This is a genomic window from Polaribacter sp. L3A8, from assembly GCF_009796785.1.
Taxonomy (GTDB): domain Bacteria; phylum Bacteroidota; class Bacteroidia; order Flavobacteriales; family Flavobacteriaceae; genus Polaribacter.
Map to the genome: position 1 here is coordinate 1,430,686 of NZ_CP047026.1, position 461,373 is coordinate 1,892,058.

Consider the following 461,373-nt stretch of genomic DNA (forward strand, 5'->3'; position numbering starts at 1 on the left):
AATATCAATATAATCTTGCAAAGGCAAAGATAAAATTGGCTTGCTCATTTTTTCTGATTGATAACTTAAAGTATCACCTAGTTTTTCTCCATAAAACTTCTTCCCTTTTTCATCGTTTCTATATTTAGAAACTTCAAACTCAATATCTACTTGATATTTTCCACTCTCTAATTCTGTAGATTTTACTTCTACAATTCTATTTTTATAAAGTGTTATCGTTTCAAACATATCTTTAATTACATATTGTAAAGAATCTGGAGTTACTTTTCTAATATAATTAACCATTTCTACAGAAGTTGTATAAGGTGCTTCTTGAAACCTCACTTTTTCTACATACTTTTTTAAAGTTGCGTTTAACTTTTCTTCTCCAATATAATCACTCAAAGCATAAAAAACCAACGATCCTTTTTGATAACGTATATACCCTTGCCCATCATTATACATTAACGGTTTTTCTCGTTTTGTTTCTAATGTTCTCTTAATTAAATAACCATCTAAAGCTTCTTTTAAAAAGGTACGCATTTTAGGTTTACCATTCTGATGTTCTAACACTTTTAAAGCAACATATTCCGATAAACTTTCTGATAACATTGTGGCTCCTAAAACATCTGCTCCTATTACTTGATGCGCCCACCATTGATGCGCTACTTCATGCACTGTTACTGCAAAAGGATAATCTACTCCATCATCATTTGTATCGTCTACATCTGCAATAAAACCGACACCTTCTGAAAACGGAATGGTATTTGGAAAAGATTGTGCAAAGCTTCCTCCTGTTCTTGGAAACTCTACAATTCTTAATTGTTTATGTTGATAAGGGCTAAAGTTTTTAGAATTATAATCTAAAGACGCTTTCATCCCTTTCATCATTCTATCTAAGTTATAATCATGTGGTTTGTGATAGTAAATTTCTAAACTAATTCCTTTCCAAATTTCTTTTTTAACTTGATATTTTGCGGAGTTAAATGCATAAAAATTTAACATTTTACTATCCATTTTATAATGAAAATATTTACGATTTCCTTCTGTCCATTCTTTTTGCAAATAACCGGGTGCAATGGCTATTTGATCTTTTGATGTTGATACTGTTGCTTCAAAATCTATCCAATCAGAATCTTTAGAAATATAGGTATTTCCTAAAGCAGTAGAATCTGTTGGTTGCGGACGTAAATTATTTGGTGGTAACTTGTATTTTTTACGTGTTTTATTGTCTGTAAGTTCTCCGCCAGAAGAATATCCTAAAGAAGGAAACATTGAAAAATTATTTAAGAAGGTTCCGTTTTCTAAAACAGGAGATTTTCTTTGAAACATGGTGTTTTCATCACTCTTAACATAAACCGTTAATTGCAAAGAATCTCCTGGTTGTATTTTTTTATCGAACTTGTAAATATCAAAATTAAAAACCGTGTCTTCTAAAACCAAATTATTTGATTTATTAAACTCAAAACTACTTTCTAATGCATTATGGTTTAAGAAAATGCTATCAATTGCCTTGTCTGTTTTATTTACCATCGTAAAAACGGCACTCGCTTTATAGGTTCTTTTCTTCGGATAAATTTCTACATCAGCATTTATAGCTACAATTCTTGGTTGTTTATAATTTTCATATTTTTTATATGTTTTCTCCCATTTAACAGCATTTAATTCTGCTTGTTTTGATGCTGTATGTTTTTCATCAGACTTTGTTGCCTGATAAATAGTAACTCCCAAAGTTAAAAAAGCAACTAAAACTATTGCTAAGCTAATTTTTTGAGGTGTTTTAAATCTTGCAATTGCTATATCTACTCTTTCAGAAAAAGAGCTTGGTAAGCCTCTAACCCAAAATAAAACACTTGCAATTAATAATAAAGTTCCTCCTAAAATCCAATAGATTTTGTACCATAAATATCTAGACAATGCAGAGCCATAACCATTCATATCAGAATAACTAAAACCTGGTCCTTCATTGTATTTAAATATTGATAGTTCGATGCCGACTAAACTTAAAAACGGAATTCCGATAGCGATTATCAACAAAACCAATAAACCTAAATATTGATTTTTAAATAGTGTTTGTACAAATATTGCTAAGAAAGCCCAAATTACATAGTTTAAAAACTTTAGTGCAAATAGCTCTTTTATATAATGACCAATTTCAAAATTATAGTATCCTTGATAGGCTTGAAACAACATACCAGAAACCATAATTACTGCCAATAAAACCAATTGCATTTTTAAAATAGCAATTAATTTAGAGAATAATAAAGTCCAATTTGGTATTGGTGTACTATCTACCAAATGATTAATTTTTGCAGTTCTTGCTCTTTGTACCAACATACCTGCGTATAAAAAAGTACAAATATTAATTACAAATAAACTAAAAATATTTCCACCGCCTAGCATTTGCCAAGTAACAGGTAATGTATCCGTACCAAAAATTTCGCTAGAAATAAATAAGGTTCCAAATAACATTAAAAGTCCTACTATAAGAATACAAATAAATGGTAAACTCTTAAAAATATATTTAAAGTCTATAATAGACAACCTCCACATTACTTTTAAATTCTGAACAAAAGAATAATTGTGCGTTACCTTTGGTAAGGTTATTTTTGTAATTCCGCTAAAATTAGTTTTTGTAACTCTTTCTGATTTTGCTTTTCTAAAAGAAAGTGTAACTGCATTCTGATTAAATTTAAAGAATTTAAAAACCAAACCAAAAACTACAGAAGAAATTACCAACCATAATAACCTATTGTAAACAACTAATTCTTTAATAGGAATTTGCATTTCGTTCTGCTCAGAAACAGTCCAGTATTTAGTATAATAAGAAGATGCTGATGAACCATAAGGATCTAAAAGAGCCAATAAAGTAGCGTGTTCTGGTTCTGATAAAATACTAGAAATTGCTCCTTGTACAAACATTAAAATAATTACCGTAATAAAACCAGCTGCAATATTTCTAGAGAAAGTAACAACCGCAAAAACAACGGCGCCAAAAAACAATATATTTGGTAATAAGTACACCAAATAAACTGTTAAATAAGTCATTATATTAAAATCGCCTACAATGTCTGAATTGGTTCCAGGAAATCTAAAACCAATAATCATACCCAATGCAACCACTAAAACAATAGCAGAAACCACTACAATACCACTAAGAAATTTAGCGAATAAATAATTTGTTTTGGTAAACGGATACGAAAATAAAATGGTGTGCATTTCACTTTTAAAATCTCTGTAAATAGAAACTCCTATAATAGATGGAAACAAGAAAAATATTAAAATGGTAAATGCATTAAAAATACCGGTAACGCCAATTGGCGAATTTACAATTCTAGAAGAACCTGTTGTTCCTGTAATTCCGTCCCAAATACCCGCAGATGTTGCAGATAAAAAGAAAGAAATTAATAAAAATATTGATATATAAATATAAAAAACAGGTTTGTTAAACCAGTATTTTAATTCTTGCTTAAAAATAGTTAAAAACATATAAAATGTGTAAAAGTGTAATTGTTGAATTGTATAATTGTAAGCCCACTAAAAACTATGAACTTTAAACCTAAAACCTTAAACCAACTGCGGTTCGTCTTGTTTTAAAGCGATAAAATACACATCGTCTAACTGTGGAGTTGCAGCAATAAAATCTTCCGAAGGTTTTTCTGCAGCATGTACTCTTATGTTTAATGTATTGTCTGTATTAAAATTTCTAGACAATACATTATAAAGTTTCAGGTTTTCTTCTAAATCATCTTTAGCTATAATCTTTGTCCAAATAGTGTTTTTTAATTCTTCCGTTGCTTTTTGTGGTGTAGAATGCTTTAAAATTCGTCCTCCATTTAAAATGGCCATTTCATTACATAATTCCTTTACATCTTCTACAATATGTGTAGAAAAAATAACCGTACAATTACTACCAACTTCACGTAAAACATTTAAAAAACGATGTCTTTCTGCCGGATCTAAACCTGCAGTTGGTTCATCAACAATAATTAATTTGGGGTTATTTAAAAGCAATTGTGCAATTCCGAAACGTTGTTTCATTCCTCCAGAATAACCAGCAACGTTTTTATGCCTTACTTCGTATAAATTAGTAATTTCTAAAACTTCTTTTACAATTGCTTGTCTTTCTACTTTATTAGCAATCCCTTTTAAAGTTGCAAAATAATCTAACAATTCTTCCGCAGACATTTTAGGATATACGCCAAAAGATTGCGGCAAATACCCCAATACTTTACGCAAAGACATATTGTCTTCTAAAACCTTAATATCACCAAAAGTAATTGAACCAGAATCTGGACTTTGTAACGTTGCAATGGTTCTCATTAATGATGATTTCCCTGCGCCATTTGGACCTAATAAGCCAAACATTCCTGTACCAATTTCGATACTTAAATTATCTATAGCTTTTACTCCGTTTTTATAAGTCTTAGTTAAATTTTCAATTACTAACTTCATATTCTTGGTTTTAGTGATTTTTTTTTATCTAAAAGTACTCCTTCTAAGCTTTTGCTTTAGATTCCTTTTAAAAATGTTTTTCTTGCGGAAACAAGAATAACTGATTAGTGTAAAAGTAAGTACTTTTGTTACACTTTTTTGTGATTATTTTAATGGAATTCATAAAAAATCGTATTATTTTTACAATTGGAAATACAAAATGCTCTCGATATTTTTTCTTTTTCAATTCCATCAAAAGAAAACCTACAAACAGACATTTTAATTTTCAATACTTTTCAAAATTTTAAACAAAAATACAATGGCAAAAAAATCAATATTAAATAAAGATTCACTTACATTTTTAGAAAAATACCTTAATAATGCAGCACCAACTGGTTACGAATGGGAAGGTCAGAAAATTTGGATGGACTATCTAAAACCCTATGTAGATACATTTATTACAGACACTTATGGATCTGCTGTTGGAGTTATAAACCCAGACGCAAAATACAAAGTTGTTATTGAAGGGCATGCAGATGAAATTTCTTGGTATGTAAATTATATTTCTGATAACGGTTTAATTTACGTGATTAGAAACGGTGGATCAGATCATCAAATTGCGCCGAGTAAAATTGTAAACATTCATACTAAAAACGGAATAGTAAAAGGTGTTTTTGGATGGCCAGCAATTCATACCAGAGATAAAGCTAATGAACAAGCACCTAAACCAGATAATATTTTTATTGATACAGGTTGCGCTACTAAAGAAGAAGTAGAAGCTTTAGGCGTTCATGTTGGTTGTGTAATTACCTACCCAGATGAATTTCATATCTTAAACGGAGATAAATTTGTTTGTAGAGCTTTAGACAACAGAATGGGTGGTTTTATGATTGCCGAAGTTGCGCGTTTATTAAAAGAGAACAAAAAAGAATTGCCTTTCGGATTGTACATTACAAACTCTGTACAAGAAGAAATTGGTTTACGTGGTGCAGAAATGATTACACAAACCATAAAACCAAATGTTGCCATTGTTACAGACGTAACACATGATACTACAACTCCAATGATCGAGAAAAAATCTGCTGGTCTTTTAGAATTGGGTAAAGGTCCTGTTATTGCTTATGCTCCTGCCGTACAACAAAAATTACGTGATTTAATTACAGAAACTGCCGAAGCTAAAAAGATTCCTTTTCAGCGTTCTGCACTTTCTAGAGCAACCGGTACAGATACAGATGCTTTTGCGTATAGCAATGGTGGCGTTGCTTCTGCATTAATTTCTTTACCACTAAGATATATGCATACCACAGTAGAAATGGTGCATAGAGATGATGTAGAAAACGTTATTAAAATGATTTACGAAACATTATTAAACATTAAAGGAGGAGAAACTTTTTCTTACTTTGAATAATATATAAAACGCAAAGGCACTAGTTTTCGCAAAGGTCGCAAAGAATAATTAATACTACTTTGTGACCTTTGCGGTTTCTTTGCGAACTTTGCGGTTAAAAACATGGATGAACTCATAGACATTTTAACTCCCGAAGGAAAACCTACAGGAAAAACAGCTTTAAAATCTGAAGCACATAAAAATGGTTGGTTTCATGCCACTGTTCATGTGTGGTTATTTACTTCGGATGAAAAAATAGTACTTCAAAAAAGAGCATTGACTAAAAAAGTATTTCCAGGCATGTGGGATATTTCTGTAGCAGGACATGTTGGTGCCGGAGAGCATATTATTACAGCTGCAAAAAGAGAAGTCTTAGAAGAAATAGGTTTGCAATTAACCGAAAAAGACCTCATAAAAATTGGGACAAGAATTCATCAGGTTACTCATGCAAACGGAATTATAGATAACGAACATCATCATGTTTTTATCGCAGAATTAAAAGTATCTATATCAACATTAACCATTCAAAAAGAAGAAGTTGATGCAATTCAATTATTTAATTTATCAACTTTAAAAAATACAGAAAGCCTAGATAATATTTTACTTTCTAGGTTTCATGACTATTATTGTTCGGTTTATAATCAAATATTAAAAAACATTCAAAATTCACATCAAAATGAAAAAAAATAAAGTTGTAAATTTATTTGGAGACAACAGTAATATTCAAAATACAGAAGTAAATTACTCTACATTATTAGAAAAATTTGTAAATCACTTTGATGATGAATTTAAAGATTATGAATACCACGAAGACGTTTATGAGTTTGCCCAAAATACTTGGAACTTAGGTAATATGCGATCTATTTTAGATACATCTGAATTTAAAAACATTATTAAGTTAGCAAAAGAAGATGGAGAAGATTATCGATTAATAGAAAAAATGACAAGCCACAAAGTCAAACATTTTAAGGAATTTACAGAATTTATAGTCGATTTTTATTTCTTTGAAAAGAATGGAACCCCAAAATTAAATGTAACAACACAATCTGAAGACGACTACCTTTCTGAGATGTTACAAATGGATTTCCCTAATGAAGAAACTGATGATTTTGAAGAAAACTTTATTAATAGATCTGCAATTTCTATAAAACCGCTGCAACCCTTTGTAGATTGGCATAACACTATTTATCCCGATTCGAAGATTGATATAGCTACTTTTAATGACGTTAATATTTATCTCATTAACAATAGTAGTTTTGAGGATATTGAAGCGCATTTAAAAAAGAAGTTTGATAAATATTTTATGATGGAACTAGATGGTTGGCACACCAATAAAAAAGAATGGCCACAAAGACGTAATTACAAAATGTTTAAAAATTGGTTTCAAGTAGATATTTCTACAGCTGTTTACGATTTAGAAAAAACGCCAGTTAGCAAAAGTGAGGAGTAAAGTTTATCAACAAATAAAAAAGGATGAAAAACGCAATAGCAGAACGTGTTTTCGATTTTAAAAAACTACCCACTTTTAACTTATTAGCTACAAAAAAGATACTTGAAATAGCATCTCAAGTATCTTTTTAGAAAAAGGTAACGTTATTTTACATTAAAACGACACAAAACACAAGCAATTTTACATTATACAAAATGGAGAAATTAGCTTGTATAAAAATTCTAGAGACCAAAAATATTTAATAGACATCTGTGATGATGGAGATGTTTTTGGTTTAAGACCTTTAATAAGTAAAGAAAACTATTTATTAGACGCCTTATATTGGTTTTGATATTGCAATAATCAATCAAATACTAGAAAGACATCACGTACCAAGTCTTAAAAATAAAACATTAGATACAGAAATTCTAAACACCCTGTTTACCAAAACTCACTACCACAAGAGCGTTATACTTTAGACAGATTTTGTGTCTAATAAAATGTACCTAAAAGCGATAGACATACCGCAAGTAGAGATGCTTTAATTACTACCATTGTCTTTTTAAAAATAATAGCTCGTTTAAATAAACGACAACAATCTAGCTCTTAAATATTTACTTTCTTAACTTATTATTGTTGTATAAACTTTGTTATGAGTTTTAAGCAATAAATTTAGTAAATAATTACTGACCAAGAAAGTCCGCAAGTACTTTAGCTAGTAAGCAAAAAGGCATCAATAAAGGTTGCCCTTTGTTACCTAAGGCTTTTATTTTCTTTTCAAATTTTTGCATTTCATTTACTAACTTGATTTAAGTATGATTTATATTCTACAATAACAATTATACCAATTATCAATAATTCTAGGATAAAATATATCCATCCTAGTTCTGTCAGTTTTTCAGAATACTTAATTAACAATCCAATGGAAATTAACGAATAGATAATATTACTAATTATTAATATTCTTAAAAAAGGTTTCCAATTTGACCTCACAAACATGTTACAGCTCATTGAGTAAATAAACAAGCAAAATGCAATTCCAGATAATAGATATAATGTCTTTTTAGGCATTCCGAAATGCTGTTCCAATTGCGCTAAAATTCCGAATAATGAAATTGCAGTTAGTAAAGCTCCGAAAGCGTCGATCAGAAAAATCCGTTTTGGATTGGTTTTAAGTTCATTCAGAAAGTTTTGTTTCCAATTTAACATATTAAATATTTGCTATTACGTCCCATTTTCAAACTTGCAGGTTCCGTTTCTATATCAGAACAACGCATAAATAATTTTGCTCCCTTAATATTCTAAACCTATAATTTCTCTAACCTTATCTAAAGTTTTTATCAAATTTATAGAGAAATCAAAAGTCATTAAATCACTTTCTTTTTTGTTTGTTTTTAGAAGATTATTAAAATGTATTGTTTCAAAATTATAACCAATTGTTTTATAATTAAAATCAATAATTTCTTCTTTACCATTTTCTATAACAGTTACCGTTGTAGGCATATGAAACATGGTATTTATTTTTATAACACCTCTTTCGCAAGTAAAAACGGCCTCTGTGGCTGTATCTTCTACCAACGTGCTTTTTAGAACTGCTTTGGTACCTGTATAATTAAAAGTCATGTTACAAGAAGAGTCTGCTCCATTATCAAAAAAAGTAGCGTCTGCTTCTATAATATCTGGCTTACCTAAAGTAGACAAGGCTGCAAAAATTGGATAAATACCAATATCTAACAAGCTACCGCCACCCACTTCTTTTTTAAACAATCTGCTATCATTATCAAATGCTCTAAAAAAACCAAAATCTGCTTCTAATTTTAAAATTTTTCCAAATTTTTCATTTTTAAGACTTTCTAAAACATAGGTATAATGTGGTAAAAAATAGGTCCATAAAGCTTCCATCAATAACACATTATTTTCTTTGGCTACCGCTATCATTTCTTCTACTTCTTGCAAATTCATTGCAAAAGGTTTCTCACATAAAACGGCTTTTTTATGTTGTAAACAAAGTATAGCATGTTCTTTATGAAAACTATGTGGTGTTGCAATATAAACAGCATCTACCTCTGCATCTTTTGCTAAATCTAGATACGAGTTATAGGCTTTTTTTGAGTTATATGTACTAGCAAATTCATTCGCATTTTCTTGACTTCTAGATGCTACAGCAACTAATTCTGCATTTTCTACTGTTGCTAAATCTGCAGCAAATTTTTGAGCAATATTACCTAATCCTATAATTCCCCATTTAATTACTTTCTTTTCCATAATCTATTAAATTTCTACTGTTTTAAAATCATCTGTATAATTGTCTTTAGAAGGCATAAATGTTTGAATAATAATTGCAATTCCCATTACTAACGCACACCCTAATAAATTTAGCCATAAATACGGCAACCAATCAAGTAAAAATACGGTAATAATTAAAGCTTGTGTAATTAATGCTGCTACAAAAACAGCATTTCCTCTAACAAATTTAACAAAAAACGCCAACAAGAAAATTCCTAATACATTTCCATAGAAAATAGATCCAATAATATTTACAAGCTGAATTAAATTATCGAACAAATTGGCAATACAAGCCACAGAAATAGCAATGATTCCCCAAGCCAACGTAAACCATTTAGACGCTTTTACATAATGCTCTTCACTCTTATCTTCCCTTACATTTCGCTTGTATAAATCTATAGCCGTTGTACTCGCCAACGCATTTAATTCTGATGCTGTAGAAGACATTGCTGCAGATAAAATTACCGCCAATAAAAGTCCGATTAATCCTCTTGGTAAATTGTTTAAAATAAAATGAATAAACACATAATCTTTGTCATTCGATTCTATCTTTTTAATCGACTTTTCATCCACCTTTTTTATAATTGTTTTTGCAGATTCTTTTAACTCTAAGTCTCTTGTATTTAATTCTTGAATTCTTTCTTTTTCTTCTGCTTGAAAACCATCAGAAAATAACAGCCTTTTATCATTCTCTATAATCGTGTGCTCCTTTTCTAATTCTTGATATTCTGCTAAATATTCAGAATTCTGAACAGCTTCATTTGCGGTAGGATTAAAGTTTAATGGTGATGCATTAAATTGATAAAAAACAAAAACCATTACCCCAATTAACAAGATAAAAAACTGCATTGGCACTTTTAACAATCCGTTAAAAATTAAACCTAGCTGACTTTCTCTAACCGATTTTCCAGACAAGTAACGTTGCACCTGACTTTGGTCTGTTCCAAAATACGATAACATTAAAAAGGTTCCTCCTAAAATACCTGTCCAAACGGTATATCTATTACTTAAATCGAAAGAGAAATCTAACACTTCCATCTTATTACTAGCACCTGCAATTTCTAATGCGTTGGTGAAGGTAATATTCTCTGGAAGTTGACTCATAATCATAAAAAATGCAATTAGCATTCCTATAAAAATGATAATCATTTGTTGTTTTTGCGTTACGTTTACGGCTTTTGTTCCTCCAGAAACCGTGTAAATAATCACTAAAAAACCAATGATAATATTTAGTGTTAACAAGTCCCAATCTAACACCGCACTTAAAATAATTGCAGGTGCAAAAATGGTAATTCCTGCTGCCAATCCACGTTGAATTAAAAATAAAATTGCCGCTAAACTTCTTGTTTTTAAATCGAACCTTCCTTCTAAAAATTCATACGCAGTATAGACTTTTAACTTGTGATAAATCGGTATAAAAACCACACAAATAATAATCATTGCAATTGGCAAACCGAAGTAAAATTGCACAAAACCCATTCCGCTATGAAACGCTTGTCCTGGAGTTGATAAAAAGGTAATTGCACTGGCCTGAGTTGCCATTACAGACAAACCAATCGTCCACCATTTCGAGTCACTTCCCCCCTTAATATAATCTGTTACGTTGGCATTTTTTCTGGTAACGTAGGTTCCGTATGCCACAATAAAAATTAAGGTAACAGACAAAATAATCCAATCTATATAATGTAATTTACTTGTTATCTCCATTGCTTAAACCGTAAAATAATTTGAAATAAAATAAAACGTAATAATGTAAATTACATTGGCTATTAAAACCATTGAATATTCTTTTTTCCAAGTGTATTTTTGTCCTTTCATGTTGTGTTTTTTTGAAGCTATTTCCTGCTTTCCACTATATCTTTTTATGCTTCTCATTACCAAGTTTACTTTTTTTGTAAACTGCGGCAATTTCTTTTAAGCTAGCAGATTGCTTCGTTCCTCGCAATGACAATTTTAAAAAAGGCATAAAAAGGATGCCGTTTCAATCAGGGCTAAACTTGTTTAATTGCTTTTGTCATTCTTATAAAAAAAGCAATCCAAACTTACTTTGTTAGAGATTCTTGCCTGTGCAGAAATAACAAAAACTACTTTTTAGCTGCCTCTTTTTCTACTGTTTCATTTTTCTTTACAGACAACATATTTGCAAATAATTTATACGCTCCAGAAACTCCTGCGGGTAACTCTCTAAAGAAACTTAAACCAGTGTACATATAATTTCCTTTACCATATTTAGCAATTAACAAACTTCCGTTTTTAGCGGTTTCGCCTTTGTCGTGCATAGATAAAACTGGCGTATAAGCAGCATCCCAAGAACTAGGAAAATACAAACCACGTTCTTGTACCCAACCTTTAAAATCTTCGGATGTAATTTTATTAGGAAAGTTTAAAAGTGAATTCTCTGCATCTAAAACAGTAACCTCAGCAAATTCATCCGTAACACGATCTCTAGACAACTCTAAAGCAAAAGGAGCTGCAACATCTACACCTCTATTTGTGTTGTATTGCACAATCATGTTCCCTCCTTTTTCTACATATTCTAACAAGAATTTTTGCTTAAATTTTAATTCATCAACAACATTATAAGCTCTAATACCTACAACAATTGCATCGTACTTTAATAAGTTTTTACCATTAATTTCTAACGGGTTGATATCCTCTACAGTATACCCAATCTGACGTAAACTTTCTGGAACCACATCTCCTGCTCCTTTAATATAGCCAATTTTATTTCCTGCTTTTTTAATATTTAAACGTACTACTTTTGCTTCTGAATTTAATAAAACAGATTGTTTAGGTATGTGACTGTAGTTAATTTCTACCAATTCTTTAGTATACGTTTTTCCTTCTAACGTTGCTACTACTTCTAACTTCCCTTCAGACTGCTCTTTTGGTGGCGAAACCATAAAAGAAACGGTTTGCTTATCTTTTTTCTGAGCAATATCAAAAGAGATTTCGGCAGGTGTTACACTCCAATTTTCAGGAACTTTTAAGCTCACTTTTCCATTTACATAACCTGCTCCTGCTCTAACTTCTACACTAACTTGTTTAGCAATACTATCAGAAAAAATAAGTACTTTGTTTTTTAATTTGGTAGTTACTTTTGGTAACACCTCAAAGGGTTCGTAAATTTCTCCTTTATCTCTTTCTGCATACCTCATAACAACATTTTTAGTAATTGTTATTGGTAAATAACTAATCACCAAATTAAAATCAATTTTTACAACTCTTGGTGTTTCTGGTTTTCCTATCAATTCTTGATTGTCTACCTTATACATTCCTAAAGATGGTTCTTTTTTTAACCAATAAGGATCTGTATAGTCATCCGTTTTTATTAAAATATTTTCTGTAAAATTTATTTTTTTATTTTGCTCTAAATCAAAACCCTTGTAAATTAATTTTTTATCAAGCGTAGTTGTAATTGAAGTTAGTATCATAGGGAAAGAACTTCTGTTTACTAATTCAAAATTTACATCTATTTTAGAATTTGGTATTGCAGAAGAACTTACTGCAGAAGCCTCTATATATAAGCCTACACAAGCCTCAATAATTTCTTTAATTTGTTTTTCTTTAATTATTCTCCAATGAGTATCTTCTAGCTTTTCAATTAAAGTATATGCATTCATCAATTTTGGTAAATGTTTAGATGGATTAACAAAATCGAAATTATTTTCTACCTCATATAAAATCTCACCAATTTCACCTCCATTTTCAAGACGGTTCCAAGTGGTATTTATTCCTGAAAAAATATCATTTTCATCTTTTAAGGCATCTCCTTTTAAAAACTCTAGATATTCATTTTCGCTCCCTCTAGTTGTTAACCTACCAAAACCCTGACATAAATGTTGGCTACTTGCTATAGATGCTAACTCATTATTAGAAACTCCTTTTAAAGGATAATAAACACCCACATCTAACTTTGTGAAATTTTTGGTTTTCTCTTTAAACTCAGCTTCTCTTCCTCTATAAAACCAAGAAGATGTATTCTGAAACAATCTTTTAGGAGACCAAGTTTCTGTATATTTTAATTGAGATGGATACTTTGTAGAATCTGCAACAATATCAAAAGCAGCTACACTTAACATTGCAGAACTTGTGTGATGCCCATGAGTTGTACCTGGAGTTCTATGATCGAATCTGTTAATAATAACATCGGGTTTAAACGTTCTAATTGCCCAAACAACATCACTTAAAACTTCTTCTTTATTCCAAATTTTCAAGGTTTCATCTGGATGTTTAGAATACCCAAAATCATTGGCTCTTGTAAATAGTTGTTCTCCACCATCAACATTTCTTGCTGCTAATAATTCTTGTGTTCTAATTACACCTAATAATTCTCTAATTTCAGGACCAATTAAATTCTGGCCTCCATCTCCTCTTGTTAAAGACAAATAGCCTGTTCTTGCTTTTACGTTATTTGCTAAATAAGCAATTAATCTTGTGTTTTCATCATCTGGATGTGCAGCAATATACAGCGCAGTGCCTAAAAAATTCAGTTTTTGAATTTTCTCGTAAATCTGATTTGAGGTTAGTTTTTGAGGTTTTTGAGCGAATACAGATATTGAAATCAATAAAACTGCTACAATAGAAAGTAAAAATTTCTTCATAATTATAAATTGGTCAATAAAACAAATGTAGTTTTTTATGAGGCTTCTTAAAATTTGTTAACATAATTATAACGTTTCAAAGTTCATTAACAAAATGCTCATAACCTGTTAATAAATTAATTTTCAGAATCAGTTAATAAGATTATATTTGTAAGACTAATAAAGATAGAAAATCAATGAAATTTATTGTATCGAGTTCGCAATTATTAAAACAATTACAAGTTTTAGGCGGCGTTATAAATAGCAACAATACCCTACCAATTTTAGATAACTTCTTATTTGAATTATCTGAAAATCAATTAAAAGTTTCTGCATCAGATTTAGAAACAACCATGAGTTCTGTAATAGATGTAGAAAGTGATAGTTCTGGTTCTATAGCTGTTTCCGCACGTTTATTACTAGATACTTTAAAGACGTTTCCAGACCAACCTTTAACCTTTAAAACGGAAGGTGATAATGCCATTGAAATTAGTTCTGATCAAGGTAAATATGACATGGCTTATTTTGGTGGAGATGAGTTTCCGAAAGCGGTTTCTTTGCCTTCTCCAAGTAAAACAGTAGTACCTGCAAGTATTTTAGGAACAGCAATTTCTAAAACAATATTTGCTGCCGGAAACGACGATTTACGCCCAGTAATGAGTGGAGTGTTTTTTCAATTTAGTTCTCAAAGTTTAACTTTTGTTGCAACGGATGCTCATAAATTGGTAAAATATACAAGAACGGATGTTACTGCAGATCAAACGGCAGAATTCATTATGCCCAAAAAACCTTTGAATTTATTAAAAGGGATTTTAGGTGGTTCTGAAACAGATGTTACTATTGAATATAATGACGCAAATGCAAAATTTACGTTTGACAACGTAGTTTTAGTTTGTCGTTTAATTGATGGAAAATATCCTAATTATGAAGCTGTAATTCCAAAAGAGAATCCAAATAAATTAACGGTAGATAGAGCTTCATTCTTAAACTCCGTAAGACGTGTTTCTATTTTCTCTAGCAAAACAACACATCAGATTCGTTTAAAAATGGCGGGAACTGAATTAAATATTTCTGCTGAAGATTTAGATTTTTCTAACAAAGCAGACGAACGTTTAAGTTGTGATTACCAAGGAGACGATATGCAAATTGGTTTTAACTCTCGTTTTTTAAGCGAAATGTTAAACAATTTAAGTTCTAACGAAGTTTTAATTGAAATGTCTTTACCAAACAGAGCAGGAATTTTAACTCCTATTGATGGTACAGACGAAGGTGAACAAGTTACAATGTTGGTAATGCCAGTAATGCTTAATAACTAGTACTCGCAGAGTACATTTGTATTAAAATAATTTATCTTTCTTGTCTTAACAAGAATCTATACTTTTTAAAACCACAATTGATTAAAAATTAATTGTGGTTTTTTGATTTATGGTAAACCGTAAGAAAATATCAGATTAAATAATTATTTTTAAAAATATTAATCTTTTAAATAATTATTATGGCAGTAAAGCACACACCAACAAATGAAGTACACAAAGGTACTAAAGGAGGAACTACAGGTTGTGGATCGGATACTAATATCCATTCCAACCATTGGGTTAATAGTAATGAAAAAATTACTTGCTCAAAAAATGGCTGTAGATAATTCTTAAAAAGAACTAAGAAAATTTTAACTAATCTGTTCTAATTTTCTTAGTTTTCCTCTTTCTTTAAATTATTTTGTATTTCTTCAATATCAAAAGCAAATAATCTGAAAATTCTTTTAATAATAAGAACTATAGTAAGTATTATTTCTGAAAACAAGAAAACAAAAATAAAAGAAAAAATATTTTTAATAATTTGATTATAGCTATAATTGTTATTAAAAATTGTTAAACAAGTATTTTCAGAAAATAAGTCATATTTTTTAACAAAATTAAAACTAATGCAAAAAGAGATATCGTAATAACAAAAGTAATATTGTAAAACATCTCCTCAATTATATCAACTCTTAAACGTTTTTTATGTTTTGAAAAACCACGAGTAACTGATACTATTAAAACTAATAAATTAATAAACAACCCTATAAACACAGATAATAAAGTAGATAAGATCCCATCTAAATTATCATTTGTCCGATTAACAAGAAAAGAAATTAGAGATATAATAATAGGTATTATAATAAAAATAAAAAAATTACTTTTCCCACCTTTTTTTAACACTAAAAAGTGTTTTCTAAAAATATCTTTTATATTTATAAATGAAAAATCCATTTTCATAGTGGGTTAATTTGTTGCAATTTTTCATATGCTAATTCCGATATTGAATCTAAATCAGATTCCCCATATTTATCCACCTTAACAAAAATATCGTAAACACTTCTAACCCCACCTATTGACTCATTAAAATTAATATTTTTTGATTTATTATTATACGAAAAACCAATAGTTACATCGCTTTTATCATTAAAACCAATTGATTCTAGAGGTTCTGATATTATATAATTCTTATCCTTTTTATCAAATAATTTTTTTATAACTCCTCTTGTATTAGAAGGAAAAAAACCATTCTTTTTCCTAATAACTAACTCATAAACATATTCTTCACTTTCTTCTGTTAAATTTAATTTATCAGTTATATCTTTAGAAACTTTATTTGTTTTTAAAGTAATCGATTTTGCTGCACCATCATTTATAATTTTAGCATTTATATCTTGATCTATATATCTTGATGTTTTCATTATATAATTTGGAAAGTACTCTCTAAAATACAGCTTTAAAACATCTGTAAAAACACTGTTTATCCCATAAACACCATTTCTTTCTAAAAAAATCATTCCTTTATCATTAGTTTCATTAAAATAAATGAAAAAGAAAAAGACCTTTTCTACACCTTCATTTATAGTACTCTCATATGAAGGCTTATTATCTTCTTTATTTTTTGCGTTTACTAACTTAATAATAGAGCCATACTTTGTAGAAGATATTTTACCTAATAAAATTCTATCATTATAGTGAATTGTTGTTTCTATCTGATTACTGATTTCTTTCTTTTCTATTTTTATACTATTCTTCAATCCATCATCTTCAGTAGGTAGAGTATATAAAAAGTCGGGGAAATGATTAAATATGTGCTTACCTAAGTCTAGGTCAAATCTAGGTGTTTCTTTTTTTCTTTTAGAAATATGAAAAATTAGTGCTTCTAACTGTCTTTTTTCTTCTCTCATTTATAAATATTTTTTTAATAGCTATTTTAAATTAAAGGTAAGTATTTTATTTAAAAAATTGAGGTTATCAAAATTATCTTTTTTTATATTACATTTACTTTCATGAATTTTCTAGCACACTTATATTTATCACAAAACGACACCAATATTATGATTGGCAATTTTATTGCAGATCATATTAGAGGCAATAATTACGAAGGTTTTTCTAAAGAAATTCAGCAAGGTATTTTTTTACACAGAGAAATAGATACGTTTACAGACGCGCATGAAATTGTTAGAAAAAGCAAGCGTCGTTTACACGAAAGATACAGACATTATGATGGCGTAATTATCGATATTTTTTATGATTACTTCTTGGCTAAAAATTGGGCAGATTATTCAGAAATTCCTTTAGCTATTTATACAGATTCTATTAATAAATTGTTTAGTGGCATCTCTGATCAATTACCTGTAAAGTCTCAAAACTTCATTAAGTATATGATTGAATATAACATCTTATTCAATTATCAAAATAAAGAAGGAATCGAAAAAGTTTTAAACGGAATGAACGCGAGAACAAAAGGAAAGTCTCAAATGAATTTAGCCATTGAAGATTTACGAATTCTAGAAACAGAACTACAAGAAGATTTTACCTTATTTTTTAAAGATTTAATAGCACACACAAATAAGAAATTTAAAGAACTAAAAAGCAGCATATGAAAAAAGTAATTTTAGTATTCGCATTTTCTTTAGTATTGATTCACTGTAAAACAGTTACTAAAAAAGAAAAAATTACCGGTTTAATTGCCAATAAAGCAATGGTAGTTTCTGCCAGAGAAGAAGCTTCTAAGATTGGTTTACTTATATTAGAAAAAGGTGGAAATGCTTTTGATGCGATGGCAGCTACAGAATTAGCTTTAGCAGTTGCCTACCCTTATGCAGGAAACCTCGGTGGCGGTGGTTTTATGGTATATCGTAAAAACAACGGAGAAATTGGTGCTTTAGATTATAGAGAAAAAGCGCCTTTGGCAGCATCTAAAGACATGTATTTAAATGATGATGGAAATGTAATTCCTAATAAAAGTACATTAGGCTCTATGGCAGTGGGAGTTCCAGGAACTATTGCAGGTGTTTTTGAAACACATCGAAAATTTGGAACATTACCAATACAAGATATTTTAAAACCAGTGATAGAATTGGCAAAACGTGGCGTAATTGTCACTAAAAAACAAGAAGCTAGAATTAAAGAATACCAACCTAAATTTAAAAAAGCCAATCAGTCTTTAATTCTTTTTGATAGTATCTGGAAAGAGAATGACATTATAAAATATCCTGCTTTAGCAGAAACCTTAGAAAGAATTTCTAAAAACGGTAGAGATGAGTTTTACAAAGGTGAAACGGCAGAACGTTTGGTAAAGTTCATGCAAGATAATGGAGGAATTATGACGCTTGAAGATTTGGCTAAATACGAAGCAAAATGGAGAACTCCAATTACCTTTAAATATGATGATTTAAAAGTAATTTCGATGTCGCCTCCTTCTAGTGGGGGAATTTGTTTGGCGCAAATTATGAACGGAATAGCCCCGTATGATATAGATACTTATGGTCATAATTCTGTAAAAGCAATTCAAATAATTACAGAAGCAGAAAGACGTGCGTATGCAGATAGAAGTTTCTTTTTAGGTGATCCTGATTTTGTAAAGATTCCGTTAGAAACGTTAATTTCTAAAGATTATACGAAAGGAAGAATGGATGATTTTTCTTTTGATAAAGCAACAAAATCTGCAGATGTTGCACACGGAACTATAGAAATGGTAGAAAGTGACGAAACAACGCATTATTCTATTGTAGATCAATTTGGAAATGCTGTTTCTGTAACCACAACATTAAATGGTGCTTATGGTTCTAAATTGTATTGTTCGGATTTAGGTTTCTTTCTAAATAATGAAATGGACGATTTTTCTAGCAAACCTGGTGTGCCAAATATGTTTGGATTAATTGGTGCTAAAGCAAATGAAATTGCACCAGAAAAAAGAATGTTAAGTTCTATGACACCAACAATTGTAGAAAAAAATGGCAACCTTTGGATGGTGGTTGGCACTCCTGGTGGTTCTACCATTATTACCTCTGTTTTACAAACCATTTTAAATGTACATGAGTTTAAAATGGGCATGCAAGAAGCAATAAATCAACCTCGTTTTCATCACCAGTGGTTACCTGATGCAATTATGATGGAACCGCATCAATTTAGTAAAGAAAAAACAGATAAACTTAAAGAATTAGGTTACACTATTAACGAGATAGATGCTCTTGTAATTGGTAAAGTAGAAGGTATTTTAGTGTTACCAAACGGACAATTAGAAGGTGGTGCAGATTATAGAGGAGATGATAAAGCAGCCGGATTTTAGTTAGTAGTTAGCAAAAGCTAAAAAAATCTAACGAATATCTTTTCGAAATGAGCTTTTTTTAAACGATTGAGAAATCTCAACTTTGTAACCTTGAAACCCAAATACTTTGTAACTTTGTAATTCTTAAACCAAAAAACTTACTAAAAAAATGAAAGCACAACCATTTCACTTAGCAATTCCCGTACAGAACTTAGAAAAATTAAGAACTTTTTATAGAGAAATTTTAAACTGTGAAGAAGGTAGAAGTACAGACCAATGGGTAGATTTTAATTTTTTCGGACATCAATTAGTTATTCATAAAAAAGAAAATTACCAACCAACAAAATCAATTACAAACCCTGTTGATGGTCATGATGTGCCTGTTCCGCATTTTGGAGTTGTATTAACTTGGGAAGATTGGCATGCCCTAGCAGATAGATTAAAAACCTTAAATACAAAATTTGAGATTGCGCCTTGTATTCGTTTTAAAGGAAAAGTTGGCGAACAAGCAACCATGTTTTTTAAAGACCCAGAAAATAATGCTTTAGAGTTTAAAGCTTTTCAAGATATAAATCAATTGTTTGCTAAATAAAGCAATTAATAGAAACTCATAATTGCATAAAAATTAAAAATCCCAACTACGTTTTGAATAATATGTAGTTGGAATTTTTATTTATAAAAAAGTAGCTATAAAATAGTATGAAAGTTTAAGTACTTACTTTTTCTATTAATACAGCTACTTAAACAAAACAACACATTTAATTTTAAGCTTCTTTAAATTCATTTTTGATTTGTTTTATCCAGGTTTTTAAACGATCATCAGTTAATTGAGATTCATTATCATGATCTAATGCTAAACCATAGAACAGATCTTCGTTGTCTTCAATAATGGCAACAGATTCTGTATAACGATAACCTTCTGTAGGCCAATAACCAACTACTTTACCTCCATTTTCTATAATTACTTTAGCAAGTATTCCGATACCATCTACAAAATACTCTGCATAACCAATTTGATCTCCCAAACCATAAATAGCGACTGTTTTACCTGTAAAATTAATTGTTTTAAAATCATCAAAAAAATCTTCCCAATCGCTCTGTAAATCTCCATCATACCAAGTTGATAAACCTATTATGATAGTTCTATATTTATTAAAATCACAAATAGAAACATCCCCAATTTCAGATAACTCTAAATTTCCATCTACCCAATATTCTTCAAAATATTTCGTGATTTCATCTGTTACACCGGTATCAGAACCATAAAACAACCCTATTTTTTCTAATTCTCCCACTTTTATCTATTTATTTACAATGCAAAAATACACTTATTTTTATTTATTCTAAATAAAAATAAGTGTATTTTTGACAAAAAATCAAATGTTTTATTTGCAAACCATTTATCATAACAATATTGGTACTACATATTTTTTAAAAGATAACTTAGACTCCGATCTAAATATGAATAAAATTCAAATAATAATTGGTGATATAGCTTTAATATTAGAAAATAATGAGCTTTTTTCTTTTTTGGAAGTCATAGAATCGGTGAAAATGGATTGTAAATGTGATGCTTGTAATGAACTCAAACAAATAACCTGCAATACAAGTTATACCAAACTAATTTTAAAATCAACAAGAAAAAATATAAATGAGTTAGAAGATCTTGTAAAAGGCACTATTTTTGAAATTCAATTAAACTCTTTAATTAATTAAAATAAAAAAATGCAATTATCAGAAACTCATATTGTTGAAAAGCTAGAAAAACCAATTCGTTTTCAAGAATATGCTGTTGGAATTTTTAAAACAATTCCTACAAAATCTGGTATTAAAAAAGCCATTAAAAAAGGACTTGTTTTTATTGATGATAATCTAGCTACAACCTCTAAATATATTTCTGGTGATGAAAAAATAACACTTTTCGAATCTGAAAACTCATCTACTTTTGAAAGATTAAAACTAGCTATTGAAGTTTTATTTGAAGACGATTACTTGGCAATAATATACAAACCTGCAGGCATTTTAGTCAGCGGAAACAAATTTGTAACCATTGCAAACGGTTTATCTCAGAATCTAAAAAAAAGTACTTTAGCTGATGCTGTAAAACCGCAACCAATTCACCGTTTAGATTATCCCACAAGTGGACTTTTATTAGCAGGAAAAACAAGTGCTGCAATTACAGAATTAGGCAAATTATTTAAAGATAAAGAAATTCAGAAAACGTATTACGCCGTTACTATAGGTAAAATGAATCCTGTTGGGTGTATAAACTTTCCTGTTGATGAAAAAAAATCTCATACCGATTTTGAAGTTTTAGAGTCTGTTGTTTCAGAACGTTTTGAGTTTTTAAACTTGGTAAAACTTTTACCAAAAACCGGAAGAAAACATCAATTAAGAAAACATTTATTTGCCATTGGAAATCCTATTTTAGGTGACAAAGAATACTTTTTAGAGAATAAAATTTTAAACGGAAAAGGCTTGTTTTTACATGCCGCTACTTTAGACTTTATACATCCGTTTACGAAAGAGAAAATTTTGGTTACAAAAGAATTGCCAAAGAAGTTTATAAAGATTTTTCCAAATTCACAACCTCCTATACAAGGTTTATCAACTTAAAACAAATTGATAGATTATTATGAAGCCAACAAATAGTTTCTTCTTTTAAAAAATATTAATTTAGCTTCTGATTTTTTAATTTATAAAAATGAAGAAGCTATTTAAATTTATTGGAATTATCTTATTGCTTTTAATTGTTGCTGGTGGACTCTATTATTTTATAAATAATGAACCTATACCTAAAGGAAAACAAGGTAAAGAAGCAGACGCATTGGCTACTAAAATGTTACATGCATTAAATATAGATGATTATAAAAACACAGAAGTTTTAAAATGGAACTTTAGAGGAGAACACTCTTATAGATGGTACAAACAAGAAAATATTGTACATATTTCTTGGGCAAATTATAAAGTAACACTACACACAACGGATCCTAAAAAATCTGAAGTATATGTTGATGGAGAGCTTTCTGAAAATACAGAATTAGTAAAACAAGCACAAGACTTTTTTAATAACGATTCTTTTTGGCTAATTGCTCCTTACAAAGTTTTTGACTCTGGTACAGAAAGACGAATTGTAAAACATGAAGGTAAAGATGCATTGTTAATTACCTACACTTCTGGCGGTTCTACTCCTGGAGATTCTTACTTATGGATTTTAGACGACAACTACTTACCTACTTCTTTTAAAATGTGGACAAGCATTATTCCTATTGGTGGCGTTGCTGCCACTTGGTCTGATTTAAAAAACACAGCATCCGGAATTAAATTACCTACAAAACACACGTTATCACTTTTTGGAATGGAAATAAACATGGGGGATGTAAAAGCTTATAATGAAAAAGCAGACGAGTTAGCTGATAAAATTTTAAAGGCGATAAAACATAAATCGTATAAAAAGACTAGATACTTAGAATGGAGTTTTGCTGGTAAAAAGATCTTTTAAATGGGACAAAGAAAGAAATGTTGCAGACGTTACTTGGGACTCAATTCGTGTAAATTTAGATACTAGAAACACCCAAAAAAGCACGGTTTATTTCAATAATATAAAACAAGAAGTTACAGATACTACTATTGTAAAAAAAGCTTGGAACATTTTTAACAACGATTCTTTTTGGTTGGTTGCTCCGCATAAATTATTCGAAAACGGAATTATAAGAAGCATACAGCAAGTAGATGATAAAGATGCGTTATTAGTAAAATACACCACTGGCGGTTCTACTCCTGGTGATTCTTATTTGTGGCTTTTAGACTCTAATTATGTACCTAAAAGTTATAAAATGTTTGTACCAAGCATGAAAATGGATGGAGTTTCTGCTACTTGGCAAGATTGGATAACTACAAAAAGTGGTACTTTGTTACCAACAAATCATACTTTTGATAATGGTCGAATTTTAAGTATGGGAACTGTAAAAGGATATAATTAATGAAATCGAAAACAATTGCAAACGGAATTTTAAGAGCGGTAGCTATTCTGGTAGGTATTTTACTTTTGGGCTACTTCTTATACGCAATACAATCTGTAATTGTTTATATTATTATTGCAGGGGTATTCTCTTTAATTGCAAGACCACTAATTCAATTTTTAAGAAGAAAATTAAAATTCCCCAATACACTTGCAGTAATTACAACAATGTCATTAATGCTAGGGCTTTTAGCGGGGTTAATAGGAATGTTTATTCCTTTAATTGCAGAACAAGGAGAAAGTTTATCACTTTTAAATATAGACAAGTTACAAGCTAATATTCAAGAAATTTTTAACCAAATAATCACTTATTTTTCATCTAGAGGTATTAATGTTTTAAAGGAATTAGAAAGTATAGATATTGCTTCTCATTTTAAAGAAATTCCTAATTTTTTAAATGCAATTTTAGGAGCGGTAGGAACCTTAAGTGTAGGCTTATTCTCTGTATTATTTATCTCTTTCTTTTTTATGAAAGACAACCAGTTATTAGCTAAAGGAGTAATAACTATAATACCAAAAGGAAATGAAGGACGGTTTTCTAAATCATTAGAAACCATCAATGATTTGTTATCAAGATATTTTATCGGATTGATATTACAAATTATGATTCTCTTTATTATTTATACCATTGTTTTATTAATTTTCGGAATTTCAAATGCCATCGTTATTGCTTTTTTATGTGCCCTATTAAACTTAATACCATACATAGGTCCATTAATTGCAGCCGTTATTATGTTTATTTTATCGATGACAAGTAATATTGGATTAGATTTTCAAACAGAAATTTTACCAACGTCACTTTACGTGATGATTGGATATTTAATTGCGCAATTGATAGATAACTTTTTTAGTCAACCCATTATATTTTCTAAAACAACAAAATCGCATCCTTTAGAAATTTTCTTAATCATTATTATTGGTGGTTTACTATTTGGAATTATAGGTATGATAACCGCAGTACCAATGTACACTGCATTAAAAGTAATTTTGAAAGAATTTTTAGCCGAAAACAAAATCGTAAAGTCACTAACTAAAGACCTATAATTTCTTTTGAATTTAGCCATTTTAAGACCAGAAGTACAACAATTTATTACAAATCATTTAAAATCAGACATTACAAAACTAATTTTAAAAGGAAGTCCTTTTGATGACATTACGGTACAAGAATTAGCGAATCAAATTGTAGCAAAACAAAAATCAGAACATAAACTTTCTTCTTGGTTTAATACCAAAAACATTTATTATCCAGAGAAAATAAGCATTGAGCAAACCTCATCTGAAATTACAGCAAACTATAAAGCTACTTTAGTAAAAGGGACTTCTATTATTGATATTACAGGTGGTTTTGGTGTAGATTGTTTTTATTTTTCTAACCATTTTAAAAAGGTTATACATTGTGAAATTAACCATCAGTTATCAACAATTGTAAAGCATAATTATCAACAATTAAAAAAAGAAAATATCACTACTTTTTCTGGTGATGGAATCGGGTTCATAAAAAACTCGAAAGATAATTTCGATTGTATTTACATCGACCCATCCAGAAGAAATGATTTAAAAGGGAAAGTGTTTTTATTAAATGATTGTTTGCCAAACGTACCCGAAAACATTGATTTTTTATTTTCTAAAACCAATCAAATTCTAATAAAAAACTCACCTATTTTAGATATTACAAGCACCATAAATGAGTTAAAATTTGTAAAAGAAATTCATATTGTTGCCTTAAATAATGAAGTAAAGGAGTTATTATTTTTATTAGAAAAAGGATCTAAAAATCCGATCAAAATTAAAACCATAAATATTGGTAAAAAGGATGTTCAAACTTTTAATTTTAAGTACAAAGAAGAAGTAACATCGGTATACTCAGAACCACTTACCTATTTGTACGAACCTAATGCGGCGATTTTAAAATCTGGTGGTTTTCATGAAATTTCAGAGCAATTAAATCTTTTTAAACTTCATCAACATTCACACTTATACACCTCTCACGAAATCATCGATTTCCCTGGAAGAGTTTTTAAAATTGAACAAATTTTAAATTATGATAAGAAAAAAATTAAAAAGTTAATTACTGATAATAAAGCGAATATTACCACAAGAAATTTCCCTAAAACGGTTGCTCAAATAAGAAAGGAAACCAATTTAAAAGATGGTGGAAATAAGTATTTATTTTTTACCACAGATGTACAAAATAAGCTCATTTGTATTTCATGTTCTAAAAGTCAAGTTTAAGTAAAGTAAGTTAATAAGAGACTAGTAACTCTAAACGACTACATTTTTATTAAATTTGCTGTAAAAGCTCAACTTATATACATGCAGACACTTACCTATCAAGCATTAAAAATCACCCAAAACACTCAAAATTTTATTGATGATGTTTTGGTTGTTGAGGCTGCCTTACAGATAAATATTAATGATGAACCTTATACCGTTGTGATGAGAACTCCGGATAATGATAAGGAATTGATAAGAGGTTTACTTTTTGCTGAAGATATTTATAAGAATACAAAAACGTTGGTTTTTCATATTGATAAAGAAGATAACGGAATTCCTACTATTATAAATGTTATAATCTCTAAAGATTTGTTAGGTAAAGGTTATTTGAATAAAAGAACATTATTGTCTGTTTCTTCTTGCGGTATTTGCGGTAAAAAAGAATTAAAAGACATTAAAGTTGATGGAGAAAAATTAGCACAAATAAATTCTTTTTCTAGTGATATTTTACATGAAATGTTTTTAAAAATGAATGATTTTCAACAGACTTTCAAAGATTCTGGAGGAAGTCATGCCGCAGCTCTTTTTAATAAAAATCATGATTTTTTAACTATTAAAGAAGATATTGGTCGACACAACGCTGTTGATAAAGTAATTGGAGATTTGTTAATAAAACAAGAATTAAAGCAAGCTAATTATCTAATTGTTAGTGGGCGAGTTTCTTACGAAATTGTATCCAAAGCCTTTATTGCAAAAATTCCTATTATTGTAGCCGTTTCTGCATGCTCTTCATTGGCTGTAGATTTTGCTAAAGAATTTGGTATCTGTTTAATCGGTTTTACTAGAGAACAAAAAATGACCATCTACTCCAACCCATCTTATATTAAAAGAAAAACAACGTATGTCTAAAAAAATAAAAGAACAACCACCAGAAAAATTAACGGGTATTCAATTAACAGAAGTTCCTAAAACAGCTGTTGGTGTTAAGGCAATTGTTTCTGCTTTAACTCATATTAAGGATGAAGTTGGTATTTCTAAAGGGATTCAATTATTATCAAAATTAAATCAAAAAGATGGGTTTGATTGCCCAGGTTGTGCATGGCCAGACCCTGATGAAAAAAGAGCTTTTTTAGCAGAATATTGCGAAAACGGGGCAAAAGCAGTTGCTGAAGAAGCAACTAAAAATAAAGTTTCTCCAATATTTTTTACTACAAAATCTATACAAGAACTTTCTGAATTATCTGATTATGAAATTGGTAAAAGCGGACGAATAACACACCCCATGTATTTGCCAGAAGGCGCAACGCATTACGAAGAAATTTCTTGGGAGCATGCTTTTAATCTAATTGGTAAAGAATTAAACTCTTTAGATTCTCCTGATGAAGCTATTTTTTATACCTCTGGAAGAACAAGTAATGAAGCAGCTTATTTATATCAGTTGTTTGTACGTCAATTCGGAACAAATAATCTACCAGATTGCTCTAACATGTGTCATGAATCTAGTGGTGTTGCACTTTCTCAGACTTTGGGTATCGGAAAAGGATCTGTTACGCTAGACGATTTTAATCATGCAGATTTAGTAATTGTTATTGGTCAAAACCCAGGAACCAATCACCCAAGAATGTTAAGTGCTTTAGGTGAAACAAAAAAGCAAGGCGGAAAAATAATTACAATAAATCCGTTACCAGAGGTTGGTTTAATGAATTATAAAGACCCACAAAACCCTTTAAAATGGGTAGGATCTGGACAAGATTTAACAGATTTGTTTTTACCAGTAAAAATAAATGGTGATGTGGCTTTGTTAAAAATCATCTTAAAGTTGATGAAAGAAAAGGAAGATGCAGAACCTAATAGTGTTTTCGATCATCAATTTATTGAAGAAAAAACAGCCGGTTTAAAAGAGTTATTAAAAGATTTAGACACCTATTCTATAGATGAATTATTACCACAAACAGGTTTAACATTAGATAAAATTAAAGAGACTACAGACCTCATCATCAACAATAAAAATATTATTATTTGTTGGGCAATGGGTTTAACACAACATAAAAACGGAGTGGATAACATCCGTGAAATTGTAAACATATTATTACTAAAAGGAAGCATTGGTAAAAAAGGTGCAGGTACTTGTCCCGTTCGTGGACACTCTAATGTACAAGGAGACAGAACAATGGGGATTTGGGAAAGACCTCCCGCTTCATTTTTAGACAATTTAGAAAAAGAGTTTCAATTTAAAGCACCAAGAAAATTTGGTTTTGATGTGGTTGAAGCCATTGAGGCCATGCATAAAAAAGAGGCGAAAGTATTTTTTGGAATGGGCGGTAATTTTATTTCTGCCACACCAGACACCACTTTTACTGCGGATGCTTTAAGAAATTGTAATTTAACAGTACAAGTATCTACCAAACTAAATAGAAGTCATTTAATTACGGGTAAAAAAGCAATTATACTTCCTTGTTTAGGAAGAACTGAAAAAGATTATCAGGCAACTGGAGAACAATTTGTATCCGTAGAAAATTCTATGGGAGTGGTACATCAATCTAAAGGAACTTTAGAGCCTTGTTCTAAAAATTTATTAAGTGAAGCTGCTATTGTGGCGGGTGTTGCCAATGCAACTATTAAGAACACAACAACCAATTGGACCGAATTAATTTCTAATTATGATTTTATTCGTGATAAAATAGAAGTGACCATTCCTGGTTTTAATGATTTTAATCAACGTGTAAGAATTAAAGGTGGTTTTTACTTGCCAAACAATGCAAGAGAAAATGACTTTACCCCTACAAAAACAGGAAAAGCTAATTTTAGCATTAATAAACCTTCTGAAATTGAGTTAAAAAACAACCAATTTATGATGATGACGATTAGAACTCATGATCAATACAACACCACTATTTATGGTTTAGATGACAGGTATAGAGGCGTTTTAAATGAAAGAAGAATTATCTTTATGAATACAGAAGATATGAATTCATTACATTTAAAAAAGTTAGATTTGGTAGATTTAACAAGTCATTTTAATAATGAAGAAAGAGAAGCCAAAGGTTTTTTAGTAGTTCCTTATGAGATTCCCAAACAATGTACAGCTACTTATTTTCCAGAAGCAAATGTTTTAGTGCCTTTAAAAAGTAAAGCAGATATTAGCAATACGCCTACCTCTAAAACTGTAATTATTACCATCAAAAAAAGATAAAATTAGCTTATGAAAAATTTTATATTCTTATTAATAACGCTTATTTCTTTTCAAGCATTATTTTCTCAGACAAAAAATATTCCTGAAAGAATTACTCAAAAAGGTTTTGCCAAAATAGATTTTCTTTCTATAAAGATGCCGCCTCCAGAAGATATTGGATCTACATTTAATGAACCAAATATGGGGTTTACGGGCATCCATTATAATTTATTTTTAAATGAATCTTTTTACACAGGTGTTGGCCTTTATGGCTCTATTTCTGGCATTAGAGGTGGTTTTTTTACTTTAGGAATTAATGCAGGTCTAAAAAAATACTTTTCTAAAAAATTATATATCGACACAGGTTTTCACTTTGGTGGTGGTGGTGGCGCTGGTGCTCCCGATGGTGGTGGTGCTTTTATTTTACCACATGCTAATTTAGGGTATCAATTTAAAAACTTCTCTTTAAATGGAGGTTGGAGTTATGTTAACTTTTTTGATGGTGGAAGAATTAAAGGACATCAACTGAATATTGGGTTAGAAATTCCTTTAGATTTTGAATATGCAAATTATAAGCATACAGAAAAAGAATTTGGTTTGGATAATTTTGAAAACACAAATTGGAATCAAAAACCAAAAAGGAATTCTTTGATGGTTCATTTTAATAATTTAAAAGTTTTAAGTGAAGCAAATTCTACTACTGGAGAAGTTTTAAAAGGAAAAACAATAAAATTAGCTGGTTTTGAATTTACGTCTTACTTAAACGATAACTGGTTTACATTTTTAAAAGTAGATGGTGCCTACGATGGTATTAGAGCAGGTTATATGGATGTTTTATTAGGTGGAGGATATCATTTATCTATGAATAAAAACAGAACCAATATTTTAGCTAAATTAGGTTTTGGTGCTGGTGGTGGTGGTGGTGTAGATAGTAAAGGTGGCTTTTTATTCTACCCAGACATATCTATAGAACAGCAATTATTCAAAGATATTTATGTTTCTGTTAATAAAGGATATTTATTAACGCCTAATAAAGATTTTTATACCTCAACATTTGGAGTCGGAATTAAATACTACATAGAAAGAAATGGAGTAAAAACAGACAATAATTCTTTTACGCAAGGAAAATTTAAAGGATTTGATGTTATTGTAAAACAAGACCTTTACTTTAATGCCAAGAGAATGGAAGACCCAACAGAACACATGCATCAAATTTCTTTGCAAATAAATTTAGATTTAAACAAACACCTATTTGTTGCTGGACAAACCTCTTTTGCAAACTTTGGTAATGCTGGTGCTTATGCAGAAGGTTTGGTTGGTTTAGGTATAAAATCAAAGCCTTTCTTTAATAGCTCTACCTCTATTTTTACACAACTTTTAGGTGGTGCTGCAGGTGGAGGAAACATTAGCACAGGCCAAGGTTTTATTATAAAACCAAGTTTAGGTTTAGAGTATCAACTTTCTAAAACATTAAACTTTAGAGCTGCAGCTGGTTATGTAAAAGCAAAAGGCGGAGAGTTAAGCAGTCCTTTTATCAATTTAGGACTAAAGTATAACATCTCATTTTTAAAGTTAAAATAATTAAAAAAAGGGTTTCTTAAAATATTTTAAGCAACCCTTTTTATATAGTTAAACTTTATTAAAACACTCTACTTATATAGCATCTACTAAATATTTTACAACAAAATCAATTTCTTCTTTGGTTGTATATTTTGAAAAAGAAAAACGAATAGAAGTTTTATCCGCATCTGCGTCCTTTAAAATTTCTCTTAATACGTGAGAGCCTTTATTGCTTCCGCTTTGGCAGGCACTTCCTCCAGAAACAGCAATTCCTGCCATGTCTAAACTGAATAATAACATATCATTTGTAAAAGGAAAACGCACATTTAAAATGGTGTAACTACTTTTTTCTAAATCAGAAGAAAGTCCGTTAAACTGAATCTTTTCTGATATACTTTGTAACTCAAAAATAAAATACTTTTTTAAATTCTCTATGTAAACTTTATCTTCCTCTAAATTAGAAACAGCAATTTCGAATGCTTTTTCCATGCCTAAAATAGCATGTACATTCTCTGTACTAGACCTTGCGCCCATTTCTTGTTCGCCACCATGTAACATTGGTAAAATTCCGAATCCTTTTCTAAAAAAGGCAAAACCAACTCCTTTTGGTCCATGAAATTTATGTGCGCTTGCTGCTATAAAATCAACCGGTATTTTTTGTAAATCAAGCGGATAATGACCTATCAACTGAACGGTATCCGAATGGAATAAAGCATTGTTACTTTTACAAATTCTAGCAATCTCATCAATATCTAAAATACTACCAATTTCATTATTGATCAACATTAAACTTACTAATGTTTTTTCTTTTAATATTGATAAAAGCTCCTCTAAATGTGCTGTATCAACAGTTCCAAATTCATCAACATTAACATAATCTACACTAATGTTGTGTGCTTTTTTTAAATGAGTACAAGTATGTAAAACTGCGTGATGTTCTATTTTAGAAGTAATTATTCTTTTTACCTCTAAATTAAAAACAGCATTCTGTAAAATTAAATTATCTGCTTCAGTACCGCCTGCTGTAAAAATAATTTCACTAGCAGTAACCTTAAAATATTTTGCAATATTTTTTCTCGCAGTTTCTACTGCAGATTTTGCTTTTCTTCCAAATTGATGTATCGAAGAAGGATTGCCGTAATTACTCTTCATAGAAGAATGGATTACCTCTATAACCTCATCGTCAATTTGTGTGGTAGCTGCGTTGTCTAAATAAACCGTTTTCATTCTGTAAACTTACAATTAATTAGCGTTCTGAAAAACATAAACTTCTGTTGCTCCTAAACCATATTTTTTATAGGAAGCATCATAAAATTTAACCGGATATTTATTTAATAATCGTTGAAGCTCTGACCTTAAAACGCCCTCACCAACTCCATGAATAAAAACTATTTTAGGAATTCGTTTAGAAATAGCAAACTCAACTTTACTTTTTGCAGTATCCAATTGAAGGTTTAACATATCATAATTATCCATGTTTCTAGTAGATTTTGTTAACTTACTTATATGTAAATCAACTTCTAAAATTATTTCCTTTTTTTCTTTTTTAAACAAGCTTGTCTTTGGCTTATTTTGAGCAATTTTATCTTTTAGTAATGCATTATTGATATCACTAAACTTTGATAATTCGTGTTGCTCAACTCCTATTCTAACTAATTCTGAGGAATTAAATTTAAAAACCATACCATCGCTGGTTTCAATTGAAACTTCATCACCCATAACATGGGTAACGATTCCTTTTAAAACATCGTCTAAAACCGCTACTTTATTTCCAATTTCTAAACACATTCTTAACTTTCTATTAATTTACTTTCAGTTTTTAAGATAGTATATTTGAGACAAAAATAACAAGATGATTAAGACTTCAGCTATTTCTACAAGAAAATTCTTTACAAATGCTCACAATAAAATTACATTAAGTGATGGCAGAAAGAATTTATTGTTAGAAATTTCTGAAACAATTTCTAAAGAATATAAAAACGAAGGTTTTGTTAATTTAAATTTTATTTGCACACACAACTCAAGAAGAAGTCAATTAGCACAAGTTTGGGGATTTTTTGCAGCCCATTATTTCAATCTAAACATTCATAGTTTTTCTGGCGGAACAGAAGTTACTTCTTTTTATAGAAACACTATAAAAACGCTACAAAAAGTTAGTTTTTCTTTTAATTTAGAGGATTTTTCTCATCAAAACCCAAAGTATCTTATTTCTTTTGAAGAATCGTCTAAAACGATCTTAGGTTTTTCTAAAAGATATGATCATATAGATAATAAAAAACCTTTTATAGCCATAACCACTTGTAATATCGCAGACGCAAAATGCCCTTTTATACCAGAAGCTATGTATAGATTTCATTTACCGTTTGTAGACCCTAAGCCTTCTGATGGAACTCCATTACAGAATGAAACTTATTTAAACACAAATCAACAAATTGCAGCTGAAATCTATTTTATTTTTTCTAAAGTAAAAAAAGCATTAACCTAAACCTTTAAGTTTTTATCATAAGGAATACGATCTAAAATGTGATTAATAACATTTACACGTGCTTCTGTTTTTCTATTTGCTCTAATTATTTTCCAAGGAGAAATTTCTGTGTCTGTTTTTTCAAACATTGCCTTTTTATACTCTGTATAATTTTCCCAAAGGTCTTGTGCTTTTTCATCTAACTTGGTCATTTTCCATTGTTTTAATGGATCGCTTTTTATGTCTGCAAAACGTTTCGCTTGCTCTTTCTTAGAAATAGACATATATATTTTTACCAAATGAATACCAGACTCTAAAATCATTCTTTCGAAATCATTTACTTGGTTCATAAAAATGTGATACTCTTCTTGTGTACAAAAATCATTAACAGGTTCTACAACAGCTCTATTATACCAACTTCTATCAAAAAAAACCATTTCTCCTGCTTTAGGAAACTGCTCTACGTATCTTTGAAAATACCATTGAGATTGCTCATCTTCTGATGGTTTTGGCAATGCAACAATACGCATATGACGTGGGTTAATACGCTCTGTTAATCTTCTTATTGCTCCACCTTTACCTGCAGCGTCTCTTCCTTGAAAAACAATAATAATTCTTTCATTATTATTTATAGCCCAAGTTTGTAAACGAATCAATTCTACTTGTAAATTTTCAAGTTTTTTTTGATAATCTACATATCTAATTGCTTTTTCTATATTTAAAGGCTGCTTAGACAATAGTGCTAATAATCCTTTTTTAGAGTTTAATTTTTTTAAATTTTTAGGTGATATTTCCATATTAAATTTAATCTATATTAGTATTAGATCTATAATAACGCATTACAACATTAGGATCTGGGTTTAAAACTGCTTTTGCGTCCTTTTCTTCATAATCAAACTTTGATAAAACATGTCTTATAGCTTCTAATCTTGCTACCTTTTTATCATTAGTTTTAATCATCATCCAAGGACTATAAGATGTATGTGTCTTAGAAAACATTTCACCTTTATAATGCGTATATCTATCCCAAAGAATTTGCCCTTGTTTATCAACAGGGCTAAATTTCCATCGTTTTAAAGGGTTTTCTTTTCTACCTTCAAAACGTTTTAGTTGCTCATCTTTAGATATAGATAGCCAAAATTTTATAATTACAACACCATCTTCATACATCATGTGTTCAAACTCTGGCACTTGTACCAAAAACTCTTTATATTGTTGATCTGTACAAAAGCCCATTACAGGTTCTACAACAGCTCTATTGTACCAACTTCTATCAAAAAAAACAATTTCGCCAGGGTTGGGTAATTCTTTAATATAACGTTGAAAATACCATTGTCCTTTTTCTATTTCGGTAGGTTTATTTAAAGCTACTAACCTGCTAGAACGTGGGTTTAAGTGCTCCATAAATCTACGAATATTACCACCTTTACCAGCAGCATCTCTTCCTTCGAAAATGATAGCAACTCGTTTATTGTTATCTGATATCCAACGCTGTAGTTTAACCAACTCTATTTGAAGCAATCTTAACTCTTCATTATACCGAATTGTTTTTTTTACGTTATTAAAAGCTTCATTTTTATCCCCTATAAGGGCTAAAAGTTCTTCTGTGTTATTAGCACTCTGAAAGTCTGCTGCGGTTAATCCTTTTTTTGTCTTCATTCATTCTTTTTACTTGGTCTAAAAATAACAACTTTTTTTTAGAAACGCATAAAAAAAACATCATTTTAAATAAGTTATTTTATATTTGCTTACTATGAAATGTTTCATCTTTATTCTTGTTGTATTTGTTTCTGCGTATACTATAGCACAAGAAAAGTTTTCAAAAGAAATTAGTTTAATAACAGACAATGATTTGTATGTTTCTGCAATAAGAGATAGATACTATACGAGTGGTGTTTTTTTAACATATAGATACCTTTCTAACAAAAAAAACGAATCTTTAGAAAAACGAATTTTCGAATGGCAAGTAGGTCAAGAAATGTATACTCCCTTTAAAGCTACAGTAGATAATGTAAATAACCACGACAGACCTTTTGCAGGGTATTTATATGGAGGTTTTAAAATAAAAAGCGTCTACAAAAACAATCAAATTCTTACTACTTCTGCTCAAATTGGCGTTCTTGGCTCTAATTCTTATGCCCAAGAATTACAAGAATTTATACATGATATTTATGGTTTTAAAAAAGCTATAGGTTGGGAGTATCAAATAAAAAATGCTTTTGCTTTAAACTTTAATGCGGAATATTTAAAAACGATTATACAAACAAATACAAATAACTTAGATGTTGCTTGGGTAAATGAATTAAATGCAGGTACTGTTTATACAAATATTGCCACTGGTTTTTACAGTAGAATTGGGTTAAAGCCACTTCAAAACTTAACAAATTCAATTGCTTTTAACACAAATCTAAATAACCAACAAACCACTACTTATAGAGAAGTAGAAAGTTTTTTCTTTGTAAAACCAATGTTACGTTATGCATTATATGATGCCACTTTACAAGGTAGTTTTTTTAATGACGAAAGTCCTATTACTAAAAGTTTAATGCCTTTAGTTTTTGATATAGAATTAGGTTTAAAATTTACTGTAAACCGTTTAAATTTCGGATATTCGTTTAACTATAATACTAGTAAGTCTAAAGATTTAAGATACAATTACGGTCATAGATACGGCAGCGTTATCATTAATTATTTATTGCATTAATCATTAAAAAAATCTTCTTTAAAACCAATTAAATATAGTTTTTCTTGCGCTCTTGTTAATGCTGTATACAACCATCTAAAATATTCTTTAGAGACGCCATCTGGTAAATAAGGTTGTTCTATAAACACTGTTTTCCATTGCCCTCCTTGAGATTTATGACACGTCATAGCATACGAAAACTTAACTTGCAAAGCATTAAAAAACACATTCTTTTTAATTTCCTGAAATTGTTTAGATTTCGATTTTAAGTGTGCATAATCTTCTTTTACCGCTTGATATAATTTGTTTGACTCATCATACGTTAAAGAAGGAGTTTCACTGGTTAAAGTATCTAATAACAATACGGTTTCAAAAGGCCGCATGTCTGGATAATCAATCATCCTAACCTCTACCTCTGCAAATTTAAAACCATACAATTCTTTAATAGAAAATATTTTTAATACTTCGCAAATATCACCATTGGCAATAAAACCTGCGGTTGAATTTTCTTTTAACCAGTAATAATTATTTTTTACTACCATAATATAATCTCCTGCAGAAATTTCATTTTCTTGCCCACGAATTTGCATTCGAATTTGTTGATTATATTGATTGGCCCTTTTATTAGAACGTACAATAAAAGCAGTATCTTCTACTCCGTCACTATCATAAGCAGTTACCAAAGCATCCTCAATATCATACCCATCGTCTAATCTTACAATATCCGGAAAATCTATATCGAACTTAAAATTAGTGGTATCATTTTGTATCATCAACCTTAATAAAGTTGCATTTGCAAGAATCCCAGAATCTTCATGCTGACGCATTACTTCATCTAATTCTATTTCAGTTACATTTTTATGGTAATCATACATTAAGGTATCTTGCTCTAAAGCAGGACTAATATTTAATTTTACTGGCGGAAGTTGCGCAGTGTCCCCAATAAATATCAATTTACATTGATGACCAGAATATACAAATCTAATTAAATCATCTAATAAAGACCCAGAATCAAACAATTTTTGATTTTGTCTACTATCAGGAATCATAGAGGCCTCATCTACAATAAAAATTGTATTTCTATGTTTATTGGGCTGTAAAACAAAACCGACTCCACCATTTGCCTGTTTTTTAGGAAAATATATTTTTTTATGAATTGTAAATGCAGGCCTTTTAGAATAAACTGCAATTACTTTGGCAGCTCTACCTGTTGGTGCCAATAAAACTGCTTTTTTTTGTATAGTTGCCAAACTATTTACAAATGCACTAATGGTAGTGGTTTTACCTGTACCTGCATATCCTTTAAGCAAAAACAAGGCATCAGCATCATCACTAAAACTAAAATCACTTAAAAGTCGTAATAATTTATTTTGTTTAGAAGTTGGAGAAAATTGAAATTTTTTAAGTAATTCTGCGTAAAAATCGGCTGTTTTATTTATCATATAAAAATTAATACCACAAAGATACATTGATTTGTATGTAAAAGTTTTTATCATAAAAAAAAAAGTGTAAATTTGCCTTAGGACTATTAAAAAAAACATACGTAAAATGGGATTACTTGGAATGATTTTGGCAGCTGTTTTAGTTGCAGTATTACTAGCTATTGTTATAGTTAAATTTTTACCATTAAAATTAAGATGGATAGCGTCTATTTTACTTTTAGCTTTAACTGTATTCTTAGTTTCTAAAATATATTACGGTATAATGGAACCGATTATTTTTAATAAAACTAAAGTTGTTAAATACAATAAAGTAATAAACAACTTAAAAATAATTAGAGACGCAGAAGTTAAACATTTTGAGGTTACAGGAACATACACCAAAGATAAAGCTGCTTTAATACAGTTTATTGATACCGCTAAATTAGCTTTAACTGAAACTAAAACTATTGTAGAAAAAGAAAACAGAGGTGGTGGTATTATCATTGATGTAGAAAAAAGACAAACAGACACTATTGGTTACGAACCAGTTTCTAAGTATTTTAAAGGAAAAAACTATAAGGAAATGTTTAAGGTTCCTGGTGTTGCAGGGAAAGAGTTTGAAATTGAAGTAGGAACTGTTGAAAAAGTACCAGGTATGGTAGTACCAACATTCTATGTAAAATCAAACAAAACAGACATTTTAAAAGGAATGAATGAGTCTCTTTTAAAACAAGAATTAGAGCAAATGGCTACAGATCAAATTAAAGGTGAATTTGTTTCTGTTGGTTCTTTAGATGAAGTTTCATCAGGTGGTAACTGGCCTCCTTCTTATGACAAACAAGACGGTGATAAAGACAAATAGTACCATTACTTTACAACACACAAAAGATACAAAGTTATCCATCCAATTTAATTTGGATGGATTTTCTTTTTGTATCACAAACAATACAACAAAAGAAACAACCTATTTTTCTGAGTATGTGTTTGATGAAAAACAAGTAAGCCCAGAAAGTCTTTTAAAGAAAATAGAAGCAATTTTTAAAACAGATGTGCAGCTACAAAATGACTTTTCATCGGTATTGGTTGTACATCAAAATAATTTATTTACACTAGTACCATCTCCTTACTTTTCTGAAGACAAACTATCTGAATACCTTAATTTTAATATTAAAACATTAGCTACAGATTTTATTGTTTTTGATGACATCCAAAATATCGATGCAAAAAATGTATATGTGCCTTATGTAAATATTAATAATTATTTATTTCAAAATTTTGGAGAGTTTGAATACAAGCATCATTTAACTATTTTAATTGAAAAATTAATTTCATTTAATAGCAGTGATAAAAAAAAGGTATTCATAAATGTATCTAAACACAATTTTGATATTGTTGTGCTACACAACAAGCAACTAGTGTTTTCAAATTCTTTTTATTTTGATACCAAAGAAGATTTTATCTATTATATCTTATTTACTTTTGAACAATTAAAATTAGATGTAGAAGAAACAGAACTATCTTTTACTGGTGATATTGAAAAAACATCTGAAATCTACAAAATTGCGTATCAATATATTAGAAATATTTCTTTTTTAGAAAGCAACAATAAAATTTTTAATCAATTAAGCGCATCTAAACATTCTAATTATATCCTTTTAAATTCATGAGAATAATTTCTGGAAAACATAAAAGCAGACGTTTATCAGCGCCTAAAAACTTACCTGTTCGCCCTACAACAGATATGGCTAAAGAATCGTTGTTTAACATCTTAAACAACACGTATTACTTTGATAGCATTGCTGTTATCGACCTTTTTTCTGGTACCGGAAATATTAGCTATGAATTTGGTTCTAGAGGCACAAAAGATATTTATGCTATAGACGCACACTTTGGTTGTATAAAATACATCAACGAAACAGCAAAAACCTTAGAATTACCTATAAACACTTTTAAAAGTGATGTTTACAAATTCTTAGAAAAAACCTCGCTACAAGCAGATGTTATTTTTGCAGATCCTCCTTATGATTTTGACGAAGAGCAATTTTTAAAAATTGTAGATTTAGTTTTTACAAGAAACTTATTAAAGGAAGAAGGTACTTTAATTGTTGAGCACTCTAAACACACAGATTTATCTAAACACAAAAACCATAGTTATGACAAACGTTATGGAGGAAATGTATTTAGTTTTTTCGAAAACGAATAAACAATAGTATTTTACTATAATAAAGAAAAGCGCTTTAAAAGACAAGATTTTGACTTTTGGGGCGTTTTTTTTACCCTAAGAAATAAAATATTATAAAAGAGATTTTATAATATCAGAAACAGTTATTCCTTCTGCTTCTGCCTTATAATTCTTTACAATTCTATGAGACAAAATAGGAACCGCAACAGCTTTTACGTTTTCGATATCCGGAGAAAACTTTCCATTGATTGCTGCATGTGCTTTTGCTGCCAGAATTAAATTTTGAGAAGCTCTTGGACCTGCTCCCCAATCTAAATAAGATTTTACTAATTCTGTAGCTTCTTTAGATTTTGGTCTTGTTTTACCCACTAAATGAACCGCATACTCTATTACATTATCTGCAACAGGAATTTTACGTATTAATTTTTGAATTTCAACAATTTCTTGTGAAGAAAACAACGGATTTATCGTTGCTTTTTTATTACCTGTAGTACTTTTTACAACATCTACTTCTTCTTCGAAAGTAGGATATTCTAAATAAATTGAAAACATAAAACGATCCAACTGCGCTTCTGGTAAAGGATAAGTTCCTTCTTGCTCAATTGGGTTTTGTGTTGCCAATACAAAAAAAGGCAAATCTAATTTGTAATGGTTTCCAGAAACAGTTACAGAACGCTCTTGCATTGCTTCTAAAAGCGCCGCTTGTGTTTTAGGAGGAGTTCTATTAATTTCGTCTGCAAGGATAATATTAGAAAAAATAGGTCCTTTAATAAATTTAAAATGCCTGTTTTCGTCTAATATCTCACTTCCTAAAATATCAGAAGGCATTAAATCTGGTGTAAATTGTATTCTTTTAAAATTTAGACCTAATGCATCCGAAACGGTGTTAACCAATAATGTTTTTGCTAAACCTGGCACCCCAACTAATAATGAGTGTCCGCCACAAAAAACAGATAACAAAGTAAAATCTACAGCTTCATGCTGACCAATAATAACTTTTGCTATTTCTGCTTTTATCGTTTTATATTTAGCTACTAAATCGGTTACCGCTTTAACGTCTGACATTATTTATTTACTTCTTTTTTCCAGTTCTTTTCAAAAGTACAATTACTGTGCGTAGGTCCTATGTTAATATAAGTATCCTTTATTTTACTTTTAGACCATTTAGTAATGGTTTCTTCTTTCTTTTTCTGAAGCGCTAATTGCTGAACTTTAACATAATCTTCTACAAGATCGGCAACGTGTGTATCTGTTCTGTCTTTCATCAAAATAAACTTAAACATCTTATCGCCAGATCTTTCTTCATCGTAAAAAGGGTCTGTCATTTCTCCTTTTTTAAGATCACTTACTCTTGCATAAAAGGCCGGATCCATTCTTGTTAAATCAAATTTAGATTCTCCTGTAGATGGATTAATAATAAGACCGCCATTATTCTTAGTTTCGTCATCATTAGAATATTTCTTAACTGCATCCGCAAAAGTTAAGTCTCCTGATCTAATTTCTAAAATAATATTTTCTGCTTTCTTTTTAATTTCATCCATTTTCTCGTCTGAAACTTTTGTTTGCATTAATATATGAGATGCAACTCTTGTATTTCCTTTTATGGCATGCAATTGCATAATATGATATCCAAATTCTGACTTAAAGGGTTTAGAAACCTGACCAACATCTAAAGTAAAAGCCATTTCTTTAAACTCTTTAATAAAACTAGATTCTTTTGTTACAGAATATTCACCTCCATTACTAGTAACACCAGGATCATCTGAATTAATAATAGCTTTCATTCTAAAATTAGAACCTTCTTCTATTTCTTTTTTTAATTCGTTTAATTTAGCAATAACTCTATCTGTTTCTTCTTTAGTAGGCACTGCTTTAATAACAATTTGAGCCAATTCTATTTCTGCAGGAAACTGAGGTAATTCTCCTTTTTCTTTTAATCCATTAAAATAAAGACGAACCTCTTCTGGAGTAACATCTATTTTTTCAGTAATTTTTTGTTGTTCTTTTTCTATTAAAACGTTTTCTGTCTGAACCGTTGTTAATTCCTTTTTTAAATCATCTAAATCATTAAAACCGTAAGCTTTAATTACTTTTTCTACATCACCATATTGTTGCGTAAAGTACTGAATACTTCTATCTACTCTCGAAGATACTTCTGCATCTGAAACAACAACACTATCTACAATGGCATGGTGCGCCATTAACTTCTGTTGCATTAATTCTTCTAGCATTTCGCAATCGGTAATGGTTACTTTACCTTCACTTCTTAACTCTACCTCTTGCTTAAATTTAGCGATATCAGATTCTAACACAATGTTTTTACCAATAACAACTGCTACTCCATCTATTTTAATTTTTTGCGCAAAAGTTTGCACCCCTAAAAACCCCAAGAAAAAGGTAAAAATTGATACTTTAATATATTTTGAAATTGTTGTTCTGTGTTGCATCCTTTACTATTATTTTTTCTATCTCTCTTAATAATTCAATTTTACGTTTATGTAAAATCATTTGTTCTATTGTTGGTGTAATATAACTTAACGGCGCAATAGAATTACGCTCTAAAACGTCTTTTATAGCCACCAAATATAAACCTATTGAATCTTGTTTTTCGATGAATTTTGTTTTTTTTAACAGTTTTTCCTTTGAAAAAGGAAGTTTTAACAAAATGTTATCTAATTGAGTCCAAATGGAATCGTTAAATTGATGAAACTTAAAACTTAACTCTTGTTTTTCTAGCTTTTCTAAATCATTAATACTATCAGATTTAAAGAGTTTTATAATTTCCTTTTTATCTTTTATATTAGTATCTACAAAAAGATATTTTATTTTAACTAATTCTTCATTTAATTTAAAATTCTCTTTATTCAACAAATAATAGCTTGTTAATTCTTCATCAGAAATAACAGTATCTAATTGTTGTTTTACAAGCTCTTCTTTAAAGTTATTAATTAAAAGACTTTCTTTATAATCTTTAACTAAATTATCTATTTGGGTTACGGTTTCTAAAGAACTATTATTCTTCGCTTTTTCTAGCAAAAGTCTTTTAATTGCCCAATCTTGAATATAACTCTTTACTAAAATAACGCTATCTAATTTATTAATATTTTTAGGTAATATATTTACCAAATCTTTTCTAAAAAGTTTTTCGGTATTAACAATAGCTACAATTTCTGAGGTATTACTTTCTTTCTCTTGCATTTTAAAAAAATCGCAAGAGGTAAAAAGAACAACACAAAATAAGATAGCGATATACTTCATTATTAGTTTTCGTAGAATTTAATTAATTTTTTTACCTGTTTTTTATCCACTTTAATTTTACTTTTCTTTCTTAAATCTGCAATCCATTTTTTTTCTAAGAAATTTTGATAGTCATTAATAACCTGACCTTTAATACTTTTTAAATCCGTTGTTTTATAATTGTCTGTGTGTTTTTTAAAATACTCTTGTAAACCTAGCGTATCTTTAGAAGACTGATTCCAAATTTTATCTTGCATTAATTCAAAAAGCAACAAACCATCTTCATACTCCTTTAAAGTATAAGCATATTCTGGCTCTGTATTTACTAAGTTCTCTTTGTAATATTCTAATATTTGTTTCTCTTTAAACATTTCGAATAGTTTAAAGATAGGAAACTGTCTTCTATTTCTAATATACTTTACAAAACCTTCTTGAGTAATATTTTTATCGTTTATAGCAATAAGTATTCCTTGTAAAGAATCTTTAGGCAATCCTCTTACGTTTTTTTTATCTAAAATCTTTTTAGCGTCTTCAAATTCTGTAATTGTATATTGTTTTTTTAATTTATTTACAACTGCTTTTTCAGACAACTCCATTCTAGAGCTGGATTTTACTTTAGATTTTAAATCTTTTTTCATTTCTTTAAAAGATTTAATAGGATGTTTTTTTAACAGTTTAACAATGTGCCAACCAAAACGAGTTTTAAATGGTTTAGAATACTCATTCACATTTTCTAATCCAAATGCGGCATCATCAAATGATTTTACCATTCGTCCTTCTGTAAATTTACCCAATTTACCACCTTTATTTTTAGATCCAGGATCTTCTGAGTACTGTTGCGCTAAATCATCAAAGTTTTCATTATTATTTAATTTAGCATAAACACTGTCTATTCTTACTTTACCTACTAAAGTTGTATCTCTCACTAAAATATGTGCAGCTTCTATTTCGCCACTAGACTCTTTTACATCATCAACTTGTATAATATGATACCCAAATTGCGTTTTAAAAGGCATTGAAATTCCACCAATTTCTGTAGTATAAGCTGCAACTTCAAAAGGATAGACCATACTAAAAGCAGAGAAATAGCCTAAATTACCGCCATTTCCTTTTCTTCCTGTTTTAGGATCATCCTTAGCAGAACCATCTTCTGAATACTGAGCAGCAATTGTTTCAAATTTTTCTCCATTTAAAATTCTTTCTCTTAATTTTAAAATATTGTTATAGACCATTAAGGTATCACTTGGTGCTGCATCTCTTGGCAATCTTAATAAAAGATGTTTTGCTTTTACTTGATTTTTAGTTCTAAAATACGCATCTTTTACCAATTGATCTATAAAGGTAGTGTCTTGTAAATAAGGTGCAGAAAGCTGGTTCTTATACGTTTCCATTTCTCTCTTATAAGAAGGTAATGTATCTAATTTAATAGCATACGCTTCTTTAACCTTTAACTTGTAATTAATATACAGCTCTAAATTTTTAGTAATGCTTTTTGCTTCTTCATTATCTATAGCGTCTAAATTTTTTTCATAGACTCTTTTAAATTCAGAAACGGTTGTTTTTTCACCATCTATTGTGAGTAATGTTTTATCTTTCTTCTGAGCAAAGGCAGTTATTGATAAACTTAAAACAAATAATAATACTATTTTTTTCATAAACTTCTTAATTATAATGATATGATCCCTTTAATACTTTCTGCTTTTAAATAATAAGAAATTACTTTCTCTGAACTTTCTATTTTTAATACGATAGAAACACTAACATATTTCCCTGTCTTAGACTTTTTTGTATTTATTACAGCACCAGTATCATTAAATAAATCTTCTACTTCTTGTACTTGATTACCCTCTGTAGGTACAATAAATTTATACATATAATCTGCAGGAAAAGTAGTTGTATCTTCTAACTGTGCTTTCAATTTTGCATAAAACTCTTTTTTATCACTCATAAAAATACTTTCTTTATTCTAAATTAATTACAAATAACAAGACACAAAATTACATTAAAAATTAGTTTTATAAAGGGAATCATTTATTTTTGTGAAATGCAGCAAAAAATCGTCTTAATTGGTGGACCAGGAACAGGGAAAACTTCCGTAATAAATGAATTAGTAAATAGAGGGTATTTTTGTATGCCAGAAATATCTAGAGAAGTTACTCTAGAAGCTCAAAAAAAAGGCATAGACCAATTGTTTTTAACAGAGCCTTTATTGTTTAGTAAAATGCTTTTAGAAGGTAGAGAAAAACAATATTTAACAGCTAGTAAAAATAGTGAAAAACTTGTTTTTTTTGATAGAGGAATCCCTGATGTTCATGCCTATATGGATTATTTTAAAACAGCATATCCCGCTACTTTTTTCGAAAAAAGCAACCTTTACAAATACACCAAAATTTTTCACTTCTCTCCTTGGAAAGACATACATACAACTGATAATGAACGCTATGAATCTTTTGAAGAAACCATGGAGATTGACCGGTTTTTAATAAAATCCTATACAGATTTAGGCTATTGCATTATTAACATTCCTTTTGGTTCTTTAGAAGAAAGAACCAATTTTGTAATTAATTCGCTTACTTGCGATTTATGATATTGCCAAAAGAAATATTAAAAAAATATTGGGGTTATTCTAAATTTAGAACACAGCAAGAAGAAATAATTACTGCCGTTTTAGAACAAAAAGATGTTATTGCATTGCTACCAACAGGTGGAGGAAAATCTATCTGTTTTCAAGTACCTGCACTAGCAAAAGAAGGAGTTTGCTTAGTAATATCTCCTTTAATTGCTTTAATGCAAGATCAAGTAGAAAGCTTAATAAAAAAAGGAATTAAAGCAACGAGCATTAAACCTGGTGCTACACAAGATGAAATTATTACTTTATTTGATAACATAAAATTTGGAGGCATTAAATTCTTATACATTTCTCCCGAAAGATTGCAATCGTTTTTTATTCAACAGAAAATTAAGGAATTAAACATTAATTTAATTGCTATTGATGAAGCGCATTGTATTTCTGAATGGGGACATGATTTTAGACCTTCTTACAGAAGTATTAAAATTTTAAGAGAACTAAAGTCTGATATACCTTTTATAGCCTTAACAGCTACAGCAAATAAAAAAGTACTTAATGATATTGCTACAAACCTTGCTTTAAAAGAACATATTGTTTTTAAAAAATCTTTTTTTAGAGAAAATTTAGCGTATCAAATATTTACGGTTGAAGATAAATTACAGCGATTACTTCAAATATTTACAAAAACAAAAACACCCGCAATTGTGTATGTCAACTCAAGAAAAAAGACAGCACAAATTGCGGCTTTCTTAAATGCCAATAATTTTAAAAGTTCTTTTTATAACGGAGGTTTATCATCCGTAGAAAAAAATATTTCTTTTAACAACTGGATGACAGAAAAAACGCCCATTATGGTGGCTACAAATGCCTTCGGAATGGGAATTGATAAAGCAAACGTTGGTTTGGTTATTCACTTAGATTTACCTTCTAGTATAGAGAACTACGTACAAGAAACAGGTAGAGCTGGTAGAAACAGCAAAAAATCGTTTGCCGTTTTATTATTTAATAAAAGCGATGTCTTATTATTTAAAGATCGGCTAGAAAAAACATTGTTAAGCATTACAGAGGTTAAAGAAATTCATAGAAAATTATATCAATATTTTAGAATTTCTTTAGGAGAAATTAGCGAAGAAACTTTTTCGTTTAATCTTTTAGAGTTCTGTAAAAAATATAAATTTTCGGTTTTAAAGGTAGATATTGCTCTTAAAATATTATCAAATAACGGAATTATAGAAATTAGCAATGAGTACAATAAAAAGTCTACATTGTTATTTATTGTACCTAGTAAAACTGTTTTAAATTATTTGGATCAAAATCCTATAATCAAAAAATTTACCAATTCAATTTTAAGAACTTATGCTGGTTTGTTTGAGCAAGAGGTTAAAATTGACGAATTTTTTATCGCAAAAAAAACGAGCCTTACAACCAGTCTTGTTTTATCAAACCTAGAACGTTTACAGAACGATGCTATTATAGAATACAAACCTGTAAAAAATGAAGCTGAACTTACTTTTTTACTTCCAAGAGAAGACGACTATACCATCAATCGATTTTCTAGAGAAATAAAACAATTTGTAAGTCAGAAGAAAAAGAAATCTGATGATTTAATTGCATTTGTAAATAACAATACCATTTGTAGAAGCAGTCAGGTTTTAAGTTATTTTGATGAAATAAAATCAGAAAAATGTGGTATTTGCGATGTCTGTATTTTAGAAAACAGAAAGTCTGCTAAAAATTTATCATCCGAAATAATACAACTTTTAAAACACAAACAAGTTTTATCATCATCAGAAATTAGTGACGCTTTAATAGCAAATGAAAAAGACATTTTAATACATTTGCGACAATTATTAACAGATGATACAATTAAAATTAATCATCAAAATAAATACCAATTAAACAACTAATTATGAAAGACGTACGTATTGTTTTTATGGGAACTCCAGATTTTGCTGTCACTATTTTAAAACACTTAGTAGAAAATGATTATAATGTTGTTGGTGTTATTACAGCATCTGACAAACCAGCAGGTAGAGGACGAAAGTTAAACGAATCTGCCGTAAAAAAATATGCAACCTCGGTAAATTTACCAATTTTACAACCTACCAATTTAAAAAACGAAGACTTTAATAAGGAGTTAAAAGATTTAAATGCCGATTTACAAATTGTAGTTGCTTTTAGAATGTTACCAAAAATAGTTTGGCAAATGCCTAAATATGGTACTTTTAATTTACATGCTTCTTTATTACCAGAATATAGAGGTGCAGCACCAATTCATTGGGCAATTATTAATGGAGAAACTAAAACAGGTGTTACTACGTTTTTTATTGATGATAAAATTGACACCGGAGAAATTATCTTACAAGAAGAAATAGCCGTTTCTGAAACAGAAACTGTTGGTACACTTCATGACAAGCTAATGTTTTTAGGAGCCGATTTAGTTGGAAAAACAATAGACTTAATTGCAACTGAAAAAGTAACAACTACAAAACAACCCGATTTAGAAGAAAAATCTGCTTCTAAATTAAATTCAGAAAATTGTAGAATTGATTGGACGGACTCTTTAGATAATATCTATAACAAAATTAGAGGGTTAAATCCTTTTCCGGCAGCTTGGACAAACATAATGAATGAAGAGGAAGAAATAGCTGCTAAAATTTATGCCATTAAAAAAGAAAAGAATGAAGAAGAACCTCATCATTTTACCGTTGGTAAAATTATAACAACAAAAAAAGAATTAAAAGTGGCTGTTAATGGAGGTTTTATTATTATTGATGAAATAAAACTATCTGGAAAAAAGAAAATGGATGCAAAAAGCTTGCTAAACGGTTATACTTTTTCATCAGAAGCCAAAGTCATCTAAAGCCTTTATCAGTAAGGTTTTTATAGATTTCTGTGTTTTACAACAACCTTTATTAACAATTTAGACATATTTATTAACAAAAAGGCACTTTTTAAGCACTCAAATTTGCGTAAACCCTTAATCCGTCTATATTTGTTAAGCTTTTAAGCAATAAAATATACAATTAATTTAAAAAATCTAATTATTATGAACAAGTCAGATTTAATCGATGCAATGGCTGCTGATGCAGGAATTTCTAAAGTAGCAGCTAAAGCGGCATTAGAATCTTTTACAGATAACGTAACTGCTTCTTTAAAAAGTGGTGATAAAGTTGCTTTAGTAGGATTTGGTACATTCTCTGTATCTAACAGAGCTGCTAGAACTGGTAGAAATCCTCAAACAGGAAACACTATTCAAATTGCAGCTAAAAACGTAGCAAAATTTAAAGCAGGAGCTGGTTTAAGCGATGCTGTAAACTAAGACCTATCGTTTTAAAGTATATAAAACTCTCTTTTTTAAGAGAGTTTTTTTTATGTCAAAAATTATGTTATATTTAACATAATTCTTATAAACTTATATATTGGAACTAAATAAAGGTAAATTATTAATTGCGGAACCCGCTATTTTAAATGATAGCTCATTTAATAGAACCATTGTTTTACTCACAGAACATACATGTAATAACTCTGTTGGTTTTATTTTAAATAGACCATTAAACTATACTATTAACGATTTACTGCCAGAAATTGATTGTAATTTTCCTGTATATCAAGGCGGACCGGTAGAACAAGACAATTTATACTTTGTGCACAAAATACCACAACTACTACCAGATAGCATAGAAGTTGCCAATGGTATTTTTTGGGGCGGAAGTTTTGAATGTTTAAAAGACTTATTAAACAACGCCACATTAAACACTTCCGATATTCGATTCTTTCTAGGCTATTCTGGTTGGGAAAAAGAACAACTCGAAGAGGAAATGAATCAAAACTCCTGGTTTGTAGGAGAAAATGATTTCGAAAATATTTTTTCTATGGATGATGAAAGCCTTTGGAAAAATAAATTATTACAAAAAGGAGGTAATTACAAACTTTGGGCAAACGCTCCTAGCGATTTCAATTTAAATTAAACTCCAGTAATCTGTAACACCTTTAAGTTACCTGCTATTTTAGCACCAAGCTCTGTTGTAAATGTTTTTTTCTTATAACTCGTTACCGGTTGCACCCCAATAATTGCATTTGTTATAAATACTTCATCTGCTTTTTGAACCTCGAAAGGTGATATTGAAGTTTCTTCTAGCGTAAAATCTTTATTCTTAGATAAAATTTCTATTACTTTATTACGTGTAATCCCTTTTATACAACCCTCTGTTAAAGCAGGCGTTTTAATAACATTTCCTTTCACAATAAAGATGTTTCCGTTGGTAACCTCTACTACTCCCTTTTTCTCATTTAATAGAATACAATTATCTACATCATTTTCATCAGCAAAAATACTTGCCAAAGTATTTAACATTCTATTATTCGTTTTTACAGTAGATAAAAGTCCAGAAAAATTATAAAAATCTTTAAAAACATCTAAAGAGTATGCTTTTTTAGTTTGATAAGAACTTGTATGAGCCTCTATTGTGTAATCTATTTTATTTGTTTTAGGAGTGTACAAACCGCCATCTTTTCTAAAAACATTTAAACGGACTCTATATGTATTTGTATCTTCACAAGAAGCAACTGTTTTTAAAATTTCTTGCTCTAAAAACTCCAAAGTAAACTCTAAAGGAATTTTCATACGTAACATTCTCATAGAAGCCATTAATCTAAAATAATGATCTTCCCAGAAAACAACTTTTTTATGCATTACTTTTACGGTTTCAAAAATAGCGTCACCATATTTAAAAGCTCTGTTTTCTGAAGATAAGTTTAGATCTTCTGAATTCAATAATTCCCCATTAAAATTCATCATAAATAAGATATTTTTAGCGTTGTAAAATTAATGTTTTTAAAATGTTTAAGCATAAAAAAACTCAACAATAATGTTGAGTTTTATAATTTTATAAAAATAGAATATTAAGCACCTATAGTATGTCTTAATTCATCTATTTGATTTTCCCATAATTGTTTTGCTTCTTCAACATCATCTTCATCATCAGCAAAATCGGTAATTATTAAAGAAACATCTTTTGTTAATGCATCTACTTGAATTTTAATTTCAAAAAAACTGTCATCTCCTTGGCTTTCTAACCATTTAAAACGAATTCTATCATCTGTTTTCTTAGTAATTAATTCTGCAATTTCTTCTTCTCCTTCCCAGGTAAAACTATACTCTTTCCCTCTAGAATTCACTTTATCTGCAAACCATTCTTGTAAATTAGAAGGTGATGAGATGTATTGATACAACATATGTGGAGATGCGTGAATTGAAATTTCTAGTTCGAATTTTATTTTATCCATTATTGTTTTTCTTAAGCTGACAATATAGTTATTAATTCTATTTAAAAAAAATTTAAAACAATTATTGCCAGTTAATAAAATTCTACTATCTTTGCAGCCTCAAAACCACGGCGAGGTAGCTCAGTTGGTTAGAGCGCAGGATTCATAACCCTGAGGTCACGGGTTCAAATCCCGTTCTCGCTACAAGTATAATACGGAAAGTCAAGATTTATATCTTGGCTTTTTTTTTGTTTGGGTACAACAAATTGACTTTTTTAATTCTTTACAACAAAACAAGGATCAAGTCAAAAAGTTGTGGGATTTAAGAATTACGCAAAAATAGTAGTAAGTCTATATAAGAAAAAATCCACATTTCTGACGCCTCTAAACTGTACTCTAAAGGCTTTAAATTTTAGCATTGAATGATTCTGCTGATGCATTCGTACTGGATCAAGTCAAAAAGTTGTGGGATTTAAGAATTACGCAAAAATAGTAGTAAGTCTATATAAGAAAAAATCCACATTTCTGACGCCTCTAAACTGTACTCTAAAGGCTTTAAATTTTAGCATTGAATGATTCTGCTGATGCATTCGTACTTCGATTATCAAAATAGTTTAAGATGTTTTTATAATGTATCGACATCGTTCTAGCTATAGTGTTGAAGCTTTTAAAGTGTGCCTGTCTTACTTTTTCATCCCATTTAGCAAGTCTTATAAGTGCTGATGTTTTGTCTGTAGTGTTATTGAATATCCAAGATAGATTTTGACATAACTTGTATGCTTTCTCTATATCAGGATATTTTTCAAACAATATTTCTGCTCTTATAGATTGATTTTTAGTCCATTTACTACTTGATTTATATAATAGATATCTGCTTCTAGCTAATAGTTGTTTGAGTGTATCTCCATTTGGTAATAGTTTTTGGGTGTATTTTAAAGATTTACTTCTGGCGTTTTCAATGGCATCATTCTCAACATCAATCGCTTCCCACCGATGTTTAATTCTTATTTCTTGCAGTGCATCTAATGCTAATTTTTGCACATGAAAACGATCTATTACTAAGGCAGCGTTTGGAAAGGATTTCTTGACTATAAGCCCCATATTTCCTGCCATATCCAAGGTTACTTCCCTGACTTTCTTCCTATGTTTTAAAGGAATTTTATGAAGTATTTTTATGACAACTTCAGCTTTAGTTCCTTTGATCATGGCTACTATTGCTCCTTTCTTTCCTTTAGCTAATTTATTTGTTATTATGGTATATAAATCACCGTTAGAAAAGGCAGTTTCATCAAGTGATAAGTGAGTCCCTAAATTCTTTGCAAACAATAACCAGTCTGTTGCGTGCTTCTGTTGATCCCAAGCTTTAAAATCACTTAAATAATCCTTATACTGTCTTTGTAAACTTCTGGGATTTACCCCGTAGAAATTAGCTACAGTACTAGTGCTAGTGGCGTTATTACTTACTGATATCTTTTAAAAAAGCAGCAAATTCACTAGTTATTCTAGTGCCTTTTGCTACTAATTGCCAATCTCTAGTAACCACTTTTTTAGAATTTTCCTCAACCCAACGTCGTCTAATAACGTGTAGAAAAACGTTTTTACCTCGAATTGGGAAATCTTGAACAGTAGCTTCAGGAAAGAAACCTTTAGAATTTAATTTAAGTGCTTTGAATTCTTCAGGAATCGTATTTAATTCTGTGAAATGGAAATGAAGTTCTCCATTTTTAACTTCGTGCTTAGTTAGTTTAAAATAGTCAACAAGAATTTCTGGTAATAATAGTTTTGTTAGTTCAATTGAAGTATCCAAAATAGAGGTTTATTAGAAAGCAAAGTTCATGCTTTTTAATTTACTCCACAACTTTTTGTGTTGATCCCTTAAACACGATTAATTAATGCTATTAGCTCTTTAAATAGCTTGATTTTATGGTAATATAGTATATAAATCTCCATTAGAAAAAGCAGCCATTCTTTAGCATGTAACTTTTTATCGCCTGGTGGACAAATCAAAAAAATTGGTAAGTAATCCCCTTATCTTTAATGAGTTATGGAACCTCAAAAGGATATTTTGAAATTAATTTTAATAACGATAATTATAAAATACAAAGGAGTTAATTTACCAAGCAATTTAGTGTTTGGTTAGGAGATTATAATTCTGAACCATTATCCTCTTTATCAAAAAATAATGAATTTTATGTGAATGTATTTTCGGGTTCAGAAAACAGAAGTGTATCTGTAGAACTGGATGATAACAATAGTATTAATTTAAGGAGAGAAAGAATAGCAGCCCCTTATGTTAACTATATAAAGCGTTTTCAAAAAGAAGATAGTAGTCCGGATAAAAACAGTAAAAAACCACCTTACTTAAGAACAAAATCTAGACATATATGGAAAGGTATTTTTCCTGATAATTTTAAAAAAGGATATAATAAAATAGTAATAAACGTGAGTTCGATGTAAGAAATTTTAATTAAACCTATAAAAAAAGCAGAATATTTAGTATATTAAAGTACTGAATTCTAATATATTAATAAATATCCTGCTTATGATTTCTGATAGTAAAATTATAGAAATTTTCTGTTCTTTAGATGATTTTATGAAAGAATTTAACTTAATTCTTAATAAAAACAGCATTTCTGATGGTTCAACAACTAAAAAACGTAATAGAAAGTTCAAAATGTCTGATAGTGAAGTGATGACCATACTTGTTATATTTCACCTAAAGTCTTACCGAAACCTTAAACACTTTTACTTAAACCATATTTGTAAATACAGACAAGATCTGTTTCCAGATTGTGTTTCTTATAATAGATTTGTAGAACTTCAAAAAAAGGTTACACAACCTTTAGCCGTTTTTATGAAAATGTATTGTTTAGGCGATTGCACAGGTATCTCTTTTATTGATTCTACTCCTTTAAAAGTATGTCACTATAAAAGAGAAAAACAACATCAAGTATTTAAAGATATTGCCAAAAAAAGCTATGGAACTATGGGGTGGTATTTTGGATTTAAACTACATATTGTCTGCAATGACAAAGGAGAAATTATTGATTTTATGTTCACTCCAGCCAATGTAGACGACAGATTCCCTCTCAAACAAAAGAAGTTTCACGACAAATTATTTGGAAAAATTTTTGGAGACAAAGGATATATTGGGAAAGATTTATTTGAAAGACTTTTTGTAGACGGAATTCATTTAATAACTAAAGTTCGAAAAAACATGAAAAAGAAAGCAATGGACTATATGGATAAAGTTATCCTAAGAAAAAGAGCAATCATCGAAACAGTAAATGATGTACTAAAAAACACTTGCCAAATTGAACATTCTAGACATAGATCTTTTGATAATTTCATAACAAATATGATCTCTGGATTAATTGCATATTCTTTTTTACCTAAAAAACCTTCTATAAAAATCCCGAATATGTTACCGAATATTGCGATTGATTAGCTCGAACTCACGTTAATAACAATAGAAAACCCATATTTCGAAACAATTAAGGAGTCTTTTTGGGTATTAAAAAAAGTAAATAAAAAAATGTGCTTTTTTGATCAACAAAAGATAATGTTCTAAGACTACTGTTTACCCCCCGATGCTAACTCAAAATTATCTTTTTTTTCTTCTTCTATATATTCTTCTAAAACAGAATTTGAAAATAAACACCTCTTTTTTTCATCTAAACATGTTAATTTATAGGTATGACTAAGTAAGAAGTATACTCCATGCTTATGTAGCGAATATGGAGTATCTTCTATGACATAAAAGGTGTGATGGTGTAATTATTCTAGTTAGAAGTGTTTTAATATTTGAGCAGTTCCCAACCCTAATTCATGTGAATACCCATTGCTTTTCAATGCTGATTCAATAGCTCCAACCGTTGCCAGTAAATCATTTTTGTTTACCGATCCCATGTGTCCAATTCTAAAGTAATTATTTTTTAATTGAGGTAAAAGACCTCCAGCTAATATAACGCCTCCTTGGTTTACTGACTTTAAAAAAGTAGCAATGTCTATTTTACTGGGATATAAGGGAGCCGATAACGTGTTTGCAGAAACGTGTTCGTTTTTTGATAATAAATCCAAGCCTAAAGCTTTAATTGCTGCTCGCATGGCTTTACCTGCACTTTTGTGTCGAACAAAACGATTGTCTAAACCTTCCTCTAAAATGAGTTGTAAACTTTTTTCTAAAGCAATTACAAGATTTACTGCAGGTGTTCCAAAATAAGAGGCTTGTTTATTTTCATAAGCTTTCATTATTGGTAACCAATTGGTCCAATCTCCATAGTAATTAGAAACAGGACTTGTTCGTTGTTCAAATGTTTGCATTGCCTTTTTAGAAGCCACTAAAAGCGCGAGTCCTGGAGGAACTCCTATTGCTTTTTGAGAAGCTGTAAGTACAACATCAATTCCCCATTCTTCTTGTTTAATTTCTTCGCCAGCAACAGAACAAACACCGTCTAGAATGGTTAATACGTTGTACTTTTTACCTAAGGCACCAATACGTTTAGCATCATTTAAAACAGCTGTTGATGTGTCAACATGTGTAAAAGTTAAAAGTTTATAGCTTTTAGATTTTAGTTGCTGTTCGATAAGCTCTAAGGGTACAATGTTACCGACTTCAGCTTCAAGTATATCTACTTGAGCGCCATATCGCTTTAAGATTACTGCATAACGTAACCCAAAGTAACCTGTCGATATTACAAGGGCTTTATCACCAGTTTCTATTAGGTTTGCAGCAGCCATATCCATAGCAAGTGTACCTGTTCCTGCTACTATGAATGCTTGACCAGATGGGCATTGCCAAACTTCTTTCATTAGTTTTAAACTATTGGCAAAGAGGTCTATAAAATCTGGTGAAACATGGCTAGGAGTTGGTACTGCCATACATTGCATCACTTCACTTTCAAATTCTATTGGACCAGGTATCATTAATAATTTTCTCGATTTCATCTATTGCGTGTTATCGTTTTTTTAACGATTTTATTAGTTTTTTTTTTGACAGAAAATGATCATTAAATTTTAGTATTCTACCTTTGACTTATTCTTTAATTTATTTTCTAAGATAGGATATAGATTGTAAGTTGCATAAACTTCTGTTGTAAAAGCTTTCCATGCAGTTCTCTCAATCGCTAAATTTACAGCTGATAGTTTTGACGCAGGAAGTTCTAAAACCACCACTTGACCAAGTCCCATAACTACAAACCAATTAACTACAGAAGTACCTTCTGGAGGTAGGTTTTCATAAAAGCCTTGGTCCGTTCTTATCTTTTCAATCTCACTTAAAGTCATACTTTGATCATGTTTAAGAAAGACGGTTAATAACAACTTGTCATCATCTTTTTTAGAACTAGCTTTTAAATCAAGCACTACCTTTGACTTATTTTTTAATTTATGCTCTATGATAGGATACAAATTGTAAGTTGCATACATTTCTGTTGTAAAAGCTTTCCATGCTGTTCTTTCAATTGCTAAATTTACAGCAGATAATTTTGAAGCAGGAAGTTCCAACACAACTACTTGGCCAAGTCCCATAACTACAAACCAATTAACTACAGAAACACCTTCTGGAGGAAGGTTTTCATAAAAGCCTTGGTCCGTTCTTATCTTTTCAATCTCATTTAAAGTCATACTTTGATCATGTTTAAGAAAAATGGTCAATAACAACTTGTCATCCGCTTTTTCAGAGTTGTTAAGACTATCATTCGATTGTGCATGGACGATCATTTGTATTAAAAATAATGGAAGTAATAATGCGTATTTCATGTTTATTATTTTTAGATGTTTGTGATAAGTAAGACAGAATGCTCTTTAAGTCATTCTTTTCTATGCTTCTAAAACTTGTACAGGTTTAGACCAGTATCCTCATCATAATAGCGATCAACCGTTCCATCAAAACTTTCTATAACAAATTCTCCAGCTCCATTAATTTTGGCTGTAAGAAAGTGTCCCGCTAATGCCGTGTAATCGTTACGTCCAAGTGTTACATGCATGTGTACGTAGTGTTTTCCATCTTTTTGAGATATATTACCGGTTAAGTTGGTAATCTCCATTTGTTCGGAAAACGTTTTATCTACAAACTCTTTAGTAGCTGGATCAAAAAATCGTAAAGTAGCTTCATTAACAGCCCCCATACCTACAATTGTTCCTGCTTTTATATCCTGTTCTTTAACAAACGCAGTGATTGCTTTTGTAATCTCAGCATGGTTTTGAATGCTTATAACGTACTTGTTACCAAACTGCTTGTAGGTGTATAGTTTAGAATTTGATTGTGCATTTGCTAAAAAAGATACCGTAATACACAATACTATTAAAATTGACTTTTTCATGTTGTATACTATTTTAAGTTATAAAATTAATAAGACGCTCTTATTATATCTATCGATAAACTATCGGCCTTTTTTCCAAGTTCGTTCTTTAGTATTAAAAAATGATCTGTTTGATTATGAAAGTCAATCGCTTCCTGAGATTTCCATTCTTCTAGAATGATGACCTTTGCGCTATTATTAATATCTTCATGTAATACATAAGAGATATTACCTTCTTCTTTCCGTGTGGCATCCGTTACGGTTTGCAACATATTTAAAACATCTTCCTTAAATTCGGGTTTTACAATAATTGTAGCTATAATTTTTAATTCGCTCATAATAAATATTTTTGTTTTATTTTTTTTTGATTTACTTTATTTTTGAGTTCATACCATCAATATGAACCTTTAACCCTTTTATTTAAACCAAATTTTGACTAATCCACCACGTTTACCTAAAAGCGGATCTTCATTGGGTATTGGTAGTGACAATATATTTTTATCTGCAGCTGGACGCTCTCCTTTAGCCCCCCGCATTAGATCCCAGTCACGACCATCAGGATACGCACCTACTACACCAAGATTTAAACTTTCAATTTTTTTGTGGCCAACACCAGCAGGTATAATAATAACATCTCCTTTGGTAACTTTAATTTTTTCACCTTGCTCTCCTCCTAAATGAATGATCGCTTCACCAGAATATATTCCCAAAACTTCATGAGAGGTACTATGGTAATGGTGAAAAGGGTAGATACCGTTTGTCCATGAATTGGTCCAATTATTGGATTTGAAAGTTTGTAAAAACCATTGGCTAGGATTCTTTTCGTTTTTTGGCAAAGCATCTTTAATAAGAAGTAATGGTAATTTACTATTAGGTATTAGTCCATCATCTTTAAAATAAAATTTCTCATAGTGGTTTTGTTTGTCACTATTGGCAAATAATTTTGAAACAGGAAATATCAATGGCGTTAACCCCAATAAGCGTATAAAATTTTTTCTATTCATAAATTTTCGAGTTTTACAACATTATTTGTTTAGGTAGATTAAATTTTATCTATAAATGTTTTTTCATTTTTTACAACTAAAATAATAAGGGGAGTTTTAATTAATTTTAGCAGAAGCAAAAACGAAATTAGCTGTTATTTGCTAATAAATAAAAATAGAATATCTAAAGTTTTCTTAATTTATATAAAAATAAAAGAGGCCATTAATGTTTTCTTCTTTTCTTTTAAAAACACACTTTAATCACTACTATACAATTACTTAGATTTAATTTAGTATTTACAGGAGTAATACAGGAAATTGTGTTAAAAACATAAGGTTGGCAAGTGTCATCATTATCTCATGATTACCAAGAATAAACTCGAAGTAGAATGTTTTACTTTTTTCAATTTACCAATTAAGAACACCCTTACTATCAAATCTCTTATCAACCTAATTTCCAAGAAAAACAACTTTATCAAATCATGTTGAAAAATAGTTTTTAATGCGTTTATACTACCATGTATATCTCCAATTGCGTAAATTGCCATGATACCTTTTGTTTTTAAACTATATCCCCCAAAGCTTATATTAAGTTTTTTTGACTGTTGATCATCTTTAAAACACTAGTAATCAACTTTTAATTGAGTTTAGCTAGTTCTCCCTAAATTTTATATTATGTAAGATGTTTATTGATCTACAAACTGCAACTTGTAAAAAACTAATCTCTATAAGGTTCTATTGTTTGTATCGTTCCGTCTGAATTATAATTAATTTCGATAACCTTTACAGAGCGTAAATGTGTTACTCCTTTTGATAAACTAGAATCATGATAGAATAAATAGTCTTTACCGTCTACATTACAAATAGAGTGATGTGAGGTCCAACCAACCACTGGTTCTAAAACCTTACCTGCATAGGTAAATGGTCCGTAAGGATTATCTCCTATAGCATAACATATAAAATGTGTATCTCCTGTAGAATAAGAGAAATAATATTTTCCATTGTGCTTATGCATCCACGCTGCTTCAAAAAAGCGTCTATCAATATCTTTTGCTAATAATAAATCTCCATTTTCATCAATAATTTCTACCTCCTTTGCCTTTTCATCAAATTCTAACAAATTATCAGTCATTTTTGCTACATAAGGTAATAAAGCTGGTTCATTATCTTCAGGAATAAATGCTGTTGGACTCTCTGGTTGGTCTGCTCTAAACTCACCTGTTCTCCAGCGCTGTAATTGTCCACCCCAAAGACCACCAAAGTACATATAACAACTACCATCATCGTCTTTAAAAACAGCTGGGTCTATAGAAAAACTACCTTTAATTGCTTCTGATTCTGCTTTAAAAGGTCCTGTTGGAGAATCGCTTATTGCAACACCAATTCTAAAAATATCATCGTGTGCTTTTGCTGGAAAAAACAAATAATATTTCCCATCTTTTTCATTTGCATCTGGTGCCCACATTTGTTGTTTTGCCCAAGGAACGTCTTTTACATGTAAAGCCAAACCATTGTCTACAGCCTTACTATCTATAGTATCCATAGATAGTACATGATAATCTTCCATAGCAAAATGGCTTCCTAAATCATCAAAAGCTTCTCCGGCATCAATATCATGAGATGGATATATATATATTTTACCATCAAATACATGTGCAGATGGATCTGCAGTATATATATGAGACACTAATGGTTGTGAAATGGCTTTTTTATTTAATTCATCAAAATTGATGTGTTCTATACTTTCTTCTGGCATTGTATTATTTTTTAAATTGCTCTTCTTTCGTTTAACTCTTTTTCTATTTTTAATTCCATTTTTTTATCTATTTCATAAAAATATAATAACCCTACTCCTATTAAAAACGGAATTGCAGCATACACACTAATTAATAACTTTGTACCATTAATAGCTGCTTCACTTTGTATTTCTAAATGAGAATCATATCCATAAGCTCCTAAAATTGATGAAACTAAAGCACTACCAATACTAATACCTCCTTTTAAACCAACCATCATTGCAGAAAATATAATGGCAGTTGCTCTTCTGTTTGTTTTCCATTCAGAAAAATCTGCTACATCGGCAATCATCGTCCAAAGAATTGGAGTCCCAATTCCGTAAAAAAACATGTGTAAAATCTGAGTTACAAAGATTAACTCTATAGATTCTGGTTGATAAAAATAAAAAGCAATAATAAATAAGGTTGAAATAAAGAGCGAAATGGCAAAAACATTTCGTTTTCCGAATTTATCTGCCAAACGTTTAGAAAGAATGATACCTATTAAACCAACTAGAATTCCAATTCCGTTAAACACCCCTAAACCAAAAGAGGTTTCATTTTCAAATGTGGGTAATATCGATCTATATGGGTCTAAAAACGCTCTTAACTTTTCTTCGTTTACAAAGTTTTCGAAATAATAAACATAAGAACCACCTTTCATTGCTAATGTGACAAATATTAGTGTTGTAAGCACTAACATTATTACCCAAGGTTTATTTTTAAACAAATCTGATAAATCTTCTTTTAAACTAGATTTTTGTTCTGGCTTAGGTATTACTCTTTCTTTTGTGGTAAAAAAGGTAATCATTAACATTATGGTTCCTATAATGGCTAAATAGGTCATTACGGTTTCCATACCTGCTGCTTTGTTACCATCACCTGCCTTTAGAATTAAATCATACATAAAAACTTGCACAAAAAACTGTGCACCTAAAACACCCACAAATCGATATGCAGATAAGCTATTACGCTCTTTCATATCTCCTGTAATAACACCACTTAAAGCAGCATAAGGTAAATTATTTGCAGAGTATAACAATAACAATAAAGTATAGGTAATTACAGCATAAATAACCTTTCCTTGATACTCAAAATCTGGTGTTGTAAAAGCTAATAATGCAGTTACTCCTAAAGGTATTGCAGTCCATAAAATCCAGGGTCTAAATTTACCCATTTTGGTATTTGTTCTATCTGCCAAAGCACCCACCATAGGGTTAAAACCAAACGCAGCTATAAGTCCAACTGTTAAGGTTACTAATGCGGCATCTTCTGGCTTTAAGCCATAAATATCTGTATAAAAATAAGATAGATAAGTTACTAGAGTTTGAAAAACTAAATTGGCTGCTAAATCTCCAAGAGCATAACCTACTTTTTCTTTTACAGATAATTTGTGTGAAATAGTTGTCATTTTCAGGAGTTATTAGTTTGCCTTATTTTTAAGCGCAATTACATTATTATATACTTCTTTTGGTTTATCATCTCGTCCAAAAAGTAATGGATAATTTGTTCTCCCTTTAATTGGCCAATCATTTAACCAAGATTGCCCATCGTTAACTCCCCAAAAAGTAACACGGCTAATTTTATCTTTGTGTTTTAAGAAAAGATTAAATATATCTTCATAACGTTTTGTTATTTTTAGTTCTAATTCTTCAGATAATCCATTTGGATAAGGATTCATTTTAGGGTCATTCTCATAACTCTCATAGCTTTGTTCTACAGCTGCTCCATCCAATTCCCAGGGGTTTGGTAGCACAGTAATATCCAACTCTGTAAACATTACTTTTACTCCTAAATCTGAATATGCAATTATACTGTTTTCAATGTCTTCTAAAGACGGACCTTCTAGACTCCAATGTGCTTGCATACCTACACCATCAACTTTAATACTTTTTGCTTGTAGATTTTTTACAATTCTAATAACTCCTTCTCTTTTTGCTGGTTTCCAAAGATTGTAATCGTTGTAGACTAGCTCTGCATCTGGTGCTGCTTTTTCGGCAAGTTTAAAAGCTAATTCTAAATAGCTTTCATCTCCAAAAATTTTATAAAATAGAGATTCTCTTGGAGACCCATCTTCATTTAAAGCTTCATTTACAACATCCCAAGAATCAATTTTCCCTTTATATCTACCTGCAATGGTATTTATATGCTTTGTAATATTATTTACTAAAGTGTCTTTATTTGTAATTTCATGAACCCAAGGCGCAAGTTGACTGTGCCAAAGCAAGGTATGCCCCACAACATGCATGTTATTTTTATTACCAAAAGCAACATAAGCATCTGATACCTCAAAATTATAAGTGTCTTTTTTAGGGTGAATTTGCTCCCATTTTAAATCGTTCTCTGGAGTAATGGCATTAAACTCTCTTGTTATTAAAGTTGTTTGTACTGCATTTACTTCTTTAATTTGACCTGTATTAAGTGCTGTTCCTAGTAAAAAATCTTCTTTAAAACTATCTTTTAAAGACGTCTTGTTTTGAGGTGTTTCTTTAACAGTTTCTTTTTTTGCTTCTTTACAGCTTAAAAGGCAAATTGATAATAAGAGTAACGTTGTATTAATTTTATTAAACATATCTATATTGTATTTATTTGTAAATTTCTATGGATGTCAGTTATTGCTATCAAGTGAGTTTTTTTTATATAAACTGACCAATAGGTCCTTTTAAAAAGTACTCCTTGATATTGGTTTAAAATTAACTGTAAAATGTAGATTACTGTAAAACAAATACTGCTTTTAGTAGAAAAATTCTTGCATTATAAGAATTAAATTCTATTTTAAAAGTGTTACTTAATTCTAGCAATCACTTATAAACACTAAACTTATAAATAGTTCTTGAAAAATACTTTTCTCTTGGTAGTAATAAGGTTGATGGAAAGCTGGTTTGATTAGGACTATTTGGAAAATGTTGCGTCTCTAAACAAAACGCTGCTCTTTTTTGATATAAAATATCGTTTTTGCCTTCTAAGTTATTTAGATGATTGCCTGAATAAAATTGTACTCCGGGTTCGGTAGTATAAACCTCTAAACTTCTGCCAGATTTTTCATCAACTACTTTTGCAACAAAACCAGCATTCACATCGTCCAAAACAAAATTATGATCAAAACCACTACCTAATACTATTTGTTGATGTTCTTTATTAATAACTTTCTTTAAGGTTTTTAGTTTTCTAAAATCGAAAGGAGAATTCGTAACATTTTCTAAACTACCCAAAGGAACCATTTTATCATTTACAGGTAAATAATGACTTGCCTTTATTTGAAATAAATGATTCTCTATGGATTTATTAAAATCGCCCGATAAATTAAAGTAAGAATGATTTGTTAAGTTTACTACCGTTTTTGCATCTGAAATTGCAGAATATTCTATTTGTAATTCATTTTTATCTGTTAACGTATACACTACTTTCACTTCTAAATTACCCGGAAAACCCTGATCTAAATGTTTTGAAAAATAAGTTAATTCTAAAGTAGAATCTGATAGTTGTTTTGCTTGCCAAACAACAGCATGAAAACCTTTTTCACCTCCATGTAATTGGTTTTCTGATTCGTTTTTAGCCAATAAAAACTCATTATTATCTATGCTAAATTTACCATTTGCAATTCTATTTCCATAACGACCAATAATAGCTCCAAAAAAATGATCTGGCTTTTCTAAATAATCTTTTGCAGAATCGTAGCCTAAAACAACATCTTTAAAAACACCATTTTTATCAGGAACAAAAAGGTTTACAACCCTACCTCCATAATTGGTAATCTGACTAACAATTCCGTTCTTATTTTTTAGAGTAAATAATTTAATTGATTTGTTATTTAAAGTATATCTAAAATTTTCAGGAGTGATTAAATTCATAAATCTATTTTAAGACTATTCAATTTTATTGATTCTAAATTATCAAAAGCAATCTGTTTATTGTATCGTTTCTAAAATAGCTTTTCTAGCCAATTTTGGTTGCATATCTCTATTATACAAAAGAGGGTAATTCGTTCTATTTGGTATTGGATAATCATTTTTCCAAGACATACCATCATGAACACCCCATAAAGTTACTCTATCAATTTTATCTTTGTTCTTTACAAAAATTTCAAATAATTCTTTATAACGATTCGCTAAATCCTGTTCTACTTCTTTAGGCAAACCATCTTTATAGGGATCTAAAAATATTTCAAACTCTTCTAATTGAAATTGTGGTTCCATCATACTACGCCCTATTATTTGACCTTCTTTAGTAACTGGTAATACATCAACATCTAATTCCGTAATCATCACTTTTATTCCTAATGCAGCATAGGCATCAATAGCTTCTTGAATGTACTTATTCTTAGGGAAATTAAGGCCCCAATGTGCCTGAATACCAACACCGTCAATACGAATACCTGCTTCTTTAAGCATTTTTACCATGCGTACTATACCATCTCTTTTTTCTGGTCGCCAAGCATTAAAATCATTATAATACAATTCTGTATCAGGAGCATATTCACTAGCATATTTAAATGCCAACTTAACCATTTCATCTCCATCTCCAATGCTATTTACCCATGTTGTAGATCTATAAGAACCATCATTGTCAATAACCTCATTAACCACGTCCCAAGCATGTACTTTACCTGCATATCTACCTGCAACAACTTTAATGTGGGTACGCAATCGTTCTTTTTGTTCTTCTAGAGTATTAGCTCCTCCTTTTTCATTGGTAAAAAACCAAGCTGGTGTTTGGTTGTGCCATATCAAAGTATGTCCAACAATAAACATGTTATTTTCTTTCCCAAAAGCAACAAATTCATCTGCAGCTTTAAAATCATAAACTCCAGGCTTCGGATTTACCACCTCTGCTTTCATACAGTTTTCTGGTGTAATTGTATTGAACTCCTTTTTTACAATTTGGTTTAAAATATTCTCTTTTCCAGAAACAATATCATCGTTTATTGCACTACCTAATAAAAACTGTTTTTCAAAAGCGCGTTTTAGTGCAATATCTTTATTAGACACAGGTAAATTATTACTAGTTTCTTTTGGTGTTTTATCATTATTACAACTTGTAATTGCAAGCATTAAAACACAAATTAGCGTACATGTGAATTTTGATTTTTTCATGAAATTTGTTTTTTTTTTAATTATATTAATTAGTATATCGAACGCCTTTAACATTCATTTGTAAAGTATAAACAGAATTTAAAGCAGTTATAAAAAGTGTTTTAAAGTCTTTACCTCCAAATGTAACATTGCCAGTCCATCCTTTTGGAACTGCAATTTGTTCAATTTTTTCACCATCAGCATTAAAAACGGTAACACCATCAGCTCCTGTTAAATAAATATTTCCCTTATTATCTATAGTCATTCCATCAGAACCCTTAGCTTTGAATAGTTTTTTATTAGCTAAATTTCCGTTTTCTTGAACATCAAAAACAAAAGTTTTATTGTCTGCTTGGTCTGCTACATACAATTTTCTACCATCTTTAGAACCAATAATACCATTAGGTTGCACATAATTATCATTAGATACAATAATTGGTTTATCTGCATTGGGAGCTAAATAATAGACTCTATTTTCTTTTTGCTGTGGCTTTTTGTGAGACCACCAATCACGTTGATAATAAGGATCTGTAAAATAAATACCTCCTTTAGCATCAACCCAAAGATCGTTTGGCCCATTTAATTTTTTGCCTTCAAAATTGCGTACTAGAACCGTTTCTTTTTTATCTGAATTGATACGCCACAATTCGTTTTTTTCATCAGCTGCAGATAGTAAATTTCCTTCATTATCAAAATAAAGTCCGTTTGAACGACCAGAAGGTTTCATGTATTCAGATACTAAATTGGTTTTTGCATTCCATTTTAAAATCCTATCATTTGGCTGATCGGTAAAATAAACATTACCTTCTTTATCGGCTGCCGGTCCTTCTGTAAATTCGTAATCATCTGAAATTAAGACCAATTCTGCTCCATTGACTATAATTTGATTACTCTGTTTTTTTTGAGCATTACATGAAGTACATAATACAAAAACCAAAATGATGCTTTTAAAACCTAAAAAGGTTTTTAATAATTTTTCTTTTACTTTCATTTTAATAAATTTACTCTCTTACATAGTTTAAAAATTTATTAATTTCAAACTCACCATCTAAAACACTTGCTTTAAAAACATATTTACCTGCTTTGGGAATAAAAATACGTGGTGTTGTAGTATTTGGATTATTATTTTCGAACTCACAATCGGCAGGCCCCTCTACTTGCTCCCATACTATTTCCGGGCTAATGGCATCTTTATCGTCGTCAGTAATCACAGCCGTAATTGCAAGACTGTTATCTGTTTTTGAATACGTATAATCAATAGAAATAGTTGGGGGTGTATTTATTGCAGAAACTAAAGCATTGGTATCATTTGCAAAGCGTTGCTCATCCTCTATACCTGCTGCCCAAAGTGCAATACGTTGTGCAAACACCCTATTATCGGAATGACTTAAACGGGTACCAGCACCGGCATTCCAAAACAAATTACGATCAAAAACACCTATTACTCTACCTTTACCTATTTCAGCTATTGCTAAAGCTACATCGGTATTTTCATTAAATTCACCATCATTTGAATTTACAACTAACCTACCGCCTAATCCGCCTTCTTGCGCTTTCGCTAAAATTACTGCTGGTTTAGAAACACGAACAAAACTTACTCCTTCTCCTCTAAAAGCAACGCCTTTATGTTTATTGTTTTTATTAATAAAATGATTTTGTACATACTCGTTCACTAGGTAGTTTCCAGCACCATTGTCGGTCAAAAAACGCATACCAAATTGCTCCATTAAAACATTGTCAGAAATTCGCCCCACTTCATTATCAACACCTACAATGCTATATTCTCCACCAAATCCGCTATCCGACCAAGCAATTACTCCGCCACCTTTTTTTACCCAACGTTTTAAATCTTTAGCTTCTGCTTCTATAAAAACTCGCTGATTTGAGCCTAAAATTAAAACATCAATCTCCTTTAGAAATTTGGCATTAATTACAATTTCTTGATCGTAAACTTCGCTTATTGTGCACCCAACAGCTTCCAATGCTTTTTTGAAACCACTCATACCTAAATCACCTTCATCATTCAAACGCATTTGGTGAAATGGTTCTTTACTTCCAGATGGTATCGCACCATCAGCAGCAACATCTCCATATACATAAACAATGTTTTGCGCATCTACAGCTAGAAAACAAATTAAACTTATAGCTAATAATATTATTTTATGTTTCATATTTTTATTTTTAGTGATACATTATTAATAGTATATAAAATGCGTATTGAATTTTCGATAATGGAATATTATTCCTTTTTTTATTATATAAATTGAGGATATTTTTAATAGAATTTCATCTAAAATGATTCAACTATATCCCCATAAGTTTCTCTATTTTTTTTGGTAAATCTGTATTATCGAAATACTCAGAGAACTCGTCTTGACCTTTACCTATAACTTTAACAGGAATCGGTGTGCCAGAATGATCGCCAGAACCCCAACTTATTCCTGCCTTTTTATTTAAAATATAGGCTGCTGTTTCTCCAATGGATTTTACCTCGGTTTTACTTAAATAATCGGCATCCGCATTTACGTTCTTATTTCCTTTAAACTGTTTGTTGTAGGCTGATTTTAATAAGGCTAATTCTTTATCATCTAAAAACAAACCGATATCATTGTTTCCTAAACCAAAATCTGCCTGTACTAAATCTAAAATAGTATTGAAAGAAACTTCTGGATCCGTATTTTTAAGTTCAGTCATTTTTCTTTTAAACTCTTGAACTGAAATTATTTGGTATTTCAACAATTCAGGATGTGTGGCATAATTTATCCCTGTAGTTAGAGCGCCTGTTTCATGGTCTGCAGTAACTATTATTAATGTTTCATCTGGTCGTTCTTTATAAAACTCATAGGCTTCTTTAATTGCATCATTAAAAGCGATTACTTCATGAACCATGGATACACCATCGTTTCCATGACAAGCCCAATCAATTTTACCTCCTTCTACCATCATAAAAAAACCTTTATCATTGTCAATTACTTCAATTCCTTTTTTTGTGAAATCGGCAAGAGAAAGCGCGCCTTCTTTTTTATCAATAGCCCAGTAAAATTCTCCTGAAGGATACATTTCAGGATTTATGGCAATTATTTTTTCATCACCATTTTTTAGTTTATTAAATTCCTTATGAGAATCTGCAATGGTATAGCCCTTTTTAATAGCATTTTCAAATGAATCTGGTTGATCTCCTTTTTTTCCTTTAGGATGATGAAAACCTCCGCCTCCAAAATAATCGATATTATAATTGGGTAACTCCATACTAATTTCGTAATACATATTACGAGAATCTTGATGTGCATAAAAGGAAGCTGGAGTAGCGTGATCTATCATTACACTAGACAAGATTCCGACTTTAAAACCTGCTTTTTTTGCTTTTTGAGATATGTTTTCATAAGCTATTTTTTTATCGGGTGATTTTCCTATAATACCATTATTCGTTTTAAACCCTGTTGACATTGCTGTTGCTGCTGCACAAGATGTGGTAACATAAGAACTAGCTGAATAGTTAGTCATATTCGAGTTCACCGGAAAACTACTCATTAATAGTTTGTCTGCTTTAATCTCATTAGATTTTACATTTAAAAACATTTCGGTAGCATAAACTTGATTTGCCCCCATACCATCACCAATAAACAGAAACACATATTTTGCATTTTGTGTTGTTTGGCTATAACCAATAGCACAAAAAAAGGCTATTGAAATTATCATTAGATTCTTTATCATAATATTTATTTTAGTAAATGTAAAGTGAGTTCTATTTTTTTGATAAAACCAAATAGGCTCTAAAATTTTGTAAATAGTTTATTTATGTTGCACCCAATATATTGCACCAAAAATGTGATTCAAAAAGTTTTTGTCTTTAAACGATTCTGGTTTGTGACCTAAAGCTGTGTAAAACGATCTTCCTCCTTCATATTCTTGGTACCAAGAAATAGGATGTTCTGCTCCCATGCCTTTTAACGGAATATCATCATAACCCGCAGTAAAATCATAAGAAGCCTCATCAACAGTTAATAGAATATTCAGTTTTTCTAAATTCATGTTTTTAAAGTTATACCATTCATCACTACGAAGCCATTTATTTGGTAGATGCCATGTTGCAGGAAAATCATTATTCTTGACGTTTACAATTGCGGCTTGTAATTTTGGATGATCTACAAATTTTGCTCCAACAAGACCATCAAACCAAGCATTATCATTTTCACCATCTGCTGTTCCGTGTATACCAACAAAGCCTCCGCCTCGTTTCATAAATGCTTTTAAAGCATCCATATGTTTTGGTGTTAAAAAATTGGCATTGGCGTTCATAAATATGACTACATCATATTTTGGTAATTTTTCTATAAGATCATCTGGTCTTTGTGTCCAATCAAATTGAAACTGATTTTCTGCTGCCATTTCTTGAAAAGCCTCAACAGCAACAGGAATGGTATTGTAGTGCCAAGTATCATGTTGGGTAAACAATAAAACACGAAACTGGTCTTGCGCATTGGTTTTAATCATTGTAAAGAAAAATATAGTTAATAAAAGATACTTCATTGTAAAAGCTTTCATAAGCAAACTGTTATTTTAATAATTCATAATAAATATATTCCCAAGCTAAACCGACACTAAACAAAGGAGGAAAGCTATACTCTTCAACTTCGGACAAGATATATTGAACTCCAGCTATTTCTTGATAGTTAAAAATATCTTTGAAATCTATTTTACCACTTGCACCTAATTCTTTATAGTCTTTTACATGCCAACTAATAAATCGGTTAGGATAGGTTTTAAAATAATGGACAGGATTTACACCGCCCACCTGCATCCAATATACATCAGATTGAAAATAGACATACTCAGGATTGGTGTTTTGAAGAAAATAATCATAAATAGTTACGCCTTCTACCTTTAAAAATTCATCAGCATGATTATGATACACAAACTTCAATCCGTTCTCTTTACAAAGTTTTCCAACTTTATTATAATAATTAGAATACTCTTTAAGTTCTTTAATCGTCTTAATACCTTTTAATTTACTATTTGAGGTCGATAGATATTCAACACCTGCTTTTTTATGGTCTTGTATCGTTTTATTCCACCACGTATTTATTGCAGCATCATCATTTTTATCTTCAGGATCGAAAAAAGTCATTGAGCCCAAAAATTTCATGCCAGATTTTTCAACCATAACCTTAAACTGCTCTGGACTTCGACCATAAAAGCCACCTTCTTTATAAACAAAAGTCTCAACATAGCTATACCCCATTCTACCTAACTGAATTAAGGTTTGTTCTGGTTTTTTTAGCATCTCTTTGTGAACAGAAACCAATTGAATACCAATATTTTTGTCTTTAGGATTCTGCTTAATATATCTCGTTTTCCATAAACTCTTTTCATTAGTGTCAAATCCTTCCAATATAACATCCGTATAATTTTGAAAGTTAAAATCAACCTTCATTGTTTTATTACCATTGAGATCTTTGTCTTGCATGGTCCAATGATTTTCTGAAGAAAAGGCACCTTTCCCTGTAAAAAATGCGCCTTGTGCATTATGACCGGCAGCAAAAATAGTATCGGTAACCCTATCATAACCAATAATTTCATGCAGTATTTGATCGTATTGATTGGTACTATCTTTTTGTAAAACATCAACCGTGAGCGAATGATTATTAAAATTATTTATGCTACTCATTTTTATTTGAGGAAATTTTGCTACACTATCTGTACTAGGATCAATAGCACTTACCCATTGACCAGCATATTGTCTAAGTCTCTCTTTTTGAGAGAATAGACTATCCTTTTCTTGAGCAAAACTGACAAATGAATTTAAAACTATTATTAAATATAGAACGCTTTTCATTTTTTTAAATTTATTTTAAAACACTAGTTTACAGACTCCTATTAATTTAAATTCTTATTTTTAAACCAATGATAAATGGCTTTGTTTGTACTTTTTTCTCCCAATGAAGTTGTGTACATTCCGTAAATTGTACCGACAAAACCTCCAGCAATTTTTGTACTTAAAAAAGTAGCATCAACATTTTTATTTAGAACTTGCCAATCTGTATTGTTTATTGAGTAGTAAAAATTATAAAATGTTCCTTTTGCTTCTATTTTAAAAGATATTTTATCGTTCTCTTTTATTGATTTAAAGGCAATTTCTTCTATTCCTTTTTCTGATGATTTTAATAACTGAACTACAGGTTTGTTATCTTTTAAACCCTTACATAAGTAGTAATAATGTTTTTCATTTTGAAAAGCAATTAAACCCGCTTTTTCATTTTCTGCAACTGCTTTAAAAGATAAGTTTGTGGTTACCTCACCAAATAAATGCTTTTGTCTATACCCTATAAAACTTGGGTTTGATGTACCTGAGGTAGTTTCTGAACGTGTTTTTATAGTTAATTCTCCGTTTAAAAGTGAATACCATTTTTCTTTTGGTGTTCTTAAAAAAAGCCAATCGAAAGCTAAAGTACCTGTATTAAATTCATCTATAAAGTCTGCATTAACAGACGGTATATTTGCAAATGGTTTTTCTAATGTTATTTGATAATGGTCTTTTACAACATCTCCTTCTAAATCAAAAATAGGCCAATCATTTTCCCATTTTACAGGTGCCATAAAAGTTTCTCTACCTGTGTTAAAATGGTTATCACCATCATAAGGTCTACATCCTAAAAAAACGCCCCACCAATTCCCTAAATTGTCTTCTATAATATCTGCATGCCCTGTAGATGTAATTGGATTTTTTCTAGTATCCTTTAAATTTCTTTGTGTTAAAATTGGGTTCTTTTCATAGCTTTTATAAGGACCTAAAACACTTTTACTTCTAAAAATAACTTCAGAATGATCTTCTGCTGTACCCCCTTCTGCTGCCATTAAATAATAAAACCCGTTTCTGTTATAAATATGCGGACCTTCAATCCAAATGGGTTTGTCTTCTGGTTTTGCCCCTTTATCTATAATTATTTTAGCTTCACCAACAGTTTTTAGATTCTTAACATCTAACTCTATAATTTTAATAGTTCTATGTCCATCATATTCTGGTAAATTATTAGGAGGATTGCTATTAAAAACCACATATGTTTTTCCGTTTTCATCAAAAAACATAGAAGGATCTATGCCTTCTACTTCTGGCAACCAAGTTGGGTTAGACCAAGGTCCTGCCGGATTAGAAGCAGAAATAATAAAATTATTTTTACCACCAACAATTGTGTTAATAATATAAAATACTCCATTATGATAAGAAATTGCAGGTGCAAAAACGCCTTGAGAAACCTCTAAACCTTCTAAATCTAATTGTTCTGGTCTGTCTAAAGCATTTCCTATTTGTTTCCAGTTTACTAAATCATCACTTTTAAAAACAGGAATACCAGGAAAATAGGCAAAAGTTGAGTTTATTAGATAATAACTACTATCTACTTTACAAATACTTGGGTCTGGATAAAACCCTTTTAAAACAGGATTTGTAAATGAAGTTTCTACGAATTCACTAGTCATTTTATTTTCTTTTTTACCTGAACAATTGAAGCAAAAAACAGAAACAATTACTATTATAAAAAAATTCTTCATTACTTACTTTTTTCTTTTAATCCTTCTAAAAAACCAAAATAGGCAGGTTTTGGTGCTAATTTTTCGTCAAAAATAGTTGGCCAATCATTTAAATTAAAAAAACCATTAATCCATGAATCTCTATCTGTAAAATCCCAAAAAGTAATTCCGTATTGTTGTTCTTTTGGTACAATAGATTTGTACATTTTAACCAAATTCTTATATTTTTTGGCTTGTGCTTGTTTCATTTCTTCTGTAAGTTTTTCATAGACTTGTATACCGCCACCTCTAGTATCATCGTGTTTATTAAAAATAATATCTAACTCAGATATGTGAATTTGTAACCCTGTTTCTACAGCTTTTTTTAATGAATTTGCAATTACCTCATCAGGAGTATCCATTCTAATGTGCATTTGAAAACCTAAACCAGATATAGGCACTCCTTTTGCTTGTAATTCTTTAATCATAGTAAGCGTACTGTTTAGTTTTAACGTATCTCTTTCAATATTAAAATCATTATAAAACAAAATAGCTTCTGGGTCTGCTTCATGCGCATATTGAAATGCTTTTGCTATATAATCTTTACCAATTGCATTGTACCAAATTGTTTTTCTAACTTCACCTCCATGAGATTCTAATCCTTCATTAACTACATCCCAAGCAGCAACTTTTCCTTTATATCTTGTTACATACTTTGTAATGTATTCTTTCATAAAAGTACCCAACCACAAACTATCTTTGGATGCTTTTTCTTGAACCCAATTTGGTGTAGAACTGTGCCAAATTAAATTATGACCAAATAATCTTTGCTTGTTTTTCTGTGCATAATTAACAATGCTATCTACTATTTTCCATGAATAAACACCTTCTTTAGGCATAATACTATTCATTTTCATATCACTTGCAGAAGTAATGCTGTTAAAATTACTTTTCTGTAATTTTTGTAGTTGTGTATCTTTTAATAATGTATTTATTTTAATCGCAGTTCCTATAGGAAAACTGGCGTACTCTTTTAGCCCTTTCACCTCTTCTTTTTTTACACCATTGTTACAAGAAAGCAATAAAAAAATTGTTGTAAATATAAATACTGAATTAAAATGTTTACTGTAGTTCATAGTATGGTATTTTTAAAATTAACTAGTTTTTTTTGATAAAAAAACAGTTAAACGTATGTAGATATTTAACTGTTTTTCAATTCAAAACTTCACTTAATAATTATTATTTACTTATTGTAACCCCTCTAAGAAACCATCATATGCTTTCTTTTTATTGAAATTATCATCATACATTAGTGGCCAATCTATATGACCCCAAAAATCTATTAACCAAGTTTCATTATCTTTTAAACCCCAAACTGTTAATGCGTATTTATTATCTAATGGAATTGAATTATAAATTTGAACAACTTCTTTAAATTTTGCTTTTTGCTCATCGGCTCTTTCAGCCGTTAAACTAGTTTGATCATTATCTGGGTTTGCTCTAACATCTAGTTCTGCAAAATGTAGTTTTAATCCTCTGGATACGGTACCATCTGCAACTGCCTGAATATTTGACTTTGATGGAAAATTATAATTAATATGCATTTGAGTTCCAACACCATCAATTAAATCGCCTAGACTATCTACTATTTTAAACATTGCAGCTCTTTTTCCAGGACTAGACGCCATATTATAATCATTATAAAAAAGCAATACATTTGGGTCTGCATCTCTTGCCCATTGAAAACATTTTTTAATATAATCATCTCCCATTTTTTGTTTAAAAATAGAATTTCTTAAAGGGTTTCCACTTCCATCTTCGATTGCTTCATTTACAACGTCCCAAGAGCCTATTTTACCTTTATATCTAGTAACAGTAGTTGTTATATAATCTTTTACCATGGCTTCAAACTCAGAATCTGAACCAGCAAAATCTTTTACCCAATCTGGAGTTGCATTGTGCCAAATTAGTGCATGACCATGCACATTAATTGCATTATCAAATCCAAAATTTACAATAACATCGGCAGCACTAAAATCATAATTACCTTGAGAAGGATACATTACATTCATTTTCATTTCGTATTCTGATGTAATACTAGAAAAATCACTTTTTAAAACCTCTGTATGTTTACCGCCAGCGTTTATTCTAGAGGCTCTTGTAATATTACCCACAAAAAATGTTGTTGTAGCATCTTTTAAAGCAGAAGAACTATTTGACGTACAATTTCCATTAGGGCATATTCCACCAGTTCCATTGTTTACAACTACCGTTTTACTATCTTCTGTAAAACCTGCCTCATTTGTAACCTTTAATGTTACGGTAAAGGTGCCATCAGTATCAAACCTTATTTCTTCTATTCCTGGTAAATCTTCTACGAAACCATTTCCTTGTCCAAAATCCCATTCACTCATAAACTCTCCCTTTCCAACCGTTTTGTTATCAAACAACATTACATTTGGATCTGATGGAGAAATTGACATATTAAAAGTTGCCTGAACTTTTGCTACTGGTATTATTATTGGGTCATCACTTTCATTTGGTCCTCCACAAGAAATGATTAATAGAAATAACGGTAATACCTTTAATAGATTAAATAGGTTTTTTAACTTCATTTATGCTTTTTTAAAATTTATTATTTTTTTAAATTGGTGGTTAATTTTATTACCCTTTTTCTCATAAATGGGTAACTGTTCTCAAGCTATCTGCCGCAGCTTTATAACTAGTAATATCAAACTCAAAAAAACTATTGTAAAGAAAAGTAGGCTTAAAAAATTAGCACTTTTCATAATTAATTTAAATGTTTTTATTTAGAACCTTAAAATTATTGATTGTTCCTTGCTTAAAACATAATAAATAATGCATTTTGTAAAAAAAATACATCATTTATAGTTTTTTACTGTCTTCTATTCCATTTAATTACCGTAAAGATAAAATTGAAATTATTTATTGATTTTTAAATAACTTACCTCTTCATTATTTCTCACTACTATTATATACTTGTTTTCATCTTTACTAATTGCTCCCATTCCTTTTACATCTCCTGATGCAAAAAAACCTGACTCCTTTCCTGAAATTGCTTTAAAAGCACCAGTACCATCTCCTTGCAAGAAAACACCATAGCTAGCATCGTTTCTTGGCGTTTCTACTTCAGACATCTGTAAATTACCCGCTATTAAAGCATCTAAATTACCATCGTCATTAAAATCTTTAACAATAATTTCATTAATACTTGAAATTTGTACTTCTTGAGGAAGTTTATGTACAATTAGCTTTCCGTTTTTATTTTCTAAATAAATACTTGCAAACGATTTAACTTTATAATGTAAAGCAGACTCTAATGCTTTATCAGTATAAACATCTATTAAAGTAGCTTCAGAAAAACTTTCATAATTTTTAAATTTCTTTTTAATTCCAGGTATTTGTTGTGATGAACATGATCTACCTCTTACAGGGTATTGTTTACCTTCATTATAATAACTTAATACAATATCTTGTTTTTTGTTTTTATCAAAATCATTTACAAAAATGTCAAAAGATTCATTTTCATTTGCCTGATACTTGTAATTAAGTCCATTATTACCTAAAATATAATCTGTATCGCCATCATTATCAAAATCTCCTTCATTTATGCTCCACCACCAACCAGTAGTGTTTTTATCCAATCCTAATTTTTTAGAAACATCAACAAAACTATTTTTGTTATTTTTAAATACTTTAATTGGCATCCACTCTCCAACAACAATAATATCTAACCAATTATCATTATTATAATCTGTAATAACAGCTGAAGTTGCCATTCCTAAATCTTTAAAAGGTTTTGAAAAATCATCAGAAAAAAACTCAAATTTTGCATTTCCTTTTGAACCAACATTTTTTAATAAATAGGTTGTTGTAGGTAATGGATATTGTCCAGGAGTTTGACGACCTAAAACCAACAAATCTTCTTTACCATCTTTATCAAAATCTGCACTATAAACTTTTGAGCCGCTAGAAATAAACTCAGGTAAAGTTCCTTTTTTTGCTTTTACAAAATTTCCTTTTCCATCATTTAGGTATAATCTGTCTTGTAATAATTCTGACTTTGCATCAAACTCATAACCCCCACTAACAACATACAAATCATTATCTCCATCTGCATCTGCATCAAAAATTAGAGCGCCTAAATCTTCACTTAAAATATCTTCTTCTAAAAAGCTAGTACTTGCTTCTGTAAAACCTGTTTTCGTTTGATAAAATAAACTGCCTGTTTTACCTTTTGATCCTCCTATAAAATAATCTTCTAAGCCATCATTATTTAAATCTCCAATTGCTAAAGCTGGTCCTAATGAAGACATTTTATGAGGCAATAAAACCTGAGTATCAAAATCGTTGTGTTTATTTTCTTCATGTTTGTATTTTGGAAACACAGAATTCTCTGTTACAAATAATTTTTCTTGTTCTTTTTCTTCTTTAATGATGGGTTTTGTTGCATCGTCATAATTAAAAACAAGATTCTTATTAGCTTCAACATTATTTAGAGTTTGTGTATTTCCGTTTTGCCAAACAACTTTTACTTCTTCTATTTTAGAAGTAGCACCTAAACCAAAATGCAATTCTGGCGCTACAGAAGACTGAAAACCTCTTGTTAACGTTAACTCTTGCATTTGAGTTTTATCAGCAGTTTTTACATAAACACGATTTCCTAATCCAAATTTATTATTTATACCTCCTTTGAAATTCACCTTTAAGAAATTGCTTTTTTCAGCACTTGTATTCTCAAAAACAGCTGCATAATCGTCTATATTGTTGGTTATAATTTCTAAATCTCCATCATTATCTAAATCTGCATAAACTGCTCCATTAGAAAACCCTTTGTATTCTATTCCCCATTTTTTATTGGCTTTTTCAAAATTTAGATTTCCATTATTTTTAAAAATAAAATTATCTATTTTTTCTGATGGAATTTGCAAACTCATCTCTAAAGATTTTTCTTTACCAAGATTCGCATCTTCTAGTTTATTAAAAAAATCTCTATTATTTACTTCTCTTCTTGTACCATTTGTAATAAAAACATCTTTAAGGCCATCATTATCAAAATCTGCCATTAATGGACCCCAACTCCAATCTGTAGAAGAAGTACCTGTAATTCGTGAAACATTTGAAAAATATGGATTTCCATTATCAAAAACTCCCGAATTTACTTGAAAGCAGTTTTGCATATATTGATAATGAAAGCCCGCATCTACAACACTCCAAAATAAATCTGGATTCATACTTGCCATATTTGCTTTTTGTCTACGGTTGCTTTTTGCATCCATATCAACTTGAAAAATATCTAAATTTCCATCATTATTAAAATCAGCAATATCAACACCCATTCCATAGAAAGCAGTGTGTGCAGTTGCTTTTTTCACAACTTCTTTAAAAGTTCCGTCTTTTTGATTGATATACATATAATCTGGTGAGCTAAAATCGTTTGAAACATACAAATCTTGCCATCCATCATTATTTAAATCACCAACTGTTGCACTTAAAGACAAACCAAAGCTTTTTAAACCTGCTGTGTCAGTAACATTTGTAAAAGTATTTCCATCATTTCTATACAAATGATCAGACTCATTTTCTTTTACGTTTTTCATTTTCATTTGATATACAAATGCTGGCGAACTAAATTTTAAAGGAGGATAATTTGCCACATAAACATCTAAATCTCCATCGTTATCATAATCGAAAAAGGTGGCATTTACGCTATTTCCTTCATCAGCCAAACCATATTTTTGTGCTTGTTCTGTAAAAGTATTGTCTTTATTATTGATGAATAATTGATTTTTTTTAGATCCAAATTTTCCAGAAACTGAACAATAAATATCTAAAAAACCATCATTATTTACATCCGCCATTGTAACTCCTGTATGCCATTCCTTACTTCCAGAAACACCAGCCTTATCTGTAATATCTTCGAATTGTAAATTCCCTTTATTTAGATATAATTTATTTGAAACTTGGTTACCTGTAAAATACAAATCTGGTAAACCATCATTATTGATATCTCCTACAGAAACGCCTCCACCCATATAAATATATGAATACGTGAAATAATTAATAGAATCGTTTTCTGTAAGAATGTTTTGAAAATCGATATTTGTATTCGTGTTTTTTAGCTGACTAAAAATTTTTGTAGATTCTATATTAATTTCTTTTTCAGCTGATGTACAATTCCAAAGAGTAATTATTGTGAGCAATAATAAAATGTGTTTAAAATAAGCTTTCATTTTTATATTATTTTTTTCAATATGGATAATTCATTGTTATTATTTACGATTATAAAATATGTTGTATTGGCTATTTTTTGGTTGATAAAAAGTTTGTTTTTTCTTAACTATTTATTATTTAATGAAACAGATTTACACATATAAACACCTTGTTACCAGCGTTTTTAATATTGACAAGCATTGGTTTACTTATCAAAATTTTAAAATTCTATATTCAATTTTGTTCCAGAGACAAGTGTAAATTTCTTTTTTAGTATGTCTTGGAATTCATTTTTTTATTGCAATAAAAAAATATTTAGATGTTGTGTATTTTTAAAAATAAAAAAAACGGCGTTTCGTTAGAATACGCCGTTTTAATCAATCAACTCAAATTATTAATTTTTAATCTTTATTAATACCCTAGATTTTGGTCGGCACTTGTAACATTAACGTTAGAAGAAATTTCCTGAAGTGGTATTGGAAACAATTCATTTTTACCTACCTGAAAACCAGTACCGGCTAAAAAAGTTGCAGCTCTGTCCCAACGAATAAGATCATCAAAACGAACTTGTTCACCTGCTAATTCTACTTTTCTTTCATGTACAATAGCTTCAAAAACTTGTTCTTTTGAAAGTGTAGTTGATAACAATGGAAACACCCCTCCTGCTGTTGCCCCTGCTCTAGCTCTTACTCTATTTAAATAACCAACAGCAACAGATTGTGAACCACCAGGTTTTTGATTTTCACATTCTGCCATCATTAACAACACATCTGCATAACGAATTACTTTCGCATTAATTCCAGATTCTTGTACTTCACTAGGTTGCTTATAATAGTTTTGGTATTTTCTCCAACCTCTACCTACAGAAAAGTCACTTGCCTTAAAGGTTTTAGTATTGTTATCATAAGAATCACCTGCAAAATAAAATGTGCTATTTAATCTCTTATCACCAGCTTCAAAAGAATTAACTAAATCATCTGAAGGAGCAGATCCAAACCAATCTAAGGCTCCATAATCTTGTCCTCTAAAAGTAGCATGGTTTTTACCAGTACCATCACTCCCCCATTTATTGCTAGTACCTAAACTTAAATCATATTCCACTTCCCAAACTGACTCTATACCATGTTCTGTTTCTTCTAAAAAGTTATCTAAGAAATTTGGTTCTAAATCGTAACCCGACATTTTGTTAAATGAAACTAAAGCATCTCCATATCTTTTTTCATACAAAAAAACTTTTCCTAAAAAGGCTTGTGCAGCACCTTTAGTGGCTCTACCTGTCTCTTCTGACTCTTTAGGCAATAAATGAATTGAAGCATATTCTAAATCTTCAATTATTAATTTAATTACATCTGCTTTTGGACTAATCGGTTTTCCTTCTGGCTGTGTAAAATCTCCGTTTCTTAATGGAATATTACCAAACTTATTAACCAACAACCAATAGTATTGTGCACGTAAAAATCTAGCTTCTGCATAAAATTTTAGCATAGTTGCATTACTTAATTCCCCTTCTGGAATTTCATCAATAATTGACGCATTACCAATTACAAAATTTGCTTTATTGATACCTCTATAGCAGGCATCCCAATAGTCTCTAATAAACACATTTGTAGCGTTAAAGCTAAAGTCTAAAAAAACTTCTTTATTTGGTTCCATACCACCACCATTAACAGCTTCTTGAGACATATTGTCATTCATAAACCACATTAATCTACCATATAAAGCACCAGGTTGTAAGTTAGCGTAAGACGCATTAACAGCAGACTGAACTTGAGCTTCGTTTGCAAAAAAAGTTTCTGGTGTTATCTGGTTTGGATCTGATAGTTCTAGATCATTTGTATTGCAAGAATTTATGGCAAAAACTCCTGTAAGAAACAGAAATAAAATTTTATATTTTTTCATGATTATTATTTTTTAAAATGAAACTTGAACTCCGAATAAGAAAGATTTTGGTTGTGGGTATCTTCCATAATCCACACCAGATGTTAACTCTGGATCTAACCCACTGTAATCTGTTATAGTAATTAAATTCTGTGCACTTACATACAGCCTAAGTTTAGAAAGGTAACCACCTAACAAATCGTTAGGAATTGTATATCCCAAATTAATATTTTTTAACCTAGTATAAGAACCATCCTCAATAAATCTATCTGATACCGCAAAGTTTTCTGTAGACCCACCAAATCTTGGTGTTGTAGTTGTTAAATTATCCGGAGTCCAACTATCTAATAAAGCAGGGCTTCCATTAAATACTCTACGAGCACCACCTTCTAAATCATATCTAATGGTGTTATATACATCAACTCCCTGTACACCAGTAATAAACAAACTAGCATCAAAATTTTTATAATTAGCACTTAAATTTAAACCATAAGTAAAATCTGCAAGTCCATCTCCTAACACAGTTCTGTCATCTGCATTAATATTTCCATCGCCATTTACATCTTTATATCTTATATCTCCAGGTAGTACATCTGTTTGACCAGGGTTTGCAGAAAAAACAGCATCTACTTCTGCTTGGTTTTGATAAATACCATCACTAATATAACCATAGAAATGGTCTATAGATTCTCCCAGTTGAATATTTGTAACGTTAACCGCAGCATCTTGCAGAAAATTTCTAGGAATTTCACCTACTCCTAAAAATAAAACTTTATTGGTGCTAGAACCAATATTAAAATTAGCAGACCACGTAAAATCACCTTCATTATCATTATATCCTAAAATAGCTTCAAAACCTTTTGTTTCTACAGAACCAACATTTGTTGTAATGCTACCAGCATGAGAACCAGAAGATAATGCTGTTGGTAAATCAACTAATAAATCATCACTTCTGTTTTTAAAATATTCTAAACTAGCAGTAAATTTATTGTTAAGTATTCCTACATCAAGACCTATATTTAATGTAGTAATTTCCTCCCATTTTAAATCTGGGTTTGAACCACCATTTTCGGTAAAACCTGGTGCAGAAGAACCTCCTACAGGATATTCAAAACCTCCTACAAGTGTTGCAGAGTACAAGTAATCTCCAATAGCATCGTTACCTGTAATACCGTAACTAGATCTTAATTTTAAATTATTAATACTACTAATATCTCCAAAAAATTCTTCTTCAGAAATTACCCATCCCAAAGATACTGCCGGGAAGGTACCCCAACGATTGTTTTCACCAAATCTAGAAGAAGCATCCCTTCTTACAGAAGCAGAGAATAGGTATTTAGTATCATAATCATAGTTTAATCGTGCTAAATAACCTAATCTAGTTGTTTTGCTATTACCACTTCCAATCGTTTGAGAATCTTGGCCAAACTGCTGTAATTCATCAGTAACAAGGTTTCTTGCACTACCACCAAAACCTAAATTAGTATTTTTTGTTTGTTCAACTAAAGCTAAAAACTCTACATTATGCTTTTCTGCAAATGTTTTAACATAGTTTAAGCTGTTTGTAAAAACCAATCCTTGACCGTAAGATACACCTGCACCAAAAGTAGCAAAATCTTGTGAATGCGTATTACTAGCATCATCAGAAAAAATAGGCACAAAAGTGCTATTTCTGCTATTAAAATAATCTAAACCTATTTGGGTTCTAAATTTAAGACCTTCTAAAATGTTATATTCACCATACAAACTACCAATAATACCTAAATTATGGGTACTAAATGTTGGTAGTGTTTGAATACGAACAGGATTCTCTGCATTTTGGCTATCACCAACATTATCTGGCCCTTGAAACCCTCCACGGTTATCAGGATTATATACTGGTAAAAAAGGCACGGAATTTACAGCATGTGTTATTAATGTTCTACCACCACCCATTTGTTCTCCTTTAGATTTACTTAGTGATATAGACATAGTTTGTCCAAACTTTAACTTTCCTAAAGTATAAGAACTGTTTGCTCTAAAAGAATAACGATCGAAACCAGTATTAATAATTGTACCTTCTTGTTTTAAATATTCTGCTGAAAAATATTGCGTACTATTTTCTGTTCCTTTAGAATAATCTAATTTATAATCTTGTATTAAACCTACTTGAAATATTGCATCTTGCCAATCTGTACTGTTTTCAAATATTGCTGCAGGTCTGTCTGGAAATACATTGTTATTAGCTGCAAATTGTAAATACTGAGTAGTGTTCATAAGATTATACCTATTAGTAACTACCTGAGCACCTACATATGAAGAAACATTTAACTTTCCTCTCCCCTTTTCACCACTTTTGGTAGTTACTAAAACGACACCATTAGAACCTCTTGCTCCATATAATGAAGTAGTAGAAGCATCTTTTAATATAGATACATTTTCTATATCTGAAGGGCTAATTCCAGAAAGATCTCCTACAATTACACCATCAATAACAAACAAAGGGCTGTTGTTACCAAAAGTACCTAAACCTCTAATTAAAACTTGAGGACTAGACCCTGGTGCCCCCGAATTAACGATAGTTACACCAGCAGCTCTACCTTGTAAAGCTTGTTCTGCATTTGTTACTGGTAATGCGGCCATTTCTGCTGCATCTACTGTTGCAATGGCACCTGTAACTGTTTTTCTACTTTGTTTACCATAAGCTACTACAACTATTTCATCAAGACTTTCTAAAGACGCTGTTAAAACAACATCTATATTTGTTCTATCTCCAACTAAAATGGTTTGACCAGTCATACCAATATAGGCAAAAACTAACTCATCTGTAGGCGAAATATTCTCAATCTTAAATAGACCATCAAAGTCTGTCTGTACTCCTTTTTGTGTTCCGTTTACTACTACACTAACACCAGGTAATAATTCTCCCATAGCATCTTTTACTGTCCCGACAACAGTCTTGGATTGTGAAAACAGACTCTGAGTACATATCATAACTAATGCTATGATCGCGATTTTCATTTTTATCATTTTGAGTAATTTAATTTTATTGAATTTGAACTTTAGTTACTAATACATTCTTTTCTGATGACAACTTTACATCTGGTTGTTTACCACCAATACTAATATTCATCGTTCCAGATTCTATTACTTTTTTTCCTTCTTCAGATATTCTTGCATATTTTGTAGATGGAATTTTAAATGTTATTGTTTTAGTTTCGTTCGATTTTATAAGTACTTTCTTAAAATCTACCAAACTTCTTATTGGGTTATTTTTAATTGTATCATTTTTATGCGTAACATAACATTGTACAACTTCTTCTCCGGAATATTTACTGTTATTTTTTACATCAACAGAAATAACGACATCATCATTCTTTGCAATTTTATCTGATATTTTTAAATTAGAATACTCAAATTTAGCATAACTTAAACCATGACCAAAAGAGAATAAAGGCTCTCCTTTAAAGTATCTATAAGTTCTATTTTCCATGTTGTAATTTTTAAAATCTGGTAAATCTTTTACAGATTTATAAAAAGTTAGTGGTAGTTTTCCTGACGGATTATAATCTCCAAAAAGAATATCTGCAATTGCATTACCACCAAATTCACCAGGATACCAAGCTTCTAAAATGGCAGGAATATTTTCTGACGTCCAATTAATAGCCAAAGCACTTCCGTTCATTAAAACAACCACTGTTGGCTTGCCTAATTTCTGAATTTTTTTAACTAATTCTACCTGTGTTTTTGGTAGTGTAATTTTAGACCTATCACCTTTATCAAAACCTTCTATAACAACAGACATTTCTTCGCCCTCTATTTCTGGTGTTAATCCTAAACAAAGAATTACAACTTCAGATTTTTTTGCAGCTTTTATTGCTGGTGATAATAAGTCTTCATTTAATTTTGCCCAAACTAAATGAGCTTGAGGATCTGAAAGTGTATTGCTATATTCTATTCTTATTTTATAAGCTTCTTTTGCTTTTAATTTTGCATTAAAATATTCTAATTTTGGCTCATAATCTGCACTATACTCAAACTTTAAAGAATCGTTAATATAAAGCTTTGCATAGCTACTTGCTTTTAAACCAATTCTATAATCTCCAGTTTCTTTTGGTACTATTTCTCCAGACCATCTTACTGAAAAATCATCCGATTTTAAATCTTCGATAGGTCTAATAGGTGTCCAAATAAAATTTACAGTTGCATCGTTTCTTACCAATACCGGTTCTCCTTCTAAATTACTATTGTTGTAATATTCAGCTTTAAGGCCTGTACCATTTTCATTTTTTAAAACCTCACTAGGTATTGCTTTTAAGGTTGGCCATTCTTTTGCAATGTAAGAACCTAATGCATAATTAATAGTTGTGTTTGGCAATTTCTCTTGCAATCCTTTTAACGGTGTAATAAAGTTTTTTGGTGTTCCGTGATAATTACCTAACAATGCTTGTTTAGAATCTGCATTTGGACCAATGACTGCTATCGATTTTATATCCTTACTTAAAGGTAAAATATTATTATCATTTTTTAACAACACCATAGATTCTTTGGCTATTTGTTCTGACAATTTGTAATGCTTTTCACTAGCTACAACATCGTAAGGTATTTTAGACCATTTAACATTGTTCTGATCATCAAACATCCCTAATTTAAAACGAGCAGAAAACAATCTTACCAAAGCAACATCTAATTCTTCTTCATTTATTAACTGTTTTAAAACTGCTTCATTTAAATTAGGATCGTAAACACTACCACAATTTAAATCTGTACCACTTGTTACTGCCATTGCAGCTGCTTCTTCTGGTGTTTTTACAACAGCATGTTTGTCTTCTTCCCAAAAATCATTTATTGCCCAACAGTCTGAAACTACATACCCACTAAAACCCCAATCTTCTCTTAATATTTTTTGAAGTAATAAATCACTACCACAACAAGGCTTATCATTATACCTATTATAAGCGCACATTACAGAATGTACTTTTGCTTCTTTTATAGCAGCTTCAAAAGCTGGCAAATAAGTTTCGTATAAATCTTTTTTATTAGTTACATAATTGTCTTGATGTCTCGATTTTTCTGGTCCACTATGAACTGCAAAATGTTTTGCGGTTGCTACAACTTTTAAATGCTTTTCATCATCACCTTGTAAACCTTTTATATAGTTTACCCCTATTCTACTTGTTAAATAAGGATCTTCTCCATAAGTTTCTTGTCCTCTTCCCCAACGTGGGTCTCTAAAAATATTAATGTTCGGAGTCCAGAAAGTAAGACCTTGCCCCATTCTTCTTTTTCCCTCACTAATAAACTTATGGTATTTTGCTCTTGCCTCATCAGAAACAACAGTTCCCATGTTAAAAATTAAGTCTGGGTTCCAGGTTGCTCCCATACCTATTGCTTGCGGAAAAACAGTTGCTTCACCAGCTCTTCCAACTCCATGCAAACATTCGTTCCACCAATTATATTCTGGAACATTTAATCTTTCTATTGCAGGTGCATCATATCTCATTTGAGATATTTTTTCTTTCAAGGTCATTAGGCTAATTAAATCTACCGCTCTTTCTTCTGTTGATAAAGATTCATTTTGAAATTTAAATTCAGTCTTTTCTTTACTACATGAAAAAACAAGAAATAGTGAAAGGAAGCAGATATTAAAAGCGCTTCTAGATTTTAGTTTGTTGATATTCATCTTACTTTTATTCAAGGTCATTAATTAATGATTAAAACTAGTAACAGTATTAAAGCACCCACGATTAATATTTTTAAAATGATATTTTTTATGGAATATTCTTTCGGTATAACTAACACATACTACTATCCAAATATAGAAAGTTGATGTACTTTTGAGTGAAAGAAAGAATGCATGTGGTGTTAATTTTGGCTCTTTATAGGGTAAAATAATACAAACACTACCTCTAATAGCTATTAGTAGCTAATTGCACCTTTAAAGAATAAAAAGGAAAGAGTTATTCTTTTTCTTTGAGAACAACCTCGGCTGGAAGTTTTCTAAAATGTGCTTTAAAACATTTTAGAAAATAAGATGCAGAACCAGTTTCTAATATTTGATATACTCTTTCTAATCTAATTCTTCTTAACAATTCATTTGGAGTTTATTCTGTTAGAGATTTTATTTTTCTGTATGATTGACTTTTACTTAGGTTTAATTCATTATCCAATTCCTCTACACTTAAACTAGAATTGCTAATATTTTCACCTATGTATGCTAAAACTTTATTCATAAATTTTTAGTAAAAGAACGTTTACCTATTTTCTAATACTATATAAATTGATAAAGGGTCAAGACTAAAAGATTTTATCATCCTTTAGCCTTAACCCATATATCTAAACTATAATATTACATTATGGTTTAATGTTGGCAAAATTTAAGGAAGCCAACACCTCAACTTTTTGATTAGATTTTATAATTTTTCAAGTTTTACGTATCGAACCATAATACCGTTGGTTTGATATCCATTATCCAATAAAATTCTAGCCGCATTTGTAGTATTCTTCGTCATAGTAAACACATCGTCATACGTTGTGTATTCAGAATCGGAAAGTGATACACTTCCTTGTGCGCCATAGGCACCCCAACCGTGACGCCCATCACCATCACCAACGGAAAAGCTAAAATTAAAACCTCCTTGACCAGTAACGGCCTTTAATTCTATAGTAAGTTTATATTTTACATCTTTCTCTAAAGTAATGCTTGGTTTATACAATTGTAGCGACCATAGGTTGGTTCCAGGAACAATGTCCGTAGAAATCATAACTCCTTCTTCCGCATAAACATTAGAAGAACCACCATCATAACCTTGATTGGTCCAACCATCTATACCGGCAGTGAAATCAGATTCGTAGATAATCTCCGATCCCAAGGATATGGAAATAGTATCTGCAATACCAGGATAACTAACCACAATTTCCGTAGTTCCGTCTACATAAGCGGTTCCTTCTGCTGGGTTTGTAGTAATACCATAGATTTCAAAATCTTCTGAGACAACTTTCACGTCACCTTTTCCAGTAACAGCTAATGTTACGCTTAGATCTTGAAGATCTATCAATTCTCCCGCGGCATATAGTGTTTTCGCTGGTTTCATATCTATAGTCATTCCGGTAACATTAATTTGATTCACGGTTATAGGTATCACAACCATGGTTCCCATAGCGGTGATTGCTTGAACTTCAGTATTGGTAACCTTCAATTTATCCTCATTGGCAGGCGTCGTTGTAATTTCGTAAGAAGTAAAATCCTCAAAAGACACCTCATATTCTAGTCCACCTGGAAGTACATAATTAATAACTGTACCCTCAAGGCTCAACCTTTCTCCTACTTCGTATACATTTTTTGTAGGCCCCGTCACTAAAGTAGCGCTTACCGGTTCAAATGCGATTACATTGATGGATTGAGTAACCTTTGCTTCTGATTCTAAATAGGAAATAACAACACTTGTATTATTTACCGCAAGAATATCACCATTCATAGGGGTGGTTTCAAACTTTTTTCCAAAATCAGCAAAAGCCACATCTACAGTGGTTCCGTCCTCCTGAACTGTTGTTATAACAAGTTCTGATAAATCTAATATTTCTCCACTTACATAATTCGTCTTAGGTTCTGTTTTTACTCTAAGCTCTACTATATTATTGGTAACATCTATGGCCTGAATCATACCTTTTCCAGTATTACCTACCGTTATAATCACGGCTTCATCAGAAAAATCTAATACTTTTCCATTGGTTGGCTCTGTGGTAATTCCTTTTTCTTCAAAAGAAGAATAAGGTATATCTTCACCATTCTCTCCTTCACCTAAGGTGATTATCATACTGGTAAGATCTAATGTTTCTCCCAAAACATACTTTACTTTGGGTTGCGTTTTCATTGAAATTCCACTTAACCTCGAATAAGTATTTTCTTCATCGTCACTACAAGATGTGCTCAATAATATTAAAGGCAATACAATGGCAACGAACTTAAATAGTAAATTATTTATATTTCTCATCATTATCTATAGGTCTTTAAGTTCAACTGTAAACTCTTCAAAGATGGCTGTTCTATCTCGTATTACTAAAGTATCCTTTACGGTATGTGTCTCTGCGTTAACGGCATCTTTATAAGTATAATTTAAATAAATTACATCTTTTTTATTTCCTCCAAAAGAATCTCCGTCTTCAACAAATTGACCGGTACCTGTAACTCCATAAGGATCTTTTTTATAACTACTTATAGTACAAGTGTTATCCTCATTAAAGGAAAGTTCCATAACAACATTACCTGGGCTAGAGTTTTCACCACGACCAATAAGGTTTTGATATTTAACCTTGTCCATTCCTGCTGTTTCTAAAAGTGTTAATTCATCTCTCTCTACAAAACCTGCATTATATACCCTTCCTACTGTAGAGGTAGGATCCGTAATCATATCATTACCTCTTCTAAGGTAGTTACCGTGAAACCTGTTCATAAATTTAATACCAAACAAGGTATAATCCTTTGGAAGCACATCCCAATCTAACGGGTTTACACGATCTGGATTAGACATAAAGCTCCTTCCTACGGACAAGGTATCTAAATTATCAGCCTTGGTCATTACCAACGGAATTACATAATTAGTGGTATTTACTTTACCAAACGACAAGGTGTCTTTAAAAAACGCATCACGTAATTGAACTTGAATCCTTCCCTTGGTAGAACCAGAAGGAATAGATACAGGACTTACCGTTTCAAACGTATAATATTCTGCAGGAAGTGCCTTTACATTTGCTACGTTGTTTAAAAGACTATTGTCTACTTCAAAATAGATTTTTCGTTCTTTATCGTTTGTATAAACTCCTGTCATCAAAGCAGTTATTTCGAACCTATAATCATTATCATTATCGTTAAAGGCCAAATCATAATCTCCTAGTATAAGAGTACGGGCTGGGGTTTGATAAGGAAAATAAGCTCCTTGAAAATCGTAATCATCAAACTCCGGTTCGGTGTTGCTACATGATAAAGCTATCAGAGCACCTATTAATAAAACTATATTTTTTGTATTCATTAATGAAGAATTTATTATTATTAAACATATTTTGGATTTAGTTCCCGGCACCTACCGAGAACCTAAACCAAACCTAATTTATTTTCTGGTTATACGATAGGTTACCAACCTTGGTTCTGTTCTAATTTATTAAATTTAACTATCTCGTTCTGTGGTATTGGGCCATAATTGGCATTATCACCATAAATTCTAGATTCAACATTTAAAATTGTATAATTAGCCCCATTATATTTCGCTCCTTTAGCGTTAGGTGTATTATCCAAAATCCCCCATCGTCTTAGGTCGTACATACGATACCCTTCAAAACAAAGTTCTAATCTGCGTTCGTTTCTAATCAATTCTCGCATATCTGCTTTAGAAGTGATACTAGACAAGTAAGCATCCCCATTACTTAGACCTACTCCAGCTCTAGATCGGATCGCTCCAATTATAGTACGAGCACTCATACCATCTACCATATTATCAGGACCTCCTAATTCATTGGTAGCTTCAGCCAACAATAGATATAGATCCGTATAGCGTAAATAAATACTCATTTTTTCTGTTGTGGTTGTACTCCCATCGTTGCTGATTACTAAATCTGGAGCTACCAATTTCTTCATGTAGAAACCAGAACGTGTAGATTTACCTTGCACCTTGTCCACCTCGTCACTACCACCACCAACACCGGTATTGATAACCCTACCATTAAGATCGTTACCATTGTACAATATATACAAAGCCAAACGAGGGTCTCTATTAGTGTATGGATTCGCTGCATCGTAATCTGGGTGAGAAGTTGAGAACGGAGTACCATCTAACATTGGAAATGCATCTACTAAGTTCTGAGTAGGATTTACAGCTCCATCTCCATTTAAAGAAGGCGGAAAATTAGCTTCCTCTACCCATGCAGAGCTATATACATTTTCTCTCCACAGTACTTCTGGAAAATTACGGGTACCGTTAGGAAAATCGTAAAAATTGGTTAACCCATTTGGATCCAATCCTGCTACTCCTCCGTTATCGTTCAATAGACCACCCAAAATATTGGCTGCTATTTGGTAATAATCTCCAGATCCGTTTAAGAATGCTGGACTAGCTGCCAATATATTTAATTTTGCTTGAATGGCTTTAATAATCCTTCCGCTAACACGACCATCTTGAGAACTACCAAAAACAAACTGATATCTTTCAGCATCAATATCATTATACCTTGAAGGGCGTTTTGCAAGATCTCCATCCCAATCCATTGGCAAATATTCTAAGGCTTCCTCTAAATCTGTATTGATACGATTCACCGTTTCTTGAAAGCCTAATCTTGGTATGTTAAAATCAGCATCAAAAGATAATAACTCAGAAATATAAGGTATTCCTAATAATTCACCTGAATTGTTCTTACCTCCATGTTCTTGTAAAACCCAAAAATGTCTTATCGCTCTCAACGCAATTGCTTCACCGCGCATCCTTTCCTTAAAAAGTTGATTGGTAATAGTATCTCTTTTCCAAAACACATTATCAATAACTTCTAAAAAGTTGTTCACATATAGAATTTGCTCATACTGTCCCCATCTACTTGTAGGTGTATTTTGAGAATTCCATTCACCTGTAGCCATACGTGTATAATTGTTAACTACATTATTTACTGCATCGTCAGTAGCCACATCACTAAAAGAATACTGATTAGGCATTTCATCATAGCCGTTAAGCAGTAAGCCTTCGGCAAAGACGGGATCAATGTTTAATCGCTCTTCCCCTAGTAGGTTTTCATCCAAGGGCTCGAACATAGTACAAGCACCTGCGGATAAAAGAACCAAAACTATCGCTGTATATTTAAAAATATTATTCATGTCTAAAATCTATTTTTTTTAGTTAAAACTTCATTCTAAGTCCCAAAGAATAGTAACGGTACATTGGGCTATTACTCAATTGCAGTTCTCGAATGTCCTTATTTTTTGAAATCTCTGCAAGATTTGATCCGGAAGCGAATACACTAAAATCTTGCATCTTCATCTTCTGTACCCAATTTGTTGGTAGATCATAAGTCAATTGTACACGTTGCAACCTAAAGTTACTATTGTCATACAACCAAAAGTCTGAGTTTACACCTAAGTTGTTTGTATTTGGCAATGAAGACAGTCTCGGAAAAATTGCCGTATTAGCTGTTTCTGGAGTCCAACGCCCACGAACCACTTCAGAGTATTTTTGATCTCCTTGAGGACGATAATAGTTACCATCGGCTACACCATTACCTCCAACTTCGGCAGTTAAAAGTGCAAAGAGAGTAAAAGGACCATAATCTAAGGTAATATCAGAACTGAAAGTCCAAGGAGAATCCCATCGACCTATAGAAACTTCATCTTGATTGTTTACCACTCCATCGTTGTTTATATCTTTATAACGAATATCTCCTGGCTGTAATGCCCCAAACTGCGTAGGTATACCTGCATTAAGGGAACCATCCGTGTTAAAATCATCCTCACCAAAGAAGCCCATAGACTTCAAGCCAAAAATAGCATTTACAGGTTTACCCTCTCTATTCTGGTACTCGTCTGCATAAACTTCATCTACCTTCTTTCTAGTAGAATTGATGTATAATACTCTGGCACCGATGTTCATTCCAAACTCACCAAAACGATCTAAATAGTTGGCTCCGAATTCAAAACCAGAATATTTATCAGCGTTGAAATTAGAATAAGGTCTAAATCCTCCATAGTATTCTGGATATACAGTGGTTGCATTGATTACTTGGTCTGTCAAATCAGATCTAAAAACATTAGCCTCTACCCATATTTTTTTGGCAATCAAGGCTTCGAAACCAAGGTTATAGTCCATTCTTTTTTCCATACCCAAATTATTATTCTGTCCTCTGCCTATTGTGGTGTATTGGTTATTGAAACCAGAACCATTGGCATCTCCCCAATTATAAAATCCATTATTACCACCTTGTTGATAAATAGCATCATATAAAAAATATCCATCAATACCTATATCAGAATAAACAACTCCCATAGAAGATCGTAGTTTTAAATAATTTAACCAAGAAGAATCTTTTAAAGACTCTTCTTCAGAAAGTACATAGGCAAAACCTAAGGTAGGAGCAAACTTACCACGATTTCCTTCGGCTAATTTTATAGAATTTACATAAGACGCATTAAAATCGAACATCAATTTGTTCTTGTATTTATAATTAACGCTCAATCCTAAATGGCTATTCTTAGAAGATTGTTTTTCGTCTATAACCTGAGTGCTATTTGCAAGCGCTATTAAAGAAGTATTAATCTCATGATTTTTGCCTAACATTTTCTCGTAGTTAATCATCCCATAGAAACCGTAACGAATAGTAAACACATTAGAATTAATATTTTCTGTAAGTCCAGCAATGTCATTATCCCTTATGTTTTCCAATCCTATAATCTTACCCTCATCATTCCAAGTAGGCTCATAAGCGGCAAACTGATTTACATTACTAGTATTGTAGAAATTATAAAAATCAAAACTCAAATAGGTTTTAGCCGATAATCCCTCCGTAACAGCACTCAAATCAAAATCGATTGCATTGTTTACCTGACTTATTCTTGTTAAGTTGGTAGTACGCCCACCAGCATATACATTAGCCAAAGGCACATTGTCTCTAAAATTTCGATTTCCCCCTATAAGGAATCCATTAAATTTATTGGCAGCTTGTAAAACACCTGCTAATTCTGGATAGTTCATGACATCTACAGCACTAATAGGTAATAAAGGAGAATATAGGTTTGGTCTAAAATTGTTACCTTCATCGTAAAGATTAGTTAAAGAAGCTTTATTTTGTTCAATAACAGCAATCATATCAAAGCTACTCTTGATCCAGTCATTTACTCGAAAGTCTATATTACCACGAACATTAAAACGCTTAACACCTTTATCGTTATCGGTAACATTCTGTATTGTCTGATCGTTCCTAAAACCAACATTGATATAATATTTGGTATCTTCTACGGATCCTGAGAAATCTGCCACCACATTGGTAAATGAAGCGTTATCTTTCATATAATCACTACTGTAAAAATCTACATTAGGATACCTGTAAGGATTTACTCCACTGGCGTGATTAGCAATTTCTTCGTCGGAAAAACTTGGAGTTGCACCGTCATTAACTCTAGCTTCGTTAAAAAGCATCATATATTCAGCAGATCCCAGATAATTTGGCATTCTTGTAGGAAATTTGATTCCTGAACTAACACTTACATTAAACTCTTGCTTTACTGCACCACGTTTCGTTTTTACAACGATAACGCCATTTCTTCCCATAGCACCATAAAGAGCTACTGCATTGGCATCTTTTAGAATGGTGATTTCCTCGATTTCTTCCATATTAAGCAAATCGATGCTTCTACCTGGAATACCATCCACAACGATTAAGGCAGAACCTAAACCACGGATGTTGTCGCTTCCTTTAAGCCCAAGCATTCTACCTGATAAGGCATCGCGAACCCATTGGGTGTTATCATATTTAAGGAAATCATCGGGTTCGATAGTTGATACCGCACCAACCACGTCTATATTCTCTCGATTCTGGAATCCTAAATTTACTTCTTCCTTAATTTTGGATACCAATTTATTGGTATTCATTTTAATGGAATCGGTTGTTGCGGTTAAATCATTGTCCTGAGCGGATACTGTAAGGGAAAACATCACAGAGACGCAACCAAACAACAATGATTTTTTATATTTATTAAAGTGTGTCATAGATTATTTATATTAACAAATAGTGAAACAGTTTTGATTTTACCATCCTGGGTTTTGTGGGAATCCTTCGTACAATTCCGTATCATTCTGAGGAAATGGTAACCAATAATGTTTTTCATCAAAAACTTTAGTACGTATTATTTCTTCTCTAAAATTGATTGGTTTTCCAGCTGCATTTCTGTCAAAACGAATACCTGTTTTCAAACGGTATTTCATATCTGTACCCAATTTCCAACGTCTTACATCCATCCAGCGGTGGTTTTCGTAACTCATTTCTACGGCTCTTTCTCTACGGATCTCATCCATAAATTTGTTTACACTGGTTAAATTCTGTGGCTTAACATTTAAACTTCCGTCAGGAACGGCACGTTCACGTATTGCATTAATAGCGTCTACTGCCGACATATTGAATCCAGGTGCTTTTCCGTCTAAGCCATAAGCCATTACAGCTGCCTCTGCATACATAAGGTAGATATCGGTAAGCCTTACATGAGATCTCCATCCAAATGCTTCTACATTATCGAACTTATTGAAATTTCTTGGAGACCATTTTTTCATTCCATACCCTGTTAAGGAACCAGTATTCTGGTTGGGATTACGGTGTGCTCCATCATTATATAATTGGGCATATCGGTGTACTTCATCAGCGCCAGTTGCGGCTCCTATGTTATCAATTAACTGATCACCATCAACAACAATCCATTTGTTAAAACGGGGATCTCTATTTTTCCAAGGATCCTGAGGATCGTACAAAGGACTATCGTCACATGACAAACCATCCTTCATTCCAAAATAATTATGAATATAATTATGGGTAGGAGCTGCACCTGTATCACCAGAACTCATTGCAACATCTGTTAACTGCCATATAGACGGCAAATACTTAGGATACCAACCTACGTTTCCAGGTTGACTTAAAATAAACTCAGAAGAATAAGGATACTGTCCGTTCTCAGAATAGAACACAGAACCATAATTATCCCAAGGTACCAACTGATATCTAGGCATTTGTATTACCTGAGCCAAAGCTTCAGCAGCTTTCATGCTCAATTCCTTATTATATCCATAAGTATCACTACTACCTTGCATCAATGGGCTAGCTGCGTATAAAAGATTCTTTCCTTTCATTGCCATGGCTGCACCTTTGGTTATACGGAACATATTCTGTCCTCTAGTCTTCGCTCCAGGAGCCCAACTTGCATCATCCCAATCTGTAGGAAGCAATGCAATGGCTTTATCAAAATCTGCATCTATTTTTAATGCCGTTTCAGACCATTCTGCTGGTCTTGGCAACTGCCAATCGTCCTCTAAAACCCTGTCTATATATGGTATAGAACCCCAGAATTTCATAATCTCATGATGAAAAAACGCTCTAAAGAAATAGGACTGTCCCATAATTGCATCCCTTTCTTGTTGTGTAGCATCTACCATTAAGGTCTCTGCATTTTCAATAGCTATGTTTGCTTTTCGAATACCTTTCCAGCTACTTACCCAAACAGAACTTCTATCAAAAGGATAGTCTGAATTAGTATCCTTTGGATTACCGTTACCCGAACCCTGGTTAATCATAAAGATACCTCTTAGATTTGCCCATTGACCGTATTCCCCCTGATCTATACTAAAATCGAACATCCAAGTACGGTTATTCACAGATTCTTCACCATAATAGCCGTAATACTGCCAGAAAGCTCCGGCATAATCAACCATCATAGCATACATTTCTTCTACCCAACCTTGAGAATTGTCAAAATCTTGAAAAACTTCATCGATGCTTAGGTCGGTTTCAATTGTTTTATCTAAATATTCTTCACAGGAAACTGTAAGTGTTCCTATCAAAAATAAGCAGCATATTATTTTAAATATTTTTTTCATTGTTATCGCTCTTAAAAGTTAATATTTACCCCTAGGTTAATTCTCCTAAACGAAGGATAACTACCTCTAAAATTACCATCTTCATTGCTCAATCTATCATCCGGAAGCTTCGACCAGAAAGCCAAATTGTTTCCGTTTAAGTACACTCTGTAACTGCTACCTCCTTTAGAATCAAAAGTGTATGCAAATTCCATGTTTTGTAATTTTATAAAAGAGGCATCATACCATTGTCTATAAGAATCTGTACTGTGTTGTGTATTATTAAATCCACTAAGAACGTGTTCTCCATCAGGATTATCTTTGCTCCAATAGTCAGAAAGAAAGTCAAAGTACAAATGAGATTCTGCAACAAATGTTCTGTCTTGATATGATTTGGTTGCATTGTTAACCCCATAAAATTGAACACTAAAACTAAATTTCTTGTAGTTAGCCCCCAAGCTTAAGTTAAAAGTATTTAAAGGACGTTCTGTATAACCAAAAGGTACTTGATCATAATCTCCACTTACAAACCCATCCATGTTCCAATCCTGTTCATCATAGAAACCTGGTCTACGTGCACTTTGGTTACTCTCGCGAGGATAAGAACCATATACATCATCCCAATTCTCCAATAGATCTCCCCTTATTAATTCACGTGGTTGGCCAATAGAAAATCCTGCCTCTTTTTGATACCCAGGTCTAAGCTCTGGATCTTCCTTAAATATTATCTCATCCTTGGTATAAGTGTAAGCAAAATTCCCGTTAACACTCCAATTGTCCGTAAGTTGTTTATTATAATTAAGAACCATCTCCAAACCTTTTACAGATGTTTTTCCTAGGTTTACATCTGGCGGTTGAAAACCAAAAAAGCTAGGAACACTACGGTCATTAGCAGGGATCACAATATTATCACGATCCTCCTTAAAGAAATCCACGTCTAAGGTGAACATATTGTTTAGTGCAGCTAATTCAAAACCAATATTTGCTTTTGTTGAGGTTTCCCATTGCAAATTCGGATTTCCGATTATCGCTTCTTTATAAAACGTATAAGGAGATTTATCCCATTTATTACTGTTGTTTAAAAAAGCACTTCCTCCACTTTCCCATTGAGAAATATAACCCCATCTACCACCTGAAGAATCATCACCTACAACACCGTAAGAACCACGAATCTTAAGCTTGTTTAACCAACTTTTTGTTCCGCTCATAAAATCTTCATTAGTTACCATCCAACCTAATGCTACAGAAGGAAATAGATCGAACCTAAAACCTGGCCCGTATTTCTCCGATCCGTTGTAAGCTCCGTTTACATCAATAAAGTAACGGCTATCATAGTTATAGGTAGCTCGGGCAACCCAATCTTCTCTATATCTTGGAAACATATTTCCAATAGCATACTCCTCTCTGTTCATTAAAGCCAGAAGACCTACGGTGTGCTTATTTCCAAAAACACGATCATAATTCAAAGAAAGCTGATAGAACAAACGTCTACTAGAATTATTATCATTAATATTCAAACCGTCTCTAGACCATGGCTGAACCACATAATCAAATTGATTTTCACCTGGAGGCGTTACATAATAAAAGCTTCCATCATCATTATAAATCTTAAAAACCACATTATCATCTGCATCAACTTTAGGGTCATTAATTCCTTCATTACCTCTAAAATTATTATCAAAGGAGAACGAACCTCTAAAACTTAAACCTTCTGTAATGAAATCTAATTTTTGTTGTAGGACAAAATCGGTATTTACCTGTACCCTATGTTCATTGACATCACTTCTTGCTGTTAAAGAAACTGCTGGATTAAGGACATCGTATCTATTAGGGTCTGCACGCCCATAAGTACCATCAGGATACAAAGGATAAAACAAGTCTGGCGACAATTCGTAAATACTGTTATTAAGTAATGATCTATCAACACTTGTACCTCCTTGAACACCATAATACCCAGAAAGGTTTACAGAAAGACGCGTAGATTTGGTTATATCAAAGTCAATATTACTTCTAAAATTAAAACGATTGTAAGAAAACTCTGTAGTATAACCTCTTCCAGTATCAAAGGCATTTGCATCATAAATATCCCCTACATGGTTATAGTTAATAGCTCCGAAGTATTTTACAGTCTCGGTACCACCTCTAACAGAAAGATCTACCTTATAATCCATGGCAAAGTCCTTTTGAGTCGCGTCTATCCAATCTACATTGGGATACACATACTTATCAGTATCGTTAATTGGATTTCTATATCTATCTGCAATTGACTCAGGCACATAAAATTTCCAAGCTCCTTCATTAGCAGGTACAGAACGCTCAATAGATTCATTGGCAACCTTTATACCATTATAAGAATCGTATTTTCCTGGTAATTTAGATGGCTTTTTCAAGGTAGAACTAGCTGTTAAAGAAAGTTGTGCCTTACCAATTTTACCACGTTTTGTAGTGATAAGGATAACCCCATTGGCTCCTTTTACACCAAATACAGCGGTAGCCGAAGCATCTTTTAATACAGAAATACTCTCTACATCATTGGCATTAACATCATTCATACTACGCTCAATACCATCTACCAAAATAAGTGGCTGTCCGCTTCCATTCCAACTACTCTTTCCACGAATAAAAATATCAGGAGACTCTTCTCCTGGACGTCCCGTAGAAGAAACAGTGGTAACACCTGGCAAACGCCCTGTAAGCGCTTGTCCTACTGTAGACACACCGCCAGACTCCATCAATTTCTCTCCTGTAACCTGTACAATAGAACCTACAACGCTTTCTTTCTTTTGTTTACCGTAACCGACAATTACAATTTCACCTAGACTAGCTACATCTTCTACAAGTTCTACACTAATTGTAGCACTCCCTGTTACAGGTATTTCTAAAGTTTTAAATCCTAGATAAGAAAACACTAACGTTTTGGTACCCAAAGTTAATTCAATAGAATAGTTTCCATCAAAATCTGTTGTTGTCCCCCTAGTCGTCCCTTTTTGCACCACACTTACACCTGGTAAAGTCAGTCCATTTACATCCGTGACAACACCCGTAATATTTTCCTGTGCTTGCACATTAACAGCTGTAAAACTGCAGAAAACAAGTGCGAGTAACAACATAAATCCCGAAACTGGTTTCTCGTTTTTTAGTTTTTGCTTCATTTTTTGTTTTAAATTTTAATAAAATTATAATATAAACTGACTCAAAGTAAGAATACAATCAAAATCCATCATTGTAACATTACCAATACCTTGTTGTAGTATATTGGCACCGGTTACAGACAGATTTACTAAACCTTTAACGGTAATATTCTGTTGAGGATTCTCATTGGCCCATATAGTAAAATGGGACATAAAAATGAGTAATACAAAGAGCCGCATTTTCCTACATAAATTAAAACAGAAAATGAGCTGTTTTGTATAAAGTATTTGTTTTTCCATACATTTAAATCTTTTTTAATCACTTATGTCTTTAAGTTTTGGTTGATATTTATTTTAACTAGCCAAAATCATTCGTAGAGTTTCTACTTATCATGGCTTAAATCTAACTAATACATCATTTCATTGTTTTTACTTCATAAATGTTAAATTAATTGCCCTTTATAAAAGCACTGTTATATATTTAGTTTTGTAGGTTGCTGAGTTGCTCCTCAATATTAAAGAAATCTTAAATAAATAAATATTTGAAATAAAGCATATACTATAACTAATATTGCATTAATTGTAATTAATTGCGATACAGAACATACTGACTAATTAAACCTACCGCTCTTTCTTTTGTTGATAAAGATTGATTTTGAAATTTAAATTCAGCTTCTTTTTTACTACAAGAAAAAACAAGAAATAACCAAATAATAAAAGCACCTTTAGGTTTTAGTTTTTTGATATTTGTTTTAGTTTTATTCAAGGTCATTAATTAAATATTAAAACTAGTAACAGTATTAAAATACCTACGATTACTATTTCTATAATGATATTTCTTATGGGATATTTTTTCTGCATAATTAACTCATACTACTCTCCAAATATAGAAAGTTGATGTACTTTTGAGTAAAAGAAAGAATGCATGCTATGTTAATTTTGGCTCTTTTTGAGGTAAAATAGCACAAAAACACTATCTATATTAGCTTTTAGTAGCTAATTTTACATTTAAGAAATAAAAAGGAAAGAGTTATTGTTTTTCTTTGATAACAACCTCCGTTGGAAGCATTCCAAAATGTGCTTTAAAACATTTTGTAAAATAAGACGCAGAAGAGAAACCAACTTTAAAACCAACCTCGCTTATAAATGCAGAACCTGTTTCTAATATTTGATATGCTCTTTCTAATCTAATTCTTCGTAACAGTTCGTTTGGAGTTTGCCCTGTTAAAGATTTTATTTTTCTGTATGATTGACTTTTACTTAAGTTCAATTCATTGGCTAATTCTTCTACACTTAAACTAGAATTGCTAATATTTTCACCTATGTATGCCAAAACTTTATTAATAAATTCTTTGTCTATAGAGGTAGCATTTGTGTTCTCTTTTGCACCACTCACTTCACTAAAGTATTTATCAAAAATTAATTTTCTACTGGTAATTAATTGAGACAGTCTTAACGTGAGCAAACGCATATCGAATGGTTTGGTCATATAGGCATCAGAGCCATGTTCTATTCCTTCAATACGATCATCAATTCTTGCTTTTGCAGTAAGCATTAATAAAGGAATATGACTTGTTTTAATATCTGTTTTAATACGTTTACAAAACTCAAAACCATCCATTTCTGGCATAATAACGTCTGTTAGAATAACATCTGGAAAGGATTTTTCTGCAATTTTTAATCCCTCTAAACCATTATTTGCTAATAAAACTTTATAGGTTTTACTTAATTCTGTTTTTAAATAATTTCTTAACTCTGTATTATCTTCTACCACTAAAATAGTATACTTTTTAGAGGTTGTTTTTTCAATCTCTTCTTGCTCTTCTGATCCCAAAATTTTATTTTCTGGGATAAAGTTTATTTCTTTTTTAGGAAGATCTGACTCCGCTTTAAAACTCTTAATTTCATCTTTAGTAAAATGCTCTTTTCCTTTTGGTAAAATTATTCTAAAGGTAGTTCCTTCATCTATTTTACTAGTTACTTCTATTTTACCTTTATGTAAATTAACAAAACTACTAACTACTTCTAGCCCGATACCCGTTCCGCCATAGTAAGTTTTATTAAGACTTTCTACTTGATAAAATCTTTCAAATATTTTATCTACCTGATCCTCTTCTAACCCTTTACCTGTATCTGATATTACAATCTCTACTACTTTTACTGCTTTGGTTGATGAAATAAGTGGTAATATATAGTCTTCATCATTGTCTATTAAATTTACATTGATCACCCCATTGTCTGGCGTTACTTTCATTGCATTTGACAAAATATTGAAGATAATTTTTTCGAGCATATTTTGATCTGCCCACGTTTTTATCAATGACATTTCGGTGTCTAAAGTCAAAAATATATTTCTATTTGCAGCTTCTTCTTTAAAGAACAGCACAATATTCTTGGTAAAATCTACCAAATTTAATTCTGATGCTCTTACCCTTACTTTATCAAATTCTAACTTTCTTAAATCCATTAGTTCATTGATAAGCCTAAATAATCTATCCGAATTTCTATAAATAGTACTGTGTTTAGACTTTACTTTTTCGGGTAAATTTAAAGTTTCATCCCTCATCATATCCTTTAAAGGATTTAATATCAACGTTAAAGGAGTTCTAAATTCATGAGAAATATTTGTAAAAAACTGTAATTTATTTTTATTTAAAATCTCTTGTTGTAGTCTTTGAGTTCGCTCGTTTTTAATGAGTTCTTTTTCTTTTAACCTATTTTTTGTTATTTTATTTAAAAGTAAAAGTCCTAATCCAAAAAGTAACACATAAGTAGCCAGAGCCAAGTTAGATTTCCACCAAGGTGGTAATATTGTTATTTTTAATTCTAATGGTTTTTCGTTCCAAAGTCCATCATTATTTGCCGCTTTTAACTTAAAAACATAATCTCCATAATCTAAATTGGTATAAGTAGCACTTCTTTGATTGCCTACATAATTCCAAGATTTTTCTAAACCTTCTAAATAATAAGCATATTGATTTTTTTCTGGTCTGGTGTAGTTAATCCCTGTATACTGTATGGTAAATACAGACTGCTCATGATTAAACTCTATACTTGATGTTTCTGTAATAGTTTTTTTAAGAGGCGAGTTTTCTTCATTAGGAATCACGTCTTTATTAAAAATCTTTAAACCAGTTAAATAAAGAGAAGGTACGCTAGAATTTGTACTTAAGTCTTTTGGGTTAAAAAAATCTACCCCTTTATAATTTCCAAAATAAAGTTTTCCTTCGTCGTCTCTTAATACTGCATTAAAATTAAAATCATCAGATAATAAACCATCGTTTGTAGTGTAATTAACAACTTCATTTGTTTTTAAATCTAGCTTTGTAATTCCAGCATTTCCACTCACCCAAATATCACCTTTTTTATCTTCGATGATACTTGCAATGTTTTCTTCATTTAATCCAGAAAACTTATTAAACCATTTAAATTCGTCTTTAGTTTTATCATACCTACATAATCCAGCACCTCTTGTACCAATCCAAAGGTAATTATCGGTACTTTGATATAAAGATAATATGTGCGTTGAACTTCTTTGATTGTTGTTTGACTTAGACAATTGGTTAACAAAAGATTTTACACTTAATACACCTTGGTTATTATTTATTTTAAAGAGCCCAATAGTTGTTCCCAACCAAATAGCCCCATCATTATCTACCAATATTTTTCTAACGTCGCTTGTAGGTATACCATGTTTTGCAAATTCTTGTGAATTTTGATATGTTAAAACATGTGTTTTGGGATTAAAAGTATAAACACCGGTGTAAAAAGTACCTATCCAAATAACACCATCTTTATCTTCTGCAAAACTTAAAATGGCATTTGAAAATAATTTTCCATTTGAACTTTCGATATTGATATTTGTAATATTTTTAAATCCGTCTTTTAATACGTAAATTCCATTATCCCAACTTCCTGCCCAAATATTCTTTTTGCTATCAATAAAAATAGTTTGAATGTGATTACTGTTAAGCCCAGAATATGTTTTATCATTAGCTTTATTAATATGGTCTACTTTAGATGTTTTAATATCAAAAACATCAATACCTCCACCATCCATCGTAATCCATAATTTATCATGAGCATCTCTTACAATACCTGTAACAGATCCTATCTGCAAAGAATTTGGATTATTTTCTAAACTCTCTATGTTATCGAACTTATCAAATAAATGATCACTAACTACAACTCCATTATTGTAATATCCCATCCATACCCTCTTACTTTTATCAACAAATAATGACCAAATTGAATTTGAACGGATACTATTTTTGTCTTTTTTATTATAGAGGTAGTTTTTTATTAAAGCACCATTAGAATCCATGTGAAAAAGACCGTCATTTTCTGAACCAAACAGAAAGGTTTTATCGGCTAATTCTACTAAAGATAAGATGCGTTTTTCAGTTATCGGAAATTGCGAGAAATCAACAATATTATCATCTTTAAATTGATACTTAAAAACACCTTTGGTGTAGCTTCCTGCCCATAAATTATTGTCATTATCTACCAATAAAGTTTGAATAGGTATCGCGAAATTTAAAATACTGGAATCCTCTATTTTTTTAGGTTTTAAAATTGTTGAGTTTAGAGTATCTAACTTTCTTAATCCTAAACTTGTACCCAAAAATATAGTACCGTTTTTAATCTTTTGTATACTATTTATAGCTGGCCTACTATTATCTTTACAAGCTATTCTTTGTATTTCATTCGTTTTTAAATTAAGCTTAAATAAACCATTTAACCTTGTACCAATGTAAAGGTTACCTCTAGATTCTAGAATACTTAAAACAGATATATTAGCATTATCTAATAACCCAACAGATATTTTTTTAAACTGATCTAAATCCCTATCATAAAGATTTAAACCATCTTCTGTACCAACCCAAAGGTTATTATCTTTATCTAAATAGGAAGAAAACACCAAATTACTACTTATAGAGGTTGCATCTTCTTGCATAAACTTGTAAGAAGTGTAATCAAGACCATCAAATTTATACAAACCAGATCCATTTGTTCCTATCCAAATAAAACCGTAATTGTCTTGTATAATCGTATAAATACCAACTTTAGAGATACCTTCTTTTATTGTTTCAAAATTAAAATTTTGCGTTTTATTTTGTGCCTCTATATGTACACAGAAAAATGTACATAAAGACAAAATAAAAGTAATACCCCATTTAAGTTGCATAATATTGAATTTTAATTAGGACTAAATTTACTGTTTTTTGTTAGAATAAAACGATCCATTTTAAAACCATCTTCTCTCATAGAAAAAGACAACACGTATTCTCCTGATTTATCAAAGTTTAAGTAAATTGTTTTTTCTGTACCACAATGATTATCTGTCATTCTTTGTGCAGAAGACCAAGTCCATTCATTTTTACCATCGCACCATTGCATTCTTGCGCCGCTTTCTTGCCAATTTTCATTAAAACCAACATGTACTCCATTATCTTCTGTACCGGTAGAAAGTGCGTTCACCCAAATATAGTATTTTCCGGGATTATTTATTTTTATTTTATAAGAAATCACACCTCCTGTACCCGAAACCGGAAAGAAATTTTCACCTAAAATAAGTGTATCATCATGTGTAACCCTTGTATCTGGTAATGCTTGGATATAACTGTTTTTATTAGCAGAATTACTATAGTTTTCTCCGCTTATTTTATCATCCAAAGATCTTACAACCCAATTTCTCTTTGTGCTGTTGTTATTTTTATAATGATAATTTTCAGCTTCAATTTCTAACATTCCGTCTTTTTCTTCAAAAGATTTTGTGTCTGCTAGTATTTTTAGCAACGAATAATCTTTAGGAGTAAAAGTAATAGAATTCCATCTTCCTCTAGACCAAGCTGTTTCCTTTCCTTCTGGAATTAAACCATTGGTAACTGCCTTAGAGGTTATTTCTAGGATATCATTTTCATGTAAAAAGACATTCTCAATTTGGTGTCTAACATTTTTAAAATCTTCAGAAACTCTAGGGTTTTTAATAGTATCTAAAGCAGTACCATTAATTTTAATTACATATTCAGATTCCCCATCATTTTCTGCGGTAGTTACAAAAGTAAAATTATAAATACCTGTAACTCCTTTAAATTTAGCAATTGCCGTTGCAAATTTGTCTCTATTATTTTCTTCTGATGCTTCAATTGCCAATACGTTGTTTGGAAAATCTTTGTAATATTCTAAACCATCATTTTTTAATAGATCAAAATCTTGAATCGCATTTAAACTGATAATTTTTTGCTCATTTTCATTCGGACTTTCTTTTTCATTTTTGATTGCTATAATCAGTGCAACCCAATCTTTATCTTTATTTGGTGGAAAACCAATTGATTTTTCACTTCCACCTGTAATTTTTTTAATAGAACCGTTTACTAGTTTTCCGCCAGTTCTTGGATTGTACCATTTAACTGTGTACTTTTTGGGTGCACCAAATAAATTGATTTTAGTTTCTTTTACCTCTGGTAAATAAATAGCATACGTTTTATCATTTTCTACAAAAACATAATCATTTGGATTATCTGTTAAGCCATCTGCAGATTGCATTTTATCGAAAGATAAGTACTTATTAAAAAATTCTAATGCGTGTTTTGTTTGGTTCCAAACGTTTTCTCTTGATCTCCAATCTTCACAGTTTAAATCATTGTGCACATATTTATACCCAAAATACCACTCTACTCCGGCACCACCAGCCATTAAATTTCCCCATAAAACTTTATGTCTTATATTATCGTGATCAGGATCATCTGCATCTGGTTTTGCTCCTATTTCAGCAGGCCCGATTTCATCTTGTGTAACAATCCATTTTTTTCTGGTTAATTGAGATTCATTAACCCATTTTTTAGTGATATTATGAATTGAATCTGGACTATTTGTTTGCATAGAAGAACCGTCTAAAAACTCATAGCCTAACAAAGGCTCTAAATACAAATCTTGCTCTTTTGGAATAGAATGTGTGTGTAAAGCCACAAAATTCTGATAAGAATCATGTGTTTTAATATATTTTGCCATTGCTTTTCTATCGGCATCATTTTGTCCTTTTGGAGACCAATAGACAGGGCCATTTTCTTCTCCTAAATTCCAGGTAATTGCTAAATGATGTGCAAATCTTGCAATTAATTCTCGGTAATATAATTTACGTTGCGTTTTTAACTCACCAATATCTAATAACAATTCGTTTTCTGTTTCTTGAGTAACAATATGCAACATCAAACCTAAATAATCCATATGATCAAAGACAATTTCCCATTGATCTAATTTACTTGTATCAAAACGAGTTCTGTCATTTTTAGTAGTCCAAGGCCAAACATCATCTCCATCTCCCTGTACATTCATTGTTAAAAAATAAACAGAGTTCATTCCTTTAGATGCCAAATAATTTAATGCTCCAATAATGTTTTTCCCTTTTCCGTTTTGCCAAGTTGGATCACCTTCTTTCCAATCCTTAAAATGTGGTTGATACTTATGAGTTGCTGGAGTTTCATCAAACTCATAATACGCCAAAAAGTTTTCTGGACTATCTGCACCACCTTTTAAAAATGGTTTGTTAGATTCTGAATAATACAAATAACGTTCGTCTTTGTAAATTAATCGTCCATTGGTTCTATCTGCACTCTCTTTTATTACAAAACTTCCGGTTTCGTTATCGAAACCAACAGATTCCCCTGCTTTTTCATCATCATTTATAGCAATTTCATTTCCTTTTTTAAAAGAAGCTTTATAAGTCCATTTTCCTATTTTATTAGGCATAAAACGCACTTGCCAAACAGTTCCTTTTTTAGAACTTGTTTCTGCAGAATTTCCATCCGCAGCAAAAAAACCAGGAATTGTGATTTCTTCATCTCCGTTTTTAAAAGTTACATTTAATCTATAATTTAAGAAAGGATTGTCTTCATCGTTTTCGCTAAATTCTTTATAATCAAAATGAATGGTTACTTTGTTCCATTTTTCTAATTTTCCTTCAATTTTTCCTTGAGAAAATAAAGTAAAATTAAAAATGAACATTAAAAAATAGAGTACAATACTTCTTTTATTTATTGACATAAACTAAAAATTAAATTTTGAATTGAGAGAACTTAATCAACAATCTCGCCCCAAGGGTACGAGGTATGCTTCAGAAACATGTTATTTTATTTCGAGGCAAGCTTCAGGGAATTAAACCCTTGGCTATCGCCCTGCGATTAAAAGAATAAAAATACGTTTAAACTAAATTTATGGATAACAAAAAACGTGCATGAAATGTTATAGATTAAGCATATGATACTAATAACTTATAATTTACGAGGTTTATCCTAAAAACATTATTGCATAAAAAAAAGGTAAACTCTACATAGAATTTACCTTTTTTCCTTCTTCATAACAATGCTCACAGCATTAATTCCCCTTTTTATAATCTTCTAAAAACTTTGCCAAACCACTATCTGTTAATGGGTGCTTTAATAAACCTGTAATTGATGACAATGGTCCTGTCATTACATCAGAACCTAATTTTGCACAATTAATAACATGCATAGTATTACGTACAGATGCTGCTAAAATTTGAGTTTTAAATCCGTAGTTATCATAAATTTGTCTAATTTCTTTAATCAAATGTAATCCATCCGTAGAAATATCATCTAATCTTCCTAAAAACGGAGAAACATAAGTGGCACCTGCTTTTGCGGCTAATAATGCTTGTCCTGCAGAAAAAACTAAAGTTACATTGGTTTTAATCCCTTTATCAGAAAAATATTTACATGCTTTTACTCCGTCTGCAATCATTGGTAATTTTACCACAATTTGTGGATGTAAGGCTGCCAACTCTGTTCCTTGTTCAATCATTCCATCATAATCTGTAGCAATAACTTCTGCAGAAACATCTCCTGCTACAATATCACAGATTTTTTTATAATGATTTAAAATATTTTCTGCTCCCGTAATCCCCTCTTTTGCCATCAAAGATGGATTGGTGGTTACTCCATCTAAAACTCCTAAAGCTTCTGCTTCTGCAATATCATTTAAATTTGCTGTATCTATAAAAAATTTCATACTTTTAATTTTATACTGTTTTTAAATATTCTAATACTTGTTGGCTTACTTTTTCTCCTGTAAATCCAAATTTATCATCTAAGATATTTGCCGGTGCAGAATACCCAAAATGATCCAATCCAAATACTTTACCTGCATCACCAACCAAACCTTCTAAGTTTACTGGTAAACCTGCAGTTAAGCCGAATAATGGTTTATTTTTAGGTATAACACTTTGTTGATATTCCTTAGATTGTAACCTAAACACTCCTTCAGAAATTACAGAAGCAATATTTACTTTCAATCCGTTTTCTGATTCTAAAATTGCTGCTGCAGCTACTAGTGTTGCTACTTCAGATCCGTTTGCAACTAATACTACATCAGGATTTTCTACTTCTTTTACCAAATAACCACCTTTTTCTGCTGCTAATGCTTCTTGATATCTTGATGATGCTCCTTTGGTTGGTAAATCTTTAATGCCTTGTCTTGATAAAATTAAACCTGTTGGTGTATTTTTATTTTCTAAAGCCATTTTCCAAGCAACACTTGTTTCTGCAGAATCTGCAGGACGTAAAGCCATGAAACTCGGATTTCCACTGTGGTTTTTTAATTTTTCTAACAAACGAATTTGTGCTTCCTGTTCTACGGGTTGATGTGTTGGCCCATCTTCTCCAACTCTAAAAGCATCATGCGTCCACACATATTTTACACCCAATTCTTGAATTCCGCTTAAACGAATAGCTGGTTTCATATAATCTGAAAACACAAAGAAAGTTGCCACAACAGGAATAATTCCTCCATGTAACGCAATTCCATTTGCGATACAAGACATCGTTAATTCTGCAACTCCAGCTTGTAAAAATGATCCACTAAAATCTCCTTTTTTAAGTGCGTGCGTTTTCTTTAAGAATCCGTCTGTTTTATCAGAATTTGATAAATCTGCAGAAGAAACAATCATGTTTTCTACATTTTCAGCCAAATACCCTAACACTCCAGAAGAAGCTGCTCTTGATGCTAAACCTGCTTTGTGGGTTATTCCTTCGAAATCTAATGCTGGTAATTCTCCTGATAAAAAGAAATCTAATTTTGTTGCTAATTCAGAATTAGCTTCTCTCCAAATAGAAATGTCAACTTTTTTATCTCTTGCTTCTACTATTTTTCTTTGTAATATATTTTGATAAAATTCACTTACATCACCATAAATATCAAATGGACTTTCTGGGTTTGCACCTAAATTTAATAAAGTTTTTGTATAATCTGCTCCTGAGGCTCCAATAGGTTGTCCGTGTAATTCGCATTCACCTTCAAAAGTTTTCCCTTCGGATGTTACACAACCTTTCCCCATAATTGTTTTACCAATAATTAAGGTTGGTTTTTCTGTTTCGGCATTCGCATCTTTTAATGCTTTCCTTATTTCATCATGGTTATGCCCATCAATAGTAACTACTTTCCAGCCCCAAGCTTTGTACTTCATGGCTGTATCTTCTGAAGTAACTTCATCTGTTGATGTCGATAATTGGATATCATTAGAATCGTAGAACATAATAAAATTGTTCAACCCTAAATGACCTGCAATTCTTCCTGCTCCTTGAGATATTTCTTCTTGCACTCCACCATCAGAAATAAAACCATATACTTTATGATCCATCCAGTTTCCAAAACGAGCTTTAAAATTTTGCCGCAATTGCTGCACCAACTCCCATAGTATGCCCTGCCTAAAGGTCCTGATGTATTTTCGATACCTCTTGCAACATCTACTTCTGGATGCCCTGGAGTAATTGAACCCCATTGTCTAAAATTAGCAACATCTTCTTTTTTATAATTGCCTAAAAGATAGTATTGCGCATACATTAAGGTTGATAAATGCCCTGCATCCATAAAAAAACGATCTCTAAATGCCCATGTCATATCTGAAGGATCGAAATTAAAAATTCTGAATATAAGATGTGCATAAAATCTGCACCTCCCATAGGTCCTCCAGGATGCCCAGAGTTTGCTTTTTCTACCATTGCAACTGCTAAAGCTCTAATATTATCAGCCGCTTGTTGGTCTATTTTCTTGTTCATTATTACTTATTTGTAAATAAACCCAATTGAAAATATTGGAATCAATTGGGTTTAATAATTATTCTAAATTGATTTTTTTATTACTTTTTTTTCCAAAGACTTTCCATTTCTTCTAAAGTTTTACCCTTTGTTTCTGGAACATATTTCATAATAAATAACATTGCCAGAACACTCATAATTCCATATACCCAATACGCAAAACCATGATTAAATAGTCCTGTTAGGTATGAATTATCATTCATCATCGGGAATGTTAAAGACACTAAATAGTTAGAAATCCATTGAGCTGCAACTGCAATTGCCAAAGCTTTTCCTCTAATTTTATTTGGAAAAATCTCTGCTAATAAAACCCAAGTTACAGGTCCCCAACTCATTGCAAAACTTGCAACATACAACATCATACAAAACAATGCCAAATAACCTGTTGCTCCTACATAAAACACAAAACCTAAGCTTACCATGGCTACTGCCATACCTGCTGCTCCAATAATCATTAATGGTTTTCTACCATATTTATCTACTGTTTTTACAGCAACAATGGTAAATAAGAAGTTAACAATACCTACAATAATGGTCATTAACAAGGCACTATCTGTACCAGACGAGATGGTTTTGAAAATTTCTGGAGCGTAATATAACACTACATTAATCCCTACAAATTGTTGAAAAATAGAAAGTAAAACTCCAATGATAATTACCAACCAACCAAAAGACAAGATATGCCCTGAAGTTTTTTCGTTCATAGAAGCTTCTATTTCTGTCAAAACTCTATTTCCTTCTTCTTCTCCATTTACTTTTACTAAAACTTCTAACGCTTCTTCTGGTTTGTTTCGCAACATTAAAGAACGAGGTGTATCTGGCACAAAGAATAAAAGTCCTAAAAACAAGCCTGCAGGAATTACTTCTGATGCAAACATCCATCTCCAGCCAACAGAGTTTAACCAAGCATCTGAACCTCCACTTCTAGAAATAAAATAGTTTACAAAATAAACTACCATAAAGCCACCAACAATGGCTAATTGATTAAAAGAAACCAACTTACCTCTACTTTTTGCAGGTGCAATTTCTGCTATGTATAGTGGTGATAACATAGATGCTAACCCAACTCCAATACCTCCAATAATTCTATACACAATAAATATGGTTGAATATGTATGGTCTAACTCACCTAAAGTACCAATAAACATTTCTGGCATTGCAGAACCTAAAGCTGAAATTAAAAACAAAATTGCGGCTAAGATTAACCCTTTTTTTCTTCCTAATTTTTTACTGACTACCCCTCCAAAAACACCACCAATAATGCAACCTATTAATGCACTTGACACTAAAAACCCTTTAAAAGCACTTGCAGCTGTTTCTGATAATCCTTTTGGAATTACAAAAAAACTATCTAGAGAACCTACAGTTCCTGAAATTACACCGGTATCATAACCAAATAGTAATCCGCCTAAAGTGGCTACTAATGTTAACTTAATAAGATACCCTGAATTTGTTGATTTCCCCATAGTTTTCTAGAAGTTAGTTTGTGTGTCTTTTTTATAACTAAGTTTTATTAAAAGACCTTTCAAAATTAAATTTTGAAAGGTCTCTTCGTTTTATATATGTTGATTGATAATATTCTCAAACAACTCTTGTTTACCACTTTGTAATGTTAATTCCCCATTTTCTTGCGCAATGTTGTATAGGTCTTTTAATTCTAATTTCCCTGCTTCAAAATCCTTTCCTTTTCCTGCATCAAAAGAACTATATCTTTTTTCTCTTAAAGAATTATAAGAAGAAGAAGTCATAATTTTATCTGCAGTAATTAATGCTCTTGCAAATGTATCTGCTCCACCAATATGTGCGTGAAAAACATCGTCCATATCCGTAGAATTTCTTCTGATTTTTGCATCAAAATTAACGCCACCACCTTGTAAACCTCCTGCTTCTAAGAAAACTAACATTGCTTCTGTAACTTCTTGTATGTTGTTTGGAAACTGGTCTGTATCCCAACCATTTTGGTAATCTCCTCTGTTTGCATCTATACTTCCTAACATGCCTGCTTTGGCAGCAACAGCCATTTCGTGCTGCATAGTGTGTTGTGCTAAAGTTGCGTGGTTAACCTCAATATTCATTTTAAAATCTTTGTCTAAACCATATTCTTTTAAGAATCCGATTGCAGTTGCAGAATCAAAGTCATATTGATGTTTCATTGGCTCCATTGGTTTAGGCTCAATAAAGAAAGATCCTTTAAAACCTTGTGCTCTAGCATAATCTCTTGCCATGGTTAAAAACTGCCCCATGTGGTCTAACTCACGTCCCATATCTGTGTTTAATAAAGACATGTAACCTTCTCTACCTCCCCAAAAAACATAATTCTCTCCACCTAATTTAATAGTAGCATCTAAAGCCAATTTAACCTGACCTCCTGCTCTGGCAACTACATCAAAATCTGGATTTGTAGAAGCTCCATTCATATAACGTGGATTCGAAAAACAGTTGGCTGTTCCCCATAATAATTTTACACCACTTTCTGCTTGTTTCCCTTTTATGTAATCTGTAATGGCATTTAATCTTGCTTCAGATTCTGCAAAGGTTGCGCCTTCTTGAATTAAATCGTAATCGTGAAAACAGAAATAATCAAAACCTATTTTGTTGATAAATTCAAAAGCGGCATCTGCTTTGTCTTTTGCTGCTTGTACTGCGTCTGTAGATTTATCCCAACCAAAACTTTGTGTTCCTGGACCAAAAGGATCTCCTCCTTGACCACAGAATGTATGCCAATAAGCGATTGAGAATTTAAACCATTCTTTCATCTTTTTACCTGCTACTACTTGTTCTGGGTTGTAGTATTTAAAAGCCATTGGATTGTCTGACTCTTTACCTTCGAATTGAATTTTGTTGATTCCTTTAAAATATTCTTTATTTGCCATCTTTAAATGTTGTTTAATTGTTTATTTGTATAATTTTTTTATTGAGCTGTATTGCGTTAGGGATTGAAATGACATCCTTTTTGCTTTTTTGCAAAAAGATATAATGTAAAGCCCGACCTTTTTAGGGAACGCCCTAAATTTTATTATTTTATTGATTTTTTAAAACAAGTTCTAATTCTTTTTTCCAGTTGTTATAAGCCTCTAAATAAGGTTTTTGGTCTTTAAAAGGCATAAAAGTCATAACATGGTCATTGTCCATAATTACTTTTCCGAAAGCTTCGAAATCGCCTTTGTGTAAATTTGCTGCTCTTGCCGCACCAATAGCTCCGGTTGTATTATAGATTTCAATTTCTTGCTCTATTAAGGTTGCTACCGTGTTTGCAAATATTTCTGAACGGAATAAATTGTCGTTTCCTGCTCTAATAACGCTAGGCTTAATTCCGTCTGATTTCATGATTTCCATACCGTACACAAATGAAAAAGCAATACCTTCTAAGGCAGCTCTACACATATGCCCTTTGTGATGGTTATTTAGATTCATGTTTACAATTCTGGTACCAATTTCTTTGTTGTTTAGCATGCGTTCTGCTCCGTTACCAAAAGGAATTAAGCAAACGCCATCTGAACCTACAGGAATTTCTGATGCTAAAATATTCATCTCTTCATAAGAGTCTACAGCTAGATTATTTAACAGCCAACGGTACTGAATTCCGGCTCCGTTGATATTTAAAAGTTTCCCGATTATTGGATTGGATTTTGTATAATTTACGTGTGCAAAATTATTTACACGAGTGCTTTCTTTTCCTGATAAACTTTCTGTAACTGCATATACAACACCAGATGTACCACCTGTTGCAGCAACTTCGCCTGGATTAAATACATTTAATGACAATGCATTATTTGGTTGATCTCCTGCTCTATAAAAAATTGGAGTCCCAGCAGCGATTCCGCTTTCTGCTTCTCCTTTTTCATCTACTAAAGACTGAATACCAAAGGTGTCTACGATATCTGGCACCAAATTTTTATTGATACCATAATGTGTTAAAAGAAAATCTGCAATTGTGTTTTCTTTGAAATCCCAAAAAATACCTTCTGATAAACCAGAAATAGTGGTATTTATTTTGTTTGAAAATTTATAAGCTACATAATCTCCAGGCAACATAAATTTATGAATCTGACTGTAGATATCTGGTTCATTTTCTTGTACCCATTTTAATTTAGATGCGGTAAAATTTGCTGGTGAGTTTAATAAATGTGAAGCACATTTTTCTTCGCCAATCTCATTAAATGCATTGTTTCCTATTGCAACGGCTCTACTATCGCACCAAATAATACTTTTACGAAGTGGATTTCCTTTTTTATCTACTAAAACCAAACCGTGCATTTGATACGAAATACCAATCCCTTTAATTTGAGTTCTACTTATATTGTATTCTTTTTTTAGCTTTGTAATTGCATTGCAAATATGCATCCACCAATCGTTTGGTTTTTGTTCTGCCCAACCATTTTTTTGAGCAAACATCCCCATTTCTTCTTTAGGTTCTTGTACAACTCCTAAACTCTTTCCCGTTTCTACTTCTACCAAAGCCGCTTTTATAGAAGAACTCCCAATATCTAATCCTAAATAATACAAACCTTATTGTTTTAAGTTAAAAAAAATGGCCTAATACCGTTTATAATTCTTAAGCCTTTTATCGAGTAATAAAATTACTTTTAAACCCATTAAAGCAATAACAAAAAACGTGCATGATGTATTATAGAATAAGCAAATTACCCTATTAATAAAGAGAAATTTTAGATTACCAATTACAAAAGACAGTAAGTAGATTAAAAAAACCAGAAAAACTAAAACTATTATTTATATAAAGTTTACAATCTTTATAATTCAGTTTTTTTTGATTTTATTTACTTTGCTCTTTTATTTCATTCCTTTCAATAAAAAATACTTTTTGCTTTTTCTTTAATAAATCTGGAATATCTTTTAGTTATTCTTTTGAATTTGAATAAAACCAAAAACAGCGACTTAATTACGACATGACCTTATGTATACCATTTTGAGAATGCGCTATTTTTCGATATCTACCTGATGAAATTGTTTTCTATTTTTTAGTTGATTCAAATAATAGTTAGCTATTAAAAAAAGTTTTCGTTTTTTTAATTTAAAACTTTACTTTTTATTGCTGTTACCTAATGATAATTAACTTCCATCTCAGCATCAATTAATTTTTTATTGGCATCAGACTTTTTATTTAAAATAAGTTGATTGCTATATAAAAAATCAGGATGAGACTTTTTAACAGCACAATTTTTATTATCCCTGTCAATTTGTTTTATATATTGACCAATAAAAATAAAAGTAGCTTTTCTATCCTTTATAATCCTAAGTGGAATAGGATATAATTTTTGAGAATTTACTTTTTTTCTTAAAACTGCTTTAATTGAAAACTCTTTGTTAAATTTATTAAGCTAAAGACACAAAATTCAGGTACAACATAGGTACAACATTTGATGATATTATATGAAACCATTTAATATCAACAAAAATTAAAACACTAATAAACAATTAATTACCAATACATTTAATTTATTTTGATATCTATTTTTTAGAATTCATAACCCTGAGGTCACGGGTTCAAATCCCGTTCTCGCTACAAACTTAATGTTAATTAAATCAACGAATTGTGTCTCACAATTCGTTTTTTTATGTCTACATTTTTCTTACTTTCACAAATATTACACGATAAAGTACACGATTGCACTATAAAATTGAATTATTCTGAACAAAAAAACATAGAAATAACTTCGTCCTTTTAAAGAACTTTAAATATCAAATGGCTAAATTGTTTGTTATTAGAATATGAATAAATGAAAAATTATTACTAGCAACCTCAAAAAAAATACTCTAGTAATATTTTATCCGAAGAGAAAATATAAATACCTATGCTCACTTATAAAGAACGTTAACTATCTAAATCTAATCTTTTTTTATTATTACCTATAATATTGTTTCTTCTAATAGCAATTAATTCAAAAAAAAACACTATATTTAAACTGCTATAAATTGAATAAGTTTGACATATCCAACAATATTTTTAGAACAAAAAACTCATAGAAAAGAACTTCGACTACTTTTAAAGTTTTATTACAACAATACACTTATTGAAGTAACAAGAAAATTAGATGGTGCTCAATGGAGTAAAACGCTACATAGTTGGCACGTTAAGTACAGTGAAGAAAACTTAGCTCTTGTTCTAAAAAATTTTAAAGATTTAACAAATATAAATTTAGACAAACTTCCTAAAAAAGGTTTGTTTAAGAGAAATTTAACCACTGAAGAAAAGAAACTTCTTAATAATTTTTATCTTTTTTTAAAAGGAAAGAGATATAGTAAAAGTACAATACAAACTTATACTTTTTTTGTTGCTGATTTTGTTAATTTCCATACAAAAAAAACTTTAGAAGAACTTACCAATAGAGATGTGGAACTTTTTATTGAAAAAGTATTTATTGAACGTAATTATTCTGTTAGTTCTCAAAGACAGTTTATTAGTGCGTTAAAAATTTTTATTATTTTTTATCCGCACACAAAAATTAACAACCTTGTATTAGAAAGACCTAAAAAATCTAGAAAACTCCCAAGTGTATTATCGCAAGAAGAAGTTTTAGCTATTATACAAATTACTCAGAATTTAAAACATAGAGCTATTTTGGCTTTAATTTATTCTTGCGGATTACGTATAAGCGAGCTTATTAATTTAAAGTTAACCGATTTCTATTTAGAAAGAAAACAACTTATTGTAAAAAACGGAAAAGGGAGAAAAGACAGATATGTTAGTTTAGCTGATAGTTTTTTACCACTATTAACTAACTATTACCATTCTTACAAGCCCAAGATCTACTTTGTTGAAGGACAAAATGAAGGAAAATATAGTACAGAAAGTGTACGTCAGTTTTTAAGGAGAAGTTGTTTAAAAGCAAATATTAAAAAAGTTGTAACCCCCACACACACTGCGACATAGTTATGCGACTCATTTATTAGAAAATGGTGTAGACATAAGATATATACAATCACTTTTAGGCCATGCAAAACCCGAAACCACCATGATTTACACTCATGTAAGAAGAAAAGACTTAATGGAAATACAAAACCCGTTAGACATTGCTTTACAGAAAATAAACAAGCATGATAATGAAAAGAAAAAACTTTTATTATCCGGAAGAATTTAACCGATAATCAATATATTTGATTGCATATAACCAGTTGCCAGTAATGCGAGAAAAATTTAAAAAGTTTCCATATAATTCAACTTTTTTGTTATCTTTGCCAGAGTAAAACGACAATAGAACTGAATGAAACCAAAATTTGAAGTAGTATTTCTTGAACAAGCAATTGACTTTATGTCCAAATTAGACTCGAAAGCTAAAAAGAAAATCTATTACAATTTAGACAAAGCGAAACTTGAAAATGACCCAAAACTGTTTAAGAAATTAGCAGATGGTATTTGGGAATTTAGGACGCTTTATAAAGGAATTCAATACAGACTATTTGCTTTTTGGGACAAAACTGACAAAACAGAAACACTTGTTTTATCAACACACGGAATGATTAAAAAAGTGAGTAAAGTTCCCAAATCGGAAATTGAAAAAGCATTGAAAATTAGAGCAGAATATTTTGACGAATAAATTCAAAGTTATGGCAACAAAAAAAAAAAATGAAAATGATGACTCTTGACCAAATGAAAGACAAGGACATCGGAAAAGTCGGAACACCTGAACGAGACAAATACGAATTTGACTTGCGAATGGAAGTACTTGGTGATATGATAAAATCTGTTCGTAAAGAACGAAAATTAACTCAAGAACAACTTGGAGAATTAATTGGAGTTCAAAAATCACAAATCTCTAAATTGGAACGTAATACAAAGAATGTAACCATCGAGACAATTTTAAAAGTATTTAAAGCACTAAAAGCGAATGTGAAATTTAGTGTTGAAATGAATGAATTTGATTTCAAAGTGGCATAAGCACTACTGGCAACACCGTATATAATTTATTGCTGGCTTATTGCCTACTTACGAAAGTCCTCGCGGACTTTCTTGGTCGGTAATTATTTACTAAATTAGGTACTTAAAACACGCAACAAACCATATACAACAACGTTAGGTAAAATATAAAACGAAAATTGGAAAATATAAACGAAAATTGGAAAATATCTGAATTAAAGAAGTCTGGGAAAACAGCTTTTTTTAATGTGTTTTTTTCTTCTTTAGGTCCATTTGGGACTGCTATTCAAGAATCGTTGTTCGGAATTGGTGACAGAATAAGAAGTGATAGGATTGAAAACTATTTAAAAGAACTTGAGCCAAGATTAAAAGAAATTGAAAACATAATTATTCCTAAAGAATATTATAAATCAATTGAGTTTTACGATTTAAACTATAAAATATTAAAATCAGCAAGTGAAACATCTGAAAAATTAAAATATAAAATTCTATCTAATATTTATATAGAATCTATAAACCCAAAAACTAAATGGGAAAAAGATTTGAAGAACATTTTTATTAAAATAATTAATGATTTTTCCACGAATCATTTTTTTGTATTAAAATTCTTAATTACGAAAGAGGGAATGTATAAAATAAAATCCTATGAAATATTGCATACTGAGTTTTCTGAATATATCGGAAACGAAGGAATAGATGTTTATCAATTCAGATTATATTGCCGTGAAATAGAGAATAAATCTTTAATTAGATTTAGTAGCAACCTGAATGAAATTGGAAGCAATGGTGGAATTTTTGAAAAAGAAGATTCATCTAAAATCGAAAGTATAATTTTGACAAATTTTGGAAAAAAATTCATATCAATAATTGAATAAAATACTTTACCTAACACCGTGTAGTAAAAATTGCTTAATTTTAGCTTAACCAAAAGTTGTTGCTTTTTTATTCACTTCTATTTTCCTGCGGAAAATAGCCGTTCATATAAATCGCAACTTTCAATACACAAAAACGTTAGCTACAATTTCACTCATTTACAAAAAATAATTACTTTTGGAAAAGATATGAGTTTGACAATAAATAAAAAAACAGAATAGTGAAAAAGATACATTTAATATTATATTTTTATAAGTCATTTACATTAGCAAGTATCATAATATCTGGATTTTTATGCTATTTAATAAATCTTTGGGAAAGAAGTGGCTTCATCATTTCATTACTAACTTTCTTTAAAATAATTACTTTAGGAATTATTTATTATTTCATAAATGACTCACATAAAAACGAATTTGTTTTTTACAAGAACCTTGGAATCTCTAACAAATCCTTATGGATTTCAACTATTAGTTTTGACTTTATGATTTATTTAATAATGATAATATTAACTTAAATGAAGAAAAATAAATTAGAAATTGATAATGTTTTATTTGAAGTTAAAAAGAATCAAATATTAAACAATGTATACTTAAAACTTGAGGCAGGAACTATTACAGCTTTATTAGGAAGAAATGGTTCGGGAAAATCCTCTTTATTCAAAATAATTTTAGGAATTATCAAACCAAGAGAAAAATCATTACGGATTAACGACGTTTCTTTTTTCAATAAAAATCCGTCAAATAAAGATATCTTATATTTATCTCAAAACAATTTTATTCCAAAAAAACTGAAAATAAAAACAGTATTCAATTTTTTTAAATTAGATTTTTTTGATTTTGCAGAATCTTTTCCCGAATTTAAAAAACATCAAAAATTGTTTAGGAACATTATCGGGAGGAGAAAGAAGAATTATTGAAACATATCTCATTTTAAAATCAGAATCAAAATTTGCAATACTTGATGAGCCCTTTTCTCAAATTATGCCTGTTCACGTTCAAAAAATCAAGAATTTAATTATTCAATCTAAAGAAAAAAAGGAATATTAATTTCAGACCATTTATATGAACATATCAAGGATATAAGTGATGAAATTTACTTGGTAGCTAATAAAAAGGTTTATTTAACAAAAGAAAAATCTGATTTAATTCGGTTAGGCTACTTGAGAAAATAACTGTAGCTAACACCGTATAAACTTTATTGCTGGTTTTGGCTCACTTGGGAAATTCCTTCGGAATTTCGCCGTTCGTGTTTTATTTACTAAATTCACTGCTTAAACAACGCAACAAAGCTTATACAACAACGTTGCCAAAAACTGATGAATCGAGCCGAATACAAGTCATTTAGTAAAATATAATTTTGGCTTTTTTTTAGTTTGTAAACCTGAAATCTGAAAAAAGTTAAACACTCTCTCGCGAATTAAAATTTTGAAAAATCGGAGAATTTACTAAATTTTACAAAAAAGGAATTTACTCAAACGCTGAAACCAAGATTGCGGAAAGATCACTCAAATGAGAATTTCCAAACTATGTGGAATTGAGTAAAATGCGGGACAAAAACTGTGTGGAATTTTCTCCAAAACAAAATTTAGAAAGGCTGAGAATTTTCTGAAAATCAAATAAAGTGAAAATTATTGTCGGAATTAAACACGTGAGAAAACACTCAAACGTTGAAAAACCAGAATTGCGGAATTTTTACTCAGAATTTAATTTATCAAGTTTGTGGAATTGGAAATACCTGAAAAATGGAATTTAATGAAAATACTATTTGTAAATTAAAAATAACGTGAACAATAAATGAAATATGGAAACGGAAATAAAAAAACGCATTTGGCAACACCTTGTATAAAAAATTGCTAAATTTGGCTTAATCAAAGTTTGTTGCATTTTTGTCAACTCCTATTTTCCTTCGGAAAATAGCCGTCGACTTAAAACGCAACTTTCCATACAAAAACACGTTGGCAGTAATTTGAGAAAAGAATGAACATTGAACATTTATTGAATAAAGGATATTTTCCTAAAGAGCTTCCGCCATCATTCTTTACTGAATTATTTGGTAACGATTTTACGAATATATCGGCATTAGCTGATTCGACCAAAAATGCAAGTTTAACGGCATTGCAGAATTCTGTTAATACTATGACAGGTCTATCCAGACCTGAAAAAACAGAAAAAAAAGTTAGATTAAAACAAATCTTTAAAAATCGACTAAACTATTCAGATTGTAGCCAATTTAATATTCCAAAAAGTGGAATAGCAAGAAAAATAATTAAAATACCAAACCCAATTCACCAAGGTAAATTATCCCAAGCAATTGTGGACAATTATACAGAGATTGCAAAACTATTTAATGATTCTAATTTATCAACTACGAAACCACAAATTGAGACTGAAATTGAACAAAACAAACGTTCAGTAAAACACAATGATTTTAGTTTCTTTAAAGAATCGGGCATAATAAACTCTTTTAAATATGCTGTTCAATTAAAAACTGATATTGCAAAATTTTATCCATCAATTTATACTCATTCAGTTCCTTGGGTAACATTTGGAGGAAAAGATAAATACAAAAGGAATCGAGCGTTAAGTAATACAGACCCATTAAAGGTAAGTAATATTTATGGAGATGATATTGACGATAGACTTATGTGGTGTCAAAATCAGCAAACAATGGGAATACCTATTGGTCCAGATACTTCATTCATAAGCAGAAGTAATTGCTTGTCATATTGATAAACATCTTGAAAAAAAACTAAAATCAAAAAATATAGATTTTCTTGGTTATAGATACTATGACGACTATGCTTTATATTTTAATTCGGAGTTAGATGCTCAAATAGGACTATCAGAATTGAAAAAATTCTAAATGATTTTGAGTTAAAAATTAATGATGAAAAAACAGAGATTTCAAGAACACAAAGTGAATTAGAAAAACCTTGGGCACTTGATATAAAATCATTTTATTTTAGACCATCTGAAAATGACCAAAAGGATGACATATGGAATTTCTTCTCTATTGCTTTTAGACACGCACAAGAAAACCCGAAAGATAGCGTACTAAAATTAGCTTTAAATAAATTTAATTTTGTTCGTATTGAAGAGGAAAATTGGGATTATTTTGAATCTTTGCTCTTTAGACTTGGTTTAATTGAGACAAGTTCTTTAAATAAAATTGCCAAACTATTAATTACTTACGAAAAATTAGTTTCAAAGAAACGCTTAAAAGAATTTTGCTTCGAAATCATCAAAAGGAACTACGAAAATCAACACGATTTTGAACTGACTTGGTCGCTTTGGATTTTAAACGAATTTAAAATTCAACCAACCAAAGATATTTATGAAATGGTTTTTAAAAGTAAAAGCGTTACAGGAATTATTGTTGGACTTGACTTATTTCAGCAAAATAACAGAATTAAGAACTTTGATTTCACTTCAGTTACTGAAATGATTAATACGGACAATTTAAATAATAAAGAATGGCTTTTAGCTTATGAAACAGTTTATAAAAATTGGATACCGACTTTAAGTAAATCAATTATTCAAGACCATTTCTTTTTTAATATTTTGGAATCTCGAAATATATATTTTTACAACAATTCGAGAAAATTAGAACCTTTAAAAGTAGAAAGGTCATACCTCAAAAAAATTGAAACGAAACTCAAGCAAATAACAACCTACATATCTAAAAACAAATTTTCTAATACAGAATTAAAAAGTGAGCTTATAGAATTAAGTGAAAATTTGAATTTGACTGACTTAACTCAAATTACAGACCGAAAAGAAATTCAAAAAAGCTATCAGACTCTGATTCGAAAATAAAAGAACTGATAGATAAAATAGAAGCAGTAAAACTTGAATTGAAAAAATTCGATAAGAAAAAACCATATTTTGTAGTTGGTAAAAGACTTGAAGAACTTTCTGAATTAACAAGTAAGGAAATTGAAGCAGAAGCAAAACAAAATAAAGGTTTATTATTCGACCCAACGTATGAATAAAAACTACTGCCAACAATGTATATAAAACATAGCTAGGATAGGCTTTCCGAAAGGTTTTTGCTTATTTGCGAAGTCCGCCAAATTTTTAAATTTGACTTTTAAGATTGATAAGTTAAAAACAAAATCTAAAAATTCGGCTCATTGCCCAACCCAAAATTATTTTAACTTTAACACGCTACGTTTCATATACGGAGACGTTGGCAAACATTAAAAACCGAAATAATATGAAAAATTTACTAGACGATGAAGAATATTTTACTGATTACGATGATCAACCACAACCTGATAGTACTGAAAAAGATATGCTAGATAATATTAGTTGATTAATACGAAAAAACAAACAATTAGATATATTAAAAGAATTATCGGTGAGAGAATTAAAACAGTTTTTAAATAAGTAATTCTTTTAATATTTATTTTTTTATTTCCTTGAATCTTTTTTTGAATAGAAGAAATTTCATTAATAATTGTTATTGTATAATTGTGTTCTTTAGAGACTTTTGGAGTGTATAATTTTTGTTCTAAAAAACATTTTATCTGGCTCTCTTCCTTTTGTATAAATTTGTCGAGGAAAAATAATTTTAAATAAGTAAAAGATAAAACAGAAAAGTATCAGTAAAAGTCCGAAAGTCATATATAATTTTGAATCTTTTTTTCCAAAATTAATAAAAGCATAACCTGAAACTACGGAAATTAAACTGAAAAATATTGAGAAAAATGTAAGAGCTCTTTGAGTAATTTTATTCGACTCTTCTATAGTGTAGTTTAAAAAATCTTTTGCTTCATTGAGAATATGAATCAATGAATCTGTATTTAGTTTATCTAAATCGTCAATTTTAGGTTTATACATTTTCTCTTTTTCTTTCAAAGATACGTTTTGAATTTGTTTGAATAATAATTTAATATATTTTATCATAATATTTGAATTTAAAATCTTTCACTTAAAAACGGTGGAAAGAAAAAACCGAATTAATAATCTGAATAAAAAAAACGATTTGCCAACACCTTGTATAATTTATTGCTGGCTTCTTGCCTACTTGCGAAAGTCCTCGCGGACTTTCTTTGTCCGTAATTATTTACTAAATTAGTTGCTTAAAGCCGCAACAAACCATACAAAAACACGTTAGGTAAAATATAAAACGAAAATTGGAAAATATAAACGAAAATTGGAAAATATCTGAATTAAAGAAGTCTGGGAAAACAGCTTTTTTTAATGTGTTTTTTTCTTCTTTAGGTCCATTTGGGACTGCTATTCAAGAATCGTTGTTCGGAATTGGTGACAGAATAAGAAGTGATAGGATTGAAAACTATTTAAAAGAACTTGAGCCAAGATTAAAAGAAATTGAAAACATAATTATTCCTAAAGAATATTATAAATCAATTGAGTTTTACGATTTAAACTATAAAATATTAAAATCAGCAAGTGAAACATCTGAAAAATTAAAATATAAAATTCTATCTAATATTTATATAGAATCTATAAACCCAAAAACTAAATGGGAAAAAGATTTGAAGAACATTTTTATTAAAATAATTAATGATTTTTCCACGAATCATTTTTTTGTATTAAAATTCTTAATTACGAAAGAGGGAATGTATAAAATAAAATCCTATGAAATATTGCATACTGAGTTTTCTGAATATATCGGAAACGAAGGAATAGATGTTTATCAATTCAGATTATATTGCCGTGAAATAGAGAATAAATCTTTAATTAGATTTAGTAGCAACCTGAATGAAATTGGAAGCAATGGTGGAATTTTTGAAAAAGAAGATTCATCTAAAATCGAAAGTATAATTTTGACAAATTTTGGAAAAAAATTCATATCAATAATTGAATAAAATACTTTACCTAACACCGTGTAGTAAAAATTGCTTAATTTTAGCTTAACCAAAAGTTGTTGCTTTTTTATTCACTTCTATTTTCCTGCGGAAAATAGCCGTTCATATAAATCGCAACTTTCAATACACAAAAACGTTAGCAAAAACTTGGGAATGGCGCCGAACAAAAGTCTTTATTAAAAGCTAACTTTTCGCTTTTTAGTTTGTTAATCCAGGTTCTGAAAAAGTAAAAATTGAAAAAAGTGGAATACTCTCTCGGTGGTCAAAATTTCTAAAATTGGAAAGTTTTAGAGTTTTAATAAAATGAATTTAATCAAACGCTGAAAAACCAAATTATGGAATTTAGTAAAATGTTGGAATTCTTACTCGAACACTAAATTTAGCAAGTTTGAGAAATTGTAAAATATAAGGAAAAATAGAATTTCGGAACTTTCACTCAATCCCTAAATTTTGAGAAAACTGAAAAATATGGAACACTCTCCTACTCGTGAAAATTTATAGAATATTAAAAGTTTCAGAAAGTGTGAAAAAGTGAAAATTTACTCAAACTCAAAAAAACATAAATTGTGGGAATTTTTAATCCAAAGCGGAATTGTTGAAATAAAAAAAGAAAAATGTAAAAGAACGAACGAAGAACAAAAAACACGCATTTGCTAACACCGTTTATAAAAAATTGCTAAATTAGTGCCTTACAAAAGTTAGTCGCATTTCTGTAAACTTCTATTTTCCTACGGAAAATAGCCGTTCACTTTAAACGCAACTTTCCCATAAACAACAACGTTGTAAAAAACTGGCTGAAAGTATAATTTAAGAACAGCAGATATTTAAAAATACATTTAGCTTTAAAGTCTGAAAACTCAAAAAAACGAAATAAAACGTTTGAAAAATTAGTTTTTTGGAACACTCTCTCGCGAATCAAAATTTTGAAAAAAATTAGAAGGTTTTTAGAATTTTAAGAAAAGAAAAATAGTTCTTTTCCTTCAGAGTTTTAAAACGCAAAAAAAGGAAAAAGTTTGCGGAATTTAGCTTGTTTGAAAATATCTGAAAACTTGAAACTTATTTACTGTTTGAACCTAAAATGGCGGAATTAAGCAAAGTGCTAAGTAAAAGTCGGAGAAATTCGTTCTTAAAGACAAATTTAGAAAGGCTGAGAGATTTCTAAGAGTAAAATAAAGGTTTACTCATGTTTTGAATTAAAAACTTGTGAAAACGCTGAAAAATAAAGATTGCGGAATTTATTCAGAAACTCAAAAAAGGAAAAAAAAGAAATAGGAATTTTATAACTTGTAAAGTGGAAATTAAACACGCATTTTACAACACCTTGTATAAAAAATTGCTAAATTTGGCTTAATCAAAAGTTTGTACTTTTTAATAAACTCTATTTTTCCTGCGGAAAAATGCCGTTCATTTTAAACGCAAATTTCCATACAAAAACACGTTGCCAGTAATGCGAGAAAAATTTAAAAAGTTTCCATATAATTCAACTTTTTTGTTATCTTTGCCAGAGTAAAACGACAATAGAACTGAATGAAACCAAAATTTGAAGTAGTATTTCTTGAACAAGCAATTGACTTTATGTCCAAATTAGACTCGAAAGCTAAAAAGAAAATCTATTACAATTTAGACAAAGCGAAACTTGAAAATGACCCAAAACTGTTTAAGAAATTAGCAGATGGTATTTGGGAATTTAGGACGCTTTATAAAGGAATTCAATACAGACTATTTGCTTTTTGGGACAAAACTGACAAAACAGAAACACTTGTTTTATCAACACACGGAATGATTAAAAAAGTGAGTAAAGTTCCCAAATCGGAAATTGAAAAAGCATTGAAAATTAGAGCAGAATATTTTGACGAATAAATTCAAAGTTATGGCAACAAAAACAAAAAATGAAAATGATGACTCTTGACCAAATGAAAGACAAGGACATCGGAAAAGTCGGAACACCTGAACGAGACAAATACGAATTTGACTTGCGAATGGAAGTACTTGGTGATATGATAAAATCTGTTCGTAAAGAACGAAAATTAACTCAAGAACAACTTGGAGAATTAATTGGAGTTCAAAAATCACAAATCTCTAAATTGGAACGTAATACAAAGAATGTAACCATCGAGACAATTTTAAAAGTATTTAAAGCACTAAAAGCGAATGTGAAATTTAGTGTTGAAATGAATGAATTTGATTTCAAAGTGGCATAAGCACTACTGGCAACACCGTATATAATTTATTGCTGGCTTATTGCCTACTTACGAAAGTCCTCGCGGACTTTCTTGGTCGGTAATTATTTACTAAATTAGGTACTTAAAACACGCAACAAACCATATACAACAACGTTGCAAAAAATACACCAAAATTGCGTGGGAAAAGTAAATTGGAAAGTAAAGTCTGAATTATTCTGGAGTTTTTAATTTGGTAAAAATGGAAAATGTGGGACACTCTCTCGCTAATCAAAATTTTATCAAAATGCGGAATTTAAAAAGTTTGCGAAAATGAGTAACATTTGAAATGAAGTAAAATGCGGAGTTTTTACTCTTGTGAAAAATCAAAAAAGGAATTCCAAAATTGCGGAATTAAAAATCTTTGCGAAAATGAGCAACATTTGAAATGAAGTAAATGCGGAGTTTTTACTCCTGTGAAAAAACAAAAAAGGAATTCCAAAATTGCGGAATTAAAACTATTTGCGAAAATAAGCAACATTTGAAATGAAGTAAATCTGGAGTTTTTACTCCTGTGAAAAAACAAAAAAGGAATTCCAAAATTGCGGAGTTAAAAATCTTTACGGATTTAAAAAACATCCAAATTTGTGAATTAAAATTGTCTTTTAAAACAAAAATTAGAATAAAGAATAAAAATACGGACTGTAAAAAAAAAAGTACTTTTTGCAACACCGTTTATAGAAAATTGCTATTTTTAGCAAAACTAAAAGCTAGTTGCATTTTTGTGCACTTCTGAATTTCCGTTGGAAATTCCTCGCACACAAAAACGCAACTTTCCATAAACAAACCCGTTACCACACATTTCTCAAGATGTTAATTATGATTTCGATAATTTAAAAATATAGAAGATGTTTTCTAAAATATTTACAAAAAAACTTTTTAATTTATTACCATATTCAACCAGAATGTTTATTATTAAAAAATATGGTATTAACAACGAAATGAAAATTAATGAGAATATAAAAATACTTGTTCTAAAAAATGGAAATTATGGGGTTTTCAATAAGAATAAAAAAATTTTAATTGAACCTCTTTTTTTTAATATAACTCATTGGGAAAAAAATAACTGGTTTGAATGTAAAAAATATGTTAAGAATTACAGAGAAAAAGGAGTTTCACCTCATATCTCTGTTATATATGATTTAAATGGAAAGCTACTAAAAGAAATAAATTTGAAATTGCTAGAAATAAATGAATTTGGTAATTTAATAGTTTCAGATGGTAAAAAGAGAGGTATATTGAGTGGAAATTTCAAACTAAAAATCCCAGTAAAATATGATTGGATAATTCAACTCACATCTAATAGGTTTAGAGTAATTTTAAAAGATGAAAATGGTATTGTTGATAGTAATAACAATCTAATTCTAGATTTAAAATATAGAAGACTTTTAGGTAATTTTAAAAGAGGTTTTGTTTTTGCAGAAGATAATAGAGGTACATACAAGGTAGCTATAAATGGTGAATTATATTTTTTACCTTACACATATATTCGTTTCCCTCATTCCAATATAGATAGTGCACCATCTAAAGAAGATTTAAATGACAAACTAAAAGTGATAATTGATAAAACAAATGAATATTATAATCATAAACATAATGAGGAAATAAGACGTGGAGATCATATTAATGAAATGGAAGAATGTTCAGGAAAATGGGGCATAATCGATACTTCAGGAAAAGAAATAATTAAACCTTCCTATAGTTTTATTGATTTTTTTGAGTCATCAGATTATTACAAGGTTTTTAAAGGTAAAATGATTTTTAATTTCAATAAAGAAACTTTTAGGGAAACAATGGAAGGAGCTAAATCTGGCGTAATTAATAAAAACAATAAAATCATAGTGCCCATTGAATATGATTGGATCGAAGAATTAGAAAAAGGCATATTTGCAGTCAATAATGGAGGGATAATCACTCTACATGATGGAGATGATGAATGGCATCAATGGACAGTAGATGGTGGTAAATGGGGTATAATAAATAAAAAGTCTAAATTGCTTGTACCAATAAAGTATGACACTATTATGAATACTTGGGTAAAAAGAAAAAGAGAGTATTTTTTCGTCCAAAATGGAATAGAATATGGATGGGCTGATGAATATTTAGATTATGATGTATTTGATTTAAAAGGTAACAAAATAAAAACAGAAAAACCTAAATATAAAAATCATAGGTAATTCATTTTTTAAACATAAAATAAAAAATTTGAAAAATCAGTCTACTATCTTAAAAATGAAGTTGATTTAAAGACAAAAAAAACGTGTGGTAACACCGTATATAATTTATTGCTAGTTCTAGCCTACTTGCGAAAGTCCTCGCGGACTTTCTTTGTCCGTAATTATTTACTAAATTAGTTGCCTGAAACACGCAACAAACCATATACAACAACGTTGCAAAAAATACACCAAAATTGCGTGGGAAAAGTAAATTGGAAAGTAAAGTCTGAATTATTCTGGAGTTTTTAATTTGGTAAAAATGGAAAATGTGGGACACTCTCTCGCTAATCAAAATTTTATCAAAATGCGGAATTTAAAAAGTTTGCGAAAATGAGTAACATTTGAAATGAAGTAAAATGCGGAGTTTTTACTCTTGTGAAAAATCAAAAAAGGAATTCCAAAATTGCGGAATTAAAAATCTTTGCGAAAATGAGCAACATTTGAAATGAAGTAAATGCGGAGTTTTTACTCCTGTGAAAAAACAAAAAAGGAATTCCAAAATTGCGGAATTAAAACTATTTGCGAAAATAAGCAACATTTGAAATGAAGTAAATCTGGAGTTTTTACTCCTGTGAAAAAACAAAAAAGGAATTCCAAAATTGCGGAGTTAAAAATCTTTACGGATTTAAAAAACATCCAAATTTGTGAATTAAAATTGTCTTTTAAAACAAAAATTAGAATAAAGAATAAAAATACGGACTGTAAAAAAAAAAGTACTTTTTGCAACACCGTTTATAGAAAATTGCTATTTTTAGCAAAACTAAAAGCTAGTTGCATTTTTGTGCACTTCTGAATTTCCGTTGGAAATTCCTCGCACACAAAAACGCAACTTTCCATAAACAAACCCGTTGCCAGTAATGCGAGAAAAATTTAAAAAGTTTCCATATAATTCAACTTTTTTGTTATCTTTGCCAGAGTAAAACGACAATAGAACTGAATGAAACCAAAATTTGAAGTAGTATTTCTTGAACAAGCAATTGACTTTATGTCCAAATTAGACTCGAAAGCTAAAAAGAAAATCTATTACAATTTAGACAAAGCGAAACTTGAAAATGACCCAAAACTGTTTAAGAAATTAGCAGATGGTATTTGGGAATTTAGGACGCTTTATAAAGGAATTCAATACAGACTATTTGCTTTTTGGGACAAAACTGACAAAACAGAAACACTTGTTTTATCAACACACGGAATGATTAAAAAAGTGAGTAAAGTTCCCAAATCGGAAATTGAAAAAGCATTGAAAATTAGAGCAGAATATTTTGACGAATAAATTCAAAGTTATGGCAACAAAAAACAAAAAAATGAAAATGATGACTCTTGACCAAATGAAAGACAAGGACATCGGAAAAGTCGGAACACCTGAACGAGACAAATACGAATTTGACTTGCGAATGGAAGTACTTGGTGATATGATAAAATCTGTTCGTAAAGAACGAAAATTAACTCAAGAACAACTTGGAGAATTAATTGGAGTTCAAAAATCACAAATCTCTAAATTGGAACGTAATACAAAGAATGTAACCATCGAGACAATTTTAAAAGTATTTAAAGCACTAAAAGCGAATGTGAAATTTAGTGTTGAAATGAATGAATTTGATTTCAAAGTGGCATAAGCACTACTGGCAACACCGTATATAATTTATTGCTGGCTTATTGCCTACTTACGAAAGTCCTCGCGGACTTTCTTGGTCGGTAATTATTTACTAAATTAGGTACTTAAAACACGCAACAAACCATATACAACAACGTTAGCAAAAACTTGGGAATGGCGCCGAACAAAAGTCTTTATTAAAAGCTAACTTTTCGCTTTTTAGTTTGTTAATCCAGGTTCTGAAAAAGTAAAAATTGAAAAAAGTGGAATACTCTCTCGGTGGTCAAAATTTCTAAAATTGGAAAGTTTTAGAGTTTTAATAAAATGAATTTAATCAAACGCTGAAAAACCAAATTATGGAATTTAGTAAAATGTTGGAATTCTTACTCGAACACTAAATTTAGCAAGTTTGAGAAATTGTAAAATATAAGGAAAAATAGAATTTCGGAACTTTCACTCAATCCCTAAATTTTGAGAAAACTGAAAAATATGGAACACTCTCCTACTCGTGAAAATTTATAGAATATTAAAAGTTTCAGAAAGTGTGAAAAAGTGAAAATTTACTCAAACTCAAAAAAACATAAATTGTGGGAATTTTTAATCCAAAGCGGAATTGTTGAAATAAAAAAAGAAAAAATGTAAAAGAACGAACGAAGAACAAAAAACACGCATTTGCTAACACCGTTTATAAAAAATTGCTAAATTAGTGCCTTACAAAAGTTAGTCGCATTTCTGTAAACTTCTATTTTCCTACGGAAAATAGCCGTTCACTTTAAACGCAACTTTCCCATAAACAACAACGTTGCCATTCATTAAAAACCGAACATAAAACCAACAATGGATTTTTACAGAAAAACTACTTTAGGACTTTTTGATAGTTCTCAAAAATCATTTATAATTCCAGTTTACCAAAGAGCATATTCGTGGGAAAAAGAACAATGGGAAACTTTTCTAAACGATTTAACCGAACAAATAGAAGGTCAAAATAATTATTTTTTTGGAAACATACTTTTAGAAACTTTAAAGAAAGATACTAAATACGAAATCATTGACGGACAACAAAGAATTACAACATTAACAATTTTCATTCGTGCTATTCTAAACGTTTTAGCAAACAGAAAAAATGACATTTTATTTGAGGAATTTGACTTTCAAACAAAAGAAAGTATTTACTTGAAAAATGGTGGGAATATTAAACTTCGTCCTGTAGAATATGATAGAGCCTGTTTTGATGCTGTAATTATAGATAACAAAAACAATTTTGAATCCAATACACTTTCACAAGACAGAATAAAAAAATCAAAAAAATTCTTTGAAAATGAACTTAATAAATTTTCAACAGAAAAAGTACTTCGTGTTTTAGAAAAAATCGAAACTACAGATTTAACTGTAATTGAACTTGAGGGAAAAAAAGATTCAGCGTTAATGTTTGAACTTGAAAATAATAGAGGAAAAGATTTGACCAATATGGAGAAAATCAAATCCTATTTTATGTATCAAATGTACGTTTACAGCGAACCAGAAGTTGTCGAATCAAATATCGAAAATGTTTCAAATATCTTCAAACTAATATATCTAATCATAAATGACTTCAAAAAACTTAATGAAGATAGTGTTTTAATATATCACAATAATGCATACATAAAAGGTTATAATTATAGAACATTAGAGGATGTAAAAGAGGTCTTTAAAAAATCAAATGACAAAATAGATTGGATTAAAGGTTATATAACTGAACTTCATACTTCATTTTCAAATATGAAAAAATTTGAAAATTCAAAAAATCATTATGCTTTAAAATTAGCAGAATTAAATGCACCTGCATTCGTTTATCCTTTCATTATTAAAGGCTACAAATTTTTTGGAGATGATGAACAAAAACTAAATACGTTATTTAATTTACTTGAAATATTAACATTTAGAGCCAAATTAATAAACAGTAGAGCAAATATTCAAGAACGCTTAAATTCAATATTACTAAACTTCAAAGGAAATCTAACTAATTTGGTTTTAGACATAAAGAATAAACTTAATGAAACTTGGTATTGGGGAGATAACAATGTGAAAAGTTACCTAAATGGAGCAATGTATGGAAATAAGGTATTGAATTATCTGCTATGGCAATATGAAAATTCAATACAAAATAAGGGTTATAGTATTAAAAATTTCTCAATAGAAAATGAGCAAATCGAACATATTTCACCACAGACACCAACAAATGGAGAACCTTTAGAAACTGGATATGACGTTGATGAACAGAATGAATATTCAGAAGATTTCTTAACGAATACAATAAATAGTTTGGGAAATTTAATGCTTATTTCTGGTTCACATAATGCGTCTATTGGAAATAAACCTTTTTCTCATAAAGTTAAATCTTATAACCAAAACCCACTTTTAAATCAACAAGCAGAAATAAAAGATTACGCAACAATTGAAAATGAAAATTCTTTTTGGAAATCAGATTCAATTATAAAAAGGCATAATTATATTGTCGGATTTGCAACAAAAATTTGGAATTTTGATAATATAAATTTGTACCATTTAAAAGACGATTTAGAAGAAATTGAGGAGTTGGAAATTCAAAACACTTCTGAATTAGAAACTAAACTTATAGAACCAAATAACTTAAAACCAAAAAGAAACGGAAAGTTATCAATAGAATTGAATCCTAATTTAGAATCTGAATTTAAACAACTTTTACTCGAAAAAAGCAAGCGTATATTACAACATTTTATGAAAATGGAACATCCAAACAACGTATTTGGAAAGCGAACAGTTTTAAAGAAAGTTCAGGAGTAATGGGAAATTTACGTTCAAGACCCGAATTTAGAAGCGGAAAATGGGAGGAAAATGGAATTGAAAAAGTTTACGTATCAATAGAAAAAACCGAATAAAAAAATAACGAAATGGCAACACCGTGTATAATTAATTGCTTGGTTTTAGCCGATTTACGAAAGTTCTCGCGGACTTTTTATTTGTGTTTTATTTACTAACTTTAGTGCTTAAAACACGCAACTAATCATACACAAACACGTTAGCAAAAACTTGGGAATGGCGCCGAACAAAAGTCTTTATTAAAAGCTAACTTTTCGCTTTTTAGTTTGTTAATCCAGGTTCTGAAAAAGTAAAAATTGAAAAAAGTGGAATACTCTCTCGGTGGTCAAAATTTCTAAAATTGGAAAGTTTTAGAGTTTTAATAAAATGAATTTAATCAAACGCTGAAAAACCAAATTATGGAATTTAGTAAAATGTTGGAATTCTTACTCGAACACTAAATTTAGCAAGTTTGAGAAATTGTAAAATATAAGGAAAAATAGAATTTCGGAACTTTCACTCAATCCCTAAATTTTGAGAAAACTGAAAAATATGGAACACTCTCCTACTCGTGAAAATTTATAGAATATTAAAAGTTTCAGAAAGTGTGAAAAAGTGAAAATTTACTCAAACTCAAAAAAACATAAATTGTGGGAATTTTTAATCCAAAGCGGAATTGTTGAAATAAAAAAAGAAAAAATGTAAAAGAACGAACGAAGAACAAAAAACACGCATTTGCTAACACCGTTTATAAAAAATTGCTAAATTAGTGCCTTACAAAAGTTAGTCGCATTTCTGTAAACTTCTATTTTCCTACGGAAAATAGCCGTTCACTTTAAACGCAACTTTCCCATAAACAACAACGTTGTAAAAAACTGGCTGAAAGTATAATTTAAGAACAGCAGATATTTAAAAATACATTTAGCTTTAAAGTCTGAAAACTCAAAAAAACGAAATAAAACGTTTGAAAAATTAGTTTTTTGGAACACTCTCTCGCGAATCAAAATTTTGAAAAAAATTAGAAGGTTTTTAGAATTTTAAGAAAAGAAAAATAGTTTCCTTCAGAGTTTTAAAACGCAAAAAAAGGAAAAAGTTTGCGGAATTTAGCTTGTTTGAAAATATCTGAAAACTTGAAACTTATTTACTGTTTGAACCTAAAATGGCGGAATTAAGCAAAGTGCTAAGTAAAAGTCGGAGAAATTCGTTCTTAAAGACAAATTTAGAAAGGCTGAGAGATTTCTAAGAGTAAAATAAAGGTTTACTCATGTTTTGAATTAAAAACTTGTGAAAACGCTGAAAAATAAAGATTGCGGAATTTATTCAGAAACTCAAAAAAGGAAAAAAAAGAAATAGGAATTTTATAACTTGTAAAGTGGAAATTAAACACGCATTTTACAACACCTTGTATAAAAAATTGCTAAATTTGGCTTAATCAAAAGTTTGTACTTTTTAATAAACTCTATTTTTCCTGCGGAAAAATGCCGTTCATTTTAAACGCAAATTTCCATACAAAAACACGTTAGGTAAAATATAAAACGAAAATTGGAAAATATAAACGAAAATTGGAAAATATCTGAATTAAAGAAGTCTGGGAAAACAGCTTTTTTTAATGTGTTTTTTTCTTCTTTAGGTCCATTTGGGACTGCTATTCAAGAATCGTTGTTCGGAATTGGTGACAGAATAAGAAGTGATAGGATTGAAAACTATTTAAAAGAACTTGAGCCAAGATTAAAAGAAATTGAAAACATAATTATTCCTAAAGAATATTATAAATCAATTGAGTTTTACGATTTAAACTATAAAATATTAAAATCAGCAAGTGAAACATCTGAAAAATTAAAATATAAAATTCTATCTAATATTTATATAGAATCTATAAACCCAAAAACTAAATGGGAAAAAGATTTGAAGAACATTTTTATTAAAATAATTAATGATTTTTCCACGAATCATTTTTTTGTATTAAAATTCTTAATTACGAAAGAGGGAATGTATAAAATAAAATCCTATGAAATATTGCATACTGAGTTTTCTGAATATATCGGAAACGAAGGAATAGATGTTTATCAATTCAGATTATATTGCCGTGAAATAGAGAATAAATCTTTAATTAGATTTAGTAGCAACCTGAATGAAATTGGAAGCAATGGTGGAATTTTTGAAAAAGAAGATTCATCTAAAATCGAAAGTATAATTTTGACAAATTTTGGAAAAAAATTCATATCAATAATTGAATAAAATACTTTACCTAACACCGTGTAGTAAAAATTGCTTAATTTTAGCTTAACCAAAAGTTGTTGCTTTTTTATTCACTTCTATTTTCCTGCGGAAAATAGCCGTTCATATAAATCGCAACTTTCAATACACAAAAACGTTGTGCATAATTTTACAGAATACATATATGAAATTGATAATTAATATTTTTAGTTTTTTCCTAATTACATCATTTGCTTTTGGTCAAACGAAAAGTAAAATCGAAATAAGTTCTTTAGAATATAATATAGTCGAATTAAAATCAGAATATTTTCCAAATGAAAATAGAATTATAAAAATATTTTTACCTAAAAATTACGATATCACAAAAAAACATCCAGTTATCTATACTTTGGACGGATATAGTCTTTTTGATTTAACAGCAAAATATGTTGACCAATTAAGCAAACTAACCATAGAGAATGATTATGATGTTGCGACAGATGTCATTCCTCAATCAATAGTTGTTGGAATTTATCATAATAATAGAAATAAGGAAACAACACCTAATTTTAGTAAATACTCAGATGGAGATGAAACTTTTTATTTGGAGGGTTCTGAAAAACTAAAAAACTTCTTGTTCGAAGAGGTGGTTCCTTACATAAACACAAAATACAATACTTCAGGATATAATTCAATTATAGGACACTCAAATACAGCTCACTTTGTAATATGTTTACCATTTCAAAAAAACAATCCATTTAATGGGATTATCTCACTTTCATTGAGCGGAGAATCCGAAAATTTTAAAAGAAAAATAGAGCCTTATTTAACCACAAATAAAAAGACAAATATATTTATTGGTTATGGCATGAAAGATTATGATTTTAATGAATTTGCAAAAGACTTAAAAGGCAAAGTTTTTAATAACAATTTAAAAATTAGTGAATTTAATGCTAACCATAATGAAATGCCAGCAATATCTTTGATACAAGGCATAAAATTCCTCTTTAATGAATACAGAAACATTGAAGATTTCTATATAGAATCGAATAAAGAAAATTTTGACATAAGAGAATATCTTAAACTTTATCATTCAAAGAATAAAAAGCTCTATGGAATTGAAACTCAAATTAAAGAAGTTGATTTTTATTCTTTAATACAAATGAGTATAAATACCAAAAATAAAAAAGCACTCAATCAAATTATTGAATACGATTCAAAAGTAAATGGATATCCAACACAAACACACACTCTATTTTTTTATAATAAGCAAATTGGTGATTTTGAAAAAGCTAATTATCTTGCAAATAAAATAATGAACAGTAAAGACGATTTAGAAAATAGAATTCTAAATGCAAATTTGGAATCTTATTATGATTTCTATATTAATGATCTTAAAAATACCGAAATGGGAATTGCTTTTTTTCAACAAGGTCAAAAGAAATTTAAAGACAATCAACTTGAATTCAGTTATTTCATAGCTAAGGCTTCTGTTGAAAACAATACCCAAAAAAGATTAGGGAAAACTAATTTAGAATATTGTTTAAAAAACTATAAAGAGAATAGATATTTTAGAGAAATTGATTTGAAGGAATTAAAAGAAGAGTAAAAAAACTATGCACAACACCGTATATAATTTATTGCTAGTTCTAGCCTACTTACGAAAGTCCTCGCGGCTTTCTTTGTCGGTAATTATTTACTAAATTAGTTGCTTGAAACACGCAACAAACCATATACAACAACGTTGCCAAAAACTGATGAATCGAGCCGAATACAAGTCATTTAGTAAAATATAATTTTGGCTTTTTTTTAGTTTGTAAACCTGAAATCTGAAAAAAGTTAAACACTCTCTCGCGAATTAAAATTTTGAAAAATCGGAGAATTTACTAAATTTTACAAAAAAGGAATTTACTCAAACGCTGAAACCAAGATTGCGGAAAGATCACTCAAATGAGAATTTCCAAACTATGTGGAATTGAGTAAAATGCGGGACAAAAACTGTGTGGAATTTTCTCCAAAACAAAATTTAGAAAGGCTGAGAATTTTCTGAAAATCAAATAAAGTGAAAATTATTGTCGGAATTAAACACGTGAGAAAACACTCAAACGTTGAAAAACCAGAATTGCGGAATTTTTACTCAGAATTTAATTTATCAAGTTTGTGGAATTGGAAATACCTGAAAAATGGAATTTAATGAAAATACTATTTGTAAATTAAAAATAACGTGAACAATAAATGAAATATGGAAACGGAAATAAAAAAACGCATTTGGCAACACCTTGTATAAAAAATTGCTAAATTTGGCTTAATCAAAGTTTGTTGCATTTTTGTCAACTCCTATTTTCCTTCGGAAAATAGCCGTCGACTTAAAACGCAACTTTCCATACAAAAACACGTTAGCTACAATTTCACTCATTTACAAAAAATAATTACTTTTGGAAAAGATATGAGTTTGACAATAAATAAAAAAACAGAATAGTGAAAAAGATACATTTAATATTATATTTTTATAAGTCATTTACATTAGCAAGTATCATAATATCTGGATTTTTATGCTATTTAATAAATCTTTGGGAAAGAAGTGGCTTCATCATTTCATTACTAACTTTCTTTAAAATAATTACTTTAGGAATTATTTATTATTTCATAAATGACTCACATAAAAACGAATTTGTTTTTTACAAGAACCTTGGAATCTCTAACAAATCCTTATGGATTTCAACTATTAGTTTTGACTTTATGATTTATTTAATAATGATAATATTAACTTAAATGAAGAAAAATAAATTAGAAATTGATAATGTTTTATTTGAAGTTAAAAAGAATCAAATATTAAACAATGTATACTTAAAACTTGAGGCAGGAACTATTACAGCTTTATTAGGAAGAAATGGTTCGGGAAAATCCTCTTTATTCAAAATAATTTTAGGAATTATCAAACCAAGAGAAAAATCATTACGGATTAACGACGTTTCTTTTTTCAATAAAAATCCGTCAAATAAAGATATCTTATATTTATCTCAAAACAATTTTATTCCAAAAAAACTGAAAATAAAAACAGTATTCAATTTTTTTAAATTAGATTTTTTTGATTTTGCAGAATCTTTTCCCGAATTTAAAAACACATCAAAAAATTGTTTAGGAACATTATCGGGAGGAGAAAGAAGAATTATTGAAACATATCTCATTTTAAAATCAGAATCAAAATTTGCAATACTTGATGAGCCCTTTTCTCAAATTATGCCTGTTCACGTTCAAAAAATCAAGAATTTAATTATTCAATCTAAAGAAAAAAAAGGAATATTAATTTCAGACCATTTATATGAACATATCAAGGATATAAGTGATGAAATTTACTTGGTAGCTAATAAAAAGGTTTATTTAACAAAAGAAAAATCTGATTTAATTCGGTTAGGCTACTTGAGAAAATAACTGTAGCTAACACCGTATAAACTTTATTGCTGGTTTTGGCTCACTTGGGAAATTCCTTCGGAATTTCGCCGTTCGTGTTTTATTTACTAAATTCACTGCTTAAACAACGCAACAAAGCTTATACAACAACGTTGGCAGTAATTTGAGAAAAGAATGAACATTGAACATTTATTGAATAAAGGATATTTTCCTAAAGAGCTTCCGCCATCATTCTTTACTGAATTATTTGGTAACGATTTTACGAATATATCGGCATTAGCTGATTCGACCAAAAATGCAAGTTTAACGGCATTGCAGAATTCTGTTAATACTATGACAGGTCTATCCAGACCTGAAAAAACAGAAAAAAAAGTTAGATTAAAACAAATCTTTAAAAATCGACTAAACTATTCAGATTGTAGCCAATTTAATATTCCAAAAAGTGGAATAGCAAGAAAAATAATTAAAATACCAAACCCAATTCACCAAGGTAAATTATCCCAAGCAATTGTGGACAATTATACAGAGATTGCAAAACTATTTAATGATTCTAATTTATCAACTACGAAACCACAAATTGAGACTGAAATTGAACAAAACAAACGTTCAGTAAAACACAATGATTTTAGTTTCTTTAAAGAATCGGGCATAATAAACTCTTTTAAATATGCTGTTCAATTAAAAACTGATATTGCAAAATTTTATCCATCAATTTATACTCATTCAGTTCCTTGGGTAACATTTGGAGGAAAAGATAAATACAAAAGGAATCGAGCGTTAAGTAATACAGACCCATTAAAGGTAAGTAATATTTATGGAGATGATATTGACGATAGACTTATGTGGTGTCAAAATCAGCAAACAATGGGAATACCTATTGGTCCAGATACTTCATTCATAATAGCAGAAGTAATTGCTTGTCATATTGATAAACATCTTGAAAAAAAACTAAAATCAAAAAATATAGATTTTCTTGGTTATAGATACTATGACGACTATGCTTTATATTTTAATTCGGAGTTAGATGCTCAAATAGGACTATCAGAATTGAAAAAAATTCTAAATGATTTTGAGTTAAAAATTAATGATGAAAAAACAGAGATTTCAAGAACACAAAGTGAATTAGAAAAACCTTGGGCACTTGATATAAAATCATTTTATTTTAGACCATCTGAAAATGACCAAAAGGATGACATATGGAATTTCTTCTCTATTGCTTTTAGACACGCACAAGAAAACCCGAAAGATAGCGTACTAAAATTAGCTTTAAATAAATTTAATTTTGTTCGTATTGAAGAGGAAAATTGGGATTATTTTGAATCTTTGCTCTTTAGACTTGGTTTAATTGAGACAAGTTCTTTAAATAAAATTGCCAAACTATTAATTACTTACGAAAAATTAGTTTCAAAGAAACGCTTAAAAGAATTTTGCTTCGAAATCATCAAAAGGAACTACGAAAATCAACACGATTTTGAACTGACTTGGTCGCTTTGGATTTTAAACGAATTTAAAATTCAACCAACCAAAGATATTTATGAAATGGTTTTTAAAAGTAAAAGCGTTACAGGAATTATTGTTGGACTTGACTTATTTCAGCAAAATAACAGAATTAAGAACTTTGATTTCACTTCAGTTACTGAAATGATTAATACGGACAATTTAAATAATAAAGAATGGCTTTTAGCTTATGAAACAGTTTATAAAAATTGGATACCGACTTTAAGTAAATCAATTATTCAAGACCATTTCTTTTTTAATATTTTGGAATCTCGAAATATATATTTTTACAACAATTCGAGAAAATTAGAACCTTTAAAAGTAGAAAGGTCATACCTCAAAAAAATTGAAACGAAACTCAAGCAAATAACAACCTACATATCTAAAAACAAATTTTCTAATACAGAATTAAAAAGTGAGCTTATAGAATTAAGTGAAAATTTGAATTTGACTGACTTAACTCAAATTACAGACCGAAAAGAAATTCAAAAAAAGCTATCAGACTCTGATTCGAAAATAAAAGAACTGATAGATAAAATAGAAGCAGTAAAACTTGAATTGAAAAAATTCGATAAGAAAAAACCATATTTTGTAGTTGGTAAAAGACTTGAAGAACTTTCTGAATTAACAAGTAAGGAAATTGAAGCAGAAGCAAAACAAAATAAAGGTTTATTATTCGACCCAACGTATGAATAAAAACTACTGCCAACAATGTATATAAAACATAGCTAGGATAGGCTTTCCGAAAGGTTTTTGCTTATTTGCGAAGTCCGCCAAATTTTTAAATTTGACTTTTAAGATTGATAAGTTAAAAACAAAATCTAAAAATTCGGCTCATTGCCCAACCCAAAATTATTTTAACTTTAACACGCTACGTTTCATATACGGAGACGTTGGCAACAAGTAAAAACTGAAAACAAAATGAAAAAGGAAATTAAGTTTTTTATTCGAAGTTACATTATAATATTATTTTTGGGAATAATTTCCTGTGAAGATGATTGCGGACCTTTTCCGAATAAATTTAAAATATCTTCTATGAATTCAGAAATATTACAAATTGAAATTTTAAATGAAAAGTATTTTAGCCCCCAATAAGTTCGGAGTGATATTTTAAATTTCAAAACTAATATATTTGAGATATGAAATACAAGAAATGGACTTTAGAACAGAAGTTAGAAATACTATCTGTTTCCGAAGAAATAGGTATCGTTGAGGCCTGCCGAAAATACAGCGTAAGTACTGGCACTTTCTATAGTTGGAAAAAGAAGTTTGAGCACAAAGGAGAAGCAGGTTTAAAAGTTACCTATGACACTAAAAGTAAAGAACTTAAAGCAGCTGAAGAAGAGAATCGAGTGTTACGAAAATTGCTGAGTGATAGAGAAATCGAGCTTGAAGTGCAACGTGAGCTTTTAAAAAAAAAGTTTGGGACGTCCGATCCAAGAAAGATCTAGTAGACACTATTTATAACAAACATAAAATCTCTAAGGCTAAGATTATAAAGATGGTTGGTATTGTATCGAGTAGCTATTATAGAGAACCTAGTGGCGGTAAAAAAGGAAATAAGCCATCTAAAGAGACTTTCCACAAGACTAAAGGTTTTGTATTACAAGACGCTGTAGTTGTGTCTATAAAAGAGATTTTAAAGCACGAGTTTATAGATTGTGGTTATCGATTAATGACCAGCTATTTAACTAGAGATGGTTACACTATCAATCATAAAAAGTTGTATAGAATTATGAAGGAAGAAGGCTTGTTGAAACTTGATAATAGGATAGATAGAAGTGGTTCTGGACGCAAGTTTGTAAAGTTTAGAAAGGTGCAAACTTCTAGACCTTTAGAATGCCTGGAGATGGATATAAAGATGGTTTGGATACCAAGTGTAGGAAAGAATGCTTATTTACTATCAGTTATTGACGTTCACACTCGAAGAATAGTAAAAGACTATTTTTCTTTTACTATTAAACAAAATCACGTTATAGCGCTACTTTCTGAGTTGTTTGAAAATTATGACTACCCTCAAAACGTGGTCATTAGAAGTGATAATGGAAGCCAGTTTATAGCAAAAAAAGTACGTGAATATTTAGGTCTCATTGGAGTGCAACAAGAATTTACACACGTAGCAACCCCAGAAGAGAATGCACATATAGAAGCCTATCATGGAATATTGAAAAAAGAAGTCTTTAATAGGTGGGACTACCAATATTTTGGAGAAATAGAGCAAATACTAAAACGCTTCGTGAAATTTTATAATAATAGAAGACTTCACGGCTTGTTAGGACGTATAACACCAATGGAAAAATGGAATGCAGATGAACATCTTATTAGAATGAAAAAGTTAACCGCTTAACCAATAATCGAAATTTAAAAGATTACTCTTGTTTTATAGGGGTCAAAACACACAAGGAATTGAATTTGAAAATTTAAAAAGAAAAACAAAAAATACAAACAATTATAAATACAATGAAAGTAATTGGTTAGAAGATGCCGCAGGAACAGATAATCCAGAAGTTATGAATGATGTATATTGGAACTTAGATTAAAATAAACAACGAACAACAACGTTCTCAATAATTAGAAACAAAACATATGAATAAATTATTTTTTTACTTATTTCTTCTATTAAGTCTATCATCCTATGGGCAAAATAACGAATCTGTGTATTATGATTCTAATTGGAATTTATGCCAAAAAAATGAAGCAAAATATTATAGAATATATAATTCTTATGATAAATATTCTAACACTTGGGAAATTAAAACCTATTATATAAACGGAACTATCCAATGGGTTGGAAGAGTCAAAAATAATGACCCCAAAGCTACCAAATGTAGCTCTGCTAAATGTCACGGAATTGCAACTTGGTTTAATGAAAATGGCTACAAATCATCTGAACGAACTTATATGAATGGTATATTAAATGGAACTGCTTTAATATACAATAACAAAGGAGTAATTACTCTAAGCTTGAATTTTGTAAATGGAAAAATATTAAAAAAGCCTACTTCAAAATCAATATACATTAAAAATAACTCAACAAATAATAGGAGTAAATATTATGGTTATTCTGTTTCTGGATATGGTAATAATAATTCAGTATATGGAGATATTTCAGTAAACAAAAATGGCGGAAGTGGAACCATTTATGATGAAAATGATAATGAAATATCTATTGACTTAGAATGGACTGGCAAAGGTACTTTAGAAGGTTATGACGAAGATGGAAATTACTACGAATTGGAAGTAGAATAATAACTACTGCCAACACCGTGTATAATTAATTGCTAGTTTTAGCTCACTTGGGAAATTCCTCCGGAATTTCGCCGTTCGTGTTTTATTTACTAAATTACTTGCTTAAAACACGCAACTAATCATACACAACAACGTTGCCATTCATTAAAAACCGAACATAAAACCAACAATGGATTTTTACAGAAAAACTACTTTAGGACTTTTTGATAGTTCTCAAAAATCATTTATAATTCCAGTTTACCAAAGAGCATATTCGTGGGAAAAAGAACAATGGGAAACTTTTCTAAACGATTTAACCGAACAAATAGAAGGTCAAAATAATTATTTTTTTGGAAACATACTTTTAGAAACTTTAAAGAAAGATACTAAATACGAAATCATTGACGGACAACAAAGAATTACAACATTAACAATTTTCATTCGTGCTATTCTAAACGTTTTAGCAAACAGAAAAAATGACATTTTATTTGAGGAATTTGACTTTCAAACAAAAGAAAGTATTTACTTGAAAAATGGTGGGAATATTAAACTTCGTCCTGTAGAATATGATAGAGCCTGTTTTGATGCTGTAATTATAGATAACAAAAACAATTTTGAATCCAATACACTTTCACAAGACAGAATAAAAAAATCAAAAAAATTCTTTGAAAATGAACTTAATAAATTTTCAACAGAAAAAGTACTTCGTGTTTTAGAAAAAATCGAAACTACAGATTTAACTGTAATTGAACTTGAGGGAAAAAAAGATTCAGCGTTAATGTTTGAACTTGAAAATAATAGAGGAAAAGATTTGACCAATATGGAGAAAATCAAATCCTATTTTATGTATCAAATGTACGTTTACAGCGAACCAGAAGTTGTCGAATCAAATATCGAAAATGTTTCAAATATCTTCAAACTAATATATCTAATCATAAATGACTTCAAAAAACTTAATGAAGATAGTGTTTTAATATATCACAATAATGCATACATAAAAGGTTATAATTATAGAACATTAGAGGATGTAAAAGAGGTCTTTAAAAAATCAAATGACAAAATAGATTGGATTAAAGGTTATATAACTGAACTTCATACTTCATTTTCAAATATGAAAAAATTTGAAAATTCAAAAATCATTATGCTTTAAAATTAGCAGAATTAAATGCACCTGCATTCGTTTATCCTTTCATTATTAAAGGCTACAAATTTTTTGGAGATGATGAACAAAAACTAAATACGTTATTTAATTTACTTGAAATATTAACATTTAGAGCCAAATTAATAAACAGTAGAGCAAATATTCAAGAACGCTTAAATTCAATATTACTAAACTTCAAAGGAAATCTAACTAATTTGGTTTTAGACATAAAGAATAAACTTAATGAAACTTGGTATTGGGGAGATAACAATGTGAAAAGTTACCTAAATGGAGCAATGTATGGAAATAAGGTATTGAATTATCTGCTATGGCAATATGAAAATTCAATACAAAATAAGGGTTATAGTATTAAAAATTTCTCAATAGAAAATGAGCAAATCGAACATATTTCACCACAGACACCAACAAATGGAGAACCTTTAGAAACTGGATATGACGTTGATGAACAGAATGAATATTCAGAAGATTTCTTAACGAATACAATAAATAGTTTGGGAAATTTAATGCTTATTTCTGGTTCACATAATGCGTCTATTGGAAATAAACCTTTTTCTCATAAAGTTAAATCTTATAACCAAAACCCACTTTTAAATCAACAAGCAGAAATAAAAGATTACGCAACAATTGAAAATGAAAATTCTTTTTGGAAATCAGATTCAATTATAAAAAGGCATAATTATATTGTCGGATTTGCAACAAAAATTTGGAATTTTGATAATATAAATTTGTACCATTTAAAAGACGATTTAGAAGAAATTGAGGAGTTGGAAATTCAAAACACTTCTGAATTAGAAACTAAACTTATAGAACCAAATAACTTAAAACCAAAAAGAAACGGAAAGTTATCAATAGAATTGAATCCTAATTTAGAATCTGAATTTAAACAACTTTTACTCGAAAAAAAGCAAGCGTATATTACAACATTTTATGAAAATGGAACATCCAAACAACGTATTTGGAAAGCGAACAGTTTTAAAGAAAGTTCAGGAGTAATGGGAAATTTACGTTCAAGACCCGAATTTAGAAGCGGAAAATGGGAGGAAAATGGAATTGAAAAAGTTTACGTATCAATAGAAAAAACCGAATAAAAAAATAACGAAATGGCAACACCGTGTATAATTAATTGCTTGGTTTTAGCCGATTTACGAAAGTTCTCGCGGACTTTTTATTTGTGTTTTATTTACTAACTTTAGTGCTTAAAACACGCAACTAATCATACACAAACACGTTAGCAAAAACTTGGGAATGGCGCCGAACAAAAGTCTTTATTAAAAGCTAACTTTTCGCTTTTTAGTTTGTTAATCCAGGTTCTGAAAAAGTAAAAATTGAAAAAAGTGGAATACTCTCTCGGTGGTCAAAATTTCTAAAATTGGAAAGTTTTAGAGTTTTAATAAAATGAATTTAATCAAACGCTGAAAAACCAAATTATGGAATTTAGTAAAATGTTGGAATTCTTACTCGAACACTAAATTTAGCAAGTTTGAGAAATTGTAAAATATAAGGAAAAATAGAATTTCGGAACTTTCACTCAATCCCTAAATTTTGAGAAAACTGAAAAATATGGAACACTCTCCTACTCGTGAAAATTTATAGAATATTAAAAGTTTCAGAAAGTGTGAAAAAGTGAAAATTTACTCAAACTCAAAAAAACATAAATTGTGGGAATTTTTAATCCAAAGCGGAATTGTTGAAATAAAAAAAGAAAAAATGTAAAAGAACGAACGAAGAACAAAAAACACGCATTTGCTAACACCGTTTATAAAAAATTGCTAAATTAGTGCCTTACAAAAGTTAGTCGCATTTCTGTAAACTTCTATTTTCCTACGGAAAATAGCCGTTCACTTTAAACGCAACTTTCCCATAAACAACAACGTTGCCACACATTTGAAAAAATCAATCTACATATTGCTATTAGGTTTCATTTTGAGCTCTTGCCAAAGTGAAAAAAAATTGAACGGAACTTGGATTTCGGCTTATGAGCACGATGAAAACGACACTCTGAATTATGATTTATCAGGTGTGCCTTTTAATGAAATATTAGAATTTAATGATGGGAAATTGAATATCCGAGAATTCAAATATAACAATCACGAAAATATACGTTCATTTGAATTTAAGTTAAAAGGAAACAAGTTAGTTCTTAACGGAAATCAACCTGATTTCTCTGATATAATTGAACCAATAACTAAAGACAGTTTTCAATTGAGTGGTTTAAGTTATGGAAACTCTAAACGGATTTACAAAAAGCTAAACGACAGTTTAAAAAGCAGAACAAACGAATTTAATCTTACTGGAAATAAATATATACGGAATTTCAAAAAATGGACTGATACCATTCATTTTGTAAATGAGTCTGTTTAGACAAGTAGTAGTTGGACAATGGAAAAATCTGATTTAAAATGGGAAAGAGTAAATTATAACGGATTTGACATATTATTTACTGATATTTATATTCCATTCATTCTAAAAAAGAAAATCGGAAATAAAATTTATGTCACAACATTTGACAAACAAAAAGAAGACTATATTTTAGAACAAATTGAGTAAAAAAAACGTGTGGCAACACCGTGTATCATTAATTGCTAGGTTCACGTCTACTTGGAAAATTCCTGCGGAATTTTCTCTGGTTCGTTTTTGTTTACTAAATTAGATCCTTACACACGCAACTAATCATACACGAACACGTTGCCAAAAATTGCCCAAAACCAAGAAAAACGTTGAAAAAAAACAATAAAACTTCGGAATTTCAAAAAGTTAGACACTGTCTCAATATTGAAAAATTCTAAGAAATTTAGTTTATTATAAAGATTACAATAGTTTGAAAATATTTAGATTCTTAAAATAAAGTTTGTGGAATATTCTATCAAACTCAAAATTTGAAAAAGGCGGAGAAATCTCATTTTTTTTTTAAAATAAAAGAAACCACTCAAACGTTGAATTTCCAATTATTGCGGAATGAAAATCTTTGTGGAATTTTCACTCAAACGAAAATTTAAAAATATGGAAAAATCTCGTAAATCAAAACGTGAAAAAACACTCAAATGTTGAATTCCAAATATTGCGGAATTAAAAATATTGGCGGAATTATCACTCCAACGCTAAATCTCGAAAATAATTACCAAACTCGGAAAAACAAAAAACAACTTTAGGCAACACCGTGTAAAAAAAATTACTTATTTTTAGCTTTATCAAAGTTAGTTACATTTTTGTAAACTCCTATTTTCCTACGGAAAATAGCCGTTCACTTTAAACGTAACTTTCCTTAACACAAACACGTTAGCAAAAATTAGTAAGAAGAAATAAATTCAGGAAAAAAATAGATGTTTGATTTTTTTATAAAGTTAATAAAGTGGATTAATAGAAACAAAACTAGTGCTTACATTTTATTTTTAATTTTACCTGCAATATCTTTCTATCTGAATATTTACAAAAATTATTCTTGGGACTTAATTACTATTCTTTTAATTATAATATTTATTTTAAGGGTAATCGTAGGAATTATAATTTCGATTAATTTATTATCATCAAAAAAACAATCTGAATCAAGAAGACAACAAAAAAGGAAAAAAAAGGAGACAAAAAAATTAATTACAATTTTAGTTTTTAAAATTATACTCGGAATTTTTATAACTATATCTCCTCTATTCTGGTCGAATAATTTTGCACAAAATTATATTAACGAAAAACTTGAAAATGAAACGAAAATTAAAACAGCAAAAATTTATGAATTAATATACCCTCAGAATGGACATTTATCAGGTGCAATGGGTTATGAATATGAATTCTATATAAAAAACAGGAAATACAAAGGAAGACATCTTGGAGAGAAAAGGAAAATTGGAGGAATTATTACAATCAAATATTATAAAGAAAACCCTTGGATAAATAAAAAGAATGAATAAAACTTTTGCTAACACCGTGTATAAAAAATTGCTTATTTTTAGCTTAATTAAAATTAGTCGCATTTTTATAAACTTCTATTTTCCTGCGGAAAATAGCCGTTCATTTTAAACGCAACTTTCCATAACACAACAACGTTAGCTTTAATTATCCAAAAAAATTACGAAAGAGAATGAAATTAGCCGAATTTGAACAAAATCTGCGAGAAAAATTAGAGCATTATGAAAAACCAAGACCTTTTGTTTGTGAAGGAAATCCTTTAAATTGTGAAATATTTATAGTCGGAATAAACTCTGCAACTGAAATGAAAAAAGACTTTTGGGATTTTTGGTCGGGAGAGAAAGGTTTTGATAAGACTGAATGGTTTAAAAGTTATATTCTTGAAAGAAAGTTGAAACCATTAAAACCTAATAAAAAGAGAAGGAATAAATTGAGTAGTACAAGACAAAGAATTGAATGGATTATAGAATCAGCAAATCCAATCAAAACTTTAGAAACGAATTTATTTGTAAAAGCGACACCAACAGCTGGCGAATTGACAAAAAAAGACAGAGAAAGTTCAGTATTTGAATTTTTACTAAAAACCATAAAACCGAAAATAATTTTCATTCACGGAAATGAAGTAATTGAATATTTTCAAAAGCTTTATGGAATAAAAATCGAAAAAAATATAATCGAAAATTTTGAGATTTTAGGAACAAAAACGAATTTATTGGCAATGAATCATTTATCAAGAGGTTGGTCGAAACAAAAATCTATAGAATTAGGAGAACAATTAAAATCCGAAATAAATAACTAAAGCTAACACCGTGTAAAAAAAATTGCTTAATTTTAGCTTAATCAAAGTTAGTCGCATTTTTGTAAACTCCTATTTTCCTGCGGAAAATAGCCGTTCACTTTAAACGCAACTTTCCTTAACACAATAACGTTGGCAGCAATATGAAAAAAAAATCGAAAATGGAATTTAATAAAGAAAAATACAAAATCTATACTTGGAAAAACTGGATGGTTTTACATTGGATTTTAAATCCAGGTTTAGCTATTAACGAATTAATTTTAGGTCAAAGAATTCCGAAAATTAGTTTGGAAGACAAAACATCAAATAAACCAAGAGTTGAAAGAACTTTTGTTCCTTGTCCTCATTGCGAAAAATTACACGATGGGAGAACTTGGGCTACTCAAAACGGAACTGCATTTAAAAACTGGTTTGGACTTTACTGTTCAAATTGCGGAAAAATAATTCCTTGTATTATGAATGGATTTAGTTTTATAATTCTTGCATTAACTTTTCCTATTTGGGGTTGGTTTAGAAAAATACTAAAAGAAAATTGGCTAAAAAAACAGCCTGAAAGATATGAGAATATAAATATTGAATTAACACCAAATCCTTTCGACAAAAAAAGTTGGATAAAAACAGGATTAAGTTGGGGAGCTTTTATGTTTCTAACGATGTCTATTGGTTTTCCATATTTTGACGGACAAGAAATAACCTTGAAAACCTTATTATTGGGAATTATAATTTGGACTATTGGCGGACTTGGATTTGGATACACTATGAAAATATTTATGAATAAAACAATGAACAAGAAAGGAAAAAATACTGCTGCCAACACCGTACAAAATTAATTGCTTGTTTTTTGCTTACTTACGAAAATCCTCTCGGATTTTCTTTGTCAGTAATTATTTACTAAATTTAGTGCTTAAAACACGCAACTAACCTTGTACAAACCCGTTGGCAACAAGTAAAAACTGAAAACAAAATGAAAAAGGAAATTAAGTTTTTTATTCGAAGTTACATTATAATATTATTTTTGGGAATAATTTCCTGTGAAGATGATTGCGGACCTTTTCCGAATAAATTTAAAATATCTTCTATGAATTCAGAAATATTACAAATTGAAATTTTAAATGAAAAGCATCAAATAAAATTATCAGAAATAGAAAATAATTCTGTCTCATATGAAAAATATTCTATAAGAATAAACGCTGAAATTGAAACATACTTTGCTTATGAAGAAAATAAAATGAAAAATATTTTTATTGAAAATTCTTATGCCTGTAGTCCTGCTCCACCAGAGACTGACGAAAAAATAACAAATATTGAAATATATACTAACAAAGATTATAATTCAATGAATAAGTCAGGTGAAAATATAAATCAACTTTTTGATGTTTTAGTATTGAACCACTTCAGCAGTTTTCCATATTATGAAAAGTTTGACTTAATAGAATATATAAACATAAATCCAAACATTGCTAATGAACTTATTTTTGTTTTAAAAGAAGCTCCTGAAAACAATGACAACTTTATATTTGAAATCAAATACTATCAAAATGGAATTGACTTAAATGAATATAGCTTTGTTACGAATGAAATAGAAATAAGGGAATAATAAAAACCAGTTGCCAACACCGTGTAAAAAAAATTGCTGGTAAAAGCCTACTTACGAAAATCCTCGCGGATTTTCTTGGTTCGTGTTTTATTCACTAACTTTATTGCTTAAACCACGCAACTTTTCCTACACAACAACGTTAGCTTTAATGCTAAAAAAAAATAGAACTAAATAAGAAACATATGGAAATACCAAAGAGAAATTTTATTACAAATCCATCAAAGAAAATTTTAATTTTATTTACATTCTTATGGCTTTTAGGAATAACATTATCAACACTGAGTATGACTGATTTATTTACTGAAAGTTTTCTTCAGAAAAAATATGTAATGACTTATTTTTCAATGATTGGTTCAACCATAACAATAGGAGTACTTTACTTTTTTTATTGGAGAAATAAAAACTGAATTCTCACTCTACTGTTGAATAAATTTCCGTGCAAAAATTGGGGAAAATAAGGAAAAGTAGAAATCTGAACTTAAAGCAAAAATTACGTCTGAATTGATTTCTGTTGGAAAAACAACAATTTGAATTTTAATTAGTATACGGAATAGAAAACTGCTTAATTTACAGAAACTTAGAAAAAAAATTGAGAAACCAAAAAAAACGGAATGAATTATAAATCGAAAAATGCACTAAAAGCTAACACCGTGCATAATTTATTGCTTTATTAGTTTTTCCTTCGGAAAAACATCGAAAGCGTAAAAGCCTGTGTTTATTTAATTATTTTTTCGCTAAATTCACACAACAAAACCATGCACAACAACGTTACCACACATTTGAAAAAAACCGAACGCCCATATAATCTAGAAGAAATTAAAACTTTGAGAAGTCGGAAAAATTCTCTTTGGCAACATTTTGAAAACTTCGGAATGAAATGGATTTTTATAACACTAATACTTTTAGCACCATTATTAATTTATGAAAAAGTTGTTGGAAAAGTTTCTTCTGAAATACAACTTCTGACTTCAATTCCTTTGTTAATAATTTCAATCGGAATTGTTGTTTATCTTATGAATAAAAACGGAGAAATAGGTTGGAATAAAAAAGTTGAAAACGAAATAAAAAACGGAAAAGCACAAATTCTGAAAATCAAAACGGAAAAAGTAATTAAGAGAAAGCAAACTTACGATTTGGGTTCTGGATTTTATATTAAAATATCGGAAAATGAAACATTATATCTACAAGGACAATATTTTGACGAATTACAATATTCACGAAAATTCCCAAATACGGACTTTGAAATAGTAAAACTAAACTGAATTTTAATGAATTAATTGACATAAACTATTTTGGGGAATATTTAAAACCTAAAAAGAAATTAAAAGCTTTTACGAAAGAACAGTTTGAAAAAAACGAAGTTCATTACGATGGAGATTTATTGAACATTCCGATTGAAGAAATAAAATAAAAACGTGTGGTAACAACGTGTATAATTAATTGCTAGTTTTAGCTCACTTGGGAAATTCCTTCGGAATTTCGCCGTTCGTGCTTTATTTACTAAATTCACTGTTTAAAACACGCAACTAATCATACACAAACACGTTGCCAAAAACTGGTGAATCGAGCCCTCCATTCAATAACTTAACGCAACAAATCTAAATTAATAGATTTGTAAAATGGAATTAAAAAAACATAGAAGATTAACTTTAAAAGAAAGAGTGATTATTCAGACACTTTTAATAGAAAAAAAGTCAAAATCATACATCGCTAAAAAACTAAAAAGAGCACCCTCAACAATTACAAGAGAAGTGAATAAATGGGTGCAGAAAAAGGAAGATAATTACGATGCTGAACTTGCTCATTGGTGTGTTAAAGAAGATTATTTAAACAAAAGAAACTTAGATAAAATAAGTACATATTCTCTACTTAAATTTTTTGTCTATAGAGGCCTTTTGTCAAACTGGACACCTGAACAAATTTCAGGAAGACTCAAAGAGCTGTATCCTAATGATCCAATAATGTCTATTTCTCACGAAGCTATTTATAGACATATTTACACAAGACCACAAGCACGTTTAAACAAAAAATTAATCAAACTATTAGTACGTAAAAAAACAAGACGTAGAACCCCTAAAAAAAGACGTGGTGGCGGATCTAAAATAATAAACCAAGTAAGTATTGACAATAGACCACAGCATATTGAACTTAGAAATGAAGTCGGACATTGGGAAGGTGATTTAGTCATTGGAAAGAACCATAAAAGCGCTATTGGAACTATAGTAGAACGCAAAACTAGATTTACTTTAATTGTAAAATTAGAGTCCAAAAAAGCAGGTGAAGTAGCCAATGAGTTTTCTAAAATATTAAACAAATTAAATCCTATTTATAAAAAAACAATGACTTACGACAACGGAATTGAAATGGCTAGACACGAAAAAATTACTCAAAATACGGGAATGAAAATATACTTTGCTCACCCCTATTCTTCCTGGGAAAGAGGAACAAATGAAAATACGAACGGACTCATTAGAAGGTATCTGCCAAAGGGAACTAATTTTAATGAAATTGACATTAATCAACTCCTAATTATTCAAGAAAAATTGAACAACAGACCTCGAAAAATTATTGGTTATAAAACACCTAAAGAAATGATGGATTTAGAACTTAAATTTGTAGCTTAGTAACATCAAAAAACATAAACGTTTTGTTGCGTTACAACATTGAATCCAAGTCAAATCCGAAAGAAAAACCGAATAATGAAAACTTTTGATTTTACATATAAAAATGATTTGACAATTTCAGAAATCAAAAAAATACTTGACACAGAAACTTTGGAATTAAACAGATTAACCGAGAAGAAAGAAATTTTCTGGCATTGGGATAATCTCAATCGATTTGCTGTTCAGATTAACGAAATACTTCTCGAAGAAATAAAAGAGAATAAGGAATTATCTCTGCATTTAGAAAAAGAAATCAAAGAAGGAAAAAAAGGAAAATACACACATTTTTCAATTTATAGTCAAAAAGCAATTGACCGAATTTACGATGACAGAGTTCAAGACAGGTCGCATCTTGGCGAATATCGAAATGATTATTTAGATGCTTATGAAAATGACGAATCAAATTTCTGGAATAACGACTAACTAAAATTAAATGACCGAACAAAAAGAAAAATGCCATTATTGTAAAAGTTTAACTTCAAACGAAAAAGACAATTATTATGAACATACTTTGTATGGAGTAACCAATTCAAGTTTAGTTCCTGGAGCAGTTTATTCCTATATCGAAAAGAAAGTTCTTATTCCGAGATGTAAAAAATGTGAAAAACGACATAATGATTTGTTCTTGTTTATAGAATTACCTCTTTTCTTGATTGGTTTTTGCTATATGTTATGGGATTTTACTTATAATGTAAGTGATTCAGGATTTAGATTTTTGTCCTTAATTCCATCAGTTGTTGCTGGAATTGCGTGTGCAGGAATTATTGGACAAATAATAAGATTTTTTCTTAATATGAGACATAACGAAGGAAAAGCGGAAGAAGATATAACTGACTTTCCTGAAATAAAGAAATTAACAAAATTAGGTTGGAGAATTAATAAACCAGCCAAAGGAGAATATTTAACGAAAGAGGATTATATAAAAGCGGAATAAAAACTACTGGCAACAACGTGTATAATTAATGGCTTGATTCTCGCCTACTTACGAAAATTCTCGCGGATTTTCTATTCAGTTTTTATTTACTAAATTAGGTGCTTAAACACGCCACTAACCATACACAACAACGTTGGCAAACATTAAAAACCAAACTTTACGAAAAAGAAAAATATGATAAACACAGACTTAAAAGGACATTTCCTCAATCTATATATGATTGCTTTAAGCGACAATAATTTTGATGAAAAAGAATTAGAAACTATCCTAAAAATAGGAGAAGAAAAAGGAATTTCAAAAGAGGAATTTGAAAAAATTATTATCAACCCTATTTTAGCCCCCAATAAGTTCGGAGTGATATTTTAAATTTCAAAACTAATATATTTGAGATATGAAATACAAGAAATGGACTTTAGAACAGAAGTTAGAAATACTATCTGTTTCCGAAGAAATAGGTATCGTTGAGGCCTGCCGAAAATACAGCGTAAGTACTGGCACTTTCTATAGTTGGAAAAAGAAGTTTGAGCACAAAGGAGAAGCAGGTTTAAAAGTTACCTATGACACTAAAAGTAAAGAACTTAAAGCAGCTGAAGAAGAGAATCGAGTGTTACGAAAATTGCTGAGTGATAGAGAAATCGAGCTTGAAGTGCAACGTGAGCTTTTAAAAAAAAGTTTGGGACGTCCGATCCAAGAAAGATCTAGTAGACACTATTTATAACAAACATAAAATCTCTAAGGCTAAGATTATAAAGATGGTTGGTATTGTATCGAGTAGCTATTATAGAGAACCTAGTGGCGGTAAAAAAGGAAATAAGCCATCTAAAGAGACTTTCCACAAGACTAAAGGTTTTGTATTACAAGACGCTGTAGTTGTGTCTATAAAAGAGATTTTAAAGCACGAGTTTATAGATTGTGGTTATCGATTAATGACCAGCTATTTAACTAGAGATGGTTACACTATCAATCATAAAAGTTGTATAGAATTATGAAGGAAGAAGGCTTGTTGAAACTTGATAATAGGATAGATAGAAGTGGTTCTGGACGCAAGTTTGTAAAGTTTAGAAAGGTGCAAACTTCTAGACCTTTAGAATGCCTGGAGATGGATATAAAGATGGTTTGGATACCAAGTGTAGGAAAGAATGCTTATTTACTATCAGTTATTGACGTTCACACTCGAAGAATATTAAAAGACTATTTTTCTTTTACTATTAAACAAAATCACGTTATAGCGCTACTTTCTGAGTTGTTTGAAAATTATGACTACCCTCAAAACGTGGTCATTAGAAGTGATAATGGAAGCCAGTTTATAGCAAAAAAAGTACGTGAATATTTAGGTCTCATTGGAGTGCAACAAGAATTTACACACGTAGCAACCCCAGAAGAGAATGCACATATAGAAGCCTATCATGGAATATTGAAAAAAGAAGTCTTTAATAGGTGGGACTACCAATATTTTGGAGAAATAGAGCAAATACTAAAACGCTTCGTGAAATTTTATAATAATAGAAGACTTCACGGCTTGTTAGGACGTATAACACCAATGGAAAAATGGAATGCAGATGAACATCTTATTAGAATGAAAAAGTTAACCGCTTAACCAATAATCGAAATTTAAAAGATTACTCTTGTTTTATAGGGGTCAAAACAAGCAACTTACGGAGAAGATGGAGAAGTAACTCATTATTTAGACAACTCATATCGCGAATATAAACTTGAACCAAAAGAAATTGATGAAGTCATCGAAAGATATTCCAATGCTTCTGGAGATGTTTATAACAAAGACAAAGAAATTAACGTCAATAGAATTGTTCCAATCATTAAACCTAGTGACTATTTTGAACAATTAAAAACTCTTGGGAATTCTGTTAAGGACTATAAAATCCCTGAATTAATATGGGAACCTTACAATGAAGATTTGATTATTGTTTACGCAGAGGACAGGGAAGAAAGTATCCATTATTTTAACCAAGAGGAATTTGAAAAACTTGAAATTTCAAAAGACACTCTTTTGGAATTTTCTGTGAATAACTTGAACAATGTTTTACCGAAAATTGAGAAAGTTGGAGAAGATGGGAATTTCGGACTGATTGCAGGAGGAGATTATGAAGTTAGTCTGATGTTAATGACTGACATTTGGACAAAAGAAAACTTTGATGTCAATGGAGAAATTATAATCGCAATTCCAAATCGTAATTTAGTTTTCATAACAGGCTCAAATGACAAAGAGGCAATTGAAAAACTGAAAGGAACTGTCAAGGAAAGTTTTGAAACTGGAAACCATTCTATATCGACCAATTTTTATAAATGGAATGGAAAAAAGTTTGAAAAAATATAAAATTACAGTGGCTAACAAAGAACTGAGCTAAAAAACAACTCTTTTCTTCATTAAATTTACGCACTATTATTATAGGCTCATAATTCTATCAATTAGTATTTTGAGCTTTTATTTTTTATGTAATTACTATTTATTTTGATAAAACAGAAACGTACGTTTCGTCATATGGTAAACCTGATTTTGCGATAGCAAAACTCTGTTTTATCAATTTATTTGAAACCGCTATTAAAGCCAATTTCTTACTCTTACCCTTGTTAACAATTCGCTCATAAATCTCACGACATCCTTTATTATGTTTACAAGCTGTAAAAGCACAGAGAAACAAGAGGTTTCGTAGTTTCCTATTTCCAACCTTACTTATTCTACTTCTTCCACGTACACTACTTCCAGACACTCTTATCGTTGGAGTGATCCCTACATAACTACATAATTGTGAAGCCGTTTCAAACTTCCTAAACCCATCAGTAATTACGATTAAAAACAATGCCGTTTTCAAACCTATCCCTGGAATACTAGTTAGTAATGTTAATTGTGCTTGCTGGTCTTGTTTTACTAACGAAAGTACTTTTGTTTCGATTCCTAAAATCTCTTTATCTAAATGTTTTTTAGTCCGTTTTAAAGAACCATAAACCCACTTAGAGGGAATCCCTAAAACTTCTTCTCCGTGAATTTTATTCTTTACCGCTGTGCGTTTTTTAATATCACTATCTAATAATCTAAACAACTGTAAGCACTCACTCTGAACATTGGTAAGAGCAGTATACAATGGAACTTCATTGATGCCTCCATATTCACAGATAGCCTTTGCATCACTTTTATCCGTCTTTACTTTAGACAATTTCATTTGGATAAAACGCTTTACAGATAAAGGATTTACAACAGATACAAAAATGCTTTGTTTGTATAAAAACTGAGCTAACCTGTAATGGTAATAACCCGTTGCTTCCATAATTACTAATGAGTTTTTAGGGAGATTTTTTAAGAATATTTTAAACCCTAATTCATCATTTTTAAACTGATCATGACCACTTGTACTTCCATAAACATCAAAAACGTCTTTACTGATGTCAACTCCAAAAATTTCCTTATATTTATTCATAAGAACTGATTTATGAAAGAATAACCTACTTTTACTCACAACAACTTGAAAACGAGATCTAGGTCTCACAGAACTGAACGTGATTTTAGTAGAAAAGAGAGAGGATTACCAATGTTGTCGAAGTCTAAGCTTCACCGTATAAATTAACCTTAATTCTCTCTTTTATTCTTTCTGATTATATACTTAAATTTAGTCTTTTATTATAAAATGCTAACTTAAGCCGTATAAAATTAATTGCTGTTTTTAGCTTATTTACGAAAGTTCTCACAAACTTTAAATCTGTGGTTTATTTACTAACTTTAGTGCTTAAAACACGCAACTAATCTTATACAACAACGTTGTGGCTAATGCGAGAAACCACCGAAAATGAATTAAAATATGACAATAAAAGAAGCCATTTTAAAAAGTCTTGACGATATAAACGGACTGACAAACTATATGGAAGTTCACGACCATATTATTAAAAATGGATATTATGACTTCGGTCCTGCAAAAACGCCACCTGCGACAATTTCTGCACTTTTAGGAGATTTTATAAGAAATGGAGATTCTCGTGTTAAAAGAATAAAACAAGAAGGAGGTTCATACGCATATTACCTGACCAAAAATGAACAAGATATTGGAATTGAAATCTTATCAGGCTCAACCGAAACGACTTCTGTAAAACTGCCTTATTTTAGCCCCCAATAAGTTCGGAGTGATATTTTAAATTTCAAAACTAATATATTTGAGATATGAAATACAAGAAATGGACTTTAGAACAGAAGTTAGAAATACTATCTGTTTCCGAAGAAATAGGTATCGTTGAGGCCTGCCGAAAATACAGCGTAAGTACTGGCACTTTCTATAGTTGGAAAAAGAAGTTTGAGCACAAAGGAGAAGCAGGTTTAAAAGTTACCTATGACACTAAAAGTAAAGAACTTAAAGCAGCTGAAGAAGAGAATCGAGTGTTACGAAAATTGCTGAGTGATAGAGAAATCGAGCTTGAAGTGCAACGTGAGCTTTTAAAAAAAAAGTTTGGGACGTCCGATCCAAGAAAGATCTAGTAGACACTATTTATAACAAACATAAAATCTCTAAGGCTAAGATTATAAAGATGGTTGGTATTGTATCGAGTAGCTATTATAGAGAACCTAGTGGCGGTAAAAAAGGAAATAAGCCATCTAAAGAGACTTTCCACAAGACTAAAGGTTTTGTATTACAAGACGCTGTAGTTGTGTCTATAAAAGAGATTTTAAAGCACGAGTTTATAGATTGTGGTTATCGATTAATGACCAGCTATTTAACTAGAGATGGTTACACTATCAATCATAAAAAGTTGTATAGAATTATGAAGGAAGAAGGCTTGTTGAAACTTGATAATAGGATAGATAGAAGTGGTTCTGGACGCAAGTTTGTAAAGTTTAGAAAGGTGCAAACTTCTAGACCTTTAGAATGCCTGGAGATGGATATAAAGATGGTTTGGATACCAAGTGTAGGAAAGAATGCTTATTTACTATCAGTTATTGACGTTCACACTCGAAGAATAGTAAAAGACTATTTTTCTTTTACTATTAAACAAAATCACGTTATAGCGCTACTTTCTGAGTTGTTTGAAAATTATGACTACCCTCAAAACGTGGTCATTAGAAGTGATAATGGAAGCCAGTTTATAGCAAAAAAAGTACGTGAATATTTAGGTCTCATTGGAGTGCAACAAGAATTTACACACGTAGCAACCCCAGAAGAGAATGCACATATAGAAGCCTATCATGGAATATTGAAAAAAGAAGTCTTTAATAGGTGGGACTACCAATATTTTGGAGAAATAGAGCAAATACTAAAACGCTTCGTGAAATTTTATAATAATAGAAGACTTCACGGCTTGTTAGGACGTATAACACCAATGGAAAAATGGAATGCAGATGAACATCTTATTAGAATGAAAAAGTTAACCGCTTAACCAATAATCGAAATTTAAAAGATTACTCTTGTTTTATAGGGGTCAAAACATGCCTAAAGTAAAAGCCAAATCATATAACGAAAGAGATTTACACAGACTTTTGAGTAGTTATTTAAAGAATACCAAAATATATTCGAAAACAATATTCCACGAACATTCAAAAAACGGAAAAGATAGCAACCAAATTTGGACACATCCAGATATGGTTGGAGTTAAATTTTTGAATTTGCAAACCAAGGTCAGTCAGAATTTCTTAAAATCAATTAATAGAGTTGACACCTTTAAATTAAGTTCTTACGAATTAAAAAAAGAAATTAACTCGGACACGGAATTGAAAAAAGCCTATTTTCAAGCAGTTTCAAATTCAAGTTGGGCGAATTATGGATATTTAGTAGCATTTGAGTTTAGTGATAGCTTGTCTGACGAAATGGAAAGACTAAATCAATCGTTCGGAATTGGAATAATTGAACTAAATGCTAATCCATATCAAAGTAAAATATTATTCCCAGCAATTTACAAAGACCTCGATTTTAAGACAATCGACAAACTATGTAAAATCAATAAGGAATTTGAACAATTCATTGAGCAAACCGACAGATTAATGACAGCTCAAGAGCGTTATTACAAATCAACTGAAAAAGAACTTGATGAATTTTGTGATGGCTATTTTGAGAATGATTCGGAAATTGAAAAGTATTGTAAAGATAAAAATATTCCGAATGGAGAATAAAGCACTAGCCACAACAATGTATAAAATTAATTGCTTGGTTCTAGCCTACTTACGAAAATCCTCGCTGATTTTCTATTCGGTTTTTATTTGCTAAATTAGTTACTTAAACCACGCAACTAATCTTATACGAGACCGTTGGCAACAAGGCTCACTCACTCGTATAAAAAAAGGAAAAATGAAAAGAAAACATATTAACATAATTATCTTAACATTAATTATCATTGTATTTTTACTTGAATACTATTTAATGAAATCTTATATTAAAGAAATGTTTCAATATAATACTATCGAGATTAGAAACGATGTTATCAATAATGAAACAAAAGAATTTAAAATGTATTTATTAGAAAATTTTATTTTTTTACTTTTACAAAGTATAGGAATGCTTTTATGTTTAAATATTGGTTTTTTATATTTCAAAATTAAAACAAATTTAACAAGCATATTAAATTTAATTACATTTAGTTTTTTAGCTGTTATAATATATCAGTTTTTGATAATTGCTATTGTAAAATTAAATAATTGGACATTTACAATGGGGTCTATAAATTCTGCATCTGAAAAACTAAATCTTGGAAATTATATAAATATTGGAAAAACAGCACCTTGGATTGAATTATCACTCAAAAGTATAAATTTAGGACAGCTAATGATAATAATATTATTAGGGGTTGGCATAAATAAAATTATAAAAATTAATTACAAAAGAGCATTTTTAATCACAATAAGAACATATGGTTTAGGAATTTTGTTTTGGTTTGTTTTTGCCATGGTTATGGAAATGAATTTTAGTTAGCTATCGATTGACGTCTAGATAGAAAAGGTTTACTTATTTATCCTTCAAAGAAAAAATGAGAACAAATTATTTTAACTTTAAATTCTAAATTATGAAAGAATTAAATGTAAATCAATTAGAAAACCTTGAAGGAGGTAAATTTATTGGAAAATCTTGCGGTGGAGGTGGTTCTATTGGCGGTGGAAAATGTGTTAGAACTTGTAAATATCAAGTTTTTTGGATTAAAGTATCTGAAGGTCCAGAAATTTACGACTGTTAATCAATTCAAATAAAGGGTGTTAAAAGCACCCTTTTTAACAACAAACTTATGATAAAAACAATATTATTTATCTTCCTTAGCCATTCATTTATAGCTAATTCACAAAATTATATAGTTAGAGACTCTACTTCAAAAAAAGCAATCCCATATGTTGCTATACAGTTTCCTTTAACAAATAGTGGATTTTATTCTAATGACAAAGGATGTTTTGAGCTTAATAAAATTAAACCAGATAGCATTTATATTTCCTGCTTAGGTTATAAAACACTAAAGACTAGGATTAAATTATTGAAAAACACAATATTTTTAACTTCTAAAGATAATATATTAGACGAAATTGTTATCAGTAATAGACCTAATATTATTAAAAAAGTTGGATTTAAAAAAGGAAATACTTTTTTAGTAGATTCAACAAAAGAACCATTAACATTGGGGTTTTATGCTTCTTTAGAAACTACCAAAAATGATACTTATATTAATGATGTTTTGCTATCTTTTAATAAAAAAGGATATTCTAAAAAGTACAAATACCGAAGTTTTATAAGATTTGCAATCTATTCTACTGAAAACAGATTACCTTTAAAGCTATTAATAGAAAAACCGCTTTTAATAGAACTAAACGAGAACTCAAAAAAATATATTAATATTAATCTTATTAAAAACAGTATAAAACTTGATAAGAAAGGTGTATTTATTATTATCGAAAAAATTGGAGAAGTTGATAGTAATGGTAAAATAATTTCTAAAAAACAACCCTTACCTAATTTAAAATTTTCTACAAAAAAACCAAAAGAGTTACTTGATTATTCAACATTTATATTTTTGGAAGGAGAATGGAAAGACTTTTCTATTTTAAATCTAAACATGAATCTCGCTATAGAGTTTACATTGGCTAATTATGAAAATTAACAAAATACATACCCAACAACAAGACCAATCTGATTGCGGTATTATATGTTTACAAACTATCCTTAAACATCATAACAGTTACATTTCTTTACAAAAATTAAGAGAATATAGCGGTACGTCAAAACAAGGTACAACTATGTTAGGTCTTATGCAATGTGGCAATAAAATAGGATTTGAAATAAAAGGCTATGAATCTACTATTACAGCATTAAAAGAAAACAAAACTCCGGCTATTTTACATACTCTTTTTGAAGAAAAATTACAACATTATATTGTTTGTTTTGGTTACGATTCTAAAAAAGAAATGTTTATTATAAGCAATCCTGCAAATTCAAAAATTGAATATATTAATGAAAAAGAACTAGAGACTATTTGGCAATCTAAAGCACTGCTACTTTGTAAAGAAACAGAAAAACTTATAAAGAAAAAAGAAGAAAAAAAACAAAAATGGCAATGGGTATATAAATACATTAAAGAAGATGTAAACTTACTTTCAATGTCTTTATTTTTAGGAATTATTTTAGCAATTTTAAGTTTAGCAACAGCTGTATATTCTCAAAAATTAATAGACGTTTTATTGCCCTCAAAAGACACTTTTAAAATTATTGCAAGTATTTGTCTATTATTTTTCTTATTTAGCATCCAAGTATTCTTTGGTTATTTAAGAGGTTTATTCTTAATACGTCAAACTAAAAATTATAATATAAGAGTAATTCACTTTTTTTACAATAACTTATTAAAACTCCCAAAAACATTTTTTGATACTAGAAAAATTGGAGATATGGTAGCAAGAATGAACGATACAAGTAGAATTCAAAAAACTATTTCAAAAATAATTGGAAGTATAGTAATAGATATATTATTAGTTATAATCGTTTCAATAGCAATTTTTAATTATAATACAACTCTAGGATATATTACATTATTATGGATTCCTTTACTAACAGTAGTTGTTCTTTTTTTTAGTCCAAAAATAAAACAACAACAACAAAAGGTTATGCAGTCCTATTCACGAAATGAAAGTAATTATATAGATACTATAAATGGAATAGAAACTATTAAAAATAATAACAAAGAACTTTTTTTTGCAAAAGAAACAAACTCTATTTATAAATTATTTCAAAAAGCAATTTATGATTTAAACCGTTTAAGTCTAAACTATGCAACAATAAGTGAATTAATCTCAATTTTTTTTATAATAGGAACACTTAGTTATAGTGTTTATTTAGTTTTAAACAATGAATTAACAGCAGGTGTAATTATCGCAATTTTACAATTAGTAAGTATGTTAATGGCTTCAACTTCAAATTTAGCTTTAGTTAATATTGAAATTCAAGAAGCAAAAGTAGCATTTAATAGAATGTATGAATTTACTTCCATAGAAGAAGAAAATAAAGGGGGAATTCCATTAAAAAAAATTAATTCTTTAGAAATTAAAAACCTTTCTTTTCGTTTTGCAGGTAGGAAAGAACTCTTTAAAGATATTAATATATCTGTTAATAAAAATGAATGTATTGCAATCGTTGGAGAAAGCGGAAGTGGTAAAAGTACATTAGGACAAGTACTACAAAAATTCTATCCTTTTGAAAATGGTGAAATCTTAATTAACAATCAATACAATTTACCAAATATAAACACAGAAGATTGGCGAAATATTATTGGTATCATTCCACAGGACATAACCATATTTAGTGGAAATGTAATCACAAATATCTTGTTAGGTAAAGAAGATACTCCAGAAAATATTGAGAATTTTTGTAACCAATATGGTTTTACAGAATTTGTAAATAGTTTACCTCAAGGCTTTGCTACTATTTTAGGCGAAGAAGGTATTAATTTATCTGGTGGGCAAAAACAAATCATTGCTTTAATGAGAGTTTTGTATAAAAAACCTCAATTATTATTATTAGATGAATTTACATCAGCAATGGACAGAAAAACAGAAAAATTTGTATTAAACTTATTAAAGAAACTAAAATCTGAAATAACTATTATTTTCATTTCTCATAGGTTACATTCATTACCTCAAATTGCAGATACAATTTATGTATTAGAAAATGGAGTAATTTCTAATTTTGGTAATCACAATCAACTAATGGAAACCACTAACTTTTATAGTGATTTTTGGAAAGAACTTATTATTTAATTTAGAACAATTAACTCCTTACATACTCATTGTCAGTCAAAAACACAATATACTTTTAAAAGAATTCGTTATATTTACAATAATAACTTTTAAAAATTAAAAAAATGAGCAAGCAATATGAAACAGGAAATGCTAAAAATGTAGCTAATCTTCAAAAACTAATTGAGCAAGTAACAGTATATACTGCCTACAATCCACCAGTCGATAATTTAAAAATTGTAAACTTAAACACGTTATATACAAATTCTTTAAATTCAGTTACAGAAGTAGAGGAAAAACGTAATGCAAATAAAAATTCTATACACACAAGACAACAAGAGTATCTAAATTTAAAATCAACTTCTACAAGAATTATCAATCAATTAGAAATATTAGGTCTTACAGAAGGAGTTTTAGCACAAGCAAAATCTTTAAACAATTTAATACAAGGAACTAAAAAGAAAAAGAAAGAAGTAGATGCAGAAACAGGAGAAGAAAAAAAAACAACTTCTACCTCTCGTCAATCTTTCACACAATTAGCAGATAATTTTTCTAAAATATTACAATTATTAACTACAATTCCAACATATAATCCAAATTTAGAAAAATTAAAGTTAGTGAATCTAACAGCTTATCATACTATTTTAGTAGAAAGTACAAAAAATGTAGATATTACAGAAGCTGAATTAAACACTAAACTAATAGAAAGAAATAAAATTCTTTAGAGGTCAGTATTTAAATTCATATCTTTAAAGTCAATAAATAGAGTATTATTATGAATATATTTAAAGGACAAAATCTTCTAGAGTTTGCTGATCGGTTTAAAACGGATGAAGATTGCAAGAAATACTTGGCAGATATTAAATGGAAAGATGGATTTCAATGTGTTAAATGTGGTCATAACAAGGCTCAAATAAGAAAAGATTTTTCACGTACATGTAATATTTGTTCTCATCAAGAATCATCTACCTCAAACACACTTTTTCACAAGGTAAAGTTTGGTGTTAGAAAAGCTTTTTTTATTGTTTTTGAAATGAGTACAAGTACTAAAAGCCTTTCTGCTAGTTATGTTGCAGTTCGTTTTAGCGTAACAGAAAAGACAGCCCGTTTATTTATGCTCAAAATTAGAGAAGCAATGGAAAGTAGTGGAAATAGTCCTATGACTGGTATTGTTCATGTAGATGAATTTGTTTTGGGTGGACGAGAAAAAGACAAAGTAGGAAGAAGTTATAATGCTAAGAAAAAGAAAGCTATAACTGCTGTTGAACTAACTCAAGATGGAAAAGTTAAAAGAATGTATGCCATGAGAATCGAAGATTTTTCAGCTAGTTCTTTGCAATATATTTTTGTGAATCATATCAGTCGAAAAGCTAAAGTGATAACCGACAAATGGAGAGGTTACAGGCCTATTGCTAAAGTTTATAATATTACTCAAATAGAAAGTAATGGTGGTATGAATTTTAAAGCACTTCATACAATGATTCATCAAGTGAAATCTTGGATAAGAACAACGTATTCTTGGGTTAGTGACTTTAATCTAAATAGATATTTTAATGAATTTTGTTTTAGAATTAATCGATCACAAAGTAAAGCAACAATATTCAATAACTTAATAACTAAAATGGTTGAAAAGGAGAAAGTAGAACATCACAAAATTATATGTAACTAACTACTGACCTCTAAAATTCTTTATGAAAATGGAACAGGACTATATACCATTGCTCAAAATGTGAAAAAATATGTAAAAAGTATATATGGAGCAACCTCTCCTGAATATTCTAACATCTCAAAAATAAAATTTACTTCAAGTTAACATAAAACCAACAAACCACTCTATAAATGTATCAATTTTATTTTATATTACTTCAACCTTAAATATGAATACAACAACTTGAAAGTATATTTTTTCAATCCATTTTAGTAATTGAACAATATTAATTATGAATACATCAATCAAATTTATGAATTAAATAATCTGAATTAATAATTATGCAAAATAAAAAACGAATACAACGCCCAGTTGCCAACAAAGAACTGAGCTAAAAAACAACTCTTTTCTTCATTAAATTTACGCACTATTATTATAGGCTCATAATTCTATCAATTAGTATTTTGAGCTTTTATTTTTTATGTAATTACTATTTATTTTGATAAAACAGAAACGTACGTTTCGTCATATGGTAAACCTGATTTTGCGATAGCAAAACTCTGTTTTATCAATTTATTTGAAACCGCTATTAAAGCCAATTTCTTACTCTTACCCTTGTTAACAATTCGCTCATAAATCTCACGACATCCTTTATTATGTTTACAAGCTGTAAAAGCACAGAGAAACAAGAGGTTTCGTAGTTTCCTATTTCCAACCTTACTTATTCTACTTCTTCCACGTACACTACTTCCAGACACTCTTATCGTTGGAGTGATCCCTACATAACTACATAATTGTGAAGCCGTTTCAAACTTCCTAAACCCATCAGTAATTACGATTAAAAACAATGCCGTTTTCAAACCTATCCCTGGAATACTAGTTAGTAATGTTAATTGTGCTTGCTGGTCTTGTTTTACTAACGAAAGTACTTTTGTTTCGATTCCTAAAATCTCTTTATCTAAATGTTTTTTAGTCCGTTTTAAAGAACCATAAACCCACTTAGAGGGAATCCCTAAAACTTCTTCTCCGTGAATTTTATTCTTTACCGCTGTGCGTTTTTTAATATCACTATCTAATAATCTAAACAACTGTAAGCACTCACTCTGAACATTGGTAAGAGCAGTATACAATGGAACTTCATTGATGCCTCCATATTCACAGATAGCCTTTGCATCACTTTTATCCGTCTTTACTTTAGACAATTTCATTTGGATAAAACGCTTTACAGATAAAGGATTTACAATAGATACAAAAATGCTTTGTTTGTATAAAAACTGAGCTAACCTGTAATGGTAATAACCCGTTGCTTCCATAATTACTAATGAGTTTTTAGGGAGATTTTTTAAGAATATTTTAAACCCTAATTCATCATTTTTAAACTGATCATGACCACTTGTACTTCCATAAACATCAAAAACGTCTTTACTGATGTCAACTCCAAAAATTTCCTTATATTTATTCATAAGAACTGATTTATGAAAGAATAACCTACTTTTACTCACAACAACTTGAAAACGAGATCTAGGTCTCACAGAACTGAACGTGATTTTAGTAGAAAAGAGAGAGGATTACCAATGTTGTCGAAGTCTAAGCTTCACCGTATAAATTAACCTTAATTCTCTCTTTTATTCTTTCTGATTATATACTTAAATTTAGTCTTTTATTATAAAATGCTAACTTAAGCCGTATAAAATTAATTGCTGTTTTTAGCTCACTTGGGAAATTCCTCCGGAATTTCGCCGTTCGTGTTTTATTTAGTAAATTCACTGCTTAATCAACGCAACAAAGCTTATACAACAACGTTGTACACAAGCAACCAGCCGCATATTTTAGCACTTTCGGTTTTTGCCAACGCTCGATTCCAACGCTCGAAAAACCAAAAGAGCTAAAATTCCCCAACACACCAGAACGAAAAAAATAATCTGAATTAAAACTTGAAAATCCAAAATGTTTTTATAAATTTGGACAATATTTGTCTAAAACAATTTTGACCAATGAAAACATTAGGAGACACTTTGAAATGTGCAAGAGAGGAAAAAGATTTAATTCTACGAAAAGTTGCGGCTGAAGTGGATATTGATCAATCTTTGATTAGCAAATTTGAGAAAAACGAAAGAAAACCGACAAAGGAACAAATCGTAAGACTTGCTAAATTTTATGAACTTTCAGAAAGTGAACTTATCATAAATTGGTTTTCAGAAAAAATTGCAGAAGAATTAAAATATACAGAATCGACTTCCGAAATACTGAAAGTTGCAGAAGAAAAAATTAACTATTATAAGACTCAAGAAAATGGAAAATAAGAAAATGAAAGTTGCAGAATTGTTTGCAGGAGTTGGAGGTTTTCGTCTTGGACTTGAAAAAAGTAATTACGAAATTGTTTGGAGTAACCAATGGGAACCATCTACCAAATTACAACACGCATCAAAAGTTTACGAGGAACGTTTTGGAAAAGAAAACCACTCAAACGAAGATATAAATGAAGTTGTAACAAGAAATGTAGAGGAAATTCCAGATCACGATTTATTAGTTGGCGGATTTCCTTGTCAAGATTATTCAGTAGCAACAACATTGCATAATTCAAAAGGTTTAAAAGGCAAAAAAGGTGTTCTTTGGTGGTCTATTCATCAAATTTTAGAAAAGAAAAAAAACAAGCCAAAATACTTGTTTTTAGAAAATGTTGATAGACTTTTAAAATCGCCAGCAAAACAAAGAGGAAGAGATTTTGCTGTAATGTTGCAAAGTCTAAACGAATTAGGTTATGCAGTAGAATGGAGAGTTATAAATGCAGCTGAATATGGAATGCCACAAAGAAGAAGAAGAGTTTTCTTTATTGGTTATCATAAATCAACAGATATTTACAAAAGACTTCAAAAGTCTAATAAAACTAATTGGTTAGTCGAAGAAGGAACAATTGCAAATGCTTTTCCTGTTCAAAAAACAGATTCAATTCAAGAAGTCGAATTAAAAGGAGATTTAGTTGAAATAACAAATGATTTTAATAAAAACGGAAAATTATCGCCTTTTCAAAATACAGGTTTACTTATAAAAGGTAAAGTTTATACAACTAAAACAGTTCCAAATTATGATGGAGAAAGAACTGTTTTAGCAGATGTTTTACAAAATGGAGAAGTAACACCTGAATTTTTTATTGACGAGAAAGACAAAGATAAATGGGAATATTTAAAGGGTGCTAAAACTATAGAACGTAAATCACCAGATGGTTTTGTTTATAAATATTCAGAAGGCGGAATGATTTATCCAGATGCTTTAGATAATGCTTCAAGAACTATAATTACTGGAGAAGGTGGGAAATCAGCTTCAAGATTTAAACACGTAATTGTTTCAGATAGAGGTTTGAGAAGATTAACACCAATCGAATTAGAAAGACTAAATATGTTTCCAGACAATCACACAAAACTTGACGGAATTACAGACACAAAACGAGCGTTTTTTATGGGAAATGCTTTAGTTGTTGGAGTTATTGAAAAAATTGGAGAAGAACTTTATAAACAGATAAATCAATTTGAGTATGTATAATGTAAATTCAGCTGACTCAATTATTGACTTTGCCAAATTATTAAAAGACCAAACTTTAAGAGAAGCTTGTGGAGTTGAAATCGAAAAACACGGTTATAAGGGAAAAGGAAATTTTGGTCAAATATTAGAAAAATTCTATTTCGGTTACGAGCCAAATTCTGATGCAGAACCCGATTTTAAAGAAGTTGGAATGGAACTTAAATCAAGTCCATTAAAAACTTTGAAAAACGGAGAATTCCGTTCTAAAGAAAGATTGGTTTTAAACATTATAAATTATTTAGAAGTTCATAAAGAAGAATTTGAAACAAGTTCTTTTTGGAAGAAAAATGCTCATTTACTTTTAGTGTTTTATCTTCACGACAGAGATTTAGAATTACTTGACTATATAATAAAGTTGGTTGATGATTGGAAATATCCAAATGAAGATTTAAAAATTATAAAACAAGATTGGGAATTTATCAATCAAAAAATAAAGGACGGAAAAGCTCACGAATTATCAGAAGGAGATACATTTTATCTTGGAGCTTGTACAAAAGGTTCTACTGCATTAAAATCATTTAGAAATCAACCTTTCAATGAAGAGCAAGCAAAGCAAAGAGCATATTCTTTAAAACAAGGTTATGTAAATCATATTATTGCAAATATCGCTCAAGAAGAAACTGCTATCTACGGAAAGATAATTGAACGACCAGAAATTTTAGATAAAGTTCAATCTTTAGAAGAAATAGTAATTTTAAAGTTCCACCCATTTTATGGGAAATCCGCAGAACAAATTGCACAAGAATTAGGTTTAGACTTAAATGAAAAAGCCAAAAGTTATTTTGCAAATCTTACAAATTCAATTCTTGGACTTAAACTCGGTCAAAAAATTGAGGAATTTGAAAAAGCGGATATTCGAGTAAAAACAATTCGACTTAAAGAAAATAATTTACCGAAAGAAGATATTTCATTTCCAACATTTGAATATCAAGAACTTATTGAAACTGATTGGGAAGATTCAGATTTTAAGAACATTTTAGAAAGTAAATTTTTCTTTGTGTTTTATCAATTTGAGGGAGAAAAATTGATTTTAAGAAAAGTAAAATTTTGGAATATGCAACATTCAGATATTCTTGAAGCAAAAAATGTTTGGGAAGAAATGGTAGAAACTGTTACAAATGGAGAAATTGTAAAGGAAGTAACTGAAAAAGGTGTGAGAAAATCATTTTTTCCAAAGAAAACGGAAAATAGAATTAGTCACGTCAGACCTCACGCAAGAAATAAGGAAGATACTTACGAATTGCCTATTGCTGATAAATTGACAGGATTGACTGAATACACAAAACATTGTTTTTGGCTAAACGCAAGTTACGTGAAAGACGAAATATATCTGAAATAAGCCAACGCTAAAAGCCATACATGTTTTGACCCCTATAAAACAAGAGTAATCTTTTAAATTTCGATTATTGGTTAAGCGGTTAACTTTTTCATTCTAATAAGATGTTCATCTGCATTCCATTTTTCCATTGGTGTTATACGTCCTAACAAGCCGTGAAGTCTTCTATTATTATAAAATTTCACGAAGCGTTTTAGTATTTGCTCTATTTCTCCAAAATATTGGTAGTCCCACCTATTAAAGACTTCTTTTTTCAATATTCCATGATAGGCTTCTATATGTGCATTCTCTTCTGGGGTTGCTACGTGTGTAAATTCTTGTTGCACTCCAATGAGACCTAAATATTCACGTACTTTTTTTGCTATAAACTGGCTTCCATTATCACTTCTAATGACCACGTTTTGAGGGTAGTCATAATTTTCAAACAACTCAGAAAGTAGCGCTATAACGTGATTTTGTTTAATAGTAAAAGAAAAATAGTCTTTTATATTCTTCGAGTGTGAACGTCAATAACTGATAGTAAATAAGCATTCTTTCCTACACTTGGTATCCAAACCATCTTTATATCCATCTCCAGGCATTCTAAAGGTCTAGAAGTTTGCACCTTTCTAAACTTTACAAACTTGCGTCCAGAACCACTTCTATCTATCCTATTATCAAGTTTCAACAAGCCTTCTTCCTTCATAATTCTATACAACTTTTTATGATTGATAGTGTAACCATCTCTAGTTAAATAGCTGGTCATTAATCGATAACCACAATCTATAAACTCGTGCTTTAAAATCTCTTTTATAGACACAACTACAGCGTCTTGTAATACAAAACCTTTAGTCTTGTGGAAAGTCTCTTTAGATGGCTTATTTCCTTTTTTACCGCCACTAGGTTCTCTATAATAGCTACTCGATACAATACCAACCATCTTTATAATCTTAGCCTTAGAGATTTTATGTTTGTTATAAATAGTGTCTACTAGATCTTTCTTGGATCGGACGTCCCAAACTTTTTTTTTAAAAGCTCACGTTGCACTTCAAGCTCGATTTCTCTATCACTCAGCAATTTTCGTAACACTCGATTCTCTTCTTCAGCTGCTTTAAGTTCTTTACTTTTAGTGTCATAGGTAACTTTTAAACCTGCTTCTCCTTTGTGCTCAAACTTCTTTTTCCAACTATAGAAAGTGCCAGTACTTACGCTGTATTTTCGGCAGGCCTCAACGATACCTATTTCTTCGGAAACAGATAGTATTTCTAACTTCTGTTCTAAAGTCCATTTCTTGTATTTCATATCTCAAATATATTAGTTTTGAAATTTAAAATATCACTCCGAACTTATTGGGGGCTAAAATAATACACATTTGCAATTCGCTTCAGCCACCAACACAAGCCAAAAATTACAAAAGAGTATGTCTTTGCCAACGCTAGCAAGTTTGCGGAAAGAAAATGCCAGTGTACAACAAAGAACTGAGCTAAAAAACAACTCTTTTCTTCATTAAATTTACGCACTATTATTATAGGCTCATAATTCTATCAATTAGTATTTTGAGCTTTTATTTTTTATGTAATTACTATTTATTTTGATAAAACAGAAACGTACGTTTCGTCATATGGTAAACCTGATTTTGCGATAGCAAAACTCTGTTTTATCAATTTATTTGAAACCGCTATTAAAGCCAATTTCTTACTCTTACCCTTGTTAACAATTCGCTCATAAATCTCACGACATCCTTTATTATGTTTACAAGCTGTAAAAGCACAGAGAAACAAGAGGTTTCGTAGTTTCCTATTTCCAACCTTACTTATTCTACTTCTTCCACGTACACTACTTCCAGACACTCTTATCGTTGGAGTGATCCCTACATAACTACATAATTGTGAAGCCGTTTCAAACTTCCTAAACCCATCAGTAATTACGATTAAAAACAATGCCGTTTTCAAACCTATCCCTGGAATACTAGTTAGTAATGTTAATTGTGCTTGCTGGTCTTGTTTTACTAACGAAAGTACTTTTGTTTCGATTCCTAAAATCTCTTTATCTAAATGTTTTTTAGTCCGTTTTAAAGAACCATAAACCCACTTAGAGGGAATCCCTAAAACTTCTTCTCCGTGAATTTTATTCTTTACCGCTGTGCGTTTTTTAATATCACTATCTAATAATCTAAACAACTGTAAGCACTCACTCTGAACATTGGTAAGAGCAGTATACAATGGAACTTCATTGATGCCTCCATATTCACAGATAGCCTTTGCATCACTTTTATCCGTCTTTACTTTAGACAATTTCATTTGGATAAAACGCTTTACAGATAAAGGATTTACAACAGATACAAAAATGCTTTGTTTGTATAAAAACTGAGCTAACCTGTAATGGTAATAACCCGTTGCTTCCATAATTACTAATGAGTTTTTAGGGAGATTTTTTAAGAATATTTTAAACCCTAATTCATCATTTTTAAACTGATCATGACCACTTGTACTTCCATAAACATCAAAAACGTCTTTACTGATGTCAACTCCAAAAATTTCCTTATATTTATTCATAAGAACTGATTTATGAAAGAATAACCTACTTTTACTCACAACAACTTGAAAACGAGATCTAGGTATTTTAGCCCCCAATAAGTTCGGAGTGATATTTTAAATTTCAAAACTAATATATTTGAGATATGAAATACAAGAAATGGACTTTAGAACAGAAGTTAGAAATACTATCTGTTTCCGAAGAAATAGGTATCGTTGAGGCCTGCCGAAAATACAGCGTAAGTACTGGCACTTTCTATAGTTGGAAAAAGAAGTTTGAGCACAAAGGAGAAGCAGGTTTAAAAGTTACCTATGACACTAAAAGTAAAGAACTTAAAGCAGCTGAAGAAGAGAATCGAGTGTTACGAAAATTGCTGAGTGATAGAGAAATCGAGCTTGAAGTGCAACGTGAGCTTTTAAAAAAAAAGTTTGGGACGTCCGATCCAAGAAAGATCTAGTAGACACTATTTATAACAAACATAAAATCTCTAAGGCTAAGATTATAAAGATGGTTGGTATTGTATCGAGTAGCTATTATAGAGAACCTAGTGGCGGTAAAAAAGGAAATAAGCCATCTAAAGAGACTTTCCACAAGACTAAAGGTTTTGTATTACAAGACGCTGTAGTTGTGTCTATAAAAGAGATTTTAAAGCACGAGTTTATAGATTGTGGTTATCGATTAATGACCAGCTATTTAACTAGAGATGGTTACACTATCAATCATAAAAAGTTGTATAGAATTATGAAGGAAGAAGGCTTGTTGAAACTTGATAATAGGATAGATAGAAGTGGTTCTGGACGCAAGTTTGTAAAGTTTAGAAAGGTGCAAACTTCTAGACCTTTAGAATGCCTGGAGATGGATATAAAGATGGTTTGGATACCAAGTGTAGGAAAGAATGCTTATTTACTATCAGTTATTGACGTTCACACTCGAAGAATAGTAAAAGACTATTTTTCTTTTACTATTAAACAAAATCACGTTATAGCGCTACTTTCTGAGTTGTTTGAAAATTATGACTACCCTCAAAACGTGGTCATTAGAAGTGATAATGGAAGCCAGTTTATAGCAAAAAAAGTACGTGAATATTTAGGTCTCATTGGAGTGCAACAAGAATTTACACACGTAGCAACCCCAGAAGAGAATGCACATATAGAAGCCTATCATGGAATATTGAAAAAAGAAGTCTTTAATAGGTGGGACTACCAATATTTTGGAGAAATAGAGCAAATACTAAAACGCTTCGTGAAATTTTATAATAATAGAAGACTTCACGGCTTGTTAGGACGTATAACACCAATGGAAAAATGGAATGCAGATGAACATCTTATTAGAATGAAAAAGTTAACCGCTTAACCAATAATCGAAATTTAAAAGATTACTCTTGTTTTATAGGGGTCAAAACACCTGCCTACGCAGGAATGACATACGCTATAAAATATCATCATACCAATCGCTAGCTAAATCTAGCCATTGAACATTTTCTTCCTCAATCAATTTAATTTTCCAATCGCGTTTCCACTTTTTCATATTATTTTCTCTTGTAATAGCTTCTTCCATATTTTGGAACGTCTCAAAATAAACCAACCTATTTACACCATACTTTTGTGTAAAACCTTTTTTGATTCCTTTTTTGTGTTCATAAACTCTTCTTTGTAAATCATTTGTTACACCAATATATAATGTTCCCCTAATTTTACTTGCTAAAAGATAAACATAATATTGATGAATTGTTTTCATTTATTTTTGAAGTTTGGGTTCTTGCATACTTGGGAGTGACAAATATGCTTATTCTTTTATATTTCTGATATTAATCCTCATTTTGTCATTCCTGCAAAAGCAGAAATCTATAATTGGTAAACAAAATAGCTCTTAAAATTAATTTAAGAAATTACTTCTTTTAAAAGTTAACATTTATCCATCATGAGTAATTCGTTTGGATTCCTGCCTGCGCAGGAATGACAAGTATGCTTATTCTTTTTATTTTTCTGACACTAGTCTTACTTTTTGTCATTCCTGCGAAAGCAGGAATCTATAATTGATAGACAAAATAGTACTTAAAAATTCATTTTAAAAACTACTTATAAATCAAATACTTACTTCTAACCAATTTAAAAGCATTTAAATCTTTCTGCCAAGTTTTTCTAATTTCTTGTTCTGAGATACCTTTTTCTATTTGTTCTTGTAGTTTTTTTGTTCCTGCTAATTTGGTGAAGAAATTATTAAAAAAGTCTTTAGACGTATTTTGCTTGTAAGCTTTTATCAAAAAAGACAAATCTATTTTACTCAGATTGCCAATTTCTTCTAGATTTTTTCCGTAACATAATTGGTTTTTAAACTTAGGGTATTTAGCGCCTTCATTTGCTTGTGGCGTAAAAGTAAAATCGCTTTTTGTTAAAAATGGAGAACCATAAATTTGGAATTGCATTTCAGTTCCTCTACCTGCCGAAACATTGGTTCCTTCAAAGAAACACAAACTCGGATATAGATTAATACTTTTATCATTTGGTAAATTAGGAGATGGTTTTATAGGCAAACTATATTCCGTTTGATGCGTATAGTTTTCTAACGGAATCACTTTTAAGTTACACTGCATTCCGTTTTTAAGCCACTTTTCTCCGTTAATCATTTGTCCGTATTCACCAATGGTCATTCCGTAAACTACCGGAACTTTATGCATCCCTACAAAAGAAGTATGCGCTAATTCTAAAACAGGTCCGTCTATATAATGTCCGTTTGGGTTGGGTCTGTCTAAAACAATTACTTCTATTCCGGCTTCTGCACACGCTTCCATTACATAGTGTAAAGAAGAAATATAGGTGTAAAAACGGGCACCTACATCCTGAATATCAAAAACAACCACATCAATTCCAGCTAATTGTGCTGCAGAAGGTTTTTTATTTTTACCATAAAGCGATACAATTGGTAAACCTGTTTTGGTATCAAAACCATCTTTTACAACCTCGCCAGCATCTGCTTTTCCTCTAAAACCATGTTCTGGCGCAAAAACTTTTTTAACGTTTATTCCGTTATAACTAAATAAATAATCTACTAAATGATGGGTTACATTTTTAGAACCCATAACATTAGGCGCTACAACTGCTCTTTCTAAAACAGACAATACAGATGTTTGGTTTGCAACCACAGCCACATTTTTTCCTTTTAATAAATTTAAATATAAATCTGTACGCTCTGCTCCTATTTTTAAAACAGGTATTTTTTCTGTTACTTTCTTAACTATTGCTTTGGGTTTTTGGGCACAAGAAATGAGCTGAAAATTCAGCATAAGAAATAAGAATAAATATGTACTTTTGAAAGGTTTAAAATTGATCATAATTTGAATTACGAGTTATTTATTGCAAAACGCATTATTGCTGGCAAAAAGTATAAAAGTAGCATTTCATCGCCAATAATAAAAATTGCAATCACTGCAATTGCGTTGGGAATTATAATTATGCTAATTGCTGTGGCAACTGGCGCTGGCTTGCAAAATAAAATTCGCGATAAAATGGCGGGGTTTAAAGGCCATGTTCAGATTGTAAACTATGATGCCAATAATTCGGATGTTTCTACAGTACCTATAAATAAAAATCAAGATTTTTATCCGAAGTTTAAAAACATAGATGGTATTAAAAATGTTCAGGTTTTTGCTAGTAAAGGCGGAATCTTAAGAACAAAAACCGATTTTGAAGGTATTATTTTTAAAGGTGTTTCTACAGATTACGATTGGTCTTTCTTTAAAGAGTATTTGGTAGCAGGTAGCATTCCGAATTTAAATTTACCAAGAACCAAAGAAGTCTTATTATCACAAACAATTGTAAACCGTTTACAACTAAAATTAAACGATACTATTTTAGCTACTTTTTTAAAAACAACTACTAGCAAATTACCTTCTAACAGAAAATATGTTATTGTAGGTATTTACAATTCTGGTTTTGCAGAATTTGATAAAACCATGATGATTGGTGATCTTAGAGAAGTGCAAACTCTTAATAAATGGACAGAAAATGAAATTGGTGGTTTTGAAGTTATCTTAGATAGTTTTGATCATATAGAAGAAAAAGGAGCCGAAATTTACAGTAATATTGGTGCAACTCTAAACAGTAAAACTATTTTAGAAGCCTATCCTGCAGTATTTGAATGGATACAACTTTTTGACAATAATGTGTGGTTTATTATTGCTATTATGATTTTAGTTGCGGGTATAAATATGATTACCGCCCTACTTGTTTTAATATTAGAACGCGTACAAATGATTGGTATTTTAAAAGCCTTAGGAAGCAACAACACAAGCATCAGAAAAATATTTTTATACAATGCCTCTTACCTTATTTTAAAAGGTCTTTTTTACGGAAACATCATTGGGTTGTCTATCATTTTTATTCAACATTACTTTAAAATTATTACTCTAAATCCAGAGACGTATTATGTAAGTACTATGCCTGTTCATATTTCGCTTATGTATATTTTATTGCTAAACTTAGGTACCTTAATTATGTCTTTTCTAATGCTCATTATTCCGTCTTACATTATCACAAAAATAAATCCATCTAAGTCTATTAAATTTGCTTAACATTTGGGCGTTCCCTAAAAAGGTCGCGCTTTCCACTATATCTTTTTTTCGTACCTCTAAAAAGGATGCCGTTTCAATCGCTAACGCAAACATACTGTAAGCTTTAGTAAATACAAATTGCTAGCAGATAATTTGCGTTAGCGATTAAATGGCATGTTTAAGCTCTTTAACACTTCTTAAAAAGTGTTAAAAGCGAGTAATGAAAGCGCGACCCTTTGGGGAACGCCTAAAAAAAATTTACCTTTACAATAGATAGAAAATAGAGACCATGAAATACGCTAAAAACATATTAGAAACCATTGGTAACACACCGTTGGTGCAGTTAAATTCGGTTACAAAAGAAATAGATGCTTTGGTATTGGCAAAGGTAGAAACTTTTAACCCAGGAAATTCTATTAAAGATAGGATGGCTTTAAAAATGATTGAAGATGCAGAAGCTGACGGTCGTTTACAACCTGGAGGAACCATTATAGAAGGGACTTCTGGAAACACCGGAATGGGGTTGGCTTTGGCCGCAATTGTTAAGGGGTACAAATGCATTTTTGTAATATCGGACAAGCAATCTAAAGAAAAAATGGACATTTTACGTGCCGTTGGTGCAGAAGTAATTGTGTGCCCAACAAATGTAGAGCCAGAAGATCCGCGTTCTTATTATTCGGTTTCTAAACGTTTGGGTGCAGAAACGCCAAATTCTTGGTATGTAAATCAGTATGACAACCCGAGTAACGCTTTAACACATTATGAGCAAACGGGTCCTGAAATCTGGGAACAAACGGATGGAAAAATCACTCATTTAGTAGTTGGTGTGGGTACTGGAGGTACTATTTCTGGAACGGCAAAATACTTAAAAGAGCAAAACCCTAATATTAAAATTTGGGGAATTGATACGTACGGTTCTGTGTTTAAAAAATATCATGAAACGGGTATTTTTGACGAAAATGAAATTTATCCATACATTACAGAAGGAATTGGAGAAGATATTTTACCCAAAAACGTTGATTTTTCTTTAATTGATGGTTTTACCAAAGTGACGGATAAAGATGCTGCTGTTTATACTAGAAAAATTGCAAAAGAGGAAGGGATTTTTGTAGGAAATTCTGCTGGTTCTGCTATAAAAGGTTTGTTGCAATTAAAAGAACATTTTACTAAAGAGGACGTTGTAGTGGTTATATTTCATGATCACGGAAGTAGATATGTGGGTAAAATGTTTAACGACGATTGGATGCGTGATAGAGGTTTTTTAGAAGAAGATATTAAAACGGCTGCTGGTTTAATTAAAAACCATGGAGATACGCCTTTGGTTGCTGCACAAACAGAAGAATTGGTGTCACATGCAATTGAGCGTATGAAAGAATATAAAATTTCTCAGATTCCGGTAAAAGACATTCACGGTTTTGTAGGTTCTATTAATGAATCGGTTTTATTACACAATTTTATTGCCGATAAAAATATTGCAGACAAACCTATTAAAGACATTATGGGAAAACCGTACCCTATTGTAAAGAAAACAGCAAAATTAGAAGCTATTTCTAAATTGATAACCAAAGAAAATGATGCAGTTTTGGTTGATTTAGAAAACGGAAATCATCAGATAATTACAAAATACGATATTATTAGTGCTATGTAATTTTAGGGTGCGAAACTAGTTTCTAAATCTTATTATCTATACATAAAAAAAACACCTTTAACGAGGTGTTTTTTTTTGCATCCTGCTATATAATTACAAGTATATTACCAAACGTCTTAGTGGCCTATTTAAAAATAACAGAACCTAACTCTGGTACTTATTTTCTTCTTTTTTTACAAAAAAAAATCAATTTTAAAAATAAGTTATGTTAAATATATAATGCAACTATTTTTTTAATAGATACTAACCTAACCCACCATTAAATGAGGGCTTTTTGTTTTTTTTTGAGTAAAAAGCAACATCTCTGTTATTAGATGTTTAATTTGTTGCATCTAATTTTGTTGTGTAAAACTATCTTTAAGTTTTAAAAAAGACATATATTCTCTTTTTTAAAACCGAATAAAAGTTAACAAAAATTGCAAAATGACAAACCTATAATTTCTAATCTCTATTATAGATTTTATGAAATTAAATTTTTATTTAAAAAATATCCTCTAATAATATTTAGTAACGGAATTCTGTATTTTATCAGAAATATTTTTATTTTTAAGATAAAATCTATTTAGAAAAATTAAGTTTAAAAACGTCGTCTTACAATAAGTATTAAATTATTAGTCTATGAAGAACCTCTTGGTTTTAATACTATTTTTTTTATGTACAATTTTTCATGCTCAAAAACCTTATAAAGAATATCGTTTTGTAAATATAAAAGAAGGTATCCCCAAAGTTGGTGTGTCTTCTATTATACAAGATCACCAAGGATTTATTTGGATTGGAACTATTGGTACCGGTTTGTATAAGTTTAATGGTATAGATTATACTTCTTATAAATTTGATGTAGAAGATACCAACTCTTTAAGTAATAACTTAGTTCAGTGTGCCTTTATTGATAGCAAAAATAGGCTTTGGTGTGGTACAGAAAACGGATTAAATTTATACGATAGAGACCTAGATCATTTTAAAAGAATACAATTAAATAGTAAAAACTATTACAAAGAAAATGTACTAGCAATAGAAGAGGATTCTAAAGGAAATTTATTAATAGGAACTTATAATAAAGGCCTTTTTAAATTAAATATTGGCACGCTTAAAACAGATAGAATTATAAATGAAGATTACCCAGATTTAGCCATTAACTCTATACAACACACCAAACAAGGTAAAACATTTGTAGGTACAAATTTGGGTTTAAAAGAAGTAGATTTTATAGAAAACAAATTAATACATACTAGCGTTTTTACAGATCATAAAAAATCTATAAACGCACCTATAGAAAACCTATACATAGACCATAAAGATAATTTATGGATTGGTTTTGAAGGAAATGAAGGTGTTTATAAATGTGGGTTAACTAGCGATAGAAACAACAACATTATTAGCCTAAAAAAATTAGATTTTACTTCAAAAAAAATAATGCAAATCATTCAATTATCAGATAACACCATGATGATTGGTACCGAGAATGATGGCCTTTTTCATCTTGATGAAAATGATAATGTTATAAAAAATTACGTATCTAGTAAAACAGAAGAAAACAGTATACTTCATAATTCTATTTGGGAACTATTTATAGACAAAGATGATAGAATTTGGATGGGCTATTACAACAGCGGTGTTGCTGTTAGTGATAAGTTATATGATAAATTTAAAGGGATTAGAAGTTTACCTAACAAGCAAAATTCATTAAAAATACCTTCTGTAACAGGTATTGTAAAAGATAAATCTGGTAATTTATGGATTTCTACAGATGGTGGTGGTATTGATGTTTACAATACAAACACGTCTAAAATTATTCATATCAATAAAAAAAGTAATACTATTTATTCCGGACTTAACTCTGACTATATTGTTTCTTTATTTTTAGATTCTAAAAATAATTTATGGGCAGGAAGTTGGGACAATGGTATTTTTCTACTAAAAAATGGATCTAAAAAATTTATAAATTATAGTAAAAAAAACACCTCAAATATTTTTAACTCTAATACCATTAGAAGTTTTTCTGAAGACTCTAAAGGAAATGTTTGGATTGCTACTTTTTTTGAAGGTCTATACTCCTACTCTCCAAAAACAGATACCTTTAAAAAGTACAGTGCTAAAGAATTTCTAGAAAACAAGTCTTTGTGTAACAAACTTATGGTGGTGTATGTAGATTCTGAAGATGTTATTTGGGTAGGTACAGCAGATGGGTTATTTAAAATAAAAGAGCTAGAAAACAAAACATTTAAAGTTGTTTCTTTAAGAGAAAGAATGCAAAAAGAATATGGCAATTCATCAGACGTAAGTCATATTTTAAGCATTTATGAATCTTCTGAAAAATATATTTATATCGGCACAAGAGGCTCTGGACTTTGTAGGTACAATAAAAAAGATGACACCTATACTTGGTACAATAAATCTAAAGGATTAATAGAAGAAAATATTGCTGCAATTATTGAGGATAATGATCATAATATTTGGGTGAGTGGTAATTCTGGACTCACAAAAATAGATCTAAAAAACAATGATTATACAAATTACACCTCTAATGATGGTTTACTATCTAACGATTTTAATTTTGGTGCTGCCTTAAAAGATGAAAAAGGAACCTTGTATTTTGGAGATTTTAAGGGGGTAGATTATTTTAATCCAAAGGAGATAAAAACAAATGCGAGTTTACCTTCTTTGCATTTAACAGACTTTAAACTGTTTAATGAAAAAGTGATTCCACAAACAGAAAACTCTCCATTACAGAAAGTAATTTCAGAAACAAAAAGTATTCAATTATCTCATACACAATCTGTATTTACCATTGAATATACAGGACTTAATTACACAAGGCCAGAAAAAAATAATTACGCTTATTATTTAGAAGGATATGAAACAGCGTGGAACTATGTTGGCCGTAAAAGAAGTGCTACCTACACAAATTTAGATCAAGGAAATTATATTTTTAAACTAAAAGCAGCAAACAATGATGGCGTTTGGAATGAAGTTCCTCTAGAATTAAAAATAACAATTCTGCCACCTTGGTGGAAAACAAATTGGGCTATATTAGCTTATATATTGGCTTTTCTTTTTTGTCTTTACTTACTAAACAGCTTAACGCAAAAAAGGATAAAAGAAAAAGAAATACTTAAAAATGAACGTTTAATACAAACACAAAACGACGATTTAAATAAAAAGAAACTTCAATTTTTTACAAACATTTCTCATGAATTTAGAACGCCTTTAACGCTAATTATCAACCCTATAAAAGATATTATTAGTAATAAAGAACTCGATTTACCACAAAGTGTTAAAAATAAACACGCTATTATTTATAAAAACACCAACAGACTCTATAGACTAATTAATGAGTTAATGGATATTAGAAAATTAGAGCATAACAAAATGAAAATTAGGGCTAGTAAAATTAATTTAATTGAGTTTACTAAAAATATAGCCAACTATTTTCAGGAAGAAAGCATCAAAAAAAACATTTTATTAAGCGTAGATTCTGATGTACCTGATTTAACCGTTTGGGCGGATGAAAAAATGTTGGAAAAAATAATATTCAACCTATTATCTAACGCCATTAAAGCCACTCCAAAAGGAGGAGCTATTAATATTGATTTGTTTTCTAATCATAAATTATACAATTTACAATTAGTTGATAAAGAAAAACCTGTAGAGGCAATAGAAATTTTAATTTCTGATACCGGAGCAGGCTTAGATGAGGTAGAAGTAGAAAAAATATTTGAACGCTTTTATCAAGTAGAAGATCAAAACAAAACATACATAGGTGGTACTGGTATTGGTTTAGAAGTTGTAAAGAGTTTTGTATATCTTCATAAAGGAAAAATTGAAGTAGAAAGTAAAGTAGGTTCTGGTACCACATTTAAAATTTTATTACCCACTGGTAATGCGCATTACTCAGAAGATCAAATTCTATATAAAAACGAAAACACAGCTACTAACAAAGAAGGTTTCTTAGTAGTTAATACAGACCATATAGAAGATCAGTTAACAGAAGACACCCTTTTAAACAAAACAAAAACAGTGCTCATTGTAGAAGATAATGTAGAGTTATTAGATTATTTAAAACTAGAATTAAATAAAGAATATAAGGTATTTGTTGCAAATAACGGTAAAGAAGGTATTAAAATAGCAAAAGAAACCTTGCCAGATGCAATTATTACAGATGTTGTAATGCCAGAAATGGATGGCTTTGTTTTTTGTAAATCCATAAAAACAGACGCATCTACAAGCCACATACCTGTTTTAATGCTTACAGCAAGAACTACTATAGAAAATAGAATTGAAGGAATAGAAAATGGTGCTGATGCATATATGGTAAAACCTTTCGATTTAAAACTCTTAAAACTACGTCTGTCTCAATTAATAACAAGTAGACAATTAATTTTCGATAAATTTTTTGGAGCTATTAGTGGTGCAGAAGAAAAAATAAACTCAAATTCTATAGACAAAGAATTTATACAGAAATTACTAGAATATATAAATGAGAATATTTCTGACTCTAATTTAAGTGTAGAAGAATTAGCTTCACAATTAAAGTTAAGTAGAAGTCAGTTATATAGAAAAATAAAAGCCATAACAGGTCAGACTGTTAATGAATTTATTAGAAAAATAAGATTAGAAAGAGCCAAACAAATTTTAGATTCTGGCAGAGGTAATATTAGCGAAGCTTGTTTTAGTGTAGGCTTTTCTTCTCCGTCTTATTTTTCTAAATGCTTTAAGGCACATTTTGGCATCTTACCTTCTGAAATAGAGATAAAAAAAGATACTAAAATTTAGAGAGTAATTTACACTTTTAAAACACTTTATATATTAAAAAAGCATTTTTAAGTGTCCTCCTTATTTTTACCCTAAAACAATGTAATAAAACAATTGTTGCGCCAAATGAATTAAATGTAGCATTACTGTTAAATAAAGGTTAAAGAGCAACAATTGTTTTAAAAGCTGTTTTTTTTGTGTTAAAAAAGATGCTATTGTTCTTCTATATTTGAAGAGTACAGCAATGTTTATGAAGCAAAAATACTCTAAGAAAAAATTATTTTACGAGGTATTATTAGTAATTATTATGTTATTACTACTGGTACTTATCCTTAATAATATATAACGGAATAATTTGGTTTATACATTGTCAATCAAAAAAAATTTAATTAACCAATTAATATGAATGATGATAAAATTTAAAGTCACGATTATTGCATGCCTACTTTTATGTGTGCAGAATGTTTTTTCGCAAAACAAGACAATTACTGGTCAGGTAACAGACTCCCAAGGAAATACTTTACCAGGAGTATCTGTTGTTATTAAAGGAACAACTAAAGGTGCCAATGCAGATTTTGAAGGAAATTACTCATTACCTGATGTATCACCAAACGATGAATTAGTTTTTTCTTACTTAGGTATGAATTCTCAAACAATACTCGTAGGAAACCGAACTAAAATTAATGTAGTTTTACAAGATAATCTAGAGTCTTTAGATGAAATTGTAGTTGTTGGGTATGGTAGTAAGAAAAAAAGCTTGGTTACCGGAGCTATTTCTAGTATAGATTCTAAACAAATTAAAAGCTCTTCTAACCAAAGAGTAGAATCTGTGTTACAAGGTAGAACATCTGGTGTTACCGTATCTTCTTCTTCTGGTTCTCCTGGATCTGGTGCTAAAATAAGAATTCGTGGTGCAGGTTCTAGTGGAAATTCAGAACCTTTATTTATTGTTGATGGTATGAAAGCATCATCTATTGCAGATATTGCTCCTTCTGATATTGCAAATATTGAAATATTAAAAGATGCTGCTTCTGCTGCTATTTATGGTACAGAAGGTGCAAACGGGGTTGTAATTATTACAACAAAAAGAGGAAGAAAAGGAGGCTTACAAGTTGCTTTTAATTCTCAATTTGGTATTCAATCTTTAAAAACAGATATGGAGTTAATGAATGCTTCACAATTTGTAACATATATGAATGAAGCTGGTTTAACAAGTGTGGTTGATAATGGTTATGATACAGATTGGATCGAAGAGACATTTTCTACAGCAGTAATGCACAGAAATGATATTAATTTATCTGGAGCTACAGATCATTTTTCTTATTACACATCTGCCTCTCACTTAGATCAAGATGGTATTGTAGGAGATGGAAGCACCTCTTTTAAAAGATCTACTTTTAGAGTAAACCTAAAAGGTGATGTTGCAAAATGGTTAGAAGTAGGTATTAATTCTACTTATTCTACTTCAGATAAAAGCGGAATTCAAGAAAACAGTGATACTAGAGGTGTAATTCAAAATATGTTAATTATAGATCCTTTAACTCCTGTTACCTATGCAAATGGAAGTGTACCGCAATCGGTTATAGAACGTTCTAACACAAATGGTGTGCCTGTGTTAAAAGATAGAAACGGTAATGTATACGGATACCCAAGTTTTTCTACAGGAGAAGTAATAAACCCTGTTGCGTATGCCAATAACATTAATAGAACAACTGTAGATTCGTATCAATTTTTAACCTCTGCCTATTTAAAGTTTAAACCTTTTGAAGGTTTTTCTTTTACAACAAGATTAGGGTATGATAAAAATCAATTTGATACAAGAAATACTATCAATCCATATTATGTTTCATCAGAAGCAGCAAATACAACATATACAGGTTCTCAAACCATTGTAAAATCTAAAAGATGGTTGTGGGAAAACTTTGCATCTTATGAAAAAGAAATTGGTAACCATAATTTTAAATTATTAGCAGGTTATTCTGCAGAAGAAACAAGAGTTACAACACCAACTTCTAGAAGTGGTTCTGCTTCTATTGCAGACTTTACAGGCTTTGATTTTGATTTACCAGACTTTAACACTCAAATTAACTTAATAGATCCATCACCAGATAATATGGTTTCTATGTTTGGTAGACTTTCTTATGATTATTCTGGAAAATATTTATTTGAAGCTTCTATTAGAAGAGATAAATCAGATAAATTTCCAGCAGCAAATAAGGCGGGTACATTTCCAGCATTTTCTGCAGGTTGGGTAGTTTCTAAAGAAAATTTTTGGAAAGAAAATTCTAAATTAGATTACTTAAAACTAAGAGCAAGTTGGGGACAAAACGGTAGTAGAAATAACTTAAACGGTAACTCAGACAAAACCTATATTACCTCAACAATAAACGGACAAAGTATCGACTATTTAGGAAATACTGGTGCACAAATTACGGGATATTCTAACCTTAACTTAGTTTGGGAAACATCAGAACAATTAGATTTAGGTGTAGATTTAAGAGCATTGGATAACAGATTAACTTTCTCTGCTGATTATTATAAAAAAACAACAAGAGATGCTATTATTAACGACGGTTCTTTAATTACTCCAGGTTCTGCAGGTTTTGTTTCTAATGAGTTTAATGCTGGTACTATAGAAAATAAAGGTTTCGAATTTGAATTAGGTTATGGAGATACAACAGAAAGTGGTCTTAGATATAACATTAATGCAAATCTATCTACGTTACAAAACAAAGTAACAGAAATTTTACTTTTACCAGAAGGCACTTCTCTTACAGGAGCTGGTGCGCCTCAAAATGCAGACGGTATTACAAGGTTTACAGAAGGCCAAGCATCTTGGTATTTTTACGGATATAAAACAGACGGAATTGATACTGCTACTGGAGAAGTTATCATAAAAGATACAGATGGTCTTGCAGGAATTACTTCTGCAGATAAAACAAATATAGGTTCGCCACACCCAGATGTATTATTTGGTGGAAATATAAGTTTAGGTTACAAAGCTTTTGATTTTAACTTACAATTTCAAGGAACTATAGGTAATGACATCATTGCAACGTATCATCAACCATCTAGACCTATTACCAACAAACCAGTTCATTTCTTTAATGAAAGATGGCAAAAAGCAGGAGATGTTGCTACTTTTCCAGGCGCTGCAAGTGTAACAGGTTCTTATGAAACAGATTTAATGGTAGAAGATGGTTCTTTTATGAGAATCAAACAGATTCAGTTTGGGTATACTTTACCAGAAAACTTTACCAGTAAAATACATATCAAAAATTTAAGAATGTATGTTTCTTTAGATGACTTTTTCACCTTTACAGGTTACAAAGGTTTAGATCCAGAAATAGGAAATTTTAACTATAATTCTATAGGTGTAGATAGAGGTTTTTACCCAACAGCTGCTAAAGCAGTATTTGGACTCTCTTTAGATTTTTAATACAAAATATAACATATTATGAAAAAAACATTTTTAACAATTATAGGAATTCTTTTTCTAGGAGTCTTTTCTTGTACCGATGAGTTTACAGAAAACCCTAGAATAAATGTAGAAGAATTAGAAACATACTTTCTTAAAGAAGAAAACGTAGAAACGGCAATTATAGGTATCTATGATTTAATGCAACATAACTATAGTAAAGATTGGAGCAGCGCTTTTTTAGTAAAATTACTTCCGGGAGATGATGCAAATGCTGCTGGTGGAAATGAAAATGACCAAAATCAACTTCAAAACATTGATGATTATGCCAAAGTATCGTCATCTAATGTATCTATAGCAAGTGTTTGGGACTTATATTACAGAACTATTGCACTCTCTAACCTAGTAATTAATAACATTGCTGATAGCAATTTAGGAAACAAAGACAGAGCTTTAGCAGAAGCAAAGTTTATGAGAGCTTGGTGTTATTTTGAGTTAACTACCATGTTTGGTGATGTGCCTTTAAGATTAACAGTACCAGAAAAAGCAGAAGATTTTGGAATAGAAAAATCTTCTAGAGCAGCTATTTATACGCAAATAGAATTAGATTTAACTGCTGCAATTGCTGGTTTACCTGCAAAGGGACAATCTGATAACTTTAGAGCAACATCAGAAACAGCAGAAGCTTTAATGGGTAAAGTGTTGGTTTTTCAAGAAAAATATAGCGACGCTATCCCTTTCTTTAAATCTGTAATAGACAATCCTGCTATAGACTTAGAAGAGAATCCGGAGGATGTTTGGAGTATCAATAAAGAATTCGGAAAAGAATCATTATTCGAAATGGGATACATTTCTACATCTGCCAGAGACTGGGGTAACCTTGCGTGGGGAGGTAGAAACGAAAGTAACTTACACATACAATTAATGGGGCCTAGAGGTGATGGTATTTTTGATGTTACCGGAACAGGACTTATTAACGGATGGGGATTTAACTTACCTACTAGTAAATTAGTAAAAGCTTTTGAAGCTGCAGGAGATTCTAAAAGAAAAGCAGCTACACTAATGACAGAAGCAGAATTAATTGCTGCAGGTGGTTCTGTAGATCCTACAGCAGCAACAGGTGGTGTAATTTGGGATTATGAAGGTGCTATTAGAATTAAATATGGTACTAAATTAGAAGACACAAGTAGTGATGGTGTAAAAGAATTAAATTACGGTACAAACTACAGACTATTTCGTTATGCAGAAGTTTTGCTTTTAGCGGCAGAAGCTTATAATAAAGACGGACAAGATGGTTTGGCTAGAACAGAATTAGATAAAGTTAGAAAAAGAGCTGGTTTAGGTAATATTGATGTTAATTTAACTGGTGATGCTTTATTTGAAGCTATTGTAAATGAAAAATTCTTAGAATTAGCGCATGAAGGACAACGTTTCTGGGATTTAGTTCGTTGGGGTAAAGCTGCAACAGAATTAGCAGGTACAGGGTATAGTGCTACAAACAATCTATTCCCTATTCCAATTACTGAAATAGATAAAAACCCTAAATTATCGCTTACGGACCAAAACCCTGGATATTAAATTTATAGTGTCCCCCATAATGTCCCCCATTTTTTTTAAAGCAGTATGTATACTTATTCCATACTGCTTTATTTATTTTTAAACACTACAACTCTCCATCTAATGTATAAAATTTTCACTTCCATTTTACTTTTTACCATTATTGTGAGTTGCTCCTTAAAAGAAGACAGTAACACCTCTGTTAAATTATTTTCTAAACTTTCTGCAAAGGAAACCCATATTAACTTTAGTAATAATATAGAAGAAACAGATTCTTTAAATTATTTTAACTACTCGTCTATTTACTTAGGTGCTGGTGTTTCTATTGGTGATATAAATAATGATGGTTTGGTAGATTTGTTCTTTACAGGCAACCAAGTAAGCAACAAATTATACTTAAATAAAGGAAACCTTCAGTTTGAAGATATTACAGAAAAAGCAGCTATTTCTGGTGATAAAAGATGGTATACCGGCACCACAATGGCAGACGTAAATAACGATGGATATTTAGATATTTATTGTGCTGTTGCAGGTAAAAACGGCATTAAAAACAATCAACTTTTTATCAACAATAAAAATAATACATTTACAGAAAAAGCAAAAGAATATAACATAGATGACGCTGTAAACTCCATGCAGTCTACCTTTTTTGATTATGATAATGATGGCGACTTAGACCTTTATGTTGCAAATTATCCTATTACACATCAGTCTACCTCTAATATGGTTTATAAAAACAAAATGGACAATGCTACCCTAGCAGAATCAAATAAATTATTTAGAAATGATGGTAATACTTTTACTGATGTTACAGAGCAATCGGGTGTAAAAAATTATAGTTTGTCTTTAGGTATTTCTGCAGCAGATATTAATAATGATGGTTGGCAAGACATCTATGTGTCTAATGATTATAGTACTCCAGATTTTTTTTACATCAATAATAAGGATGGAACTTTTAAAGAAATTGTAAAAGAAGCTACTTCTCAAACTTCTTTTTACGGAATGGGAATTGATGTTTCTGATATTAATAATGATGGTTTTTTAGACCTTTTTCAGGTTGATATGGAGTCTAATAATAACCGTCGTCAGAAAGCAAATATGGCAAGCATGAATCCTAAATTGTTTTTCGAAACCCTTTTATATGGTTTTCATTATCAATATATGCACAATTGTTTGCAATTAAATTCGGGTTTAATAAGAGATGGAATTCCTGAGTTTTCAAATATTTCTAGATTGGCAGGCGTTTCTTCTACAGATTGGAGTTGGGGTCCTTTATTTGCTGATTTTGATAATGACGGATTTAAAGATTTATATATCACCAACGGAACGAGGCGAGAAGTTAACAACAAAGATTTTTTTAAGAAAATAGGGCATAAAGAATATGATAAATATTCTTTATTAGAAAAAAACAAAATGATTCCGAGTGAGAAAATTAACAACTTTGCTCTTAAAAACTCAGGAAATCTAAATTTTGAAAACGTTGCCAAAAAATGGGGATTAGAGAACAAAGGTTTTTCTAATGGAGCCGCTTATGCGGATTTAGATAATGATGGCGATTTAGAAATAATTGTAAATAATATAGATGAAGAAGCTACTATTTTTAAGAACAATAGTTCGGATAATACTAACTATTTAAAAATAAAACTGAATGGTGCTTCTAAAAATAAATTCGGATTAGGAACCAGAGTTTATGCTTTTACTGCGGATAAAAAACAAATGCAAGAATTAACGCTAACAAGAGGATATCAATCTTCTGTAGCACCAGAAATTCATTTCGGATTGCATAAAACAGCAATAGTAGACAGTTTAAAAATCATCTGGCAAGATGGAAATCATCAAACTTTAAAAGATGTAAAAGCAAATCAATTATTAACAATTAAATATACTGATGCAAAGCCAAACCTCAACAAGAAGGTTATCAACAAAAAACAAAGGTTGTTTACAGCAGTAGATAATTTACTACAACCAAGACACCTAGAAAACGAGCTTAACGATTTTGACAAACAAGTTTTACTGCCTCACAAAATGTCTACTTTAGGCCCTGCTTTAGCAGTTGCAGATGTTAATAATGATGGTTTAGATGATTATTTTATTGGCGGTTCTTTTGGCAATGCTTCACAATTATATATTCAAAATAAAGGTGATTTTATAAAGGCCGAAATTCCATCCATAGAAAAAGACAAACTTTCTGAAGATTTAGGCGCTCTATTTTTTGATGCAGATTCTGACGGAGATAAAGATTTGTATGTAGTTAGTGGTGGTTATGAGTATGCTCAAAACTCATCAATGTTACAAGATAGGTTGTATGTAAATGATGGTAAAGGCAATTTCGTAAAGGCTCTAAATAGTTTACCAAAGTTGAATAATAGCGGATCTAAAGCCTATCAATTAGATTATAATAAAGATGGAAAACAAGATATTTTAGTTCTTGGTAGACAAATACCTGGTAAGTATCCTTTACCCACAACAAGTTATTTACTTAAAAATAATTCTACTGATTCAGACATAAAGTTTAAAAACACCTCTACTACTCTTTTTACCAATTTAGGAATGGCTACAAGTGCTGTTATTACTGATTTTAATAATGATTCTTGGCAAGACATTATTATTGTTGGCGAATGGATGAACATAAGAGTTTTCAAAAATAACAAAGGAACTTTTACAGAAGTTTCTGAAGAAATGGGACTAACAAAAGATACTACTGGTTGGTGGTGGAGTATTAATCAAGGTGATTTTGATAATGATGGAGATACCGATTATATTCTTGGAAACAATGGTCTAAACTACAAATACAAAGCCACCCAAAATGAGACTTTTGATATTTTTGTAAATGACTTTGATAAAAATAATACAGATGATATTGTTTTAAGTTATTATAATGAGGGGAAACAATATCCACTTCGTGGAAGGCAATGCTCGTCACAACAAATACCAGGAATAAAAAATAAGTTCAAAAATTATGATGAATTTTCTCAAGCTACTTTGGTAGATGTTTATGGAAAAAAGAATTTAGAAAATGCATTACATTATCAAGTAAAATCTTTTGCGAGTATCTATTTAGAAAACAAAGGTGATACTTTTGTTGTGCACAAATTACCTGTAGAAGCTCAGTTTTCTAGCATTCAAAAAATACTGATTAATGATTACGATCATGATGGAAATTTAGACGCACTTATTGCTGGAAACCTACACAATTCGGAAGTAGAAACACCAAGAAACGATGCTAGTTATGGTTTGTTTTTAAAAGGAAAAGGTAATGGAACTTTTGTACCAGTTTCCGTCTTAGAAAGTGGTTTTTATACTTCTGGTGATGTTAAAGAAATGTCTGAAATAACAATAAATAATGAACGTTACATTATAATTGGTAAAAATAATGATGTGATACAGTATCTAAAACTTAATAAATAGTAACCATAATTTCTACTCTAATTGGAATGAAGTAAAAAGAAATTGGATACTAATTTCATATAAATTAAAACAGGGTTTAGAGGTCAGTATTTAAATTCATATCTTTAAAAACAACAAATACAGTAATATTATGAATATATTTAAAGGACAAAACCTTCTAGAGTTTGCTGATCGGTTTAAAACGGATGAAGATTGCAAGAAATACTTGGCAGATATTAAGTGGAAAGATGGATTTCAATGTGTTAAATGTGGTCATAAAAAGGCTCAAATAAGAAAAGATTTTTCACGGACATGTAATATTTGCTCTCATCAAGAATCATCTACATCAAACACACTTTTTCATAAAGTAAAGTTTGGTGTTAGAAAAGCTTTCTTTATTGTTTTTGAAATGAGTACGAGTACTAAAAGCCTTTCTGCTAGTTATGTTGCAGTTCGTTTTAGTGTAACAGAAAAGACTGCACGTTTATTTATGCTCAAAATTAGAGAAGCTATGGAAAGTAGTGGAAATAGTCCTATGACCGGTATTGTTCATGTGGATGAATTTGTTTTGGGTGGACGAGAAAAAGATAAAGTAGGAAGAAGTTATAATGCTAAGAAAAGAAAGCTATAACTGCTGTTGAACTAACTGAAGATGGAAAAGTTAAAAGAATGTATGCCATGAGAATCGAAGATTTTTCAGCTAGTTCTTTGCAATATATTTTTGTGAATCATATCAGTCGAGAAGCTAAAGTGATAACCGACAAATGGAGAGGTTACAGACCTATTGCGAAAGCTTATAATATTACTCAAATAGAAAGTAATGGAGGTATGAATTTTAAAGCACTTCATACAATGATTCATCAAGTGAAATCTTGGATAAGAACAACGTATTCTTGGGTAAGTGACTTTAATCTAAATAGATATTTTAATGAATTTTGTTTTAGAATTAATCGATCACAAAGTAAAGCAACAATATTCAATAACTTAATAACAAAAATGGTTCAAAAGGATAAAGTAGAGCAGCACAAAATTATATGTAACTAACTACTGACCTCTAACAGGGTTAAATCATAATAGATTTAACCCTGTTTTGTTTATTTATAAATTGAAGTAAATTACTTTTTCAATTCAAAAGAGGTTTTTAAACCTTGTGCAGCATTAGGTCCAATCCAAAGATTAAACTTCCCTTCTTCTGCAGCATTTACCAGTTTATGATTTACAAACTCTAAATCTTTAGAAGAAATTTTAAAAGAAATCTCTTTGGTTTCTCCACTTTTTAAGAATACGTGTTTAAACCTTTTTAATTCTTTTACAGGCCTTGTAATACTACCCACAATATCTTGTACATATAATTGCGCAATTTCTTTACCATCCTTTTTACCTGTGTTGGTAATAGATACTTTAACTTCTAAATCTTCATTAAAATTAATAACATCTTTAGAAATAGAAATATTTTTATATTTAAAGGTAGTGTAAGACAAACCATATCCAAAAGGAAAATGAGGCGTAAAACCAACATCCAAATAATGAGATTTATTTCCTAAAGAACTTTGCCACGCAGCAACAGGAATTTTATCTATAGGTATATAATTAGTACTATCTGCAGGTCTACCTGTATTTTTATGATTGTAGAAATAGGGTAACTGTCCTGCTGTTTTTGGCCAAGAAACAGGTAATCTTCCTTCTGGAGATTTTATACCATTTATAATTTCATACAAAGCCTCACCTCCCATTGTTCCGGGATGCCATGCCATTAAAACCGCGTCCATTTTATCAATAAGGTTTGTAATTGTTATTGGTCTACCTGCCATAATAATTAACACAATTGGCTTTCCTGTTTTTGCCAATTCGTTAATTAATTCTTCTTGTGCTCCGGGTAAATTAATATTTGCTCTACTATGCGCTTCTCCAGATAAGATAGCTTCTTCACCACCAAAGAATAAAATAACATCAGATTTTTTTGCAATATCAATTGCTTCTTTAAATCCTTTTTTAGTTTTATCTCTACTATAATCCAATCCTTTTGCAAACAGAAAATTTGTGTTTGTTTTTTTATACGCATCTAAAGGCGTATTGGTATGTTCTTTTTCTCCATCAAAAGACCAAGTACCCAATTGTTCGTGTGGCGCATTTGCCAAAGGACCAATAATAGCTACGTTTGTTTTTTCTGATATTGGTAAAATAGAATTCTTATTTTTTAATAATACCGTACTTTCAATTGCTGCTTTTTTTGCTTCTGCTAGATGACTTTCGGCATAAAAGTTACCTGTATGTTCTTTATTTCTATATGGAGTATCAAAAAGACCTAATCTAAATTTAACACGTAAAATATTACGAACAAACTCATTTAATTCTTCTATGCTTACCTTATTTTCTTTGATTAATTCTTTTAAATGATGCTCATAAGCCTCACTACTCATTTCCATATCTAATCCCGCTTTTGCGGCTAATTCTGCAGCGTGTTTATCATCTCTTGCAAAACCATGATACACCATTTCTATTACAGAATCCCAATCACTTACCACAAAACCATCAAACTGTAATTCTCCTCTTAAAACATCCTTTAATAGAAATTTATTACCAGTTGCTGGTATTCCATTTATCTCATTAAAAGCACTCATAACTGTTGCAGCACCAGCATCTACAGCTGCTTTAAATGGTGGTAAATAAACATTTCTTAAAAGCGGTTCATTTAAATTTACGGTATTGTAATCTCTACCGCCAATTGCTGCACCATAACCAATATAATGTTTTGCAGATGCTGCTATTCTATATGGATTACTTAAATCATCACCCTGAAAACCTTTTACGTAAGCGGCTCCTAAAACAGCTGATAAATAAGGATCTTCTCCTGGAGACTCTGCTATTCTTCCCCAACGGCTATCTCTAGCAATATCTAACATGGGTGCAAACGTCCATCTTATTCCTGCACCCGAAGCTTCAAAAGCAGCAATTTCAGAAGATTTTTCTACCATTTCTGCATCCCAAGTTGCTGCTAAACCTAAAGGAATAGGAAACAACGTTTTAAAACCATGAATTACATCTCTACCAAAAATTAACGGAATTCCATTTGGGCTTTCCTCTACCGCAATTCTTTGTAATTCATCTACATATTCTAAATTCATGATATTTAAGAAAGCACCAACATTTCCTCTTCTCACAGACTCTTTTAAATCTGTAGGTAAAGATTTTGCACTACTAGAAACGCCTCTTAAATTGGTTTGTCCAATTTTTTCTTCGAGAGTCATTTTAGAAATGATTGCAGCTATTTTTGCTTCATGAGTGGTGTCTTTTACAAAAGAAACTTTGTTTTCTTTACAACCTATAATTATTGATAGCAATAGTAATGAAAGGACTAATTTTCTCATAATATTTTTTATTTGGTTGGTTTTTTTTCGATATAAAAATTACTTTTTACTCCTTTAACACCTGGTTTTACTTTAAAAACAGATCCCGCCAAAGGGTATTTCTCTATTTCTTTTGCAGTCATATCTACGCTTGCAGAAGTAATATAAAGGATGTCTAAATTTTCTCCTCCAAATGCACAGGAAGTAATATTGTGTGCCGGAACTTCTATTTTAGAAACTACTTTACCTGTTTTAGGATTGAATCTAATTACTGCATTACCATTCCACATACCTACCCAAAGCATATTTTCTTCATCAATTGTCATTCCATCAGGAAAACCTAAAGAAGTCGGAATTTCAACTGCTATTTTTCCGTTTGATATTTCTCCAGTTTCATTATTATAATCAAAAGATTTTATGGTTGATGTTGGCGTATCAATATAATACATTGTCTTTTTATCTGAAGTCCAAACAATTCCGTTAGAAATGGTTACACTATCAATTTTCCTTTGTAAAATATTTTCTGATGTAATGGTGTATAAATTGGCTTTTGCTGTTTCTTGTTCTAAATGCATAGAACCTACCCAGAACCTCCCTGCTGGGTCACATTTTCCGTCATTTAATCTACTGCCTGGTAATTCACTTTTCATGTCTGTAAACAAAGCACTTTCTCCGGTTTGTAAATTCATTTTATGAACCCCATCTTCTAAAGCCACCATTGCTTCTTTTTCTGTAAAAGGCACTACGGTACCAATTCTAGATGTTGTATTTAACACTTTATTTGTCTTAGAAACCGGATTGTAAATGTTTAATTTTTTTCCTTCTATATCTACCCAATATAATTCTTGCGTTTTATAATTCCAGATAGCACCTTCACCCAAAGTTGCTTTTACTTGATACTCTAAGATAGCTATTTTTTGAGGTTCTTTTACCTTTCCTTCTTTCTTTTTAATTTTAGAATTACAAGAAAACATTGCTAATAAAATGGCGAAAAGCGATACTTTTTTAAACATACTTTATTTTTTATTTTTAAGTTTACAAAATAGCCAAGGTACTCATTCTAGTTCTTTAAAAGCTTTCTTTAAAATAATCTCATGGCCTAAATTGTATGCTATTTATTTTAAATAATTTAGAGATTTTTACCTGTTTTTATCTCTAAATAAAATCTAAATCAAGACTCTTTTTTAACTTAAAAAAGCAGTATAAAATAATTTTATACTGCTTTTCACACTTACCTAACTCAAATTAAAACAAACTAAATTTTATCTTTTTTACAATATTGTTAGATGCATTTCCTACATACAAATAATACGTACCGTCTTCTAAAGACCAATTTGAAATTTCCGTATTATAATAAGCTAATGTTGCTGCATCAATAAAAATTGTAACTGTTTTTTCCGCTCCTTTTTCTAAATTTACTTTTGTAAATCCTTTTAATTCTTTTAAAGCTCTTTTTACTTTAGATTTATGCTTACCTACATATGCTTGTACCACTTCTGATCCTTCTCTATCGCCTGTATTAGCAACATTAAAAGTTACTTTTATTTGATCATTTTTAGTATATTTTTCTTGATCTAACTTTATATCAGAAATTTTAAAATCGGTATAAGACATTCCATAACCAAAAGCATATTGAGGTTTAATTTTTCGAGTATCAAACCATCTATATCCAACTAAAATATCTTCTGTATATTCTTGATTAACTCCATCTCCTGGGTACGAAATTTCTCCAAATGCATGTGCTGCATTGTCATTTAATTCTTTAGGAAAAGAAAAAGGAAGTTTCCCCGAAGGGTTTACATCTCCACTAACAATATCTGCAATGGCATAACCTGCCATACTACCTAAATACCAAGTTTGTATTATTCCTTTGGTTTTAGCTATCCAGGGCATTTTTACGGCATTTCCTGTAACTAATAAAAATCCTATGTTTTTATTGACTTCACTAATTCCATTAATTAATTTTTCTTGTCCGTAAGGTAAATCATAAACCTCTCTATCATCTCCTTCGCTATCTTGGTGGTGACTTTTATTTAATCCTCCTATAAAAAGAACAATGTCTGCTTTTTTAGCAACTTCAATTGCTTTTACAAACAAAGAATCTTGATTTAAAGTTGCAGGCAAAATTTCATCATACACAGAAGCCCCTGTTTCATATCCCATTGTATGAATAATGGTTGCATTTTTATATCTTTCTTTAATCCCTTGTAAAGGAGAAATTTCGAAAAGAGGTTTTAGTTGAGATGATCCTCCACCTTGCGTCATATCTCTTGTTGCATTTTCACCAATTACTGCAATGGTTAATCCTTTTTTATCCTGAATAGGGAAAAAATTATCTTCATTTTTTAATAACACAATTCCTTCTGTGGCCACTTTTCTAGCAACATTATGATGTTCTTTATTATTCATTTTTCCTAAACCTCTATTTGGGTTTAAGTTTGTATGATAGATTAATCTTAAAATTCTACGTACTTTATCATCTACCAAATCTTCACTTAATTCACCATTTTTAATTGCTTTTAAAAACGGATTTGCTAAATAATAATGTTGATAATGGTTATTTGTAGTTGTACCTAAACCATCTGTTCCTGTACCCATTTCCATATCTACACCATACAAAGCAGCTTCTTCTGTAGTGTGTACAGAACTCCAATCGCTAATTACAACGCCATCAAAACCCCAATCTGTTTTTAAAATTTTATGTAGAATTTTATTATGTGTTGCATACTGACCTCTAAATTTATTATAAGCGCCCATTAATGCCCAAACATTTGCTTTTTGTACAGCTGCTTTAAATGCTGGTAAATAAATTTCATGCAATGCCCTGTCACTTACTTCTACATTAATTTTATCTCGCCAATGTTCTTGATTATTTAAGGCAAAATGTTTTACACAAGCAGCCACTCCATTTTCTTGAACACCTTTTATATAAGGTACAACCATAGTAGAGGCTAAAAAAGGATCTTCGCCTAAATACTCAAAATTTCTACCGTTCATGGGGCTTCTATAGATGTTTACACCGGGTCCAAGAAGTACATCCTTTTTTCTATACCTAGCTTCTTCTCCTAAACTAAAACCATATTCCCCTGCCAATTCTGGATTAAAACTTGCCGCTAAACAAGTTAATGCCGGAAAAGCGGTGATAGCATCGTTTGTCCAACCTGCATTTCCCCAAGCATCCCAACTAATTTCTTCTCTAACTCCATGCGGGCCATCAGACATCCAAACTTCTGGAATCCCTAATCTAGCAACACCTTTTGTGCTAAATTTAGATTGTGCATGCGTCATTGCTACCTTTTCTTCTAAAGTTAAAACAGCAATTATGCTATCTATTTTAGCTTCTATAAATGTTGCAGATACTTGGTTTTTCTCTAATTGAATTTGAGGAATCTTATTTTGTGCTTTCGTATATGAAATCTGTAAGCACAAAACAAAAACGAGTAAGGGGATATTTTTTTTCAACGCTAATCTCATAATTAAAGTTTATTATTTATTGTTTACTATTTTTTATAAAACTACTATTTAACTAAATATATGAATAAAACTATTTGAACTAAGATTAAAACATTTGTTGCAATTCTGCTCTTAATACCCCATTTTACTAGACAATAACACATTTGAGTTATTTGATGCTTTAGATTTTGCATTAAAATAATTTTGTGCTCTAGAGTTTTATAATACTTTAGTGCTATTGAAATTTTATTTTAATTTTTAATAAATAATAAAAGCTTGAGACCTATCATTAAAACCATATTTTTTTTATGCATAACGCTATGTTTAAGTTGTAATAAAAAAGGAGAAAAAGCACCCCAAAACGAATTGGCTAACGAAACGAGTCCTTATTTATTACAACATGCAAATAACCCTGTTAATTGGAAAGCGTGGAACGATAAAACATTACAACTTGCTAAAAAAGAGCATAAGTTAATTGTTATTTCTATTGGTTATTCTGCTTGCCACTGGTGTCATGTTATGGAAGAAGAAAGTTTCGAAAACGATTCTATTGCCAAAATAATGAACGATAATTTTATTAGTATTAAGGTTGATAGAGAAGAAAGACCAGATATTGATAACGTATATATGAATGCGGTACAATTAATGACTGGTAGCGGTGGTTGGCCACTTAACTGTATTGCGTTACCCGATGGAAGGCCCATTTTTGGAGGCACCTATTTTACAAAAGAACAATGGAAAAAAGTGTTGTTAGACATCTCTAAACTTTATAAAGAAAATCCAGAAAAAGCAATAGATTTTGCAACAAAACTAACAGAAGGTATTCAGAAATCTGAATTAATTACCATTAGAAAAGACAAGGCAGATTTTAAGGATACAGATATAAAAAATGCCGTTACAAATTGGCAACAAAACTTAGACACTATTTATGGTGGGTCTAAAAGAGATCTAAAATTTCCGATGCCAAATTCTTTGGAGTTTTTAATGAGATATGGTCATCAATTTAATAATCTTAAAATAAATAACCATATAAAAACTACCTTAACAAAAATGGCTTTTGGTGGAATTTACGATCAAATAAATGGAGGTTTTTCTAGATATGCTACTGATAAAAAATGGCACATTCCTCATTTTGAAAAAATGCTTTATGACAATGCACAACTTGTTAGTTTGTATGCAAAAGCGTATCAAAAAGATAAAAAGGATTTGTATAAAAAAATAATAGAAGAAACCTTAAATTTTGTAGCACAAGAAGTAACAGACAAAAATGGCACTTTCTTTTCTTCTTTAGATGCGGATAGTAAAAACACACAAAACCAATTAGAAGAAGGCGCTTATTATTATTTTACAAAACAAGAATTGCAAGGTTTAATTACTGATGATTACGCTTTGTTTGAAGAGTATTATAATATAAATGATTTTGGCCTATGGGAAAAAGACCGATATGTTTTAATAAGAAATTCTACGGACGCTGCTTTTGCCAATAAACATAAAATAAATACTGATGCCCTTTCATCAACTATAAAAAACTGGAAAGAGATTCTTAAAAAAGCGAGAAAAGAAAAAGCGAAGCCGAATTTAGATGATAAGGTTTTAACTTCTTGGAACGCCTTAATGATAAAGGGATATACCGATGCTTATACGGCTTTAAAAAATGAAGCATATTTAAAAACAGCTCTTAAAAACGCCAATTTTATTTTAAATAACCAATTACAAAAAGACGGAACTCTTTATAGAAATTACAAAAACGGTAAAAGTACTATTAATGCCTATTCCGAAGATTACGCTACTTTAATAGATGCTTTTATTAATTTGTATGAAGTTACTCTTGATGAAAAATGGTTGCAAGAGTCTAGAAAATTAATAGATTTTACTTTAGATAATTATTTTAATAAAGAAAACAATACGTTTTACTTTACGTCTAATAAAGATGAAAAATTGATATCACGAAAAGTAATCGTTGATGATAATGTAATTGCGTCTCCTAATTCTATTTTAGCAAATTGTTTGTTTAAATTAAGCCTTTATTATTCGGATACTAATTATAACAAAATAGCAAATAAAATGCTTCATAATATGCAAGAAGACGTTTTAATGAATCCTTCTAGTTATAGCAATTGGTTAAATTTAATGACCAATTATACAAAACCTTTTTATGAAGTAGCCATTGTTGGGCAAAAAGCAACGCTTCTTAAAAATGAATTACAAGAGCATTACATTCCTAATATCATTGTTGCAGGTGCTATTAAAGAGAACAACGCTATTCCTTTATTAAAGGATAAGTTTGTTACAGATGAAACCTTTATTTACGTCTGTAATTTTGGAACTTGTAAATTACCGCAAAAAGAAATGATAAAAGCAATTGCATTAATAGAAAAATAAAGCACAAAAAAAACATCTCTTTCGAGATGTTTTTTTAATCAACCAATTCAAACAATTAACACAATGAGCACAGTTTACTACGTTGCCTTTATATTTACAAAAGCAACTTCTGTAACAGAATCAATTTGAATTATATATTTATAAGTTAAATAAATTGGCAATTTAACTTCTTTTCTTTTTTACATTATACTCATAAGGAATACGCTTTTTTAAGGCTTCTACAATATTATAAGCAGCAGGACAAACAGCTGTATTAGCTACTGTTAAATCTGTAATCCCTATAAATTTCTTACGATTTGTATGTGGATATTCTGCACAAGCTTTTGGGCGAACATCATAAATAAAACAAGTATTATCCGTTTCATCAAAAAAGGTACAAGGAGCTGATTTTAAGACCATAAAATCATCTTCATCTCTTTCTAAATATTGTTTTTGAAAATCTGCAACTTTCATTTTTAAAGATTTAGCAATGCGCTCTGTATCTTTATCCGTAAAAATAGGGCTTGTAGTTTTACAACAATTTCCACAAGTTAAACAATCTGTTTTTTTAAACTCAGCATCATGTAACTCTTGTACAACATAATCTAAATTTTTAGGCACTCTTTTTTTAAGGTTCGTAAAATATTTTAGATTTTCTTTCCTAGCATCTTCTGCTAATTTTGGTAGTTGTTTTAAGCGTTTTTCCATTGTGCAAAAATACAATTATTCTTGACCAAAAATCATTCTAAAAAAACAAATAAAAATATGTAATTTTGCAATTCAATTTTCGATACTAAATGAGCATTCAAAACATTATAGAAACCAAAGTAAAAGAGGGTTTTTTAGCTTTATACAATATAGAAATTCCAACAGTAGAATTTCAGGCAACCAGAAAAGAATTTGAAGGAGATATTACAGTTGTTGTATTCCCTTTATTGCGTTACAAAAAAGGAAATCCTGTACAAATTGGTGAGAACTTAGGAAAGTACGTAGTAGAAAACGTAACAGAAATTACAAATTACAACGTAGTTAAAGGATTCTTAAACTTAGTAATAGACGATAGTTTTTACACCAACTTCTTTAATACCATTTACGCAGATATTACTTACGGGTCTGTTTCGCCAAAGGCGGATGAAAAAGCAATGATGGTAGAATATTCTTCTCCAAACACCAACAAACCTTTACACTTAGGGCACGTTCGTAACAATTTATTAGGCTATTCTGTTGCAGAAATTATAAAAGCTGCTGGTAAAAAAGTCTATAAAACGCAGATTATTAACGACAGAGGTATTCATATCTGTAAATCGATGTTAGCTTGGGAAAAGTTCGCTCCCAATGGGAGTGATGGACAAAAAGAAACTCCTGAAAACACAGGTTTAAAAGGTGATAAATTGGTTGGTAATTACTACGTAAAATTCGACCAAGAGTATAAAAAAGAAATTGCGGAATTAATTGCGGAAGGTAAAACAGAAGACGAAGCTAAAAAAGAGGCTCCGTTATTTTTAGAAGCACAACAAATGTTGTTGAAATGGGAAGCTGGAGATGAAGAAGTTGTTGCTCTTTGGAAAGAGATGAACTCTTGGGTTTATAAAGGTTTTGAGGTTACTTATAAAAGTATGGGTGTAGATTTTGACACTTTATATTATGAAAGTAACACCTATTTATTAGGTAAAGATGTAGTTGCACAAGGTTTAGAAAAAGGTGTTTTCTATAAAAAAGAAGACGGTTCTGTTTGGTGTGATTTAACGGATGATGGCTTAGATGAAAAAATTGTGTTGCGTTCTGACGGAACTGCAGTGTATATGACGCAAGATATTGGTACGGCTATACAACGTGTAAAAGATTATGCAGATGTTGGTGGTATGGTTTACACGGTTGGTAACGAGCAAGATTATCATTTTCAGGTATTGTTTTTAATCTTAAAAAAATTAGGTTTTGATTGGGCTAAACAATTACATCATTTAAGTTACGGAATGGTAGATTTACCTTCTGGAAAAATGAAGTCTAGAGAAGGAACTGTTGTAGATGCTGATGATTTAATGGTAGAAATGACAGAAACTGCTAAAACTATTTCGGAAGAATTAGGAAAGTTAGATGGGTATTCTGATCAAGAAAAAAATGATTTGTATGAAGTTATTGGTTTAGGTGCCTTAAAATATTTTATTTTAAAAGTAGATCCTAAAAAGAGAATTTTGTTCGATCCAAAATCTTCTGTAGATTTTCAAGGAAACACAGGTCCTTTTATTCAGTATACCTATGCTAGAATTCAGTCTATCATTAGAAAAGCAGATTTTGATTATTCTAAACCTGTAAAGATTGATTTACATGAAAAGGAAAAAGAATTATTAAAACAGTTAGAGTTATACCCTGAAACGGTACAACAAGCTGCTGCTAATTATTCGCCAGCAATTATTGCAAATTATACGTATGATTTGGTTAAAGAATTTAATTCTTTTTATCAGAATGTACATATTTTAGGAGAAGAAGATTTAGATAAAAAAATATTTAGAGTTCAGCTATCTAAAAAGGTTGCGGAAACTATAAAAGCTGCTTTTTTACTATTAGGCATTCAGGTTCCGGAGAGAATGTAAATTAGTTAGTGCTAGCATTGGCTATAAGACCAAAAGTTAGTAAATTAGCCAGCGTTAGGGATTGCAGTGGCATCCTTTTTTTATTGATTTTTTTTCAATAAAAAAAGATACAACGAAAAGCCCGTTAAAACGCCCAAATTTAAGAAATAAAAAGTAAAATATACAATTATGAAATACGACATCATTATTATTGGAAGTGGACCTGGAGGTTATGTAGCGGGAATTAGAGCTTCTCAATTAGGCTTTAAAGTTGCCATTGTAGAAAAAAGTGAAATAGGTGGAATTTGTTTAAATTGGGGATGTATACCAACAAAAGCATTGTTAAAATCTGCTCAAGTTTACGATTATTTAAAGCACGTAGACCAATATGGTTTAAAAGCTGAAGCAATTGATAAAGATTTTGAGGCTATTGTAAAAAGAAGTCGTGGTGTTGCTGATGGGATGAGCAAAGGTGTTCAGTTCTTAATGAAAAAAAATAAAATTGATGTTATTAACGGTTTTGGTAAAATAAAAACTGGTAAAAAGGTTGATGTTACTGCTGAAGATGGAACCGTAACTGAATATAGTGCAGACAATATTATTATTGCAACTGGTGCACGTTCTAGAGAGTTACCAAACTTACCACAAGATGGTAAAAAGGTAATTGGTTATAGACAAGCAATGAGTTTACCTGAACAACCTAAATCTATGATTGTTGTTGGTTCTGGTGCAATTGGTGTTGAGTTTGCGCATTTCTATAATTCTATGGGAACTGAGGTTACTATTGTAGAATTTATGCCAAATGTTGTACCGGTAGAAGACCTTGATGTTTCTAAACAATTTGAGCGTTCTCTTAAAAAATCTGGAATTAAAGTAATGACAAATTCTTCTGTAGAATCTGTTGATACTTCTGGTGAAGGTGTTGTTGCAACCGTAAAAACTAAAAAAGGTGAAGAGACTTTAACTGCTGACATTTTATTATCTGCAGTTGGAATTAAATCTAACTTAGAAAATATTGGATTAGAAGATGTTGGTATTATTGTTGACAGAGATAAAATCTTAGTAAACGATTTTTACCAAACAAATATACCTGGTTATTATGCTATTGGCGATGTGGTTCCTGGACAAGCATTGGCACACGTTGCTTCTGCAGAAGGAATTACTTGTGTAGAGAAATTAGCTGGTTTACATACAGAACCAATAGATTACGGAAACGTACCAGGTTGTACGTATGCGTCTCCAGAAATTGCATCTGTTGGTATGACAGAAGCAAAAGCAAAAGAGGCTGGTTACGAATTAAAAATAGGTAAATTCCCTTTTTCTGCATCTGGTAAAGCAAGTGCAGCTGGTAACAAAGATGGTTTTGTAAAAGTAATTTTTGATGCTAAATATGGCGAATGGTTAGGTTGCCATATGATTGGTGCTGGTGTTACAGATATGATTGCTGAAGCAGTTTTAGGTAGAAAATTAGAAACTACTGGACATGAAGTTTTAAAAACAATTCACCCTCATCCAACAATGAGTGAAGCTGTTATGGAAGCAGTTGCAGATGCTTATGATGAAGTAATTCACTTATAAGAAAATACATAATATGTTATTCTTTGTTTAAGCAAGGGATTTCAACTACATAAATTGTACTTTAATCGAAAAACCAAAGCAACTTGCTTTGGTTTTTTTGTATATTTATACTATTAATAACCATAAAGAAAGAATTAAAATGAAAGCAAAATATCAAAGTGTACTTAACCTAGGTGAAGAATTAGCAATTAAAAATGGAGATGTAAAAGAAGAAAATGGTGTTTTACATGTTACAGGAACTGCAAAGACTCAATATGAAAAAAATCTTCTTTGGGATGAAATTAAAAAAGCTGGTGGAGATAATCCTTCTGATATTATTGCAGATATTTCTGTAGAAGACACTTCTGTATTTGCAAACCATACTGTAAAAAGCGGAGAAACTTTAGGTAAAATAGCAAAACAGTATTACGGTAAATCATCTAAATACAATGCTATTTTTGAAGCAAATACAAATATCTTAACAAACCCAGATGTGATTAAAGTAGGACAAGAATTAGTGATTCCTAATTTATAAGAAATTACAAAATATAGTTTAAAAAAACCGAAGCAAATTGCTTCGGTTTTTTTGTATCATAAATTACTAAATTAAAGAATTTTGTAACCCTTTTTCTACATTTAGCCAGAAAAAATTCCAAAAAGACTTTGTTTTATCTCTTTCAACATTTTCAGTTTTCACCTTTACAATTCCGTTTTTAGAAGAATCTTTTATAAATAAATTTGCCAACCAACTTAACACCGTTTTCTTACTTTTCTTTTTATCTAAAATTTTAATATTAAAGTTTTTAAAATCTAAATTTAACTTACCGTTAGATGTAAAATCATTTCCTTCAAAATCAAAATACATCCTATCTATATAACCATCCATTTTGGCATTCATAGTAGGTAATAGAAAGGAACTCATATTTTGAGAAGTAACATTAAACAAGCTTCCGCTTATTCTAAAATTATCATTTTTATTATTAATATCAAATGTCCATTCAATATCTAACGGAGAAGATTTCATAAAGTTAGATTGAATCTTTGCTGTTGTTACGTTGTTTTCTCTAACATTATTATTATTTATATTACTTATTTGAGCATTTAGATTGTCGAAATTTAAAATACCTGGCTTGTTCTCTTTTATGGTGTATTCTTCATAAACAATTTTTGCTTTTTTAATCTCTACCTTCTTTATATCAATATTAAAAGGTAGCTCTCTAAGACTTTTACTATACAAGTCTTTTCTCTTATCTGGGTGTTCTAATACAGTTCCGTCTAAGTATAGATTAAAAAAAACTTCTTCAAATAAAATATGGTTTGCCGTAAAACTGAATTTTTCTTTTTCGGATATTTTTATATCAGAAATAACAACCTTTTCACTTAATAAAGTCATCAGTTCTTTTTCTTCAGAAACATGATAGATATATTTTTCTCTTGACTTTAAGGGTACAATCTCTAAACTGTCTAAAGATAAATTGTCTTTTTCAAAAATCAGTTTAGAAAACTTCACTTTTTGAACTTTAGAGTATTGTGTTTCAAAATCTATTATAGATGTTTCTATGTTAGAATATAAAAACGGAATTGATTTATTATTATCTGTATCTAATTCAAAATTATTAATTTTAATGTAAATACTTTTAGCTGTTAAGGGAAAATTATCATTCTTTTTTATATCAACTTTAAGGTTTTTAAACTCAATGTGCTTTATTTTTAACGCTAATGACTCCCCTTTTAAGGTGTCTTTTTGTTTCTTTCCGCTATTGTCTTTTTTTGATATTTTACCTGTAATTTTTGAATTGATCGTTTTTAAATCTAATATATAAATTGATTTATTTTTGATGTATTGATAATAAGATACTCCTTCTATTTTTAACTTTTCGGTTTTAAAATGAAGACTATCTTTTACTATGGAAACATTCTTTAAAGTGATATTTCCGAATAATAAATTTATCGAGATCGCATCATAATTTAATTGTTCTGCTTTTAAATAAGAATCTATTTTATGAGTAACATAATAATCTGCAATTTTATAAATTGATAAAATAGATACCACTAGTACAAGTATTTTAAACGCTTTTTTGTGATTCATGTCAATTAATTTTAAAACAAATTTAATGAGGAAAAATATTCTTTATTACTCCGATACAAAAAATAATGGACTGATATCCTTCAATTTTAAATAAAAACAAGAGTTGACTCAATTTAGAATCTTATTTTTGCAAAAAAGAAATAATACCTTGATTACTAACAAAAAACTATTCTTAAAAGAAACACTTAAAGCACTTCTTAAATTAATAATTGCAGGAATTCTAATTGGTGTTTTAAAACAATATGATGCTATAATTGCAGGGATTTTAATTCTTAAAATTATACATAATATTTATAAAGAAATCATTAAACCAAAGACCAATAAAAATTGGTTATTATTAATTGGTATGTTATTAACTGGTTTTGGAGGAATTGTTGGTGAAACTTGGGGTGTTGCAAATGGCTATTGGGAATATCATGAAGTTACAAGAGAACTCCCACTTTGGTTGCCTTTTGCATGGATGCTTGCTTTCCATTATTTATATAAACTAGAACGAAATTTAATTCCTTTACTAAAGGCCCAAACTCAAAAAAACAAAATTTTATTAGCCATATTATTGGCTTTAATACTTCCTGCTTTTGGAGAAGTAATTACTATTTACTTAGGAGTTTGGACGTATTATTGGCCATATCAAATACTAGGCGTTCCTTTATATGCTTTTATTTGTTTGGTTTTTGTACACATGTTGGTATATACTATTTTACACTTTATTTGTAAAAAGTATAAAATTGATGATGTGGTTTTTAATTAAGCCTTCTTTTGCCATTTCGAAATGAGCTTTTTTGCGATTGAGAAATCTATTATTTCAAACAAAAAAAGGTTCAATCAAAATGAAATTTGATTGAACCTTTTTTTATAAATATGTTTTTCTTTTTAAGAAATTAAAGAAGCTTAATCAACAACCTTGCCCCAAGAGTACGAATTATGCTTCCGAAACATGTTTTTTCATTTCGAGGCAAGCCTCTGTGAATTAAAACTTTGGCTATCGCCCTGCGATTAAAACCTCCAAGCAACAACTCTTGTTACTTTATTTCCTTGATGCATCGGAATAATTTTAAACTCTTTAGCTCCTAATTTAGCTGAAGATTTCTCTAAACTTTTTACGTTTTCTTTCTTAGAAACTAAACTTGTATACCATTTACTACTTTTAGGAAACAAAGAACTTTCATATAAATAATTATGTAAAAAAGCTTTTTCTCCACCAATGTACCAAAGTTCATTGTTATTTCCTGCAAAGTTTCTAACAGCGTTATTACCTAAATTTCTAGATTTTCTACCGTTTGCTCCTTGTGCTTCTTCTGCCGATTTGTAAAAAGGCGGATTACACATTACTGCAGAAAAAGAATCATCATCTTTTAAAATTCCTTTTAAAATTTGCGCTTCATTTTCTTGGTGACGTAACTCAATTTTAGCACTAAGTTTATTATCATCCATAATATCTTGCACAGTATCTAAAGAATCTAAATCGATGTCTGTAGCAACAAAATTCCAATCGTATTCTGCAATACCTAATAAAGGATAAATACCTGTTGCTCCTGTACCGATATCTAAAATTTTAATATTTTTTTCATCAGAAAGTAAATCTGCTAAATGATGAATATAATCTAAACGTCCTGGTATTGGTGGACATAAGTTTTTATCTCCAAAATGCCACGTAGAAATTTTATCAAAAGAAAATAATAAGGCTTTATTCAGTTCTTTTACTGCTTCCGGATTCGAAAAATCAATAGTAACAGTACCAAATTCGTTTTTAGCAACAAATTCTTTTAATGCTGGGTTTATTACATTTAATTCTTCAAAATTATACCCTTTGTTAAATTTGTTCTTTGGATGTAGACCTTTTTCTTTCATTCTAATTCTAATACTGTAAACTCTAATTGTAAAGGTTTTAAAGCACCTTTTAACGCTTTTATAAATGAAAAACCATACGCTAAATAATATTCAGAAAAGTTACGTTGCCTTTCTTCTAAACTTTGGTTTGGTAAAATTTCATTTTGAAGTTGAGTAATTCTATCAACTAAATCATTTTGTCTTCTTTTCTCTGCTTTTAACAAACGCTTTTGCAAATTTTCTAATCCTTTAATTTGCTTTCTTTCTTGTGCATTTACTGCATTTACAAAAGAAACATCTGTTTTTTTAGCAACTGCTTTTAGTTCTAAAAACTGCTTTTCTAAGAACTGAATCTTTTCATCAAAGTTAACCTTAATATCAGAGTTTTCGGTTACTTTTTTAGACAATAAATCATATTGGTCTAAAAACAACTCTTCTAAAGAGATATTTAGTTTTTCTAGCTTGTTTACTTGCTTTTTAGAGACTACTTGTACAGAATTACGCAACAATAAAATAGGAAACGGAATTGCTACTTTTTCAAAATAATCTTTTAATTCTAACCAATACGCCATTTCTCCTCCTCCGCCTAAATAGCAAAGATTTGGTAAAATAACCTCTTGGTATAAAGGTCTCATAATTACGTTTGGCGAAAATGATTTTGGGTTGTTATCAACTTCCTTTAAAATTTCTGCCTTGGTAAAAGTAATATTGGTGTTGTTTACTTTATAAACTCCGTCTTCAAAAAGAATACGTTCTCTAAAATCATCGCCCAAATAAAATAAATTAATTTCTCTTGGGTTTACTTGAATTTTATAAGCCGTTTCTAGATATGTAATTGTTTTAGAAACTGCTTTAAAAGAAGTTTCATTTTCTAATTCGTCTTTTACTATTGGGTTAAATAGTTGTTTTAAACTAGCATCATCACCATCTAAAATAACCAAACCATAATCAGTAAACAATTCATTTGCAATATATCTTGTTGCATCTGCTAAATTATTATGTTTTAAATAACCATCAGAAAATAGTTGTTTTAGAAATGTTGCATTTTTAGAATTGCCTAAATGGTTAGAAAAAACATCAAAAACATCTTCTAATCCATCTGTAGAAAATCGTCCAACAGCGCCACCATCTTCTCTATTCCACATTACTTTTTTACCATCAAAATTAAAGTAATTAATTTCTTCAAAATCATGATCTTCTGTTGCCATCCAATAAATTGGAACAAAATTTTGTTCGGGAAATTTAGCGGTTAACTCTTCGCACAAATTTATGGTAGAAAGTATCTTATACAAGAAATACAACGGCCCTGTAAACAAATTTAATTGATGCCCCGTAGTTACCGTAAACGTATTTTTATGTTTTAAACTCTCTATATATTCATTCGTTTTCTCAGAAACTTTAAAATCTATATACTGATTTTTTAAAGCATCTACCAATACCAATCTAGATTGTAATCGAAAAGACTTTTGCTTTTCTTCTATCTGGTTATGAAAACCTGTAATATCTGGAAAATTATTATAAAATGGCTGTATCGCTTCTTTTTTCTCTAAATAATCTAACATTGTAGCAGAGAAAAAGCCGGTTTTTTTAAAGGGTATCTGTGTTACTTTCATCTTAAAGAACACGGTTTTGGCAACAATCAGATTCTGAGGTAGAATTCATTTAGTTTAATTAATTTTTGATAAAAATACGAATAATTTATCCTTTGTCGTAAGGCTAAATTCAATCTAACAAAGTTTTAACATCAAAAGATTCAATCTACTGAAAAACAAAAAAATATATTCTTACTTTTGGTTTCCAAATGCTTATTTATGAAATTTAAAGTCCTTTTTATTACCACCTTCTTAACTATGGGAAGCCTTTTCTCGCAAACAGTACAATCTCCTTCCGATTTTTTAGGCTATGAAATTGGCGCTCGCTTTACAAGACATCATAAAGTTGTAGACTATTTTAAATATGTAAGCAATACATTAAGCAACGTAAAGTTAGAAAAATACGGAGAAACCAATGAGCACCGATCTTTGTATTTAAGTTATATTTCGTCACAAGAAAACATCAATAATTTAGAAACTATTAGAAAAAACAACCTTACACAAACAGGTATTATTTCTGGAAATTCTAAAAACAACAAAGCCATTGTTTGGTTAAGCTATAACGTGCATGGAAACGAAGCTTCGAGTACAGAAGCTGCTATGTTAACACTTTATGAGTTGGTTACTACCAAAAAATCTTGGTTAGAAAATACCGTTGTTATTATAGATCCTGCTGTAAATCCTGATGGACGAGACAGATATGTAAATTGGTACAACCAAGTAAAAAGTACGCCTTTTAATACAAATCAAAACGGAAAAGAACATGCAGAACCTTGGCCTTCTGGAAGACCAAACCATTATTTATTCGATTTAAATAGGGATTGGGCTTGGGCAACGCAAGTAGAATCTGCACAACGTATAAAAATGTATAATAAATGGATGCCACATGTACATGTAGATTTTCATGAACAATACATTAATAACCCTTATTATTTTGCACCTGCAGCAGAACCTTTTCATGAAATTATTTCTGATTGGCAACGAGAATTTCAGACAGAAGTAGGGAAAAATCATGCTAAATATTTCGACCAAGAAGGTTGGTTATATTTTACAAAAGAAAGTTTCGATTTATTGTACCCAAGTTATGGAGACACCTACCCTACTTATATGGGAGCAATTGGTATGACCTACGAACAAGCAGGGCATGGAATGGCAGGATTAGGAATTAAAACAGATGAAGGCGAAGTTTTAACTTTAAAAGACAGAGCCATTCATCATTTAACAACTGGTTTATCTACCGTAGAAATTTCATCAAATAATGCAGAAAAATTAAATACTGAGTTTAGAAAATTCTTTAACAACGCTACTTTAGGTTATAAAAGTTATGTTTTAAAAAATGAAAATGAAGACAAAACCAATCGTTTAAAAGCCTTATTAGATACGCATGAAATTAAATACGAAAACACACAAATTGGATTTGTAAAAGGATATAATTATGCGACTCAGAAAGAAGAAAAAATGGATGTTTCTTCTACAGATTTAGTTATACACACCAATCAACCGAAAGGAAAAATGGTAAAAGTTTTGTTTGAACCTAAAACAAAACTAGTAGATTCTTTAACGTACGATATTACTGCTTGGTCTTTACCGTATGCACACGGTTTTAAAGCGATTGCTTCGCATACAAAAGTAAATTCTACTACCACTAAAAGTTTAAATACTATTGCAAATTCTATTGATACAACTGCCTATGCCTACCTTTCTAAATGGAATAGTTTAGAGGATGCTACTTTTTTAGGTGCTTTATTACAAGCCGATATTACACCTCGTTTTTCCGAAAAACCTTTTTCTATTGCAGAAAAATCATACAAAAGAGGAACCTTAATTATTTTAAGAAATGATAATAGAAATCAATCTTTTGATACTAAATTAATAGAAATAGCAAACAAACACCAAAGAGAATTGACTGCTGTAAAAACAGGTTTTGTTTCTTCTGGTGTAGATTTTGGTTCGTATTCTGTAAAACCAATCAACCAACAAAAAATTGCAGTTTTGTCTGGTAAAGGTACTTCTTCTTTAAGTTTTGGTGAGGTTTGGCATTACTTTGAAACGCAATTACTATACCCAATAACCAACATAAATTCTGATGTTTTTGGTGCTTTAGACTATTCTAAATACGATGTTATTATTATTCCTGATGGTTCTTATAGCAAAGTTTTAACAAAAACTACTTTAGAAAAATTAAAAAAATGGACACGTTCTGGCGGAACTTTAATTGCTATTGGAGATGCGTTAAATAGTTTTGCTGATAAAAAAGACTTCTCCTTAAAAAAGAAAACATCTACAGAAAAAATTAAGGATGCAGACTTAACTCCTTATGCAGATAAAGAACGTAAAAGTGTTGCCAATTTAATTACAGGTAGTATTTTTAAAAGTACCTTAGACAATACACATCCATTAGCTTTTGGTTATGGGAAAAATTATTTTTCATTAAAATTAAGCGGAACTTCTTATGCTTATTTAAAAGACGGAAACAATGTTGCTTATTTTGATACAAACGCCATAAATGTATCGGGTTATGCCGGTAGCAAAGCTATAAAAAACATCCCTAAATCTATTTTATTCGCCGAAGAACAAATGGATAATGGTAGCATTATTTATATGGTAGACAATCCTTTATTTAGATCTTTCTGGCAAAACGGAAAGTTATTTGTTGCCAATGCCGTTTTCTTTTTAAATTCTGATAAATTGAAATAGATTTTTAATTTGGGCGTTTAAACGGGCTTTCCATTATATCTTTTTACAAAAAAGTAAAAAGGATGCCATTTCAATCCCTAACGCAAATTGTTAGATGATAATCAAATTACGTTAAAAGTAAAAAACCCGATCATTAAATCGGGTTTTTATATTTTATAAAATAGAAACTATAATTAACTTAAATCACAATACCAAAAACTAGTATCGTGGTTAGCTTCTTCTTTTTTAGCAGCATAACAATTATCATCGTCATTATCATGTAACGTATAAGAACGTAATACTTTTTCTCCTATAGAAAAATCAATTGGTTTTTTAAAAATAGGTCCATCAAAAACAAAAGTATGAAACTCACCATTTTCTCCACAAACATCAACATTTTCTGGTAAGTCTTTTATAAATTGTTCATCGATAACTCTACCTACAAACTCCTCGCCTAGTAACTTTGCATTTACACAAACTGTAATTGCCTTAAAACCTAAATCTAAAAATTCTTGCAAGACTACTTTGGTGTCTTTTTTCCAAAGCGGATACACTCCTTTAATATTTACCTCAGCTAATTTGGTATCTCTGTATGCTTTTAAATCTTCCAGAAAAATATCCCCAAAAATAGTATGAGAATATTTTTGTGCCACTAAAGAATCCATTGCTTCTTTCATTATTTCAGCATACAAATCCATGGTAACATCCGCAGGAAATTCTATGGTTTTTAAAGGAATTCCAATAGAATCAGCTTGTTTTAATAACAATTCGTTTCTAAGACCATGCATAGAAACTCTATTAAAATCTTTATTTATTGTGGTAACTAATAAATCTAAATTATACGTTGGGTCTTGTAAAATTTTATAAAGTGCCAACGCAGAATCTTTACCAGAACTCCAATTAAAATACGTTTTTTGCATAAGAACAATTTTGCATAAAAAAATCCTACATAAAGTAGGATTTTGATTAATTATTTTCTTTTTTGATTTAAAGAAACTGGTTTTTCTTGCTTAACAGTTGGTGTACCATATAAATCGTAATCTCCAGCTTCATGAATTTTAATATCTATAAATTCACCTATTTTAATATAATGTTCTTTTGCATCTACAATAACATCATTATCTACGTCTGGCGAATCAGATTCTGTTCTTCCATAGAAAAACTCTCCATCTTTTCTATCAAACAAACATCTAAACGTTTTCCCTATTTTTTCTTGATTCAATTCCCAAGAAATTTGAGATTGAATTTCCATAATTTCATTTACTCTTTGAAACTTTACTTCTGCAGGTACATCATCTTCTAAAACATACGCTCCAGTGTTTTCTTCATGAGAATATTCGAAAGCACCCATACGTTCAAAACGCATTTCTTCAATCCAATCTTTTAACTCCTGAAACATTTCTTCTGTTTCTCCAGGATATCCAACAATCAGCGTTGTTCTAATTGCCATTTCTGGCACAGCTTCTCTAAACTTATGAATTAATGCAGTTGTTTTTTCATGCGTCGTACCACGTTTCATCGATTTTAACAACTCTGTATTAATGTGTTGTAAAGGAATATCTAAGTAGTTACATACTTTAGGCTCGCGTTTCATCACATCTAAAACATCCATTGGAAAACCTGTAGGAAAAGCATAATGCATTCTAATCCATTCAATGCCCTCTACTTTAGCCAAAGCTTCTAATAACTGCGCTAAAGATCTTTTCTTATAAATATCTAATCCGTAATACGTTAAATCTTGTGCAATTAACATTACTTCTTTAATTCCTTTTGCTGCTAATTTTGTTGCTTCTGTAACAATATCTTCTATAGGTGTAGAAACGTGTTTCCCTCTCATTAAAGGAATTGCACAGAAAGAACAAGGTCTATCGCAACCTTCTGCAATTTTTAAATACGCATAATGTTTAGGAGTTGTTGTTAAACGTTCTCCAATTAATTCGTGCTTATAATCTGCTTCTAAAGCTTGTAAAAGATTTGGTAAATCGTGCGTACCAAAGTATTGATCTACATTTGTAATTTCTGCTTCTAAATCTGGCTTATAGCGTTCACTTAAACAACCAGAAACAAAAACCTTATCAATTTCACCAGCTTCTTTTCTTTTTGCATAATGCAAAATTGTATCAATAGATTCCTCTTTTGCTTTACCAATAAATCCACAAGTATTAATTACAACGATATTTCCATCATCCTCAGGATCTTCATGAACAACATCTTTTCCGTTAGCTTTTAACTGTCCCATTAATACTTCAGAATCGTAAACATTCTTAGAACACCCTAAAGTAACAACGTTAATCTTATTTTTTTTGATGGTTTTTGTACGCATATCATTTTTTTCTGACTGCAAATATACATCTTAATTAGGGTATATCTATATAGTTTTTAATATGGTTATTATAAACAAATTTAGATTCTAAAAAAGTTTGTTGCTTAACTATTTATCAAGTTCTTAAATCTAATTTTATTGCATAAAAAAGCCTCGAAATTTCGAGGCTTTATAAGTATTATTTTTTGAATTGAATTATTAGCTCCAAAAGGCTCTTTTCTTATTCAACTCTTCTTCTTCTTTTGTTAGTTCTTCTAATTGTTTTACAGTTAAAACTTTTAAAAACGAAGGGTGTTGTTCAATAGCATACTCTATCTTAGTTACAATATCTGCAATTGTTTCATTCTCATAATCTATTTCTAACGGTTCTTTAATTACCATAGATTGTAAAACATTACGTTTCTTAATATTCAATCCTTTTTTATCAAAAGAACGTCTAAAACCATCAATTACAATTGGTACTACAACAGGCTTATACGTTTTAATAATATGAGCAGTACCTCTTCTAATGGGTCTAAAAGGAGTTGTTGTACCTTGCGGAAAAGTAATTACCCAACCATCTTTTATTGCTTTTCCTATATTAGAAATATCAGAATTTTTAACTTGTCTTTTTACATCTTTACCACCACTTCTCCAGGTTCTTTCTATAGAAACAGAGCCCATGTAAGCAAATATTTTAGGCAATAACCCAGACCTCATTGTTTCTCCTGCCGCAACAAAATAAACATTTAATTTAGGTTTCCAGATATATCCAATATTTTTTATAGAATCGTCTCTACCACTTAAAGAAGCATTAAAAACGTGGTACATTGCTGCTACATCTGCAAAATAGGTTTGATGATTGGCAATAAATAAGACTCCTGAATCTGGTAAGTTTTTAAGGTTTTCTGAACCTTCAATCTGTAGGTTATTGAATTTACGATATCTACCGTGAGAGACAATTCCAAAAATTCTTATAAGCCATTTTTTTAAGAATAAAATATGACCAAATGGGTTCCTTTTAAATAAAGGCATTCTAAATTAGTTTTAGTTATTTTAACAAACTTACAAAACAATTAAGAAAGATGCTATTTTAAGAGTTCTTTAATTTCTGAAAGCATCATCGCTGTTGCCCCCCAAACCACATAATTCTCTAATTTAAAGCAAGGTACTTCTATATTATCCATATAAGAAGTATTCATTTTAACAGTAGTAAAACTTGTTTCATTTAACAAATCGCTTACTAAAACCTCTATAGTCTTATCAACTTCATAATTTAAATTAAAATTAGGTTGTTTATTTACAAAGCCTAAAAAAGGCGTTGCTAAAAAATTACTTGGTGGTATATAAACATCTGTTAACTCTCGTATTATTTCTATAGATGTTTCTGCTACTCCTACTTCTTCAAAGGTTTCTCGTAATGCAGTTTTCTGTAAGTTTAGATCTCCTTTGTCTCTCTTTCCGCCTGGGAAACTTATTTGTGCAGAATGTGTACCTTTATAACTTGCTCTTAATGTCAATAAAAAACAAGTCTCATTTTTCTTATTCGGATAAAATAATGCTAAAACTGCTGCTTTTCTGGGGTTATTTGCTATAATTTTATCTGCATCGTATTTTAAACGTATTTTAGGTGCTAACTTAAACTGCGCATTTAAACCACCTAATTCTGTAGTTTTAAGTTGTGCTATTTTATTTTTAAAATCATTAAAATTCACCGAGAAAAATTTAGTTTTAACAAACTTATCAATTTCACTTTTAAATAAATCGTTTTTGGCAAGAATTTTGATTTATCTTACTAAAAAACAACTATGAATAAAAAATACAAAAAATTAGTTTTAAGTATTGTATTAGATATAATAGGTATTATTCCGATACCTTTTATGGATGTTATTTGGGCACCACTATCTGGATATTTAATGACCAAAATGTATAAAGGAAAACAAGGTAAAGTAGCTGCTATAATTAGTTTTATAGAAGAAGCGGTTCCTTTTTTAGATGTTATACCAACATTTACAATAATGTGGATATACTCTTACGTGTTTAACAAAGAAAAAGTAGAAAAAATTATAGAACTTTAATTTTCTTTTTTGAATAAAAAACCCAAACCTAATCTACCTAAAAACTTTTTCTCAAAAGCCCAAAAGAATTTAAACTGCCCAAAAAACCAACCAACAATAGGTAGTGTTGCTTGATAAATAGGAAAAATCAACATAATTCTTAAAGGCCAAAATAACCAAGGGTTTGTTGTGTCTTGAGACAGTCCTATAAAACTAGTAATAGGTTTAGCTACCCAAGTAGCAAAAGAACCATTTATAGAAAATACCAAAAGAATTGCTACAATAGACCAATTATTTTTTACTCCCCAACGTTGTTTTAATTTTTCCATATTTCGACAAAACTACAATTAGGAAACCAATTAAGGAAATTTAGTTGATACTAATTTTTTTAGTAAAACTCCCGTTCGAATTTCTTATTCTAACAATATAAATTCCCTTTTTTAAATTAGCTGTATTTATTTTTACTTCTGCCTGTTTTAAAGCGTTCTTTTTACTTGCTACATTTTGTCCTAATAAATTATATATCTGTACCTCATCTAGCACTTCGTTTGATGAAATAAGTAGTTCTGATTCTAAATTCTTAACAGTAAATTTATTTACAATACTAGATTCTAAACCTAATACGGTTTGATTAAAAGTAATAAAAAAACGATTATTATAAACACCAGAATCTAGATTTACTATTGCATTACCTGAAGTAATATCAACATAGTTCTTAGTTACACTATCATATAAATAAACCTCAGAATCTATATATGTCATTTCATCTACCTTAAAAGTAACATCTCTATTTAAATTGGTTTGAACTTTTAAAGGTATCCTTAAAGATTTATTAAAATCTTCTATACCTGTAATAACATAAGGGTAATTATTCCCTTCAATATTTAAAGCTAAATCGGTAGATTTATAATCCCACATTTCTGCTTCATATCCATCTTCATACTCATTTGTTAATCCTCTAAAACCTACAGACACTTGTCTATGATACGTTTGGTTTGTTAACAAAAACTCAAAGCCTATTCTTAAAATAGGAAAAGATGTTTTTTTAGTAACAGAACTATTTTTATGAAAAACTTCTGTTACTGTACCCGAAACATCAAAAACTCTTTGTGCATTATTAAAACTTACAGTACCTCCAGAAGCCGATGCTTCTACAAAAAAACCTTGACCAATATCTATATTCTGACCAGGAGTTTTCGTTCCTGCTCCACCAACACTAGATGCCGGAGTTCCTATACCCGAAGCTCTAGTTGCATAACCTCCTAAATATTCTCCTTTTACATGAGATGTATCATCACCAGACTCATAAAAATAAAGAGTTCCAACAATAACTCCAGAATTATCAGCAATAAAAGTATCTGCATTTATTGGAGACGGATAAGGGTTTCCTAAAACACTCCATGTACCAGAACCATAAGCAGCTATTTCACTTTTGTAATCTCCATCGTTAGGTCTACCTAAAAATGTATAATTTTGCCCCGTTGCATTTCCTGTACTTTTTTTAGTAAAACCTTCTACAGGATTTAATAACGTTGTAGATTCATTTATTTGCCTTGTCCAATCATTACTATTTACAAGTTTAGCCAACCATCTTCTACTTAATATTATAGGAGAAGTACTATTATCTCCATTATAATTATCTGTAAAAGTAATATCTAAAGGTGTACCCGTTGCTGCTAACGGAATTGTACCATCTTTTAAAACACCCTTTATATTGTATGTTTCTCCATTTGTTGTTACTGGAGAAGACCAATAACTTGTTTGATAAACGTTAGATAAATTTCCTTTTACATCTTTATAAAGGTTTCCAGAACCTGATGCATTTTTAACACCTGTATGTGTTTGCTTTAATTGAGCACTGCCTAATAAACGAATATCTCCATTTAATTCTAACGCATTTGCTATTGTAAGCTCCACTCCATCTGCAACAGTTAATGTTTGTCCGCTTTCTACATGTAAACAATCGCAATTTGTATTTGCCGTAATTGTAACATCTCCCTGTGTTCTAATTGCTTTGGTTAAATCTGTACCGCTATTATCTGGTGTTCCAGAATTATTTCCACCTGTCCAAGTTCCATTATACACAATTTCATTATCATCACATTCTATAAAATCGAATCCTAAAATGTTTGTTTGTGCAACTGCAAAACTTACAGCTGCTGCATTAGAACTTGTAAAAGCTGCGTCTGTAAATGTAAAAATTAAATTAGCTGCAGCTTCATCACTATTTATGTGACTAATGGCTTTTCCTGTAAAACTTAATTGTGCTTCTGTTGATGAGTTAAGCGTTAATACTGCGGTTAACCCAGGAGGAACATCCCCTATTGTAACTTCTGAAGCTGTAAAAGTCCCTGAACTCGCAAAAAAAGTATCCCCTGTTAGGGTAATAATAAAAGGCGTTGTTGTGTCGTCTATAGTTCCATCATTTGGTGTTTCTGGTAAAAATCCTTTGGTGTAATACTGGTTCATTTCATCATCACCAGTACCCGTAATATAAAATCGAGAACCATCTCCATTAAAAACAATATCTGTCACAGTTCCTTCTTCAGTGGCAATAGAAAAGGTATTTGTATTTGTTATTGTACCCGATGTAACATCAAAATTGTTAGTTAGCATAAATTCATAAATATTATCTCCTGTATCACCTGCTACAAAAAATTTGCTACCATCATTATTAAATGTAAATCCTTCGGTTTTTGTATCAACAGAATTTACAGAATAAAATCCATCAATATTACTAGCAAGCGTTGTTAAGTCATAATTGCTAGAAAGTGTAAATTGATAAATTCGATCTGTACTACCCGCTAAAACAAATAATTTAGATCCATTAGCATTAAAAAATAAATCTCTTGGACTATCTTCATTATCCGTTGCAGCTATATGTAGCGAAAAAGTACTTGAATAAGTTGCTGATGACAAATCGAATGGAGAGGATAACGCATATTGGTTAATTTCACTATCTTCACTACCAATCACAAATAGAATTGTTCCTGTATTATCAAAAGCCAATCCTTCTAGCACTGTTTCTTCAGATTCAATAAATAAAGTATTCACTAAAGTTCCTGAACTAATATCATAAGGAATTGAAAGATTCATTTCTAAAACTCTATCTGATGTAGAACCTACTACAAACAATTTTGTTCCATCCGTATTAAAAACCATCCCTAGTGGATTTAATTCTAATGTTACAAATATAGTTGATGCCGAAGGAGTTACTGAAATAGTGCTAAAATCGTACGTTGGTGACAAAGCATACTCTTTTATGTCTTGATCTACAAAACCAGCCACATATACTTTGGTTCCATCATTATTTATTAAAAGTGCTTCAGGTTTATCCTCTGCTAATAACTTAATAGAATTTGTTTTAGTGCTAAAAGTTGATAGATCATAACCTGTTCCTAAATTGTAGGTATTTATATCATCGCCCGAATAACCTATTACATATAATTCTTTACCATTATTATTAAATTCGATTGCTCTTGCTTGCGTTTCTTCTCCACTAATATCCAAATCATCAGTAACTGTAGCTGTAGAAATAACATAATCAGTACCTAAACCAAACTCAAAAACCTTATCTGAACTATGATCTACAATAAACAACTTTGAGCCATCTGCATTAAATCTAAAACCAGAAAGTTCATCTCCATGATCATCTGGTACTAAGTACGCATCAATAGCTGCTTCTGCGTTAAAAGAAACCGGAATATTTATTCCCGTATCAATACTAGAAACATTCCATGGAGTAGGTACTACGTATTCTATTACATCATCTCCTGCTCCACTAAGAATATACATCTTTGTTCCGGTAGCATTAAAAATAACATCTTGCGGATTAGATTCTTCACCGGAAACATCAAAATAACCAACTATTGGACCTCTAGTTGAAATATCAAATGCCGTACTTAGTGAACACTGAACAACATAATCTCCATCCGAACCTATCATATAGAGCTTAGTTCCACTATCACCAAAAATCATACCCGTAGGTTTTATTTCTTGCGTAGGTACTACATATGCACCAACATGAGTAGGAGAAGTTATATTATAGCTACCACTACCTGAGTATGATAAACTTTGGGCTTTTAAAGATATCTGCATAAATGCAAATATTACAAATAAGTATATTGTAAATTTCATAGTTGAGTTAATTCTATTACGTTTTTGAATAACTGAACAGTAAAACTACAAAATGTCTTTAATTATTAAATAGTAAAACTATTTTTTCTTTTTCAACATTAACCACACACCTAATAAAACTAGTGGTATACTTAATATTTGACCTGTATTTAAAGCGTTTAAAACCCAATCTTCTCGTCCATCTACTTGAGCTTCTTTTAAAAACTCTATAAAGAATCTTAAAGACCAAAGTACTACCATAAAAAGACCAAAAAGGTAACCTGTTTGTTTTTTCTTATCTGTTTTCCAATACAAATGCCACATCACAAAAAACAAAGCTAAATAACTAAACGCTTCATATAATTGTGTAGGGTGTCTTGGTATGGTTTCTCCTGCTGCTTTAAATATTACTCCAAAACTAGAACCTGTTGCTTTTCCATAAATTTCTGAATTGAAAAAGTTACCAAAACGGATAAAGAAACCTGCCAAAGCAACCACAATTGCCAATCTATCTAAAATAAATAACCAAGGTTTTTGTAAATGCTTTTTTGCATAAAAATATAAAGCGATAGGGATTCCTATTGCTGCTCCATGACTAGCAAAACCTGTAAAACCTGTAAATTTCCATCCTTTTATAAAGCCAAATAAAGAATCCGTTGCACTTTCTTTAATTGGTAAAAATATTTCTAATAAATGATTTTGATAATAAGACCAACTATAGAAAAACACATCGCCCAAACGCATACCAACAAGCATAGAAACAAAGACATACATAAATAATACGTCTAGTTTTTCTTGTGGAATTTTATCTTCTATATAGATTTTTTTCATCAGTCTTAAACCTAATAAAAATGCTGCTACAAACATTAAACTATACCAACGAACGGTAAAAAAACCTAAATCTATTCCTATTGAAGGATTCCATGTAATTGCTAAAAAGCTCATATTTTTCTTATTCTATGTCTGGTCGAGTGCAGTCGATACCTTATTAATAAACTGTAATTTATAAAAACCTCTCGACTGCACTCGAGGTGACAACTATTATTTTTTCTTTTCCGGAACAGGATCATAACCACTTCCTCCCCAAGGATGACAACTAAATATTCTTTTTAATGCTAACCATCCGCCAGTAAACAAACCATGTTTTTGTAAAGCCTCTATTGTGTAGTGTGAACACGTTGGACTGTATCTACAAGTTGCTGGTGTAAATGGTGAAATTGCGGTTTGATAAAAACGAACCAACAAAATAAATGGAAAAGACAATATTTTTTTCAATGATTAAACTTTAAGAATTAAAAAAAAGTTCTCGATACAATTCCGATGAAAAATCGGAATTGTATCGAGAACTGACATATTTGTAATTCATTATTTTCAATTCGTAATTATTTTTTTAGTTAATTAAAAAAGTGGTGCCTTCTTTACCGTCTTTTAATTGAATTCCTAAGGTTATTAGTTCATCTCTAATTTGATCTGACAAGGCCCAATCTTTATTTTCTCTCGCTTCTTTTCTTAATTTAATCAACAATTCTACAACACCATTTATTTTTTCTGAATTGTCTTGAGAATTTTCATTCATCAACCCTAAAACATCAAAAACAAATGCATTAATTGTAGTTTTAAATTCGGCTAAATCATCTGCCGTTAAACTTGCTTTATGTTCTTTAATTTGATTAACAACCTTTACAGCCTCAAATAATTGCGGAATTAACATTGGTGTATTAAAATCGTCATTCATTGCAGCATAACAATCCTTCTTCCATTTTTGCACATCAAACGTAGATGTTTTACCTGCTTCTATCTTATCTAAAAAACTTACAGCTTCCATCAATTTAGAATGTCCTTTTTCTGATGCTTCTAATGCGTCTCCAGAAAAATCTAAAATACTTCTATAATTGGCTTGCATATTAAAGAAACGAACTACACTTGCAGAAAATGGTTTTGGTAAAATGTTATTTTCTCCAGATAAAATTTCATTTGGTAAAATAAAATTCCCTGTAGATTTTGCCATTCTCTGTCCATTTAAAGAAAGCATATTTGTGTGCATCCAATAATTTACTGGCGTAACTCCACTACATGTTTTAGATTGTGCAATTTCACATTCGTGATGTGGAAATTTTAAATCCATTCCACCTCCATGAATATCAAAACTTTCGCCTAAATATTTTGTACTCATTACAGAACATTCTAAATGCCAACCCGGAAAACCATCACTCCAAGGAGAAGGCCAACGCATAATATGGCGTTCGTCTGCTTTTTTCCAAAGTGCAAAATCTTGTGGATTTTTCTTATCAGATTGCCCGTCTAAAGTTCTTGTATTATGTAGTAAATCTTCTACTTTTCTACCAGAAAGAATTCCGTAATTTTCTTTTTTATTGTATTCTAAAACATCAAAATATACAGAACCATTTACCTCATACCCAAAACCTTTTTCTATGATTTCTTTAATCATTTCTATCTGCTCTACAATATGTCCTGTAGCAGTTGGCTCTATACTTGGTGGTAAAAAGTTGTAATTTTTTAAAACATCATGAAAATCTACAGTATAACGCTGTACAACTTCCATCGGTTCTATTTGTTCTAAACGTGCTTTTCTTGCTATTTTGTCTTCGCCTTCATCTGCATCATTTTCTAAATGACCTGCATCTGTAATATTACGGACATAACGCACTTTATAGCCTAGATGTAGTAGATATCTATACACAACATCAAAAAACATAAAGGTTCTAACATTACCTAAATGTGCGTTGCTATAAACGGTTGGACCACAAACATACATACCTACATATCCGTCTGTTATGGTTTTAAAATCCTCTTTATTTTTAGTTAAAGAGTTGTATACTTTTAGTTGATTTTCTTTGTACAGTTCCATTAAATAAGTGACTTATTACAACCGATAAAGATAGACACTTTAAAAAGAATACCGAAATGGAATTTGTTAGAACTTTGCTAACTTTTTTAAAAATTAAAAAAATTTTTAAATAAAATTGAATCGTATTTACCACTAACTATTACTCTTGCCTTTTAAAATTAATAAAAGGTTAATTGCATTATAATAAATAAAAGGTGTTTTATTTTAAATTATTCTTTTAAATACCTGTAATTACATTCGTAGAAAAGTAAAAAAGACAACATCTTTTATTGATATAAAAAGACTTTTAAAATTAAAGAAATTCCTTCTCTAACATCTCTTTTAAAAACAGAACAAGTAGTATTTTTGTCGATTCTAAAAATCTCTTCAAAACAATTAAATGGTTAAGAAAAGTTTATTATCATTAGCATTAGGAACTTTTGCAATAGGAATGACAGAGTTTACAATGATGGGTATTTTACCAGATATTGCAAAAGACTTAAACATTGATATTCCGTCTGCAGGACATTTAATTTCTTTATACGCTTTAGGGGTTGTTATTGGCTCGCCTATTCTTGTCTTATTTACGGCAAAATATTCACCTAGAAAAGTATTAATTTTTCTGATGTTACTCTTTGCCGTTTTTAACGGATTATTTGCCGTCTCTCCTATATATTCTCTATTATTGGTTTCTAGATTTTTGTCTGGCTTACCACATGGCGCTTTTTTTGGAGTAGGGTCTGTAGTGGCTGCAAAATTTGCTGATAACGGCAAAAAAGCACAAGCAATTGCCATAATGATTACTGGCATGACAGTTGCCAACTTAATTGGAGTTCCTTTAGGCACCTATATTGGTCATCATTTTTCTTGGAGATATACCTATTTAATAATCAGTTTGTTTGGTTTATTAACAATGCTTTCTATTTATTTTTGGATTCCTAAAATGCAACCTCTTACTCAAGATAGCAAGAAAAATCAATTAGCTTATTTTAAAACAAAAAAAGCTTGGATAATTATTGCAATTATTTCTATTGGAACAGGTGGTTTATTTGCTTGGTTAAGCTACATAGCTCCTTTAATGACAGAGGTTACAAAGATTAATGAAGACGGAATTCCGTTTGTAATGATTTTAGTTGGTTTAGGTATGATTATCGGGAATTTATTAGGCGGAAAATTAGCAGATATAATTACACCTCAAAAAACCGTATTTGTATCCTTTATTTTTATGATACTTTGCTTAGTTACCATCTATTTTACTGCACACATTCCTTTTATGAGTTATTTAATGGCTTTTATAACAGGTATTGCTGGTTTTAGTTGCTCATCACCATTACAAATGTTACTCATAAATTCTGCAAAAGGATCCGAAAGTATTGCAGCAGCTGGTGGACAATCTAGTTTTAATTTAGGAAATACTATGGGTGCTTTTTTTGGCGGATTGCCAATTACCTATGGGTACGCTTATAACTCGCCATTACTTATTGGTATTGCTATGACGTTTATTGGTATCTGTTTTTCTTATTACTACTTGGTTATGCTTAAAAAAGATTAACTTATTTCACTCCAAATTTTAGAAGTTTTAGACAATTCTGAATACGCATTTCTAATACTTTTATTTTCTGGTTTAGATAAATTAGAGTCTTCTTGCAATAATGAAATAGCTGTATTTCTTGCAGCTACTAAAATTTTAGAATCTTTTACAACATCAGCAATTTTAAGGTTTAAAACACCACTTTGCTGTGTACCCATTAAATTACCTGGTCCTCGTAGCTTTAAATCTACCTCAGCTATCTTAAAACCATCGGTAGTATCTACCATGGTTTTTAATCGTGTTTTTCCTTCTTCAGAAAGTTTGTAACTAGAAAGTAAAATACAGTAACTTTGGTCTCCTCCTCGTCCTACTCTTCCTCTTAATTGATGTAGTTGCGACAATCCAAAACGTTCTGAACTTTCAATAATCATAACACTTGCATTGGGTACATTTACCCCAACTTCAATTACTGTTGTAGCCACCATAATTTGTGTTTCTCCTTTTACAAAACGCTGCATTTCGTGTTCTTTGTCTGCAGGTTTCATTTTTCCATGAACAATACTTATTTGATATTTTGGTGTTGGAAAATCGCGAGAAATACTTTCATAACCATCCATTAAGTCTTTATAATCCATGGCTTCAGATTCTTGAATTAAAGGATACACAACATATACTTGTCTTCCTTTTTCAATTTCATCTCTCATAAATTTAAAAACAGACAAACGGTTGCTATCATATCTATGTACCGTTTTTACTTCTTTTCTCCCTGGAGGTAATTCATCAATTACAGAAATATCTAAATCGCCATACACAGACATAGCCAACGTTCTTGGTATTGGTGTTGCCGTCATTACTAAAATATGCGGAGGTAAAATATTTTTAGTCCACAGTTTTGCTCTTTGCGCAACTCCAAATCTGTGTTGTTCATCAATAATTGCTATTCCAAGGTTTTTAAATTTTACTTTATCCTCTAAAAGAGCATGTGTTCCTATTAAAATATGTAGCGTTCCGTCTTCTAAATTAGCGTGAATTTCTCTTCGCTTTTTTATTCGAACAGAACCCGTTAATAAATCTACATTTACATCCATGTCTTTTAACATTTCTGAAATTGCATGATAATGTTGTGTTGCTAAAATTTCTGTTGGCGCCATAATAGTAGCCTGATAACCATTATCTATTGCCATAAGCATTGTTAATAAGGCTACAATGGTTTTACCAGAACCAACATCTCCTTGTAAAAGACGATTCATGTGTGCACCAGAAGCAACATCTTTTCTAATTTCTTTTAGCACTCTTTTTTGAGCATTTGTTAAAGAAAAAGGGAGATGATCTTTATAAAAAGTATTAAAATAGTCACTGACGTTTTCGAAAACAAATCCTTTTATTTTAGTTTTGCTGATGAGTTTCTTTCTTAATAATTGTAATTGAATAAAAAATAATTCTTCGAACTTTAAACGACTTTGTGCTTTTGCTAAATTTTCTTGACTTTTAGGAAAGTGAGCATTTAACAAAGCGTCACGCTTACCCATCAACTTAAAACTGTCTATTATTTCTTGTGATAAGGTTTCTGTTATCGTATCAAAATACTGTTGTAATAAATGCTGAACATAGGTTCTCATCAATTTATTAGAAACACCAGAGTTTGTTAATTTTTCTGTAGATGGATATACTGGCTGCATTTTAGTTTGCAACTTTTTCTTGTATTCTGTAACCAATTCTAGCTCTGGATGCGGAATGCTAAAATTACCGTTATAATGATTTGTTTTACCGTAAACCACATAGGGTTCGTTAATTTTAAGTGCATCTTTAATCCATTTTTGTCCTTTAAACCAAACCAACTCCATGGTTCCTGTAGCATCTTGAAAAGTGGCAACCAACCTACTTCCTCTTTTTTGAGCAACTGATTTTACATGAGTAATTCTACCTACAATTTGCACTTCAGAAGAATTTGGCTGCAAGTCTTTTATTGCATAAAAAGCCGTTTTATCTATATATCTAAAAGGAAAAAAGTTGAGTAAATCATTACATGTTTTTATACCCAATTCGGTGTACATAAGCGCTGCTCTTTGTACACTAATTCCTTTAATATATGTTATTGGATAGCTTAAATTCAATTGATAAGGATATAAAAAACGAAAATACAGAAATCTACAAGAATATAAGGAAAAATAATACTTTTTGAAGACTCTAATAGTATACACCCCAAAATAACAGTCTTTTTTCTTCAAAAAAAATAGCCCTATTGATTTTTGTAATAAAAATCAATAGAACTATTTTAAACAAATAATTAATCCCAACGTTTGTTATTTACAAAACGTCATTTCGCCCCACGCGCTACTCTAATATAACTTTTTTAGAAATTTTTCCTTTTTCTGTTTCTATATTAATAATATAAATAGCATTAGATAGTTTGTTTGTTTTTAATCTCTGTTGTGTAGCTATTTGATCTAGGTTATTCCATTTACCAATTTCTTGCCCTAAAAGATTGTATAATTTCACATTTTTAAGTTGTAAATTATTTTCATTATTAATTACAATTTCTTGTGTATTGCTATCTAAGTAAACTGTAATATTTTTATTTAACACAGTAGTATTATCTGATACACTTAAAGTATTACTTTCTTTAAAGGCTAAGAAAAATCTATCTGTATAACTACCACTTGCTAATTTTAAAGAAAAACTACCGTTGTTAATTAAGTATGCTTGTTTTGTTAATTTATCTTTTATATACACATTTCTATCAATAGCATCCCACTCATCAACACCTATAACTACAGTACCTTTATGAGCTAATGAAATAAACAAAGGAACTTCTAAATCATCAGAAATACTCTGCACTCCAGCAATTGCATACTTATCATCACTATTAGGCAGTTTCCAATAAAAATCAGTTTCACCTACATCAAGCATTCCTGAATCATAACCATTATCATACCCAAAAGAATTCTCTTTTTTAAATGAAATACCAATCTGTCTATGCAACCCTAAACCTTCTTCATTTGTATAATTCATTCCTAATTTAATAATAGGAAGCTTACCTACACTCGTTCTTGTTTTTTCTGTTGATTTGTTATCACTTTTAAATAAAATAGATTCTGGCCCTTCTTTCTTATACTCTCTTTGACTATTATTAAACATTATTGGACCACCATCTGCATCTCCTAGAATAAAAAACCCTTGTCCCATAGCAATATATGCTTTAGGTACTTTATACTCTCCAGTACCCACAGCTGGCGCCCCATCAGTTACCGCACGTCCTTTTAAAATAAATGAATCTAAATATAAATTATACGCCCCTGAATTATTTGTATATATAACCTCTATTACATCATTAACTTTTATATCTTTTGATAAGCAAACATCTGTATACTGACCACTCGAAATACTTAATGGAACCGAGTGTAAAGTTCCATTAACCTTAACTCCTATAGATCCAGTACTAATAGTTTTATAGTTGATAAATAATGAATCTGCTGCTATTGTACTTGTAAATGAAACACTTTCATTTAAAGAACCAAGAACTACACCAGAAATTCCATCTAAAGAATAATCGCTTGCGCCATTGTTTTTTGTTTCTGTTTCTGCTTCTACTAAGCTTGTTACAACGTCAGCACCATTATTAGACATTACTTGATTTGCAGATAAACCCATAGAAATATTTCTAATAGCATACCCTCCTACATATCCGCCATAGTAATGTCCTTTTGTTCCTTCAGCATTCTTTTCACCAGCATGTTCCCAAAAATATAAACTACCCGTTATAGCGTTTGTATTGTCTTGTATAAACTTTTTTGCGCTCATTGCACCAGCAAAAGGATTACCAACTAAATAAGATTGATCTGCCCCAACAGCTGTTGCTAAATCTCCATCTTTTGGGGTACCTGCAAATGTATAATTCTGTTCTGGGTCTGAAGGGCCTTTAAAAATAAAACCATCAGTTTGCGCAATTGTTGCTCTTCTATATTTGTGTTCCCAATTAGATCTACCTCCTGCAGCACTACCGTAAGTATATATCCAATAATCGGCTATTGATATTGGTGCGGTGTTACTACCATTATATCCTTGTACAAAAGTTATATCTTTAGCAATATCAGATGCCCCTTGACCAATAGTACCATTTGCAGTTAATGGATTTGTACCATCTTTTAAAACACTTAAAACGGAATAAGTACTTTCTCCAATAGTATTTACAGGTGACCCCATATAATTATATCTATACATATTTGGCGCTTTAGATTTTTGATCTACCAGTAATTTACCTGTTCCTGTAACTTGCTTTACACCTTTATGGGTTTGTACCATTTGTGCTTTATTAGTGTCATCTGTACTTACCAATCTAATTTCTCCATTTAAAATAACATCATTTGTTACTACTAATAAATGGTCTGTAATACTAAAGATAGCGCCACTTTTAACGTCTAATTTACGTGCACTTAATTTTTCTAAATGATTGTAACTTTCAGACACTTTTACCTCTCTAGATCTATCAGGATAACCATTAGACCAATCACCACTTACTCTATCAGTAAAACCAAAGTTGTGTAATCCTGGTTTTATATTAGCATTAACATTTGCTGAAACAATTTCTGATAATAATGGGTCATGAGGATGACGCTCATCAGCTTCATCTAACTCATCAAACTCTAAATCATTATAAGTTATAATATTATCATTTATAAATGCCACCCATTCGGTTGAATCGAAAGTTGTATTTGGTTCTAAAATCATATCACTACGAACATAACTTGTGCTATCAGCAATACTACTAATAACATCTACTCGATTAACCCAAGCTCTACTATCAATATTTTTTGTTAATACAATAATATCATTTGCTGTACTAAAATCTGTAACAGCTGCTGCATTAGCATTATCTGTGCCTGTAATTTCTGTTACTCCTGCTAACTTATTATTTACTGTTTTAGATGAAATTAATATAGATGTATGTGGAGCTATAGCGCTTAAATTATTTATAAAAGCAGAAGGTGCTAAACTAGTTGAAGCTCCATCTTTAAACAAGGCTAGATTTGTGGTGTTTTCACCTACAATATAATCTGTAGCATTTGTTATTTCTATCCAACGTTCTGTAGGTGTTTGGTATACCTGAGTTATCATTGCTGTACCACAAGCATTTATATTTTTATCCAATGAATATGTTATATAATTAGATGGATAGGTTGTTATAGCTCTTGCAGTATCATCTGTTTCTATACTTGCTACCAATCCATTTAACCCAACTGATTGACCAGAAGAATCAATATCTAAAATAGCATCATCTGTAGCTACTGTTGTATTAGCTGTAGCATCTGTACCGTTTCCGTTGGTTACATTTGTTGTTTTTAAAATACCTGGTACACCTGCCTCTCTAACATCTGGACATCCATCTCCATCTGAGTCTAAGTCTATACTATTTTCAAGTCCGTCATTATCTGGATCATTAAAACTTGCAGGACATTGTAAAACGCTAAAAACAATATTATCAACCCCAACATCATTACCAGCACCACCGTTTGGTTGGTCATTAAAAATTACAATATCAACTTTATCTGTAGTTCCTGTAAAATTTAAGTTTACTCTTACCCAAGTATCATTATTAGTTACCCCCAATGAACTTGAAGAAACCGTTTGTAAAGTGGCTCCACTACTGTTTTGCACTTCTAGTCTAAAGATTGGCGCATCTGCACAACCATTACATAAACCAGCCATATCTAATCGAAATCTATAATCTGCTCCAATAATTAAATTATTAAGTCTATGACGATAAAACTCTATGTTACCAGTATTTACCATATTAATAGATAAGTATCTACCATTTGTAGAACCACTTGCTGGCCCTGTAAATTCATCTATATTTGCATCTACATTTCCATTTTGATCTGTACGGTTATAAGCAGGTAAACCAGGAGAGTTAGAAGAAACAATAGCATAAGAACCATCTGGTATGGCACCATTAGTATCATAAAGATGATTTTCTACATACGGATTACTTGATCTTCCTGTACCTGAACCAAAGTCTTCGCTATATAATTCTACAATTTCTACTTTATCTTCAATTGCACAATTTCCATTTTCTATAATATCAATAATACCATCGTTATCATCATCAATATCTAAACTATCATCAATTCCATCATTATCGGAATCTACTAAACAAGAACCAAAACTACCTCCTGTGGCTCCTCTTGTATCTACAAAAGCTCCGTAAACATCAATTTCATTATCAATAGCAACACTTACTAACGAAGAAGCAGAAATTTTTATTCCTGAATAAGCTTGAGTAGTCTTAAACCCTAGATTAACATCACCTGTAGCAGATGTGCCAATAATATTTGTTAATAATTCTAACCCTATTAAATTACTTGCTGATTTAGACTCTAAAACATCTCCGTTAGCATCTAAAGTAGTAATTGTGATACTATTTCTTAATACCTCTAAACTTACTAAAGCATCATCAAAACTTAACGCAAAACCAGCATAAGAACCTGCAGGATACGTATTTGTTGCGTCTCTAACAGCTAAACTAACCTTTGCAGCTACTCCCGCTGTTACATTAATTGTTGCATAATCTGTATCATCACTAGATAAAACATTACCCGTATTGGATACTGTACAACCAACACATGCTAAACCAGAAACACCTGTTTGCTGAAAATCTACATAAGTAGAAAACGTAGGTGTTGTTAAGGCATAAGTGGTATTACACTCTAATGTTGTGCTACACATTTTTTTAATGATACTATTATAAATTTTCAGCGTACCTAAATTAACACCAACGGTTGTGTTGAATTTAATTCTAACTTCATCAAATTCTGATGTTGCAAGAAAACCAATAGTTTGTCTATCTTCAAAAGCAAGTATAGGTGCACCAACTACAACATTTGCACCTGTTTTAGATTGCACTTCACTACCATTTAAATAAGTAGAAATTGTAAGGCTGTTTAACAAATCTACCTCTAAAAGTGAAGTATTTTCTATTTCGAAACCTACATTATAAGGTGCTTCAACAGTACTTACGTAACTACCTATTACATCATAAACACCTATTTCTAAAGAAGAAGCGGCACTTACATTTAAAGCTAACTCTGCATAATCTGTGGTATCTGCATTTATAATATTATTTAAATTAGTTACACTACCACCTGCACTGATTAAACCTGTACTTGCAGGCGTATACACCTCTACTGGATAAGTAGCATTTGTCCATATTACTTCTTCGTTACAAGTTAAAGCAGCTGCCGAACAATATTCTTTTATAATAGGATAATTTACTTGAACCTCTCCTAAAGTAACACCAGCAGGCTTAGAAACAGTAATTCTAATTTCATCATAACTTAAAGTAGTTATAAACCCTCTATTTTGTGACGCAGCACCTAAAAGTGGTGCATTTATAAGATTGGTGTTTCCAACACTTGTTTCTCGTATTCCATCATTTAAATAAGTGGTAATTATAATATTATCTAAAACACCTACATCTAATAAATTAGCTAAAGTCACATTAAAACCAGCATAGGTACCTGCTGCAAAAGGAGTTACTACACCTGTACCAAAATCTGGCTGTTTTTTTACTGATAAAAAAGAAGTAGCAGCAACGCTAATACCTATTGCACCCGCATTTAAAGTAGCATGATTGCTTTGGTCTAAATCAATTGTATAATCCGCATTTGCTACAACATCTCCTAAACTAAGATTAAGTCCTGTAACACCTATTTCATCTATCTCCATAGGATAATCAGGCCCTGCAATTACTTTCTCTTCATTACAAGTAAGTGTTGTAGTTTCTTCTTTATAAATTTTTACAAATGGATAATTTACAATTAAACTAGCCGCCACTCCACTAAGTCTTATTCTTATTTTATTAAATTTAGCTGGCGCTATAAAACCAATATTTTTACCTCCACTTCCCAAACCTATAATTGAAGTTAATAAGTCTGATGATGGAGTAAAACTATCAACTTGAGTAGCTCCATCGTATAAGGTAACTGTTATTGTACTTAATAAAGATATTCCTGAATCTATATTAAAACCTGCATAAGAACCACTCGGAATATCTACAAGAGAAGTAATGGTTAAATTACTATTACCTCCTAATACTACCGATCCTACAGAAGAATTACCTAAATCACTATCAATAGCATTACCTATATTGCTAAAATTAGAACTAAGAGTACTAGAACTAGTACTCGCAGTAACTCCACTAAAATTGACACCATCATTTACTAATGGTACAATTTGATTTTTAGGAAGCGTGCTAATATCATTAGGCGCGAAAATTGTTGTTGTTGTTGTTGTTGTTGTTGTTGTCTTAGCTGGATTTGTAAGACCTTTTACCTCTTTTTTATCTATAGCATAAATATTTATCATATTTAAAACTAATAAAAGGGTTAACCATTTTAAAGTAGTCGTTCTTTTCATTTTTACGGGGGATTAAAAATTGTTTAAACTGTTTGTTTTATAAAATACACTTTTAGTCTAAAATTTATATAATAAATTATATCCTAAAAGATAATGAACTTCACTATGTTGTTTGTATAAATTTTATTAAAATGACATAGCAATCATTTTAATAAAATTAGTGTTTACTTAAAAAAATACTTTAAATAAGTTTCTAATATCTTAAACTTGAAGTAAATATAATAAATTTTATTTAACAGTAAAACTATTTTATTATTAAATTCATAATAATTCACAAAAAAACAATAAACATAACACTTCGTTAACGTAAAAAACATAAACAACTACCTATGAACTCATTAAGTATATATTCTTTTCTTTTCACTTTGTTAAGGTTTTTCTTTCTAAAAATAAGAATAAAAGATAGTCACTTCATTTATATACTTTGTCTATTTTAACTTTTGTAAAGTTACCTTGCTTCTAAAAAAATAGTATTTAACAAATAAACCTATTATATAGGTTGTATATTTTCATCAATCTCTTTTATATTCAACTTACTTTTTAATAAGATCATTAGATTTTATCCTTCTTTATAAATTAAAGCTATTTTAATTATAAGCTAGTTATTTTAAATAGGTAAATGTATAATGAGTAAAAAAAGATAATTAAATAATAGAGTACAACTTATTAAAAAGAAGCCTTTTTCTAAATTTGCTATCAACCAGAAAGGATTCTTTAAAGTTTAAACAAAACGATAATCCTCTAATATAAATTCTAATTGAGAACCCCTAAAACAATATAAACCGAATTCTATTATAGAAACACCACTTCACCTTTATAGAATTTTACCTTGATTTAAAAACAACTTAAAATTAAGGATTCATAAAGCATAATTCGTACATTTGTGCCCCATATTCAAAAGAAATAATGAGATTACACAGAAACTTAACTTTTGCTGTTATAGATAGTATTAGAGATATATTTAATGAAGGCGTATATGCAGACAAAGCTGTAGAAAAGGCTCTAAAACGTGATAAACGTTGGGGAGCAAGAGATAGAAAATTTGTTGCAGAAACCATATATGACATTGTACGTTGGAACCGTTTATATGCAGAAATTGCTGAGGTAAAAGTACCTTATGATAGAGATAACATTTGGAGATTATTCTCTGTATGGTGTATTCTAAGAGGAATTGCATTACCAGATTGGAACCAAATTGGAGATGTACCAGAAAGAAAAATTAAAGGTCGTTTTGCAGAACTTTCTAGAACCCGAAAATATAGAGAATCTATACCAGATTGGATGGATGAAATGTGTGCTACTGAATTAGGTGAAGAATTATGGACCAAAGAAATTGCCGCTTTAAACATACAAGCAAATGTAATTTTAAGAACCAATACTTTAAATATTACTAAAGAAGTACTACAAAAAAAATTAAAAGCAGAAGGCGTAATTACAGAATTTGTACCAAACCATCCAGATGCCTTAATATTACCAGAAAGAGCAAATGTTTTTAAAACAGATGCTTTTCATGCTGGTTATTTTGAAGTTCAAGATGCTTCATCGCAACTTGTTGCTGCTTATTTAGACGTTAAACCTGGCATGAAGGTAATTGATACCTGTGCAGGTGCAGGAGGTAAAACATTGCATTTATCTGCTTTAATGGAAAATAAAGGGCAAATTATTGCTATGGATATTTACGAAAGTAAATTACGTAAATTAAAAGTTAGAGCAAAGAGAAACAAAGCACATAATATAGATATGCGCGTAATTGATTCTACTAAACCAATTAAAAAATTACACGGTAAGGCAGACAGAGTTTTAATTGATGCTCCTTGTTCTGGTTTAGGTGTTATTCGTAGAAACCCAGATTCTAAATGGAAGCTACAACCAGAATTTATAGAAAACATAAAAAAAATACAACAAGACGTATTACAACAATATTCTAAAATGGTAAAACCAGGAGGAAAAATGGTGTATGCTACGTGTTCTGTATTACCATCAGAAAATCAAGAACAAGTTAATCATTTCTTAACATCAGAAGCCGGAAAAGATTTTACTTTTGTCTCAGATAAAAAAGTGTTAGCACATATTTCTGGTTTCGACGGATTTTACATGGCACTTTTAGAAAAAAAATAAAATGCTATATATATTGCTGATGTAGTGTTTTAATTGCTGAAAAAGAAAGTATCTATTTTTTTTTAATTTAATTTCAACATTTATGGTAAAAAAATTACTTCTTTTTATTTTAACCACTACATCAGTAATTTCTTATTCTCAAGAAACTTATTATGATGATGTTAATTTACAATTAACAGGAATCCAGCTAAAAACTGCTTTAGCTAACAAGATTAAGAATACACATTCTAATAAGTTAATTTATACTCCTGGTGTTTGGGAGGCTTCTAAAATTACAGATTTAGACACCGCAGAACCAGACAATGTTGTTTTAATATATGGTTGGGAAAACGGAACTGATAGTGACATTACCAATGATAGATCTAGAAATAACGCTCTGCAAGACGCAGCAACGGGAGCTACTTTTGTTTGGAATAGAGAGCACGTCTTTTCTAAATCGCTTGCAAACCCAAGTTTAGAAACTAATGAAGCTGGTTCTGGAACAGATGCTCATAATTTAAGACCTGCTGATAAAAGTAGAAATTCAGAAAGAAATAATTACAAATTTGCTACAGGTAGTGGAAACTCTAGCCGTTCTTCTATAACCTACAATGGACCTGATGGTGCAGAAACAAGAGGTTGGTATCCTGGAGACGAATGGAAAGGAGATGTTTCTAGAATTATAATGTACATGTATCTTCGTTACGGAAACCAATGCTTACCTACTAAGGTTGGGGTTGGAGATTCTCAATTTACACCAGACGATATGATCGATTTATTCTTACAATGGAATAGAGAAGACCCTGTTTCAGACATTGAAAAAGCAAGAAATACGTATCATGAAAACACTTCAAACACCTATGCACAAGGAAATAGAAATCCGTTTATAGACAACCCGTTTTTGGCTACCAGAATTTGGGGAGGAGAAAATGCAGAAGATACTTGGGGAATTTATAAAAATAGTGATACTGAAGCACCAAGCAAGCCTACAAATGTTACTTTAACCAACCAAACGTTAACTTCTATAGACATTTCTTGGTCCGCTTCTACAGATAACATTGGTGTAACACAATATCAAGTATATGTTAATGATGTTTTAACTAAACAAACAGCAACCACTACCTCTGCCTCTATTACAGGTTTAGAAACAAATACAACTTACAATTTTAAGGTAATTGCCAAAGATTTAATTAACAAGTCTGAAGCAAGTAATGTGGTTACAGCAAAAACGTTAGTAGACACTACAGCGCCATCAATTCCTACAAATGTTACCATTACAGACATCACAGATAGTTCTTTTAATATAAACTGGTCTGTATCTTCAGATAACAACGAAGTAGCCGGTTATGATATCTTTGTTGATGGTACTTTTAAAGCAACTACTACTGCAACTAGTTATGCACTTATTGGTTTAGCAACATCTACTACTTATAGCGTAACCGTTTTAGCAAAAGACAAAGACAATAATAAATCTGCACAAAGTACTGCAGTAAATGCAACTACAACAGACGGTGCTTCTGGTGGTGCTGCTTCAGAATTATTTTTCTCAGAATATTTTGAAGGTAACGGAGGTACAAATAAGGCTTTAGAAATTGTAAATTTAACAGGTAGTACAGTAGATCTTGCAAACTATGTATTAAAAATGCAAAGAAACGGTACTGATGGTTGGGTAACTCCATTAGCATTAAACAGTGGAACGGTTAAAAACATTGTTCCTGGAGATGTTTTTGTTATAGGTAATGGTAAAAATGATATACCACAATTACAACCTTATTCTACTTCTAACCCTAATGGTCAAGTAGACTTAGTACAACCTGTAATAGAAGAAAATGGTTGGGGACAACCTGTAAATTTTAATGGAAATGATGCCATTGGCTTATTTAAAGAGGATGTGTTAATAGATATTATAGGAGAATTTGGCAACGGTTCTAATTTTGCTAAAGATGTTACTTTAAGAAGAAAAGCAGATATCAGCGCGCCAAATATCACTTTTGATTTACAAGGCGAATGGACTTCTTTTCCACAAAACACTTTTGATGGAATTGGTAGTTTTACGTCTACTTTAAATACAAGTAAAAATATTTTTCAAGTTTTTAAAATGTTTCCAAACCCTACAAATGGAGGATATATTTACTTTAGTGTAACAGAAAATGCAAAAATTAACATTTATAACCTTTTAGGCAAATTGGTCTCAACATCAGAAGTTACAAAAAATAAAAACAATATTGATATATCAAACTTCTCTAAAGGAATCTATTTAGTTAAAATCAATTCTGGTAAACAATATATCACAAAGAAATTAATTAAAAACTAACTTCTTAAAATTAAACTTCAACAAAAAACGATTCTTAGATGAATCGTTTTTTTAATTCAAAAAAAATGAAAAAAATAGTACTCCTAGCGTCTCTATTCGTAACATTAATAGTTTCTGCACAACAACCTTATTATACTGGCGTTAATTTAACAAAATCTGGTTTAGACTTAAAAGACGAATTAGCTGTTAAAACGATTTCGGCACATACAAATCCATTAAGCTATACTCCTGGTATTTGGGAAGCAAGTAAAATTACAGATGTAGATCCTACAAATGCAGATAATGTTTTACTTATTTACGGATATAATGACTCTGACGGAAATTATATAACAGATAGAACTAGAAGTAAATCTTTAAATGGTGGTACTGATGGTTCTGACTGGAACAGAGAACATACTTACGCCAATTCTTTAGCAAACCCAAAACTTGAGAGCACAGGAAAATCTGGACCTCCGTATGCAGAAGCTTTTAATTTACGCCCTTCAGATGTAAAAATGAATTCTAATAGAGGTAATCTAAAATTTGCAGAAGGTTCTGGTAATGCAGGTACGGTTTCTGGTGGTTGGTATCCTGGAGATGAGTGGAAAGGTGATGTTGCCAGAATGATGATGTACATGTACATTCGTTATGGAGACCAATGTAAACCAACTGGTGTTGGTGTTGGTAACTTAGTGGGACCAGATGATGAAATGATCGATTTATTCTTAGAGTGGAACGTAGAAGATCCTGTTTCTGATTTTGAAAGACAAAGAAACACATACCACGATTCTAATGAAACTTATGCACAAGGAAACAGAAACCCTTTTATAGACAATGCTTATTTTGCTACTAGAATTTGGGGTGGAGACGCTGCTATAGATTCTTGGGGAATGTACACTTCTAATGATAGTGAAGCACCAACAGTACCTACAAGTGTTGTTTTAAATAACGCTACAACTTCTACAATAGAGGTTTCTTGGTCTGCTTCTACAGATAATGAGGCCGTAACTGCGTATGAAATTTATGTAAACGGAACATTAAACGGAAAAACTGCAACTACAACCTACAAAATAACTGGGTTAAACTCAAACACAGCATATTCTATTACCGTTTTAGCAAAAGACATTGCTAGTAATAAGTCTGCACAATCTACTGCCGCAAACGGAACAACTTTAACAGATACTTCTGCTCCTACTATACCTACAAATGTTACTATTACGAGTCAGTCAGGAACAAGTTTTAAAGTAAATTGGACAGCCGCTACAGATGATACAGCTGTAACTAGTTACGATGTTTTTGTTGATGGAGTCTTAAACGGATCTACAACTACCCTAAGTTATGATGTTACTAGTTTATCTGTATCTACAACATACGCTGTTAGTGTATTAGCAAAAGATGCAGCTAATAATAAATCTGCACAAACTAATACAATTAATGCAACAACAACCGATGGTTCTGCCGCTACAAATCAAATATTTTTCTCAGAATACATCGAAGGATCTGGTAATAATAAAGCTATCGAAATTGCTAATTTTACTGGACAAACAGTTTCTTTAGCAAATTACGCTGTTAAACTAGCTGCTAACGGACAAAATTTTGGAACAAATACTTTAACATTTACTAATGAAACTATTGCTAATGGAGATGTTTTTGTTATTGGAAATGCTCAAATAACAATTTGTACATCAGAAGTAGATATTAGTAGTAATGTAACTTATTTTAATGGTGATGATGTTTTAGGACTATTTAAAAATGATGTTTTAATAGATATTATAGGTAAAGAAGGAGTAAGAGTTAATTTCGGAAAAAATGTAACCTTAAAAAGAAAGCCAACAATCATATCTACAAATACAGTTTATAATGCAGATGAATGGATAGAAACTTCAACTGATGATTGTTCTGATTTAGGAAAGCATACAATAAGTACTGCTAGTGTAAACACATCAGACTTTACATCTTTTAAAATGTATCCTAACCCAGTAACAGGTAACACAGTTCACTTTAAAACTGTAAAAGATGTAGAGGTAACTATTTACACTGTTTTAGGGAAACTAGTAAAAACTACTAAAATTACAGCAACTAAGAATAACATTGATATTTCTACCTTGTCTAAAGGCATTTATCTATTAAAATTAAATACTGAAAATCAATTTATTACTAAAAAATTGGTTAAAAATAATTAATTATTTCTCATTTTTATTCAAAAAAAGGCGACTAATTCATTAGTCGTCTTTTTTTTTGTTAAAAAATAAGTAGTAACTATATAATTTCAAGTAAATTAATCTTATGTTTTAAGTTGAAAAAAAGTAAATTTGCATTTTACAACAACACCCAAATAAAACACAATAATGATTCATTTCTTTGGAAATATAGACAGTAAAGTATTTGCTGTTCAAACAACAAAAAAATTAAGTACAGAAACAATTGCTAAATTAACTTGGTTATTTGCAGATCAACCAAAAATAGAAGAAACTTCAATTGATGCTTTTTTTGTAGGACCAAGAGCAGCAATGATTACGCCTTGGAGTACTAATGCTGTAGAAATTACTCAGAATATGGGTATTTCAGACATCATCAGAATAGAAGAATTTACTGCTTCTACAGAAGAGTTTTCTGACTTTGACCCAATGATTTCTGAGAAATTTAAAAATTTAAATCAAGATTCATTTACCATAGAAATTAAACCAGAAGCAATTTTAGATATCGAAAACATTGCTGCTTATAACGAGCAAGAAGGTTTATCTTTAAGTGATGAAGAAGTGGCATACTTAGAAAGTACTGCTACAAAAATCGGAAGAAAATTAACAGATTCTGAAGTCTTTGGTTTTAGCCAAGTAAATTCTGAACACTGTAGACATAAAATATTTAACGGAACTTTTGTTATTGATGGCGAAGAAATGCCAACATCATTATTTAAATTGATAAAAGAAACGTCTAAACAATTCCCTAACGATATTGTTTCTGCATACAAAGACAACGTTGCTTTTGTAAAAGGACCAAAAGTGGAACAATTTGCGCCTAAAACGGCGGATAAACCAGACTTTTATCAAACAGAAGACTTTGATTCTGTAATCTCATTAAAAGCAGAAACACACAACTTTCCAACAACTGTAGAGCCTTTTAACGGAGCAGCAACCGGTTCTGGAGGAGAAATTAGAGATAGACTTGCTGGTGGAAAAGGTTCTTTACCTTTAGCAGGAACAGCAGTGTATATGACTTCTTATTCTCGTTTAGAAGAAAACAGGTATTGGGAACATAAATTTGAAGCTAGAGATTGGTTATACCAAACTCCAATGGATATTTTAATAAAAGCTTCTAATGGAGCATCCGATTTTGGAAACAAATTCGGTCAACCCTTAATTACCGGTTCTGTACTAACTTTTGAACATGAAGAAAATTCTTCTTCTAGTGAATCTAAACCAAGAAAATTAGGGTTTGATAAAGTGATTATGCAAGCTGGTGGAATTGGTTATGGAAAAGCAGACCAAGCATTAAAAGATACTCCAAAAGAAGGTGATAAAATTGTAATTCTTGGTGGAGAAAACTACAGAATAGGAATGGGTGGCGCTGCAGTTTCTTCTGCAGATACAGGTGCTTTAGATTCTGGAATTGAATTAAACGCAGTACAACGTTCTAACCCAGAAATGCAAAAACGTGCTGCAAATGCAGTTCGTGGAATGGTAGAAAGTGAAGAAAACTTTATTGTTTCTATTCATGATCATGGTGCTGGTGGGCATTTAAATTGTTTATCAGAATTAGTAGAAGATACCGGAGGTAAAATTGATTTAGATAAATTACCTGTTGGAGACCCTACCCTATCTGCAAAAGAAATTATTGGTAACGAATCTCAAGAAAGAATGGGATTGGTTATTGCAGAAAAACATGTAGATACTTTACAGAAAATTGCAGAACGTGAACGTTCGCCAATGTATACTGTTGGTGAAGTTACTGGAGATAATCGTTTTACTTTTGAATCTAAAACAAAAGGAGACAAACCAATGGATTTAGCGTTAGAAGACATGTTTGGTTCTTCTCCTAAAACTGTTTTAACAGATATTACAGTAACTAGAAATTATAAAAATTCTAGATATAAAGTTAAAAACTTAAAAAACTATTTAACCCAAGTTTTACAATTAGAAGCAGTAGCTTGTAAAGATTGGTTAACAAATAAAGTAGACCGTTGTGTTGGTGGTAAAGTTGCCAAACAACAATGTGTTGGTCCTTTACAAATTCCGTTAAATAACGTTGGTGTTATGGCGTTGGATTATAAAGGAAAAGAAGGAGTTGCAACTTCAATTGGACACGCTCCTATCTCTGGATTAATTGATCCTGCTGCAGGAAGTAGAAATGCAATTACAGAATCTCTTACTAACTTAATCTGGGCACCACTAAAAGAAAACCTAAAGAGCGTGTCGCTCTCTGCAAACTGGATGTGGCCTTGTAAAAACGAAGGTGAAGATGCTCGTTTATACAAAGCTGTAAAAGCTGTATCAGAATTTTCTATAGATTTAGGAATCAATGTTCCAACAGGAAAAGATTCTTTATCAATGAAACAAAAATATGCTGATGATGAAGTAATTGCTCCAGGAACAGTTATTATTTCTGCTGCAGGAAACTGTAATGCAATTAGTAAGGTTGTAGAACCTCTTTTAAAAGTTGATGGAGGAAACATCTACTATATTAATATTTCTCAAGATGAATTTAAATTAGGAGGAAGTTCTTTTCACCAAGTTTTAAATACGATTGGAAATGAAGCTCCTGATGTAAAAGATTCATCATTTGTAAAAAATACTTTTAATACAATTCAAGAATTAATTAAAGCTGATAAAATTACCGCAGGGCACGATGTTGCTTCTGGTGGATTTATTACAACTTTATTAGAAATGTGTTTTGCTGATGTAAATTTAGGTGCAGATTTTAATATTTCTGCTTTAAATGAAGAAGATTCTATAAAAGTATTGTTCTCAGAAAATTCAGGAATTGTTTTTCAAGCAGATGCTTCTGTAGAAACAATTTTATCAGAAAATAACATTGAATTTTTCAATATTGGAACTGCTAATAATTCGGGAACTGTAAATATTCAAAACAGTGAAGAAAACTTTACGTTTGATGTTGCTGAAATGAGAGATGTTTGGTATAAAACTTCTTTCTTATTAGATCAAAAACAAACCGCTAATAATTTAGCTCAAGATCGTTTTGACAATTATAAAAAGCAGCCTTTAACCTATAAATTTCCAGAGAACTTTACAGGAAAATTACCTGTAATAGGAAAAGACAAACCTAAAGCTGCTATTATTCGTGAAAAAGGTTCTAATTCTGAACGTGAAATGGCAAATGCAATGTATTTAGCTGGTTTTGATGTAAAGGATGTACACATGACAGATTTAATTTCTGGTCGTGAAACTTTAGAAGACATTCAATTTATTGGTGCTGTAGGTGGTTTCTCTAATTCTGATGTTTTAGGTTCTGCTAAAGGTTGGGCAGGAGCATTTAAATACAACGAAAAAGCAAACACTGCTTTAAAGAATTTCTTTAAAAGAGAAGATACTTTATCTGTTGGTATTTGTAACGGTGCACAATTATGGATGGAATTAGATTTAATTAATCCAGATCATAAAGTACACGGAAAATTAGTTCATAATAATTCTCAGAAACATGAGAGTTCTTTTACTTCTGTAAAAATTCAAAAAAATGATTCTGTAATGTTATCTAGTTTAGCAGGAACAGAATTAGGTGTTTGGATTTCTCATGGAGAAGGAAAATTTAACTTACCAGAAGCTGAAGAAAACTATAATATTGTTGCTAAATACGGTTATGAAGGGTATCCGAATAACCCAAATGGTTCTCACTTTAACACTGCAATGCTATGTGATAAGTCTGGAAGACATTTAGTAACAATGCCTCATATTGAGCGTTCTACTTTTCAATGGAATTGGGCAAATTACCCAACAGACAGAAAAGATGAAGTTTCTCCTTGGTTAGAAGCATTTGTAAATGCTAAAAATTGGTTAACAAAATAATTAAGTAAAAAAGTATATCTAAAAAGGGCTTTTTTAAGCCCTTTTTTTTGGCTTTAAAAACAAGCCTAATTAATTCAGTACAATGAGAGTTCCCAAAAAATATCAATTTATAGTTGAACTAGGAAAAGCCCTACATACGTATGGTATTCCTTCCTATAAAATACAGTCTTACCTAACAGAAGTTGCACAAAACAAAGGTATTACTGCTAGTTTTATGGATTTACCTACGTGGATAAACTACGTTTTCTATGATGATAAAAATTCTTATAATTATATTGAATGTATTCCTCCTGGATCTTTAAATTTAGGAGCATTTTCTAGAATTGATGAACTTACCAATAAAGTAATTGATTCCAAAATTGATGAAAGCGACATTAATGAAGCTTTAAATATTATTCACGCAAAAACCAAAGTAATAAATCATTATTACTTAGCACTAGCTTACACATTTGCTGCAGGTTCTTTTAGTTTAATGATTGGTACCAATTGGGTCTCTTTTATTTTTTCTTTACTATTAGGCTCTATCACCTACCTTCTTGTCTATTTAGCTACTAAATCTAAATATGTAGAAAATGTATTCGAATCTTTATCCGCTTTAGTGGTAACAATTATCTGTTGCCTTTTAACATTAGTTTTTCCTGATTTTAATCTAGGCTTAACCATATTGGCCTCTATTATTATATTTATCCCTGGATTAGCAATTACAACTGCGCTAGAAGAAATAACTTCTAAAAGCTTGGTTTCTGGAAGTGCAAAACTTTTTGATGCCATGATTGTATTATTTAAACAGTTTTTTGGAGTAATTCTGGGCTTAGGCTTAATGACTTCTTTAATTGATCTTGATGTAACACATTATGTATCGGATATGCCAAGATGGACTTTATTTTGCGCTATTCCTATATTTTCAATAACCGTTTTACCAATATTTCAAGTACGTAAAAAGGATGTGTTTTTTGGAGTTTTAACAGGTGTTCTTGCTTTTTTTATAACCGTTTTTTTATCATCCGTTTTAGGAATATTAGTAAGTACTTTTATAGGAACTTTAGCAGTGGTTGGTATTAGTCGTCTATTTGGACGAATTTCTAAAACACCAAAATCTGTTTATTTAACACAAGGCATTATTATGCTTGTACCAGGAAGTAAGTCTTTTATGGGATTGAGTAATTCTTTTTTTAATCCTTCTATTACCGCTTCTGCAAACCTATTTGAAGAAGTTGCTTTTATATTAATGGCTATCATTGGAGGACTTCTTTTTGCAGGTACATTTAGAGAAAGAAAGCCCAGAAAAAAACTAGTAGAAAACTAATCGTTATTTTTTTAATGTTACATGATACAATTTTTCAAAATCTTTTAGAATAATCGTGTCCTTGCTTTCATATAAAATATTTACACCATTTCCATTGTTTGAGTTTTTTGCTTTAAACTTTGTTTTTTCGTTATGTAATGAAAGTTCTACATAATTGTAACCATAAGAAGTATAACCACCAACGTAATGATTTCCTGAAAATGAATTCCCTAAAACAACCTTATCAAATGATTTTGGACTTTTTTCTAAATTCCATATAGGTTCTAATCCATTAAGACGTGTTTTTTCTAATACATCTCTAAACTCACTCATATGATCAAACCTTGTATATAACACGAATTCTTTGTCCTTGAATCTTAAAACACTTACTGAATTTGATAATGAATAAATTGAAATTAGATTTGGTTTTAATTTTTTTATTTTATCAGAAGTTAAATTATTTTCTTTTTGATAAACAACATGAACTAAACTATCTATATGACTCTTAATTTCAATAGTGTCTTTATCATTTATTTTACGCTTATAAACTACATTTAAAGAATCTCTTATTGTAAATGGTTCTCTAGAATTGATGATAAAATTCTTTAATTTTTCTTTTTTGAAATTATTTTCAATAGAAATTTTATAAACCTCAATTAATTCAGGTTTTTCATTAGGTTGCATATAATAAATAGTTCCATCCTTACTAATGTAATTATTAGGAACCTTTAATTCTTTAATTTTATTAAATTTTCTATCTAAAATTATCAAATCACCATTTTCATTATTGGCAAATAAGTTTTTCTCATTGTACTTAATGTCTATTAAATTAGTGGTGAATTGTTTTATAGATATCTTATTATTGGTATGCTCTGGAAAAATTGGAATTTCGGGATGTTTATCTTCCTCCGTTTTTTGATATCCACAAGAAATAAATATCAAAATAAATAATAGAGATGTTATTTTTAGGGCGTGATTCATTTGGTAATTATTGTTAACGTATTTAAGCTTCTAAAAATTGCGTCTTTTGTAGTCCGGGTTAGATCTAATTATTTTACGTTTTGTTTAAACTGAAATGACTCTTTTCCATTTGTTACTACAATTTCATAAGTTCCTTTTTTTAAACCGAGATTACAGTTTTGCTTTTTTTCTTGCATTTCGGTTATATCCACCGGAACAGCTACATCTATATTTTCTCCTTTCTTAAAAGCTAAAACCATCACAGGGAATTCAATTTTTATATCTGTTAAATCAATTGAAACATTTTCATTACCATTTTTAAATAACCAACCAGGTCTATTATTAACGTATTCTGTATTCGGATGAAAAACAGCTATATCAGTCCACGTTTCTCCTCGCTCATATCTAAACGGATTATTATCTTTATCAATTAAAACGGACGATTCTTTAATCTTTAAAGCTTTTAACAAAGGATTATTAAATTCAGATTTACTTTTCTCACTATAAACGACCTGATTAATAGTTAAAGGATTTATGTTTGTATATTCTGTAAATCTTCCCGCCATCGCTTTTTCCCAATAGCTATGCATTCCTTCTGAAGCATGATCAAAGCCACAATGAATTAAAAATTTCTCATTCGGCTTCGCATTTATTACTTTTTCAATATTTTTTGCTTGCTCAATTTCTCTAAGTTTTCCATTTACATCCTCTACACTTTCATATGCGAATAAATTATATCCAATCTCTAAAGCATCTCTAAGCAAATTACCAAATTGTGGGTCTTTTATATAATGACCTGTTTTAAGGATAGGATATTTTCTATTATTAAGTAATGTATCTAAATACTTTCCATTTCCTAATGCCTCTAAACCTAAATTTTTATATCCATTATCAAATAGTCCCTGAAGAAGTGATTTTGTAAATACGCGATGATAAGAATTATGATGCGCTTCATTTATAATTATCACTTGATTTTTCTTTGCAAGTTCAAAAATATAATCTGTTGCTTTAACTTTGGAATATTTTTGATTTATAGAATCTACTTGATTTTCTGTAAATTTTCGATCCTTTGTTCCCATAGCTAAATCCCATTGGATTAAAGCATTTTTATAATCCCCTTTTGTTGCATAATCTGAAGCCGAAATTTGATATTTCCAAGCTATAGTGTCTTTTGCTACTTTAGCCTCTATTTCATTAGAGAATTTATATTCTGTTGTAAAATCAATTTGCTCAATCGTTCTTTTTTCTTTTTTACAAGAACTGACTAAAAGAATGAGTGTTATTATGTATAATGCTTTATTCATAACTATTTCTAACGTTTTTATGTTCTAAGAGAATATTGTTTATAAGAACAGCTGTTTTGAAGTAAATTCAAGTGAGAAAAAAATGCAACTACTTTTGGTAAATAGGGTTGTATAATCTAATTTTAGTTCGCATATAATTTTCTTCTCCCTAACTTTATTAAAGCTTCAAAGTCTTTAACAATCTCTGGAGTGATATTTTCAAAATCAGAAATAGCTTTCTCTAATCTTTCAGGATACATATGCCCCCACTCACTTGGAATACTTTGTCTATTTACATTTTCTGTACTTGCATCGAATGTATGTTTACTTATTAATTCACTTAATTTAATGAAATTATTTTCCAATTTAACTTTTAAACCTTCTAAATCAGAATCAATAAATTCAAATTCGGGTAATTGACATTCTTTAAGAAAATAATAAATATATTCACAAATTTTATAAGGAAAAGCCCCCATTATAAAACCATGATTCTTTATGAAAAGTATAAGTTCCTCACTCTTTAATAGATTTTTTAATCTTTCAAAAGTAACTTTGTCAAGTTCTAAATAACTACCAGTAGGTAATACATTTCCTTGACTTTCACTTACTTTTTTATACCAATTATTTCTATGTCTTTTTAACTCAGTTACAGTATATTTTTTTCCTTTAGGATGATCAGGATTATATTGCATCACGTCTGCATGACAATCAAAACAAAGAGGTAAACAGTTTTCAAAAGAATCTTCTCCTCCATCTTTTTTTTGCTTGATATGATGTAATTCTATTTTTGTTCCACAAAATTTATGACACAAAGTACAATGTCTTCCACTAGCTATAAGAGAATCTTCAACTACTTTCCCTCTAAATCCCATTTTCTATTTTTTTGTTCTTCAACTTTTATTATCTAAATAAAACCTGACTGATTTTTCTATAAATATTTTTACACTAATTCTAAAATACTATCTTTTAATCTTTGCGTAACAATCTGTAAAACCCTTCTATTAATTTCTGATGCATTATCAGCATAAAAAGTAAATTCATCCGAAGAAAAATGACCAATAACTATCCCTAAAGTAAAGTTCTTATAATTATTATCCGTTTTAAAAACAGCAGTAATTTTACTTCTTCTTTTCTTATCCGTTAAATCAGTAAAATCTACTTTTCTTTTTATAAGATGGTGCTTAAATGAACTAATCAACAAACTGTGCTGCATTTTTATTACAGGTCTTAATACTTCATTTTGAAATTTTTCCATTTCAGAAGTTCCTTCATTCACTAAATCCGATAAAACTGGTCTTTCTTTTTTATTCATCTAATAATTCGTCTAATTCTAGTTGATAATCGTATTGTAAATCTTCGTGCAACGTTGCAATTGCTTTCTTTATTAAAACCACTTGCCTATCAAAAGTTGCTACTAATCTTACACTCCCTTTCATAGACGGTTTAAACTCTTTTAAACAACGACAAAAATGGAGCAATAATGCTACTTCTGTTTCTTTCTTTTTAGAATACCGAATAAATTTTTTATTGAGTGTTAAAATCTTTCGAACGCTTTTTCTAATGTAGAAATAACTCTTTGTGTTAATCTCAGAAAACAATACTTCGTTTTGATCTTTTACACTCTGTATGTATTGTTCTTCGTCATGAGACTCGAACAACAAATACGTTAGTAATTCTTTATTCTCTTTTTTAAATTTTGATAAATGCAAACACAACTCTTTTAACTCATTGGCAGATTTATGAGAGAGTTCGTCTTTTAATTGTTTTACAGTTACTGCTTTCATCAACTCTAATTTTTTACAAGATAAAAAAAACCTCACAATAGTTGCCGAAATAAATGCAGCATTAACTGTGAGGTTTGTATTTTAGTTTCCGCTATCGCGGGATAAAATTCTTACTGAATACTTGGTACGTTTACTACTTCATTTACATCAGCATCATAATCTACATCAGCAACTTTAAAACCGAAAAGGTTGTAAAAACCGTTGCTATATCCTTCTAAATCTCCAATTTCTGATAAGTTTTCTGTAGTTGCAGTTTCCCAAAGCTTGTTAACTTCCGCTTGTACATCTTCTCTCATTTCCCAATCGTCAACTCTAATTCTTCCTTTTTCATCCAAAGCTAAATCACCGCCAAATAAACGTTCGCTATACAAACGCTGAATTTGCTCGATACATCCTTCATGAATTCCTTTTGCTTTCATCACTTTATATAATAATGAAATATATAAAGGAATTACAGGAATTGCAGAACTCGCTTGTGTAACTAATGCTTTATTTACAGAAACAAATGCTTTACCTCCTATCGATTTTAAATCGTCTGCAATAGTAAAAGCTGTAGCTTCTAAATGATCTTTTGCAGCTCCAATGGTTCCGTTTCTATACACTGGCTTTGTTACTTCTGGGCCAATATAAGAATAAGCAACTGTGGTAGCTCCTTCTGCTAATAAGTTTTCAGATTGTAACGCGTCCATCCACATTTTCCAATCTTCACCACCCATTACGTTTATTGTGTTTTCTACATCTTCTCCTTCTGCCGGATTGATAGAAATTTCTGATACTTTACCTGTATGGAAATCTACTGTTTTGTTAGAAAAAACATCGCCAATTGGCTTTAAAACAGATTTATATCTTACTCCTGTTGTAGGGTGTGTTCTTACTGGTGATGCTAAACTGTAAATTACCAAATCAATCTGACCTAAGTCTTCTTTAATTAAGTTTACAACTTGGTCTTTTATTTCGTTAGAAAAGGCATCTCCGTTGATACTTTTTGCATATAAACCTACTGCAATTGCTTGTTTTTCAAAAGCAGCTGTATTGTAAAAACCTGGTGAACCTGGTCTACCTTCTGTTGCTGGTTTGTCAAAGAAAACTCCAATTGTTGCAGCATCAGAACCAAAAGCACTCGATATTCTTGAAGCCAATCCGAATCCTGTAGAAGCACCAATTACTAGTACTTTTTTTGCGCCTTCAATTTTTCCTTTCGATTTTACATATTCTATTTGATTGATCACGTTTTGCTCACAACCCGTTGGGTGCGATGTTAAACAGATAAATCCTCTTGTTCTTGGTTCTATAATCATGGTTGTTAGTTTTAAAAAATTCGTCATTACGAGGAAGCATGACGAAGTAATCTTTTATTTATAATTAAAATAATCAGATTGCCACGTCGTTCCTCCTCGCAATGACGTAAATTTATGTGTTATTTTAAAAATTGAAGTACATTCTCTTCAATTCTTTGTAGTACATTTTCTGTAGAAGCCTTTACAAAAGTTTCTCCAGTAATTTGTTCGTATAATTCTATATATCTATTAGAAATTTCGATAACTTTTTCATCATTCATCTCAGGAACTTGTTGTCCGTCTTTTCCTTGAAAACCATTTTCAATTAACCACTGGCGTACAAATTCTTTAGAAAGTTGTTTTTGACCTTCGCCTTTATCTTGTCTTTCTTGATAGCCTTCTGCATAAAAATAACGAGAAGAATCTGGAGTATGAATTTCATCAATCAACACTATTTTTCCTTCTTTGGTTTTACCAAATTCATATTTAGTATCAACTAAAATCAATCCTCTTTTTGCAGCAATTTCTGTTCCTCTAGCAAATAATTTACGTGTAAAGTCTTCTAAAACTAAATAATCTGCTTCAGAAACAATTCCTTTTGATAAAATATCTTCACGAGAAATATCTTCATCATGGTCTCCATTATCTGCTTTTGTAGAAGGCGTAATTAAAGCTTCCGGAAATTTATCATTTTCCTTTAAACCTTCTGGCATTGCTACTCCGCAAAGAACTCTTTTACCTAATTTATATTCACGTGCTGCATGACCAGACATATAACCACGAATTACCATTTCTACTTTAAATGGATCGCATAAATGACCTACTGCTACATTTTCATCTGGATTTGCAATTAACCAATTAGGAACAATATCTGCTGTATCATTCATCATTTTTCTTGCAATCTGATTTAAAATCTGACCTTTAAACGGAATTTGACGTGGTAAAACAACGTCGAATGCAGACAATCTATCTGTTGCAATCATTACCAAAAGGTCGTCATTAATATTATAAACTTCTCTTACTTTCCCTATATAAACAGACTTCTGCTTAGGAAATTGAAAATTAGTATCGTTAATTGTATTCATTATATGTTATGTTGTTGTGGGCGCAAAAATAAGCTTTCAATTTCTTTTTTTTTCAGATTTGAAGTAGTTTTTTATCTGCTGTCTTTCAAAAGAAAAAACAAGTGATTTATTTTCAACTTCATCTATTATAATTAAAGAAACTCTTTTTAACTTATCAGATTCTAAAGCAACCATCTCTTTTTTATCAATATTATAAAATACTTTTAATAATTCCTCTAAAATTAAGAGATCAACTCCGTTTATTTTCTCCCTTAAATCTTCATCATTTAACTCAAGTATTTCATAAAAACCGAAATCTAATTTCCCTTTTAATTCTTTATCAAATGACTCTAAAGAAATACTAGTATCACCATTCCCTATTATTTTGGTTATAAAATTTCTTAAAAACAGCGTTATTTTCTGTATTTCTCTTTCAATAAAATCATTTTTATACTCCATAAATCACAAAAACCTATTCTGTTTCTATACTTTTATAAGCACTAATAATTTTTCTTACCAAACGGTGTCTTACTACATCTTTATCATCTAAATAAACTTGGGCAATTCCATCAATATCTTTTAAGGCTAATAAAGATTCTTTTAAACCAGAAACTTGCTTTCTTGGTAAATCTATCTGACCAGGATCTCCCGTAATAATAAACTTAGCACTTTTACCCATTCTTGTTAAAAACATCTTCATTTGGTTATGGGTTGTGTTCTGTGCTTCGTCTAAAATTACAAAGGCATTATCTAACGTTCTACCACGCATAAATGCCAAAGGTGCAATTTGTATAACTCCTTTTTCTATGTGAGATTCTAATTTTTCATGCGGAATCATATCTCTTAAAGCGTCATATAAAGGTTGCATATAAGGATCTAGCTTTTCTTTTAGATCCCCAGGAAGAAACCCTAAATTTTCTCCAGATTCAACCGCAGGTCTCGTTAAGATGATTCTTCTAACTTCTCTTTCTTTTAATGCTTGTACCGCTAATGCAACAGCTGTATAGGTTTTTCCTGTTCCTGCAGGCCCAACGGCAAACAACATATCGTTTTTCCCCATAAGAGTAACCATTTTGCGTTGGTTATCTGTTTGTGGTTTTATCAATTTGCCTCCAACTCCATGCACTAAAATTTCTCTAGCACTTTTTGCCGAAGCTGTTTTTTCTTCATTTCCATTAGATGTTAAAATACGTTCTATACTATTTTCATCTAATTTATTGTATTTGTTAAAATACTTTATCAAACGTTCTAATCGCGTTTCAAACTCATCTAAAATTTCTGGATCTCCATAAACCTTAAGCTGAGATCCGCGAGCAACGATTTTAATTTTAGGAAAATACTTTTTTAATTGTTCAATAGTACTGTTATGTGCTCCAAAAAAATCTTTCGGATTGATTTCTGTAAGCTCTATAATGCGTTCGTTCAAATGATTAATTTTTATTAATAGATTACATTTATATTTCAACTAAAAATAACCAATATTTTTTTTAAAATGATTAGATTTGCGTTAAATAGTTAACAACTTTTACACAATTAATTAACAGCCCATTTTTTAATGCCGATAATCACTTTAACAACAGATTTTGGAACAAAAGACCACTTTGTGGGAGCTGTAAAAGGAGCTATTTACTCAGAACTTCCCGATGCTAAAATTGTAGATATTACACACGAAATTTCTCCTTTTAACATTACAGAAACTGCTTATATTTTAAAAAACTCTTACAAAAGCTTTCCGGAGGGAACCATACATATTGTTGGTGTAGACTCAGAATTAAGTAACGACAATAAACATATTACCATAGAATTAGACAACCATTTTTTTGTTTGTCCGGATAATGGCTTAATCTCTATGATTGCTTCTGAAATTAATCCTACAAAAATTGTAGAAATTAATATTCATGACAGAATAGAAAGTAGTTTTCCTGTTTTAGATGTTTTTGTACAAGTTGCTTGTTTTATCGCCAGAGGCGGAAATTTAACAGTGATTGGTAAAGAAATTCAGGACTATAAAAAATTAATTGAAATTCAACCAAAGGTAAATCAAGAAAAAAATAAAATTATTGGAGGCGTTGTTTATATTGATAATTATGGAAACGTAATTAGTAATATAAGTAAAAAAATGTTTAACTCCATTGGTAGAGGACGTCGTTTTAAAGTAAGTGCTAGTCGTTATTTTTTTACAAAAATATTTGCAAAATACAATGAAATAACCGGAGAAAATGCTCACGATAGCATACAATATGACGGCAGTAGATTGGCTATTTTTAATTCTGCCGGATATTTAGAAATTGCTATTTATAGAAGTAATTTAGAAACTGTTGGTGGAGCATCTACTCTATTAGGTTTAAACTACAGAGACTCTATAACCATCGATTTTATTAATGATTCTCAGCAAGATTTTTCACCTTTAACTTAAATATATGTTTGTACGAATTGTAAAAATGAGCTTTCACAAAGAACACATTGAAACATTTTTATCAATATTTGAAGAAAAAAAAACATTAATTAGAGCTTCTGAAGGCTGTAACTTATTAGAATTATATCAAGACAAAACAAACGCTGAAATCTTTTTTACATATTCCTACTGGGAAAAAGAAGAGGATTTAGAAACCTATAGAAACTCGCTACTTTTTAAAGATGTCTGGGCAAAAACAAAGATATTTTTTAACGATAAACCTGTGGCTTGGAGCGTTGATAAAAAAGTGAGCTTACAATAAAAATTAAGACAAATAATAAAAATAAAAATGGATTTCGACTTTACTACTTTCCCTGTTTTAGAAACAGAAAGATTAACATTAAGAGCACTAAACTTAGAGGATGCAAAAGCAATTTTTGGTTTAAGAGCAAACAAAGAGGTGAATGAATATATTAAAAGAGAACCACCAAAAAATCTATCGGAATCTAGAGCTTTTATAGATGAAATCTCTAATTTAATCGCAGAAAATAAAGGGATTTTTTGGGTATTACAATCTAACAATAGTTTAGAATTACTAGGAACAATTGGTTTACGTAATTTTGATGTTGCAGATAATTATGCAGAAATTGGGTACGAAATTCATCCTGATTACCAAGAAAGAGGATACATGACCGAGGCTTTTGAAGAAGTGTTAGAATATGGTTTTGATAAATTGGGCTTAAAAACAATAGAAGCTTTTACACACAAAAATAATTTGGCTTCTATTACGTTATTACACAAACTAGATTTTGATTTACAAACGGAAAGAGTGGACGAAAACGTTGAAGACAATAGAATTTACAAATTAGAAAAATAGAAATTCTAAAAATAATTTAAACCATCAATTGTCATTCCGAATAAGAAACGAAGAGGAATCTATATTCTATACGTTTTTTAGTAAAATTCGAAATGACAGTTGTTTGTAAACTTTTAGAAAAAAAATTAACATTTGATAGCAATCCTAAAAAAAGAATTCAACTCATTTTTTTCGAGCCCAATTGCCTATTTGGTCATTGGCGTTTTCTTGTTGATGAACGGTTTATTTTTATGGGTTTTTAAAGGCGACTTTAATATTTTAAATGCAGGTTTTGCAGATTTAAATTCATTTTTCTTTTTTGCGCCTTGGGTCTTTTTATTTCTGATTCCGGCTATTACCATGAAAAGTTTTGCAGACGAATTTAACAGCGGAACCATAGAACTCTTAAAAACAAAACCAATTTCTGATTGGCAAATTGTTTTAGGAAAATTTTCAGCTTCACTCCTACTAGTTATTGTTGCACTAATACCAACGTTAACCTATGTTTATACGGTATATCAATTAGGAAATCCTACTGGTAATATAGATTTTGGTAGTACTATTGGGTCTTATATTGGTTTACTTTTTTTAGCTTCTACTTATACAGCAATTGGTTTATTTACCTCAACATTATCTAAAAACCAAATTGTAGCTTTTATATTAGGCGTTTTTATCACCTTATTTTTATACTACGGTTTTGATGCCATTTCAGACTCACTTGGTAATGATTTAACCGTTAAACAAATGGGATTTAATGAACATTTTAAAAGTATTTCTAGAGGTGTAATTGACACACGAGATATTATTTACTTTTTAAGCATAACAGTATTCTTTTTATTCATCACTAAAACACGCTTAGATAATGAATAAGAAAATAAAAAACATTGCAATTCTAATTGTTGGACTACTCTTTTTAAACATCCTTAGCCAATCATTTTATAAACGATTAGATTTAACAGCAGACAAACGTTACACACTTTCTAAAACTACAGAAAACATTGTTGCTAAAGTTGACAAACTGCTATTTATCACCGTTTATTTAGAAGGAGATTTTCCTTCAGAATTTAAAAGATTACAAGTAGAAACGCGTCAGTATTTAGAAGAATTAGCAGCAACAAATGCTCATATAAAAATCAATTTTGAAGCACCAGATAATCAACGAGAAGCCTTAATTAAACGAGGTATGTTGCCAAGTCAATTAACGGTAGAAGAAGAAGGCAAATTGTCTGAAGCTATTATTTTTCCTTGGGCAGAAGTATCTTATGAAAAAAAAGCAACCATCGTTTCTTTGTTACCCAATGCCATTGTAGCATCACAAGATGAGCAATTACAAAAAGCCATCGAAAATTTAGAATATAGTTTTTCTAATGCTATTAATTCTGTTATTCAAAAGAAACAAAAAAGAGTTGCCGTAATTACAGGAAACGGAGAATTACAAGACATTTATCAATATAGTTTTTTAAGTGAAGTTGCTAAAAAATACAGATTAGCCAAATTCACGTTAGATTCTGTGGCAACAAAACCACAACAAACATTAAAAGATTTAACGTCTTTAGATTTGGCAATTATTGCAAAACCTACACAAAAATTCACCGAGAAAGAAAAGCTTACTTTAGATCAGTTTATCGCCAATGGCGGAAAAACATTGTGGATGATAGACAATGTACAAGCAGATCAAGACAGTTTATTTACAAACGGTAAAATGTTAGCCTATCCAAGAGATTTAAATTTAACCGATTTATTATTCTCTTACGGAGTAAGAATAAACACCACATTGATTAAAGATTTATATGCAGCTCAAATTCCGTTAGCAACCGGAAAAGTAGGCAATCAAACGCAGTTTAAAAATTTAGATTGGTATTTTCATCCTTTAGTTGGTGGCAATCCAAATCATCCTATTACAAAAAATGTTTCTCCGGTAAGGTTACAGTTTTCAAACCAGATTGATACGTTAAAAAATAACATCAAAAAAACACCTTTATTGATGAGTTCTTTATTAACAAAAAAAGTTGGAACACCTAGTTTTATAGAATTGCAGTCTATTGCTGATGAAGTTGTTGAAGAAGATTATAATAAAGGGAATCAACTATTTGCAGTTTTATTAGAAGGTAATTTTAAATCGGCATATAAAAACCGAGTAAAACCTTTTGAAACACTTCTTTTTAAAGAGCATGCAACCAATAATAAAATGGTAATTATTTCTGATGGTGATATTGGAAAAAATCAAATTTTAAAAGAGCAACCTTTCGATCTAAACAGAGATAAATGGACCAACCAGCAGTTTGGAAATAAAGATTTTCTTTTAAATACGGTTGATTATTTATTAGATGATGAAGGCTTGATTCAACTAAGAAACAAAACATTACAGATAAGAACATTAGATAAGCAAAAAGCCTTTAAAGAGCGCACATTCTGGCAGTTTTTAAATATTGTTTTACCGTTAATTCTATTATTTTCTTTTGGTTTTGTTTTCAATTACTTAAGAAAGAGAAAATATAGTTAGTGGTTAGTGGTTAGTGGTTAGTGGTTAGTGGTTAGTGGTTAGTGGTTAGTGAAAATTAAAATTTCTTAATATATTTTTCTTAATCCTTCGGAAAAATAACTAAAACACACATTTTGTCATTTCGAAATGAGCTTTTTTAAGCGATTGAGAAATCTCATACAACCAACAAAATCATATTTAAGATAACACCTTAATGAAATTTTAAAGTTTCTTGATATAATTCTCTTAATCCATCAGTAAAAAAATTAAAACACACTTTCTGTCATTACGAAATGACATTAAACACTTAAATCTCTAACAAGTTATCATGAATAAAAGTATAGCCTAACACTTCTTGTACTTTTTTAGAACTGATAATTTTCCATTCATATACTTCATTATCTTCAAATTCTGGAAGCTCAAAATCGTTACTTAATTTTGCTATTGTATAAAACTCTCTTCTTGTTGGGTGATGATTAGAACAGGCATTAAAAGTTTCATTCCAACAATTTTGATCAATAACTTCATGAATAATTTCGATACAATCTTCTTTATGAATCATGTTTACAAATCCTTTTGGCTGCGGAATTTTACGTCCGTTTTTAAACCAATTATAAGGTTGCCTTACATCTCCAAACAAACCAGCAAAACGAATAATAGTCGTTTCGAAAGTAGTATTTTCTTTAAATAAGTTTTCAATTTCTGTTAACGGAGTTTTTAAAACAGCATCCTCTTCCGTCATTACTTTATTTAATCTTCCGTAAACAGATGTAGAACTGATAAAGATTACTTTTTGAATCTCAGAATTTTCTATTTGCGAAATTAAGTTTTCGAAACCATCCACATCTTTAGAGGTAATAGCAATAATTAAAATATCAGTATATAAGAAATCATCAAACTCTTCAAACTCAGAAATATTAACAATATAAGGGGCAATATTATTCATTTCTAACAACTCTAATTTCTCTTCACTAGTTGTAGAACCTTTTACAGAATACCCTTCATCTAATAATGATATTGCTAATGATTTGCCTAACCAACCACAACCTAAAACACTTACTCTCTTCATAAAAAATGTATCAATAAAAACAAAGATACATCAGTTTATTTTAAGGTTTTGTTAACGTTATACGTTTTTTGAAATCGTAATTTTGAAAATAACTAAAACTAAAAACCAATTAGAATGAAAAAAATTATATTATCCTTATTTGTAGCGGCATGTACACTTACTTCAAATGCACAAATTAAAACACCGGCACCAAGTCCTTCTCAAAAAATAGAACAAGAAGTAGGTTTAACAGATGTTACTTTAGAGTACTCTAGACCAGGAATGAGAGGAAGAACCATTTTTGGTGATTTAGTACCTTTTAATGAAGTTTGGAGAACCGGAGCAAATGCTAACACAAAAATCACTTTTTCTACAGACGTTACCATTGATGGCCAAGAGTTAAAAAAAGGAACCTACGCTTTATACACAAAACCAGGAAAAGAGTCTTGGGATGTAATTTTTTATGCTGATGCAACAAACTGGGGAAATCCAGAAAAATGGGATGAGACAAAAGTTGCTGCACAAACAAAAGCAACTGTGCAAACAATGCCTGTGAAAATTGAAACTTTTACCATGATGTTTGATGATATAACAAACAGTTCTGCTGTTTTAGGTGTTTTATGGGAAAACACGTATGTTGGTTTAAAGTTTGAAACACCAACAGAAGCAATGGTTGCCAAACAAATTAATGCAACTATGAGTGGCCCTTCTGCAAATGATTATTTTGCATCTGCATCTTATTACTTAGAAGCTGGAAAAGATATTAAAAAAGCGCAAACTTGGATTGATAAAGCTGTAGAAATGACTTCTGATGCACCTAAATTCTATATTTTACGCAAACAATCTTTGATTCATGCAAAAGCAGGAGATAAAAAAGGAGCAATTAAAGCTGCTAAAGAATCTTTAAAGTATTCTGAAAAAGCAGGAAATGCAGGTTATGTAAAAATGAACAAAGCATCTTTAAAAGAATGGGGAGCAATGTAAATTGCTATCCTTTTAAAAATAGTAAAAATCTCAAGTCTAAAGCTTGAGATTTTTTTGTTTCTGTACTATTTTCATTTAATTTTGCCACTTATACCAAACAAACATCAAAAGTGAAACTTAAAAGGAGAAGAAAATTAGTCTCATATTCTAGTATATTAGACCAACCTATAAAATTTAATCCATTTGTTTTTAATCGTACTTTTTTACTTTGGGCACTTTTAGGTCTAATTGGCGGAGTCATAGCAGGTGTGTATTGGATTGTATTAGAATTTCTAATTCATAAAATTGCTTTTTTTGATGGATGGCTTGTTATACCAATCATGGCTATTTGCGGTTTACTAGCAGGTTTAATCATTCATTTTATTGGAGATCCAGGAGAGATTCACTTAATTGTTGACAATATTCGTTTTAACAAAGGAAAGCTAGACCCAAAGAACAATCCATCAATGATACTCTCTTCATTACTTTGTGTTGCATCTGGAGGAAGTCTTGGTCCGGAAGCTCCTTTAGTACAAATAACAGGATCTACAGGTACTTGGTTAGGTAAAATATTTCGATTAAAAGGAGAAGAATTACGCTCTTTAAGCATTGCCGGTATGGCATCTGGTTTTACAGCTTTGTTTGGCGCTCCGTTAGGTGGAAGTTTATTTTCTTTAGAAATTTTACACCATAAACATGCGGTAGAATACTATAAAGCCATTATACCTGCATTGGTAGCTAGTTGTTTTAGTTATATCTTTTTTGCGCTAATTATTCACTTAGGATTAGGAGCAACTTGGAGTTTGCCCACTTATGAGTATTCCGGTACTTTTGATTTTGGGATTGCTGTTTTATTAGCAATCGCAGCAACAATGGTAGGTTGGCTATTTATTTATTGTACAAAATTTTTAAAATCTCTTTTTAAAAAGATCAATACTCCTATTTACATTAAAACCTTACTAGGCGGAATAATACTTGGTGTAATTTCTTATTACTTTCCTTTAACAAGGTATTTTGGGCACGAAGAAATTAACTCTTTATTAGATAATGAGTTTTCTATTAACGCTTTATTTTTAATACTAATTTTTAAGCTTCTAGCTATTTCTGTTACTGTAACTTCTGGTTGGCGAGGTGGTTTTATTATTCCTCTATTTTTTATAGGAACCACACTTGGTTTAATTATACATCATTTTTTTCCAGCTATAAATGTTTCTTTAGCAATCATTAGCTGCATGGCAGCTATAAATGCCTGTGTAACAAGAACACCAATGAGCACCACCATTTTACTAGCAACACTAACAGGTTTTTCTTATTTTATCCCTATTTTATTTGCGAGTTTAACAGGTTATTTTTTAGCACCTAAAACAGCCTTTATTGGTTCTCAAATGGATAAATAAAAAATAGTTATAAATATTTATTTTCCTAAATGTTCTTCAATATCAGCAATATGATGCTGTAAAGCTTGCGTAGAAATCTGTATTTCTTTTATCAACAGAGAAAGAGAAATAATTAGTAAAATTAAAGCTAAACCAAACACCCAAACTGCCATTGTGTTTAAATGTACATAGATTAAAAACATAGTTACCACACAAAACAACAAACTAGAAATACCGAAAATCTGCATCCACCTTGTTAGGTTTAGACGTAGTTTTAAGTTCTTAATTTGCCTTAGTAAAGAATGGTCTTGTTTTTCTAAATAAATATCGTGTAAACTTCTAATTACAGATGCATAGGCTAAAAATCGGTTTGTATATGCTAACATAATTAAAGAGATTGCAGAAAATAAAACGGCGGGTGTTGTTAATGTTAATTCTTCCATATAAGTATCAAATTTAAGAAATAATCAGCATCAAATAAAGGAATTAAATTTTAATTTTAATCGCTTAGATATCTAAAATCAGGTATTTCGAATACTCAACAAAAACATTACATTTGCCACATGCGAATAGATATTATTTCAGTTGCCCCAGGTTTATTAGAAAGTCCGTTTAATCACTCAATTATTAAACGCGCAAAAGAAAAAGGTTTGGCAGAGATTAAAATTCACGATTTACGTGAATATGGTTTAGGAAATTATAAACAAATTGACGACACACAATTTGGTGGTGGTGCTGGTATGGTTATGATGATTGAGCCTATTGCAAATTGCATTAAAAAATTACAATCAGAGAGAACGTATGATGAAGTTATTTATATGACTCCAGATGCAAAAACATTAAACCAATCTACCGCAAACACACTTTCTTTAAAAGAAAACATCGTTATTTTAACTGGTCATTATAAAGGTGTAGACCAAAGAATTCGCGATAAATATATTACCAAAGAAATATCTATTGGAGATTATGTTTTAACGGGAGGCGAATTAGCTGCTGCCGTTTTAGTAGATGCAGTTGTTCGTTTAATACCTGGTGTTATTGGCGATGAACAATCTGCCCTTACAGATTCTTTTCAAGACAATTTATTATCACCACCTGTATATACAAGACCATCAGAATTTGAAGGAATGAAAGTACCAGACGTATTATTATCTGGTAATTTTCCTAAAATTGATGATTGGAGAAGCGACCAAGCCTACAAAAGAACAGAAGAAATTAGACCCGATTTATTAGAAGATAAAACCTCTTAGCCTTTTTTAAGTATAAATTTCAGAACGCAAAACTTTGAATACAATAAAAACATTTATAAAAAACAACAAAGCCATTTCTTGGGTTTTAGGATTTCAATTATTTAGATTGCTATTACTCCCATTTATGGGGTTAATGCCTCAAGATGCGTATTATTATTTATACGGACAAAATTTATCGCTTTCTTATTTTGATCATCCAGGAATGATTGGATACATTTTAAGAATCTTTACAGAAATTTTTGGACACTCTATTTTTACCATAAAATTTGCCGATTTTGTAATAACCTCGTTAACCATATTCAGTTTTTATAAACTAGCTTCTTATTTTTTATCAAAACAAAAACTACAAAGAGCCATTGTTTTATTAGCTTCAACCATTTTTGTTTCCATTTTATCCTTTAATTCTACTCCAGATGTTCCGTTATTATTATTCTGGACACTGAGTTTAATTTGTTTGTACAAAGCAATTTTTGAAGAAAAAAAGTGGTTTTGGATTTTAGGCGGAATTGCAATGGGACTGGCGTTTGACAGTAAATACACAGCATTATTACTACAAATAGGACTAATTGCATTTCTAGTATTTTCTAACAAATACAGAAAACTATTACTATCTCCTTGGGTTTGGATTTCTTTAATTATTTCTGCTGCAGTTACATTTCCGGTTTGGTATTGGAACTACCAAAATGACTTTGCATCATTTATGTTTCAATCATCAGACAGAACAAATTCTATTTCAGAATTTAAAATATCTCCTAAAAACTTCTTTGGCGCTATTGGTCATCAAATGTTTTTATTAGTACCTGTTTTATTTTTAGTCTTTATCACGTTTACCTATAAATATATAAAAAGAGCCTTATTAAAATTTAAACTCCCAACAGCAAAAACATTATTTTTATTAGCCTTTTTTATCCCAACTTTCGTTGGATTTTTTAGCCTTACTCCTATTTATTGGGTAAAATTAAATTGGATGATGCCTTCTTACATTACCGGAATCATTTTAGCGGGTATGTTTATCAATAAGAAATTATTGAAGATTCAAGTTATTATTTCAATCGTTTTTCATGTACTTTTTAGTTTACAAATTTTATTTTATTTAGTACCTATTAAGAGTGACGACACTTGGGTTGGTTGGAAAGAATTGGCTTTAGAAACAAAAAAACTACAAGAGACACACCCAAATACTTTTGTTTTTTCTGATGACAATTATAAAACATCTGCTTGTTTAAACTTTTTTATGGATGAAAAAGTGTATGCACAAAACATTATCGGTTTACCTGCATTACATTTTGATTATCTAGGTGATGATTTATCAACTTTAAACACTAAAAACGCTTTATTTATAGACTCGGATAAGCGTTTTAAAAACAACGATAAAAACGGAAATCACAATCCATTATTAGATACTTATTTTAAAGAAGTTACCGAATTAGCACCTATCATTATAAAAATTAACGGTAAAGAGTCTCGTAAATTTTGGGTCTATTATTGCACTAACTATCAGGCAAAAAAATAATGATTATTAATTTTATCAATAAAAAATAATGATTACTTTTGCAAACGCTAAATTAACCTCTGACGAAGAAATCGTGAACGTTGCTTTACAAAACCAATTAAATTAAAAGATATGGAATCTTTAGTAAAATTTGTACAAGACGAATTTGTAGCAAGAAAAGAATTTGCAGAATTTGCAGCAGGTGATACCATCACTGTTTATTACGAAATTAAAGAGGGAGAAAAAGTACGTACTCAGTTTTTTAGAGGTGTAGTTATTCAAAGAAGAGGAATTGCAGCATCTGAAACATTTACAATCAGAAAAATGTCTGGTACTGTAGGTGTAGAAAGAATTTTTCCTGTAAACTTACCTTCTATTCAAAAAATTGAAGTTAACAAAAGAGGTAAAGTACGTAGAGCTCGTATTTTCTACTTTAGAGGTCTTACTGGTAAAAAAGCTAGAATTACTGAAAAAAGAAGATAATTTCTTTTATATAAAAGTATTAAAAAAGCGTTGTGAGAAATCACAACGCTTTTTTTTAGTTAACAAATGTTTAGAACTACAGTTAATAGCATGTTAACAACATATTTTGTTAAAAAACAACTTTATCCATATAATATATGTATATTTAAGTAATAATTTACAAGTTAACTATCAAATTACATGTAAATACATAAAGTAACGTTCTTTATATATTATTGTTGATCAAAAAAAAATGAACTTGAAATTTTCCATTTTATTTTAATTAATAAAATAGAATCTCAAAGTAAATTATGAAAATAATACAAATATTGAAAAGTTTTATTTTTAATGACAACAACTGAAACATTAATAAAAATTTTGAAAAAGTAGAATGCTTGATTAAAATTAAGGATGTTTCAAAAACTGAAATAGTATTCCGTTTCTATTATTATTAAGGCAACTAAAAGGATAACTTTTATTTAATCTTGTAATAACACAAATAATATAAAAATACTATTTCGAAGAAGCCATATCACTACAAGAAATTGTATGATATGGCTTTTATTTTGTATAAAACTAACATTCATACCAATTCACTTCTTTTATTATTAATAACTCATTAAAATAACCTAATTAATAATAATTAATCAACAAAAGTATCGCTTTTAATTCATAAATTTGTTCTACTTTTTTACGAAAAGCATTTCGTTTAAAAAAAAATAATTTCTAAAATAATATCTCAAAATGAGTAAAATAGCTAAAATTGTATATACAAAAACTGATGAAGCACCTGCTTTAGCAACACGCTCTTTCTTACCAATCGTAAAAGCTTTTACAAAATCTTCTAACATAGAAATTGAAGTAAAAGACATCTCATTATCTTCGAGGATACTTGCTAATTTTTCAGCTTATTTAACCCCAGAGCAAAAAGTAGAAGATGCTTTAGCTTTTTTGGGTGATTTTGCAAAAAATCCAGAAGCAAACATTATTAAATTACCAAACATAAGTGCTTCTGTACCTCAACTAAAAGAAGCTATATCAGAATTACAAGAAAAAGGATTTGCACTACCAAATTATCCTGAAGAAATTAAAACTGATGAAGACAAAGCTGTATTAGCTTTATATAACAAAGTAAAAGGTTCTGCTGTAAACCCAGTGTTACGTGAAGGTAATTCTGACAGAAGAGCACCTAAAGCTATAAAGAATTATGCTCGTAAAAACCCACATTCTATGGGAGCATGGGCTGCAGATTCTAAAACGCATGTTGCAACAATGACAGAAGGAGATTTTGCTAATAACGAAAAATCTGTAACTGTAAAAAATGCAACTTCAGTAAATATTATTCATACTTCAGAAAAAGGAACTAAAACTGTTTTAAAAGAAAATTTAGCTCTTTTAGATGGTGAAATTATTGATGCTACTGTAATGAGTAAAAAGGCATTAATAGAATTCTTAGAAGAACAATATGAAGATTCTTTAGATAAAAATGTATTGTTTTCTTTACATATGAAAGCAACGATGATGAAGGTAAGTGATCCTATCATTTTTGGTCATGCTGTTCGTGTATATTTTGCTGATTTATTTAAAAAGCATGGAAAAACTTTTAAGAAAATTGGTGCAGACGTAAACAATGGTTTAGGAAACCTACTTTCTAAATTAAATGAGTTACCTAAAGAAAAGCGTGACGAAATTAGACAAGAAATAAGATACGCTATAGATCACGGACCAGAATTAGCAATGGTAAATTCTGATAAAGGAATTACTAATTTACATGTACCATCAGATATAATTATAGATGCTTCTATGCCTGCTATGATTAGAACTTCTGGTCAAATGTATAATTCTGATGGAAAATTACAAGACACCAAAGCAATTATTCCAGATAGTGCTTATGCAGGTATTTACTCTGCAACTATAAATTTCTGTAAAAAACATGGTGCTTTCGATCCTACAACTATGGGAACTGTTCCTAATGTTGGTTTAATGGCTCAAAAAGCAGAAGAATATGGTTCTCATGATAAAACTTTTGAAATAGCTTCTGCAGGGAAAGTAACTGTTGTAGATGCTACTGGAAAAACTCTTTTAGAACACACTGTAGAAGAAGGAGATATCTGGAGAATGTGTCAAGCAAAAGATTTACCAATTCAAGATTGGATTAAATTAGCAGTTACAAGAGCAAGAGCTTCTGAAACTCCTGCTGTTTTCTGGTTAGACAAAAACAGAGCTCATGATGCTGAAATTATTAAAAAAGTAAAAAAATATTTACCAGAGCATAATACTGATGGTTTAGATATTAGAATTTTATCACCAATAAAAGCTACTGAATTTACTTTAGAGAGAATCGTTAAAGGAGAAGATACTATTTCTGTTTCTGGTAACGTATTACGTGATTATTTAACAGATTTATTTCCTATTTTAGAAGTTGGTACTTCTGCAAAAATGTTATCAATAGTTCCATTAATGAATGGTGGAGGATTGTTTGAAACAGGTGCAGGTGGTTCTGCTCCAAAACATGTACAACAATTCTTAGAAGAAAATCATTTACGTTGGGATTCTTTAGGAGAATTTTTAGCATTAGCTGTTTCTTTAGAACATTTAGGTACTGCTAACAACAACGCTAAAGCTTTGGTACTAGCAGAAACTTTAGACGATGCTACAGACAAATTCTTAGTTAATGATAAATCTCCTTCTAGAAAAGTGGGGGAATTAGATAACAGAGGAAGCCATTTTTACTTAGCAATGTATTGGGCAGAAGGTTTAGCAAATCAAGACAAAGATGCTGAACTAAAAGCTATTTTTACTAAAGTTGCTACAGAATTAAAAAACAATGAAAAAAGCATTGTTGCAGAATTAAATGAAAATCAAGGAAACTCAGTAGACGTAGATGGTTATTATTTACCTAACGAAAACTTAGCAGATGCAGCAATGAGACCTAACGCTACTTTAAATATTATTTTAAATTCTATATAGTTTTTACTCTAAATAATTAATAATTTTTAAAAAAGTCGATGTTAAAAACATCGACTTTTTTTTTATTTATAATAGTAATATAAAAAACTCATTTACGTTACATTATATTAAACATTAGTATTGTATTTTTGTTTAAATTATAAACTAAATCATTAAACAGAATGTTTCGTTTTAAAAAATTACTCTTTTTAGTCTTCTTACTAAGCTTTACAGCCTTTAGTCAAGAAAAATACACAGTAAGTGGTACTATTTATGATGATAGTAATAATGAAACTTTAATTGGAGTTTCTATATACTTTCCTGAATTAAACACAGGTACTACAACCAATGAGTACGGATTCTATTCTGTAACTTTCCCAGAAGGCACCTATAAAGTACAAGTAAGTTACTTAGGCTACACTACCATTATTGAAACTCTTAACTTTAAAGAAAAAGGAACTAAAAACTTCAAATTAAAAGAGGAAGCTGAAAGTTTAAATGAAATTGTGATAGAAGGGAATGTAGAAAACCTAAATGTTAGAACGCCACAAATGAGCGTAAACAGACTTACATCTGCAACCATAAAACAAATACCTGTTGTTTTAGGAGAAGCAGATATTATTAAATCTTTAATTCTATTACCAGGTGTTACAAGTGCTGGTGAAGGAGCTTCTGGCTTTAATGTTAGAGGTGGCGCTGCAGACCAAAATTTAATTTTATTAGATGAAGCAATTGTTTTTAATTCTTCTCATTTATTTGGATTTTTCTCTATTTTTAACCCTGATGTTATCAAAGATGTAAAATTATACAAAGGAGGAATTCCTGCAAAATACGGAGGAAGATTATCATCCGTTTTAGACATTTATCAAAAAGAAGGAAACAGTAAAGAATTTAATGTTACCGGTGGTATTGGTCTAGTATCCTCTAGGTTATTAATTGAAGGTCCTATAAAAAAAGAAAAAGTTTCTTTTTTAATTGGTGGTAGATCTTCTTATGCACATTTATTTTTACCGTTATTTGATAATGACAACACCGCTTATTTTTACGATTTAAACACAAAAGTAAACTACCGTATTAACGATAGAAATAGCATTTTCTTTTCTGGATATTTTGGTAAAGACGTTTTTGGTATTAGTGATAACTTTGTAAATACCTACGGAAACAAAGTAGGTAACTTACGTTGGAATCATCTTTTTTCTGATAAATTATTCTCTAATTTGTCTTTAATTTATTCTGATTATTTCTACGGATTAACCTTAGATTTTGTTGGTTTCGAATGGAACTCTGGTATCACCAATTACAATCTTAAATACGATTTTAAGCACTACCTTAACAATAAAATAAAACTGAGTTATGGGATTAACAATATCTACAACAAATTTAATCCTGGAGAAATTATTCCTAACAGAGATGATTCTGGAATTGTACCTGAAAAATTAATTGATAAATATGCCAACGAATTTGCCGCTTATATAGATGCAGAACACAAAATAAACGACAAACTGAGATTGCAATACGGAATTCGGTACAGCAACTTTACAAGATTGGGGCAAGATGAATTAAATATCTACAACAATGATGAAGCTGTAATTTATAATAGCGAATTTAAAAAATATGAATCTGCAGAAGCTATTGGTACAGAATCGTTTAAAAGAAGTGATGCAATAAGTAGTTTTAACAACTTAGAACCAAGAGTTTCTATGTCTTACACTTTAGATGATAATACCTCTGTAAAAGCCAGTTATAATAGAATGGCACAGTACTTACACCTGTTATCTAACACGTCATCTCCTACTCCATTAGATGTTTGGACACCAAGTGGAAAATATATTAAACCTCAATTGTTAGATCAATATGCTATTGGTTATTTTAAATCTTTAAAAGGAGGAGATTATTCAATAGAAACCGAAGTTTTTTATAAAGACATTCAAAATAGAATCGATTATATAAATGGCGCTAATTTAATTGCCAATAATGAAATTGAAACTGTAATTTTAAATGGAAAATCTAGAGCTTACGGTTTAGAACTTCTATTAAAAAAGAATTCTGGAAAACTAAATGGTTGGCTTGCTTACACATTATCTAGGTCAGAACAATTAACACAAGGTAGAACGGCTGATGAGCCAGGAATTAACAGTGGTCAATGGTATAATACTCCGTATGATAAAACACACGATTTTTCTATAAATGCTAGTTATGAGTTAAATGAGAAATGGAAATTCAATACAAATTTTGTTTTTCAAACTGGGCAACCTACAAATTACCCCGTTGGTCAATATAAAGTGCAAGGTTTAAATGTACCTATTTATGATGATAATAGAAGAAATGCAGATAGACTACCTACGTATCATAGATTAGATGTTTCTGCAACTTTAACACCAGAAAAAAATAAAAATAGAAAATGGCAAGGAGAATGGGTGTTTGGAATTTATAATTTATATGGTCGTCAAAATGCAGCTTCTATCAACTTTACACAAAATAGAGAAACCTACAAAAACGAAGCCATACAAACTTCTATTTTCGGTCTAGTGCCTTCTGTTACTTATAATTTTAAATTTTAGATTGATGAAAAAGATATATATACTTTCTGTTTTAATGGTATTACTTTTTGCTAATTGTGAAAAAGTGGTAGATATTAACGTTCCTTCAATTGAACCAAAATTAATTATAGACGCTTCTTTTGATGTTTTATTTGATAAAAGCCCAGTTACTGCAAGTACTATTGTAAGGTTAAGTTTGTCTACAGATTATTTTGATGAAGAAATCCCTAAAGTTACCAATGCAATTGTCTTTGTAACAAACCTATCTAACAATACAGTAATTAATTTTTATGACAACAACTTAGATGGAAATTACAAACCATTATTTTCGTTTATTCCTGCGGATGACATTCAGTATGAATTAACGGTAATTTATAATAATGAAACTTATAAAGGCAAAGCAACCAAGGTAAAATCAACACCACTTACAAGTGTTGTTCAGGGAGATGAAACCTTATTCTCTGGTGAAGAAACTGAATTAAAAGTAACTTTTAAAGATGAACCTATCGTAGAAAATTACTATTTATTTAATTTTGATAGAAGTTTATTTTTATCAATTGATGATCGTTTTTTTAATGGATCTGATTATAATTTTTCTTTTTTCTATCAAGAAGATGATATTGAATTACCAACCACCACAACCATTAAAATGTCTGGTATTACAAAAGAGTATTATACGTATTTCGAAGTTTTAAGCAGTCAAAGTGGTCAAGGAGGCGGTGGCCCTTTTCAATCTATTCCCTCATCTCTTTTAGGAAATATGATTAATACAACGAATGAAATTAATTTCCCTTTAGGCTATTTTCATATTTCAGAAACAGACACTTATACCATAGACTTGGTTGAAAAAAACTAAAATTTAATTTTTAACGAATCTATGCGTTAGGGATTGAAACGGCATCCTTTTTCTGTCAGTTCGAGTGAATTTTGAAGAATGAAAAATTTGTATCGAGAACAGAAGAAAAAGATACAGTGTAAAGCCCGTTAAAACGCCCAAAAATAATTGAGTATAAACTAGAATTCTGTATTTTTGGACAATGACTTTTATAAGAACAACAGAGCAAGATTCTAACTACAATCATTTAGAAAAAATGACTGTAAAAGAATTATTAAGCAACATTAATAACGAAGATAAAACAGTGCCTTTTGCAGTAGAAAAGGCTTTACCACAAATTGAGGCTTTAACAAAACAGCTTGTAATAAAATTACAAAATGGCGGAAGATTGTTTTATTTAGGAGCTGGTACTTCTGGTAGATTAGGTGTTGTAGATGCCTCTGAATGTCCGCCAACTTTTGGCGTACCGCATGAACTTGTTGTGGCTATTATTGCAGGTGGAGATATTGCTATTAGAAAAGCCGTTGAATTTGCAGAAGATTCTACCAACCAAGGTTGGCTAGATTTGCAAAAACATAATATTACTAATAAAGATGTTGTTGTGGGTATTGCTGCATCGGGCACAACGCCGTATGTTATTGCAGCTTTAGAAGAATGTAATAAAAACAACATTATTACAGGTTGTATTGCTTGCAATAAAAACAGTCCTTTAGGGCAGGTTTCTCAATTTCCAATAGAAGTTGTTGTGGGACCAGAATTTGTTACAGGAAGCTCTAGAATGAAAGCAGGAACAGCACAAAAGCTAGTTTTAAACATGCTTTCTACCGCTACAATGATTCAATTAGGAAAAATTAAAGGCAATAAAATGGTAGACATGCAGCTTTCTAATAAGAAATTAGTAGAAAGAGGACAAAAAATGTTAGCTAAAGAATTAAATATCGACGTATCTGAAGCAAGTGAGTTGTTAGTTAAATTCGGTAATGTTAGAAACGCAATTACAAACTATAAAAAATGAGTACTAATTTAGATTTATTAGGAAAAGGTTTAAAGTATTTAGGTCTTTTAATTTTTCTTTTTATTGCTTCGCCTATAACACTTACAATGGGGTTTAAGGCTTTAAAAAAGTTTAAAGATACACCACAAGAGTATATATCATATCTACTTTTAGTGTTTGCAGCTATTTTAATTATTTTTACTATTTACTTCGCTTTTAAAACCTTTAACATTTTACTAAAAGCTATCTTTAATAATTAATGAGCATACAAACTACCGACGGAATTATAGTAATTCTATCCTACCCAGACACTATTGTAAGACCCGCTTATTGGGAAACCTTAAGTAACTTTTGGCCTATGATTGGTATTGGCGGAAAACATGCGGTACAAGCTGGTCATGCTGCTTTATTATTGATTAAAAAAGAGAGTTCTGAAATTAATTATTTTGATTTTGGACGCTATATTACAAGCTACGGAAATGGTAGGGTTCGGTCTAAAGAAATAGATCCAGATGTTGCTATTTCTATAAAAGCAAAATTTGAGAAAGGAAATTTAATCAACCTTAAAGAAATTTTACTTTGGATAGAAAACCATCCAGAAAAAACGCATGGAGATGGTAGATTGGTTGCTAGTATTCACACTGAAATTGACTTTAACAAGGCTTATAACTATATTCATAAATTAATTGATGAAAAGGAAATTCCTTATGGCGCTTTTATTAAAAATGGCACCAATTGTGCGAGATTTGTAACGGATACTATTATTGAATCATCCACAAATAGAAAAATTAATAAGCTGTTAAAAAAGTCTAACTTATTAACGCCAAGTCCAATAGGAAACGTAATTAAAGGCAATACAAACAATATTATTTATAACATCTACAAACAAGAAATTACAACCTATAAGAACAGATCTATTATTAAAGAATATAGAACTTCCTTTTTAAATAAATTTGAAGGAGAGCCTAATTTAATTGGTACAGAACTGCCAAATAAAAAGGTTTTTGAACTTAAAAACGGAACTTGGTTAGGCGGAATTGGAAGTGGTGCTTGGTTTAAAGTAGAAGAACAAATAAATACTACAAAATATAGAATTACGAGATATACTGCGGATGGCAAAAAAGATTTTGAAGATATATTCTCTATTAATAAAACATGTTTTAATCCGTTAACAGCACATCAATTTATGCATCCTACAAACTGTAAAGAAGTTTTTATTCAACAAAAAGATAAAACATACCATTTAAAAAGGCTTTATTAATTCTTTAAACACATCCCTTTTTTAGGCGTAGTTGGGTTGTAACCAAAATCTGCATTTGGTAACTCGATATCTAATTGATAAATAAGATACCCAATACTTGCATAATGATGCGTTGCATGGCTTTGTGCTTGCATTAACACTGCAGCCAGCGTATAATTAGCTGTTACTTTACCCAAGCCCATATCGTCAGAAACTTTAATAACGGTATTAAAATCTTCTTCCTTAATTTTTTTAAGTTGATGAATTACAGATTCAAAGTATTGGATTCCTACACGTGTTTCTTTTTCTGCACATTCATTTCGTTCTCTTATAGAAAAATCGACACATTTAGAATCAAGTCCTTTTAAAAGACAAGAAAAAACATCTAAAACATGACGCATGTGGCAACCAATACTCGAATTGTAAGGTGCTACTGTTTTGTTTGAATATTGTTCGTCAGAAATATTTTTTAATAGTTGAATTCCTCTTTGTAAATTTTGCTCAATAGCTTCAATCATAAATTATCTGTTTGGTACTTTAGGTCGTTAAAACAGCATCAAATTTACGAGTTCTTAACTATTAATGCTAAAATATTTTTAACTAACTAATAATCAGGTAAATAAAACTAATTATTTTATTTATCACAAACTAATATAGCATTCTTTTAATTTTATGGCACGTTGTTTGAATATATCTTAATCAAATACGATAGCCGAAAAGTATATTAGAGTAGGCAAAACCCTAAAACCATATATTATGAAAAAAGGTTTACTTATAGTATTAGGATTGTTCCTAATAACGTCAACAGTCGAAGCAACAAACAGCAAAAAATTACCAAACAGCATTGGATATAATTACGCATACGAAAACTCAGTAAATTTTGAAGAACGTGGTGTTGAGTTTTATATTTTTACCAATGGTGAATTTGATTTTAATACACATTATAATGATTCTTATTATGATTACAACGGAAATCGTGTAAGAAGAGAAACTAACATACGCATTTTTAGAGATTACAGAGGTAGAATTGAAAGAATTGGAAACTCTTCTGTAAACTATGATAACTACGGAAATGTAACCAGAATTGGAAACGTTTATATGAGATACCATAGAGGTAAATTAACGGATGTTGGTCGTTTAAAAGTGAGATATGATGCTTGGGGAAATCCTAATTTTTACGGAAATGTAAAAGACAATTATTACAGCTATAACGGTCTTAGAATTAATCTTAATATTGGTGATGTTTTTGACTATAATAATTCTTATTTTTCTCACAGAGATTTTTCTAGAAATTATTCTAAAATTAGAGAAGACAAAAACTATTATTACTATAGAGCAAATCCGCATGCTAAAATTGGCAACAGAAGTAAAATAGTAAGAAGAAAAAAGGCAGTTGCTACTATTTTACATAAAAAACCAACTGCAAGAAGAAGTATTACAACGTATAGAAGACCTAGTACAACAAACACAAAGAGAAAAACATTAACAGGAAAAAGAACAGATAATACCACTTATAGAAGGCCTACTACTGTAAATAAAAAAAACAAGACAATAGATAGAAGAAGTAACAACACCTCAACTAAAAGACCTACTAAGGTGATTAAAGGTAAAAGAACTTCAGAAAAAAGAAACTCGAACAGTAGTTCTAGTAGAAAACCTACAACTAAAAGTACTGTTGATAAAACAAAAAAAGTAAAAAGACCTACAAGTAATAGAAGAAATTAAAAAACAGGTATTTATACGCGTACACTACCAGAAGTTTTTTTTTAACTTGCACTATATTTATTTAAATGTAAATAACAGTTAACAAATTCATTGTGATAGAAAAAGGAGAAGTTAAAAGCCTCATTTCTTTATAGAAATGAGGCTTTTTTATGTTTAAAATATTTTAACGAGATTTTTTTGTTTCTAATTTACACAAAACCCTTCCAATATTTTCAGCCTTTTCTTTGCTGATTTTTTTAATCTTAGATTTACATTTTTTTACACCACTGCAGTCTTTTTTTAAATGAAAGGTTTTACTTGATTTTGTAGTACAAATAAAAACTTCTATTTCTTTAGTTTGAAAAGCAGTTAAGAAAGTAAAAAGGCTAAGGCTTAAAAATAGTTTTTTCATAATTATTTTATATCAATCAAAAATACATTATTTAAATTTTCTGAGCTTTTAAAGCTAAGCTCACAAGAATTAATATTAAAGTAAAAAAAGCTTTATTATTTATTCTAAAAAAAAACCTTACGGAAATTCGTAAGGTTTAAATATTCACTTTTCTTTTTCCATAGTTTCTTCCCGAAATTATTACTTCAAAACTAAACCTAAAAAACCACAAAATATTACGGGTTTCCGTAACCTAAATAATTTATGCTAAAAAAGTTTTAGATAAGTCCGAAATCTTTAGCAATAGCAACCAAATGCGCTGGATTATTCGCATTAAAATGTTCTTTTAAAAACTTTAATCTTTTTTCAATTGCACTTATACTAGAAGGAGACATTCCTTTTTCTTTTAATTTTTTACTAATAGCTTCCTGTACGAGTCCTTTAGACAAACAGTCTATTAGATAAATATCGAAATCTGTAATTTCAATTGCTTTTTTAGGGTGAATTTCAATATTTAAATCAGGTGAAATATAAAATTGAACTGAGTTAGACACTGAATCAATAGCATTTTTTAATTCTTTTAATCCGTTTCTACTCTTCCAAACATATCCTTGAATTTTTAAATTCTTATATAAATTCTGAATTCTATATGATTTATCTTCAACAGAAAAAACAATAATTTTTAAATCAAGAAATTCTTTTCTTATTTTTTCGATGAGCTCATCTCCCGATTTTAATTCTTGTGGTGTGCCATCATTCTTAAAAGATAAATCAGAAATAATTAAATCATAAGGTACACCATTTAGATTGGCGTTTTTAATTTTTAAGAAAGCTTCGTCACAATAAGAAATAAAATCTACCTCCTTTATCTTCAGTTCATCTAAAGCTATTTTAATTCCGCTATTAATAACATCAAAATCTTCTACAACTAAAATTTTTTCTATCATTTTTAATTTTTAAAATGGATATTAACTTTTAAACCTTTGTTGGGCTTATTTTCAAAATTAATGCTTCCATTAATAGTTTTTATACGGGTTTCCATATTTTTAAGTCCATTTTTAAAAATAATAGTATTCTCTTTAAAGCCTACTCCATTATCAGTATAGTTCATTTCTATATTGTGGTTTGTTTTCTTGCAAGCTAAAACAACTATACTCGCTTTACTATGCTTTTTCATGTTAACAAACAACTCATTAAAAACTCTATATATTACAATCTGTTTCTCTTTCTTTAAATTATTAAGATCTAAAGTAGATAAATCTTTTAAGATAATTTTAGAGGTATTAGAATTATACCCAGCTACTAATTCTCTAAAATAATTTTCAAAATCGGCACCCGTTTCAATTGAATCATTCTCGTGAGAAATTGCCCGAGTTTGAAGGTATATTTTATCTAAATCGTTTATAATTTCGACTGTTTCTATCTTAGGGTTTTGCACCTTAACAAGCGTATTAAAAATATCATTCCCCAATTCGTCATGTAACTTCTTAGCAATTCTTGTTTCCGTATTATAACTCTCTTGTAAAATTCTTTTTTTGTATTGATATTTTCTTCTATAAATTAAAATTAACAACCCGGATGTTAATAGAATACCAAGAATAAAAATATTTTTCTTATCACTATATTCTTGTTCTGCAACTAACTTATTTTCGGTAGCTAGTGTTTTAAATTTTTGTTTTTGTTTTTCTTCTTCTTCATAATTGTATTTAATCTTAGCAAATTTATATTGACGCTTTGTTTCTGCTTCTTGCAAACTATCTCTTAATCTAATACTTTCTTTATAATACTTAATAGATTTTTGAGGTGATTGAAAGTTGACAATTTTATCTATAGCTTCTAATAAGTCTTGTAAACTTTTTTCTTGCTTAGCTATTTTATACATTTCATTCGCATAAAACAATGATTTAGTATTGTCTTTTTTATTGAAGAACTCTGATAAATGGCTATAACTAGCAATTAAGCCATAATTATCTTTTTCTGTAATTCTGATTGATTTTGCTAATAACAACTCTTTTAATATAGCACTACTTACATCATTTAACCACTTAGTATGTGCTAAATTATCAATAATTCTGGCTTTTGTTTTCTGATGTGTAATGGTATCTTTTAATAAGTCTTCTAGAATTAAAATTGACTTAGAATATTTCTTTTGCTCCTTAAAAACATTAGCAACGTTGTTTTTATAAATAATTTTAGAACTTTTACTCTTCGAAATAAGAATACTTTTATTGTAATAAGAAATTGCTTCTTTATATAAAGACTGTTTCTTAGAATTTATAGCCATGCAATTAAATACTTTTGCTTTAAGGCTTGCGTTATTACTTTTTAAAAATTTTAAAGCTTGCACAGCAGTAGAATCACTACTAGAATAACTACCAAAATCTGACTCTAAAATGGCTAAATTGATTAAAGCATTACTTATATAAACACTATCTTTAGTTTTTAAGAAATATTTTTTAGAATTAGAATAATAAAAATAAGCACTATCCTTTAAATTAATTCTATTAAAATAATTACCAAGTTTAAAAAAAACTTTTCCCTGTAATTCATCGCTTTCTAAAACATTAGGTAGGTTTAACATTTTTTTTGAGAAAACAATTGCACTATCAATTTTAGGTAACTTACCATATAAATAGCTAATATTGTTATAGATTAAATACGTATCTGAAACCTCTAATTTCATTTCTTTAGCTATCTTTTTTGAAAACTTAAGCTTCTCTACATTATCTAATTTTTTATAGTTAGGGGTTTTTAATAATACCTTTATTTTAGATTCCTTACTTAAACTCTTTTCTTTTTCAACTTCTTTTTCACAAGATAAAAAAGCTAATAAAAGAAAAAAGAGGAATGCAACTTTTACTTGTTTCATTCCTCTAAAATACTATAAATATTTAGAAATATTAATCATCCTTTAAAGGATCTTCTTCCTCTACAGGATCTTGTCCATCTTCTCCTCCTGTTGCAGAAACCTCTAATTTTATAGATTCCTTTTCTAAGTTTTCATCTAAATCTGTACAAGATGTAAAAACACTGTTTACTAGCAATATAGCAAATACTAAACATACCTTTTTCATGTTACTTTCCTTTAAAAATTAAACAATAGTGTTGCCTCCGAATTTTAGAATTCAGCTTTTTATGATTAGCAACACATTAAAATTTAAAAGAGTCGCGCGCCTCTTTTGCGGGAAGTTGTAGATTGAAATAGCGTTATTCTTTTGTTTTCCCAATAAAAAAACACCGCTAGTTCATTCTGTTTTTTTAGTAATAACTCTCTTTCTTTTTTTAGAAAATTATTTCTTCTGCAAATATCTAAAGAGAAGAAAAACTATCGGTAACCAAGGTTTAGACAGTTTAAAACCAACAATAAATTGTCTATTTTTAGACAACCAAACAACCAACAATGATTAAAGCCCTTTTGACTGATTTTTTCAATGAGATTGAAAAAAAAGAAATAAAGAAAAACAAAAATGCCCAAGCTACTTTCTGGGTAGAAGAATTACAAGAAGTAACACCTGCAGATAAAAACTACATCAGTATAAGAAAGGCAACTCGCCTGTATAATAAATATATTGAAGACAGAGAACAGGTAATTGTTAAGGAGCCCAATAAATATCTTTTAGATTTTATGGCTCAATATTTAGGCTACAGTAGCTTTGAAGAATATCTAACTAAAAAAGAATTAACAACAGAAAATAATGAAAAGAAAACAACTATTATTCCTAAAAAAATTGAAAAACAATCATTTCTAAAAAAACATAAAAATACGGTTGTTATTGGCGTAAGTTTACTCTCTACTTTATTACTATTTTCCTTAGTTAAAAGCAATACAAATAATTCTGAAACGTGTATTATCTGGAAAGAAACTCATTTTGAAAAAAGTACTTGTTCTCTAAAAAAGTCAGTAGATAATTCTTTATATAAAATTGATATTGAAAATTTTAAAAAAATTGAAGTTACTAAAGAAACACCTTTTTTTAAAAATGGAAAGCCTCAAATTTGGTATGGAAAATCATCTAAAAGAAAAATGGAATACTTTACACAAAGGGGAGTTCATCCAGAAACATTAAAAGAATTAGATCCTATTACAGAATATATCATCAATAAATATGTATTCACAGAAAAAGCAGATAAAACTATTTTAAACTAAAAAAGCAGCTAATAAAATTAGCTGCTTTTTGTAAAATATAATTTAGAGAAAATTATCTAATTAACTTTCTATATTTAATACGTTTTGGCATTAAATCTCCACCTAAACGTTTCTTTTTATTTTCTTCATACTCAGAAAAACCCCCTTCAAAGAAATAGACTTCACTATTCCCTTCAAAAGCTAAAATGTGTGTACAAACTCTATCTAAAAACCATCTATCGTGACTAATAACTACTGCACAACCAGCAAAGTTATCTAAACCTTCTTCTAATGCTCTTAATGTATTTACATCCAAGTCATTTGTTGGCTCATCTAATAACAACACGTTTCCTTCTTCCTTTAAAGTCATTGCTAAATGCAAACGGTTACGCTCTCCACCAGAAAGTGTATTTACTTTTTTGTTTTGCTCACTTCCAGAGAAATTAAAACGACTTAAATACGCACGAGAATTTACTTGCTTACCTCCCATCATTACTAAATCTTGTCCGTCAGAAAAGTTTTCCCAAATTGTTTTCTCTGGGTCAATATCTGAATGTGCTTGATCTACATAAGCAATTTTAGCAGTTTCACCTACATTAAAGCTTCCACCATCAGGAATTTCTTCTCCCATAATCATTTTAAAAATAGTGGTTTTACCAGCTCCATTGGGACCAATAATACCAACAATTCCCGCTTGCGGAAGATTAAATTCTAAATTATCATATAATAATTTTTCTCCAAAAGCTTTAGAAACACCAGTAGCTTCAATAACATTTGTTCCTAAACGTGGACCATTAGGAATGTATATTTCTAATTTTTCGTCTGTTTGCTTCTGATCTTGACTCATCAATTTGTCATAATTCTTCAAACGCGCTTTTTGCTTTGTTTGACGACCTTTTGCTCCTTGACGAACCCAATCTAATTCTCTTTCTAACGTTTTCTGGTGTTTAGAAGCTGTTTTGCTTTCTTGTGCCATTCTCTTAGATTTTTGATCTAACCAAGCAGCATAATTACCTTTCCAAGGAATTCCTTCTCCTCTATCTAATTCAAGAATCCAACCAGCAACATTATCTAAGAAATATCTATCATGCGTTACAGCAATTACGGTTCCTTTATATTGTGCTAAATGGTGCTCTAACCAGTGTACAGATTCTGCATCCAAGTGATTGGTAGGCTCATCTAATAATAAAATTTCTGGTTCTTGTAATAATAATCTACATAAAGCAACACGTCTTTTTTCTCCACCAGAAAGTACACCAATTTTCTTGTCAGAATCTGGAGTTCTTAAAGCATCCATTGCTATTTCTAATTTGGTATCTAATTCCCACGCATTAGCAGCATCAATTTTATCTTGCAATACTGCTTGTTGCGCCATTAGTTTATCCATCTTATCTGCATCAGAATAAACTTCTTCTAAACCAAACATATCGTTTATTTTATTGTACTCATCTAAAATTGCAACTGTTTCTGCAACTCCTTCTTTTACAACTTCTAAAACTGTCTTTTCTGGATCTAATTGTGGCTCTTGTTCTAAGTACCCTACTTTATATCCTGGCGCAAAAGTTACATCACCTTGAAAATTCTTCTCTACACCTGCTATAATTTTTAATAAAGTTGATTTTCCTGATCCATTTAAACCAAGAATACCAATTTTTGCTCCATAAAAGAAGCTTAAGTAAATATCTTTTAAAACTTGCTTTCCTGTAGATTTATAAGTTTTAGACAACTTATTCATCGAAAAGATTACTTTCTTATCGTCGCTCATTGTATTATATATTAAAAAATTTGAAAAATTAAAAGTTTTTAAACAATTGCTTAAAAACTAAAACTACTACTGTAAACTGAGACTGTTTACTATTTTATACTCTTCCTTTTAAGGCATTAAAAACCCATGCAATACAAAAGAAACCAATACCTACAGTTGCAAAACCCCAACCAGCAACATCTTCGTATCTATAAGCTCCCATTAAAATTAGAATAATCCCCATTAAAAGCATTAACATGGTTGCCCATCCTAATACCGTATTTTTATTCATTCCCATAATTCGTAATTCGTTAGTTTGATTGGCAAATATCGGTAATTATTTGGTATTGCCCAATTATAGGCTTTAGTAAAAATCCTTTAAAATGGGTATATTATAAAGTAAGTAGCATTAAATGCTTAGTTTCTTGCTAGTTTACGCAAAGCCACCCACTGTTTCATTTTTTCTCTAGAATTACAAGCCGGATAACCAACTACTGATTCTCCTGCCGCTACATCACTAATAACCCCAGAACCTGCACCAACTTTAGCACCAGAATGTATTGTTACATGATCTTTTATAGAAGCGCTTCCGCCAATAATTACACCATCTCCTAAAGTTACAGAACCCGCTAAACCACTGTGTCCTGCCATGATACAACATCTTCCTAATACAGAATTATGACCTATTTGCACTAAATTATCTATCTTGCAACCATCTCCTAAAATAGTAGAACTAAATTTACCACGATCTACACAAGAATTTGCGCCAATTTCTACAGCATTTCCTATAACTACATTTCCAATATGTATTATTTTTACTAAACCTCTACCATCTGAACTTGGTCTATAACCAAAACCATCTGCTCCAATACTAACATTGATATGAAAAATACAATGACTCCCTATTTTACTGCGTTCTCTAATAACAGTACCAGACCAAATAACGGTTTCGTTTCCAATTGTAGTATCATCAAAAATAGAAACATTAGGATAAACTGTTACATTATCACCTAAAACTACATTTTTTCCGATATAAGAATTGGCACCAATTTTACATCCATTTCCTAACTTTACCGTTTTATCTATCACTGCTGTAGAATGAATATCTGTTTCAAAATAAGGTGGCTCTGGTTCAAAAGCCTCCAACAAAACAGCCATTGCCAAATCTGCATTTTTTACTTTAATAAATGCTTTTCCTTCTCCGGGTAAAATTTTTATTCCATCATAAACAATTGCTAAACTAGCGTTTGATTTTTCCCATAAACGTGCATATTTAGAACTCCCTATAAAGGTTACATTTCCTTTAATTGCACTTTCTATTTGCGCCGGAGCATTAATAATATCTTTACAATTACCAACTAATTCACCTTTTACAAGTGATGCTATTTCTTCTACAGAAAATGATTTCATAGATTATTTTTATTTTTTCTAAATGTACTATAATAATTATTAAAATAAGAAATTCCTATGATAACATAGGAATTAATTCATTTACTGTCTTCTACCTCCACCTCTATTAGGCCTTTCTGAATTATTATTTTGAGGTCTTTTAGGTTGTAAACTTTCTATTATATTTTTTTGATATTTTAACCACTTCTTATCTTGTTTTTCTGATAAGATACCTTTTAAAATTTCATTGAGTTCTTTTTCATTTTTATGAACGCTATCTTTTATTGGACGAATAACCTTTCTAACCTTTTCTCTAATATTTCTACTATTCTCATTATCTTTACCTTTAGAGATTGAGTTCATTAAAAGGTCTAAGTCCGAAAATTTTGTAGCATTTAAGAATAAAATTTCTTTTATTTTAAAATTATAATTTCTTAAAGCTTTGGTTACTGTATATTGTTTGTCATCATCTTTAAGCTTAACTTTCTTTATCACCTTATCAACATCATAATAAAAAATACCAGCAATATCTTTTGCCGTCAGTTTTTTTACCTCTTTTGTTTGATTTAATTCGGGGTTTTGTGATTGTTGTCTTCCTCCACCTCTAGAACGCTGTGCTGCTATATTAAACGTTAAAAAAAGGATTACAATTAAAAGTATTTTCTTCATTATGAATATTGTTTTTAAATATGTACTTCTTATTTAGATGCTAACTACCTAAAAAACTTGCACTTTTATTTTTTGAGAACAATAACCTTAACTTACATATTCTTTTCTATTAAAGACTAGCGGCTAATCTTGCCCCCTGATTTATAGCTCTTTTTGCATCTAATTCGCTTGCAAAATCTGCGCCTCCAATAACATGTACGTTTTTGCCCGCATCTAATAATGGTTGATACAATTCTTTAAAAGGAACTTGACCAGCACAGATAACAATGTTATCTACTTCTAAAATTTTTGCTTCTTCATTTTGAGTATAATGCAAACCTTTGTCATCAATTTTTGTGTAAGAAACTTCACCAATAAATTGGACTTTCTTTTTCTTTAAAGTAGATCTATGAATCCAACCAGTTGTTTTACCTAGATTACCACCAAATTTCCCTTTACTTCTTTTAAACATAAAAACTTCTCTTGGCGACGGATGAAATTCTGGTTTTACAGCTTCAATTCCTGCTCTTGCTTCTAAAGATTTATCAATACCCCATTCTTTTAACCAAGCGTCAATATTTAATGATGTAGATTCGCCTTCATGCGTTAAATACTCAGAAACATCAAAACCAATTCCTCCTGCTCCAATTACAGCAACACGTTTTCCTACTGGTTTTTTTAATTTTAACACATCAATATAACTCAATACTTTTGGGTGCTCAATGCCTTCTATTTTTAATGATCTTGGTTTAATTCCGGTTGCAATTACAATTTCGTTAAAATCAGATTTTAATAAATTGTCTGTAGCAACTCTTGTATTTAATTTTACCGTTACATTATGTAATTCTATTTGTTTTTTAAAATAACGCAGCGTTTCATAAAACTCTTCTTTACCAGGAATCTGTTTTGCGATGTTAAACTGACCACCTATTTCTTTATCAGCATCAAACAACGTAACAACATGACCTCTTTGTGCTGCAATTGTTGCCGCTGCTAACCCTGCTGGTCCTGCTCCAATTACCGCTATTTTTTTGGGGTTTGTTGTTTTAGAATACACCAATTCTGTTTCATGACAAGCTCTAGGGTTAACCAAACAGCTGGCTACTTTCTGTTGAAAAACATGATCTAAACACGCCTGATTGCAACCAATACACGTATTTATTTCATCACTTTTATTAGCTTTAGCTTTATTTACCCATTCTGGATCTGCTAAAAAAGGACGCGCCATAGAAACCATATCTGCATCTCCTTCTGCTAATATTTTTTCTGCCGTTTCTGGCATATTTATTCTGTTAGAAGTAATCAATGGAATTGACAATTCTTCTTTCATTTTTTTGGTTACCCACGTAAATGCAGCTCTAGGAACTGATGTAGAAATAGTTGGTATTCTAGCTTCGTGCCAACCAATACCTGTATTAATAATTGTTGCGCCAGCTTTTTCTATTTCTTTTCCCAATTGAACAACTTCTTGCCAAGAACTTCCATTTTCTACCAAATCTAACATTGATAGTCTGTAGATAATAATAAATTCTTCACCAACAGATTCCCTAATTTGTCTCACAATTTCTATAGGCAAACGCATTCTGTTTTCATAATCTCCTCCCCAATCATCTGTTCTTTTATTGGTTCTTTTGGCTATAAACTGATTGATTAAATACCCTTCTGAACCCATAATTTCTATACCATCATAACCAGCTAAATGAGATAGTTCTGCTGAGTTTACAAAATCTCTAATGGTTCTCTTAATTCCAGATTTTGTTAATTTAAATGGTTTAAAAGGTGTTATTGGCGATTTTATTTTTGATGGAGCAACACTAAACGGATGATAGCCATAACGACCTGAGTGTAATATTTGCATACAAATTTTACCACCTTCTTTATGCACTGCTGCTGTTATTTTTTGATGTTGTTTTGCATGTTTTTCTGTAGACATTCTAGACGAGAAAGGCCCTGTCCAGCCTTGTACGTTTGGAGATATTCCTCCAGTAACAATTAACCCTACTCCACCTTTTGCTCTTTCGGCATAATATGCTGCAATTCTATCTAATCCGTTTTTTTCTTCTTCTAAACCAGTGTGCATAGAACCCATTAGAATTCTGTTTTTTAAAGTTGTGAATCCTAAATCTAATGGTTCAAAAATGTGTTTATATTTACTCATCTTATTATTTTATTCTGATTAAAAAAAAATCTAGTTAGATTCCCGTTTTCACGGGAATGCAAATTTTAACTGAAATTTGTAGCAGCCCTACAAAAAAACTTTTTCAATTTACTATGCATGCATAATACTTTGCAAGATATGTTTATTTTTTGAAAAGAAAAAGCCAAAGAATTTGATTCTTTGGCTTTTCTTGCAAGGTCTTTTTTTTAACCCTGTAGGTATTTAACGTGAGTTCGATGTAAGAAATTTTAATTAAACCTATAAAAAAAGCAGAATATTTAGTATATTAAAGTACTGAATTCTAATATATTAATAAATATCCTGCTTATGATTTCTGATAGTAAAATTATAGAAATTTTCTGTTCTTTAGATGATTTTATGAAAGAATTTAACTTAATTCTTAATAAAAACAGCATTTCTGATGGTTCAACAACTAAAAAACGTAATAGAAAGTTCAAAATGTCTGATAGTGAAGTGATGACCATACTTGTTATATTTCACCTAAAGTCTTACCGAAACCTTAAACACTTTTACTTAAACCATATTTGTAAATACAGACAAGATCTGTTTCCAGATTGTGTTTCTTATAATAGATTTGTAGAACTTCAAAAAAAGGTTACACAACCTTTAGCCGTTTTTATGAAAATGTATTGTTTAGGCGATTGCACAGGTATCTCTTTTATTGATTCTACTCCTTTAAAAGTATGTCACTATAAAAGAGAAAAACAACATAAAGTATTTAAAGATATTGCCAAAAAAAGCTATGGAACTATGGGGTGGTATTTTGGATTTAAACTACATATTGTCTGCAATGACAAAGGAGAAATTATTGATTTTATGTTCACTCCAGCCAATGTAGATGACAGATTCCCTCTCAAACAAAAGAAGTTTCACGACAAATTATTTGGAAAAATTTTTGGAGACAAAGGATATATTGGGAAAGATTTATTTGAAAGACTTTTTGTAGACGGAATTCATTTAATAACTAAAGTTCGAAAAAACATGAAAAAGAAAGCAATGGACTATATGGATAAAGTTATCCTAAGAAAAAGAGCAATCATCGAAACAGTAAATGATGTACTAAAAAACACTTGCCAAATTGAACATTCTAGACATAGATCTTTTGATAATTTCATAACAAATATGATCTCTGGATTAATTGCATATTCTTTTTTACCTAAAAAACCTTCTATAAAAATCCCGAATATGTTACCGAATATTGCGATTGATTAGCTCGAACTCACGTTATTTAGAACATTTAATAATTATACCTAAAAGGTTTTTGAAACCTTGCAGGTAGATTATATCATAGGAACGTCAACAATCAATAATTTACTTTGTTTGTTTGCCTTAATAGAAACGTTGTTTGCTTCTGTTATTCCTACTGCATCTTTTTTTTCTAAAAGCTCATCTGCTACAATAACTTCTCCTTCAATTAAGAAAAAATAGGCTCCATTTTTTGGTTGATATTCTATTTCTGTATCTTTATCTAAATCTACCATAGAGATATAACACTGCTGGTTTATAGGTAAAGAATCTTCTACTAGCTTGTTTTTTGGAGAAACTAATACTTGAAATTTATTTTTTCGTCCGGCTTCATCAAACATTTTTTGATTGTAATACGGGGTTACACTTTCTGCTTCAGGAATAATCCAAAGTTGTAAAAAATTAACTTCATCTGTTTTACTATCATTAAATTCTGAATGAGTTATACCGGTTCCGGCACTCATTACTTGTACTTCTCCAACTTCTATTGATCGTTTATTTTCCATACTATCTTTGTGAGATAAGCTTCCTGAAATGGGTATAGAAATAATTTCCATATTTTTATGAGGATGTGTGCCAAACCCCATTTTTGGTTGTACAACATCATCGTTTAAAACACGTAACATACCAAAATTCATTCTTTCTGGATTTTGATAATTTGCAAAGCTAAATGTGTGATGAGATTTTAACCAACCATGGTTTGCATATCCTCTTGTTGCTGATTTGTGAAGTATTTTTTTCATGATTTTATTTTTAAAAAACCTTAAAGTATCTTGTTATTATCTGTTGTTTTTTTTTGCGTTAGGGATTGAAACGGCATCCTTTTTGTTTTTCACAAAAAGATATAGTGTAAAGCCCGACCTTTTTAGGGAACGCCCTAATAAATACCTCATATTTTCCCTTGATTAAAATAGCAGATTACTACTAAAATATCTCCCACTAATACATACATTAAAGGTTAATGGTTTTCTGGAATATTAATTTTTAGCTATTTTAAATATTTTCCATGGAAAATATAAGTGTAATTTTTTTTTAGCGTAATTTATCTAACAAATTACTTAATGTTAAAGCTTCTTCATCGGTAAGATTATCTAAAAAAGACAACGTTTTATTTTCATCGATATTTGTTAATAATTCTAAACCCAACTTTGTTATTCTAACATATACTACTCTTCTATCTTCTTCGCAACGCTCTCTTTCAATTAAGTTTTTATCGTAGAGCTTATCCATTAAACGAGTTGCATTTGGCGCTCTTTCTATCATTCTATCTTTTACAATCTGTACTTTAATTCTGTCTTTTGCACCACGTAAAATTCTAAGAATATTATACTGTTGTGGCGAAATAGCATACGGTTTAAAGAACTCATTTTCTCTACTGCTAATCCAATTTGCAGTGTATTTTATATTGATAAAAGCTTTTAATTTATTACTTTTAAAATTAGATTTTATGTCTTTAGAAATATCTCCCATCTTTCAGTATTCAGTAATCAGTAATCAGTAATCAGTAATCAGTAATCAGTAATCAGTAATCAGTAATCAGTAATCAGTAATCAGTAATCAGTAATCAGTAATCAGTAATCAGTAATCAGTAATCAGTAATCAGTAATCAGTAATCAGTAATCAGTAATCAGTAATCAGTAATCAGTAATCAGTAATCAGTAATCAGTAATCAGTAATCAGTAATCAGTAATCAGTAATCAGTAATCAGTAATCAGTAATCAGTAATCAGTAATCAGTAATCAGTAATCAGTAATCAGTAATCAGTAATCGAAAATTAAAAAAAAATAATTAAAATAATTGATTTTATAATAAACTTATTAACTCAAAAAAATATTTTTTTTCACTCTTCACTCTTCACTCTTCACTCTTCACTCTTAATTCTCTTTTCTTAATCCCAAAATAAAAACTTAAGCTCTTAAATTTAAATCTTGCATAATTTTATTAAACTCTTCTGTTGTTGGTGTTAAATAGACTTTATCATCTACAAACAACGTTGGAAACTTAGCAACACCATTATACAATTCTTTACTGTGTTCTCTTGCTTCTGCATCTTTAGAAATGTCTTTATAAACATAAGGCTCATCTGTTGAGTTTAAAAAATTTTTAAAAGTAACGGTGTACGCATGTCCTTGTTTACCGTATAATACAATCTTCATATTTATTAATTTACTGATTCTTCAAACTTGTTTACTTCTTCTTTTAAAGCAGTTAAAAGTGCTTCATTAACAATTTTACCTTCTTTAAAATTATCGTAAAAACTTGGTAACGAAAAAGAAATTAATTCTTTTGCGCCTTGTCTAGAAAATCTAGAAATTGCGGATTCTAATACAGATTGTCCACCTCTTGCTCCTGGAGAAGTTGCCATTAATAATAAAGGTTTGTCTCTAAAAACATTTGCTTCTATTCTAGAGCTCCAATCAAAAATATTTTTAAAAGCTGCTGCATAAGAACCATTGTGTTCTGCTAAAGAAAGTATAAAACCATCATAATTATCTAACAAAGCACTAAACTTTGTTGCATCTTCTGGAAAACCATTTTTCTCTTCGTCTTCACTATAAATAGGCAACGTAAAATCTCTTAAATCGATGACATCAAATTCTGTCTCTTTTAAATTTTCTGCTGCAAATGTTGCTAATTTTTTATTGATAGAAGTTGAACTTGTACTTCCTGCAAATGCTAATATTTTTTTCATAATTTAAAAATGTTTATTTGTGTAATTGTTTAACTGTGTAATGGTCTCAGTAAACTATTAAATTACAATCTTAACTATTGGATACTCGTAACTATTTTTGTTTCGCCTTTTATCATTTTAGCAACAGGACATTTACCTGCAAATACTAACAATTTCTTTCTTTGCTCTTCCGTTATCTCTTTTTCAAAGGATATTTTTTCGGTTAAGTAATTGCCACTTTCATCTTGTTGTTGCGTAACAGTTACTGTTATTTCTCCAATATCCCAACCTCTTCTTTCTGCATAGGTTCTTAATGTCATAGCAACACAACCGCCAATTGCTGTTAATAAATATTCTACCGGAGTTGCGCCACTATCATCACCACCAGAAGCAACAGGTTGATCCATTGTTAAAAAATGATTTCTTGTTTTTGCTTCTGCTAAATAGTTTCTGTTTGTTAAAACTACTTCAGATTTCTTAAGCTTTGCCATTTGCTATTTTCTTATGAGTAATATAAGAGGTAATTAAAAAGACCATTGCGGCTATGGCTGCGGCTTGTTCCCCATCATTTATCATAATATGTGCAAAAAAGGCAAAAATAAATGCAAAGAAAAAACCTGCATATGCCCACTCTTTTATTGTTTTGTTAGCTACAAACCACAACGCCACTAGCCCTAATAATTTTGCTACCGCATACGGATAAATAATATATGTTGGATACCCAAAATTGGTAAACATACTAGCCACTGCTTCATGATTAAAAATATACATGCCTGCAGAAAAAAGCATGATTAATGTTAGTAAACCAGTAGAAACGTAATATATAATTTTTGTTGTTTTCATATTTAATAGTTTTAAATTCTATACAAATATAGTAAAAATATTTTATATATTCCATGGAATATACTTTCTAGGCAAATTAATTAAATGCAACTAAAATTTTTATAGTTTAAAAATAAGACCTACATTTATATAAGTACTTATATAAATATTTATTTAATGGATGCATTAATTGGGTTTGGTAATTTAGCACTTGGATCGAGACTAAAAAGAGTTAGTGAATATATAATGCGTGAAACGCAACGGGTTTACGATGCTTATAATATTGACTTTGATCCTTATCTTTTTGCTGTATTTAAAATTATAAAAAATAACAAAGGCGTAAATAATAGTGAAATAAAAAATAGCTTAAAAACAACGCAACCCGCCATAACACAATCAATAAACAAGTTATTAAAAAAAGGATTGATAAAAATATCCGAAGACAAATTAGATAAGAGAAAGAAGAAGATTCAATTATCTAAAAAAGGCATAAAACTAGCTGAAGATGTAACTCCTATATGGAATAGCATTGAGTATACTATGAAACAATACACTAAAATAACTTCTGATTCTTTAAATGAGCATTTAAACATCTTAGAAAAAAAGTTTGATGATAACAGATTTAGTAAAGCTATAATTCAACATATAAAAATGAATACAAAAGTAGCATCAGTAGAAATTACTTCTTATCAAAAAGAATATGCAACCTATTTTTATGAGTTTAATATAGAGTGGTTAAAAACCTATTTTTATGTAGAACCTTATGACGAAGAAGTTTTAAGTAAACCAGAAAAATATATTATTGATAAAGGTGGTTTTATCTTTTTTGCAAAAGTAGAAGACACTATTGTTGGCACCGTAGCTTTAATGTCCATAGAAGACGGAACTTTTGAATTAACAAAAATGGCTGTTTCACCAAACTATAGAGGTTATAAAATTGGGCAACAATTAATACAACATTGTATCACTTTTTCTAAAGAGAAAGGTTTAGATTTCTTAAAGCTTTATTCTAATAAATTATTAGAAAATGCAATTTACATCTATAGAAAACATGGTTTTATAGAAGTACCTATAGAAAAAGATTCTCCATACAAGAGAAGCGATATTAAAATGATTTTAAAAATTAATCAGTAATTAATTACTGATTAATTTTTATAGAATCTATTTGCTCTTGAAGACGTTGAATTTCTAAAACACTTTTTTCTTGTTTAGAAATTAGTTTAATAGAATCTAAAATTTCTTTATTTTTTTCTAAAACTGTTTTCTCTTTTTCAAAATAAACATTAGCGCCTTCACTCGTTCTCCAAGCTTCATTTAATTGGTTATAAATTTCTTCGTTCCAAGTACTAGGTTTTTTAGCGTTAATCCAAACTACATCTCGGTATTCACTATCTACCAAAGCTAAATCTGGTGTTGCAGAACCATCAAATTGTTCTGGGTTATCATCACTAATTGTAGAAACGGTTCCTAGAAAAAACATACGTTTTCTACCAGCTATGTTCTTAATATAAGGTCTAAATTCTACTGGAGTATTAGAACTCCAATCGTATTCTTTTTTAGATTCTTTTACTTTTAAAGGCATTGCAGAAACACCTGCATATCCTTGTTTTTTTGATGCATGATCATAATAATATAGCTTATCGGTTCCGTCGGCAGGAATAAACACGCTAAAACTTAAACTGGTTCTTTCCTTACCTACTGGCTCTAAACCAAACCAATGATACAAACCACTAAAAGCATCTGTTTTAGAGTCTGAAAAATCGAAATCGGTTACATAAGGTTGTGCATTTTGATCTTTTGGAGCTGTTGGAATTTTTACCGCGCTTTCCATATTCCAAGGTAAAGGATCAGAAAAACCTGCCAAAAACTTTAAACTTTCTGCTTGCAAACGAGATATTTTCTCTGCTAACGTATTTTGTTTTGTTAGATATGCATAATTTTTCATTTCATCGGGAGAAATATAAGTTCCTTTTCCGATGGTAATTCTTTCTAAATAATCTTTTATATCATGTTCTCCATTGTCAATGACCATTACACCTCCAAAACTTGGATACGGAAAAAAGAATCCTTTCCATTTTATCAAACTCACCACTTCTACCCAAGCTCCTTTATCATTTTTCATATAATAGGTATCACTTGGCTCGTAATTAAACAACATCCATGGGTTTAAACGTTGTACAACTGCATTGTACGTATTTCTACTAAACTTTAAAGATTCTCCAATAGAAAACGTAACCGGAATTCTATTTTCTGATGAAAAACGAGGAAAAGGAGTTGTGCTCGACACAGAAAACACTTCTTCTGTATTGTCTTTTAATCCTTGCCAATAATATTTTTCGGTAGGCTGAATCGCCATTGTCCATTGATTATGTCCATCAACTCTTACCAAATGTGGCAACGAAACATCTTTGGTTTCTCCTACAGATTCATTTGCCATAGAAAAAATATTTCTTAATGGCTGAATTCTCTCGTTTTGTGTTAAGGGTAATTCGTTAATTTCTATCTTATTTAAATCGTTAAATACGTTATACGTTTTCATATAATCGTAGAATTTTAAATTCCAACCTACATAATATAAGATTCCGAAAAAAACAGATAAGAAAAATAAAATTCCGATTCTTTTCCCTACACTTGCAGATTTTCTAAAACTTCGCACGCCTAAATACAAGAAAGTAAAACATAATAAAATTATGAAAATAAATTTTCTAACAAATATTAATGCTGGTTGATAATCGTCTCTAAAAAAGAATAATAAAGCCAATAATATTATAAAAAATAGAATGACTCTTTTCTTTTGCTTTGCTCCTTTATTCCAATAATTCTTAATCATAACTACAAGTTTAAAGCATGAAGTTTGAAGCTAAAAGTTTCTTACTCATACTTACTATTTTATTCTAATTAATTTTTTACTATTTTTTTGATTAATGCCACTGAAAACTGAATACTTATAAAAGTCCTTTATCTTTTAAACGTTCTCTAGCACTTTTCTCTGCTACTTTAGGCACTTCTTTTGTTTCTTCAACTTCCTTATTATCTTTTGTATGAAAATCTTCTACAAAATCTTTTCCTTTTTCTATAACTTGATCTAATTTCTCTTCAAAAAATTCTGTTTGTTCCTCAATAATTTCTGATGATTTAAAAATTACACCTGCAATATAAGTTCCTATCAAAGTTCCGAAAATCATGGACGCAAACAATGAAATTGTTGCATAATTTATCGGAATTAAAAATTGCACAATTAAAATACCCACTAGAAAAAAAACAGCGATATAAACAAATCTTAATATAAAACCCTGTTGATACACAAATCCTTTTGTGTCTGTATCTTTCATTTGTAATTCTTTCGAATTCATTATTTTATTAAAAAATAGATAGATTTTATTCCCTCTAGATTCTCTCCAAAAAATGACAACTCCAAATAAAATTGCTGCGATAAATATGATAATTTCTATGGTCATAATTTTTGATTTGAAGTTCTATATAAAATTAGTCTATTTTTTCTAAAAATTGTTACAAACTGTCTCTATTATCCAATCTTGTAAAGATGCATCTAACGTTTTAAAAAGCGTATAAAACTGCTCTTTATCGTACCAATACAAAAATAACACATCTTTCGGAGCAATATTAACTAATAAATGCCAAATTAAATCTTGATGATTAGGTTTTAATGAAGAATGTGGTTTGTGCAAGGCAATATACATTTCTTCATCAATAAGGTCTTTTGGATTTGTATTTTTTGAAATTTGTTGTTTTTCTAAAAAACGTTCTAAACCCATCACTTTTTTTCTTGATGAAATATCTATTTTATTCAAATAGCTTTTAAATAAAATTCCGTCTTGTAAAATTTCTTTTACAGGGTGCGCTGTTTCCTTTAAAAAGGATGAAAACATAAATTTCTGAATTCTCTTATATCTTTTTTTAGTAGTTTCCTCTTCTAAATCTAATTCGAGAACATTATAACTTATTAGTTTTTCAATCATTTCTGAGTGAGAAATATGATACATTAAAACATCGTATGTTGTATCTTTTATGGCTTCTTTATAAGTTGCTTCATTTTCGAAAATAAGCACAGGTGTTACTAAATCTCTTAATAAATAAATACCACCAAAAGCTTTTGTATAAAAAGAATCTGTGGTAAAAGTAATTTCTTCTATCGTAAGGTTTCTTTCTCTTAAATCTCCATATTTTTTAGCCGAACGTATTAGTTTTTTATGAATCTCTTCATCAATAAAATTATACTCTTTATTAAATAATGCTACCAATTTTAGTTGTTCTTCTTTGGCTTTTTCTAGATTATCAATTAAATAAAATCTAATGATAATCTCTTTATACCTTAAAATATCTAAAGGCTCGTAAAAAACAGCTATTTTTTGATCAAATTCTACACAAATTGCAGAATCTCTTGTAATATCATTAATTGTTTTTTCGTGATGTTTAAACACTAATTTCATCAATTCTCTATCAAAAGAATTAAACGGATTGTAAACTGGTAATCCTTTTTGCTTTGGTGTAATAATTATTGCATGCGTATTTGCTTCACCATTATTTAGGTAAAAAGGTTCTCCTTTTTCTTCTGCTATTTCCGGACTCCAACCTACTCCGTCTATAGAAAAAGAAGTTAATTTAGTTTTTGTAAATCCGAGTTTTACGAGACATTTATTATATCGTTCTACCAATTTTCCACTAACGGAAATGGATTCACTTCTGTATAAATTGGCTTTTATTAATTTTTGCATTTTTCCTTTTTGTCATTCCTGTAAAAACAGGAATCTATTTTATTTATTATGGATTCCTGCCTACACAGGAATGACAGATTTACTCTAATAATTTATGAATAATAGCATATTGCAATAATACAATAGTTCTTGTATCTACAATTTCTCCTTCATTTAACATTCTTACTGCTTCTGTAAACGGAATTTCTAAAATCTCGATATCTTCTGTTTCACTTTCTAATCCTCCTCCTTCACTCACTTTCATTTCGTCTGTATATTCGCCAATAAAAAAGTGCATTTTTTCTGTTAAAACTCCTGGTGATGAATATCCTTCGTAAATCTTATTTACGGATTTTAAACGAATTCCGACTTCTTCTTCAGTTTCTCTAATGATACATTGCTCCGGATTATCGGCATCTAATAAACCTGCAGGAATTTCAACTATAAAACCGTCTTTGTTATCATGTAAAAAAGTAGGCATTCTAAATTGTTTAATTAAAACCACCGTTTTTTTAGTGGTGTTGTACAATAAAATTCCTGCTCCATGACCACGCTCATACACTTCTCGCATTTGGGTTACCCAACGTCCGTCAGACATTAGATACTTAAAATTGAATTTATTTAACGTGTAATAATTGTCGGACAGTAATGTCTTTTCTATATCTTTTATTCGCTTGTTACTCATTATCAAATGTTTTTCTAGCTTCTAAATCAATATTCATTTGGTTTACTCTTGCATCTACTTTTCTCTTAAAATCTGTGTCTGCAATGGTAGCAACATTATCTAAGTAACGCACCACTTCTTGCCTTCTAATTTCAGAGAAATTTAAACCTTTCATATTACTTTTCATCAACTCTTGCAACATGTTAAACTTTGTTTGATAGTCTTTTTTGAAATACGTTTCTGGATTTTCGAACCAATCTTGTTCTAAATCGAAATCTGTTAATCGTAATGATATTGCAGATTGAATATTACGTACATCTCTTGATGAAAAGAATGGAAATATTTTCTGAATTTCTTTATATAAAATCGCAAAGAATAAATGCTCATTTGATCTATGATTTTTCTCTGCTCTATCATACGCTTCTAAAACTCTTTCTTCGGATGGTTTTTCTACAGAACTCAAAATTTCTCCCATACTTTTAGCCAATCCTTGATCTTTTAAAAACTCGTAATTAGACGGGGCTTGCATATTCACAAAATCGGGCATTGTTTTTTCAAACTTTTTCCACCAAATATAATCCTGATCTAAAAAATCGTGTTCTGTTCTTGCTCCATCAATTTTAAATCTTCCTTGTACACGAGAAATTACCGCTTTATCTAACATTTCTGGCAAATTGGTAAATAAACCGATAGAAGAATTGCCATAGTTTACAGCGTAAGCACCTTCTGTATATCGTAAGAAAACTCCAATAACTTCTTTTACACCCGCCGAAACGCCTTGTGTAGTTCTTTCTTGTAAATTGTTCTCTGCATCATCAATAGGTGCAAAAATCAATTTGGTTGGATCTTGCATTGGTTTCATCCATTCTACCATTTTTTCTGCAGATCCTCCTTGAAAAGTAGAGATTAACGTGTCTGGCATTGGATGAAATAAAAACGGAATGTCTAAATGATCTGCGTGTTCTTTCAGTCGTGTTGCAATCGCTGCAATTAACATCGATTTTCCTGTTCCCGGGATTCCATATCCCATAAAAACTGGCATAAAACCACCCAATTCTTGAAACGGATTTTTCTTCGCGTCAAAATCGTAACTCAACATTCTTTCTGTTAATCTACGTGCAAAATGTTTGGCATCTTTATTACCAACAATTTGCTCGAACTGAATTTTATTAAACTCAATACTTTTTGCGGTTCCTGAAAATGCATTTTCCCAACCTGATACTGCAAAATCAGAATTTTCTAATTTATAGGTTCTATCAACTATGGTTTCTGTATATTCTAAACTGCTTTTACGTAGTTGAATTTCATCAATTAAAGCTTCAAAATAAACCACTGTAAAATCAATCACATCTTTGTCTGACTTTACGATATCTGGATGTCCTAAATATTTATCAAAATAAAATAAAGTACAAGCAATTCCCTTTAAAGGTGATAATAATGATACTTCTGGAATCCCTGCAAACTTCTGCTTCATTACAGATAAATCATCTGAAGCATGTGGTTTTAAATCGTGTAAAATTTTATACGAAATTGCAAATAATTGAAAAGCGGTTGCGGTTTGCATTTTGCTTTCAAACTCTCGTTTTCCTTGAGAATCTAATGCCGATTTTCGCTCATGCAAACTAGACAATCCTGAGGCATCGTAATAGTTATCTTTAATCCAAATTCCTAAAGTCAATCCTTCTTGAACTGCATATAAGGTCTGATTCAAATAGACAGGAATTGCAATAGAATCTGGCAATAATCTCTTTTTTAAAGCTAAAATAGTTTTAGAAACTGATGTAATTTCTACATTACTGCCATTATTTGCTCTTGACAAATACAATAAAATTGATGCGTCTTTTGCATCTTTATCTTTATTCTTTGCTCTATTACTTTGTTCCCACTGAATACTTTTTAAATAACCAGAAGCTTCATCTCTGAGCATATCTAGTTCATTCTGTTTTATTGGGAAGGTTGAGTTGTGGTTCATAGTTTTTCAGTATGCAGTTGGCAGTTTTACACTGCTGTTCCTATTCTGCTTATTATTTTTTTTTTCTTCTTTCTCTTTTTTTTATTTCACAAACTTGCTGACTGTAAACAGCCTACTGAAGACTGCTTACTTTAGAGCGCTTACTTCAATAGGAGGTTTTGCCAATTTATCTAACGTTCTTGGCGTTTGATTATGTAATAATTGAATAATTCTGTGAGGTGCAAAAACATATTTTTGTTGAATTACTTCACTCCATTTTTGCATGGTTTGTTTAGAGAAAAAACTTCCTTCTGTAAAAGTATCTCCAGAAAAAACTTCGTCAATTTTTAATGATAAAGCATACGATTCTAAAGCTATTTCTTTTTTAGCAATTCCACTTAAAATAGCATGTGTAATTTCATTTTCGTCTTTTGCAAATACATTATGAAACGGGCCGAAATCTATTCTTTTAAGATGTTTTGGCTGGATATCTGGTAATTTTCGATCGATATTGTATGCCATTGTATCTAAAGACATTTCTCTATCAGCAGTTTCTTTTAAGACTTCATAGATTTTTTCTTTGTCTATTTTTCCATCATAATTAAAATACATATAACAAATAAAAGGTCGGTTATGACTAACGTCGTAAAAACTCCAACTTGTCATATATTGATAATTCTGACCTTGTTTAGCTGTTAGAATTTTACCTTGTACAAATCTGTTAAAAATGTATTTTTTTTCTACAGAAGTATAATAAACAAAAGAAGAAGCTTTAAATAAATCTAACCTTTTAATGGGTTGTTTTTTTACTAAAAGTGTGTTTAGAAATTCAGCTTTTAGAGTATCTACATCTTTTAATTTATCTAAATACTGATTTCTTAACTCTAAATCGTTGTACAAAAATCGAAATTCTAAATAATTAGGAAACCCAGAATCTGTTAAATCGACTTTCATATTATCTTCTTCATCGTACATGTATTTTATACGCATGGCTTCAATAGAATATAAAAGTAAATCTGAATATTGTTTAAAAAGTAACAATTCTTGATGTGTACATAATTTTTCTTGTTGCACACTTACAATGAGTTCTTTTAATACAAAATCTACCATTTTATGATAAAAAACATATTGTTCTTTTGAATCTAAAAGTGCAGAATCTAAAGGTGTTGTAATCATTTTTAAAATTTAAGAATATCGTTTAAAGTTTTCTTAATTACTTCAATATCTTTTAAAGGAATTTTACCTATTTTTTTATCCAACCTTGTTTTAGAAACAGAACGAACATGAAAAATCAACACTTCTGAAGTCTTTTCTAATCCGTTTATTTCATTTGGGTTGATAATTAAATTTCCTTTATAATTTTTAATACTTGTGGTTAATGGACAAACAATTACAACTTGTAAATGTTTATTTAACATATTGCCACTTATAATAACTGCTGGTCTTCTACCGCTTTGTTCACTACCTTTTGTAGGATTTAAATACAGTTCCCAAATTTCTCCTTGTTTCATTTAGTTAGAATCTGCATCGTTAAGTTCTGTAAAATATTCTTGCATGCCTTCTTCTGCAATCAATAAAATATCTTGGTCCGTAGCAGCTTGCTTATAAGACTTTATATAACTCGCTTTTTCTATTTGTTCTAAATACAATTCTAAAGCATTTTCTATCAACCTATTTTTAGGAAGTTTTAACTCTTTTGCCAATACAGATAATTTTTCTAAAAGACTATCTGGTAAAGAAGATGTGAATGTTGCCATTTTATATTTATTTTTTACAAATATAATACATATTTACTGTTTACAATTATGAATTAAGAAATAAATATCTTTAACTTAAGCAATTAGCTAACAAATAAGCCTGCGTTAAGGATTGAAATGACATCCTTTTTTCTTTTTCAGAAAAAAGATATAATGAAAAGCCTGACCTTCTTTTTGTTTTTCAAAAAAGAAGGTAACGCCCAAAATATTTTTCTTAACAACAATTTTCAGGCAAAAGCTAACTGCTTACTAAAACTGAAAACTGAATACTTTTTACCCTAACAAATCGTCGTTAGAAGAATCTGTTTTTGGTTTTGCTACAGGAGCATCCGTTCCTTTTGGAGCAGTTGCATCTGCTTTGTAATAGTCTTCAAAAATCTCTTTCATGTCTATTCCGTAACGGTCTGCAAAGTTCTTTTGAATGTCGATATCTTTCTCTCTAATTTCATGTAAAGCCTCTGCGTAAGAGCTATAAACACCGGTCATCACTTTTTCGTGAACCGGAATATTATCCATCATTTCTTGACGCGCTCTAGCACTTGCAGAATGCATAGACGCTAAAGTTTCTCCGATATGCTCATCTGTTTTTACGCCTAAATGCTCTAAAATTGCCGCAAATTCTTGGTCTGTTCTTGCTTTTAATGCAACCACATAACCATCATAATACTTTAACCTTTCTTCAGTATCCGACTTTAATTTTGCTCTATGTGTTTGTAAATTAGAACGCAAAGAAGTTAATACTTTAATGGTTAAATTGTGTTTGTGCACAAAACTATCTTTACTGGCTGCCAAGGTTGTGTAGGCATTTTTAAGACCTTCTAACTCTTCTACTTTTTGCTCAATAGCAGTCATTTTACCAATAGCTTCTGAATAAGCGGTAGATTGTTTGTCTACAATTTCTTCTAATTCTTGTCGAGATTGTTTTAATAAAGCATACTGCTCTTCTAATTGCGCTTCTACTTCTTTCTTTTTAGCTAACGCTTTTGTATGATTTTTAGAAGCCTCTACAATAGCATCTTTTAACTTTTCTTCTACTTCTTTTATTTCTACTTCTCTATTTTTTAAACGTGTAACTGCTGCTTGAGATTTGTAGGAAAGCTCACTTAATAATGTTTGAATATCGGCACTTTCTATACGTTGCTGAAATAATGCTTTTGCTTTATTATCTGCACCTGCACGTAGTTTTTCTGCTGCTGCAAATTCTATTTCTTCTTTTTTAATCTTCGATTTTCTACCCCATAAATTGTTCCACCAAGTATCGGCTTTATTTTGGGCATCTTCTAACTCTACTCTTGCTCGTTCTAATCCTTTTTGAGCATCGTCTATTACTTTTTGTTCTGATGGGTTTAAGGCTGAAAATTTCTCGAACATAATACCAACTTCATCTTGGTAATCTGTTAAGTCTTTTATAGCATCTAAAAGCGTACTTCTGTCTTTTTCTGCCATGTGCACAACATCATCTAAGGTTGCGTTTAGAATTTTTTGGCGAGACTCTGGATCATCTTCTTGTGCCAATTTAGATTTCATGGTGTCAATCGCTTTCCCCCAATTTACATCTACTTTTTCAGTTTTTTTGTTTGCACTAGTTTCTAGTAAATCAAAATCATCAGACATAGTTATTTTTTGTTTTTTAAAGTTGAACAATTTTTAGAGAAGCAATTTCGTTAAAAATTTTTGAAATAAAAACAATATCACCTCTAAATATATGTAGCTCAGATTCCTTATTTGTTACAATGCAAAGAATATTTATTATTTATTGATGGATGAACCCTCTGTTTTTCTAATTAAATTTATAGATATTATTGGACATGATTCATAAAAAAACCGAAACTATTTAGTTTCGGTTTTTATTTTTATAAGTTTTTAAGTTTGTCTCCAAAAAGTAACAACAGTATAATTGGTATTCCTAAAGATATTACCAAAAGTTTATTTGTAATAAATAAAGAGGGATCTAATAAAAGTGTTACCACAAATCCGCCAATTGCGCCACCTAAATGTGCTGAATGACCAACATTACCAACTTGCTTTTTCATGCCGTAAATAGAGTATAAAAGATAGCCTACACCAAAAATATAACCAGGAATTGGAATCGGAATAAAAAATAAATACAACTCCATTGCTGGATACAAAAGTATGGATGCATACACAATACCAGAAACGGCTCCAGAAGCACCAACGGCACTATAATAAGGCTCATTTTTATGATAATGTAATGAATATAAACTCCCGGCTAATAAACTACCAAAATAGATAATTAAAAAATAAGGCATACCTAAAAAACCCGCTACAATATTCCCAAAAAGATATAATGCATACATGTTAAATCCTAGGTGTATCCAATCTACATGTAAAAAACCAGATGTTAACGTTCTTATTTTTTCACCAGATAAAACCTTACCTACTTGAAACTTATATTTATCCAAAAAAGAATAGTCATTAAACCCTTTCATTGACACCAAAACATTGGCTATTATAAGAATTAAAACTGCTTGATTCATGTTGTTCATCATAAAACAAACTTACTAAAATCTGATTTACTAATACTACTTCATTTTAAATTTATATCCGATATTTGCAATCTAAAATAATACTCCATGCATTTAATTGTCTTTAGCCTTATATACCCACTTATTTGGTTAATATCTAAACTTCCTATGAGAATATTATACATAATCTCTGATGGACTTTACTTCTTAAATTATTACATTATTGGTTATAGAAAAAAGGTGGTTTTAGAGAATTTAAAACTGGCTTTTCCAGAAAAAAATGAGCAAGATCTTAAAAAGATTAGTAAAGGTTTTTTTAAACATTTAACCGATTTTATTGTAGAAAGTATAAAGACCTTTACCATTTCTGAAAAAGAAATTTCTAAAAGGATAAAATATAAAAACATCGAAATACTTAAAAAGGTTGCTAAAAACGGAAAAAGTATTTCTTTAGTGGGAATTCATCAAGCAAATTGGGAATGGCTTACAGGTTTACCTTTACAAATTAAAACTCCAGATTTTTATGCAGCTTATACCAAAGTACAAAATAAGCACTTTGAAAAAGTAATTAAAATGTCTCGTTCTAAATTTGGTGGAACTTTATACAGAACTTCAGACACCATTAGAAATCTTCACAGAAATTTTGTAGATAAAAAACAAGGTATTTATATTTTGTTAAGCGATCAATCTCCACAAATAAAGAATACTCATTATTGGGCGGAATTTATGGGGATAAAAGTTCCAATTCATACTGGTGCAGAAACTTTATCTAAAAGATATGATATGTCTTTTGTATATTGGACATCAAGAAAAATTAAAAGAGGTTATTATGAAGTTGAATTTGAGTTGATTACAGAAAACCCAAAAGAATATAAAGATTACCAACTTACTGATAAATTTCTCGAAATAACAGAAAGAAATATTAGAAACCAACCTGAAGTTTATTTATGGTCTCACAAACGTTTTAAACATAGGGATAAAGTTCCAAAATCTACATCATAAACAACAACAATATGCAGTTTTTAAGTTTTGCGCTTACTTACCCTTTAATAAAACTACTCTCTATTTTACCTCTGAGAGTCTTATATATAATTTCAGATTTTTTTTTCTTTCTAGTTTATTATGTTTTTCGCTATAGAAAAAAAGTTGTTCTAGAAAACCTACATCTTGCCTTCCCTGAAAAACAAGAAGATGAAAGAGCATTAATTTCTAAAAAATTCTTCAAACATTTTACAGACTTAGTTGTAGAAAGCATCAAATATTTTTCTATGGGTGAAAAGGAGATAAAAAAACGTTACAAATTTTTAAATCCTGAATTGGTAGATAACTATAACGAAAAGAAAAAAGGTATTATAATAGTTGGAGCACACCAAGCTAACTGGGAATGGTCTACAAGTATGCCACTTGCTTTAAAAACAACAATTTTAGGTGCATACACTAAAATACAAAACAAGTATTACGAAAAAGCAATTAAAAAAAGTAGAAAGAGATTTGGTATTGATGGCTACAAAACCTCTGAAACAATTATTAATATTCAAAAAAATATTGATAACAACATACTAGCTGCATATATTTTACTAAGTGATCAATCTCCACAGCCTCATAAAACGTATTATTGGAGCGAGTTTTTTGGTGTAAAAGTACCTATACATACAGGTGCAGAAATGCTAGCAAAAAAATTTGACTTTGTTGTTATTAATTATGTAGCAAGAAAAATAAAAAGAGGCTATTATGAGGTAGAATTTGAATTGGTTACAGAAGCACCAAAAGATTACAAAGACTACGAGCTTACTGATAAATTTTTAGAAATAACAGAAAGAAATATTAGAAACCAACCTGATCTATATTTATGGTCTCACAAACGTTTTAAACATAGAAATAAAGTACCAAAAGAGTTTTTATAAACCTTTTGACACTTTATTTTGTTTTAATTTTTAAAGGTTAAACCTTCCTCCAATAAGTATATTTCTCTGGAAAAAAGTAAAACTTTGAGTAGCTCCATCACTTGGATCTATAGTGGTTCTAATATCTGGTAAATTGATATACCCAAATTTTAAATCTGATTGAATATAAAAGTATTTAAAAAACGTTAAATCTATACCAACTACAGCTGATGCTCCCCAACCTGCAATATGAAACTCATCGTGTCTTTCTTTATTTAATAAAGTTACGTCTGTTCTTGGATATAAAATTCCTGCTCCAAAACCTTCTGTAAGGTTTATTTGAAAGTTCTTATGATTGATACCAAAGTAATGACCAATTTCATCAAATCTTCTAAACTCTACATTTACATAGTTTAAACCATCTGTATGTTCTAATTTTAAAAAATCTTCAGCCAACACAATGTCGTCATTATTATAAACGCGGTCATAACTTGTACCCTCATTAATTTCTCCGTCAATTTTTACGGTTTGATCTTTAACCATTACATATTTCATGTGGTCTACACCAATAGAAATTGTATAATTTTCCTTTAAAAAATAACCAATTCTATAATTATTTTGAGGAATGGTAATGTTTACGGGATTAAAATAATCATTAAAACTAAACGGAGTTTGTCTGTCTTTGGCTTTTACATCATGTAAGGTAAAATCGTAATTTTTCCCAGTAAAATGTATATCAGAATTAGAGTAATTAGCTCTATTCCATCCCCAATAAAGAAAGAATTTTCCTTTATTGGTTATTTTGTTTGTTTGTTTTAAATCTTTTGTATCATTTTCTTGAGAAAAAGTACAAATTGTCATCAATAAGGATAAACCTACTATTACCTTTTTTTTCAAAACGTTACGCTATTATTTCTTTAATTTCGTTGATAAATCTTACTGCTAAATCATCTGCTGCTTGTTGCGATTTAGCTTCTGTATAAATTCTAATAATTGGCTCTGTATTCGATTTTCTTAAATGAATCCATTCTTCTGCAAAGTCAATTTTTACACCATCTATTGTATTTACATCTTCGTTTGCATATTTAGAAGCCATTGTTTCTAAAATCTTGTCAACATCTATTTCTGGTGTTAACTGAATTTTATTTTTACTCATAAAATAACTTGGGTACGAATCTCTTAATTCTTTACAAGACATTTTTTTATTAGCTAAATGCGATAAAAATAAGGCAACCCCCACCAAAGAATCACGTCCATAATGAGAAGCAGGATAAATAATTCCTCCATTTCCTTCTCCACCAATTACCGTATTGGTTTCTTTCATTTTAATCACCACATTTACTTCACCTACTGCAGATGCTGTATATGTTCCGCCATGTTTTTCTGTAACATCTCTTAAGGCTCTAGAAGATGATAAATTAGAAACAGTATTTCCACCACCTAGTTTTCCTAATACGTAATCTGCACAAGCAACTAATGTATATTCTTCGCCAAACATAGAACCATCTTCAGAAATTAAAGCCAAACGATCTACATCTGGATCTACTACAATTCCAAAATCTGCTTTTTTCTTAACTACTAATTCAGAGATATCTGTTAAGTGCTCTGCTAAAGGTTCTGGGTTGTGAGGAAATTGTCCGTTTGGAGTACAATATAATTCGATACATTTTACACCTAATTCTTTTAATAAAGCAGGAATAAAAATTCCACCTGTAGAATTTACGCCATCTACAACTACTTTAAATTTTGCTTTTTTAATTGCTTTTACATCAACTAAATCTAGCTTTAAAACTTCTTTAATATGTTTTTTTAAGTATTTTTTATTCTTTTTGTAAGAACCTAATTCATCTACTTCTGCAAAAGAAAAATCTTCACTTTCTGCTAAAGCTAAAATTTCTACTCCTTCTGCTCCGTTTAAAAACTCACCTTTTTCGTTTAATAATTTTAATGCATTCCATTGTTTAGGATTGTGAGATGCTGTTAAAATAATTCCTCCGTCTGCTTTTTCTAAAGGTACTGCCACTTCTACAGTTGGTGTTGTAGATAAACCTAAATCGATTACATCGATACCTAAACCTACCAAAGTATTTGCTACTAAACTAGATATCATTTTACCAGAAATACGAGCATCTCTACCAACTACTACTTTTATACTTTTTTTGTTAGCGTTTCTTGCTTTAATAAATGCTCCGTAAGCAGATGCAAATTTTACAGCGTCTATTGGCGTTAAGTTATCGGCAGTTTTACCTCCAATTGTTCCTCTAATTCCTGAAATTGATTTTATTAATGTCATAATTTATATTGTCTTTTTTAGCAGGACAAATATAATTCTATTAAGTGATAAAATAGATTAGTAAGCTGTTATTTTTGATTTTGTAATATATCTACAAGTAGGCTGCGTTAGGGATTGCAACGGCATCCTTTTTATAGCGCTTTTTAACAAGCGTTATTGCGAGGAACGAAGCAATCTGTTTATTAATTAGGAGGTTGCCACAGTTTACAAAAAAGGAAACTTCGAAATGACAGCTATAAAAAGATATAGTGGAAAGCCCGACCTTTTTAGGGAACGCCCAAAAAGAGTATTCAGTATTCAGTATTCAGTATTCAGTATTCAGTATTCAGTATTCAGTATTCAGTATTCAGTATTCAGTATTCAGTATTCAGTATTCAGTATTCAGTATTCAGTATTCAGTATTCAGTATTCAAAAATTTTAATTTTTGAATACTGAATACTACAAAGTTTGTAGAAACTTTAAAGCATAAAAAAGCCGATACAAATTGTATCGGCTTTTTAATATGTAAGAAATAAAGATTATTTACCTTCTTCCATTTTTTTCTTTAATGCTGCAAGACCACCAATATCTCCTAAGGTAGTTTTTTCTGCTTCTGCTGCTTTCTTAACGGCAACTTTCACATTTCTTTTCTCTTGCTCTTTAAATAAAGATGTATGAGAAACAACAACTCTTCTGTATTCTTTAGAGAATTCTAAAACTACAAATTCTATTGTGTCTCCTTTGTCTAATTTAGAACCATCTTCTTTTTCTAAGAATCTTGTTGGTGCAAAACCTTCTACTCCATCAGCAAAAGTTACAACTGCTCCTTTATCATTCTTTTCTTTGATTGTTCCTTCATGTTTAGAACCGATTGCATACGTAGCTTCATGTGCATCCCAAGGGTTATCTTGAGTTTGCTTATGACCTAAGTTTAACTTTCTGTTCTCTACATCTAATTCTAATACTTGTACTTCTAGTTTATCACCAACAGTTACAAAATCTGAAGGATGTTTCACTTTCTTAGTCCAAGATAAGTCAGAAATATAAACTAAACCGTCAATACCTTCTTCTAATTCTACGAAAACACCAAAGTTAGTGTAATTTCTTACAGTACCAGTGTGAGTAGAACCTACAGGATATTTAGCAACGATGTCAGTCCAAGGATCTGGGTGTAATTGTTTAATACCTAAAGACATTTTACGGTCTTCACGGTCTAAAGTTAAAATTTGAGCTTCAACTTTATCTCCAACTTTTACGAAATCTTGTGCAGAACGTAAGTGAGTTGACCAAGACATTTCAGAAACGTGAATTAACCCTTCTACTCCTTGTTCTACTTCTACAAACGCACCATAATCAGCTAAAACAACAACTTCTCCATTTACTTTATCACCAACTTTTAAGTCAGTATTTAAAGCTTCCCAAGGATGAGCAGATAATTGTTTTAAACCTAATTGTATTCTAGATTTGTTATCATCAAAGTCTAAAATTACAACGTTTAATTTTTGATCTAACTCAACAACCTCATTTGGATGATTGATTCTTGACCAAGATAAATCTGTAATATGAACTAATCCATCTACACCACCTAAATCAACAAAGACACCATAAGAAGTAATATTTTTAACAATACCTTCTAATACTTGTCCTTTTTCTAATTGACCAATAATTTCTTTTTTCTGTAATTCAATATCAGCTTCAATAAGAGCTTTATGAGATACAACAACGTTTTTAAATTCGTGGTTGATTTTAACAACTTTAAATTCCATTGTTTTCTCAACATACTGATCGTAATCTCTAATTGGCTTAACATCAATTTGAGATCCTGGTAAAAATGCTTCAATTCCAAAAACATCTACAATCATACCACCTCTAGTTCTACATTTAACGAAACCGTTAACTACTTCACCAGTTTCATGAGCATTGTTAACACGTTCCCATGCTTTAATAACTCTTGCTTTTTTGTGAGATAATACTAATTGACCAGAAGAATCTTCTCTTTTGTCAACTAATACTTCTACAGTATCTCCTTCTTTTAAACCTTGGTTGTAACGAAATTCGTTTAAAGAAATAACTCCTTCAGATTTAGAGTTGATATCGATGATTGCATCTCTATCAGTAATTCTAATTACAGTTCCTTCAATTACGTCACGCTCGTTTACAAAACCTACAGTTCCTTCTAACGCTTTTTCAAATGCTTGTAATTTTTCTTCATCAACAGCTTCAATACCTTGTTCGTATTTGTGCCAGTTAAAATCAGCTAAAAATTGTGTTGGATCTACAGCAGGAGTCGCTGTTTCTTGTACTTCAGCAACAACAACTTGCTCTTCAGTGTTTTTTGTTTCTTCAGACATTTCTGAATAATAATTTGTATCTTATTGTTTACCAGATTTTTAACGATAAAAACGCAAAGAGTTGTTTTTATAAATTGTTTTATCTTTTCCTTTTCTAAATCTGTTATCGTAAAAAGGAGTGCAAATTTACAAAAATGTTTTGATTATTAAGCAATTAGAATTAATTTATTATTCCTTTTATTCTTGATATACAAAAACTACCTTTGCACTCTCAAAACCGTTATGGGTAGATTTTAATGAAGATGGATAAAAACACAAAAGATTTAGTAGATAAAGGAATAATGCTTCCCTTAATGGAAGAGTTCTATACAATACAAGGAGAAGGTGCTCATACAGGTACAGCTGCTTATTTTATTAGAGTTGGTGGTTGCGATGTTGGTTGCCACTGGTGCGATGTTAAAGAAAGTTGGGATGCAGATTTACACCCACCAACCCTAGCAGACACCATTGTACGTAATGTAAAAATGCACGCAAAAACAGTTGTTATCACTGGTGGAGAGCCTTTAATGTGGTCTATGGATTATATTACAGAATCACTACAAAAAAATAACATTAGAACGCATATAGAAACTTCTGGAGCGTATTCTTTTTCAGGAAAATGGAATTGGTTTTGCCTTTCACCTAAGAAAACAAAATTGCCTTTAGCAGAATGTTATCCTGAGGCTGATGAGCTTAAAATGATTATTCAAAACAAATCAGATTTCGATTTTGCAGAACGAGAAGCTGCTAAAGTTTCAGATAAATGCCAATTATTTTTACAACCAGAATGGAGTAAAAAAGAAAAAATGACCGAACTGATTGTAGATTATGTGATGAAAAATCCAAAGTGGAAAATTTCTTTACAAACACATAAATATCTGAATATTCCATAATATTCAGATATTTTATATTTTTTAGAAGTTATTTCCTGCTTTCCACTATATCTTTTTATAGAGGTCACTACAAAATTCACTTTTTTGTAAACCGTGTCAACCTCATTATTAAAAGTTACTTAAGTTTTTACAGAACTATAAAAAGGATGCCGTTTCAATCAGGGCTAAGTGTATCTGTAAACTTATTAGCTAAACAGAAAGTTTGGCATCTACTAAAGCACAAATTCTTTCAAATTGTTCTGTTATTCCCATATCAGAATTATCAAATTCAATAGCATCATTCGCTTTCAATAATGGAGAATCTTCTCTTGTAGAATCTATTCTATCACGTTCCTCCACATTAAAAAGAATATCTTTAAAATCTACTTTATCCCCTCTATCAATCAATTCTTTATAACGTCTAGTAGCTCTTTTATCAGCAGAAGCCGTCATAAATAATTTCAATTCAGCACCCGGAAAAACAACAGTTCCAATATCTCTACCGTCCATAACGATACCATTATTTTGCCCCATTAATTGTTGTTCTGCAACTAATTTTGTTCTTACCTCAGAAATAGCCGCTACTTTACTAACTAATTGAGAAACTTCTAGCGTTCTAATCTCTTTTTCTACATTTAAACCATTTAAAAACATTTCTGCAAAACCTAACTTTTCATTAAACTTAAAAGTAAGTGAAATATCTTTTAAACTCGAAACCAGATTTTCTTTATCTAAAAAATCTTTACCAACAAAACTATTTTGTTTTGCAAATAAAGTAACAGCTCTGTACATTGCTCCGGTATCAACATAAATATAATTGTACTTTTTAGCCAATAATTTAGCTATTGTACTTTTCCCTGTTGATGAAAATCCATCTATTGCAATTATAATTTTTTTACTCATATTTATCTTCTCCTATCTAAATCTATTAATAAACTAAAAGTACTTGCATTTGTTGCCGAATGAATTTTAGAATAGGCATAATTAAATTTTAATTTATTCATTTTAATTCCAAAACCAAAAGAAAAACCACTAAACGTTCTTGCATTCTGTAGTTTTAATTCAGCTACCCTTCTAAAATTATATCCTAATCTTAAATTGATTGCACTTTCAGGAAACAACTCTCCACCAATCACAAAATGTCTAAAAGTATTGGCAATAAAACCCACTTTTTTTTCAGTAACATTGCCTTCTAAATCTGTTGTTTGTTCAGAAGGGTTAGGTACAGATACATCCCATTGTTGTAAATTATCAATAGTTGCATACCATTTTAACGGAACATGTTCTAATTTATAAGAACCACCTAAAGCAATTTTAAATGGTAATTTTTCTTTTACTCCATTGTAGGTTTGTATTTGAGTACCAATATTTCTAGCCACCAAAGTAATTGCAAAAGGTTTGTAAGGACTATTATATAAAATGGCTAAATCTGTAGCAGCACCAGTAGATGTATAATTTTCAATATTAGAATTAATCACTCTAACATTAGCACCAATAAAAAAATTTGAATAAGGAATATTTATAGCATACCCAACAGAAACAGCAATATCATTGGCACCAAAATTCCCCGTTTCATTACCTTGTTCATCAGCACCAATTAAGGAACCATAATCAATATATTTAATACTACCGTGTATGGTACCAAACCTCCTAGAAATTGTTTTAGCATAAGCCAAAGATCCAATATTTATTCCAGCTAAATAACTTGTGTAATTTACAGAAACTTTATTATCTATTTCCTCACTAATCACAGAAGGGTTCCATATCGGTTGATTAACATCATCCATTATTACCAAAACTTCACCACCTAAAGCCACTTGTCTAGCAGAGGTAGATACATTTAAAAATTGATACACTTTCTCTCCTCCAACTTGTCCTCTAATAGCACAAAAAGAAAATAAAAAAGTAAAAAATAAGATGTTTTTATAATTCATTAAGAAATAAATAACGGCTGCTAAATTAATAACGAAAATAAACTATATTATTACAATTACGATACACAAATGTGATAAAAAAACTCAAAAACACTTAAGTTTACTCCATAAAAAAACCTCAATTCGTTAAGAATTGAGGTTTACAGATACGGATATTAGTCCGTATTAAAGAAAGGCGGCGACCTACTCTCCCACATAAATGCAGTACCATCGGCGCGATTGGGCTTAACTTCTCTGTTCGAGATGGGAAGAGGTGAGCCCCAATGCTATAACCACCCTAAGATTTTGGTTATTAATTGTTGTTGGTTTATAGTTTTTGGTAAAACTGTATACAATACAGCCCCATCAACTAATAACGATCAACTAAAAACCGCAAGCATCGCTTGCTTATAAGTTAACATATGGTAAAATAATATCTAAATCGTCTAATAAATAAAGAGTCTGTGCTCCCGCCTTTCGGCGGGAAGCGTACATAAGTCTATGGGTTATTAGTATCACTTGGCTATGACATTACTGCCTTTACACCTATGACCTATCAACGTTGTAATCTCCAACGACCCTTTAAAGAAATCTCATCTTGTGGTGGGTTTCGCGCTTATATGCTTTCAGCGCTTATCCCTTCCCGACGTAGCTACCCTGCTATGCTTCTGGCGAAACAACAGGTACACTAGAGGTCAGTCCAACTCGGTCCTCTCGTACTAGAGTCAGATCCACGCAAATTTCTAACGCCCACAGCAGATAGAGACCGAACTGTCTCACGACGTTCTGAACCCAGCTCGCGTGCCACTTTAATGGGCGAACAGCCCAACCCTTGGGACCTTCTCCAGCCCCAGGATGTGACGAGCCGACATCGAGGTGCCAAACCCCCCCGTCGATATGAGCTCTTGGGGGAGATCAGCCTGTTATCCCCGGAGTACCTTTTATCCTTTGAGCGATGGCCCTTCCATGCGGAACCACCGGATCACTATGCTCTTGTTTCCAACCTGATCGACCTGTATGTCTCTCAGTCAAGCACCCTTATGCCATTGCACTCTACGTACGGTTACCAAGCGTACTGAGGGTACCTTTAGAAGCCTCCGTTACTCTTTTGGAGGCGACCACCCCAGTCAAACTACCCACCAAGCACTGTCCTCATCTCTGAGTTAGACTCTAGATAAGCAAAGGGTGGTATTTCAAGGACGACTCCACAACGCCTAGCGACGCCGCTTCAATGTCTCCCACCTATCCTACACATTACTTATCCAAAGCCAATACTAAGCTATAGTAAAGGTTCACGGGGTCTTTTCGTCCCGCTGCGGGTAATCGGCATCTTCACCGATACTACAATTTCACCGAGCTCATGGCTGAGACAGTGTCCAGATCGTTGCACCATTCGTGCAGGTCGGAACTTACCCGACAAGGAATTTCGCTACCTTAGGACCGTTATAGTTACGGCCGCCGTTTACTGGGGCTTCATTTCAGATCTTCGCCGAAGCTAAACCCTCCACTTAACCTTCCAGCACCGGGCAGGTGTCAGGCCTTATACATCATCTTTCAATTTAGCAAAGCCTGTGTTTTTGATAAACAGTCGCCTGGACCTTTTCACTGCGGGCCCTGCTGTAAAGCAGGGCGACCCTTCTCCCGAAGTTACGGGTCTATTTTGCCTAGTTCCTTAGCCATGAATCTCTCGAGCACCTTAGAATTCTCATCCCAACTACCTGTGTCGGTTTACGGTACGGGTTCTTATAATCTGAAGCTTAGAGGTTTTTCTTGGAAGCCCTTAGGCACACTATCCAATTGTCCGAAGACGCTTGGTACTATCACACTTCACCTAGTTCTGCGGATTTGCCTACAAAACTAATAGCTACATGTTTCAACGAACTATTCCGTCAGTTCGCGGTGCTTTCATTACTCCGTCACCCCATCGCAATTATAAGAAGTACAGGAATATTAACCTGTTATCCATCGACTACTCCCTTCGGATTCGCCTTAGGACCCGACTAACCCTCAGCTGATTAGCATCGCTGAGGAAACCTTAGTCTTTCGGTGTGGGGGTTTCTCGCCCCCATTATCGTTACTTATGCCTACATTTTCTTTTGTAACCAGTCCAGCATGCCTCACAGCACACCTTCTACCCAGGTTACAATGCTCCCCTACCACTAACGTGTCTTTCAACGTTAATCCATAGCTTCGGTAATATGTTTATGCCCGATTATTATCCATGCAAAATCGCTCGACTAGTGAGCTGTTACGCACTCTTTAAATGAATGGCTGCTTCCAAGCCAACATCCTAGCTGTCTAAGCAATTTCACCTCGTTTTTTCAACTTAACATATATTTGGGGACCTTAGCTGATGGTCTGGGTTCTTTCCCTCTCGGACATGGACCTTAGCACCCATGCCCTCACTGCTGAGAAACATTTTATAGCATTCGGAGTTTGTCAGGAATTGGTAGGCGGTGAAGCCCCCGCATCCAATCAGTAGCTCTACCTCTATAAAACTTTTACTCAACGCTGCACCTAAATGCATTTCGGGGAGTACGAGCTATTTCCGAGTTTGATTGGCCTTTCACCCCTACCCACAGGTCATCCAAAGACTTTTCAACGTCAACTGGTTCGGTCCTCCACTGTATGTTACTACAGCTTCAACCTGCCCATGGGTAGATCACTCGGTTTCGCGTCTACTACTACTAACTAAAACGCCCTATTCAGACTCGCTTTCGCTACGGCTCCTTGACTTAATCAATTAACCTTGCTAGAAACAGTAACTCGTAGGCTCATTATGCAAAAGGCACGCCGTCACAACTCGAAGTTGCTCCGACCGCTTGTAGGCGTACGGTTTCAGGTTCTATTTCACTCCCTTACTTAGGGTTCTTTTCACCTTTCCCTCACGGTACTAGTTCACTATCGGTCTCTCAGGAGTATTTAGCCTTACCGGATGGTCCCGGTGGATTCATACAGGATTACTCGTGTCCCGCACTACTCAGGGTACCACTATCTTAAATTCGCTTACTTTTACGGGACTATCACCCTCTATGGTCTGTCTTTCCAAACAGTTCTAATTCACTTATCTTCGAATATCGTGGCCCTACAACCCCAAATTTGCCGTAACAAATTTGGTTTGGGCTAATCCGCGTTCGCTCGCCACTACTAACGGAATCACTATTGTTTTCTCTTCCTCCGGTTACTTAGATGTTTCAGTTCACCGGGTTTACCCCACTTACGTGGTGACATGTCTTCAACATGCCGGGTTGCCCCATTCGGATATCTACGGATCAAAAGGTATGTGCCCCTCCCCGTAGCTTTTCGCAGCTTATCACGTCCTTCGTCGTCTCTGAGAGCCTAGGCATCCGCCATACGCCCTTACTTAACTTATTGTACTTTTTGCTACAGTGTGTTGCCACACTATAATGAACTCTTTTATATTTTTATAAAAAAATTATTTAATTAGATTGCTCTAATTGTTCTCTATCTATTTGATTCTTACGATATCATTTTACCAATATGTCAATGAACGTTGCGAATCGCCACCGATAAGTTATTATCAGTTTTGATTCTTCAATACACTAGAGACAATATAAATCATCTCAAGGCATTGCCTGGTGGAGAATATCGGAGTCGAACCGATGACCTCTTGCGTGCAAGGCAAGCGCTCTAGCCAGCTGAGCTAATCCCCCATTATGAAATTCAGAATAAATCCTAAATTATGAATGTAGAATCCTCTTACTTCCAGAATTTCCTTAAGTATCTTGCTTTTTGTAGTCCCGGGCAGACTCGAACTGCCGACCTCTACATTATCAGTGTAGCGCTCTAACCAGCTGAGCTACGAGACTAGAATAGCTTAATACTTTTTTATTTTAAAATTAACAGCAAAGAGTAAAAAAAACCTTTTTTTGTAACTCACCATCTTTCTCTAGAAAGGAGGTGTTCCAGCCGCACCTTCCGGTACGGCTACCTTGTTACGACTTAGCCCTAGTTACCAGTTTTACCCTAGGCGGCTCCTTGCGGTGACCGACTTCAGGCACTCCCAGCTTCCATGGCTTGACGGGCGGTGTGTACAAGGCCCGGGAACGTATTCACCGGATCATGGCTGATATCCGATTACTAGCGATTCCAGCTTCACGGAGTCGATTTGCAGACTCCGATCCGAACTGTGATATGGTTTATAGATTCGCTCTCTGTTGCCAGATGGCTGCTCATTGTCCATACCATTGTAGCACGTGTGTGGCCCAGGACGTAAGGGCCGTGATGATTTGACGTCATCCCCACCTTCCTCACTACTTGCGTAGGCAGTCTCGTTAGAGTCCCCATCATAACATGCTGGCAACTAACGACAGGGGTTGCGCTCGTTATAGGACTTAACCTGACACCTCACGGCACGAGCTGACGACAACCATGCAGCACCTTGTAATATGTCCGAAGAAAAAACTATCTCTAGTCCTGTCATACTACATTTAAGCCCTGGTAAGGTTCCTCGCGTATCATCGAATTAAACCACATGCTCCACCGCTTGTGCGGGCCCCCGTCAATTCCTTTGAGTTTCAGTCTTGCGACCGTACTCCCCAGGTGGGATACTTATCACTTTCGCTTAGTCACTGAGCTAATGCCCAACAACTAGTATCCATCGTTTACGGCGTGGACTACCAGGGTATCTAATCCTGTTCGCTCCCCACGCTTTCGTCCCTCAGCGTCAGTACATACGTAGTAGACTGCCTTCGCAATCGGTATTCTGTGTAATATCTATGCATTTCACCGCTACACTACACATTCTATCTACTTCCATATGACTCAAGTCAACCAGTATCAAAGGCAGTTCCATAGTTGAGCTATGGGATTTCACCTCTGACTTAATTGACCGCCTGCGGACCCTTTAAACCCAATGATTCCGGATAACGCTCGGACCCTCCGTATTACCGCGGCTGCTGGCACGGAGTTAGCCGGTCCTTATTCTTACAGTACCGTCAAGCTGGTATACATACCAGTGTTTCTTCCTGTATAAAAGCAGTTTACAACCCATAGGGCAGTCTTCCTGCACGCGGCATGGCTGGGTCAGAGTTGCCTCCATTGCCCAATATTCCTCACTGCTGCCTCCCGTAGGAGTCTGGTCCGTGTCTCAGTACCAGTGTGGGGGATCTCCCTCTCAGGACCCCTACCTATCGATGTCATGGTAAGCCGTTACCTTACCATCTAACTAATAGGACGCATAGCCATCTTTTACCAATAAATCTTTAATTACATCTCGATGCCGAGTCGCAATACTATGGAGCATTAATCTTCATTTCTAAAGGCTATTCTCCAGTAAAAGGTAGGTTCTATACGCGTTACGCACCCGTGCGCCGGTCGTCATCTGTGCAAGCACAATGTTACCCCTCGACTTGCATGTGTTAAGCCTGCCGCTAGCGTTCATCCTGAGCCAGGATCAAACTCTTCATTGTATATTTTAAATATTTTAATGAATAAGTTTCAAAAGAATTTACATTAAACTAATAATGTGGTTATTCTACTCTTTAATTACGCTGTCAATTTCAATATTTTCAATGAACTGTGCCGAGTCGGCACCGACAAGTCATAAAACTCAATCTTTACCTTTAACTCAACTTTGTAGAAACGTTAGAATCGAACTAACTGACTTTTTTAAATCATTCCAAATTTTCTCTGATCTTTTTGCTGTATTTCTTAGCGGCTGCAAACATACAAACTATTTCTAATCTGACAATAAAAAATTAAACTTTTTTTTATTTTATTTTAACTGTAAAAAACACTGAACTTTTTGCCGAAATTTTCGGACTGCAAACATACAACGTTTTTTACAAACCAACCTAATAAAAATTAAAGTTTTTTTTTGATAAAATTTTACAACTTTACCTGTTTAACTCCTTAATTTTTAATCGATTTACAAACTCTCAATGAACGTAACTAACAAAACAATATTGCTGTTAGCGGCTGCAAACTTACAACACATTTTTAATCTAACAACTATTTTTTAACCCTTTTTTTTTGTTTATTTTACATACTTCTCCTAATTATTTTGTTTCTAGTAAGTTACATCAAATATTTTTTTAGTTATTTTTTGAAGGTTCTTGGGTTTTATCTGGGGTTTAGGGATGACAACTACTTTTTCAACATAATAACATTGAAAAAAGCAAAGAGTGTGCGCTGAAAATTTAGCCTTAATAGGTTTGAAATAGCTTTACCTAGTTACTTGGATTTGTTTTTTAGCTTTTAAATAAAGCCGGTAAATGATTGTTTTTTAATTTTAATACAAAGAAAATTGTGAAAAAGGTCTCTTATAGATGAAGTAGAAACTTTGTAAATAGAAGTAAAGCTAAAAAAAACGAATTATTAGAAGACAAGTATCGTGTAAGTTTCTGTTGAATACATAGGCTTCGATTTACTCAGAACCTTAATTTATTGAAATAAAGGGATTGCTTCGTGCCTCGCAATGACGGGTGTTTTTTTTTAAAAGAGAAAATAGAGATGAAAAACAAATTGGCTATCTATTTGTTAAAATTGCTCTTTGTAGACTTGTTTCCTTCTTGCTCATTACAATTACAGGCTTTGTGTTAGGGATTGAAACGGCATCCTTTTTGCTTTTCGCAAAAAGATATAGTGGAAAGCCCGACCTTTTTTATTCTATAAGTTTATTAGAATTACAAAAGTGTCATTATATATAAACCCAACTTTTTTTATATCTCAACAAAAAAAGGGAACACCCAAAGAACATGTTTAGTTCTTAGATTGTCTAACTTTTCCTTTTTTACGCATTTTTGCAAAAAACAATTTGTATTCTTCTACATTGATTTCTGCCTTTCTTTCTATTATAATTTGAGGAAAATCGAAATTTAACTTAGTTTTTTGAGGTTGGAGTTTTCCGTCTTGAAAAGCGCGTTGCAAAACATCTTCTATTAAAAAATCTTCGTTCTCTGTTTCTGGATGGTATTCGGTTTTAAGAGATAAACTAAAAACATTTGCCGTTGTGTTGTACCAGAAAGCTTTCCATCCGCTTCTTAAGACCTTGATGTTTTGAAATGCCGTTTTACCGGTTTGACGATGAATTAACTTTATAAGAATTCTACCTTCTGTGGTGGTCATCTTTTTAATTTGATCTGTGAACTCGCCTTCTATATATTTTTGAACTAAACGTGTGTATTTTCTTTGCGCCCTTTTTGACTTGATTTTTTCTAGCCTTTGGTTTAAAGAATCTAACCTTTGTGAGGCCAATTGTGCATAAGGGTATGCTTTAAATACTTTTTTACGGAACCATAAATAATACCGAACGTCTTTTTTTGAGTTAAATTTAGGTTTTGGCAACAACGAGAACTCGTTAAGGCTTACTACTAAGGTGTCTCCTGGTTTTACAAAAACATAATCGTCTACGTTGATAGGGAGCGAATCTGTTTCTTGTATTTGAGAAAAAGATGCTACCGAAATTAGTAGTATATATATGTATAGGAGTTTTTTCAAAATTTTATTTTTTATTGTATCGTTATTATGATTGTTGGTTATGCAACGGTTGCTTCTAATTATTATTTAACTTATTTTGTCTATAAAATCTTGTTCTGAGATAATTTCTATTCCTAAACTTTCTGCTTTTGCTAGTTTTGATGGCCCCATATTATCGCCGGCAACAATAAAATTTGTTTTTTTAGAGATTGATGAACTTACTTTTCCGCCATTATCTTCAATTGCTTTTTTAAGTTCGTTTCTGCTCATTTGATGAAAAACGCCTGAAACTACAAATATTTGCCCTTGTAATAGTTCTGTTTGATTTTCTAAACTTTCTGCAGAAACTTCTAGTTGTACTCCTGATGCTTTTAACCTGTTTATTAAATTAATATTGCCTTCGTTTTTAGAAAACTCGATAATGCTTTGTGCAATTCTCTCTCCTATTTCATCTACCGAAATTAATGTTTCTAAATCTGCAGACATTAAATTATCTATGGATTTAAAATGTTTTGCTAACTTTTTAGCTACTGTTTCTCCTACAAAACGTATACCAAGTGCAAATAATACTTTTTCGAACGGAATTTCTTTTGATTTTATAATTCCGTCTATCATATTCTGAGCAGATTTTTCTGCCATTCTTTCTAACGGAATTACTTGTGCTACTGTTAAATCGTATAAATCTGCATAGTTTTGAATTAAGCCTTCTTTACGCAATAAATCTACCGTTTCACCTCCTAAACCATCAATATCCATGGCTTTTCTAGAAATAAAATGCTGAACTCGTCCTGTAATTTGTGGTGCACAACCAAACTCATTAGGACAATAATGCTTTGCATCTCCTTCTGTTCTTAGCAACTCGGTATTACACTCCGGACAATGAGTTGCATATATGGTTGGCACTGAATCTGCTGGACGTTTTGTTAAGTCTACTGCAATAATTTTAGGAATAATTTCTCCTCCTTTTTCTACAAAAACCGTGTCTCCTACTCTAATATCTAATTTTGCTATTTGATCTGCATTGTGTAACGAAGCTCTTTTTACCGTTGTACCTGCTAATTGCACAGGTTCTAAATTTGCAACCGGAGTTATTGCGCCTGTTCTACCAACTTGATAACTTATAGAATTTAAAATTGTAGAAACCTGTTCTGCTTTAAATTTATATGCAATTGCCCATCTTGGTGCTTTTGCGGTGTAGCCTAACTCGTCTTGTTGATGTAAATTATTTACTTTTATTACAACTCCATCTGTTTCATACGGTAAATCGTGACGTTTAGCGTCCCAATTAGTGATGAAATCGAAAACTTCATCTATCGATTTTACCAACGTGATGGTTTCTGGTACTTTAAAACCAACTTTTCTTGCATTTTCTAAACTCTCAAAATGCGTTTTATATTTGCGTTCTTCTGTTACAACTTGATATAATAAACAATCTAATGGCCTTTTTGCAACTTCTGTACTGGCTTGTAATTTTAAACTTCCGCTTGCAGTATTTCTAGGATTTCTATATTCTTCTTCCCCATTTTCTACACGCTCTTCATTCATTTTATTAAAACCATCTATTGGTAAAATGATTTCTCCTCGCATTTGAAAATCACTTAAAAAATCTCCATTTGGAATTAAAGGAATTGAACGAATTGTTTTAATATTAGGTGTTACCTCATCTCCTTGAAAACCATCGCCACGCGTTACAGCTTTTACAAATTGTCCGTTTTCGTACGTTAAGTTGATGGAAGCTCCATCGAATTTTAACTCGCACGTATATTCTACATCTGTTGTACCTAGAACTTTTTGAATTCTTTCTTCCCAATCTAATAAATCTTCTTTAGAATACGAATTACTTAAAGAATACATTCTGTTTTTATGGGTAACCGTATTAAAATTTTTAGTAATAGTACCTCCTACTCTTTGCGTTGGCGAATTTGCATCGAAAAACTCAGGATTTTCACGTTCTAACTTTTCTAATTCTTTTAGTTTGATATCGAAATCGTAATCTGAAATAGTTGCATTATCTAACACATAATAATTATAATTATGAGTATTTAATTCATCACTAAGTACTTGTATTTTTTGTTGATTTGTCATTCTGAATAAAAAATTTAATCGTTCTTTTTACCTAATAATACATTAACACCTTCTGGAAAAGGATTGCCCGAACAACGCCTAAACGAAACTATTTGACCAACATGCCAAATTGCATCTGCAATTGGACCATTAATTACACACCAAAAAGAAAGCTCTTTATTAGGAAACAATATTTTAAATTGAGAAACGTCTTTACTTTCTCTAAGAATAGTACTTGCTTGTAAAAAATTTTCTAAGGTTTTTTTCCTTTTTTCGGCAAAAGTCATACTTGGTTCTGTAGCTCCATTTAACTTTATTAAAGTAGCGTTTAAAACTCGTATTGATAAATGATAAATATGGTCTACTGTTTCTTCTGTTGTTCTTGCTTCTGAATTTGGTTTAAACCCCAAATCTGCAGCAGATAAGTTTTCTGTTGCCCAATAATATCTAAAACCTAACCCATCTACCATTCTACTTACAGATGTACCTGCCGTATATTCTGTTGATGATTCTGGTATTTGATAATACGGTAATTTTTCTTTAGATATCATTTTATAAAAGGGCTTAATTAGACTGGTAAAAATAGTGAAAAGAGACATTGAAACAAAGGTTTGTTTTCTCAAATAAAAAACAAAGGTTAACTCTATAAATAGATTAGAAAACATAGGTTTCTATAAAAATTAATGACGCCTAATTGTTGTTCTTCTTACTATAAAAAATAACATAATTTTATATAAAAATGCTTGTGTTTAAATGGAAGAAGCTGTAATTTGTATTGGCATTCAAAAATGAATAAAAAATGAAATACGCTATAAAAATACACAAAATTTCTACGGTTGATGACTTAGAAAACTCTTGGAGTATTGAAGATTACAAAGAACTTTTAGTACGTTTTGATTTTGCAAATAATGACGTAAACGAAATTAAAGAGTTAAGAGAATTACTTTTTATGGCAATTGCTGATAAAGACCCCAGTGAAGCTGCCGCAATTGTTTTAGATTACAAACTAGGTGCTGTTTTAAATGAAGGTCAGATTGATTCTCTTTCTTATGAAATGTTGGTTGATAAAATTTCTGAAGAATATCCAAAAATAGAATTGCATAAAACTCTTTTTATAATTAATCAGCTCTTATACAAAGCTTTTAATGGAAAGTTTCCTAACACAAAAGCAACCATTGTAGATTTTGAAATAACTCCTTCTAGAAATGCAGAAACTACAATTACAAAAGAAATTGTATTGAAATGTTTTGCACAAAATTTAGATAGTCATAATGTAATTATTCGATTATTTGGACAACAACTAAATGCGGAAGAAGCTTTTGTTGAAGCCAATGATATTATTTGGTATTTAGAAAAAAAGGATACTACTTATAGATTTACTACTTCTGATTATTTTATGAGTAGAGAAGAGTTTATAAAAGAAGAATTTGACGCTAATATTAAATTTTTTGAAGAAGATTAAGTTGAATATCAATTTATGGTTTATTCTAAATAAATGATACTTAAAAAAATTTTTTAATAACAAGAAACCCAAAACATAATTTTATGCTTTGGGTTTCTTGTTATCATCTATTTATTCCTTTTTATTTCTTGCTCTCTTTTTTGATTTTCTTAAATATTTATTATGTGCTTTTGCTGTTTTTAAATCTAATGTGCCTGTAATATCTATATCGAAACCTTCTTCTTTTAATAGTTTTTGATACTCTAAAAAAGCACGGTCTTTTTCGGCATCAATTGTTAAGTTTCTTGCTTTGTAACAGTCCATTTCTGTCCATAACTTTTTCTTATTAACTGCTTTATCATAGTTAAAATCTTGCGAAGAATGCCTTACATAACACTTACCTGGTTTTGGGTTTTTTGGTGTATCTAAACTCTGTGCTAAAATAAGACTTGGCAAAAACAGAAATAAGAAAAGAATGTTTTTCATTATGATTTTTTTTCAAAAATAAGAAAAAGAAAACGGATACTCTTTAAAATATACCTCAGCTTATTTTTTTAAAAGCGTACAAGTAGAAGATATCATTTCTAATTGATATCTATAGCAAGCAAAAAATTATAGCCCTGATTGAATGGCATGTTTGAGCTCTTTTTTATTCCCTTTTTAGGGGATAAAAAAAGCGAGTAATGAAAGCAGGAAATAGCTACTAAAAAAACAAAACCCGAAACAACATTGTTTCGGGTTTTTACATTCAATTTTCATTGAACGAACTTGCACTAAGAGATTTTTAATAATAGGTAAACCGTCTTACTTTAGCAATGTGTTTTGCCAAACGCATTACTTGATGAGAATACCCATATTCATTGTCGTACCAAACATAAACAACAATGGTTTCTTTGTCTGTAATAGTAGATTTACTATCGAAAATTGCTGGTGCCGTAGTACCAATTATGTCTGATGACACCAACTCGTTATCTAAAGAATATTTAATTTGCTCTACCAAATCGCCCTCTAAAGCATACTTTTTTATAATGGCATTTACACGTTCTGTAGAAACCATGGTATTTAATTGTAAGTTTAAAATAGCCAAAGATCCGTTTGGAACCGGAACTCTAATTGCGTTAGAGGTTAGTTTACCTTTTAAAGCAGGTATTGCCTTTGCTACTGCTGCACCTGCACCCGTTTCTGTAATTACCATATTTAAGGCTGCTGCTCTACCTCTTCTATTTTTACTATGCATATTGTCTACCAAATTTTGGTCGTTTGTGTATGCATGAATGGTTTCTAAATGCCCTTTTAAGATTCCGAAATTGTCTTCTAAAACCTTTAAAATTGGCGTAATTGCATTGGTGGTACAAGATGCTGCAGAAAAAATATCTACCGTATCTGGGTTGTGTTGTTTGTGGTTTACTCCATGTACAATATTAGGAATTCCTTTTCCGGGTGCGGTTAACAAAACTTTGCTTGCTCCTTTTGCTTTTAAATGTCTCGCCAAAGCAACATCATCTCTAAAAGCACCTGTGTTGTCTATAATTAACGCGTCTTTAATTCCGTATTTTGTGTAATCTATTTCTTCTGGATTATTAGCAGAAATTAAGTGAACCGTTGTTCCGTTTATAATTAATGCATTGTGTTCTACATCTATTTCTACGGTTCCTAAAAAATCTCCGTGTACAGAATCTATCCTTAACAAAGAGGCTCTTTTTTCTAAGACATCTTTATTAATCTCGCCACGAGTAACAATGGCTCTTAAGCGTAATTGAGAACCTTTACCCATTTTAGACATAAGTTCTCTTGCCAATAAACGACCAATTCTACCAAAACCATATAAAACTACATCTTTGGGTTGAATGTCTTCTGACTCTGTAGCTCCTTTTAATTTGTTACTTACAAAGGCAACTTTGTCTTCACACTTTTTAGGACTTAAATGACATTCGTACGCTAGTTTACCTATATCTAGTTTAGAAGATGGTAGGTCTATTTGCTGAATTGCTTTTGCAATATCTAACGCGTCATAAATAGAAATGGGTTTGCTTACAAACTCTTTTGCATAGTTTATTAGGTTTAAAACTTCGCTTGCTCTTTTATCTACCAAAGGATTTCTAAAAAGAACTAACTCTATCGCTTTATCGTACCATAAATCGTTTACAATAGTTATAAACTCTACCGTAGCTCTTCTACTTTGAGCTTGCTCTATAACTTCTTCTTCGTAATTTAAAATTGTTGACATTGTATATCTAAATATAAATTTCGGGCAAAAGTATTTCTTTTTTTTAGAACACGAAATCGATTTCGTAAAGTTTTCGTAAATAAAAAAAAACATGAGGTTTTTACAGAATTGGTGCTTAATTATTAAAAACAAAAAAAACTCAAGGCTGATACCAACCTTGAGTTTTTTTTTAGTTTCTAAAAATGGAAACTATCTATTTAACGTGAGTTCGATGTAAGAAATTTTAATTAAACCTATAAAAAAAGCAGAATATTTAGTATATTAAAGTACTGAATTCTAATATATTAATAAATATCCTGCTTATGATTTCTGATAGTAAAATTATAGAAATTTTCTGTTCTTTAGATGATTTTATGAAAGAATTTAACTTAATTCTTAATAAAAACAGCATTTCTGATGGTTCAACAACTAAAAAACGTAATAGAAAGTTCAAAATGTCTGATAGTGAAGTGATGACCATACTTGTTATATTTCACCTAAAGTCTTACCGAAACCTTAAACACTTTTACTTAAACCATATTTGTAAATACAGACAAGATCTGTTTCCAGATTGTGTTTCTTATAATAGATTTGTAGAACTTCAAAAAAAGGTTACACAACCTTTAGCCGTTTTTATGAAAATGTATTGTTTAGGCGATTGCACAGGTATCTCTTTTATTGATTCTACTCCTTTAAAAGTATGTCACTATAAAAGAGAAAAACAACATCAAGTATTTAAAGATATTGCCAAAAAAAGCTATGGAACTATGGGGTGTATTTTGGATTTAAACTATATATTGTCTGCAATGACAAAGGAGAAATTATTGATTTTATGTTCACTCCAGCCAATGTAGACGACAGATTCCCTCTCAAAAAAAGAAGTTTCACGACAAATTATTTGGAAAAATTTTTGGAGACAAAGGATATATTGGGAAAGATTTATTTGAAAGACTTTTTGTAGACGGAATTCATTTAATAACTAAAGTTCGAAAAAACATGAAAAAGAAAGCAATGGACTATATGGATAAAGTTATCCTAAGAAAAAGAGCAATCATCGAAACAGTAAATGATGTACTAAAAAACACTTGCCAAATTGAACATTCTAGACATAGATCTTTTGATAATTTCATAACAAATATGATCTCTGGATTAATTGCATATTCTTTTTTACCTAAAAAACCTTCTATAAAAATCCCGAATATGTTACCGAATATTGCGATTGATTAGCTCGAACTCACGTTATTTACTAAAATAGCGACTAATTAAACCAAACGATAAATGATTTCATTTTTGCTAAATCTGGTATTTGTTCTTTTGTAACTTTTTGAGTATTAAATTCTTTTAAACCTAACTCTTCTTTATCTATTGCAATTGTAGCATTTAAATCATCTATAAATAAGGTTGCAGAAGAAAATGTAGACTCTATTCTATTGATATTATTGTTTGCATTTATTTCTGAAAAACTAGAGTTGATATTGATGCCCGAAGCTGTTTTAAAACGTGGATCATGAATTTCGATACTTTTTATAGTTGATGTTGAATCTAATTGTTCTTTAGGTAAAATAGTTAACAACAACTTACCCCCTTTTTCAAAAATAAAATACTCATCATCATCTTGAAAGTAATTGTCTCCTTGTGCTCCTTCACTTAAATTCTTTACAATAGAATCATTCTTAAAAATAGTACTTAAATCTTTCATTGTAGTAGTCGTTGTAATCTCGCCTACTTTTCCTTTTTCTATTTTAAACTTATTATTGTTACTACAACTAATTATAAATAATGAGAATGCGATTACTATAATTGGTAAGATATTTTTTTTAATCATTTTTTTATTTTTATGCTTTGTTTAAACGTTAATTCTACTGTTTTGTTATTTCATTACTTTTTTTAAGATTCCGAATGCAGCTCTAATAAAAGTAGCACTTGTTAATACTTTTATCAATGGGTTCTGTGCAGTGCTTCGTCTTCTAGAAGAGCTTCTACTGGCTCTTTCTTCTCTTTGTCTTTCCTTTTCTTTTTCTTTCGCTATTTTTTCTCTTTCTTTTTCATCTGCCTCTGCTTGTATAGCTTCTGCTTCTGCAAGATTTACCTTTTCTATCTTTTGGTTTAATAACTCATAGGCACTTTCTCTGTCTAAGTTTTCGTTATACTTATAAAAAAGACGCGAATTGTTAATTACATTTTTTAACTCTTTGTCTGTTAAAATATCCATTCTACTCATTGGTGCTCGCAACATGGTTCTTGCCAACGGAGTTGGAATACCTTTTTCGTTTAAAACGGATACAAATGCTTCTCCAATACCTAATTGCGTTAACACCTCTTTGGTATCATAATATTCTGAACTCGGATAATTCTCTGCCGCCAACTTAATTGCTTTTCTGTCTTTTGCAGTAAAAGCTCTTAATGCATGCTGAATTTTTAAACCTAATTGTGCTAAAATATCTTCTGGCACATCTTTAGGGTTTTGAGTTACAAAATAAAGCCCGATTCCTTTAGAGCGAATTAATTTTACAATACTTTCTATTTGGTTTAACAAAGCTTTAGAAGCTTCTTCGAACACCAAATGTGCTTCGTCTATAAAGATGACCAACTCTGGTCTTCCGCTATCTCCTTGTTCCGGAAAAGTTTCATACACCTCAGCTAATAATTGCAACATAAAGGTAGAAAACAACTTAGGTTTGTCTTGTATATCTGTTAAACGTAAAACAGAAATAATTCCTTTTCCGTCTTGGTCTACTCGTGTTAAATCTTCTACTTCAAAAGATTTTTCTCCGAAGAATAAATCGCCACCTTGCTGCTCTATTTCTACAATTTTACGCAATATTGCTCCTGTAGAAGAAGATGAAATTCGCCCATATTCTGCTTGAATTTCTTCTTTACCTTCATTGGTTACGTATTGTAATACTTTTTTAAAATCCTTAATATCTAAAAGTGCAAATTTATTATCATCACAATATTTAAAAATGATGGCAACAATTCCGCTTTGTGTTTCTGTTAAATCTAAAATTCTTGATAATAAAACCGGTCCAAATTCTGATACCGTGGCACGCATTCTCGTTCCGTCTTGTTCAGAAATTGTAAGCACTTCTATTGGAAATTTCTGTGCTGTAAACGGAAAACCAATTTTTGCATGACGTTCGTCTATTTTTGCATGTCCAGGACTTGCTTGTGCCAAACCAGAAAGGTCTCCTTTAATATCCATTAACAAAACAGGAATTCCTTTTTCTGATAAATTCTCAGCTAAAACTTGTAGTGTTTTCGTTTTCCCTGTTCCGGTTGCACCTGCAATTAGACCATGCCTATTTAAGGTTTTAAGTGGAATTTTTACAATGGCATCTGTTATGGTTTCCTCCCCTAACATTGCCGCACCTAATGCAATAAAATCGCCTTTGGTATTGTAACCATTGTTGATGTATTCAAAAAATTCTTCCTTCTGACTCATTTAAAACTAAATTTTGATAAAAATAATCAAAGTTTGATTGTTGTGAAATTATTTAAAGAGTTTGTTTTAAATAGTTTTTGATAAAAATAGAATAAAACTCCATAAAAAAAGGTTCTAACTTCTTTATAAAGCTAAAACCTTCTTCAATTTTTAAAAGACAATTGGTCTTATTTTGTAAAATATTCAGGAATCAATCCTTTTAATTTTTCTAAAGTTTCATCAACAGTTAAATCACTCATACCTCCAGAAGCATTTGCATGTCCGCCTCCATTAAAATGTTCTTTTGCTAAAACATTTACTGGATTTTCTGCTCCTTTAGATCTAAAAGAAATTTTCATTATTCCATCTCTTTCTGTAAATACAATAGCAGCTTTCATTCCTTTTATTGATAAAACCAAGTTTGCTAAACTATCTGTATCTCCTTTTTTATATTGATATTTTGCCAATTCTTCTTTAGATAAAGAAATAATGGCCACATTATAATCGTATAAAATCTCTAATTTCTCACTCATTGCATATCCTTGCAAACGCAAACGAGTTTCTGTATTATTATCACTTAATTTTTCATGAATTAAATGATGCGCTACTCCTGCTGCTAAAATCTTCCCCAAAACCTCGTGTGTTCTTGGCTTTACAGAATTGAATCTAAAACTACCTGTATCTGTTAAAATACCTAAATATAAAGGGGTTCCTATTTTTTCGTCTAACAACTCTAAATGACCCGATTGTTCTATTAAATCTACAATTAATTGTGATGTTGATGATGCTGTAGTTTCTGAAACCGTGATTGTAGGAAATTCTTCTGGATTCAAATGATGATCTATCATAATTTTCTTACAAGTTGCCGCTTCTAACAAAGCTTGCATATCTGGCCCTACTCTATTTGTAGCGTTGTAATCTAAACAGAAAATTAAATCTGCTTTTTGCATTTCTGCTGTTACTTCTTCTGGATTTTCTTCCATTAACAAAATAGACGAAGTATCTAACCAATCTAAAAAATCGGGTGCTTTATCTGGATGACAAACAACTGCTTTCTTCCCTAATTTTTCTATAAAATAAAGCAAACCTAAAGAAGAACCAATGGAATCTCCATCTGCAGATTTGTGTGCTGTAATAACGATATTTGAAGCAGCTTGAATCTCTGCTTCTATTTGTTGGTAAATATTCATGTAGTGTATTTTTCAATTGCAAATACTCAGCAATTGTAATTTTTTTATGAGGATGCGAAGTTAGGTTTATTATTGAAGTGAAGCAGTGAGTTCTTAAAGTTTAATAGTTGTTAATCGATAATTATAATATAGTAACATATTAAATAGATTCTAAAGTTTCAATCCATTTGTTAAATCTAGGTGATTTCTCTCTAATTTTAACAAGGCCTATACTTTCTGCCAATATAGAACCATAAACAATTTTATTGTATCCAATAATATGGTTTTGTAACCTTTTAGAAGGTGCAGTTTTCCTATTATTGTTAATCATCTCAGGATTGGGATATTGATTAATAATTGTCACTAAATCATTACGACTATTGAATTCATTTGAAGCTATATGTTGATCAAAAACATCAATATTATTAAAAAGTAAACCTTCAAATTCATGTAACTGAATATAAGGAATAAACCTAATGTTATTTTTCAAGTCTAATTTCATTTCATTCTCAAGAAAACTCATTCTATCATTCTTGTCAAAAATTTTATTCGATTGTAACCATTTTGGATAATTATAATTATCAGGAATTCCATAGTAATCAATAAAGGTAGTTACATATACTTCTGGTTCATTTAAATGATTCTCTATTTGTTTTTTAAGATTATTCCAAGGTACTATTCCTCCTCCAGATTTTTTAATTAATGGTGTTTGTATAAATATATTTTTATTCGAAAAATGTTGGGCAAGAACATCTTTACAAAATTCAATTTCAGTTTGTCCTTCACAAATTATAATGATTCTTTTCATAAAATATTATTTATTAGGTTGACCTCCATTAATAATATTTTTTTGCCATAAATCTCCAATGTTATAATCTTCTAACCAAGATTTTAAGTTTTCTTCATTTAATCTTCTAAAAAAACTTTCTCCATTAATTTGATCTACTGTAATGATGTCTTCGGCATTAAAATGATTAATAAGATCTGCTGATTGTGTTGCCAACACTATTTGAACTTTTTTTAATGTAGCACTTTTAATCATTCCTGCCAGTTTTGCAATTGCAAAAGGATGCAAACCTAATTCAGGTTCATCAATAATGATTGTATTTGGTAAATTAGGTTGTAAAAAAAGAGTGGTTAGTGCAATAAACCTCAAAGTACCATCAGACAAGTCATTTGCCCCATAAATAGTTGAACTAAATTTACTCTGCCATTGTAATCTTAAATATCCCTCTTCATTAGGTTGAAAGAAAAAATCAGAAAAATATGGAGCTACACTTTGAATTGTTTGAACTATTCTATTATATACAATTTTATTACTTTCTAATATGCAATTTAGAAAAGCAGACAAATTAGAACCTTCTTCATACAGAAAATAGGAATCATTATCAACATGACTCGTTAGTGAAAATGGAGATTTTTTTCCTGTATCATGAAAATGGTATTTCCTAAAACTTTTTAAAAATTTATTTACATACTCTCCTCTTCCTTGCTTATTCTGTTTAACACCAGCTTTAGAAGTATAATTTGACATTGACCAAGGGTTATCATAATACCAAAGAACTTCATTTGTAAAAATCATATTATTTTCTCCAGATGAAAGGGTAAAAGAGTACCCATTAACTCCCGTATTAAATGATAAGTGAGCTTTTATATAAGGGCTTACTTTTAAGCCTTGATATAACATTTTTTCTTGCCCTCCCCTTAATGATATATATTCTTCTAATTTTTGTTCATATAATTGATTCAAAAACTCAAAAAAAGATATAAAATTACTCTTTCCGGAACCATTTGAACCAATTAATATATTAATTGGTTTTAAATCTAAATGAATCTTTTTTATTGATTTGTAATTTTCTATTTCTATATAATCTATTATCATAAAAATATTGTTATCGTCATAATGAATGACAAAAATCAAATTTAAGTTTATTATTTTTAGTAAGCAAAAATAGAAATAGTTTATATTACTAATATAATATATCTAAACTATTTGTTACAAGTAAAATATAAAAAAAACGTAATACCTTTTATAATAATAAATAGTTTTTTATTTTATAAAAAAATAAGCAGTAAAAGAGATACACAATTTGCAGCAACTCTTTAAAACTCTAAAATAGTTGTTACTCGTTTAAGAAGTGCTAAAGCTATTTCTTTGTTTAAATTATAATCACTTAAATTTAATACAGGGTTAGGAAAACTCACACTTACAATTCCGTTTTCTTTTTCTGTAATAACTAATTTAATAGGAATTTCATTTATTGCTAAAATATCCTGATTGGTGATTTTTTCAATATATTTTGGATGGAAAAATAATATTTGCTTAAGAGGTTTAATCTTTATGTCAAAATTAGCTACAATTTGCTGAGTGTCTATTTCATGAAGTACTAAAAATCCATTTAATACAATATTAGCTCTTATCGCATTATATAATTCATCAAACGGTATTTTAAACTCTTTTTCAATAATTGCAGACTTCATAGTTCTCTTAGATTGTTAATTTTAATAAAGCAATTTTTAGGCACATAGTTTGTCTCAGTTATTTTTTTTTATAAAATTGTCTAATCTGTTGTTGGTCGTTTGCTGAATTTTATTTCTCAAAAACGAGGTCCATCCCAATAAATAACCAGGAAGTCCCATTGCTTGCTTTGTCCAAGACCATAAATCAAAAGTGTCAAAATGTTGTATAATTTTACCATCCTTAAATTTAAAATCCGCAGAAACACTATTAACCACTTTTCTTTTCTTGTCTCCATAAAGATATTCTGCTACCCAATTTGCTTTTCCGCTTTCTGCAGTTGCTTCTATATTACTAAAGTTAATAATAGTATCTTGCTTTTTCTGAGACAGTAGCATTTCCCACATTTTAAAAGCTTTATCACCTTCTAATCTACCAAATACAGGATCTTTAAAGACAATATCCTTATGATAACAATCTAGCATTCCTGTTATATTTCCATTAGAAAATGACGTGTAAAACTTCTTTATTACTTCTTTATTATCCATTTAGTTGCTGTTTTTTAATTGAGTTTAATGTTAACGATGATATCACATCGTTTCAAAGTCCAATTACCAGAAGTTAGCGAAGTTATAAGAACATATGTATGCAAACAAATCTAACTACGAACCTATAGGTTCCTTTAGGAGTAAATTAACGGTATCAATCAATCCAATTTTTAAAATCTTTTACACGTTCTCTACTTACAATAATTTCGGTTTCGTTATACGAATGTAAAATTAATTTTAAACGTGAATTAAAATATGTAATTACAGCATCTTTTTAGAAAATATTGAAAAACCATTTACTTTTTCAATATTCAATTTTGTTCTTTTTTTCTTCTAACATCTCTAAATAAACGTCCTCAACATGTTCTCTAGCCCAAACTGTTCTTCTTAAAAACCCAAGACTAGATTTCATAGTTGGGTTGTTATTGAAACAGCGAATATTTACACGTTCTCCTAGGTACTCCCAACCATAATGTGCTACCAAACTCTCTAAAACCTGGACTAGTTTTACTCCATGAAACGGGTTTTTTAATTGTTCTTCAGTAGCTTGTTTCCTTTTTCGTTTAGTTGGTTTTTCTTCAGACAATTCTTCATTCTTTTGGGAATTAGACGTTGTATCCAAAAGTTGATTTGATTGATTATTCTTATCAGTCGACTCGTTCTGGTTAATGTTCTTTATATGCATTGTTGGCAAATTGTATTTTTTAATCCAAATAATTTTCTAAATGAGAATTTAAAATATTGAATATTTTATATTCTTAATTTAGCGAAGTACGAGTTTTATTCTTTTAGAAGCAAACTAAAATACTAAAACTGACAGCGTCAGTCAATCCAATTTTTAAAATCTTTTACACGTTCTCTACTTACAATAATTTCTGTTTCGGTATACGAATCTAAAATCAATTTTAAACGAGAATTAGAAAAGGCAATAATGTCTTTTATCGCATTTATGTGCACAATAAAAGTACGGTTTACTCTAAAAAAATGTTCAGGATTTAATTGTTCTTGCCAGTATTCTAAAGAATTATCTAACAGATGATTTCTATTTTCCTTGGTATGAATATAAGTCGATTTGTTTTCGCTGTAAAAACACGCTACCTCATCTATATTTATAATTTTTATATGTTGACCTACTTTAATTGTCAGTCTTTTCTTGAATTTTCTATCTACCGGGTTTACCAGTAATTTTCGAATATCATCTAAGTTTACTTGAACATCTGTTTGTTTTGGCTGATGTTCTTTAAACTTATCTACCGCAACTTTTAGTTCGTCTTCATCTAAAGGTTTTAATAAATAATCGATGCTATTTAGCTTAAAGGCTTTTAGCGCATATTCATCATAAGCAGTCGTAAAAATAATGGCAGATTTTACTTCAATTTCTTCAAAAATCTCAAAAGATAAACCATCAGAAAGTTGAATATCTAAAAATATTAAATCTGGATGTTCATTGTTTTGCAACCAATTTAAAGACTCTTCTACAGAATGTAACATCTGCTGAACTTCTAAATTTAACGCTGCTAACATTCGGTTTAACCTTCTTGCTGCCGGTTTTTCATCTTCAATTATTAATACATTCATTTTTTATTAAATTTTAGACTTCGTCAGATATTTGTATTTGTTATTATTCAACTATTTAGATTCCTCCATCGCTTAAAAAAGCTCATTTCGGAATGACATAAACGAACTTTGAGCCTTTTTTTACTCTTTCATAAATTCTTTCATTTTTCTTTCTTCCCAATCTCTACCAAATATATTAAGAAACCCAAACGTTTTTAAAGCATGAAGAGCAAGAAAAATTCCCCAAATAAACCAAATAGGAATATGTACAAAACCTTCTTCATCAATTTGATTACTGATTATAAAATTTCCAAATAATTTAAAAGAAAACTTCCACACAAAGGTTAAAAATAGATTGACTAAAATATATGTTACTAAATGCTTGTAGAATTTTTTAATTTCTTCAATTTTTAGTTTTGCTTTCAATAATTTTTTATCCGTTAAATTCTCCATCTTTTATCTTTTTTTACTGTGCTCATCTTCCTGATCCATCAATTCTTTAATCTTCTTTTCTTCCCAATCTTTACCAAAACCTAAAGATTTAAATCCGAAAACTCCCATCCAATGAAAAAACATTCCGATTCCCCAGAAAAGCCACGTAGAATACACCCCAAAATTAGAAAATGTATCTACAAGATTGTACCCACTTTGTGTTAAGCCAAAAATAATAACTCCGCTTATAAAAATGTTTACCAAAACGTACACAATTAAATGCACGTAAAACCCCTTAATAGCTTTTACTCTCTTTTTTGCTCTTATGTAACTCGCTTCTTGCGTAAAATCTTGTTGCATAACCTTAATTTTTATCGTTCATAAATTGTTGAATCTTCTTTTCTTCCCAGTCTTTACCTAAACCCAATAAGTTAAATCCAAAAACGGATAACCAGTGAAAGAAAAGTCCTGTTCCCCAACCACAAACAGAAAACCAAAACCAATGAAAATGCGGTTCGAATTTTAAGTTTGTAAAAATGATTACAGGAATTATAATACAATAAACACTTAAATGTGTATAAAATCCTTTTATCTTTTTCACTCTTTTTTGAGCTTTATAAAACCGTTGTTCTTTTGTGAAATTAGATTCCATTTCTACCTTCTTTTATGTTGTTCGTTCATATATTTCTCAATCTTCTTTTGTTCCCAATCTTTGTCTAGAAACAATGACAATCCAAAAGTATTTAAAGCCTGAAAAACAATGCCTATTCCCCAATAAAACCAGATTTTATAATTATGATAATTAAACAACGCCTCGTTAAAAGTGTCTCCGTCATTTACATCTCCAACTATAAAAATTGCACTTAAAAAAACATTTACAACCACATACGTTGCCACGTGTTTATAAAACTTAGCAATTTTTTCGACTCTGTTTTTAGCTAATATATATTTCTGTTCTTGTGTAAATTCTCGTTCCATTACCTTCTGTTTTTATGTTGGTTCTCTTTATCCATCATTTCTTTAATCTTTCTATCTTCCCAATTACTACCTAAGAAAATATTATAATTATTTACTTCTAAAAAGTGAAATGCCAATCCCATTCCCCATCCAAAAATTGGAAACCAAAACCAATGAAACCCCGAAGAGAATCTTAAATTGATAAAAATTAAAAAAGGAATTACAATACAGTAAGAAGCTAAATTCTGATAAAACTCCTTTAATTTTTCTACTCTTTCTACTGCTTTTACATATTTGCTATTTTCTAAATCGTCTGTGTACATAATATCGTTCATTTTATATAAGAGAGGTAAACTCACCTTAAAAGTTTTGTTGTTGTTTTCTATTTTCACTCCTTTTTGAGTGATTAATCCATATCGATCTGCAATATTCTGCAACCCAACTTTGGTGCTTTTTCCTATTGCTTCTTTAGGATTTACGTTGTTTTCTATAATTAAATAACCATCTTCTTCGTAAATTGATATTGTTAAAGGCTTAGAAGAAGAAACCACATTGTGTTTTACTGCATTTTCTAACAATAACTGTAAAGAGAGTGATACAATTTTTAACTCATTAGTACTTATACTATCTGGAATATTAAATTTTACAGCATCTTCAAAACGCATCTCTAACAATTGCATATAAGTTTTTGCAAATTTCAATTCTTCATCAATGGGTACTAAATCTTTATTTCTTTGTTCTAAAACATATCGATATACTTTAGATAATTTTGTGGTAAATTTTTCTGCTTGCGCAGGATTTTCGCCAATCAAACTGGTTAACACATTTAAACTATTAAATAAAAAATGTGGATCTAATTGATTTTTTAGAGACTCAAACTTTGCCGTTTCTGTTTTTGCTACAATTTGTTGCTGTGTGCTTTCTTGTGTCATGGCAGATTTCCAATTGACCATAAAGCCTTTGGCATGTAAAAAAGCAGCTACACCTAATGAAAATATAATAGCAAATAAATGTACCCAAACTAAATATCCTTTAAAAAAATTTTCAACCGAATTCCCAAAAAGAAGTATATATTGAATGTAGTGAATTATTAAAACAGCAATAACAGTATATATAACGGTAGCAATTATTCCGGACCAAACCCTTTTATTGGTTTCTTTAACCCAATCCCATTTTGTATTTAAATATTCATTAATAATTCCATTTCCCAATCCTAAGGTAAAAGAATACATACCCGAAATTAAAAAAGTAAAACCGATTCCTTTTAAACCAAATTGCTGATTAATAACTATAAAAATAACTCCAAAAACGATGGTAAGTTTTGTACAAACTATAAAGTCCGTTTTTATTTTTTTATAGATATTTGTGTTTGATGTTTTCATCTTCGGGAATTAATATGGTAAAAGAAAATTATTAAAATTTAATTTCTAAAGATACATTTTTATCAGTAACACTAAATTTTGCATCTTCAAATTTAGGCGGACCAAAAGACATATTATTATTAGAAGCTCCATAATCTTCTAAAGGCATTCCATTCGTTTTAAAGTCCATTTTATGATTCTCATTTTTATCATGAAAACAAATAATAGCATATTCTCCAACATCTATGTCTTTAAAAGTTACTGTACTTTTTCCGTCTACAATTTTTGTTTTTTCAGATTGTAAAGGCTTCATTCTAAAATTTGTTTTGTCATATAAAGCAAAAGCTACTTTACCCGTATCTGAAGTAATATTTACAACGGTTGCTGTAATTATGTTGTTTTGGGCTGTTACTGTATTAGTAATAAATAACATTACGGTTACTAAAATTGCAAAGATAAGTTTCATTATAGATTGTTTTTAAGTGATTAATGCTGCTACAAAGATGCCGCAGAAGTCTCGTTTTTTAAATTAAAGAATACCGAGTTGTAACTTTTTAAGGATGAATTGTAATTTTGAGACAAAACAGCAGTTATAAGTAACAAAAAATAGATATAGTATCAACTTAAAAATTATGAAAAAAAGATTATTTAAGGTATCTGTTGATTTATTTTTAACGCAAACTTCAAATTTGTTTAAATTTGATAAAACTTATAAAAAACAACTACACTTTTAACAATACCTTTAAAAAAATATATACTTTAGCAGTATGATTACTACAAGAGAAAATAAATTATGTACTACAATAAGTCCCAGCTTGCGCTTGCGCAACCGCCGTCGCTAATATTCTACACTAGCAACAAGTCAACTTATTACAGTATTTATCCATTTATTTTTTTATCGTGAATATTACCAACAAAACTTACTTACAGTCTCTCGTTATTTTAAACAATAACATTATTAATGTACGACGTAGTTTTTCTTTCCGCCCTTTGGGTGTTTAGATAATTATGGAATTTAGGTGAGTCCGGTTCTACATTCAAACAAAAACAAACAACAACTTTAATAAAATTAAAAACACAATGCAATGGAAATTGTAATTGCTAACAAATCACATACTGTTTACGCAGATATTATTTGCAAAACCATCGAAGATGCAGCGCAAGTTAGAGGAACAGGTATCGCAAAAAGAAAACCAGAATACGTTGCCACAAAAATGGAAAACGGTAATGCTGTAATAGCATTAGACAATGGTAAATTTGCAGGTTTCTGCTATATAGAGCAATGGGGACATGGAAAATTTGTTGCCAACTCTGGTTTAATTGTACATCCTGATTATAGAAATATTGGGCTTGCAAAATCTATTAAACAAGTAATCTTTAAGCATTCTAGAACGAAGTTTCCAGATGCAAAAGTTTTTAGTATTACTACTGGTTTAGCAGTAATGAAACTAAATAGCGATTTAGGCTACAAACCGGTTACTTTTTCTGAACTTACAGACGACCAAAGCTTTTGGGATGGTTGTCAAACGTGCAGAAACTATGATGTTTTAACAAGAACAGAAAGAAAAATGTGTTTGTGCACAGGAATGTTGTTTGACCCAAAAAACAATAATAAAGAGGCGTCTAAAGAGGTTAAAGAAAGCGTTTTTCAAAAATTAAAAAATATTAAACAGAACTTGTTTCTAAAAAAAGACAAAAAATGAAAAAATTAGTAATAGCTTATAGTGGTGGATTAGATACTTCTTATTGTGCCGTAAGTTTATCAAAAGAATATGATGTACATGCTGTAAGTGTTAACACTGGTGGTTTTACAACAGAAGAAATTAAACATATTGAGAGTAACGCCTACAAAATGGGCGTTTCTACTTACAAAAATATTGATGCTGTTGCTACATTCTACAATAAAGTAGTAAAGTATTTAATTTTTGGAAACGTATTAAAAAATAGTACATATCCGCTTTCTGTTAGTGCAGAAAGAATTATTCAGGCAATTGAAATTGTAGAATATGCTAAGAGTATTGGTGCAGAATATATTGCACACGGAAGTACAGGTGCAGGAAATGACCAAGTTCGTTTTGATATGATTTTTCAAACCTTAGCGCCTGGTATTAAAATTATTACGCCAATTAGAGACGAAAAATTAACAAGACAAGAAGAAATAGATTATTTAAAAGCGGAAGGAATTGATATGCCTTGGGAAAAATCTAAATATTCTGTAAACAAAGGTCTTTGGGGAACTAGTGTTGGTGGTGTAGAAACTTTAAAGTCAGAACTTCCTTTACCTAGTGAAGCATATCCTTCTCAATTAGAAAAAGAAGGTGAAGAAAAAGTTACCTTGACTTTTAAAAATGGTGAATTTGTTGCCTTAAACGGACAAGAAAACAAACCCGAAGTAAATATTGAAAACCTAAATAATATTGCATCAAAATTTGCAATTGGTAGAGATATTCATGTTGGAGATACTATTGTTGGTACAAAAGGAAGAGTTGGTTTTGAAGCTGCTGCTGCTTTAATCACCGTAAAAGCACACCACTTGTTAGAGAAACATACCTTAACAAAATGGCAATTACAACACAAAGAATATTTATCTAGTTTCTACGGAATGCATTTACATGAAGGTCAATATTTAGATCCTGTAATGAGAGATACGGAAGCTTTTTTACAAAGTTCTCAAAAAATGGTTTCTGGTAATGTAATGGTTTCTTTAAAACCGTATCATTTTTCTTTAGACGGAATAATTTCTGACCACGATTTAATGTCTAGTGCATTTAGTACGTATGGTGAAGAAAATAAAGCTTGGACGGCAGATGATGCAAAAGGATTTATTAAAATCTTAGGAAATCAGAATAAAATATATAGACAAGTAAATAGTTAGAAAAGACCTCACAGGTTTTTAAAACCTGTGAGGTCTAAAACATTCATAAAATGAAAAAATTAGAAGTAGGAATTATAGGTGGTGCAGGTTATACTGCTGGTGAATTAATCCGATTATTATTGAACCACCCAGAAACAAATATCAATTTTGTGTACAGTACTTCTAATGCTGGCAATAAATTGTACAAAGTACACCAAGATTTAATAGGTGATACAGAAATAGATTTTACAAGCGAGATAAATACAAATGTTGATGTTTTATTTTTATGTTTAGGACATGGAAATTCAACTGCTTTTTTAGAGAAAACTACTTTTTCTGACAACACAAAAATTATTGATTTAAGTAATGATTTTAGATTACTTGCTGATAAAAATTTTGAAGGTAAAGATTTTGTGTACGGTTTACCAGAATTAGATAAAGAAAATATAAAAACAGCTAAGTATATTGCAAATCCGGGGTGTTTTGCAACTGCTTTGCAATTGGCAATTTTGCCTTTAGCAGCAAATGGATTATTGCAAAATGACATTCATATTAATGCTGTAACTGGTGCAACTGGCGCAGGAACTTCATTATCTGCAACAACGCATTTTACATATAGAGATAATAATTTTTCTCACTATAAAGCTTTTAATCATCAGCATTTAGGAGAAATTAATCAGTCTGTAAATCGTTTACAAAGTGATTTTAATTCGGAAATTAACTTTATGCCAAATAGAGGTAATTTTTCTAGAGGGATTTTTGCAACGACCTACACTAAGTTTGAGGGTTCTATAGAAGAAGCTATAAAAATGTACAAGGAATATTATAAAGATGCTGCTTTTACGTTTGTTTCTGATACAGATGTTCACATGAAACAAGTAGTAAACACAAACAAATGTATTATTGGTTTAGAAAAACATGGTAACAAATTATTAATTACAAGTACTATCGATAACCTATTAAAAGGGGCTTCTGGAGCAGCAATTCAGAATCTTAATTTAATGTATGGTTTTGAAGAAACGTTAGGTTTAAATTTAAAAGCGAATTATTTTTAAAATATAGTTAATGGTTGTTGGTTGTTAGTTAATGGTTCTCATTACTAAAAACCATTAACCACCAACCAAAAACAAAAAATTTATGAAAGCAGCAATTATTGGAGCAGGAAGTTTAGGACAATCTATCGCCAAGGGTTTATTAAAAAACAAGGTGGTAAGTTCTTTGTATTTAACAAAACGTAATACAAACTCAATATCAGGTTTTAATGCTTATGATGAAGTGGTTTTAACTTCGGATAACGAAGAAGCTGTAAAAAATTCTGATATTTTAATATTTGCTGTTCAACCGAGACATTTAGAACAAATTTTAAAAGATTTAAAACCTCTTTTAAATGAAAACCATGTGATAATTACAGTTATTACTGGTTTTTCTATCGAAAAAATTGAAGCTATTATTGGTGTTGATCGCTTTATTATTCGTTCTATGCCAAATACAGCTGCTGCAGTTGGGCAATCTATGACCTGTCTTTCGCCGAATATAAAAGGGAAAGAAAAGGTAGCATTAGCCAAAACAATTTTTAATAGTTTAGGGCAATCATTAGAAATTCCGGAAGATCAATTACAAGCTGCAACGGTTATTTGTGCAAGTGGTATTGCTTTTTGGATGCGTTTAATTCGTGCAACCACACAAGGTGCCATTCAGTTAGGTTTTGAAGCCGATGAAGCACATAAATTGGCAATGCAAACTTGTTTTGGTGCTGCTAGTTTATTAAAAGAATCTGGCAATCACCCAGAAGCAGAAATAGACAGAGTAACCACTCCTGGAGGTTGTACCATAGAAGGTTTAAACGAAATGGAACACCAAGGTTTAAGCTCTTCTTTAATTAAAGGAATCAACAAATCATTTGATAAAATCAACCAAATAAAAAACTAATCAACGGGTTTAAACCCATTGCTACTAAAAACTAACATTATGCCATTATTTAACGTTTATCCACTGTACGATGTTACACCTGTAAAAGCTAAAGGAGTTTATGTTTATGATGAAAACAAAACGGAATATTTAGATTTATATGGTGGTCATGCTGTAATTTCTATTGGACACGCACATCCTAAATATGTAGAAGCTATTACCAAGCAAGTTTCAAAACTAGGTTTTTATTCGAATGCTATTCAGAATCCTTTACAAGTTCAATTAGCAGATAAATTAGAAGCACTTTCTGGTTGTAAAGACTACGAATTATTTTTATGTAATTCTGGTGCGGAAGCAAATGAAAATGCATTAAAATTAGCTTCTTTTAAAACCAATAAATCTAGAGTTATTGCTTTTAGAAATGGTTTTCATGGTAGAACTTCTGCTGCGGTTGCTGCAACCGATAATAAAAATATTATTGCACCAATTAACGCACAACAAAAAGTTACTATTTTAGATTTAAATGATATTGATAGCGTAAAAACAGAACTTGAAAAAGGAGATGTTTGTGCTGTTATTGTAGAATTTATACAAGGAGTTGGTGGTTTAGATGAAGCTACTGCAGAATTTTTTGAACAAGTAGATGTTCTTTGTAAAGCAAACAACACTTTTTTTATTGCGGATGAAGTACAGTCTGGTTACGGTAGATCTGGTAAGTTTTTTGCTTTTCAACATTATAATGTAACGCCAGATGTTATTTCTATTGCCAAAGGTATGGGAAATGGTTTTCCTATTGGAGGAATATTAATTCACCCAAGCATCGAATCTAAATTCGGAATGTTAGGTACTACTTTTGGAGGAAATCATTTGGCTTGTGCTGCAGGTTTGGCTGTTTTAAATGTTATTGAAGAACAAAACTTAATTGACAACGTAAATGAAATGTCTTGCTATTTTATGAAAATTGCAAAGACAATTCCGCAGATAAAAAATATTAAAGGAAGAGGATTAATGCTTGGTTTAGAATTCGACTTTGAAGTTGGAGATTTACGCAAGAAATTAATTTATGACTATCACATTTTTACCGGTGGCGCTATGAATAAAAATTTGTTAAGAATTTTACCTCCTTTAACTGTTCGAAAAGATCATATAGATCAGTTTTTTGAAGCATTAGTTGATGCTTTAGGAGAATAAATAATTATTAAAAGCAAAGAGTCGTAGAGAGTTTTTAACCATTTATACTGTAAAATTAAACAAAAAAACGCAACGTTTTTCGCAGAGTTTTTTTTTTTAGAATTGATACTGAGAACTGCAACTGTAAACTGAATACTAAAAGAATATGAACACTTTATTATCCATAGAAACTAGAAATGCCGTTCTACTTACAATGGCAGCACTTCTTGAAAAAGAAAGAAAAGCTATTATTAGCATCAACAAAAAAGATTTAGAGGCGTATAAAGGTGATGACATTTCTATGTTTGATCGTTTAAAGGCAGATGATAAAAAGGTTGATGAAATGATTGCCGCTGCTAAACATTTGGCTTCTCAAGAAGACCCTGTAGGTGTAGAGCGTTTTAGTTTTAAGCATGATAACGGAATGCAAGTGTATAACAAAACGGCTTCTTTTGGTACGATTCTTATTATTTATGAATCGAGACCAGATGTTACCGTAGAAGCAGCCGGAATTGCATTTAAATCTGGAAATAAAATATTATTAAAAGGTGGTAAAGAATCTTTACAATCTAATTTGAAGATTGTAGAATTATGGCACCAAGCGTTAAAAAAGCACAATGCTTCTACAGATTGGGTAGAATATTTACAATTTAACAGAACGGAAACACAAGCATTTTTAGAAAAACCAACTCAGAAAGTAGATTTAATTGTACCAAGAGGTGGAGAACGTTTAATTGCTTTTGTTAAAGAACACGCTACTTGCCCAGTTATTATTAGCGGACGAGGAAACAACTTTGTGTACGTAGAAAAAGAAGCAGATTTAGAAATTGCTGTTGATGTAATTATCAACGGGAAATCTAAAATATCTGCTTGTAACGCAGTTGATAAAGTTTTAATTGATGAAAACTTACCAAATAAAGAAGCGTTTATCAATACATTAATCTCAAAATTAAACGAAGCTAAAATTCAGGTTTTAGGCGATGCAACTGTTGCTAAGAACCATAAACTAGAACAAATTTCATCAAACGAAGTTTGGTACGAAGAGTTTTTAGATTATAAAATTGTAATTGGTGAAATAGCTTCAAACTCTGATGCTATTGCAATGATTAACAAATATGCTGGCGGACATTCATCAGCAATTATTACCAAAGAAATTGAAGTTGCTAAAGTATTTATGGAAAACGTAGATACTGCAGTGGTTTATCATAATGCTTCTACACGTTTTACAGATGGTGGTCAGTTAGGTTTGGGTGGCGAATTAGCGATTAGTACAGACAAATTACACCAACGTGGACCAATTGGCTTGCAACACTTGGTTACCAATAAATGGTACGTTCATGGAAACGGACAGGTGAGAAGTTAAAAAATTAGTTGGCAGTTTTTCAGTCGCAGTTGACAGTCAAAACTACAGTTACAGTAAGCAGTTGAAAAAACAAATACAATGCTAAAAAAGAAACGAATTTTACTAAAAATAGGTTCTAACACACTTACCAAAGAAACAGATAATATTTCTAGAGGTAAAATTGAAGATATTGCAAATCAAATTGCAAAACTACAAGATACTTGCGAGTTTATTATTGTGAGTTCTGGCGCAATTGCTGTTGCAAAACAGTTTGTAAAATTAGAAAGCAAACACGAAGAAGTTTTTGTAAAACAAGCTTTGGCTTCTATTGGTCAGCCACATTTAATTAGAATCTATCAAGAAATTTTTAGAGAGTATGGTTTATTGAGTTCTCAATGCCTTCTCTCCTATTCAGATTTTGAAAAACAACAAAGTAAAACCAATATTGTAAACACTATAAATGTGTTGGTAAACAATAATTACATTCCTATTATTAACGAAAATGATACGGTTGCAACCGATGAAATTCAGTTTGGTGATAATGATAAACTAGCAGCTTTAACGGCTACTTTATTACATGTAGATTTGCTAATTATTGCCACAAACACCAACGGAATTTACACCAAAGAGTCTTTTAAAAACAACGCGCCAGAAACTATTTTGGTGGTTGAAGATTTTGATCATTTAAAAGATGAAGTTGTAAATTCTAAATCATCCCACGGAAGTGGCGGAATGGCTTCTAAAATTGAAGCTGCAGAACTTGCAAAAAACGCAAACATAGAAACTTGGATTGTAAATGGTTTAGAAGACAATTTTATGACCAATGCTTTTGATAATAAGGTTGCGTTTACAAAAATAAAATAAGACTATCAATTGCAATGGACTTAAGACTATTGTTAAAATAAAAATATGAAGAATTACACCTCTATTAACGACATTGACAACATCAATTCTTGGATTGAAGAAGCCAAAGAAATTAAAGCAAACCCTTTAAAAAACATCCAATTAGGAAAAAACAAAACATTAGGATTGTTATTCTTTAATTCTAGTTTACGTACACGTTTAAGTACCCAGAAAGCAGCATTAAATTTAGGAATGGATCCTATTGTAATGAATGTTTCTGGTGATGCTTGGGGAATTGAATTTGGAGATGGAACTGTGATGAATGGAAACACAGCAGAACATATAAAAGAAGCAGCCGCTGTAGTATCTCAATATTGCGATATTATTGCTGTAAGGGCTTTTCCTACCTTAACAGACAAAGAACTAGACGAATCAGAACAGGTTTTAAAATCGTTTGTACAATTTGCTTCTGTGCCAATTGTAAGTATGGAAAGTGCAACCGGTCATCCGTTACAAGGATTAACAGATGCTATTACTATTTCTGAAAACGCCACCAAAAAGAAACCAAAAGTAGTTTTAAGTTGGGCGCCACATGTAAAGGCTTTGCCACATGCTGTTGGAAATAGTTTTGTACAGGCTATGCAAAAAATGGATGTTGAATTTGTAATTGCAAATCCAGAAGGATATAATTTGAATCCAGAAATTACAAAAGACACACCTATTTATCACAATCAAGCAGCAGCTTTAAAAGATGCAGATTTTGTATATACTAAAAACTGGAGTTCTTATGAGGATTACGGAAAAGTATTAAAAACAGATTTAGATTGGATGATTACCAAAGACAAACTTGGTGACGCTAAGTTTATGCACTGTTTGCCTGTAAGAAGAAATGTTGTGGTAGAAGATGCCGTTTTAGATTCTGATAGCTCTTTAGTTATTGAGCAAGCAAATAACAGAACTTATGCTGCTCAATTGGTATTGAAAAAGATATTAGAAAACAACTAACGTCATTGCGAGGTACTAAGTAATCTGCCTATTAATGAAGAGATTGCTTCTTACCTCGCAATGACAGAAACATGAAAAATGGAAAAACTATCAATCATAAAAATTGGAGGAAACATTATAGAAGATGAAACTTCTTTACATGCTTTTCTAAAATTATTTTCTAATTTAGAAGGGAATAAAATTTTAGTTCACGGAGGCGGAAAACGTGCTACTCATATTGCTTCTAAATTAGGCATCGAATCTAAAATGGTAAATGGTAGACGTATTACTGATGCAGAAACTTTAGAAGTAATTACCATGGTTTATGGTGGCTTGGTAAACAAGAATATAGTTGCTAAATTACAGGCTTTACAAATAGATGCCATTGGTTTAACAGGTGCAGATATTAACAGCATACAATCAGAAAAAAGACCTGTAAAAGAAGTTGATTTTGGTTTTGTGGGTGATGTAAAAAAAGTAGCTTCTAATGCTATTGATAAATTAATAAAAGCAAAATTTACACCAGTATTTTGCGCTATTACGCACGATGGTAACGGTCAGTTACTAAATACAAATGCAGATACCATTGCAAGTACAATTGCAGTTGGAATGAGTAAAATCTATGAAACATCCATTTATTATTGTTTTGAATTGAATGGTGTTTTAAAAGATTTTAATGATAAAAATTCAGTAGTAAAAGTGATCAATTCTAAAACATATAAAGAATTGTTAGCTGATAAAATTATTACTGACGGAATGATTCCTAAAATAGACAATTGCTTTGATGCTTTAAACAACGGAGTAGCAAGAGTAAACATCGGAAATACTTCTATGTTGACAAAAGAAAACGATAATTTTACAACCATTACATTATAAAATGAGGATCGAAAAATTAACAGAAAACGCAATTGATCTTTTAAAGAATTTGATTGAAACCCAATCTTTTTCTACAGAAGAGCACAATACAGCCAAACTTATAGAAGGATGGTTTATAGAAAATGAAATTCCGTTTAAAAGAACAAAAAATAATATTTGGGCAACCAACAAACATTTTGATGAAAGCAAACCAACCTTATTGCTAAACTCTCATCATGATACAGTTCATCCAAACTCTGCGTATACAAAAGATCCTTTAAAAGCGATTGTAGAAGACGGAAAATTATACGGTTTAGGTTCTAATGATGCCGGTGGATGTTTGGTTTCCTTAATAGCAACTTTCACTAATTTTTACGAACAAGAAAACTTAAAATACAATTTGGTTATTGTAGCTTCTGCAGAAGAAGAAAACAGTGGTCCAGACGGATTGAATAGTATGCTAAAAATAATTCCACATATTGATGTGGCAATTGTTGGCGAACCAACATTAATGAATTTAGCGGTTGCAGAAAAAGGTTTAGTTGTTTTTGATGCCGTTGTAGAAGGAACTCCAAGTCATGCTGCACACCCAAATAACAACAATGCTATTTATAATACCATAGAAGTTTTACAATGGTTTAAAGATTTTAAATTCGACAAACCTTCTGTTGCTTTAGGCGATGTAAAAATGACGGTTACACAAATTAATGCGGGTAAACAGCATAATGTTGTTCCTGCTCATGTAGATTTAGTTGTTGATGTTCGTGTAAACGATGCATATTCTAATAAAGAAATTGCCGATATTTTACAAGAAAAATCACCTTGTACAAAAATTACACCTAGAAGTTTACGCTTAAACTCCTCTTCTATTTCTACCAATCACGATCTAGTAAAAGCAGGTATTGCCATGGGACGAGAAACTTATGGTTCTCCTACTTTATCTGATCAATCTGTTTTAACTTGCCAATCTTTAAAATTAGGCCCTGGAGACAGTACACGTTCTCATTCTGCCGATGAATTTATATATTTGGCTGAAATTGAAGAAGGAATTAAAATATATGTAGAATTGTTGAATCGTGTAATTGTTTAAAAAGTAATATAACAAAACGTCAAAACGAGGAAGTATCACAAAGTTATCTCTCAATTAATAAAGAGATTGCTTCGTACCTCGCAATGACAAAAAAAATAGAAATTATGAAGTTGTGGGATAAAGGATTTTCAATAGATCAACAAATAGAAAAATTTACAGTAGGTAATGATAGAGAAATTGACATGCATATTGCAAAATATGATGTTCAGGCTTCTTTAGCTCATGCTATTATGCTAGAATCTATTGGTATTATTACTGCGGATGAACTAAAAGATTTAAAAAGAGGACTAAACGAATTAGCAACTGATATTGAAAACGGAACCTTCATAATAGAAGCTTCTTTTGAAGATGTACACTCTAAGATTGAATGGGAATTAACCAATAAATTAGGAGAGGTTGGTAAGAAAATTCATACTGCACGTTCTAGAAACGATCAAGTTTTAGTAGCACTTCAATTATATTACAAAGACAACCTAAGGTTGATTAATTCAAAAACTAAAGTTTTATTTGAAACTTTATTAAATCTTGCAGAAACGCACAAAGAAAGCCTTTTACCTGGTTATACGCATTTACAAGTGGCAATGCCATCATCATTTGGGTTATGGTTTTCTGCCTATGCAGAATTATTAATTGATGATGTATATATGTTAAATGCAGTTTCTAAAGTTGTAGACCAAAATCCTTTAGGTTCTGCTGCAGGTTACGGAAGCTCCTTCCCTATAGACAGAGAATTAACTACAAAAGAATTAGAGTTTGCTACCTTAAAATACAATGTTGTGGCAGCACAATTAAGTAGAGGAAAAAGCGAACGTTCTATAGCTTCTGCTTTAGGTGGTTTATGTAACACTATGTCTCGCTTTGCAATGGATGTTTGTTTGTATATGAGTCAGAATTTTAATTTTATTACTTTTCCAGATGAATTAACTACAGGAAGTAGCATTATGCCACACAAGAAAAATCCTGATGTGTTTGAATTGATTCGTGGAAAATGTAATAAAATACAGGCATTACAAACAGAAATGATCTTAATTACCAACAATTTACCAACGGGTTATCACAGAGATTATCAATTGTTAAAAGAAAACATTATTGCAGCTTTTGAAGATGTAAAAGATATTTTAGACATCTTTAATTACTCTATTCAGCAAGTAATTGTAAAAGATATCGATTTAGATGATGAAAAATATCAATATTTATTTACGGTTGATAGCATTAATAATTTAGTGGTTGAAGGGATGTCTTTTAGAGAAGCATATCAAAAAATTGGAGGACAAGTACAAGCAGGCACTTACAAACCAGATTTAGGGAAACAACACACTCATGTAGGAAGTATACATAATTTATCTTTGGATAAAATTGCAGCAAAATATCCTAAACAATAAAAATAATTACAAATCTAAAAAGCCCAAATTCATTATGAATTTGGGCTTTTTATTTTATGAACGATTTTTATTCTATCTCTTAAAAATAAAAATTGACTCCAATAGACGTACTAAAAACATCTACTAAATCTACTTCTTCTGTAGCTAGTGCATACCATAAATAAGTTTCTACCGTACCTAATTCTACGTAAAAATCTACTCCTTTAAATATTTTTGGTTTCTTAAAATCCTTATGAACCATAACTCCTCCAAAAAGCGTAAAATGAACCGCTGTGGGAACATAATAACCTTCTGGATATTTACTAGGAAGCGTTGTAAACGAAGTAGTACCTATATCTAAAGTTGTTGCAATACCAGCAATTGGAGTTATTGTTAAGTTTTCTCCAATCTTTTTTCTGTAAATAGGAAACGTATTCTTTATAGTAATTAAATGTATGTTCTCTGCTTTAGATGCAGATTTTGGCACAAAACCATATAATAATTCAGAAGATAAAACTTTATCAAACAATTGGTAACCAGCACCAACAGAAAAAAGGCCTATATTTCCGGCAAATTGTGCTTTTACATAGTCTGGTACATACCAAGATTTTTCTTTAACCGAGACTGTTTCTTGAGCAATAATATTGTTAAATAATAACAACATTATTGGTAGTATTAATATGTTTCTATTTTTCATCTTACTTATAATTCTATCAATTCTACACTAAAATCCTTTTCCTTTACTGTTACTATATTGTAAGCTTCATCTTTAACGGTAGGCGCAGTTAAATAACTTACTTCCCCTTCTTCATAAAAGTAAGTGTGCGTATGACCATGTATAGATAAAGGAACCTTATATTCTAACATTAAAGATCTGTATTTTTCTTCCAACTCATCATCAAACTGATCTCCATTAGGAGGAATATGAGTTATTACAAATACTTGATTAAAGGTTTCATTCGCTTTTAATTCTGATGTTAACCAATCAAAGTCTAACTCCTTTTCACTTTCCCAAACTACATCATCAAAAAGCACAAACTTGTTATTATTAAATTCAAAAGAGTAATTATAGTCGCCAAACATTTTTTTATAAATGATTTCACCATTATTATTATAATCATGATTTCCAATAACTGTGAGGTAAGGTTTTTGAAGATCTTTCATTATATCATGAAAAATCTCATATTCTCTTAATAATGCTTGATCTGCAATATCGCCACCAAAAATTACAAATTTAATATCATCTCTATTATTTATATCATCAACTACCTCGTTAAGTTGATCATAAAAAAAATGTACATCTGAAATAAATGCAAATTTAAATTCTTTAGAATCTAGAGAAATATCTTCTAATAATTTTAAATTCTTAACCGTTGTATTTTGTTGATTGGTTTTTACGTTTGCTTCATAAACACTAAATTCAAAAGGATGGTCGCAAGTTGTAAAAAACAATACAAAACTCAGTATTGCTATTCTTAAATATTTCATTTTTTCTATATGTTTATACAAATTTATTCATTGTATAGACGATAAAAAAATAGGTGCTTACAATAATAAAAAAAAATAATTTCAAAACTAGTTTTTAACCTTGTTATCCTAAAAACAAACACTACTTACACGTTGTATTTAAAGGCTTTAAGAGCAGTTTATTAAAAATAAATTTATTTTAATAAAATATTTCTATTCTTAATAAATTAAATCATTTATCTCATTAAAAGTTAGAAAAAAACTACTTACATCATTATTATTTTAATCATTTTACCTCGTATTTAATATATATCTTTTATATTGAACGATTAACCCCTTAAAAATAATGTATTTATGTTTTGGTTTCATTCAGATTTAGAGCGATTAGAAAATCAAATTGAAAGTTTAAACTATAAACCTAGAATGATTTTTTATGGTAGTTCTACAATTACCTTATGGAATGAGTTAACCACTATTTTTAAAGAACATCACCCTGTAAACTTAGGCTTTGGAGGAGCAACTTTAGCTGCATGCACATGGTTTTTTGATCGTGTTTTTAAAAACATAAAGGAAATAGATGCTATTGTAATTTATGCAGGTGATAATGATTTAGGAGAAGGAAGACACCCAGAAGAGGTACTACTCTATTTAGAAAATTTATTACTAAAAATTAGGGCAAAATATGGAAACGTAATATGCACTTGTATTTCGATAAAACCAAGTGTTGCTCGTAATCATTTATTAGAAAGCATTCATTTTACAAATAAAAACATTAAAAAATTAATGTCTAAAGACGATAATTTTCATTTTGTAAGTATTTATGATGATTTATTAGATGAAAACGGAAATCCTGATAGTACTTATTTTGAAGAGGACGGATTGCACTTTAACACCAAAGGTTACCAACTATTAGCAAAATTACTGCATACGCAACCACAAATATTCCCTCAAAAAATACTCAAAAAAATACTCGAGAAAGTATAAGAAAAGATTACCTTGATAGAAAAATTGTTTTTCATGAAAAGAGAATATCATAAATGGTATAGCCCGAATCTTGAAAAAGAAATGGAACTTCTTGTATTTGGGCATGCGGGAACAAAAGTGTTGTTTTTTCCACCAAGAATGGGCCGCTTTTTCGATTATGAAAATTGGAAAATTATTGCTGCTTTAGAACAAAAAATATTAAAAGGAAAATTACAAGTATTTTGTGTAGATAGTGTCGATTTAGAATCTTTTTATAATAGTTTTAAAGATCCTGGATACCGTATTTATAGACATATTCAATACGAAAACTATGTAATTGAAGAAGTGGTAGCACTCGCCAATTCTATCAACTCAAATAAAAATGTTATTTCAGCGGGTTGTAGTTTAGGTGCCTATCATGCTGTAAATATTGCCATGCGTCATCCTAATTTATTTACAAAAGTTGTAGGAATGAGTGGTCGTTATGATTTAACAAAATCGAGTGGTTACTTCAACGATTTATTCAACGGTTTTCATAATGATTTTGTTTATTTTAATATGCCTAACCAATACTTAAAAAACTTACAAGATCCTATTGTTATTGATCAATTGAGTAAAATGGATATTACATTAGCTATCGGAAAAGAAGATTCCTTTTTAGGCAGTAACTTTAAATTATCAGATATTTTAAATGAAAAGGAAATTCCACATAACTTATTTGAATGGCACGAAGAAGCACACAGAGCTAGATATTGGAGAAAAATGGTAGATATCTATTTTTAGAAAAAACTATTTTTATTTCAATAAAAAGTAAATATACTCAGGTAAAAAAATAAAAAATCGTTCATTTTTCTTTACATATTTTCTAATTTAACGACACAAAAATTGCTAAAATAGCAATAAAAATCCGTTTTAAATAAATACAGAAACGGTTACCTTTGTACTCTCAAAAAAATAAAAATGCCAAAAATTGTATCTGTAAAACATTCCGAATTTGTACTTATCGGAGGTGGTATTATGACTGCTACATTAGCCATATTATTGTATGAAAAGTATCCAGGTAAAAAAATAACCATTATAGAAAAGTTACCTACAATGGCAGAAGAAAGTTCTGAAGCTTGGAACAATGCAGGTACAGGACATTCTGGAAATTGCGAACTAAATTATACACCAGAAAAGAAAGGCATTGTAAATATTGATAAAGCAATTAGTATTTCTGAGCAATTTACAGAAACTTATAACTTTTGGAAAGACTGTGCAGAAAAAGGATACATTAGAAATTTATCAAAATGTATTAGTGAAGTTCCACACCTTAGTTTTGTTAGAGGAAAAAAAGATGTTGCCTTTTTAGAAAAACGCTATAATGCAATGAGTGAGCAACCTAATTTTAAAGGCATGTTTTTTTCTAAAGAAAATGAACAAGTAAAAAAATGGCTTCCCTTAATGATGGAAGGACGTTCTGATAAAGAAGAAGTTGCTGCCACGTATTTTGAAAAAGGATATGATGTTAATTTTGGTGAAATAGCAGAACAAATATTTCGTTTTTTAAAAAAACAACCACATGTAGAATTGTTGAATCATAGCAATGTTTACAATATTCAAAAATCTAAAAGAAATAATTGGGTAGTAAGTATAAAAGGACAAAATGTTGGTAAACATTGGATGTTAGCAACTAACTATCTTTTTATTGGTGCAGGAGGAGGAACATTGCCTTTACTAGAAAAAGCAAACATAAAGGAAGCAAAAGGATATGGAGGTTTTCCTATTAGTGGTCTTTGGTTACGTTGCACCAATCCAGAAATTATAGAAAGACACAATGCTAAAGCTTATGGTAAAGCTGGTCCTGGTGCACCACCAATGTCTGTACCTCACATGGATTCTAGAATGATTAACGGACGTAAAGAATTGTTATTTGGTCCTTTTGCTGGTTTTACTACCAAATTTTTAAAACATGGCTCTATGTTCGATTTACCAAAATCTGTAGAGTTTGATAATATTATGAGTCTTTTAGGAGCTGGTTACCAAAACTTACCGCTTGTAAAATATCTAATTAAACAAGTACGTTTATCATTTAAAGATAGAATGAATGAGTTGAGAGTATTCTATCCAGAAGCAGATAATGACGACTGGAAAGTAGTTGTTGCAGGTCAGCGTGTGCAAATTATTAAACGTAACAAAAAAGGGTTTGGAAAACTAGAATTCGGTACAGAAATTATTGTTTCTGAAGACAGAACTATTGCAGCTCTTTTAGGTGCCTCTCCTGGCGCTTCTACTTCTTACGCTGTTATGAAAGAAGTTTTTGATAAGTCTTTTAAAAATTAAAGTATTATGAATTTAGTAGTTTTAGATGGACATACATTAAACCCGGGCGACTTAAGTTGGGACGGAATAAAACAGTTTGGAGATTTAAAAGTACATGATAAAACAAATTTTGATACCGAAACAGTAGTTAAATCTATTGGCAATGCAACTGTTGTATTTACCAATAAAACACCAATAACTAAAAGTGTACTAGAAAGAACACCTACTATTAAATATATTGGCGTTTTAGCAACTGGGTACAATGTTGTTGATATTGAGTACGCCAAAGAACGTGGTATTATAGTTACAAACATACCTACATATAGCACCAATGCCGTGGCACAATTTACCATGGGCTTATTACTAGAAATGTGCCATAATATTGGAAAACATAATGCTGCTGTACAAAATGGTGAGTGGTTAAATAGTGCCGATTTTACTTTTAGCAAATCTCCATTAATAGAATTGGTTGGTAAAACTATTGGTATTATTGGTTTTGGAAAAATAGGGCAAGCAACTGCAAAATTGGCCGCTGCTTTTGGATTAAATATCTTGGTTCATAGTAGAAGCAAATATCCGGAACTAGAAACCAAAACTTGCCAATATGTCCCTTTAGATACATTGTTTAAAAAAGCAGATATTATCAGTTTACATTGTCCGCTTACAGAAAGTACCACAGCCATTATCAATAAAGAAAATATAGATAAGATGAAAGATGGTGTACTTATAATTAATACTTCTAGAGGAGGATTAATTATTGAAGAAGATCTTAAAGACGCTCTAAATTCTGGTAAAGTAGCTAGTGCAGCGGTAGATGTAATTTCTACAGAACCTATGTTAGCCAATAACCCATTACTAAATGCGAAGAACTGTATTATAACACCTCATATTGCTTGGGCTCCAAAAGAAGCACGTACTCGCTTAATGCAAACTGCTGTAAATAATTTAGATGCTTTTATTAATGGAAATCCTGTCAATGTAATAAACGCTTAGAAGCATTCCTTTTTCTTAAACTTTTTTCTTGAATTTTTCAATCAATAAAACATTAGCAAAAATCATCGTAAAAGCATAGCCTACATCTTCTATAGGTATTGTTAATAAGCGGATTCCTAAGTTTTCTGCATCATTATACCAAACGATTGGATCATCGATTCCTGTTCCTGTTAAAACTCCGTTTACTATAAAAAACGGAATCAAAATAATAAGGAATGAAATATAAAACCGTTGTAAATCTTTAATTCCGAAGAAAAAACCAATTAAGAGTAGTAAAATCAGAAAAGTGTAATTTACAAAAGTGTAGGCTTTATCCGTATTCATAAAAATTACAGGAAGCAAAATCAGCATAAAAAATATTGTAATCAATTTTGTAATCTTTTCAGAAATAACTAATTGAGGTTTAAAATACTCCAAGGAATAATGAATAAATATACTTGCATACGGAATGCAGATAAAGAACATCCATTCATCAATTGGCATTCCAAAAAGTAAGAAATTTAAATGATAATCTGGGTTAAACCCCCAAACTCCATTAGCTGTAAAAATAGCATCCCAAATTAAAAAAACAATCGAAACAAGTATTAAAGACGAAAAAACAGCTTTCCAATGTTTTATAAATCGCATTTTTTTCTCAAAAGAATATAAAAGCGGAATACTAATAGAACCGAGATTTAAAAGTAGATATAGAAACACTAAATTTTTGGTTTTTTAAAATATTTAAAAGGAACAAACAACATTCCAAAACACTCACCTTCTTCTTTTCCTAAATGTTTATGATGCATTTTATGCGCCTTTCTTAATCCTTTTAAATACCGATTATTGGTGCGTTTAAACCATTTAAAACGTTGATGAATTAATACATCGTGTACTAAAAAATAAGCAATTCCGTAAAATAGAATTCCAAGTCCTATAAAAAACAAGAAAGTAAATTCTGTATACGTACCAAAGTAAAAAAGCAAAATACTTGGTGTAGCAAAAACAACAAAAAAAGCATCGTTTTTTTCAAAAACTCCGTTGTATTTTGGTTGATGATGATCTTCGTGTAAATACCAACCAAAGCCATGCATCACAAATTTGTGTGTGCACCAAGTTACACATTCCATTAGTAAGAAAACAGCCAATGTTATTACTATATATATCATTTTATTTTAATGTCTGGTCGAGCGCAGTGGAGACCTAATTAATAGTATTGCCTCTTCTAAATAACCTCTCGACTGCGCTCGAGGAGACATTTTACTATATAATATTTAATTTATATTTTACATAACTTCTAGCAAGTAAGTTAATTTTCATCGGGTCGGAAATTCGAATTCGAGTATCCATAATTTTTTCTGATGGAACTTTCTTCAACTTTTTTAACAACCTTCTGTAATATCTATATGCCATATATACACCAAACTTTGCTTCTGCAGGCAATTTAAGAATTCCGTTTTGGTAGGCAAAATCGAAATCAGCTTCAATTTCATTAATAATAAGTTCTTTAGAAGCTGCGTCTAATTCTCCTAAATTGATATTCGGAAAATAAGAACGATTCAATACTTCAAAATCGTCTTTTAAATCACGTAAAAAATTCACTTTTTGAAAAGCAGAACCTAAACGCATGGCAGCATTTTTTAATTCTTCAAATCTTTTATCATCTCCATCAACAAAAACTTTTAAGCACATTAAACCAACCACATCTGCAGAACCATAAATATAGGCATCGTATTCCTCTTTGGTTTCATACTCCGTTTTAAATAAATCGGCTTTCATGCTTTTTAAAAAAGCTTGCACCATTGCATCTGGAATTTTATATTTACTTACCGTTTGTTGAAAAGAGTTTAAAATAGGGTTTAAACTAATTCCATGTTCTTTTGCAAGGTAATAATCTCTTTCAAAATGTTCCATTAAGAGCTCCTTATCATAGTCATGAAAAGTATCAACAATTTCATCTGCAAAACGAACAAACCCATAAATATTATAAATATCAGTTCTAATTTTGGGAGACAACATATTTACTGCCAAAGAAAATGAAGTACTGTATTTTTTAGTAACCAACTTACTACAATCATTAGAAACACTGTCAAATAATTCTTTCATATTATTGTTGATTTTTAAAAATTAATTCTGATGCAATTTTACCTGATATTAATGCAGGAGGAACACCAGGCCCCGGAACTGTTAATTGCCCTGTAAAATACAAATTATTTATTTTACTACTTTTTATTTTTGGTCTTAAAAAAGCGGTTTGTAAAAGAGTGTTAGCCATTCCGTATGCATTTCCTTTATACGAATTGTATTCACTTTTAAAATCATTTACACAAAACGATCTACTAAACAATACGTATTTTTTAACCTCTTGGTTTGTTAATTTCTCAAATCTATCTAAAATTTTATGAAAATATTCTTCTCTAAGTGCTGCTGTATCTTCAATTCCAGGTGCTAAAGGAATCAAGAAAAAACCAGCTTCTTTGCCTTCTGGTGCCGAAGTTTTATCTGTAATTGACGTAAAATTTGCATAAAAAAGCGGATCTGTTGGCCATTGTGGATCATCGTAAATTTCTTTGGCGTGTGCATCAAAATCTGTATCAAAAAACAATGTATGATGACTTACGTTTGCTATTTTTTTATCAAAACCAACATAAAATAATAAAGAAGATGGAGCAAATGTTTTTTTACCCCAATACCCTTCAGAGTATTGTCTTACAGATTTATCTAACAAGGTTTCTGTATGATGATAATCTGCACCACTTAAAACCAAATCTGTTTTTATTTCTTTTCCATTAACCAACAAACCTGTTACATTTTTAGAAGTATCGGTTATAATTTTCTCCACATTTGCATTGGTTGTAAATGTAACACCTAAACTTTCTGCTAAAGAAACCATTCCTTTAATTACAGTATACATACCTCCTCTTGGATGCCATGTACCGAGTCCGAAATCTGCATAATTCATAAAATTGTAAAATGCAGGTGTATTGCTTGGTTTTGCTCCTAAAAACAACACAGGGAATTCTAATATTTTAATTAGTTTAGGACTCTTAATATTTTTACGAACTTGGGTTCTTATGGTTGAGAAAAACTGAGTAACTCTTGCAATTGTTGTTGTATTTACTAGTTCTAAAGGTGAAACTCCAGGTTGATACACCAAGTCTTTTATAGCAGTGTCATAATTTGATTTTGCCGAATCTAAAAAGGTTTTTAAATGTTTGGCACTTCCTTTTTCTTCGTTTTCAAAAAGGGCGTAAATTTCTTTTAATTCGCTAGAAATTTTAACGGAAGTATTCTCTCCAAAATAAACTTCGTAACCAGGGTTTAACTTATCTAAAGTATAATAATCGGAAGGTTTTTTATCAAAATCAGCAAAAAAACGTTCAAAAACATCTGGCATCCAATACCAAGACGGACCAAGATCAAAGGTAAAACCGTCTTTTTTATATTGTCTAGCTCTACCTCCTAAAGTATCGTTTTTTTCTAAAACTGTAACTTCATAACCTGCTTTTGCTAAATAGCAAGAAGCCGATAAGGCAGAAAAACCTGAACCAATTATATAAATATTCTTCTTCATTTTTTATTTTGTTTAACAAAAATACAAAATTATTAAACATAAAATTAAAAAAGAATACAATTTACAAGACATTTAACAAATCTAACATAGAGTCATATAATTGAATTCTTTCATTTAATTTAAGATGTTTTACTTTGTTTACTTTATTTCCTGTTGCAATAAATGTATGATTAGTGTCTGCTATTGCAGCATTAACTTCTTTAAAATAGTCTTCAATTTTATCATCATACGGTTTTATGGTTAATGAAGTTATAAAAGAAATTTCATTTTTACTTTCTAAAAAATAGTCTAAATTATTTAATGGCAAACTTTGCCCTAAATAAATGGTGTGAAAACCTCTTAAAACTAATTCGTAATTTAAATATAAAAGACCTAACTCATGAATTTCATTTTCTGGCAAAAACAATACATACGTTTTAGTAGTATTCGAATTATTAAATTGAATTTCCTCTATATTTATTAAAATTTTCTGAGCAATTAAATTAGAAATAAAATGCTCATTAGCAGGCTTTAAAGTTTCTGTTTGCCATAACAAACCAATGTGATTTAAAAAAGGAACAAACACTTCTTTAAAAATTTCTCTAAATGTCTTTTTTTGTAAAAGTTTATTATAAGCACTATTAAACAACTGTTTATCAAACTGAAACATCGCCAATTTAAACGAGTTAAGCGCTTCATCATTTATAGAAGTTGTAAAAGCTAATTCTCTAGATTGCAAAATGAGTTCTTCATCAGACATTTTAGCTATCTTAGAAATCTTAAAATTATGATTATTTAATAAAACAATATTTAAAAGTTTCTGTAAGTTTTCATTAGAGTACAAACGAATATTCGTTTCGGTTCTTTTTGGCTGTAAAAGATTGTACCTTTTTTCCCAAATACGAATCGTATGTGCTTTTATTCCTGAAATATTCTCAAGGTCTTTAATAGTAAAATCTTGTTTAATATTGTTCAATACATTTTATTTTTAGTTCAACAAATTTAAAGAAAAAACAAAGAATAAAATTTATTTTATTAAAAATGTAACAAATGATACTTTTACACTACTAATAGATAACTAACTAGCTTACACAGGTGCAAAAAGATTTAGAAAAAAGTTTTTTAGAGGTCTTTGAAAAAAATCAGAATATAGCTCATAAAATTTGTAGAGTTTATACTACAAATCAAAGTGCACATAATGATTTGTTTCAAGAAATAACCATTCAACTTTGGAAAAACTACCCAAAGTTTAGAGGAGATTCTAAGTTTAGCACTTGGATGTACAGAGTAGCTTTAAACACAGCAATTTCGTTGTATAGAAAATCTACAAGAACGGTTAAAACCCAAGATATAACTGATTTTGCTTATAAAATAAAAGCGACTGATTATGATGATACAGAAGAAATACAATTAAGGTCTTTATACAAAGCAATTCATAAATTAAATGATATTGACAAAGCGCTGATATTCTTATACCTTGAAGACAAACCTTATAAGGAAATCTCTGAAACATTAGGAATATCTTCTGTAAATGCAAGAGTGAAAATGAATAGAGCAAAAGAAAAATTAAAAAACATTTTAAACCCATAATAACATGGATTTATTAGAAAAATATAAAAATACTTGGAAAAATCAACCAGAAGATGACAATAAACTATCTTCTGTTGAAATTTACAAAATGGCACAATCAAGATCATCATCTATTGTAAAATGGATCTTTATAATTGGTATATTAGAATTTGTAGTTTTAAATTCTTTATACTTTTTTATTGACCTGGATGAAGCGTATGCTGAATATGAAAAAATTGGGTTATTAAATTTTGTTTACTACTCTCAAGTTTTAGCGTACTTAATACTGTTCTACTTTTTAGTAATGTTTTATAGAAATTATAAAAATATTTCTGCAATTGACTCCACAAAAAAGTTGATGAAAAAGATTATTAAAACGAGAAAAACAGTAAGAAACTATGTTTTGTTTAACTTAGGCTACTTGACATTAATGATGATAATTGTTACAATCGCTGAAATAAACTTTAAAATAGAAGACATAAATACCAAACAAATATTGCTAATAATTCTTCTAACATTAGTAGTTACATTAGTCATTTTGGGGGTTTTATATTTGTTCTACCAACTACTTTACGGTATTTTATTAAAAAAATTGAATAGAAATTATAAAGAATTGGCTAAATTAGACGAGACTAATTAATTTCTATTATGAAAAAGTATTTCCTTATTTTATTTTTAAGCTGCTCTTTTGCCATGTTTTCTCAAGAAACAAAAGTTGACTTTTGGGATCACGTACAATTTGGTGGTGGTTTAAGTATGAGTTTTGGTTCTCAAACAACCATTGGTGTTTCTCCAAGTGCTATTTATAATTTTGACAATGGTTTTGCTTTAGGTACAGGTTTAACTTATATATATAGTAAGTTTGATGATACTAAAACAAATGTTTATGGAGCTAGTATTATTTCTTTATACCAAATACCAAACATAAATATTCAACTTTCTGGAGAATATGAACATTCTTTTGCGAAGCAAAAATCTAATTTAGGTAGTATAAACACTAATTTTCCTGCTCTATATCTTGGAGTTGCGTATAACAATGGTAGGTTTGCTGTTGGTATAAGATATGATGTTTTGTATGATGACAGAAGCGTTTATTCTTCTGCCATATCACCAATTGTTCGTTTTTATTTTTAGAAGTTTTTCAACTCCTTTAAAAGAATTTCATGCATTTCATCCGTATAATCTAAATGCGTAACTATTCTTATCTTTCCTTGTCCCATTGGAGTTAAGAGTATGTTCTTTTGTGCCATTTTTTTAATAAAAATATCGGCTCCTATTTTTTCATCAACATAAAAAATAACAATATTTGTTTCTATCTGTTCTACTTTTGTAACATAAGAAACAGATTCTAAAACGGCACCTATTTCTTGTGCCTTTTTATGATCTTCTGCCAACCTTTCTACATGGTTGTCTAAGGCATAAATTCCTGCAGCTGCTAAAAAACCAACTTGTCTCATTGCACCTCCAAATAATTTTCTAATTCGTAGAGCTTTTGCAATATGTGCTTTAGACCCCAATAAAACAGAACCAATTGGCGCACCTAATCCTTTAGATAAACAAATAGAAATGGTATCAAATAATGCTCCGTATTGTTTCGGGTTTTCATTTTTAGCCACCATTGCATTAAACAAACGTGCACCGTCTAAATGAAAAGCTAAATTATTTGCTTTAGAAACTTTCTGTAACTTTTCTAATTCAGAAAAATCCCAACAAGCTCCTCCTCCTTTATTTGTGGTGTTTTCTATACAAACTAAACTAGCAAATGGAGTATGAATACCAAACCCTTCTGCAATAGCATCTTGTAATTGTGCTGCTGTAAACATTCCTCTATTTCCATCAATTAACTTACAGGTAACACCAGCATTAAATGCTGCTCCTCCCCCTTCATAATTATACACGTGTGCATATTTATCACAAATTAATTTATCACCGGGTTGTGTATGTAATTTTATGGCTGCCTGATTTGCCATGGTTCCCGATGGAAAAAACAATGCATCTTCCATTCCAAACAATTCTGCCATTTTTTCTTGCAACTCATTAGTTGTTGGATCCATTTTAAAAACATCATCACCAACGTTTGCATTCATCATTGCAGCTAACATTCCTTTTGTTGGCTTGGTTACAGTATCAGAAATTAGGTCTATTATCATCATTTAAGAAATATAAGTTACTATTAGTTAACAAAACTAATAATTTATAAATCTATAAAATAACTATTAGCTTTTAAAACCATAAGTCTTAAAATTTCTTTTATTTTTGTTCAACTTATGATTACACAAGAACAACTAAAAGATATTGCTACAAGAATAGATAAACTAAAATCTTATTTAGAGATTGATAAGAAACTAATTGAAATTGCCAACGAAGAAGAAAAAACTGTAGATCCAGATTTTTGGAATGATCCAAAATCTGCTGAAGTTTTTATGAAAGAATTGCGTTTTAAAAAGAAATGGGTAGAAGATTACAACAAAACCATAACTTTAAATGAAGATGTAAATGTTTTGTACGACTTTTATAAAGAAGGCGAAGTTGATGAAACTGAAGTAATTGAGCAATTTGAAAAAACGAGTACTTTTTTAGAAGACCTAGAGTTTAAAAACATGCTTTCAGAAGAAGGAGATTCCCTCTCTGCAACCATTCAAATTAATGCAGGAGCTGGAGGAACAGAAAGTTGCGATTGGGTAGAAATGTTGTCTAGAATGTACACCATGTGGGCAGAAAAACAAGGCTTTAAACTAAAAACACTCAATTACCAAGCAGGCGATGTTGTAGGTATTAAAACCATTACCATAGAAATTGAAGGAGATTATGCTTTTGGATGGTTAAAAGGAGAAAATGGCGTACACAGATTGGTACGTATTTCACCTTTCGACTCTAACGGAAAACGCCATACAACCTTTGGTTCTGTGTATGTTTTTCCCGTTGCTGATGATTCTATAGAAATTGAAGTAAACCCTGCAGATATAGAAATTGTAACTGCACGTTCTAGTGGTGCAGGTGGGCAAAATGTAAATAAAGTAGAAACAAAAGTTCAGTTAACACACAAACCAACCGGAATTCAGATTTCTTGTTCTAACTCACGTTCACAACACGATAATAGAGCAACTGCAATGAAAATGTTAAAATCTCAATTATATGAAATCGAATTGCAAAAGCAACAAGCTGCAAGAGATGAAATTGAATCTGGAAAATTAAAAAACGAATGGGGAAGTCAAATTAGAAACTACGTAATGCATCCTTATAAATTGGTAAAAGATGTAAGAACCGCTCATGAAACAGGTAATGTAGACAATGTAATGAACGGAGATATAAACCCATTTTTAAAAGCGTATTTAATGCTAAATGGACAAAAAAGTGAGTAATTTTTTTATAAATTAAATAAGAAGCTATTTCCTGCTTTCCATTATATCTTTTTGTAAAAACAAAAAGGATGTCATTTCAATCAGGGCTAAACCTGTTTGCCAACAAATAGCAAAACTAAAAACATTCAGTATGATAAAAATATACCATAACCCACGTTGCTCTAAATCTAGACAAGGTTTAGAGGTTCTAGAAAACTCAAAAAAAGAATTCGAAGTTGTTAAATACCTAGAAGAAATTCCGTCAGAAAAAGAACTTACAGAAATCATTAAATTATTAGGCATCACTCCTATTCAATTAGTTCGTAAAACAGAAAAAATCTGGAAAGAAGAATTTAAAGGAAAAGAATTGTCTGATACTGATATTATCAAAGCAATGATAGAAAACCCTAAATTAATAGAACGCCCAATTGTTATAAATGGTAATAAAGCTGTTATAGGACGACCTACAGAAGCAATTCTTACTGTTATTTAACAAATTTATAGTTCATCATATTTTAAAATCCTGCAAGAATTGTTTATTTCAATCTTGCAGGATTTTTATCTTTAATCGCTTTCAATAAAAAGTATAAGCCTAAAAAATCGGGAATCTCAAAAAAGCTTTTAACGTTTCTTTAACTACATCTAGTTAAACTTAAAAAGAACTTTGCGGTCTTACATTAATAACGCTTCAAAGACTAGAATGAAAAAAATTACGCTCTTATTATTTTGCTTATTAACATCAACCTTTTTATTAGCCCAAAACCCTTCTTTAAAAGAAATTACCATTTCGGGTAAAGTAGTTGATGCGAGTTCAAATCAACCTTTAGAATATGCAACTGTTGTTTTAAAAAACACAAAAACACAAAAAATATCTGGTGGAATTACCGATGAAAAAGGACAGTTTAATGTTAAAACACCTAAAGGGACATATCAAATAAATGTAGAGTTTATTTCATTTAAAACAATCACATTTCCTGCTCAAGAAATTTCTGTAAACAAAAAATTAGGAATCATCAAACTACAAGAAAACGCAAGTAGTTTAGACGAAGTAGTTGTTATTGCAGAAAAATCTACCGTTGATATCCGTTTAGACAAAAAAATATACAATGTTGGTAAAGACATGACCGTTAAAGGTGGTACAGCATCCGATGTTTTAGACAATGTACCCTCTGTAGATGTAGATCCAGAAGGAGTTGTTAGTTTAAGAGGTAGTGAAAACGTACGTATTTTAATTGATGGTAAACCCTCTGCCTTAGTTGGTTTATCTGGTGCAGATGCATTAAAACAACTACCATCAGATGCTATAGAAAGAGTAGAAGTAATTACGTCTCCTTCTGCAAGATACGATTCTGAAGGAACTGCAGGTATTTTAAACATTATTTTAAGAAAAGGGAAAGCATCTGGCTTTAATGGCTCTGTTAATGTTACCGTTGGTGATCCAAAAAACTATCAAACAGCAGTAAACTTAAATTTACGTACAGAAAAAATAAATGTTTTTACTAATTTAGGTTATAGCGACAATAGAAATCCAGGAGTTTATAATTCTGATGTTACATATTTATCTAACGGGGCTATAGACAGCGTTAGAATCGAAAACAGAGACAATGATATAAGCAGAAAAGGCTTTAATGCTAATTTTGGATTAGAGTATTATTTAAACAAAAAAAGTTCTATTACAGGTACCATATTTGTTAGAGATTCTGATGGTAAAAATATTTCTAATAATTACATCAGTTCTTTTGATAATGCCAATACTAACCTGTACAATTCTACACGTATACAAGATGAAGGAGAAACCGATGAAACATTACAATTTTCTTTAAACTACGTGAATAACTTTAATGAAAAAGGACACAAATTAACACTAGATTTACAACACAGTGCCAATAAAGAAAACGAGTCTGCAATTATTACAGATATAAACCCAGAAACAAATGCTACAAACGAACTGTCTATAGATAATTTAGTACAAGCAGATTATGTATTACCAATTGGAGAAAACTCGCAATTTGAAACTGGTTATCGTGGTAGTTTTCAAGATTTAACATCTAATTATTTAGTGGTAGCGCCTAATTTAGCTCCAGAATACAACCCTTCTAATAACTTAGAATTTACGCAAAACGTAAATGCCTTTTACACACAGTTTGGTAGTAAAATAGATAAGTTTTCTTTCTTATTAGGAGTACGTGCAGAAATTACAAACATTGATATTCAATTAAATAATACCAATGAAAATTACAACAAAAAATACACAGACTTTTTTCCGACAGTAAATTTTGGTTACGAATTAACAGAAGAGCAAAGCTTTACGTTAGGATATAGTAAAAGGCTAAGAAGACCAAGCTCTAGATACTTAAACCCTTTTGAAAGCAGAGAAAGTGAAGTTATTTTCTCTAAAGGAAATGTAAACTTAGACCCAACGTATACAAACTCTTTCGACTTAGGTTATTTAAATAGATTTGGTAAAGTAACCTTAAATTCATCTATCTATTACCAGCACTCTACCAACAATATTGAACGTGTTAACAGCCAAGAAACTAGACTTGTAAATGGTAAAAAAACCAATGTTTTAGTAAGACAACCTATCAATTTAGCTTCAGAAGAAAGAGCAGGTTTCGAATTTACAGCAAATTATAACGCAAGCAGAAAAGTCCGTTTTTCTGGTAGTTTTAACTTTTATCAGTTTGAAACAGAAGGAGAATACACTTATAATTTAACAGATTTAAGCACCAACACAGTTACTCCAATTACTCAAAATTTCGACACAAAAAACAACTCATGGTTTACACGTTTCGATGCTAAAATTACACTTCCTTGGGATATTCAGTCTCAAACAAGAATTTTTTACCGAGGCCCTAAAGACGATGCACAAAGTGATGTTAAAGGAATTTTATCTGCCAATTTAGCTTTTAGTAAAGACATCTTAAAAGACAAAGCAACGTTGGTACTTAATGTTAGCGACCTTTTTAACACTAGAAAGTATCAAGTTATTGGCTATGCTCCAAGCAGAGAAAACCCTACAAATATTACAGATCAAACTTTTCAAAGAAGAATGCGTCAAGTATCGTTAAACTTTACGTATAGATTTAACCAGAATAAAAATCAAAAAGAAAGAAAATCTGGAGGAAACAGAGAAGATGATGGCGGAGAAGAATTTTAAATTTATTTTTTGGGCGTTTTAACAGGCTTTCCATTATATCTTTTTTATAAAAATAAAAAAGGATGTCATTTCAATCCCTAACGCAACTATTTGCAAACGTTTGGTAAGTTCTTCCAAATCTCTACAATAGTCTAGCGTTAGGGATTGTAGCATTTGTTTGAGCTCTTTTTTATTTTTCTTAAAAAAAGCGAGTGCGAAAAGCCCGACCCTTGTGGTAACGCACAAAAAAAACTCGTTCAATTAACTGAACGAGTTTTTTAATATATATGTTTTAGAAAACTACTTTCCTTCTGCAGCTCTTTTTGCTTCTTTTTTTAATTTCATGTTTTCCCAAATAGTTCCACCTATCCAATAAGGAACCACAAATGTTAATAAGAATATTAACAACCAGAAACCAGCTGTAAAAATAAACATGAATAAAACCAATCCTGAAAATTCTGAGAAATCTAACATTTGTATCTTTTGTAAAATTATTACTGCAAAAATAATACTTATTTTTAAAAAACCCTCATCAAAAAAATATTTTTTTTAGTTATCTAAAAATGACAATTATCAACTTTAAATAATCATAGTTTTTGTAAATTTGTTGTATCTAAAATATACATCATAATTATGAAATATAGAATTGAAAAAGACACTATGGGAAACGTAGAAGTTCCTGCAGACAAATATTGGGGTGCACAAACAGAACGCTCTAGAAACAATTTTAAGATTGGTGCTGCTGGCTCTATGCCCTTAGAAATTGTTTATGGTTTTGCGTATCTTAAAAAAGCCGCTGCCTACACAAATGAAGAATTAGGTGTTTTAACAACAGAAAAAAGAGATTTAATTGCAAAAGTTTGTGATGAAATTTTAGAAGGTAAATTAGACGATCAGTTTCCTTTAGTAATTTGGCAAACAGGTTCTGGTACACAATCTAACATGAATGTAAACGAAGTAATTGCTAACAGAGCGCAAGAAATTGCAGGAGGGGTAATTGGTGAAGGAGAAAAAGTGATTCAACCAAATGATGATGTAAACAAATCGCAATCATCTAACGATACATTTCCAACAGGGATGCACATTGCTGCTTACAAGAAAATTGTAGAAACTACCATTCCTGGAATTACACAATTAAGAGATACTTTAAAAGCAAAATCTGAAGCTTTTGCAGCTGTAGTAAAAATTGGTAGAACGCATTTAATGGATGCTACTCCACTTACTTTGGGGCAAGAATTTTCTGGTTACGTTGCACAATTAAACTTCGGTTTAAAAGCTTTAAACAATACACTAGCGCATTTAGCTCAATTAGCTTTAGGAGGAACAGCTGTAGGTACAGGATTAAATACTCCTGCTGGTTATGATGTTTTAGTTGCAAAATACATTGCAGATTTTACAGAATTGCCATTTATTACTGCAGAAAATAAATTTGAAGCTTTAGCAGCACATGATGCTTTTGTAGAAACTCATGGTGCTTTAAAGCAAATTGCAGTTTCTTTAAATAAAATTGCAAATGATGTTAGAATGATGGCTTCTGGACCAAGATCTGGTATTGGAGAAATTATTATTCCTGCAAACGAGCCAGGTTCTTCTATTATGCCAGGTAAAGTAAACCCAACACAATGTGAAGCGATGACAATGGTTTGTGCCCAAGTTATAGGTAATGATGTTGCTGTTACATTTGGTGGAGCCCAAGGACATTATGAATTAAATGTATTTAAACCAGTAATGGCTTCTAACGTTTTACAGTCTGCTCAATTAATTGGAGATGTTTGTAAATCTTTTGATGAAAACTGTGCTGCTGGTATAGAACCAAACCATGCAAGAATAACAGAGCTAGTTAACAACTCTTTAATGTTAGTTACTGCATTAAATACAAAGATTGGTTATTATAAATCTGCAGAAATTGCAAATACGGCGCATGCAAACGGAACTACTTTAAAAGAAGAAGCGGTACGTTTAGGTTATGTAACTCCAGAACAATATGACGAATGGGTAAAACCAGAAGAAATGATTGGAGCATTAAAATAAAAATTATTATTTTTATAAACTATAAAGCTGCATACATTATGCAGCTTTTTTGGGCTTAAAGAATTAAAATCATAATAACAGAAAATGAAGATGAATACACACGAAGAATTTATGAGTGAGGCTGTAAAAGCAGCTTTAAAGGGAATGAATAATAATGAAGGTGGCCCTTTTGGTTGTATTGTTGTAAAAGACGGAGAAATAATTGGCCACGGAAATAACAAAGTAACTTCTACAAACGACCCAACTGCGCATGCAGAAGTTACTGCAATTAGAGATGCTTGTAAAAATATTGGTTCTTTTCAGCTAGATGGTTGTATTATTTATACTTCTTGCGAGCCTTGCCCTATGTGTTTAGGGGCTATTTATTGGGCTAGACCAGACAAAGTTTTTTACGGAAGTAACCAACAAGATGCTGCAAATATTGGTTTTGATGATGAATTTATCTATAAAGAAATTCCATTACCATATGAGAAAAGAAGTATTCCTTTTGAGCAAATAGGAAGAGAAATTGCACTAGAACCATTTAACAAATGGTCAGAAAAACAAGATAAAACAGAATATTAAATTCATAAAAAAACCGAAGTTTTAACTTCGGTTTTTTTAATTATAAATATCTTTCTTTTACAACATTTAAATGATGTATCTGATGACCAGAAAACAAATACCCTAAAGCTCTTACAGACATTTTATTTTCTGATGCCACTCCTACTCTTAACAAAACATCATCAGAAAAACTTTTGTATAATTGAATGGTAGATTTTCTTAAAGTTGCCATTTCATCTAATAATTCTTCATAATCTCTGTCATTGGCAGTATCGTTATTCACAAATAAATCTTGATCAAAACCGGGTAAAGACGTTGTATCATTTCTAGCAAAGCACAAAGCTCTGTAGCTAAATATACGTTCTGTATCAATAATATGCTGAATCAATTCTTTCAATGTCCATTTACCTTCTGCATACGCAAAATTTTGTTTTTCTTTTGGAAGCTTTCTTAACAAGCTTTCAAAGTCATTTTGAGAGTTTATAAGACATTCGATAATTGATTTTGTATCAACAGCTATTAACTTCATATAATCACTAAAATAGGCAGCGTATTCTTCTTGTGGAATCTTCATAATATTATAGTGTTCTATTATTTTTTGTAATTCGGACTAAAATAAAAAAGCATCGTTAACACGATGCTTTTTTATTAACTATTTCTTTTAAATAAACTTGAGATTCTTGAGAAGATACCTTTTGCTTCTTCATTTTCATGATAACCGTTTCCGTATTTCCCATAACCATAGCCGTAACCATAACCGTAGCCATAACCGTAGCCGTAGCCATATTTATTTTCAATAGAAAAATCGTTAAGCACATAACTAATGTTACTAACTTCTTTATTTTTATACTTATCATCTATCATTCTCATCATTCCTTTTTCTGAATAATTCTGACGAATCACATAGATAATTGCATCACCATATTTAAACAACTCTAAAGCGTCAGAAACTAAACCAACAGGAGGTGTATCAATAATAACATAATCATATCTTTCTTGAAGACTCTTAATCATCTTATCTGCCGTTTCATTTAACAACAACTCAGAAGGATTTGGAGGTATTGGCCCAGATAAAATAAGATCTAAATTTGGTACTTTGGTATTAATTATAATTTCATCTAATGTTTTTTGATTGATTAAGTGATTTACAACACCAATATCATTTGTTAAATCAAAATCATCATAAATTTTAGGTTTCCTTAAATCTAAACCAACTAATACCGTTTTCTTACCACTTAAAGCAAAAACAGTTGCCATGTTTATAGAAACCATTGTTTTCCCTTCTCCACTCACAGACGAAGTTAAAATTAAAGTTTTTGACTTGTTATTTTCTACATTTTTAAACAAGAATTGAATATTAGACCTAAGCGCTCTAAAAGATTCTGCTACAGATGATTTAGGCTTGTTAAAAACAGCTAAATTATTGTTATCATGATTTTTACCAACAACACCTAAAACAGGAATTGCATAATTATTTTGAATTTCTTCTGCTGTGTGAATTTTATTATCTAAAACCTCCTTAGTTATTATGTAAAATAAAGGAAAAACAATCCCCAACATTAAACCTACTAAATAATTAAAACTAGGTATTGGGTATACAGGACCATTTCCTAAATCTTTAGCCGTATCTATAATTTTAACATCAGATACATTTGCAGCAATTGCAGAACCTGCTTCGTAACTTTTTTGCTTCAAATAATTATAATTTGCTTCAGAAATTTGATAGTTTTTTTCGAACTTTAATAAAACTTGTTCTGTTTTAGGTAATTTTTTAAGTTGACTCTTATAAGTATATAATTCAGCATTTAATTTGTTTATTTTATTCTGATTAACAACTTTTAAAGTAGATATGTTTTCTAACAAATTAGTTTTAGAAATATTAATGTCATTACTCAACTTTATAACCTCTGGATGGTTATCTGTTACAGAACCTCTTAATTTTTCTCTTAAGCTAGATAGTTGAATGAGCGTAGAAATTTCTCCAGAAATCTTACTATCCTGAACAGCTATTAAAGCTGGAACAGGAATATTTTCCCCATAAGTATCGTGAGAAAGTATATAACTTCTTAAATTATTAAGATAGTCATTAAATTCTAAAATATTTTTTTTGTCTTGTTCTATTGTAATTGTTTCATTAAAAACTAGACTCCCCTCAGCAGAAAGGTTATAAATATCATTTCTCTCTTTATAGAGCCCCATTTCCTTTTCAATTGTCCGTAAACTATCTTCTAATTTGGTAAATAAAAGCTCTATATATTTCTTCGTCTTTTTAGCATACAGAATTTTTTGTTCTTGTTTGTCTTCATCAAGAATTACAACAGTTGCATTTAAATAATCTACAATCCTATTTTTATTTGTACCTCCTTTAGATAACCTAAGCATAGAGGCTCCATTTGCAATACCTGCTACACCAATAGACCTATTACCTCCTACAGTACCATCAAAACTTACAAATTGAATATAAAATTTTTCTCCAACATTAAATTTTTTTGTTTTTTGCAATGAAAAATTTAAAAACTCAGTATTTATCTGTTCATCTATTTTATACTCTTTAGAAAAAAGAGGAGAAGAAAAGTTGTGAACACTTGTTGTATTTGTATCATAGGTAATTAAAGCATTTGAAGTACTCTCTTTAAGGTCAAAAGATAATTTATAAGTATCTTCACCTGTAATTTCTACTTGTATAAGTTGTCCATATAATTGAGGTTTACTAGTATCTAAATCTACCACAAACGGAGTGTAACCATAAACATCTTCTAACCGATATCTACCTTCTTTTAAATAATTTATAAAGAAATTTAATTTTTTAACAACCTTTTCATTATGTGTTCTAGAAGTTAAAACTACTTTTATAGTTTCTACTGCATCACTTGCTCCTCCCCAATTAAAAGCAATATTTGTTCCTGTAGAAAACAATGGATTATTCTCTTCTTTTACAGAGATTACGGTATTTAGATTATAAATTTTTGTTTTATAATCATTCATAAATTTAGCTACAATCAATGCTATAATGATAGTTACAAAAAAAAGTTTCCAATAAGATAAAACTTTAAAAAGATAACCTTTAACATCTACATTAGCTTGAATACTATTAGTATTAATTTTATTTAAATTATCCATAAATATCTATAGGTTTCTTGCTAAAATAAATGTAGTACTAATCAATGTAAATAATGAAACTATTGTTGTAAGAGCACCTAAACCAGTAGTACCAGTACCCCATGTTTTCTGTTTTAATGGAATGATATTAATGATATCATTTGGTTTAATATAAAACACTTCTGATTCGAAAGCACTTATTTTTGTTAAATCAATTTCAAATTTTTCTGTTCCAGTAATTGAATTTCTAATAATTTCAACTTTTTTTCTATTACCAACCGCAGTTATATCTCCTGAGTTAGAAATTGCATCTATAATAGAGAGCTTATTTTGAAAAATAGTTTTAGGCCCTGGACTACCAATTTCTCCTATAATTGTATATTTAATACCAGATAATTTTACAGAAACAAAAATTTCTTCTTGAGTTTTAATGTATTTTTTTAATTCATTTTCAATCTTTTTCCGAACCTCTAGTTCTGTATATCCTAGAACATTAATTTCCCCTAAAGTAGGCATTCTAATATTTCCATAACTATCTATACTATATCCAGAAAAGTACCCGTCTCCTCCCCCAGTAGCTCCTACAGACTGTTTTTTAAAAACAGAAACAAGAGATTCTTCATTAGATTTAATATCAATATTTAAGATATCATCAACTTGTAATTTATAAGGTATATTATTTATTCTTTTAATTTCCTTTCTAGCAATTGGTTCTCCTTGTAAGTAAATAATATCTTTACTTGGTATGCACGAAAAAAAGAAAGAAATTGATAGTAGTAATAGAAGGTGTTTTTTCATTGTAATTTTAATCATAAATAGTGACAAATATACTTTTTAAAAGTGATTTACTATAATTTTATTTTACTTTCGTTTTTTTATATAAAAAATTAAACATTTGATAACAGAATACTTAAAATTTCTTGCAAAATCGTCCAATCAACATGGAGTGCACTCTCCTTTTGTGTATGATTTAATAACCAAATGTTTTTACAAAAAAACAGACACCGCTTTCATTAAATTATTTTCTGAAACGAAGCAACAATTATTAGACAACAAAACCCACATAAAAGTCACAGATTTTGGTGCAGGATCTAAAATTTTTAAAAATAATGATCGTCAAGTTTCTAAAATTGCTAAAATAGCTGGTTTATCAAACAAAAAAGCAAAGTTATTAATCCGTTTAATTCAATATTTTAAACCTAAAACCGTTTTAGAAATTGGTACATCTTTAGGTTTAGGTACATCTGCAATTAAAATAGGAAACAAAGAATCTAAGATTACAACATTAGAAGGTTGTCCTGAAACAAGTAATGTTGCTAATCAGTTATTTTCTACAAATAATTATAAAGACATAAGTGTAATTACAGGAGATTTTAAAGAAACGTTACCCTTAGCAATTGAAAATCAAAAATTAGATTGTATCTATTTTGACGGAAATCACACAAAAAAAGACACTTTACATTATTTTGAAACTTGTTTAAGTACCATAAATAATAATTCAATTTGGGTTTTTGATGATATTTATTGGAGTGAAGAAATGAAAGAAGCATGGACCCAAATTAAAAACCATAGCAAAGTTACAGTTACAGTAGATGTTTTTTACTGGGGAATTGTTTTCTTTAGAAAAGAACAGGAAAAAGAACATTTTAAAATAAGAATATAAAAGATTCTTTATATCTTTTTTTACACAACTGTTAAATCGTGTTAATTATAAATGCTACAGCTCACAAACTTTGTAACTTTGTTACTATAAAAAATTTGCAACACAATTAAAATGAAAATATATACAAAAACTGGTGATGCAGGCACAACTGCCCTTTTTGGAGGAACTAGAGTAAAAAAATACAATTTACGAATAGAGAGTTACGGAGATATAGATGAACTTAATTCTTACATTGGTTTAATAAAAGATCAAGATATAAGTTTATCAATTAAAGAGACTTTATTAAAAATTCAAAATGAGTTATTTACTCTGGGAGCAATGTTGGCTACTCCACCTGAGAAAGAAACGTTAAAAAACGGAAAAGAAAGGCTTAATATTCCTAAAATAGACGAAGCTTCTATTCTTTTTTTAGAAGAAGAAATAGATAAAATGGATTTAGAGCTTCCTCAAATGACCCATTTTATTCTTCCAGGAGGACATCAATCTGTGTCATTTTGTCATATAGCAAGGTGTATTTGTAGGAGAGCAGAACGTTTAGCTGTAGCATTAAATGACGAGGAAAATATTAATGATGACATACTAAAATACTTAAACCGCCTTTCTGACTACCTTTTTACGTTGGCACGAAAGTTGTCTAAAGACTTATCAGTAGCCGAAATTAAATGGATTCCTGAAAAAAAATAAATACGTTCTTTTTTTTATCGACAAGAAGAAATTTTATATTTTATTTACCCCTTAAAACATTCGTTTTAAGTTATTAACAAAATAATAAAACAACTTCTCTATATATTTCTTAAAAAAGACTTGTATAATTCAGTAAAAAAATTATTTTTGCACAAAATTAAACATTAAGAAATGTATTGGACATTAGAATTAGCATCTTATTTAGCAGATGCGCCTTGGCCAGCAACCAAAGACGAATTAATAGATTACGCTATTAGAACCGGATCTCCTTTAGAAGTAGTAGAAAACCTACAAGACATAGAAGATGAAGGTGACGCGTATGATTCAATTGTTGAAATTTGGCCAGATTACCCAACCGAAGATGATTATCTTTGGAACGAGGATGAATACTAAACATAATAATAAAATTTAAAAAGTCTCTAAAGAGGCTTTTTTTTTGTTTTCTCCTAATCTAGAAAACTATTTTTAAAGGTTTAAAAAAACCGAATACGGAACTATAATGTAGTTATTAATTTAACTAAAAATAACATAATAATGAATATTTTAAATTCAGTAATCAAACTTTTTGTTGGTGATAAACAAGAAAAAGATTTAAAAATTTTACAACCAATTGTTGAAGATGTCAAAAAATTCGAAATAGAGTTCTCTAAACTTTCTAATGATGATTTAAGGGCAAAAACTATAGAATTTAAAGAGCGAATAAAATCAGCTACCAAAGAATTTGATGATAAAATTACTGAATTAGAAAAAGAAGCTAAAACAGCAAATATAGACCGTCAAGAAGATATTTATACACAAATAGATACTTTAAAAGATGATGCTTATAAAGTTTCTGAAGAGACTTTGGTTCAGATAATGCCAGAAGCTTTTGCAATAGTTAAAGAAACAGCAAAACGTTTCGTAGAAAATAAAGAAATAGAAGTAACTGCAACTCCTTTTGATAGAGAATTATCTGCAGAAAGAGATAATGTAACTTTAGATAATGACAAAGCAATTTGGGCTAATTCTTGGGATGCAGCGGGTAAACCTGTTACTTGGGACATGGTTCATTACGATGTTCAATTAATTGGTGGCTCTGTTTTACATCAAGGTAAAATTGCAGAAATGATGACAGGAGAAGGAAAAACTTTAGTTTCTACCTTACCAGTATATTTAAATGCATTAACAGGAAATGGAGTTCATTTAGTTACTGTAAATGATTATTTAGCAAAACGTGATAAAGCGTGGATGGCACCTATTTTTGAGTTTCATGGTTTTACAACAGATTGTATAGATTACCATCAACCAAATTCTGATGCACGTAGAAAAGCTTACAACGCAGACATTACATACGGTACAAATAACGAATTTGGTTTCGATTATTTACGTGATAATATGGCTAGCTCTAAAGATGATTTAGTGCAACGTGCACCAAATTATGCTATTATTGATGAAGTAGATTCTGTTTTAATTGATGACGCTAGAACTCCGTTAATTATTTCTGGACCAGTACCACAAGGAGACAGACATGAATTTAACGATTTAAAACCTTTAGTTTCTGATTTAGTTACTTTACAAAAACAACATTTAGTAGGTGTATTTGCAGAAGCAAAAAAATTAATTGCAGAAGGAAACGATAAGGATGGTGGATTTTTATTATTAAGAGTGTACAGAGGTTTGCCTAAAAACAAAGCCTTAATAAAGTTTTTATCACAAGAAGGTAATAAACAAATCTTGCAGAAAACAGAAAACTATTATATGCAAGATAACAACAAATTAATGCCACAAGTAGATGAAGATCTATGGTTTGTTGTTGAAGAAAAAAATAATCAAATTGATTTAACAGATAAAGGGATTGCAGATTTATCAAAGAAAACAGATAATGATAACTTTTTTGTACTACCCGATATTGGTGTAAAAATTGGTGAGATTGACAATTCTGACATCAGCAAGGAAGAAAAAATCACTCAAAAAGAAGAGTTATACAAAGACTTTAGCATAAAAAGTGAGCGTATCCATACCATGAATCAACTTTTAAAAGCATACACTGTTTTTGAAAAAGATGTAGAGTATGTTGTAATGGAAAATAAAGTAATGATTGTTGATGAACAAACAGGTCGTATTATGGACGGTCGTCGTTATTCAGACGGATTACACCAAGCAATTGAAGCAAAAGAAAATGTAAAAATAGAAGATGCTACGCAAACATTTGCTACGGTAACTTTACAGAATTACTTTAGAATGTACAGAAAACTGTCTGGTATGACAGGTACTGCAATTACAGAAGCTGGTGAGTTATGGGAAATCTACAAATTAGATGTTGTAGAAATCCCTACAAACAAACCAATTCAAAGAGATGATAAAGAAGATTTAATTTACAAAACTGCACGTGAAAAATACAATGCAGTAATAGAAGATATTGTAAAGTTAGTTGAACAAAATAGACCTGTTTTAGTAGGTACAACTTCTGTAGAAATCTCAGAATTATTAGGTCGAATGTTACAAATGCGTAAAATTCCTCATAATATTTTAAATGCAAAATTACACAAACGAGAAGCAGACGTAGTTGCAGAAGCAGGTAAACCTGGTGTAGTTACAATTGCAACAAACATGGCAGGGCGTGGTACAGATATTAAATTAACCAAAGAAGTAAAAGGCGCTGGTGGTTTAGCTATTATTGGTACAGAAAGACATGACTCTAGACGTGTAGACAGACAATTACGTGGACGTGCAGGTAGACAAGGTGATGTTGGGTCAACTCAATTTTATGTTGCTTTAGATGACAATTTAATGCGTCTTTTTGGTTCTGATAGAATTGCAAAAATGATGGATAGAATGGGCTTAAAAGAAGGTGAAGTAATTCAGCATTCTATGATTAGCAAATCTATTGAAAGAGCACAAAAGAAAGTAGAAGAAAACAACTTCGGTATTCGTAAACGATTATTAGAGTATGATGATATCATGAATGCTCAACGTGAGTTTGTATACCAAAGAAGACGTCATGCATTAGATGGTAAACGTTTGCAAGTAGATATTGCAAATATGATTTTTGACACTTGTGAGTCTATTATTAATACAAATAAAGCGGCCAAAGATTTTCATAATTTCGAATTTGAATTGATCAAATTCTCTTCAATGACATCTCCTTTTTCAAAAGATGAGTTTGAGAAACTTTCCGAAAGTGAATTAGCAGATAAATTATACGATATTGTAACTGAACATTACAAAAACAAAATTGAAAGAAATGCCGTTTTAGCATTTCCTGTAATTAAAGATGTTTTTGAAAACGAAGGTGATAGATACGAGCGTATTGTAGTTCCTTTTACAGATGGCACAAAATCTTTACAAGTTGTAACCAACTTAAAAGAAGCTTATGATAGTGAAGGAAAAAGCTTAATTACAGATTTCGAAAAAAACATCACTTTAGCAATTATTGATGAAAACTGGAAAGATCATTTACGTAAAATGGATGATTTAAAACAATCTGTTCAGAATGCGTCTTATGAGCAAAAAGATCCTTTATTAATCTATAAGTTTGAAGCTTTTGAATTATTTAAAACAACCGTTGATGAAATAAACAAAGAAGTATTGTCTTTCTTGTTTAAAGGCGAGTTGCCTGAGCAAGACAGAAATCAAATATCTGAAGCTCGTCAACAAAAAAGAGTAAGTTTAAATACTTCTAAAGCAGATGTTCAAAATTCTACAGAACAAGCCATAGAAAATTCTAAACCACAACAATCTGAACCTATTGAAACAATAACTCGTGATCAACCTAAAATTGGTAGAAACGAGCATGTTACCATTAAAAACGTAATCAGTGGAGAAGAAAAAGGTGTAAAATATAAACAGGCTATTCCTTTAATAGCAAAAGGAGAATGGGTGTTGGTAAATTAGAATACCAAAACACACATAATGCACATATTAAAAAAAACCGTTTAGAAATTCTAAACGGTTTTTTTTATTTTAAGTTTTTAAATTTAGAAAAACGGAATCTACTCAAATTTTGTCCCCATTTTAAGATAGTCTAAAAACTCTCTTTTAGTTTCTTTTTCTTTAAATTTACCACCAAATTCTGCAGTAACTGTAGAACTTTCTATATCTTTAATTCCTCTAGAATTTACACACAAATGTTTTGCATCAATAACACAAGCTACATCTTCTACACCTAAAGCTTCTTGCATTGCTTGTACAATTTGCATGGTTAAACGTTCTTGAACCTGAGGTCTTTTAGAAAAATATTCTACAATTCTGTTCATTTTAGAGAGCCCAATCACCTTCCCATCAGAAATATAAGCAACGTGTGCTCTACCAATAATTGGCAATAAATGATGTTCGCAAGTAGAATATACAACGATATTTCGCTCTACCAACATTTCACCATAATTGTAATTATTGTCAAACGTAGATGCTTTAGGCATATTTTTAGGATCTAATCCCATAAATATCTCATTTACAAAAGATTTAGCAACTCTTTTTGGAGTTCCTTGTAAACTATCATCTGTTAAATCCATTCCTAAAGTGATTAAAATATCTTTTACACTTTCTTGGATTCTTTCAATTTTTTCTTCGTCAGAAATATCAAAAGCATCTGCTCTTAATGGAGTTTTGGCTGATGTACCAACATGATCCTCTCCTATTTCTTCTATTCTTTCGTCATTCATTTTGCTGCTTAATTCAAACATTTCATTCTTTATTAAAGTGCAAATTTACGTGTTTGCAACGTATTATTTTAATTTACGAATCAATAAAAATTATAAAACTATAATTTATTACGCTTTTAGCTTAGTAATCAAATCTATTAGAGTACAATCTGTTTGTTCTCCAGAAATCATATTTTTTAACGTAAAAGCATCATTTTCTACGTTAGACACTACAAATTCTATTTCTCTAGAAGTTACGTATTTCCATTGTCGTTTTTGCGCCTTATTACTTTCTCCTAAATCAGGATAAAATTCTGATTTTATACCATTATCTCTCAAAACTTTAATTGCTTTCATTTTTGCAACCTCTGTAGAGGTTTCAAAATTTAAGAAAATTACTTTTGGTTTTGGCAAATCAACAGCTTTAAACAGGCCTAATTCTTCTAAAACTAAATAAATTCTATCCAATCCGAATGACACTCCAACCCCAGAAACATCTTTTAATCCAAAGATACCTGTTAAGTCATCATATCTTCCACCACCTCCAATAGACCCCATCTTTACACCTTCTGGAGCCGCAACTTCAAAAATTGCACCTGTGTAATAATTTAATCCTCTTGCTAAAGTTACATCTACTTCTAAAGCAGCTGTTTCTAAACCTAATTGTTCAATAGAATTAATTACAAAACGCAACTCTTCTACTCCACTTGTTCCTTCATCTGAAGTTGATAACATGCTTTCTAAAGAAGCTAACTTATCTAAATTAGAACCCGTAAAATCGAACAAAGGTTCTACTTTTTCTATGGCATCTTCTGTAATTCCTTTAGACAACATTTCTTTAACAACACCGTCTTTACCTATTTTATCTAACTTATCTAAAGCTACTGTAAAATCGATTAATTTATCTTGTGCTCCTATAACTTCTGCAATTCCAGAAAGTATTTTTCTATTATTAATTTTAATCGTTGTTCCTGCTAAATCTAACTTTGTAAAAACGGTATCATACAACTGAATAAACTCTACTTCTTGCCATAAAGATTTACTTCCAACAACATCTGCATCACATTGAAAAAACTCTCTAAAACGTCCTTTTTGTGGTCTATCTGCTCTCCAAACTGGTTGTACTTGATATCTTTTAAAAGGAAATGTAATTTCATTTTGATGTTGTACAACGTAACGTGCAAAAGGCACTGTTAAATCGTAACGCAACGCTTTTTCTGATATTTGAGTTGTAACTTTTAAACTGTTTTTTTCTGATAAAAGTGTAGCATCTGCTTTCTTTAAAAAATCACCAGAATTTAAAATCTTAAAAATTAAACGATCTCCTTCTTCTCCATATTTACCCATTAAGGTAGATGAATTTTCAAAACTTGGAGTTTCAATAGGTTGAAATCCAAATGTTTCAAAACTAGTTTTAATCGTATTCATGATATAGGTACGATTTGCTACTTCTGTTGGCGAAAAATCTCTGGTTCCTTTTGGTATGCTTGGTTTCATATAAATCAGTTATCAATGTTCATTTATCACTTATCAATAAACCAGATCACTGATAATTGTTAAATGATAATCGCTTTTAGCGAGCGCAAATATCGTGAAAAACTTAGAAATGTTATAAAATAGAATCAATTTTATTTCTGAATCTTAAAGCGTAAATAGCAGCATTTAACTCAAATCCTAACAATAAGATAATTGCATTTAACCACACAAACAACATCAATATTAAAAGCGTACCAATAGAACCATATAATTGATTGTATTGTGCAAATTTTACTACATAAATACCGAATAAATAAAACGTACATAAAGACACAACTGTAGTTAAAATTGCACCTGCAGAAAAGAATTTTGTTTCTTTACCTTGCTTTGTACCATACCTAAAAAGCAAAGAAACAATAGTAAAAATCATTACTAAGAAAACGGCGTTTTTACCCAAAAGAAAAAGATCTAAATCACCCGTATCTAACCAACCTGTTTCGTCTATTTTAGACAGTGCTACTTGATATAAAATTAGAGTGGTAATGGTAACAATTAAAAAGAATGACATTAATAGAGAAACTCCCAGTGAAATGAAATAAGCTCTAAAAACATTTCTAACATCGGTTATATGATATGAATGTTCAAAACCACCAAAAATAGCATTTACCCCATTTGTCATTAAAAAGATAGACAGTAAAAAACCAAAAGAAAGCAAACCTCCATATTGGTTATTTATAATATCCTTTAACACAACATCTACAGCCTCAAATGTTTGTGGTGGTAAAATTTCTTTTATAAATGAAAATAACCCTTCTTGAAAACCTTCTATTGGAATGTATGGAATTAATGTAAGAATAAATAGCATAAAAGGAAAAACTGCCATAAAAAAGCTGAATGCAATTCCGCCTGCTCTCGTGGTTAAAGCCCCTTTTACAATACCAATAATGTACATTTCTATAACATCATACAAAGACATCCCCTCTAAACCCGGAACTTTTATTTTCTTCCCAAACTTTACCAAGAGATTTACAATTGGTATTTTTTCGAGTTTGTCTTCTATTTCTTTTGTCATTAATTTAGTTTCAAAGGAACAAATTTGTAGCGATTTACAGTTTTATAAGTTACAAAGGTTAAAACTTTAAATTAGTTCCTTTGTGTTTTTATACTTCTAATAATACTTAATAACATTTGTTCTATTTCTCTTGATAATTTATTCAACCACAATTTTATATTCTGATAAAAGACCTACAATATTTTCCTTACTAAACTTTGCGCCTTTTAATTGATTTTTTTCTGGGTTGATATTAAAATTATATGCAGTTCTAAAATCTGACTTTTCTATATTAGTTCTGCCAAAAACAGCCCCTTTAAAATCGCAATTATCAAAAACAGCATTTGTTAACATACTTTCTGTAAAATCTACTTCTTGTAAGTTACAATCTTTAAATTTTGTTTTTGGTATTTTTAGTTGATAAAAACTAGCAAAACTTAATTGACATTCCTTAAAATTAAACTGTAATAAAAAAGGATCACATCCATTAAATTTTATGCCTATCATTTTACAGTTACTAAAACTTACATCTTTAAAAGCAGTATGATCTACAATCGTATTACTAAAATTGCAATCTACAAATTCACATTCTACAAACTGAATATTTGATGCATGAATTCCCTCGAAATTACAATTTAAAAACGTACAATTATCATATTCTCCTTTTTGAATTTTTGTGTCCGTAAAATCAATTTTTGTGTATTCCTCGCTATCAAAATAATTGTCCGTCATTTATAAATTACTCTTGTTTTATCAATTTATAATTTAAATCACTTTTAATTATATTTCCATCAATATCTAGTAATTCTATATAGTTTTCGTCAATTTTATACTTAAAAGGAGACGCTTTTAAATCTAAAACTAATTGTCCTTCTGTAACTGTATATTTCCCTGACTCCTTAAAAATAGTTCCGTTACCTTTCCCTTTGTAAACTTTTTCTAATACAAAAGTACTATCCGTATTCAACGTCATTTTATTATCAATTCCGGTACAATCTCCACAAGGAAATTCGCCCTGATAAACACCTGTAATATCTTTTACTTCATTGCTTTTACAAGCTGAAAAAATAAGACAAGCAATGACTAAAATTTTTAAAAATTGTTTCATGTAAACCTCTATTTTAATCCTCTAGCTTTTAACATTGGTGCTGCTTCTGGATTTCTACCTGCAAAGGTTTTATACATTTCTGCATAATCCATTGTATTTCCTTTTGATAAAACTTGATCACGAAATTTTTGTCCGTTTTCTCTTGTTAATAAACCATTGTCTTTAAACCAATCATAGGCATCGTGACTTAACATTTCTGTCCATAAATAAGAATAATACCCTGCAGAATAACCTCCACTAAAGATATGTGCAAAGTAAGTTGAACGATATCTTGGTGGAATTTCATTTACATTTAAGTTCATGCTTTTTAATGCTTCTGCTTCAAACTTAGCAACATCTTCAATTTTATCATTTACAGAAATTGTATGCCATTTCATATCTAAACTAGAAGAACACAAGTTTTCTATCATAGAATACCCTTGGTTAAAAGTACCAGCATCTTTAATTTTTTGCAATAATTCTGCAGGAATTACTTTTCCTGTTTTGTAATGAATTGCATAATTATTTAAAATTTCTGGATGCGTAGACCAGTTTTCATTAAACTGAGACGGAAATTCTACAAAATCTCTAGCGGTACTTGTTCCTGAAATAGAAGCATATTTTTGATTTCCGAAAAAACCGTGTAATGCATGTCCAAATTCATGAAACATCGTTTCTACTTCATCAAAACTAATTAAAACAGGCTCTCCTGCTGCTGGTTTTGTAGAATTACAAACATTATAAATTACAGGTTTTTGGTTACGTAATTTAGATTGTTTTACAAAACTACTCATCCACGCACCACCACGTTTGCTATCTCTTGCAAAGTAATCTCCAAAAAATAATCCTAATTTACTTCCATCTTCTTCAAACAACTCGTATACCACAACATCTGGGTGATATGTTGGTATGTCTGTACGTTTTTTAAAGGTAATTCCGTATAATTTTGTAGCTGCGTAGAAAACACCTTTTTCTAACACATTGGTCATTTCAAAATAAGGTTTTACCTCATCTTCATTTAAGTTATATTTAGATTTACGCACTTTTTCTGCATAATGATTCCAATCATAAGCAGCCAATTTAAAGTCTTTTCCTTCTTTATTTATTTCTGCCTGAATCTCTTTAATTTCTGAGTTTGCTTTTTCTAAAGAACCCGGAATTAAGTTTTTAAACATATTAAAAACCGTTTCTGGATTTGATGCCATGGTACCTTGTAAACTCCAGCTTGCATAATTATCAAAGCCTAAAATTTGTGCTTTTTGAGCTCTTAACAGCACCATTTTCTTTACTAAATCACTAGTATCATAATCCCCAGCATCAGCCCTATGAATCGATTTTTCGAACAATTGTTTTCTAACTTCTCTATTTTCTAACGTTTGTAAAGAAGGTTGTTGCGTTGTATTAATTAACTGAATTTCATATTTACCATCTTTTTCTAAAGAAGCTATTTTTTCTTCAGAAAAACCTTTTAATTGTGCTTTGTCAGAAATTACAATACCACCTTTTTTACTAGCATCTAATAGTTTCTTTCCAAAATCATTAGACAAACTCGCTATTTCTGAATTAATCTCTTTTAATTTCTCCTTTTTTTCTTCGGATAAATTTGCACCTGCTTTGGTAAAATCTTTAAAATATTCTTTTACTAAGTGTTCTGATTCTGCATCTAAATTAGCTGTTGACAAATTATTATAAACCGTTTTAATTTTCGCAAACAACTTTGTGTTTAACAAAATATCATCAGAATGTTTAGAAAATTTTGGAGCTAATTCTTTTTGATTTGCTTTTATTGTATCATTTGTATGTGCACCTGCCAATCCAGAAAAAACAGCAGTTACTGCATCTAACTTTTTGCTACTTTCTTCTAAAGCTAAAATCGTATTTTCAAAAGTTGGAGCGTCAGTATTCTGAGTGATTTTTTCAATTGCTTCATTTTGCAATTTCATCCCTTCTAAAATAGCTGGTAAAAAATGTTTTGCTTTAATTTTAGAGAAATCTGGCGTACCATATTCTAGTGTACTTTGCACTAATAGAGGATTTTTAGAGATATCCATATTATTTTCTTTTTTAGCTTCTTTAGTATTGCAAGAAATTACAAGTAATAAAGAGGCAGCTATTGTTATATATTTTTTCATCCTTATTAGTCTATTGCTTTTAAACTTAAATCTAAATTATAAACCGAATGTGTTAATGCCCCAGAAGAAATAAAATCTACACCACATTCTGCATATTTTCTAATCGTTTCTTCATTAATTCCGCCAGAAGACTCTGTTAAACAAGTATCACCAATTAAAGCAACTGCTTTTTTAGTATCTTCATAATTAAAGTTGTCTATTAGAATTCTATAAACGCCTTCGTTAGATAAAATTTCTTTAATTTCTTCTAAACTTCTTGCCTCTACAATAATCTTAATATCTAATTTTTTATCGGCTAAATATTTCTTTGTTTTTGTTATTGCAGCTGTAATTCCGCCAGCAAAATCTATATGATTGTCTTTTATCATTACCATATCATACAACGCAAAACGGTGGTTTTCTCCTCCTCCTATTTTTACAGCCCATTTTTCGATTGCTCTAATTCCTGGAGTTGTTTTTCTTGTATCTAAAACCTTTGTTTTTGTGCCTTTTAATAAGTTTGCAAAAAAGGCTGTTTTTGTTGCAATTGCAGACATTCTTTGCATAGCATTTAACACCAAACGCTCTGCCATTAAAATCGATTGAGATTTTCCGGAAACATGAAAAACAATATCTCCATATTTTACATCCTCTCCATCATTAATAAACGTTTCTACTTGTAAATCTTTATCAACATAGCTAAAAACTTGTTTTGCAAATTCTACTCCAGCTATAATTCCATCTTCTTTTACCAATAATTTTGCTTTCCCTTCTGCATCCGCAGGAATACAAGAAAGTGACGTATGATCTCCATCGCCAATATCTTCTCTAATGGCATTTTTTATAATTAAATCTAACTCGTTTTGAAATTGTTCTTTTGATATCATAATTATTGAATTCTGATGTAAAAATAACAATTTAATTATGAATTACTAATTATCAATTACGCTAATTAATTCATAATTATACATTGATAATTCGTAATTTTGAACTATGAAAATTAAATTACTTGCCATTGGTAAAACTGATAACAAACAGTTAATTCAGTTAATTGACGAATATCAAAATAGATTAAAACATTACATAAAGTTTGAGTTAGAGATTATTCCTGACATTAAAAATGTAAAGAATTTAAGCGAAATTCAACAAAAAGAAAAAGAAGGAGAATTAATTTTATCTAAACTACAAAACACAGATCAATTGGTGTTGTTAGATGATAAAGGGAAACACTATACTTCTATAGAGTTTTCTAAGTACTTACAAAAGAAAATGAATGCTGGTACAAAGCAATTAGTTTTGGTTATTGGAGGTCCTTATGGTTTTTCTGATGCGGTTTATAAAAAATCAATTGGAAAAATATCTCTTTCTAAAATGACTTTTTCTCACCAAATGATTCGCCTTTTTATTGTAGAACAATTGTATAGAGGTTTTACAATTCTTAAGAATGAGCCTTACCATCATGAGTAAACTCTATTTTACTCTTTCTTTACTTTATTATAATCTTGTGGAGAATACGTTGTAATACTTTTAAAAGCAATAAAAAAAGGATTGTAAGACGCAAAACCCGTTTTATAAGCTAAAGACTCAAAGGTTTCTGTATTTAAAAAACCACCTTCTATAAGTTTAAGAGCATCTTGGATTCTACTATTTTTTCTATATTCTGTAAAAGAAATTTTAGAATGATATTTAAACAAATACACTATATGACTTGTAGGAACTCCTAAAGTTTCTGCAATATCACTCTGAGAAACTTTTTGACTTCGAAAAATAAATTTTTCAGTACTTAATTTATCAACCTCCTTAATATAACTTACAATATTGGTTCTTATATTCTCTTGTAATCTATGATCTTGACTGTCTTCTTTAATAGCGACTTCTATAACCCAGTTATTACCAACAACATTATTAACTAGAGTTACACGCTCTTTCTTATTTATTGGCGTTTCATTAAATTTTAACAAGGTTTTATTTAATATAGGAAGTCCGTATAATATTTCTGGCGAAATTAAAATTTTAAAAAAAGCTGATAACCAAAAAATCATTGAAAAAACTGCCATTGTCTTTCCTGAAACTTTTTCTCCTGTTTTAAACTCTGTGTATAAAGAAATAAAAACCATAATACTACAAAGTATATTAATTACAAAAAAGTAAATGGTCCAATTTTTAACCAAGTTAAAATGATGTTTATTTAAAAGCAAGTTCTTTCTAAACCATACTTCTTTTTTTAATAAATTAAAAATAATTACAAGATAAAATATTACAAAAATTGAGATTAAATAAAAATTAGTCATAGCTCCAAAGTAAAACAGAAAGCTATTGTGTAAAACTTCAATTGAATTAATGAGATACAAAAATATTATAAAAAAAAGATGCTTTAAATCTTTAGAATCGTACGCTTTTTTCTGGTTTACTAAATGCTTATAATATAAATATAAAGAAGGTGCAAGAATTAAAAACAACAAAGAATACAAACCACTATCTGGTTTTAAAACGGCTTGCAAACCTAAATCATAACTACCATGAAAAAAATAACGAAAGGAAATTACACTTATAATAAGCACTAAAAAAAGATTACAAAAGGGATTAGAATTATAAGATCTAATCATTAAGCTAACCGTAACAAGCCCAATAATGCCTGTAAATAAAAATAAGAAGGCTTCTATCAAACTATTTAGAGGGAATTTAGTTTATCAAAACTACAAAAAATTAACTAATCTTCTTTGTCTTTTATTACTGATTTGCTAAAATTCTTACTGATTTAGCTAAAATAACGACTCTTTAAACTTTTAAACGAAGTTTGCTTTATTTATTTTTTTAAGTTTGACATAAATAAAAAACAACGTACAGTAAATATACTTGTCAACTTAATTTTGTGTTTATAGAAAATATAAAAAGTAATTTTTTATGAATTTGGGGAAATAGTAAAATAGTTTCTTTTAATTTTCACATAAACACATGTTGACAAGCTATAAAGTCATTAACTACATAAAAACTTTATTTTACATCTTTAGTTTTATAGTTCTAAAAAAAGAATCTTACAAAAGAACTTTCATTAATGATAAGTTTACAATAGCAGAACTCTTTAAAATTACACTGTTAAATTTCTTACATTTGCTAAAATGAAACAGATGAAATTAGTTTTCGCTACCAACAATCTAAACAAGCTTGCTGAGGTTCAAAAAATGTTACCAGACTCAATACAATTATTGAGCTTAAAAGACATTAATTGTTTTGATGAAATTGAAGAAACCGAAACAACTTTGCAAGGAAATGCTAAATTAAAAGCAGATTATATTACCTCTAAATTTGGTTTTAATTGTTTTGCTGATGATACAGGCCTAGAAGTAGAAAGTTTAGATGGAAAACCAGGTGTTTATTCTGCTCGTTTTGCTGGAGAACCTTCCAACTCTGATAACAATATGCAAAAACTTTTAGAAGATCTAAAAGATAAAACCAATAGAAAAGCACAATTTAGAACGGCAGTTGCACTTAATCTAAATAACGAACAATTTATTTTTGAAGGCACTTGTAAAGGTGAAATATTTAAAAAAAAACATGGTGAAAAAGGATTTGGGTATGACCCTATATTTAAACCAGAAGGTTTTGAAGTTTCTTTTGCTGAAATGAGTTCTGAACAAAAAAACAAAATTTCGCACAGAGGAATTGCTATAGATAAATTAGTAAACTTTTTATCAAATTATAAATCTTAAACTGGTCTCCTAAAATTAATTGAGAGGTTTTAAATAGGTTTCGATAGCCATCAACCTGACATTTATCAATGGAAAAAAAAACGTACAGAAAACACTTTATATTTTTATCTATTTTACTGCTGTTTTTCTTTTTCTTAAACGTCAGCTTAGGATCTGTTTCTATCCCTTTTAAAGATATTTTTAATAGCATTATTGGAGGAAATGTTACTAAAGATAGTTGGGAAACAATAATTATCAATTTTAGAATTCCGAAAGCAATTACAGCTATTTTAGTAGGTTCTGGCTTGTCTATTTGTGGTTTATTAATGCAAACATTATTTAAAAACCCTTTAGCAGGTCCTTTTGTTTTAGGTATTTCTTCTGGAGCAAGTTTAGGAGTTGCTATTTTAATTTTAGGGTCATCTGTCTTTGGTGGCTTTTTTTTAAATGCATCTATATCTAACTGGTCTTTACCTATTGCAGCTAGTTTAGGTGCTTTTTTAGTTTTATCCGCAGTTATTATAGCGGCTAATCGAGTAAAAAACACCATGTCCATTTTAATTATTGGGCTAATGTTTGGTTCTTTAACCTCTGCAGTGATTAGTGTTTTAGCTTACTTTAGTGAAGCTGCTCAAATACAACAATACCTGTTTTGGAGTTTTGGAAGTTTGGGTAATTTAACTTGGAATGAGATTACCGTTTTTGTTATTATTTATTCCATCGGAATTTTAGGAACAATTTCCGTTATAAAACCATTAAACAGTTTTTTATTAGGAGAAAATTATGCAAAAAGCTTAGGAATTAACGTAAAAAAAAGTAGGAACATTATTTTACTAATTACTAGTATTTTAACCGGAGTAATCACCGCTTTTTCTGGACCAATTGCCTTTGTGGGATTAGCGGTTCCGCACATTGCAAGAATGTTATTTTCTAGTTCTAATCATAAAACATTATTACCAGCTGTTGCCCTTATAGGCGCTATTGTTTTGTTAATTTGCGATATGATTGCGCAATTACCAACAAGCGAGTTTACGCTTCCTATAAATGCAATTACATCCTTATTTGGTGCACCTATAGTTATTTGGTTGTTAATTAGAAAAAAGAGGTTATTTGTTTAAAGTGTGTAGAGTAATAATAAGAAGTAGCAAAGTAAAAATGAGTAACAAAGCAGTAAGGCTAACAAGCAAAACTTTGAAACTAAATTAAAAAATTACGTCATTAAAAAAACAAACGAAAATATCATTTTAAGAACTGAAAATCTATCTATAGGTTATCAGCAAAAAAAGAACGCCAAAGTTGTAGCGTCTGATATTAATTTAGAAATTGAAAAAGGAAAACTAGTAACCGTTTTAGGTAAAAACGGAATCGGAAAATCTACATTATTAAGAACGCTTTCTAAAGTACAAAAACCTATTTCTGGTGATATCTTTATCCATCAGAAAAAACTAAAAACACTTACAGAAAAAGAATTGTCTACACAATTAAGTTTGGTTTTAACAGAACGTTTGCCAGAAAGTCAATTAACGGTTTACGAGCTAATTGCCCTAGGTAGGCAACCATACACAAACTGGATTGACAAACTTTCTCCCAAAGACATTGCAAAGGTAGAAACTGCGATTCAACAAACAGAAATTGAACACCTTAAAAACAATCGTTTTTACGAATTAAGTGATGGTCAACTACAAAGAGTTCTTATTGCAAGAGCACTTGCGCAAGATACAGAGATTATTATTTTAGATGAACCTACTGCGCATTTAGACATGCATCATACCATTAAAATATTTTCGTTATTAAAACGACTTGTAGCAGAAACTCAAAAAACAGTTATTATTTCATCACACGAAATTAATTTGTCCATTCAATTGGCAGATGAAATTATCCTTTTAACAGAAAACACGTTTCACGCTGGCACTCCTGCAGAATTAATAGCAGCCAATGCTTTTGATACTTTATTTCCGAAAGAATTGGTTAATTTTAACAAAACGTTACAACAATTTGTAATTAACAAAAGTTAATTTTGATCATCTTTTTTTTAAATTTAAAATCACTTATTTTTTAATATTTACTTAACCAATTCAATGAAAAAATTACTTTATTCTTTTAGTCTTTTATTTTTTATAGCGTGTAGCTCTAGTCAAAATGCATCTAAAGAAGATAAAAACACAGATTATTCGGCAAAATATGCCGCAACAATTACAGCAGAAAACTTAAAAACACATTTGTACATTTTTGCTTCGGATGAATTTGAAGGAAGAAATACAGGAGAACCTGGACAAAAAAAAGCCATTAAGTATTTAAAAGATTTTTATGTAAGTCAAGGAATTGCATCTCCATTAGGAGGCGATGATTATTATCAGGAAGTTTCTGTAGAATTTTTAAACAAAAACTCTAGACGCGGTCAATTAAAAGATTCTGAAAATGTTTTAGCGTATATTAAAGGAACTGAAAAGCCAGATGAAATTGTTGTTATTTCTGCACATTTAGATCATGAAGGTATAAAAAATGGTGAAATTTATAATGGTGCAGATGATGATGGCTCTGGTTCTATGGCTATTTTAGAAATTGCAGAAGCGTTTCAAAAAGCAGTAAAAGCAGGTAAAGGACCAAAAAGATCTGTATTATTTTTACATGTTACAGGAGAAGAAAAAGGATTACTCGGATCTAAATACTACACAGAAAACCCTGTTTTTCCATTAGCCAATACAGTATGCGATTTAAATATTGATATGATTGGTAGAGTTGATAAAGCACATACTATCGATTCTAATTACGTGTATTTAATTGGTGCTGATAAGTTAAGTACAGAGCTTCATCAGATTTCTGAAAATGCAAATACAAAATACACCAACATTAATTTAGATTATAAGTATAATGATGAAAATGATCCAAATCGTTTTTACTACAGATCTGATCATTATAACTTTGCAAAACACAATATACCTGTTATCTTTTATTTTAACGGAACACATGATGATTACCATAAACCTTCTGATACACCAGACAAAATTGAATATGATTTATTAGCAAAAAGAACACGTTTGGTATTTCACACTGCTTGGGAAGTTGCCAATAGAGAATCTAGATTAATTGTTGATAAAGTGCAACCAATAAAGAAATAGATTCAATAAAACTTATTGATCAAACAGTAAAAACCTCACAAATTTGTGAGGTTTTTTTTATATAAAAAGAAGTTTTTAATTCATTCTACAAGCACTACTCCATCGCTTTTTTGTAATTATTTAAAAGCTTTTGCACTTTTTTATTATCATAAACAATAGGATACAATTCTTTTAAAACAATGTTGTAATTGTAATCTATTTTTAAAGCTGCAATTAAATGATTGTAACCATACTTTTCCTTATCCAAAAGAAAAAACAAACCTGCTAATCGATATTCTATTTCAGCTGTATTTTTATATTTTTTTTGTGCTTTAATTAAAATGCTAATTGCATCGTTAAATTCGCCCAAGAAAGACAAAACATCCGTTAAACCAATAAAGTTAACTAACGCATCATCATTTAACGCTAAGCACTTTTTAAATCCCGTTACTGCTTCTTCATAGAAATTAAGTTTTAAGTTTATTTCTGCATAAAGCTTCCAATACAAAGCATTGTCTTCTTCAATTTTTAATGCTTTAGAGATATAATATGCTGCCTTTTCATAATTTTCTTCTATAAAATATAAATTAGTTAATAGCACCCAAGCTTTATCTAACAAAGGATCTTCATGAACTGCTTTTTTATAAAATGAAATTGCTTTATCAAAATTTAGTAATTTTTCATAACACTCACCCACTCTAGTATATACAAAAGCAGTTGCGTCATCTAACTCTAAAGTAATTAGATAATTATCAATAGCTTCATTATAACGCCTTAGCTGTTCTAATGTTTTTGCTTTTTCTAAATAACCACCAATAAAAGACTCGTCAATTATAACAGCATAATCAAAAGACGTTAAAGCTTTTTCATAGTTTTCTAAAATAAAATATTGCCTTCCTAATTGATGCCAAGCAACTTCACAATAAGGGTTTATTTCTATATAAGTATTTAAATATGTAATGGCTTCTTCATGATCTTGTTCCATATCGAAACAATACACCACGTTATACAACGCCGAATAATCTTCAAAATCTACATTTACACATTTAGAAAACGTTAAACGTGCATTTTTAAAATCATCTAAATACAAATATTCCATCCCTAAAAGAGACCAAACATCTACTTTATCATCTGTAAATGTTAATGCTTTTTTTAATAAATCTATGGCTCCTTTATGATTTCCTTTTTTAGAACTAATGGTCGCTTTTTGAATAAAAACCTCATCATTATTGGGTTCTAAACGCTCAATAATCTTTAGCAACATAGAGGCTTTATCTAACTCATCTTCAAAAACATAAATTTCTACTTGTAGTAATTTTAAATCTACAGAAGCAGGGTGTTGCTGCAACCCAAGCTTTACAGCCTTTTTAGCCAACGCATGTTTACCTGCATCTAAATAATGTACAATTATTTCTTCAAACTCTACCAAGTCAAAAAAATAAACCGCATTGGTTTTAAGCATCGATTCAAACTTTAAGAGGGACATAACTATGAGTTTTACATTACTTATTAAAGATACTACAACTCTTACCGCCCTATGTATTTAGACAGATTTGTTTTCAACAATTTAATTAACATTGAAGTGTTGCCATTTTAGTAGGTATAAATTTTGCACATACATTTATTTACAGTAATTTTGATTTTCAATAACTATCAGGCTAAATTGATAGCTTTCTTATGAGCAAAAAAACCTTACTTAACTCAAAGGATATTGAAATAATTTTACATCGATTAGCGTGTCAGTTAATCGAAAATCATAACGATTTTTCTAATACCGTTTTAATTGGTCTACAACCAAGAGGTAGTTTTTTAGCTAAAAGATTAGCTGATTTATTAAAAACTACTTATCAAGTGGAAGGCTTACAATTAGGGCTTTTAGATATTACCTTTTACAGAGACGATTTTAGACGAAGAGATGCTCCTTTAGCAGCAACCGCAACTGAAATGGACTTTATTATTGAGGGTAAAAATGTAGTAATTATAGACGATGTTTTGTACTCTGGTAGAAGTGTAAGAGCTGCATTAACGGCAATGCAAGCTTACGGAAGACCAGATAATATAGAGTTATTAGTATTAATTGACAGACGTTTTAGTAGACATTTACCTATTCAGCCTAATTATAGAGGTAGGCAAGTAGATGCTATTAATAAAGAAAAAGTGTTGGTAACTTGGGCTGAGACCCATAAAAAAGACGCAGTTTATATAGAATTAAAATAATTATGTCAGAATTAAGTGTAGAACATTTATTGGGAATAAAGTATCTAAAATCAACTGATATTGATCTTATTTTTAGAACTGCAGATCATTTTAAAGAGGTAATTAATAGACCTATTAAAAAAGTGCCTTCTTTAAGAGATATTACTATTGCCAACTTGTTTTTTGAAAACAGCACCCGTACAAAGTTAAGTTTCGAATTGGCGGAAAAAAGACTTTCTGCAGATGTAATTAATTTTTCTGCTGGGCAATCATCAGTAAAAAAAGGAGAAACTTTAATAGATACCGTAAACAACATTTTGGCTATGAAAGTTGATATTGTTGTAATGAGACACGCAAGTGTTGGTGCAGGAGTATTTTTATCTAGACATGTAGATGCTAAAATTATCAATGCTGGTGATGGCACGCACGAACACCCAACACAAGCCTTATTAGACTCTTACTCTATTAGAGAAAAATTAGGAAATGTAAAAGGTAAAAAAATTGTTATTGTAGGTGATATCTTACACTCTAGAGTTGCTTTATCTAACATATTTGCATTGCAATTACAAGGTGCAGAAGTAAAGGTTTGTGGACCTACAACGTTAATACCTAAATACATTTCTAGTTTAGGTGTACAAGTAGAAACCAACCTAAAAAAAGCACTAGAATGGTGTGATGTTGCCAATGTTTTACGTGTTCAAAATGAAAGAATGGATATTAAATATTTTCCTTCAACTAGAGAATACACGCAACTTTTTGGAATTAACCAAGAGATTTTAGACAACCTTGGTAAAAAAATTGTAATCATGCATCCAGGGCCAATAAATCGTGGTGTAGAAATTACAAGTGATGTTGCAGATTCTGATCAATCTATTATATTAAATCAAGTAGAAAACGGAGTTGCGGTTAGAATGGCTGTTATTTATTTATTAGCGCAACAAGTTAAAAGATAAATAAATAGACTATTTATAGTGGCTTTAAAAAATCAGTGAAATGAAAATTGAAAAACAAGAAAATTATATACTTTTCACATCCGAAGAAAAGCTACTTGGAAAATTACTTCCATTATTTTTAAAATCTGTAGAAGATTATAAAAACTCTAATATTATTCTTCAAATTTCGGATAACATTAACGCTTCAATAACAGATTTTTCACTATTTTTGAGAATAGCAGAACAAAAAAAGGAAAATGGCACATCATTTGTAATAGTAAATTCTAATGTAAATATAGACGATTTTCCTGACAATTTTAATATTACGCCCACTTTACAAGAAGCTATCGATATATTAGACATGGAGGCTATGGAAAGAGAATTAGGATTTTAAACAAGAAACAAATGATAAAAAAATTACTTTTAATTTTATTTTTAAGTAGTATTACTTTAGGTTTTTCTCAAGAAAAATCTATTGATGGTTTATCTGCTGCTCCAAATCCTTTTACAAATTCTACAAAGATTAGTTTTTTATCAGCTACAAACTCAACAGTCTACTTTACGGTTAAAAACGTTTTAGGAAAAACCGTATTCAGAAAAAACATTTTAATAAAACCTGGTAAAAATAGCATTCCTTTTTATAAGAATGATTTACCTACAGGAATGTATATTTACAGTATTCAAGATAAAGAGAAAACGATTTCTAAACGACTTGTTATTAGATGAGTATAACACTAACTATTTTAGGTTGTCATTCTGCAACACCAAGACTAAACGCTTTTCCTACTTCTCAATATTTAGAAATTAACAATCGTCATTTTTTAATTGATTGTGGTGAGGGTACACAGCGCCAAATGAGAAAATACAAAGTAGGTTTTTCTAAGATTAATCATATTTTTATATCTCATTTACATGGAGATCATTTTTATGGTTTGGTTGGCCTATTAGCTACTTTTGGTATTTTAAACAGAGAAAAAGAACTTCATATTTATGGTCCAAAAGGCATTAAAGAAGTCACTTTATTACAATTAAAAATTTCTCAGTCTCACGCAAAATATACAATGATTTTTCATGAATTGACTTCTAAAAAAAGTGAACTCATTTTTGAAGATGATAAAGTTTCTGTACGTACTATTCCTTTAACACATAGAGTGTATACTAACGGATATTTGTTTACCGAAAAAGAAAAATCGAGAAAATTAAACATGCTAAATATTAGCGGATATCCAGAAATTGACAAAGCAGATTATTTAAATATAAAAGCAGGTAGAGATGTTACTTTACCTTCTGGTGAAATTGTGCCAAATGCAGCATTAACATTAAACCCGCCTAAACCTTTAAGTTTTGCTTTTTGTAGTGATACTAGCTATAAACCAGATATTGTACCTATTATAGAAAATGCTGATTTATTATATCACGAAGCTACTTTTTTAGAAGATAGAGAAGATTTAGCAAAAAAAACAAGGCATTCTACAACAAAACAAGCCGCTGAAATTGCAAAACAAGCAAACGTAAAAGAATTGATTATTGGTCATTATTCTGGCAGATATAAAGACATCTCTTTGTTTAAAAAAGAAGCGCAAGAAATTTTTGAAAACACAAAATTGGCTGAACCTGGAAAATCATTTACGGTATAATTAATCTAATTCAGTTTACTTTTTAATATTGATTTGTACTCAATAAAACTAATGTACAAGCAATTTCAGACTCAATATTATTCTCGTTTAACAACTTTACAAACTCCATATTTTCTGTTCCTGGGTTAAATATTACCCTTCTTGGTTTTAAACCAATTATATAGTTATAATACTGTTCTTGTCTTTTTGGGTTTAAATACAAAGTTACCGTATCTATATTTGTATAGGCTTTCTTTTCATCATCAATTACGACTACTAAAACAGTTCCCTTTCTTAAGCCTAAAGCAGCAACTTTTATTTCTTTATCAACCAATCTTTTAATAGCAATATTAGAATATCTATTTGGGTTTATGGATGCTCCTATAACTAAAGTTACGTTTTTCATTTCTATAAAAATTTAATTACATCACCAATATAAACAATTAAAAATTTAGTTCAAAGTGAATTGAGCACATTTATTTAAGGAAACAAAAAAACAAATATTGTATTTTATTATAGAAGTTCAACACCCCAATTATGCAAACTAAAAAGTAACTGAATAAAATTAAACAAAAAAAGATGCTACAAAATATAGCATCTTTTTAATATTATCTAAAAGAAAAACTTACCATCTAATAATAACGCTTCCCCAAGTAAAACCACTACCAAAAGCTGCTAAAACAACTAAGTCGTTCTCTTTTATTTTACCTTCTTCCCAAGCTTCTGTTAAGGCTATAATTACAGAAGCTGCAGTTGTGTTTCCATATTTTTGAATATTATTAAAAACCTGATCATCAGATAACTTAAACTTCTTTTGTATAAATTGAGCAATACGTAAATTTGCTTGATGCGGAATTAACATATCAATATCTTCCTTGTCTAATTTATTAGCTGTTAACCCCTCTACAATTGCCTCAGAAAAACGTGTTATTGCATGTTTAAACACAAATTGACCATTCATATAAGGGAAATAAGAAACATCATCTGGATCATTTCTTTCAATAATTCCAGGAACCCATTTTCCTGTAGACGGACCTTCTAAAACCAATTCTTTAGCATGTTTTCCTTCCGAATGTAAATGAGTAGATAAAATTCCTTTTCCAGCTTCTTCACTTCTAGAAAGTACCGCTGCCCCTGCTCCATCACCAAAAATAACCGAAATATTTCTTCCTCTTGTAGATTTATCTAATCCACCAGAATGATTTTCAGCTCCAATTACCAAAATATTTTTATACATTCCTGTTTTTATAAACTGGTCTGCAACAGACATTGCATATATAAAACCAGAACATTGGTTACGTACATCTAATGCAGGAATTGTACCCATATCTAACATTTCTTGCACTTGTACACCACCACCAGGAAAATACATATCCGGACTTAAAGTTGCAAACACAATAAAATCGATATCATCTTTAGTTAAACCCGCTCTTTCAATTGCAATTCTAGATGCTTTTGCTCCCATAACTGCTGTAGTATCACCCGATTTAGGATCAATCCAACGTCTTTCTTTTATCCCTGTTCTTTCTTGAATCCATTCATCTGAAGTATCCATGAATTCTTTTAAATCGTTATTCGTAACAATATTTTCTGGGACATAATATCCAAGTCCGATTATTTTTGAATTATACATATTTTTATATTGATTATTTGATTATTTGCAACTTTATAGTACATAAAAACACTAATTTATAAAAATAAATAAGATACTTGCCATTTAAAATAATAATTCTGTCATCTTGTCACAAAAGCATTTTTGGTATTTTTTTTGACTATTGAACAATATCAATAATAAATTAAACAAAACGAACATAAAATGGCAAAAGGAAATATTAATGTATCGGTAGAAAACATTTTTCCACTGATTAAAAAATTCTTGTATTCTGATCACGAAATTTTTTTACGTGAGTTAATTTCTAACGGAACAGATGCAACTTCTAAACTAAAACACTTAATTGCTATTGGTGAAGCAAAAACTGAATTAGGTGATGCTAAGATTGAAGTAAGCATCGATAAAGAAGCAAAGACTATTACAATTAAAGATCAAGGTTTAGGAATGACTGCAGATGAGGTTGAAAAATACATCAACCAAATTGCATTTTCTGGAGCTGAAGAATTTTTAGATAAATATAAAGACAACGAAGCAGGAATTATCGGTCATTTTGGACTTGGGTTTTACTCTGCATTTATGGTTGCAGAAAAAGTAGAATTAATTACAAAATCTTTTAAAGACGCACCTGCTGCACATTGGACTTGTGATGGTTCTCCAGAATTTACGTTGGTAGAAAGCGATAAAAAAGATAGAGGTACAGAAATTGTTTTACACGTTGCAGAAGATTCTTTAGACTTCTTAGAAGACAGTAAAATTGAAGGTTTATTAAACAAATACAATCGTTTTAACCAAGTGCCAATTAAATTTGGAACAGAAGAAATTAACGATCCAGAGTTTACACCTGCAACTACAAAAGATGCAGATGGTAAAGAAACTACAGAGCCTCATAAACAAATTACTGTAGATAAAATTATTAACAATACAGAACCTGCTTGGACAAAAGCCCCTGCAGATTTAAGTGATGAAGATTACGAAAATTTCTACAGAGAATTGTATCCAATGCAATTTGAAGAGTCTTTATTTCACATTCACTTAAATGTAGATTATCCTTTTAACTTAACAGGAATTTTATTTTTCCCTAAGTTATCTCCATCAATGGATGTACAAAAGGATAAAATTCAATTATACCAAAATCAAGTTTTTGTAACGGATAATGTAGAAGGGATTGTACCTGATTTCTTACAGATGTTAAAAGGTGTTATCGATTCTCCAGATATTCCTTTAAACGTTTCTCGTTCTGGTTTACAAGCAGACGGAGCCGTAAAGAAAATTTCTGGTTATATTACTAAAAAAGTAGGTGATAAATTAGCGTCTCTATTCAAAAAAGACAGAGCCGATTTTGAAACAAAATGGAACGATATTAAAGTAATTATTGAATACGGAATGTTGTCTGAAGATAAATTCTTTGACAAAGCAAAGAAATTTGCCTTGTACCCAACAGTTGCAAATTCTTATTTTACGTTTGATGAGTTAATTGAAAAAACAAAAGATTCCCAGACTGATAAAGAAGGAAATCACGTTATTTTATATACCTCAAACAAAGAAGCACAACACAGTTATATTCAAAATGCAACAGCAAAAGGATATGAAGTATTGTTATTAGATTCTCCTATTATTTCTCATTTAATGCAGAAATTAGAAGGTGGTGATGCAAAAGTAAAATTCTCTAGAGTTGATGCCGATCATGTAGAAAACTTAATTAAGAAAGACGAGAACGTAATTTCTAAATTATCTGATGATGAAATTGCAACTTTAAAACCAATTATTGAAGGTGCAGTAAATTCTAAAACATATACAGTACAATTAGAAGCAATGGATTCTGATTCTTCTCCGTTTATGATTACAGTACCAGAATTTATGCGTAGAATGAAAGAAATGCAAGCTTCTGGTGGTGGCGGAATGATGGGTATGGGTAATTTTCCAGACATGTACAACTTAGTGGTAAACACAAACAGCCCATTAGTTTCAGAGATTTTAAATAATAAAGATGAAGCTACACAGAAAGGTTTAGTTTCTCAGGCTTTTGATTTAGCTAAATTATCTCAAAACCTTTTACATGGAGAAGAGTTAACAAACTTTATAAAACGTTCTTACGAGTTGATAAAATAGTAAAAACGTCATTATGAAAGAGGAACCAATGAAATAATCTGTTTCTTTAAATTTACAGATTGCTTCGAACCTCACAATGACTTATAATACCATAACCTCTCTGAATATACAGAGAGGTTTTTTTATTTGCCTTTTTTATCAGAATAAACAGCATCTAACCTCCTTTCTATTAAACTTAAATATTATATTTTTTTCTTTTGATATTTTTAATGTTTTGTACTTTTGGGCTAAGAATTAAACCTCACAATGAAACTAACACATACAAACAGTTTACCAGAAATAGGTGTAAGCCATAACACAGATATTAAGAAAAAGGTTTTTATAGAAAAAGGAGCCGTACCACAATTAATGATGTTTGGTTCTGCAACTTTTACACCAGGGCAAACTGTAGAAACACATAAGCATGACACCATGTATGAGGTTTTTTACATACAATCTGGTAAAGCAGAATTTATTGTGAATGATAAAAAAATGATATTAATTTCTGGTGATTGTATCACTATAGAACAAGGTGAGTTTCATTCTATGAACAATCCTTTTTTAGAGGATGTAACTTGGGTTTATTTCGGAATTGCAACAGACAATCAAGACTAAACAGTAAGATTTGTTTGTACTTTTTGATTTTAAAGATAAAAACGAGTAAATTCGTTATATCTATGTTTATAAAGATTATAAACTGCTTTTAAATTACTGAAATGAAAAAATACATACTACTTTTAATACTAGGTCTTTTAATATTAAGTTGCAAAGAAGAGAAAGAAGTAAGCTCTATGAATGTAAAAAATTGGACCAAAAGATATGCGAATATCAATCCAAAAGATTCTTTAGAATACGGAAAATCGTACCTTTCTATATACTCTCAAATCTATAGTGTTTCAGAACACAAAACACATAGTTTAACCGCTATGGTTAGTTTAAGAAATACAAGTGATACAGATACTATTTACCTATTAAATGCGAAGTATTATGATACCCATGGTAAAACGGTACGCACGTATTTTAAAAAACCTATTTATTTAGCGCCATTAGAAACTACAGAAATTATAATAGACGAAGTTGATACTGAAGGAGGAACTGGCTCTAACTTTATTTTTGAATGGAAAGTACCAAAAGGCTGTCCGGAACCTTTATTTGAAGGCATTATGAACTCTACAAAAGGACAACAAGGTTTGTCTTTTTCTACACAATCTAAACGAATTAAATAGATATTTTTTAAAATACCTATTTCAGTAAACTAACTCAAAACGATACTTTACCGTTAAAACAAACCTCATTACTCAATCTTACTTTTAAACTTCTACGCTATTCAATAGCTTTGATATGTAACTATTAAAAAACATATCATGAAAACGCAATTTAACTTATCAATAAAAACACCTTGTTCAGAAAAGTTTAACAATTTTACAAAAACGAACAACGGAGGCTTTTGTAATTCTTGTAACAAAGAAGTTATCGACTTTACAAAAATGACTTCTCATCAAATTATTCAATATTTTAAGAAACCTAAAAATGACACTTGCGGTGTTTTTAATAAAACGCAATTAACTTCATATCAAGAAAAAACGATTCCTAAAAATAGATGGCAATTTAGAACCCTTGCAGGATTCAGTTTATCTATTATTTCTTTGTTTTCTATAAATGAAATAAAAGCACAAGAACAGAAAAACAATACAGAAATTCATAAAAATATTCTAACAAATAAAATTGTTTCTACAGAGCAACAGAAACCGCAAATTGTAAAAGGAGTTATTAGCGATGCAGACGGAGTTTTACCTGGTGCTAGTATTGTTTTAAAAGGAACTACAATTGGTGTTGTTACCAATTTTGATGGCGAATTTACGTTTCCGAAACCTTTACAGAAAGGAGATATACTAATGGTAAGTTACTTAGGCTACAAAACAGAAAACGTATTTATTAAAGAAAATAAATTAGATATAAAACTAAATTATAACTTAGAGTTAAAACTAGATTCTTGTATTATAATGGGTAAAGTTGCTACTAAAGAAGTCTTTAAAACCAAACGTTCTTTATGGAGAAAGTTAACTTCTAAAAATTAAGTATGAAAAAGAGTCTTTTCTTTCTTTTTTCTGATGATTGCATGTTATTCGAACGCCCAAAAAGATAATTTTAAACACATCAACTTTACAAAGGCAGACAGTATTGCTCATATCTATAAGGATAAAAGTGTAAATAGTTTGCCCATACTTTCTCTTCTTTTAACATCTAAATTAGATACTGATGTAGAAAAATTTAGAGCTATTTATAGTTGGGTTTCTAGAAATATAAAAGGCGATCATGCGGCTGTTTCTAAAAACACAAGAAAAAGGAAAAGATTTAAAAATGATAGCACAAAACTTACTCAATGGAACAATTCTTTTAACAAAGTCCTCTTTAAAAAATTATTAAAAGATAAGAAAACGGTTTGCACAGGTTATGCTTATTTAATTAGAGAATTATGTACACTAGCAAATATAGAATCTAAAATTATTGATGGATATGGAAGAAGTGCAGTTGTAAATATTGGTAAATTATCAATTCCGAATCATTCTTGGAATGCTGTAAAATTGAACAATAAATGGTATTTAGCAGATGCAACTTGGTCTACTGGTTATACAGATTTAAGTACAAATACTTTTATTTTTGATTATAATGATGGTTATTTTTTAACCGAACCTCAATTATTTATTAAAAGTCATTTTCCTTTAGATAAAAAATGGAGCCTTCTACAAAAAGAGACAATATTAACAGATAAATTTGTTAATGCTCCCTTAATTTACGGAGCGACTTTTAAACATCAAATAGTGCCCATTTATCCAAAAGAAATGATAAACAACATTTCTAAAAATGGAGAAATTATATTTCAACTTCAGGCAAAAGAAACTATCGATTTAAATAAGATTGAAATTCAAATAGGAAAAAGTATATCTGCAATAAAACCCTCATTCATTTCAAGAAAAAACCAGTTCATCTTTATCAACTATAAATTTAAAATAAAAGGTTTTTATGATGTTCATTTACGCTATAAAAATAATGTAATAGCTACATATACCTTTAAAGTAAATAGCTAAATCTTACTTTCTTTAAGATGCAATTATATCAACTAAAAAATAAACAGTAAATTTATCTTTTTAAAGATAATGATATGAAATGGAAAGGAAATAGAAAAAGTGCTAATGTAGATGATAGAAGAGGTGCTTCTTCTGGCGGAAGTTCTGGTGGTGGACTAGGTGGTTTAAGTCCTATGTTAATTGGTCTTTTATTAAAGTTGGTTACGTCTAAAAAAGGACTAATTATTGTAGGTATTGTTTTGGCTGTAATGTATTTTACAGGTAACAATCCTTTAAACTTTTTAACAGGTAATACAAACAACCAAATACAGTCGTCTACTACTTATAAAGGAACTGCAAAAGAGAATGAATTGGCAGAATTTAGTGCTACCATTTTAGCAAATACAGAAGATGTTTGGAATAAAATAATTCCGAATTACAGAGAGCCTACTTTAGTTCTTTTTACTGGTTCTGTAAGTTCTGCCTGTGGAAACGCATCGAGTGCAACAGGACCTTTTTACTGTCCTGGTGATGAAAAATTATACATAGATTTAAGTTTTTTTGATGAAATGGAGAAGAAACTAAATGCCCCAGGAGATTTTGCGCAAGCTTATGTAATTGCACATGAAGTTGGGCATCATATTCAGAATATTACAGGTATGAATAGAAAAGTACAAGCCATGCGAGGTAAAGTAAGTACAACAGAATATAATAAATACTCTGTAATGTTAGAATTACAAGCAGATTTTTATGCAGGTGTTTGGGCAAATCATTCTCAAAGAATTAATAAAATGATGGAAAGCGGCGATTTAGAAGAAGCATTAAATGCAGCAAACGCCATTGGAGATGATCGTTTACAAAAAAATGCTACAGGAAGGGTTGTACCCGATTCTTTTACCCACGGAACTTCTGCCCAACGTATGCGTTGGTTTAAAAAAGGTTTTGAAACAGGCGATGTAAATCAAGGAGATACTTTTAACGCAAGATCTTTGTAAATTACAAACCTAAACTTATATAAAACAAAAAAGCTTCAGATATCTCTGAAGCTTTTTTTATCCTTATAAATAAAAAGATTATTTCTTAGCCATTGTCATTGTTATTTTCGACTTAAGCTCTTGTCCGCTAACAGATAGATCCATATTTATTAACGAATTTTCAGGTATTCCAGACGCTCTATCAACATCCATATTTCCAGAAATTTTTCCTGTAGCCATACCAGTAACATCACCAGATAAATCTAGTATTACTTTATCACCAGTAATTGATTTAACAGTGTATAAGAAATCCATTTTCATTCCTTTTTCTTCTTTAGTCATCGTCCAAGTACTACCAACATTTAATGCTTCTTTAGGGTAAACCACGTTGCTAGATTGTTTTGCCATATCACCTACACCAGGAACGTTTGGCGCTACTGTTACCTCTAAAATTTCACCTAAATTATTCCCTTTAGCAGAAATTAAAGTTTTAAGCATTGGTCCCATTTGAGCTTTCATCATTTTACCAGTCTCATCTAATTCCTCATCACTTTTAGTAGAATCAAAGCTCATTACTTGACCACCCTGTAACATATCCATGGTCATTTTTGTAAATTTCATTTCACAATTATACGTATCATCTTTTACATCTGTCACTTTTATTTCCATATCCATAACCATCCCCATAGACATCACAGTACCCATTTCTTGAGAGACATTCATAGAAACACCATAAGTAGCTCCTTTTTCATAATTTAATCTAAGCAATATAGCTTCTTGCGCAAAGCTTAAGTTTGCTGATACTGCTAGAAATAAGATTAACAATTTTTTCATTTTTTTTTATTTTTAAATTTATGATTATTTATAGGTAACGAATATAATATTTTGTAACAAAAAAACGCTCACAAATTGTGAACGTTTTAGTATAATTATATTTTTAAAAAACTAGAAATCTTGATTTAAATCCCAAGCTTCTAAAATATCTTTTAAGGTTTTAATAAACATTCCTCCTAAAGCTCCATTTACTACTCTATGGTCGTAAGAATGAGATACAAACATTTTTTGTCTAATTCCAATAAAATCGCCATCTGGTGTTTCTATAACTGCAGGTACTTTTCTGATAGCTCCTAAAGCTAAAATAGCTACTTGTGGTTGGTTTATAATTGGTGTTCCTATTACAGACCCAAAACCACCTACATTTGTAACAGTATAAGTTCCGCCCTGAATTTCGTCTGGCTTTAAAGCATTATTTCTGGCTCTAGAAGCTAAATCATTTACAGATTTTGTAATACCTACCAAATTTAATTGATCTGCATTTTTAATTACAGGTACAATTAGGTTGCCATCTGGTAATGCAGCTGCCATTCCTAAATTAATATTTTTCTTTTTAATAATTTTATCACCATCAACTGCAATATTAATTAAAGGGTATTTTCTAATGGTACTTGCAATTGCTTGCATAAATATTGGTGTAAATGTAAGCTTCTCTCCTTCTCTTTTTAAGAAAGCATCCTTAACCTTATCTCTCCATTTTACAATATTTGTTACATCTATCTCTATAAACGATTGCACATGAGCAGAAGTCTGTACAGAATCTACCATGTGTTTAGCAATCAGTTTGCCCATTCTACTCATTTCTATAATTTCGTCTCCTCCATTTACAGAAATTGGTGTCGCTTTAGCTACCGTTTTTTCAACTTGTTTTACAGCTTCCTTTTTAACAGTAGCAGCAATTGGTGCTTCTTTAGTTAATGTTCCTCTATTTTCAATATACAAAAGGATATCTTCTTTTGTTACTCTTTCATCTTTACCAGAACCAGAAATTGATTCTAATTCTTGCATAGAAATATTTTCTGTCTGCGCAATGTTTCTAACTAAAGGTGAGTAAAATTTACCAGAATCTGAATTTTTAGCAATTGGAGTTGATACAACTTCCACAGCCTTTTCTATTGTTTTTTCAAGTTCTTCTACTTCAACTTTTTCTTCAGCATCCTTAACAACTAATTTCTTATCATCAGAACCTTCACCATCAACCTCAATAATTGCAATTGTTTCTCCTACAGCTACAACATCATCTTTCTGAAATAAAATTTCTATTAAAGTACCTTCTACTTCAGAAGGAATTTCAGAATCTACTTTATCTGTAGCTATTTCTACCACAACCTCATCTAATTCAATGGTATCTCCAACTTCTTTTAACCAAGAAGTTATCGTTGCTTCTGCAACACTTTCTCCCATTTTAGGTAATTTCAATTCAAATCTTGCCATTTTTATCTCTTTTTTCAGAATGCAAAAGTACTAAAATTCGTTGATTTTTTGACATTTTTAATCCTTAAAATAATATTAATTATCAACATCATTTTACATTATTCACAACAAAACTATTTTATATCGTATTTATAATAAATAAAATTGAATAAAAAATAGATTATAATACTATTTACATAAAATAACACGTTCCTATAACCGTTAAAATTATCAAACTAAAATCTACAACTTCTTTAAGTAGTTGGCTTTAATTTTTACTTTATATTTGATTTTAGATTTAAAAAAATTGAACTCACCACTACATCTACATAATTTAAATTTCATTTTCACTTGGCGACCTTATCAAGCAAAAGTTTTAAAAAACTTTGATAAGTTTATGCACGATAATCATTTTCATATTATTGCTCCACCAGGTTCCGGAAAAACTATTTTAGGTCTAGAGTTAATAAAAAGAGTCCATAAAAAAACACTCATATTAACACCTACTTTAACTATTAGAAATCAGTGGGAAAGCAGATTACAATCTTTTTTTACAAAAGATGCTTCTTTTACTCATTTTTCTTTTGATATAAAAAAACCAGATATACTTACTTTTTCTACGTATCAATCTTTACATTCTCTCTATAAATCTTTTAAAGATAAAGCTGATTATTTTAAATTTTTCGAAGACCATAATATAGAAGTATTAGTTTTAGACGAGGCGCATCATCTAAAAAAAGAATGGTGGAATTGCTTATACGAACTAAAAAAACAATATAATAAAACAGTAATTTCTTTAACCGCTACTCCTCCTTACGACAGTTCAAATGCTGAAATTAAAAAGTATTTTAGTTTATGTGGAAATGTTGATGACGAAATTGTTGTACCAGATTTAATTAAAGAAAAAAACCTTTGTCCGCACCAAGACTTTGTTTATTTATCAGAGCCTTTAGATCACGAGATAAATTTTATTGTTGATTATCGTTTTAAAATAGCCAATTTTGTTGATGAACTATTGCTTGAAACTGCTTTTATCAATTTTTTAAAACAGCATCGTTTTTATACTGAAACAGAAAAATATATTGACGACATCTATCAAAATATCGAATTCTTTTCATCTCTATTAATATTTCTCAATCAAACATCAACACACATTACGCAAGAAAAGTTAAGTGTTTTAGGTTTTGACAAGAATGAAACTATCGAGTTTCCTAAAATAAATAATAGTTGGATAGAAATTTTATTACAAAACGTATTTGTTATAGATCGATTAAATCTGACTAAAGATGAGAACTACATACTTTTATTAGAGAAAAAGTTAAGAAGAATTTCTGCTTACAGACATCACAGAGTAAACCTTAAAGGGAATAAAACACTTTATAAATCTTTAACTTCTAGCCCAAGTAAATTAAAGAGTATTTGCAAAATTGTACAACACGAACAAGAGAATTTAAGTGATAATTTACGTTGTGTAATTTTGTCTGATTATATTAGAAAAGAATATTTAAATGCCAACGATACTGAAATTGAAACCATTAATAAATTAGGAATTCTTCCTATATTTCATAAATTAAGAAAAAGTGTACGTCATAAAAACACCATTGCAGTTTTAACAGGTTCTTTAGTTATTATACATCAAAGTATTTTGTCTAAATTAAAAGAAAAAGAACCTTTAAACACATACAATGCAACTTCTTTATCTTCGGATAGAGAGTTTTTAATAATCAATTCTAATAGTTCTAAAAACCATATTGTAAATAGCATAACAGAACTATTTGAATCTGGAGATATAAAAATTTTAATTGGTACAAAATCGTTATTAGGTGAAGGTTGGGATGCACCTTCTATTAATTCTTTAATTCTAGCTTCTGTTGTTGGCTCTTTTGTTACTTCTAATCAAATGCGTGGTAGAGCCATTAGAGTTCAGCAAAATAACCCAAATAAAGTGGGTATTATTTGGCATTTGGCATGTGTAGATTTATCTGATAAACATGGAGGAAAAGACTTAGAAATTTTATCGAGAAGGTTTACTGCTTTTCTTGGAATTACGTATTCAGAAAAAATAATTATTACCAACGGAGTCGATCGATTGCAAATTCCTACAACATTAAATTCTGATACAATTAAAACGTATAACCAAGAGAATTTTGAAAAATCAAAAAACAGGAATCAAATAAAAAATAATTGGGAGAAAGCAGTTTCTATAGGTAAAAGTATTACACAAGAAGTACTTTTATTAAACCAAGAAAAAGAGCTACCAATCACTAAGAAAAAAGTGTTTTACAAAGACTTAGTGAAGCATTTATCCGTAGAAATAATTATTGGTATTTCTTATTTTTTACCTAATTTTCTTCTAAAGAATTTAAACATCTTCTTAAATAAAGGTCTTTTAGCTTTTTTTTACTCTTTGTTAAGTGCTTTTGCACTAACCTTCGGCTACAAATTATTTAAAATCATTCAACTATATATTCGCTATGGTTTTATTTATAAGAAAATTCACAAAATGGCCTTAACTATTCTAGATACTTTAATTGCTCTAAAACTAGTTACAACCGATAAAAATAAAATACACATTTCTACAGAAAAATTAAATAACGGAAACATTTCTTGTAACATAGAAGGCACCAACAAACTAGAAAGTCAACTTTTTACAACTGCCTTAGACGAGTTATTAAAACCGATTGAAAATTCTAAATACTTAATTGTAAAAACGAATTGGTTTCGAAAAAAATTAAATATTTCTAACTTTTTTGCAATGCCAGAAATATTTTCTAACAAGAAGAAAACAGCTTTATTGTTTCAAGAAAATTGGTTACAGCATTTAGGAAAATCAAAATTAATTTACACCAGAAATAAAACAGGTAGACGCTTATTAATAAAAGCAAGACTCTCTCACATATATAATAAGGACAAAGAAATAACGAAAAAGAATGTTATTTGGAAATAACAAAGTAGTTATACTATTTTGTAATCGTCTATACTTTCTTTTAAATCTTGCGATAAACTATTATCAAAACCAATAAAAAAGAGTTCTCATAAATAAAAAAAGCAGCTTATTATAAGCTACTTTTTTTTTATTGTAAAACCAGTTTTGGAAGATAAAAAAATTGGGGGATTATTTTATTAAAACTTACTCAAATGTAATTCTTTAAGAAACAGTTGCTCCAAAAAAAAAGGTTACAAAAAGTAACAATATTAAAAAAAACAAGTAACAATAAGTAACAATAAGTAACAAAAAAAGCATAAACAACTATAAAACAAACAACTAAAAATAAATCATTATTTAGCCATTAAATTTTTAATTAATAATAAAAACAAACTACACTCCTAAATTCTGAATAAATACCTCTAAATTTTGATTTTTAGGTATATTCATTTTCTTTCTTATTCTGTAACGAGTAACTTTTATAGCATCTGAACTAGAATTTCTAATAGACGCAATTTCTTTAACAGATAAATTTAACCTTAACAAAGCACAAACCTCTCTTTCTGTTTTAGTAAGTTCTTTATAAACCGTAAGTAACATATTATCAAAACCGTCATTAACAGAATCTATTTTTTTCTTTAGTAAAGTTAGTTTACTTTCCGTGGTAATTTGTTGTTGAATTTTAAAAGATAAATCTTTAATATAATTTTTTACTTCAACAGAATTATACGTTTTTCTTTGCTCTTTAAGTTGTGTTAAAAGTTGTTTTAAAAACTCTAATCGCATTGAGTTATCTGCTACTAAATTTTTTACTTCGATTTCTGATCTTTTAAATTTCTCTAATAAAACTTCTTTTTTAATTTTTTCTTTCTCTAAGTTACCTTCTATTATTTTGTTTTTATTTATAGAATTTCTATAAAGTAAAACAATCATAGGAATACCTAATAATAATAAAGCTGAAATTATAATTAAATATATTTTTTTGTCAAAAGCTTGTTTTTGATTTATTATTTGTAAATTTTTTGTTTCTATTTTAAATTTATTTTGCAGCTCTACCTCTTCGATTGTGTTTGATAATTGTGACTGAAAAATAGAATCTGAATAGATTTTATGTTTTTCTAGATACTTATAAGATTTTTTATAATTTTTAAGCATATAGTTCAATTTTGCTAAAGAATTATATGATTTTGATAAGCGTATCTTAAAATTATTTTCTTTTGCCACTACAATAGCAGAATCTAGATATTTTAAAGCTAAATTATAGGATCCTAACTCGCTATAAGCAGCTGCTAGGTTATGGTAATTAACGGTTATAAGTAACTTACTATTTTCTTTTTTAGCATAGTTTAAAACCAAGGTTCTAATATCTATTACTTTTTTATATTTACCTTGCCTATAATAGGTATTAGACACATTATTATAAACATTATAAATTCTATCGTCTTGGTTGTTTTTTTTAAAAACTTCAAGTGCTTTATCATAATAATAAATAGAGGAATCTAACTTTTTAAGTCTGGTATAGTACCTACCTAAATGTAAATAACCTTTCCCCATCAGTTCTTCATCCTTTTCCTTAATGAATTCTAACCCTTTTTTATAAAATTGAAGTTCTTTCTCTTTTTGATTTTTATAGCGGTACACATAGCCCATATCAAAATGAATAGAAGCAAAACGTACAGAATCATTAGTGCTTTTAAAGATATCTTTTGCCTTATTAAAATACCGAAGAGAAGTACTTAAATTTCCTCTGTTTTTTTCAATAAAACCCAGTTTAAGCAAAGCTTTACCTTCCATAGTATTATTCTTACCTTTTGATAATTGCAAGGCTTCATTAAAAAAATATTCTGATTTAATAACATTTTTTGAATAGAAGAATTCTCCGCATTCATATAAAAATTGACACTTATTTTCAGCGGTTTTTATTGATTTCAAAATTTCTTTTTTTGAAAGAAAAATAGAATCTAAGTTCTGAGTATTGGTTTTTAAAGTAAAAAAGAATAAAAGGGGGACTATAAACTTGTAATACATTTTTTATATCATTAATATTTGTAGATTTATAAAAACAGTATAAATTATTTCAACAAATATTTGTTAGAATTAATGTTTCTTTAAAATAAAAAAGGCAAAACAAGTTGTTTTACCTTTATAGTTTTTACAAAACCCAATCTTTAGGATTTTCTAAAATTGAAATCAATCTAGCTTCTTCTGAGTTTTCTTGTGGTTGATGACTGTATTTCCATTGTACAATTGGCGGTAAACTCATTAGAATACTTTCTATTCGTCCGTTGGTTTTTAAACCAAAAAGAGTGCCTCTATCATGTACTAAATTAAACTCTACATAACGACCTCTTCTAATTTCTTGCCAATCTTTTTGCGCTCTGGTAAATTCAATTTCTTTTCTTTTTTCTACAATAGGCACATAACTTTCTAAGAAACTATTACCTACTTCGGTTACAAAGTTAAATCTATCTTCTATAGAAAATGCTTCTGTTTCTTTTAAATAGTCGAAAAACAAACCACCAATTCCACGTGCTTCATTTCTATGTGCATTCCAAAAATACTCGTCACAAACTTTTTTAAACTTCGGATAAAATTCTAGATGATGCTTATCGCAGGCTGTTTTACATGTTTGATGAAAATGAGTTGCATCTTCATCAAATAAATAATAGGGCGTTAAATCTTGTCCGCCACCAAACCATTGTGTTACAATATTACCAGCTTCATCGTACATTTCAAAATAACGCCAATTTGCATGTACAGTTGGTATAAAAGGATTTGTTGGATGCAATACTAAACTTAAACCACAAGCAAAGAAGTTTCCTTCTTTAACCTTAAATTGCTTTCTTAATGCTTCTGGCAATTCGCCAAAAACTTTAGAAATATTTACACCACCTTTTTCAAAAACACCTCCATTCTCTATAACACGAGTTCTACCTCCACCGCCTTCTTCTCTTACCCAAAGGTCTTCTTGAAATTTAGCTTTACCATCTACCTCTTCTAATTTAGAAGTAATTTGGTCTTGTAAGTTTTCTATATATTTATAAAACTGATTTTTCATTTTCTTTATTTAATAAGGCTACCGTTCTTAAAGATGCTGCTGTTACAGAAAGTGGTAAAACAATGATAATTCCTAAAACAGGAACTAACAAACACAGCATAAAAACAATTCCGTTCCCTATAGAAACGCCTTTATTTTTACCAACAAAATTAATACTCTCCTTATAGTTTAAATGTCTCTCTAAAGTATAATCCATGTTACCAAAACCTGCATAATACGCTTGTACCAAAAATAATAGAATCGTAAAAACTAAGCCAATTATTGGTATAAAACTTAATAGTAATAATGGAATTGTAAATAATATTTCTTTTGATAAATTTCTTAAACTGATTCTAATCCCTCTAATTAATTGTTCTTGGAAGGTAGTTTTTCTATGGTTATGCTTAAAACTTCCATTAAGATGAGTTTCTATTTTTTCTGAAACAGGACTCATAAATGGTGCTGATAATGCCATTACAATATGTTTATATAATAGAAAGCCAATAACTAAAACAAAAACGGCTCCTATAAAAGAAGCAATGGTAGTTACAGTTTCTTTACCCCAATCCCAGATCCAAATTTTAGCTAAGAAAACACCAATATTATCTGATAAACCATACGCAGTAAAACCAATAATGGTTGCGGTTACAAGGCTAATTACAACTGGAACAATAAAATATTTCCAAAGTTTTAATTGAGAAATTAAACCGAAAGAACCTACGTAAGCTTGTATTCCTGAAAGTATATTTTTAATCATTAGCGTTGGTTTGCGTTAGCGATTGAAGTGACATCCTTTTTGCTTTTTCTGCAAAAAGATATAACGAAAAGCGCGACTTTATGCTGATTTTTTTCAGCATAAAGTAACGCCCAAATTATGTACCTAAATCATGGTTTTATTACAATATGATGCATTCTCAAACTCTCTAACATTCATAGAAATAACGGGTACTTTTGGAAACAAGGTAGTTAAAGTTGCTACAATTGCATAAGAAAGATCTGATTTTTGCTCATCTGTTCTTCCTTCCATTATGTTACCAAAAACATGAATAAAATCTGCAGCTTCACTTTGTACCAATGAATGTTTAAACGGATTTAAGCGTACTTTAATCTCATCTCTATCAAATAAACCCGTAGAAAAAGCCGTTTCAAAAACGGCTTCTAATACTTTTCTTGGTTCTCGTAATTCTAAAATGTTTTCTGAACAATCTAAAATAAAATGTGGCATTTTTTAATTTGCTTTATATTCTTTTACAGCATCGATAAATGCTTTTGCGTTTTCTAACGGAATGTTTGGTAAAATACCATGCCCAAGGTTTACAACTAATTTGTCTTTACCAAATTCATTAATCATTTGGTGCACCATTTTTTTGATAACTGCTGGTGGAGAAAATAATCTTGTTGGATCGAAATTACCTTGTAAAGTAATATTTCCGCCAGATAAATAACGTGCATTTCTTGGAGAACACGTCCAATCTACCCCTAAAGCAGAAGCACCCGATTTAGACATCTCGTTTAAAGCAAACCAACATCCTTTACCAAATGCAATAACTGGGGTTTCGTCTTTTAAAGCATCGATAATTTGTTGAATATATTGCCAAGAAAATTCTTGATAATCCACAGGTGACAACATGCCTCCCCAAGAATCAAAAACCTGAACTGCATCTACACCTGCTGCTACTTTTGCTTTTAAATAAGCAATTGTAGTGTCTGTAATTTTTTGTAATAATGAATGTGCAACCACAGGGTTTGTAAAGCATAATTCTTTTGCTTTGTCAAAATTCTTAGAACCTTGTCCTTGTACACAATAACACAAGATTGTCCAAGGTGAACCTGCAAAACCAATTAACGGCACCTCATCATTTAATTTTTCTTTAGTCGCTTTAATTGCTTCCATTACGTAACCTAAAGCTTCGTTTACATCTGGTACAATTACGCTATCTAAATCTTTTTGCGTACGAATTGGGTTTGGCAAATAAGGACCAAAATCTGGTTTCATTTGCACTTCTATATTCATTGCTTGTGGAATCACCAAAATATCTGAAAACAGAATTGCAGCATCCATACCATATCTTCTAATTGGTTGCACCGTAATTTCTGAAGCCAATTCTGGAGTTTGACAACGGGTAAAAAAATCGTACTTCTTTTTTATTTCCTGAAATTCTGGTAAATACCTTCCTGCTTGACGCATCATCCAAACTGGCGGACGGTCTACAGTTTCTCCTTTTAAGGCTCTTAAAAATAAATCGTTTTTTATCATGGTTTTGCTTTAGGCTTTAGGCTTTAGGCTTTAGGCTACGCAGAGCTTAAAGCATATTGCTTAAGGCATTTATTTATATTGTTTTCATTTTAGAAACAGCTAACATACCCTTATCTATTGCATTTGCTATTTTTTTAATATCTTTTTCTGATAAAGCAGATGATAAAAACCATGCTTCAAACTGACTTGGAGGTAAGAAAACTCCGTTTTTGATCATTTCCCAAAAGAAAACAGCAAACTTTTTTGTATCAGACAATTGTGCCTCTACAAAATTAGTTACCTCACTATTTACAAAGAAAGGATTTAACATAGAACCAAATCTATTTACCGTTAAAGCTACATTGTATTTCTTAGCCGTTTCTAATAAAATAACTTCTATAATAGCCCCTGTTTCTTGAAACTTTTTATATGGATTTTGCTTTTTCAACTCTGTTAAAGTAGCTATTCCACTTGCCATAGCAATCGGATTTCCGCTTAACGTTCCTGCTTGATACATTCCGCCTAAAGGCGATACTTCTTGCATAATTTCTTCTCTTGCTCCGTAAGCACCAACAGGGAAACCTCCTCCAATAACTTTACCTAAACACGTAATATCTGCTTCTACACCTAATAACTCTTGCGCTCCACCAAATTTAGAACGGAAACCAGTCATTACTTCATCAACAATTAATAAGGCTCCTTTAGTTTCTAAATAGGCTTTTAATTCTACTAAGAAATTATTTTCAGGAACAACAACTCCCATATTACCAGCAATTGGTTCAATAATTACACCCGCAATATTATCGTCGTTTTCAAAGTGTTTTTTTACACTATCTAAATCGTTAAAATTAGAAATTAACGTGTTTTTTACAGCCCCTTCTGGTACACCTTTAGAACCTGGTAAGCTTAATGTTACCAAACCAGAACCTGCTGCTACTAATAAAGCATCTTGGTGCCCATGGTAACAACCTGCAAATTTTATAATTTTGTCTTTTCCGGTAAAAGCTCTTGCCAAACGAATTCCGCTTAAAACAGCTTCTGTACCAGAATTTACAAAACGAACTTTATCCATTCCTGGAAAAGCATCACAAACTATTTTTGCTAATTTTATTTCATTTTCTGTAGATGCACCAAAAGAATAACCATTTTTTAATGCTTTTTCAACTGCTTTTTGAACTTTTTTATGACGATGACCTAAAATCATTGGTCCGTAAGAAAGTACTAAATCTACATATTTGTTTCCATCAACATCTGTAATTTTAGTTCCTTTTGCTTTTTTGATAAACAACGGATTTCCACCAACTGATGAAAATGCTCTTACTGGAGAATTTACGGCTCCAACAAGATGTTTTAATCCTTTTTTATATAATTTTTCTGATTTTTTGAATTCCATTTTTTTTGGCTTTTTGTCAGTTCGAGCGCAGTCGATAACTAATTAAACCTCTCGACTGCGCTCGAGGAGACATTTTGATATTTTATTTCTTCAACAATACTCTCGCTGCTTCTTTTGCAAAATACGTAATAATAATATCTGCTCCTGCTCTTTTCATAGACAGTAAGCTTTCCATCATTACTCTTTCACCATCAATCCAACCTTTTTCTGCAGCGGATTTTACCATTGCATATTCTCCACTTACATTATAACATGCAATTGGACGATCGAAATTGTTTTTTAAATCTCTAATAATATCTAAGTAAGAAAGTGCTGGTTTTACCATTAATATGTCTGCTCCTTCTTGATCATCAAAAGTAGCTTCTCGCATTCCTTCATCTCTGTTTGATGGATCCATTTGATATGTTCTTCTGTCTCCAAATGTTGGGGCAGAATCTGCAGCATCTCTAAAAGGACCATAAAATGCAGATGCATATTTTACAGAATATGCCATTATTGGCAAGTTTGCAAAACCTGTATTGTCTAAAGATTCTCTAACCATAGCAATTGTTCCATCCATCATTCCAGATGGCGCAACCATATCTACTCCTGCTTTTGCGTGAGAAATTACTTGTTTTGCTAAATTAACTAAAGTTGCATCATTATCAACATCATTGTCGTGTATTACTCCGCAATGACCATGAGAAGTGTATTCGCAAAAACAAACATCTGTAATTACATATAAACTTGGGTAATTCTTTTTGATAAAACGAATTGCTTGTTGCATAATTCCGTTATCATTCCAAGTTTCTGTTCCTTCTTCATCTTTAGTTGATGGAATTCCGAACAATAAAACTGCGGGTATATTTAAAGAAACAACCTCCTCTAATTCTTTAGAAATTCTATCTAAAGAAAAACGTTTGATTCCTGGCATAGAAACAATTTCTGTTTCTATATTTTCTCCTTCTTCAATAAAAAGTGGATAGACAAAATCATCTACAGATAATTTAGTTTCTCTAACCAATCTTCTAATTCCTTCTGACTTTCTTAATCTTCTTGTTCTGAACATAAATTTTAGCTTATGTCAGGTCGAGCGCAGTCGAGACCTAATTTATAAAACCTCTCGACTGCGCTCGAGGAAACATTCTTTATTCTTTAGAGAAATAAGTATTTACCAATTCTAATACACTATCTACACTAGGCATATTGGCAACTTCTACTTTTTCAAAGTACTTTCTTGCTTCTACGGCCGTAGTTTCTCCAATACAAAAAGCAATTCTATCTGGATTGTTTACTTCTAAATAACTTTCTATACCAGACGGACTATAAAATAAGACACCAGAAACTTCATCTTCAATTTTCTCTGGACTTAACATTGTTTTATAAGCCTCTACTTCATTTACAGAAATATCACGTGCCTTTAAGAAAGCAGGTAAAACATCTAATCTTAAGTTACTACAAAAATAAGTTACCTTTTTATTCTCTAATTCAGTTGCTAGGTATTCTGCTAATTTCTTTGCATTTTTAGATACATGTGCAACTTTACCAATTCTATTTTCAATCAGTTTTTTTGTTCTTCTACCAACACAGTAAATGTTCTTAAAATTCATTTCATCTCTTGTGAAAGAATTTAAAAGTGCTTCTACTCCATTCTGACTAGTGATAACAACGTTTTCTATTTCGTTTTTCATCACTTTAGCAGGAATTCTATTAAAACGGATTTTAATAAAATCGCTATCTTTAATTCCGATAGTTTCTGATAAAGATTCCTTCTGAAGCTCTGAAAGTTTTTTAGTAGAAAAGATACTTTGCAAAGGAGCAACAGTTTCTGCCGCATCTTCTGCAATTAACTCTTTACCACCTTTATTAATAATATAGTCTGCACAATCTTTAGCCAAATAACGATGGCTACCAACTTTTGCCGTTTTAGCAACAGAAATCTTTTTAGAACCATCTTTTTTTAATAAAACACCTCTAAAGTTTATTTCTTCTGTTTTTCCATCAATATAAGCTACTGCCCCAATTGGTGCAGTACAACCACCTTCTAAAAGATGTAAAAACTCACGTTCTATTGTTGTACAAATCTCTGTTTCTTTGTGATTTAATTGTTCACATGCATCTAAAGAATAATCATCTTTTTGTAAACAAGTAACCATCATTGTACCTTGTCCTGGTGCAGGAGTCATCCAAGAAAGACTAATAGCATCGTCTGGTTTTTTTCCAATACGATATAAACCTGCAGCAGCAAAAATAGCGCCATCCCAAGTTTCACTTTCTTCTAACTTCTCTAAACGAGTATTTACATTACCTCTTAAACCTTCTACTTTATGTGTTGGATATCTATCTAACCACATTGCTTTTCTACGCAAACTTCCGGTAGCAATTACCCCACCTGGTTGTCCAAAAAACTCTTCGTTTCCTTTTAGTATTAAAACATCAGAATAATCATCACGTCTTAAAACAGCCGCTTGTATAATTCCTTCTGGTAAAACTGTAGGTACATCTTTAAGAGAATGTACAGCAATATCAATATCGCCATTTAACATAGCAATATCTAAATTTTTAGTAAAGACACCTGTAACACCTAATTCATATAAGGGTTTATCTAAAACAATATCTCCCAAAGATTTTATAGGGACAATTACAGACTCATAGCCTAATTCCTTTAATTCTTTGCGCACTTTATTAGCTTGCCAAAGCGCTAATTCGCTATCACGAGTTCCTATTCTTATTATTTTCTGCATGGAGTTGTTGATTAAGATTTAAAAACCTTATTAATTACTTGTAGGCTTTGTGAAACAGATGTTTCTTCATCTTTTAAATGTTTCACAAATTGTGTGGTTATTTTCTGTATAAAACGTGAAGTTAAGATTTCTGCTTGACTTTCATCAAAACCAGCAATCTTTTTCTTTTGAAAATTAATTTCGTCGTTTGTAATATTTTCTAATGATTTCTTTAAAGCAGCAATTGCAGGTGTAAATCTTCTATGATTTAACCATTCATTAAACTCTGCTTTATGAGTTTCTATAATTGCTTCTGCAAACGGCACTTCTTGTTGACGCATCGTTAAAGTTTCATCCGTAATTTTAGAAAGTTCATCAATATTTACAATAGAAACACCTTTAAAATCAGTTACATCCTTTGCCACATTTTCTGGCATAGATAAATCTAAAATTAATAAATCTCTATTTTTAGTAATATGTTCTTTTGTAATGGTAGGTTTATCTGCACCTGTAGAAACAATTAAAACATCTGCTTTTTCAATTTCTTTAGATAAGTTTTCTATTACAGCTTTTCTAATAGTTCTATGCTCCTTAACAAATTCTGATGTTTTTTCTTCAGTTCTGTTAATTAAACACACCGACTTATTTTGAGTGTATTCTGCTAAATTTTTACAGGTATGTTTTCCCATTTTACCTAAACCAAATACTAAAATATTTTTAGTATTGTACCCAGGTAAATTTTTAATAAGATACTGAATAGCTGCATAAGAAACAGAAGTTGTACCCGAACTTAATCTCGTTTCATTCTTAACTCTTTTACTTGCCTGAAGCACACAGTTTATCAACCTTTCTGAATACGCATTTGTAGTTTTTAAAGATTTTGCCATTTTAAAAGACTGTCTTAATTGACCTACAATCTCGTAATCTCCTAAAATCTGACTTTCTAATCCTGTTCCAATTCTAAACAATTGCTGAATAGCTTCTTGGTTTTTATACACATTAGAAACTTTAGAAAACTCCTGAATTGTTCCTTCAGAAAACTCACATAACAATTCTATTAATTGACAAGGACGTTCTGCAAAGCCGCTAATTTCTGTTCTGTTACAAGTAGAAATGATAAAGACACCTTTATAGCCTCTTTCTTTAGATAGTTTTAACAACAAGGATTGGTTTTCTTTTGATAAAGAAAATTTTCCACGTGTGTTAGCATCCGCTTTTTTGTAACTAACGCCAATATTATAAAAGTGCTCTTGCCTGTGCTCTTGCATATAAATTTAAAAGTGGGACAAAAGTATAAACTTCAATTAGAAAAAAATGTCGCTTAAGGGACTTTTTATAACGTTATATGTTTTTTCATTAATTTTTATTTAGAAAATAACCGAAAAGCATTACTTTTGCTATAGAATTAAGTTTTTACTTGTTTTTATATAGAACCATTCTAAATAAAAAAAATCACAGCAAAAAGATTATTTATGTTCAAAAATGTCGGAGAAAGTACATTTGAAGAAATTACTTTAGAAAAAGGTTTTTATCTGCTTCATTTTCAGAACGAAAGTAAAGAAATAGATAATTTTGATAGAAAAATTAACAATGCTTTTATTCAAATTCATTTTTGTTTACGAGGAAAAGCTAAATTTCTATTTAATAATGGTACTTATTCTTTTGATGTTTTAGACAACAGAGCTATTTTATTATACAATCCACAAAGAATTTTACCCATCAATTTAGAAATTCAACCTAAAACAACATTGGTTTCCCTTTTAATTTCTATTGAAAAATTTCATTCATTATTCTCTAAAGAATCTAGTTATATCCCTTTTTTAAGTGATGAGAATAGTAACAAGAAATATTATGACGATTCTGAAATTAAACATGGTGTTGCCATGGTTTTACAAGAAATCATCAACTCTAAAACAAATAATTCTATTAGAGACCTATATGTTAGAGGGAAAGTATACGAATTATTAAGTCTTCATTTTCAGAAGGAAGAAAATTTGGAAGGTGAATTTTGTCCTTTTTTAGTTGATGAACAGAATGTAATCAAAATAAGAAAAGCAAAAGAAATTATTATTTCTAGAATGGCAGAACCACCTAGTTTACAAGAACTAGCAAATGAAATCGGTCTAAATATTAAAAAATTAAAAGAAGGTTTTAAACAAATTTACGGCGATACCGTTTACAGTTTTTTACTTGACTATAAAATGGAGTATGCAAGAAAATTACTAGAAAGCAATCAATTTAATGTAAATGAAGTTGGTGTAAAAATTGGTTACAGTACAGCAAGTCATTTTATTGCAGCCTTTAAAAAGAAATTTGGTACTACACCAAAAAAACATGTATTAAGCACAAACCAGTAAGTAGTAAGCAGTAAGCAGTAAGCAGTAAGCAGTAAGCAGTAAGCAGTAAGCAGTAAGCAGTAAGCAGTAAGCAGTAAGCAAAAATAAAAATTTGAAACTCTGCAACTAAAAAAAATGAAACTTTGTTACTTTAAAACGCTGAACCTTTAAACCTTTTGAAATAAAAAATTTGGAACAATTAACACATTACGACATAGAGAACGATCAAAAACAGTTTCCAATAACAATTGTTTGCGATGCTATTAGAACACCAGAAAATATAGGAATGTGTTTTAGAATTTCTGAAAGTTTTGGGGTGCAAAAAATCTATTTTCACGAGAATTCACCTACCACAGAAAATAGAATTGTTAAAAAGACGGCAAGAAATACGGTAAATCAAATTCAACATGAGATTTACACCGATTTTAACGAGACTATTCATCAATTAAAAGCAGAAGGCAACACAATTGTTGGAATAGAAATTACTGATAAAAGTATCGATATTCAAGATTTTAATTTTAAAAATCATGAAAAAATCGTTTTACTTTTGGGCAGTGAAAGAAACGGAATTGAAAATGTAGATTTATTAGATCACACAATTGCAATACCAATGTTTGGTAGAAACTCTAGTATGAATGTTATACATAGTTTAGCAATAACGCTGTATGAAGTTACTAATCAGTTAAAAAACAGATCCTAACTTTTATTAAACTAAAGATCTTTAAGCGTTGAAGAATAATGAAATTTAACAGAACAGGAATCATTTTATATACAATTAATTACAAATCATGTGTAGATTTTTACGAGAACACGCTAGACTTGAATAAAATGTTTGAAGCAGAAAATTTAACTTGTTTTGAATTTGGGGACGCTTATTTAATGGTAGAATTAGACGATAGTTATAAAGAAACTGAAAACAAATCAGAAAGATTTAAAACCTGTTTAAGAATGAATGTTCCAAATGTAAAAGAAATTACAGAAAAATTAATTTTAAAAAAAATAAAAGTAGAATATCAAGAACATTCTTGGGGAACAATCGCTAAATTTAAAGACCCTGATGGCAATTTGTGTGCTTTTAAGGACAGCGAAAAATTCGAAGAACAGATTAAAAATTATAGATTAACAAAAACTAATTAAAACAACAAAAGTACATTTTTTCAACATTAAAACTTTGAAACTTTGAAACTTTGAAACTTTTTTAAATGAAAGGAATATTACTTAACAATTTAGGATCACCAGACTCAACAGAAACAGCGGACGTTAAAAAATATCTAGGAGAATTTTTAATGGACGAACGCGTAATAGACATTCCGTATTGGAAACGTTGGTTACTTATTAACGGAATTATTTTACAAACGCGCCCTAAAAAAGCAGGAGCAGCTTACAAGAAAATCTGGTGGAAACAAGGTTCTCCGTTAGTTGTTATTTCTGAAATGTTCACCAAAAAAGTGATCAAAAAAGTAGACCTTCCTGTTGCTTTGGCAATGCGTTACGGTTCTATGTCGATGGAAAAAGGAATTAAAGAATTGGTAGACAAAGGTGTAACAGAAATCTTTTTAGCGCCCTTATACCCACATTACGCAATGTCTTCTTATGAAACTGTTGTTGTAAAAGCAGAAGAAATTTTAGCAGAAAAATATCCTAATGTAAAGCTAGATGTTTTACCCGCTTTTTATAACGAACCAGATTATATAAAGGCAATGAGTAACAACCTTGCTAATCATTTAGAAGGTTTCGATTATGATCATATTTTGTTTTCTTACCACGGAATTCCAGAACGTCATATTATGAAATCTGATGTAACTAAAAATCATTGTAAAATAGACGGTTCTTGTTGCGAGCGTAATTCTGTTGCACACCACACCTGCTACAGACATCAATGTTTTGAGACTACTAAAGAAATAGCAAAGACATTAAATTTAAAAGAAGGCACGTACAGCAACTCTTTTCAATCTCGTTTATTAAAAGATCCTTGGTTAAAACCATATACAGATTTCGAAATAGAGAAATTCCCATCAGAAGGGAAAAAGAAATTAGCAGTAATTACCCCCGCTTTTGTTGCCGATTGTCTAGAAACTTTAGAAGAAATTGCCATGGAAGGAAAAGACGAATTCTTAAAGTTTGGAGGTACAGATTACAAACACATTCCTTGTCTTAACGACAATGATGAGTGGGTAGATGTTATGGTAAAATGGATTAACAATTGGAAAAATAAATAAAATTATAAGAAGCTATTTCCTGCTTTCCGCTATATCTTTTTTCTTCTGTTCTCGATACAAATTTGCAAAAAAGCAAATTCACTCGAACTGACAGAAAAAAGGATGCCGCTTCAAATGCAGAGCATTCAACGACTCAATAAAAATTTTAAAGCGGAGTTAATCAGGGCTAAACTTGTTTGCAAACAAATAGCAAAACTTATAACATATTCAATATGTCATTTCGAAATGAGCTTTTTTTAAGCGATTGAGAAATCTTATTATAAATAAAACGTAAATCAATCTTCGTTCGTAATGACATCAACTAGAAGAAATAAAAATTAAAAAATTATGGATTTTTTATACGTAAAAGCATTACATATTATTTTTATTGTTACTTGGTTTGCAGGTTTATTTTACATTGTTCGTATATTTATGTATCATGTAGAAGCAGAAAAAAAAGACGAACCTGCAAAAGAAATTTTACAAACTCAATACAAATTAATGAGCAAAAGGTTGTGGTATATTATTACATGGCCTTCTGCAATTTTAGCAAGTATATTTGGTTTTTGGATGTTGTATAAAAACCCATATTATCTAGAAATGCCTTGGATGCACATAAAACTTTCTTTTGTTTTAGCTTTGTATGTTTATCATGGATTTTGCCATAAAATATACAAACAATTACAGAATGATGTTATAAAGTACACTGCATTCAAACTAAGAATTATAAACGAAGCACCTACAATTATTTTATTTGCAGTAGTCTTTTTAGTAACACTGCAATCTGCAATAAATTGGATTTGGGGAGTTGTAGGTATTATCCTTTTTGGAGTACTATTGATGTTAGGCATTAGACTTTACAAAAAAATAAGAGAAAAAAGATCTTGGGAAAAAACAGAAAGAGAGGTTTTAGAAGACAGTAAAGAAGATAGTATTCAGTAAACAGTCACAGTTTTCAGCCTCAGTGATTGTCTGTAAACTGCTACTGAAAACTGCAATTAAACTACCCTCTTATACTCTGTTCAAACGGAATTCTATTAACAATAGATCTCCCCAAAGTAACTTCATCTGCGTATTCTAATTCATCTCCAACCGATATTCCTCGTGCAATTGTAGACGTTGTAATCTCAAATTTCTCTATTTGCTTAAAAATATAGAAGTTTGTAGTATCCCCTTCCATGGTAGAACTTAAGGCAAAAATCAACTCTTTTACTTCTCCGCTTTCCACTTTCTTAACTAAACTCTCTATTTTTAAATTTTGAGGACCAATACCCTCAATCGGAGAAATTTTTCCACCTAAAACATGGTACAACCCATTAAATTGAGATGTACTTTCTATTGCCATAACATCTCTAATATCTTCTACTACACAAACAATCTCAGGATTTCTTTTTACATTATTGCAAATATCACATAGTTCTGTATCAGAAATATTATGACACTTTTCACAATTCTTTACATCATTTCTTAAATGCAATAAAGCCTCTGTTAAGAACTTCGTATTATCCGAAGGTTGCTTTAACAAATGTAAAACCAAACGCAACGCAGTTCGTTTTCCAATTCCTGGTAAACGAGATACTTCGTTCACTGCATTTTCTAAAAGTTTTGATGAAAAATCCATAGCACGCAAAATTACAATTTTAAAGAGAAAAAAAGACGAAACAACTTATATAAAAGGCATTCATTTTATAAATAAAAGCATCAATTTTAGACACATTACTTTCTTTACGCCCTTTTCTATATTCTATTCTCTAAAAATCCTATATTCGTACATTATAATAGAACATTCGTAATTTATCAAATGCAACCACTTTATATCTTATTATTAATAGTCGCTTATTTTTCTGTATTAATCTTAATTTCTTACATCACCGGAAAATCTGCAGACAACAAAACTTTTTTTAAAGCAAACAATTCTTCACCTTGGTATTTAGTTGCCTTTGGTATGATTGGCGCTTCTCTTTCTGGGGTTACTTTTATCTCTGTCCCTGGTTGGATAGAAGCCCAAAGCATGAGTTATTTTCAGATGGTTTTAGGCTATGTAGTTGGGTACGCTATTATTGGTTTGGTTTTACTTCCTCTTTATTACAAACTGAATTTAACCTCAATTTATACGTATTTACAAGATCGTTTCGGAAACTATTCTTACAAAACAGGTGCGAGTTTCTTTTTACTTTCTAGAGTAATTGGTGCTGCTTTCCGTTTATTTTTAGTCGCAAACGTATTGCAAATAATTTTGTTTGATGCTTACGGAATTCCGTTTTGGGTAACCGTTTCTATCACTATTTTATTAATCTGGTTGTACACCTTTAAAGGTGGAATGAAAACTATTGTTTGGACCGATACTTTGCAAACCTTATTTATGTTAGTAGCAGTTGGAGTTTGTATTTACACTATTTCTGGTGAAATGGAAATAGACAATATATTTACCTACGTTGCAGATAGTAAATTATCTAAAACCTTCTTTTTTGAAGATGTAAATGCAGGAAATTATTTTTGGAAACAGTTTTTAGCGGGCGCTTTTATTGCGGTTGTTATGACAGGTTTAGACCAAGATATGATGCAAAAAAACTTAACGTGTAGAAACTTAAAAGACGCGCAAAAAAACATGTTTTGGTTTACAATTGTGTTAGTAATTGTAAACTTTTTCTTTTTAGCTTTAGGTGTTTTACTAACAGATTATGCACAACAAAACGGAATTGACGCACATAAAGATCAATTATTTCCAATAATAGCAACCAAAGGAACTTTAGGTTTAGCCACTGCCCTATTTTTCTTATTAGGTTTAATTGCCGCAGCCTATTCTAGTGCAGATTCTGCTTTAACTTCTTTAACCACTTCTTTTAGTATCGATATATTAGAAATTGATAAAAAGAAAGACAAAAATGAACAAGAAAAAATTAGAAAGAAAATTCATATTATTTTCTCTTTTGTACTAATTGCAACCATTCTAATCTTCAAATATTTTATTACGGATGCAAGTGTTATTGCAAAAATATTTACGTTCGCTGGTTATACATACGGTCCTTTATTAGGTTTGTATGCTTTTGGAATGTTTACCAAAATGAATGTAAAAGATAAAATAGTACCTGCAATTTGTTTAATTGCACCAATTCTTACCTTTATAATTAGCTATTACTCTAAAGAAAAATTAGGGTTCGATTTTGGCTTCTTTGTATTGGTCTTAAATGGAGCATTAACTTTTCTAGGATTGTATTTAATTAAAAAATAATTTAAGCTTAGCTAACTTTATATATAAAACGCTGTAAAAACATAATACTTTTCTGAGTAACGTAGAAAATGAAAAAAAAGAAAATTTATTTCCCAAATTTAAATGGATTAAGGTTTATGGCAGCTTTTTTAGTGATAATTCATCACATAGAACAATTTAAATCTATAGCTAAAGTTGAAAACTACTGGGGTAAAATTCCTTTTATAAATATTATAGGAAAACTTGGGGTTATTTTATTCTTTGTTCTTAGCGGTTTTTTAATAACATATTTATTATTAGCAGAAGAAAAAGCATTTAAAAAAATAAGTATCGCTAAGTTTTATATGCGAAGAATATTACGCATTTGGCCATTATATTTCTTAATTATCATTTTAGCTTTTTTTGTACTTCCAAATATTGACATTTTCATTTTACCCGGCTATGGTAAAGATGTTATTTACACCAACTTGTTTTGGAAATTACTTTTATATGCCATATTTTTTCCAAATTTGGTACTTTCTCTACTAGGGGTTGTTCCGTATGCTTCACACACTTGGTCTATAGGTACTGAAGAACAATATTATTTAGTGTGGCCAGTAATTCTAAAACACATCAAAAAATACCGAATTTTATTAATGTTTGCCATTATTCTTTTTTATCTAAGTTTTAAATTCTTTTTAAGAACTTCATTTGCTCATAACATCCCTTACAACAATGTATTAACGGCATTTTGGAATTCATTCCCTATAGATTGTATGGCAATAGGAGCTTTGTATGCTATTCTTCTTTTTCAAAAAAACAAGTTCTTAAAATATCTAATACGAACCGACCTCTTTTATTTTTCTATTGGTATTATTACTCTTTTGATGCTAAATGGCGTGTACATTCCTTACATACATTACGAGTTTTATTCAGTATTTTTTGGTCTAATAATTCTTAATTTTGCTGTTAACGATAAAATAAAAATCTCCTTAGAAAACAAAGTTTTCAATTATTTAGGTAATATCTCTTATGGCTTGTATATGTTTCATCCGATAGGAATTATATTAGCTTTATCAATAATATCATATTTTAATTTAAAGACAAACTGGGTTTTATACCCACTTTGTTTCATTTTAACAATAATAATGGCGGGCTTATCCTATAAATATTTTGAATCATTCTTTCTTCAGTTTAAGGAGAAATTTTCTAAAGTTTTAAGTGGAAATAGAAAAATTGAATAACAACAAGTAGGTAACATTACCTTTCAGTAATTACTTTTTCTCTAATAATTTTCACCTCAGCATCTATTTGCAAGGTTAATTACTACTTCTAGTAAATAAATACAGAACAAGTATTAGAGAAGAAATAAAAAAAATAAATACTTTTAATTGTATAAATGAATACTTTAAAAAAAACAATTTCCATTATTGGAAGCGGACCTTCTTCTCTACTCTTAGCAGCTTTTTTAGATACAAATAAATTTGACGTTACAATTTATGAAAAAAACAAAGCTGCTGGTAGAAAACTATTGGTTGCCGGAAAAGGTGGTTTTAATTTAACACATTCAGAACCTATTGCTAATTTTATAGAACGTTACACGCCTACTAATTTTTTAAAGAATGCTTTACTTGGTTTTACCAATGATGATTTTAGAGATTGGTTAAAAGATATTGAAATCCCTACCTATATAGGAAGTAGCAAAAGAGTGTATCCCAAAGAAGGCATAAAACCAATTACAGTTTTAAATACTATTTTAAATCATTTAAAAGAAAAAGGAATCATCTTTAAATATGAACATACTTTTTCTAATTGGGATTCTGAGAATAATTTAATTTTCAACAACAAAACCATTTCTTCGAATTACACAGTATTCTCTTTAGGTGGAGGAAGTTGGAAAATAACGGGTTCTGACGGAAGTTGGCTAGATACATTTGAAGAAAAAGGAATTAAAACCATGCCCTTTGAAGCTTCTAACTGTGCCTTTAAAGTTGATTGGAATTCAAAATTCATCAACCAAAATGAAGGAAATCCTTTAAAAAACATTGCTATTTCTTGTGCTGATAGAACACAAAAAGGAGAAGCCGTCATTACAAAATTTGGATTGGAAGGAAATGCCATTTATGGGTTGAGTCCACAAATTAGAGAACAGCTAAAATCAACAGAAAAAGCACGTATTTATATCGACTTTAAACCGATGTTAAGCTTAGAGAATATCATCTCTAAGGTGATAAATTCAACCTTTAAAAACACCACACAAGTTTTAAAGAAAGAATTAAAACTTAGCAGTTCTCAAATAGAATTATTAAAAACAACGCTTTCTAAAGAAGACTATTTAGATGCTGTAATTTTATCAGAAAATATTAAAAAATTTCCTTTATATATTACGAGTTTAGGGGGTCTTGACCAAGCAATATCAACCGTTGGAGGCATAAGCTTAAATGCTGTAGACCTTCATTTTCAGTTACATAAAATTCCGAATCAGTATTGTATTGGAGAAATGTTAAATTGGGACGCACCTACTGGCGGGTATTTAATTCAGGCTTGTGCCAGTATTGGAGTTTACCTTGCAAAACATTTTAATAAAATTACCTAAAAAAGGGGGATTTAGAATGTTTGTACTCTTAAAATATTCTGTATTTTTACTATATACAATTAAAAAGAATGTCTAAAGATTTAAGTAATTATCGAAAATCCTACGAAAAGCAAGAACTTTTAGAAAGCACTTGTCCAGAAAACCCAATAGAATTATTTCAAACTTGGTTTATAAACGCAGATACTTCTAACATGGTAGATGAAAGTAATGCCATGACCGTTTCTTCAATGGGTTTAGATGGCTTTCCTAAAAGTAGAGTTGTTTTATTAAAAAAATATACTTGGGAAGGTTTTATTTTTTACACCAATTACAATTCGGAAAAAGGAAAAGCCATTGCCGCTAACAATAACATCTGTTTGTCTTTCTTTTGGCCCGCATTAGAACAGCAAATTATTATAAAAGGAACCGCAGAAATATTAGCAGAAAATTTATCTGACGGTTATTTTGAATCGAGACCAGACGGAAGTAAATTAGGTGCTTGGGCTTCTAACCAAAGTACAGTAGTTGCATCTAGAGAAGAATTGGATGGTAATTTAAAAGCCTTTGAACAAAAGTTTGAAGGAGAAGAAATTTTGAGACCAAAACATTGGGGAGGCTATTTAGTAAAACCAATTTCTATAGAATTTTGGCAAGGGAGACCCAATAGAATGCACGATAGAATAAGATATAGCTTAGAAGAAGATTTTTCTTGGAAAAAAGAAAGATTAGCGCCATAAATTTTTATATTTACAACTCAACAATTAAAATTGAATGAAAACATTATATATTGTTAGACATGCAAAATCTTCTTGGGAGTACTCAGGAATAGAAGATATAGACAGACCACTTAAAAAACGTGGAATAAAAGACGCCCATTTAATGTCTAAATTCTTAGCAAAAGAAGTTGGCAGACCAGACGTTTTTGTATCAAGTAGTGCGAACAGAGCATTGCATACAGCCGTTATATTTTGCGAAAATTTCGAATACCCATTATCTAACCTTAAAATAAAAAAACAGTTATATAGTTTTAGCGATGGTTATTTAGTAAAAACGGTAAATGCTTTAGATGATGGTTTTAATTCTGCTATTATTTTTAGCCACGATCATGGTATCAATACATTTGTAAATAAGTTTGGTAACAAACCAATTTCTCATGTATCCACTTGTGGGGTTATCGGTATTCAATTTGAAGATAAACATTGGAAAAACATAAAAAAAGGGAAAACATTTATGATAGACTTCCCTAAAAACCATAAATAGACTAGTTTGTTAGAAATTAAAAAATACGGTGCAATAGATATTGGCTCCAATGCAATTAGATTACTCATTGCCAATGTAATTGTATCTGAAGACAAAGAGCCTCAATTTAAAAAATCTTCTTTAGTACGTGTTCCTATTCGTTTAGGAGCAGATGCTTTTGTTGGTGAAGGAATGATTAGCGAAAAAAATACAACAAGGATGATAAATGCTATGGAAGCATTTAAATTATTAATGGATGTTCACGGCGTAGAAAGGTATAAAGCTTGTGCAACTTCTGCAATGAGAGAAGCAGAAAACGGCAAAGAAATTGTAGCAAAAATTCTTAAAGAAACAGGCGTAAAAATTGATATTATTGGTGGTAAAGAAGAAGCTGCTATCATTTCATCTACCGATCTAAATCAATTAATAGAAGGTGATAATTCTTATTTATATGTTGATGTTGGTGGTGGTAGTACAGAATTCACCATCTTTTCTGAAGGAAAAATTCTTATTTCAAAGTCCTTTAAAATGGGTACAGTACGTTTGTTAAACAACAAAAAATCTGTTAACAAAGAAATTTTTGCCAATGTAGAAAAGTGGATTAAGAAAAATACTAAAAATTTAAAAAAAGTATCCTTAATAGGTTCTGGAGGTAACATTAACAAGTTATTTAAAATGTCTGGACGAGCTGAAGGAAAACCAATTTCTTATATTTACCTTAATGCGCAATATCAATTTTTAAAGCAAATGTCTTTTGATGAGCGCGTTTCTGAGCTTAGTTTAAACCCAGATAGAGCCGATGTAATAATACCGGCAACCAAAATTTACCTCTCTGCAATGAAATGGAGTGGTGCTAGAAAAATTTATGTGCCTAAAATTGGTCTTTCAGACGGAATTATTAAAAGCTTATTTTACAATAAGTTATAAAATATTTTGTGATTTATTTAACAATTTTTGTATTTTTGTTATTCAATGTGTGACTTCTTAAAAATAGTTGTGTCATAGAATTGAACTAAAAAATCAAAAACAGGTTTATTATGAAAAAAATTTTACTAAGTGCTACGCTATTAATGTTTGGAGCAACAGCTTTTGCTCAAGACTTACCAACAAACCCAGAACCAGGAAAATGTTACGTTCGTTGTAAAACTCCAGAAGTTTGGAAAAACGAAGATGTAACGATAGAAGTTGCTCCTGCTTACAAAAAAATTGTTACGCATCCTGCAGAATACAACACAGTAACAGAAAGAGTTTTAATTAAAGAAGCTGGACAACGTTTAGTTGTTGTACCTGCTGTATGGGAAGATAAAACAATAAGCTATACTGCAAAAGTAAATGCTAGTAAATTAAGCGTTATTGCTGCTACATTTAACCAAGATTCTCAAACTATAGAAACCAAAGCAGCTTCTGCAAATTGGGAAATGAGTGAAAAAGCTCCTGATTGTGAATCTAGCGACCCTAACGACTGTAGATATTGGTGTTATAAGCCAGTACCAGCAAAATATGTAACTATTCCTTTAACTAAATTAGACAGAGACGCAAGTACTGTATCTAACCAAGTTCCTGGATATGATAAAACATATACTACAAAAGTAATGGTTAAAGGTCCTACTACAACATCTATAGAGATTCCTGCAGTTTACGGAAGTATCAATAAAACAGTTTTAGTTAAAGATGCATGGCAAGAAGAAGTTACTGTTGCAGCTAAATACCAAACAGTTACTAAAGAAATTTTAGTAAACAAAGGTGGTTTAACTACTTGGAAAGAAGTTGAATGTGAATTAGTTAACAATACTATCTTACCAATTAACTGGAATTTAGGAAGTGCTACTTTAACTTCTGCTGCAAAAAGCATTATTGATACTAGATTATTACCTGTATTAAAAACAGGAGTATCTGTAGCTTTAGAATCTCATACAGACTCTAGAGGAACTAAAGAAAATAACCAAAACTTATCTGAAAGAAGAGCTCAAGCAGTTACAAACTACTTAATTTCTAAAGGTGTAAACCCAAGTAAATTAACTGGTAACGGATACGGAGAATCTAAATTAACAAACAGATGTGCTGATGGTGTTTCTTGTACAGAAGCACAACACAGAGCAAACAGAAGAACTACATTTAGAGTAGTAAACGAAAAATAATCTCTTCTAATTTTATTAGAAAGGTAATAAAAACCGAGGCAATCTGCTTCGGTTTTTTTTTGTTTTCTAAAACCATATTGTTATCAATCAAATATATTATTAAAATTTTATAAGACTTCTATTTAGATAGAAACTATTTATATTATAAAAACAAGTAAATACACCAATAAGAAAACAATAGAAACAAGCATAACACAACAACGCTAGATATTTTTTTCCAATGGTTACGACATAGATCGCATCTAAAAGAATAAGGGTATATAATAAGGCTAAATTAAGCTTAAACAAATATGTAAGTAGAAAAGTAAATAAAAAATATAAAAGAACCTACAAGAGACAAAAAACGAACCCTACAAAAGTAAATAACAAAGAAAACAACTTCTTTTAAAACAATAAAACCGAAGCTAAAACTTCGGCTTTATTATTTAGTAATTTTCAATTACAGATTCTATAAACGGATAATAATACTCCGTTAAGATTAATCCTTTTTTATAACCAATCATTTTTCCTTTATGATCTACAAAAACAAGTGTAGGAAATGACCTTATTTTAAATTGCCTCTTTAAATCATTATTTATTTCTAATTTTTCAGGAGAAATTATATCTATATTTCTAGGACTATCTGCCTCATATAATATTAAGTCCTTTTCAGCAATCGCTTTAAATTTTTCTGTATGAAAAAGCTTTTTATCTAGAACTTTACAAGGACCACACCAATCTGATCCTGTAAAATAAATAAGTACAGGTTTATTTTCTTTTTTAGATTTTTTTAAAGCACTTTTAAAAGTAGATTCCCAATTTAAAGTAACAGAATCTAACTCTTGCACATTTTGTTCTTGAGCTACAATATTTGTAATCGTAAAAAAACAAATAGTAAAAAGTAATATAACTTTATTCATAAGTAGTAATTTCATCAAAAATATCAAAAATAATACCAAAAAAAAAACACAAAACAAATGTTGTACTAAATAAAAACAAAATTACCCTTTTTTCTAAAAAAAGGGATTATTATTTTAATAAAAAGAAAGTGTTAGTAAAGTTGTTAAAAAATAAAAAGCCGTAATTATAAAATTACGACTTTCTTTTTTTATTCCTAGAATATAATAAATTCAATCCCCCAATTTCATTATTACAAATTTTCATCAGAATAAGCACAAATATACAATACTTTTACATAAAATTTATATTATAAAGCACACTAAGCTACTACACATGTATATTATTAACACAAAAACTACTATATTTACACATCAATAAAGAATAATTACATGTAAATGAACAAACTACCTCTTTTAAAGAAAATACTATTCCTTTTATTATTTTTTCGAATCAGTCTCCTATTTTCACAAGATTTAATCATCAAAGATCATGATTATTGGTCTTATTATGACAAAGGTGGTTTAGAAAATGATTGGGTAGAACTTGCTGATTTTTCTAATTGGAAAAGCGGAAAATCTCCATTAGGATATGGAGATGATAAAATTATCACAAAACTTGATTTTGGCGGAAATAAACAAAGGAAACACGTTACAAAGTACTTTAAAAAGACACTAAATTTTGACAATAACTATATAGCTTATGAATTTAAAATTCAAAGAGATGATGGTGCTGTTGTTTACGTAAACGGAAAAGAAGTCTTTAGAGACAATATGCCCAACTCTACTATTAGCAATTCTACTTTTGCTTTAAGTACTATTAAAAGCAAACAAGAGCATTTATTTAAACAACATTTTTTTGATAATAGCATATTTAAAAAAGGAAAAAATATTATTAGCGTTTCTATTCATCAATCTTATAGAACCTCTAGTGATTGTATTTTTAGTCTAGAATTAATAGGCCACAATAATCCTGATATTTTATCATTTGTTCTAGAAAATAAAGATATAAAAAATCAAGAATTAGAAAGTAAAATTAAAGATTTAAATGCCAAGTTTGAATATGAAAAAATAGTACTTCAAAAGCAAAGTTTAGAAAGCACCAACTATAATTTAAAGGTACTTGTTTCTTTAATTAGCCTTTTATTTATTATGGCATTAATTGGCTATTATTTTATTTTAGAAAACGTTAAAAAAAATAATGTAGAAAAAAATGAAGAAATAGCAATTATTAAAGCTAAAAACACCCAAAAAGATAAAGAGATGATTACTTTATCTACAAACTTATTATACCACAAGCAATATTTTAAAGAAATAAAAGCAGATTTAAAAGGCATTAAAACAGAAGATAGAGCTTTAACAAGAGCAATTATTAATCAGATAGACTATGTTTTAGAAGGAGATGAAGATTGGAAAATCTTAAAAGAACATTTTAATGCCGTTTATAATAACTTTTACGATACATTAATTGCAAAACACCCTACAATTACTGAAACAGAACTTAGACATTGTATGTTTATAAAATTGCACCTGCATACTAAAGAAATTGCAAAAATATTATTAATTGATCCAAGATCTGTACAAACAGCAAGGTACCGAATTAAAAAGAAAATGAATTTGAGTGAAGAAGAAGATTTAAGAGATTACCTTTTAAACTTAGTTGAATAATTAACTAAATCCAACGTTTTTTTTCGTTGGATTTTTTTTGTTGTAGTCTCTACAAATTTATCTACAAAATAAATTTCTTTAGGAATTTCGAATTTACCAAGTGTTTTTAATTCTGCTATTTCTAATTTTAAAGACTTACTTATATCACAAGAATCAACTTGTTCTATAAGCAAAACAAGCTTCTCTCCTAGTTGCTGATCAGGAATTCCTGTTACAAAAAAACGATTACTGATTATTTTCGCTAATTTTTCTTCAATCTTTTCTGGATGCAACTTTACACCACCAGAATTTATTACATTATCTAAACGCCCTAACCATTCAAATTGATGATCAGAAATTAAACGAACAATATCATTTGTAAAAATAACTTCATTAGATACTTTGGGAGCATGAATTACCAAACAACTTCTTGAGTCTGTAAAAATCTCTACATCAGGTAAGGTTTGATAAAATTGATTAAAAAGTGGCAGATCACCTTCAAATGATGCATTGTTATTCAATTCTTTAACTGCGATATGTGTAATCGTTTCTGTCATACCATAAGTAGCAAAAACGGCACAAGTAGTATCCTTAATTTTATCTTGTAAATTAACAGAAACAACTCCGCCACCTACTATTAAAGTTTTAATTTGATGTAGTTTCTTTATTGAATTTTCTAGCTGTAACGGAACCATTGCAGAAAAATCGTAGTGTTTTTTTATCCCACGAAGTGGAAAAGAAGTTGCATTAACAATATCTAGATGCCAACCTAAAGTTAAAGCCCTTATCAACATCATTTTACCCGCAATGTATTCTGTTGGTAAGCATAATAATGCCGTTGTATTTTCTTTGATATCAAAAAAATTACCGGTAGCTAAGGCAGAATTTATCATCTGTCTTTTCTCTAGTTTAATCTCTTTTGGCACACCTGTAGAGCCTGATGTTTTTACAACAACACAAGCTTGATCTGAGAACCAAATTGTTAAAAATTGATGAATTTCATCAGAAAAATTACTAGTATAACCTAGAATTTCATCTACCGAAGAAAATGAAGTACCATTTAATTGAAAATATTTATGAAATTTATCTCGTCTCAATCTTCTAAAATTCTATAATTTTCTTTCAAATTAACAGGTTTATAAATCTTTCCCGTTAATTTTTCTTTCCAATTTTTCCATCCGTATTTTTTAGAAAAAATAAATAGAATTAAAGGATATAAAACCAATACAGGAAAAAACATTTCCCATCCTACAGAAGGTTCTGAAGTATCTACGTATAAAGCATCCGTTTGAAAAACAGTCCAATCTGTAGTTACAAAAAAAGCAGCAACAATATTATTAATAGCATGCAACCCCAATGACAACTCGGTTCCTTCATCCATTAAAGTAGTGATACCATAAAAGAAACCAGTACCTATATAAAAAACCATAGAAATGTAGCCTAGTTTTTCTACTTCCGGATTTGCACCATGTAACAAACCAAAGCATACCGAGGTGAAAATTAATGGAAACCATCTATTTTTGGCCAAAATACCCAACCCTTGCATAAAATAGCCTCTAAAAAGTAACTCCTCAAATGACGTTTGAAAAGGTAAAAAAAGAAAAGAAACTGCTAATAAAGTAAAGAAAGGAACAGGTTTAAAATTCCACACATAGTCTTCTGGAGATAAGAATACACCCAACATAATTACAACAGAAGAGATAACTCCCCAAAGAATAAAACCAAACCAAAAACGTTTCCAGTCTATTTTTTTTCTACTTGTAACCAAAGAAGTAACAGTTCTTTTATGAATATATTTTACACCTATAATAAGGCTAACTAAACCAAAGAAGAACATTAGAATCATAAAAAAGAGAAAAAGATTGTTATTAATCCCTAAACTCATAAAATTGTCTTGTGCAGCATTTGTAAACTCTGTCATGTTTTTAGAGTGCATCACAGCCACTGCCATTAAAGGCAATACACCTATAACTTGCCAACCTACAAATACTAAAATAATTGTTAGTACCCAATGAAACCACTCATTGTTTCCTTTATATGCTTGTTGTATATAATTCATATTTATAAATTAAAATGCCAGTTTTGTGCTGGGTTATAGTGTAATGTTCCGTTTTTAACTTCTAACGGACTTGTAAAATTATTTGTAAATAAACCACCGGTTCCTAAACCTTGTGGTAAATTGTTTTGTAATGTATGCGTAAATTGAGCAATTGCATTCAACCCAATATTACTTTCTAAGGCAGAAGTAATCCACCAATCGGCATTTATTTCTTCTGCAAATTCAATCCATTCTAAACTCCCTGCAAAACCGCCAATTAAACTCGGTTTTAAAATAATATATTGAGGCTGAATTGTTTTTAATAACTGCTTTTTTTCTTCTGCTGCAAAAATGCCAATTAACTCTTCATCTAGTGCAATTGGTAAAGGTGTTTTTGCACATAAAGCTGCCATTTCTTCTATTTGACCTTGTTTAATGGGTTGTTCTATAGAATGTATTTCTAATGCTGATAATCTTTCTAATTTTTCTAATGCGTTTTTAGGATTAAAAGCTCCATTTGCATCTACCCTTAATTCTATTTCATTAGAAGAAAACTCTTTTCTAATGGATGTCAATAATTCTATTTCAGCATCAAAATTGATGGCACCAATTTTCATTTTGATACAAGAAAAACCGGTTTCTAATTTCTCTTTGATTTGCTTTTTCATAAACTCTTTTTCGCCCATCCAAATGAGCCCGTTTATAGCAATAGAGTTATTTCCTTTTGTAAATTCTGATGGAAATAAATGAAACGAATCCTTACTTTTAAGTGATAAAAAAGCTTGCTCTAAACCAAATTGTATGGATGGAAACAGACGAAGTTCATTTAGTAAAAAAATTAAACCTTTGTTAATATTATTACAAGCCCAAATTAATTTTTCTTCATAACTTGCTACATCATCAAAGCTTAAACCTCTAAATAAACCAGTTTCTCCCACACCTCTTTTACCATTTTCTTCTAAAATGATAAACCAGGTTTCTTTTGTTTTTAAAACTCCACGCGATGTTCCACTTGGGTTTTTAAAATTAAGGATGTATTTTTTGTAGGTTGCTTTAATCAAAAGTAAAATTATTTTTTTTCTACAAATTCTTTAAAATTATTCAAGTACGACTGGTCTTGTTCTATAAAAGTTCCTTTAAAATAAGGAAAAACACATGCCATTAAGTAAGTCTCACTTTGGCAGCTTGCATTTAAAGTAATGGTTGTAACTCCATCATTTTCAGTAAAAGTATAATCATCTTTTTTTAGCATCCCTTCTGCATCAAAAAACAAGGTTACTTTTTCATTTGGTACATAGGCCATCACTTTTTCTGTCATGGCAATCTCTTGTCCTTGATTTAGAACAACAATTTTATAGATACTACCCGTTTTACCAGGATTGTCATTTAAAACTTCGAAAGACTGTACTTCTGGAATCCAATTTTTTAGGTCTTCTGATTTATTAAAAGCTTCAAAAACGTTTGAAACAGGCTTATTTACAGTTACCTGAACCTTATAAGCTGTTTCTTTTACAATTAAACCAGTAAGAAGAAATGCAACTACAATTGCAGAAATGATTCCTAAAATTATTTTTATTGTTTTCATTTTATATGTTTATATGTTCGCCTATTCCCAATAGGTTTAATTCTTTTCCTTTTGATGCAAATTTAGCTATAGCATTATTAACATCTATTTCTATTGGAGGAAAAGTGTTAAAATGACAACCTATTATTTTATTACACTCTACTAAATTACTTGCAATAATTGCATCGTCTATTCCCATTGTAAAAGTATCACCAATTGGTAAAATAGCAGCATCCAATTTCGTAAACATTGGTATCAATTGCATATCCATAGTTACAGCAGTATCACCTGCAACATATAAATTTTTATCTTTTGATGAAATTACAAAACCTCCAGGTTCTCCTCCATAGGTACCATCTGCAAAAGAGGAAGTATGAATTGCATTTACATATTTAGCAGAAAACACTTCTGACTTAAAAGTTCCACCATGATTTAAAGCAAACACATTTAAATCTTTTGCGCCATAATACATAGCAATCTCATAGTTAGAAATTATAACAGCCTTTGTTCTTTCTGCAATTACTTGCGCGTCTAAAACATGATCTTGATGTGCGTGCGTTAACAAAATAAAATCTGCTTTTAAACTAGATATATCTATATGCGCTGCTAATGTATTACCCGAAATAAAAGGGTCTATTAAAATATATACTCCATTTATTTCTATAGAAAAACAAGAATGTCCTAAAAATTGAATCTTCATACTAAAACTGTATTTAAATTATAAAATTTGACCTATTCCAAAAAGAATAGCAAACAAAAACGTACTTAAAGCTACTTTTTTTAACTCGCTATCTAGTTCTGCCGGAATTTTGTTTTGTGCAACTGTTATTATATTATTAAGTAACGGAACAAATGCAACCAAAAAAATAAGTTGATATATCGTTATAAAATCTAAAAACACATACACTAAAGCAGAAATTAACGCACCGAAAATTAAAAAGTAATGATATTTTTTTGCTTTTTCATTTCCTAGCTTAACCACTAAGGTGTTTTTATGATTCTTTTTATCTTCTTGCCTGTCTCTTAAATTATTTAGATTAAGAACAGCAGTACTTAGTAAACCAACAGAAATTGCAGGTAAAAAAACCTCTAAATTAATGTGTTTTGTATATAAGAAATAACTTCCTAATACACTTAGCAAACCAAAAAACAAAAATACAAAAACATCACCAAACCCACTGTAACCGTAAGCCGAATTACCAACAGTATATTTTATTGCTGCAGCTATTGATGCAATTCCTAAGCCAAGGAATAAAATTGAATATCCAAAGTTTTCTTTTCCAAAAGAAACATAAATTAATAACAATGCTATTATTAAGGTGATAACAGTAGTAATTATCATTGCCATTTTCATTTGTTTTGGAGTAATTGCGCCAGATGAAACCATACGTGCTTCTCCTGTTCTATTTTTATCAGAACCTTTTATTCCGTCTCCATAATCGTTGGCAAAATTAGACAATACTTGAAAACCAATTGTGGTTAAAATTGCCAACCAAAAAATTGGCGATTTAAAAATACTAACCTCCATCTCTAACGATTCGATACCCAAAGCAGAACCTACTATAATTCCTGAAATAGATAGCGGCAAAGTTCTTAAACGAGCGGCTTTTATATAACTCTTTACATCCATGATGTCTTACTGGTTTCTACTTTATATAAAGTATGATTATAAATTTTAATGGCATCTTCTAAACGGATACTCGGAATATTGATTTTACCTGAAGCAGTTTGTAATATAATATCTGCAACATTGCTCTTTACTTGAAAAAAACTTTGCTCCATTGTTATATTCTGAACCTTAAAAACCTCTAAATATGTTAAGTGAGTTTCAATTAAACCGCTACCAACTAACAACATATTATCTGTAATTTTATAAAAACGTTTATTAACTTTTTTGATGATTAAAAAGGAAAAAAAAGGAAATACTAAAATAGCTGAATATAAAATTTCTAGTTGTAAAAAAATGAAATACAAAGTTGCGTATAAAATAATTGTAAACAAAAAAGTAACACTAAATATTCTTCGCTTATAATAGTTGTCTGGACGGTTTTTCTTTCCATTTTCAAGCTCGTAAAAATCAAATAAACTTGATTTTACAATCTCAACTTGTTCTTTTTTACACCCCACAATACGAATTAACTTTTGTTTTTTAACATTAACTTTACCGCTTACTGCTTGTTTAAAAGTAATAAATGAGATACCAATTAATTGTTTTAAAGGGTTGGTAGAAATTGTAATACTTTGAACTTTTTGCTTTTTTAATACAATTGATTTTTTTGTAAACAAACCTTGATTTATCTCAAAAGCATCCTCTTTTAAATAAGCCGTTAAATTAAAATGAACTAAAAATATTTTAACAAACGAAGTCATTAAGGCTGTTATAGTTAAAAAAATCAACAAAATAGTTACTAAGAAAAAACTTGTAGAAAGCGCATCTGTACTTTCGGCGATTAAACCATCTAAAACTTCTGTTCTTCCTAAAGAATCAATTACCTGCTCTATTTGCTGATAAAAACCAATAATAAGCGCTAAAAATAGTATTAAATTTTGAAGATGATTTTCTGTAAGACTAACTTTAAAAAGCTCCTTTATTCCGATTTTAACAAGTGGCTTTTTATCATCATCAATAATTATTTTTTTATCAAAATTAGCACTTTTAGACACTATTTCTTTTAATGCTTCTGCTTTAAATAAAGGCAAAGCTTTAATTGCTATTTCTGTATCTTTAGAGCCGGCCGTTTCTATACTTACTTCGTATACACCAATAATTTGCTGAATAAGATTCTGTTTAAAATTAATATTCTGAATTCTATGAAAAGGAATGGATGTGTTGGTTTTGTTTAAAATACCTTCTTTTAAAATAAAATGTTCATTTTCTATTTTAAACAAAAAGTTCTTATAAATTAAGTAAGCTCTAACTAATAAAAAAAGTAAAATAAAGACTAAAATTAAGTAGATATAGTTTGTACTTAAATTAGTGATTTTAGAAAAATCTTTAATACCAAAGAACAATAAAACCCAAATTGTTTTTATTGTCTTGTAAATTTGATTCATATAAATTACAAAAATCCCTTTCGAAGATTGTTTTGAAAAATTAGAAAAATCAAAAGAGTTATTCATTAATTTTAGTACTAATAAATTCTTTAATTTCTAACGCAGTTTCTTTTGCAATCCCCTTAATTACCAAATCGTCTTTACTGTCTCCTGCCGTAAACACACTTATAGATGCTAGTTTAAAAAACCTAGAAAAAAGTCCTTCATCTACTTCTATGTGCTGAATTCTAGAAAACGGAACCGTTGTTAATTTTATAAAAAAAACACCACTTTTGTAAGTGATATCTTTTTCTCTTACTGCATATTTTCTTTTTTTAAAACTTACATAAAATAAAAGGCTTACAACAAAATAAACAACAATAAAAACGATGTAGAAAAGGTAAACATATTTGCTTGTTTTTTCAAAAACATTAAAATAATCTGCTAAAAAAAGACCTATTAAAATTGCTGAAAAAGTTAAAATAACATTCAATAAAATAACTTTTAAATATTTTTTATTGATGGGTTTAAAAATTATTTCTGTAATACTTGGAAAGTTAGAAACTGTTTCGTTTACAAACATTTAATTGTTATAATTTTAAAGCTTCTTTAATATTTATTGGCTTTCCATTTTTTAAAGCTTGTACAAAAGCATCTGGATACTTGTTTAAAATAGAAGTTCTAAATACGTGTGCTTCTTTGTAAGAAGAAAATGTACCTAATCGATATTTAGTTAAATTATCTTCTTCAAAAAATTGAATATTTTGAAGATTAACAAACTCAGTATTTTTATACTTTAACGCCGCTATTTGAATAGTAAAAATAATTTCAGGTACTTCTATTATTTCTTCTACAGTTTCTTTAATGGAATCTATTACAATAGATGGTTCCTCTTTAATTGTTTCTTTTTTTACTTCTTTTTTGTTACAAGCAATAACTATCAAACTAAAAATCAGTAGTAAAAAAAACTTTTTCATAATTATAGCTTATTAGCTTCAGCAATTAATTCTGCAATATCTTTAACTTCTACCTCTGCTTCTTTTTCCTTGAATTTTATTCCATCAGTCATCATTGTATTACAATACGGACAACCTGTTGCAATAATATTTGGCTTGGTTTCTAAAGCATCTTCGGTTCTTAAAACATTAATTTCTTTATCACCTTTTTCTGCATCCTTAAACATTTGTGCTCCTCCGGCTCCACAACATAAAGCTGTAGATTTGTTGCGTTTCATTTCCGTTAAGTTTACTCCTAACCTTTTTATTAACGCTCTTGGTGACTCATACACTTCATTTGCTCTTCCTAAATAACAAGGATCATGAAATGTAACTCTTTTACCCTTTAATGAAGTATCATCAATATTTAAGCGTCCTTCAGAAATTAAGTTCTGAATGAATTGTGTGTGGTGAAAAACTTCATATTTCCCTCCTAAACTCGGATATTCATTTTTTAAGGTATTAAATGAATGCGGATCGCAAGTAACAATTTTTTTAACCTCGTAACCATTCAATACTTCAATGTTCATCATTGCTTGCATTTGAAACAAGAACTCATTTCCAGCTCTTTTTGCAGCATCACCTGTAGATGACTCTTCTGTTCCTAAAACAGCAAAATCTACATTAGCTTGATGTAATATTTTTACAAATGCTCTCGATATTTTTTTGGCTCTATCATCATAACTTCCTGCTGCACCAACCCAAAATAATACTTCTGGTTGTTTTCCTTGAGCCATCATGTCTGCCATTGTAGGTACTATCATAATTTACAAATTTTGAATTATGAATTATGAATTAAAGTAATTCGTAATTGATAATTATTAATTGAAAAACTGTTTACTCTTCATTAGCCCAATTCAACCTATCTTGTTGGTTGTATTGCCAAGGAGCACCGTTATTTTCGATGTTAGTCATCATCATATTCAACTCTTGCGGAGCTGCACTTTCTTCCATTACTAAATATCTTCTCATATCCATAATAATAGATAATGGGTCTATATTTACAGGACACTCTTCTACACAAGCATTACAACTTGTACATGCCCAAAGTTCTTCTGGAGAAATATAATCGTTTAGTAATTGTTTACCATCATCAACAAAAGTTCCTTTATTAGCATCAATATTTCTACCAACCTCTTCTAAACGATCACGAGTATCCATCATGATTTTTCTTGGTGATAATTCTTTTCCGGTAAGATTTGCAGGACAAGATGATGTACATCTACCACACTCAGTACATGTATATGCATTTAGTAACTGAACCCAGTTTAAATCTGTAACATCCGAAGCACCAAATTTTTCTGGTACCGCTTCTTCTTCTCCTTCTGGTGGCGCTGCATAAGGATCTGCATCTGGATCCATCATTAACTTAACCTCATTAGTAACAGATTCTAAATTGGTGAATTGTCCTTTAGGATTTAAGTTCGCAAAATAGGTGTTTGGAAATGCTAATAAAATATGTAAATGCTTAGAATAATATAAATAATTTAAGAAAGCTAAAATTCCTAAAATATGAATCCACCATGCACTTCTTTCAATAGTATGAACAGATTCTGGTGAAAAACCATCAAAAAATGGTGCAATAAACTGACTGATAGGGTTTCCAATTCCTGCTTCTTGAAAATGAATATCTGTAGCATTCATCACCAAAAACAATGTCATTAAAACCATTTCGAAATATAAAATAATGTTTCCATCATTTTTAGGCCAACCTTTCATCTCTTTACTTAGAAAACGTTTAATGTTAGATATGTTTCTACGTAACCAGAAAACAACAACGGCTATAAAAACTAATGCTGCTAAAACTTCGAAAAAACCAATTAAGAATCCATAAAAAGTATCCCCTAAAACACCACTAAAAATCCTATGAGAACCAAAAAGACCATCAATAATAATTTCTAAAACTTCTATATTAATAATGATAAAACCTACATAAACAACAATATGAAGAAATCCTGATAATGGTCTTTTTACCATTTTAGATTGCCCTAACGCAATCTTAATCATATTCTTTAATCGTTCTGGTTTTTTATCAGTTCTGTTTACATCTTTACCTAATTTAATGTTTCTTGATAATTTGCGAATATTCATCACAAAAAAACCGATTCCTAAAATTAGGACTAAGGCAAAAAGTATGTTTGGTAAATATTGCATAACAGTTAAATTTTTATAAAATTATTTATTAGCTTCTTTTTCTAATTCAGCGTCTTTATTAGGTGTATAAGCTTTTGCTTTTTTTCCGAATAATGAAAAATGAACAAATCTTTTTGGGTTTACCTTCATTTCTCTTAGTAAGTTTTCCAATTCTTTAGACATTGATGTTAAATTGTTATACATAGCATCGTCTGTAACTAATTTACCAATTGTTCCTTCTCCAGAATGAATGCCGGCCAACATTAAATTAACAGAATTTAATGTAACCTCTGCTTTACTTAAAATTCCACCAATATTAGCATTTGCTAAAGTATCAGAAACTTTTGCAAAATTTGCTGTAATTACTTTTGTATTTTTAACACTTTCAGTTAAATCATTAGATGTAGATGCAATCATACCATTTACTGATAACATCATTTTTTTAACCTCTGTTAAAGTATGTTCTAAATTATTAACAGAATTTTTTAAGCTGTTTTGAGTATTTAAATCTAAAACATTATTTACATTTTTAAATAACGAGTCTGCACTAATCATCACATTTTCTAACTTTGCTTGAATTGGATCTAAACGTTCTCCAATAGAAGTAAATAAACTTGACTCAATTTGTCCCTTTAGGTAATCTCCAGAAACAGCATCTGCCCCTTCATAATTAGGTATAATCGCTAAATTAGACCCACCCAAAGGACTTGGTGAATATATTTTTACAATACTATTTTTAGAAAAATTAAAATCTTTTTCAATAGCAAAACGAACTACTAACTGACCTTTTTTATCTTCTGATTTATTAAACCCAATACCTACAACTTTACCAACCTTTAGTCCGTTAATTGTAACCAAACTAGACTCTGTAAGTCCACCAATATTGGTATATTCTACTTTAAAATAACGTGTATTAGCATCAAACAAGTTCTGACCTTTCAAAAAATTATAGCCCCATATAAATATGGCTATAATAACAATCGCTACAATTCCTGTTTTTAATTCTTTAGACATCCATAAAAATTTAACAACAATATTACTAATAATTTTTGGTTGAAACCATCAAAACTACTGCATTTTAATAGCTTCTTGAACAGATATCTTTTTACCATTCATAAACGCTACAATAAATGCAGATGTATACCCTTTAGATTTAGCAACCTTTAAAGATTGCTTTACAGTATTATAATTAGAAGTATTTCCAAAATAATATTTATAGAATTGACCGATAGAAACTCTTTCAACATCTCTTAACCCTTTAAAATTATAAGATTTAGTTTGTATTTTATTTCTTCCAGAAGCAATTTGAACTTTATACTCAACACTTTCAAATGCGTTATCTTCTACTACATTATTTAAAACCGTGTTTAATTTTAAATTACTAATGTAGTTTAAAACCGCATCTGAAATAGCATCTCCCATTTGATCTTGCCCTTTTTTAGAGTTTAAGAACCTACCTTCTGTTTTATTTGTTAAAAACCCTAATTCTACCAAGACGCTAGGCATAATGGTTTCTCTTAATACCTGAAAATTATCTTGTTTAACTTTTCTATCGTGTCTTTTTAATTTAAAGGCAAAGTTATTCTGTATTAAGCTAGCCATCGCTAAACTTCTATCTAAATTTTCTTCTTGTAACAAAGATAATCCAATAACAGATTCAGCAGAATTAGAATCAAAACCAACATATTTATCTTTATAGTTATCCTCTAAGAAAATTGCTGCATTTTCTCTTTTTGCGATTTCTAAATTTTTTTTATTTCCTCTTAAACCCAAAACAAAAGTTCCTGCTCCGTAGGCATTTGATGTATGAGAATCGCAATGTATAGAAATAAATAAGTCGGCTTTTGCATGATTTGCGATATCCCCCCTTTTCCATAAATCAATAAAAACATCTTTGCTACGTGTATAAAGCACTTTTATATCTTTCTTTTTAGATAAGTTCTTACCAACATTTAAAGCAACTTTTAAGGCGATATTCTTTTCTTTATAGCCATTTCCTAAGTTACCAGGATCTTTACCACCATGGCCTGCATCAATAACTATTACGTATTTTTTCTGCGCAAACACCGATGATGAATTCATCAAAAAGGAGAATGCAAAGAGAAAAATTAAAAGATTTCTTACTTTGATATTAATTTTGTTATTTTGTTTAAAATGCATCAATAAAATTTAACTAATTTTGGCTTTTCAAATTTGGTGTTCCAAATATTGAGCCATACTTTTACCTTTATACAAAAATAGCATTTAAAGCATTGCAAACAAACCTATCATACATTCTTTTATTCTGCGCTATATTTTTTATAGAAATAGGCTTTTCTCAAGAGCTAAAATCTAAAAATGTAACAGCACTTTCTACTTCTAAGAAAGACTCTATTTTTAATGGTAAAAAAGATTCATTAGCCTTAAGAAAAACGGACACCATTGCGTTAGACTCTTTAAAGCCTAAAGAAACTATAGAAGACCTTATTGTACACGTTGCCAAAGATTATACTATTCAGGATGCAAAGAACAAAACAGTTACTCTTTATAATGAAGCGAATATTACGTATACAGACATCGATTTAAAGGCAGGTATAATAGTTGTAGATTATAAAAAAAACACGGTTTTTGCTAAAGGAATTATAGATAGCACAGGATATACACAGCGACCTGTTTTTAAACAAGGTAGCCAAGAATCTGAACAAGATTCTATTATTTATAATTTAAAAAGTAAAAAGGCTTTAATTTATGGTCTAAAAACCAAACAAGGAGAAATGTTTACCTATGGTGAAAAAACCAAACGTGTAAATGATTCTACAGTTTACATTAGAAACATACGTTTTACTACTTCAGAAAAGAAAGTACCCGATTATTATATTGCAACAGACAAAGCCAAATTAGTTCCCGGAAAAAAAATCATTGTAGGGACAAGTAATTTAGTTTTAGCAGACATACCTACACCAATCTTTTTACCTTTTGCTTATTTTCCGATAACAGAAACAAGTGTTTCTGGTTTTTTAATTCCGGCTTTTGATACTGGTAGTAGTGATCGTGGTATTGGTTTTCAAAATGGTGGTTATTATTTTGCAATTAGCGACTATATGGATTTAACCGTTTTGGGTGATGTCTATTCTAACGGAAGTTGGGGTTCTAGAATCTCTTCTAATTACAGAAAAAGATATCGTTTTAGTGGTTCTTTTAGTTTAAATTTTGAAAATAACATTAACGGAATTAGAGGATTTGATAATTATAGCAAAGCAAACAATTTTAATATCAGATGGTCTCATAGTCAAGATGCAAAAGCAAGCCCAAACTCTAGATTTACAGCTTCTGTAAACTTAGGTAGTAGTAAGTTCTTTAGAGAATCTCAAAATCAATTTAATGTTTCTCAGACACAAACAAACACACTTAGTTCTTCTATAAATTACAGTAAAACATTTGTTGGCACGCCTTTTAACATGAACCTTACGGCGAGTCATCAACAAAATACAAATACAGAAGAAATTACGATGACTTTACCATCGTTAACGGTAAACATGAACAGAGTATACCCATTTGCAGGAAAAGGTGGTGTACAAAAAACTCCTATTCAAAAAATGGGTTTTAATTACACCATGCAAGGTCAGTATTTAATTAATACAAATGATGACGAGTTTTTTACCCCTAAAATGTTTGAAACTGCAAGATCTGGTGTACAACACAAAACAGGAACCAGCACAAACATAAAGGCTTTTAAATACTTTACGTTATCCCCAAGTGCTAATTATGAAGAAACTTGGCAATTTGATTATATTCAAAAAAACTACGACATTACAGACAATGTTGTAGTAACCGATACACTTAGAGGTTTTAAAAGTTATAGAGAATACAACGCTGGTTTAAGTTTATCTACAAATATTTATGGTACATTCAATTTTAAGAAAGGACGCTTAAAAACAATTAGACATACTTTTAGACCTTCCGTTTCTTATTCTTACAGACCCGATTTTAAAGATAAATACATACAACAAGTACAACAAAGTGCAGATGCTACTGATTTATTAGACTACACCGTTTATGACCAAGGTATTTACGGAGCTCCATCTTCTGGCTTAAGTAACTCTATTGGTATTTCATTAAACAACGTAATTGAGGCCAAGGTAGCACCAAAAGACCCCGAAAGCGATGAAGAGGATGAAAAAATTACTATTTTAAATAATTTAAATTTTAGTAGTTCATATAATATTGCTGCAGACAGTTTAAGATGGTCTCCTGTAAGTTTTTCTGCAGGAACACGTTTATTTAAAGATAAGCTATCTGTTAACTTAAGTGGTTCTATGGATCCTTATAAAGTAAACAGTAATGGAGTAAGAATTAATGAATACAATGCAAACATCTTACGTTTAACCAATGCAAGTTTAACAGCTAATTATTCTATCTCTAGTGCTGATTTTGATAAAGACAAGAAAGACAAACAAAAAAACAACAACGCAAATAACACTCCTGATGTTATTGGTGCAGATATAAACCCAACAGATCGATTTGGAGAACAAAAAGGCATTAATACTGAAGAAAAAGATAAGAACAAAGAAGCAAAATTATATAGATCAGACATTCCTTGGTCTATCAATTTAGCATATTCTACAAGTTACACCAATAATGGTATAGATGGTGGAAATATAGGTATACACAGTATTATGTTTAGTGGTAATTTAGAGTTATCTCCTAAATGGAAAATGGGTTATTCTTCTGGGTATGATGTTAAAGGAGGTGCATTTACGTTTTCTAGATTTAATTTTACCAGAGACTTAGATAGCTGGCAATTTAATTTTAACTGGGTTCCTTTTGGTACAAATTCTTCTTATACCTTTTTTATTGGGGTAAAATCTTCTGTGTTATCAGATCTTAAGTGGGATAAAAACAAACCAGCAGATAGAAGGTTATTCTAGTTAGCAGTTAGCAGTTAGCAGTTAGCAGTTAGCAGTTAGCAAAAATAAAAACTTTGAAACTTTGAAACTTTAAGAAAAATGAAAATAATAATAACAACTACAAAAGCACCAGCTCCAATAGGCCCATATAACCAAGCGGTATTAAGTGGAAACACTTTATATACTTCTGGCCAAATAGCTATTAATCCTGATACAGGAGAACTTGTTTTAGACTCTATTAAAGAAGAAACAACACAAGTTATGGAAAATTTAAAAGAAGTGTTAGCTGCCGCTGATATGACTTTCGAAAACGTAATTAAAACATCTATATTTATTTCTGATATGAATAACTTCGGAGAAATAAATGCTGTTTACGCAGCGTATTTTAATGAAGAAACTGCTCCGGCAAGAGAAACTGTAGAAGTAGCAAACTTACCTAAATTTGTTAATGTAGAAATAAGTGCTATTGCTGTAAAATAGTATTCAGTATTCAGTATTCAGTATTCAGTATTCAGTATTCAGTATTCAGTATTCAGTATTCAGTATTCAGTATTCAGTATTCAAAACTAAAAAAAACCTGATAGAAATTAATCTACCAGGTTTTTTTATTGAATTTATTTTGAGTTCTATAAAGAAGCAGCATATTCAATTAAATCAACGATTTTAGTTGAATAACCAATTTCGTTATCATACCAAGAAACAACTTTTACGAAGTTATCATTTAATGCGATACCTGCGTTTGCATCAAAGATAGAAGTACGAGTATCTCCAACAAAGTCTTGAGAAACAACCATATCTTCAGTATATCCTAAAACACCTTTCATTGGTCCACTTTCAGATGCAGCTTTCATAGCAGCACAAATTTCTGCATACGTAGCTGGTTTTACTAATTTTACTGTTAAATCAACAACAGAAACATCCATAGTAGGGATTCTAAAAGCCATACCAGTTAATTTACCGTTTAATGCAGGAATTACTTTTCCTACAGCTTTTGCAGCACCAGTAGAAGAAGGAATTACGTTACCAATAGCAGAACGTCCACCTCTCCAGTCTTTCATAGAAGGACCATCAACAGTTTTTTGAGTTGCAGTTGCAGCATGTACAGTTGTCATTAAACCTTCTGAGATTCCCCAGTTATCGTTTAATACTTTTGCAATAGGAGATAAACAGTTTGTAGTACAAGATGCATTAGAAAAAATCTTTTGATCTGCTTTTAATTCTGTATTATTTACACCCATTACAAACATTGGTGTATGATCTTTAGAAGGTGCAGATAAAACAACTTTTTTAGCTCCTGCTTCTAAGTGTTTTCCAGCAGTTTCTTCTGTTAAGAAAAATCCTGTAGATTCAATTACGTATTCTGCTTCAACTTCATTCCACTTTAAGTTAGCTGGATCTCTTTCTGCAGTAATTCTAATTTCGTTACCGTTTACAATTAATTTACCGTCTTTTACATCAACAGTTCCATCAAATGCTCCGTGAACTGAATCGTATTTTAACATGTAAGCTAAATAATCTACGTCTAATAAATCATTAATTGCTACTACTTGTACGTCTTTTCTATTTACTGTAGATCTGAATGCTAATCTTCCAATTCTACCAAATCCGTTAATTCCTATTTTAATCATTTTACTAATTTTTAATTAATTATTCTATGTTGTTATAATATCAGAAATTCTAAGTAATTCATAGTTTATTGAATGACCACCTGAAATTGCTTCTTTAATATCTGTACTAATTACTTTATTATCTTTTAAACCTACCATTAGATTGGTTTTACCATCTAACAATAACTCTACTGCTTTTACACCTAATCTACTCGCTAAAACCCTATCAAAACAAGAAGGAGATCCTCCTCTTTGCATATGACCAAGAATAGAAACTCTTACATCGTATTCTGGTAAGTTTTCTTCTACATATTTAGCTAGTTCGTAAACATTTTTACCAGATTTATCACCTTCTGCCACTACAACAATACTAGATGATTTACCTGCTCTTCTACTTTTCTCTAAAGACTCTAATAATCTATCTAAACCTAAGTCCTCTTCTGGAATTAAAATCTCCTCAGCACCTGCTCCTACACCTGCGTTTAAAGCAATAAAACCGGCATCACGCCCCATAACCTCTACAAAGAAAAGTCTGTTATGTGAAGATGCTGTATCTCTAATTTTATCAATTGCCTCTACGGCTGTATTTAAAGCGGTATCATACCCTAGTGTATGTGATGTTCCAAAAATATCATTATCAATAGTTCCTGGAATCCCTATTACAGGAAAACCAAATTCTTCGTTAAACAATACTGCTCCGGTAAAAGATCCATCTCCACCAATTACAACCATGGCATCTACTTCACGTTCTACTAAGTTTTCGTACGCTTTTTGTCTACCTTCTTTAGTTCTAAATCCTTTAGATCTAGCCGATTTTAAAATAGTTCCTCCTTTGTTAATAATATTATGAACGCTTCTTGCATTTAAATCTACTAGATCGTCTTCAATTAAACCTTCATATCCTCTATAAATCCCTGCACAACCTAAACTATAATAAGCACAAGCTCTAACTACAGCTCTAATTGCGGCGTTCATTCCTGGAGCGTCTCCCCCAGAAGTCATAACTGCTATTTTTTTTATTTTCTTCATATATCTGATGTAAATTTACTGCTTTATACCCATTTAAAATAATAAAACTACGAAATCGTTTTAGGCTAATTACCGCAATTATAGGTGAAAAATAACTGCTTTTTGTAGAACAATTTGGATCGTTTTCATTATTAATTTGTTAATTTTTTGAAACACAAAATTAACAACGAAAACAAGAAAATTAAATGACAAAAATCACATTTAATAATAAATAGTAACTTTTTTAGTTTCCTTCAAAATTAATTAAATTATCTTTTAACTTCTTAAGAGAATCTTTCTTAACAGTTGCTTTTGGTTTTCTGGGTTCTCTTTTCTTACCTCTTATTTTCCTTAATAAGCCAGAAAGGGTGTTAAAATTTACTTGATAAGAAAGACCTACTCCTTGTGTATAGCCATCTTCTTCTGTAGAATATTGTATTTCGTTTTGTCTATTAAAAACAACTCCTCTAAAGTTACCCTCTCTATTTAATAAAACTTCTACTTTAACTTCACCAACAACACTAGATTGAGTTTGCGTACCTACAGGCACACCTACTTTTCCATTAATAATCACTTTATCCCCCACTTGTGTACTTACAGAAACATCTACCTGATTATCTATATTAAGCCTATCTACATCACTTCCGCTATATCCTTGTTGATAATCTACACCTAATTGAAATTTACCATCAGGATTATTTAATAAACTAGAAAAAGCTGTAGAAACTGCACTAGAAGCTGTATTAGAAAAAGTTTCACTAGCACTAAAATCTGCTTTATCTGGGTTTGCAAAATTACCAAAAGCAAGTAATGATATAAATTGTGTGGTTTTTTCGTTTACATTATTATCATTTAAAATAAATTCTAACTCACTTGCTATTGTTGGGTCTACGTTGGTTAATTGAATATCTAAATCTTGCTTAGAGCTAAACAACCCTCCTGTTATTCTGGTTACCAAATCTACTTCTATCTTTCTATTAGAATTAAAATTCTGTAATAAAACACCTGGGTTTGCCTTTGCTTTATAAATTGCGGTAACATCTAAATTTGCCTCATAAGGGTTTCCATTCCAAGAAACAGTTCCTCCTTTTTGTATTAAGAATGGTTTGTTTACAATACCTCCATATTTAAAATCATAAACTCCACTATTAATGGTATAGTCACCAAACATATTAAATTTACCTCGCGTATTTATTTCTATTCGAAGATTTCCGTTACCTGAACCGGTTAACTGACTTCCATTTACCTCATCTATAACTACCTGAGCTGTGGCATCTTTTGTAACATCTAAATCGATATTTAAAGACAATCCTTTAATAGCTTCTAAAGCAACTTCTTTTTGATTTTTTTTAACTTCAGAGTCTTTCGATTTAAAATGAATCAAACTATAACTATCTACCGTTTCTACATCTTTAAGAGGAACTACAAATCTGGTTCCGGCCATTGTTTTAGCATTGATATCTATAGATAGTTGATCTGTTAAACCTGTAATATTAGCAACACCATCTATAAAAGCGGTACCATAATACAGTGCTTCATCTGTATTTTCGGTATCTAAAACCAATAAATTATTACTTTCTATTTCAATATTTAAAAACCATTTCTTAAAATTTAAATGGGTAATATCTCCAATAAGTTTCCCTTTGCTTTTATGTTTAGTGTCTATTAATGAAACTCCTTCAAATATAAAAGACTGTTCTTGTAGGCTTATAATAGATTCCCCTTCAAAATCATAATCTACATTTAAATACGGAAACTTTAAACCTGCATTTTTTAGCCTAAGTATCCCTTCCATTTCTGGGTTTCCTAAAAAACCTCTTAAAGAAAAATCGCCACTTGCTACTCCTCTTATAGAGGATAAAACGTCTTGCCCAAGTGGACTAAAAGCATCTAGACCAAACTCTTCTAAATACACCTCTAAATCTATCAATGGTCTTTTTTCTGAAAAATCTAAAGAACCTGTTGCTGCAATACTTTTTACTTTTTCATTATTTATAGACAAATCAACATGATACTTTTCATAAGAATTATCTCCTTTAACATTTAAAGACAAATCTCCTTGCTTAAAATTGTTCACCTGAAAATCGTTAATAGATAACAAAGCTTCTGGACTATAAATACCTTTATTTTGTACAAAGTCTAAATGGCCAGAAAGTTTTCCTTTTAAAGACAAACTATCTATTTTAGGTAAAAAACTTTGCAGTTTTACTTTTGTAAAATCTGCTAAAAGTATTTTTTCTGAATCTCCTTTTAAAGTGCCTGAAAATTCTATTTTTTGTTCGCCTGAGGTTAATTTAAATTGACTAAAATTAAAATCATTTTCTTTTATATTGAAAGTAACTTTGTTTTTATTAAACACATCCGGATTAATTTCCCACGTATTTTCTTTAAATATAAATGACGATTTTTCAAAACCAACCACAGATTTTCCTTCTGGATTAAAGGTATAAAAGAAATCTAGGTTAAAATCTTCGTTTTTCTTTACCCCTCCTTTAAATACCGATTTAAAATATAATGTGTCATTCTGATTTAAACTTAAGAGGTTTAACTTAGAAACATCATAATATTTTGTATGTACTTCAGAGGCTGTTAAATGCGAATTATAAAGCGGGTTTTGATTATCTGTCCTTAACAAAAGATCTTTTACTTCATTGCCATAAGCTTCAATTTTTGGAGAAGAAACAGTTAATCTCAATTGATTTTTATCTGCCTTTATTTTTCCTTTAATTTTTGTATTATCGTCTATAGAAATATCAGGAAAAAATACGGTTACAATTTGATTATAAATGGTAAAATTAAAATCTAAAAACTGATTAGGCGCTACAGGGTAAGGTGTATAATTTGTATAAATACTACCCAAAGCATTTTGTGCAACGGGTAACAATTCAGAAAAAGAAAACTTACCAGAAAGGTATCCTTTTGCGATGTCTTTAGAAGCTACTTCTATCGTTTTAATACTATCTTTTAAAGAAGATGTTACATTAAATTCTTTAAAGTTATACTCTTCTGATTGATTGGTATATAAAACATTTTTAAACGTAGCTTTACCTGTTATATCATCAAATGTATTCCCTTCTACATCTAACTCTATATCTCCTTTTAAAACAGCAATACTATCTCTTGTAAAAAGGTTTGTTTCTTTTAAATTTAGATATTCAATATTAGATTTAAAATCAAACTTATTTACATCGGTAGATAAATCTGCCAACCCATTAAATTTCATTTTAAAATTAACGTCATCAATTTTTAAATCTCCATCAAATTTATTGTTTTGGTATTGCCCATTTGCATCAATATTTTTATACGTATAATTTTTAAAATTGAGCTCAGAAACGGTACCAATAAAAGAAGTATTAATGTTTTCTAGCTTAAATCCACTACCTTTTACATCTCCTTCTAAAGAGGCTTCCCCAAATAAAGGGTCGTTAAATAATTCGCCAATATTAAATTTATTTAATGCAATTTTTCCGTTATAAGCTGCATAATCAATATCATCAATATTAGAAATTTGCAAATCGGAAACAACAGCACCTATTTCCGACTCTAAATCTAAATTTGCTTTTATTTCCTTGGGTGTAACATGTACTGTTCCTTTAATTGTAAACTTTCCGAATTTTATAAATTCAGAGGGTAACGTTTTTCCTAAAACATTTGGTAAAACACTTTTTAAATCGCTATAAGTTGCTGTTAAATCTCTTAAATCACCTCTAAAAACAAAACCTTTTTCAAAGTCAACAGCATTTACAAAATCTAAATCGCCAATTACTTTAATTCCTTTTCTAGAAGTTAACCAAAGCTTATTTAAAGAAAAATTATTCAATTTTCCCTTTAAACCTCCAGAGAAATATATATCATCATTTCCGCTTAGCTCATTATAATACTTTTTTAAGTCTTGCACAGAAATTTTACTTTTAACAAAGGATGCTGTTATATCTACTTTATTATTAAAGTCTACCAAATCTTCTCTCTTGTATGCAAAATTTATGGTTGCTTTAATTTCTGACTCTCTAGTTTGTAATGTTGTATTTACAAAATGCATTGCAGTTTTAGAATACGAAAAATCGGTAGTAAGACTTGTTACTTCTAACCCTCTATTATCAGTTAAATAGAGTCCTCTTATTTTTGAAGAAAAATCCGGTCCGTAAACTAACATATCTTGTAAATTTCCGCCTACATTGGATGCCGTAAATAAGACTGGACTTTTACGATTATTATCAATCAATTTATAGTTTAAATCATTTACATAAACATTAGATGATCTTAATATAAATTTAGGTGCCAATGAATCTTTTGGAGAACCATCATTAAAACCATCTATAAAAACAGCCATACTATCATCCTCTTCTCCCTTATATTTTTTCATATAAACATACCCACCGTCTAAAGAAATATCACCTAAATTAACTTCGCTTTCTAAAACTTTTTTTGCGTTTAAAATAGAAGTAGTTAATTTTTTTACAAAGATTAAAGTATCTTGATGATGATCTCTAACTTCAACTCCTTTTAACTGTACATTTCCTAAAAAAGATAAATCTATTTTTTCTATAGAAATATTCGTTTTAAAATCTTCATTTAGTTTTTGAGTAGCGTAGTTCCCTAATTTTGTTTGAATAGCGGGCACAGAAAGCAAAACACTTATAAATAGCAAAAAGAGCACAATATACCCCAGCCATTTTAGTATTATTTTCCCAACTTTTTTGATAATGATTTCTATTTAAAATGAATGTAACAAAGATGATATAAACGAATCAAAAACATTGCCAATTATTACAAAGAACGTGCAAATTTAACAAAGAATTAAATTTCTATTCTCTAAAAAAGGACGACAACCTAAAATTATCCTTAATTTTGCTTTAAATTATCATTTTTAATGGAAAAACAGGTTTATATATTAGGAATTGAATCTTCTTGTGACGACACAAGTGCTTCTGTAATTTGTAACGCAAAAGTGTTAAGTAATGTTGTAGCAAACCAAGAAATACATTCTAAATATGGCGGTGTTGTTCCAGAATTAGCATCTAGAGCACATCAACAAAACATTGTACCGGTGGTACAACAAGCAATAGAACAAGCAAATATTAGTAAAGAAGATTTGTCTGCAATTGCATTTACAAGAGGTCCTGGTTTAATGGGCTCTTTGTTAGTAGGTACTTCTTTTGCAAAATCTTTAGCCTTAGGTTTACAAGTTCCTTTAATTGATGTAAACCACATGCAAGCGCATATTTTATCGCATTTTATTGAAGAAAAAGACTGCAAAATGCCTCCTTTTCCTTTTATCTGTTTAACTATTAGTGGCGGACATACACAAATTGTAAAAGTAACCAATCACTTTGAAATGGAAGTTTTAGGTGAAACCATAGATGATGCTGTTGGTGAAGCTTTTGATAAATCTGCAAAAATTTTAGGTTTAAAATATCCTGGTGGTCCATTAATAGACAAACATGCAAAATTAGGAAACCCTAAAGCATTTCAATTTACAAAACCTAAAGTAGGTGATTTAGATTTTAGTTTTAGTGGATTAAAAACCGGAATTTTATACTTTATTCAGAAACAGGTAAGAATAAACCCAAACTTTATTGAAGAGAACTTAAATGACATTTGTGCTTCCATTCAATATACTATTGTAGAAATTTTAATGGATAAATTAAAAAATGCTGTTAAACAAACAGGTATTAAACACATTGCAATAGCTGGTGGGGTTTCTGCAAATTCTGAAATTAGAGCTCGTTTACAATTAGCCGAAAAACATTTTGGATGGACAACCTATGTTCCTAAATTTGAATATACAACGGATAATGCTGCAATGATTGCCATTACTGGATATTTAAAGTATTTAAACAACTATTATTCTGATGTTTCTGTAACTGCAAAGGCCCGCTTAAAAGTATCTGAAAACTCTTAATTTTTTTATCACAAAAAAGTAACACCAATTAACTCATAGAATTCCTACTCCTTGAAAACATTTAAAAACAGACTTTTATTTAATATTTACTATTATCTTTTATGGATTGGATACTTTGCGTTTGCCCGTTTATTTTTTCTGTTTTTTTATTTTGATAAAACAAAAGAGCTAGGAATCTTAACTACACTAAAAACATTTGTTTACGGCTTACGACTAGACAGTTCTTTTGCTGCTTATTTATGTTTCATCCCTTTTTTAGCAATCCTTTTTTCTGTTTTTATCAACCCAAAAAAAATAGGTGGTTTCATAAAATGGTATTCTGCAATTCTTCTTATTTTTTTAAGCTTATTATTAATTATTGATGCTAGTTTATACCAATCTTGGGGCACTCGTTTAGACACTTCTTTATTAAAGTATTTAAATACTCCAGAAATTATGATTGCTTCTGCATCTACGTTTCAAAAAATTACGGGCACACTTTTCTGGGTAATAACTTCATTTGTTTTTATTAAAATTTTTAATAAAGTAATTACTAAGAGAATTGGTAAAGTTAAACGAGCTTTCTGGCTACAATCTCTTATTTTTCTATTGATAACTGCCGCCCTAATTATACCTGTAAGAGGTGGTTTACAAACCATACCTGTTAACCAAAGCAACGTTTATTTTTCTAGTAAAATGTTTGCTAACCATGCATCCATTAATTATGTTTGGAACTTTTTTAACGCACTTACTCACAAATCTAGTACTAAAAATGTGTATAAATTTTTTGATACTGAAGTAGCAAAAGGCATCATCAACAAAAGAAGAAATCAACTTTTAACAGCAAATACAGATAGCATTTTAAATACAACAAAACCCAATGTAATTTTAATTGTTTGGGAAAGTTTAACCGCAAAAGTTGTTGGCTGTTTAGGTGGCGAGCCTAACGTTACAGAAAACCTCAACAAACTTTCTAAAGAAGGAATTCTATTCACAAATTTTTATGCAAATGGAGATAGAACAGATAAAGGAATTCCTGCTATTTTAAGCGGTTATTATCCACAACCGACTCAGAGCATTATGAAAATGCCAAATAAAACAAGAAGCTTACCAATGTTACCTAAAAAAATGATTGATTTAGGTTACAAAACTTCCTTTTATTACGGTGGAGATTTAAACTTTGGTAACATGAATACCTATTTACGAAATGCAGGAATTACCAATTTTGTGGATGGAAATGATTTTGACAAAAAAGACTGGAACTCTAAATGGGGCGCTCATGATCATGTTTTTATAAAACGTTTTGCTAAAGATTTATCCGAAAAACAAAGCCAACCTTTTTTTAAAATTGCATTAACGCTTACAAGTCATGAGCCTTATGAATTTCCTGATGAATATAAATTTGGTAAAGATACGGATGAGAATAAGTTTAGAAGCGCACACGCATACACAGATAAAACAATAGGTAATTTTATAAAATTTGCAAAGCAGCAACCTTGGTATAAAAACACCTTAATTATTATTGTTGCAGATCACGGACATTCCTCTCCAAAACACGAAGGAGCTTTTAATTCACCTAAAAAATTTAAAATACCAATGCTATGGTTGGGCGGTGCATTAACCAAAAAAGGAATTGAAATTGATAATATTTCAAGTCAAATAGATTTACCTTATACACTACTAGACTTGCTAAAAGGAGATAATACAGACTTTAAATTCAGTAAAAACATCTTTAACACCTCTAACAAACAATATTCACATTATATATTTAATAAAGGGTTTGGCACATTAACTAAAAACGGACTTTATTTATATGATTATGTAGGCAAAAAGCCAATATTAGAAGAAGGTAAAGCGGCTACAGAATTAGATTCTTTAGGTAAAGCAATTAGTCAAGATGCTTTTCAAGATTTTATGGAGCGTAAATAATTATTATGTTTGTTTATTCAAAAACATAAATTTAAAAAATCATCAATTGCTTGATTCGTGTTGCAACTCTTCCACTATTCTCTAGACACTAAGTATTACAAAGCAGCTTTAATTTTATCTACAAAACCAGCAATTGTATAAGGTTTAGAAATTACACCAGAAAAACCTAAAGCTAAATACCTTTCTAAATCTTCATTAGACGTATTTGCAGTTAAAGCTATAAACGGTGTTTTTGAATTCATATTTACAGTAGGTAACTTTCTCATCAACTCCTCACCAGTCATATTTGGCATGTTAATGT

The 461,373-nt window shown here is 30.3% G+C and carries 391 protein-coding genes, 3 tRNA genes, 3 rRNA genes and 4 pseudogenes (2 of these 401 cut by a window edge); 192 read left to right on the forward strand and 209 right to left on the reverse strand.

The window, feature by feature from the left end; genetic code table 11:
- A protein-coding gene (locus tag GQR92_RS05770; protein ID WP_158838226.1) for an ABC transporter permease/M1 family aminopeptidase crosses the window boundary here: on the reverse strand, positions 1–3,468 show its 5' portion. It extends 189 nt beyond the left edge of the window; the window shows 3,468 of its 3,657 coding nt (coding positions 1–3,468); the start codon lies at positions 3,466–3,468; its stop codon lies off the left edge, out of view.
- A gap of 78 nt (positions 3,469–3,546) precedes the next feature.
- Entirely contained in the window at positions 3,547–4,434 is an 888-nt protein-coding gene (locus GQR92_RS05775; protein ID WP_158838227.1) for an ABC transporter ATP-binding protein, read from the reverse strand.
- 298 nt (positions 4,435–4,732) lie between these two features.
- Here GQR92_RS05775 and GQR92_RS05780 point away from each other — a divergent pair, with 298 nt between their 5' ends.
- The 4 genes from GQR92_RS05780 to GQR92_RS18115 all read left to right on the forward strand — a co-directional run bounded on the left by GQR92_RS05780 (position 4,733) and on the right by GQR92_RS18115 (position 7,581).
- Positions 4,733–5,821 (forward strand): M42 family metallopeptidase, encoded by a 1,089-nt coding sequence (locus GQR92_RS05780; RefSeq protein ID WP_158838228.1) that lies wholly within the window; start codon positions 4,733–4,735, stop codon positions 5,819–5,821.
- A gap of 102 nt (positions 5,822–5,923) precedes the next feature.
- Positions 5,924–6,490 (forward strand): NUDIX hydrolase, encoded by a 567-nt coding sequence (locus GQR92_RS05785; RefSeq protein WP_158838229.1) that lies wholly within the window; start codon positions 5,924–5,926, stop codon positions 6,488–6,490.
- Positions 6,477–7,250: a hypothetical protein gene (locus GQR92_RS05790; protein WP_158838230.1), complete on the forward strand. Its 774-nt coding sequence runs from the start codon at positions 6,477–6,479 to the stop codon at positions 7,248–7,250. Before GQR92_RS05785 ends, GQR92_RS05790 begins: the two co-directional genes overlap by 14 nt.
- A gap of 184 nt (positions 7,251–7,434) precedes the next feature.
- Positions 7,435–7,581, forward strand: a complete 147-nt coding sequence (locus GQR92_RS18115; RefSeq protein ID WP_368074178.1) for a hypothetical protein — start codon at positions 7,435–7,437, stop codon at positions 7,579–7,581.
- Between the two features lie 941 nt (positions 7,582–8,522).
- On the opposite strand, the gene GQR92_RS05795 is transcribed toward GQR92_RS18115, so the two are convergent.
- The 3 genes from GQR92_RS05795 to GQR92_RS05805 form a co-directional block, all read right to left on the reverse strand.
- Positions 8,523–9,494: a Gfo/Idh/MocA family protein gene (locus GQR92_RS05795; protein ID WP_158838231.1), complete on the reverse strand. Its 972-nt coding sequence runs from the start codon at positions 9,492–9,494 to the stop codon at positions 8,523–8,525.
- Positions 9,495–9,500: 6 nt separating this feature from the next.
- Complete coding sequence (locus GQR92_RS05800) at positions 9,501–11,222, reverse strand: sodium:solute symporter family transporter (RefSeq protein WP_158838232.1); 1,722 nt, start codon at positions 11,220–11,222, stop codon at positions 9,501–9,503.
- Positions 11,223–11,599: 377 nt separating this feature from the next.
- Positions 11,600–14,119: a PIG-L family deacetylase gene (locus GQR92_RS05805; protein ID WP_158838233.1), complete on the reverse strand. Its 2,520-nt coding sequence runs from the start codon at positions 14,117–14,119 to the stop codon at positions 11,600–11,602.
- 176 nt (positions 14,120–14,295) lie between these two features.
- On the opposite strand from GQR92_RS05805, the gene dnaN reads away from it, so the two are divergent.
- Both dnaN and GQR92_RS17790 read left to right on the forward strand, forming a co-directional pair.
- The gene (dnaN, locus tag GQR92_RS05810) at positions 14,296–15,414 is read left to right on the forward strand and encodes a DNA polymerase III subunit beta (protein WP_158838234.1); all 1,119 of its coding nucleotides are present in this window, start codon (positions 14,296–14,298) and stop codon (positions 15,412–15,414) included.
- Positions 15,415–15,593: 179 nt separating this feature from the next.
- Positions 15,594–15,740, forward strand: a complete 147-nt coding sequence (locus GQR92_RS17790) for a hypothetical protein (protein WP_199269188.1) — start codon at positions 15,594–15,596, stop codon at positions 15,738–15,740.
- 226 nt (positions 15,741–15,966) lie between these two features.
- On the opposite strand, the gene GQR92_RS05815 is transcribed toward GQR92_RS17790, so the two are convergent.
- The gene (locus GQR92_RS05815; RefSeq protein WP_158838235.1) at positions 15,967–16,347 is read right to left on the reverse strand and encodes a hypothetical protein; all 381 of its coding nucleotides are present in this window, start codon (positions 16,345–16,347) and stop codon (positions 15,967–15,969) included.
- Between the two features lie 2 nt (positions 16,348–16,349).
- The gene (locus GQR92_RS05820; RefSeq protein WP_158838236.1) at positions 16,350–17,300 is read right to left on the reverse strand and encodes a hypothetical protein; all 951 of its coding nucleotides are present in this window, start codon (positions 17,298–17,300) and stop codon (positions 16,350–16,352) included.
- A 102-nt stretch (positions 17,301–17,402) separates the two neighbouring features.
- Between GQR92_RS05820 and GQR92_RS05825 the strand changes: the two genes are divergently transcribed.
- From GQR92_RS05825 to GQR92_RS05835, 3 genes are all read left to right on the forward strand, one after another.
- Positions 17,403–17,999 carry an ACP phosphodiesterase gene (locus GQR92_RS05825; RefSeq protein ID WP_441339134.1) on the forward strand — a complete coding sequence of 199 codons (597 nt, stop codon included), beginning with the start codon at positions 17,403–17,405 and terminating at the stop codon, positions 17,997–17,999.
- Positions 17,996–19,687, forward strand: a complete 1,692-nt coding sequence (gene ggt, locus GQR92_RS05830) for a gamma-glutamyltransferase (protein ID WP_158838237.1) — start codon at positions 17,996–17,998, stop codon at positions 19,685–19,687. Before GQR92_RS05825 ends, ggt begins: the two co-directional genes overlap by 4 nt.
- Positions 19,688–19,835: 148 nt before the next feature.
- Complete coding sequence (locus tag GQR92_RS05835; RefSeq protein ID WP_105049222.1) at positions 19,836–20,258, forward strand: VOC family protein; 423 nt, start codon at positions 19,836–19,838, stop codon at positions 20,256–20,258.
- A gap of 172 nt (positions 20,259–20,430) precedes the next feature.
- Here the strand turns inward: GQR92_RS05835 and GQR92_RS05840 are convergent, their stop codons facing one another.
- Entirely contained in the window at positions 20,431–20,961 is a 531-nt protein-coding gene (locus GQR92_RS05840) for a flavodoxin (RefSeq protein ID WP_158838238.1), read from the reverse strand.
- A gap of 70 nt (positions 20,962–21,031) precedes the next feature.
- Between GQR92_RS05840 and GQR92_RS05845 the strand changes: the two genes are divergently transcribed.
- The 9 genes from GQR92_RS05845 (at position 21,032) to GQR92_RS05880 (ending at position 30,654) form a co-directional block, all read left to right on the forward strand.
- Positions 21,032–21,382 (forward strand): hypothetical protein, encoded by a 351-nt coding sequence (locus tag GQR92_RS05845; RefSeq protein WP_158838239.1) that lies wholly within the window; start codon positions 21,032–21,034, stop codon positions 21,380–21,382.
- Positions 21,383–21,391: 9 nt separating this feature from the next.
- On the forward strand, positions 21,392–22,282 hold the full coding sequence (locus tag GQR92_RS05850; RefSeq protein ID WP_158838240.1) for an RluA family pseudouridine synthase: 891 nt from the start codon (positions 21,392–21,394) through the stop codon (positions 22,280–22,282).
- An 88-nt stretch (positions 22,283–22,370) separates the two neighbouring features.
- On the forward strand, positions 22,371–23,168 hold the full coding sequence (locus GQR92_RS17930) for a hypothetical protein (protein WP_233270022.1): 798 nt from the start codon (positions 22,371–22,373) through the stop codon (positions 23,166–23,168).
- Positions 23,146–23,649, forward strand: a complete 504-nt coding sequence (locus GQR92_RS17935) for a hypothetical protein (protein ID WP_233270025.1) — start codon at positions 23,146–23,148, stop codon at positions 23,647–23,649. Before GQR92_RS17930 ends, GQR92_RS17935 begins: the two co-directional genes overlap by 23 nt.
- Positions 23,649–24,731, forward strand: a complete 1,083-nt coding sequence (locus tag GQR92_RS05860) for an AI-2E family transporter (protein ID WP_158838241.1) — start codon at positions 23,649–23,651, stop codon at positions 24,729–24,731. Before GQR92_RS17935 ends, GQR92_RS05860 begins: the two co-directional genes overlap by 1 nt.
- Positions 24,732–24,737: 6 nt before the next feature.
- Positions 24,738–25,919, forward strand: a complete 1,182-nt coding sequence (locus tag GQR92_RS05865; RefSeq protein WP_158838242.1) for a THUMP-like domain-containing protein — start codon at positions 24,738–24,740, stop codon at positions 25,917–25,919.
- Between the two features lie 81 nt (positions 25,920–26,000).
- Positions 26,001–26,810 carry a formate dehydrogenase accessory sulfurtransferase FdhD gene (fdhD, locus tag GQR92_RS05870; RefSeq protein WP_158838243.1) on the forward strand — a complete coding sequence of 270 codons (810 nt, stop codon included), beginning with the start codon at positions 26,001–26,003 and terminating at the stop codon, positions 26,808–26,810.
- Entirely contained in the window at positions 26,803–29,094 is a 2,292-nt protein-coding gene (locus tag GQR92_RS05875) for an FdhF/YdeP family oxidoreductase (protein WP_158838244.1), read from the forward strand. The genes fdhD and GQR92_RS05875 overlap by 8 nt, the downstream gene beginning before the upstream one ends.
- Positions 29,095–29,103: 9 nt before the next feature.
- Positions 29,104–30,654 carry a hypothetical protein gene (locus tag GQR92_RS05880; RefSeq protein WP_158838245.1) on the forward strand — a complete coding sequence of 517 codons (1,551 nt, stop codon included), beginning with the start codon at positions 29,104–29,106 and terminating at the stop codon, positions 30,652–30,654.
- Positions 30,655–30,726: 72 nt separating this feature from the next.
- On the opposite strand, the gene GQR92_RS05885 is transcribed toward GQR92_RS05880, so the two are convergent.
- On the reverse strand, positions 30,727–31,860 hold the full coding sequence (locus GQR92_RS05885; protein ID WP_158838246.1) for a cysteine desulfurase family protein: 1,134 nt from the start codon (positions 31,858–31,860) through the stop codon (positions 30,727–30,729).
- A 15-nt stretch (positions 31,861–31,875) separates the two neighbouring features.
- A complete protein-coding gene (locus GQR92_RS05890) occupies positions 31,876–32,421 on the reverse strand; it encodes a Smr/MutS family protein (RefSeq protein WP_158838247.1) in 546 nt (181 codons plus the stop codon).
- A 64-nt stretch (positions 32,422–32,485) separates the two neighbouring features.
- Between GQR92_RS05890 and GQR92_RS05895 the strand changes: the two genes are divergently transcribed.
- Positions 32,486–33,118 carry a hypothetical protein gene (locus GQR92_RS05895; protein ID WP_158838248.1) on the forward strand — a complete coding sequence of 211 codons (633 nt, stop codon included), beginning with the start codon at positions 32,486–32,488 and terminating at the stop codon, positions 33,116–33,118.
- Here GQR92_RS05895 and ppk2 (GQR92_RS05900) read toward each other — a convergent pair.
- Complete coding sequence (gene ppk2 / locus GQR92_RS05900; RefSeq protein WP_158838249.1) at positions 33,115–33,894, reverse strand: polyphosphate kinase 2; 780 nt, start codon at positions 33,892–33,894, stop codon at positions 33,115–33,117. The two genes, GQR92_RS05895 and ppk2 (GQR92_RS05900), sit on opposite strands and share 4 nt — an antisense overlap.
- 7 nt (positions 33,895–33,901) lie before the next feature.
- On the reverse strand, positions 33,902–34,756 hold the full coding sequence (ppk2, locus tag GQR92_RS05905; RefSeq protein WP_158838250.1) for a polyphosphate kinase 2: 855 nt from the start codon (positions 34,754–34,756) through the stop codon (positions 33,902–33,904).
- 94 nt (positions 34,757–34,850) lie between these two features.
- Here ppk2 (GQR92_RS05905) and GQR92_RS05910 point away from each other — a divergent pair, with 94 nt between their 5' ends.
- Entirely contained in the window at positions 34,851–35,801 is a 951-nt protein-coding gene (locus GQR92_RS05910; RefSeq protein WP_158838251.1) for a lipid A deacylase LpxR family protein, read from the forward strand.
- Here the strand turns inward: GQR92_RS05910 and GQR92_RS05915 are convergent.
- Positions 35,798–37,222, reverse strand: a complete 1,425-nt coding sequence (locus tag GQR92_RS05915; RefSeq protein WP_158838252.1) for an ATP-dependent DNA helicase — start codon at positions 37,220–37,222, stop codon at positions 35,798–35,800. The two genes, GQR92_RS05910 and GQR92_RS05915, sit on opposite strands and share 4 nt — an antisense overlap.
- Positions 37,223–37,328: 106 nt before the next feature.
- Between GQR92_RS05915 and GQR92_RS05920 the strand changes: the two genes are divergently transcribed.
- The 3 genes from GQR92_RS05920 to GQR92_RS05930 are packed head-to-tail and all read left to right on the forward strand — an operon-like array spanning position 37,329 to position 39,404.
- Positions 37,329–38,063 carry a hypothetical protein gene (locus tag GQR92_RS05920; protein ID WP_158838253.1) on the forward strand — a complete coding sequence of 245 codons (735 nt, stop codon included), beginning with the start codon at positions 37,329–37,331 and terminating at the stop codon, positions 38,061–38,063.
- Positions 38,032–38,868, forward strand: coding sequence for a DUF3822 family protein (locus GQR92_RS05925; protein WP_199269189.1), 837 nt, complete (start codon positions 38,032–38,034; stop codon positions 38,866–38,868). The genes GQR92_RS05920 and GQR92_RS05925 overlap by 32 nt, the downstream gene beginning before the upstream one ends.
- Positions 38,865–39,404, forward strand: coding sequence for an RsmD family RNA methyltransferase (locus tag GQR92_RS05930; RefSeq protein ID WP_158838254.1), 540 nt, complete (start codon positions 38,865–38,867; stop codon positions 39,402–39,404). Before GQR92_RS05925 ends, GQR92_RS05930 begins: the two co-directional genes overlap by 4 nt.
- A 90-nt stretch (positions 39,405–39,494) precedes the next feature.
- Here GQR92_RS05930 and GQR92_RS05935 read toward each other — a convergent pair whose 3' ends face one another.
- The 5 genes from GQR92_RS05935 to GQR92_RS05955 form a co-directional block, all read right to left on the reverse strand.
- Positions 39,495–40,448, reverse strand: coding sequence for an AAA family ATPase (locus tag GQR92_RS05935; protein ID WP_158838255.1), 954 nt, complete (start codon positions 40,446–40,448; stop codon positions 39,495–39,497).
- On the reverse strand, positions 40,448–41,830 hold the full coding sequence (locus GQR92_RS05940; RefSeq protein WP_158838256.1) for a peptidylprolyl isomerase: 1,383 nt from the start codon (positions 41,828–41,830) through the stop codon (positions 40,448–40,450). The genes GQR92_RS05935 and GQR92_RS05940 overlap by 1 nt, the downstream gene beginning before the upstream one ends.
- Positions 41,796–42,581, reverse strand: coding sequence for a hypothetical protein (locus tag GQR92_RS05945; RefSeq protein WP_233270026.1), 786 nt, complete (start codon positions 42,579–42,581; stop codon positions 41,796–41,798). Before GQR92_RS05945 ends, GQR92_RS05940 begins: the two co-directional genes overlap by 35 nt.
- 62 nt (positions 42,582–42,643) lie before the next feature.
- The gene (locus GQR92_RS05950) at positions 42,644–44,275 is read right to left on the reverse strand and encodes a peptidylprolyl isomerase (protein WP_158838258.1); all 1,632 of its coding nucleotides are present in this window, start codon (positions 44,273–44,275) and stop codon (positions 42,644–42,646) included.
- Positions 44,276–44,286: 11 nt separating this feature from the next.
- Positions 44,287–44,568 carry a DUF493 family protein gene (locus tag GQR92_RS05955; RefSeq protein WP_158838259.1) on the reverse strand — a complete coding sequence of 94 codons (282 nt, stop codon included), beginning with the start codon at positions 44,566–44,568 and terminating at the stop codon, positions 44,287–44,289.
- 96 nt (positions 44,569–44,664) lie between these two features.
- Here GQR92_RS05955 and GQR92_RS05960 point away from each other — a divergent pair, with 96 nt between their 5' ends.
- The 5 genes from GQR92_RS05960 (at position 44,665) to GQR92_RS05980 (ending at position 49,160) form a co-directional block, all read left to right on the forward strand.
- Positions 44,665–45,207 (forward strand): AAA family ATPase, encoded by a 543-nt coding sequence (locus GQR92_RS05960; protein ID WP_158838260.1) that lies wholly within the window; start codon positions 44,665–44,667, stop codon positions 45,205–45,207.
- Positions 45,204–47,096, forward strand: a complete 1,893-nt coding sequence (locus tag GQR92_RS05965; protein ID WP_158838261.1) for a RecQ family ATP-dependent DNA helicase — start codon at positions 45,204–45,206, stop codon at positions 47,094–47,096. Before GQR92_RS05960 ends, GQR92_RS05965 begins: the two co-directional genes overlap by 4 nt.
- A 2-nt stretch (positions 47,097–47,098) precedes the next feature.
- Positions 47,099–48,052 carry a methionyl-tRNA formyltransferase gene (gene fmt / locus GQR92_RS05970; protein ID WP_199269190.1) on the forward strand — a complete coding sequence of 318 codons (954 nt, stop codon included), beginning with the start codon at positions 47,099–47,101 and terminating at the stop codon, positions 48,050–48,052.
- Between the two features lie 186 nt (positions 48,053–48,238).
- A complete protein-coding gene (locus tag GQR92_RS05975; RefSeq protein ID WP_158838262.1) occupies positions 48,239–48,511 on the forward strand; it encodes an HU family DNA-binding protein in 273 nt (90 codons plus the stop codon).
- Between the two features lie 100 nt (positions 48,512–48,611).
- On the forward strand, positions 48,612–49,160 hold the full coding sequence (locus GQR92_RS05980) for a YqgE/AlgH family protein (protein WP_441339135.1): 549 nt from the start codon (positions 48,612–48,614) through the stop codon (positions 49,158–49,160).
- On the opposite strand, the gene GQR92_RS05985 is transcribed toward GQR92_RS05980, so the two are convergent.
- Both GQR92_RS05985 and GQR92_RS05990 read right to left on the reverse strand, forming a co-directional pair.
- Positions 49,157–49,990, reverse strand: a complete 834-nt coding sequence (locus GQR92_RS05985; protein WP_158838263.1) for an aminotransferase class IV — start codon at positions 49,988–49,990, stop codon at positions 49,157–49,159. The two genes, GQR92_RS05980 and GQR92_RS05985, sit on opposite strands and share 4 nt — an antisense overlap.
- Before the next feature lie 104 nt (positions 49,991–50,094).
- Positions 50,095–50,478 carry an START-like domain-containing protein gene (locus GQR92_RS05990; RefSeq protein WP_158838264.1) on the reverse strand — a complete coding sequence of 128 codons (384 nt, stop codon included), beginning with the start codon at positions 50,476–50,478 and terminating at the stop codon, positions 50,095–50,097.
- A gap of 109 nt (positions 50,479–50,587) precedes the next feature.
- Here GQR92_RS05990 and GQR92_RS05995 point away from each other — a divergent pair.
- Positions 50,588–50,661: transfer RNA gene (locus tag GQR92_RS05995), tRNA-Met, on the forward strand.
- Between the two features lie 351 nt (positions 50,662–51,012).
- On the opposite strand, the gene GQR92_RS06000 is transcribed toward GQR92_RS05995, so the two are convergent.
- Both GQR92_RS06000 and GQR92_RS06005 read right to left on the reverse strand, forming a co-directional pair.
- The gene (locus GQR92_RS06000) at positions 51,013–51,927 is read right to left on the reverse strand and encodes an ISAon1 family transposase (protein WP_441339140.1); all 915 of its coding nucleotides are present in this window, start codon (positions 51,925–51,927) and stop codon (positions 51,013–51,015) included.
- A complete protein-coding gene (locus GQR92_RS06005) occupies positions 51,914–52,264 on the reverse strand; it encodes an ISAon1 family transposase N-terminal region protein (protein WP_158838035.1) in 351 nt (116 codons plus the stop codon). Before GQR92_RS06005 ends, GQR92_RS06000 begins: the two co-directional genes overlap by 14 nt.
- A gap of 323 nt (positions 52,265–52,587) precedes the next feature.
- Between GQR92_RS06005 and GQR92_RS06010 the strand changes: the two are divergent.
- Together GQR92_RS06010 and GQR92_RS06015 are read left to right on the forward strand one after the other, a co-directional pair.
- A pseudogene (locus GQR92_RS06010) lies at positions 52,588–52,914 on the forward strand (calcineurin-like phosphoesterase C-terminal domain-containing protein); the annotation flags it as partial.
- Positions 52,915–52,999: 85 nt separating this feature from the next.
- On the forward strand, positions 53,000–53,905 hold the full coding sequence (locus tag GQR92_RS06015) for an IS982 family transposase (RefSeq protein ID WP_158837965.1): 906 nt from the start codon (positions 53,000–53,002) through the stop codon (positions 53,903–53,905).
- A gap of 338 nt (positions 53,906–54,243) precedes the next feature.
- Here GQR92_RS06015 and GQR92_RS06020 read toward each other — a convergent pair whose 3' ends face one another.
- The 39 genes from GQR92_RS06020 to GQR92_RS18150 all read right to left on the reverse strand — a co-directional run bounded on the left by GQR92_RS06020 (position 54,244) and on the right by GQR92_RS18150 (position 115,330).
- A complete protein-coding gene (locus GQR92_RS06020) occupies positions 54,244–55,404 on the reverse strand; it encodes a pyridoxal-phosphate-dependent aminotransferase family protein (protein ID WP_158838266.1) in 1,161 nt (386 codons plus the stop codon).
- Positions 55,405–55,473: 69 nt separating this feature from the next.
- Positions 55,474–56,217, reverse strand: coding sequence for a hypothetical protein (locus GQR92_RS17795; RefSeq protein ID WP_199269191.1), 744 nt, complete (start codon positions 56,215–56,217; stop codon positions 55,474–55,476).
- 68 nt (positions 56,218–56,285) lie between these two features.
- Positions 56,286–56,780 carry a PPC domain-containing DNA-binding protein gene (locus GQR92_RS06030; RefSeq protein WP_158838267.1) on the reverse strand — a complete coding sequence of 165 codons (495 nt, stop codon included), beginning with the start codon at positions 56,778–56,780 and terminating at the stop codon, positions 56,286–56,288.
- 26 nt (positions 56,781–56,806) lie between these two features.
- Positions 56,807–57,097 carry a putative quinol monooxygenase gene (locus tag GQR92_RS06035; RefSeq protein WP_158838268.1) on the reverse strand — a complete coding sequence of 97 codons (291 nt, stop codon included), beginning with the start codon at positions 57,095–57,097 and terminating at the stop codon, positions 56,807–56,809.
- A gap of 78 nt (positions 57,098–57,175) precedes the next feature.
- A complete protein-coding gene (locus GQR92_RS06040) occupies positions 57,176–57,763 on the reverse strand; it encodes a cupin domain-containing protein (protein ID WP_158838269.1) in 588 nt (195 codons plus the stop codon).
- A 697-nt stretch (positions 57,764–58,460) separates the two neighbouring features.
- Positions 58,461–59,498 carry a glycoside hydrolase family 43 protein gene (locus GQR92_RS06045; protein ID WP_158838270.1) on the reverse strand — a complete coding sequence of 346 codons (1,038 nt, stop codon included), beginning with the start codon at positions 59,496–59,498 and terminating at the stop codon, positions 58,461–58,463.
- An 11-nt stretch (positions 59,499–59,509) separates the two neighbouring features.
- The gene (locus GQR92_RS06050) at positions 59,510–60,928 is read right to left on the reverse strand and encodes an MFS transporter (RefSeq protein ID WP_158838271.1); all 1,419 of its coding nucleotides are present in this window, start codon (positions 60,926–60,928) and stop codon (positions 59,510–59,512) included.
- Between the two features lie 12 nt (positions 60,929–60,940).
- Positions 60,941–62,089, reverse strand: coding sequence for an endo-1,4-beta-xylanase (locus tag GQR92_RS06055; RefSeq protein WP_158838272.1), 1,149 nt, complete (start codon positions 62,087–62,089; stop codon positions 60,941–60,943).
- A gap of 229 nt (positions 62,090–62,318) precedes the next feature.
- Positions 62,319–63,368, reverse strand: coding sequence for an aldose epimerase family protein (locus GQR92_RS06060; RefSeq protein WP_158838273.1), 1,050 nt, complete (start codon positions 63,366–63,368; stop codon positions 62,319–62,321).
- Between the two features lie 57 nt (positions 63,369–63,425).
- A complete protein-coding gene (locus GQR92_RS06065) occupies positions 63,426–64,610 on the reverse strand; it encodes an endo-1,4-beta-xylanase (RefSeq protein WP_158838274.1) in 1,185 nt (394 codons plus the stop codon).
- 25 nt (positions 64,611–64,635) lie between these two features.
- Positions 64,636–65,580 carry an SMP-30/gluconolactonase/LRE family protein gene (locus GQR92_RS06070; protein WP_158838275.1) on the reverse strand — a complete coding sequence of 315 codons (945 nt, stop codon included), beginning with the start codon at positions 65,578–65,580 and terminating at the stop codon, positions 64,636–64,638.
- A gap of 10 nt (positions 65,581–65,590) precedes the next feature.
- Positions 65,591–66,760, reverse strand: coding sequence for a hypothetical protein (locus tag GQR92_RS06075; RefSeq protein ID WP_158838276.1), 1,170 nt, complete (start codon positions 66,758–66,760; stop codon positions 65,591–65,593).
- A 133-nt stretch (positions 66,761–66,893) separates the two neighbouring features.
- The gene (locus tag GQR92_RS06080) at positions 66,894–68,303 is read right to left on the reverse strand and encodes an alkaline phosphatase (protein ID WP_158838277.1); all 1,410 of its coding nucleotides are present in this window, start codon (positions 68,301–68,303) and stop codon (positions 66,894–66,896) included.
- Between the two features lie 78 nt (positions 68,304–68,381).
- Entirely contained in the window at positions 68,382–69,134 is a 753-nt protein-coding gene (locus tag GQR92_RS06085) for a ThuA domain-containing protein (protein WP_158838278.1), read from the reverse strand.
- A 10-nt stretch (positions 69,135–69,144) separates the two neighbouring features.
- The gene (locus GQR92_RS06090) at positions 69,145–70,425 is read right to left on the reverse strand and encodes a sugar phosphate isomerase/epimerase family protein (protein WP_158838279.1); all 1,281 of its coding nucleotides are present in this window, start codon (positions 70,423–70,425) and stop codon (positions 69,145–69,147) included.
- Between the two features lie 41 nt (positions 70,426–70,466).
- A complete protein-coding gene (locus tag GQR92_RS06095; RefSeq protein ID WP_233270028.1) occupies positions 70,467–72,065 on the reverse strand; it encodes a glycoside hydrolase family 43 protein in 1,599 nt (532 codons plus the stop codon).
- A gap of 71 nt (positions 72,066–72,136) precedes the next feature.
- Positions 72,137–73,231: an endo-1,4-beta-xylanase gene (locus GQR92_RS06100; RefSeq protein ID WP_158838281.1), complete on the reverse strand. Its 1,095-nt coding sequence runs from the start codon at positions 73,229–73,231 to the stop codon at positions 72,137–72,139.
- Between the two features lie 111 nt (positions 73,232–73,342).
- Positions 73,343–74,710 carry an endo-1,4-beta-xylanase gene (locus GQR92_RS06105; protein WP_158838282.1) on the reverse strand — a complete coding sequence of 456 codons (1,368 nt, stop codon included), beginning with the start codon at positions 74,708–74,710 and terminating at the stop codon, positions 73,343–73,345.
- A 327-nt stretch (positions 74,711–75,037) separates the two neighbouring features.
- Positions 75,038–78,349: a VCBS repeat-containing protein gene (locus tag GQR92_RS06110; RefSeq protein ID WP_158838283.1), complete on the reverse strand. Its 3,312-nt coding sequence runs from the start codon at positions 78,347–78,349 to the stop codon at positions 75,038–75,040.
- A 391-nt stretch (positions 78,350–78,740) separates the two neighbouring features.
- A complete protein-coding gene (locus tag GQR92_RS06115) occupies positions 78,741–80,228 on the reverse strand; it encodes a RagB/SusD family nutrient uptake outer membrane protein (protein ID WP_158838284.1) in 1,488 nt (495 codons plus the stop codon).
- A 12-nt stretch (positions 80,229–80,240) separates the two neighbouring features.
- Positions 80,241–83,216 (reverse strand): SusC/RagA family TonB-linked outer membrane protein, encoded by a 2,976-nt coding sequence (locus tag GQR92_RS06120; RefSeq protein ID WP_158838285.1) that lies wholly within the window; start codon positions 83,214–83,216, stop codon positions 80,241–80,243.
- 16 nt (positions 83,217–83,232) lie between these two features.
- Positions 83,233–85,869 (reverse strand): glycoside hydrolase family 3 protein, encoded by a 2,637-nt coding sequence (locus tag GQR92_RS06125; RefSeq protein WP_158838286.1) that lies wholly within the window; start codon positions 85,867–85,869, stop codon positions 83,233–83,235.
- A 421-nt stretch (positions 85,870–86,290) separates the two neighbouring features.
- Positions 86,291–86,419: a hypothetical protein gene (locus tag GQR92_RS18120; protein ID WP_302849601.1), complete on the reverse strand. Its 129-nt coding sequence runs from the start codon at positions 86,417–86,419 to the stop codon at positions 86,291–86,293.
- A gap of 180 nt (positions 86,420–86,599) precedes the next feature.
- Positions 86,600–88,183, reverse strand: a complete 1,584-nt coding sequence (locus GQR92_RS06130) for a carbohydrate binding domain-containing protein (RefSeq protein ID WP_158838287.1) — start codon at positions 88,181–88,183, stop codon at positions 86,600–86,602.
- Between the two features lie 3 nt (positions 88,184–88,186).
- Positions 88,187–89,215 (reverse strand): DUF5627 domain-containing protein, encoded by a 1,029-nt coding sequence (locus GQR92_RS06135; protein WP_158838288.1) that lies wholly within the window; start codon positions 89,213–89,215, stop codon positions 88,187–88,189.
- A gap of 101 nt (positions 89,216–89,316) precedes the next feature.
- A complete protein-coding gene (locus GQR92_RS06140; RefSeq protein WP_158838289.1) occupies positions 89,317–91,041 on the reverse strand; it encodes a RagB/SusD family nutrient uptake outer membrane protein in 1,725 nt (574 codons plus the stop codon).
- A 22-nt stretch (positions 91,042–91,063) separates the two neighbouring features.
- On the reverse strand, positions 91,064–93,922 hold the full coding sequence (locus GQR92_RS06145) for a SusC/RagA family TonB-linked outer membrane protein (protein WP_158838290.1): 2,859 nt from the start codon (positions 93,920–93,922) through the stop codon (positions 91,064–91,066).
- A gap of 39 nt (positions 93,923–93,961) precedes the next feature.
- Positions 93,962–95,794 carry a RagB/SusD family nutrient uptake outer membrane protein gene (locus GQR92_RS06150; RefSeq protein WP_158838291.1) on the reverse strand — a complete coding sequence of 611 codons (1,833 nt, stop codon included), beginning with the start codon at positions 95,792–95,794 and terminating at the stop codon, positions 93,962–93,964.
- 11 nt (positions 95,795–95,805) lie between these two features.
- Entirely contained in the window at positions 95,806–98,925 is a 3,120-nt protein-coding gene (locus GQR92_RS06155; RefSeq protein ID WP_158838292.1) for a SusC/RagA family TonB-linked outer membrane protein, read from the reverse strand.
- Between the two features lie 1,009 nt (positions 98,926–99,934).
- A complete protein-coding gene (locus GQR92_RS06160; protein WP_158838293.1) occupies positions 99,935–104,092 on the reverse strand; it encodes a hybrid sensor histidine kinase/response regulator transcription factor in 4,158 nt (1,385 codons plus the stop codon).
- 11 nt (positions 104,093–104,103) lie between these two features.
- Complete coding sequence (locus tag GQR92_RS06165) at positions 104,104–106,950, reverse strand: DUF5060 domain-containing protein (protein ID WP_158838294.1); 2,847 nt, start codon at positions 106,948–106,950, stop codon at positions 104,104–104,106.
- A gap of 330 nt (positions 106,951–107,280) precedes the next feature.
- Positions 107,281–107,934, reverse strand: a complete 654-nt coding sequence (fsa, locus tag GQR92_RS06170; protein ID WP_105048301.1) for a fructose-6-phosphate aldolase — start codon at positions 107,932–107,934, stop codon at positions 107,281–107,283.
- A 10-nt stretch (positions 107,935–107,944) separates the two neighbouring features.
- Positions 107,945–109,561, reverse strand: coding sequence for a transketolase-like TK C-terminal-containing protein (locus GQR92_RS18065; protein WP_254712455.1), 1,617 nt, complete (start codon positions 109,559–109,561; stop codon positions 107,945–107,947).
- Positions 109,474–109,821 carry a hypothetical protein gene (locus GQR92_RS18070; RefSeq protein ID WP_254712456.1) on the reverse strand — a complete coding sequence of 116 codons (348 nt, stop codon included), beginning with the start codon at positions 109,819–109,821 and terminating at the stop codon, positions 109,474–109,476. The genes GQR92_RS18065 and GQR92_RS18070 overlap by 88 nt, the downstream gene beginning before the upstream one ends.
- The gene (locus tag GQR92_RS17950; protein WP_233270032.1) at positions 109,818–109,979 is read right to left on the reverse strand and encodes a hypothetical protein; all 162 of its coding nucleotides are present in this window, start codon (positions 109,977–109,979) and stop codon (positions 109,818–109,820) included. Before GQR92_RS17950 ends, GQR92_RS18070 begins: the two co-directional genes overlap by 4 nt.
- Before the next feature lie 80 nt (positions 109,980–110,059).
- Positions 110,060–111,484, reverse strand: coding sequence for a D-xylose transporter XylE (gene xylE, locus GQR92_RS06180; RefSeq protein ID WP_158838295.1), 1,425 nt, complete (start codon positions 111,482–111,484; stop codon positions 110,060–110,062).
- A 90-nt stretch (positions 111,485–111,574) separates the two neighbouring features.
- On the reverse strand, positions 111,575–112,891 hold the full coding sequence (xylA, locus tag GQR92_RS06185) for a xylose isomerase (RefSeq protein ID WP_158838296.1): 1,317 nt from the start codon (positions 112,889–112,891) through the stop codon (positions 111,575–111,577).
- A gap of 148 nt (positions 112,892–113,039) precedes the next feature.
- Positions 113,040–114,524, reverse strand: coding sequence for a xylulokinase (locus tag GQR92_RS06190; RefSeq protein WP_158838297.1), 1,485 nt, complete (start codon positions 114,522–114,524; stop codon positions 113,040–113,042).
- Positions 114,525–115,078: 554 nt separating this feature from the next.
- Complete coding sequence (locus tag GQR92_RS18150; protein WP_158842013.1) at positions 115,079–115,330, reverse strand: Arm DNA-binding domain-containing protein; 252 nt, start codon at positions 115,328–115,330, stop codon at positions 115,079–115,081.
- A gap of 632 nt (positions 115,331–115,962) precedes the next feature.
- Here GQR92_RS18150 and GQR92_RS06200 point away from each other — a divergent pair.
- The 9 genes from GQR92_RS06200 (at position 115,963) to GQR92_RS06240 (ending at position 122,758) form a co-directional block, all read left to right on the forward strand.
- Positions 115,963–116,910: a tyrosine-type recombinase/integrase gene (locus GQR92_RS06200; RefSeq protein ID WP_158838298.1), complete on the forward strand. Its 948-nt coding sequence runs from the start codon at positions 115,963–115,965 to the stop codon at positions 116,908–116,910.
- Positions 116,911–116,992: 82 nt separating this feature from the next.
- Positions 116,993–117,118, forward strand: coding sequence for a hypothetical protein (locus GQR92_RS18125; protein ID WP_302849602.1), 126 nt, complete (start codon positions 116,993–116,995; stop codon positions 117,116–117,118).
- Between the two features lie 123 nt (positions 117,119–117,241).
- Entirely contained in the window at positions 117,242–117,574 is a 333-nt protein-coding gene (locus tag GQR92_RS06210) for a type II toxin-antitoxin system RelE/ParE family toxin (RefSeq protein WP_158838299.1), read from the forward strand.
- A 29-nt stretch (positions 117,575–117,603) separates the two neighbouring features.
- Entirely contained in the window at positions 117,604–117,915 is a 312-nt protein-coding gene (locus tag GQR92_RS06215; protein ID WP_199269192.1) for a helix-turn-helix domain-containing protein, read from the forward strand.
- A 158-nt stretch (positions 117,916–118,073) separates the two neighbouring features.
- A complete protein-coding gene (locus GQR92_RS06220) occupies positions 118,074–118,769 on the forward strand; it encodes a hypothetical protein (RefSeq protein ID WP_158838301.1) in 696 nt (231 codons plus the stop codon).
- A 512-nt stretch (positions 118,770–119,281) separates the two neighbouring features.
- Positions 119,282–119,683, forward strand: a complete 402-nt coding sequence (locus GQR92_RS06225; RefSeq protein ID WP_158838302.1) for an ATP-binding cassette domain-containing protein — start codon at positions 119,282–119,284, stop codon at positions 119,681–119,683.
- A gap of 1,060 nt (positions 119,684–120,743) precedes the next feature.
- A complete protein-coding gene (locus GQR92_RS06230; protein WP_158838303.1) occupies positions 120,744–121,496 on the forward strand; it encodes a hypothetical protein in 753 nt (250 codons plus the stop codon).
- A gap of 393 nt (positions 121,497–121,889) precedes the next feature.
- Positions 121,890–122,582, forward strand: a complete 693-nt coding sequence (locus GQR92_RS06235; protein WP_158838304.1) for a hypothetical protein — start codon at positions 121,890–121,892, stop codon at positions 122,580–122,582.
- A gap of 38 nt (positions 122,583–122,620) precedes the next feature.
- Complete coding sequence (locus GQR92_RS06240; protein WP_158838305.1) at positions 122,621–122,758, forward strand: hypothetical protein; 138 nt, start codon at positions 122,621–122,623, stop codon at positions 122,756–122,758.
- 490 nt (positions 122,759–123,248) lie between these two features.
- Here the strand turns inward: GQR92_RS06240 and GQR92_RS06245 are convergent, their stop codons facing one another.
- Positions 123,249–123,674 (reverse strand): hypothetical protein, encoded by a 426-nt coding sequence (locus GQR92_RS06245; RefSeq protein ID WP_158838306.1) that lies wholly within the window; start codon positions 123,672–123,674, stop codon positions 123,249–123,251.
- 230 nt (positions 123,675–123,904) lie between these two features.
- Between GQR92_RS06245 and GQR92_RS06250 the strand changes: the two genes are divergently transcribed.
- The 31 genes from GQR92_RS06250 (at position 123,905) to GQR92_RS06390 (ending at position 157,162) form a co-directional block, all read left to right on the forward strand.
- Positions 123,905–124,600 carry a hypothetical protein gene (locus GQR92_RS06250; protein WP_158838301.1) on the forward strand — a complete coding sequence of 232 codons (696 nt, stop codon included), beginning with the start codon at positions 123,905–123,907 and terminating at the stop codon, positions 124,598–124,600.
- A 1,527-nt stretch (positions 124,601–126,127) separates the two neighbouring features.
- A complete protein-coding gene (locus tag GQR92_RS06255; protein WP_158838299.1) occupies positions 126,128–126,460 on the forward strand; it encodes a type II toxin-antitoxin system RelE/ParE family toxin in 333 nt (110 codons plus the stop codon).
- A 29-nt stretch (positions 126,461–126,489) separates the two neighbouring features.
- Positions 126,490–126,801, forward strand: coding sequence for a helix-turn-helix domain-containing protein (locus GQR92_RS06260; RefSeq protein WP_199269192.1), 312 nt, complete (start codon positions 126,490–126,492; stop codon positions 126,799–126,801).
- A gap of 866 nt (positions 126,802–127,667) precedes the next feature.
- Positions 127,668–128,996 carry a WG repeat-containing protein gene (locus GQR92_RS06265; protein ID WP_158838307.1) on the forward strand — a complete coding sequence of 443 codons (1,329 nt, stop codon included), beginning with the start codon at positions 127,668–127,670 and terminating at the stop codon, positions 128,994–128,996.
- A gap of 976 nt (positions 128,997–129,972) precedes the next feature.
- Complete coding sequence (locus GQR92_RS06270) at positions 129,973–130,305, forward strand: type II toxin-antitoxin system RelE/ParE family toxin (RefSeq protein ID WP_158838299.1); 333 nt, start codon at positions 129,973–129,975, stop codon at positions 130,303–130,305.
- 10 nt (positions 130,306–130,315) lie between these two features.
- Positions 130,316–130,648 carry a helix-turn-helix domain-containing protein gene (locus tag GQR92_RS06275; protein ID WP_158838308.1) on the forward strand — a complete coding sequence of 111 codons (333 nt, stop codon included), beginning with the start codon at positions 130,316–130,318 and terminating at the stop codon, positions 130,646–130,648.
- Positions 130,649–131,463: 815 nt separating this feature from the next.
- Positions 131,464–133,428 carry a DUF262 domain-containing protein gene (locus tag GQR92_RS06280; protein ID WP_158838309.1) on the forward strand — a complete coding sequence of 655 codons (1,965 nt, stop codon included), beginning with the start codon at positions 131,464–131,466 and terminating at the stop codon, positions 133,426–133,428.
- A 1,557-nt stretch (positions 133,429–134,985) separates the two neighbouring features.
- Positions 134,986–135,681 carry a hypothetical protein gene (locus GQR92_RS06285; RefSeq protein ID WP_158838301.1) on the forward strand — a complete coding sequence of 232 codons (696 nt, stop codon included), beginning with the start codon at positions 134,986–134,988 and terminating at the stop codon, positions 135,679–135,681.
- Between the two features lie 163 nt (positions 135,682–135,844).
- Positions 135,845–137,248 (forward strand): alpha/beta hydrolase, encoded by a 1,404-nt coding sequence (locus tag GQR92_RS06290; RefSeq protein WP_158838310.1) that lies wholly within the window; start codon positions 135,845–135,847, stop codon positions 137,246–137,248.
- A 1,163-nt stretch (positions 137,249–138,411) separates the two neighbouring features.
- Positions 138,412–139,071 carry an ATP-binding cassette domain-containing protein gene (locus tag GQR92_RS06295; protein WP_158838311.1) on the forward strand — a complete coding sequence of 220 codons (660 nt, stop codon included), beginning with the start codon at positions 138,412–138,414 and terminating at the stop codon, positions 139,069–139,071.
- A gap of 153 nt (positions 139,072–139,224) precedes the next feature.
- A complete protein-coding gene (locus tag GQR92_RS06300; RefSeq protein ID WP_158838312.1) occupies positions 139,225–141,243 on the forward strand; it encodes an RNA-directed DNA polymerase in 2,019 nt (672 codons plus the stop codon).
- 443 nt (positions 141,244–141,686) lie between these two features.
- Positions 141,687–141,998 (forward strand): transposase, encoded by a 312-nt coding sequence (locus GQR92_RS06305; RefSeq protein WP_158838313.1) that lies wholly within the window; start codon positions 141,687–141,689, stop codon positions 141,996–141,998.
- Positions 141,999–142,042: 44 nt separating this feature from the next.
- Positions 142,043–142,894 carry an IS3 family transposase gene (locus GQR92_RS06310; protein WP_302849606.1) on the forward strand — a complete coding sequence of 284 codons (852 nt, stop codon included), beginning with the start codon at positions 142,043–142,045 and terminating at the stop codon, positions 142,892–142,894.
- Between the two features lie 28 nt (positions 142,895–142,922).
- Positions 142,923–143,087 carry a hypothetical protein gene (locus GQR92_RS06315; RefSeq protein WP_158838314.1) on the forward strand — a complete coding sequence of 55 codons (165 nt, stop codon included), beginning with the start codon at positions 142,923–142,925 and terminating at the stop codon, positions 143,085–143,087.
- A gap of 46 nt (positions 143,088–143,133) precedes the next feature.
- On the forward strand, positions 143,134–143,796 hold the full coding sequence (locus GQR92_RS06320; RefSeq protein WP_158838315.1) for a hypothetical protein: 663 nt from the start codon (positions 143,134–143,136) through the stop codon (positions 143,794–143,796).
- 169 nt (positions 143,797–143,965) lie between these two features.
- Positions 143,966–144,925, forward strand: coding sequence for a DUF262 domain-containing protein (locus GQR92_RS17800; RefSeq protein WP_199269193.1), 960 nt, complete (start codon positions 143,966–143,968; stop codon positions 144,923–144,925).
- 206 nt (positions 144,926–145,131) lie between these two features.
- Positions 145,132–146,025, forward strand: coding sequence for an HNH endonuclease family protein (locus tag GQR92_RS17805; RefSeq protein WP_199269194.1), 894 nt, complete (start codon positions 145,132–145,134; stop codon positions 146,023–146,025).
- 835 nt (positions 146,026–146,860) lie between these two features.
- Complete coding sequence (locus GQR92_RS06330; protein WP_158838316.1) at positions 146,861–147,298, forward strand: hypothetical protein; 438 nt, start codon at positions 146,861–146,863, stop codon at positions 147,296–147,298.
- Between the two features lie 959 nt (positions 147,299–148,257).
- The gene (locus GQR92_RS06335) at positions 148,258–148,839 is read left to right on the forward strand and encodes a hypothetical protein (protein ID WP_158838317.1); all 582 of its coding nucleotides are present in this window, start codon (positions 148,258–148,260) and stop codon (positions 148,837–148,839) included.
- 170 nt (positions 148,840–149,009) lie between these two features.
- Positions 149,010–149,636, forward strand: coding sequence for a hypothetical protein (locus GQR92_RS06340; RefSeq protein ID WP_158838318.1), 627 nt, complete (start codon positions 149,010–149,012; stop codon positions 149,634–149,636).
- Between the two features lie 158 nt (positions 149,637–149,794).
- On the forward strand, positions 149,795–150,463 hold the full coding sequence (locus tag GQR92_RS06345; RefSeq protein WP_158838319.1) for a hypothetical protein: 669 nt from the start codon (positions 149,795–149,797) through the stop codon (positions 150,461–150,463).
- A 134-nt stretch (positions 150,464–150,597) separates the two neighbouring features.
- Positions 150,598–151,230 carry a hypothetical protein gene (locus tag GQR92_RS06350; RefSeq protein ID WP_158838320.1) on the forward strand — a complete coding sequence of 211 codons (633 nt, stop codon included), beginning with the start codon at positions 150,598–150,600 and terminating at the stop codon, positions 151,228–151,230.
- 872 nt (positions 151,231–152,102) lie between these two features.
- Positions 152,103–152,492, forward strand: a complete 390-nt coding sequence (locus GQR92_RS06355) for a hypothetical protein (RefSeq protein ID WP_158838321.1) — start codon at positions 152,103–152,105, stop codon at positions 152,490–152,492.
- A gap of 357 nt (positions 152,493–152,849) precedes the next feature.
- Positions 152,850–153,854: an IS30 family transposase gene (locus GQR92_RS06360; RefSeq protein ID WP_158838205.1), complete on the forward strand. Its 1,005-nt coding sequence runs from the start codon at positions 152,850–152,852 to the stop codon at positions 153,852–153,854.
- Positions 153,855–153,929: 75 nt separating this feature from the next.
- A complete protein-coding gene (locus GQR92_RS06365; RefSeq protein WP_158838322.1) occupies positions 153,930–154,316 on the forward strand; it encodes a hypothetical protein in 387 nt (128 codons plus the stop codon).
- A gap of 10 nt (positions 154,317–154,326) precedes the next feature.
- Positions 154,327–154,827, forward strand: a complete 501-nt coding sequence (locus GQR92_RS06370) for a hypothetical protein (protein ID WP_158838323.1) — start codon at positions 154,327–154,329, stop codon at positions 154,825–154,827.
- Between the two features lie 174 nt (positions 154,828–155,001).
- A complete protein-coding gene (locus GQR92_RS06375) occupies positions 155,002–155,193 on the forward strand; it encodes a hypothetical protein (RefSeq protein WP_158838324.1) in 192 nt (63 codons plus the stop codon).
- A 25-nt stretch (positions 155,194–155,218) separates the two neighbouring features.
- Positions 155,219–155,545 carry a transposase gene (locus tag GQR92_RS06380; RefSeq protein ID WP_233269814.1) on the forward strand — a complete coding sequence of 109 codons (327 nt, stop codon included), beginning with the start codon at positions 155,219–155,221 and terminating at the stop codon, positions 155,543–155,545.
- 34 nt (positions 155,546–155,579) lie between these two features.
- Positions 155,580–155,816 carry a hypothetical protein gene (locus GQR92_RS17955; RefSeq protein WP_233270033.1) on the forward strand — a complete coding sequence of 79 codons (237 nt, stop codon included), beginning with the start codon at positions 155,580–155,582 and terminating at the stop codon, positions 155,814–155,816.
- On the forward strand, positions 155,813–156,424 hold the full coding sequence (locus GQR92_RS06385) for a DDE-type integrase/transposase/recombinase (RefSeq protein WP_233270034.1): 612 nt from the start codon (positions 155,813–155,815) through the stop codon (positions 156,422–156,424). Before GQR92_RS17955 ends, GQR92_RS06385 begins: the two co-directional genes overlap by 4 nt.
- A 129-nt stretch (positions 156,425–156,553) precedes the next feature.
- Positions 156,554–157,162: a DUF1444 family protein gene (locus GQR92_RS06390; RefSeq protein WP_158842020.1), complete on the forward strand. Its 609-nt coding sequence runs from the start codon at positions 156,554–156,556 to the stop codon at positions 157,160–157,162.
- A gap of 130 nt (positions 157,163–157,292) precedes the next feature.
- On the opposite strand, the gene GQR92_RS06395 is transcribed toward GQR92_RS06390, so the two are convergent.
- Complete coding sequence (locus GQR92_RS06395) at positions 157,293–158,261, reverse strand: IS110 family transposase (protein ID WP_158838325.1); 969 nt, start codon at positions 158,259–158,261, stop codon at positions 157,293–157,295.
- Positions 158,262–158,639: 378 nt separating this feature from the next.
- Here GQR92_RS06395 and GQR92_RS06400 point away from each other — a divergent pair, with 378 nt between their 5' ends.
- From GQR92_RS06400 to GQR92_RS06445, 10 genes are all read left to right on the forward strand, one after another.
- On the forward strand, positions 158,640–158,951 hold the full coding sequence (locus GQR92_RS06400) for a hypothetical protein (RefSeq protein WP_199269195.1): 312 nt from the start codon (positions 158,640–158,642) through the stop codon (positions 158,949–158,951).
- A gap of 44 nt (positions 158,952–158,995) precedes the next feature.
- Positions 158,996–159,307: a transposase gene (locus tag GQR92_RS06405; RefSeq protein ID WP_158838313.1), complete on the forward strand. Its 312-nt coding sequence runs from the start codon at positions 158,996–158,998 to the stop codon at positions 159,305–159,307.
- Between the two features lie 44 nt (positions 159,308–159,351).
- On the forward strand, positions 159,352–160,203 hold the full coding sequence (locus GQR92_RS06410; RefSeq protein ID WP_302849606.1) for an IS3 family transposase: 852 nt from the start codon (positions 159,352–159,354) through the stop codon (positions 160,201–160,203).
- A 49-nt stretch (positions 160,204–160,252) separates the two neighbouring features.
- Positions 160,253–160,933 carry a hypothetical protein gene (locus GQR92_RS06415; protein WP_233270035.1) on the forward strand — a complete coding sequence of 227 codons (681 nt, stop codon included), beginning with the start codon at positions 160,253–160,255 and terminating at the stop codon, positions 160,931–160,933.
- A gap of 175 nt (positions 160,934–161,108) precedes the next feature.
- A complete protein-coding gene (locus GQR92_RS06420; RefSeq protein ID WP_158838326.1) occupies positions 161,109–161,729 on the forward strand; it encodes a hypothetical protein in 621 nt (206 codons plus the stop codon).
- 91 nt (positions 161,730–161,820) lie between these two features.
- Entirely contained in the window at positions 161,821–161,988 is a 168-nt protein-coding gene (locus tag GQR92_RS06425) for a hypothetical protein (protein ID WP_158838327.1), read from the forward strand.
- Positions 161,989–162,036: 48 nt separating this feature from the next.
- Complete coding sequence (locus GQR92_RS06430; protein ID WP_158838328.1) at positions 162,037–162,897, forward strand: carboxypeptidase-like regulatory domain-containing protein; 861 nt, start codon at positions 162,037–162,039, stop codon at positions 162,895–162,897.
- Complete coding sequence (locus GQR92_RS06435; protein WP_158838329.1) at positions 162,887–165,043, forward strand: peptidase domain-containing ABC transporter; 2,157 nt, start codon at positions 162,887–162,889, stop codon at positions 165,041–165,043. The genes GQR92_RS06430 and GQR92_RS06435 overlap by 11 nt, the downstream gene beginning before the upstream one ends.
- Before the next feature lie 104 nt (positions 165,044–165,147).
- Positions 165,148–165,747 carry a hypothetical protein gene (locus tag GQR92_RS06440; RefSeq protein WP_158838330.1) on the forward strand — a complete coding sequence of 200 codons (600 nt, stop codon included), beginning with the start codon at positions 165,148–165,150 and terminating at the stop codon, positions 165,745–165,747.
- Between the two features lie 50 nt (positions 165,748–165,797).
- Complete coding sequence (locus GQR92_RS06445; protein ID WP_158838075.1) at positions 165,798–166,691, forward strand: IS1595 family transposase; 894 nt, start codon at positions 165,798–165,800, stop codon at positions 166,689–166,691.
- A gap of 473 nt (positions 166,692–167,164) precedes the next feature.
- Here the strand turns inward: GQR92_RS06445 and GQR92_RS06450 are convergent, their stop codons facing one another.
- A complete protein-coding gene (locus GQR92_RS06450; RefSeq protein WP_158838331.1) occupies positions 167,165–168,133 on the reverse strand; it encodes an IS110 family transposase in 969 nt (322 codons plus the stop codon).
- Between the two features lie 531 nt (positions 168,134–168,664).
- Between GQR92_RS06450 and GQR92_RS06455 the strand changes: the two genes are divergently transcribed.
- From GQR92_RS06455 to GQR92_RS06465, 3 genes are read left to right on the forward strand one after another with little or no spacing between them, the layout of a single operon-like run.
- Positions 168,665–168,973: a helix-turn-helix domain-containing protein gene (locus tag GQR92_RS06455; protein ID WP_158838332.1), complete on the forward strand. Its 309-nt coding sequence runs from the start codon at positions 168,665–168,667 to the stop codon at positions 168,971–168,973.
- On the forward strand, positions 168,963–170,210 hold the full coding sequence (locus GQR92_RS06460) for a DNA cytosine methyltransferase (protein WP_158838333.1): 1,248 nt from the start codon (positions 168,963–168,965) through the stop codon (positions 170,208–170,210). The genes GQR92_RS06455 and GQR92_RS06460 overlap by 11 nt, the downstream gene beginning before the upstream one ends.
- A complete protein-coding gene (locus tag GQR92_RS06465) occupies positions 170,203–171,588 on the forward strand; it encodes a Sau3AI family type II restriction endonuclease (RefSeq protein ID WP_158838334.1) in 1,386 nt (461 codons plus the stop codon). The genes GQR92_RS06460 and GQR92_RS06465 overlap by 8 nt, the downstream gene beginning before the upstream one ends.
- Positions 171,589–171,659: 71 nt before the next feature.
- Here the strand turns inward: GQR92_RS06465 and GQR92_RS17960 are convergent, their stop codons facing one another.
- The 4 genes from GQR92_RS17960 to GQR92_RS06480 form a co-directional block, all read right to left on the reverse strand.
- Positions 171,660–171,983, reverse strand: a complete 324-nt coding sequence (locus GQR92_RS17960) for an integrase core domain-containing protein (RefSeq protein ID WP_233270037.1) — start codon at positions 171,981–171,983, stop codon at positions 171,660–171,662.
- A gap of 86 nt (positions 171,984–172,069) precedes the next feature.
- A complete protein-coding gene (locus GQR92_RS17965) occupies positions 172,070–172,504 on the reverse strand; it encodes an IS3 family transposase (RefSeq protein ID WP_233270039.1) in 435 nt (144 codons plus the stop codon).
- Positions 172,505–172,554: 50 nt separating this feature from the next.
- Complete coding sequence (locus tag GQR92_RS06475; RefSeq protein ID WP_158838313.1) at positions 172,555–172,866, reverse strand: transposase; 312 nt, start codon at positions 172,864–172,866, stop codon at positions 172,555–172,557.
- Positions 172,867–173,150: 284 nt separating this feature from the next.
- Positions 173,151–174,119, reverse strand: coding sequence for an IS110 family transposase (locus GQR92_RS06480; protein WP_158838325.1), 969 nt, complete (start codon positions 174,117–174,119; stop codon positions 173,151–173,153).
- A gap of 125 nt (positions 174,120–174,244) precedes the next feature.
- Here GQR92_RS06480 and GQR92_RS06485 point away from each other — a divergent pair, with 125 nt between their 5' ends.
- Together GQR92_RS06485 and GQR92_RS06490 are read left to right on the forward strand one after the other, a co-directional pair.
- The gene (locus GQR92_RS06485) at positions 174,245–174,556 is read left to right on the forward strand and encodes a transposase (RefSeq protein ID WP_158838313.1); all 312 of its coding nucleotides are present in this window, start codon (positions 174,245–174,247) and stop codon (positions 174,554–174,556) included.
- A 44-nt stretch (positions 174,557–174,600) separates the two neighbouring features.
- Positions 174,601–175,452, forward strand: a complete 852-nt coding sequence (locus GQR92_RS06490; protein ID WP_302849606.1) for an IS3 family transposase — start codon at positions 174,601–174,603, stop codon at positions 175,450–175,452.
- 75 nt (positions 175,453–175,527) lie between these two features.
- Here the strand turns inward: GQR92_RS06490 and GQR92_RS06495 are convergent, their stop codons facing one another.
- Together GQR92_RS06495 and GQR92_RS06500 are read right to left on the reverse strand one after the other, a co-directional pair.
- Positions 175,528–175,836 carry a GIY-YIG nuclease family protein gene (locus GQR92_RS06495; RefSeq protein WP_158838335.1) on the reverse strand — a complete coding sequence of 103 codons (309 nt, stop codon included), beginning with the start codon at positions 175,834–175,836 and terminating at the stop codon, positions 175,528–175,530.
- A 337-nt stretch (positions 175,837–176,173) separates the two neighbouring features.
- On the reverse strand, positions 176,174–177,382 hold the full coding sequence (locus GQR92_RS06500; RefSeq protein WP_441339136.1) for an exo-beta-N-acetylmuramidase NamZ family protein: 1,209 nt from the start codon (positions 177,380–177,382) through the stop codon (positions 176,174–176,176).
- A gap of 51 nt (positions 177,383–177,433) precedes the next feature.
- Here GQR92_RS06500 and GQR92_RS06505 point away from each other — a divergent pair, with 51 nt between their 5' ends.
- The 7 genes and pseudogenes from GQR92_RS06505 to GQR92_RS06535 all read left to right on the forward strand — a co-directional run bounded on the left by GQR92_RS06505 (position 177,434) and on the right by GQR92_RS06535 (position 194,454).
- Positions 177,434–178,669 (forward strand): ABC transporter permease, encoded by a 1,236-nt coding sequence (locus GQR92_RS06505; RefSeq protein ID WP_158838337.1) that lies wholly within the window; start codon positions 177,434–177,436, stop codon positions 178,667–178,669.
- Positions 178,670–178,937: 268 nt separating this feature from the next.
- On the forward strand, positions 178,938–180,296 hold the full coding sequence (locus tag GQR92_RS06510; protein ID WP_158838338.1) for a pyridoxal-phosphate dependent enzyme: 1,359 nt from the start codon (positions 178,938–178,940) through the stop codon (positions 180,294–180,296).
- Between the two features lie 618 nt (positions 180,297–180,914).
- Positions 180,915–185,069 (forward strand): hybrid sensor histidine kinase/response regulator transcription factor, encoded by a 4,155-nt coding sequence (locus GQR92_RS06515; RefSeq protein ID WP_158838339.1) that lies wholly within the window; start codon positions 180,915–180,917, stop codon positions 185,067–185,069.
- 385 nt (positions 185,070–185,454) lie between these two features.
- Complete coding sequence (locus tag GQR92_RS06520; protein ID WP_158838340.1) at positions 185,455–188,487, forward strand: SusC/RagA family TonB-linked outer membrane protein; 3,033 nt, start codon at positions 185,455–185,457, stop codon at positions 188,485–188,487.
- An 18-nt stretch (positions 188,488–188,505) separates the two neighbouring features.
- Positions 188,506–190,044 (forward strand): RagB/SusD family nutrient uptake outer membrane protein, encoded by a 1,539-nt coding sequence (locus GQR92_RS06525; protein WP_158838341.1) that lies wholly within the window; start codon positions 188,506–188,508, stop codon positions 190,042–190,044.
- Between the two features lie 102 nt (positions 190,045–190,146).
- Entirely contained in the window at positions 190,147–193,431 is a 3,285-nt protein-coding gene (locus GQR92_RS06530) for a VCBS repeat-containing protein (protein WP_158838342.1), read from the forward strand.
- Between the two features lie 130 nt (positions 193,432–193,561).
- Positions 193,562–194,454: pseudogene (locus tag GQR92_RS06535) on the forward strand (IS1595 family transposase).
- Positions 194,455–194,525: 71 nt separating this feature from the next.
- On the opposite strand, the gene GQR92_RS06540 reads toward GQR92_RS06535, so the two are convergent.
- From GQR92_RS06540 to GQR92_RS06550, 3 genes are all read right to left on the reverse strand, one after another.
- Complete coding sequence (locus tag GQR92_RS06540; RefSeq protein ID WP_158838343.1) at positions 194,526–196,778, reverse strand: glycoside hydrolase family 3 N-terminal domain-containing protein; 2,253 nt, start codon at positions 196,776–196,778, stop codon at positions 194,526–194,528.
- A gap of 8 nt (positions 196,779–196,786) precedes the next feature.
- Positions 196,787–197,770, reverse strand: a complete 984-nt coding sequence (locus GQR92_RS06545) for an SMP-30/gluconolactonase/LRE family protein (RefSeq protein ID WP_158838344.1) — start codon at positions 197,768–197,770, stop codon at positions 196,787–196,789.
- Positions 197,771–198,002: 232 nt separating this feature from the next.
- The gene (locus GQR92_RS06550; protein ID WP_158838345.1) at positions 198,003–200,231 is read right to left on the reverse strand and encodes a beta-glucosidase; all 2,229 of its coding nucleotides are present in this window, start codon (positions 200,229–200,231) and stop codon (positions 198,003–198,005) included.
- A gap of 345 nt (positions 200,232–200,576) precedes the next feature.
- Here GQR92_RS06550 and GQR92_RS06555 point away from each other — a divergent pair, with 345 nt between their 5' ends.
- Positions 200,577–202,592: a thioredoxin domain-containing protein gene (locus GQR92_RS06555; RefSeq protein ID WP_233270042.1), complete on the forward strand. Its 2,016-nt coding sequence runs from the start codon at positions 200,577–200,579 to the stop codon at positions 202,590–202,592.
- A gap of 162 nt (positions 202,593–202,754) precedes the next feature.
- Here GQR92_RS06555 and GQR92_RS06560 read toward each other — a convergent pair whose 3' ends face one another.
- On the reverse strand, positions 202,755–203,279 hold the full coding sequence (locus GQR92_RS06560) for a YkgJ family cysteine cluster protein (RefSeq protein WP_158838346.1): 525 nt from the start codon (positions 203,277–203,279) through the stop codon (positions 202,755–202,757).
- Between the two features lie 89 nt (positions 203,280–203,368).
- Here GQR92_RS06560 and argS point away from each other — a divergent pair, with 89 nt between their 5' ends.
- The 3 genes from argS (at position 203,369) to GQR92_RS06575 (ending at position 207,233) form a co-directional block, all read left to right on the forward strand.
- Positions 203,369–205,162, forward strand: a complete 1,794-nt coding sequence (gene argS, locus GQR92_RS06565; RefSeq protein ID WP_158838347.1) for an arginine--tRNA ligase — start codon at positions 203,369–203,371, stop codon at positions 205,160–205,162.
- Between the two features lie 168 nt (positions 205,163–205,330).
- Positions 205,331–206,719, forward strand: a complete 1,389-nt coding sequence (gene lpdA, locus GQR92_RS06570; protein ID WP_158838348.1) for a dihydrolipoyl dehydrogenase — start codon at positions 205,331–205,333, stop codon at positions 206,717–206,719.
- A gap of 139 nt (positions 206,720–206,858) precedes the next feature.
- Entirely contained in the window at positions 206,859–207,233 is a 375-nt protein-coding gene (locus GQR92_RS06575; protein WP_199269196.1) for a LysM peptidoglycan-binding domain-containing protein, read from the forward strand.
- A gap of 66 nt (positions 207,234–207,299) precedes the next feature.
- On the opposite strand, the gene GQR92_RS06580 is transcribed toward GQR92_RS06575, so the two are convergent.
- Positions 207,300–208,787: a hypothetical protein gene (locus tag GQR92_RS06580; protein ID WP_158838349.1), complete on the reverse strand. Its 1,488-nt coding sequence runs from the start codon at positions 208,785–208,787 to the stop codon at positions 207,300–207,302.
- A gap of 148 nt (positions 208,788–208,935) precedes the next feature.
- Here GQR92_RS06580 and GQR92_RS06585 point away from each other — a divergent pair, with 148 nt between their 5' ends.
- Positions 208,936–209,538: a hypothetical protein gene (locus tag GQR92_RS06585; RefSeq protein WP_158838350.1), complete on the forward strand. Its 603-nt coding sequence runs from the start codon at positions 208,936–208,938 to the stop codon at positions 209,536–209,538.
- 245 nt (positions 209,539–209,783) lie between these two features.
- Here the strand turns inward: GQR92_RS06585 and rlmF are convergent, their stop codons facing one another.
- Entirely contained in the window at positions 209,784–210,638 is an 855-nt protein-coding gene (rlmF, locus tag GQR92_RS06590; protein ID WP_158838351.1) for a 23S rRNA (adenine(1618)-N(6))-methyltransferase RlmF, read from the reverse strand.
- Positions 210,635–212,230, reverse strand: a complete 1,596-nt coding sequence (bshC, locus tag GQR92_RS06595; RefSeq protein ID WP_158838352.1) for a bacillithiol biosynthesis cysteine-adding enzyme BshC — start codon at positions 212,228–212,230, stop codon at positions 210,635–210,637. Before bshC ends, rlmF begins: the two co-directional genes overlap by 4 nt.
- A 198-nt stretch (positions 212,231–212,428) precedes the next feature.
- Here bshC and GQR92_RS06600 point away from each other — a divergent pair, with 198 nt between their 5' ends.
- A complete protein-coding gene (locus GQR92_RS06600) occupies positions 212,429–214,906 on the forward strand; it encodes a M14 family metallopeptidase (RefSeq protein ID WP_158838353.1) in 2,478 nt (825 codons plus the stop codon).
- 173 nt (positions 214,907–215,079) lie between these two features.
- Here GQR92_RS06600 and GQR92_RS06605 read toward each other — a convergent pair whose 3' ends face one another.
- The 4 genes from GQR92_RS06605 to GQR92_RS06620 form a co-directional block, all read right to left on the reverse strand.
- Positions 215,080–215,805: a diphthine--ammonia ligase gene (locus GQR92_RS06605; protein ID WP_158838354.1), complete on the reverse strand. Its 726-nt coding sequence runs from the start codon at positions 215,803–215,805 to the stop codon at positions 215,080–215,082.
- Between the two features lie 50 nt (positions 215,806–215,855).
- Entirely contained in the window at positions 215,856–217,208 is a 1,353-nt protein-coding gene (rimO, locus tag GQR92_RS06610) for a 30S ribosomal protein S12 methylthiotransferase RimO (protein WP_158838355.1), read from the reverse strand.
- A 198-nt stretch (positions 217,209–217,406) separates the two neighbouring features.
- On the reverse strand, positions 217,407–218,222 hold the full coding sequence (locus GQR92_RS06615) for a lysophospholipid acyltransferase family protein (protein WP_158838356.1): 816 nt from the start codon (positions 218,220–218,222) through the stop codon (positions 217,407–217,409).
- A gap of 53 nt (positions 218,223–218,275) precedes the next feature.
- Complete coding sequence (locus GQR92_RS06620) at positions 218,276–218,902, reverse strand: NUDIX hydrolase (protein ID WP_158838357.1); 627 nt, start codon at positions 218,900–218,902, stop codon at positions 218,276–218,278.
- Between the two features lie 93 nt (positions 218,903–218,995).
- Between GQR92_RS06620 and GQR92_RS06625 the strand changes: the two genes are divergently transcribed.
- A complete protein-coding gene (locus tag GQR92_RS06625) occupies positions 218,996–219,265 on the forward strand; it encodes a hypothetical protein (RefSeq protein ID WP_158838358.1) in 270 nt (89 codons plus the stop codon).
- Here GQR92_RS06625 and GQR92_RS06630 read toward each other — a convergent pair.
- The 5 genes from GQR92_RS06630 to cysS form a co-directional block, all read right to left on the reverse strand.
- Positions 219,262–219,573 carry a DUF6787 family protein gene (locus GQR92_RS06630; protein WP_158838359.1) on the reverse strand — a complete coding sequence of 104 codons (312 nt, stop codon included), beginning with the start codon at positions 219,571–219,573 and terminating at the stop codon, positions 219,262–219,264. The genes GQR92_RS06625 and GQR92_RS06630 overlap by 4 nt on opposite strands.
- Positions 219,574–219,613: 40 nt before the next feature.
- On the reverse strand, positions 219,614–223,381 hold the full coding sequence (locus tag GQR92_RS06635; RefSeq protein ID WP_158838360.1) for a T9SS type A sorting domain-containing protein: 3,768 nt from the start codon (positions 223,379–223,381) through the stop codon (positions 219,614–219,616).
- Positions 223,382–223,459: 78 nt separating this feature from the next.
- Positions 223,460–224,305 (reverse strand): prolipoprotein diacylglyceryl transferase, encoded by an 846-nt coding sequence (gene lgt, locus GQR92_RS06640; RefSeq protein WP_158838361.1) that lies wholly within the window; start codon positions 224,303–224,305, stop codon positions 223,460–223,462.
- A 96-nt stretch (positions 224,306–224,401) separates the two neighbouring features.
- Positions 224,402–224,635 carry a membrane protein insertion efficiency factor YidD gene (gene yidD / locus GQR92_RS06645; protein WP_158838362.1) on the reverse strand — a complete coding sequence of 78 codons (234 nt, stop codon included), beginning with the start codon at positions 224,633–224,635 and terminating at the stop codon, positions 224,402–224,404.
- A gap of 115 nt (positions 224,636–224,750) precedes the next feature.
- Positions 224,751–226,229 (reverse strand): cysteine--tRNA ligase, encoded by a 1,479-nt coding sequence (gene cysS, locus GQR92_RS06650; RefSeq protein WP_158838363.1) that lies wholly within the window; start codon positions 226,227–226,229, stop codon positions 224,751–224,753.
- A gap of 379 nt (positions 226,230–226,608) precedes the next feature.
- Between cysS and GQR92_RS06655 the strand changes: the two genes are divergently transcribed.
- Positions 226,609–227,760 carry an MFS transporter gene (locus GQR92_RS06655; RefSeq protein ID WP_158838364.1) on the forward strand — a complete coding sequence of 384 codons (1,152 nt, stop codon included), beginning with the start codon at positions 226,609–226,611 and terminating at the stop codon, positions 227,758–227,760.
- On the opposite strand, the gene recG is transcribed toward GQR92_RS06655, so the two are convergent.
- Both recG and GQR92_RS06665 read right to left on the reverse strand, forming a co-directional pair.
- Complete coding sequence (gene recG, locus GQR92_RS06660; protein ID WP_158838365.1) at positions 227,757–229,853, reverse strand: ATP-dependent DNA helicase RecG; 2,097 nt, start codon at positions 229,851–229,853, stop codon at positions 227,757–227,759. The genes GQR92_RS06655 and recG overlap by 4 nt on opposite strands.
- A 220-nt stretch (positions 229,854–230,073) precedes the next feature.
- A complete protein-coding gene (locus GQR92_RS06665) occupies positions 230,074–236,151 on the reverse strand; it encodes a T9SS type A sorting domain-containing protein (RefSeq protein WP_158838366.1) in 6,078 nt (2,025 codons plus the stop codon).
- Between the two features lie 906 nt (positions 236,152–237,057).
- Here GQR92_RS06665 and GQR92_RS06670 point away from each other — a divergent pair.
- The 5 genes from GQR92_RS06670 (at position 237,058) to GQR92_RS06690 (ending at position 247,867) form a co-directional block, all read left to right on the forward strand.
- On the forward strand, positions 237,058–238,269 hold the full coding sequence (locus tag GQR92_RS06670) for an RsmB/NOP family class I SAM-dependent RNA methyltransferase (protein ID WP_158838367.1): 1,212 nt from the start codon (positions 237,058–237,060) through the stop codon (positions 238,267–238,269).
- An 82-nt stretch (positions 238,270–238,351) separates the two neighbouring features.
- The gene (locus GQR92_RS06675) at positions 238,352–240,562 is read left to right on the forward strand and encodes an endonuclease (RefSeq protein ID WP_158838368.1); all 2,211 of its coding nucleotides are present in this window, start codon (positions 238,352–238,354) and stop codon (positions 240,560–240,562) included.
- A 65-nt stretch (positions 240,563–240,627) separates the two neighbouring features.
- On the forward strand, positions 240,628–242,724 hold the full coding sequence (locus GQR92_RS06680) for an endonuclease (RefSeq protein ID WP_158838369.1): 2,097 nt from the start codon (positions 240,628–240,630) through the stop codon (positions 242,722–242,724).
- Between the two features lie 165 nt (positions 242,725–242,889).
- The gene (purL, locus tag GQR92_RS06685) at positions 242,890–246,561 is read left to right on the forward strand and encodes a phosphoribosylformylglycinamidine synthase (protein WP_158838370.1); all 3,672 of its coding nucleotides are present in this window, start codon (positions 242,890–242,892) and stop codon (positions 246,559–246,561) included.
- An 82-nt stretch (positions 246,562–246,643) separates the two neighbouring features.
- Complete coding sequence (locus tag GQR92_RS06690) at positions 246,644–247,867, forward strand: threonine/serine ThrE exporter family protein (RefSeq protein WP_158838371.1); 1,224 nt, start codon at positions 246,644–246,646, stop codon at positions 247,865–247,867.
- 3 nt (positions 247,868–247,870) lie between these two features.
- Here the strand turns inward: GQR92_RS06690 and GQR92_RS06695 are convergent, their stop codons facing one another.
- From GQR92_RS06695 to GQR92_RS06735, 9 genes are all read right to left on the reverse strand, one after another.
- Positions 247,871–248,827, reverse strand: coding sequence for a hypothetical protein (locus GQR92_RS06695; RefSeq protein WP_158838372.1), 957 nt, complete (start codon positions 248,825–248,827; stop codon positions 247,871–247,873).
- A gap of 68 nt (positions 248,828–248,895) precedes the next feature.
- Positions 248,896–250,110: a hypothetical protein gene (locus tag GQR92_RS06700; RefSeq protein ID WP_158838373.1), complete on the reverse strand. Its 1,215-nt coding sequence runs from the start codon at positions 250,108–250,110 to the stop codon at positions 248,896–248,898.
- Between the two features lie 122 nt (positions 250,111–250,232).
- Positions 250,233–250,961: an HNH endonuclease gene (locus tag GQR92_RS06705; protein WP_158838374.1), complete on the reverse strand. Its 729-nt coding sequence runs from the start codon at positions 250,959–250,961 to the stop codon at positions 250,233–250,235.
- A gap of 68 nt (positions 250,962–251,029) precedes the next feature.
- Positions 251,030–251,401: a glyoxalase gene (locus GQR92_RS06710; protein ID WP_158838375.1), complete on the reverse strand. Its 372-nt coding sequence runs from the start codon at positions 251,399–251,401 to the stop codon at positions 251,030–251,032.
- Entirely contained in the window at positions 251,394–251,873 is a 480-nt protein-coding gene (locus tag GQR92_RS06715) for a hypothetical protein (RefSeq protein ID WP_158838376.1), read from the reverse strand. Before GQR92_RS06715 ends, GQR92_RS06710 begins: the two co-directional genes overlap by 8 nt.
- A gap of 110 nt (positions 251,874–251,983) precedes the next feature.
- Positions 251,984–253,171: an enoyl-ACP reductase FabV gene (gene fabV / locus GQR92_RS06720; protein ID WP_158838377.1), complete on the reverse strand. Its 1,188-nt coding sequence runs from the start codon at positions 253,169–253,171 to the stop codon at positions 251,984–251,986.
- Positions 253,172–253,290: 119 nt separating this feature from the next.
- Positions 253,291–254,235, reverse strand: a complete 945-nt coding sequence (locus GQR92_RS06725) for a phosphoribosylaminoimidazolesuccinocarboxamide synthase (RefSeq protein ID WP_158838378.1) — start codon at positions 254,233–254,235, stop codon at positions 253,291–253,293.
- 36 nt (positions 254,236–254,271) lie between these two features.
- Entirely contained in the window at positions 254,272–254,673 is a 402-nt protein-coding gene (locus GQR92_RS06730; RefSeq protein WP_158838379.1) for a hypothetical protein, read from the reverse strand.
- A 13-nt stretch (positions 254,674–254,686) separates the two neighbouring features.
- Positions 254,687–255,640, reverse strand: a complete 954-nt coding sequence (locus GQR92_RS06735; protein ID WP_158838380.1) for a PhoH family protein — start codon at positions 255,638–255,640, stop codon at positions 254,687–254,689.
- A gap of 129 nt (positions 255,641–255,769) precedes the next feature.
- Between GQR92_RS06735 and GQR92_RS06740 the strand changes: the two genes are divergently transcribed.
- The 5 genes from GQR92_RS06740 (at position 255,770) to gldG (ending at position 259,968) form a co-directional block, all read left to right on the forward strand.
- Positions 255,770–256,630: an SAM hydrolase/SAM-dependent halogenase family protein gene (locus tag GQR92_RS06740; protein WP_158838381.1), complete on the forward strand. Its 861-nt coding sequence runs from the start codon at positions 255,770–255,772 to the stop codon at positions 256,628–256,630.
- A gap of 4 nt (positions 256,631–256,634) precedes the next feature.
- Complete coding sequence (locus GQR92_RS06745) at positions 256,635–256,931, forward strand: putative quinol monooxygenase (protein WP_158838382.1); 297 nt, start codon at positions 256,635–256,637, stop codon at positions 256,929–256,931.
- Between the two features lie 27 nt (positions 256,932–256,958).
- Positions 256,959–257,486, forward strand: coding sequence for a GNAT family N-acetyltransferase (locus GQR92_RS06750; protein WP_158838383.1), 528 nt, complete (start codon positions 256,959–256,961; stop codon positions 257,484–257,486).
- Between the two features lie 132 nt (positions 257,487–257,618).
- Entirely contained in the window at positions 257,619–258,335 is a 717-nt protein-coding gene (gene gldF, locus GQR92_RS06755; RefSeq protein ID WP_158838384.1) for a gliding motility-associated ABC transporter permease subunit GldF, read from the forward strand.
- Positions 258,328–259,968: a gliding motility-associated ABC transporter substrate-binding protein GldG gene (gene gldG, locus GQR92_RS06760; RefSeq protein WP_158838385.1), complete on the forward strand. Its 1,641-nt coding sequence runs from the start codon at positions 258,328–258,330 to the stop codon at positions 259,966–259,968. Before gldF ends, gldG begins: the two co-directional genes overlap by 8 nt.
- A 286-nt stretch (positions 259,969–260,254) precedes the next feature.
- Here gldG and GQR92_RS06765 read toward each other — a convergent pair whose 3' ends face one another.
- A complete protein-coding gene (locus tag GQR92_RS06765; RefSeq protein WP_158838386.1) occupies positions 260,255–261,016 on the reverse strand; it encodes an NAD(P)-binding domain-containing protein in 762 nt (253 codons plus the stop codon).
- 114 nt (positions 261,017–261,130) lie between these two features.
- Between GQR92_RS06765 and GQR92_RS06770 the strand changes: the two genes are divergently transcribed.
- Complete coding sequence (locus tag GQR92_RS06770; protein ID WP_158838387.1) at positions 261,131–261,979, forward strand: DUF2911 domain-containing protein; 849 nt, start codon at positions 261,131–261,133, stop codon at positions 261,977–261,979.
- Positions 261,980–262,089: 110 nt separating this feature from the next.
- Complete coding sequence (locus GQR92_RS06775) at positions 262,090–263,355, forward strand: chloride channel protein (RefSeq protein ID WP_158838388.1); 1,266 nt, start codon at positions 262,090–262,092, stop codon at positions 263,353–263,355.
- 17 nt (positions 263,356–263,372) lie between these two features.
- Here GQR92_RS06775 and GQR92_RS06780 read toward each other — a convergent pair whose 3' ends face one another.
- Positions 263,373–263,777 carry a DUF2721 domain-containing protein gene (locus GQR92_RS06780; RefSeq protein ID WP_158838389.1) on the reverse strand — a complete coding sequence of 135 codons (405 nt, stop codon included), beginning with the start codon at positions 263,775–263,777 and terminating at the stop codon, positions 263,373–263,375.
- Positions 263,778–263,897: 120 nt separating this feature from the next.
- Here GQR92_RS06780 and trmD point away from each other — a divergent pair, with 120 nt between their 5' ends.
- The 9 genes from trmD to GQR92_RS06825 all read left to right on the forward strand — a co-directional run bounded on the left by trmD (position 263,898) and on the right by GQR92_RS06825 (position 275,117).
- Positions 263,898–264,584 (forward strand): tRNA (guanosine(37)-N1)-methyltransferase TrmD, encoded by a 687-nt coding sequence (gene trmD, locus GQR92_RS06785; protein WP_158838390.1) that lies wholly within the window; start codon positions 263,898–263,900, stop codon positions 264,582–264,584.
- A 34-nt stretch (positions 264,585–264,618) separates the two neighbouring features.
- Positions 264,619–266,097 (forward strand): glycosyltransferase family 39 protein, encoded by a 1,479-nt coding sequence (locus GQR92_RS06790; protein WP_158838391.1) that lies wholly within the window; start codon positions 264,619–264,621, stop codon positions 266,095–266,097.
- Between the two features lie 111 nt (positions 266,098–266,208).
- Positions 266,209–266,559 carry a 50S ribosomal protein L19 gene (gene rplS, locus GQR92_RS06795; protein ID WP_158838392.1) on the forward strand — a complete coding sequence of 117 codons (351 nt, stop codon included), beginning with the start codon at positions 266,209–266,211 and terminating at the stop codon, positions 266,557–266,559.
- A 723-nt stretch (positions 266,560–267,282) separates the two neighbouring features.
- Positions 267,283–269,508: an NADP-dependent isocitrate dehydrogenase gene (locus GQR92_RS06800; protein WP_158838393.1), complete on the forward strand. Its 2,226-nt coding sequence runs from the start codon at positions 267,283–267,285 to the stop codon at positions 269,506–269,508.
- 161 nt (positions 269,509–269,669) lie between these two features.
- Positions 269,670–272,048 carry a TonB-dependent receptor gene (locus GQR92_RS06805; protein ID WP_158838394.1) on the forward strand — a complete coding sequence of 793 codons (2,379 nt, stop codon included), beginning with the start codon at positions 269,670–269,672 and terminating at the stop codon, positions 272,046–272,048.
- Positions 272,049–272,052: 4 nt separating this feature from the next.
- Positions 272,053–272,883, forward strand: coding sequence for a DUF4249 family protein (locus tag GQR92_RS06810; protein ID WP_158838395.1), 831 nt, complete (start codon positions 272,053–272,055; stop codon positions 272,881–272,883).
- 181 nt (positions 272,884–273,064) lie between these two features.
- Positions 273,065–273,877 carry an N-acetylmuramic acid 6-phosphate etherase gene (gene murQ / locus GQR92_RS06815; protein WP_158838396.1) on the forward strand — a complete coding sequence of 271 codons (813 nt, stop codon included), beginning with the start codon at positions 273,065–273,067 and terminating at the stop codon, positions 273,875–273,877.
- Entirely contained in the window at positions 273,874–274,116 is a 243-nt protein-coding gene (locus tag GQR92_RS06820) for a DUF6095 family protein (protein WP_158838397.1), read from the forward strand. The genes murQ and GQR92_RS06820 overlap by 4 nt, the downstream gene beginning before the upstream one ends.
- The gene (locus GQR92_RS06825) at positions 274,116–275,117 is read left to right on the forward strand and encodes a DUF6695 family protein (protein ID WP_158838398.1); all 1,002 of its coding nucleotides are present in this window, start codon (positions 274,116–274,118) and stop codon (positions 275,115–275,117) included. The genes GQR92_RS06820 and GQR92_RS06825 overlap by 1 nt, the downstream gene beginning before the upstream one ends.
- Here GQR92_RS06825 and GQR92_RS06830 read toward each other — a convergent pair.
- Positions 275,114–275,614 (reverse strand): DinB family protein, encoded by a 501-nt coding sequence (locus tag GQR92_RS06830; RefSeq protein WP_158838399.1) that lies wholly within the window; start codon positions 275,612–275,614, stop codon positions 275,114–275,116. The two genes, GQR92_RS06825 and GQR92_RS06830, sit on opposite strands and share 4 nt — an antisense overlap.
- Positions 275,615–275,852: 238 nt before the next feature.
- Between GQR92_RS06830 and GQR92_RS06835 the strand changes: the two genes are divergently transcribed.
- Complete coding sequence (locus GQR92_RS06835; RefSeq protein WP_158838400.1) at positions 275,853–276,821, forward strand: hypothetical protein; 969 nt, start codon at positions 275,853–275,855, stop codon at positions 276,819–276,821.
- A gap of 163 nt (positions 276,822–276,984) precedes the next feature.
- Here the strand turns inward: GQR92_RS06835 and GQR92_RS06840 are convergent, their stop codons facing one another.
- The 4 genes from GQR92_RS06840 to GQR92_RS06855 form a co-directional block, all read right to left on the reverse strand.
- Positions 276,985–277,212 carry a hypothetical protein gene (locus tag GQR92_RS06840; protein WP_158838401.1) on the reverse strand — a complete coding sequence of 76 codons (228 nt, stop codon included), beginning with the start codon at positions 277,210–277,212 and terminating at the stop codon, positions 276,985–276,987.
- 257 nt (positions 277,213–277,469) lie between these two features.
- A complete protein-coding gene (locus GQR92_RS06845) occupies positions 277,470–278,138 on the reverse strand; it encodes a response regulator (RefSeq protein WP_158838402.1) in 669 nt (222 codons plus the stop codon).
- A 2-nt stretch (positions 278,139–278,140) separates the two neighbouring features.
- On the reverse strand, positions 278,141–280,060 hold the full coding sequence (locus tag GQR92_RS06850) for a sensor histidine kinase (protein WP_158838403.1): 1,920 nt from the start codon (positions 280,058–280,060) through the stop codon (positions 278,141–278,143).
- Between the two features lie 31 nt (positions 280,061–280,091).
- Positions 280,092–280,265: a hypothetical protein gene (locus GQR92_RS06855; RefSeq protein WP_158838404.1), complete on the reverse strand. Its 174-nt coding sequence runs from the start codon at positions 280,263–280,265 to the stop codon at positions 280,092–280,094.
- A gap of 326 nt (positions 280,266–280,591) precedes the next feature.
- On the opposite strand from GQR92_RS06855, the gene GQR92_RS06860 reads away from it, so the two are divergent.
- On the forward strand, positions 280,592–281,338 hold the full coding sequence (locus tag GQR92_RS06860) for a hypothetical protein (protein ID WP_158838405.1): 747 nt from the start codon (positions 280,592–280,594) through the stop codon (positions 281,336–281,338).
- A gap of 52 nt (positions 281,339–281,390) precedes the next feature.
- Here GQR92_RS06860 and ettA read toward each other — a convergent pair whose 3' ends face one another.
- The 5 genes from ettA to GQR92_RS06885 all read right to left on the reverse strand — a co-directional run bounded on the left by ettA (position 281,391) and on the right by GQR92_RS06885 (position 287,256).
- Entirely contained in the window at positions 281,391–283,082 is a 1,692-nt protein-coding gene (gene ettA, locus GQR92_RS06865; RefSeq protein ID WP_158838406.1) for an energy-dependent translational throttle protein EttA, read from the reverse strand.
- Positions 283,083–283,176: 94 nt separating this feature from the next.
- Complete coding sequence (locus GQR92_RS06870) at positions 283,177–283,359, reverse strand: CAL67264 family membrane protein (protein ID WP_158838407.1); 183 nt, start codon at positions 283,357–283,359, stop codon at positions 283,177–283,179.
- A 119-nt stretch (positions 283,360–283,478) separates the two neighbouring features.
- On the reverse strand, positions 283,479–284,471 hold the full coding sequence (gene lpxD, locus GQR92_RS06875) for a UDP-3-O-(3-hydroxymyristoyl)glucosamine N-acyltransferase (RefSeq protein ID WP_158838408.1): 993 nt from the start codon (positions 284,469–284,471) through the stop codon (positions 283,479–283,481).
- 81 nt (positions 284,472–284,552) lie between these two features.
- Positions 284,553–285,119, reverse strand: coding sequence for a hypothetical protein (locus GQR92_RS06880; protein ID WP_158838409.1), 567 nt, complete (start codon positions 285,117–285,119; stop codon positions 284,553–284,555).
- Between the two features lie 109 nt (positions 285,120–285,228).
- Positions 285,229–287,256, reverse strand: coding sequence for an NADPH-dependent 2,4-dienoyl-CoA reductase (locus GQR92_RS06885; protein ID WP_158838410.1), 2,028 nt, complete (start codon positions 287,254–287,256; stop codon positions 285,229–285,231).
- Positions 287,257–287,583: 327 nt separating this feature from the next.
- Between GQR92_RS06885 and GQR92_RS06890 the strand changes: the two genes are divergently transcribed.
- A complete protein-coding gene (locus GQR92_RS06890) occupies positions 287,584–288,489 on the forward strand; it encodes an IS982 family transposase (RefSeq protein WP_158838411.1) in 906 nt (301 codons plus the stop codon).
- A 68-nt stretch (positions 288,490–288,557) separates the two neighbouring features.
- Here GQR92_RS06890 and GQR92_RS06895 read toward each other — a convergent pair whose 3' ends face one another.
- The 6 genes from GQR92_RS06895 to GQR92_RS06920 all read right to left on the reverse strand — a co-directional run bounded on the left by GQR92_RS06895 (position 288,558) and on the right by GQR92_RS06920 (position 292,036).
- Positions 288,558–289,265, reverse strand: coding sequence for a pirin family protein (locus GQR92_RS06895; protein ID WP_158838412.1), 708 nt, complete (start codon positions 289,263–289,265; stop codon positions 288,558–288,560).
- A 289-nt stretch (positions 289,266–289,554) separates the two neighbouring features.
- A complete protein-coding gene (locus GQR92_RS06900) occupies positions 289,555–289,992 on the reverse strand; it encodes a MarR family winged helix-turn-helix transcriptional regulator (protein WP_158838413.1) in 438 nt (145 codons plus the stop codon).
- Positions 289,993–290,429: 437 nt separating this feature from the next.
- Positions 290,430–290,678, reverse strand: a complete 249-nt coding sequence (locus tag GQR92_RS06905) for a glutaredoxin family protein (protein WP_158838414.1) — start codon at positions 290,676–290,678, stop codon at positions 290,430–290,432.
- Positions 290,679–290,683: 5 nt separating this feature from the next.
- Positions 290,684–291,214 (reverse strand): NADPH-dependent FMN reductase, encoded by a 531-nt coding sequence (locus GQR92_RS06910; RefSeq protein ID WP_158838415.1) that lies wholly within the window; start codon positions 291,212–291,214, stop codon positions 290,684–290,686.
- 74 nt (positions 291,215–291,288) lie between these two features.
- A complete protein-coding gene (locus GQR92_RS06915) occupies positions 291,289–291,684 on the reverse strand; it encodes an OsmC family protein (RefSeq protein ID WP_158838416.1) in 396 nt (131 codons plus the stop codon).
- A complete protein-coding gene (locus GQR92_RS06920) occupies positions 291,671–292,036 on the reverse strand; it encodes a DoxX family protein (RefSeq protein WP_158838417.1) in 366 nt (121 codons plus the stop codon). The genes GQR92_RS06915 and GQR92_RS06920 overlap by 14 nt, the downstream gene beginning before the upstream one ends.
- 156 nt (positions 292,037–292,192) lie before the next feature.
- Here GQR92_RS06920 and GQR92_RS18155 point away from each other — a divergent pair, with 156 nt between their 5' ends.
- Entirely contained in the window at positions 292,193–293,149 is a 957-nt protein-coding gene (locus GQR92_RS18155; protein WP_158838418.1) for a bifunctional helix-turn-helix transcriptional regulator/GNAT family N-acetyltransferase, read from the forward strand.
- Positions 293,150–293,153: 4 nt separating this feature from the next.
- On the opposite strand, the gene GQR92_RS06930 is transcribed toward GQR92_RS18155, so the two are convergent.
- From GQR92_RS06930 to GQR92_RS06975, 10 genes are all read right to left on the reverse strand, one after another.
- Entirely contained in the window at positions 293,154–294,845 is a 1,692-nt protein-coding gene (locus GQR92_RS06930) for a hypothetical protein (protein WP_158838419.1), read from the reverse strand.
- A 115-nt stretch (positions 294,846–294,960) separates the two neighbouring features.
- Positions 294,961–295,473: a hypothetical protein gene (locus GQR92_RS06935; RefSeq protein WP_158838420.1), complete on the reverse strand. Its 513-nt coding sequence runs from the start codon at positions 295,471–295,473 to the stop codon at positions 294,961–294,963.
- 42 nt (positions 295,474–295,515) lie between these two features.
- Complete coding sequence (locus GQR92_RS06940) at positions 295,516–296,751, reverse strand: DUF6638 family protein (protein ID WP_158838421.1); 1,236 nt, start codon at positions 296,749–296,751, stop codon at positions 295,516–295,518.
- A 79-nt stretch (positions 296,752–296,830) separates the two neighbouring features.
- Positions 296,831–297,415 (reverse strand): NUDIX domain-containing protein, encoded by a 585-nt coding sequence (locus GQR92_RS06945; protein WP_158838422.1) that lies wholly within the window; start codon positions 297,413–297,415, stop codon positions 296,831–296,833.
- Positions 297,408–299,366: an AAA family ATPase gene (locus tag GQR92_RS06950; protein ID WP_158838423.1), complete on the reverse strand. Its 1,959-nt coding sequence runs from the start codon at positions 299,364–299,366 to the stop codon at positions 297,408–297,410. Before GQR92_RS06950 ends, GQR92_RS06945 begins: the two co-directional genes overlap by 8 nt.
- A gap of 126 nt (positions 299,367–299,492) precedes the next feature.
- Positions 299,493–300,521: a hypothetical protein gene (locus GQR92_RS06955; protein ID WP_158838424.1), complete on the reverse strand. Its 1,029-nt coding sequence runs from the start codon at positions 300,519–300,521 to the stop codon at positions 299,493–299,495.
- 2 nt (positions 300,522–300,523) lie between these two features.
- On the reverse strand, positions 300,524–300,856 hold the full coding sequence (locus tag GQR92_RS06960) for a type II toxin-antitoxin system PemK/MazF family toxin (protein ID WP_158838425.1): 333 nt from the start codon (positions 300,854–300,856) through the stop codon (positions 300,524–300,526).
- Positions 300,857–301,102 (reverse strand): ribbon-helix-helix domain-containing protein, encoded by a 246-nt coding sequence (locus GQR92_RS06965; protein ID WP_158838426.1) that lies wholly within the window; start codon positions 301,100–301,102, stop codon positions 300,857–300,859.
- Positions 301,103–301,375: 273 nt separating this feature from the next.
- Positions 301,376–302,716 carry a microtubule-binding protein gene (locus GQR92_RS06970; RefSeq protein ID WP_158838427.1) on the reverse strand — a complete coding sequence of 447 codons (1,341 nt, stop codon included), beginning with the start codon at positions 302,714–302,716 and terminating at the stop codon, positions 301,376–301,378.
- A 239-nt stretch (positions 302,717–302,955) separates the two neighbouring features.
- Positions 302,956–303,612, reverse strand: a complete 657-nt coding sequence (locus tag GQR92_RS06975; RefSeq protein ID WP_158838428.1) for a rhomboid family intramembrane serine protease — start codon at positions 303,610–303,612, stop codon at positions 302,956–302,958.
- An 84-nt stretch (positions 303,613–303,696) separates the two neighbouring features.
- Here GQR92_RS06975 and GQR92_RS06980 point away from each other — a divergent pair, with 84 nt between their 5' ends.
- Both GQR92_RS06980 and GQR92_RS06985 read left to right on the forward strand, forming a co-directional pair.
- On the forward strand, positions 303,697–304,590 hold the full coding sequence (locus tag GQR92_RS06980) for a lysophospholipid acyltransferase family protein (protein ID WP_158838429.1): 894 nt from the start codon (positions 303,697–303,699) through the stop codon (positions 304,588–304,590).
- 11 nt (positions 304,591–304,601) lie between these two features.
- Positions 304,602–305,492 carry a lysophospholipid acyltransferase family protein gene (locus GQR92_RS06985; RefSeq protein WP_158838430.1) on the forward strand — a complete coding sequence of 297 codons (891 nt, stop codon included), beginning with the start codon at positions 304,602–304,604 and terminating at the stop codon, positions 305,490–305,492.
- A 30-nt stretch (positions 305,493–305,522) separates the two neighbouring features.
- Here the strand turns inward: GQR92_RS06985 and GQR92_RS06990 are convergent, their stop codons facing one another.
- The 3 genes from GQR92_RS06990 to rpsA form a co-directional block, all read right to left on the reverse strand.
- Positions 305,523–306,368: a hypothetical protein gene (locus GQR92_RS06990; RefSeq protein WP_441339137.1), complete on the reverse strand. Its 846-nt coding sequence runs from the start codon at positions 306,366–306,368 to the stop codon at positions 305,523–305,525.
- Between the two features lie 4 nt (positions 306,369–306,372).
- Positions 306,373–307,764 carry a phosphoglucosamine mutase gene (gene glmM, locus GQR92_RS06995; protein ID WP_158838431.1) on the reverse strand — a complete coding sequence of 464 codons (1,392 nt, stop codon included), beginning with the start codon at positions 307,762–307,764 and terminating at the stop codon, positions 306,373–306,375.
- 519 nt (positions 307,765–308,283) lie between these two features.
- Positions 308,284–310,095 (reverse strand): 30S ribosomal protein S1, encoded by a 1,812-nt coding sequence (gene rpsA, locus GQR92_RS07000; protein ID WP_158838432.1) that lies wholly within the window; start codon positions 310,093–310,095, stop codon positions 308,284–308,286.
- A gap of 242 nt (positions 310,096–310,337) precedes the next feature.
- Between rpsA and GQR92_RS07005 the strand changes: the two genes are divergently transcribed.
- A complete protein-coding gene (locus GQR92_RS07005; protein WP_158838433.1) occupies positions 310,338–310,967 on the forward strand; it encodes a 7-carboxy-7-deazaguanine synthase QueE in 630 nt (209 codons plus the stop codon).
- A gap of 189 nt (positions 310,968–311,156) precedes the next feature.
- Here the strand turns inward: GQR92_RS07005 and cmk are convergent, their stop codons facing one another.
- From cmk to GQR92_RS07055, 10 genes are all read right to left on the reverse strand, one after another.
- On the reverse strand, positions 311,157–311,849 hold the full coding sequence (gene cmk, locus GQR92_RS07010) for a (d)CMP kinase (RefSeq protein WP_158838434.1): 693 nt from the start codon (positions 311,847–311,849) through the stop codon (positions 311,157–311,159).
- 2 nt (positions 311,850–311,851) lie between these two features.
- Positions 311,852–312,880 (reverse strand): type IX secretion system protein PorQ, encoded by a 1,029-nt coding sequence (gene porQ / locus GQR92_RS07015; RefSeq protein WP_158838435.1) that lies wholly within the window; start codon positions 312,878–312,880, stop codon positions 311,852–311,854.
- A gap of 170 nt (positions 312,881–313,050) precedes the next feature.
- Positions 313,051–313,160 (reverse strand): 5S ribosomal RNA (gene rrf, locus GQR92_RS07020).
- 188 nt (positions 313,161–313,348) lie between these two features.
- Positions 313,349–316,234, reverse strand: a 23S ribosomal RNA gene (locus GQR92_RS07025).
- Between the two features lie 222 nt (positions 316,235–316,456).
- A tRNA-Ala gene (locus GQR92_RS07030) sits at positions 316,457–316,533 on the reverse strand.
- An 82-nt stretch (positions 316,534–316,615) separates the two neighbouring features.
- Positions 316,616–316,689 (reverse strand) — tRNA-Ile (locus tag GQR92_RS07035).
- Between the two features lie 84 nt (positions 316,690–316,773).
- A 16S ribosomal RNA gene (locus GQR92_RS07040) occupies positions 316,774–318,291 on the reverse strand.
- The 16S, 23S and 5S rRNA genes sit together here with 2 tRNA genes alongside, the layout of an rRNA operon.
- A gap of 1,291 nt (positions 318,292–319,582) precedes the next feature.
- The gene (locus GQR92_RS07045; protein ID WP_158838436.1) at positions 319,583–320,320 is read right to left on the reverse strand and encodes a DUF4294 domain-containing protein; all 738 of its coding nucleotides are present in this window, start codon (positions 320,318–320,320) and stop codon (positions 319,583–319,585) included.
- A gap of 66 nt (positions 320,321–320,386) precedes the next feature.
- Complete coding sequence (gene ligA / locus GQR92_RS07050; RefSeq protein ID WP_158838437.1) at positions 320,387–322,384, reverse strand: NAD-dependent DNA ligase LigA; 1,998 nt, start codon at positions 322,382–322,384, stop codon at positions 320,387–320,389.
- A gap of 14 nt (positions 322,385–322,398) precedes the next feature.
- Complete coding sequence (locus GQR92_RS07055) at positions 322,399–322,914, reverse strand: hypothetical protein (RefSeq protein WP_233270046.1); 516 nt, start codon at positions 322,912–322,914, stop codon at positions 322,399–322,401.
- A gap of 248 nt (positions 322,915–323,162) precedes the next feature.
- On the opposite strand from GQR92_RS07055, the gene GQR92_RS07060 reads away from it, so the two are divergent.
- A complete protein-coding gene (locus GQR92_RS07060) occupies positions 323,163–323,825 on the forward strand; it encodes a hypothetical protein (RefSeq protein ID WP_158838439.1) in 663 nt (220 codons plus the stop codon).
- Between the two features lie 111 nt (positions 323,826–323,936).
- Here GQR92_RS07060 and GQR92_RS07065 read toward each other — a convergent pair whose 3' ends face one another.
- Positions 323,937–324,290 (reverse strand): hypothetical protein, encoded by a 354-nt coding sequence (locus GQR92_RS07065; RefSeq protein WP_158838440.1) that lies wholly within the window; start codon positions 324,288–324,290, stop codon positions 323,937–323,939.
- A 298-nt stretch (positions 324,291–324,588) separates the two neighbouring features.
- Positions 324,589–326,031, reverse strand: a complete 1,443-nt coding sequence (locus GQR92_RS07070; RefSeq protein WP_158838441.1) for a glyceraldehyde-3-phosphate dehydrogenase — start codon at positions 326,029–326,031, stop codon at positions 324,589–324,591.
- A gap of 302 nt (positions 326,032–326,333) precedes the next feature.
- Between GQR92_RS07070 and GQR92_RS18230 the strand changes: the two are divergent.
- Positions 326,334–327,237, forward strand: a pseudogene (locus GQR92_RS18230) (IS982 family transposase).
- A 31-nt stretch (positions 327,238–327,268) separates the two neighbouring features.
- Here the strand turns inward: GQR92_RS18230 and GQR92_RS07080 are convergent.
- The 16 genes and pseudogenes from GQR92_RS07080 to GQR92_RS07155 all read right to left on the reverse strand — a co-directional run bounded on the left by GQR92_RS07080 (position 327,269) and on the right by GQR92_RS07155 (position 338,379).
- On the reverse strand, positions 327,269–327,835 hold the full coding sequence (locus tag GQR92_RS07080; protein ID WP_158838442.1) for a hypothetical protein: 567 nt from the start codon (positions 327,833–327,835) through the stop codon (positions 327,269–327,271).
- A 45-nt stretch (positions 327,836–327,880) separates the two neighbouring features.
- Complete coding sequence (locus GQR92_RS07085; RefSeq protein ID WP_158838443.1) at positions 327,881–329,452, reverse strand: helicase HerA-like domain-containing protein; 1,572 nt, start codon at positions 329,450–329,452, stop codon at positions 327,881–327,883.
- 167 nt (positions 329,453–329,619) lie between these two features.
- Positions 329,620–330,621: a DHH family phosphoesterase gene (locus GQR92_RS07090; RefSeq protein WP_158838444.1), complete on the reverse strand. Its 1,002-nt coding sequence runs from the start codon at positions 330,619–330,621 to the stop codon at positions 329,620–329,622.
- 139 nt (positions 330,622–330,760) lie between these two features.
- A complete protein-coding gene (locus GQR92_RS07095; RefSeq protein ID WP_158838445.1) occupies positions 330,761–331,408 on the reverse strand; it encodes a DUF4276 family protein in 648 nt (215 codons plus the stop codon).
- A 6-nt stretch (positions 331,409–331,414) separates the two neighbouring features.
- The gene (locus GQR92_RS07100; RefSeq protein ID WP_233270049.1) at positions 331,415–332,482 is read right to left on the reverse strand and encodes an AAA family ATPase; all 1,068 of its coding nucleotides are present in this window, start codon (positions 332,480–332,482) and stop codon (positions 331,415–331,417) included.
- Between the two features lie 221 nt (positions 332,483–332,703).
- Positions 332,704–333,081, reverse strand: a complete 378-nt coding sequence (locus GQR92_RS07105; RefSeq protein WP_158838446.1) for a DUF302 domain-containing protein — start codon at positions 333,079–333,081, stop codon at positions 332,704–332,706.
- A 54-nt stretch (positions 333,082–333,135) separates the two neighbouring features.
- Positions 333,136–333,606 carry a nuclear transport factor 2 family protein gene (locus GQR92_RS07110; RefSeq protein ID WP_158838447.1) on the reverse strand — a complete coding sequence of 157 codons (471 nt, stop codon included), beginning with the start codon at positions 333,604–333,606 and terminating at the stop codon, positions 333,136–333,138.
- Between the two features lie 154 nt (positions 333,607–333,760).
- A pseudogene (locus tag GQR92_RS18160) lies at positions 333,761–333,871 on the reverse strand (DNA-binding response regulator); the annotation flags it as partial.
- Positions 333,872–333,910: 39 nt separating this feature from the next.
- A complete protein-coding gene (locus GQR92_RS07120; protein WP_368074173.1) occupies positions 333,911–334,228 on the reverse strand; it encodes a VF530 family DNA-binding protein in 318 nt (105 codons plus the stop codon).
- A gap of 200 nt (positions 334,229–334,428) precedes the next feature.
- Positions 334,429–335,184 (reverse strand): LytR/AlgR family response regulator transcription factor, encoded by a 756-nt coding sequence (locus GQR92_RS07125; protein ID WP_158838449.1) that lies wholly within the window; start codon positions 335,182–335,184, stop codon positions 334,429–334,431.
- A 120-nt stretch (positions 335,185–335,304) separates the two neighbouring features.
- A complete protein-coding gene (locus tag GQR92_RS07130) occupies positions 335,305–335,616 on the reverse strand; it encodes a 2TM domain-containing protein (RefSeq protein ID WP_158838450.1) in 312 nt (103 codons plus the stop codon).
- A gap of 3 nt (positions 335,617–335,619) precedes the next feature.
- On the reverse strand, positions 335,620–335,955 hold the full coding sequence (locus GQR92_RS07135) for a 2TM domain-containing protein (RefSeq protein ID WP_158838451.1): 336 nt from the start codon (positions 335,953–335,955) through the stop codon (positions 335,620–335,622).
- Between the two features lie 4 nt (positions 335,956–335,959).
- Positions 335,960–336,247 carry a 2TM domain-containing protein gene (locus GQR92_RS07140; RefSeq protein ID WP_158838452.1) on the reverse strand — a complete coding sequence of 96 codons (288 nt, stop codon included), beginning with the start codon at positions 336,245–336,247 and terminating at the stop codon, positions 335,960–335,962.
- 2 nt (positions 336,248–336,249) lie between these two features.
- Positions 336,250–336,573, reverse strand: a complete 324-nt coding sequence (locus GQR92_RS07145) for a 2TM domain-containing protein (RefSeq protein WP_158838453.1) — start codon at positions 336,571–336,573, stop codon at positions 336,250–336,252.
- The gene (locus GQR92_RS07150; protein ID WP_158838454.1) at positions 336,573–337,934 is read right to left on the reverse strand and encodes a 2TM domain-containing protein; all 1,362 of its coding nucleotides are present in this window, start codon (positions 337,932–337,934) and stop codon (positions 336,573–336,575) included. The genes GQR92_RS07145 and GQR92_RS07150 overlap by 1 nt, the downstream gene beginning before the upstream one ends.
- 31 nt (positions 337,935–337,965) lie before the next feature.
- On the reverse strand, positions 337,966–338,379 hold the full coding sequence (locus GQR92_RS07155; protein WP_158838455.1) for a DUF2141 domain-containing protein: 414 nt from the start codon (positions 338,377–338,379) through the stop codon (positions 337,966–337,968).
- Positions 338,380–338,998: 619 nt separating this feature from the next.
- Between GQR92_RS07155 and GQR92_RS07160 the strand changes: the two genes are divergently transcribed.
- From GQR92_RS07160 to argH, 11 genes are all read left to right on the forward strand, one after another.
- Positions 338,999–339,616 (forward strand): GNAT family N-acetyltransferase, encoded by a 618-nt coding sequence (locus GQR92_RS07160; protein ID WP_158838456.1) that lies wholly within the window; start codon positions 338,999–339,001, stop codon positions 339,614–339,616.
- Entirely contained in the window at positions 339,613–340,788 is a 1,176-nt protein-coding gene (locus GQR92_RS07165; RefSeq protein WP_158838457.1) for an argininosuccinate synthase, read from the forward strand. The genes GQR92_RS07160 and GQR92_RS07165 overlap by 4 nt, the downstream gene beginning before the upstream one ends.
- Before the next feature lie 50 nt (positions 340,789–340,838).
- The gene (argC, locus tag GQR92_RS07170; RefSeq protein ID WP_158838458.1) at positions 340,839–341,822 is read left to right on the forward strand and encodes an N-acetyl-gamma-glutamyl-phosphate reductase; all 984 of its coding nucleotides are present in this window, start codon (positions 340,839–340,841) and stop codon (positions 341,820–341,822) included.
- An 82-nt stretch (positions 341,823–341,904) separates the two neighbouring features.
- Positions 341,905–342,696: a pyrroline-5-carboxylate reductase gene (proC, locus tag GQR92_RS07175; protein WP_158838459.1), complete on the forward strand. Its 792-nt coding sequence runs from the start codon at positions 341,905–341,907 to the stop codon at positions 342,694–342,696.
- A gap of 39 nt (positions 342,697–342,735) precedes the next feature.
- Entirely contained in the window at positions 342,736–343,866 is a 1,131-nt protein-coding gene (locus tag GQR92_RS07180; RefSeq protein WP_158838460.1) for an aspartate aminotransferase family protein, read from the forward strand.
- 145 nt (positions 343,867–344,011) lie between these two features.
- A complete protein-coding gene (locus GQR92_RS07185; protein WP_158838461.1) occupies positions 344,012–345,208 on the forward strand; it encodes a glutamate-5-semialdehyde dehydrogenase in 1,197 nt (398 codons plus the stop codon).
- A gap of 78 nt (positions 345,209–345,286) precedes the next feature.
- Positions 345,287–346,051 (forward strand): glutamate 5-kinase, encoded by a 765-nt coding sequence (gene proB, locus GQR92_RS07190; protein WP_158838462.1) that lies wholly within the window; start codon positions 345,287–345,289, stop codon positions 346,049–346,051.
- 45 nt (positions 346,052–346,096) lie between these two features.
- Complete coding sequence (locus GQR92_RS07195; protein WP_158838463.1) at positions 346,097–347,035, forward strand: acetylornithine carbamoyltransferase; 939 nt, start codon at positions 346,097–346,099, stop codon at positions 347,033–347,035.
- Between the two features lie 78 nt (positions 347,036–347,113).
- Positions 347,114–347,890, forward strand: a complete 777-nt coding sequence (argB, locus tag GQR92_RS07200; protein ID WP_158838464.1) for an acetylglutamate kinase — start codon at positions 347,114–347,116, stop codon at positions 347,888–347,890.
- 1 nt (position 347,891) lies between these two features.
- Positions 347,892–348,959 (forward strand): M20 family metallo-hydrolase, encoded by a 1,068-nt coding sequence (locus GQR92_RS07205; protein ID WP_158838465.1) that lies wholly within the window; start codon positions 347,892–347,894, stop codon positions 348,957–348,959.
- A gap of 104 nt (positions 348,960–349,063) precedes the next feature.
- On the forward strand, positions 349,064–350,341 hold the full coding sequence (gene argH, locus GQR92_RS07210) for an argininosuccinate lyase (RefSeq protein WP_158842030.1): 1,278 nt from the start codon (positions 349,064–349,066) through the stop codon (positions 350,339–350,341).
- 79 nt (positions 350,342–350,420) lie between these two features.
- Here argH and GQR92_RS07215 read toward each other — a convergent pair whose 3' ends face one another.
- Positions 350,421–351,017 (reverse strand): hypothetical protein, encoded by a 597-nt coding sequence (locus GQR92_RS07215; protein ID WP_158838466.1) that lies wholly within the window; start codon positions 351,015–351,017, stop codon positions 350,421–350,423.
- 5 nt (positions 351,018–351,022) lie between these two features.
- Positions 351,023–351,808 carry a metallophosphoesterase family protein gene (locus GQR92_RS07220; RefSeq protein WP_158838467.1) on the reverse strand — a complete coding sequence of 262 codons (786 nt, stop codon included), beginning with the start codon at positions 351,806–351,808 and terminating at the stop codon, positions 351,023–351,025.
- Positions 351,809–352,141: 333 nt separating this feature from the next.
- Between GQR92_RS07220 and GQR92_RS07225 the strand changes: the two genes are divergently transcribed.
- From GQR92_RS07225 to GQR92_RS07240, 4 genes are all read left to right on the forward strand, one after another.
- Entirely contained in the window at positions 352,142–352,771 is a 630-nt protein-coding gene (locus GQR92_RS07225; RefSeq protein ID WP_158838468.1) for a GDSL-type esterase/lipase family protein, read from the forward strand.
- A 33-nt stretch (positions 352,772–352,804) separates the two neighbouring features.
- Positions 352,805–353,533: an esterase family protein gene (locus GQR92_RS07230; RefSeq protein ID WP_158838469.1), complete on the forward strand. Its 729-nt coding sequence runs from the start codon at positions 352,805–352,807 to the stop codon at positions 353,531–353,533.
- Positions 353,534–353,710: 177 nt separating this feature from the next.
- The gene (gene mqo / locus GQR92_RS07235) at positions 353,711–355,072 is read left to right on the forward strand and encodes a malate dehydrogenase (quinone) (RefSeq protein WP_158838470.1); all 1,362 of its coding nucleotides are present in this window, start codon (positions 353,711–353,713) and stop codon (positions 355,070–355,072) included.
- Between the two features lie 6 nt (positions 355,073–355,078).
- Positions 355,079–356,044 carry a D-2-hydroxyacid dehydrogenase gene (locus GQR92_RS07240; RefSeq protein ID WP_158838471.1) on the forward strand — a complete coding sequence of 322 codons (966 nt, stop codon included), beginning with the start codon at positions 355,079–355,081 and terminating at the stop codon, positions 356,042–356,044.
- Between the two features lie 15 nt (positions 356,045–356,059).
- On the opposite strand, the gene GQR92_RS07245 is transcribed toward GQR92_RS07240, so the two are convergent.
- From GQR92_RS07245 to GQR92_RS07265, 5 genes are all read right to left on the reverse strand, one after another.
- The gene (locus GQR92_RS07245; RefSeq protein WP_233270052.1) at positions 356,060–356,740 is read right to left on the reverse strand and encodes a lycopene cyclase domain-containing protein; all 681 of its coding nucleotides are present in this window, start codon (positions 356,738–356,740) and stop codon (positions 356,060–356,062) included.
- Positions 356,740–357,189, reverse strand: coding sequence for a sterol desaturase family protein (locus GQR92_RS07250; protein WP_158838472.1), 450 nt, complete (start codon positions 357,187–357,189; stop codon positions 356,740–356,742). The genes GQR92_RS07245 and GQR92_RS07250 overlap by 1 nt, the downstream gene beginning before the upstream one ends.
- Before the next feature lie 94 nt (positions 357,190–357,283).
- On the reverse strand, positions 357,284–358,126 hold the full coding sequence (locus GQR92_RS07255) for a phytoene/squalene synthase family protein (RefSeq protein WP_158838473.1): 843 nt from the start codon (positions 358,124–358,126) through the stop codon (positions 357,284–357,286).
- A gap of 1 nt (position 358,127) precedes the next feature.
- The gene (locus tag GQR92_RS07260; RefSeq protein WP_158838474.1) at positions 358,128–359,594 is read right to left on the reverse strand and encodes a phytoene desaturase family protein; all 1,467 of its coding nucleotides are present in this window, start codon (positions 359,592–359,594) and stop codon (positions 358,128–358,130) included.
- Between the two features lie 61 nt (positions 359,595–359,655).
- Entirely contained in the window at positions 359,656–360,549 is an 894-nt protein-coding gene (locus GQR92_RS07265; protein ID WP_158838475.1) for a MerR family transcriptional regulator, read from the reverse strand.
- Positions 360,550–360,668: 119 nt separating this feature from the next.
- On the opposite strand from GQR92_RS07265, the gene GQR92_RS07270 reads away from it, so the two are divergent.
- From GQR92_RS07270 to GQR92_RS07280, 3 genes are read left to right on the forward strand one after another with little or no spacing between them, the layout of a single operon-like run.
- Positions 360,669–361,163: an RNA polymerase sigma factor gene (locus tag GQR92_RS07270; protein WP_158838476.1), complete on the forward strand. Its 495-nt coding sequence runs from the start codon at positions 360,669–360,671 to the stop codon at positions 361,161–361,163.
- 4 nt (positions 361,164–361,167) lie between these two features.
- Complete coding sequence (locus tag GQR92_RS07275) at positions 361,168–361,782, forward strand: hypothetical protein (protein ID WP_158838477.1); 615 nt, start codon at positions 361,168–361,170, stop codon at positions 361,780–361,782.
- A gap of 8 nt (positions 361,783–361,790) precedes the next feature.
- A complete protein-coding gene (locus GQR92_RS07280) occupies positions 361,791–362,276 on the forward strand; it encodes an alpha-ketoglutarate decarboxylase (RefSeq protein WP_158838478.1) in 486 nt (161 codons plus the stop codon).
- Here GQR92_RS07280 and GQR92_RS07285 read toward each other — a convergent pair.
- On the reverse strand, positions 362,273–363,292 hold the full coding sequence (locus tag GQR92_RS07285; RefSeq protein ID WP_158842032.1) for a threonine aldolase family protein: 1,020 nt from the start codon (positions 363,290–363,292) through the stop codon (positions 362,273–362,275). The genes GQR92_RS07280 and GQR92_RS07285 overlap by 4 nt on opposite strands.
- A gap of 117 nt (positions 363,293–363,409) precedes the next feature.
- Between GQR92_RS07285 and prfB the strand changes: the two genes are divergently transcribed.
- From prfB to GQR92_RS07300, 3 genes are all read left to right on the forward strand, one after another.
- Positions 363,410–364,504, forward strand: coding sequence for a peptide chain release factor 2 (prfB, locus tag GQR92_RS07290; protein WP_158838479.1), 1,095 nt, complete (start codon positions 363,410–363,412; stop codon positions 364,502–364,504).
- Positions 364,505–364,634: 130 nt separating this feature from the next.
- Positions 364,635–364,976, forward strand: coding sequence for an arsenate reductase (glutaredoxin) (gene arsC / locus GQR92_RS07295; protein ID WP_158838480.1), 342 nt, complete (start codon positions 364,635–364,637; stop codon positions 364,974–364,976).
- 207 nt (positions 364,977–365,183) lie between these two features.
- Complete coding sequence (locus GQR92_RS07300; protein WP_158838481.1) at positions 365,184–367,643, forward strand: TonB-dependent receptor domain-containing protein; 2,460 nt, start codon at positions 365,184–365,186, stop codon at positions 367,641–367,643.
- A gap of 279 nt (positions 367,644–367,922) precedes the next feature.
- Here the strand turns inward: GQR92_RS07300 and GQR92_RS17810 are convergent, their stop codons facing one another.
- Positions 367,923–368,096, reverse strand: a complete 174-nt coding sequence (locus GQR92_RS17810) for a hypothetical protein (RefSeq protein ID WP_199269197.1) — start codon at positions 368,094–368,096, stop codon at positions 367,923–367,925.
- 159 nt (positions 368,097–368,255) lie between these two features.
- Here GQR92_RS17810 and fumC point away from each other — a divergent pair, with 159 nt between their 5' ends.
- Positions 368,256–369,653, forward strand: coding sequence for a class II fumarate hydratase (gene fumC / locus GQR92_RS07305; protein WP_158838482.1), 1,398 nt, complete (start codon positions 368,256–368,258; stop codon positions 369,651–369,653).
- A 90-nt stretch (positions 369,654–369,743) separates the two neighbouring features.
- Entirely contained in the window at positions 369,744–370,217 is a 474-nt protein-coding gene (locus tag GQR92_RS07310; RefSeq protein ID WP_158842034.1) for a nucleoside deaminase, read from the forward strand.
- Positions 370,218–370,257: 40 nt separating this feature from the next.
- Here GQR92_RS07310 and GQR92_RS07315 read toward each other — a convergent pair whose 3' ends face one another.
- The 3 genes from GQR92_RS07315 to GQR92_RS07325 all read right to left on the reverse strand — a co-directional run bounded on the left by GQR92_RS07315 (position 370,258) and on the right by GQR92_RS07325 (position 374,093).
- Entirely contained in the window at positions 370,258–370,770 is a 513-nt protein-coding gene (locus GQR92_RS07315; protein WP_158838483.1) for a DinB family protein, read from the reverse strand.
- 74 nt (positions 370,771–370,844) lie between these two features.
- Positions 370,845–373,316, reverse strand: a complete 2,472-nt coding sequence (locus GQR92_RS07320) for an exopolysaccharide transport family protein (protein WP_158838484.1) — start codon at positions 373,314–373,316, stop codon at positions 370,845–370,847.
- A gap of 6 nt (positions 373,317–373,322) precedes the next feature.
- Positions 373,323–374,093: a polysaccharide biosynthesis/export family protein gene (locus GQR92_RS07325; protein WP_158838485.1), complete on the reverse strand. Its 771-nt coding sequence runs from the start codon at positions 374,091–374,093 to the stop codon at positions 373,323–373,325.
- Between the two features lie 97 nt (positions 374,094–374,190).
- On the opposite strand from GQR92_RS07325, the gene GQR92_RS07330 reads away from it, so the two are divergent.
- From GQR92_RS07330 to secA, 4 genes are all read left to right on the forward strand, one after another.
- Positions 374,191–374,958: an O-methyltransferase gene (locus GQR92_RS07330; protein ID WP_368074174.1), complete on the forward strand. Its 768-nt coding sequence runs from the start codon at positions 374,191–374,193 to the stop codon at positions 374,956–374,958.
- Positions 374,959–375,069: 111 nt separating this feature from the next.
- Positions 375,070–375,642 (forward strand): cob(I)yrinic acid a,c-diamide adenosyltransferase, encoded by a 573-nt coding sequence (locus tag GQR92_RS07335; RefSeq protein WP_158838486.1) that lies wholly within the window; start codon positions 375,070–375,072, stop codon positions 375,640–375,642.
- A 171-nt stretch (positions 375,643–375,813) separates the two neighbouring features.
- Positions 375,814–376,035: a DUF2795 domain-containing protein gene (locus GQR92_RS07340; RefSeq protein WP_065318236.1), complete on the forward strand. Its 222-nt coding sequence runs from the start codon at positions 375,814–375,816 to the stop codon at positions 376,033–376,035.
- A gap of 141 nt (positions 376,036–376,176) precedes the next feature.
- Complete coding sequence (gene secA / locus GQR92_RS07345) at positions 376,177–379,515, forward strand: preprotein translocase subunit SecA (protein WP_158838487.1); 3,339 nt, start codon at positions 376,177–376,179, stop codon at positions 379,513–379,515.
- A gap of 98 nt (positions 379,516–379,613) precedes the next feature.
- On the opposite strand, the gene folE is transcribed toward secA, so the two are convergent.
- From folE to nadC, 7 genes are all read right to left on the reverse strand, one after another.
- The gene (gene folE / locus GQR92_RS07350) at positions 379,614–380,282 is read right to left on the reverse strand and encodes a GTP cyclohydrolase I FolE (RefSeq protein WP_441339141.1); all 669 of its coding nucleotides are present in this window, start codon (positions 380,280–380,282) and stop codon (positions 379,614–379,616) included.
- 108 nt (positions 380,283–380,390) lie between these two features.
- The gene (gene hisS / locus GQR92_RS07355; RefSeq protein ID WP_158838489.1) at positions 380,391–381,758 is read right to left on the reverse strand and encodes a histidine--tRNA ligase; all 1,368 of its coding nucleotides are present in this window, start codon (positions 381,756–381,758) and stop codon (positions 380,391–380,393) included.
- A gap of 112 nt (positions 381,759–381,870) precedes the next feature.
- On the reverse strand, positions 381,871–382,809 hold the full coding sequence (locus tag GQR92_RS07360) for a YihY/virulence factor BrkB family protein (RefSeq protein ID WP_158838490.1): 939 nt from the start codon (positions 382,807–382,809) through the stop codon (positions 381,871–381,873).
- A gap of 138 nt (positions 382,810–382,947) precedes the next feature.
- The gene (locus tag GQR92_RS07365) at positions 382,948–383,520 is read right to left on the reverse strand and encodes a pentapeptide repeat-containing protein (protein WP_158838491.1); all 573 of its coding nucleotides are present in this window, start codon (positions 383,518–383,520) and stop codon (positions 382,948–382,950) included.
- A gap of 7 nt (positions 383,521–383,527) precedes the next feature.
- The gene (locus GQR92_RS07370; protein ID WP_158838492.1) at positions 383,528–383,896 is read right to left on the reverse strand and encodes a copper resistance protein NlpE; all 369 of its coding nucleotides are present in this window, start codon (positions 383,894–383,896) and stop codon (positions 383,528–383,530) included.
- A gap of 8 nt (positions 383,897–383,904) precedes the next feature.
- Positions 383,905–386,007: a M3 family metallopeptidase gene (locus GQR92_RS07375; RefSeq protein WP_158838493.1), complete on the reverse strand. Its 2,103-nt coding sequence runs from the start codon at positions 386,005–386,007 to the stop codon at positions 383,905–383,907.
- A 5-nt stretch (positions 386,008–386,012) separates the two neighbouring features.
- Positions 386,013–386,873 (reverse strand): carboxylating nicotinate-nucleotide diphosphorylase, encoded by an 861-nt coding sequence (gene nadC, locus GQR92_RS07380; RefSeq protein WP_158838494.1) that lies wholly within the window; start codon positions 386,871–386,873, stop codon positions 386,013–386,015.
- 106 nt (positions 386,874–386,979) lie between these two features.
- Here nadC and rlmH point away from each other — a divergent pair, with 106 nt between their 5' ends.
- Positions 386,980–387,453 (forward strand): 23S rRNA (pseudouridine(1915)-N(3))-methyltransferase RlmH, encoded by a 474-nt coding sequence (rlmH, locus tag GQR92_RS07385; protein WP_158838495.1) that lies wholly within the window; start codon positions 386,980–386,982, stop codon positions 387,451–387,453.
- A gap of 8 nt (positions 387,454–387,461) precedes the next feature.
- On the opposite strand, the gene GQR92_RS07390 is transcribed toward rlmH, so the two are convergent.
- Entirely contained in the window at positions 387,462–388,547 is a 1,086-nt protein-coding gene (locus tag GQR92_RS07390) for a helix-turn-helix domain-containing protein (RefSeq protein ID WP_233270054.1), read from the reverse strand.
- Between the two features lie 567 nt (positions 388,548–389,114).
- Here GQR92_RS07390 and GQR92_RS07395 point away from each other — a divergent pair.
- The 4 genes from GQR92_RS07395 to GQR92_RS07410 all read left to right on the forward strand — a co-directional run bounded on the left by GQR92_RS07395 (position 389,115) and on the right by GQR92_RS07410 (position 392,794).
- Positions 389,115–389,696: a non-canonical purine NTP diphosphatase gene (locus GQR92_RS07395; protein ID WP_158838497.1), complete on the forward strand. Its 582-nt coding sequence runs from the start codon at positions 389,115–389,117 to the stop codon at positions 389,694–389,696.
- Positions 389,697–389,764: 68 nt separating this feature from the next.
- A complete protein-coding gene (locus GQR92_RS07400; protein WP_158838498.1) occupies positions 389,765–390,793 on the forward strand; it encodes a FecCD family ABC transporter permease in 1,029 nt (342 codons plus the stop codon).
- 192 nt (positions 390,794–390,985) lie between these two features.
- Complete coding sequence (locus GQR92_RS07405; RefSeq protein ID WP_368074179.1) at positions 390,986–391,690, forward strand: ABC transporter ATP-binding protein; 705 nt, start codon at positions 390,986–390,988, stop codon at positions 391,688–391,690.
- 63 nt (positions 391,691–391,753) lie between these two features.
- Positions 391,754–392,794 (forward strand): M28 family metallopeptidase, encoded by a 1,041-nt coding sequence (locus GQR92_RS07410; protein ID WP_158838499.1) that lies wholly within the window; start codon positions 391,754–391,756, stop codon positions 392,792–392,794.
- Between the two features lie 94 nt (positions 392,795–392,888).
- On the opposite strand, the gene GQR92_RS07415 is transcribed toward GQR92_RS07410, so the two are convergent.
- Positions 392,889–394,259, reverse strand: coding sequence for a tetratricopeptide repeat protein (locus GQR92_RS07415; RefSeq protein WP_158838500.1), 1,371 nt, complete (start codon positions 394,257–394,259; stop codon positions 392,889–392,891).
- 191 nt (positions 394,260–394,450) lie between these two features.
- On the opposite strand from GQR92_RS07415, the gene pyrR reads away from it, so the two are divergent.
- From pyrR to GQR92_RS07440, 5 genes are read left to right on the forward strand one after another with little or no spacing between them, the layout of a single operon-like run.
- Positions 394,451–394,990 carry a bifunctional pyr operon transcriptional regulator/uracil phosphoribosyltransferase PyrR gene (gene pyrR / locus GQR92_RS07420; RefSeq protein WP_158838501.1) on the forward strand — a complete coding sequence of 180 codons (540 nt, stop codon included), beginning with the start codon at positions 394,451–394,453 and terminating at the stop codon, positions 394,988–394,990.
- A gap of 2 nt (positions 394,991–394,992) precedes the next feature.
- Entirely contained in the window at positions 394,993–395,922 is a 930-nt protein-coding gene (locus tag GQR92_RS07425) for an aspartate carbamoyltransferase catalytic subunit (RefSeq protein WP_158838502.1), read from the forward strand.
- Between the two features lie 40 nt (positions 395,923–395,962).
- Complete coding sequence (locus tag GQR92_RS07430; protein ID WP_158838503.1) at positions 395,963–396,295, forward strand: hypothetical protein; 333 nt, start codon at positions 395,963–395,965, stop codon at positions 396,293–396,295.
- An 11-nt stretch (positions 396,296–396,306) separates the two neighbouring features.
- A complete protein-coding gene (locus GQR92_RS07435; RefSeq protein ID WP_158838504.1) occupies positions 396,307–396,627 on the forward strand; it encodes a T9SS type A sorting domain-containing protein in 321 nt (106 codons plus the stop codon).
- Positions 396,624–397,538 carry a ribonuclease Z gene (locus GQR92_RS07440; RefSeq protein WP_158838505.1) on the forward strand — a complete coding sequence of 305 codons (915 nt, stop codon included), beginning with the start codon at positions 396,624–396,626 and terminating at the stop codon, positions 397,536–397,538. Before GQR92_RS07435 ends, GQR92_RS07440 begins: the two co-directional genes overlap by 4 nt.
- Positions 397,539–397,560: 22 nt before the next feature.
- On the opposite strand, the gene GQR92_RS07445 is transcribed toward GQR92_RS07440, so the two are convergent.
- Together GQR92_RS07445 and GQR92_RS07450 are read right to left on the reverse strand one after the other, a co-directional pair.
- Positions 397,561–397,923 (reverse strand): CoA-binding protein, encoded by a 363-nt coding sequence (locus GQR92_RS07445; RefSeq protein WP_158838506.1) that lies wholly within the window; start codon positions 397,921–397,923, stop codon positions 397,561–397,563.
- A 219-nt stretch (positions 397,924–398,142) separates the two neighbouring features.
- Positions 398,143–399,150 (reverse strand): 3-oxoacyl-ACP synthase III family protein, encoded by a 1,008-nt coding sequence (locus tag GQR92_RS07450; protein WP_158838507.1) that lies wholly within the window; start codon positions 399,148–399,150, stop codon positions 398,143–398,145.
- A 183-nt stretch (positions 399,151–399,333) separates the two neighbouring features.
- On the opposite strand from GQR92_RS07450, the gene htpG reads away from it, so the two are divergent.
- The 6 genes from htpG (at position 399,334) to ypfJ (ending at position 405,280) form a co-directional block, all read left to right on the forward strand.
- Positions 399,334–401,238: a molecular chaperone HtpG gene (gene htpG, locus GQR92_RS07455; RefSeq protein WP_158838508.1), complete on the forward strand. Its 1,905-nt coding sequence runs from the start codon at positions 399,334–399,336 to the stop codon at positions 401,236–401,238.
- Positions 401,239–401,484: 246 nt separating this feature from the next.
- Complete coding sequence (locus tag GQR92_RS07460; protein ID WP_158838509.1) at positions 401,485–401,832, forward strand: cupin domain-containing protein; 348 nt, start codon at positions 401,485–401,487, stop codon at positions 401,830–401,832.
- Between the two features lie 101 nt (positions 401,833–401,933).
- The gene (locus GQR92_RS07465) at positions 401,934–402,443 is read left to right on the forward strand and encodes a DUF3124 domain-containing protein (protein WP_158838510.1); all 510 of its coding nucleotides are present in this window, start codon (positions 401,934–401,936) and stop codon (positions 402,441–402,443) included.
- A gap of 138 nt (positions 402,444–402,581) precedes the next feature.
- On the forward strand, positions 402,582–403,295 hold the full coding sequence (locus GQR92_RS07470; RefSeq protein WP_233270056.1) for a carboxypeptidase-like regulatory domain-containing protein: 714 nt from the start codon (positions 402,582–402,584) through the stop codon (positions 403,293–403,295).
- 33 nt (positions 403,296–403,328) lie between these two features.
- Positions 403,329–404,306 (forward strand): transglutaminase domain-containing protein, encoded by a 978-nt coding sequence (locus tag GQR92_RS07475; protein ID WP_158838511.1) that lies wholly within the window; start codon positions 403,329–403,331, stop codon positions 404,304–404,306.
- A 74-nt stretch (positions 404,307–404,380) separates the two neighbouring features.
- Positions 404,381–405,280, forward strand: a complete 900-nt coding sequence (gene ypfJ / locus GQR92_RS07480; protein WP_158838512.1) for a KPN_02809 family neutral zinc metallopeptidase — start codon at positions 404,381–404,383, stop codon at positions 405,278–405,280.
- Positions 405,281–405,358: 78 nt separating this feature from the next.
- On the opposite strand, the gene GQR92_RS07485 is transcribed toward ypfJ, so the two are convergent.
- Positions 405,359–406,093 (reverse strand): DUF6263 family protein, encoded by a 735-nt coding sequence (locus GQR92_RS07485; RefSeq protein WP_158838513.1) that lies wholly within the window; start codon positions 406,091–406,093, stop codon positions 405,359–405,361.
- A gap of 111 nt (positions 406,094–406,204) precedes the next feature.
- The gene (locus tag GQR92_RS07490; RefSeq protein WP_158838514.1) at positions 406,205–407,527 is read right to left on the reverse strand and encodes a dihydrolipoamide acetyltransferase family protein; all 1,323 of its coding nucleotides are present in this window, start codon (positions 407,525–407,527) and stop codon (positions 406,205–406,207) included.
- A 286-nt stretch (positions 407,528–407,813) separates the two neighbouring features.
- Here GQR92_RS07490 and GQR92_RS07495 point away from each other — a divergent pair, with 286 nt between their 5' ends.
- On the forward strand, positions 407,814–410,453 hold the full coding sequence (locus GQR92_RS07495; protein ID WP_302849603.1) for a DEAD/DEAH box helicase family protein: 2,640 nt from the start codon (positions 407,814–407,816) through the stop codon (positions 410,451–410,453).
- A gap of 372 nt (positions 410,454–410,825) precedes the next feature.
- Here the strand turns inward: GQR92_RS07495 and GQR92_RS07500 are convergent, their stop codons facing one another.
- From GQR92_RS07500 to hemA, 9 genes are all read right to left on the reverse strand, one after another.
- Positions 410,826–412,364, reverse strand: a complete 1,539-nt coding sequence (locus tag GQR92_RS07500; RefSeq protein ID WP_158838515.1) for a tetratricopeptide repeat protein — start codon at positions 412,362–412,364, stop codon at positions 410,826–410,828.
- A gap of 220 nt (positions 412,365–412,584) precedes the next feature.
- On the reverse strand, positions 412,585–413,490 hold the full coding sequence (gene hemF, locus GQR92_RS07505; protein WP_158838516.1) for an oxygen-dependent coproporphyrinogen oxidase: 906 nt from the start codon (positions 413,488–413,490) through the stop codon (positions 412,585–412,587).
- On the reverse strand, positions 413,471–414,226 hold the full coding sequence (locus GQR92_RS07510; RefSeq protein ID WP_158838517.1) for an EI24 domain-containing protein: 756 nt from the start codon (positions 414,224–414,226) through the stop codon (positions 413,471–413,473). Before GQR92_RS07510 ends, hemF begins: the two co-directional genes overlap by 20 nt.
- Positions 414,227–414,349: 123 nt before the next feature.
- A complete protein-coding gene (locus tag GQR92_RS07515; RefSeq protein WP_158838518.1) occupies positions 414,350–414,694 on the reverse strand; it encodes a 5-carboxymethyl-2-hydroxymuconate Delta-isomerase in 345 nt (114 codons plus the stop codon).
- A gap of 3 nt (positions 414,695–414,697) precedes the next feature.
- A complete protein-coding gene (gene hemE / locus GQR92_RS07520; protein WP_158838519.1) occupies positions 414,698–415,726 on the reverse strand; it encodes a uroporphyrinogen decarboxylase in 1,029 nt (342 codons plus the stop codon).
- Between the two features lie 73 nt (positions 415,727–415,799).
- Complete coding sequence (gene hemL / locus GQR92_RS07525) at positions 415,800–417,098, reverse strand: glutamate-1-semialdehyde 2,1-aminomutase (protein ID WP_158838520.1); 1,299 nt, start codon at positions 417,096–417,098, stop codon at positions 415,800–415,802.
- A gap of 82 nt (positions 417,099–417,180) precedes the next feature.
- Positions 417,181–418,146 (reverse strand): porphobilinogen synthase, encoded by a 966-nt coding sequence (gene hemB, locus GQR92_RS07530; protein WP_158838521.1) that lies wholly within the window; start codon positions 418,144–418,146, stop codon positions 417,181–417,183.
- Between the two features lie 79 nt (positions 418,147–418,225).
- Positions 418,226–419,821, reverse strand: a complete 1,596-nt coding sequence (gene hemC, locus GQR92_RS07535; protein WP_158838522.1) for a hydroxymethylbilane synthase — start codon at positions 419,819–419,821, stop codon at positions 418,226–418,228.
- A gap of 11 nt (positions 419,822–419,832) precedes the next feature.
- Positions 419,833–421,068, reverse strand: coding sequence for a glutamyl-tRNA reductase (gene hemA, locus GQR92_RS07540; RefSeq protein ID WP_158838523.1), 1,236 nt, complete (start codon positions 421,066–421,068; stop codon positions 419,833–419,835).
- A gap of 204 nt (positions 421,069–421,272) precedes the next feature.
- Here hemA and GQR92_RS07545 point away from each other — a divergent pair, with 204 nt between their 5' ends.
- From GQR92_RS07545 to GQR92_RS07565, 5 genes are all read left to right on the forward strand, one after another.
- On the forward strand, positions 421,273–422,157 hold the full coding sequence (locus GQR92_RS07545) for an AraC family transcriptional regulator (protein WP_158838524.1): 885 nt from the start codon (positions 421,273–421,275) through the stop codon (positions 422,155–422,157).
- Positions 422,158–422,326: 169 nt separating this feature from the next.
- Positions 422,327–422,836: a TrmH family RNA methyltransferase gene (locus GQR92_RS07550; protein ID WP_158838525.1), complete on the forward strand. Its 510-nt coding sequence runs from the start codon at positions 422,327–422,329 to the stop codon at positions 422,834–422,836.
- Positions 422,837–422,874: 38 nt separating this feature from the next.
- Positions 422,875–423,273, forward strand: a complete 399-nt coding sequence (locus tag GQR92_RS07555) for a glyoxalase/bleomycin resistance/dioxygenase family protein (protein WP_158838526.1) — start codon at positions 422,875–422,877, stop codon at positions 423,271–423,273.
- Positions 423,274–423,338: 65 nt separating this feature from the next.
- Positions 423,339–424,355: a ferrochelatase gene (hemH, locus tag GQR92_RS07560; protein WP_158838527.1), complete on the forward strand. Its 1,017-nt coding sequence runs from the start codon at positions 423,339–423,341 to the stop codon at positions 424,353–424,355.
- 327 nt (positions 424,356–424,682) lie between these two features.
- Positions 424,683–425,276 carry a CopD family protein gene (locus GQR92_RS07565; protein ID WP_158838528.1) on the forward strand — a complete coding sequence of 198 codons (594 nt, stop codon included), beginning with the start codon at positions 424,683–424,685 and terminating at the stop codon, positions 425,274–425,276.
- 61 nt (positions 425,277–425,337) lie between these two features.
- Here the strand turns inward: GQR92_RS07565 and recR are convergent, their stop codons facing one another.
- Complete coding sequence (gene recR, locus GQR92_RS07570) at positions 425,338–425,955, reverse strand: recombination mediator RecR (protein WP_158838529.1); 618 nt, start codon at positions 425,953–425,955, stop codon at positions 425,338–425,340.
- Between the two features lie 180 nt (positions 425,956–426,135).
- Here recR and GQR92_RS07575 point away from each other — a divergent pair, with 180 nt between their 5' ends.
- The 7 genes from GQR92_RS07575 (at position 426,136) to GQR92_RS07605 (ending at position 433,476) form a co-directional block, all read left to right on the forward strand.
- Positions 426,136–427,566 (forward strand): sodium:solute symporter, encoded by a 1,431-nt coding sequence (locus tag GQR92_RS07575; RefSeq protein ID WP_158838530.1) that lies wholly within the window; start codon positions 426,136–426,138, stop codon positions 427,564–427,566.
- Positions 427,567–427,634: 68 nt separating this feature from the next.
- On the forward strand, positions 427,635–428,768 hold the full coding sequence (locus GQR92_RS07580; RefSeq protein WP_158838531.1) for an acyltransferase family protein: 1,134 nt from the start codon (positions 427,635–427,637) through the stop codon (positions 428,766–428,768).
- A gap of 155 nt (positions 428,769–428,923) precedes the next feature.
- Entirely contained in the window at positions 428,924–430,120 is a 1,197-nt protein-coding gene (locus tag GQR92_RS07585; protein ID WP_158838532.1) for an NAD(P)/FAD-dependent oxidoreductase, read from the forward strand.
- A 68-nt stretch (positions 430,121–430,188) separates the two neighbouring features.
- The gene (gene pdxH / locus GQR92_RS07590) at positions 430,189–430,836 is read left to right on the forward strand and encodes a pyridoxamine 5'-phosphate oxidase (protein ID WP_158838533.1); all 648 of its coding nucleotides are present in this window, start codon (positions 430,189–430,191) and stop codon (positions 430,834–430,836) included.
- Positions 430,837–430,870: 34 nt separating this feature from the next.
- Positions 430,871–431,359 (forward strand): SixA phosphatase family protein, encoded by a 489-nt coding sequence (locus GQR92_RS07595; RefSeq protein WP_158838534.1) that lies wholly within the window; start codon positions 430,871–430,873, stop codon positions 431,357–431,359.
- 6 nt (positions 431,360–431,365) lie between these two features.
- Positions 431,366–432,265 (forward strand): Ppx/GppA phosphatase family protein, encoded by a 900-nt coding sequence (locus GQR92_RS07600; RefSeq protein ID WP_158838535.1) that lies wholly within the window; start codon positions 431,366–431,368, stop codon positions 432,263–432,265.
- Between the two features lie 110 nt (positions 432,266–432,375).
- The gene (locus GQR92_RS07605; protein WP_158838536.1) at positions 432,376–433,476 is read left to right on the forward strand and encodes an OmpA family protein; all 1,101 of its coding nucleotides are present in this window, start codon (positions 432,376–432,378) and stop codon (positions 433,474–433,476) included.
- 425 nt (positions 433,477–433,901) lie between these two features.
- Here GQR92_RS07605 and GQR92_RS07610 read toward each other — a convergent pair whose 3' ends face one another.
- Positions 433,902–434,375, reverse strand: a complete 474-nt coding sequence (locus GQR92_RS07610) for a thioredoxin family protein (protein ID WP_158838537.1) — start codon at positions 434,373–434,375, stop codon at positions 433,902–433,904.
- Positions 434,376–434,750: 375 nt separating this feature from the next.
- Between GQR92_RS07610 and GQR92_RS07615 the strand changes: the two genes are divergently transcribed.
- Positions 434,751–436,019, forward strand: coding sequence for a helix-turn-helix transcriptional regulator (locus GQR92_RS07615; RefSeq protein WP_158838538.1), 1,269 nt, complete (start codon positions 434,751–434,753; stop codon positions 436,017–436,019).
- Here the strand turns inward: GQR92_RS07615 and GQR92_RS07620 are convergent.
- The 13 genes from GQR92_RS07620 to GQR92_RS07680 all read right to left on the reverse strand — a co-directional run bounded on the left by GQR92_RS07620 (position 435,995) and on the right by GQR92_RS07680 (position 447,921).
- Positions 435,995–437,095 (reverse strand): AMP-binding protein, encoded by a 1,101-nt coding sequence (locus GQR92_RS07620; RefSeq protein ID WP_158838539.1) that lies wholly within the window; start codon positions 437,093–437,095, stop codon positions 435,995–435,997. The two genes, GQR92_RS07615 and GQR92_RS07620, sit on opposite strands and share 25 nt — an antisense overlap.
- Entirely contained in the window at positions 437,092–438,057 is a 966-nt protein-coding gene (locus tag GQR92_RS07625) for a CPBP family intramembrane glutamic endopeptidase (protein WP_158838540.1), read from the reverse strand. Before GQR92_RS07625 ends, GQR92_RS07620 begins: the two co-directional genes overlap by 4 nt.
- A 2-nt stretch (positions 438,058–438,059) precedes the next feature.
- Positions 438,060–439,097, reverse strand: a complete 1,038-nt coding sequence (locus GQR92_RS07630) for an o-succinylbenzoate synthase (protein ID WP_158838541.1) — start codon at positions 439,095–439,097, stop codon at positions 438,060–438,062.
- Between the two features lie 8 nt (positions 439,098–439,105).
- Positions 439,106–439,621, reverse strand: coding sequence for an SRPBCC family protein (locus GQR92_RS07635; RefSeq protein WP_158838542.1), 516 nt, complete (start codon positions 439,619–439,621; stop codon positions 439,106–439,108).
- Position 439,622: 1 nt separating this feature from the next.
- Positions 439,623–440,300, reverse strand: a complete 678-nt coding sequence (locus GQR92_RS07640) for a metal-dependent hydrolase (RefSeq protein WP_158838543.1) — start codon at positions 440,298–440,300, stop codon at positions 439,623–439,625.
- An 18-nt stretch (positions 440,301–440,318) separates the two neighbouring features.
- Positions 440,319–441,230: a 1,4-dihydroxy-2-naphthoate octaprenyltransferase gene (gene menA, locus GQR92_RS07645; RefSeq protein ID WP_158838544.1), complete on the reverse strand. Its 912-nt coding sequence runs from the start codon at positions 441,228–441,230 to the stop codon at positions 440,319–440,321.
- On the reverse strand, positions 441,221–442,720 hold the full coding sequence (locus GQR92_RS07650) for a PH domain-containing protein (protein ID WP_158838545.1): 1,500 nt from the start codon (positions 442,718–442,720) through the stop codon (positions 441,221–441,223). Before GQR92_RS07650 ends, menA begins: the two co-directional genes overlap by 10 nt.
- Positions 442,713–443,216: a PH domain-containing protein gene (locus GQR92_RS07655; protein WP_158838546.1), complete on the reverse strand. Its 504-nt coding sequence runs from the start codon at positions 443,214–443,216 to the stop codon at positions 442,713–442,715. The genes GQR92_RS07650 and GQR92_RS07655 overlap by 8 nt, the downstream gene beginning before the upstream one ends.
- Positions 443,217–443,223: 7 nt before the next feature.
- Positions 443,224–443,610, reverse strand: a complete 387-nt coding sequence (locus GQR92_RS07660) for an SPOR domain-containing protein (RefSeq protein WP_158838547.1) — start codon at positions 443,608–443,610, stop codon at positions 443,224–443,226.
- A gap of 2 nt (positions 443,611–443,612) precedes the next feature.
- Entirely contained in the window at positions 443,613–444,392 is a 780-nt protein-coding gene (locus GQR92_RS07665) for a (Fe-S)-binding protein (protein ID WP_158838548.1), read from the reverse strand.
- A gap of 73 nt (positions 444,393–444,465) precedes the next feature.
- Positions 444,466–445,782 carry a (Fe-S)-binding protein gene (locus GQR92_RS07670; protein ID WP_158838549.1) on the reverse strand — a complete coding sequence of 439 codons (1,317 nt, stop codon included), beginning with the start codon at positions 445,780–445,782 and terminating at the stop codon, positions 444,466–444,468.
- 21 nt (positions 445,783–445,803) lie between these two features.
- Positions 445,804–446,775, reverse strand: a complete 972-nt coding sequence (locus GQR92_RS07675) for an MlaD family protein (protein ID WP_158838550.1) — start codon at positions 446,773–446,775, stop codon at positions 445,804–445,806.
- A 54-nt stretch (positions 446,776–446,829) separates the two neighbouring features.
- On the reverse strand, positions 446,830–447,921 hold the full coding sequence (locus GQR92_RS07680; protein ID WP_158838551.1) for an N-acetylmuramoyl-L-alanine amidase: 1,092 nt from the start codon (positions 447,919–447,921) through the stop codon (positions 446,830–446,832).
- A 92-nt stretch (positions 447,922–448,013) separates the two neighbouring features.
- Here GQR92_RS07680 and GQR92_RS07685 point away from each other — a divergent pair, with 92 nt between their 5' ends.
- Both GQR92_RS07685 and GQR92_RS07690 read left to right on the forward strand, forming a co-directional pair.
- Positions 448,014–450,668: a putative LPS assembly protein LptD gene (locus GQR92_RS07685; RefSeq protein WP_199269198.1), complete on the forward strand. Its 2,655-nt coding sequence runs from the start codon at positions 448,014–448,016 to the stop codon at positions 450,666–450,668.
- A 78-nt stretch (positions 450,669–450,746) separates the two neighbouring features.
- On the forward strand, positions 450,747–451,127 hold the full coding sequence (locus tag GQR92_RS07690) for a Rid family detoxifying hydrolase (protein WP_158838552.1): 381 nt from the start codon (positions 450,747–450,749) through the stop codon (positions 451,125–451,127).
- Positions 451,128–451,273: 146 nt separating this feature from the next.
- On the opposite strand, the gene gap is transcribed toward GQR92_RS07690, so the two are convergent.
- The 3 genes from gap to GQR92_RS07705 all read right to left on the reverse strand — a co-directional run bounded on the left by gap (position 451,274) and on the right by GQR92_RS07705 (position 457,919).
- Complete coding sequence (gene gap, locus GQR92_RS07695; protein ID WP_158838553.1) at positions 451,274–452,275, reverse strand: type I glyceraldehyde-3-phosphate dehydrogenase; 1,002 nt, start codon at positions 452,273–452,275, stop codon at positions 451,274–451,276.
- A gap of 24 nt (positions 452,276–452,299) precedes the next feature.
- A complete protein-coding gene (pfkA, locus tag GQR92_RS07700; protein WP_158838554.1) occupies positions 452,300–453,283 on the reverse strand; it encodes a 6-phosphofructokinase in 984 nt (327 codons plus the stop codon).
- A 223-nt stretch (positions 453,284–453,506) separates the two neighbouring features.
- Positions 453,507–457,919: a translocation/assembly module TamB domain-containing protein gene (locus tag GQR92_RS07705; protein WP_158838555.1), complete on the reverse strand. Its 4,413-nt coding sequence runs from the start codon at positions 457,917–457,919 to the stop codon at positions 453,507–453,509.
- 213 nt (positions 457,920–458,132) lie between these two features.
- On the opposite strand from GQR92_RS07705, the gene tsaD reads away from it, so the two are divergent.
- Both tsaD and GQR92_RS07715 read left to right on the forward strand, forming a co-directional pair.
- The gene (gene tsaD, locus GQR92_RS07710) at positions 458,133–459,164 is read left to right on the forward strand and encodes a tRNA (adenosine(37)-N6)-threonylcarbamoyltransferase complex transferase subunit TsaD (RefSeq protein WP_158838556.1); all 1,032 of its coding nucleotides are present in this window, start codon (positions 458,133–458,135) and stop codon (positions 459,162–459,164) included.
- Between the two features lie 51 nt (positions 459,165–459,215).
- The gene (locus GQR92_RS07715; protein ID WP_233270065.1) at positions 459,216–461,072 is read left to right on the forward strand and encodes an LTA synthase family protein; all 1,857 of its coding nucleotides are present in this window, start codon (positions 459,216–459,218) and stop codon (positions 461,070–461,072) included.
- Positions 461,073–461,167: 95 nt separating this feature from the next.
- Here the strand turns inward: GQR92_RS07715 and GQR92_RS07720 are convergent, their stop codons facing one another.
- Positions 461,168–461,373: the 3' end of an ATP-binding response regulator gene (locus GQR92_RS07720; protein WP_158838557.1), read on the reverse strand. It continues 1,315 nt past the right edge of the window; only the last 206 of its 1,521 coding nucleotides appear in the window; the start codon falls outside the window, past its right edge; its stop codon occupies positions 461,168–461,170.

Bases quoted from the DNA above. Each gene is read 5' to 3' on its own strand.
- GQR92_RS06080 (WP_158838277.1), bottom strand. From the start codon at position 68,303: ATGATAAAGAATCTAATGATAATTTCAATAGCCTTTTTTTGTGCTATT.
- GQR92_RS05955 (WP_158838259.1), bottom strand. From the start codon at position 44,568: ATGAGTGATAAAAAAGAGTTTTATGCAAAATTGAAAGCACAGTTAGAA.
- GQR92_RS06435 (WP_158838329.1), top strand. From the start codon at position 162,887: ATGAAAATTAACAAAATACATACCCAACAACAAGACCAATCTGATTGC.
- GQR92_RS06750 (WP_158838383.1), top strand. From the start codon at position 256,959: ATGGATTTCGACTTTACTACTTTCCCTGTTTTAGAAACAGAAAGATTA.
- GQR92_RS05780 (WP_158838228.1), top strand. From the start codon at position 4,733: ATGGCAAAAAAATCAATATTAAATAAAGATTCACTTACATTTTTAGAA.
- GQR92_RS06275 (WP_158838308.1), top strand. From the start codon at position 130,316: ATGGCAACAAAAAACAAAAAAATGAAAATGATGACTCTTGACCAAATG.
- GQR92_RS06890 (WP_158838411.1), top strand. From the start codon at position 287,584: ATGATTTCTGATAGTAAAATTATAGAAATTTTCTGTTCTTTAGATGAT.
- GQR92_RS07060 (WP_158838439.1), top strand. From the start codon at position 323,163: ATGAAATACGCTATAAAAATACACAAAATTTCTACGGTTGATGACTTA.
- hemA (WP_158838523.1), bottom strand. From the start codon at position 421,068: ATGCAAGAGCACAGGCAAGAGCACTTTTATAATATTGGCGTTAGTTAC.
- GQR92_RS06430 (WP_158838328.1), top strand. From the start codon at position 162,037: ATGATAAAAACAATATTATTTATCTTCCTTAGCCATTCATTTATAGCT.
- fabV (WP_158838377.1), bottom strand. From the start codon at position 253,171: ATGATTATAGAACCAAGAACAAGAGGATTTATCTGTTTAACATCGCAC.
- GQR92_RS06840 (WP_158838401.1), bottom strand. From the start codon at position 277,212: ATGAAAAAACTATTTTTAAGCCTTAGCCTTTTTACTTTCTTAACTGCT.
- GQR92_RS06510 (WP_158838338.1), top strand. From the start codon at position 178,938: ATGAAATACGCTAAAAACATATTAGAAACCATTGGTAACACACCGTTG.
- GQR92_RS05985 (WP_158838263.1), bottom strand. From the start codon at position 49,990: ATGATGAATTTTAATGGGGAATTATTGAATTCAGAAGATCTAAACTTA.
- GQR92_RS06655 (WP_158838364.1), top strand. From the start codon at position 226,609: ATGGTTAAGAAAAGTTTATTATCATTAGCATTAGGAACTTTTGCAATA.
- GQR92_RS06045 (WP_158838270.1), bottom strand. From the start codon at position 59,498: ATGCCAGAAGAAAGTATAGAACACATCAATTTTGATGAATTAAATAAA.
- GQR92_RS06935 (WP_158838420.1), bottom strand. From the start codon at position 295,473: ATGACCATAGAAATTATCATATTTATCGCAGCAATTTTATTTGGAGTT.
- GQR92_RS06710 (WP_158838375.1), bottom strand. From the start codon at position 251,401: ATGAATAAAAAAGAAAGACCAGTTTTATCGGATTTAGTGAATGAAGGA.
- GQR92_RS05950 (WP_158838258.1), bottom strand. From the start codon at position 44,275: ATGAAAAAAATAGTATTATTATTTGTTTTAAGTTTATCAATAACTGCC.
- GQR92_RS07055 (WP_233270046.1), bottom strand. From the start codon at position 322,914: ATGATATCTAAAGAAAAATTACCGTATTATCAAATACCAGAATCATCA.
- argH (WP_158842030.1), top strand. From the start codon at position 349,064: ATGAAGTTGTGGGATAAAGGATTTTCAATAGATCAACAAATAGAAAAA.
- gldG (WP_158838385.1), top strand. From the start codon at position 258,328: ATGAATAAGAAAATAAAAAACATTGCAATTCTAATTGTTGGACTACTC.
- dnaN (WP_158838234.1), top strand. From the start codon at position 14,296: ATGAAATTTATTGTATCGAGTTCGCAATTATTAAAACAATTACAAGTT.
- GQR92_RS18065 (WP_254712455.1), bottom strand. From the start codon at position 109,561: ATGGATCATAAAGTATATGGTTTTATTTCTGATGGTGGAGTGCAAGAA.
- GQR92_RS07160 (WP_158838456.1), top strand. From the start codon at position 338,999: ATGGAAATTGTAATTGCTAACAAATCACATACTGTTTACGCAGATATT.
- GQR92_RS05960 (WP_158838260.1), top strand. From the start codon at position 44,665: ATGCAGCAAAAAATCGTCTTAATTGGTGGACCAGGAACAGGGAAAACT.
- GQR92_RS06940 (WP_158838421.1), bottom strand. From the start codon at position 296,751: ATGCAAAAATTAATAAAAGCCAATTTATACAGAAGTGAATCCATTTCC.
- GQR92_RS06375 (WP_158838324.1), top strand. From the start codon at position 155,002: ATGATAAACACAGACTTAAAAGGACATTTCCTCAATCTATATATGATT.
- GQR92_RS06110 (WP_158838283.1), bottom strand. From the start codon at position 78,349: ATGAAAGCTTATTTTAAACACATTTTATTATTGCTCACAATAATTACT.
- GQR92_RS06955 (WP_158838424.1), bottom strand. From the start codon at position 300,521: ATGATTACAACACCTTTAGATTCTGCACTTTTAGATTCAAAAGAACAA.
- GQR92_RS07680 (WP_158838551.1), bottom strand. From the start codon at position 447,921: ATGCATTTTAAACAAAATAACAAAATTAATATCAAAGTAAGAAATCTT.
- GQR92_RS06480 (WP_158838325.1), bottom strand. From the start codon at position 174,119: ATGAATAAATATAAGGAAATTTTTGGAGTTGACATCAGTAAAGACGTT.
- GQR92_RS07150 (WP_158838454.1), bottom strand. From the start codon at position 337,934: ATGAAAACATCAAACACAAATATCTATAAAAAAATAAAAACGGACTTT.
- GQR92_RS07650 (WP_158838545.1), bottom strand. From the start codon at position 442,720: ATGAATAACTCTTTTGATTTTTCTAATTTTTCAAAACAATCTTCGAAA.
- argS (WP_158838347.1), top strand. From the start codon at position 203,369: ATGAGCATTCAAAACATTATAGAAACCAAAGTAAAAGAGGGTTTTTTA.
- hemL (WP_158838520.1), bottom strand. From the start codon at position 417,098: ATGGAATTCAAAAAATCAGAAAAATTATATAAAAAAGGATTAAAACAT.
- GQR92_RS07430 (WP_158838503.1), top strand. From the start codon at position 395,963: ATGAAAATTGAAAAACAAGAAAATTATATACTTTTCACATCCGAAGAA.
- GQR92_RS06855 (WP_158838404.1), bottom strand. From the start codon at position 280,265: ATGAAAAAGGTATGTTTAGTATTTGCTATATTGCTAGTAAACAGTGTT.
- gap (WP_158838553.1), bottom strand. From the start codon at position 452,275: ATGATTAAAATAGGAATTAACGGATTTGGTAGAATTGGAAGATTAGCA.
- GQR92_RS06605 (WP_158838354.1), bottom strand. From the start codon at position 215,805: ATGCAAAAAACGTATTTTAATTGGAGTTCTGGTAAAGATTCTGCGTTG.
- GQR92_RS06780 (WP_158838389.1), bottom strand. From the start codon at position 263,777: ATGGAAGAATTAACATTAACAACACCCGCCGTTTTATTTTCTGCAATC.
- GQR92_RS06500 (WP_441339136.1), bottom strand. From the start codon at position 177,382: ATGCTGAATTTTCAGCTCATTTCTTGTGCCCAAAAACCCAAAGCAATA.
- GQR92_RS18125 (WP_302849602.1), top strand. From the start codon at position 116,993: ATGATTTACACTCATGTAAGAAGAAAAGACTTAATGGAAATACAAAAC.
- fumC (WP_158838482.1), top strand. From the start codon at position 368,256: ATGAAATATAGAATTGAAAAAGACACTATGGGAAACGTAGAAGTTCCT.
- GQR92_RS06740 (WP_158838381.1), top strand. From the start codon at position 255,770: ATGCCGATAATCACTTTAACAACAGATTTTGGAACAAAAGACCACTTT.
- GQR92_RS06465 (WP_158838334.1), top strand. From the start codon at position 170,203: ATGTATAATGTAAATTCAGCTGACTCAATTATTGACTTTGCCAAATTA.
- GQR92_RS07445 (WP_158838506.1), bottom strand. From the start codon at position 397,923: ATGAAAAACGTAACTTTAGTTATAGGAGCATCCATAAACCCAAATAGA.
- GQR92_RS07470 (WP_233270056.1), top strand. From the start codon at position 402,582: ATGAAAACGCAATTTAACTTATCAATAAAAACACCTTGTTCAGAAAAG.
- GQR92_RS06980 (WP_158838429.1), top strand. From the start codon at position 303,697: ATGCATTTAATTGTCTTTAGCCTTATATACCCACTTATTTGGTTAATA.
- GQR92_RS06055 (WP_158838272.1), bottom strand. From the start codon at position 62,089: ATGTTTAATAAAATTAATACAACGTTACTCTTATTATCAATTTGCCTT.
- hemC (WP_158838522.1), bottom strand. From the start codon at position 419,821: ATGCAGAAAATAATAAGAATAGGAACTCGTGATAGCGAATTAGCGCTT.
- GQR92_RS07605 (WP_158838536.1), top strand. From the start codon at position 432,376: ATGAAAAAAATTTTACTAAGTGCTACGCTATTAATGTTTGGAGCAACA.
- GQR92_RS07320 (WP_158838484.1), bottom strand. From the start codon at position 373,316: ATGGATAATTTAAATAAAATTAATACTAATAGTATTCAAGCTAATGTA.
- GQR92_RS17800 (WP_199269193.1), top strand. From the start codon at position 143,966: ATGGATTTTTACAGAAAAACTACTTTAGGACTTTTTGATAGTTCTCAA.
- GQR92_RS06970 (WP_158838427.1), bottom strand. From the start codon at position 302,716: ATGTCTGATGATTTTGATTTACTAGAAACTAGTGCAAACAAAAAAACT.
- GQR92_RS06745 (WP_158838382.1), top strand. From the start codon at position 256,635: ATGTTTGTACGAATTGTAAAAATGAGCTTTCACAAAGAACACATTGAA.
- GQR92_RS07490 (WP_158838514.1), bottom strand. From the start codon at position 407,527: ATGGCAAGATTTGAATTGAAATTACCTAAAATGGGAGAAAGTGTTGCA.
- GQR92_RS07475 (WP_158838511.1), top strand. From the start codon at position 403,329: ATGATTGCATGTTATTCGAACGCCCAAAAAGATAATTTTAAACACATC.
- GQR92_RS05965 (WP_158838261.1), top strand. From the start codon at position 45,204: ATGATATTGCCAAAAGAAATATTAAAAAAATATTGGGGTTATTCTAAA.
- GQR92_RS07090 (WP_158838444.1), bottom strand. From the start codon at position 330,621: ATGAATATTTACCAACAAATAGAAGCAGAGATTCAAGCTGCTTCAAAT.
- GQR92_RS07080 (WP_158838442.1), bottom strand. From the start codon at position 327,835: ATGATTAAAAAAAATATCTTACCAATTATAGTAATCGCATTCTCATTA.
- GQR92_RS07180 (WP_158838460.1), top strand. From the start codon at position 342,736: ATGCCATTATTTAACGTTTATCCACTGTACGATGTTACACCTGTAAAA.
- GQR92_RS06350 (WP_158838320.1), top strand. From the start codon at position 150,598: ATGAAAAAGGAAATTAAGTTTTTTATTCGAAGTTACATTATAATATTA.
- GQR92_RS07220 (WP_158838467.1), bottom strand. From the start codon at position 351,808: ATGAAATATTTAAGAATAGCAATACTGAGTTTTGTATTGTTTTTTACA.
- GQR92_RS07165 (WP_158838457.1), top strand. From the start codon at position 339,613: ATGAAAAAATTAGTAATAGCTTATAGTGGTGGATTAGATACTTCTTAT.
- GQR92_RS06090 (WP_158838279.1), bottom strand. From the start codon at position 70,425: ATGAAAAGCGTTCTATATTTAATAATAGTTTTAAATTCATTTGTCAGT.
- argC (WP_158838458.1), top strand. From the start codon at position 340,839: ATGAAAAAATTAGAAGTAGGAATTATAGGTGGTGCAGGTTATACTGCT.
- ypfJ (WP_158838512.1), top strand. From the start codon at position 404,381: ATGAAATGGAAAGGAAATAGAAAAAGTGCTAATGTAGATGATAGAAGA.
- GQR92_RS06040 (WP_158838269.1), bottom strand. From the start codon at position 57,763: ATGAATAGAAAAAATTTTATACGCTTATTGGGGTTAACGCCATTGATA.
- GQR92_RS06725 (WP_158838378.1), bottom strand. From the start codon at position 254,235: ATGAATACAATTAACGATACTAATTTTCAATTTCCTAAGCAGAAGTCT.
- GQR92_RS17795 (WP_199269191.1), bottom strand. From the start codon at position 56,217: ATGAAATACGCATTATTACTTCCATTATTTTTAATACAAATGATCGTC.
- GQR92_RS07105 (WP_158838446.1), bottom strand. From the start codon at position 333,081: ATGAAGTCTGCAATTATTGAAAAAGAGTTTAAAATACCGTTTGATGAA.
- GQR92_RS06295 (WP_158838311.1), top strand. From the start codon at position 138,412: ATGAAGAAAAATAAATTAGAAATTGATAATGTTTTATTTGAAGTTAAA.
- GQR92_RS06965 (WP_158838426.1), bottom strand. From the start codon at position 301,102: ATGGCAACATTCACATCTTCTTTACCAGATAGTCTTTTAGAAAAATTA.
- rlmF (WP_158838351.1), bottom strand. From the start codon at position 210,638: ATGAAAGAAAAAGGTCTACATCCAAAGAACAAATTTAACAAAGGGTAT.
- GQR92_RS05805 (WP_158838233.1), bottom strand. From the start codon at position 14,119: ATGAAGAAATTTTTACTTTCTATTGTAGCAGTTTTATTGATTTCAATA.
- GQR92_RS06060 (WP_158838273.1), bottom strand. From the start codon at position 63,368: ATGAATTTAATCACTCCTGAAAATTTTAGATATACTTTAAATAACAAA.
- menA (WP_158838544.1), bottom strand. From the start codon at position 441,230: ATGGATGTAAAGAGTTATATAAAAGCCGCTCGTTTAAGAACTTTGCCG.
- GQR92_RS06800 (WP_158838393.1), top strand. From the start codon at position 267,283: ATGAGTAAAATAGCTAAAATTGTATATACAAAAACTGATGAAGCACCT.
- GQR92_RS18155 (WP_158838418.1), top strand. From the start codon at position 292,193: ATGGATGCATTAATTGGGTTTGGTAATTTAGCACTTGGATCGAGACTA.
- GQR92_RS05880 (WP_158838245.1), top strand. From the start codon at position 29,104: ATGAAAAATTTTATATTCTTATTAATAACGCTTATTTCTTTTCAAGCA.
- hemH (WP_158838527.1), top strand. From the start codon at position 423,339: ATGAAAGGAATATTACTTAACAATTTAGGATCACCAGACTCAACAGAA.
- GQR92_RS06145 (WP_158838290.1), bottom strand. From the start codon at position 93,922: ATGACACACTTTAATAAATATAAAAAATCATTGTTGTTTGGTTGCGTC.
- GQR92_RS07395 (WP_158838497.1), top strand. From the start codon at position 389,115: ATGAAATTAGTTTTCGCTACCAACAATCTAAACAAGCTTGCTGAGGTT.
- nadC (WP_158838494.1), bottom strand. From the start codon at position 386,873: ATGATATCAAAAGAACAATTTCAAAACGAGTTAGATTTAATTATAAAA.
- GQR92_RS06150 (WP_158838291.1), bottom strand. From the start codon at position 95,794: ATGAAAAAAATATTTAAAATAATATGCTGCTTATTTTTGATAGGAACA.
- GQR92_RS05910 (WP_158838251.1), top strand. From the start codon at position 34,851: ATGAAATGTTTCATCTTTATTCTTGTTGTATTTGTTTCTGCGTATACT.
- GQR92_RS07300 (WP_158838481.1), top strand. From the start codon at position 365,184: ATGAAAAAAATTACGCTCTTATTATTTTGCTTATTAACATCAACCTTT.
- GQR92_RS06820 (WP_158838397.1), top strand. From the start codon at position 273,874: ATGAGTACTAATTTAGATTTATTAGGAAAAGGTTTAAAGTATTTAGGT.
- GQR92_RS07145 (WP_158838453.1), bottom strand. From the start codon at position 336,573: ATGGAACGAGAATTTACACAAGAACAGAAATATATATTAGCTAAAAAC.
- ppk2 (WP_158838250.1), bottom strand. From the start codon at position 34,756: ATGAAGACAAAAAAAGGATTAACCGCAGCAGACTTTCAGAGTGCTAAT.
- GQR92_RS07410 (WP_158838499.1), top strand. From the start codon at position 391,754: ATGAAAAAATTACTTTATTCTTTTAGTCTTTTATTTTTTATAGCGTGT.
- rlmH (WP_158838495.1), top strand. From the start codon at position 386,980: ATGAAAATTAAATTACTTGCCATTGGTAAAACTGATAACAAACAGTTA.
- GQR92_RS06420 (WP_158838326.1), top strand. From the start codon at position 161,109: ATGAAAAGAAAACATATTAACATAATTATCTTAACATTAATTATCATT.
- GQR92_RS07555 (WP_158838526.1), top strand. From the start codon at position 422,875: ATGAAATTTAACAGAACAGGAATCATTTTATATACAATTAATTACAAA.
- GQR92_RS06085 (WP_158838278.1), bottom strand. From the start codon at position 69,134: ATGAAAGCTTTTACAATGAAGTATCTTTTATTAACTATATTTTTCTTT.
- GQR92_RS06475 (WP_158838313.1), bottom strand. From the start codon at position 172,866: ATGAAATACAAGAAATGGACTTTAGAACAGAAGTTAGAAATACTATCT.
- GQR92_RS06020 (WP_158838266.1), bottom strand. From the start codon at position 55,404: ATGAAATCGAGAAAATTATTAATGATACCTGGTCCAATAGAATTTGAA.
- GQR92_RS06985 (WP_158838430.1), top strand. From the start codon at position 304,602: ATGCAGTTTTTAAGTTTTGCGCTTACTTACCCTTTAATAAAACTACTC.
- GQR92_RS06560 (WP_158838346.1), bottom strand. From the start codon at position 203,279: ATGGAAAAACGCTTAAAACAACTACCAAAATTAGCAGAAGATGCTAGG.
- ligA (WP_158838437.1), bottom strand. From the start codon at position 322,384: ATGACAAATCAACAAAAAATACAAGTACTTAGTGATGAATTAAATACT.
- GQR92_RS06530 (WP_158838342.1), top strand. From the start codon at position 190,147: ATGTATAAAATTTTCACTTCCATTTTACTTTTTACCATTATTGTGAGT.
- GQR92_RS05775 (WP_158838227.1), bottom strand. From the start codon at position 4,434: ATGAAGTTAGTAATTGAAAATTTAACTAAGACTTATAAAAACGGAGTA.
- hemF (WP_158838516.1), bottom strand. From the start codon at position 413,490: ATGAAAAATCAGTTTTATAAATATATAGAAAACTTACAAGACCAAATT.
- GQR92_RS06950 (WP_158838423.1), bottom strand. From the start codon at position 299,366: ATGAACCACAACTCAACCTTCCCAATAAAACAGAATGAACTAGATATG.
- GQR92_RS07655 (WP_158838546.1), bottom strand. From the start codon at position 443,216: ATGTTTGTAAACGAAACAGTTTCTAACTTTCCAAGTATTACAGAAATA.
- GQR92_RS06125 (WP_158838286.1), bottom strand. From the start codon at position 85,869: ATGAATATCAACAAACTAAAATCTAGAAGCGCTTTTAATATCTGCTTC.
- GQR92_RS05835 (WP_105049222.1), top strand. From the start codon at position 19,836: ATGAAAGCACAACCATTTCACTTAGCAATTCCCGTACAGAACTTAGAA.
- GQR92_RS06960 (WP_158838425.1), bottom strand. From the start codon at position 300,856: ATGAAACAAGGAGAAATTTGGGAACTGTATTTAAATCCTACAAAAGGT.
- GQR92_RS06635 (WP_158838360.1), bottom strand. From the start codon at position 223,381: ATGAAATTTACAATATACTTATTTGTAATATTTGCATTTATGCAGATA.
- GQR92_RS05990 (WP_158838264.1), bottom strand. From the start codon at position 50,478: ATGGATAAAATAAAATTCGAACTAGAAATTTCAATTCACGCATCTCCA.
- GQR92_RS06400 (WP_199269195.1), top strand. From the start codon at position 158,640: ATGACAATAAAAGAAGCCATTTTAAAAAGTCTTGACGATATAAACGGA.
- GQR92_RS07460 (WP_158838509.1), top strand. From the start codon at position 401,485: ATGAAACTAACACATACAAACAGTTTACCAGAAATAGGTGTAAGCCAT.
- GQR92_RS07065 (WP_158838440.1), bottom strand. From the start codon at position 324,290: ATGAAAAACATTCTTTTCTTATTTCTGTTTTTGCCAAGTCTTATTTTA.
- hisS (WP_158838489.1), bottom strand. From the start codon at position 381,758: ATGAAACCAAGCATACCAAAAGGAACCAGAGATTTTTCGCCAACAGAA.
- GQR92_RS05800 (WP_158838232.1), bottom strand. From the start codon at position 11,222: ATGGAGATAACAAGTAAATTACATTATATAGATTGGATTATTTTGTCT.
- GQR92_RS06600 (WP_158838353.1), top strand. From the start codon at position 212,429: ATGAAATTTAAAGTCCTTTTTATTACCACCTTCTTAACTATGGGAAGC.
- GQR92_RS07205 (WP_158838465.1), top strand. From the start codon at position 347,892: ATGAGGATCGAAAAATTAACAGAAAACGCAATTGATCTTTTAAAGAAT.
- GQR92_RS05850 (WP_158838240.1), top strand. From the start codon at position 21,392: ATGCAATTATCAGAAACTCATATTGTTGAAAAGCTAGAAAAACCAATT.
- GQR92_RS06945 (WP_158838422.1), bottom strand. From the start codon at position 297,415: ATGAGTAACAAGCGAATAAAAGATATAGAAAAGACATTACTGTCCGAC.
- GQR92_RS06070 (WP_158838275.1), bottom strand. From the start codon at position 65,580: ATGAAAGTAAAAGAAAAATTATTAAAAACCTTTTTAGGTTTTAAAAGC.
- GQR92_RS07315 (WP_158838483.1), bottom strand. From the start codon at position 370,770: ATGAAGATTCCACAAGAAGAATACGCTGCCTATTTTAGTGATTATATG.
- GQR92_RS06370 (WP_158838323.1), top strand. From the start codon at position 154,327: ATGACCGAACAAAAAGAAAAATGCCATTATTGTAAAAGTTTAACTTCA.
- GQR92_RS05890 (WP_158838247.1), bottom strand. From the start codon at position 32,421: ATGTGTTTAGAAATTGGAAATAAAGTAGCGGTTTTAGACGATGTTTTA.
- GQR92_RS05975 (WP_158838262.1), top strand. From the start codon at position 48,239: ATGAACAAGTCAGATTTAATCGATGCAATGGCTGCTGATGCAGGAATT.
- GQR92_RS06825 (WP_158838398.1), top strand. From the start codon at position 274,116: ATGAGCATACAAACTACCGACGGAATTATAGTAATTCTATCCTACCCA.
- GQR92_RS07690 (WP_158838552.1), top strand. From the start codon at position 450,747: ATGAAAATAATAATAACAACTACAAAAGCACCAGCTCCAATAGGCCCA.
- GQR92_RS07660 (WP_158838547.1), bottom strand. From the start codon at position 443,610: ATGAAAAAGTTTTTTTTACTACTGATTTTTAGTTTGATAGTTATTGCT.
- GQR92_RS06885 (WP_158838410.1), bottom strand. From the start codon at position 287,256: ATGAGTAAATATAAACACATTTTTGAACCATTAGATTTAGGATTCACA.
- GQR92_RS06850 (WP_158838403.1), bottom strand. From the start codon at position 280,060: ATGAAACAAGTAAAAGTTGCATTCCTCTTTTTTCTTTTATTAGCTTTT.
- GQR92_RS18120 (WP_302849601.1), bottom strand. From the start codon at position 86,419: ATGAATAAAGTTTTAGCATACATAGGTGAAAATATTAGCAATTCTAGT.
- GQR92_RS07435 (WP_158838504.1), top strand. From the start codon at position 396,307: ATGATAAAAAAATTACTTTTAATTTTATTTTTAAGTAGTATTACTTTA.
- arsC (WP_158838480.1), top strand. From the start codon at position 364,635: ATGATAAAAATATACCATAACCCACGTTGCTCTAAATCTAGACAAGGT.
- GQR92_RS06575 (WP_199269196.1), top strand. From the start codon at position 206,859: ATGAAAGCAAAATATCAAAGTGTACTTAACCTAGGTGAAGAATTAGCA.
- GQR92_RS06385 (WP_233270034.1), top strand. From the start codon at position 155,813: ATGAAGGAAGAAGGCTTGTTGAAACTTGATAATAGGATAGATAGAAGT.
- GQR92_RS06230 (WP_158838303.1), top strand. From the start codon at position 120,744: ATGAACATTGAACATTTATTGAATAAAGGATATTTTCCTAAAGAGCTT.
- proB (WP_158838462.1), top strand. From the start codon at position 345,287: ATGCTAAAAAAGAAACGAATTTTACTAAAAATAGGTTCTAACACACTT.
- lpxD (WP_158838408.1), bottom strand. From the start codon at position 284,471: ATGAAATCATTTTCTGTAGAAGAAATAGCATCACTTGTAAAAGGTGAA.
- GQR92_RS07610 (WP_158838537.1), bottom strand. From the start codon at position 434,375: ATGAATAAAGTTATATTACTTTTTACTATTTGTTTTTTTACGATTACA.
- GQR92_RS06380 (WP_233269814.1), top strand. From the start codon at position 155,219: ATGAAATACAAGAAATGGACTTTAGAACAGAAGTTAGAAATACTATCT.
- hemE (WP_158838519.1), bottom strand. From the start codon at position 415,726: ATGATAAAAAACGATTTATTTTTAAGAGCCTTAAAAGGAGAAACTGTA.
- GQR92_RS05895 (WP_158838248.1), top strand. From the start codon at position 32,486: ATGATTAAGACTTCAGCTATTTCTACAAGAAAATTCTTTACAAATGCT.
- GQR92_RS05915 (WP_158838252.1), bottom strand. From the start codon at position 37,222: ATGATAAATAAAACAGCCGATTTTTACGCAGAATTACTTAAAAAATTT.
- GQR92_RS06355 (WP_158838321.1), top strand. From the start codon at position 152,103: ATGAAATGGATTTTTATAACACTAATACTTTTAGCACCATTATTAATT.
- GQR92_RS05795 (WP_158838231.1), bottom strand. From the start codon at position 9,494: ATGGAAAAGAAAGTAATTAAATGGGGAATTATAGGATTAGGTAATATT.
- GQR92_RS07100 (WP_233270049.1), bottom strand. From the start codon at position 332,482: ATGATAATAGATTATATAGAAATAGAAAATTACAAATCAATAAAAAAG.
- GQR92_RS05785 (WP_158838229.1), top strand. From the start codon at position 5,924: ATGGATGAACTCATAGACATTTTAACTCCCGAAGGAAAACCTACAGGA.
- GQR92_RS07095 (WP_158838445.1), bottom strand. From the start codon at position 331,408: ATGAAAAGAATCATTATAATTTGTGAAGGACAAACTGAAATTGAATTT.
- GQR92_RS05820 (WP_158838236.1), bottom strand. From the start codon at position 17,300: ATGAGAGAAGAAAAAAGACAGTTAGAAGCACTAATTTTTCATATTTCT.
- GQR92_RS06930 (WP_158838419.1), bottom strand. From the start codon at position 294,845: ATGATTAAGAATTATTGGAATAAAGGAGCAAAGCAAAAGAAAAGAGTC.
- GQR92_RS07415 (WP_158838500.1), bottom strand. From the start codon at position 394,259: ATGTCCCTCTTAAAGTTTGAATCGATGCTTAAAACCAATGCGGTTTAT.
- hemB (WP_158838521.1), bottom strand. From the start codon at position 418,146: ATGTTCAGAACAAGAAGATTAAGAAAGTCAGAAGGAATTAGAAGATTG.
- GQR92_RS07140 (WP_158838452.1), bottom strand. From the start codon at position 336,247: ATGGAATCTAATTTCACAAAAGAACAACGGTTTTATAAAGCTCAAAAA.
- GQR92_RS06335 (WP_158838317.1), top strand. From the start codon at position 148,258: ATGTTTGATTTTTTTATAAAGTTAATAAAGTGGATTAATAGAAACAAA.
- GQR92_RS07085 (WP_158838443.1), bottom strand. From the start codon at position 329,452: ATGAGTCAGAAGGAAGAATTTTTTGAATACATCAACAATGGTTACAAT.
- GQR92_RS06550 (WP_158838345.1), bottom strand. From the start codon at position 200,231: ATGAGATTAGCGTTGAAAAAAAATATCCCCTTACTCGTTTTTGTTTTG.
- GQR92_RS06690 (WP_158838371.1), top strand. From the start codon at position 246,644: ATGAGAGTTCCCAAAAAATATCAATTTATAGTTGAACTAGGAAAAGCC.
- GQR92_RS06845 (WP_158838402.1), bottom strand. From the start codon at position 278,138: ATGATAGAAAAAATTTTAGTTGTAGAAGATTTTGATGTTATTAATAGC.
- GQR92_RS06580 (WP_158838349.1), bottom strand. From the start codon at position 208,787: ATGAATCACAAAAAAGCGTTTAAAATACTTGTACTAGTGGTATCTATT.
- GQR92_RS06525 (WP_158838341.1), top strand. From the start codon at position 188,506: ATGAAAAAAACATTTTTAACAATTATAGGAATTCTTTTTCTAGGAGTC.
- lpdA (WP_158838348.1), top strand. From the start codon at position 205,331: ATGAAATACGACATCATTATTATTGGAAGTGGACCTGGAGGTTATGTA.
- purL (WP_158838370.1), top strand. From the start codon at position 242,890: ATGATTCATTTCTTTGGAAATATAGACAGTAAAGTATTTGCTGTTCAA.
- GQR92_RS05815 (WP_158838235.1), bottom strand. From the start codon at position 16,347: ATGGATTTTTCATTTATAAATATAAAAGATATTTTTAGAAAACACTTT.
- folE (WP_441339141.1), bottom strand. From the start codon at position 380,282: ATGAATGACGAAAGAATAGAAGAAATAGGAGAGGATCATGTTGGTACA.
- proC (WP_158838459.1), top strand. From the start codon at position 341,905: ATGAAAGCAGCAATTATTGGAGCAGGAAGTTTAGGACAATCTATCGCC.
- GQR92_RS06405 (WP_158838313.1), top strand. From the start codon at position 158,996: ATGAAATACAAGAAATGGACTTTAGAACAGAAGTTAGAAATACTATCT.
- GQR92_RS05860 (WP_158838241.1), top strand. From the start codon at position 23,649: ATGAAATCGAAAACAATTGCAAACGGAATTTTAAGAGCGGTAGCTATT.
- GQR92_RS07425 (WP_158838502.1), top strand. From the start codon at position 394,993: ATGTCAGAATTAAGTGTAGAACATTTATTGGGAATAAAGTATCTAAAA.
- GQR92_RS18070 (WP_254712456.1), bottom strand. From the start codon at position 109,821: ATGACATGGGCATTTAGAGATCGTTTTTTTATGGATGCAGGGCATTTA.
- GQR92_RS06160 (WP_158838293.1), bottom strand. From the start codon at position 104,092: ATGCAACTTAAATGGGGTATTACTTTTATTTTGTCTTTATGTACATTT.
- rplS (WP_158838392.1), top strand. From the start codon at position 266,209: ATGGAATCTTTAGTAAAATTTGTACAAGACGAATTTGTAGCAAGAAAA.
- GQR92_RS07450 (WP_158838507.1), bottom strand. From the start codon at position 399,150: ATGTATAATTCAAAAATAATCGGACTTGGATATTATGTCCCAGAAAAT.
- GQR92_RS07580 (WP_158838531.1), top strand. From the start codon at position 427,635: ATGAAAAAAAAGAAAATTTATTTCCCAAATTTAAATGGATTAAGGTTT.
- htpG (WP_158838508.1), top strand. From the start codon at position 399,334: ATGGCAAAAGGAAATATTAATGTATCGGTAGAAAACATTTTTCCACTG.
- GQR92_RS06765 (WP_158838386.1), bottom strand. From the start codon at position 261,016: ATGAAGAGAGTAAGTGTTTTAGGTTGTGGTTGGTTAGGCAAATCATTA.
- GQR92_RS07130 (WP_158838450.1), bottom strand. From the start codon at position 335,616: ATGGAGAATTTAACGGATAAAAAATTATTGAAAGCAAAACTAAAAATT.
- pyrR (WP_158838501.1), top strand. From the start codon at position 394,451: ATGAGCAAAAAAACCTTACTTAACTCAAAGGATATTGAAATAATTTTA.
- GQR92_RS06225 (WP_158838302.1), top strand. From the start codon at position 119,282: ATGAAGAAAAATAAATTAGAAATTGATAATGTTTTATTTGAAGTTAAA.
- GQR92_RS07225 (WP_158838468.1), top strand. From the start codon at position 352,142: ATGTTTTGGTTTCATTCAGATTTAGAGCGATTAGAAAATCAAATTGAA.
- GQR92_RS06830 (WP_158838399.1), bottom strand. From the start codon at position 275,614: ATGATTGAAGCTATTGAGCAAAATTTACAAAGAGGAATTCAACTATTA.
- GQR92_RS07635 (WP_158838542.1), bottom strand. From the start codon at position 439,621: ATGAAAACAATAAAAATAATTTTAGGAATCATTTCTGCAATTGTAGTT.
- GQR92_RS07230 (WP_158838469.1), top strand. From the start codon at position 352,805: ATGAAAAGAGAATATCATAAATGGTATAGCCCGAATCTTGAAAAAGAA.
- fdhD (WP_158838243.1), top strand. From the start codon at position 26,001: ATGCAGACACTTACCTATCAAGCATTAAAAATCACCCAAAACACTCAA.
- GQR92_RS05875 (WP_158838244.1), top strand. From the start codon at position 26,803: ATGTCTAAAAAAATAAAAGAACAACCACCAGAAAAATTAACGGGTATT.
- GQR92_RS07215 (WP_158838466.1), bottom strand. From the start codon at position 351,017: ATGAAAAATAGAAACATATTAATACTACCAATAATGTTGTTATTATTT.
- GQR92_RS06135 (WP_158838288.1), bottom strand. From the start codon at position 89,215: ATGAATACAAAAAATATAGTTTTATTAATAGGTGCTCTGATAGCTTTA.
- GQR92_RS07005 (WP_158838433.1), top strand. From the start codon at position 310,338: ATGGATAAAAACACAAAAGATTTAGTAGATAAAGGAATAATGCTTCCC.
- GQR92_RS06810 (WP_158838395.1), top strand. From the start codon at position 272,053: ATGAAAAAGATATATATACTTTCTGTTTTAATGGTATTACTTTTTGCT.
- glmM (WP_158838431.1), bottom strand. From the start codon at position 307,764: ATGACATTAATAAAATCAATTTCAGGAATTAGAGGAACAATTGGAGGT.
- GQR92_RS07110 (WP_158838447.1), bottom strand. From the start codon at position 333,606: ATGGATAATAAAGAAGTAATAAAGAAGTTTTACACGTCATTTTCTAAT.
- GQR92_RS06460 (WP_158838333.1), top strand. From the start codon at position 168,963: ATGGAAAATAAGAAAATGAAAGTTGCAGAATTGTTTGCAGGAGTTGGA.
- GQR92_RS06100 (WP_158838281.1), bottom strand. From the start codon at position 73,231: ATGAACTACAGTAAACATTTTAATTCAGTATTTATATTTACAACAATT.
- GQR92_RS06870 (WP_158838407.1), bottom strand. From the start codon at position 283,359: ATGGGAATGAATAAAAATACGGTATTAGGATGGGCAACCATGTTAATG.
- GQR92_RS06415 (WP_233270035.1), top strand. From the start codon at position 160,253: ATGCCTAAAGTAAAAGCCAAATCATATAACGAAAGAGATTTACACAGA.
- recR (WP_158838529.1), bottom strand. From the start codon at position 425,955: ATGGATTTTTCATCAAAACTTTTAGAAAATGCAGTGAACGAAGTATCT.
- GQR92_RS06425 (WP_158838327.1), top strand. From the start codon at position 161,821: ATGAAAGAATTAAATGTAAATCAATTAGAAAACCTTGAAGGAGGTAAA.
- GQR92_RS06395 (WP_158838325.1), bottom strand. From the start codon at position 158,261: ATGAATAAATATAAGGAAATTTTTGGAGTTGACATCAGTAAAGACGTT.
- GQR92_RS06260 (WP_199269192.1), top strand. From the start codon at position 126,490: ATGAAAATGATGACTCTTGACCAAATGAAAGACAAGGACATCGGAAAA.
- GQR92_RS06860 (WP_158838405.1), top strand. From the start codon at position 280,592: ATGATTAAAGCCCTTTTGACTGATTTTTTCAATGAGATTGAAAAAAAA.
- cysS (WP_158838363.1), bottom strand. From the start codon at position 226,229: ATGGAACTGTACAAAGAAAATCAACTAAAAGTATACAACTCTTTAACT.
- GQR92_RS06680 (WP_158838369.1), top strand. From the start codon at position 240,628: ATGAAAAAAATAGTACTCCTAGCGTCTCTATTCGTAACATTAATAGTT.
- GQR92_RS06630 (WP_158838359.1), bottom strand. From the start codon at position 219,573: ATGGAAAAATTAAAACAACGTTGGGGAGTAAAAAATAATTGGTCTATT.
- GQR92_RS06345 (WP_158838319.1), top strand. From the start codon at position 149,795: ATGGAATTTAATAAAGAAAAATACAAAATCTATACTTGGAAAAACTGG.
- fmt (WP_199269190.1), top strand. From the start codon at position 47,099: ATGAAAGACGTACGTATTGTTTTTATGGGAACTCCAGATTTTGCTGTC.
- GQR92_RS07485 (WP_158838513.1), bottom strand. From the start codon at position 406,093: ATGAAAAAATTGTTAATCTTATTTCTAGCAGTATCAGCAAACTTAAGC.
- GQR92_RS06805 (WP_158838394.1), top strand. From the start codon at position 269,670: ATGTTTCGTTTTAAAAAATTACTCTTTTTAGTCTTCTTACTAAGCTTT.
- GQR92_RS06015 (WP_158837965.1), top strand. From the start codon at position 53,000: ATGATTTCTGATAGTAAAATTATAGAAATTTTCTGTTCTTTAGATGAT.
- GQR92_RS07465 (WP_158838510.1), top strand. From the start codon at position 401,934: ATGAAAAAATACATACTACTTTTAATACTAGGTCTTTTAATATTAAGT.
- GQR92_RS06050 (WP_158838271.1), bottom strand. From the start codon at position 60,928: ATGACAACTATTTCACACAAATTATCTGTAAAAGAAAAAGTAGGTTAT.
- GQR92_RS07340 (WP_065318236.1), top strand. From the start codon at position 375,814: ATGTATTGGACATTAGAATTAGCATCTTATTTAGCAGATGCGCCTTGG.
- GQR92_RS06975 (WP_158838428.1), bottom strand. From the start codon at position 303,612: ATGATGAACAACATGAATCAAGCAGTTTTAATTCTTATAATAGCCAAT.
- GQR92_RS07370 (WP_158838492.1), bottom strand. From the start codon at position 383,896: ATGAAACAATTTTTAAAAATTTTAGTCATTGCTTGTCTTATTTTTTCA.
- GQR92_RS07625 (WP_158838540.1), bottom strand. From the start codon at position 438,057: ATGAATTATATACAACAAGCATATAAAGGAAACAATGAGTGGTTTCAT.
- GQR92_RS06705 (WP_158838374.1), bottom strand. From the start codon at position 250,961: ATGGGATTTAGAGGGAAAGTAGTTGAAGATTCTCTTATAGCTAGTGGA.
- GQR92_RS06155 (WP_158838292.1), bottom strand. From the start codon at position 98,925: ATGAAGCAAAAACTAAAAAACGAGAAACCAGTTTCGGGATTTATGTTG.
- GQR92_RS06495 (WP_158838335.1), bottom strand. From the start codon at position 175,836: ATGAAAACAATTCATCAATATTATGTTTATCTTTTAGCAAGTAAAATT.
- GQR92_RS07255 (WP_158838473.1), bottom strand. From the start codon at position 358,126: ATGAAAGAATTATTTGACAGTGTTTCTAATGATTGTAGTAAGTTGGTT.
- bshC (WP_158838352.1), bottom strand. From the start codon at position 212,230: ATGAAAGTAACACAGATACCCTTTAAAAAAACCGGCTTTTTCTCTGCT.
- GQR92_RS06105 (WP_158838282.1), bottom strand. From the start codon at position 74,710: ATGAAGTTAAAAAACCTATTTAATCTATTAAAGGTATTACCGTTATTT.
- GQR92_RS07285 (WP_158842032.1), bottom strand. From the start codon at position 363,292: ATGATAATAGACCTAATTTCTGATACTGTAACCAAGCCAACAAAAGGA.
- GQR92_RS06905 (WP_158838414.1), bottom strand. From the start codon at position 290,678: ATGAAGATTGTATTATACGGTAAACAAGGACATGCGTACACCGTTACT.
- GQR92_RS06265 (WP_158838307.1), top strand. From the start codon at position 127,668: ATGTTTTCTAAAATATTTACAAAAAAACTTTTTAATTTATTACCATAT.
- GQR92_RS06305 (WP_158838313.1), top strand. From the start codon at position 141,687: ATGAAATACAAGAAATGGACTTTAGAACAGAAGTTAGAAATACTATCT.
- GQR92_RS06545 (WP_158838344.1), bottom strand. From the start codon at position 197,770: ATGTTTAAAAAAGTATCGCTTTTCGCCATTTTATTAGCAATGTTTTCT.
- GQR92_RS07665 (WP_158838548.1), bottom strand. From the start codon at position 444,392: ATGATAGTACCTACAATGGCAGACATGATGGCTCAAGGAAAACAACCA.
- GQR92_RS06920 (WP_158838417.1), bottom strand. From the start codon at position 292,036: ATGAAAACAACAAAAATTATATATTACGTTTCTACTGGTTTACTAACA.
- pdxH (WP_158838533.1), top strand. From the start codon at position 430,189: ATGTCTAAAGATTTAAGTAATTATCGAAAATCCTACGAAAAGCAAGAA.
- GQR92_RS05930 (WP_158838254.1), top strand. From the start codon at position 38,865: ATGAGAATAATTTCTGGAAAACATAAAAGCAGACGTTTATCAGCGCCT.
- GQR92_RS06615 (WP_158838356.1), bottom strand. From the start codon at position 218,222: ATGCCTTTATTTAAAAGGAACCCATTTGGTCATATTTTATTCTTAAAA.
- GQR92_RS06115 (WP_158838284.1), bottom strand. From the start codon at position 80,228: ATGAAAAAATATAAAATTTTATTTCTGTTTCTTACAGGAGTTTTTGCC.
- GQR92_RS07325 (WP_158838485.1), bottom strand. From the start codon at position 374,093: ATGAAAAAACACCTTCTATTACTACTATCAATTTCTTTCTTTTTTTCG.
- ggt (WP_158838237.1), top strand. From the start codon at position 17,996: ATGAAAAAAGTAATTTTAGTATTCGCATTTTCTTTAGTATTGATTCAC.
- GQR92_RS06300 (WP_158838312.1), top strand. From the start codon at position 139,225: ATGAACATTGAACATTTATTGAATAAAGGATATTTTCCTAAAGAGCTT.
- GQR92_RS06455 (WP_158838332.1), top strand. From the start codon at position 168,665: ATGAAAACATTAGGAGACACTTTGAAATGTGCAAGAGAGGAAAAAGAT.
- GQR92_RS07565 (WP_158838528.1), top strand. From the start codon at position 424,683: ATGGATTTTTTATACGTAAAAGCATTACATATTATTTTTATTGTTACT.
- GQR92_RS07135 (WP_158838451.1), bottom strand. From the start codon at position 335,955: ATGCAACAAGATTTTACGCAAGAAGCGAGTTACATAAGAGCAAAAAAG.
- ppk2 (WP_158838249.1), bottom strand. From the start codon at position 33,894: ATGGAAATATCACCTAAAAATTTAAAAAAATTAAACTCTAAAAAAGGA.
- GQR92_RS07375 (WP_158838493.1), bottom strand. From the start codon at position 386,007: ATGAAAAAATATATAACAATAGCTGCCTCTTTATTACTTGTAATTTCT.
- GQR92_RS06320 (WP_158838315.1), top strand. From the start codon at position 143,134: ATGAATAAATTATTTTTTTACTTATTTCTTCTATTAAGTCTATCATCC.
- GQR92_RS06365 (WP_158838322.1), top strand. From the start codon at position 153,930: ATGAAAACTTTTGATTTTACATATAAAAATGATTTGACAATTTCAGAA.
- trmD (WP_158838390.1), top strand. From the start codon at position 263,898: ATGCGAATAGATATTATTTCAGTTGCCCCAGGTTTATTAGAAAGTCCG.
- GQR92_RS17930 (WP_233270022.1), top strand. From the start codon at position 22,371: ATGAAGAAGCTATTTAAATTTATTGGAATTATCTTATTGCTTTTAATT.
- GQR92_RS06255 (WP_158838299.1), top strand. From the start codon at position 126,128: ATGAAACCAAAATTTGAAGTAGTATTTCTTGAACAAGCAATTGACTTT.
- prfB (WP_158838479.1), top strand. From the start codon at position 363,410: ATGATTACACAAGAACAACTAAAAGATATTGCTACAAGAATAGATAAA.
- GQR92_RS07670 (WP_158838549.1), bottom strand. From the start codon at position 445,782: ATGCAATATTTACCAAACATACTTTTTGCCTTAGTCCTAATTTTAGGA.
- GQR92_RS06520 (WP_158838340.1), top strand. From the start codon at position 185,455: ATGATGATAAAATTTAAAGTCACGATTATTGCATGCCTACTTTTATGT.
- GQR92_RS07310 (WP_158842034.1), top strand. From the start codon at position 369,744: ATGAATACACACGAAGAATTTATGAGTGAGGCTGTAAAAGCAGCTTTA.
- GQR92_RS07335 (WP_158838486.1), top strand. From the start codon at position 375,070: ATGAAAATATATACAAAAACTGGTGATGCAGGCACAACTGCCCTTTTT.
- GQR92_RS07280 (WP_158838478.1), top strand. From the start codon at position 361,791: ATGAAAAAGTATTTCCTTATTTTATTTTTAAGCTGCTCTTTTGCCATG.
- GQR92_RS05925 (WP_199269189.1), top strand. From the start codon at position 38,032: ATGACAAACAAGACGGTGATAAAGACAAATAGTACCATTACTTTACAA.
- lgt (WP_158838361.1), bottom strand. From the start codon at position 224,305: ATGAGCTTTTTAGCAATTACATGGAATCCTTCAATAGGAATAGATTTA.
- GQR92_RS05920 (WP_158838253.1), top strand. From the start codon at position 37,329: ATGGGATTACTTGGAATGATTTTGGCAGCTGTTTTAGTTGCAGTATTA.
- GQR92_RS17965 (WP_233270039.1), bottom strand. From the start codon at position 172,504: ATGGTTGGTATTGTATCGAGTAGCTATTATAGAGAACCTAGTGGCGGT.
- GQR92_RS07615 (WP_158838538.1), top strand. From the start codon at position 434,751: ATGAACAAACTACCTCTTTTAAAGAAAATACTATTCCTTTTATTATTT.
- GQR92_RS06130 (WP_158838287.1), bottom strand. From the start codon at position 88,183: ATGATGAGAAATATAAATAATTTACTATTTAAGTTCGTTGCCATTGTA.
- GQR92_RS06165 (WP_158838294.1), bottom strand. From the start codon at position 106,950: ATGTCAATAAATAAAAGAAGTATTGTACTCTATTTTTTAATGTTCATT.
- GQR92_RS06140 (WP_158838289.1), bottom strand. From the start codon at position 91,041: ATGAATAATATTTTTAAATATACAGCGATAGTTTTGGTTCTTTTATCC.
- GQR92_RS06360 (WP_158838205.1), top strand. From the start codon at position 152,850: ATGGAATTAAAAAAACATAGAAGATTAACTTTAAAAGAAAGAGTGATT.
- GQR92_RS05940 (WP_158838256.1), bottom strand. From the start codon at position 41,830: ATGCAACACAGAACAACAATTTCAAAATATATTAAAGTATCAATTTTT.
- pfkA (WP_158838554.1), bottom strand. From the start codon at position 453,283: ATGAAGAAAATAAAAAAAATAGCAGTTATGACTTCTGGGGGAGACGCT.
- GQR92_RS06880 (WP_158838409.1), bottom strand. From the start codon at position 285,119: ATGAAGAAAATACTTTTAATTGTAATCCTTTTTTTAACGTTTAATATA.
- xylE (WP_158838295.1), bottom strand. From the start codon at position 111,484: ATGGGGAAATCAACAAATTCAGGGTATCTTATTAAGTTAACATTAGTA.
- GQR92_RS06485 (WP_158838313.1), top strand. From the start codon at position 174,245: ATGAAATACAAGAAATGGACTTTAGAACAGAAGTTAGAAATACTATCT.
- GQR92_RS07275 (WP_158838477.1), top strand. From the start codon at position 361,168: ATGGATTTATTAGAAAAATATAAAAATACTTGGAAAAATCAACCAGAA.
- GQR92_RS17955 (WP_233270033.1), top strand. From the start codon at position 155,580: ATGGTTGGTATTGTATCGAGTAGCTATTATAGAGAACCTAGTGGCGGT.
- GQR92_RS05935 (WP_158838255.1), bottom strand. From the start codon at position 40,448: ATGTCAGACGTTAAAGCGGTAACCGATTTAGTAGCTAAATATAAAACG.
- rimO (WP_158838355.1), bottom strand. From the start codon at position 217,208: ATGCGTACAAAAACCATCAAAAAAAATAAGATTAACGTTGTTACTTTA.
- GQR92_RS06675 (WP_158838368.1), top strand. From the start codon at position 238,352: ATGGTAAAAAAATTACTTCTTTTTATTTTAACCACTACATCAGTAATT.
- GQR92_RS06915 (WP_158838416.1), bottom strand. From the start codon at position 291,684: ATGGCAAAGCTTAAGAAATCTGAAGTAGTTTTAACAAACAGAAACTAT.
- GQR92_RS06910 (WP_158838415.1), bottom strand. From the start codon at position 291,214: ATGAAAAAAATATTAGCATTTGCAGGAAGTACAAGTTCAACTTCTATC.
- tsaD (WP_158838556.1), top strand. From the start codon at position 458,133: ATGGAAAAACAGGTTTATATATTAGGAATTGAATCTTCTTGTGACGAC.
- GQR92_RS06340 (WP_158838318.1), top strand. From the start codon at position 149,010: ATGAAATTAGCCGAATTTGAACAAAATCTGCGAGAAAAATTAGAGCAT.
- GQR92_RS07250 (WP_158838472.1), bottom strand. From the start codon at position 357,189: ATGATATATATAGTAATAACATTGGCTGTTTTCTTACTAATGGAATGT.
- GQR92_RS06445 (WP_158838075.1), top strand. From the start codon at position 165,798: ATGAATATATTTAAAGGACAAAATCTTCTAGAGTTTGCTGATCGGTTT.
- xylA (WP_158838296.1), bottom strand. From the start codon at position 112,891: ATGGCAAATAAAGAATATTTTAAAGGAATCAACAAAATTCAATTCGAA.
- GQR92_RS17950 (WP_233270032.1), bottom strand. From the start codon at position 109,979: ATGAACAAGAAAATAGACCAACAAGCGGCTGATAATATTAGAGCTTTA.
- cmk (WP_158838434.1), bottom strand. From the start codon at position 311,849: ATGAGTAAAAAAATTATAATTGCAATAGATGGATTTTCATCAACAGGG.
- GQR92_RS06215 (WP_199269192.1), top strand. From the start codon at position 117,604: ATGAAAATGATGACTCTTGACCAAATGAAAGACAAGGACATCGGAAAA.
- GQR92_RS07240 (WP_158838471.1), top strand. From the start codon at position 355,079: ATGAATTTAGTAGTTTTAGATGGACATACATTAAACCCGGGCGACTTA.
- GQR92_RS07070 (WP_158838441.1), bottom strand. From the start codon at position 326,031: ATGTCAACAATTTTAAATTACGAAGAAGAAGTTATAGAGCAAGCTCAA.
- GQR92_RS07545 (WP_158838524.1), top strand. From the start codon at position 421,273: ATGTTCAAAAATGTCGGAGAAAGTACATTTGAAGAAATTACTTTAGAA.
- GQR92_RS06695 (WP_158838372.1), bottom strand. From the start codon at position 248,827: ATGAATCACGCCCTAAAAATAACATCTCTATTATTTATTTTGATATTT.
- GQR92_RS06625 (WP_158838358.1), top strand. From the start codon at position 218,996: ATGAATAAAAAATACAAAAAATTAGTTTTAAGTATTGTATTAGATATA.
- GQR92_RS07510 (WP_158838517.1), bottom strand. From the start codon at position 414,226: ATGATTAAAAATATACTTTCAGGAATACAAGCTTACGTAGGTTCTTTC.
- GQR92_RS07595 (WP_158838534.1), top strand. From the start codon at position 430,871: ATGAAAACATTATATATTGTTAGACATGCAAAATCTTCTTGGGAGTAC.
- GQR92_RS06065 (WP_158838274.1), bottom strand. From the start codon at position 64,610: ATGAAAAAATCAAAATTCACATGTACGCTAATTTGTGTTTTAATGCTT.
- GQR92_RS06700 (WP_158838373.1), bottom strand. From the start codon at position 250,110: ATGAATAAAGCATTATACATAATAACACTCATTCTTTTAGTCAGTTCT.
- GQR92_RS06670 (WP_158838367.1), top strand. From the start codon at position 237,058: ATGAGATTACACAGAAACTTAACTTTTGCTGTTATAGATAGTATTAGA.
- GQR92_RS17810 (WP_199269197.1), bottom strand. From the start codon at position 368,096: ATGTTAGATTTCTCAGAATTTTCAGGATTGGTTTTATTCATGTTTATT.
- GQR92_RS05885 (WP_158838246.1), bottom strand. From the start codon at position 31,860: ATGAAAACGGTTTATTTAGACAACGCAGCTACCACACAAATTGACGAT.
- GQR92_RS06440 (WP_158838330.1), top strand. From the start codon at position 165,148: ATGAGCAAGCAATATGAAACAGGAAATGCTAAAAATGTAGCTAATCTT.
- GQR92_RS06770 (WP_158838387.1), top strand. From the start codon at position 261,131: ATGAAAAAAATTATATTATCCTTATTTGTAGCGGCATGTACACTTACT.
- GQR92_RS06895 (WP_158838412.1), bottom strand. From the start codon at position 289,265: ATGAAAAAAATACTTCACAAATCAGCAACAAGAGGATATGCAAACCAT.
- GQR92_RS06030 (WP_158838267.1), bottom strand. From the start codon at position 56,780: ATGAAAAAGTCAATTTTAATAGTATTGTGTATTACGGTATCTTTTTTA.
- GQR92_RS06290 (WP_158838310.1), top strand. From the start codon at position 135,845: ATGAAATTGATAATTAATATTTTTAGTTTTTTCCTAATTACATCATTT.
- GQR92_RS07575 (WP_158838530.1), top strand. From the start codon at position 426,136: ATGCAACCACTTTATATCTTATTATTAATAGTCGCTTATTTTTCTGTA.
- GQR92_RS07260 (WP_158838474.1), bottom strand. From the start codon at position 359,594: ATGAAGAAGAATATTTATATAATTGGTTCAGGTTTTTCTGCCTTATCG.
- GQR92_RS06280 (WP_158838309.1), top strand. From the start codon at position 131,464: ATGGATTTTTACAGAAAAACTACTTTAGGACTTTTTGATAGTTCTCAA.
- GQR92_RS07640 (WP_158838543.1), bottom strand. From the start codon at position 440,300: ATGAAGATTCAATTTTTAGGACATTCTTGTTTTTCTATAGAAATAAAT.
- GQR92_RS06075 (WP_158838276.1), bottom strand. From the start codon at position 66,760: ATGAAACATAAAATAATATTATTAGCTATAAGTTTAATTTGTTTTCTA.
- GQR92_RS06210 (WP_158838299.1), top strand. From the start codon at position 117,242: ATGAAACCAAAATTTGAAGTAGTATTTCTTGAACAAGCAATTGACTTT.
- GQR92_RS06245 (WP_158838306.1), bottom strand. From the start codon at position 123,674: ATGATAAAATATATTAAATTATTATTCAAACAAATTCAAAACGTATCT.
- GQR92_RS06120 (WP_158838285.1), bottom strand. From the start codon at position 83,216: ATGATAAAAATGAAAATCGCGATCATAGCATTAGTTATGATATGTACT.
- fsa (WP_105048301.1), bottom strand. From the start codon at position 107,934: ATGAAATTTTTTATAGATACAGCAAATTTAAATGATATTGCAGAAGCA.
- GQR92_RS07365 (WP_158838491.1), bottom strand. From the start codon at position 383,520: ATGACGGACAATTATTTTGATAGCGAGGAATACACAAAAATTGATTTT.
- GQR92_RS07585 (WP_158838532.1), top strand. From the start codon at position 428,924: ATGAATACTTTAAAAAAAACAATTTCCATTATTGGAAGCGGACCTTCT.
- GQR92_RS06450 (WP_158838331.1), bottom strand. From the start codon at position 168,133: ATGAATAAATATAAGGAAATTTTTGGAGTTGACATCAGTAAAGACGTT.
- GQR92_RS07155 (WP_158838455.1), bottom strand. From the start codon at position 338,379: ATGAAACTTATCTTTGCAATTTTAGTAACCGTAATGTTATTTATTACT.
- ettA (WP_158838406.1), bottom strand. From the start codon at position 283,082: ATGAGCGACGATAAGAAAGTAATCTTTTCGATGAATAAGTTGTCTAAA.
- GQR92_RS07125 (WP_158838449.1), bottom strand. From the start codon at position 335,184: ATGAATGTATTAATAATTGAAGATGAAAAACCGGCAGCAAGAAGGTTA.
- GQR92_RS07360 (WP_158838490.1), bottom strand. From the start codon at position 382,809: ATGACAAAAGAAATAGAAGACAAACTCGAAAAAATACCAATTGTAAAT.
- GQR92_RS05790 (WP_158838230.1), top strand. From the start codon at position 6,477: ATGAAAAAAAATAAAGTTGTAAATTTATTTGGAGACAACAGTAATATT.
- porQ (WP_158838435.1), bottom strand. From the start codon at position 312,880: ATGAATTATAAAAACATCTTATTTTTTACTTTTTTATTTTCTTTTTGT.
- GQR92_RS07515 (WP_158838518.1), bottom strand. From the start codon at position 414,694: ATGCCACATTTTATTTTAGATTGTTCAGAAAACATTTTAGAATTACGA.
- GQR92_RS07185 (WP_158838461.1), top strand. From the start codon at position 344,012: ATGAACACTTTATTATCCATAGAAACTAGAAATGCCGTTCTACTTACA.
- GQR92_RS07400 (WP_158838498.1), top strand. From the start codon at position 389,765: ATGGAAAAAAAAACGTACAGAAAACACTTTATATTTTTATCTATTTTA.
- GQR92_RS06665 (WP_158838366.1), bottom strand. From the start codon at position 236,151: ATGAAAAGAACGACTACTTTAAAATGGTTAACCCTTTTATTAGTTTTA.
- GQR92_RS06270 (WP_158838299.1), top strand. From the start codon at position 129,973: ATGAAACCAAAATTTGAAGTAGTATTTCTTGAACAAGCAATTGACTTT.
- rpsA (WP_158838432.1), bottom strand. From the start codon at position 310,095: ATGTCTGAAGAAACAAAAAACACTGAAGAGCAAGTTGTTGTTGCTGAA.
- GQR92_RS06715 (WP_158838376.1), bottom strand. From the start codon at position 251,873: ATGAAAGCAGTAACTGTAAAACAATTAAAAGACGAACTCTCTCATAAA.
- murQ (WP_158838396.1), top strand. From the start codon at position 273,065: ATGACTTTTATAAGAACAACAGAGCAAGATTCTAACTACAATCATTTA.
- GQR92_RS06835 (WP_158838400.1), top strand. From the start codon at position 275,853: ATGAAAAAAGGTTTACTTATAGTATTAGGATTGTTCCTAATAACGTCA.
- GQR92_RS06540 (WP_158838343.1), bottom strand. From the start codon at position 196,778: ATGAGAAAATTAGTCCTTTCATTACTATTGCTATCAATAATTATAGGT.
- GQR92_RS07440 (WP_158838505.1), top strand. From the start codon at position 396,624: ATGAGTATAACACTAACTATTTTAGGTTGTCATTCTGCAACACCAAGA.
- GQR92_RS06900 (WP_158838413.1), bottom strand. From the start codon at position 289,992: ATGGGAGATATTTCTAAAGACATAAAATCTAATTTTAAAAGTAATAAA.
- GQR92_RS07195 (WP_158838463.1), top strand. From the start codon at position 346,097: ATGAAGAATTACACCTCTATTAACGACATTGACAACATCAATTCTTGG.
- mqo (WP_158838470.1), top strand. From the start codon at position 353,711: ATGCCAAAAATTGTATCTGTAAAACATTCCGAATTTGTACTTATCGGA.
- argB (WP_158838464.1), top strand. From the start codon at position 347,114: ATGGAAAAACTATCAATCATAAAAATTGGAGGAAACATTATAGAAGAT.
- GQR92_RS17790 (WP_199269188.1), top strand. From the start codon at position 15,594: ATGGCAGTAAAGCACACACCAACAAATGAAGTACACAAAGGTACTAAA.
- GQR92_RS06035 (WP_158838268.1), bottom strand. From the start codon at position 57,097: ATGAGCGAATTAAAAATTATAGCTACAATTATTGTAAAACCCGAATTT.
- GQR92_RS06730 (WP_158838379.1), bottom strand. From the start codon at position 254,673: ATGGAGTATAAAAATGATTTTATTGAAAGAGAAATACAGAAAATAACG.
- GQR92_RS06095 (WP_233270028.1), bottom strand. From the start codon at position 72,065: ATGACTAGTGAATTCGTAGAAACTTCATTTACAAATCCTGTTTTAAAA.
- secA (WP_158838487.1), top strand. From the start codon at position 376,177: ATGAATATTTTAAATTCAGTAATCAAACTTTTTGTTGGTGATAAACAA.
- GQR92_RS06515 (WP_158838339.1), top strand. From the start codon at position 180,915: ATGAAGAACCTCTTGGTTTTAATACTATTTTTTTTATGTACAATTTTT.
- GQR92_RS07675 (WP_158838550.1), bottom strand. From the start codon at position 446,775: ATGTCTAAAGAATTAAAAACAGGAATTGTAGCGATTGTTATTATAGCC.
- GQR92_RS05825 (WP_441339134.1), top strand. From the start codon at position 17,403: ATGAATTTTCTAGCACACTTATATTTATCACAAAACGACACCAATATT.
- GQR92_RS05945 (WP_233270026.1), bottom strand. From the start codon at position 42,581: ATGCAAGAGAAAGAAAGTAATACCTCAGAAATTGTAGCTATTGTTAAT.